Here is a 457,192-nt window from a genome sequence, read left to right as displayed (position 1 = left end):
AAGGTCGACATCCCGATCGTCGGCGACGTGAAGGAAGTGCTGCGCGAGATGATCGAGAATCTGCAAACCGCAGAGCACGGCCCGGATACCGGGGCGCTTGCCGACTGGTGGAAGCAGATCGAGGAATGGCGTTCGCGCGATTGCCTCGCCTTCGATCGCAAGAGCGAGATCATCAAGCCGCAACACGTGGTCGAGACCTACTGGAAGCTCACCGACGGTGAAGCGTTCGTGTGCTCGGACGTCGGTCAGCATCAGATGTGGGCCGCTCAGTACTATCGCTTCAACAAGCCGCGCCGCTGGATCAACTCGGGCGGTCTGGGGACGATGGGCTTCGGCTTGCCCGCAGCGATGGGCGTGAAGATGGCGCATCCGGACGCAGAAGTCGCCTGTATCACCGGCGAAGGCTCGATCCAGATGTGCATTCAGGAACTCTCGACGTGCCTGCAATACCGCACGCCGGTCAAGATTCTGTCGCTCAACAACCGCTATCTGGGCATGGTTCGTCAGTGGCAGCAGATCGAATACAGCAAGCGTTACTCCAGTTCGTACATGGACGCGCTGCCGGACTTCGTGAAGCTCGCCGAGGCGTACGGTCATGTGGGGATGCGTATCGAGAAGTCGTCGGACGTCGAGCCGGCACTGCGCGAGGCGCTGGCCCTGAAGGACCGCACGGTATTCATGGATTTCCAAACGGATCCCACCGAAAACGTCTGGCCGATGGTTCAGGCGGGCAAGGGCATCAGCGAGATGCTGCTCGGTTCGGAAGATCTGTAAGACGAAGCGGCACGTACGCGCTGCCAGTCGTGGCCGGCCTTGCCGGAGCGCGGGCGCGACGTCCCCAACAAGGACAATCCGGGATACACCATGAGGCACATTATTTCTGTTTTGCTCGAAAACGAGCCGGGCGCGCTGTCGCGCGTGGTCGGACTGTTTTCGGCACGTGGCTACAATATCGAGACCCTCACCGTTGCGCCGACCGAAGATCGGTCGCTCTCACGCATGACGGTGGTCACGACCGGCTCCGATGACGTCATCGAGCAGATCACGAAACACCTGAACCGGCTCATCGAAGTGGTGAAGGTGGTCGATCTGACCGAGGGCGCGCATATCGAGCGCGAACTCATGCTGATCAAGGTTCGCGCGGTAGGCAAAGAGCGGGAAGAGATGAAGCGGATGTCGGATATTTTCCGCGGCCGCATCATTGACGTTACGGAAAAGACCTATACGATTGAGCTCACCGGAAATTCGTCGAAGCTTGACGCATTTATCGAAGGGCTCGACCAGACGGCGATTCTCGAGACGGTTCGTACCGGTGGCTCGGGCATCGGGCGCGGTGAGCGCATCCTGAAGGTCTGACCGGCAACGGCAACGCGGTAAGCGGATTTCGATCCATTCTGATTTCAGTTTATTTTTGGTAATACGGGACACTCCAAATGAAAGTTTTCTACGACAAAGACGCCGACCTCTCCCTCATCAAGGGCAAGCAAGTCACGATCATCGGTTACGGCTCGCAAGGCCACGCCCACGCACAAAACCTGAAGGACAGCGGCGTGAACGTGACGGTCGGTCTGCGCAAAGACGGCGCTTCGTGGAACAAGGCAGTCAACGCTGGCCTGAACACCAAGGAAGTGGCAGAAGCCGTGAAGTCGGCTGACATCGTCATGATGCTGCTGCCGGATGAGCAAATCGCCGACGTGTACAAGAACGAAGTGCACGCCAACATCAAGGAAGGCGCTGCGCTCGCCTTCGCGCACGGCTTCAACGTGCACTACGGCTGCGTGATCCCGCGCGCCGACCTCGACGTCATCATGATCGCCCCGAAGGCCCCGGGCCACACGGTGCGCTCGACGTACTCGCAAGGTGGCGGCGTGCCGCACCTGATCGCCGTGGCGCAAGACAAGTCGGGCGCCGCTCGCGACATCGCACTGTCGTACGCTGCCGCTAACGGCGGTGGCCGTGCCGGCATCATCGAAACGAACTTCCGCGAAGAAACGGAAACCGACCTGTTCGGCGAGCAAGCCGTGCTGTGCGGCGGTACCGTCGAGCTGATCAAGGCCGGTTTCGAAACGCTGGTCGAAGCCGGTTACGCGCCGGAAATGGCCTACTTCGAGTGCCTGCACGAACTGAAGCTGATCGTCGACCTGATCTATGAAGGCGGTATCGCCAACATGAACTACTCGATCTCGAACAACGCCGAATACGGCGAGTACGTCACCGGCCCGCGCGTCGTGACGGAAGAGACGAAGAAGGCCATGAAGCAGTGCCTGACCGACATCCAGACCGGCGAGTACGCCAAGTCGTTCATCCTGGAAAACAAGGCCGGTGCCCCGACCCTGATCTCGCGTCGTCGTATCACGGCCGAGCACCAGATCGAGCAAGTGGGCGGCAAGCTGCGCGCAATGATGCCGTGGATCGCCAAGAACAAGCTGGTCGACCAGTCGAAGAACTAAGTTCTCTGAACTGACGTCGCTGACCGCCTGTTTTGCCGTAGCTGTCGCTGCGGTAAAACGGGCGGTTTTTTTATGACATCCGCGTGTCGTTTGGGGAAAAAGTGTCGCCGTGCCGCGCGCATTGCTACAATGCCGCCACGCCACGGTTTGGTCCAAAGCAGGCCGACCCGCTCACTCAACCGTTTTACCAAGGACGCGAGTTCAATCGCATGAATTATCCTCACCCGATCATCGCCCGCGAGGGCTGGCCCTTCCTGGGCATCGCCGTCGCCGTCGCGCTCGTCGTGCATTTTATGGCTGGCGTGTTTTGGGCCGCGCCGTTCTGGGTGATCGCCCTGTTCGTTCTGCAGTTCTTCCGCGACCCCCCGCGCGAAGTGCCGCAGCAGGCCAATGCCGTGCTCTCCCCGGCAGACGGTCGCATCGTGGCCATCGAAACCACGCAAGACCCGTACGCAGGCCGCGAAGCGCTGAAAATCAGCGTCTTCATGAACGTCTTCAATGTTCACTCGAATCGTGCCCCGGTTGACGGCACCGTGACCAAGGTGGAATATTTCCCGGGACGTTTTTTCAACGCCGATCTCGACAAGGCGTCGCTTGAGAACGAGCGCAATGCGCTGGTGATCGACGTGGGCGGCCAGATCGTGACGAGTGTGCAGGTCGCGGGTCTGATCGCGCGCCGTATCCTGTGCTACGTGAAGGCGGGCGACCGTCTGACGCGCGGTCAGCGTTATGGCTTCATTCGCTTCGGTTCGCGTGTCGACGTCTATCTGCCGCTGGGTTCGCGCCCGCGCGTGGCGATCGGCGACAAGGTGTCCGCCACCTCGACGATCCTCGCCGAGCTGTAAGCCACTCGTAACCGCATCAGGTCAGTGGTGGCGGCGCGACCTCCGGGCCGCACGCCGCCGTGGCCGCCGCGTCGTCAAGCTTTGCCACGGGGTGCCGAGGTTTGGCGATGCGGTCTGCAACTGCTTTCGCGTTTCACGTTCCAATAGCGGTGATCCGTCGCGGGTTCGCCCGCAGTCTTGGGGTCTGTCCATCGACCCTAGCATCGAAAAGGAGTTATAGATGCCGGAAAACCATCGCGGCCGCTTGCGCAACAATGTCAGGCATCTCTCGCCGTTCGGCCGTCACAAGAATCCATCAGAGCCATCGATGAACGAAGACCACGATCAGGGTGTGGAGGACGATGTGCCGGTGCGTCCGCGCAATCGCGGCATCTATCTGCTGCCGAACGCTTTTACGACCGCAGCACTTTTCTGCGGTTTCTTCGCCATCGTGCAGGCGATGAACGATCGCTTCGAGCAGGCGGCCATTGCCATCTTTTTCGCGATGGTGCTCGACGGCATGGACGGGCGCGTAGCCCGCATGACCAATACGCAGAGCGCCTTCGGTGAGCAGTACGATTCGCTTTCCGATATGACCTCGTTCGGCGTTGCGCCGGCGCTGGTGATGTACGAGTGGATCCTGCACGAGATCGGCAAGTGGGGCTGGCTGGCGGCGTTCGTCTATGTGGCGGGGGCGGCGTTACGTCTGGCCCGCTTTAACGCCAACATCGGCGTGGTCGACAAGCGCTTCTTCCAAGGGCTCGCCAGTCCGGCGGCAGCGGCGCTGATCGCCGGGTTCGTCTGGATCACGATCGACAATAAGTTGCCTGTGAACGTGTTCTGGATGCCGTGGGTCGCATTCTTCCTCACGATCTACGCGGGGATGTCGATGGTGTCGAACGCACCGTTCTACAGCGGCAAGGCGCTCGATGTGCGCCAGCGCGTCTCGTTCGGCGTGGTGTTGCTGTTCATGGTCGGCTTCATTCTGGTGTCGTCCGATCCGCCGCTGGCGCTGTTCGGCATGTTCTGCGTATACAGCGTGTCGGGCTATGTGCTGTGGGCGTTCCGCTTCGTCAAAGGTCGCCGTCAGCGGATTTTCGGCGAAGTCGACGAATAACCGAGTAGGAAACCAGGGGCGTCTCGGTACGCCCCTTGTCATATCTACCTGTCAGTGTTGTCAGGTATGACATCGTTGGGATGCGCTAATCTTGACGTTGGTAGGCGAAGTACCCTTGTGGCACGGGCCGTTTTCCGCTGATCTGGCAGGGCCCGTCGCTGTTTTCCATAGTTCGAAGTAACGAAGGAGAAATCATGGGCATACTCGATTTCGTGAAGGACGCCGGTGAGGCGCTTTTCGGTAAGGCACACGCGGCAGACGCACCTCCGCCCGCCCCGGGGCCCGATGCCGATGCGGCTAACCGCACCGCCGGTGAAGCCATCGAAAACTACATCAAATCGCAAGGGTTGGATGCGACTGGCCTCGACGTCGAGTTCGACGGCGCAACCCGAACCGTCAAGGTTTACGGCGTCGCGGCCGATCAGGCGACCAAGGAGAAGATCCTCCTGTGCTGCGGCAACGTGAAGGGGGTTGCTGCGGTGGACGACCAGATGTCGGTTTCGACGGCGTCGGCCGAAGCCAAGTACTACACAGTGAAGTCGGGCGACACGTTGTCGGCCATCTCCAAGTCGGCTTATGGCGATGCCAACAAGTACAACGGCATCTTCGAAGCGAACAAGCCGATGCTTTCCAGCCCGGACAAGATTTATCCGGGGCAGGTGCTGCGGATCCCGCCGCTCTGATCGGGCGTTCGTCCCGTGATTGCCAGCCCGGCCTTGTGCCGGGCTGTTTCGTTTCTGGAGGCGGCAAGCGCTCCGTCCGATGGCCGCGAATGCCCGTGTGTACGGGGCTTTACGCCTGCCGCCCGCGTTGCGGAATCACCCGTTTGCGACTATATTGGCGCTCATGATTTCAGGCGCCTGACCGGCTCCGGGCCTTCCTCACGCACCGCTTGGCGTCGCTTCTGGCGTCGCACACGGCGTCACTTGCGGTGCCACTGATGCCATGCTGTTTCTCCGCCTTCGGGCCGGCCATGCCTGCACGCGCCGCGCACTGATATCAAAAAATACCGAACCCTACGAAATCCCCACAGGAGCAAATCATGGCCGACAAGCTGATCATTTTCGATACGACCTTGCGCGACGGTGAACAGTCGCCGGGCGCGTCGATGACCCGCGACGAGAAGATCCGCATCGCCCGTCAACTGGAGCGACTGCGCGTGGACGTCATCGAAGCCGGTTTCGCGGCCAGCTCGAACGGCGATTTCGAGGCGATTCGAGCGATCGCCGGCATCGTGAAGGACAGCACGGTCTGCTCGCTCGCACGCGCTAACGACCGCGATATCGCACGGGCCGCCGAAGCGCTCAAGGGGGCGAATTCGTCACGTATTCACACGTTCATCGCCACGTCGCCGCTGCACATGGAGAAGAAGCTGCGCATGAGCCCGGACCAGGTGTTCGAGCAGGCGAAGCTTGCCGTGCGTTATGCGCGTCAGTTCACCGACAACATCGAGTTCTCGCCGGAAGACGGCAGCCGCTCGGATCTGGACTTCCTTTGCCGCGTGCTCGAAGCCGTGATCAACGAAGGGGCAACGACCATCAACGTGGCAGACACCGTCGGCTACGGCGTACCGGAACTCTACGGCCAGCTCGTGCGTACGTTGCGTGAGCGCGTGCCGAACTCGGACAAGGCGGTCTGGTCGGTGCACTGCCACAACGACCTGGGCATGGCCGTGGCGAACTCGCTGGCGGGCGTGCAACTGGGCGGCGCGCGTCAGATCGAGTGCACGATCAACGGCTTGGGCGAGCGTGCAGGCAATACATCGCTCGAAGAAGTCGTGATGGCGCTCAAGACCCGCAAGGATTATTTCGGACTGGAACTCGGCATCGATACGACGCAGATCGTGCCGGCCTCGAAGCTCGTTTCGCAGATCACCGGCTTCAACGTGCAGCCGAACAAGGCCGTCGTGGGCGCCAATGCGTTCGCGCACGCGTCGGGCATCCACCAGGATGGTGTGCTCAAGGCGCGCGATACGTACGAAATCATGCGCGCGGAAGACGTGGGCTGGACGGCGAACAAGATCGTGCTGGGAAAGCTCTCGGGCCGTAACGCGTTTAAGCAGCGTCTGCAAGAACTGGGCATCGAGATGGAGTCGGAGCAGGACGTGAATGCGGCGTTCGCCCGCTTCAAGGAACTCGCCGATCAGAAGTCGGAAATCTTCGACGAGGACATTCTCGCGATCGTCTCGAACGAAGCGCAGGCCGAAGGCAACGAGCACTTCTACCTCGTGTCGATGGCGCAGCACTCCGAGACCGGTGAGCGTCCGAGCGCGCGTGTAGTGTTCACCGCGCAGGGTAAGGAGCTCGTGGGCGAGTCCGACGGCAACGGGCCGGTCGACGCCGTGCTCAATGCCATCGAATCGCAGGTGAAGAGCGGTGCGGAGCAACTGCTGTACTCGGTCAACGCCATCACGACCGGCACGCAGTCGCAAGGGGAAGTCACGGTGCGTCTGTCGAAGGCGGGCCGTATCGTGAACGGGGTCGGTACGGACCCGGACATCGTTGCGGCATCGGCCAAGGCCTATCTGTCGGCGCTCAACAAGTTGTACTCGAAGGCTGAGAAGCTGAATCCGCAACTCACACCGTAATCGCCGGTAGACTCGGTCGATCCGGTCGATCGATCCATCGGCCGAGGGCGTTTGCTTCGCCGCCGACGCTGAAAATGCTCGCACCCTGCACGTCAGGGGCGGGCATTTTTGCTATCTGAGCGCCGAATGATACTGGCTGTAGACGTTCTGCTCGCGGCCCTGCGCGAATGTGCGTGCCGCGACCAGCAGGGCGACACCCAGCAGCGTCAGATCCTTGATCAGAAAACCGAAGGTGCCGCCGCGGATGTCCGGTGTCGTCGCAAGGAACGAGACGGTCACGATCAGGGTGAGCGCCACGCCCAGACTGCCTGCCAGACGCACACGCAGGTTACCCGCGTGCGCCATGGCCAGCGCCGAGGCGAGTTCGAAGCAGCCGACGAGGTTGGACACCGTCTGTGCGCTCAGACCCAGGTAGAGCCAACCCAGCAGCGGATGTTGGCTGACCAGCGGGAAAATGGCGGCCGCTTCGCGTTCGGTGAACTTATGGATGCCGTAGCCGATGAAGATGCCGACGACGCTGTAAAGCGCGAAGTGGTATGCGAGACGCTCCAGCCGAGCCGCAGCAGGGCATTTCATCTGAGAGTAATGCATGGGGGGCGACTCCGAAATTAGTCCCGTCTTCCGGGGAGTCCGCAGAGGTATCCTCCGCTCGCCGCCGACTCGGCGGCGAGTGACTTCTGATCGATGACTTACTGACCGCGATAGATGCGCTCGTGCAGCGATGCGTCACCATAGGCTGCGCGCTTCATTCCGGATTTCATACCCGATTTCATGCCCGAGGCCGGTGCTGGCATGGCGTCGCCAGTGGCAACGCCAGTTGCGGTTTGCGTGGGTGCCGGTTCGCGCTTTGCCAGTTCCGCCTTTGCTGCCAGAAGGTTGGCAGGATATCGGGTATGGTCGGTGCCGCCGTGATAGCCGACCCCTTGCAGTGCCTTGAGTTCGGCGACGACGTGTTCGCGCGTCAGCCCGCTCTGCGGGGCGGCAAGGGCGACGGTCGAAACGCTGAGGATGGCAAGCGCGGCAGCCGAGAGAATGGACGTCTTCATGGTAGCTATCTCCAAACGATAAGCGTGGGTGGAAAAGTTCAATCGCGCAGCACATTGGCTGTCGATCGCACCGTTTAGTCGTCGGGGGACGCCGGATATGACAGGGTGACGAAAAAATTTCTACTGATCGTCAATTATCAAGCGACGTTGCAGCGACATCGGCATAACCGGCGACGCGGCGCGATATGGCGCGCAGCGTAGTGATTTGCGCTGCGTACGCGCGGCACCCCGCGCACATCAGCAGATGCGCATGCACATGAGCGCTCTCAAGCGCGGTCAACGGCCGGTCGAGCTTGTCGGAGAGCGAACGTGTGACATTGGCGCAGTTACCCAAGGGCATCGTTGGCTTCCAGTCCTTTGGCCGAAAGGCAAGTGCGCAAGCGAGTGCGCGCGCGGTATAGCAATACGCTGCAATGATTGGCATCGAGGTCAAGTTCCCGGCAGATTTCGGCGATGTCCATGTCGAGTAATTCGCGCATGGAAAACACGCGACCCGTGGATTCGGGCAGGGTGTTCAGGCACCCGTCGAACAATGCCCAGAACTGTTGCTGGGCGACGAGTGTCTCGGGGCGAGGCCAGGCGCGTGGGCGCGCATGATCGTTCCAATGGCCGCGCTCGTCGAAAAGCTCGCGATCGAACACGGAGTTCTCATCGGCGTCGCCCTCGAGAGACGAGGCGTTGATCATGCGGCGTCGCGCTCGCATGGTATCGATCAGCTTGTTGCGCAGAATCGCGAAGACCCACGTCTTGTGTTGGGAGCGCCCGGAGAATTCGCTCGATGGCGAGCAAGCCGCCGTCAGCGCTTCCTGAACAGCATCTTCTGCCAGATGTTCGTCGCACAATTGCAACCTGGCAAAGCGCAGCAGGTCGCGACGCAGTTCCGCGAGATACGCGTGGTCCAGATACGAATTCGCGGGAATAGGGCGCCCTCCTGACTTAGAACAGATTGTTATCCCGTTTCTCGTGCAGCGGATCCGGGCTGATTTGGGTGGTCTTGACGATGCCGTCGGCGTCGAAATAGAAGTTCATCATCGAGAACCACACGTCGTCCTGCTTGAAGCGATACGTCCAGACTTCGCGCTTCATCAGCGGGAAAGCCGAAGTCTCGACAGGCTCGCCAAAGTGATGCAGCACATCCGTCTTGGTCCATTTGTCGATTTCGACCTTGTTGAACTCCTGCGTCGACAGCACCTGCGCGACATGCAGCAGCCGACCCTGAGCATCGAAGTCGGCGGCAATCGTTTCCTCGCCGAACGGCTTCGTCGGATAGAGCCAGCGTGTGACGCCGGGCGCGAGCGGATAGACCTCTTTGGGCTTGCCCAATTGCGCCTGCACTTCCGCCTGAGACGCCGAGGCCGGCAATTGTTGCCACGACGGCGTGATACAGGCCGTCAACGACAACGCGAGCACGCCAGCAGCGGCCCAGCGGATGGCTCGAGTCGACGCAGTATCGGTGTCGATAATCACGGGGAAACGATACGTCATGGTTGGCCTCATGGGGGTGGGGATTTGCCCAAAATATGGGCGATGGTGGCTTGCTGATAGCATACCGCCACCGTTCCCCATCGTGGGGTGCCTTGGCTTGCCCGGGCGGGTGGCGGCAGTTATGATTCGCGCCGGGACAGTTCTAGAGGCCTCGATGAAATCTCACGTATTGCGGGCGCGTGTTTGCGCGGTGCTGTGCACTTTGGGCCTGCTGGCCGCCACCGGCGTGGCCGATGCTGCGCCGCCGATTCGGCTCGCCCTCATCGAGGGAATGAGCGGGCCTTTCGGCAATGCGGGGGCGATGGTCGAGCGAAATCTGCGTTTCGCGATCGATCGCGTGAACGCGCGTGGCGGTGTGAAGTTGCGCGACGGCGCACATCCGCTTGAACTGACAGTGTTCGACAGCAAGGGCGCAGTTGAAGACAGTCTCGTGCAACTCAAGGCGGCAGGGGATCTCGGTATCCCGTTTGTCCTGCAAGGCAACAGTTCGGCGGTGGCGTCGGCACTGATCGACGCCATCAACAAGCGCAATGCGCGTGAGCCGGGCCAGCGCATGCTGTTCTTCAACTACTCCGCCGTCGATACGGCACTGACCAACGAGCAGTGCAGCTTCTGGCATTTCGCGTTCGACGCCAACGCCGCGATGCGCATGCAGGCGCTTACCGAAGCCATCAAGCAAGACGACAGCATTCAGAAGGTCTATCTGCTCAATCAGGATTACAGCTTCGGACGTCAGGTCGCCACACTGGCTCGCCAGATGATCGGCGCCAAGCGTCCCGACGTACAGATCGTGGGCGAACAGTTCAGCCCAGTGGGTCGTGTGAAGGACTTCACGCCGTATCTGGCGCGTATCCGCGCGGCCGGCGCCGATACCGTGGTCACGGGCAGTTGGGGTAACGATCTGACGCTGCTCGTCAAGGCTGCGCGAGAGCAGGGCATGGAGCTCAAGTTCTACACGTTCTACGGCAACGCGCTCGGTGCCCCGGCGGCGCTGGGCGATGCCGGTGTCGGACGCGTGTATGCGGTGGCCGAGTGGCATCCGAATGTCGGGGGTGAGGCGTCGGACGCGTACTACAAGGCGTTCCGCGCGCGCTATCCGGAGGCGCGCGACGACTACCCACTGCTGCGCATGAGCGTGATGGTCGACATGATTGCCGCGGCGCTCGAACAGGCGGGGACTACGGATGTGACGACGGTTGCGCGCGCGCTCGAAAACCGTCGCGTGCGTGAGGCACCGGCCGATGCATGGATGCGGGCGAACGACCATCAGATGATCGAGCCGCTGTACGTCTCCGTAATGCGTCGCGCGGGCGAGCCGGGCGTGAAGTTCGATAACGAGGGCTCGGGCTACGGATTCCGGACTGTCATGGAGCTGCCGATGAACAAGGTGGCGCTGCCGAGCACGTGCCGGATGGCGCGTCAGCGCTGACCGACGGTCGGCCTTGACGGCGGCTGGGAAGGTCGATTGGTCGTGATTTTTTAGATAATTTGACGAATTTCTCCGGATTATTCGTCCGAAATTGGCGTTTTGAGCGGTTCGAGGGGGCTTGCAGGCCCGCCTGTTGCGGCAAAGCGCGGAAAAAAGTGGCGTCGTGATGCCGGTTCCCGTATAATCGCGCACTTGCAGTTTTGTTTATGTACGGCAACGTACATGTTTTTGTAAGTTCACGGCACGGCCATTCTTCCGTGACCGCGTGTATATCCAAAGGAAAGAAAATGTCGAACGCAGATATCAAGAAGTCGGACGTCGTGGCGCAATTCGCCCGCGCCGCCAATGACACCGGCTCCCCCGAAGTTCAGGTTGCGCTGCTGACCACGCGCATCAACGAACTGACCCCGCACTTCAAGGCACACATGAAGGATCACCACAGCCGCCGCGGTTTGCTGCGCATGGTGAGCCGTCGTCGTAAGCTGCTCGACTACCTCAAGGGCAAGGATGCAGACCGCTACCGCGCCCTGATCGAGAAGCTGGGCCTGCGTAAGTAAGCGATTACGATTACGACGAGATGCCTGTATCAGCGTGCTGATGCAGGCATTTTGTTTTTGGGCGGTACCCGATCGATGCGCTGAGAGCGCCTTTCGGGACGATCAGCCCGGCGGTTGCGCCGGGTTTCCGGTCTCCGTTACCGATTTACGGGGCCTCGTCGGCAAGCAGGGCTTGTGTCATTCCAGGGTCGTCTCAGAGGCGCGCTGGCGGATTTTCGCAGCGGGCTACGCTGGAATGGCATAACACTCCCCCCTGTAAGGCGTCGGGATCACCCCGGCAGCGATATCGCGCCGCTGCTGCATTCGCGCGATTCGATATAGGAGTGCAAATGTTCAATAAAGTCGTCAAGTCTTTCCAATGGGGACAAAACACGGTTCGCATGGAAACCGGTGAGATCGCTCGCCAGGCATCCGGTGCTGTGCTCGTCGACATGGACGATACCGTCGTGCTCGCCACGGTCGTGGGCGCGAAGAAGGCCAAGGCTGGCCAGGATTTCTTCCCGCTGACGGTTGACTACCTTGAAAAGACTTACGCCGCCGGCAAGATCCCGGGTGGCTTCTTCAAGCGTGAAGGCCGTCCGTCGGAAAACGAAACGCTGACGTCGCGCCTGATCGACCGTCCGATCCGCCCGCTGTTCCCGGAAGGCTTCTACAACGAAGTCCAGGTGGTGGTGCAGGTCGTCTCGCTGAACCCGGAAGTGCCGGCCGACATCCCGGCCCTGATCGGTGCTTCGGCCGCGCTGGCCATCTCGGGTCTGCCGTTCAACGGCCCGGTCGGTGCCGCACGCGTTGCCTACGTCGACAGCCAGTACGTGCTCAACCCGTCGCGTGAGCAGATCGCCAAGTCGAAGCTCGACCTGGTCGTCGCCGGTACGGAACAAGCTGTGCTGATGGTGGAATCGGAAGCACAAGAGCTGCCGGAAGACGTGATGCTGGGCGCAGTCGTGTTCGGTCACGAGCAAATGCAAACGGCCATCAACGCGATTCACGAACTCGTGCGCGACGGTGGCAAGGCCGAGTGGGAATGGGCCCCGGCTGCCAAGAACGACGCACTGATCTCGCAAGTGGGCGAGCTGGCCGAAGGCCAACTGCGCGCGGCTTACCAGACGCGTGAAAAGCAAGCGCGTACGCAACAACTGCGCGCTGTGAGCACCGACGTGATCGCCAAGCTGGGCGAAGCTGCGGCTGCCAAGGGCGAAGCGGCACCGGACGACATCGAAGTCGGCAACATCCTGTTCGATCTGGAAGCCAAGATCGTCCGTAGCCAGATCCTGGCTGGTGAGCCGCGTATCGACGGCCGCGACACGCGCACCGTGCGTCCGATCTCGATCCGCACTGGCGTGCTGCCGCGTGCCCACGGTTCGGCGCTGTTCACGCGTGGCGAAACGCAGGCACTCGTGGTGGCCACGCTGGGCACCAAGAGCGATGAGCAGATCATCGACGCGCTGCAAGGCGAGTACCGCGATCGCTTCATGCTGCACTACAACTTCCCGCCGTTCTCGACGGGCGAAACGGGTCGCGTGGGTTCGCCCAAGCGTCGCGAAATCGGTCACGGCCGTCTGGCCAAGCGCGCGCTGGTCGCGTGCCTGCCGGGTGCCGACGATTTCGGTTACACCGTGCGTGTCGTGTCGGAAATCACCGAGTCGAACGGTTCGTCGTCGATGGCATCGGTCTGCGGCGGTAGCCTCGCCATGATGGACGCCGGTGTGCCGATGACCTCGCCGGTCGCCGGTATCGCCATGGGCCTGATCCTCGAAGGCAACAAGTTTGCCGTGCTGACCGACATCCTCGGCGACGAAGATCACCTGGGTGACATGGACTTCAAGGTGGCTGGTACGTCGAATGGCGTGACCGCACTGCAGATGGACATCAAGATCCAGGGCATCACGAAGGAAATCATGCAGGTCGCGCTGGCGCAAGCCAAGGAAGGCCGTCTGCATATCCTCGGCAAGATGACGGAAGCCCAGTCGGGCGTGCGTACGGAGCTGTCGGAATTCGCACCGCGCATGGTCACCATCAAGATCAATCCGGAAAAGATCCGTGACGTGATCGGTAAGGGTGGTTCGGTGATCCGCGCGCTGACGGAAGAGACCGGCACGAGCATCGACATCTCGGACGACGGCGTGGTGACCATCGCCAGCCCGAGCGCCGAAGGCATTGCCGAAGCGAAGCGTCGTATCGAGCTGATCACGGTGGAAGTCGAGGTCGGCCAGGTCTACGACGGTACCGTGCTCAAGCTGCTTGAGTTCGGCGCCATCGTCTCGGTGCTGCCGGGTAAGGACGGTCTGCTGCACATCTCGGAAATTGCCAACGAGCGCATCAAGGACATCAACGAGTACGTCAAGGAAGGTCAGGCCGTGCGCGTGAAGGTGATCCAGCAAGACGACAAGGGTCGTCTGCGTCTGTCGCACAAGGCACTGACCGAAGAAGAGAAGCAAGGCGGTGCACTGCTGGTCAAGCGCGAAGGCGACGCCCAGTAAATCGGGCCTTGGCATGAAGCCGGGCGGCGCGATTGCGTGCCGCGACGACATGCCATGACCGCGATAAAGAAGACGGCGACTCTTGTGAGTCGCCGTTTTTTTATCTTTCGCACGGATTCGCAAAATAATGCGGAAAAAATGCGAGGAGGGTATTTACAGGAAATGGGTTTGTCATTAGAATCTCATTTCTCTGTTCGGGGGGTATAGCTCAGCTGGGAGAGCGCTTGCATGGCATGCAAGAGGTCAGCGGTTCGATCCCGCTTACCTCCACCACGGATTCAGAAGCTTGATTTTCAGGCTGCGTCGAAAGAGCAAGATTCTTGCAAAAACGATGCAAAAAACTTGAAAATAAAGCTTCACAAGCGAAGAAATGTTGTTTAGAATAGCGTTCTTCGCGAAATGCAGTAAGCAGTAGCGAAACAGACAAAGTTTTGACGATTTTGTCCCCTTCGTCTAGAGGCCTAGGACATCACCCTTTCACGGTGAGTACAGGGGTTCGAATCCCCTAGGGGACGCCAGAATTGGTGCCGGTAGCGAGTCGGTATCAGTTTAAAAATGCCAGGCAGTTTGTGGCGTAAAGCCCGCTGAAAGTTAGGCGGGTTTTTTTGTCGGTTTTGGAGCGGTAGTTCAGTTGGTTAGAATACCGGCCTGTCACGCCGGGGGTCGCGGGTTCGAGCCCCGTCCGCTCCGCCAAAACCTACGAAGTTCGGTGATATGCGCATGAAAATGCAGCAATGCCGGACAACTAGCAGGAAAGCAAAGTGAGTGACATCACAATGCTGTAGCAAGTTTGGAGCGGTAGTTCAGTTGGTTAGAATACCGGCCTGTCACGCCGGGGGTCGCGGGTTCGAGCCCCGTCCGCTCCGCCAAACGAAGAAAGCCCAGGCTTAACCGCCTGGGCTTTTTTTATGTCCGAAATCACTCGTCCATCGAGCATCACACAGGTATCGCAGGGTCTCGCAATGAGGCATTCCGAAGGTTTCGATACCGATTTTTCCTCTTCTGATTCCCCCTTTAATGGCCTTGCGGATTTTTCGCGTCGTTTTTTGAAATTTCGCAGTTCGTGCGCATTGCGACCGGGCGGTGACAGAGCGTCGGGATCTTGAGCTTACGACGCTCCGAAAGATGCACTGACAGAAGCGAGAAATGCCGATGAATCAGCGCATCAGGCAAGGGCGTTTCGGATCGAATTTCCAGTCCGGCACAAGATATTGCATGGCAACGCTGTCGTCGCGCGCACCGAGGCCGTGTTCGAGGTACAGCGCGTGGGCGGCCTCGACGGCGTCCATGTCCAGCGTCACCCCCAGACCCGGAACGGTCGGCACCTGCACGTTGCCGCCGACGATTTGCAGCGGGTTGCGCGTCAGGTATTGACCGTCCTGCCAGATCCAGTGGGTATCGATGGCAGTGATCTTGCCGGGCGCGGCCGCCGCCACGTGGGTGAACATCGCAAGCGACACATCGAAGTGGTTATTCGAGTGCGAGCCCCACGTCAGTCCCCACTCGTGGCACATCTGCGCGACGCGCACCGAGCCCTGCATCGTCCAGAAATGCGGATCGGCGAGCGGAATGTCCACGGACTGCAACTGAATCGCGTGGCCCATCTGACGCCAATCCGTCGCGATCATGTTGGTGGCCGTCGGCAACCCTGTCGCGCGGCGGAATTCCGCCATCACTTCACGACCCGAATAGCCGTTTTCTGCACCGCACGGATCTTCTGCGTACGCCAGCACGTCGTGCTGATCGCGGCACAGACGCACGGCCTCGGCCAGCGACCATGCGCCATTCGGATCGAGCGTCACGCGTGCCTGCGGGAAGCGCTTTGCAAGGGCGGTGACAGCTTCGATTTCCGCGTCGCCCTCCAGCACGCCACCTTTGAGCTTGAAGTCCTGAAAGCCGTAACGCGCATGTGCTGCCTCGGCCAGCTTGACGACGGCATCGGGTGTCATGGCGACTTCCGTACGCACGCGCTCCCAGTCGTCGCGTGCGCCGCGATTGTCGGCATAGGCCAGATCGGTGGCATTGCGGTCGCCGATGAAGAACAGATACCCGAGCATCGCGACTTCACTGCGCTGCTGTCCCTCGCCTAGCAGGGCGGCGACGGGCACGTCCAGGTGCTGACCGAGTAAGTCCAGCAGCGCGGCTTCGAGTGCGGTCACGGCGTGGATCGTCGTGCGCAGATCGAAGGTTTGCAGGCCACGTCCACCCGCATCGCGGTCGGCGAAGACGCGGCGCGTCTGACCGAGAATTGCCTGAACGTTGGCGACGGATTGTCCGACGACGTAGGGGCGTGCGTCCTCCAGCGTCTTGCGAATTGACTCACCGCCAGGCACTTCGCCAACGCCGGTATGCCCGGCGCTGTCCGTCAGGATGACGAGGTTGCGGGTGAAGAAAGGCCCGTGTGCGCCGCTGAGATTCAGCAGCATGCTGTCGCGGCCGGCGACGGGAACAACGCGCAATTCGGTGACGATGGGGGTTCGGCTCATGGCAGGGAACGTTGATCAGACCAAAGGGAACGAAGAGGATGACATATTGTTGTATGTCGTCAGACAACATTCTATGGAAAGTTCCGGAGATTGCCTTTGCGGGTATACCCGTTTTCTTGAAGTATCGGCCGAGTGAAGCTGTCAGTCGACGAAGTTGGGAGGGAGGGGGCGTGCGTGCGTAGTGCTTTTTGTTGTCGTACAACTTGGCCTGAATTCAGTCCGTCGCCGTGCCTTTGACATGCACGACCCAGCGCAGATACATCAGCAATCCGATGGCGGCGACCGCAACGCTCGCGCTGTTGGCGGCCCAGAATCCGGTGGCCCCGTGAAGCCAGGCGGGCGAGAGGCCGCCGACGTCGAAGCCGAGCACGTATCCGCCGCCCAATCCCACGCCCCATAGCGACAGGGCGTAGATGACGGTCGGTACGACCGCAACTTTCCATGCGCGCAAGACGAAGACGGCGTTCACCTGAAGGGCGTCGAAGATGTGATAGAAGGCGACGATGGTCAGCAGCGGCGCGGTGACGGCGGCGACCAGCGGGTCCGATGTGTAGGCGGCGAGCACCAGCGGTCGGCCGAGCCACATCAGCAAGGCCACGAGCAATCCCAACGTCCCGGCCAGCTCGACGCCACGCCGTCCGACCAGTTGCGCCGCCTTGTAGTCGCGTGAGCCGATGGCCTGCGCGGTGAGCGTTGCCGTTGCGATGCCGATCGACATCGGCAGCATGTACATGAGCGCGCCGAGGTTCGCGGCGATCTGATGGCCCGCAAGCGTGACGTCGCCCAGTCGGGCGATGAAGATCGCCATGAACGAGTAGGCCGTAACTTCGATGAGGTAACTCAAGCCCATCGGCACGCCGAGTTTGAGCAGTGCGCGAATCGCTTGCCACTGCGGCCAGCAGAACTTCGTAAAGACGCCGAATTCGCGCAGCTTCGGATGCCGCGCCATCAGCAGCAGTCCGAGGCCGCAGGAGACCCAGTTGATGGCGGTCGTGGCGATGGCGCACCCGGTACTGCCCAGCGCCGGAATGCCCAGTCGATCTACGCCGTAGATCAGCGCGAGATTCAGCGGCACCTTCAGCGCCAGTCCCGTCACCTGAATCATCATGACGATGCGCGGTTGCGCCACGGCCGTCGAGAGCGACGAGTACACGCGAAACAGCATGGCCGCCGGCAAGCCGTAAGCGAGGATATGCAGATAGGCGGTCGCGCGCGCCTCGAGTTCGGGCGTCGCTTCGGAGAGTCGCAGGATGAATTGCGGATGCGATAGCACGAGGAAGCCGGGCACCGCGAGGAACAGGGCGAGCCAGAACGTCTGACGCACTTCCTCGCCGATGGCGATGCGCTCACCCGCGCCGTAAAGCTGCGCGGCGATGGGGGAGAGGGCAACGAGAATGCCCATCAGGCCGACGTACACGGTGATGTAGATCGAGCCGCCGAGTGCGAGCGACGCGAGGTCGAAGGCCGAGGCACGGCCGACCATGGCGGTGTCCATCACCCCGAAGGCGATGACCGCCAACTGGCCGACCAGCACTGGCCATGCCAGCGCGGCAATGCGTTTGATGTCTTGCCACATGGTGTCGGACGATCAGCGCGGACGCGCCGCGCGACGCCACGGGCGCTCTTGCAGGACGTAAAGGCGGAAGCGTTCGTCACGGTCGGCTGCGCGACGGCCTTCCCACAGTTGACGCCACTCATAAGGCGCGAGCGAGAGCGGTTCGCTGTAGTCCTGCGAATCCTGGCGCAGCAGCACGTCGCAGTCGTCATCGGCCGAACCGAAGCGCATCTTGCCGAAGTAAGCGAACGACGCGAGCTGGGCATCGCCCACCCGTGCCGTGCGAATGCAGGTGTAGTCCGCAGGCAAATGGGACGCAATCTGCGCGGCCACGTCGCGATACGTTCTGCCGTAGTTGACGACCGGCAGCCAGAGCGTCATGAGCAACACCCACATCAGCGTCGTGCCGCCGGAGGACAGCACCACGCTGCGCCACAGCACCTTCGGGCTACGCGACACGCGCCATGCCACCAGCGCCACCCAGGCGCCCGTGACGATCAGCGCGCTGATCAGCGTGATCCAGCTGAATTCCGGGTTGAAACCGGGCACCAGGCGTCGCAGGTTACGTGCCGTCGATGCAGGAAAGCCCGTAATGCCTGCAAGCCAGACGATCCATACGAAGCCGGCCAGCACGGTAAACGACAGCACGGCGAACCAGTCGATGGCGTTGACGGTGCCGCGCTTGAGCGTCGGCAGACCGAAGGCGGCGATGATCGAGAGTGCAGGCAGGGCCAGCATGAAGAGCTGGTTGCCCTGATGCGCTTGCAGCACGATCAGCACGAGGATCGTGATGGCGAAGACGAGAGAGATCGCAATGTGCGGGGCGCGTCGCATGCCGCGCCAGGAGTACAGCGACCACGCCGCGAGCGGCCACGCAGGCCACGCGAACAGCGCCAGGTTCTTGGCGATGTAGCTCAGCGAGGCGATCGTGGGGCCGCTGAAAGCATCCATCCCGATATCGGCCCACTCGCCGAGCCAGCGGCGCGCACCTTCGGCAAATTTGAGGGCTGCGAGGGGCCACGTGCAGGCGATGAGCAGAGTGATCGGGGTGGAGACGAGCAACAGCATGCGCAGCGGAAGCGCACGACACACCACGGCCGCGATCATGCCTGCGAGCCACAGCGAGAGTGTCATGAGCGGGGACGACGCCAGCGCCATCCCGCCGAGTGCCAGACCAAACCACACGGCACCCTGACGCGGCTTATCCAGACTGCGTACCAAGCCGTAGATCGCCATCGAGATCAGCGTGAGCTGCCCGACGGTGGCGGTCGTTTCATGGCCGCGCTCGGCCAGACCGAAGCACGCCAGCAGAATCAGCAACGCGCCATCGGCGAGGGTGCGACCGTAGTCACGCGGTTCCGGTTCACCGCCGAAAGCGTATTTGAATGGTTGCACTTCCGGGCGGCGGCCCAGCAGATAGGTGCCGTACCAGATGAACGTGCAGGTGACGTAGAAGCAAAGGCCCGTGACGATGCGGGCGGCGTCGGGTGCATCGAGCCACGAGAAGGCGCGGATGGAGAGTGCGCCGAGCCACGAGACGAGCGGGCCGTTGTCGTAAATCGGTTTGCCAGCGATGTTCGGCAACAACCAGTCGGACAGATGGCCGTGCGCCATCGTCCACATGATGCCGAAGCCTGCGGCGTCTTCGTTTTTCCACGGATCGCGACCGAACAACCCCGCCAGCACATAGATGACGCAAATGGCGATCAACAGCGAACGCGGTAGCGCGCTGGTGGCGGAGGCGGTGATGCGAACTCGTTTCATAGGCGATACGACAGGATCGGCAGGGCAGCCGGATCGGAAAGACTGAGGGGCTGAGCCGGAACTGGCTCGGGGGCGATGCTCGGGGTGAAACCGTGACCAACGCTCAGGGCAGACCTAAGGGGAAACGCGTGGCACCCTGAAAAGCCGACAGTATGACAGTAACCGACGACTTGGCGCAGCGCAGGCCCAAGAAAAAAGGGCAGCCTGAGCTGCCCCTTTCCAATGCTTTTCACAACGTCGGGATCTTGTCCCTGATGCGCTGACCGGCAAACGCCTGTCCGGTCCCGCATCGCGTTGTACGGCGCGTAGCCGATGAAGCTTACGCTGCCTTGCCGCCGGCGCGCGTGCCGAACTTCTTGCGGAACTTGTCCACGCGACCTTCAGCATCCATGATGCGCGTTTCGCCGGTGTAGAAGTTGTGCGATGCCGACGAGGTATCCAGCTTCACGAGCGGGTACTCTTTGCCGTTGAACTCGGCCGTTTCCTTCGTGTTGATCGTCGAACGCGAGACGAACTGGAAGTCGACGCCCGGCGTCATGTCGCGAAACAGGACTTCGCGGTAATTCGGGTGAATGCCTTCTTTCATGGTGCACCTTGAGTTAAGTCGGTAGCCAGTCTGCGCGAGCCCCTTGCCCGCTAACGCTATCGCCGTCGCTGTATTGACGGGAAACGCGCCAACCACTTTCCGGATTTGGAAAACGCGCATTATGCCATGAAAACAACAACTTTCGCAAAGTTTTCATGGGGTTGCGGCGGGCCCGTCCGGCGGGGCGGCGGCGGTGTCCGGCGCAGATGCCGCCTGGGCGGCGGGATCTTGCAGAAAATAGCGCGAAAAGAGCATGTACAGGGCCGGATACTCGCGCTGGAAGGCCTCGGGGGCGACGAAGAATGCCTCAGCGCAGACGGCGAAGAATTCTGACTCGTGTTCCGTCGCGTAGGGATCGAGCAGGGACGTCGAGGCGAAGGCGTTCCAATGCTCGTCGGGCACGTTCGCCACATGGTGGCAGAACTCCTCGTACGCCGGGTCGAACACATCGCACCATGCTTCGGACGTCAGGTCGCCATGAAGACGGCGCAGCATGGGCGGCACGCCGTCCGCTTCCCCGCCTTCCATATCGATCTTGTGGACGAACTCGTGGATCACGACGTTGTACGCCAGCACGTCGCTTGCCTGAACGTCCTGCCACGACAGCACCACCGGGCCGCCTTCCCACGCTTCGCCGCTGGCTTCCTGTTCGACGTCGTGCACGATGCCCGCTTCATCCTGAACCGTCTTGCGAATCAGGAATTCGCCGGGATAGAGCACGATGCCGGTCCATCCGCGATACAGCGCTGGTGGCAGATGCAGAATCGGAAGGCAGGCCTGCGCGGCGACCGAGACGCACATGGCTTGCGTCAGCGGCAGGTCGTGAGTCGTCGAGAAATGCTTGCCCGCCAGAAAGTCGGCCGCCAGTGCGCGGAGCTTTTCCAGATCGGCGGTGCTGCGTCGGGAAAGAAACGGCAAGGCGTTGACGACCTCGCGCCAGACGTCGTCTTCAATGGACGTGGCTTGTTGGGAAAGTCCCAGGCGGGCGAACAGAGTCTTGAGCATAACGGGCGTGGCCGGGCGCGGGTGCCGCCGCGACCTCTTCATACGATGGATCGCAGTGTGCAACGCAGCCGCGCGAAGAGCAATGACGTAACGATTCTAATTTAGCTGCTTCTGAATTGCCGCAAAAATCGCACCGCACAACGCCACGATGGCAATGAAATGAAAGCCGTCGATGAACGAGAGAAACGACGCCTGCCGCTCGATCATCCGGGCAATCTGTGCGAGCGCCGCACCCTGCGCCTGCGAAGCGGCAACGCCCGCATGCGTGAGCGCATTCGCGAGCGACTCCAGCGTCTGCGTGAAGATCGGATTGTAAGGATTGGCCACTTCCGTGAGCCGGGTGCGATGCAGGGCTTCCCGGTGCTGCTCGAACGCGACGATGGTGGAGACGGCGAACGAGCCGGAGAGCTGCCGGAGAATGTTCTTGAGGCGATATCCGTGCACGAAACTCTCGTGATCGAAGGTGCGGAACGTGAGGTTCGCCACCGGCAAGACGGTGAAAATGCCGAACACCGCCTTGAGCGCGAGAACGCCGTAAAGCTGCGACTGCCCGGCGTCCGGTGGCATGGCGCCGAGCCACATGCTGGTGGCGATCGTCATCAGAAAACCGCTCACGATCAGCAGCTTCTTGTTCGTGATGAACTTCGCCACACGGAAGTAGGCGAGTAGCAGGATGACGGTGAGTAGCGCGGAGTAGCCAAGCAGTTGTCCGGTGCGCTCGACCGTGAAGCCGAACCCCTGTTCCAGCAACCGCGGCATCAGATAGCTCTGCGTGTTCGCCAGATAGTAGTAAGCCGCGTAGAGCAGGAGTCCGACCTGGAACTCGCGTCGACGTAACGGCTGCAAGCGGATGAACGGCGCAGGATGCTGCCATTGGTGATAGCCGAACCACACCAGCGCGCCCACGCCCACGACGGTGAGCAATGGCAACACGGGCGTTTGCAGCCACAGCGTGTAACGCATCTCCTGGAGCACGACCTGAAATGCACCCATCGCAAGAGCAAAGGCCATGAATGGTGCGAACGGATAACTGCCGCCGGTGGCGCGGTCGCGCAGGCGGCCGACATCCGGTATGGCGAACCATGCAAGGCCTGCGAGCAGCACGGCCGGCGGCGCGGTGCACAGAAAAAGCGTGCGCCAGGTGTATTCGGAGACGAGCAGGCCGCCGATGAGCGGTGCCGCTGCTGAGCCGGTGAATAGCAGCAGGGCGAAGGTCTGGACCGTTTTGCCGCGACGCTCGGCAGGCACGCTCACCTGCGCGAGGATCCGGCACGAGCTCATCCAACTGCCAGCGCAGAAGCCCTGACACGCGCGTGCGATCACGAGTTGCGTCACGCTTTCGCTGGTGCCGGCAAGCACGGCGCCGCACGCGTAAAGCAGCAGCGACGCCGTCAGATAACGGCGGTAGCCGATGCGCTCGACGAACCACTGTTGTTTAAGAATGGCGAGCACCGAGGCGATGCCATACGCCGTGGTCATCCATACGAATTCTTTGGGGGACGCATCGACGCCGCCGGAAACATAGACGGCGAAATACACGAGGAGCGCGTTCTCGAAGAACTCCAGCCCGGGGATCAGGCCGAGGGCGTAACGATAGGCCTCGACGCGCATGGGGCGCAGCGGGTCCGCGCCACCGGTGTTGCCCGGAGACGGCGGGCTTGGCGGCGCTGTGGACGAGGTCGGAGGCACGGCGGGAGGCATGATCGGACTTGGCGTGACTCAGTGCGACGGGGGTGTCTTGCGCGCTGTGGCGGCGCGCTCAGCCAGCAAGTCGTCGGCCGGTACACCCTGAAGGCGCTGTTCGATGTAGCGAAGGTCGTGACGGATCTGGGCTTCCAACGTCTCGGCGTCGCGCAATTCGCGACGCACCTGCGCGGTGCGCTCGCGCAGCGTGTCGAGCTGCGACGTGAGTGCGTCCCGCACGACTTGCAGATCTTCCTCGTTCATGCGCGATTTGCCCGCTTCGACCATGCGACGCGGACGTTTGAGCATTTCGGTAATCGCGGCAATCGAGAAGCCGAGCGAGCGCATGCGAAGAATGCGCCCGAAGGTTTCGAGATCGGCGGACGTGTACATGCGGTAGCGTCCGCCACTGCGGGCGGGGACGACGAGGTTTAGCTCCTCGTAATACTTCAAGGTGCGCGCCGTGACACCGAGCGCGGCAGCTGCCTGACCGACGGTCAGCAGCGACGCATCGTCCGGTGTGGCGCCGCCGGGGACGGTCGATGAGAGATCTGCGGACATGAACGTGCCTCCGATCGAATGATGGACGGAATCTTATCACAACCTATACGTGAACGTACAGGTTTGGGTGTGGCGCATCACTAAGAGCGTCTGAGCGGAAATGCAATCGGCCCGGAGAGCGTGGACGTCTGAGACGTCGCTGCTCACCGGGCCGATGGGAGGAGGCTGGAGGGTAGGGGAAACTAGCGCGCCGCCAGATTCGGCGCCGTTTCCCAGCGAATCGCGCGGACGCCGGCGGTGTCGCCGAGCGTCGAGACAAGATGTACGAGCGCGGCGCGACCACTGCGGTCGCAGCGCAACACGTAGTCGAGCTCCAGCAGGTAGCCGCCGGAGCGGTCGATGCGGGTCGCCGTTTCCGGCGAAATCCGCTGCGAGCGAAGGGCGTTGCGCACCGTGGCGTCGATGGTGTCTGCCCGGGACGCCAGCGTCAGCACGACGAGGCGGTACTGGGGCGACGAGTGCGACGCAGTGGTGTGGGGCGTCGGCGTGACATTCGATGTGGCAGACGCCGGTGCGAGGCGAGTGCGAGCGCGATCGAACAGCGACGGGATAAGCATTTGCAGCGTCATGGTGTCCTCCTGATTCAAGGGCCTGAGACGGCGGATGCCGGGGCTTGGCGATGCATCGTGTGCAGTCCGCTTCCGGGCCACGGATGGCGCGGGAGGCATACGTATAACGTCACGCGATACATGAATTCGACGCAAGCGTCGGCAGGCTTGATTGCGCCTCGGGCGACCGACGATGTCATGTCGGTTGCGTGGCGGCGCTAAAAAGCGTGCCTTGTTCCGGATGACGCGACGTCATCCGTCAAACAAACGCTGAACTGCGGAGATAGGTGCGGGAAATCTGAATCGCTTGCCGAAGTCTCGGATGACGCTGACGTCATGGGGATTCGGTGCGATCGGTGCACTACCGCTGCGGCATTGAGACCGGCAGCGGCAGTCGGGGACGACTGCGGGTTACCGGGCCAACGCCTCGCCGGTCATTGCCGACGCTTGCGTGCTACTAGAGCAACTGCCCACGGAAAACTCCGTCGTAATTGGAAAGGACCCATTCTAGGGATTTGGTGCGCGTCTGTAAAGAAAATGGCGGGATTTCGCGGCGTTTTGTCGCGAAATTGACGACATTTCTTCAAAAATTGGCGATTTCTTAATGCGTAGCCGTCGAGTGCTTCGATTGCCTGTCGCGGTGTCCTGATCGGCTCAGCCGGGCAGCACTTTGCCGGGATTCATCAGCCCGAGCGGATCGAACGCTGACTTGAGTGCGCGCATCAGCGCTATTTCCACGGGCGATTTGTAATGGGCGGACGCGTCACGCTTGAACTGCCCGAGGCCATGCTCGGCGCTGATCGTGCCGCGATGCGCATGCACGCTGTCGTGGACGGCGGCGGTGACGGGGCTCTGATATTGCGTGAGGAAGGCGGCCGGGTCGATGCCGTCGGGCGCCATCACGTTGTAGTGCAGATTCCCGTCGCCGAGATGGCCGAACGTCACCATTCGCGCACCGGGCGCAATGCCCTGCACGATGGGGTCGGTCGCTGCGATGAACGCGGGCACCTGCGAGACGGGCACAGCGATGTCGTGCTTGATGTTGAGACCCTTAGCCGATTGCGCCAGCGGAATGCTCTCGCGCAGATGCCAGAGCGCATTCGACTGCGTGAGGCTGCTGGCGACAATGGCGTCGCGCACGATGCCCCGCTCGATGGCCGCATTCAGCACCCGTTCCAACAGGTCGCGCGCGTGTGCCTCGCTCTCGTTGTCGGAGAGTTCAAGCAGTACCGATTGCGCATAGGGTTGGGCGAACGGATAGCGCTGCGACGTGAAGACCTGCGCGACCAGTTGCAGACAGAAATCCGACATCAGTTCGAAGCCCGTGAGCAACGGCCCAGCCATACGCTGTGCAAGATTCAGCAAAGCGAGGGCGTCGGCAGGGCTGTCGAGCGCGGCGAGCGCCGTCATGCGCGCGGCGGGTTGCGCGAAGAGCTTGAGCGTCGCCGCAGTGATCAGGCCGAGCGTGCCTTCCGCACCGATGAACAGATCGCGCAGATCGTACCCGGTGTTGTCCTTGCGCAGGCCGCGCAAGCCGTCCCACAACTCGCCCTGCGGCGTGACGACTTCGAGACCCAAACACAACTCACGTGCGTTGCCGTATCGCAGCACCGCCGTGCCGCCTGCGTTCGTCGCCAGATTGCCGCCGATAGTGCAGCTACCTTCTGCCGCGAGGCTCAGCGGAAACAGACGCTCAGCTGCGGCCGCAGCGGCCTGCACATTGGCGAGGAGGCACCCGGCTTCGGCAGTGAGCGTCAGGTTATCGGCATCTACCTGACGGATGCGATCGAGGCGTCGCAGACTGATCACGACCTGACGCCCGCTGGTGTCGGGCGTCGCGCCGCCGGCAAGGCCGGTGTTTCCCCCTTGCGGCACCATCGGTACGCCATGTGCGACGCACAGACGCACAAGCGCGGCGGTCTGGGCGGCGTCGGCGGGACGTAGGACTGCGAGCGCGTTGCCAACGTACCGTTTGCGCTGATCGGTGAGGTAAGTGCCGGTGTCGGCGCACTCGGTCAGCACATGATCGCGGCCCAGCAGGTCGCGGCACGCAGTGAGGAATTCGGCTTGATTCATGGGGTGAAGGCGGGCGAAGGCGCGAGGCTGAGACGGGAAGCAGGGAGGGCGTCGCCTGACGGGGAATTGCAGCGCGCTAGCGCGCTGCTGCCGCCCGGGCCTTCGCAGCGCGCTTGAAAGGCCGCAGATAAAAGACGGTCGCGAGGAAAAAGACCAGCGACAGCGCTGTCTCGATCCAGGCAAGCGTGGCAGATGGGCCGGTATCGCTCATGCCACGCACCACGCCTTCTGCGAGGAATAGCAGGATGAACATGCTCGACCACTGGAGCGTATACAGATTGCCGCGCAATACGCCGCGCAGTGGCAGGAGCAAAAGCAACGCCTTGAGCACCAGCCACGAACCGCCCGGACGCAGCGGCGCCAGCCACAGTTCCCAGGCTACCGACAACGCGATCAGCGCCAGCAAGCTGGCAATGCTTACTCGTCGCAACCCCTGAGCGTCGCTCGGCGCGGGTGCCCGACGGGCATCGACATGCGGGTCATCGTCACGCGGGAGGTCGTGTTGACGGTCGGGCGGTGTGGCAGTCATGGGCTTGTCTCGTGGCCTGTACTACTGCGGGAAATGATCATTCTGCCAGCTTGCAGGCTGCGCGTGCGAGTCTTGCGCCGAGTGCCGAAGCCAACTGACGTTCGTCCGCCGAGAGCGGGTTGCCGTCGTGTGCGAAGTGCGTCGCGCCGTAAGGTGAGCCGCCGGTGCGCGTGCTCGAGAGCGCAGGCTCGGTGTACGGGAGCCCCATGAGCAGCATGCCGTGGTGCAGCAGTGGAATCATCATCGACAACAACGTGCTTTCCTGACCGCCGTGAAGGCTCGCGCTGGACGTGAACACGCATGCGGGTTTGCCAGCGAGCGCGCCGGACAACCATTGGGGCGTGGTGCCGTCGAGAAAGTACTTCAGCGCAGCGGCCATGTTGCCGAAGCGGGTCGGCGAGCCGAGCGCGAGACCCGCGCACTCTTCCAGATCGCGCAATTCGACGTACGGCGGGCCGCTGTCCGGGATGTCCGGTGCGCTGGCCTCGCATACCGTCGACACGGCGGGCACGGTGCGCACGCGCGCCTGTGCGCCGGGTACGCTGTCGATCCCGGCAGCAATGCATTGGGCGAGTTGTGCGGTCGTGCCGTGACGGCTGTAGTACAAAACGAGGATTTCAGTCATTGATGCGAGTGAGCGAAGGATCGAATGCGAGCCGGTTGACCGGAGTCGCGGGCTTTCCATCTTCCGGAGCACGCTGGCAACGCTGCCAAAGCCCTGAGTGCAGAGTGAAAAGCCTGCGAAAAGTGCGGGTATTATAGGGCGTTCCTGGTGGCGTGATTGTTGGGTGGAGGGGCGGCGGCGGATGGCGTTCGACCTGCCGCCGTCGCCGGATTTTTGTCACGCTGCCGTACCTGCGTCGTGTGTGTAGTGATTTCGTTGTGCCTGTGTATTACCTCGTAAGGAGCCCGATTTGTTCAAACTGTCCCGCATCAACTGGAATAACGTTCGCCAATTGCTGAGGTACGCGCTTGCGCGGGCACAGGACGACCGGATTCCCCAAGTGGCGGGCAGTCTGACGTTCACCTCGATTCTGTCGATCGTGCCGTTGTTCGCCGTGACCTTCGCCTTGTTCACGGCCTTTCCGATCTTCAATTCGTTTCGCGACGCGCTTCAGGGCTTTCTGCTCGAACACCTGATGCCGGAGAGCGTGAACGCACAGATATTCAATTACCTCAATCAGTTCGCCTCGAAAGCGAAGAGCCTGACGGCGTTCGGTCTGATCGGCTTGCTCTTCACCTCCGTGCTGACGTTGATGACGATCGAGTCGGCGTTCAACGTCATCTGGCGTGTGCCGCGTCCGCGCCCACTGGCCCAGCGTCTGCTCATTTACTGGAGCCTGCTCACGCTCGGGCCGTTGCTGTTCGGTGTGAGTCTGTCGATCAGCTCCTATGTTTTTACGCAATCGATGTCGCTGGTGAGCACTTTGCCACCCGCCGTGGCGTCGCTGCTCAGCCTGATTCCGCTGGCACTCACGAGCGTGGCGTTCATGCTGATGTACGTCTACATGCCGAACTGCAAGGTCGACTGGCGCGACGCGTTGGTGGGTGGCGTGGTGGCGGCGCTGGCGTTCGATCTGACCAAGCGCGGCTTCGGCATGTACATCCGGCAGTTCCCGACCTATACGGCGGTGTACGGTGCCTTCGCGGCCGTGCCGATCTTCCTGCTCTGGATCTACCTGTCGTGGCTCGTCGCACTGGCGGGCGCCACGATCACATCGGTCCTTCCCGCGTTGCGCCTTGGACATTTCCAATATCCGCGCTTCCCCGGCAGCGATTTGCTCGATGGACTGACACTCATCCATCTGCTCAATCAGGATCGTGAAGCCGGTGGCGGGGGGTACACGACGCAGCAACTGGCGCGCACCATGCGCACGGGTCTTGAACACGCTAACGAGCTGCTGTGCCGCCTCGAACGCATGGGGTGGGTCGGACGCATGACCATGCAACCCCCCGCCGAGCGCTGGCTGCTGCTCGCGAACCCTCGGACGACGACGCTGTCACCGCTCGTCGCCCAACTGGCGCTCAATGTTGACGAACTGGCCCGGCAGATGGAGCGTCATGCGCTGGACGGCGCGCACGTGGCCGACATCCTGCGCGAGGGGAAGTGGGACGTGCCGCTTGTCGACGCGCTGCCGCGCGATCCGTCGCTACCCGATGCGAACGCGTCGGACGAGGACATACAGGACGTAGCGGACGTAGAGGACGTAGAGGACGAAGGCGATGCGCATGCCGGCCCCCGCCGTGGGACCGAAGCGTCTTCGACGCAGGATGTCCGGCACTGGACCCCCGCGCCGGGCAAGCGCTAAAGCTTGATACGGCCGACGCAGATGTCGCGAAACATCACCCAGTCGCCCATCAGGCTGTAGACGGGGTGCCGAAACGTGGCGGGCCGGTTCTTCTCGAAGAAGAAATGCCCGACCCACGCGAATGCATAACCGCAAACGACTGCCGCAAGCAGCCACCACGCGTTGCCCGTCGCAGCGAACGTCACCAAAAAAGCGATCACACCCCACGAGCCGACGAAGTGCAGTCGGCGGCACGTGGCATTCCTGTGTTCGCCGAGATAGAACGGGTAAAAGTCCGCGAACCGGTCGAACGTTCGTGATGCCGGTGCGGGGTCATGGCCCTCGGTCATGGCAAGTCTCCTTGTCCTGGATGGCGAAAGCGACGTCTTCGCCTTACATCTTGGTCACACATCCCGATCATGCTGTGTCGAACCTGCATGCCTGCGTGCTGACCGGGTCAATCCCGCAAGAATCGTTTGAGCGCATCGAGCAGCGCATCCGGTTGTTCCGTCATGATGGCATGGCCAGCATTGACGAGTTCCACCTTGACCGGCGCGCCGTTGTCTCGCAAGGCATCGAGCAGGGCGTGCGCGGCGCGCGGTGGTGTCATCTGGTCGCGCTGTCCCAGCACGGCCAGCACCGGACATTTAATTCGGGCGGCGGCGTCCATGCCCTGATCGTAGCCGTTGCAGGCCTCGAAATCCGTAAGAAACACTTTGGCCGGATTCCGTTGCGCGACACGCTCCATCAACCGCTGGTTGCCGCCCCATGTCCAGAACCCGGGGCCCGGCGCGGACGGTTTGGCCGCGAGCGTGCTATGCGACCACGCATTGACCAGTGCGATAGCCTCGGACTCGCGCTCGGCGGCGGCGCTGAGCAATGTGTCTGCGACTTTCATCGGGTAGGCCGTGCCCACCAGCGCGATGCGCGAGACACGTGCCGGATGGCGTGCCGCCGCGTCTAGTGCGATCAGGGACCCCATGCTGTGGCCCACCCATGTTGCGCGCTCGACACCCGCCGCGTCGAGCACTGCGACTACCCAATCCGCCATCGCGCCGATAGTCTTTAACGGTGCACCGGTGCTGCGATGATGCCCCGGCAGATCGAGCGCGAGCACGTTCATGCCGTGATGCGCCAGATATCGACTCTGCAGTCCCCAGACACTGTGATCGTGCTGGGCGCCATGCAGGAAGACTACGGTCGGCTGCGTCGGTTGGATCGGTTTGCCTGCGGTGTAGGCGTAGACGTTATTGTCGGCAATGTCGAAATTCATCGTGCCTGCCCCTTCGAAGACGATTTCACCGCTGCCTTGAGGCCTCGCTTGAGGTCTTGAATCAGATCGTCGGCGTCTTCCAGGCCGATGGACAGGCGTACCGTGCCTTCCCCGATGCCGGCAGCGGCGAGGGCGGCGGCGTCCATGCGGAAGTGCGTGGTGGACGCGGGATGAATGACCAGCGAGCGTGCGTCGCCGACGTTCGCGAGGTGCGAGAACAGCTGCAAGGCTTCAATGAATCGCCGACCGGCTTCGCGATCTCCCTTCAGGTTGAAACTGAACACTGCACCGGCCCCGCGCGGGAGTAACCGTTTCGCCAGTGCGTAATCGGGGTGCGATGCCAACTCGGGGTAGGCGACGCTCTCGACCGCTTCGTGACCCGCGAGGAACTCGACAACTTTGCGCGCATTCTCGACGTGGCGCGCCATGCGCAACGGAAGCGTTTCGATCCCCTGAAGCAGTTGCCAGGCGGCCTGTGGGTGAAGGCATGCGCCGAAATCGCGCAACCCTTCGCGCCGTGCACGCAGCAGGAACGGCGCGACCGAGCTTTCTTCCGCGAAGACCATGCCGTGGAAGCCGTCATAGGGCTCGGTGAGCTCGGGAAATTTGCCGCTTTTCTCGAAATCGAACGTGCCGCCGTCGATCAGCACGCCACCGATGGTCGTGCCGTGACCGCCGAGGAATTTGGTCGCCGAGTGATAAACGAGGTCCGCACCGTGCTCGAAGGGCTGGATGAGCCACGGCGTCGTGAACGTGCTGTCGACGAGCAGGGGAACGCCCGCGTCGTGTGCGACGTCCGCGACCTGTGCGATGTCGAGCACATCGAGGCCGGGATTCCCCAGCGTCTCGCCGAAAAACAGGCGCGTCTCGGGGCGAACGGCCGCCCGCCAGCCCGCCAGATCGCCGGGGCGAACGAACGTCGTTTCGATGCCGAACCGGCGCAACGTGTAATGCAGCAGATTGTGCGAACCGCCGTAGAGCGCGCTTGACGCCACGATATGCGAACCCGCCCCCATCAGTGTCGCGATGGCCAGATGCAGCGCGGCTTGTCCGCTCGCCGTTGCAATCGCGCCGACGCCGTTCTCCAGCGCTGCCATGCGTTCTTCGAAGACCGCGTTCGTCGGATTCGAAATCCGGGAATACACGTGCCCGGCACGCTCCATATTGAACAGGGCGGCCGCCTGATCGGCATCGGAAAACACAAAGGAGGTGGTCTGGTAGATCGGTGTGGCGCGCGCTCCCGTGGTGGGATCGGGGGCCGCCCCGGCGTGCAGGGCAAGCGTATCGAAGTGCGGGACTGACATGTCGTGGATGGCCTCGCAGGTGGTGTGACGTGAACTTTACGTATACGGCAATCCTAGCACCACCTTCGTGCGCTCCGGCGGGCATTACGGGGGTGATCAGGGAAATTGCGGTGTTGTCTCATGTCAGGGATAAGGTGTTGTCCGAGAGAGGGGCAGAATCGGCTGAAAACCCGCGTGGTACGGCGATGACGGCGTTCTTCGCCTTTCCTTTTGGGACGCTTTCCGATAGCATCCACCGAACAGGTTCTAATCACTATTTGACACGGAGACAGCGGGCGTACGCGCCGGCCATCCGTCTCGCAAGCCGAGTCCGGCAACGTCGGCGGCAGCGTTCCGCCACGATTGCCGGAGCAACACAATGAGGAGTGTGTGCCATGCGTGTGTCTGACATCCTGAAAGTGAAGGGCAACACCCTTTTCACCGTGACCCCGGAGACGTCGCTGGCGGATGCCGTCGATACGATGGCGGAACACGACATCGGTTCGCTCGTCGTAATGGAGTACGGCGATCTTGTGGGTATGCTCACGTTTCGCGAGATCATCAACACGATCAGCAAGAACGGCGGCACGGTCGGCGGCTCCACGATTCGCAAGATCATGGATGACCATCCGCTGACCTGCACGCCGGAGACAGACGTCAACGAAGTGCGTCGCATGATGCTCGAGCGCCACGCCCGCTATCTGCCGGTCATGGAAAGCCGCACGCTCATGGGCGTAATTTCCTTCTACGATGTGGCCCGTGCGGTCGTCGAGGAGCAATCCTTCGAGAACCGTATGCTCAAGGCCTACATTCGCGACTGGCCGGCCGAGGAAGCGGAAAACGCAAAGTGAGTGAGGCCAGTCAGCGCGAGGCTCGCGGCGACGGCCACCAATCACGACTGCTGAAGGAACGCCGTTTCGCGCCGTTCTTCTGGACGCAGTTCCTCGGCGCGATGAACGACAACGTGTTCAAGATCGCGTTCACGTCGCTCGTCACGTATCACGCATCGCTTTTTCAGGACGTCGATGGCAAGACCGCGGCGTTCCTGATATCGGCCATTTTCATCGCGCCGTTTCTCCTGTTCTCCGCGACCAGCGGGCAGATTGCCGACAAGTGGGACAAGGCCCGGCTGATCCGCTTCGTCAAGACGCTGGAGATCGCCATCATGGTCGTGGGCGCCGCCGGGTTCGTCTGGACGAGCGCGCCGTTGCTGTATATCTGCACGTTCCTGATGGGTTTGCACTCGACGCTGTTCGGGCCGGTGAAGTACGCCTATCTCCCGCAGCACCTCGCCAATCATGAGTTGGTGGGGGGCAATGGGCTCGTCGAAATGGGCACGTTCGTGGCGATTCTTGTCGGCACGATTATCGGCGGCGAGTTGGCGGGCGCGGGCGCAGGGGCACTGCCGTGGATCGGCGGCGTGTGTATCGGTCTCGCGATGCTGGGGCGTCTGGTCTCCACCTGGGTGCCGCAAACACCTGCTGCACAGCCGGACCTGCGCATCAACTGGAATCCGTTCACTGAGACGTGGCGAAATCTGAGCATCGCGCGCAAGGATCGCGCCGTGTTTCAGAGCCTGCTCGGTATTTCGTGGTTGTGGTTTCTTGGGGCCACTTTCCTCGCATCGTTCTTCAATTTCTCGCGCGACGTGCTGGGGGCGAACCCCGACGTCGTGACATTGCTGCTGGCGATGTTCTCCGTCGGCATCGGCATGGGGTCGCTGCTCTGTGAGCGGCTCTCGGGAGGCAAGGTGGAAATCGGGTTGGTGCCGTTCGGGTCGATCGGCATGACGGTATTCGCTGTCGATTTGTACTTCGCGAGTCGGGGCGGCGCGCCCGGCGGGGCGTTGCAGACGGTCGGACAGTTCGTTTCGCAACCCGCACATTGGCGCATCCTGGCCGATCTGTTCCTGCTGGCGATGTTCGGTGGCTTCTACAGCGTCCCGTTGTATGCCCTCATTCAGAGCCGGAGTGCGCCGTCGCATCGCGCGCGCATCATTGCCGCGAACAACATTCTCAACGCGCTGTTCATGGTCGTGTCTGCGGTGATGGCCATGATGCTCACGAAAGCCGGGCTGACCATCGATCAGTTATATCTCGTCACCGGCATTCTTAACGCGCTCGTCGCCGTCTATCTCTACTCCTTGCTACCCGAGTTCCTGATTCGTTTCGTGATGTGGTTAATGCTTCACACCATCTATCGGATCGAGGTGAAAGGGGCGGATCAGATTCCGGACGAGGGGCCTTGCGTGCTGGTGTGCAATCACGTGAGCTTTGCCGATGCCGTGGTGATCGGCGCGTCGATCCGTCGCCCGGTGCGTTTCGTGATGGATCATCGAATTTTCAAAATTCCCGTGCTGTCCTGGTTCTTCCGCACCGTGGGCGCCATTCCGATTGCGCCGGCGCACGAAGATGCGGCGGGTCTGGAGCGCGCCTACGCGCAGATTGCCAAGGCGCTCGACGCGGGGGATGTGGTTTGCATCTTCCCGGAGGGCAAGCTCACGGCGTCGGGCGACCTGCAAGTGTTTCGGCAGGGCGTGCAACGCATCATCGAGCGCTCGCCTGTGCCGGTGGTGCCGATGGCGCTGCGCGGACTCTGGGGAAGTTTCTTTTCGCGGCACGGCGGGGCAGCGATGACGCGTCCGTTCAAGCGGGGCATTCTGAACCGGTTGGAACTGGTGGTCGGCGAGCCGGTCGCACCGGCGCAGGCGACGCCCGAATCGTTGCGCGACAAGGTACTCAAGCTTCGCGGCCCCTGGCCGGTATAATAGACAATTCCCGTCACACCCCAATCTGATCCCCGTATGTCTGGCAATACGCTTGGAACCCTGTTTACCGTTACCACTTTCGGCGAATCGCATGGCCCGGCCATCGGCTGTGTGATCGATGGATGTCCGCCGGGAATGGCGCTGACGGAAGCCGACATTCAGGTGGAACTGGATCGTCGCCGTCCGGGTACGTCGCGTCACGTGACGCAGCGTAACGAGCCGGATGCCGTCGAGATTCTCTCGGGCGTATTCGAGGGTGTGACGACGGGCACCCCCATCGCCTTGCTCATCCGCAACACCGATCAGCGCAGCAAGGATTACGGCAACATCGTGCAGACGTTCCGTCCCGGGCACGCCGATTACACCTATTTGCAGAAATACGGCGTGCGCGACTATCGCGGCGGCGGACGTTCGTCGGCGCGTTTGACGGCGCCGGTCGTGGCGGCGGGGGCTGTGGCGAAGAAGTGGCTGGCGGAGCGCTTTGGCGTGCAGGTGCGCGGCTGTATGACGCAGCTCGGCGATATCGAAATTCCGCAGACCGATTGGTCCCAAGTGCCCCAGAATCCGTTTTTCGCAGCAAACGCAGAGGTCGTCCCGCAGCTGGAAGCGTACATGGACGATCTGCGTAAGGCCGGGGATTCGGTCGGCGCGAAGTTGCGTGTGATCGCGACGGGCGTGCCGGTCGGTCTCGGGGAGCCACTGTTCGATCGCCTGGATGCCGATATCGCTCACGCCATGATGGGGTTGAATGCTGTCAAGGGCGTCGAGATCGGTGCGGGGTTCCGCAGTGTGACGCAGAAGGGGTCCGAGCACGGCGACGAACTGACGCCGGAAGGCTTTGTCGGCAACAACGCAGGTGGGATTCTGGGCGGCATTTCGACGGGGCAGGACATCGACGTCTCGATTGCCATCAAGCCGACGTCGAGCATTCGCACGCCGCGCCAGTCGATCGACGTCAATGGACAACCGTCAACGGTGGAGACGTTTGGCCGTCACGATCCCTGCGTTGGCATTCGCGCGACGCCGATTGCCGAAGCGTTGCTGGCGCTCGTGTTGATCGACCATGCGCTGCGTCATCGTGCGCAGTGCGGCGATGTCCACGTGAACACGCCAATCATCCCGGCGCGCGCACCGGAGTGAGCGGAGTAGGGCGAAGTAACGCGGCGCGAGCCGACATGCTGAACCCCCAAAAAAACGCCAGACGATGGGTCTGGCGTTTTTCACATCTGCGGCCTCATCTTTCCGTTGGCACGATCACTCGCGACATTGCGTGATGGGCTGCTCGCCCTTGGCGGTGTACAGCGTGCCTTCGGGACCCTTGCTCCACCAGATGAGTGTGCGTCCGACGTGCTTTTCCCCACTCGCGGCGCGCGTCGGCTTGAGGACCTCGCGTTTGCCCATCCAGTACAACGTGACGTCGCCTCCGAGGTTGTGATCGTCGTAGACGAGCACGGCGACGTGCTGGTTGTCGCACAGGTAGCTGACCGTCTTGGCCTGGACGGCGCCGCCGGTCAGTGCGAGGGCGCTTGCCAACATCGCGCCCGACATCCATACGGAAATTCTCGACATCATGCCTCCTGTGTGCAAATAAAAACCGCCGGGCGAACCGGCGGCAATACAACATCACATATTCGGGTAGTTCGGACCACCACCGCCTTCCGGCGTGACCCACACGATGTTCTGCGTGGGGTCCTTGATGTCGCACGTTTTGCAGTGCACGCAGTTCTGGGCGTTGATCTGCAAACGCTCGGAATCGTCGTCGTTCTTCACGAACTCATACACACCGGCCGGGCAGTAGCGTTGTTCCGGTCCGGCGTATTCATTCAGATTGATACCGACCGGCACGCTTGCGTCTTTGAGCGTCAGGTGAGCAGGCTGGTTCTCTTCGTGATTGGTGTTCGAGATGAACACCGACGACAGGCGGTCGAACGTGAGCTTGCCGTCCGGCTTCGGGTAGACGATCGGCTGGCATTGCGCGGCCGGCAGCAGGCATTCGTGGTCGGCCTTCTTGCGATGAATCGTCCAGGGCATTTTGCCGCCGAGCAGCTTTTGCTCGATGCCGGTCATGAGCGTCGCGACCGTCAACCCCTTCTTGAACCACTGCTTGAAGTTGCGCGCCTTGTTCAGTTCCTCGTGCAACCACGATTGCTCGAACGCAGCCGGGTAGGCCGTCAGCTCATCGCGCTGGCGATCTGCTGTGACGGCATCGAACGCAGCATCGGCGGCCATCATGCCGCTCTTGATCGCGGCGTGACTGCCCTTGATGCGGCTGACGTTGAGGAAGCCGGCTTCGCAACCGACCAACGCACCGCCCTTGAACACCAGTTTCGGCAGCGCGAGCAATCCACCTGCCGTGATGGCGCGAGCTCCGTACGAAATGCGCTTGCCGCCTTCGAGGAAGTGACGAATCGACGGATGCGTCTTGTAGCGTTGGAACTCTTCGAACGGCGACAGATACGGATTGCTGTAGTCCAGCCCGACGATGAAGCCGACGGCCACCTGATTGTTCGGCAGATGGTAGAGGAACGAGCCGCCGTAGGTGCTCGAATTGAGCGGCCAGCCCGCCGTGTGAATCACCAGGCCTTCCTTATGCTTGGACGGATCGATTTCCCACAATTCCTTGATGCCCAGACCGTACGCCTGAGGGTCGCGCCCCTCGTCGAGGTTGAATTTGCGCATCAGTTGGCGGCCGAGACTGCCGCGCGCACCTTCCGAGAAGATTGTGTACTTGGCGTGCAGCTCCATGCCGAGCTGGAAGTTCTCGGTCGGCTCGCCGTCCTTGCCGACACCCATATTGCCGGTCGCCACGCCCATGACCGCGCCGTTTTCGTCATAAAGCACTTCGGCGGCAGGAAAGCCCGGGAAGATCTCGACGCCCAGCGCTTCGGCCTGCTGACCGAGCCAGCGCACGACATTGCCCAGGCTGATGACGTAATTTCCGTGATTCTGGAAGCAGGCAGGCAGCAGCCATGAAGGCGTGGAGGTTGCGCCGGTTTCGCTCAGGAACAGAAAGCGGTCTTCGACGACGGGGGTGTCGAGCGGTGCGCCGAGTTCCTTCCAGTTGGGGATGAGCTCGGTCAGGGCTTGCGGATCCATGACCGCGCCGGACAGGATGTGGGCCCCGATTTCCGAGCCTTTTTCCAGGACGCAGACGGAAATTTCCTTGCCCGCTTCCTGTGCGCGTTGCTTCAAACGGATAGCCGTGGACAGGCCGGCCGGACCGCCGCCAACAATGACGACGTCATACTCCATCGACTCCCTCGGGCCGTACTGCTCAAGCAGCTTGGGATCCATTGATGCTCCTGTTATAAACGTTAGAATTCGTGGGTGCGGCCATTTTCCGGGAATGGGGAACACCTCGCAACCGCATATTAATAGTACGGTCGTTCGATTTGGTAGGTAGGAAGCTCTAGCGGCGAGCCGGTTGGCGACGCCGTTGCTCAACGGGTGTCGAGGCACGAGGGAGAAGACGATGGGGCGTTCGCTGAATCTGGAAGGCAAAGTCGCAATGGTCACGGGGGCGTCGAGCGGGCTTGGCATGCAGTTCGCCAAAGTGCTCGCGCAGGCGGGGGCGAAGGTTGTGCTGGCCAGCCGTCGCGTGGAGCGACTCAAGGAATTGCGGGCGGAAATCGAGTCTCAGGGCGGCGCCGCGCACGTTGTGCCGCTCGACGTCACCGACTACGACAGTATTCGTGCCGGGGTCGCGCATGCCGAGACCGAAGCGGGTGCTATCGACATTCTGATTAACAACTCAGGGGTGTCGACCCAGCAAAAGCTGGTCGATGTGACGCCGCAAGATTTCGATTACGTCGTCGATACGAACACGCGCGGTGCGTTTTTCGTGGCGCAGGAAGTGGCCAAGCGCATGATCCGTCGCAGCAAGGGCGACCCGCAACGGCAACACCGGATCATCAATGTGGCCTCGGTCGCCGGGCAACGGGCGATTTCCATGCTCGGTGTCTATTGCATGAGCAAGGCCGCCGTGATTCATATGACCCGTTCGATGGCGCTCGAATGGGGACGCTACAACATCAATGTGAATGCGCTCTGTCCGGGATATATCGATACGGAAATCAACCACGATCATTGGCAGACCGAAGCCGGCCGCAAGCTGATCCAGATGTTGCCGCGCCAGCGCGTTGGCGAGCCCGGCGACCTTGATGGGTTGATTCTGCTTCTGGCCTCAGACGATTCCCGTTTCATTAACGGCTCGATCATGACCATCGACGATGGTCTGGCGGTAGGCTAAGCGCGACGGCCGTCCGATGGCCGCCTGGCAAGGCCATCGCAGGCGGTCGGCCGATTGCGCAGGCTCGCTGCAATGCGGCAATCGGGGATTGTCCGAGGCAGTCAGCGCAGTGACGACGGGCGCATAATTTCCCGGCACTCCAGAACGCTTATTGACGTTCATGGACGCGCAGCGGATCACGAAGGGCGTCGTGTTGACGTCGGATCCCGAATCATCTCGAGGACAACATGCGTAATCAAGGCTGGCGGGGGCTCGTCGGAGTCGCGCTTGCCCTCGCCGCAATCGCGCTGCCAGTGGCCGCGCAACCTTACAAGGCCGAATACACGCTGTCGATCGTGCCCGATGGCGGCACACCGTGGGGCAAGGGCACGCAGCTCTGGGCGGACATGGTGCGTGAGCGCACGCAAGGGCGCATCAACATCCGGCTCCACCCCAACGCCACGCTCATGGGCGGAGATCAGACGCGCGAATTCACGGCGCTGCGTCAGGGCGTCATCGACATGGCTGTCGGTTCGACGATCAACTGGTCGTCGGCGATTCCCGAATTCAACGTTTTCTCGCTGCCATTCCTGCTGCGCGGGTATCGCTCGCTCGATGCGCTCACACAGGGTGAGGTCGGCCGTGAACTCTTCCGTCGTGTGGAGGAGCAGGGGGTCGTGCCGCTGGCGTGGGGGGAGAACGGTTTTCGCCAGGTGACCAATTCGCGTCGCGCGATTCGCTCGCCGGAAGACATGAGAGGGCTGCGCTTTCGCGTTGTCGGCTCGCTCTTGTTCAACGATATCTTCACAGCGCTCGGCGCGGTGCCCACTCAGATGACGTGGGGCGAGGCCATTCGCGCGTTGCGAGCCCGCAAGATCGACGGCCAGGAAAATCCGGTCACGATATTCAACAATACGCGGCTCGATACCGTCGGGCAGCGCTACCTGACGGTATGGGACTACGTGGCCGACCCCATCGTCTTCGTCGTCAATCGCCAGGTCTGGGATAGCTGGTCACCGCAGGATCGCGACATCGTGCGCGACGCTGCGGTGGAGGCGGCTCGCTTCGAAGTCACGCTGGCCCGTGAGGATCTGCTCAGCAGTGGGCAGGGGATGTGGGAAAGCCTGGAGTCCCGCGGGGTGAAGGTCACACGACTGACCCCTGAGCAGCGCCAGCGCTTTGTCGATGCGACGCGGCCGGTCTACGTGAAGTGGAAGGCGCTTGTCGGGCGCGATCTGGTCGAAAAGGCCGAAGCGGCCGTCAGGGATGAGTCGATCAGCAGCAAGTCGCCGTCCCTCGGGACTCGCAAGTAAGACGCGGGTCCGTCGCATTGCCGGGGGTGGCGAGGTGCTTCGGGTACTTTGGACGCTTCGGAAACTTCCGATACACGGCCCTCTCGCCACTCCTAAATGACGGCTCGTCGAGGCGAATCTCGGCAGTCTGACGCGCGCCACACCAGCCGAAGCGCTACACTTCATCTCCATGACGCCCTGTCAGTTCAAGGCAGGGCGTCGATTTTCATCATGGGGAATTGCAGTGTCGTCAGAGTACAAAGAAGTCTTTCGTATGAGCATGCCCATTCGCTGGGGCGATATGGACGCCTTCGGGCATGTCAATAACACCGTGTACTTTCGTTACATGGAGCAGGTGCGTATTTCGTGGCTGGAAACGCTGGACATCGCGTCGGAAGAGCGCGATACGGGCGAGGGCCCCGTCATCGTCAATGCCAACATGACGTTCCTGCGTCAATTGCGCTATCCCGGCGATATCGATTGCCGCATGTTTATCGGCGCACCGGGACGCAGCAGCATCGACACGCGCTTCGAACTGCGACGCGCCGATACGCCGGACATTCTCGTGGCCGAAGGCGGCGCGAAAATCGTCTGGGTGAACTATCAGGCTGAGAAGTCGGTGCCGCTACCTGAGGCCGTGCGTACGTTGGTCACCGAGGGCTGAGACGTTCAATTGCCGAGCAGACGTTGCACCAGTTCCGTTGCCGTGCCGGCGCCGTATTTCTGCATGAGACGGGCGCGGTAGATATCGACGGTTCGCGGGCTGATCTCGAGAATCTTGCCGATCTGTTTGCTCGTTTTGCCTTGCACGAGTTGGGCAGCAATTTCGCGTTCACGGGCGGTCAACGCGACGGCGACGCGGCGTGTGGCGGAGATGTCTTCAAAGGTCCAGAGGCCTGCGGCGTGCGGATCCTTGACGTCGAGCGAACGGCCTGTAACGTGGCACCAGAACAATTCGCCGTTGGCACGTCGCATGATGCGTTCGTCCGAATAGACGCCTTGCGTACTCATGATGGGCGGAATGCGTTCACCGATGCGCTCGAATTCCTTCGGTGACGGATACAGTACCTGGAAAGACTGGCCGATGAGCGTTTCGTGCGCGTAGCCGAAGATCTTGCCGAGTTGGCGGTTGCAGTCCTCGATGATGCGCTGGCGCGAAATGACCAGACCGACGGGGGCGATGTGAAAAGCTGTCTGGTAATCGAACGTCGGCATTGGGGGAGATACGGATCCGGTCGGGTCTCCCGCGTGGGAGCTGCGTGTGGCGGCCCGGTACGCGGGAAGATATGTAATTTCACGTATTGTGCCCCATTTGCGTGCCACCGTAAGCTCTGAGATTGCATGAGGTGCGTAGTCCGCAGCGTTGGCGGGCTGTCGCAAGCCTCGCAACGCGCGGGTGCGCGGCATAATTTCAATTCTCAACCGAGGGAAAGGGACAAACGATGAACAAGGTATACGCCAGCGCCAAGGAGGCGCTCGCCGGTGTCGTCGCAGACGGGCAAACGCTCGCCGTCGGTGGCTTCGGCCTGTGTGGCATTCCGGAGGCCCTGATCGCCGCATTGCGCGACTCGGGCGTCAAGGGGCTCACCTGCATCAGCAACAACGCCGGCGTCGACGGTTTCGGCCTCGGTCTGCTGCTGGAGACGCGTCAGATCAAGAAAATGATCTCGTCGTATGTGGGCGAGAACAAGGAATTCGAGCGTCAGTATCTGGCGGGCGAGCTCGAACTTGAGTTTACGCCGCAAGGCACGCTGGCCGAGAAGCTGCGCGCCGGCGGCGCCGGCATTCCGGCATTCTTTACGAAGACGGGCGTGGGCACTGTGGTTGCCGAAGGTAAGGACACGCGCGAGTTCGACGGCGAGACGTACGTCATGGAGCGCTCGCTGCGCGCCGACGTGGCGCTGGTCAAGGCTGCCAAGGCTGACCGTGCAGGCAACCTCGTCTTCAATCGCACCGCCCGCAACTTCAATCCGATGGCTGCCATGGCCGGTAAGATCACCATCGTCGAAGTCGAAGAACTGGTCGAAACCGGTTCGATCGATCCGGACGACGTGCATCTGCCGGGGATCTTCGTTCAGCGCATTGTGCTGAATGCACATCCGGAGAAACGCATCGAACAACGCACGGTACGTGCCAAGTAAGCGCCGAGATCAAGGAGATAACCATGGCATGGAATCGTGACGAAATGGCTGCGCGCGCGGCGCGAGAGCTCGAAGACGGCTTTTACGTGAACCTCGGCATCGGTTTGCCCACGCTGGTGGCGAACCATGTGCCGGACGGCATGGAAGTTTGGCTGCAATCGGAAAACGGCCTGCTCGGCATCGGTCCGTTCCCGACCGAAGACGAAGTCGACGCCGACATGATCAACGCCGGCAAGCAGACGGTGACGACGCTCCCGGGCTCGTCGATCTTTTCGTCGGCCGATTCGTTCGCGATGATTCGCGGCGGTCACATCAATCTGGCGATTCTCGGGGCGATGCAGGTCAGCGAAAAGGGCGACCTCGCGAACTGGATGATCCCGGGCAAGATGATCAAGGGCATGGGCGGTGCGATGGACCTCGTTGCTGGCGTCGGTCGCGTGGTGGTGCTCATGGAGCATGTGGCCAAGGGCGATGCGCACAAGATCCTCAAGGCCTGCGATCTGCCGCTCACCGGTGTGGGCGTGGTCAATCGCATCATTACCGACCTCGGTGTGATCGACATCACGCCGGATGGTCTGAAGGTCATCGAACTGGCGCCGGGCGTGACGAAGGAAGAAATCTCGCAGAAGACCGGGGCACAGCTCGATACGAGCGCCGTCTGAGGTCGATGCGATTGTTGCTGGATTGCCCGGTAGGTTGCCGGGCAATGCGCGGTACCGAATTGCTGAGGATGACTCGGGCCGTTGAACCCGGTCATCGGTGATGTAGGAAGTTGGACTGTGCAAGGCAAAACGGGCGGAGACCTTCTCCGCCCGTTTTGTTTTGATGATCGGCATTGTTGGCCAACGGATGAAACGCCGCATCAACGCCGTCACTGCCTTTGGTGCTGCCTTCGTTGCTGCCTTTGTCGCTGCCTTTGTCGCCTTACTGCGCCGTCCAGCCACCGTCCATGTTCCATGCAGCCCCGCGGACTTGCGCGGCGGCGTCGCTGCACAGGAAGACGGCGAGCGCACCGAGCTGCTCGGGCGTGACGAACTCTCCGGAAGGTTGCTTCTCGCCGAGCAGCGAACGCTTGGCTTCGTCCCCTGACAGCTTGTCACGGGCTGCTCGGTCGTCTACCTGCTTTTGCACGAGCGGCGTGAGCACGAAACCTGGGCAGATCGCGTTGGCCGTCACCCCGGTCTGCGCATTTTCCAAAGCCGTGACCTTCGTCAGGCCGACGATCCCGTGTTTGGCTGCCACATACGCCGACTTGCCCGCTGAACCGACGAGTCCATGGACCGACGCGATGTTGATGATGCGTCCCCAGTTGCGCGTGCGCATGCCGGGCAAGGCAAGTCGCGTGGTGTGGAAAGCGGACGTCAGGTTGATGGCGATGATAGCGTCCCATTTGTCCGTCGGAAAATCCTGAATTTCCGCGACGTGCTGAATGCCTGCGTTGTTGACCAGAATGTCCACGCCGCCGAACGCCGATTCGGCATATTGCATCATCGCCTCGATCTCGCTTGCGCGGCTCATGTCGGCACCGTGATAGCCGACTTGTGTGCCCGTATGGCCCGCCTTCGCTGCGGCATCGGCAATGGCCTTGCGTGCCGTATCTGCGTCTCCGAAGCCATTCGTGATGAGGGTGGCGCCTTGTGCCGCAAGCGCTTGTGCCATGCCCAGACCGATGCCGCTGGTCGAGCCGGTCACGAGGGCGATTTTTCCTTTCAGCATTGCATCGTCTCCGTGCGGGAGGAAGGTGGGGGAGGAATACGATGTCGACGAGCGTGGACCGCGAACTGCGGTTTGATGCGGCTCATGAGTGACCTCATTCTAGCTTACGGTTTGCGGCAAGCGCGGTAGAATTCGAGTCTGGAAACCGATCCGATGAGTCTGCCATGCCGAGTCACGCGCCGCGTCTGTCGAACGTTCAGTGTCTGAGTCCATCCGGGTTGCATCGAATGGCCTATGCGGAGTGGGGCGATCCCGAGAACCCTCGTGTGCTGGTCTGTGTTCACGGGCTCACGCGCAGCGGTCGCGATTTTGACGCGCTGGCGAACGCGCTCGCAAACGACTACCGTGTGGTGTGCCCCGACGTGGTGGGGCGTGGCCAGTCGTCCTGGCTGTTGAACCCTGCAGGTTACGTTGTGCCGCAGTATGTTGCGGACATGGTGACGCTTATCGCCCGTCTCGGCGTTGCGACCGTCGACTGGTTCGGTACGTCGATGGGGGGACTCATCGGCATGGGACTCGCGGGTTTGCCGGATACGCCGATTCGTAACCTGCTGCTCAACGACGTGGGGCCGCATATCGATGCACCAGCCCTCGCGCGCATCGGGCAGTATGTTGGTATCCCGAAGCGATTTGCATCGATCGACGAAGGCGCAGATTACATCTGGTCGATCTCGTCGGCGTTCGGGCCGCATACCCGTCAGGAGTGGCTTGCGCTGAGCGAGCCGCTGCTCAAGGCGGATGGCGATGGCTATGTGCTGCGTTACGATCCGTCGATCGGAGCGGCCTTCTCGGCAGTGACGCCTGAGACCATCGCGTCGGGAGAAGCCATGCTCTGGGCGTCGCTTGCCGCGTTCCCGGGGCGAACATTGATCGTGCGGGGCGAGCAGTCGGACCTGCTTTCGCGCACGACGCTCGACCAGATGCTGGCGCACGCGCAACACGCGCGCGCTGTTGAAATTCCCGGCGTGGGACACGCGCCGACCTTTGTGCATGCGGATCAGATCGAGATCGCACGCCGATTTTATGAGGGATATGCCGACTGAGACGCGTCCGTGCGACGCGGGGTGGCGGTAGGTCCAGAGTCAGAAGAACACGAGGAGTTTTACATCATGGCAGTACAACGTTTCTACGTCGAAAAGCGCTGGTCGGATATGGCTGTGCACAATGGCACCGTCTATCTGGCCGGTCAGACCCCCGACGACCGTTCACAGGATATGGCGGGTCAGACGCGTCAGGTGCTCGCTCACATCGACCGCCTGCTCGGCGAAGCGAACAGCGACAAGTCGCTCATTCTGTCCTGTCAGATCTTCATCTCGGACATGAAGTACTTCGGTGAAATGAATCAGGTGTGGGACGAGTGGGTGCCGGCAGGCAATGCGCCCCCGCGTGCTACGGTGCAGGCGTTGCTCGCCGACCCTGCCATGCTTGTTGAAATCGTGGTCGTGGCAGCTCAGCGCGAAAGCTGAGTGCACGACCCGCAACATCCGGGGCGCTGGTCGCCCCGTGTTCCGACATGAACCAACACCAAGCACCGACATCCACTGAGTCGCGTTCGACGCCGGGTGTGGGTGATGCATCATTGCCCGCTACTCTGGACGACGCACTCGCGTTCGCCGCGACACTGTGCGGCGAGCACGTTCTCTCTTCCGGTGAACCGATCATGGCGCACGCGCGCGGCATGATCGCGATTCTCGACACGCTGCGCGTGGACGAGGCGACGCACCAGGCGGCGGCGCTCTTTTCTGCCGTCGAATTCCTCCCCGATCCACAAGCGACGCTGACACAGAAGTTCGGCGCCGAAGTCGCCGCGCTCGTGATTGACGTACGCAAGCTGCAACGGCTCTCGGGCGCTGGCGCGCGTGCCGCGCAAGCGATGCCGGTCGATGGCCGCGATCGCGACGCCATCGCGGAGCGAAAGTCGCAGGTCGAAGGGCTGCGCAAGATGCTGCTCGCATTTGCGCAGGACATTCGCGTCGTGATGATCCGGCTGGCGTCGCGTCTGCAATCGCTGCGCTGGTATGCGGCCGAGAAAAAGGCGCCGCCCGAAGATATGCCGCACGAGGTGCTGGAAATTTATGCGCCGCTGGCCAATCGGCTCGGTATCTGGCAACTGAAGTGGGAGCTTGAAGATCTCGCGTTCCGTTTCCTGGAGCCGGTCACATACAAGCAGATCGCCAAGCTGCTGGAAGAAAAACGCGTCGAGCGTCAGACGTTCATTGAAGGGGCGATCGAGCGGCTTCAGGACGAGCTCTCGCGTGCGGGCGTCAAGGCCGAAGTGTCCGGGCGTCCGAAGCACATCTACAGCATCTGGAAGAAGATGCGCGGCAAGGCGGTCGATTTTGCCGAGCTTTACGATGTGCGGGCGTTTCGCGTGATCGTCGACGACATCAAGGATTGCTACACGGTGCTGGGCATTGTCCATAACCTGTGGCAACCGATTCCGAAAGAATTCGACGACTACATTTCGCGTCCGAAACCGAACGGCTACAAGTCGCTGCATACGGTCGTCATCGGCGACGACGGGCGAGCATTCGAAGTGCAGATTCGTACGAACGAAATGCATCACTTCGCCGAGTACGGCATTGCGGCGCACTGGCGCTACAAGGAGGCCGGACAGCGGGGTTACGGCGGTGCGTTTTCGGCGAACGAAGCTTACGACGAGAAGATCGCGTGGCTGCGTCAGCTTCTCGCGTGGAAGGACGATGTCGCCGATACCGTGGGGGCCGAGGCTGCGGTGCAGCCGTGGGAGCAGCTCAAGCGCGCGACGATCGACGATCACATCTACGTGCTTACGCCGCAGGCGCGTGTGATTGCGCTGCCGCAAGGGGCGACGCCGGTCGACTTTGCTTATCACCTGCATTCGGAGCTGGGGCATCGGTGCCGCGGCGCACGTGTCGATGGTGCGATGGTGCCGCTCAATACGCCGTTGCAGAACGGGCAGACGGTCGAGATCGTCACGGTCAAGCAGGGTGGTCCGTCGCGGGACTGGCTCAATTCGCAACTCGGGTATTTGCAGAGCCATCGGGCGCGTCAGAAGGTGCGTCAGTGGTTCAACACCATCGACCTCGAAGAGACGATTGCGCACGGCCGCACGATCATCGACAAGACGTTGCAACGCGAGGGCAAGACGTCCGTCAACCTTGAGGAGTTGGCGGCGCGTCTGGGTTTTCGCGCGCCGGACGATCTCTACGCGTCGATTGCCAAAGACGAATTTAGCCTGCGGCACGTCGAGCAGGCGCTCTCGGGCAATCTGCCGGGGCCCGAGCCGAAGGACGACGACACGGTCGTCGCCAAGAAGAGTCTCGATACGAGTGTTGCGCAGGGGGCGAAGAGCGGTGTGCTGGTGGTGGGCGTCGGCGCCTTGCTGACGCAATTGGCCAAGTGCTGCCGGCCGGCGCCGCCGGATCCGATTGTGGGTTTCGTCACCCGGGGTAAGGGCGTGTCGATCCACCGCCAGGACTGCAGTAGTTTCCAGTCGATGAAGGCGCGCGCGCCCGAGCGGGTGATTCAGACGGCGTGGTCGTCCGACGTGCTCGAAGGGCGTGGCGTTGCGGCTTATCCGGTCAATATCCAGATCGAGGCGACGGATCGTCAGGGTCTGCTGCGCGACATCTCCGAAGTGTTTTCGCGGGAGAAGCTCAATGTAACGGGCGTCAGCACGCAATCGCGCGGTGCACAGGCGTTTATGCAGTTCACGGTCGAGGTGCGCGACGCTGGGCAGTTGCAGCGCGCCCTGGCGCAATTGAATGGCGTGACGGGCGTGGTGTCGTCGCGCAGGCGTTGAAATGGCTGTTGGCGGCGAGCGCTGTCGGGCGAGTTGCCCGGAGCTCGCCGCAGACAGTGCGATGCGGCAATGGACGTCGCGACCCCGCGCGAAAGCCTTGATTGATGCGGTTTTTCGTCGGCAGGCACAATAATCGCTTGGCGATGTGACGAAACCTTGCTAGAATCTCGTTCTCTTGCAGTAGGCTCGTAGCTCAGCTGGTTAGAGCACCACCTTGACATGGTGGGGGTCGTTGGTTCGAGTCCAATCGAGCCTACCAACGAAATTTAATGCATTACAGTCCGCGAAGCCCCGCAGACACAGGCGCTGGAAAACACTCATGTTGAAGACTGCCCGAACTTTCACAGTGGTGAAGGTGCGACGTTAAGTCGAGGGTGTTTTTCGTCTGGATGCAAGGAATGAAGAGACGGCCTCGACGACAGTCGAGGCCGTTTTTTTTCGTGGTTTTCCGCGTGGCGTGGGCCGCGCGTGACGTTTTTGCGCATGGGAGTGCGACATGATTTCGGTACGTTTGCCTGACGGTTCGCAACGCCAGTACGAAGCGCCGCTGACGGTGGCGCAAGTCGCCGGTTCGATCGGTACGGGTCTGGCCAAGGCTGCCCTGGCGGGCCGCGTCGACGGCAAGCTGGTCGATACGTCCTATCTGATCGATCGCGACGTGAGTCTCGCCATCGTCACGGACAAGGACGCCGACGGCCTTGACGTCATTCGTCACTCGACGGCTCACTTGCTGGCCTATGCGGTCAAGGAGCTGTTCCCCGAGGCGCAGGTCACGATCGGTCCTGTCATCGAAAACGGCTTCTACTACGACTTCTCCTTCCATCGCGCTTTCACGCCGGAAGATCTCGAAGCCATCGAGAAGAAGATGCACGAGCTCGCCAAGAAGGACGAGCCGGTGACGCGCGAAGTGCTGTCGCGCGACGACGCCGTGCGTCTGTTCCTGTCGATGGGCGAGAAGTACAAGGCCGAAATCATTGAATCGATCCCGGCCACGGACGAAATCGGTCTGTACCGCGAAGGCAAGTTCGTCGATCTGTGCCGTGGTCCGCACGTCCCCTCGACGGGCAAGCTCAAAGTCTTCAAGCTGATGAAGGTGGCCGGCGCCTATTGGCGCGGCGACGCGAAGAACGAGCAACTTCAGCGCATTTACGGCACGGCCTGGACGAAGAAGGAAGACCAGGACGCGTATCTGCACATGCTCGAAGAGGCCGAAAAGCGCGATCACCGCAAGCTCGGCCGCGCGCTCGACTTCTTCCACATGCAAGAGGAAGCGCCGGGCCTCATCTTCTGGCACCCGAAGGGCTGGACGCTCTGGCAGCAGGTCGAGCAATATATGCGCCGCGTCTACCGTAACAACGGCTACCAGGAAGTGAAGGGTCCGCAGATTCTCGACCGTTCGCTGTGGGAAAAGTCGGGGCACTGGGAGAACTACAAGGACAACATGTTCACGACGGAATCGGAGAACCGCGCCTACGCGCTCAAGCCGATGAACTGTCCGGGACACGTCCTGATTTTCAACTCGGCGCTGCACAGCTACCGCGATCTGCCGCTGCGTTACGGCGAGTTCGGTCAGTGCCATCGCAACGAGCCGTCGGGCGGTCTGCACGGCCTGATGCGTGTGCGTGGCTTTACGCAGGACGACGGTCACATCTTCTGTACGGAAGACCAGATCCTCGACGAGTGCGTGAACTACACGGCGCTGCTGCATGCGGTCTATAAGGATTTCGGCTTCACGGACATGATTTACAAGGTCGCAACGCGCCCTGAGCATCGAGTCGGTTCGGACGAAAATTGGGATAAAGCCGAATTCGCGCTGATGGAATCGCTGCGCCGTTCGGGCTGCGAATTCGAGATCGCCGAGGGCGACGGCGCATTCTACGGTCCGAAGATCGAGTACACGCTCAAGGATGCGCTTGGCCGTCAGTGGCAATGTGGCACGATGCAGGTCGATTTCTCGATGCCGGAGCGCCTGGACGCCGAATACGTGGCCGAAGACAACAGCCGCAAGCGTCCGGTCATGCTTCACCGCGCAATCCTTGGCTCGCTCGAGCGTTTCATCGGGATTCTGATCGAGCACCATGCTGGTGCATTGCCTGTCTGGCTGGCGCCGGAGCAGGTGATCGTGATGAATGTCTCGGAAAAAACGGCCGATTACGCCCAGGAAGTGACGAAAAAGTTGAAAGAACAAGGGCTTAGGGCTCGGAGCGATTTGCGCAACGAGAAAATTAGCTATAAAATACGCGAGCACTCTCTGCAGAAAGTTCCCTATCTCGTGGTAGTGGGGGACAAAGAGCAGGAGGGAAATACGGTAGCCGTGCGTGCCCGTGGCGGCGTGGATCTGGGTGTGATGCCCGTTGACGCGCTCATCGAACGTCTTGCGCAAGAATGCGCATCGTTCCAATAACGCCTGTCGGACAGCGCGGCTAAATTTTTGACTTTTTTCGAGGATAAGCAACATCGCTACCGAAAAGTCGCATCGCATAAATGGCGAAATTACTGCGCCTGAAGTGCGTCTAAATGGCGTCGACAACGAGCCGCTTGGTATTGTGAAGCTGGCAGAGGCGTTCCGTCTGTCCGAAGAGGCTGATGTCGATCTGGTGGAAATTGCACCGACCGCGAATCCGCCGGTTTGCAAGTTGATGGACTACGGCAAATTCAAGTATTCGGAACAGAAGAAGGCGCACGAGAACAAGCTGAAGCAGAAGATTGTTCAGATCAAGGAAGTCAAATTCCGACCTGGCACGGACGACGGTGACTACAACGTCAAGTTGCGCAATCTGAAGCGTTTCCTCGAAGACGGCGATAAGACCAAGATCACGCTGCGTTTCCGCGGTCGTGAGATGGCTCACCAGGAAATCGGTGCTCGTATGCTGGAACGTCTGAAGTCCGATCTCGAAGAGGTCGGCCAGCCGGAACAGATGCCGAAGATGGAAGGCCGTCAGATGATCATGGTCATCGCGCCGAAGAAGAAATAATGCCGTGGCGGTGTCGAACGACGCCGCCGGGCAGCAAAGAATTGTCGCCGTTGTCTGTTAAGGGCGCGGCAGCGATGCAGGGTGCAGTCCGGCCCTGAAAATAAGTGGTCTCAGGTTCTAAAAGGGGCGCGATTTTGGCGTCACACCTGTGATCATGTTAAAAACCCTGGAGTTTTTCATGCCTAAGATGAAAACCAAGAGCGGTGCCAAGAAGCGCTTTCGCGTGCGTCCTGGCGGTACCGTCAAGCGTGGTCAGGCCTTCAAGCGTCACATTTTGACGAAGAAGACCACCAAGAATAAGCGTCACCTGCGCGGTGCCGTCGGCGTTCATGAGTCTGATCTGAACTCCGTACGCGCAATGCTGCCCTTCGCTTAAACCCCGACTTAGATAGGAGAGAAACATGCCTCGAGTCAAACGTGGGGTCACCGCACGGGCCCGCCATAAGAAAGTCATCGCAGCAGCCAAGGGTTTCCGCGGCCGCCGCAATAACGTCTTCCGCATCGCTAAGCAAGCGGTCATGCGCGCTGGGCAATACGCCTACCGCGATCGCCGTAACAAGAAGCGCGTGTTCCGCGCCTTGTGGATTGCGCGTATTAATGCAGGTGTGCGTCAGCACGGTATGACCTACAGCGTGTTCATCGCTGGTCTGAAGAAGGCCTCGATCGAACTCGACCGCAAGGTGCTGTCCGACATGGCCATCAACGACAAGCCGGCATTTGCCGCGATTGTCGCTCAGGTGAAAGCCGCCGTCGCAGCCTAAGCTGTAGTTAGCGTATAGCGCGTTTGATAGCGCGCCGTTCGCCAAGAGGGGGCTCTCATCGGAGCCCCCTTTTGTTTTTTGCTTGCCTTTCCGCTTGTTTTCGCTGGTACACGCGGCCATTCCGACCGCCTAACTTGAGTCTGTAGCATATGGATCTGGAACTTATCGTCAGCGAAGCGCAGCGTGCGTTCGCCGCCGCTCCCGACGCCGCCGCGCTGGAAAACGAGAAAGCCCGCTTTCTCGGCAAGACCGGCCAACTGACCGAGTTGCTCAAGGGCCTCGGCAAGCTTGATCCTGAAACGCGCAAGACCGAAGGCGCACGGATCAACGCGGCCAAGCAACAGATCGAAGGCGCCCTGCAGGCGCGCCGCCAAGCCATGGCCGACGCGCTGCTCGATGCGCGCCTGTCCGCTGAGGCTATCGACGTCACGCTGCCCGGCCGAGGCCTGGGCGCTGGCAGTCTGCACCCCGTGCTCACCACCTGGGAGCGCGTTGAACAGATTTTCCGCTCCATCGGATTCGACGTGGCCGACGGCCCCGAGATCGAAACCGACTGGTTCAACTTCACTGCCCTGAACAGCCCCGAGAATCATCCGGCGCGCTCGATGCAGGACACCTTCTACGTCGAAGGCAATGACGATGCGGGCAAGCCGCTGCTGCTGCGCACGCACACGAGCCCGATGCAGGTGCGCTATGCGCGCATGAACAAGCCGCCGATCAAGGTGATCGCGCCGGGACGTACGTATCGTGTCGACTCCGATGCCACGCACTCGCCGATGTTCCATCAGGTCGAAGGTCTGTGGATTGCCGAAGACATCAGCTTCGCCGACCTGAAGGGTGTGTACACCGACTTCCTGCGCAAGTTTTTCGAGCGTGACGACATTCAGGTGCGTTTCCGCCCGTCGTACTTCCCGTTCACGGAGCCGTCCGCCGAAATCGATATGCAGTTCGAGACCGGCAAGAACGCCGGCAAGTGGCTGGAGATTTCGGGATCGGGGCAGGTGCACCCGTCAGTGGTCCGTAATATGGGTCTCGACCCCGAGCGCTACATCGGTTTCGCGTTTGGCTCGGGCCTGGAGCGTCTGACGATGCTGCGCTACGGCGTGCAGGATCTGCGTCTGTTCTATGAGAACGATCTGCGCTTCCTGCGCCAATTCATGTAATCGATGCCGTAGCCCCTGGCTGGCGCGTAAAGCCGCTGCCGCCGGGCTTTCGGAAGTGAAGAATTAACTGCGAGCGAACTGATCCATGCAATTCTCTGAATCGTGGCTGCGTACCCTGGTCGACCCGGATTTGTCGACGGACGCGTTGGCGCATGCCCTGACGATGTCCGGGCTCGAAGTCGAGGAAACCGATCCCGTCGCCCCGCCGTTCACCGGCGTGGTCGTGGCCAAGGTGCTCGAAGTCGCCCGTCACCCGGATGCTGACCGTCTGAACGTGTGTCAGGTCGATGCCGGCACCGGCGAGACGCTCACCATCGTATGTGGCGCACCGAACGTGGCGCCGGGTATCAAGGTGCCGTGCGCTACCGTCGGTGCGGCTTTGCCGCCGTCCGAAGCAGGCGGTGCACCGTTCCTGATCAAGATCGGCAAGCTGCGTGGCGTGCAAAGCTTCGGCATGCTGTGCTCGGCCCGTGAACTGAAGCTCTCGGAAGATCACGCCGGTCTGATGATCCTGCCGGAAGACGCACCGGTCGGCATGAATATCCGCGAGTATCTCGATCTCGACGACACGGTCTTCGTCGTCAAGCTCACCCCGAACAAGGCTGACTGCCTATCGCTGCTCGGCGTTGCCCGCGAAGTCGCGGCGATTACCGGCGCACCGCTCAAGGATCTTCCGGGGCAGGGCGCACAGGCGTCGACCATCGCGGACACGCTGCCGGTGCGCATCAGCTCGCCGGACGGTTGCGGACGCTTCGGCGGCCGCATCATCCGCAACGTGAACGCTGCGGCACCGTCGCCGCGCTGGATGGTGGAACGCCTGGAGCGCGCCGGACAGCGCAGCATCTCGGCGCTCGTCGACATCACCAACTATGTGATGCTCGAACTGGGCCAGCCGCTGCACGTCTACGATCTGAATCGTCTGCAAGGCGGGATCGACGTGCGCTTCGGCCGCGCGGGCGAGACGCTCAAGCTGCTCAACGAGCAGACGGTCGCGCTCGACGAGACGACCCTCGCCATCACCGATGCCAGCGGCCCGATCGGCCTCGCCGGCATCATGGGTGGCGATTCGACGAAGGCAGGTCTCGAGACGCAGAACATCTTCCTGGAAGGCGCGTTCTTCTTCCCGCAAGCCATTCAGGGGCGTGCTCGTAAGTACAACTTCACCAGCGATGCGTCGCACCGCTTCGAGCGTGGTGTCGACTTCGCTGGCAACGTGCGCGCGCTCGAGCGTGCCACGCAACTGGTCCTCGACATCTGTGGTGGTCAGGCCGGTCCGCTGGAAGACCAGGTCGCGAAGCTACCCGAGCGTCAACCGGTGAAGATGCGTGTGGCCCGTGCCGTCAAGATTCTCGGCGTGCCGGTCACCGAGCAGGAAATGAGCGCGATCTTCACGCGTCTCGGCCTGCCGTTCACGCTGACGGACGGTGTGTTCGAGGTCACGCCGCCGTCGTATCGTTTCGACATCGAGATCGAAGAAGATCTGATCGAAGAGATCGCACGCATTTACGGTTTCGACCGCATTCCGGCCAATCCGCCGGTGGCGGCGAGCGAAATGCGTCCGACGCAGGAAGGCCGTCGTTCGCAGCATGCGGTGCGTCACGCCGTGGCCGCGCGCGACTATCACGAGACGGTCGGTTTCAGTTTCGTCGATGTGGAATGGGAAGCCGACTTTGCCGGTAACGATAATCCGATAAAGTTGCTGAACCCGATTGCGAGTCACCTCGCCGTGATGCGCTCGACGCTTATCGGCAGCCTGATCGCGACGGCGCGTTACAACCTGAATCGCAAGGCATCGCGCGTTCGTGTGTTTGAAATCGGTCGCACCTATCACCGTGACAACACGGTGGCGTCCGGTGAACTGAGCGTGGGTGGGTATCGTCAGCCGCTGACCGTCGCGGCGCTGGCTTACGGTCCCGTGTTCGAAGAGCAGTGGGGCGCAGCGGCGCGTCAGGTCGATTTCTTCGACGTGAAGGGCGATCTCGAAGCCTTGCTGGCACCGCGCGCGGCGCGATTTGTAAAGGCTGAGCACCCGGCGTTGCATCCGGGACGCAGTGCTGCGATCGAAGTGGACGGCAAGCGCGTCGGTTTCATCGGCGAGCTGCATCCGCGCTGGCAGCAGAAGTACGACCTGCCGCAGGCGCCGGTGCTGTTCGAGATCGAGGCAGAGGCACTGTTCGGTCGTGACGTCGCGAGCTACGAGGACATCTCGAAGTTCCCGCCGGTCACGCGTGACCTCGCATTGGTGGTCGATCAGGCACAGCCGGTTCAGGTGCTGCTCGATGCGATGCTGGCTGCGCGTCATGACGATCCGGCATGCAGCGTGGTGCAGTCGGTGCGCCTGTTCGACGAGTTCCGGCCCAAGGCGGGCGCGGCTTCGGGCTCTCTGGGAGCCCAGGACAAAAGCGTGGCGTTTCGTGTTACTCTGCAAGACCCCTCGGGTACGTTGCAGGACGAGACGGTCCAGGGCGCCATTAACGCACTGGTACAACGGGTAGAAGGGTTCGGCGCACGTTTGCGCGCTTAAAACTCAGTAAAAGAATCCGGGTGCGAGTGGGTTATCGCACTGTCATCGCCATCGCGTGGGACGTATGAACGAAATGAATCCTGGTGAATTTGAAGCCATGCTCGCGGCGCAGCGCATTGCGCTGGGTCGCGGCGAAGTGAACGAGGTCTCGACCGAGGCGCCGACGCTGACCAAGGCCGAACTGGCCGAGTTGCTGTTCGAGCATGTCGGCCTGAACAAGCGCGAAGCGAAGGATATGGTCGAGGCGTTCTTCGAGTCGATCCGCGACGCGCTCGAATCGGGCGACAGCGTCAAGCTCTCCGGCTTCGGTAACTTCCAGTTGCGCGACAAGCCGCAGCGCCCGGGTCGGAATCCGAAGACGGGCGAAGCGATTCCGATTGCCGCGCGCCGTGTCGTGACTTTCCACGCCAGCCAGAAGCTCAAGACGATGGTCGAGTCCGGCGTACTGAGCAAGTAATTCCCCCGGCCGCCGCGTTCTGTGGCGGCCGTTGGTTTTTCGTCCGCAATTTAACCGTCGTCCCATTCCGCTAACGCTGCGATGGATCACGTTGCCTTGCCGCCGATTCCCGCCAAGCGTTACTTCACCATCGGTGAGGTGAGCGAGCTATGTGGTGTCAAACCGCATGTGCTGCGCTATTGGGAGCAAGAGTTTACGCAACTGCGTCCGGTCAAGCGACGCGGCAACCGGCGATACTACCAACACCACGAAGTCCTGCTGATCCGGCGTATCCGGGAGCTGCTCTATGAGCAGGGCTTCACGATCAACGGTGCACGCAATCGGCTCGAAGCCGACACGCCGCGTGGTGCGCGCGCTTCGGGGGCGGCGGGTGCTCCGGTGGATGCGCCAACCTCTGGCGAGGCGGGCGATGCTACGCTCGATGTCGGCGATCTGCGTCGCCGTCTCGAATCCGTCATCGATCTGCTGAAGTCCTGAGCGGTCCCCGCACTTCCGATCCCCCTCTTCACCACCGCCCGCCCGACTTCGGGATTCTCCTAATACGGCGGTGGCCGAAACTTCCGTAATCCGAGATATGGCACGCTGCAAGGCGGGGGCGCGCTCGTCTGGCCGGATGAGCTCCATACATCCCCGGATTGAGACGATGCGGAACGACTTCCGGGGGCGCTGGGATTGCCTTACACTTGCCGGAAACGATGACGCCCGACAGCGGCGTCCCAGGATCCTCTTGAAAACCGGGCCAACACCGACCTTTTCGCGCGGGGGCGCGAAGGCTGAAAGGATCTCGACCTATGGCGGAACCGAGCATGACGGGAGCGCGACGCGGGCGTTGGGCGACTTCCTATCGCTCTATCGTCGCAATCCTGATTTTCGGTTTTCTGATCCTTGTCCTTCTATGGACAGCGGTGCTCTGGCGCATCTCCATCGAGCACAAAGCCATCCTGCGCGACACGGCGGCTTCCGCCTCGACCGTCTCGACCGCCCTCGAACAGCAGACGCTGCGTGCGATTCGCCAGGTCGACCAGATCACCCGCTTCGTCAAGTACGAGTACGAGCGCCGTCACGGCGACTTCGATTTGAAGCAAACGCTGACAGAAGGGATTGTTGCCGAGCGCTTCATGGTGCTTGTGAGCCTCACGGACGCGAACGGCAACGTGGTCGCTGCCACGATGCCGGGCGGTGCGGGCGTGAGCATCGCAGATCGCGAGCATTTTCGTGTGCACCTAGACGATGAGAGCGACGGCCTCTACATCAGCCATCCGGTATTCGGACGTGTGTCTCGCAAGTGGGTGCTCCAGTTCAGCCGACGCCTGAATCATCCTGACGGGTCCTTCGCGGGCGTCGTGGTGGTCTCGCAGGAGCCGAGCTACTTTACTTCCGATTTCTATACGAATGCCGTGCTCGGGCAGTACGGCCAGATCGCCGTGATTGCCGACGACGGGGCACTGCTCGCGCGCAGTACCGGGGCAAGCGTTGCCATCACCGGCACCGGCGAGTTGCCGCCGTTCGCGGCAGAGCAACGCAGTTCCGGTGTGCAGCGCGACCCGATCGACGGTGTCGAGCGCGTTGTCGCGTATCGGCATTTGCGTGACTATCCGCTGGCCGTGCAGGTCGGGTTGTCGCTCGACGAGGAATTGTCCGAATATCGTCACGTGGAACGCGTCTATCTGACGATGGCGACGTTTATCTCGGTGGCCCTTGTCGTCTTCTTCGCGCTCATTGCGTATCTGATGCAGCGTCTGATCGGCCGTGACCAGCAGCTCACGCGCCTGATCTCATACGACGCGCTGACGGGTCTGCCAAATCGTTACGCGCTGATGGAGTCGTTGCGCCGGGCATTGTCCGTACCGGATCAACTCGGCAAGGTCGCGCTGCTGCACATCGATCTCGATAACTTCAAGAGCGTGAACGACACGCTCGGCCACTCGCAGGGCGACGAAATCATCCGACAGGTCTCTGAGCGGTTCATTCCGCGCATGCCTGCCGGGGCGATGCTCGCGCGCTTCGCGGGCGACGAGTTCATGGTGTTGCTCGAGGGCGATGGTGCGCCCGATCAGGCCGAACCGCTGGGAGAGACGCTGCTGGCCGCGCTCAAGTCGCCGATGGTGGCCGACGGCACGTCGTTCGCGTTGCACGCCAGCATCGGCGTGACGTTCTGGTCGAAGCCGGAAGAGACCGAGGCGGATCTCATCAAGAAGGCGGATCTGGCCATGTATGCCGCGAAAGAGGCGGGCAAGAGTGTCGTGAGGGTCTATTCGCAGCAAATGACGCATCAGGCGCACCAGCTTGTCGTGTGGGAGCGTCAGATGGAGCAGGCGCTGGCCAATGGCGAGTTCTTCCTCGCCTATCAGCCGATCATCTCGCTGGGAAGCGATTGCATCTGCGGCATGGAAGCGCTGATTCGCTGGCGTCATCCGGAGCGTGGCATTCTCAGCGCGGGCGAGTTCATCCCGCTGGCAGAGACGACCGGGCAGATCGTGGCCATCGGCGAATTCGCGCTCACGCAGGCCTGTCGCCAACTCGTGGCATGGCGGGGCACGCCGATGGCGTCGCTGCGACTGGCCGTGAATGTCTCGTCCGTGCAGTTCTGGCGAGGCGACATTGGCGAGCTCGTTGAGCGTCTGGTAAAGGAGTACGCGATCGAGCCCCATCGCCTGGAACTGGAAATCACCGAGTCGGTGATGGTGAAGAACCCGGCGCTTGTGGAAATGAAGATCGAACAGTTCAAACGCGCGGGCTTGCGCATCGCGCTGGACGATTTCGGTACGGGTTACTCGTCGTTGTCCTATCTGACGCGCTTCCCTGTCGACACACTCAAGGTCGATCGGTCGTTTGTCGAATCGATTCCCGATTCGTCCCGGTCGTGTCTCATGATTTCGAACATCGTCAATATTGCGCGCTCGCTGGGCATCGATCTGATTGTCGAAGGTGTCGAAAACGAACGCCAGCTCGATTGGCTTCGTCATTTTGTGCCGCTCAGTGCGCAAGGCTATTTGTTTTCCCGGCCGGTGGAAATCGAACAGCTGGATTTGCTAATTGCCCGATTCGGTATTTGCCAATAAAGACGTAGTAAATGAGAAACACAAAAACGAGCTAGTTAATAGGTTAAATAGCTATACATAATAAATCGACGATTAGACGGTTTTCGTACGGCAGGATCGTCGGAGTACTATAGAATCATCGGGTTCTCGCGGTGATTCCGAAACGCATGAACGGACGGCTGTGCGCCCCAACCGGCAGTAGACCGGGGCAGGGAGCGCGGGCTGTCAACGGCCTGCCATTGTTGGCGTAGACAATGGCGAGGCGGCAGGGATCCGAAGGCGCGGGGCGCGACAAGCCGAGGGTCGGGAACGAGGGAAAGAGTTTGACGCGCAGACCAGAATTGGCGGGAATTCGCTGGCACAACGAATGCCGGTCGTGACCAGAAGTTCTGTCCGGGGAAGTGACAGAAGCGCGATTTCGATTGAAGCGGGTACTTTGCCAACGTAATAAGTGAAAAATATTAGAACGAGCGTTTGATTTTCGGATGAGGATAAGGCATTGGCTTTATGCCGCCTGTGTCTCGGTCGGCGTGCTGGTCGCCTGCTGGGTTGCGGCGGATCGCACTGCCACGTCGCTGGTGGGCGATAAGCTTGCGCAAAGCGTCGACGCCGGGCAAATCGTTGCCGACCGCGTCGCCGACGGCATGGTGCACGCCATCAACACGGATTTGTCGATGGTGCGCGCGATTCCCTCGACGTTGGCCGATGTCGACTTGCTGCGCGATGTCGTGCCCGCAGCGGGCGGCAAACCGGCGGCGGACGTCGTCGAGCGTGCGAACGAATTCCTGCGCGGCGCACAAAGCTACTTTGGCGTCGACCGCGTGTGGGTGATCAACGCGAGCGGCGTGTGTGTCGCCGCCAGCAACTACCGGGACGTTCCGTCACCGCTCGGCGAATCCGTGGCCGACATGCCCTATGTCACGAATGCGCTGCTCGGCGATCGTTTCGAGCGTTACGCGTCGGGCTGGGAACATCAGGCGCCGGGGCTTTATTTCAGCGCGCCGATGTACCGCGAGGGCTTGCTGATCGGCGTGATCATGACCAAGATCGGGCTGACCCGTCTGCGCCACTGGGTCGGCAGCGGCGAGTCGTTCGTGACCGACGGCAACGGCGTCGTCATCATGGCCAACGACCCGCGCTTCGAAAACAGCTTCATGATCGACGGCAAGATCGGCTCGCTCTCCGACACCGAGCGGCAGACGCTTTATCAGCGCAACGATTTTGTACGCATGCCGATTTCGCAATTCAAACGTGCGCCGGGCCGCTCGAACGCCTGGGTGCCGCAAGAATTGCTGGACCGGATGTCGGAGTTCAACGATCTGCGCAAGCCGTTCGTAATTTCGTCGCGCCCGAGCGCGAGCAACGATCTGATCGTCTACGCGGTGGAAGGCGTCGAGGCCTGGGACTCCCTCACGCGTCAGCACGCCAAGGATCTGGCACTGTGCTTCTTGTTGTATCTGGGAGGCGCGATCATTGTGGCGCTGGTCGCCTGGACGTATTGGCGCGAGCGGACGCAGCACCATGAGATGCGGCAGTCGAACGAGGAGTTGCGCGCGGCGAACAACCAGCTGGCGTTCGAAGCCAGCTACGACGAACTCACGGGCAGCCTGACCCGCCGTTACTTCTTCCATCGCTTCGAGCAACTGCTGGAGGCCGCACAACGCAAGAACGAGCCGATGAGCCTGATCGTCGCCGACCTCGACCACTTCAAGACGATCAACGACACCTATGGACATGCCATTGGCGACCAGGTGCTGTGCCGTTTCGTGCTGGTGTGCTCGTCGACGTTGCGTGGCGACGATCTGATCGGACGCATCGGCGGCGAGGAGTTCGCCATTCTGCTGCCGGGCGCGAGTGAACGCGATGCGCTGCGTGTGGCCGATCGGATTCGCGAGCGTTGCAAGCGTGAATCGGTCGAAGGGAGCGAGCCGCCGCTGCAATTCTCCGCGAGCTTCGGTATCACGGAGTGGCAGGATTCGGATTCGCCGATGAACATGGTCGAGCGCGCAGATATGGCGTTGTACCGCGCCAAGCGCGCCGGGCGCGACCGGTGCTGGGTGTTCTGATCCGGGTTGCGATTCGAGTGCCGGTCATTCAATCGGAATGTTGCGACGACGGCATCCCGACACGCATCGCATCCACTGGATTTCACCGGCGTTACCAATGTCACGTTTGGTAACCAAAGAGCGTGCACGCATTCCGCATTTCGCGGGAACTCCCCTGTCTAACGAATCAAGCAGGTGCGGTCGGGATCGACCGGAATCGACGACATGGGTCGCCGTCGCACCGGATTCCATCGATTCGTGCGGGAGAGATCATCGTGAAACGCAGACTGATGTTGGCAGGCGGCGCTGCCGTGGCCATGTTGCTGGGAGGTTGCGTGGCGGTGCCGTATGGCGCGCCTGCATATGGCGGCGCATATGACAACGGATACGCTTATGCCCCGGGCTACTACGCGCCGGGTTACGCGGTTGCACCGGCGCCGGTCGTGACGGTGGGCGTGGGCGGGTATTACGGCGGGGGCTACTACCGTGGCTGGCGTGGCCGCGGTTGGGGCCGTGGATGGGGATGGCACCACTAATGCCGTTGCAGTGCGCTGAAACGGCGGGTGTTGCACCGTCTCCCCAGTCGAACGACCCGGTTGCGGCCTGGCGCCGCGACCGGGCTTTCGGCTTCAGAACTCCGACAGCGCGAAGTCTTCTTTGGACACGTCACATTCCGGGCAACGCCAATCGGCGGGCACATCAGCCCAGCGCGTGCCAGGAGCGAGGCCGTCGTCCGGTGCGCCTTCGGCTTCGTTGTAGATCCAGCCGCAAATCAGGCAGATCCAGCTCTTGAATTCAGTCGGGGTGTCCAGCGTGGTGGTCATGATCTTGTGTCAACAGGGAAAACTTGCGCGACCCGCATTGTAAGGCACGCGCACGACAACGTCCCGCTCGGGCGCGCGCGTCTGCGCACGAACTTAATCCAGATCAATCGGAAAGCACCGGGATAGCCGACGCGTTGGCCGTCGACAGAGGCTGGGCAAGCAGATACAGAAGGGACTTGCGCCGGCGGGTGCCGGCGCAGCAGGCGTTACCAGTGAATCTGGTTGAGGAAGATGGGGGCCATCTGCGCCAGCGAGTTCAGCAGGGACATGGCGGTGTCGCGGTGCGACACTTCCTTCCACAGGCGGCTTTCCTTGACCACGCGGTCACGGTCTTCGGATGTTTGGACGTCCGGTTCGCGCAGACGGTTGATCAGATCGATGACGGAGGCCCGGTCGACGGTTTCGGTGACCGAGTGGCGTGCTAGCAGCTCATCCAGATGCACGCGCTCGGCTTCGGTCACGGGGCCCCCGGCGGGTTCGGATTGCCCGGGCTGGCGGGCGTTGGCATCGGCAGACGTAGCGTTCACGGACGGCTTGTCGGATTGGGTCATACGAGACGTTCTCCCCAAAAGTCACTGAAAAGATGCATTGCGACGCGTCGCATGACTCCATCATAGGCCGATTCACCGGGGCTGCGAACCCTCTGTGACCTCTGCGGGCGCTCTCGCTGCTCACTCCGCGACTCGGGGGGGGCGACGCCGTCCGATCGCATGTCAAACCCGTGACGTTTCGGCACAGAAGCGGCGCAAAACGTCAAGCGCAATAAATTTATCCAATGCTGACGCCGAAACGGGCAATCCTCTTGACAGCGTGTAACGGCGAGCGTTTCGAGAGGGCGGTGTCAGGTTATCCAGTGGGTTATCCACAGAAGTTGTGGGTAACTTAAGGGGGACGATACGGGTCTCGGCAGGTGTCATTGCCGTGACCCGCACGTGAACTGTCATCGCAGCAGCGGACGAAGCATGAGCAGGGCGAAGAACAGCGCGACGCCGACCGGGAGCAATCCCGTAAAGAACGCGGGCCACGGTGCGCGTCCACGGCGACGAGCGCCGAACGAGGAGATCAGTCCGGCGCAAAGGCACAGCACGCCGACGCCCCAGGTGGGATTCGGGCTCTTGAGCACCCAGGCCGCCGCCGCGAGCAGGCCGACCCAGGCCAGCGGAATGGCGCCCGGCGGGGGCGGCGACACGTCGGCTGCCGGTTTGTTGCGGGCGTTACCCGTGGCGTTGGTGGAGGTCTTCTGTGGCTCGGGAATCTTGGCGGACATTGCGTTCTGGGAGAATCGGGAAGCGCGACGGCGACATGCGTAAACACATGCACAACCGGTGCGCGAAAGTCGCAGCATAACAAACGCGGCGGCCCGTCGCTCAGGACGTCACGCCGTGCAAGGTCAGTGCCCCCGGATGACGCGACGGTGCGTGCACACCGGCGGCGGGTGCGTCGACATACCAGACGGAGGTTGAGTCGACGTCGCGCGTCGGTGCGAACGCTGGTGGGGTCGCGCACCGATCATCCAGATCGACGTACTGTTTATGCGGTTTGCGCACACGCGAGATGAAGACGAAGGCCCTCGCCGCGCCCGAAACGTCACGTGCTGCCTCGTCCGGCAACGCGCGGACGGCCACGCAAGGCTGATGAAATGCATCGACGGGTTTCGCCGTGGATGGAGGCATCGATTGCGCATGCACGTGCGGGGCAGCCATCGTGGCCAGCAAGCCGATCGCCAGCAGCGCGAACCATCGGAGGATGTCCGGACGGCGCCGTCTTTCGTGATCCATGGGGCAAACGCACGTGCAGGGTGTGACGTGTCTCGGCGGCATGATGGGCTCCGTCGGGGCAATCGTGAGGGGGCGCTTTGCGAACGGAGGGGACGTCGCGCGGCGTTTCCTCTGCCTTAAGCCAATATCGTGCCGGAGTTGCTAAGTGGATGATTTTGCGTGGATTGTTGGCGTGCGTCGGCGGAACGGCATCCGATGTCGAGCATCAAGTGTTGCAGTTCCGAAACGTGCGCCTGAGAATTGACGTCAATGGGTCCGGGATGGGGCCATTCTCCGACTCCCCGAATACTGTATATAATTACAGTATTCCACTCCACGGCGAGACACGACATCTCATGAAAGCCAACTATTCCATCGCCGACATCGAGCAAGCGATCAACTACTGGACCAGTCATCAGGCCGCAGACAGCAACCTGTCGTTGTGTCCGGCAGCGCGCGTGTTGGCGAACATCTATGGCGAGATGATCTATCGCCGCGAGACGAGTGTGGCGGCCGATGCCCTCAACGGCGAGCAGAGCCAGGCCATCGAGACGGCCCTGCATCAGATGGAATTGGGGCTGGCGCCCTGATTCAGGATTGAACAGGATCGGGCGAGCGTCGCTGTGCGGACCAGCGTTCGAGCCAGTGTTCCAGATCGTCGGCGCTCAAAGCGGGGGAGAACAGATACCCCTGCGCCACGCGATAGCCTTGTGCGACCAGCAAGTCGCGCTGGGCTTCGTCTTCCACTCCTTCGGCGACCACAGTCAGATGCAGGTTGCGGCCAATGCTGATGATCGCGTTGGTTAGCGCACGCACCGTTTCGTCGCGCGCAATGTCGTGCACGAAGCTGCGGTCGAGTTTCAGTTCCGAAACCGGCAGTCGGCGCAGATAGCCGAGACTCGAATACCCGGTGCCGAAGTCGTCCATCGACAGTCGCACGCCCAGATTGTGGACTTCCTCGATGATGCGCAGCGTGCTGGGGTTGTGATCCATCAGCACGCTTTCCGTGATCTCGATGGCCAGGCACGACGGCGGTAGCGCGTGATCGGCCAGCACTTCGGCAATCGTGTGCGGCAGATCGTGATCGTGGAAATTGGTCGGCGACAGATTGACCGACACGTTGCCGATGCCGACACCGCGCCGACGCCAGTCGGCCAGTTGACGGCACGATTCGCGCAGCGTCCACGTGCCCAGCTCGCCGATCAGGCCGCATTCCTCGGCCAGTGCGATGAAGCGCGATGGCGGCACCTCGCCGTACTGCGGGTGCGTCCAACGCGTGAGCGCTTCTGCACCGTACACCGATTCGTCGAGCAGATTGATCTGCGGCTGATAGAACAACTGCAGCTTGCCCAGACGCAGCGCGTCGCGCATGGCGGTCTCCAGCTCCAGCCGTTCCTGCGCGTGGACATTCATGTCCTCGTGGTAAAAGCGCACGCTCCCCGGGCTCGTCATTTTCGCCTGATACATCGCCATGTCGGCGCGTTGCAGCAGGATGTCGAATTCCCGTCCGTGGTTCGGATACAGGCTGATGCCGAAGCTGCCCGACGGCACGAGCGTCACCCCGTCGACCTGACACGGGGCGGCGAGTGCCGTGCGCATGCGCTCGATCGCGATGTCGAGCCGTTCCGGATCGCATTCGGTGAGCACGGCGACGAACTCGTCGCCTGAGAGTCGCGCCACGATATCCGCGCCGCGCAGCGAACGGCGCAGGCGCTGGGCAATCGTGCGCAGCAGTGCGTCGCCTGCCTGATGGCCGAGCGAATCGTTGACCTGCTTGAAGCGATCCAGATCGATGAAGATGACCGCCATGCGGGTGTTCAGCTCCGCCGCACTCGCAATGGCCTGTGCGGCGAGCACGCCGAGCATGCTGCGATTGGGCAGCCCCGTCAGGCTGTCGGAGAATGCCAGTTGACGGATGCGCGTGCGCGATTCGTCGCGCTCGAAGGCGAGTTTGCAAAGATGCACGCAGACGTCGACCAGCCGCTCGTGCAGGGCATCCGGGCCACGCGCGGTGCGATAGTAAAACGCGAGCACGCCGAGCACCCGGCCGTCGTTTGCGATGATCGGCATCGCCCACGACGCCGCCAGCCCGTACTCGGTCGCCATCTCGCGATAATCGGCCCAGCGCGGATCGTTGGCGATGTCGGTCACGGTCACCGGCCGCGCCAGAAATGCCGCTGTCCCGCACGTGCCCACGTTCGGGCCGATGGCGATGCCATCGATGGTCTGGTGATATTGCGCGGGCAGACTGGGCCCGGCTTGCGGCCGGAGCTTGCCTTCGGCATCCACGCGCACGACGGAGGCCATGACTTCGGGCGCGATCTGCTCCAGTTCGCGGCATACGAGCGTGAGCACTTCCACGAGCGGCGCATCGCGCACCATCGCGGCCAGCGCTTTGTGTTGCAACACTTCCTGAATCTTCGATTGTGTGATGTCCGTGAACAGCACTACCGCGTTCACGAGTTTGCTCTGTGCGTCGAGAATCGGGTTCGTCACGACGGAGACCCACAACGGTTGACGCTGCGCGGTGCGCACCAGCACTTCGCAATGGCAACTGCGGCCGTCACGGGCGGGGACGAGGCACCCGGAGATGGCTTGCTTGACTTCAACCGCTGCCGCGCCGCTCGCGAATTCGTCCATCGGGCTGTTGTTGCCGGACGAGGCGTGCACCGACTGGCCGACGACCTCGCTCGCCGCGTAACCGAGCATGCGGGTAAAACCGGCGTTCACATAACAGACGCGGCTCTGGGCGTCGGTGATGAGGACAGCATTGTCCGTCTCGTCGACGCCGAGCGACAGCAGATGTAGACGCGCGTCGTCGGCGGCCTGACGCGCCACGCGGGCCGTCACATCGACGGCCAGCTTGATCACGAAGGCGAGCTTGCCGTCGTCGAAGATAGGGTTGTAGGTGGCCTCGAGCCAGACGGTGCTGCCGTCGTAGCGAAGGCGGCGGACCTGATCGGTATGCGAGCACCGCGTGGTGAGCACTTGCGCGAGGGCGTCGCCGCAGGTCGGGTCGGCCGGGTCGCACAGCATGGCGTGCGGCTTGCCGATCAGTTGATCGCGTGTGTACCCGAAGACGCCGAGGAATTTGTCGTTGACGTCGGCGATGAGGCCGTCCGGCGTGAGCGTAAGCGTGCCCAGCGACCGGTCGAGAGCTTCGAGCAGCGCTTCGCGTCCCGGTGCCGGTGTGGCGCCTGTGGCGGACGGTGAACCGGGCACGACCATCGCAAGGGCCTCCTCGGACGTCCTGCAATCATTGTCGGGGGTGACTGGGGCTGACACGCCAAAATCGCTTTCAAGTATAGCGACCTGCGGAGGCAGGCTCACGTGGGAGAAACCGGGAGGGCGTCACGCGACGGCGCCGTGCCGGGAAGTAGGAGATTCGAGGGTAAAACCGTCGATGTGTCGAGAATGAAGGGGGCGCGGACAACGAAGGGGGACGACCGGCGCGGTCGGACGAATCGGCCAGACCGCCGCCTTCAGTCCGCCTTAAGCGGCCTTCACCCGGATACGCACGCCGTCGACAGCGACCGTCTGGCCTGCACGGATCTTGCAGGTCTTGCGGGTCTCGATCTGGCCGTCGACACTGACCGCGCCGTTGGCCACCATGACTTTGCCCGCGCCGCCGGAATCGACGACGCCGGTGAGTTTGAGCAGGTCGTTCAGGGCGACGAATTCGCCCGTCAGTTCAAAAGTTACGTTTTGCATAGTGGTGCGGATACTACGGAAAAACCCGGTGCGCGTCGACTGCCGCCGCGCACCGTGCCAAAGAGGTCACTTCTCGATTACATGTTCGATGCGGCGGTCCGGGATCAGCCACACGGCGGCCATGAGCGCGTACAGCGCCAGCGAGACCGCCGGCACCACGAACGCCAGCCCGATCGCCAGGGCGTAGACCACCACCGACAACTTGCCCTTGTAGTCGCGCCCGAGGGCGTCGGCCAGCTTCTTGTTGCCGCCGTCGTGTACGGCCAGAAGGGTTCGCGACAGAATGTAGTGGGCAATGGCCGCCATGCACAGGACTACACCGTAGAGCGCCGTCGGCCACGCGGTGAAGTGATTTTCACCGAGCCAGTGCGTGACGAACGGGATCAGAGACAGCCAGAACAGTAGGTGCAGGTTGGCCCACAGAACGCCACCGGACACCTTCTGGACTACCTGGAAAAGATGATGGTGGTTGTTCCAGTACAGGCCGACATAGACGTAACTGAGGATGTAAGTGAGAAACGTCGGCGCGACTGGCAGCAGGTCTGCCAGTTCGCTGCCGTGCGGCGCTTTCATCTCCAGCACCATGATCGTGATAATGATGGCGATCACGCCATCGCTGAATGCTTCTAGTCGGCTCTTACCCATTGCGGTGGTGGTGTATGTCTTCAGTCGGGATCAGTCGAAATCGGTCGAAATCGATCGAGGAGGGATGGAAATCACAGCACGGCCACGCGATTGCGGCCGCCTTGCTTGGCCGCATAAAGCGCGCGGTCGGCACGTTGCAGCAGGGTACTGAAATCGGTGTCGTCCGGGCCGAGGCTGGCGACACCGATGCTGGCGGAAAAGCGCACCGGCGCGTTCCCGTTCGTTCCGTTCGCCGGTACGCTCGCGCCGTTGATTGCGACGAGCATGCGCTCCGCTGCCTGTAAGGCACGTTGCGCATCGGCCTCGGGCAGCAGCACGGCGAACTCTTCGCCGCCCAGACGGCCGATCACAGTACTCTTGCGCAGCGCAGCCCGCAACACCAGCGTCAACTCGACGATTACCCGGTCGCCGATGGCATGCCCCCAGGTGTCGTTGATCCCCTTGAAGTGATCGATGTCGAGCATCAGGACGGCCAGGCGGCGCTGCTGCGCACGCGCGAGCCCGAACAGCCGGTCGGCCTGCATGAGAAAGGCCCGGCGGTTGAGCAGGCCGGTCAGGCCGTCGCGCATCGCCATGTCGCCGAGCACCCGATTCACACGGCGCAGTTCGAGTTCATCCACCACAAGGGAGGAGAGATCCGCCAGCAAGCCGCGTTTCTCGTCGTCAAGATCGCGGGGACGGCGGTCGATCACGCACAGCGTGCCCAGCCGGTGCCCCTCGGGGGTGCGCAGCGGCGCGCCTGCGTAGAAACGGATGTTCGGGTCACCCGTCACGAGCGGATTATCGGCGAAGCGCCGGTCGGCACGCGCGTCGGGCACGACGAGCACGTCATCGCTGAGAATGGCGTGGGCACAGAAAGCCATCGAGCGTGGCGTTTGCGAGGCGTCGATGCCTCGCCGCGCCTTGAACCACTGGCGCGATTCGTCGATCAGGGAGACGAGCGAGATCGGTGCGCCCAACACGTGCGAGGCAAGTCGCACGATACGGTCGAAGGCGGGTTCGGGCGGTGTGTCGAGAATCTCGTAACGACGCAGCGCGGCGAGGCGTTCTGCCTCGTCGAGGCCCACACCGGTGGTGCGTCCAAGTGGCGAGCCCGCAGAGCGCAGGAGACGGGCGCGGGCGTCGTTAAGATCGTTGGCGTCGGAGGAATCGTGGCCGGATGCAGTCATGTCGCGACGGGTGGGCAGGGCCCAGCGGGTGGACGACAGCAGTGCCGTTGACGGAGATGGTTCGGGCCGCGAATTCGGCAACTGCACGAAAGGTTCGAACGACTCGTGATGCTCGAAGCGCACAGCAGATGCGAGCGATGCGCCGGGCGCGGCGGCCATGAAAGGCGATGCGCTCGGCACAGACTTCGCAGACGGTTCAACTGCTACGGTGGGGCGGGCGTGGAGCCTCGTGGACTCACGATCGAAGACATCCGTAACGCTGTCAATTCTGCCCCGCCCGGGGCTACTTGGCAAATAGGGTGACGCGATGGTGCCCGCAGCCACGGCGTCGACCCTGTCCGCCCCGAGGCCCACGCCACCCGAGCCACTCGTACGCCACAAGGCGTGCGCGGTCTGTGCGGGACGGTCGCTGCTGTAGAGGCTATCGGTTCTGTCGGTCGCGCGGCGTGGCGGCAAGGTGTGGCTCATGGTGGGTTGTCGCAGAGAAGTATCGTATCGGGCTAGTTGCCGGGTTTGACTTCGAAGGCTTCGCCGGTCTCGAAGAAGTTGCCACCGGCGATGTAATGCAGACTGCGCGATGTGCCGGGTTCGAACTGCCAGTGTCCGTCGCGAAACGCATGCGGATCGGCCCACGCCGCTACGACTTCACCGAGGAACAGGTCGTAACGATCCTGGTTGTGCGGTTCGGGAATCACCCGGCATTCGAGCCATGCGAGGCAGCCGTCGATGAGCGGCGCGGCGATGTGCGAGCCGGTGAAGGCTGTCATGCCGGTGCCTTCGGCGAATTTGTCGGTGTCACGTCCGGACACCGAGCCGACCGCCAGCGTTTCACGCGCGATCAGGCGCGCGGGCACATTCAGCGAGAACTCGCCCGAGGCTTCGACCAGCTCGCGCGTGAGTGTATTGCGGTCGATGACGACGGCGACCTTTGGTGGTGAGAAGTCGAGCGGCATCGACCACGCGGCGGCCATGACGTTGCGATGCCCGTCGTGCGCGCTTCCCACGAGAACGGTCGGGCCGTGGTTGAGCAGACGGTAGGCTTTGGGAAGTTCGACGGGCAGACGTTCGGTCATGGCAAGAGGTCCGTGCAGGCGGCGATCCGTTGTCGGGCCGCATGTTGATGGCGGACCATGATAGCGCGCGGCATGCCATCCGAAAAAGGCGGCCCGCAGGGTCAGCTGCGGGCCGTATAAACGGCACGCCGCGGGGAGCGCGTGCCGGATCAGATGTGCATGCAGTATTTCATGCGTTCGTCCCATTCCAGTCCCCGTCCTCCGGGCGTTGTGTCACCGAGCAATTTACGTCGAACGCAGTGCCGCCGTGAGGCTTTGGCGCGCGCCTATACTTGTGCGAAAGCTGCCGGAATATCGGGATGGCGAACCGGCCGATGTGCGGCCGATGCGCGGCCGACGCGTGGTCGACATCGCGCCAATGGGAGGCTCCGGAATGGGCAAGGTCTATGTCGGTACGGCGTCGTGGACAGACAAATCGCTGATCGCCTGCAAGCGGTTTTATCCACCGGGGCATACGTCTGCCGAAGCGCGTCTGCGCTTCTACGCCAGCCAGTTTCCGATGGTCGAGGTCGACAGCAGTTACTACGCGATGCCCTCGGGATCCAATGCGAGGCTGTGGGTCGAGCGCACCCCGGACGCGTTCGTCTTCAATATCAAGGCCTTCCGTCTGCTCACGGGCCACCAGACCCCGCGCATCGCTTTCCCCAAGGATCTCCAGCCGGCGTTGCCGCCGGGGGCGCGCGCGAACGTCTACTACAAAGACCTGCCGAACGAGCTGATCGACGAGATCTGGCGGCGCTATCTGGAGGCCATCGAGCCGTTACGCGAGGCCGGAAAGCTCGGTCTGGTGCACTTCCAGTTTCCACCGTGGCTGACGGGCGACAAGTCCAGCCGCGAGCACGTCGAAGCCTGCGCGCAGCGCATGACCGGTTACGGCATCGCCGCCGAGTTCCGGCATCGCGGATGGTTCGATGGCGAGCGTTGCGACAAGACACTGGCGTGGTTGCGCGAGATGGGCTGGGTCAACACGACGGTCGACGAGCCGCAGGGTTTCACGAACAGCATCCCGCAAGTCTGGGAGGCGACGTCGCCACTCGCGGCGGTCTTGCGTCTGCACGGACGCAATCAGCAGACGTGGAACGTGCGCGACAGCACGGCGGCGTCCGAGCGTTTCAACTACGACTATCGCGAAGCGGAACTGGCGGCGCTGGTCGATCCGATTCGTGTGATCGCGAAAGTCGTTGCACGCGTGTACGTCGTGTTCAACAACAACTACGAGGATCAGGGCCAACGCAACGCCATGACCCTCATGCAGTTGCTGGGTGACGATGCCTTCGGCATACCACGGTCATCGACCGATCTTCTGACGTCATGACGTCATGACGTCATGAAGGCACCGTACCATCGGGCCAGCGCATATCCATTCCCGGGCCTTACGAGTTGCTCCCTTCGGGATGCTGTCGCATTACCATGCGCCAACATCAGAATGGGAGGCGTTATGCGCCGGCTAATTGTCACTGCCTTGTTGGTTGGAGCAACGGGGTTGCAGGGCTGCGCAAGTTCGGCGCAAACGTTTTTGCTCGGCACCGCCGTGGGTACCATTGCCGTGATTGGTGCGGCAGGGTGTTCGCTCGCCTGCCGCTGATTCAACAACGATTACGAGGCGCTATGCGTGAGGAACGCCTCGATCACTGACGCGAAATACGGCGGACATGCCTGCATAGGGTAGTGCCCGCAGTTCGGCATGACTTCCAGCGCCGCGTTGGGATGCCAGGCGAGAAAGGTCCGCTCCATTGCGGCCGCGTCGAGCCCGGGATCCTTGTCGCCGACGATGACTAGAAACGGGGTGTCCCCCCCTTCAGCCCCCTGAACTTCTGCGGCGAAATCCGTTGTCACCAGCATATCGAGGTACCGCGCGCGGCAGGCGGGTGAGACCGTGGTGCGGTTCTGCCTGACCTTTCGATCCACCCAAACGTCGGATAGTCCGCCGCTGACGTACTTGAACAATCGTCGCAGGGCTTCGTCGTCTTTGGTCGTGCTGGAGAAGAAGGCGAGGGCCTGGGGGTTCAACCGGTTTCCGGCCGCCGACACGGGACATACGCCGGTGGCGCTTGCAATGCGCGACGGCGCATCGACCGCCAGACGTTGCGTCACCATCCCCGTCATCGAATGACCGATCACGTGAAAGCGCGACCAGCCGAGATGATCGGCGAGCGTGAGGCAATCGGCAGCAATTTCGTCCACCGTGTAATCGCCCGTCAAATCGATGGAAAGTCCGTAACCGCGCAGATCGACGAAGACGTAAGTGAACGCGTGGCCGTCGAGCCAGGGCATTGCGGCGTCAAAGCTGGTGTGATCGCCGAGCCAGTCGTGCATGACGAGCACGGGCGTCGGGCCTTCGCCGTATCGTGCATGGCCGAGGAGGTTGCCAGCAGCGGTGAAGCGTTCTGCGGAGATGTTCATGTCCTGATTCCAACGTTGTGAGTGGAACCAAAACGAAACGCCCTCCCGGCGAACCGGGAGGGCGTTTTCAAAGTGAACCGATCATATCAAGCCGTCACGCACCGGTCAATCGCGCGCTGACGACACTGAAGTCAAATCTCGACCGTCTCGATGACCGCTTCGCATTCGATCGGGAAATTGACCGAGTTGGCGATGTAGCACTTCTCGTGTGCGGCGTGATGCAGATGCTCGGCGAGCGCGACATCGCCACCGGCACGAATCGTCACGTGTGGACGCAAGACGATGCGGGTGAAGCGTCCTTCGGAGGGGGTGTCGAGCATCGTGCCGACGGCGTTGTCCTCATACCGTTCGACGACAATCCCGGCCTCGGCGCACAGGTGCAGGTACCAGAGCTTGTGACAGGCGCTTGCCGACGCGACCAGCAAATCTTCCGGATTCCAGCGCGCCGCATCGCCGCGAAAGGCCGGGTCCGCCGAGCCGGGGATCGTGGGTTTGCCGTCAACGCGAATCTCGTGATTGCGTCCGTACGCGCGATAGCCCGATGTGCCGCTGCCCTGATTGCCGATCCATTCCACGTTGACGCGGTACTCGTGTTCGCCTGATGCCATGTCTGCTCTCCACTGAAGGCTTCGGCCTATGAGGATGTGGGAAAGGGAGGGAGGCCGGGCCCGCTCGCGATTTTCGCAGTCCCCCGCATGAAATGCTGGCCATTTTCGGCCATCAAAAGGACGGATTCCGTCGTCGATGCCACCCCGTGTGTCAAACCCGTCAAGCGTTAAGCCAGCGGCTCCGTCGTGAGCGCGCGCGTGAGGCCGTGCATCGGGCGACGCATGGCGACGTCGAACGGATTCGTCTGGGGGCCGATCAGTTCGGCCTGACGCCGCAACAGTTCCACCACCATCGGCAGGCGGTCCTGCGACAGCCGTGCGGCCAGCGTGCCGACGCTCAGCGCAGCCACGGCATGCCCCATGCGGTCGAACACCGGCACGGCGACCCCGGCCATGCCGTCGAGCACACCGCTGTTGCTCCCGGCGTAGCCCAACTGACGCACGCGCTCGATCTCCGTGCGCAGATACACCTCGTCAAGCACACCGTAGCCGCGCAGTCGCGGCACGTTGAAGCGGATGATCTCCTCGCGCTCGGCCTCCGGCAGGAACGCCAGAATCGCCAGACTGCCCTGACCCACGCCCAGCGCCACACGTCCGCCGATGTCGCCGGTGAACGAACGGATCGGGAAGGGGCCTTCGCACATGTCGAGGCACACGGCGTCGAAGCTGCTGCGCACCAGCAGAAAGATGGTGTCGCCGAGACTCGCGCACAGCCGCAGCAGAGACGGACGGCACAACGTGCGCATGCCGCTCGGGTTGCCCGCCTGCGCGGCCATCGCGAAGAAATCGATGCTCAGCCGGTACAGCTTGGACGACTCGTCCTGTTCCACGACCTGCTCGGCGATGAGTGCGTGAAGAATGCGGTGCACCGTCGCCTGGCTCAGACCGACGGCTTTGGCGATGTGGGTGACGCGCTCGCCTTCGGGCTTGGCTTCGCCGAGGGCGCGGATGACGGCAAACGTGCGTTGCAATATGCCCGCGCCGGCGGATTCCGCAGACGAGTTTGCCGTTGCGCGGGGTGAATCGGAGGTGGTCATCAGGGTCTCGAATATTCCGTCAAACGAAATACTAGCGTAAGCCGCTACGACTTGAAAACTGGCGCGATGCGTCGAAACCCGCAAAAACAACCAATATTCAGCATAAGTTAGGGATTATCCCGAGACGGTGACGCGAAACGAAAAGCTTTGTCCATCCGTGAAACATTCCGTCAAACGAAATAATCTGAAAATTTATCTCATTTCATGGAATCGTTATCTTGCGACATGCAATTTGGCTCGCTACTGTTCGATGCAATTGCATTTCATGCGACGCGCGAGCGTCCGAAGGTAGTGACCATGTCTTTTCTGACTTTGACGGATGTTTCCAAGACGTTTGGCGAGCTGAATGCCGTCTCGAACGTCAATCTCTCGGTGGAGAAGGGCGAGTTCGTCTCGCTGCTCGGCCCCTCGGGCTGCGGCAAGACCACCACGTTGCAGATGATCGCGGGCTTCGTCGAAGCCACGACCGGGCGCATTACGCTCGACGGGCGCGACATCACGAACATGCGGCCGAACAAGCGCGGTCTGGGCATCGTGTTCCAGAGCTACGCGCTGTTCCCGCACATGACCGTGGCGGATAACGTCGGATTCGGTCTGGAGATGCGAGGCGTCGACAAGTCGGAACGTAAGGACCGCATTCGCGAAGCGCTCGCGCTCGTGCGGCTCGAAGCGCTCGGTCATCGCTTCCCGCGTGAGCTCTCGGGCGGCCAGCGTCAGCGCGTGGCCATCGCGCGCGCCGTGGTGATCGCGCCGCCGGTGCTGCTGCTCGACGAGCCGATGTCCAACCTCGACGCCAAGCTGCGCGAAGACATGCAGTTCGAACTGCGTTCGATCCAGCGTAAGATCGGCACGACCACCATCATGGTGACGCACGACCAATCCGAAGCGCTGTCGATCAGCGATCGCGTTGTGGTCATGGAAGCCGGACGCATCACGCAGGTCGACACGCCGTACCGTGCTTACGAGCGTCCGGAAACGCCGTTCGTCTCGCAGTTCATCGGCAAGGCGAACATGCTCGACGGGCGTGTGGCCGCGCGCGACGGCGAGCATCTGCATATTGAACTGGGCGCGCAACTCACGCAGCGTGCTGCGCTCGCCGACCTCGCACCGCGCGACCGTGGCATGGCGGTGGGCGACGCCATCACCATGTGCCTGCGTCCGGAAAAGGTGCGTTTGTGCGCCCCGTCGACCGGCCGTCTGTCGGCGACGGTCACAAGCCGCTTCTTCCTCGGTAGCCAGTGGCTGTACCGCGTCGACAGCGCGCTGGGCGAGGTGCTCGTGTGCTGCCAGAACGAAGGCGGTGAGCCGTTGAGCGAAGGGGCGCCGGTCGGTCTGGACTGGCAGCCGGAGGCGGTGCGTTTCGTTTCCGCAGGAGCGTGCTCGAATGGCTGAGACGCTGCAAGTCCCGCGTACGGACGCCGCGCCGGTCGCGCGCGCACCGTGGAGCGCCTATCTGCCGATGTGGGTGATGAGTGCGCCCGCCATGCTGTTGTTCGTGGCGCTGGTGCTGATCCCGTTGCTCATGACGCTCGCGCTCACGTTCTATCAGTTCGATCCGGCAAGTGGCCCGATTGCCGCGTTCCAGTTCGAGAACTACAAGGAAGTGCTGTTCGACTCGTACTTCCACACGATCTTTCTGCGCACGTTCGGCATCTCGCTCACGGTCACTGCGATCTGCGCCGTGGTGGGGACGTTCGAAGCCTACGTGCTCTCGCGCATGGGCGATCCGTGGCGCTCGCTGTTCCTGCTGATCATTCTCTCGCCGTTGCTCGTGTCCATCGTGGTGCGTGCGTTCGGCTGGAGCATGTTGCTCAGTTCGGGCGGCCTGATCAATCAGGCGTTCGGGCTGGTCGGCATGGGGCCGTTCAAGATGGAATACACCAACTTCGCCATCGTGGTGGCGCTGGCGCACGTGATGCTGCCGTTCATGGTGATTCCGGTGTGGACATCGCTGCAACGCCTCGATCCGCAGACGGAAAACGCAGCGCTCTCGCTCATGGCGTCGCAAGCGACGACGCTGCGCCGCATCGTGCTGCCGCAACTGGTGCCGGGCATTCTGTCGGGCAGCCTGATGGTGTTCGGCCTGTCGGCGAGCGCTTTCGCAATCCCGAGTCTGCTGGGCGGACGCCGCCTCAAAGTGGCCGCCACCGCGGTCTACGACCAGTTCCTCAGCTCGCTGAACTGGCCGCTGGGCGCAACCATCGCCGTGTTGCTGCTGGTGGCGAACCTGATCGTGATGCTGACGTACTACCGTCTGCTCGACCGCCGTTACTCGCGCAGCATGGGCTAAGGCCAACGCTATTGCCGAACTGAAGCAGAACAGAACTCACTCGCCATCATGCGTAAAAACAGTCCCCTGGCGCTCGCGTTCCACACGCTCGTCATCCTCTTCGTTCTCGCCCCGATGATCATCGTGGTGCTGGTCGCGTTCACGCCGGAGCAGACGCTCTCGCTGCCCACGCGCGGCATCTCGCTGCGTTGGTTCCGGGCGATTCTCGACTATCCCGACTTCATCGCGTCGTTCTTCACCAGTCTGAAGCTGGCGTTCATCTCGGCCACGCTCTCGCTCGCGATTGCGTTGCCTGCGGCGCTCGCCATCGGTCGTTCGCGCTTCCCGGGCCGCAACTTCCTCAACGGTCTGCTGCTCTCGCCACTGGTGATTCCGGGCCTCGTGCTCGGCATCGCGCTGCTGCGCTTTTTCGCCATGCTCGGTGTGACGGGCTCGTTTGGCGCGCTCATCTTCGCGCACATGATCGTCGTGACGCCGTTCATCATGCGTCTCGTGCTCGCCTCGATCAGCGGCCTGGACCGTAGCGTCGAGAACGCAGCGGCCTCGCTCGGGGCGGGATCGTGGACGACGTTCCGCCGCGTGACGATGCCGATGATTCTGCCGGGCATTACCGGTGGCTGGCTGCTCGCGTTCATCAACAGCTTCGACGAACTGACGATGTCGGTCTTCCTCACCGCGCCGCAAACCGTCACGCTGCCGGTCCGTATGTATATGTACGCCACCGAGTCGATCGATCCGATGATGGCGTCCGTCTCGGCGCTCGTCATTGCCGTCACGCTCGGCGCGATGCTGTTGCTCGACCGCATCTACGGTCTGAATCGCATTCTCATCGGCCAGCACTGAACGCGCGCTCCACGACGACTCTTATGTCCAGCTCTTCCCAATTTCCTCAAGACGTGCGCGCGTCCGGCTCGTCCGTTTGCCATCCGCAACTGACGCGTCTGGCCGAGACTGCGCGTGCGCCCATAACGTTCTATATCGACGGAGAACCGGTGCAGGCGCTCGCTGGTGATACGTTGCTCACTGCCATCCTCACGCATCAACGGCACGTGCGCATCAGTGAGTTCAGCGGCACGCCGCGCGCCGGCTTCTGCATGATCGGTGCGTGTCAGGACTGCTGGGTGCGTTGTGAGACGGTGAGCGCCGACGGCGGCGACGCCCAACTCACGCGTCTGCGTGCCTGCTCGACCACGATACAGGCGGGCATGCGCATCGTCACGCGTGCGCCTGATGCGAGCGAAGTCCACGGAGGCTCGCATGGCTGAGCGCATCGTGACTTCCGGCGACACCAACGTCGCCAACGTTGCGAACATCGTGATTGTCGGCGCAGGCCCGGCGGGCATTCGTGCCGCGCAAACGCTGGTCGCTGCGGGCATGCGTCCGATCGTGCTCGACGAGAACATTCGCTGGGGCGGTCAGATCTATCGTCAGCCGCCACAAGGGGCAGGTTTTGCACGCAGCAAGCAGGCGCTGTACGGCTTCGAAGCAGCGAAGGCCGATGCCGTGCACAACGCGATGGCGGCGCTTCTGCCGCAGGTCGATTACCGGCCTGAGACGCTCGTGTGGGCGTGCGATCCGCAGCGTTTGCACACTATGCACGGCGGACGTGAAGCGCCGGTCCCGTTCACGCATCTGATCATTGCCAGCGGTGCGACCGACCGCGTGCTGCCCACACCGGGCTGGACGCTGCCGGGCGTGTACACACTGGGCGGCGCACAGGTCGCGCTCAAGGCACAGGGCTGCGCGATTGGCGAGCGCGTCGTGTTCGCTGGCACCGGGCCGCTGCTGTATCTCGTGGCGTACCAATATGCGAAGGCTGGCGCGAATGTCGTTGCCGTGCTCGATACCAGCCCGTTCGTGGAACAGGCGAAGGCCGCGCCGCGTCTGCTGAGTCAGCCGTCGACGTTTGCCAAGGGTGTCTATTACCTCGGGTGGTTGCGTGCGCGCGGCGTGCGCGTCGAATACGGCGTGACGCTCGAAGGCATCGACGGCACGGCAGGCGTGCGCGCGATTCGCTGGCAGCACAACGGTCGCGAGTCGAGCGTCGAATGCAATGCCGTCGGTCTCGGTTTCGGCCTGCGACCGGAGACGCAACTGGCCGATCTCGCGGGTTGTCGCTTCGTGTTCGACGATCTGAACCGATGCTGGCTGCCCGAGCGCGACGCCGCCGGACGCAGCTCGCAACCCGGCATCTATCTCGCAGGCGACGGTGCGGGCATTGCAGGGGCAGACGCCGCCGAACTCGCAGGCCGTCGCGCGGCGCTGGCGTTGCTCGAAGACCTTGGCGTCGCGGCCCCGTCCATGCCGGATGCACCGGACGCGAAGACCATCGAACACAAGCTCGCGAGCATCCGTCGTTTTCGCGAAGGCATCGAGCAAGCGTTTGCGCTGCCGAAAGACCCTGCCGCGCAATGGCCCGACGACATGCTCGTCTGCCGCTGCGAGGAGGTCAGTGCGGGCACGTTGCGCGAGTGCGTTCGTCAGGACGGTGTCACCGAAATCAACCGCCTGAAAGCGCTCACCCGTGTGGGTATGGGCCGCTGTCAGGGCCGTATGTGCGGCGAAGCGGCCTGTCATGTGCTGGCCGACGCCAGCGGACAGACATATGCGCAAGTGGGGCGGCTGCGTGCGCAGGCGCCGATCAAACCGATTCCGATTGCCCCGATGTTATTCGACGAAAACGTCGCCGCCATTCCCGAGGAGGCGCGCGATGAGTGAGACCTTGCATTACGACGTGGTCGTCGCCGGTGGCGGGCTGGTCGGTGCCTCGGCCGCGCGGGCGCTGGCCGAGCGTGGCCTGAAAGTCGCGCTGTTCGAGCGGCGCTATTGCGGCGCGCAGGCCAGCGGCGTGAACTACGGCGGTGTGCGCTGTCAGGGCCGTCCTGAAGTGCAGTTGCCGCTCGCCATGCGGGCGCGTCGGATCTGGGATCGTCTGCCTGAGCTGATCGGCATCGACGGTGAATTCGTCCGCTCGGGCCACTTGCGGCTTGCGCGTCGCGAGAGCGATCTCGAACCCCTCGACGCGTGGTCGGCAATGGCACAGAACTACGGCTTGTCCACGACGGTGTTTCGCGGCGCGGAGTTTCGCGAGCGCTTCCCGTGGCTGGGGGAGGGGGCTGTCGGCGGTTCGCTGTGCATGAGCGACGGTCACGCGAATCCGCGTCTGGTCTCGCCCGCATTCGCGCGTGCCGCTCGCGCCCTCGGTGCCGACGTTCGCGAGCGCACGCCGATTACGTCGGTGACGCACGACGGTGTGCGCTTCCAACTGACGGCGAAACCGGAAACCGGCGACGAACTGCACGTGAGTTGCGACTGGTTGCTCAATACCTCCGGCGCGTGGGCGAATCACATTGCGGGCACGTTCGGCGAGCGTGTGCCGATGCATGCCATCTACCCGAACATGTGGGTGACGGAGCCGTTGCCCAAGTTTGTCGGACACAACCTCGGCGTGTATGGCGGCGGCGTGTATGCGCGGCAGGTCGAGCGCGGCAACTGCGTGATCGGCGGCGGACGCGGCACAGGCGACGGCGAATACGCCCAGCCATCGGCCGACACCACGCGCGCTGTCATGCGAGAAGCGTGCGCGTTGCTGCCTGCGCTGCGTAATGCGCTGCTGATTCGCACGTGGAGCGGGGTGGAGGGCGAGACGCCCGACGACAACCCGATCATCGGCATGAGCCGCACGACACCGCGTCTGGTGCATGCGTTCGGCTTCTCGGGGGGGGGCTTCCTGCTCGCGCCGGGCGTGGGCGAAGTGCTGGCCGATCTGGTGACGCAAGGCGAGACGGCCACGCCGATCGATGCCTTCGCCGTCGACCGCTTTGCCGCAGTCACTGCCACGCACGCCGAAGTCTGAGGAACCCAACGCATCCCACACGTTCAGAGTCCGTCCCAAACAACATTCCTAACACCCTGGAAACGCAAGGAGAACCACGATGAAGCTGTCTAAGAAGGTCGTCATGTGCGCTGCGGCGCTGGCATTGGGCGCTAGCAGCGCAGCCTGGTCGCAGTCCAAAACGCTTTACATCGGCATGAATGGCGGCCCGATGGAAAAGGCTTACACGAGCCAGGTCTTCCCGGAGTTCGAGAAGGCCAACAACGTGAAGGTCGTGGTGGTGCCGGGCACGTCGTCGGACGTGCTGGCCAAGCTGCTTGCCAACCGTAACAGCCCGCAAATGCACGTCGTGTTCCTGGACGACGGCGTGATGGCGCGCGCCATCAGCATGGGCGTGTGCCAGAAGCTGGACGATTCGCCCGTGCTCAAGGAGCTGATGCCGTCCGCACGCGTGAAGGACGATATGGGCGCCGGCGTGCAACTGGGCATGACCGGTATCGGCTACAACACCAAACTGTTCAAGGAGAAGGGCTGGGCCGCACCGACCTCGTGGACCGACTTCGCCGATCCGAAGTTCAAGGGTAAGGTGGTGTTCCAGTCGGCGTCGAGCAGCACGTTCGGCCTTCACGGCTTCCTCGCACTGAACCGCATCTGGGGTGGCAGCGAGACGAACGTCGAGCCGGGCTTCACGAAGTGGGCGTCGACAGTCGGCCCGAACGTGGTCGAGTACATCCCGAACTCGGCCAAGCTCTCCGAGATGATCCAGACGGGCGAAGCCGCGATCTTCCCGCTGACGCCGACGGCCGTGAGCGATCTTCAGGACAAGGGTATTCAGGTCGGCTATGTCGCGCCGAAGGAAGGTGCGGTGCAGTTGCTCGTCGACCTGTGTGTGGTGAAGAACAGCCCGGACAACGCGATGGCGCAGAAGCTCGCGCAGTATCTGCTGTCGGCCAAGGGTCAGTCGCTGGCCGCTGCCGCCGGTGCGTACATCCCGACGAACCCGAAGGCTACCGTCCCGGCCACGATGCAGACGCGTCTGGGCAAGCTCGACGACCTGACCAAGAACATCAAGACGGTCGATTGGGACGCCATCAACCAGCGTCGCGCGCAGTGGGATCAGCGCTGGAACCGTCAGATCGAGCAGTAATGATGCTGTCGTGGGCGTGATATGCGTCACGCCTGCGGCACGAAAACGCCGGGTCCCTCAGGGTGGCCCGGCGTTGTTGTTTTCAAGGTCAGGTACTGTGCATATGAACGTACCCGCAAGCCGAGGTCACATCACGTCGGCCTTTTCCGCAAGCACGTTGAAGGCCCCCACGAGTTGCGCGTGGTCGGCGGGCATCACGAAGGCATGCAGCGCGTGCGCTGGCTCGTCGAGCATCAGATAGCCGAGACTCCACGTCGAGAACGCGCCGGGCTGGCGGGGCGTGCCGTCGAGCAGCACCTGGATGGACGAGTGGTGACGCGACGCTTCGATGCGCTGGCGGGCATCCGCCAGCGGCTCGGCAGGCCCTTCGATGTATTGATAGAAAGTCGTGCCGTCGTAAAGCAGCAGGCCGGTGATGCCATAGCTCTCGTTGAATCCGCGGGAATGCACGATGATTTTCGAGAGCGCCACCGGATCAAGATCGGGTAGGGCTCGGCTGGTGTATGCGTAGCACTCGATCATTATTGTTGATCTCCCCCAAGTCACTCGTCGACTTTGCGTCAACGCACATTAGAATACTCCAAGTGCGAAGCCGGGGACTCCAGCGTCATGCCGATCAACTACCTTCGTGGCTTTACCCAACCGGTGCGCACGGATGCGGCGAACCGGCGTTTGGGCTGCTCGCTCGCTTTCGTCGCCGGGGCGGCCAATGCAGGCGGTTTTCTCGCCGTCGGGCAATATACGTCGCATATGTCGGGGATCGTGGCGTCGCTCTCCGATAATCTCGCGCTCGGTCAACTGGTGCTGGTGCTCGCGGGGCTAAGCGCTTTGCTGTCGTTCCTGCTCGGGGCGGCCACATCGAGCGTGCTGATCCATTGGGGACGTCGCCACCATACCCACAGCGAGTACGCGGCACCGCTCATGTTCGAAGCGCTGCTCCTGCTGACGTTCGGCGTAATGGGCGCGAATCTGGAAAGTCACCGGGTCTTGTACGTGCCCGCCACGGTGGGACTGCTGTGCTATGTGATGGGCTTGCAGAACGCCATCATCACCAAGATATCCCGGGCCGAAATTCGGACGACGCACGTAACCGGTCTCGTAACGGATATCGGTATCGAACTCGGCAAGATGGGTTACTGGAACCGGCCGGGTGTGGCGCAGGAGTTGCCGCGCGTGACCGGTGACCGGCAGAAGCTGCGACTGCTCTGCGCGCTGCTGGGTATGTTCTTTCTGGGCGGCATGACGGGGGCGCTGGGCTTCAAGCATCTGGGTTTCGTCTCCACGATTCCGCTCGCCGTGGTGCTCATCATGCTGGCTATCGTGCCGCTGCTCGATGACATCTCTCGGAATGTGCGTTAGAGGACTTTGGCGCACATTGATGTATGTTGATGCACGTTAGCGCGCGGCATCCTCGCCGATCTTCACACCGGTATCGCTGTCAGGCCATTCGCTATGACTACAAGCTCAGGTGTACCAAGTTCGCGCAGTCCGGCCGGAAACTGGATCCGTAAGCGGCTGCAAGCGGTGTCCCGCAAGTTCGACGACTACCCGTGGATGATCGGTGTGATCGGCACGATCATCGCGCTGGCGATCCTCGCTGGCGTAGCGCTGCTGCTGCGCGCCGACCGGCAGGCGCGCCACGAACATGCGCTGGAGCGGGCGCAAAGTGTGGCGTCGGTGGTCGCGGCGAGCCTGGGCGGCAACATCGCGGTCTACGATGCACTGCTCATGGAGATGGTGCGTGAGGCGGAAGATCCGGCCACGCCGCTGTTTCCGGACCGGATGCGCGACCGTGTACGCTTCGGACAGGCGCTGAGCCGGGACTTTCTGGACGATGCTTACGTCGTCGACAAGAACGGGCGCATTGCCGCGCCGCTCGACCGGACGCAGGGCGCCCCCGTTAGCGTGGCCGATCGCGATTACTTCCGCTCGCATGAGAGCAGCCCGTCGCTCGGCCTGTATATCTCCCAGCCCTACGCGTCACGTACTCATGGCGGCCGGTTGTCGGTCGCGCTTACGCGCCGCATCGCGGCCCCCGATCATTCGTTTGCCGGGGTCGCAGTGCTTGCGCTGCGGCTGGATCGTCTCAGCACGCTGGTGAGCGACGTGGATTCGGCCGATCTGAAATCCATCGACATCGTGGAAGAGAAGGGCACGGTGCTGGCCTGCGATCCTTGCGCGGGTGCGAGACCGGGCCAACTTGTCGTTTTGCCGGGCAACGCGGCGCGTAACGGCGATCTCGCGGCAGCGCTGGCATTTCCGCGTGGGACGCAGGCGAGCGAGTACCGGTCAGTGCGGGTGCCGGGGGCATCGATGTTCGTCGTAGTCACGCCGTCGACGGATGACCTTCTGCACGAATGGCAGCGCCACGCCCTATTGTTCGGTGCGATTGCCCTCGCGTGTGCTGCCACGCTGATGGCGGGCTCCTGGTTGCTGGTGGCCGCGATGCGCACAAGGACCGCGGCCGCTGCACGGCTCATGAGCCTGTCGATGACCGATGGACTCACAGGACTCGCCAATCGGCGGGCGCTGGACGCCAAACTCGGCAGCGAATGGCGGCGTGCGAAACGCTCGGGCAGCCCGTTATCGATCCTGTTCGCGGATATCGACGACTTTAAGCATTTCAACGACGCCTATGGCCACTCGATTGGCGACGACGTCCTGCGTGCCGTCGCGAAAAATATCGGCGGGCATGTGCGACGCGACAGCGATATGGCTGCGCGCTACGGCGGAGAAGAGTTTGCCGTGGTGCTGCCCGACACCGACGCGCATGGGGCCGAAGTCATGGCCGAGCAACTGCGTCGTGATATCGAGCGTCTGCATATCGGTCACGAGGGGAGTACGGCAGGTACGGTGACGGTGAGCGTGGGGGCCGCCACCGGGCGGGCGGCGGAGTGCGATAGCGCCGAGGCGATTTTGAAGGCGGCGGGCGAGCAACTGCGTCTGGCCAAGCAAAATGGACGCAATCGCGTCAGTGCAGTGGTACTTAGGACGAAGTCGAGAGGTGGCGGCGGGCGTCAACTGTGATTTATGTCGGCGACAACGCGAAAAGACGCTGAGACAATGGCTCCATGTCGAAAGCTAACGAATCACCTAACGGGGGCCATATGAACCACACCAAATTCTTCGCAGCCATTGTATGTCTGACAGGCCTTCTGACGTTCGGTCATGCCAGTGCACAGTCGTACCTCGGTTCGAGCGATCTTGGCAGCATCCGTCAGTCGAATCAGACACCGGCGGTGAGCACCGCCGTGGCCGCTGTGGGCAAGCCGACCGCAACGGTCACCGACGCTCATGCCGCCAGCGCGAGCATCAATCGGACGGTGAGCGAGCGCAACGGGCCGTCCACGGGGCCGAGCGATCAGGAAGTGGCGGCAACGAATAACGCGCTCGATACGCGCAATTTGCAACATCCGCGTCAGACCAAGCGGTTCGACAGCATTGCCCGCCCGTCGCGGCCGGATTGATCGGCCCATTCAATCCGTTCAATCGGCCATCGCCGGAATGGCACCTTCCTGGAACAACACGCGCGGGGCGTCCATCGTGCCGTCCTCTTCGTCGACCAGCACTTCGTAGGCGGCGATCCCCGCAAAGCCGGAGGCCATCGACTGCGCAATGCGCACCGCACCGAACTCCGTGCTCGCCTGACGCAACTCACCTGGCTGTAATACGCCGTCCTTGTTCTTGCGATACGGCACGACGATGAACTTGATGGATTTGGCGTCGCTCATGGTGTCACTCACGATGAAATGGAATGATGGGAAATGTAGCACGACTACTGTATAAAAATACAGGTATCTACATCAATTTTTCGCCAAACAACATCTCGTAATGCCTACATAACTAGTCAATATTCGTATATTCCCGCGCCTCTTGATAGCCTGCGGTTCTAATCGCGAATTGTTTTCCCCCAACTCGCGGCCAAAACTACAAGTATCGAGAGCATCGAATGAACGCAGGCAATCTGATTTCGGCGAACCGGCTCAAAGACGGTCTGGTCGTCTGGCTGGATGAACAACACAACTGGGTAGACGATCTGACGCAGGCGCATGTGTTCGATGCCGACGGTCTCGATCAGGCGCAAGCCGCCGCCAAGGCGTCCGCTGCTGCCAATCTGATCGTCGATCCCGTGCCACGTCCGGCAGAACTGAGCGAAGCTGGCCCGGTGCCGGTGGACTTTCGCGAGCAACTGCGCGCGCGCGGCCCTTCGGTGCGCGAAGACCTCGGTAAGCAGGCAGCCGACGCGGGTACGCAAGCCGCACTGGCGCATGCCCCGGCCCTGACCGTCGCCCCGGAACATGCGGGCATCTATCGGTATGACCCGTCGGAGCGTGAGTACCTCAAGGATCGCGCGAACGAATTCGGTCAGCAGGTGGCGCGCCGTCTGAGCGGCGAACTCAGCGAGGACGACTTCAAGGTCTACCGTCTGATGAACGGCCTGTACCTGCAACTGCACGGCTACATGCTGCGCGTTGCGATTCCGTACGGCACGCTGAGCGCGGTTCAGCTGCGTCAGTTGGCCTACGTGGCGAATCGCTACGACAAGGGTTACGGTCACTTCACCACGCGTCAGAACCTGCAATTCAACTGGCCGACGCTCACCGATTCGCCGGACATTCTGTCGGCACTGGCGGACGTCGATCTGCACGCCATTCAGACGAGCGGTAACTGCATCCGCAACGTAACGACCGATCAGTTCGCCGGTGCGGCCAAGGACGAAGTCGTCGACCCGCGCGTGTACGCCGAGATTCTGCGTCAATGGTCGACCGATCACCCCGAATTCACGTACCTGCCGCGCAAGTTCAAGATCGCCATTACCGGCGGTCAGACGGACCGCGCCGCCGTGCGTTTCCATGACATCGGCATTCTGGCGCGCACGAACGAGCGGGGCGAAGTCGGCTTCCAGATCTATGCGGGCGGCGGGCTGGGCCGCACCCCGATCGTGGGCACGCTCGTGCGCGAGTGGTTGCCCGAGGCCGATCTGCTGCGCTTCGTCGAGGCGATTCTGCGTGTGTACAACGCGCTGGGCCGTCGCGACAACATCTACAAGGCGCGCATCAAGATCCTCATCAAGGAAATGCAGCCCGCGAAGTTCATCGAGATGATCGAGGAAGAGTTCGCACGCATTGCACAGACGCATCGTCCGCTTGCGGAGAACGTCATCGCGGCGATTGGCGAGCGTTTCATCCTCCCCGAATTCGAAACGCTGCCCGCCGAGTCGAGCGTCTTCGCACAAGCCTACGCGAACGACATCGACTTCAAGCACTGGGTCGACACCTGCACGCACGAGCATAAAGCGCCGGGCTATATCAGCGCGGTCGTCTCGCTCAAGCCTGCCAGCGGTATTCCGGGGGACGCGAGTGCGCAGGAAATGCTGGTGCTGGCCGATCTGGCCGATCAGTACTCGTTCAGCGAACTGCGCGTGACGCACGAGCAGAACCTCGTGCTGCCGCACGTGAAGCGCGACGAATTGCATGCACTGTGGAAGCAGTTGAAGGCCAACGGTCTGGCGACGCCGAACATCGGTCTGATTTCAGACGCGATTGCGTGCCCGGGGCTGGACTATTGCGCGCTGGCTAACGCCCGTTCGGTGCCGGTGGCGCAGCGTATCGCGCTGCGCTTCACGGAGGAGCAACAGCGCGATATCGGCCCGGTGACGCTCAACGTGTCGGGCTGCATCAACGCTTGCGCGCATCACCACGTGGCGCACATCGGCATTCTCGGTGTGGACAAGGCGGGCAAGGAAAACTATCAGATCACGCTGGGCGGTTCGGCGGACGATAACGCGGCCGTCGGCAAGATTCTCGGCCCGGGGGTCTCATACGAAGCGGTGCCGCAAGTGATCGAAAACATCCTCGGACGCTACCTGAAGCTGCGTAACGAGGGCGAGCGCTTCATCGATACGCTCGGACGCGTGGGTGCAGAAGAATTCAAGGGAGCTTTGCATGTTGATTGATCGTAACGGACTGCCCGTCGAGGACGTCTGGACTTATGTCGCGGCCGACGTCGCCAATGCCGCCAACGATGCCAGCGCGGCGGATCAGGTGAGCAATGACACCGTGCTGCCGCTCGACGCATGGCTCGCGGCGGACGCACAGGGCGTAGCTCCTGCCGGTATTCGCGTGCAGGGTCACGACGACCCCGAACGCATCGCGGCGCTGTTGCCGAAGCTGGAACTCGTGGTGATCGAATTCCCGAAGACGCGCGACGGCCGTGGCTTCACGCTGGCGAAGTTCCTTCGCGACAAGTGGCAGTTCAAGGGGGCCATCCGTGCGGCGGGCCCGCTGTTGCCCGACCAGTTGGCGATGTTGTGGGCGTGCGGCTTCGACAGCCTGCTCTCGCCGTCGGAAGTGCCCACGGCACGCTGGCGCGAAGCGGCACTGGCCGCGCAAGTGCGTGCCGGACGTCCGCGCACGCTGCTTGCTCGTTTGACGGCCTGACGACCCAAACGACGTGACACGGCCCGGCGCATTCCCGTGCGCCGCCGTGCACGTACCCTTCAAAGCGGAAATTCCAAAAAGTAAAACGAAAGTAGAAAGTAAAGCGAATTTCCCAGCTTTTGCGGACGCGTTCGGCTTGATGGCGCGTTGAAAGGCAACGCAAGGTCGCCTGACGCATACTGCGACGACGGCAAATTTCCTATCGGTGCGTAGGAATAGTTCAGGGGTTTGTAGCGTTATCTCCCCATCACTGCCCGTTTCTCTGTTTCCCCCGTTTCCGTTTGCACTGCGCGACATCGCAATTCCATCATGAAGACAACAGGACGTCTGCCGCTGCGTGCGGCCCTCAAGGGGGCGCGCCTGGCGGTATTGGCGCTGGCCTTGCACGGCGCGGCCGCCGTGGCGCAGGATTTCCAGGTGCGCGACAGCACCGGAGTCGCACTGGATGACGCGGTCGTCTATCTCACCCCGGAAGACGGCAAGGTGCCAGTGGCGCGTCCGGCAGCGGCGTCCATCGTCCAGCAACACAAGATGTTCATGCCGCTGGTCACCGTCGTGCAGAGGGGGGCGGCCATCGATTTCCCGAATCGGGACGACATCGCGCACGACGTCTATTCGCTTTCCGACGCGAAACGCTTCGAGCTGAAGCTGTATCGCGGCGGGTCGAAGCGCGTGGTGTTCGACAAGCCCGGCGTGGTCACCATCGGCTGCAACATTCACGACATGATGATTGCGTACGTCGTGGTCGTGGACACGCCGTACTTCGCGAAGACCGGGGCAACCGGCCGGGGCGAGCTACCGCAAGTGCCGCAGGGGCGGTACCGCGTGTCGGTCTGGCACCCGCGTCTGGGCAACGTACCGGCTGCCGTCGTGGGCACATTCAGGCTACCGGCGGACGTTTCGGCAGGAGCCAAACTGCTTTCGCTGACGTTGCCGCTGCATGGGGACTGACGCGTGTCGTTCTTTCCTGCATTCCTGAGATTGCCTGGCAACCTTCGTGGCCGATTTCTTGGCATTACGCGTGGCAAATTGGCCAGTCTTGGCTGGCATCGTCTGCGCACGAAGATCACGCTGGTGTTCGTCGCCCTGATTCTGGTGGTGCTCGCCGTCATGCAGATGACGGCCAGCCGGGCGCTCAACGACGCGTCCTCCGCGCAGGTCGCGGAGCAGCTTTCGGTCGGCCAGCGCGTGTTCTGCCGGGCGCTGCAAACCAAGGCGGACGAACTGACGCAGGTGGCTCAGGTCGTCACGGCCGACTTCGGATTTCGTGAGGCAGTGGCACTGCATGACCCGGTGACGATGCACTCGGCACTTGAGAACGTGCGCGAGCGTGTGCATGCAGACGTGGCGCTACTCGTCGATCTGAACGGCGCGGTGATCGCCGATTCGCGGGTGTCGGGCGCGGTGAGCGACGGTGACGACACCGATGCGACCGACTCCGCGCTACCCGGCACACCGCGCGGCAACCTGAGAGGCAAGGCGGGCACCTCCGTCTCCGTGATTGGCATGCTCGGCGGCCGCGCGTATGAACTGGTGAGTGTGCCGGTCAAAGCGCCGCTGATCATCGGCTGGGTGACGATGGGCTTCGCACTCGACGACGCGTTCGCGCGCGACATGCACGAGCTGTCGGGGCTGGAGGTGTCACTGGTGCATCGCGTCGCCTCCGGACAGTGGGAGGTGGTGGCGAGTTCGCTGCCGTCGGCCGATCGTGCCGACTTGCAAACGGCGCTGACCCGGAACGTCATTCGCGTGACGGGGAAGGAGACGACGTCGCGCGTGAGCGGATATGCCGCACGCGTTGTCAATCTGTCCGGGACGGGCGCCGCCGCCCCCGCTCCCGCTCCCGCTCCCGTTATCGCCGTGCTGCAACGCTCGTTGACCGAGGCGGCGGGTCCGTTCCGTCAACTTCGCTCGACGCTACTCTGGCTGACGCTCGGCGGCATTGTGATTTCGGTGCTCGGGGCGGCGCTGATCGCGCGTAGCGTGACGCGTCCGCTGGCCGCGTTCGTGGATCTGGCACGACGCATCGGCAAGGGCGATTACGCGGCGGCCATCGACGTGCGACGCCGCGACGAAACCGGCGATCTGGCGCGCGCGTTCGACCTGATGCGCAACGCGATTGCCGAGCGCGAGGAGCGTATTACCGAACTGGCTTACGTCGATACGCTGACCGGGCTGCCGAATCGCGCGGCGTTCAGCGAGCGGATGCAGGCCGACATCACGCAAGCGTATCGTGGCGGCGCCCCGTTCGCCGTCATCCTCATGGATATGGACCGCTTCAAGGACGTGAACGACACGCTGGGGCATCACGTCGGCGATCACCTGTTGTGGGAGGCGGGGCACCGGCTGAGCACCGAGCTTAAAGCGTCGGGCTATATGGTGGCGCGTCTTGGCGGCGACGAGTTCGCCATTCTCGTGCGCGGCGGCGATCAGGCGGCGGCGCATCGGTGTGCGACGGGGCTTGCGAGCGCCCTCGATGCGCCCATCGTGGTCGACGGTCAGACGGTGGACGTTGGCGCGAGCTTCGGCATCGCCGTCTATCCCGATCACGGTTCGGACATGCACACGCTGCTGCGGCGTGCGGATCTCGCGATGTACGCGGCGAAGCGTTCGAATCTGGGCGTCGCAGTGTACGAGCCGGATACCGAGAGTCGCGACCGGGACCGCTTGTCGCTGATGAGCGATCTGCGTCATGCGATCGAGCATGGCGGCCTGTACCTTTGCTATCAGCCGCAAGTGGACTTGTCGGACGGCAGGGCCGTGCGTGTCGAAGCGCTGGTGCGGTGGCGGCACCCGAAGCGGGGGATCGTGCCTCCGGCGGAGTTCATTCCGTTTGCGGAGCAGACCGGGTTCATCCGCGTCATTTCCCGGTGGGTCGCGGCGGAGGCCATCGCGACGTGCGCCGCATGGCATGCGCGAGGGATTCCGCTTGGCATGTCGATCAACTTGTCCGCGCGCGATCTGGTGGACGTCGATTTACCGGATTACCTCAAGCGGGTGTTGAGCGAACACGCGCTTGCACCGCATTGGTTGTGTGTCGAGATTACCGAGAGCGCGCTGATGGACGATCCGGAGCAGGCGTTGATCACGATGGAGCGCTTGCATCGCATGGGCGTGCGTATTGCGATCGACGACTTCGGCACAGGCTATTCATCGCTGTCGTATCTGAAGCGCATGCCGGTGGAGGAAATCAAGATCGACCGGTCGTTCGTGAAGGGGATGGCGCATGAGCAAAACGACACGCTGATCGTACGCTCGACAATTGCGCTGGGCCACAGCATGGGCATTCGCATCGTGGCGGAAGGCATTGAGGACGCTGTGACGCTGGAGAAGCTTCGCGCGCTCGGATGCGACTTCGCGCAAGGCTATTTCCTGAGCAAACCGCTGCCGGAAACCGAGCTGGTCGACTGGGCGCAGGCATGGCAAAAGCCGGGGAGCGAGGCTGTATAAAAATCCAGTCTTTTGAAAGCGGAAATTTTGTCTTATCTTTTCATCGTCGCGCTCGCAGGGGGCAGTCGGACGGGCGACGATGGATCAGCTCGACAAACTGACACATTCATAACGGTTACCACGGCGCAACGATGTGAGGACATCATGAAAACGGTCGCGGTTCAGGCCAATCTGGACGAGACGGTGGATCTCGTCCGCAAATTCGCACACGATGAATTCGCCCGTGCTATCGGCGTCGAGGCACCCTCCGAGCAGGACGTCCGTGGCTTTCTACTGGATCGATTGCGCTCGATGCGGTTTCGTGCAGCAGAGCCCGGCGACGAACCGACAGTGCAGCGCGTGTTCGATTGCGTCTACGTGATGCCGGTATGCGTTCGATACGAAGGCATGCGCGTGATCGAAGCGCGCTTGGTCGTCATGCCGGACGCGCGCTATACCATGAAGGCTTATATCCCGGTGTCGGATTAAGCGAAAAATTCCTGCATTTTGGGGAGTCCGTCACGACGCACGGGCTCCTAAACATGTTCCCCCTCCCAGTCGGCACCCGCCGTCACTGAGCGTGGCTCCCGTTCGCACAGATTATTCCGGTTTCTTACCCGCGATTTGATGGGAGGCGGCCGGTTCCTGTTTGGGCCTTTTCCCTTCCGCCCCATGGGAAGTGGCTGATTCTCGTCCGCCATGCGTCACCAACGCCCGCTGGCTTGGTAGCCTCCGGGCTTTCCTGCGTTGACCCGATCCGAAGCATCCGTCCGGACATAACGATGTGCCGCGATAGCGCATGACGCGACGCAGGACTCATTCATGCTGGCCATTGAGCAGCATTTCCGATTTGCATCCGCCAAGTGGGATTCTGCTCATCAAAGTTGAGGGATCGAACACGCATGTCGAAGTCCGACGTTTTATATGGAGTCCAAAATAAATATTCCGAGGCAACGGATGGCGGAATTTCTGGGAAGGGCCGAATAGCGCCGTTGACTTCGCTTCGGTTCTTTGCGGCGTTCTTTGTGGTTTTTTATCACCTGCAAGGTGTGGTGATTCCGATGCCGTCGATTAATCAGATGGCGTTGGGTGTGTCGTTCTTCTTTGTGCTGTCCGGCTTCATCTTGTCGACGGTTTATCCGGATGCGACGAAGATGTCCTTGTCCAAGTTCTATGCGAGTCGACTTGCGCGCTTGTGGCCGGTGCATGCGCTGTGTGTCTTCGCGGTCGTGTTTGCCTATGATCGCGCGATGCTGTTCGATGGCTTTTGGCTACCCAAGGTGCTGACGAATCTCAGCATGTTGCATGCATGGATTCCGCAGTACGGCTACGTCTTCTCGTTGAATTCCGTGTCCTGGAGCATTTCGGCCGAGTTCGGCTTCTATCTGCTCTTTCCTGTATTGGCGGCTTCCCGGCAGGTCGGAAAGGTGGTGATCCTGATCGGTATATTGACGGCGATCGGCCTCTTTCTGCTTGAATTCAACCATGCGACCGTGTGGTCTGAGGATCCATGGAGGTTCTCGGCGGTACTGCTGGTTTCGCAGAGTCCGTTTGCAAGGCTCTTCGAGTTCGCCGTGGGCGTGTGGGCCGCGCGAGTGTTTCGCGAGCGACGTTATTCCGGTTTTGTGACGAAACATGCGAACGTCCTTGAGGTCGGCGCGATCTTGTTGCTATTGGCATTTGGCGTGGTTTCGCGTTATGTCGTTGCCGCCGTTCTGGGACGTGGTTTTCACATATTCGGCAGTTGGCTGGACGTAGCGGGTGGCGTGTTGGTGTTCGCATTCATGATCTTTGTGTTCGCGCATTCTGCTGGTGCGTTGAGCCGGGGGCTTTCCAATCGAGTTCTGGTGTTCCTTGGAGAGGCGAGTTTTGCGCTCTACATGGTGCATCAGCTCATCATCAAGTACGCGATGACGAAAGGGTGGACGACGCTACTTCCGTGGCCGCTGACGCTGCTGTTGCTTTGCCTCGTCATCGGCATTACGTCGGTGGCTGTCTACGTGCTGTGGGAGCGTCCGATGCGCCGCCTCTTGCTGCAAACGCATGCGGTGCTGTCGAGCCGGATGCGAGCGATCCGGCAGGTTGTGACGTCTTAACCGCCGCCGCAACGATTCAGAAAGTAAAAAACCCGCACAGCCAAACACTGTGCGGGTTTTTTTAACTCTTATTCGCTAACGCTACTGACACCTTCCAAGTCGTAACGCGGAGTAATACGGGCTTACAAATTCGCGAAGGCATTGCGTCAACATTTGCCGCGCAGCGGGCGTTTATGAGAGCAGGCGCCCCCTCATTTCTACTGAAACCCCAAAAGTAAGCGCTACGCAAAGTTCAGGCGACAACGTTGAGATTATCGATCATGAAATCCAAGTCCTGTTACACCCTTGTTGTGCCGCTTCTGTTGGCGGCCTCGCTGTCCGGCTGCGTGGTGGCACCGGTTGAGCCGGCGGAGGTTGCCCCCGCGGGTGTCGTGTACGTTGCGCCCGTCGGTGTGGTGCCGGGTCCCGGCTATTCGTGGCGCTATCACGCGCACTATGGATGGGGATGGTGGCATCCGCGCTACGGTTGGCATCGCGGTTGGCACTAGTCGTCGGCGATGCTCACTCGCCGTTTCGTGTCCCAATGATGCAGACATGAAAAAACCCGCACAGCCAAAGACTGTGCGGGTTTTTCAATTCTGGTCGGGGCGAGAGGATTTGAACCTCCGACCACCTGCACCCCATGCGGGGCCGCACTCGCTGGAAAACCCGATGTCCATTGGGTTTGCGTGAGAGTCGCCTAAAACTTGCTCAGTTTTTGCGCGCCGAAAAGGCCCGTGTCGTATAGCCTTCCAGGCATGTATTAGGCGGATTCCCAGGGCAATTTGACGTCCATTCGGGATGTCTCCGGTATCGCCTCTTTGATGTAAATTTCGCTCGTCTTCCCGCTGGTGTGGGCGAGACGGCGTTGAATCTCCGTCCGCTGGCTCCCGGCCTTCGCCGCGTCGGTCGCCCCCAAGGCTCGAAGGTCCCGGAACAGGATGTCGTCAACGATCTTCGCGCGTGTGCGAGCGCGAACCCATGCCGAGTTCAGGCCCGATTTCGTGTAAGGCGTCTTGTCGCGCGTTGGAAAAAGGTATGGGCTGATCATCTTCCTTGTCCGCTTGATGGCCCTCGCACGGTCAATGACGCGCTGAATCGCGGGAGTCACCGCGATGTCAAGCACCTTGCCACTCGTTTTCGCCGTTTTTGACGGCTTGAAGCGAATCACGCCAGCGGTGTCGTCGATCTGGCTTTCCTTGAGCGTTCTAATGTCGACGCCGCGCTGCCAGCACAGGTAGGCCATGTCCATGATGCATTGAAACGTCGGGCCTGACTCAGTCGGTAGTCCGTCGTCACCCGTGAGGGCAGCAGTACGGATGGCGCCAAGCTGCTCGTGCGTTGGCAGCTTCTCGCGCCGTTTGGTCTCGTAGTCGGATAGGTCCAACTGATCGCACGGATTGTCATCTCGAAGCCCCATCTCGCTGATCGCATAGCGGAACATCTTGCGAAGTACGTTGGCGTACTTCTGGGCGGTGTTGGGTTTGTCGGCGAAGTTCGCCCGAAGAAAGTCAGCGCAGGTCTTGGTCTTCACCTGCGCGACGGTGAACGCGGAGAAGGCGGCACTGACTGTGTCGGCCATGCGACCATAGTCCTTTTGCACCTCGGCAGAGTATCTACCCAGCTTGTTCGCCTTCCACTCGGCACACAGGTAAGGCATCGTGCCCGTGATCAACTTCTGCTCGCCCAGCAGCTCGCCTAGCTTCGTGAGCATTACCGACTCGCCGTCGGACTCTGCGCAAAGCCTTATCCATCGCTGCACCTTGCCGGTCCACGGGTTGCGCGTCGGTTGAGGCGCGAAAAAATAGTAAGCACCGTGATTCAGCAGCACGCGGCGGGGCAGTCCGCGCGAAGTCTTCCTACGACGGTTCATTTTGCGCGCCTTATCGGTTGCAGTTGAGGCTCGTTTGCCGGGGCGGTAGGTGTCAGGGGCGCGCCCATCGGGTAGAGGCAGTGCATGCGAAGCACCAGCACTGAATTATCGGGGCGGCGGCGTGCCGGGATGCCGAGTGACGCCAGAACGTCGATCTGCTTTGCCGCGCGGCGGTAGCCGGTGATTCGCGCGATTTCTTCGCCAGTCAGTTCCAATGGCTGTTCCAGTACGGCTGCCATGTCTTAACTCCATCATCGATCGCGGTCACCCGCGCTTCAAAATGCAAACGGGGACGCGCTAACAAGGGCGTCCCCGTTATACAAACGTGCGCCGGCGGCGCTTACGTCCAAATTCCCAAATCTTCCTGCGTAACTCGTAAGACTTTGCTCTTACGTACTATTATGGTTGTCAGGCCATCTTTCGAAGCCGCCCACAAAATGCCTTCCCTCAACTTCGTGTATCGCGGTTGCACCGTCGACATTAAGATCGGCGAGCGCGCAACCCTGTGGGACGTCACCATCGAGGTCACGCCCTTTGATGGCGTCGAACTGATCGAGCCTTTTGGTGCCAGGAAGCTCACGCTGGCGAAGGTCGAGGAGCTCGATGTCATCCAGGCGGCGCTGATCGAGGAGGTTCAGTTGGCGATCGATCACCGGCTGGTCGGTTGCTGATACCCACCATGCTGGGTACAGGCGACTGAGTGTTCATGCTAGGATTTCTTCGAAGGCGTATGTTGGAGGGAAATTGCGTCATGAAATATGAGGCGGACTACTTTTGCACCGCGGTGCGACCCGAAAAGGACGGGGCGTTTCGATGGGTCGTCTTTGGCTACTTCGACGGTGGCAGCCGAGCCGGCCTCGAGATAACGAGCACCGCGGAATATTCTTCCGATGCCGAGGCACACATGGCGGCGACAGAATGGGTGCACGCGAATCTACCGAACGCAAGCGTGTATGGCGACGCGAAATATAAGTCACGTCAAGCATAGATCAGTCACCATGGGCGCGCCCCTTATCCCCCTGACTTAACCGACATGACCTACCTCTGACAGTTCAGTGCTTCGGCCGTGGCCGGGTGGGTGGTCATGCTATTTCCTCGATCGCTTCGCCTGCGCACCGGATGAACTCGGCCGCTTGTTCCGCGTTGATCGCGTTGCCGTAGGCGCGCAGTCGTCCCACTCGCGCGGCAGCCCCATGAGCCAGCGGGAATGTGCCGGGTTCAACTGGCCGCCACTTTCCATCCCGGCAGAAGAGCCAATCAGCATCTCGCCAGAAGCCGTTAGTCGGGCTGGGCCGCAGATCGCTGCGAAGTCCTGAAGGCGCTGCTGCACTTTCGTTCCGTCCGCCCGCGTGATCGACATGGCCGAATCCGGATTGCCCGTCCGATCGTTGTTGCAGGATGGCGTCGGCCATCCCGCCAGCCATGCCACTCGCCCGAGTAGTGCGTTCAGCGGCACGTTCTGGCACTCCGCTCCGTCCTTGTGATCGCGCGTCGTCGGGGTCGGCCAGCCCGACAATTGCGCCGTTTGGCGAAGTGACAGGCCGCCCTGCAACCCCGGCTGAACTTGTGCGCCAGTTCCGTCGTTTGCTCGCGGAGTGGGCCATCCAGTAAGTCCGGTCTCGGATGTGCGGGGCACCGACGCTCGCAGACGGAAACGCGATCGCTGCGAAGGCGTGTCCCAAGCCTTCCATGTCATCTTGTACAAGGTCGATCCAAGCATCGACGTCCTTGCTCGCAACTTGCTCTCCAAAGACCGCTGGAGGCATGCACTCGCGGATGAGGTGGAACCAGTGCGGCCAGAGGTGCCGCTCGTCAGCAAACCCAAGTCCTGCGCCTGCCGCGCTGAAAGGTTGGCACGGACAGGAACCAGTCCAAACAGGTCGATCGTCAGGCCAGCCAGCCAATCGCAGGGCGTAGGACCAGACGCCGATACCTGCGAAGAAGTGGCACTGTGTGTAGCCTCGGAGGTCATCAGGTCGAACATCGCGGATATCTCTCGTGTCGACGTCGCCAGGCGCGATGTGCCCAGCGGCGATGAGGTTGCGGAGCCAGCGTGCGGCGTACTCGTCATGCTCGTTGTAGTAGGCGCCGCTCATGCTCGGAAGGGCACCCATCCGGTTTTCGGCGAACCGTCCTTGTTCACCATCGGCGTCCCGTCTGCCTTAGTTTTCGCTCCCTGGCACATGATCTTCAGGTTGGCGAGGTCGGCGGTGTTGCAACGCTCGACGAGGGCAATGAACTCCTCGGCAAACTGCGGCGCATCAAATTCTTGCGTCACTTTCACGGGCTTCATCGACAGATACTTCTCGTCGGCCGCCGCGCGCACCCGCTCCATCCACTCCGTTTCGGAAAGCAGCCGCTTTCCTTCGTGGGTCGGGACCTTGTTCTTCGCGCGCTCGATCGCCACTTGGCGCGAGCGGCCATACACACAGAATCCACTCATGATCGTTCGTCCTTTCAGTAGTGAGCGCCGTATAGCGTGACAACGGGGCCTGCCTGGCAGTAGCCGCTTTCGGAGCCCACTTCTGCCACAGGGGTGAGAAAGAAAAACGGGTTGCCCTCGAAGTTTTCGCCTTCCGTCTGAATGACGACGACGTGATGCCGAGGGTGCTTGCTGAGCTCTTCGATAAGGTCGGCGACGGTCATGCTAGGATTCCTCGAAGAAGAATAGGGGGCATGATGACGTTGTGGATTGGAGTTCCGTGGGGGCTTTGGGTCTATTGCGCGGCCGTATTTGCACTCGGCGGTGTAATTTCTGCGCACTCAATTTTTTGCCTTTCGACATCCGATTGGGCAGCCTGGGTTCAGGCAATTGGTTCGATTGCCGCCATACTGGGGGCCTTCGCGATAGCGAACGATCAGCGAAAGCGTGAGGTCACCCTTCGAGTCGAGGCGGAAAAGGCTAATGATTTCCGGTATGACGTTGAATCGCGCTGGATGAGCTCTGATGTGTTGGATTTTCTCAATCAATTCATTGACTGCCGGGAGGGGTTGCTGCTCAGCGCGAACATTGAGGACAACGATATTGCGGACATGCTTGAAAGACTTGCTTGGTGTCGGCTGCGAGCACGCGATCGTGAACACCTTGGGGCCATAGGTGTGCTCCGACGATCGTTGATGCAAACGACTCGGCTGGTTCTGGCGCGTACGCACCCCAGCTTTAGGCCATTGAGGCAAAGTGACGTTGAGTCGCTCAACAAGCTACGCAATGAGGCTTTGAAAGCTTACGGAGTGATCATGGGCATTGATTTCTAGCCTGCGCGTGCTTGTCATCACACCCCCTTCGCCGTACTGGCGGCAATGGCGGCGCGGATAGCGTCGCGCGGGTCATCAGTGAACGAGCGGCCGATTTCGCGGGCCCGAGGATAGGGCATCTGGTGTTCTTCCACCACCCACCGAACATCGAAGTCATCGCCACCGGTAGGAACGTTGATCGCGCGAAGATCACACGTTTCATCGCGCAGCCAGTCGAGCAACTTCGCGTCATCCCCGCCATCCGCCGACAGCGTAGCGCGGGCATACTCGCGCATCTGCCCGGCGCTGAAGTAATCGCGAGACCCGTGCGGCATTTCCGGCACAGGAAGGGGCGGCAATCCGGCGTCATCCCCGCTCACCTTCGCGGGAGACGAGAGGGCCGTGACCGGCGATAGTGCTTGGTCGATGGATACGAACTCGGGGACGGGGCGTCCTTTGTGCAGGGCCTTATGTACGGCGGTCCAATCGATAGGGGGGCGCGGCTGCGGCGCATCTGCGACATAGGTATCGAGCAGTGCTTGCAGTTCGGCGATCTTGTCGGCTTGCCCGCGGATCGTCTCGCGCTCGCCGCCATTCACGGGCGCTGCGTAGAGCGAATATTCGCCGTCCGGCAGATTCAATCCCACCGATGTCGCGCCCAAAGTAATCTTGGCGTTTCCTCGGCCATTCGACACCTTCTTTAATCCGGCCACCGCCTCTTGCCCTGCGCTCTGTGCGGCTGGCGTGGGGGCGGCGGCGAGCGCGTCGTGCAGAGCGATAACGTCCCGCTTCGCATCGGTCAGCGCGTGGAAGATCGCGGCTTGCGACATATGGCACATTGCTTCTGGGTCGCATTTCTCCCATTGCTCGCGCGTGCGCTGCAACGTCACGGTCTTGAGGTCATGCATTCTGGTTCTCCAGTGCGAGGCGGCCAGCACGCTTTGCGGCGACCATGAAGCGGTAGAGGCCGAAGAGAAGGCCGGGGGACTGGCTCTGGTACCCGCGAACGGTCTCGATCATGTCTTCGTGCAAGTTGCCGTGTGCCAAGCATGCGCATGGGACATGGGCCTTCACGTACTGACGCGCATCGGTGCAATGGCGGCACGTCTTGTACATGTCGAGGCACCCGTCCCAAACGCCGACGACCTTCTCGTAGGCTTCGCCGCGCGCGATTGTCCGGCCACATTCGCCGCACCTGTGCGTCTTGCGCGCCGTGTGGACCTTCTTCGTGTAGAGGGTCGGCTGAACGTCGTAATCGCAGTAGCAGCTCACGTTTCCACCTCATTCGGATTAACGCGCGGCACGCGTGCGTTCTCGGGCCAGTAGTCGGTCCATTCGATGTCGTCGAACGCGCACGGGGTGGCTGCCCTGCGGGCGGCTACATGCGGGTCGAAGTCATCAATTGAAGGCAGGCTCCAGCCCTTGCCGTTCCACCAGCGCCAGAGGACATCGGATCGAATGGAGTTGGCATTCCACCACCCCACATGCGGAGGCGGTCCCTTATGCCAGGTGCGGGTGCTCATGATTTCGCCTTGCCCGAAGGCCTATTCAAGCGAAGAAACTCGCCAATGCAGGCGTTCCAGCCGTCGACGTATCCGGCCTCGCCTGACTCAGTCGCGGGCGGCAGCATTTCGGGGACGCGAAGCCCCGCATTCCCAATCAACGGCGGCGGTGCGGGCGGTGGGGCTGGCTTGGCGTAAGTCGGCGGAGGGTTGCGGTTGCTGCCTTCGGCAATCGTCTCCACCACAGACGGCGGCGCTGGCTGGGTATTCAGCCCTTCGGGGCGGGGGTCGTAGGGGCTCATGCGACCGCCTCGACTTCGGAGGTCGGCTCGGATTCCTTCGAGAGTGCCCAGTCAGGCGTTTTGAACGGCTTGTCGTCGTGTCGGAAAGGCATAACGACGATTACGAAGTTCTCGTCGCCGATATCCACCAGGGCCGCGCCTTGGCCGTTATGTCGGATATGCGGGTATCCGTCGCTACCGTGGACGAGCCGGGTGACTGTTCGAATGTCGGCAAGTAGTGCCGGATTGAATTGGGCCAGTTCTCCGGACAGTGTGGACGGAACGACTTTCCGCCAGTTGGGGAAGATGCCGGGGATTGCCTTCGCCGACATCGTGACGTGTCCTTGCGTGACGCCGACGGTGTCGTCGTCATCCACATGAATGGCGACCGGTTGCGCTGACCGTTTCGCGTCGACGTACCGAAACAGTTCATTCGGCACGATAGCCAGGCGCGGCTTATCGACCGGAGCATCGGCCGATCCACGAAACGCAGCAAGGCGATGGCCGTTCGTTGCCACAAGGAAAGCATCAGAGCCGACGAATTCGACCAAGATGCCGTTGAGGTAATACCGAATGTCCGATTTCGCGGCAAAGTGAGTCATCGCCTTCACGATGTTCGGTTTCACAGTAACGATTGCTTTACTCATGTGTCTCTCCGGGTAGATGCGCCTGTCAGGCGGCGCTCATTTGACCGTGATGTCTGGGACGATCACCGACGGCTTGAAGGTCACTGCGTAGTGATAGACGCTGGCCTTGGCCGGTTCGAGTTGCTCGATGAAGTAGGTGACGTTGTCGGACAGGCCGAGGAAGTGCTTTTTGTACTCGTTCGGGCCGACCTTGCAGACGATTGCCAGCTTCGTTGGCGTGCTGTCGTTGTCGCGAGAGCAAAGTCCTTCGATGGTCAGCATGTATTCGCCGGTGATGCCGTTGTAGAAGACGATCCGGCGATTGATCTCGAAGTTGTCGGCAGCTTTCGAGAGATTGTGCGAGGCGACGTTCGCATCGTTGGAACACGCGGAAAGGACGAGAGCAATCGCAACTGCGCTGAGAGCGGCGAGAAGTTTTGCCATGCTAGGATTCCTGAAAACTTCGGGGAAAAGAAATGCAACAAGCTGATCGAGAGTTCTTGAAGACCGGAAAGGCGTTATTGCTCGTTGCTTTTGGGTTAGCCCTCGGCCTCGTTGTGGCGTACATCTGGCCTTGGCCCACTGTAGTGATACAGGCAAAAAACAAGGACTGGGTTGATATCGCAACGGCATTAGGAACCGTTGGAGCTGTCGTTGTATCTCTGGGGTTGGCGACAGCAGAGTTGCGCAGGAGGGGGCAGGAAGGAGCGGACCGAGCCTCTTTAGTTGCGGCTCAGATATCTCCGACTCTTAATGACTTTGTTGTCCGGCAAACGGATTTCTGCGTAGCGATGCAGTTTCCGACGATCCCCCAGGGCGACCTGATTACGGTCTCAAGACTTGTGGACTGGGCTACGACACAACGAACCTTTGCCGTCACATCAGACCAACTCATCGCCCTCAGCCCTCTGCCCAATCGCTGCGCTTTTCGTCTGGCGCGCGGTCTCTCACTTTTCGACCTGACACTTCGGGAGATTGCGGACGAATGGGGAGCGTATCAGGGCACGCTGTATTGCTTAGGTGAAGACGAGGTGAAAAAAATACGGGGAATGATGGCTGTGCCGTTTTCATTGCTGGTAATCGCTGCGAGAGAGTGCGAGCGTGCAGCGTCCCCAGTCTCTGCGGTTCCTACACCCGAGGAACTGTATGCACGGCCAGCGCATTAGGCGCGCCAGCTTACTCAATCGGGCTGCTTGACGTACTCGCGCCATGGAACCCAGCTTGTCGTCGTGTGGAAGCCCCAGTTGCGCTGCCACGGCCCCATGATGAACAGGGACCATGAGTCCTTGCCTTCGGGGATTTCGAGCCGGTGCCGGTCCGTGGCCTTACGGAACACGATTGAACCGGGGCCGCGCCAGACGCGCCGATAACCGCGCAGCAGTGGCGTTTCCGGCTGGCTGTCCAGCCGCGCGGGCTGCTCTTGCTCCGTCGGCATGATTTCCCAATAGCCACCCAGCAGCACGATAGAGATGCTCCACCACGGGTGGTCATGCAGATCCCGACCTTCGTCGCTGCGGAGCGTGTTGTGCACGCGGGCACCCCACGAAGTATCGCGACGGCCGTCGGCGGCGGCGCTCGCATCGTGTCCCGTCGGCTTGCGGAGCCACCAGCGGCGCATATAGCCGTGAAGATCGAAATAGGGCTTGAGTTGGGCGTATCCGATGATCGTGTACGCCACCAGCTTCGGCATCCAGATTCGCATGGTCATACCTCCTTCGGCTTTGCGCCCTTGGCGCTGATGTCGGTATGAGCGGCGAGCAACTCGCGCAGCGCCATCGCGCTGACCGTCACCTGAAAGTCAGTTTCAGTTTTCGCGATGGCCGTGAGCTGCGCTTCGGGAAAAGCCGAAACGAATGCGCCGACTCGCTCGACGTACGCGCTGACGGCCTTGCGCGGGTAAGACTTCCCCTTGATCGAAGCGGCTGTGACTTTCTTCTTGCCGCCAACAGACGCCTTTTCCAATTCGCCAGAGAGAAACGCACCAGCCTGCTCGCCGTGTTGCTTTACGGCATCCGCTGCCACCGACGCAGATACTGAGCCCGAGAACACCAGTCGGTGCACGTCAGAGTTCGCGCCGGCCAGCACGAGCATTTTTCCGACCCACTGAGGGGAGACGCGATCGGCTTCCGCGATGCGCGAGTTGTCCCAGCAGAAGCGGGCAAGGCGTTGGTATCCGAATGCCTTTTCGAGAGGGTGTAACTGGCGATTCTTGTTGCTCGACAAGATCCGGACGGTTCGGTCCGCATCGTTGCCGTCGAACGCTTCGATCCGCACCATCAACTCATCGAACTTGTCCCGAAGCGGTGCGCCCGCAGCGTCAGCACGGCCGATGGCAGCATGGCGGCGGTGTCCGTCGACCAACCAGACGCCGCCCTCGGCGCGCGGCCGAACTTCGAGCGCTGGATACTGCCCGCCCGCCATGATGTGGCGGAAGAGGCTTTCGTCATCCTCCTTGGCCGCATTAAGCGCGTCGCCTTCGAGCAGATCGAGCGAGGCACGCAGATTGAAGCCGGGTTCGACGTGGATATCCTCGTAGCGGATCTTCATCGCGTCCGCGCGTCGGATTTCCTTGTCGAGAATCTTCTGTTTGAAGGACGGGACAGCGGTCATTTCTTTCCTCGTTCGCGGTCGACGGCGGTACGGATGTGTTCTCGGAATCCCTTGGAAGGGTGTCCGCCGTATGGGTAGTGGGATTCGATGTGACGCCAGCGCTCGGCATCTTCTTCGACGTCGTCGCGGCGCTGGGCATCGGTCTTGATGTAGAAGGCGAGGGCGGCGAGCATGACGTTGGAGTGCGCTGCGAGTGCGTCGAGCAACAGCTGTCGCGCTTCGATTTCCTCGTGATGCCGCGACGAGCCGGGGAGGGCTGCCCGTACAGATCGGGCTCGCCGCTTGTTCACGAGCGGACGCAGCGCCTCCCAAGCCCGTTTTGCTGCCGCCCTGTTCGGGGCACTGCTCATACGTTGAAAGCGAGTTTTGCGACGATCGCGCCGACGAGGGCGGACAGATGGCATGCCCAAGCCACACGCTTATGGTCGATCGTCCACTTGTTGTAGCGGAGGAAGGCTGCGTTCACGGGGGCGACGATGAGGCGCTGAAACATGCGGCGCCTCAGTGGGTAGCGTCGCGATACCCGAGTCGGTATGCGAGGTCATCGGATTGGCAGGGCGTACCGTGGACGGCGTCATGCCATCCGGCGTGATACCGGCGAATCTCTGCTGCAAACATGGGAATTCCTCCAGAGAGGTGGGAAAGCCCCGGCAGAACACCGGGGCTACGGCTCTAACCATGTCCGTCATGGGCCTGTGAGCGGTCAGGCTCGCTCTACCGCGATCGTCTTTGGGCGCCGTCATCTGGCGTAAAGAGGGCGGGCACTCCTCCAGCCATCGGGCAACTGAGATCCCGTGCCGCGTTTCGTCCGGCTTTCACGTCGGTGAGTGCTGGGCAGTCACAGAAACCGAATGTGGGCGCGTTCAGCGCAGCTAGCCGTAGTCCATAGGCACCGCCGGGTTAGTCGTTGATCGAATGCGCCGCCACGTCGAGCGGGAAGGGCGCGGGTAAGCCGCCGCTCGCGCCCAGAGGAGCGGCAGTAGGATTAAGAGGACTGGCATAGCAAACCTGATTTACGACATTGCTGTCGCGTTTCGATAGAATCGGCGGCGATGACCAAAATAAGAGGGAGGGCGATATGCCGACTTGGGACTATTCTTGGAAAGTCACGGATGTCATGATCGGGTGTGCGACGCTGCTCGGCCCCGTCCTAGCCGTGCAGGCTCAGAGAGTTGTTGACCGGCTGCGGTCTGCTCGGGACGAACAGGTGCGAATCTTCCACGCGCTGATGGCGACAAGAGCTACGCCGGTGGCACCCAAACACGTCGAGGCGCTAAACTCCATTCCGATCGTTTTTCACCCGAACAACCTCTTTCTCGGCTGGGCTAGACCGGGACGCGGCGAGCTGCTGAAGACCATCGCTGAAGCATGGCGCACACTCCTTAATCACTACGATCAGGATCTGTCCCAACTTACAGATGGGCAGTCCGCACTTTGGTTACAGAACCGGGATACCTACGAAGTGCAGTTGCTGTCGAAAATTGGGGGCTACCTTGGGTATGCATTCCCCGATCTCGACATCAAAACGCAGGTTTACTTTCCTGTCAGCCACGGAAACGCAATCTTGGACGAGGACGCAATTCGCACGGGCATGGCGCGCGTCTTTCGGGGTGAGGCGCGCTTCCCAATCAACGTTGAATTGTCGCAGCCAGCGAACGGACAGCACAGGACTGAGCCTACGGCACCTCCCGCTGGCGGCGCTAACCCTTAAGAGAGCAGACCCGAGATCCTGATCAGATCGGGGGAAGTGAGATACGGGCTTTATGACGACGCCGCGCCGCCGTCGGATCTGCTCACTTGAAGGTGCTGCCAGCCAAGCGGGGCTATCATTTTCGATAGGATCAAGGTTTCCGCAGGGTCCGCTGATGTAGGATTCGATGGGTCTAAATCCATCATCTGAAAGACGGCGGGGCACCATGTACAGCGACGACGAAATCGAGATTGCACAGAAAAACGCACAGATCGAAGATCAGAACCTGCGGGCGAGCTTCGCGGCAGGAGATCTCGCTTTCTCACAGAGCCACAACGCGACGCTCGAAGAAGAGATCGAAGATTTGAAGCGCGAAGTCGACAGGCTGAACACGTTGTTGGGTAGCCCGTTGCATGTCATTGCCGATAAGCACCAAAAATTCCGCGCGTCGTACATGCAACAGCAGGAAACAATGGCGAATTGGATGGTCAGCCAGCAGGCGTTCAAGAACCTGGCCTATCAGCTTGCCGACGAGTTGGGCTTGAGCGACGAGGACGTATCGGCCAAGCTCTCTAACAATCGGGCCCGTGACATTGAGCAAGCCGCGCAAAAGTATCCGGAAGTTGCCCGCGTTAAAGACCGTCTTAAGTAACTTTCTCTGCGGCCGACTCGCGTGTGTCACCGAAGGATCAATTCCAGCGGGATCTATATTTAATCGACCGATTGAAGTGGTCCCGCCAAAACTTAACCCGTCGCCGTCCTGATGTATGGACGAAAATCAGAGACATAACGACGGGGGAATGATCATGATGGTGACGGTCAGAACGATAGTGGGTGCGCTTGTCCCCATGAGCGTTGCAGTAGGCGCGGCTGGCTTTCTGATTCCGCCCCCAAAGGTGCGAGCTGACAAAGATCACGACGTGCGCACCACACTGATCGCGGGCGCGGCGGTCCTCTCAGCTCTCTCACTTCTCATTCTGCTCGGCACGCATCTTCGCTGAACTGGCGGCCGTCACGCCTGCATCATCGGGGGCGTTCCCTCGCCGGGGAGGTGTTAGGTTCGCGGGGCGCGGGAACTGCGCTGTTTGATGCCGAGCGTAGCGTTCACATCGGCCACGAGCGTGAGCGGAACAACCGAATAGCTCTTGGTCGGCGTCTGAGGCAGAAACCGTTCGCACTCGGGCCACGCATCGAGTAAGCGCGCAACGGTTGATGCTGCGTTGACGATCGATTTCAGCTTGCCTTCGAGCGCCTCCTTGTCTCGCCGAATTGCCTGGTGTTCGTCGGCGATTGCTTGGGAGCGCTCGTACAAAGGGTGGCTCGGCGTGATCTTCGCAATCTGCGTGAGGTGAGGTTGCGGTCGCGCCACGGACATCGGAATCTGCGAGAGCTTCAGTCCGTCATTTGATCGACGGCTGAATCCGGGGCAATCGATCCCGATCCACTTGGCGGTCTGCATCCATCCAGGGGGAAGCTTTCGAGCGATCTTCTCCACCGCTCCGTGCTCCTCGGCGTACACGGCATCGCCAAAAGCGACGGTGTTGGAGTTGTGAGCCTCCTCGCGCTTGTCGAAAGCCGCTTTCATCGCGCTGCGAACGATCGCCATCCGCATTTCGTTGGTCAGTCGCATTTGCTCTCCTCGTGTATATGGCGCGGCTCTCGGAAGAAAGCCGCCTCAGATACAGCATTTGGACGCAGCGTCCCGGGCTACTCCCGACTGAGTCGGCTCCCGGCGGCGCTGCATCTCTTCAATCCAATCGACGTTCTATAGCCACGTGAGCAGCCAGGCGGCGCTTGGATAGCCTCCGGTCTTTGTCTCAGGGGTAGAGGGTTCCGCCCTGCGCCTAGCCGCGCCCGCGAGGTGCGGACGCAATCGGCGTGTTCTATCGGTAACTGAGTTTTTAAGGAGCGCCCCAACCAGCGGGCGGGCAGCGATGTGTGCTGCGTTGGAGTCGATAATCACATATGTGATTTATTGGTGTCAACACATTTGTGATTTTTGTGGTTGTGTCGAACCGAATCTACTTCGCCTCAGCTTTCGAACGGCGCGAGTAATCGAGTCTCGGTGATCGGCTGCCGCACGATCGACGGTGTATGGCGAGTGATGGAGAAATTAGGTTGAAATTTTCACGGGGACGAGGCTAAACTACTGTTTAAATATACAGTAGTCTTAACAAAAACTCTAAGAGGGCCTAGCTGTGACGGAAAGTGGGTCGTCCCAACTGCGCTGCAAGCCAGGGGACTTGGCGCGGATCAATAAGGCGTGGAACGAACTATTGGAGGGGCGGTTGGTGTTCATCCGCCGCGCCCACTCGTCGACGGAATGGCTCGTCTACCTGTTGGACGGCCCCGCATTCTCCGTAAGCGAGGACCGGTGCCACATGGTGGTAGCTCGCGCGATGATCGCTGACGACTGGGCGCTCGAGCCTATCGGAGGAGCCCGCGATGTGGTTTCGGACGACGTTACGGGTTCAGACGACCAACCGGCTCGTCGTCGCCCGGGAGCATCCGAAGCATCAGATTGAAAGTGTGTGCGGGTTCGCCTGCTTGGTCGGCACGAAGAATCGCTTCGACAAGCTCGCGCGCGGCCTCGCTCGCGCCGCTTAAAGCAGCGTCCAAGTTGCCTGTACTCTTCCCATTTGGGGTCTGCGGCCCTTTGCCTTCAGCAAGCCACAGAGCATTTACCCCGAGGACCTCCGCAATCTGAGGCAAGCGCCTCGCGGTGCCCCGCGTCCCCGATTCTAGATTCCCGATTGTCGATTGAGTGACGCCGGCCTTTGCTCCAAGTTGTTCTTGGGAAAGGCCGACTTTCGTTCGTGCCCATCGGAGGCGTTCGGCTAGGGTGTACATATCACAATCGTAATGGAGTGCGCCATTTCATTTGTGTTGACTTGAATAAACACAAACGTGATAATTGTCCGCATGGACATCAAAAGCGCGGTATCTGAACTCCTCGACACTGGGCTGACGCAAGCGCAACTTGCGGCAGAAGTTCCTTGTTCCCAGTCGCAAATCTCTTCGCTTCTGTCTGGCACCCGAGGCGCCCGCGTGTCCTACGCGATCGCGAGCAGGATCGCTGAACTTCATTCCGCACGAGTGTCACGCCGCGCCGCCGGCGGCGCTACTGGAGATTCTCAATGAGCATGCCGCAACGTACCGACGTACCTCCCTTCATCAATGTTCAGTTTGAAGCGATCGCCTTCGTTAACGGACTGGTGGTGATCGAGTCATCGCTCGACGTTCACAGTTTCTGGGTCGAACTTGGTCCGTCTGTTGGTTGGGGGAGATTCGACAGGATGGAACCGGGTACTACGACGACTGGTGAAGTGCCGTTTGTATTGCGTGTAGTGCGTCCGGGGCACGAGTCAACGCCAAGTCCAATAGTTTCATCGTTAGGTGTTTTGTGGCGTCGGCAGGCAGCTTGCGAAGCGCAGAAACGAATTGCTGCTTTTCAGCGGGCGACTTAGCTGACGCGAGGATTTTTTCCTCGATGAGTGACTTGATTGTGTCTTCGTGCAGTTTGATTGTTACGACGCCGAGGACGGCCGATAAACCCCCGTCGTCTGCAAGAAAGTCCATACCGTCCTTCGTGATTCTAGTCGTGCCGTAGCTGACCGAGTTGTCCATTGCAATCGACATGCATTCGGTTATGAGTCCGTGCTCACAAAGGTAGAAGAGGTTCGCATCTCGGATCTCGTCTGACGGAGCCGAGACTTTGTTGGCCCAACCACGGGCTGGATAGATGGCCGCTAATTGCTGTAGGACATTCTTTTGGTACTCACGATCGAGGTTCATAGACGTATGAATGAGCAAATGAAGCGACTGTATGCGCGGTTCGTGTTGTGGGTTATCCGCCCTGCGCTTGAAGGGCAACAAACGGAGGCTTCGGAGGCAACTAACCGACGCTTGGACGAGCAGTTACCTCGTGTGACGCAGGCGATTGTCGAGAGCCTCAAGAAGCGGCTTTGACCCTCAAGAGTTCCTCAAACGCCTGTCGCAGGTCGTCGAATGCTCGATCCGCGAAGCGGAGATTCTCGGTGCCGACTGATTTCTCTCGGAAATTTTTTTCCACAGCATTCAGCCGTTTGAGGACCGATTCCAGATCCGGACTTACAGAGGCAAGCGCCACTACTGCCGCCGTCAATCCAGCGATGTCGGCACGGATTTCTTCTAGTTCGGTCATGAGTACCCCGATGGATGTTGAGTTGTACGAAGTGAAGAGCGCACAGCTTAGCACCGTCGGGGGACTCGCCAGATTTGAGTAGTGAAGGCATGCGTTGAACTGTAGACGCACGAGGAGAAAAACACATGCGAAACGAATCGCACAAAACGAAGCTGGCAATCCTGTCCGATCACGTGGACATGTGGCGGCAGCGCGCGGGCAGCCGCGAGACGGTGGCCTTGCAAATCGTCGATGCCCACAAGGCATGGGGCGGGGACAAGCTGCCGCGCCTCGAATTCGATATGTCGGGAGATGCCTTCACTGCCGCGAAGAATGCCGCCGATCGCATCTTCCGTTGGCTCGACGACCGCAGCAAGGACACGAATCTGATGCCGGCGAACGTCGAGCGCTCGATTTTGGCGGCGATGCCCGTCGATATCCGCCTTTCGTACCTCAACGAATGGCTTGGCACGGTCGACGTATCCGTGCGTGTTCGGGCCGGGATGGAACAGGACGCTTTGAGCCCGCAGCAGATCGTGCAGACGATTGTGCATGCGAACCACCGCACGGAATCGTCGGCGGCGGATTTGCTGGACGGCATCGACCCTGGCGAGTTGCCGCGCCTGCACATCAGCCTGATCAACGATATCTCCGTGAAGAAGACGCTTGTAAGCGCCGTCGAATCGGCGATGCGCGTAACCGGTGAAGTGCCGGTCGGAATGGAGGGATTGGGAACGTGAGCGAAATCAAGATGAAGCTTTCGGTTTCGGTGGATCACGCTGCTATCGAAGCGGCAAAGGACGCGTTCGTGAAGGCTGCATCTCGCGCGGTGACGGTGATCGTCGCAGACGAGAAGCCGACGCTTTGCATCGGCTGTGGAGCGGTGCGCCAGCCCAACGGCGAAATGCCGTGCGACCACTGAGGAACCGCCATGAGTGCACATCGAGTCAATCAAGCGTGGGGCATTGAGTTGCGCCACACCGAGAAGATCGTGCTGTTGGCGTTGAGCCATCACGCGGTCATGTCGACGGGCGAATCATCGCCGAAGGTCAGCCGCCTGGCGCGTGACTGCGGCATGTCGGAATCGGCGGTACGCGAGTCGATCAAGGCACTGGAATCCGCTGGTCACATCGAGACGACGCCGGTGCGTCGTGGCGTCACGCGGTTTCGAGTGAGGACAGGGGGCGAGAAGTGAGCGCCAAAGTCATGGGGATGGTGTTCGAGCGTTACCCGACCGGCGGCGGCGAAATGCTGCTTGCGCTCAAGCTCGCAGACAACGCCCACGACGACGGCACCCGCATTTTTCCGAGCGTAGCCACGATGGCCACCCGTACCCGCCAGTCTGAGCGAGCCGTTCAGTACCAGCTTCGGCGCATGCAGAAGTCCGGATGGCTGGTGCTAGTTCGCCAAGCCGTCGGTGGTCGTGGCCAGTCCGGAATGCCCGCCGAGTACCGCATCAACGAGGCATGGATAAACGGTGCAGAACTTGCACCCATTTCCGATGACGACTCGGAAGACGGAAAGGGCGCAGATTCTGCACCGAATCAATCCGAGAAAAGGGTGCAAGACGAAGCAGAAAAGGGTGCAACTGGCGGCGTAAAGGGTGCAAACGACGACGTAAAAGGGTGCAAAGCTTTTGCACCCGAACCATCAGTAGAACCATCAGTTAACCGTAAGGGAACCGTCAGTGGTGCGCGCGGCACGCGCTTACCCGACGACTGGGTCTTGACCAAGGCTCTCGGTGACTGGGCTCTCGTGGAGCAACCGACGTGGAATGCCGACCATGTTCGCCGTGTGGCCGAGAAGTTCAAGGACTACTGGGGGGCCAAGGCAGGCGAGAAGGGGCGCAAGACGGACTGGGACGCCACTTGGCGCAACTGGGTCCGCAATGAGAGCGCTCTCACGACTGGCGCAGCGAAGGGCGCTTCCGGCGAGGGCTTCGGCAAGCGCAGTTACGGCAAAGGAGGGAAGCTGTGAATTTCCACGCCCTGCCGCTTCGCTCCTCCGGCAATTGCCCGAAACACGGCGACTACGACCGGCTGTGCTACTTCGGGGACTCATGGACGGGTTGCCCGAAATGCGCGGAAGAGGATGCCGCCCGCATTGCGCGTGAGCGCGAAACGATCATCCGTGCCGGTGAGCGCGAAGCATGGCAGCGCCGTCTCGGTGACACAGGCATTCCCGAGCGCTTCATGGATCGTCGACTCGACAACTACGTCGCCAAGACGCCGGGCCAGATTCGCGCACTCGAATTCGCTCGCGACTTTGCCGAGCATTTCGGTGAGCCCGACCGCCGTGGGCAGTGCGCCATTTTCCTCGGTCTGCCGGGAACGGGAAAGACGCACCTCGCCGTAGCAATCGGCCACGCAATCATGGAGTGCGCGCCGCGAACGGTTCTGTTTACGACGGTCATGCGTGCCGTCCGGCGAGTGAAAGACACGTGGACGCGTGGCAGCACGGAGTCGGAGTCTGCCGCCGTCGCTGCGCTGTCGTTCCCGGACCTGCTCGTTCTCGACGAGATCGGTGTGCAGTTTGGATCCGAAACCGAAAAGCTGATCCTCTTCGACGTTCTGAACGAGCGGTACGAAAAGCGCCGTCAAACCATCCTGCTCTCGAATCTCACGGTTGACGACGAAGTGGTCGATGGTCGTCGCGTACCGGGCATTCGTTCGTTTCTGGGGGAGCGTGTTTTTGACCGACTACGTGAGGACGGCGGCGAGGCTGTCGTGTTCGATTGGGAAAGTCATCGAGGCAAAGTCGCAGCTTAACCCGTGACGAATGCTGGCGGCGCTTTGATGAAGCGGCGAGGGCGGCGCTGGCGGGGCACGGGAACGCTGCAAGGGATCTTGTCGAAACGGTACGGCGGAGCTTAGGCGACCAGGTGGCAGAACGGCAGGAAAAGGAATTGCGGGCATACATCGCCCACCTACAGAGAAAGAGGAAGTGACACATGACGCCGTCTCGTATTGAAAGCAAGTTGCGCGGCCAGACTGCCATCGCACAGAAGGTGTTTGAAGTCGTGCCGATTCAGGAGGCATGGTCGGCGGTCGAGATCGCTAGTGCGCTGATGCGCACGACCCGATCAAGCTTGGATCTGCATGTGCTGCAAGGTTGCCTGCGCGCGCTGCGCGAGTCCGGATTGATCACCGAGGCACAAACGGGCCGGTACCGTCGCCGCGCGATCGCCAAGGATGCTGTCGCCGATGTTGCCAATCCGTCGACCAAAGTCGTCGTCATCAAGAAGGAGAGCGCTGTGCCCGAAGCGAAGCCGAAATCCCCGATTGACCTGTTGTCGTCGTTGTCGGCGCGCCTTTCTGCGTTGCGCACTCATGTTGACGCTGAAACCAAGGCGATCGCATCGGAGATCGAGACGGCGGCGCTGTCGATCGAAGAAGGCATCGAGCAGACGGCGGTCGAGGCGAGCAAGTTCAAGCAGCTGCAAAAGCTGCTGCAAAGCGCGGTCTGAGGGAGGTGCCGCGATGACGCGAAAGGGCCTGACGTTTCCCGAGCATGCCGTGAGCAACGGGCGAGTGGGTACGGCGCGGATTCGTGAGCAGATCGGCGCTACCGCTGCCGCGCTTGAATCAACGGTGCCCGCATTGCTTGCTCAGCCGATTCTCGGAATGGTTGCGAAGAAGCGGTCGAAGTACGGCAACAATCCGTGCGAGCTCGACGGCGAGAAGTTCGACAGCGAGAAGGAAATGCATCGTTGGCAGGTGCTCGTGGCCGAAGAGAAGGTCGGCCTGATATCGGGGCTACTTCGACAGGTCAGCTTTGAGATCGCCGCCACAGTGGTGATCGATGGTCGTAAGCGCCCGGCGCGCTACTACGTTGCGGACTTTGTGTACCAGCGCGACGGAGCAACCGTCATCGAGGATGTGAAGGGATTTCTGACGCAAATGTATCGATTGAAACGGCACCTCATGGCATTGCAGGGGCTGACGATCACGGAGATCAAATGAAGAGCGCGATTCTGGACTGCATGGACAAGGGCGACTGGTACGACAGGCAAGCGTTGTCGGATCTGAGTGGGGTAGCTCGTAAGAAGGTTGACGGATTGGTTGTGGAGCTCGTGAACGAAGGTCTTCTGGTCATGAGGAAAGCGCGTGCGTTTGAGTTCGGTCTGGCGCTTACGCGGTCTACCGCCCCGGCAGCTCGCATTGAGCCGACAGTGAAAGCAAAGGTAACGGCGAGGGCCTCGAAACCAACTATCGCTACGGGCCCTTACCGACCGGAGTGGCAGCCAATGATGGCTTACGGTGCGTATGCCAGCTCCCTCCAGCAACTTTGCGAGGAAATGCGATGAGCTGGGCGAGGAAGACGTCGCTGAGAAGTAGCGTGCCGCTTGCTCGATCACCGTTCAAACGCAAATCGCGCAAGCGAGCAAAGAAGGCAGAGCGTGAGCATATGGGCGTTGTTGCAGGGCTGTACTGCGTCGTATGCCGGAATCTCGGGTATGACGAGAGTCCGGCAGAAGTTCATCACGTGCGATTTCTGGCTGGCGGTGGGCAGCGCGCGGAGCATGCGGACACGATCCCATTGTGTCCGCTGCACCACAGAGTCGGCGGCTATGGCGTTGCCTTTCACGCGGGGCCTGCTGAGTTTCAACGGCGGTATGGCACCGAAGCGGAATTGCTGGAGCAAACGCGGCGCGATGTAGCGCATCGCATTTTTGCAAGCGTTGCACCGGAAGTGGCGTGATGGCGGTCCTGCCCACACATTTCTATCAGAACCCGGCAAAAGTCATTGAAATTGAGGAGAGCAAAACATGCAAGGGCTGCTTACACAAGCTGACGCTATGGGGACTGGAGTATTGCGCCAAGGAGCAGACCAAACCCGGCACGAAGAACATGCGGCGATGCGCGTTGTACAAGGACAAAGCATGACCACGAAACGTGACCTCAATGCTCTTTGCGAAGACTGGGCTGCCTGGCACCGCACGCGTCGCATTTTCGTGCCGCCGCTCCCCGCCGGTATGCTCGCAGGTATGCAGCCACGCAAGGTTGGACCTGAGCCGGATGCGATCTGTTCGTCGACGCTCAGCTTTTTCAATCTCGCTGTATTGTCGCTGCCCGAGAGCCCTGAGAAGGAAGCGCTGTACCTCTTCTACATTCACCGCGTTTCTCATATCAAGCGCGTGGCCTGCGCGCTGGGTATCTCGCGGGATGCGTTTTACAAGCGCGTGGATAGTGGCCGCGCACAGGCGTATCGCGCCTACTGCCGAATGGTTGAAAGTGTATAGCGTGGCGCTATACATCTTCGCACTATACAAAATCGGCAAAAAACGTATCATTTCGTAAAGGCTGAATCAGTGCATCCAGAGCCCGCGACGGTGAAAACCTCGCGGGCTTTTCCATTTCTCGTGCGTGTCTCCACCTCGCCATCAGGCGTTAGCCCGCACCGCTTCGGCGGTTGCGGGCGTTTCTTTCATGCCCCGACTGACTACACTTCGACCGCGACTCGCGCCGCTGAAAGCGCGCACGTCCGTCGTTGAGTCTCCGTCCTGGCGAACAGGAAAGACTGGAAGCACTGCGCGCGGATACGGAGCTGACTGGCAACGCCTTCGAGCGCTGCACCTTGCTGAGCATCCGCACTGTGTGTTCTGTCTGCGTGATCTCGTCATGCTGGGACTGACGCCGGCCGAGGTTGTTGTTGCATGCGCGGAGCGCGGCATCGCTGAGCCGCTCGGGACGATTGGCGATCACATCGTTGCTCATCGCGGAGATGATCGATTGCGACTTGATCCGGCCAATGTGCAGACCCTCTGCAAGTCGCATCACGATAGTGAAAAGCAACGCGTCGAGCGGCATCGATAGGGGGGCGGTCAAAAGTTCTGTCGGCCAAAACCCCTAGACCGCACGTTCCCGCACGCGCAGAAAATTTCCCCTTTTGGAGTTTTTGTTAATGGCCTTTAACAGCAAAAAGCGGCTGTTTGCCGATGCTGTTTTGGCCGGAAAGTCCAATAAAGACGCGGCCATTGCGGCGGGCTACAGTCCGGCTACCGCTTCGGCGGCTGGATCGCGACTTGTTAAAGACAAGGATGTCGCTGCTTACCTGGCCCAGCATCGGAAAAAGGGTGGCGCGAAGGCGAGTGTGATCGCAAAGCCGACGTCGAAGACGGCTGAGCAGTCCGAGGCGGCGGCCGTAACTGGTGCAGCGGTTGCCGCCGGGTTTGACCTGTCGACGATTCTGACTTTTAAGGATCCGAAGGATTTCCTGCTCGCGGCAATGAACGATCAGGCAACAGAGCCGAAGCTGCGGATCGACGCGGCCAAGACACTGATGCCTTTCGTGCACCCGAAGGTCGGTGAGGCCGGGAAGAAGGAAGCTCAGAAGGATGCGGCCAAGAAGGCCGGCGGCGGTCGCTTCGCGTCCGCATCACCACCGAAGTTGGTGGCATCTGGCGGAAAGAGCGTCTGATGCCGGAGTGGACAACCGCATGCCCTGACTGGGCAGAGAGACTGCAACGCGGTCAATCAATCATTCCGGCGCCGATCTTTCCGGATGAGGCTGAAAGAGGCCTTGAAGTGATGCGCTCGTTGCGCATCGTCGACGCGCCAGGAAGCCCCAGACTTGGCGAATCATCTGGGCAGTGGATCTTTGATCTGGCAGCGTCCGTGTTCGGCGCGTACGACGCCGAGAGTGGCCGAAGGCTTATCACGGAGTGGTTCGTGATGTTGCCGAAGAAGAACTTCAAATCCGGGCTTGCCGCGTCGATTATGCTCACATGCCTGATCCTGAACTGGCGGCAGTCGGCAGAGTTCACTATCTTGGCACCGACGCTGGAGGTCGCAAACAACAGTTTCGGGCCAGCCAAGGACATGGTGGCGTTTGAGGAGCCGGACGAGGACGACCAACTGGCCGACCTTATCCAAGTGCAAACGCACATCAAGACCCTGACGCACCGCGAAAAGAGCGCGACGCTAAAGGTGATCGCAGCAGATCCCAACACCGCAGCAGGGAAGAAAAGCGTTGGAACGTTGGTCGAGGAACTGTGGTTGTTCGGCAAACAGTCTGGCGCGAAGGAGATGTTTCGAGAGGCGCTAGGTGGCCTCGCATCGCGTCCAGAGGGCTTCGTGATTTGGATCACGACGCAGAGCGACGAACCGCCTGCCGGTGTGTTCAAGGAAAAGCTCCAATACGCGCGTGACGTGCGCGACGGCAAGATCCATGACCCGCAGTTTCTCCCGATCATCTACGAGCATCCGCCCGAGATGGTCAAGTCGAAGGCGCATCTCCGCGTCGAGAACTTGGGCATGGTCAATCCGAATCTCGGTTACTCGGTTGATCGCACATTCCTTGAGCGGGAGCACCGCAAGGCTAGCGAGGAGGGCGAGGCGTCATTGCGCGGCTTTCTCTCGAAGCATGGAAATGTCGAAATCGGTCTCGCACTTAGAAGTGATCGTTGGGCGGGCGCAGACTTTTGGGAGGCTGCGGCGAAGGCGCCGAAGTTAACCGTCGAAGAGCTGAAAGCGCGGTGCGAAGTGATTGCGGCGGGTATCGACGGTGGTGGGCTGGACGATTTGCTTGGCCTTGCGCTCGTTGGCCGCGAGAAAGGGACGCGCAACTGGCTAGCGTGGACTCACGCATGGGCTCATCCGACCGTCTTCGATCGCCGCAAGGAAATAGCCGAACGACTACGCGACTTCGAGAAAGAGGGCAACCTGACTGTCGTGGAGCAAATCGGCGACGACGTGTCTGACGTCGCTGCGATTGTCGCTGACATTGAGTTCGCGGGCCTTCTCTTCAAGGTTGGCGCGGACCCGGCTGGAATCGGTAGTGTCCTTGACGCGTTGGCCGACGCGAAGGTGCCGGAGGAAAAGGTGATCGGCATTTCGCAAGGCTGGAAACTGTCTGGAGCTATCAAGACGGCCGAGCGTCGCATTGCTGCTGCCAGCGGCCGACGGCTCGAAGACGGCCAAGTGGCGGACGGCATGTTGATTCACGGCGGGCAGCCGATGATGGCGTGGTGCGTCAGCAACGCGCGCGTTGTCCCTGTCGGCAACGCCGTGAACATCACCAAACAAGCCAGCGGGACGGGAAAGATTGACCCGCTGATGGCAATTTTCGATGCGGTATCGCTGATGGCGCTCAACCCGCCGGCTCAAGGGCCGTCCGTGTATGAGTCGCGCGGCATCCGATTCCTCTGAGGTGTGAATGGGTTGGTTTGATTTCGTCCGGGGTGAGAAAACTCCGGAGGTCCCCGCTCGCCTCGCGGAACCGACTCTTGAGCGGGCCTCGTCGCAAGTAGCGCCGCGTGCTGAGTCGACACCTGGGCAGGTTTTCGACGGCCTCGATGATCCGAACCTTCTCGAGTACATCCGTAATGGCGAGTTGAACGGAGGAGTCACGGGGCGCGAGGCGAAGGCCCTGCGAAACATGGCCGTCCTTCGATGCGTGACGCTGATCTCGCAATCGATTGGCATGCTGCCGCTCAACCTGATCGCGAACGATGACACGAAGCGGACGCAGGCGGACAACCCGGCTCACCGCCTGCTGAAGTATCGACCGAACGATTGGCAAACGCCGATCGAGTTCAAAAGCCTTTTGCAGTTGCGCGCGTTACTCGACGGCCAGTCGTACGCTCGCGTGATCTGGTCGGGAAATCGCCCGATTCGGCTGATTCCGATGGATCGCGGTTCTACGAAGCCGCGCCTGACGGAAGCGTGGCAGATGGTCTACGACTACACGACGCCCGCGGGGAATTTGATCACATTGCCAGCTCGCGAAGTGTTTCATCTGCGCGATCTGTCACTGGATGGCGTGAACGGTCTTTCCCGGCCACGGTTGGCGAGAGAGGCGCTAGAACTCGCCGAGCAGGCTGAGCGCGCAGCGTCCCGCACGTTTCGCACTGGCGTAATGGCAGGCGGTGCCATCGAGTACGAGAAAGAGCTTTCGGATGGCGCATACACGCGCCTGAAAGAGTCGATCGCGGAGAACCACTCGGGATCTGACAAAGCCGGTAGCTGGATGCTGCTGGAAGAGGGTGGAAAGGCGAAACAGTTCACGGCGACGGCGGTATCCGCACAGCAGATCGAGAACCGAAATCACCAGATCGAAGAGGTGGCGCGCATGTACGGCGTACCGCGCCCGCTTCTGATGATGGATGACACGAGTTGGGGCAGTGGCATTGAGCAGCTTGCCATCTTCTTCATTCAATACGGATTGTCGCCCTGGTTCGTTTCATGGGAGCAGGCGGCTGAGCGCCTGTTCCTGCCGGAGAACATGCTCGGCAAGCAGGTGTTCAAGTTCAACGAAGCGGCGCTTCTGCGCGGCACGCTTAACGATCAGGCGAACTTCTTTGCCAAGGCTCTAGGTGCTGGCGGACATTCGCCATGGATGAAGCAGAACGAAGTGCGCGAGACGGTGGATCTGCCTCGCGTGGATGACCCGGTTGCCGACCAACTGCGCAACCCAATGACACAGCAACCCAAGGTGAGCGGCAATGAGCCTCCTCAAACTGCCTGAAATCCGAGCCGATCACCGGCTCAACAGCGCGCAATACGACGTGCGGCCCGATGCGTTGGAGCGTTGGGAGCCGGGCGTGCACGCAGCGGCGAGTGACGACTCCGCCTCGATCTCGATCTACGACTCGATCGGCGACAACTGGGAAGGCACGGGCATCACTGCGAAGCGCATCAGCGCTGCGCTGCGAAACATCGGCGCGCGCGACCTCACGGTCAACGTGAATTCGCCTGGCGGCGACTTCTTCGAGGGCGTTGCGATCTACAACCTGCTGCGTGAGCACAAGGCAAAGGTCACGGTGAACGTGATGGGCATAGCCGCTTCGGCGGCTTCAGTGATCGCGATGGCGGGCGACGAGATCCTGATGGGTGATGGCGCCTTTCTGATGATCCACAACGCCTGGACGGTCGCAATCGGCAACCGGCACGACATCGCGCAGGCCGCCGAGGTGCTGGCGCCGTTCGACGCAGCCATGGCTAAGGTGTATTCGCAGCGCGCGGGCATCTCGCAGGAAGAAGCTGCTGCGCTGATGGATAAGGAGACGTGGATCGGCGCGCAGCAGGCCGTTGACGACGGTTTTGCGACCGGCCTGCTGGATAGCGCGAAGGTTGCCAAAGACACAAACGCGAGCGGCCGCAAGGCGCTTGCACTCATTGAAGCGTCGATGGCGCGCGCTGGATATTCGCGCGGCGCTCGTCGTGACGCTATCAAAACCCTTTTCGACGGCACGCCTGGCGCTGCCGCTGGAACCGCCATGCCGGGCGCTGGCGAAGACGTTGCAGCCTCGCTGCAAAACCTCATCAACGCTCTTCAAGGATAAATCCATGAGCAAGCAACGAATGATTTCCGCCCTGACGGCGGCACTGGCCGGCACCTTTGCTCCGGTTCCGCGCGGCATCATGTCCGTGCGCGCCGATACCGAGGTGAAGGCGCTCATTGAGGGTGTCAACCGTGCTTTCGAGGCGTTCAAGGCCGAGCATACCAAACAGCTCGATACCATCAAGTTGGGCCTGCCGACGGCTGACATTACCGCAAAGGTCGAAAAGATCGGCTCGGATCTCGATTCGTTCCAGAAGGCGCTGGACGAGCACAGTGTGAAGATGGCAGCTCTCGAAATGGGGGGCGCCGGCGGCGGTGCCAAGCTGCGCGACGCGGAATACACGGACGCCTTCAAGGCTCACGTGAAAAAGGGCGACGTCAACGCAGCACTGAACAAGGGAGCCGACGACCAAGGCGGTTACCTCACTCCGATCGAGTGGGATCGCACGATCACCAACAAGCTTGTTCTGGTCTCGCCGATGCGGGACCTCTGCCAAGTGCAATCGGTATCGAAAGCCGGTTTCTCGAAGCTGTTCAACCTAGGAGGTACGGGAAGCGGCTGGGTTGGCGAAACTGACCCGCGTCCGCAGACCAACACCGGAACGTTCGCGCCGCTCACGTTCGGTTCGGGCGAAATCTACGCTAACCCTGCTGCGACGCAGGGTATCCTGGACGACAGCGAAATTGATCTGGAAACGTGGCTCGCTGGCGAGGTGCAGACGCAGTTCGCGAAGCAGGAAGGTCTCGCGTTCGTCTCGGGAGATGGCACGAAGAAGCCGACGGGCATCCTGACGTACGTCACTGGCGGCGCCAATGCTGCCGCTCACCCGTTCGGCGCGATCGAAGTCGTCAACAGTGGCTCGGCTGCAGCGATCACTTCGGACGGCATCATCGACCTGGTGTACGACCTGCCGAGCGCATTCACGGGCAACGCGCGCTTCACGATGAACCGAAACACGCAGCGCCTGGTTCGGAAGCTCAAGGATGGCCAGGGCAATTACCTTTGGCAGCCGACGTACGTTGCGGGCCAGCCGTCCACGCTCGCCGGATATCCGCTGACCGAGGTGCCGGATATGCCGGATGTGGCGGCAAACGCGACGCCGGTTCTCTTCGGCGACTTCAAGCAGACGTACCTGATCATTGATCGCATCGGCGTGCGCGTGCTGCGCGATCAGTATACGAACAAGCCGTACGTACTGTTCTACACCACGAAGCGTGTCGGCGGCGGACTCCTGAATCCGGAGCCGATGCGCGCCATGAAGATCGCCGCGTCGGCGTAAGCGCCGTCAATCGGTCTGCGAATAGGGGCTCCTTCGGGAGCCTTTCTCATTTTGCGAGGAAGAGATGGCAAAGCTGATCAAGGCGTTTAAGGGTGTGATGGACGGTGACATTTACCCGACCACGTTCGAAGTGGGCGACGAATGCCCGCCGGAACTGGAAGCTGGCGCGTTGGAACTGGGCGCATTGGGCGACGAGACGCTCGCACCTGAAGACATGACTGCGGCGCAGATCAAGGCGGCGCTGGAAGCCAAGGGCATCGAGTACAAGGCGAGCGCGAGCAAGGCGGAGCTGGTCGAACTGCTGGCCGGTGCAGGAGAGTAATCAGTGCCGCTGGTTTCTCTCGAACTTGCAGCGAAGTTCGTCAAGCAGGATTTGGGCGCCGACGACGAGGTCGTGCAAATGGCACTCGACGGTGCCACGCAGTCCGCAATCGACTACCTGAATCGTCAGGTCTTCGAAACCGAGACCGCTTTGCAGGCAGCTGTTACGGCCGGTACGGCAGGGGATAACCCGACGGTGGTGAACGCGGCGATCAAGGCGGCGATCCTGAAGACGACCGCCGAGCTTTACATGAATCGCGAGGATTCGACTATCGGTAGCGTCGCCGAGCTGCCTTTCAACGCGAAGTCGCTGTTGCGACCCCACCGCATCGTGCCGGGTGTCTGATGCGCTCGGGAACCCTTACGCGACAAGTGCGGATCGAGCGCCGGGGCGCCGCAAAGGACGACTTCGGCCAGCCTTCCGACGGCTGGGTGCCGATCGGGCCGGTGCTCTGGTGCAACGTGCGCCTGTCGTCGGGATCTGAGGCGATCACATCCGACATGCCTGTCGGGACGGCGGACGCGAGCATTCGCGTGCGCTATCGCACCGATATCGATAACGGCATGCGGGCGGTTCTGATTAAGTACGTTGACGGCCAGCCGGTGGATGACGAGATTTTCAACATCGAGAAGTCGTTGCCCGATTACGCCGGCCGCGAGTATACGGACCTCGTTTGCGTCTCGGGTCAAGGCGATGGCGGTTGATTGGAAGACGAGCGGCTTTAGCGAGTCTGCCACCGAGATGCTAAAGCTTGCCGACGATCTGGCCGAATCCGCGCTACGGTCTGCCGCCGTTGCTGGCGGGACGATTCTTCGCGACGAAGCCGCATTACGCGCGCCGCAAGGTGAAACCGGAAACCTCGGGCGCGCGCTCTACCTGAAATTCATCGAAGAGCGCTCCACTGAGACGAGCAAGATGTACTACGTCAGCATCAGGCGCGGGAAGAAGGGTGACGGCCGAAACGACGTCGCCTTCTACGGTCCGATGGTTGAGTTCGGGCACTGGTATGTGCCGCCGAAACCGAAGGGCGTGAGGTGGAAATCTCACCGAGCCAACTCTGTGGGTAAGCACTGGGTCGCTGCACGTCCGTTCATCCGGCCGGCATGGGAGGCCCGAAAGACCGATGCCGTCGATGCGATGCGCAATCGGCTGAAAGAGAAGCTGATCGAAATTCACGAGGCCCGCGGCAAATGATCGAGCCACTCATTACGGGAGCGCTGGCCGAAGTTGCCGACGGCCGAATATTCAACGCCACTGCGCCGGCCAACACGCAACGCCCATATGCAATTTTCCAGAAGGTCGGCGGGCAGGACGCGAGCTCACTCGAAGGTCTTGCCGAGCGCATGAACGCGCGCGTGCAGTTCGTTGTGTGGGCGGAGACTGCGAAGGAGGCGGCGACGGTCATGCGACAAGTGATGACGACCCTCTGCGGAGACGAGCTGAAGGGTGTTCCCATTGGCGCCCCGGTGGGGTTGCATGAGTCCGATACCAACTGGTACGGCGAGCGCCTCGATATTTCTTTTTGGTTCACCGCTTGATAGATAAGGAGAACGGCTATGCCATCCCCGGCAATCTCGGCTCAGGGCAGCAAGCTTGAAATCGCCCCCCTGGGCGCAACCCCGACTTACACCCGTATTCGCGGCTTCAAGTCGTACACTGGGTTCGATGGTCAATCCTCGGAAATCGACACGACCGACCTGGAAAGCACCTCGAAGGAATACCTGCTCGGCTTGCAGGACAACGGGAACTTCAACTTTGATCTGAACGTGAATCGCGCCGATCCCGGTCAGATCGTGCTCGAAGCTGCGCGCGCGAGCAGCGCGATGCATCTGTTCAAACTCACGCTGCCCGACGGTCACGTGGCGACGTGGAACGGACTCGTTAAAAGCACGCCGCTTCAAGGCGGTGTCGATGCGGTGCTGACCGGCACGGTCAACACGCGCGTCAGCGGCGACGTGACGTGGACGGAGGCTCCGTGAACGTACTTTCGAAAGAGCAGATCCTGACGGCGGACGACCGCAAGATAAAGGACGTACCGGTGCCCGAGTGGGGCGGTGCCGTTCGACTCGCGGTTATGTCTGGCGCTGAGCGTGATGCGTTTCACGCTTCGCGTGAGCGCGGCACGGGCAGTCTTGGGGAGTTCGAAGCAAACCTCCTCGCGGCGACGATCGTTGGTCTCGACGGAAAGCAGGTTTTCACTGTCGAAAACGTCGAAGCGCTGCGCGACAAGAACAAAGACGTTCTTGACATGCTGGCTAACGAGGCAGCGTTGTTGAACGGTATTGGTCGAGCAGCGCAGGAGAATGCGGAAAAAAACTCCGAAGCCGCCCCGAGCGGCGATTCTGGTTCCGGCTCGCCCTCCACCTCGGAATGAGTGTTCGGCAAGCCCAGCGGGAAATTGATTCCGCTGAGTTTGCCGAGTGGATGGCGTACGCTCGCATCGAAAATTTCGGTAGTCCTGTTGAGGATCTACGCGCCGGCGCCGTGGTCTCCATGCTTGCGAACATCAACCGGGATCGGAAGCAGCGTCCCGAGCCTTATGGGCTGCTCGACTTTTTGCCATGGACTGAGTCACTCGACGCGCCGCCAGACGATCCGGTTCAGCTTGCCGATCCTAAGGCGCAATCGGACCTCATCCGTGCCGCGATTTTCGGTATCTCGCCCAAACCACATTAACGCCCGCTGCACGCGGGCATTTTTAATGACCTCGCAATGAGTGACCTGATCGGAAAGGCCGTGATCGCCGTCGAGGCGAATACCACGGGCCTCAAGGCTGGCATGGCCGAAGGCGCTCAGTCGGTGAAGCAGCTTGAGGCCACCGCTACGGCGTCGGGCGCAAAGACGAGCGCCGCGTTTAAGGGCATGTCGGACGCGGCAACGTCAGGGGCCAAGGCAAGCGAATCGTCGATTCGCAGCTTCATGGCCTCGCTTGAGCGCCAGTCTGTGACCGTCTCGCAAGGCAAAGCGGCATGGATGGAGATGCGCGCGGCGCAGCTTGGCGTCGCGGATTCGGCTGCTCCGATGATCGCGGCCATGAAGAAGGCAGAGAACGGCGCGCATGAGATGAATTTCGCGTCGGCGGCCGCGCGAAAAGAGATGATGGTGCTGGCACACGAGGCGTCAACCGGCGCCTGGAAGAACTTCGGCGGATCGTTGCTCGTCCTCGGCGAGCGCACCGACGCGTTGGGTGCGATCATGTCTGCGACCGGCGTAACGGTCGGGCTGGTCGGTGCATTCATCGGCGCGTTTGCGCTTGCCGCATATCAGGGAAAGAGTGAGGCCGAGGCATTTGCAAAGTCGCTGCAACTGACCGGAAACGCTGCTGGCGTCACTCGTGATGCCTTCAACGCGATGACCTTGGGTATCGCGCAGGGCACCAAGACCGGGATCGGCGCGGCACACGACGCTCTCCAAGAACTGATCTACACCGGTAAGTTCACCGGGCAGAGCTTGCAGACGCTCGGCGAAGACGTCGTCAAGTTGTCCGAGCTGACCGGTGCGAAGCTGGAAGACATCGTGGCCGATTACGCCAAGATGCCCGATGGCGTTGCGAAGTGGGCTGCCGAGCACAATCGCAGTATGCACTTCATGGATACGGCGACGTATGAGTACGTCCGGTCCCTCGAAGAGGCCGGAAAGGTGTCGGAGGCCGTTCGCGTCGTCTCCGAAGCGCTCCATCGGCAGCTCGTCACCGATGCCACCGACAAACTCGGAACCGCAGCAAAAGCGTGGCGGGACTTTCGTCTCGAGATTTCAAAGACCTGGGCGCAGTTGAAACAAGGTTTCAGCACCGGCCCCACGAACACCGACAAGATCGATACGCTCCTCAATGAGCGGCGCGATCTTGAGGCGATGTCAAAGCGTACGGGAGGTGGCGGCGATATGGCGCGCGAGCGCATCGCCAACATCGACAAGCAAATCGCTTCGCTCCAGTCGCTTAATATCGAAGAGCAGCGGCTGGCGGAAGGAAGTGCACGCCGCGCGCGGGAGGCACAGGCAGGCATTGCCGCGACTGACGCTTTGCACAAGCAGCGACTGCAATACGACAAGGGCTACGCGCGCCAGAACGCTCTCGATCAGTTTGACCGCCATGTTTCCGACCTTCGGACGGCGAACCCGAACAGTCCCGAGCTTGACCCGAAAGCACTTGCTGCCACCCGTAAGGGGATCATTGAGCAGTACACCGACAAGAAGGCTGAATCGGACGCGCAGAACGCGCTAAACGGCCGTCTCGAAGCGTTGCAGCAGCAGTACCAGGGCGAAGAGGATGCGCTGAAGTCGAGTTTGGCGCACATCAAGAGCCTTCGAGAGCAGGGGCTGATGTCGTTGCAGGATCAACTGCAACAGGAGCACGACGCCCGTCAACAGTCGCTGACGAAGCAGCTGGGCATCGTTCAGCAGCAGGAGGAACTGGCAAAAGGTAAGAAGCAACTCGCGGCGTATCAAAAATACGCAGGCGAAGAAGCCCAGATCCGTCAGAAGCTCGCCGAGAACGATCGCAAGTTCGCTGACGACTCAGCGGCTCTCCAGCAGAAGCAGACGCGTGACCTTCAGGCGTATGTTGTGTCGCTCGACAAGTCATTGCAGACGCGTCGAGACGCTATCTCACAGAGCGTCGACGCAGTCGGCATGGGAGACAGCGCTAGGGACCAATTTTCACGCCTGACCGCAACCGCGAAAGAATACGACCAAAAGTTGGCCGATCTCACGCGCTCTCGCGTGGAAAACCGCATTGACCCGGCGCAATACGACGCCGAGCTTCGGGCGCTGCAAGACTTCTACGATAAGCGTGTTGCGATGGAGTATGACGCGACGTCGCGGATTCAGGCGGCGCAAGGTGACTGGCTCAATGGAGCGACACGAGCCTGGCAAAATTTCAATGACAAGTCGCGCAATGTCGCGGACCAGATCGGTACAAGCTTCACGAGCCTGTATGACGGGCTCACCGATGCCGCTGCGAAGTGGGCGACCGGCACGAAAGTCAGCATCGGCGACATCGGGATCGCGTTTGCGCAAGAGCTGATCAAGATGCAAGTGCGGGCTGCGGCCTCGCCGATATTTGGCGCGCTGACTGGGATGTTGGGTAGTTGGTTCGGGGGAAGTTCGAGCGGTGCGACGGCTGGAGCAGACGCGGCAGCCACGGCCAGCGCGAAGGGCAATGTGTTTGCAAGCGGTGCGGTTGTGCACGCCTTCGCCAAAGGCGGAGCATTCACCAACTCGATCGCGTCCACCCCGTCCGTTGCGCCGATGGCGCTGTTTGGTGAAGCGGGACCAGAGGCCATCATGCCACTTTCGCGTGGCTCTGACGGCTCGCTTGGCGTTCGAGCGACGCTCGACGTCGGCGGCGCTTCGTCGGTGAGCCAGCCCAGTTCAAACATCCGCGTAGAGCTCGTGAACCAGTCCGCACAACCCGTCCAAGTGACCAGCGCTACCCCCCAGTTTGACGGGAAGGGGTTTGTCCTGAAGGTTGTGTTGGACGACCTCAAGCGAGGCGGCCCCGTGCGCTCCGCAATCCAGAACATGCCCAAGTCATGAGACCAGCATTTCCGTCGTATATGCCGGCGCCGATGGCGTCTTCCTTTACCCAGTCTCCCGATTTCGCGGTACTCGTCACGGAGATGGATGCGGGGCCGGACAAGCAGCGCCCTCGGAACTCGTTGGCAAAAGTCACGCGCAGCGTGGAATTCATGCTTGACGGCATCGACAAGCGAAATGCCTTCGAGGAGTGGGTGCGTGTGGACCTCGCTGGCGGTGTGCTGTGGTTTGACTGGCGCGATCCGCTTACTGGATCAATGAAGATCGCAAAGATCGCTGGCGGGAAGGTGGAGTACTCGTCACAGGGGTCTTACCGGATTTGGCAAGTCAGGTTTTCGCTGGAGACGTACGGGTAATGGCTCGCGAGTACACGCCGCGCTATCGGCAAACCATCAATGCAGTCTCTGCCCCGGAGCCACGGCTTCTGTTGCTGCAAATCGATCACCCCGATTTGGCGGTGCCTGTGCGTGTGGTTTGTGACACGCAGGACGTCACCAGCAACGGGAACGTGTACACGGCAATGGCGTTTGGTTGCTCTATCCCAGACGACCAAGAGGGGCAACTGCCTCAGGCTCAGCTCGAAATTGACAACGTCGGACGTGAGCTCACGCAGTGGCTGGAGGTTAGCCAGGGCGGGCTTGGCGCGACCGCGACGTTTTCGGAGATTCTGCGTAGTGTGCCTGATCACGTTGAGTGGGGGATCACGATGGATATGTCGCGCATCTCGATGACTCAGCAGAAGGTCTCGGCAACGTTGGGGTTTCCCGACACGCTTAACCAGCAGGGCGTTGCGATGCAATTTCGCCCTGATACTGCACCGGGGTTGTTCTGATGCCGCACTGGAGTGACCGCTACATGTTTCGCCCGTACGTCGTGAACGGCTTCGACTGTGGGGATCTCGCGCGGCAAGTCCTCAAAGAGGTATTTCAACGCGACATCGCCATACCGTCGGCGCGCGGTGTTGGGCCGTTTGCTGATTCGGCCCTGGTCGAGCGTTGCTGCGATGAGATTGGCGTGCGAACCGATTCGCCTGAAGACGGTGACGCGGCTGTCATGATTGCTCGCGGCCGGCTTGCACATGTCGGGGTCTATTACGAAGTGAATGGCGTGGCGTGGGTGCTTCACAACTCTCGCGAGGCAATGCAGGTTGTCCGGCACAAGGTACGTGAGTTGGACGGCGCGGGGTTCAAACTGGACGGATTCTACAAATGGAAGTGAGCGAAGTTCTGGCTCCTTCGCTGGTGCATATGCCGCACCCGCTCACGCCGGACGGTCGATCGGTGTTCTTTGCGGGCTTCATGGTGGATGAGACCCTCGGGGACTATTTCAAGCGGCACGGCGTGCGTTTGCCGCATGGTTCAGTGTCCCTGTCGTGCAACGGTATCCCCGTTCCCTCCGAGAATTGGGAGCACCTTATCCCGCAGCGCGGCGATACGATCGTCATTCGAACGGTGCTTGAGGGCGGTGGCGGTGGCATAGGGAAAGTCTTGCGCACGGTAGCGTTGGTTGCCGTCGCGGCATTCGCCCCGCAATTGGGCGCGATGGCTGTCTCCACGTTCGGCGGCATCGGATTCGCCGCGACCGTAGGGTCGACCGGCATTCTGATCGCCAACGGCATCGCCGCTGCTGCGATCATGATTGGCGGGTCGCTGCTGGTCAACGCGTTGCTTCCGCTGCCGAAAGCATCGCTCGGTTCGACGTCGTACCAGTCCAACAGCGATACGCCGACGTATTCCCTTTCCGGAGGGCGTAATACTGCTCGACTTTACGAACCCATGCTGCTCTGCGTTGGGCGACACAAGGTCATTCCGGATATGGCGAGTACGCCATACACCGAGTTCGTGGGGGACGATCAGTACCTTTACCAAGCCTTCCATTTCGGGCTATCGGACGTCACCCTGTCGGACTTCCGGATCGGCGATACGTCGTTGGACAGTTTCGATGACGTAACGCTCCAGGTGAGCGGCCCAGACGGAAAAACCCCCATGATTGCGGGCAATGTCGACAGCGTGACGGTGCAGGACCTCACGACCGACATGGGGTTCATTCAGCGCACGACGTCGATTGACACGATTTCCATCGCGATCGATGTTGTGACCACTGTCTTTTACGTGAACGACGATGGCGCGATGGATCCTCGCGTTGTGACGTTCGAGATGCAATACGCGCCGACGGGAACCCAAGACTGGTCGTATTTCGCCGGTGGCCGTGTCGAAATCTCGGGTGCGTCGCAAAAGCCGATTCGACGAACCTACCGGATCGACGTGCCGCGCGGTCAATACGATGTGAAGGTGCGAAAGCTTACCGGCGATCGGGCCACGTCGCGCGAATCCAATGCGCTGTCGTGGGCGCAGATGAGAAGTTATCAGGCTGACGACGCCGACTATACGGGGCAGACGCGGGTAGGCCTGAGGATTCGTGCATCGTCACAGCTCAACGGCACCATCGATCAATTCTCGGCAATCGCACAGGCAGTTTGCCCCGTGTGGACGGGGCTGGAATGGGTGACTCAACCCACGAGCAACCCCGCGTGGTGGCTTTTGTGGTGGCTTCGTGGCAAGTTCATCAACGGCCGACGTGTCTATGGTGCTGGGTTGCCAGACAGCCGCATCGACATTGCGAGCCTGCACGAATTCAGTACCTATTGCATTGCCAACGGGCTCACGGTGAATTTCGTTCAGGGCTCGGCGATCAGCATCGGCGCTATGGCCGATCAGATTGCGCTCTGCGGTGACGGATCGACAACCTGGCAGTCTGGCAAGCTGGGTGTTGTGTGGGACGCACCGAACCAGCCGCCGGTAATGCAGTTCGGCCCGTTCAATATCAAGCGCGACTCGTTCCAGATCGAGTACAACACCGAGAATCTCGCCGACGAGATCGTCATCAACTTCACCAATCCCGACAAGGGTTGGACGACTGACCAGGTCAGAGCCAAAGCGCCGAACGTTACCTCTCCCACGAATCCCGTGACGCTGGACATGACCGGCTACACAAACGCGGCGCTCGCGGGGCGGAAGGCCAACTTGATGGCGGCCGGCCAGTACTACCACCGCCGAAAGGTGACGTGGGTGTCAGACCTTGAGGGGTTTGTGGCGCAGCGGGGCGATGTCGTCGTGTTGTCGCATGACATGACCGCGTGGAGTTATTCCGGTCGCCTCGTCGGCGGTGATCGCTACACGATGCGCCTCGATCGGGCCGTGCCGTTATCCGCAACCCCGGGATTCCTAGGCATCCGATTTCCAGACGGTACTTACAAGGTGTTCGGCGTCGCTGGCGGCGCTGGAACGAGCGACACGCTCACGCTGCTGTCGCCAATGCCTGCAACTGCCACCGAGGCAGGCGTTGAGGTTCAGTTGCCCGTGCCGGACGAACACCCTGAGATGGTGCCCTACGACTGGGCGTTCTTCTATGACCCGCTGGCGACGCCGGGAAAGCTCGTGAAGGTCACGGCGGTGATTCCGCAGTCTGGCGGGGAGGAAGTGCAGATCATCGCTACGGACGAGGAACCCGGCTACTACGCGGCGGCATCTTCGGGCTTTGACTATGTCCCGCCGAAGCAATACAGCCACTTGGGCGGGGACGTCCTTTCCATTGGCTTTAAGGAGATTCTCCTCGACGGGAGTTCTGGTCGCGGGAGGGTCACGATCTCATGGACGACGGGCGCCCCCACGCGGGCGCGCGTCGCCGTTTCACTGAACGGGGGATCGGTTACCAACTACGAAGTCAGCGAAAGCAGCCTGGACGTCGACGCGTACACAAACGACGTCGTCACGGTAACGGTCACGCCGTGGTCGATCGTGCAGTTGCCCAGTACGGCGGGGAAATCAGCGAGGTATGTCGTGCAGGGTGCCCTTAATCCGCTACCGGCGCCGACTGGTGTTTCGACCGTCTACCGCGACCAGTTGACGCACATCGTCTGGCAGCCGGTCGTCGACGTACGGCAACCGGACTACGAAGTACGAATCGGAGCGACGTGGCAAGTCGGTGTGCCGGTGGCGCGGACGTCGATCCCTGACATTGTCGCGGTTGGGGATGGAACGTATTGGATTGCGTCGCGGCATCAGATGTCGAGCGGCACCACGATTTATTCCGAGCCGACATCGATCGTAGTGGCGGGCAGCACGCTGGTCCGGAACGTCCTAGTCACTCGCGTCGAAGACCCCGCTTGGGAGGGGGATCTGTCGGGCGGCGCTGCCATTAACGATGGCCTGCTGCTTCTGGCGGGCAGTGGGAATGTTCTTGCCGCTGAAGACGTGCTCAGTGAGATCAACATTCTGGAGTATGGCGGCATCGCGACCTCGGGTGCATACACGCTTTCAAGCGCTCACCGCGTGAACGTGGGCCGCATTGCGCCGTGCCAACTGATCATGAAGTACGGCGTGTATGGCGTGCGATCTGGCGACGACATATTGGGGATGCCGAACATCTTCGAGAATCTCGACGTGCTGGGCGAAGCCCTAGGAGCGGCCGTTTCGGCGACGCCGCAGATTGCTGTCGCGCTGTCGGATGGCGTGTTTGGAGCCTGGAGAGACTTCGTGCCAGGCGTTTATAGCGGCCAGTACTTCACCGCTCGGATGGTGCTGAAGTCGAGTGATCCCACGATAAAGCCGGTAGTTGACCACTTCAGCTTTACGGTCGACATGCCGGATCGCTTGGATACCGGCACGAACGTTCAGGTGATCGCCTCTGGGTTGAATGTGGTCTTCAGGACGCCATTCAACGCGGGGCCGAACGACGAGCCATTGCCGCATATTCAGGTGACGTTGCTGAGCGCTCAACTGGGCGACCAAGTCGTTGTCTCCAGCCCGACGCTGGCGGGTTTCAGCGTGCAAGTGCTGAATGCTACCGGCGCGCCTGTCACTAGATACATCAACTGGTCAGCGCAAGGTTACTGATCAATCATCGAAATGCCATAAGGCCGCGCAAGCGGCCTTTTTTTATGGAGAGGCTATGTCTCAAGGCAGTCTCAAGATCCCGACCACCGGAACGCTTTCAGGTCTTGCGCTGGTTCAGGCGATCAATGCTGCGCTGGCAAATCTGGCGGGTATGGCCACGGGCCCGACCGATCCCAGTTCGCTGCCGGGTGGCGTTGAGGCGAACTCGCTATGGTTCGACACGTCGGTCAATCCCGGCGTGCTCAGACAGAGGAACGCCGCAAACACCAGCTGGACCGGCATGTCGATTGCGCCTGCCACATTGCCGCAGCATGCGGTTCAGTTCAGTCAGGTTTCGGGTGTCGTGGGACAGTCCCGCAATGCAGCTATCACGGTGCCTGCAGCAACGACGACCGTCACTTACACCGCCGATGAATTGATTGTTGAGTCGGCACTGGGTGGCCTTCGCTATTGCCTCGCAAACGTCAATCAGTCGATCAACATCGCAACGACGGGAGCAGGTGGTATGGCTTCCGGTAGCGCGCCATTGAATGGCTTTGTTGCGGTCTACGCTCAGTACAACCCGACTGCCAACACGCGCACGCTTGTTGGCGTCGACGCGTCGAGCGCTCCTGTTGCGGAAACTTTTGCTTATGCTGGTTTTTCCGCCTCCGCGCTTGTCGGGTTTTTGCCTACGAATGGATCTGGACAAGTCATTGCGGGTACGAACATTGTCGGCCGCTGGGTAAGCCGACCGGTCGCAACGATCCTGTCTGCAAACACGCCGCAGGCAACTTTCTTCGCACTGTCTTTTGCTGGCGCGGCACCGCGCAATGCCAAGCGCGTGAAACTGATGCTATCTGCAGGTAACACTGCAGCGCCAACGACTCAGACGATTGATGTGGCATCTGACTCGAATATCTCGGGTCAGCAATCGTTTGCGGCAACGACTAACTTAAGCAGCATCGGCAGTACTGGCACTGCGCAACTTGATGTGGTGAATACCCCGAACATTTTCTACCGCACGCAGTACACCCCCGTGACGGGAACGCCGACGTTCAACATTTACCTCACAGGTTTTGAGTTCTGATCATGGTCACTACGATCCATTGCCAATTTTCTGATGCCACCGAGCAATCAATCATTGCGGTTTTTGGCACCCAGCAGGACCCTGGTCATTACCCAAGTCAGGGCGCCATACCGAGTGATGATGAGCGATACATTGCGTATTTCGATTCACTCGGTTCGAGCATGCAGCAGTACATGATAAAGCCCGGCGAGTAGTCACAAATCTCGGGATCTAACAAGCCGCCTTTGGGTGGCTTTTTGCATTTAGGTCGGGCGCAGTGGTGCCCAAAGGGAAACCAATGGCAGAACCAACATCGGGCGCCGTGGCGGCCGCAGTGGCCGTGGTGGTGAAGGTACTTCCGGGGGCTGTCGGATCGCTGATTGCGCTCCGATTCATCGGTGAAGGGCTGACGAAGAAACAAAAAGCGGCGTCGTTCGCGGCCGGTGCGGCGATGTCCTACTACCTCAGTCCGTTGCTCGTGATGTATTTCGCGATCACGGACGCCGGCGCGCAGCAGGCCTTTGGCTTCTTGATGGGGCTGTTCGGTCTTGCGCTTGCAAAGGAAGTCTTCAAGGAAATCAACGATGCCGATCTGATCGGGGCTCTCAAGCGGCGACTTTTCGGAGGGCTCGAAAAATGATCTGGGTGTGGGTGTTCTTCATTGCGAACGTCATCGTGCTGGCCGGATGCATTTGGCTCGCACTGAGCGACGCCATCAAAACGGGTCTCTGGGGGACGACGGGCTTTTCGGCTATCGGCCTAGCGTCTGTCGGAAATCTCTTCAAACCCTTCTGGATGCGCCATGCGATCGACGGTCCCGAGGTTCTGATGTTGGTCGGGCTTGCGATTGTGTCTATTTGGTTGATGGCGCGGAAGGTGTATTGGATGAGTAAGGGGAGGGGGCATGGCTCGCATTGACGTGGTCACGGCAGGCGGACAGAACGTGTGCGCGTTCCTCGACATGCTGGGGTGGTCCGAATTCACGTCACGCATTTCCGGTTCGGACGATGGCTACAACGTGATCGTCGGTGGCGATCTGTTCCGCAGTTACGCGGACCATCCGAGAAAATCGGTCTGGATCAAGCGTTTTAACGTGTGGTCGACGGCGGCGGGCCGATACCAACTGCTATCGCGATACTACGACGTGTACAAGCGGCAGTTGGGGCTTACGGACTTCTCGCCGGTCAGCCAGGACAACATCGCGATCCAGCAGATTCGCGAGCGAGGCGCGCTTGCCGACATCAAGTCTGGAAGGATTGAGTCGGCGATTTCGAAGTGCCGGAACATCTGGGCGAGTCTTCCGGGTGCCGGTTACGGCCAGGTGGAGCACGATCTGGAACCGCTGCTTCAGCAGTACGTGAAGGCCGGAGGTGCAATGTGACCTGGCTCGATCCTCGCCTGTGGGGCGGACTGCTGCTCGCCGTGGTGCTGGCAGCCGGAGGCGGCTATTGGAAGGGGCATCACGACGCCGATCAGTCGGCAACGGTCGCAGCTCAAACGAACCAGATCAACGACCTCACTGCCGCCAACAACCTTTATCGCCAGACGACGCAAACGCTGGCCGGGATATCGATCGATGCAAAAAAATCTGCTGATGCGGCGAATGCTGCCGCTCGTGCTTCTGACGTCGTTGCTGATGGGTTGCGCAAGCAACTCGGCCAGTATGTCGCCGCAGCGCGACATTCCCCCGCTGCCAGCGGAAGCACGCCAGCCGGTGGGGGAGCAGATCCCCTCGATCTGCTCGCAGGGCTGTTCACCAGGGCTGACCAAGCTGCGGGAGAGCTCGCTAAATTCGCTGACGCTGCCCACATTGCAGGACTCGCCTGCGAGCGAAGCTACGACGCGCTAACCGGTAAAGCACAAGTCTTACCCCATGGCAATCCGATGTAATGAGCGGAAAGCATGTGATAAAGTTCGCCTTTTGCACGGTGTCCTAAAGAAAATGCAACATGTGCCAGGGGCACCCACTCCCCCAAAAGACCAGATAGCCCCGCTGACATCGCTTCGATTCTTCGCCGCCTTCTTCGTAGTTATCTACCACCTTCAGGGCAACGTGATCCCGATGGGATCCATGAATCAGCTTGCCCTCGGGGTGTCATTTTTCTTCGTGCTGTCCGGGTTCATCTTGTCGACCGTCTACCCGGACACGTCCAAGATTTCTCTGCCGAAGTTCTACGTGAGCCGACTGGCCCGATTGTGGCCGGTGCATGCGCTGTGCTTCGCGGTGGTGGTGTATCTCTATGATCCCGGGATGCTCACAAATGAATTCTGGCAACCCAAGCTGCTTACCAATTTGCTGATGCTTCACGCATGGATTCCTCAGGCGGGGTACGTCTTTTCGCTGAATTCCGTGTCGTGGAGCATTTCCGTCGAGCTTGGCTTCTATCTGATATTCCCGGTGCTGGCGGCATCGAAGCGCCTCGGCACTGTCTTCGTGATCGCCGGGATCCTGGTGATGATCATGATTTTCCAGCTTGAATTCAACGATGCAACGGCATCGTCTGATGACCCGTGGAAGTTCTCGGCAATACTGTTGGTGGCCCAAAGCCCATTCACGCGCGTATTTGAGTTTATTGTTGGCATGTGGGCAGCGCGGATCTATCGGGAAAAGCGGTTTTTCGGCTTTGTGAAGGCAAACGCGAACCCCTTAGAGGTTGCTTCGATATTCCTATTGCTTGCCTACTGTATCGCGTCACGCCACATTGTCGCCAACATTCTCGCGGAAGGTTTTCAGGCGTTTGGGAATTGGTTCGATGTTGCTGGGGGCGTTTTCTGTTTTGCGATTCTCATCTTTGTATTTGCGCATTCGGCAGGTGTGTTGAGCAAGTTTCTATCGCACAGGATCCTGTTATTCCTTGGTGAGTCGAGTTTTACTCTCTACATGGTCCACCAGATCATCATCAAGTACGCCGAGATTCAGGGGTGGACGAAACTGCTGTCTTGGCCGAAAACGTTGCTCCTGATTTGTGCGGCAATCGCTATCACGACCGTGGTCGTGCACGTTCTTTGGGAGCGACCAATGCGCTGGCTGATCGTGAACGGCTATGCGGCGCTGGCAAACCGGATGAGCGTGATAAAGCGTCTGATGGTGTCAGAGGGACCGCACGCGTAACGCCTACTCTTTCGTTTTCCATCCGCCGTGATTGTCCGGCCCGTCCCAGCGCGGATGAGGTCTCTCGATGTCCATAGCGCCATGCTCCACTGGCTCATAGGTCGCGGACGGGTGGAACCGCGCGAACCACGCTCGTGCTGACTCGGCATCCATGCGGTGCCGGGGCTGTTTCCAGCGCTTCGAGCCGGACAGTCGGTAGTGGTACACGTGGATCCTACACATTAGAATCCATTGATCTCGGTCGTCTTAGCACGTTTTTGTGATATAAATTAGTTTGTCTAAAAATAATGTGAAAGATAATTCAGCGGGGACATTGAAAGTGCGCGTGTTGTTACTTTGCGGGGCCATCGCAGCTGTTTTCGGAATCGCTCATGCCGGTCCGGTCAAAAAGACTACCCCTATCTGCAATGGCCATACATCTCTCTTGACTAGTTGGGTTTGCGGTGAAGGCGACGAATATTGCTACCTATGGGGGATCGACGCATCTCGGTCCGGCAAGTGGGGGGAATCGAGCATTTTCGTGATCGAAGGGCCGAATGGCGTGAACCGAGTGGGATACGAGGAAGCATGCAAGAATGGGCGCTGCTCGCACCCTGAATATTCCCTTTGCGCAACACCAGTCGACTATGGCCAGCATCCCAGCCGTCTGCAAGTTCTCCTGAAGCATTGAATTCGCAAAGATAATTCACGCGAGCATGAACATATAAAAGCTCATTCGAGTTATCTTTGCTTGCGTCCCCGTCTTCCGGCTTCATCGGTCATGGCGTCTACCTGCATAGCGAATAAAATTCAAATATTGCAAATGCAGGTAAAGGCGATCATTGGTCGATGGCGCCACGAATGTGCGGCAGGTCTCCCCTTGATTCACGGTTTTCCCCAAGCGCTGACTTCAGCCATTCAAGTGCGATGAGCGTGCCGCCGACTTCCTCGCGCCATGCCTGATTGATGATGGGGTAAAGCGTCTCCACCCTCCGGATCACTGCCTCTTTCCGTCGAACTTGCTCCCGCCGGAATACCAGCTCCTCAAGCGCCTGGCGCACACCTGGATCCTTGTTGGTGAGCCATAGGCTACGCAACTGATCGATCGTCAGGTCGGACGGACGCGGATGTAACGGCACGACGGCCTCCCTCGTGGTGCTGGTGAGGGAGGTAAACTATCATGAGATACTGTATAAAAACACAGTATTTCGCGGCGAGAAATTTTGTCCTATCTTTCGAATGCAGTCCGCCGGGATGAGTTGCCAGCGAGATTGTTTTGTCATCATCGAAGGCATATTGCCATAGCTGGCAGGGGCCACAACAGGTAGAGGACTGGCCTGCCGGAAGATATATGCGAGGGGTGAATTTGAATGGCAGCGGTCAGGTCGTTTTCCTATAAAGGCTTCCGAATTCTCTGTACGGTCATGCCAGCACCCGGTGGGAAGGTTCGAGGGATGGCTGAAATTCTGAGGGCCGCAGATGGTTTATCGCGCGACCAACACGTGACCCAGACGGGCGAGACGGTATACGACGAGGAACGGAACGCGCTTGAATCTATCGGGCTACTCGCCAAAAGCTGGGTGGATGGCCAGTGAAGGACAATCTCTCAATCGCGGTATACCGGTCGACATGAGGAAGATATGAAGACTGTCGTGATGCAAGCGAACCTCGACGAGACAGTGGACCTCGTTAGGAAATTCGCGCACGATGAATTTGCCCGAGCAATTGGCGTCGAGGAGCCTTCCGAGCAGGACGTGCGCGGCCTCATTCTTGATCGATTGCGATCGATGCAATTTCAGGAAATGGAGCCTGAAGACGAACAAACGGCGAAGCGCGTTTTCGACTGCGTATACGTCGTCCCGAGACGTGGCCATATCGAAGGATCGCCGGTCATCGAAGCGCGCTTGCTTGTCATGCCGGATGCCCGCTACGCGCAGAAATCCTACATCCAGATATCCGAATAAACGACGGCGGCACCGTTGGCTATGGGCCGCGGTTAAATCTACTTTCCCCGCCGGAACTTCGCCCATCTCGCGAGCGCTGCTTTGCGTGCTAGAGCGCTGCGCTCTTCTGACGACAGCTTTGCGACGCGAGCTTGCCCGCCGCTTCTAGAGATGTCCCTTCGCTGCTCTGGCGTTAGGGCAACAGCTCTCGCGTTGCCGCCATTCTTCGCCCGTTCCTTCATGGGTAGGTCCACTGCTAGTTGCGGTCTGGGTCACTATGATCGCCCCAGTCAATCCTTTCGATCAAGGAGAAGCAAAAATCGAGGGAGAACGCGTTGCTTTTGGGGAAGCAGTCGCCCTCGTGGTGCTCGCGAGGGAGGTAAACTGCCATGAGCACTGCATAAAAAAACAGCAAAATGCTACTGTCGTAGAAATTCTTTGATGTCAATAGAAAAATACTATGGAGGTCGCCCGGGCGACAAAACAAATGTAGGGGTAGAATCGACTTCCGTTGTTTACCTTGTGGTAAATAACGATCACCATGTACGAGTATCTTGTGGGAACAAATGCTCCGAGGTGGTCACTAAGAGACTACAAGATAGTTACGTTTTGCTCCCGGAGAACACAATGTTGTACTTAGACGAAGTATCCAAGCTTCGTTCCTTCGGACAATTCGTGGGGTTCGAAGCAGCTCGTAGTGTCGACTTGCTCAAAGCGATCGATGACACCATTTATGCCTGCGTCCAACTGCGCAGAATGATGGGGCAATTTACCGGCGAAGCTGGTGAATACGTGCAGTCACTGAAACGCACAGATCACTCCGTAGACAAGGACGGTGAGGGTTTGGCAGAGCTTGAGCGTGCACGCGACGCAATTCAAGAACTTTACGAAATTCAACAGCGCAAACGAGCGGCAGCGTGTGCTGATGGGCGCCTCCATGCGGAGGATGGTGTGGTCGAGGCGTATGATCAACTGCTCGATGGGATCGCCGCCACTCATACCGCATTGAATGATCTTTGCTGGGCGCTCGGCGAGCACGAGTCCGATTTTGACGATGTGCTCGAAGGAGAGTTTACTTCCGCAGATGAGTTGATCGGAGCCCTGCGAGGATAAATTGCCGATCACGTCAGTGCGCCGCAAGAAGCGCTTTCAAAAAGAATATGACGATCTGACGCCCGACATGAAACAGGAGGTCGACGATGCATTGCGCGACCTCCTGTCTAACCCTATCCCTGCGCGTCGGCGCTTTCATTCGCTTGAGGGTTACCGTAACCCGAGACTCTTCACTATTGATGTGACTGGTAACAAGTCGCACAAAGTCTCCCTCGAAATTGACGGCACCGTGGCGACGTTGCGGCGTATCGCCACTCACAAAGAAATTGACCGAGCACCGTGAAAGCTCGTCTCATGTACGAACAATCGTGCATCTAGCCTATAGTTGTTCAATGACTTTTGCGATGTTGCCACATCGCTGCAACCTCCTTCTGCATAGTCTCTTCTTTCCTGGTGCTGGTTAGGGAGATGAGCTAGCACAGAACAGGGTTTTCTAAAGTCTATTTCAGTTGACCTTCATGAGCGACGGAGTCGCCTATGTTAACTGTTGTGTGGCCCGAGGGCTGCTCAGATGTAATTGAGGAAGGTCTCAGGGCGGGTGATGTGATTGCGCCATACGTCTTTGCTCCGCCCACGCAAAACGCGGCAAAGCCGGAAAGCGCTATGCAGATTACCAATATGTTAAATATGGTTCCGGCAGTTCTCCATCGCGACTCGGAAGTATCCAGTGGGGAGCGCGCGTAACAGTATTGCGAAAAGTACCGAAAGCCTGTAGCTAAACCTACTGCGCCCATTCCTGTAACGAAGCATGCAAGGCCAACGCCAGCGGATGCCAGAAGTGGATCGCCCGCGAGCGATTGCCCTTTGGTTATTGCGTTACCACAGAACGCCAGTAACGCCGCGGCTGCCCCACCGTTGATAAGCATAAGGGCCTTCAACGCGGTTTGTCCGGCTTCGATCACGGATTTGAACATTTCCACGTTCATCGCGGCCTTCGTGCTTACATCCACCTTCCATACTTCAAGATTATGCTCTGCGATCCGCACGGCCTCTTTTCCAGTTTCTGTTTCTCTGGCCACCGCAATATCCAGTCGCTGAGCTAAGTACTCCTCGAGCTTCTCTATGGGGAGCTGTTGAACACCCGTGGACTTGACCTGCGCTATATCGGTCTGGATTGCCTTAATTTCTTCTGATGCTTTCACATGCTCCCCCGAGGTTTTCTTGTCGTGTAGGTTGGTGAGAGCATACATCGGCTACCTGATGAGCAATGCGTGCGTTTCTCGGATGCGCAGCCTGCCACGTCTAGCGGAAATATTAGGCAATCGCCTAATATTAAGCTGTACGAATCAACAGATTGACTCCAACGAAAAAACCCGCACAGCCAATGACTGTGCGGGTTCAATTCTGGTCGGGGCGAGAGGATTTGAACCTCCGACCACCTGCACCCCATGCAGGTACGCTACCAGGCTGCGCTACGCCCCGTGAGAGATGCATCGCTAGGAAGCATCGCTCGAAAGAACGCGATTATAGCAGAGCTTTTCGCACGAAAGATAGGGGGCGTGCGCGTCGGACGCATCTTTTTTTCCTCCCGCCAATCGCTTGCCGCATCAACCCCTTGAATCGCTTCCGTTTTTCGCGCATGGCATCGCTCGCGCATCGCGTCGTTGAGCATTCGCCCGGTGTCCCACATCCATGATGGTTATTCCGGATGTCGTATTCGAAGGGCCTCACGATAATGGAAATCTGCCTATATCCATCGCCCATGAGGCTCGGAGACAAGCGATGCCGCACACCCAGGGATTCGGCGACGCACGCGACCTACTGCTCGCGCAGCGCGCCCACTACGACGTGGCGTACCGTGATTTCCGTTGGCCTGTCCTCACCCATTTCAACTGGGCGCTGGACTTCTTCGATCCACAAGCGCAAGGCAACGACACCCCGGCTCTCTGGGTCGTGGAAGAAGACGGACGCGAAGCGCGTCTGTCGTTCGCCGAAATGTCGGCACGCTCCAATCGCGTCGCGAACTTCCTGCGCGCACAGGGCGTGGCACGCGGTGACCGTGTCCTGCTCATGCTGCCCAATCAGGTCGAGCTCTGGGACCTCATGCTCGCGTGCATGAAGCTCGGCGCCGTCATGATTCCCGCCACCACGCTGCTCGTCGCCGGCGATCTCGCCGACCGGCTGGAGCGCGGCCGCGTGCGGCACGTCGTCACCACCGCGCGCGATGCCGTCAAGTTCGACGATCTGCCCGGCGACTATCGACGCATCGCGGTCGGCGATCATCCGCCCGACGGCTGGACGTCGCTCACGCCCGCCTATGAGGCACCCGAACCGTTTACGCCCGACGGTGTCACGCTCGCGACCGATCCGCTGTTGCTGTACTTCACCTCAGGCACGACATCGCGTCCCAAGCTCGTGCTCCATACGCATCAGAGTTACCCCGTCGGTCATCTCGCCACCATGTATTGGATCGGCCTTCAGCCGGGCGACGTGCACTGGAACATCAGCTCGCCGGGATGGGCGAAGCACGCATGGAGTTGCTTCTTCGCGCCATGGAATGCGGGCGCGACGATCTTCATCTACAACTTCTCGCGTTTCGACGCCCGCGCCGCGCTGGAGACGGCCGCCCGCTGCGAGGTGACGACGCTCTGCGCGCCGCCGACGGTCTGGCGCATGATGATTCAGGAAGATCTCGCCCGCCACCCAGTGAAGTTCCGCGAACTGATCGGTGCGGGCGAGCCGTTGAACCCCGAAGTCATCGATCAGGTGAGGCGGGCCTGGAATATCACTATTCGCGACGGCTACGGACAGACGGAAACCTGCTGCCAGATCGGCAACTCGCCGGGACAGACCGTGAAGGCGGGGGCGATGGGACGTCCGATGCCGGGCTACCGTGTCGTGCTGCTCGACCCGGAGGGTGCGGAAGCCGACGAAGGCGAAGTAGCGCTGGTGCTGTCGCCGCGTCCCACCGGGCTGATGCAAGGATACGAAGACGACAGCGAGAAAACTGCCTACGCGATGCGCGACGGCTACTACCACACCGGCGATGTCGCCATGCGCGACGACCGTGGCTATTTCACTTACGTCGGCCGGGCCGACGATGTCTTCAAAGCGTCCGACTATCGCATCAGCCCGTTCGAGCTGGAGAGTGAACTCATCAAGCATCCCGCCGTAGCGGAAGCCGGGGTTGTGCCCAGTCCCGATCCGTTGCGTCTGGCCGTGCCGAAGGCGTTCATCACGCTGCGTTCGGGCTTTCAGGCAGACGACAAACTCGCGCTCGATATCCTGCGTTTCTGTCGCGACCATCTCGCACCCTACAAGCGCATTCGTCGCATCGAATTCTGCGATTTACCAAAGACGATCTCGGGCAAGATCCGGCGCGTCGAACTCCGTCGTACGGAAGAGGGACGGAGTCTGGAGGCGCGTCGGGAAATGGAATTCTGGGACATCGATTTCGCCGATCTGAAGTAAGGCGTGGACGTCGCCAAGCCGCTTCAGCGCATGTGCTGGATCACAAGTTCGGCACCCAGCATGGCGAGGCCGACGAAGAAGCAGCGGCGGAACACCGGTGCGCTGACGCGGTTTCGCACCCACTGCCCGATGAACATGCCCCCCAGTGCGGGTGCCAGCGCCAGCAGCGACACGCCGATGGTCGGGCCGTGGAAGATGCCGTCGCGCGCCAGTCCGGCCGCCAGGGCAATCGTGGAGACGGTGAACGACAGGCCCATCGCCTGCACCAGATCGTCCTTGTCGAGATCGAGCGCCTGAACGAACGGCACACCCGGGATCACGAAGACGCCGGTCGCCGCCGTGACCAATCCCGTCGCCACGCCGACGACGCCGCCCACCGTGCCTTCGCGTCTGGCCGTCCAGTGTTTCGGCACATGCAGACGAACGGCCGCCAGTCCGAGCACGGAGTAAGCGAGCAACGCGACGCCCAGCGCCATCCCGGCGAGATTGCCACCGTTCGCCAGCCATCCGCTGCCCGCCCACGTGCCGAGGCAGATGCCAACCAGCATCGGCCACAGCCGCTTCGCCAGCGTGGCAAAGCGCGGCCCGGCCAGCAATTGCCATATGTTGGTGACGAGCGACGGGACGATGAGCATCGCCGCAGCTTCGGCCGTCGGCATGGCCAGTCCGAGCAGGCCAATGGCCACCGTCGGCAGGCCCAGCCCGATCACGCCTTTGACGAAACCTGCGAGCAGGAAGGTGACGAGACCCAGCGCGAGCAAGGGGAGGAGGTCGGTGAGGTGTTGAATATTCATCATGTCGCCAGTATCTGCGCGGTCTTTCGGGCCGCCAATGCGGCATTCGCGCAGGGGGACTCAGGCTGGCGCTGAGGCTAAGGCTGACGGTCCCGCCGAAGCTCACCCCAAGGCTCACGCCAAAGCGCATTCCGAAGCTCGCCCGGAAGCCGAAAAGCCCTACTGAGGTGGCGGCCGACGCGGTTTGGCGTTTTCAGTTATGCTCAGGCCAAATTCGCGCCGTGCCGCGCATCGGGCGCGTCCCCCGGAATCCAGATTCCGGCGGTCGTGCCGCTGTCGTCGGCACCCCGTAGACCTCCGTATGTCGTTCGACGTCGAACCCCACACCGATCATGACGCCTCGTCATGACGGGCTTCGGCGTCGACAGCCATGCCAAAGCAGTCCGCTTGCCCAGAGGGATGGAAGTTGGAAAACCAGAATCGTCAACACGAACACACCGCCGATGCCGCACTGCTCGACCAGCGTCTGGCGCTCATCATGCAACCCGCCCACCGCGACTTGCTCGGTCAGGGCTTGTCGGGCATCGAACGTGAGACGCTGCGCGTCGAAGGCGACGGCGAACTCGCGCTAACGCCGCACCCGCACGCGCTCGGCTCGGCCCTGACCAACGACGAAATCACCACCGATTACTCCGAAGCGCTGCTCGAATTCATCACGCCGCCGCAGCACGACGCCGCCGCCGTCATCGCCCGCCTCGACGAAATCCATCAGTTCGCCTATCGCAAGCTCGGCGCGGAATTGCTGTGGAGCGATTCGATGCCGCCCGCACTGCCGCCGGAAGACGTGATCCCGATTGCCGACTACGGCACCTCTCACATCGGTATGCTCAAGCATGTTTACCGCCGAGGCCTCGCGCTGCGATACGGCAAGCCGATGCAATGTATCGCCGGTATTCACTACAACTTCTCGCTGGCCGAGCCGGTGTGGGAACTGCTGCGTGAAGCCGAAGGGTCGAAGGACAGCGCACGCGATTATCAGTCGGCGCGCTATGTCGCCCTCATCCGCAATTTCCGCCGCTACAGCTGGCTGTTGATGTACCTGTTCGGTGCGTCGCCGGTGCTGCATGCCGAGTTCCTGCGTGGACGCAATCACGGCCTCGATTCGTTCGACGAAGGCACGCTCGGCCTGCCGTACGCGACCAGCCTGCGCATGAGCGACCTCGGTTATCAGAACAGTGCGCAGTCGGAAGTCTCGCCTTGCTACGACTGCCTGCCGAGCTACATCGACGCGCTCACGCAAGCCGTCAGCCAGCCGCATCCGGCTTACGAGGCGCTGGGCACGAAGCGCGACGGCGAGTGGATTCAGCTCTCGACGAACCTGCTGCAAATCGAAAACGAGTTCTACGCGACGATTCGCCCGAAGCGGGTGACGTACAGCGGCGAGCGTCCGGTGCAGGCGCTGGCGCGCCGTGGGGTGCAATACGTCGAAGTGCGTTGTATCGACATCGACCCGTTCCAGCCCGTGGGCATCGACGTCGACACCGCGCGGTTCATCGACGCCTTCCTGCTGTTCTGCGCGTTCGAGAATAGCCCGTCGTGCTCGAACGCCGAGAACATGGAGAATCGCGACAACTTCGCGCACGTCGTCAAGGAAGGCCGCAAGCCCGGGCTTGTCCTGCATCGCGGGGGTGAAGCGATCACGTTGTTCGATTGGGCCGAAGATCTGCTCGATCGCATCGACCGCACGGCCGCAGCTTTCGACGCGCAACGCGGCGGCGGGCACTATGCGCACTCGATGGCGCTGCAACGCGCGAAGGTGCAGGACGTGACGCTCACGCCGTCCGCCCGCGTAATGGCGGCGCTCGAGCCGCTGCGCGGCACGAAGGGCGGCGCGTTTCAGGCGTTCGCACTGGATCAGAGCAAGCGTCACGCACAGACGCTGCGCGACATGCCGCTCGATCCGGCAGTCGTCGATCACTTCGAGACGCTGGCCCGTAAATCGCTCGACACGCAGGCCGAACTCGAACGTACGCAGGTCGGCGACTTCGACGCATTCGTCGCTGCTTATCGGGCTGGCACGCTGGGTACCGTGACGGTTTGACGCTGCGCGTTGCCGCATGAAAAAAGCGCCTTTCGGGGCGCTTTTTTTCTGTCGGCTTCGTTGGGTTCCCGCTATCCCAATACGCCCAGTTGCCACGCGAAAAATACCGCCAGCCCCGCGCCGATGGTGAGCAATTGATGGCGTGTCGCCGCACAGACGGCGATGGCGACGAGGGCCGCCACGAGTTGTGGATTGCGCCACGTCAGTTCGAGCCCGTTGCCATGTGGGGCTAACGTCATCGGCACGATGATCGCCGTGAGCACCGTCACCGGGACGAACGACAACGCCTCGCGCAACCATTCCGGGAACCGCACACGGTCGCCCAGCACGAAGATGCCCGCCTTGACCGCGAACGTCACCGTCGCCATGCCGAGAATCGCCAGGACGTAGTTCATTGAGCACCTCGCGTCGACGTGGGTTGCGCTCCGCCGCAGCGCTTCGCATGCAGCGCCAGCATGCCTGCCGCGATGCCCAGCGTCACAGCGACCAGCAAGCCGAGCTTATAGGGCAGCGACTGACAAAGATACGCCGCCGTGCCCGCGACGACCGTCGCCACGGCCCACGGCACGCGCGCCATCTGCGGCACGATGATGGCGATAAAGGTCGCGACCATCGCGAAGTCGAGGCCCAGCGTTTGCAGACGCGGAAACGCAGCGCCGAACAACAGGCCCGCGAGCGTCCACACTTGCCAGTTCACGTACATCGACAGCGCGGAGCCGAGGAAGTACCAGTGGCCCATCGGATCGTCGGGATGACGGTGGAAGTGGCTGCTCGTCACGGCGAACGTCTCGTCCGTCAACAGGAATCCCAACAGCGCGCGCCAGCGCAGGTTCAGATGCTTCACGTGCGGCAGCAGGTTCGCGGCATACAGCATGTGGCGCAGGTTGACGATGAACGTCGTCGCCCACAGCACGGCGTAGCCTACGCCCGTCGCAAAAAGCCCTGCGGCAATGAACTGGCTCGACCCCGCGAATACGGTGAGCGACATCAACTGACCGTGCCAGAGTGCTAGCGGCGTGGTGGCGACCAGCGCGCCGAAGATCAGGCCGAACGGGGCCGCGCCGACGATCATCGGCAACGTGTCGCGGGCGCCTGCGGCAAAGCTTGCCGTGCGGGACAGAACCGGCATGGTGAGACGTTCCTGTGGGTTGAGGTGCGGGGTCGAAGGAAAAACGGCAGAAGGGGCATTAGACGCCCCGAGCATAACGTTTTGCACCGCGTGTCGGCTTGTACGTTCTTGCGCTTGGCGTCGCGTCGAACGATAGGACGTCCGACGCAAAAACGGCCACCGTTCGGTGGCCGTCATTGGCAAAGGCTTGCGGTGACTAATGGAGACTAGCGGAGGCTTAAGGATGCTTGAACATGTCCAGAATCCGGGCCTTTTCGCTAGCATCCGTGCCGCCCGGCGAGGGCGGTTGCGCGGCGGCTGGCGGCGGGGCGGCAGGCGAGGGTGAGCCGTTGCCGAAGAACGGCAGCGAGAAGCCGCCGCTGTTGTCGTCGATGCCGATACTCGCCACAAACCCGTTGCCCGGCAGCTTGTCCGTCTCGTACAGCTCGCCGTTCACCACGCTCACGCCCTCAGGCATGGCCATCTGCTGTTGCGGCACGCCGTTCAGCGCGACGCCCATGTACTTGGTCCACACCGGCAGCGCCAGTTGCGCACCGAATTCGCGGCTGCCCAGCGTCTTCGGCTGATCGAAGCCGATCCACGCAACGGCCACGAGCGAGTGCTGATAGCCAGCGAACCAGCCATCCAGCGCGTCGTTGGTCGTGCCCGTCTTGCCAGCCAGATCGGCGCGCTTGAGCACGTTCGTGCCGGAGCCCGTTCCGCGCTGCGCCACCGTTTGCAGCAGGCTGTTCATGATGTACGCGTTCGGCGCGGAAATCGCACGTGCTGCGTTCACACCTGCCACGACCGGCGTCGCCTTGTTAAGGACGTTGCCGCGTGCATCGCGAATCTCGCTGATGAGATACGGCGCGACACGGTAGCCGCCATTCGCGAACACCGCATAGGCACCGGCGAGTTGCAGCGGCGTCGTCTGTCCGGCACCCAGCGCCATCGGCAGATACGGCGGCACCTTGTCCGCGTCGAAGCCGAAACGCGTGGCGTAATCCTGCGTGTATTGCGTGCCAGCGAATTGCAGCAGACGAATCGCCACGAGGTTCTTGGAGCGTTGCAGGCCTTCGCGTACGGTCATCGGACCGCTGAAGGCGTCGTCGTCGTGCGGATCCCATGCCTGACCGCCGGTCTGTGCGGGGGGCAGGTTCAACGGGCCGTCCATCACCATCGTGGCGGGGCTCACACCCTTCTCGATCGCTGCCGAATACACGACCGGCTTGAAGGTCGAGCCCGGCTGACGCCATGCTTGCGTCGCGCGGTTGAACTTGCTCTGATTGAAGTCGAAGCCGCCGATCAGGGCGCGAATCGCGCCATCGTCCGGCGAGAGCGAGACGAGTGAGCCTTGCACTTCGGGCAGTTGCGAGATGCGCCATTTGCCGCGCGCGTCCTTCATCACGCGGATGATCGAGCCGGGGCGGATGCGAACCTTCTCGCTGGCTTTCGCCGAGAGTGCCGACGCCGCGAAACCGATGCCGTCGCCGTTGATCACGGCGGCGTCGCCCGAGAGGGGAACCGCTGTCACTTGCGAGCTGCTTGCGGCCACGACCACAGCGGCCACGAGGTCGCCGTTATCCGGGTGTTCGAGCAGCGTGTCTTCGATCAGTTGCTGACGATCGGGCATGGCCGCTGGCAATTCCACGAAACCTTCCGGGCCGCGATAGCTATGGCGACGCTCGTAATCGAGCACGCCCGCGCGAACGGCTTCGTAAGCGGCCTGCTGCTTCTTGGAGTCGAGCGTGGTGATGACGGTCAGGCCGCGCGTGTAGGCGTCGTCCTTATATTCGTCGTACACCGCCTGACGCACCATTTCCGCCACGTATTCGGCGTGGACGTTGTACTCGTTGCCGGACGTGCGCGTGCGGATCGGCTCATGCAGGGCGTCTTCGTACTGATTGCGCGAGATGTAGCCCAGATCGAGCATGCGCTTGAGGATGTATTCCTGACGAATCTTTGCGCGCTTCGGGTTGACGATCGGGTTGTAAGCGGACGGGGCCTTGGGCAGACCGGCCAGCATGGCGGCTTCGCCAAGCGTGATGTCCTTGAGGTCCTTGCCGAAATAGATGCGCGCGGCACTGGCGAAGCCGTAAGCGCGCTGTCCCAGATAGATCTGGTTCATGTACAGCTCGAGAATCTTGTCCTTCGACAGCGCGGACTCGATCTTGTACGCGAGCAGCATTTCGTAAATCTTGCGGGTCGCGGTCTTCTCTCGCGAGAGGAAGAAGTTACGTGCGACCTGCATGGTGATGGTGCTGGCACCCTGTGCCGCACCGCCGTGCATCACGTCGGAAACCCCCGCGCGCAGAATGCCGATGAAGTCGACGCCGCCGTGATCGTAGAAGCGGTAATCCTCGATCGCGAGGACTGCCTTCTTCATGACATCCGGAATCTGATCGATGGTCACCAGACTGCGTCGCTCTTCGCCGAATTCTCCGATCAGCACGTTATCGGACGTGTAGACCCGCAGCGGCACCTTGGGCCGGTAGTCGGTGATGACGTCGAGCGCGGGCAGGTTGGGGCGCATGACGATCAGCGCGTAGCCGACGATCAGGGCCGCGACGACGGCCAACCCTGCTAGCGTGGCAAGGATGACGGCAAGCGTGCCGAATCCGCGCTGACCCTGCGGGCGACGGTGGGGTGAAGGCGAGGCGGCGTGCGATGACTGCGCCTGAGGCGTGATGACGGGGGACTTACGGTGCGCGCGATGCGACGGCGCACGAGGCGGCAAACAATGCTTCAAGGACATACCCAACGAAGAATGCAGGATGGGAACAGGCCGGCCGGCCTAGCGCTGCGTGGATCCCCGCCGCGCGGCGAAATCGGTGCAGTATGCCACGCCCGGGGCGACACCCCCAAAAAAGTGGGAGGGGGGCGCTGCGCGGCAAACGGCAAAGGGTTAGAGCGACGTGCGCGTGCGGCGTTCGCCCAAGCGGTATGGCGTACGCTCAGCGACGCGCTTCGGTCGCCATGCGCAGCGCCAGTGCGCCGAGCATGCCGCCCATGAGCCAGCGCTGGATGCGCAGCCATGCAGGGCGTTGACCGAGAAAACGCGAGATGGAGCCAGCCGACAGCGCGACCGAGGCGTTCACCGCCACGCTTACCACGATCTGCGTGAGGCCCAGCACCAGCGACTGCGTCAGCACGCTGCCATGGTCCGGATGCACGAACTGGGGCAGCAGCGCCAGATACAGCATCGCAATCTTCGGGTTGAGCACGGACGTGAACAGGCCCATCGTGAACAGACGCCGGTTGCTGTCTTTGGGCAGCGTCGTCACTTCGAACGGCGAACGGCCACCCGGCTTGAGCGCTTGCCAGCAAAGCCACAGCAGGTACAGGGCACCGCCAAAGCGCAGCACGTCGTACGCATACGGCACGGCGAAGAGCAGGGCCGTGATACCGAAGGCGGCGCACAACATGTAGACGATGAAGCCAACCGCCACGCCGCCCAGCGACACGAGGCCGGCGGCCGGTCCCTGACACAGCGAGCGCGAGATCAGATACATCATGTTCGGCCCTGGCGTCAGGGCCATGCCGAAGGCGACCAGCGCGAAGGCCAGCCAGGTGGAGAGTGCGGGCATGGTTGTGGTGGCTGGAACGTCGATGCGTCCACGCCATATCTGAAGAGCAAGTCGCAAGATACCACGCACTCGGCGCGCACGCCGGTTGCTTGAACCGTGCAGTCACATCTGGCTGAAATTCCCCTGAATTCCCCGAGAAATCAGCCTAGGCGTTTGAGAAAGACGGTCATTTCCTTTTCGGCCTGACGATCGCCGTGGGCTTGCGCAGCGGTAATGCCTTGTGTCCATGCGTCGCGCGCGCCATCGATGTCCCCGGCGCCCTGACGCGCTTTACCCAGCAGCTTCCACGCCGCGGTGTACTTGGGGTCGAACGCAACGCAACGGGTCAGGTGATCGGCCGCGACCGCGAAGCTCTGCGCGTCGAGATAGGCCTTGCCAAGGCCAAAGCGCAGCAGGGCATTGTCTTTGCCAGCCGCCAACAGTTTCTCAAGTCCTTCAATCATGATTAGAATATATCGTCGGTATATATAAAAAACGTAATAAGATCGCGCTGACTCCCCCGGTCACCCGCAGCATTTTGCCGCCCTTGCGTGCCTACCCGGTGTTCTTATCGGTATCCCTCGTTTCGATCCGCAAGACGTCGCGAGCGCCGAATGCCGGACGTCAGTCCTTTGATATCGATCAATCCGACGCCGACCGATACCTTGGCGCACGGGCACGTAAACCCGCAGGATGCTCAAGTCTGGCGTGAGGCACGCCGATGTGACAAGTATGACCGGCCCGGAAGAGGCCGGACAGGGGTGAGCTACCCATCACGTAAGACGGAGACGACAGCATGTTTCGGAGCTTTTCGATCAAGGCGCGCCTGGGCATCACCATGGCGCTGTTGGCTGTTTTGTTGATTCTGCTGGGCGCATTGGGCATTGCCGGTATGACACGCACCGGCGATGCGCTTCGCGAGACGTACGCCAATCACCTCGCCGCCACGGTGGCACTCGGTAAAGACAACGCCACGCTTGCGCGCACCCGCGCGATTCTCGATCGCGTGGTTCTGCATCCCGAATCGCCCGACGCCGACAAGGTGGCGGCTCGTGCGCGCAACATGATCAAAGACGCGAATGCTGCATGGGCCGCGTATCAGGTGTTGCCGCACGGCGCCGAGGAGCAGCGTCTCGCGGACGAAGTCGCGACACGCCGCGCGACCTTCTTCGATAAGGGCATGGATCCGATGCTGGCCGCCATCGATGCACGCGACCGCACCGCGATGGACGACATCACGATGAACGTGCTGCCCAAGCAATATGCGGCGCTCACGGCCGCAAGCGATGCGCTGGCGGCGTACAAGCTAAAGCTCGGACACGACACTTACGAAGCCTCGATGGCGGAGCTGATGGCATTCCGTTGGCTGAGCATCGGGGCGACGGTGCTGGGCGTGCTCATGGCCATCGCCTGCTACTTCTCGTTGCGCGGGGCGATCATGCGGCCGCTGGGCGAAGCACTCACGCACTTCGAAAATATCTCGGCGGGGCAACTCGATAACCCGGTGCAGGTGCGCGGCAAGGACGAAATGTCGATGCTCATGCGCGGGCTGGAGACGATGCAGGCGCGTCTGGCCGGCACGATTCGGGGTGTGCGTCACAGTTGCGATGCGATGGCGACGGCCACGGCCGAGATCTCGGCGGGCAACACCGATCTGTCGGCGCGCACCGAGCAGCAGGCGGCCTCGCTGGAGGAGACCGCATCGTCGATGGAGCAACTGACGGCGACCGTCAAACAGAACGCCGACAACGCACGTCAGGCAAGCCAGTTGGCGGTGAACGCTTCGGACATCGCCGCGCGTGGCGGGCAGGTCGTCGCGCGCGTGGTCGATACGATGCAGGGCATCTCGGCGAGTTCGTCGCAGGTCGTGGACATTATCGGGGTGATCGACGGCATTGCCTTCCAGACCAACATCCTGGCGCTCAATGCCGCAGTGGAAGCCGCGCGTGCGGGTGAGCAGGGGCGCGGTTTCGCTGTGGTGGCTGGCGAGGTGCGCACGTTGGCCCAACGAAGTGCTACGGCTGCACGCGAGATCAAGGGGTTGATCGAGGCGTCGGTGCAGAAGGTGTCGGACGGCTCGACGTTAGTGAGCGAAGCCGGTCGAACGATGGATGAGATCTTGCAAGCTGTGCAACGTGTGACCGACATCATGGGCGAGATTTCGGCGGCGTCGGACGAGCAGAGCGGTGGCATCGAGCAGGTGAATCAGGCCGTCACCCAGATGGACACTGTCACGCAGCAGAACGCGGCGTTGGTGGAGCAGGCGGCTGCGGCGGCCGCCTCGCTCGAGGATCAGACGAACGCGCTGCGCGAGGAAATGGCGCGATTCCGTCTGGGCGACGAAGGCGTGGCATCGGCCGGGGCGCGGCGCGTTGCGCTGCATGCTGTGGAGGATGCGAGGCTCTCGCTGGCAGCGTGATCGCGGCCTGACCAACGACAGCCGAGGCGGTGTGCGATGGGCGTGTTCATGGCGGTGATGCGCCGAACCGGGTAACATTGCCCATCTTTTGCTCAGTTGAGGGTGTCGAAGTATGAAGCGAGTGGCGCTGATGGGGACGGTGGCCGTGCTGGCTGGCCTGATGGCAGGCTGTGGCCCGATCAATCAGATGAGCCGGCCCGATCCGGTGACGGGGCGACTGATCGACCAGGGAACCAGTGCCGATCGTTTCATGGTGCTCAACTGCATCTATCACGGCTGGAGCGAGTTGTCGCAGAACGTCGATTCGACGTCGTATGCCCGTCAAGGGGCTGACCGCGTGCGCGTTTATCGCGGCCACGACAAGGACAACAACGCGATCTACAATCCGTACGTCGACATTGAACAAGGTGGCTTTGGCGCACGTGTTCAGTACTTTGAAACGCCGGGCAGCAACCTGTCGCGCGATTTCGAGAACACCGTCAAGCGCTGCATGGTGCCGTACGCAGGCAGCAACGACTGATATCGGTCGCAGCGGTAAGAAGAAAAGCCCTGGCGCGAAAGTGCCGGGGCTTTTTTGTTGGCTTAACGAATGGTTGAAACGACGAATCCTCAATATAGGGACGATCATCCCTAATTTAAGGATTCAAGATTCGCTGCGTCCCTGACCGTGGAAATCTTCCCGGGCCTCCATGACTGCCGGGACGACGCCCTGACGCACAAGGAAATCGCCGAAGGGCTCTCCGGGGGAACGGTCTTGTGCATATCTCTGAAAGAGCGGCGTCAACTCGGCAACGATCTGGTCTTCGCTCAAAGACTCCTTGTGCAACTTGTTTAGGCGCTGACCGTGAAAGCCCGCACCAAGGTACAGGTTGTACTTGCCCGCCGATTTGCCGACCAGACCAATCTCTGCGATGTACGGCCGCGCGCATCCGTTCGGGCAGCCCGTCATGCGAACGGTGATCGGCTCGCCCGCCAGCCCCGCTTCGTCCAGCGCTTTCTCCAGACGCGTCACCAGACCGGGCAGGGCGCGCTCGCTCTCGGCCAGCGCCAGACCGCACGTCGGAAAGCCGACGCATGCCATCGAATTGATCCGCAATGCGCTCTGGTGCTTGCCGTCGAGCAGGCTATACGCGCGTACCAGCGCTTCGATCTGCGGCTTCTTCGCTTCGCTCACGCGTCCCACGATCAGATTCTGATTGCCGGTGATGCGCAGGTCGCCGTCGTGCACTTTCGCGATTTCACGCAATCCCGTCATCAATGGGTAGTCGTCCCAATCCTTCACGCGGCCGTTCTGGATAAACAGCGTGAGGTGCCACAGTTCGTCCGCGCCTTTGCGCCAGCCGTACTGATCGCCGTTGGTCGTGAAGTGAAACGGCCGCGCGCTGTCCAGACGCCAGCCGAGATAACGGTTGAGTTCCTCCTGGAACCACGCCACGCCACGGTCGTCGATGGTGTATTTGAGACGCGCGTGCTTGCGGTTCGTCCGGTCGCCGAAGTCGCGCTGCACAAGCAGCACCTTCTCGGCAACGTCGACAATGCGCTCGGCCGGAATGTAGCCGATCACCGTGCCCGTGCGCGGATAGGTGGCCGCATCGCCATGCGTCATGCCCATGCCGCCGCCGACCGCGACGTTGAAGCCTTCGAGCTTGCCGTCGTTACCCACGATAGCGATGAAGCCGAGATCGTTGGCGTAAAGGTCGACGTCGTTGTTTGGCGGAATCGCAATGGCGATCTTGAACTTGCGCGGCAGATAGTGCTTGCCGTAAATCGGTTCGTGATCCTCTTTGCCTGCCCCAAGACGTTTGTCGCCCAGCCAGATCTCGCGATAGGCGGTCGTTTGCGGCAGCAAATGCCGGTCGATCTTCAGACACCAGTCCAACGCTTCGGCGTGTGCGGGCGAGAGGTGAGGGTTATTCGACACCAGCGTGTTTCGGTTGACGTCGCCGCACGCCGCGATGCTCGTCATCGCCACTTCGTCGATGCCGCGGATGAGCGGGCGCAACTGATGCTTGAGGACGTTGTGATACTGCACCGTCTGACGCGTGGTGAGCCGGATCGTGTTGCCGCCATATTTTTGTGCGAGCTCGTCGAGCCTGAGCCACTGCGCGGGCGTGCACACGCCGCCCGGCATGCGCAGACGGATCATGAACTGATACGCAGGCTCCAGTTTCTGCTTCTGCCGCTCCGTGCGCAGATCGCGGTCGTCCTGCATGTATGAGCCATGGAATTTCAGCAACTGGGCGTCCTTCTCGAAGATCGCGCCCGTAAGCGGATCCGCCAGCCCCTCGGCAATCGTGCCGCGCAGATACTGGCTGACGTCCTTGATCTTCTCGACTTCCGAGCGGGTTGCCGATGACCCGGCCCCGGTTGGGTTGGTTTGTGTCATGTGGTGTGCCTGTCCTGCGTCAATAGACGTCGCGCTGATAGCGCTTCTCGCGTTGCAGCGTCTTCATGTATTCGGCGGCGGCTTCGTGCGACAGGCCGCCATGTTCTGCGATGACGTCGACGAGCGCCGTGTGGACGTCGCGCGCCATATGCTCCGCGTCGCCGCAGACGTAGAGATACGCGCCTTCCTGGAGCCATTCGTACACCGCTTTGCCTTGCGCGCGAAGGCGGTGCTGTACGTACACCTTCTCTTCGGTGTCGCGCGAGAAGGCGAGATCGATTTTCGTCAGCACCCCATCCTTCACATAGCGCTGCCACTCGCGCTGATAGAGGAAATCCGTGCGGAAATTACGGTCGCCGAAGAAGAGCCAGTTTTTGCCCGGCGCATCGAGCGCCTGACGCTCCTCCACAAACGCCCGGAACGGCGCAATGCCGGTGCCCGGTCCGATCATGATGACCGGCGCATGCGGATCCTGCGGCAGCTTGAAGTTGCGATTTGCTTCGATGTAGACGGGCACCGACGCACCCGTGCGGGCGAAATCGGCGATATCAGCGAGATAAGTCGATGCCACCCCGCGACGCGCACGTCCGTGGCTGTCGTAGCGCACCGCGCCGACCGTGATGTGGACCGCCTCCGGGTTGGCCGCCATACTCGACGCTATCGAGTACAAACGCGGCTGAAGCGTGCGCAGCGTGCCGACGAATTCGGCGGCCTTGAGCTTGCGCGCAGGGAACTGCCGCACGACGTCGAGCACGTCGCGTCCATAGAGATAGTCGCGCAACTCAGCTTCGTTGCCTGCCGAGAGTAGCGTCCTGAGTTCGGTCGACTCTGCGAGGACGGCGTACTTTTCGAGGAACGCGCGCGATAGCGTGGTGATGTCGTAGGCGCCCAGGAACGCGTCGCGCAGGCTGAGGGTGCTGTCGTGCGTGGTAGTTGTGGCCTGCGGGTCGAGCGCGAGGGTGTCGATCAGTTCGTCGACGAGAAGCGCATCGTTTTTCACGATGACCCCCAGCGCGTCGCCGGGTGCGTACGTCAGCCCCGAGCCTTCGAGCGAGAGTTCGAGGTGATGGACTTCCTTGGACGAACCGCGCCCTGACAGGGTGATGTTCTCCAGGACGGGCGCGTCGAACGGGGTCTTTCGGCTGTAGCGGGACTCGGCCGTTGCCGTCGTCCCCCTGCCGCCCACGCCGCCCGCCAGCGCCGCAAGCGTGAAGCTGTCCATCAGGTTGGCGGCCGTGCCCGTGGTCGATGCCTGTGACGTTGCCGATTGCTTGAGCGGTTTGAGCGCCTCGATGGCGTCATCGATCCAGCGCTCGGCCGGTGTGTCGTAGTCGACGTCGCTGTCCACCCGCGAGACCAGACGCTCGGCACCGAGTGCAGCCAACCGGGTATCGAAGTCCTTGCCCGCCTGGCAGAACTTCTCGTAACTGGAGTCACCCAGCCCCAGCACGGCAAAGCGCGTGCCGTCGAGCCGCGGGGCTTTGTCGCTGTGGAGGAAATCGTAGAAGTCGCGGGCGTCGTCGGGTGGTTCGCCTTCGCCTTGCGTCGACACCGCGACGAGCAGCAGCTTGTCGTGTTTCACGCGCGACGCCTTGTAATCCCCCATCGCAAACAGATCGACCTTGAACCCGGCGGCCATCGCACGTGCCTTCGCCTGTTCGGCCACTTCCTGCGCGTGGCCTGTCTGGGAGCCATAGAGAATAGTGAGCTGCGGTGCGCTGGCGTTCCCCGTTGCGGCGATCGCCACCGGATGGCCGACCTGACGGACGGAATGATTGATTCCGGCGAGAAATCCCCGCACCCAGGCCATCTGCTCGGCGGAAAGGCCATCGACCAGTTGGCTGAGCAACTGGACTTGCTGAACGTTAAGCGGCGAAGTCTCTTGCATGTCGGTCCTGGCTCCAGAGGCCGGACCGGCGGGGCGCTACGGCGGGGCAGTCCCGTCTAGCCGCCCCCGCAATGGACCGGCAAGGGATACCCATCACCCTATCCCTTGGGCTTTAGAAATTAAAATAATAAAAATTAATTTTGATATATCCAATTTCCATATCGTCATATGGGGACGGGTGAATAAGCGGTGTCGGATGCGTAATTGAAATACGCGCGATGACGGCATGTTCGCGGTCAAATCGGGGGGAGGTGTCGCAAAATCGGGGTCGGATGTGCGCAGGATCACGGCAATGCGAACGCGCGTTCGACAGGGCGGAGGACGGGACCAGGGACCCATGCGACGGGCACGCCGCAAGTCCCCGTGCGACGGCTTTCCGGGGCGGTGAGCGCTGGGAAAACGTGCTATGCTCCTCGCCGTGATTGATCAGGTCCTTCCAAGCACCACTTGATTCTCGCAATCCGCTAATCGGTCAGGCCGTGTCGCGGAAGGTTTCGTAACCCGCTATTTCTCGAGACACTCGTAGAAAAGGTGAGCGCAAAATGAGTTTGATGGAACAATTCCAAGCGAACTCGTACCTCTTCGGCGGCAATGCCCCCTACGTCGAAGAACTGTACGAATCGTATCTTGATAATCCGGCTTCCGTGCCGGACAACTGGCGCCAGTATTTCGACGCGCTGCAAAACGTTCCCGCTGTTGATGGTTCCAACGCCAACGACGTGGCTCACGCCCCGATCGTGGAGTCGTTCGCCCAGCGCGCCAAGGCCAATGCCTTCGTGTCGCATGCCGGTGCCTCCGACCTGGCCGTTGCCCGCAAGCAGGTGCACGTGCAGTCGCTCGTCGCGGCCTACCGCTTCCTCGGCGCACGCTGGGCCAATCTGGACCCGCTCAAGCGTCAGGAACGTCCGGCCATTCCGGAACTGGAACCCGCGTTCTACGACCTGACCGAAGCCGACATGGACAGCGTGTACTCGGCTGAGAACACGTACTTCGGTTTCGAACAAGCCAGCCTGCGCGATCTGCTCAAGGCGCTGCGCGACACGTACTGCGGCTCGATCGCCGCCGAGTACATGTACATCAGCGATCCGGTGCAAAAGCGCTGGTGGCAAGAGCGTCTGGAGAAGGTGCGTGCCACGCCCAACTTCACCGCTGAAAAGAAGAAGCACATCCTCGAACGCCTGACGGCCGCTGAAGGCCTCGAGCGTTATCTGCATACCAAGTTCGTCGGCCAGAAGCGCTTCTCGCTCGAAGGCGGCGAATCGTTCATCGTGGCGATGGACGAGCTGGTGCATCACGCCGGCGCCAAGGGCGTGCAGGAAATCGTGATCGGCATGGCCCACCGCGGCCGTTTGAACGTGCTGGTCAACACCCTCGGCAAGATGCCGTCGGATCTGTTTGCCGAATTCGAAGGCAAGCACGTCGACGACCTGCCGGCAGGCGACGTGAAGTACCACAAGGGCTTCTCGAGCGACGTTTCGACGACGGGCGGCCCGGTCCACCTGTCGCTGGCGTTCAACCCGTCGCACCTTGAAATCGTGAACCCGGTGGTCGAAGGCTCGGCCAAGGCCCGTATGGACCGTCGCGGCGAAGCCGATGCGGCCAGCGTGCTGCCGGTGCAAGTTCACGGCGACGCCGCCTTCGCAGGTCAGGGCGTTGTCATGGAAACGCTGAACCTCGCGCAAACGCGTGGTTACGGCACGCACGGCACGGTGCACATCGTCATCAACAACCAGATCGGCTTCACGACGTCGGACCCGCGCGATGCGCGCTCGACGACGTACTGCTCGGACGTGGTCAAGATGATCGAAGCGCCGGTGCTGCACGTGAATGGCGACGATCCTGAAGCGGTCGTGCTGGCCATGCAACTGGCCCTCGAATTCCGTCAGGAATTCGCGAAGGATGCCGTCGTGGACATCGTTTGCTTCCGCAAACTGGGTCACAACGAGCAGGACACCCCGGCAGTGACGCAGCCGCTGATGTACAAGAAGATTGCCCAACACCCGGGCACGCGCGCTCTGTACGTCGAAAAGCTGGTCACGCAAGGCGTGATCACGGCCGAGGAAGGCGATGGTTTCGTCAAGGCCTACCGTTCGGCCATGGATGACGGCCACCACACCATCGACCCGGTGCTCTCGAACTACAAGAGCAAGTACGCAGTCGACTGGGTGCCGTTCCTGAACAAGAAGTACATCGACAAGGCCGATACGGCCGTGCCGCTCGCCGAGATCAAGCGTCTGGCCGAGCGCATCACGACCATTCCGGCGAACTTCAAGGTTCACCCGCTCGTCGAGAAGGTCATCAACGACCGTCGCAAGATGGGTCTGGGCGAGCAGCCGCTCGACTGGGGCATGGGCGAACACCTGGCCTACGCTTCGCTGGTCGCATCGGGCTTCGCCGTTCGTCTGACGGGTCAGGACGCTGGCCGTGGCACGTTCACGCACCGCCACGCCGTGCTGCACGATCAGAACCGCGAGCGCTGGAACGACGGTACGTACGTCCCGCTGCAACACGTGGCAGACGGTCAGGCCACCTTCACGGTGATCGACTCGGTGCTGTCCGAAGAAGCCGTGCTGGGCTTCGAATACGGTTACTCGACCGCTGAGCCGAACACGATGGTGCTGTGGGAAGGCCAGTTCGGCGACTTCGCCAACGGTGCACAGGTCGTGATCGACCAGTTCATCTCGAGCGGTGAAGTGAAGTGGGGCCGCGTCTCGGGCCTGACGATGCTGCTGCCGCACGGCTACGAAGGCCAGGGTCCGGAGCACTCGTCGGCACGTATGGAGCGCTACCTGCAACTGTGCGCCGATACGAACATGGAAGTGGTCCAGCCGACCACGCCGGCACAGATCTTCCACGTGCTGCGTCGTCAGATGATCCGTCAGCAGCGCAAGCCGCTGATCGTGTTCACGCCGAAGTCGCTGCTGCGTCACAAGGAAGCTGTGAGCGACCTGTCGGAACTCGTCAAGGGCGGTTTCCAGACCGTCATCGGCGAAACCGATGCCACAATCGACCCGAACAAGGTCAAGCGCGTTGTGGCCTGCTCGGGCCGCCTGTACTACGACCTGATTGCTCGCCGTCGCGAAGAGAAGTCGAACGACGTCGCGATCGTCCGTGTGGAACAGCTCTACCCGTTCCCGCACAAGGCGTTCGAGAACGAGCTGAAGAAGTACGAAAACCTCGCCGAAGTGGTGTGGGCCCAGGACGAGCCGCAAAACCAGGGTCCGTGGTTCTACATCGAACACCACCTGCTCGAAGCCATGAGCGCCGGTCAGAAGCTGGCGTATGCCGGTCGTCCGGCTTCGGCCTCGCCTGCTGTGGGCTACTACGCCAAGCACTACGAACAGCTCAAGACGCTGCTCGATACGGCTTTCGGTCGCAGCCTCAAGGGCGCGACGGTGGTGCAGTAACCGGTTAGGTCTTACAGCGGTCGTCCTCCCCCAGGGACGGCCGCTGCCGTATTTCCGAATTGAACGTTTATCGAATCCAGGATCCAGAAATGGCCATTGTTGAAGTTAAAGTCCCCCAGTTTTCCGAGTCGGTTTCCGAAGGCACGCTGCTCGACTGGAAGAAGAAAGTCGGCGAAGCATTCGCTCAGGACGAAACCATCATTGAAGTCGAGACCGATAAGGTCGTGCTCGAAGTGCCGGCACCCGCTGCTGGCGTGCTCGTCGAAGTGACCGCCAACGCTGGCGACACCGTGACGTCCGAGCAGATCATCGCGAAGATCGACACCGAAGCCAAGGCCGGCGCTGCCGCCCCGGTCGCTGCCAAGCCGGCAGAAGCCGCCGCGCCTGCTGCCGCTGCTGCCCCGGCCGCTGCCCCCGCAGCCGGTGGTGCTTCGGGCAACATCGCCAGCCCGGCTGCTGCCAAGGTGCTGGCCGAGAAGAATCTGTCGGCCGGTGACGTGGCCGGTTCGGGCCGCGATGGCCGCGTGACCAAGGGCGACGCCCTGGCTGCTGGCGCCAAGCCGGCCGCTGCTGCCGCTTCGTCGATCCCGGCACCGGCACAACGTGCCGCACTGCCGTCGGTGTCCGCACCGGCTGGCCGCGACACGTCGCTGGAAGGCCGTCCGGAACAACGCGTGCCGATGTCGCGTCTGCGCGCCCGTATCGCCGAGCGCCTGCTGCAATCGCAACAGACCAACGCCATTCTGACCACGTTCAACGAAGTGGACATGAAGCCGGTGATGGACCTGCGCAACAAGTACAAGGACAAGTTCGAGAAGGAACACGGCGTGAAGCTGGGTTTCATGTCGTTCTTCGTCAAGGCCGCTGTCCACGCGCTCAAGAAGTACCCGGCCGTGAACGCCTCGATCGACGGTAACGACATCGTCTACCACGGGTACTTCGACATCGGTATCGCTGTCGGCTCGCCGCGTGGTCTGGTGGTGCCGATTCTGCGCAATGCCGACCAGATGAGCCTGGCCGACATCGAGAAGAAGATCGCCGAGTACGGCAAGAAGGCTGCCGACGGCAAGCTGTCGATCGAAGAAATGACCGGCGGTACGTTCTCGATCTCGAACGGCGGTGTGTTCGGCTCGATGCTGTCGACCCCGATCATCAACCCGCCGCAGTCGGCCATTCTGGGCGTTCACGCCACGAAGGAGCGCGCTGTGGTGGTGAACGGCGAGATCGTCATCCGCCCGATGAACTACCTGGCCATGAGCTACGACCACCGTATCATTGACGGTCGCGAAGCCGTGCTGAGCCTCGTCGCCATGAAGGAAGCGCTGGAAGATCCGGCTCGCCTGCTGCTCGACCTGTAAGCGTTAGCGCGCACTGCGCGGTGTCGCCCGGCCATGCCTCTCATGGTCGGCGCGCCGCGCCTCCCCCTGCCGTCAACCTTCACTGAGTCTCAAAATGGCAAACAAAGAATTTGATGTAGTCGTTATCGGCGCCGGCCCCGGCGGTTATATCGCCGCGATCCGCGCTGCACAACTCGGCTTCTCCGTCGCTTGCGTCGAGAAGTGGATCAACCCGGCCAAGAAGATGGTGCTGGGCGGCACGTGCCTGAACGTCGGTTGCATTCCGTCGAAGGCACTGCTTGCGTCGTCGGAAGAATTCGAAAAGGTCGGTCATCACCTGGCCGATCACGGTATCACCACGTCGGATGTCAAGATCGACATCGCCAAGATGCTCACGCGCAAGCAAGGCATCGTCGACAAGATGACCGGTGGTATCGAGTACCTGTTCAAGAAGAACAAGATCACGTGGCTCAAGGGTGAAGGCTCGTTCGTTGCGAAGAACGACGGCGGCTACCAGATCGACGTGAAGCCGGTCCAGGAAGCCGACAAGCCGGAAACGGTCACGGCCAAGAACGTGATCATCGCCACGGGCTCGAAGGCCCGTCACCTGCCGGGCATGCCGGTCGACAACAAGCTCATCTCGGATAACGAAGGTGCGCTCTCGTTCGACACCGTGCCGAAGAAGCTGGGCGTGATCGGCGCTGGCGTGATCGGTCTGGAACTGGGTTCGGTGTGGCGTCGTCTGGGCTCGGAAGTGACCGTGCTCGAAGCCATGCCGGAATTCCTGGCTGCCGCCGATGCGGGCGTGGCCAAGGAAGCTGCCAAGCAGTTCAAGAAGCAAGGTCTGGACATCACTGTCGGCGTGAAGGTCGGCGAAGTGAAGACCGGCAAGAACAACGTCACGGTCAACTACGCGGACAAGGACGGCAAGGAGCACACGCTCGAAGTCGATCGCCTGATCGTGTCGGTCGGCCGTGTGCCGAACACCGACAATCTGGGTCTGGGCAACATCGGTCTGGCGACCGACGAGCGCGGCTTCATTCCGGTGGACGACCACTGCCGTACCAAGCTGCCGAACGTGTACGCGATCGGTGACGTGGTGCGTGGCCCGATGCTCGCGCACAAGGCCGAAGACGAAGGCGTGCTGGTGGCCGAAGTCATCGCAGGCCAGAAGCCGCACATCGACTACAACTGCATTCCGTGGGTGATCTACACCTCGCCGGAAATCGCATGGGTCGGCAAGACCGAGCAGCAACTCAAGGCCGAAGGCCGCGAGTTCAAGCCGGGTCAGTTCCCGTTCGCTGCCAACGGCCGCGCACTGGGCATGGGCTCGTCGGACGGTTTCGTGAAGGTGCTGGCCGATGCCAAGACCGACGAAATCCTCGGCGTGCACGTGATCGGCCTGAACGCTTCGGACCTGATCGCCGAAGCCGTGGTCGCGATGGAGTTCAAGGCGGCGTCGGAAGACATCGGCCGTATCTGCCATCCGCACCCGTCGCTGTCGGAAGTGATGCGTGAAGCCGCCCTCGATGTCGAGAAGCGTGCACTGAACAAGTAAGCCGGTTTACGCTTACCTGTACGAACAAAGGCGAGGCGACTCGCCTTTGTTTTTTCCCGATTTCATTGGTTACTTTTGCCCCCCGGCGCCGGCTCGTCGCCGCACTGCATGAACGTTCGCGAATACTACCAACAAGAATTGGCCGAGCGCGGCTACAAGCCCGACGAAGCGCAAGAGCGCGCCGTCGAGCGTCTGCAGCAATGCTACGACGAATGGGCGGCGTATAAGTCCAAGCGTTCGAACACGCTCAAGAAGTGGCTCGTGCATCCGGATCTGCCCAAGGGTGTCTATCTCTGGGGCGGCGTGGGCCGCGGCAAGAGCTTCCTGATGGACAGCTTTTACTCGGTGGTGCCGTTGCAGCGCAAGACGCGTCTGCACTTCCACGAGTTCATGCGCGAAGTCCATCACCAGTTGCAGGCGCTCAAAGGGCTGCCCGATCCGCTGGACGAACTCGCCAAGCGCATCGCCAAGCGCTACCGCTTGATCTGCTTCGATGAGTTTCACGTCTCCGACGTGGCCGATGCCATGATCCTGCACCGCTTGCTGGCCGAACTCTTCAAGAACGGCGTGCAGTTCGTGATGACGTCGAACTATCGTCCCGACACGTTGTACCCGGACGGCCTGCACCGCGATCGCGTGTTGCCTGCGATCCGTTTGCTCGAAGATAAGCTCGACGTGCTAAACGTCGACGCCGGTATCGACTATCGTCGCCGTACGCTGGCGCAGGTGCAGGTGTATCACTACCCCCTGGGCAACGAAGCCAACCGTGCGCTGCGTGCGGCGTTCAGCGAGATCGCGGGTGTGCCGGACGAGAGTCCGCTGCTGCACATCGAACAGCGCGAACTCAAGGCGCTGCGTCGCGCGGGCGGCGTTGTCTGGTTCGACTTCCATACGTTGTGCGGCGGTCCGCGCTCGCAAAACGACTATCTGGAACTGGCCAATCGTTTTCACACCGTGGTGCTCTCGGACGTGCCGAAGATGACGCCGCGTATGGCCTCGGAAGCGCGTCGCTTCACCTGGCTCGTCGACGTCTTCTACGACCACAAGGTCAAGCTGCTGATGTCGGCGGAAGTGCCCGCAGAAGAGCTGTACACGGAAGGGACGCTTTCCAACGAGTTCACGCGCACCGTGTCGCGACTCGTGGAAATGCAGTCGCTTGAGTATCTGGAAGCACCGCGTCGCGTGGTGGATACCTCGCTGACCTGACGTCGTTCACCTCGCCGCAAGCAGAGGGCAGGGCGCTTAGCGCCCCCGGTCCCCGCGACCGCGCTGGCGCGAGTCCGGCGATGGAGGCGGGGGAGGCGGCGGCTGCCGTTGCTCGCGGATGTGGTTATAGATGTCGCCCCGCAGGTCGCCTTGCGGCCGAACTTCCTGCTGCTGTGGACGGGACGGTCCAGGCCGTGCCCCACCATGATTATCGCCGCGTCCGTTCGGACGATCGGCAGCCTGTGCGAACCAGCCTTGGAAGAATCGGCCGTCCGACGACGATTGAGCCGCAGCGCCCCACGACGCACCGGCCAGCATGACGAAACACAGTATCCGGACAAGTCGGTTGTGACGCATGGTGCCACCTCCTTGTCGGTTGAGCTGCCTTGATTGGCCGAAATCCCCGTTTGTCGTACCGATGCCATGCCAGCCGGGTAGGCTGGTCGGCACGCCTCGGCAAATGCGGCTACGCTTCGAGAGTAAAAGCGTAACGGCCGACGTGCTGTAAAGATTTGTAAAGCAATGTAAGCCGATGGGGCTGCGCGTAATCCGTCGCCTACCATGCGCTGTTTTGAATGTCGGAGTTTTGCAATGCGTAAGCTTTCTCTGGTTGTAGTGGCCCTGCTCGTCGTACTGGGGCTGCTGTTCGGTACGCCGTATTACACCTTGTGGCGCGCGCGTGATGCCGCCAATGCCCGTGACGCGACCACGCTGTCGTCGTACGTCGACTATCCGGCGGTGCGTGAGAGTCTGAAGATGAGCCTTCACGACGAGCTTTCCCGTCAGATGGACAAACAGCGCAGTAACGCCTTTGGCGCGCTAGCGCTGGCTTTGGGCGGCTGGGTGTCCGACCGCGTGGTGGAGGCGTTGCTGACGCCGGAGGCCGTGGCTGCCATGTTGCGCGGCGACAGTACGGGGCTGCCGCCTGCGCCGGGCGCACCCGCACCACGTGATGTGGTGCCGCCGCAAGCCGAATCGAGCGCGCCGCAAGCTGCACCTGCTGCACCTGTTGCACCGTCGGCGAATGGTGGATCCAATGCGTCGGAAGCGGCGGCCACCGCTGAAAACCAACCGCCGCGTACGACAACGCGTACCGAGTTTCAGGACTTCAACCACTTCCTCGTACACGTTTCGCGCAGCGACCGCCCGGAACGTGTCGTGACGTTCACGCTCACGCGTCGCAACGTCGTGCAGTGGCGATTGACGGCCATTGCGTTGCCGCCGCTCTGATCCCGCCAACCCCTTTCATCGACCTGCGCTGTCCGGTCAGTTGCGAACACCATCTTGAACTCGATTTTGAATGTGATGTCCTGGCGGCGACTGTGCGTCGCCGCCATGCTGACCGGCAACGCGCTCGTGGCCGCAGCGTCTGCCGATCCGTCGACGCCGGTCGGCGTGTGGCGCATTGTCGACGAGACGGGCGACCCGAAAGCCCTCATCACCATTACCGAAAAAGACGGAGAGGTCGTTGGCGCGCTGACCAAGAGCCTCGGTCGGCCGGACGCGCTGGAGCGTCGCTGTAACGAATGCACCGACGCGCGTCGCGGCAAGAAGCTTCAGGGCATGCAGATCATCCGTGGTCTGCGCAAGGATCCCGATGGCGACGAGTACGTCGGTGGGAAAATTCTTGATCCTGACAGCGGCAGCGAATACGGCTGCAAACTGCGGGTCGTCGAAGGTGGTAAGAAACTCGAAGTTCGAGGCTATTTCGGCATCTCTTTGCTGGGTCGCACGCAGACGTGGATCCGCGAGCAGTAGCGCCACATCCCCTCACACCTCCTCACATCCCTTTCATCTCCCGGTAGATTGAGCGACGAAGATTCAGGTCGGGCCACGCGCGATGGCACGACGCAGACGATGCGTCGGCTAGAGGACTTCCTCAGCACGAGGCCACGCCTTTGGCGTAATCTTCAAAGCGACTCACGCGTGATATGCCGCATTCCCGGCGACGACGTCGAGTCCTACGACAATCAATTCCGTATCTGGGAGGATGACAATCATGAAGCAGATTTCGAACGCGACGTCGTGGCGACGTCTGGGTGCGCATGCGCTCGTCGCAGTAGCGTTGCTGGGCGGTGTCGCGAAGGCGGCGCTGGCTGCCGACGACACGTCGCCGGTCGGTGTGTGGAAGACGATCGACGACAACACGGGCAAGCCGAAAGCGCTCGTCACGATCTCGGAGAAGGACGGCGAGTATGTCGGTGTGATCACGAAGGGTCTTGGCGAGAACGACGATCCTGCGCGCGTGTGCGACAAGTGTACCGACGAGCGCAAGGGCCAGAAGATGCTCGGCATGCAGATCATCCGCGGCATCAAGAAGGACGGTGACTCTTACGGTGGCGGTTACATCCTCGATCCGGAGAACGGCAAGGACTACAAGTGCAAGATGACCTTGACGGACGGCGGCAAGAAGCTCGACGTTCGTGGCTTCATCGGGATTTCGCTGATCGGCCGTACACAGACGTGGATTCGCGAGCAAACGCAATAAGTACCACGGGCGTCACAAGCGCCATCGAGAGACGACAAGACCCGGACGACATTTCGCCGGGTCTTTTTCGTTGGTGGGGCAGACGTTACGGCGTCGGCGTGGCGGTGCGAATGGACCGCGTCATATCGGGCAGGCCGTCGAACAACGAGTAGACCATCTGCAAGGTCGAATGCCGGGCGATGGCGCCCCGGATACCCGAGGTGCTGGGGGCTGCGGGCGTGTCATGCGACGCATGGCGCCCGCGATGTCGCGTGGTGGTGGGCTGTGGCGGCAAGGCGACCGGCAAGGCGATGCGCTCGCCGATGGGGCGCGGGACCGTGATCCGCGCGATCCACGACACCGCATTGCCGATAAGCGGTATGCGTGTCGCAAAATTGATGCCGTTTCTTAACATCTCCTGAATCACCGAAAGCATTTCTCCTTCGACGTAATACGACTTCACACGCGACCAGGCGGGGACGGCGTCATGCCGTGCAACCGTCTTGTTGTGAAGCCCTGCTGGGTCGAAAGTCACGGCAGTCGAATCTTGCACCACGGATGTTTGTGCCGATGCGAGTCCGCCGCCCAGCGAGTGCCCCGTGAACACGAGTTGCCGCGGCGGATAGTGGCAGGCCAGCGATTTACCCCAACTGATGGCCTCTTCGTACTGCTTGGAGCGCAATCCAAACGCTTGTCGGACATTGTGCGTCCAGTCGACCAAGGCGCGTCCGGTAATGCCCATCTCCGTGCCGCGATCCGCCGCGAGATAGCGGTCGCAGAGCTTGTCCTGATACAGCGCACCGAAGAAGCCCGATTGCGTTGGCCCGTTGTCGTCATGGATGCTGATTCGTCGCACGCGTGTTGGCAAAATTTGCGGGACCGAGCGATCGAAATAGACGTCGTGGTTCACGAGTGCGGCCGTAATGTCGTTGCGTTGTTCGATCATCGACTGCGGGAGGCTCGCTTTGCCTTTTGCCTGGATCACCGTGTCGAGTTCGTCGATGCGTTGTGCGACGGTGACGAGCTTCGCCGTCTGACAAGCGGATCGGTGAGCGGCGCTGTCGCCGACGAGCGGTTGCATTTGCGCGAACACGTTGTCGTAGGCCACCGATTCCAGACAGCCGCAAGGACGCGACGCCGAGTCGATGTCGTCAACTCCATTGCAAGCGCGCAATTGCGCGCCAGATGCCCGTGCCTCCCGAGTCACCTCCCGCCAGGCTTGCAACAGCGCCCGCATACGCTCGGCAAGCAGATCACAGGTCGCTTCGCCCGGCTGTGGAGGACGACCGATTTGCGCGCGATTTAGCGTATTGACGAATTGCAGCGAGCGTCGCCGCTGGGCATCGAACATGCGACGTTCTCTCGCGATGTCTGCCCATTGTGTCGGCGTGTCGTGAGTCACTTCGTTGTCAAACGCCGGTAGCGACGACGTATTGTCGTCGGACGTGTTGGGCGGTTCGCTGCTGGCGCGGGTGTTGCGAGGGGTGGGGGTGAACACCGAAGGGGAACACGTGGGGCTGAATGTGCCGGTCGGGATATGCATGGGGGTTGGGAAAAGGCGTGAAAAGCGAGCGATTCTGCGCGACGCCTTTGCCCCCGGAAATCAAGAATGGCTCATTTGAAAGTCGCGGCTGCAAGTTTCATGAACATGCGAAGGATCGGTTGCCGACGACAACGCGTTCGACGCCAGATACGACAACGCCCGGGCAGTGTCGCTTCACTGTCCGGGCGTTGCCGTCCTGCACCGTCGTCAGGGCCTGCACCCTGCGAACGGCTCCCCCTCGCGATCTTCCAACGGGATCGATGCCCCGCCGATTTACTTGCCGCCCAGTCCCCCGAGCAAACCGGTTACCGGGGCCAGCAGCCCGCCTGCGCCGCCGGTACTCCCCGATGCGCCACCGGCTATTGACGTCAGCGGTGCGGTCACCGAACTGAGCAACGTCGTGACGGGGGCGAGAGGATTGCTTGCACCGCTGCCGCCCGTCCCCGTCGCACTTGTCACGCTGCCGAGCAGACCCGTGACCGGACTCAGCGGATTGCTGCTGGATGTGCCGCCGCCGGCCACGCCGCCAAGCAGTCCTGTGAGTGATCCGAGCGGGTTACCTGATGAACCCGACGCGCCACCCAGCCCGCCCAACAATCCGGTGAGTGCGCCGAGCGGATTGCCGCCACCTGCCGTCGTCGGCGTCACTGTCGTATTACCGACGTTCGCCAGCACGTTACCCAGCGCATTCGCGCTGCTACCGTTCGTACTGCCGGAGAGCAGACCACCTGCGCTCGTGACCGTATTGCCCAATGCCATGAGCGGATTGCCGAGACTTGCGACGACAGCGTTGGGCGCGGCCGCCTTGACCTGTGCGCCCGTCGAATTCAACGCGCCGCCGAGCGTGCCGAGCAAACCTGCAACAGGTGCGCCGAGGCCGCTGGCTCCGCCGACGGTTTGCGTCGTCGTGACGAGCGTGTTCGTAATCGGTGTGATGGCAGACGAAAGCATTGAGGTCGCCTGAACGACTTGTGGGCTCGTGAGCGTCTGCGAGAGGGCCTGGCCGCCGGTGACGACGCCCTGACCGACGGTGGTGACCGCCTGCCCCAGCACGCCCGTCAGCGAGCTGACAGGGGTATTGGCGAGCGGTCCGCTGTTGCCGATGCCAGCTACGCCGCTGCCAAGCGACTTGGTGGCGTTGCCGAGATCGGACACGACGCCTCCCGTACTCGCGAGTGTGGTGCCGACCGGATTCGCGCCGGACTTGCCGAGTTGACCGAGACCGTCGCCGACGCCTTTGCCGAGATCGGAGACAGCGGTGCCCGTCTGCGAGATCGCGCCGCCGACACCTTGTGTGACCTGCGGCGATACACCAGGAATCGTGGTGCCCGACACCTGATCGCCGACTGCACTCACCACCGAGCCGACAGAACTCACGACGCCGTTGCTGCTCGTGGTGGGGTTCGTCGGATTGACGGGGTTGGTCGGATTCGTCGGGTTATTGGGGTTCGTGGGATTGGTCGGCGTGTTGGCCGTCGCGCCGCTGCCACCGCCCGAGCTGGAGCATCCAGTGATACTGACTACACCCGCCACAAGTGCCGCGAACAACGTGGGACGCAGAATCTTCGACATGACGTATCTCCTTTCGGTACGGCGCAGTCCGCTTCGATCTGCCTGACCTGCTTGACCTGCTTGAACTGAGCCGACGGAGGCGGTCGTAGCGTTCGTGCGAACGCCATCCGCCCGTCCGCTATTGGGCTTACGACTTCGATGCGTTACCGCGTCCGTTCGATACCAGACCGGCGATGTCCTGATCGGCCTCGAAGCGCAGACGGAAGGTCTCGCTCTTGAGGGTGCGAATGCTCTGCACCAGGAAGTCGTGGATCGCAGCGAGTTCGCTGTGGTCGTACGCCGCGCTCACTGCGGTGAGTTCACGCGAGACGGACGACAGGAATTGTTCGATCTGCGCGCACTTTTCTTCGATGGGGTGAATCATCACCATGCGCCGGTCGTGCGGGTTCTTCTCGCGCTCGACGAAGCCTGCGCGCTCCAGCCGGTCGATGACGGTGGTGATGCCGCCGGAGCTCACACCCATGAGCTCGGCGAGCTGTCCTGCGGTGATCGATTCGAGTTCGAGAATCAGATCGAGCGCGTTCAGATCGGTGACGTTCAGGCCGAGTTGTTCGGCAAGGGCTGCGTGGTAGAGCGCCGTGTACACGGCCAGCCGGCGTCCGAGTGAGCGGACGATACCGGCGACGAGATCGTTTCGGTTCGTGTGTCGATCGCTCATGGTGCCGTTCGCTCCGTTCGTTGCATTCGTTCCATTGGAGCCGTTAGGCGAAGCGGTGCCGGACTCGGTACCGTATGTGTTATGACTTTGCGGGCCAGCATAGTGACTGCCGGAGCTTGCGGTGTCGCGCATCGCCAGGGGTTCTGCGCCTTGCGGGGCGGATTCGCCATGACCGCGCATCAGAACGCCGGTATCGGAGAGAAAGCGGGCCATGGCATTTCCTTATCGTTTGTTGTTAGTTGTGACGTGGCCGACGCTTCGACGGCTGAACGACTGTGTGCGTCGCGCCACGTCCTGAACCGATTGCTGTGATTACTTGCCGACGCTGGCGACGCTGCCCAGGAGGCTCGTCACCGGCTGGATCAGCACCAGCAAACCACCCGTGCCACCTGTGCTGCCGCCGGCGCTGCTCGTCACACCCGAGAGCAGGCTCGTGACGGGGGCGAGCGGGTTGCTGCTGCCGCTGCTGCCACCGGACGCTGCGCCGCTCAGGCCACCGAGCAGGCTCGTGACAGGCGCCAGCGGGCTGCTACTGCCACTGGTGCCACCGAGACCACCCAGACCGCCCAGCAGGCCGGTAACGGAGCCGAGCGGGTTGCCCGTGCTGCCACCGCCGCCAGCGGCCGTATTGCCGAGACCGCCGAGCAGCGAGCCGAACGGGTTCGTCGAGCCATTCGACGTCGGCCCGTTGACCACACCGCCGAGCGTCGAGACGGTTTTCCCGGTGGCGTCCACCGTGTTGCCGAGTGCGACCACCACACCGTTGTTCGACGTGCCGCCGATCGTTGTGCCGACCTTGCTGACGGCACCGCCGACAGTGGTGAGCAGGTTGGACACCGGCCCGCCGAGGCCCGTCGTAGTGCCAACGGTGCGCGTGGTGTCTGAGACCATGTTGGTGATCTGGTTGATCGGCGCCGAAACCGTTGTGGTCACTTGCCCGACCGGTCCGGTCGGCGCGAGTGCCTGACCGAGGATCGCGCCACCGGCGATGCCGCCATAGCCTACCGACTGGACGACGCCGCCAAGACCGCCAACCAGCGTGTCGACCGGGGTGCCTTGCAGCGGATTGCCCTTGGTAATGCCCTGGATGCCGCTGCCGAGCGATACGCCTGCGTGGCCGAGATCCGTCACGGCCGGGGCGACGCCAGCGAGCGTCACGCCCACGGTGTTCGCATTCGTGCCGGTCTGGCCGAGGCCGTTGCTGACGGCATTGCCGAGATCGGTGACGGCGTTACCCGTGCTCTTGAGTGCACCGCCCATGCCTTGCGACGTTTGTGCCGACACCAGCGGCAGTTGCGTGCTGGCGACCTGATCGCCGAGGGCGCTGACCACGTTGCCTGCCGAGCTGACCACGCCGCCTGCACCGGCGGCCGTCGTGCCGACCGCGTTCGGCGTGCCGGTCGTACCGGTCGAGGTGGCGCCGCTGCCGCCGCCGCCGCTGGAGCAACCCGTGAGGGCGATGGCTGCGATAGCGGCCGAAGCCAGCAGAGTGCGTTGAAGTGCGTTGCTCATGATGTCTATCTCCCTTGATCGTTCTGAATATCGGCTGGCGGGGGACCGCTCAATGACGCCGTGTGATGTCGCGAATTGCCTCAGGTACTGCTATTTCCATTTGAGAAACCGTGGCCGCTCGCTGTGATGCCGTTGTGCGCGTGCGGCGTGTTGGGTGAGCCGGATCCGGCCCGGCCCGGTCCGATGCGTGAGCATCGGTGCGAGGGCCGGATCGCGGCGGTCACAAACTGGCGGTGGAATCGCGCGGGTCATGATCGGTTTGCCTGTCGTTGAGGTCTGTACGCTGAGCGTTGTGTCGACGTTGCCGATTCAGCTGCCCGATTACTTCTTGCCGCCGAGCAGACCGCCGAGCAGGCCGGTCACCGGAGCGAGCGGGCCGCCGCTGTTGCTGCCGCCCGACGTCGCACCACCGACCGCACCCGTCACCGAGCCGAGCAGCGCCGTCACCGGGGCGAGCACACCGCCCGAAGCCGAGCCGCCAGCACCGGCCGAAGCACCGCCGGTTCCGGCCGAGCCGCCTGCGCCAGCCGTGAGCGTGCCGCCGAGGCCGCCCGTCAGACCGGAGACGAGGTTGGTGACCGGGGCGAGCGGGTTGCCGCCCGAGGCACCGCCTGTTGCGCCGCCGAGTGCACCCGTCAGACCGGAGACGAGGTTAGTGACCGGGGCGAGCGGGTTGCTGCCCGAGGCACCGCCCGTTGCGCCGCCGAGTGCGCCCGTCAGGCCGGAGACGAGGTTGGTGACCGGGGCGAGCGGGTTGTTACCCGAAGCACCGCCCGTCGCACCGCCGAGCGTGCCCGTGAGACCCGAGAGCAAGCCCGTGACCGGCGCCAGCGGGCCGGAGCCCGTGCCCGAGCCGACACCGACCACACCCGACAGGCCGCCGAGCGCAGCGGAGAGCGGAGCGAGCGGGTTGGTGCTCGTCGGCGTGCCGTGGACGAGGCCGCCAAGGCTGGCCACCGTGGTGCCCACACCGGCGACCACGCCGCCGAGGTCCTTCGCGACCGGGTTGTTGATCTGTCCGCCGAGCTTGGTGCCCACACCGGCCAGACCGCCGCCGACCGTGGCGAGCAGACCGGCGACCGGCGTACCGAGACCCGTGGCGTTACCGACCGTTTGCGTCGTGTTGGTCACCACCGTCGTGATCGGGGTGATGGTCTTCGACAGGCCCGACGTCAGTTGTTGCACCGGTGCGCTGTTGACCGTGGTCGTCAGCCCGTTGCCGAGTGCGACACCGGCGTCGCCGACCGAGGTCACCACGCCGCCGAGCAGCCCGGTGACACCGTTCACCAGCGCCACGTTCTTGAGCGGGCCGGTTTGACCCAGGCCTGCCACAGCGCTACCCACTTGCTGACCGGCCTGACCGAGGTTGGTCACGGCGCCCGTCACGCCGGTGAGCGTCGGGTTCAGTGCGTCGTTGCTCGAACCGAGCTTGCCGAGGCCGTTCGTGAGGCCGTTGCCGATCGACTGCACGGCGTCGCCCGTCTTCACGACAGCGCCAGACAGTCCGCCTTGCGTTTGCGAGCTGACGATCGGCAGGTTCGTGCTGCCAAGGGTCGTGCCCAGATCGCTGACCGTCTTGCCGACTTGCGTGACGACACCCGTGCTGGCGGTGGCAGCTACGACGCCGATCGGGTTGGTGGAGGCTCCCGTGCCGCCATTCCCGTTACCGTTGCCGTTACCGTTGCCGCTGCCATTCCCGTTGCCCGAACCGTCCGGCACGGTGCCTGCGCCCGAGCCGCCACCGCTGCCGGTGCCTGCCGAGGTGCCGCTGCCGCCACCGTCGCCGAGCGAGCCACTGGTGCCGCCCGAACCGGAGCTGGCGCAGCCGGTCATCGTGACGACGGCGAGAAGAACGGCGGAAGCGAGAAGGTTGCGTTGGATGTTTTTCATGATGGTGTCCTCTGGTCTTTGTCGTATTCAGGCGAGCACGTTTTGTGCTGCCAGTCGGTTGTTCATGCGTTGTGCGATGAGTGCGAACAGGAGCGCGGTTACGGTTGCGCTATCGGGGCCCGTCATCGCATGGGCCGAATTCGTGTTGCTGCTGTGAGCGTTCGCCACGTCGGTCGGTGTGGCGGTGGCGCGTACGCCACCGCCTTCTTCACCGCCCCTCCCTGGGCTTGCGCCTCTACGACCGGTGTCGGCCACAGCCTCGCGCTGCTTAGCCGTGATGCGTTGACGCTCTGCCGAGATGGCTGCTGCGCCGTGCATCGTTTGTTTGGTATTGCCAACGATCATGGTGTCCCTCGTGATCTTTAGCGTTGCGATGCAGGGATATCTGCAAGAGGTGTGCCAACCACAGATCCGGGGTTCGAATAAGCCTTCTAGTTTTTCCGGCAATCGGCTGAAAAGCCTGTATTTATTTGCGTTTCGGAAAACAAGAATCTTTTGGATCGAGATATCTCGACGGCGCGGGGGGAGTGAAAAGTCAGGGTTAACGCCATCGGGAAATGGCGAATAAACGGCGAAACGACGTTCCCGTTACGGGGTTCGTTACGGGTAACGTAACGTAACGATTCGGATGTAACGGAACGAAAGGGTTGCGAAACGCGTTGGGGAAAGGCGGAACGCAGACGAATGAAACGCAGGTGTGGAATTCAGGAGCAAAAGCAAATGCATCGGAACACCTCGGCGGATATTCAGGTGTTCCGGTGATTCGGGTAATGCCTGATCGAACGTAATAGCTAGATGGCCGTACTAATACCTAAAGGCACGGTGTCGTCAGACAAAAGGGATGTGATCAGGGGGCGAGGCGCTGCATGGCGTGGCCATGTTTGTGTGATGAAACGCGATATGACCGCTTTGGAAAAGATGAATAGTTATTTAAATGCGTGCTGAAGCCGTTGATGAGGGGATTTCGCCAATGTGTGTGGCGTCGCACCAATCATGGTTTTCCCTCGCGCACGTTGTATTGCCTAGTTTTGGAGTATTGTTTGATCAACCTATGTAACGTTTTCTTACATCTGCTGGGGTGATTGGAAGCAAGACTCTAGTTTTTGTGATTTAGTTTAAATTAGCATCAGAAAAAAATAGCGCGCGAGTGCAAAGGCTGTGCCAACAGCCAAGGAAATATTGGCGTACAACGTAAAAGAGGTTCGCGAGCCTTGCAGCGCAACGAACCCGAGGCCGAAGTCAAGAGTTGATCAGCGATATAGCAGGACTCAGTCGTCAGATCTTCGGGTCGATGACAGCTCTGCTGTGTGCCAACGGGCGCTTAGCGCCTTTTTGAGGGAGGGTGATATGAAACTCGGTAATCGTTTTCGTCTGTTTGCGCGCGACGAGCGTGGTGTGACGGCGCTTGAGTACGGCATCCTCGCCGCCATTGTCGCGGTGATCATCGGTGGCACCGTTTATACGAATCTGGGCACGACGTTCTCCTCTGTGTTCTCGAAGATCCAGTCGGCGGTCACGGCAGCGGGCGCATAAGGTTCACGTAGTTCGTATCGGAACAACGGCGCTTCGGCGTCACAGAAGAAGTCGGCACTGGCTCCTCGCGTCTGCGTGCTGTAGCGAGGGATCGTGCGGACCATAAGGGGAAGGGCGCAGGTTCACAGACAAGCGCCATTCGGGGTAGTGGGATGCTGTATTCGCGAGGAAGCGAATCATGCGAGCAAATCGAGTTGGGGCAAGCAGCCGGCAGCACAGACTGTCGCGGCAAAAGGGTGTGACCGCGCTGGAGTACGGCATTCTCGCGGCCATCGTGGCAGTCATCATCGGTGGCACGGTCTATACGAACATGAGCAGTGTGCTCTCGAGCGCATTCAGTACGGTAACGTCGGCGGCCACCTCGGCGGCATCGCATTGAGACAGCATGGGCGCTGATATGTATAGGCGGTTTTTATAGTCGGTTTTAAGCGGAACCGGATGCGAGACCTCCTGTGCTGACATTGCTGTGGCTGTTATGTGTGCCGATCGTACTGACCGACCTGATCGCACGGCGTATCCCGAATATCTGGCTGTTGTGTGTTGCTGCGCCCGCGCTGGTCTGGATTGCGTGGCAAGCGTGGCACACCGGACCTCGGGTGCTGTGGGTCCACGGACTGGGCGCATTTCTGGGATTGATCGTACTGCTACCGTTTTGGTGGCGAGGTGTGATGGCCGCAGGCGACGTCAAGCTGTTTGCGGTGATCGGGTTGGTTGCGGGTTACCCCGCGCTGTTGCCGGTGTGGTGTCTGGCCAGCGTGGCGACGGGCGTGCATGCGTTGGTGGTGCTCACCGGTCGTATGAAATGGCTCACACGATGGCGCGAACGTTGGATGGCGTCGGGCGTGTGGCAACGAATTCTGCAGTGGCGGGCGGGGCGTGCGGGTTTGCCTTACGGGGCCTATCTGGCTGCCGCAGCGCTCGTGGTGCGATGAAGACAGTGAGCGGATGAGGGTGTGAGGGCACCGGTCGTCGGCAGCAGCAAGATCGCTGACCATCGCAAAGTGGGGATGTATCGGGGGTGACGAGTGTTGGCGAAGCCAGCACCGTAATAACGGGAGGCGCGGGCGACGCCGCGCAAATTTGCAGGTTCATGCGTCGCCAGACACGGTCGAAAAGCGCCGTGCGCGACGGGGGGTATCGTCATGAAGCGGTCTGGGGCACGGGCAAATTCAGGGTTGCGATGCGTTCGGTCGACACGACCGCGCGGTGTCGCTGCTCTGGAATTCATGCTCATCCTCATGATTCTGCTGCCTGCCTTCTACGTCGCGGTCGCCTTCTCTATCAACATTCTTGCCCGGCAAATGCTCACACAGGCCGCCTCCGAAGCGGGCCGTGCGATGTTGCGCGCCGGCACGATGGCGCAGCGTCAGGGATATGCCACAACGGCGATCAATACCACGCTGACATGGCCTTCGGCGTCGGCCGTCAGCGCGACGTTTCCGGCGGATGCCACGTATCCCTGCCCAGCGTCGGGGACCGGAACGGTGTCGCAATGCATCGTCCACGTGACGCTGACGTTGAATCAGCCGATGACGGTCAACTGGCCAGGGCTGGGCGCGCTGGTGCCGCAAACCGTGATCGGTACGGCGGCCGTGACGCTGGACACGTCGACGCTCGGAGGGAGTTGAGCGATGGTCTGGACGGGCAGTACACGCACGAAGCAAGTACGAAGCTAGCAACAGGTAGGACCACGCGTGAGGTAACAGGAAGTCGCATCGGATTGATATGCCGCCGGCATGCCGGCGTCCCGCAAGTTGTGACTGAACGGCCGACAGGCCCCAAGCCATGAACAAAGCCACCAAGATTCTTGCTGCTGTGCTGGTTATCGTCGGTGTCGCGCTGGCGCTCTTCGCATTGCGTCTGGGAACGACCAATGCGCCTGCGCCGAACGCCACGCCCTCGGCGGTGACCCAAACGCTGACACAGCGCTTCCCGGCCGTGGTGGCGGCTAAGGCGCTGACTCCGGGCAAACCGATTACGGCCGACGACATCAAGATTGCGCAGTTCGACAGCCAGACACCCAATGCCTTCGCCAACCCGGCAGACGTCGTGGGCCGGGTGCCGCTTGTCGCACTTGCCGCAGGTGTACCCGTCACGCAAAACACGCTGGCACGCGGCCTCGCGATGCAGCTCGCCCCCGGCGAGCGCGCCGTCGCCCTTCCTGTGACCGAGACGGTCGGCGTGAGCAACCGCATTCGCCCCGGCGATTTCGTGGACGTCTTCTTCACGATGAAAACGAATCAACCCGCAGGCAGCCCGACGGTCGGCTTGGTGGACGACACGCAAGCGCGCTTGCTGGCGTCGCGTGTGCGGGTGCTGACCTACGGCAATGCGTCGCTCGACGACATCACGCCGCCGCCCGCTGCGCCCACCGTCGCGTCCACCGTCGCGGCAGCGACGTCCAGCGCGCCGCCGCCGCAACAGGCGGCCGCGCCGCAACCGCCGCCGATGCCCGCGACCTCGGCGGTCGTGGCGGTCCCGATCGAAGACGTCAACCGACTCGTGCTCGGCGCACAGCAGGGCAAGATCACGCTCGCATTGCGCAACCCCGCCGACGACACCAAGCCCGATACCTCGCTGTTCCCGCCGACACCGCCCGTACTTGTGAGCAAGGCCGGTCTCGCGGGCGACATCAAGGCCGCACTGAACTCGCCGGAGAACCAGGCCTACGCCGGTATCGCCACGACGGGGCTCGCGGGTGAGCCGCCGCGACGCACGGCGGCAGCACCTGCGCCGCGTGCGCCGGGGGGCGGTGGGGGTGGCGGCACGGTCGAAGTTGTGCGCGGTGCCGAGCGATCCACCGCGTCCTTCTGACCTGAGCCCATCGAAACGATTTGAATTGAGTGAACTGAATTGAAGTGACGAGCAGATCCGGTGATGTTCGGGCGCGGGGGGCAACCAGTGCGACGAACACCACTTAACCGACACAGTGACCGATACAGCCACGCCATGATCAGAAGCCAGGTTCGCACTGCCAGACGAGAAACCAGACGTGTCACGGGAATGCTGTTTTGTTTTGCTGCGCTGCTCGCGTGTGGCGCGACGGTTGCGGTCCGGATGGCTGACGCCGCCGATACCGCACCGAGCGCAGGGTCTCGTTCGCTGACGCTCGCCGTTCACGAGCAGCGCGAATTACCGATCTCGGGCACGCTGGAGCGCGTGGCCGTCGCCGATCCGGAGATCGCGGACATCGTCGTGCTCAAGGGCTCGGGCGGACGTCGCGGGTCGGTGCTGGTCGTCGGCAAGAAGGCCGGTACGACACAGGTATCGACGTGGCCGCGCGGTGGCGAGGCCACCCGTTGGGAGGTTCATGTGCAGGGCAACCTGCAAAGTGCATTGGGGGACACCGGCACGGCCAGCGTCGACGCGCGCGGCAGTGCGGCTGTCATCAAGGGACATACGAATACGCTCATCGAACACAGCGGCCTGCAATCGGCAGCGGTCGATGCGACAGGCAAAGGCGGGGTGGTGGTGGACCGTTCGACGGTCGGAGACACGGGCGTGGTGCAGGTCGACGTCAAGATCGTCGAAGTGAACCGCAACATTCTGAATCAACTGGGGGTGGACTTCACGGCAGAGCGCATCTCGCCATCGGGCGGATTCGGCGTGATTTCGACACTGGGGACGGCGGCTTTCGGCAGTGGCGGCACCTCGACGTCGAACTTCGGATCGTTCTTCGGCTCGATTACGCGCGGCGCATTCAACTTGTCGGCGAAGATCAACCTGCTGCAGTCGAACGGTTTGGGGCGCGTACTTGCCGCACCGTCGCTGGTTGCCTTGTCGGGGCAGAGCGCGAGCTTCCTCGCCGGTGGCGAGTTGCCGGTGCCGCAGTCGGGGGGGTTGGGCACGACGACCATCGTCTACAAGTCGTTCGGTGTAGGCCTGACGGTGACGCCGACGATTCTGTCGCCGAACCGCATCGCTCTGAAGGTCGCGCCGGAGGCGTCCGATCTTGACTATACGAATGCCGTGGTGATTGCGTCGACGCAGATTCCCGCGATCACGACACGGCGCGCCGATACGACAGTCGAGCTGGGCGACGGCGAGAGTTTCATCATCGGCGGCCTGATTTCGCGCACGACGACCGCCGCCGTCGACAAAGTACCGCTGCTGGGCGATCTGCCGCTCATCGGCTCGTTTTTCCGGAATCTGAAGTACAACAGTATCGAGAAGGAACTGGTCATCATCGTCACGCCTCACCTGGTCAAGCCGGTGTCCAGAGACGTGACGCTGCCGCTGCCGGGGGACACCCGGGAGAAGCGGCCGGGGCCGGTGTGGGGGGAGTATCTGATGGGCGTGGCAAGCGACAGCGAACTGCCGGGTTTCTCGAAGTGACCGAAGTGGCATTAGCGCCGGATCGCAGCAGGTTCGACGGCGGCGCGGCGGTCTCGGGCGAAGCATCGGCGAAAGCCGGGTTGGGGTAGTAAGGAGTGCACAAATGAACGCACCGACGCGAATACTGGACACCATGACTGAGTTGCATCGCTTTCTTTTTTGCAGCGCACATGCGGGCCACGGACAGTGGCTCTCGGCGGCTTTGCGCGAAGAGGGCGTGGTGCTGCAGGAAGCCGGACGTCCGGCGCAGTTGCAGCAGCGCATCGGCGATCTCGATCCGCAGGTCGTGCTGCTCGACTTCTCGGGCGAGCCGACCGGTCACGCCGACGATCCGCCCGATGGCGGCATCGCGCAGGCCACGGAGCTGGCGCAGATGCTCAAACGCGTCGCGCCCAAACTACCGTTGGTCGCCGTGGGTTCGATGGTGCGTGCCGACGGCATGAAGGCCGCGATGCGCGCTGGCGTCCATGACTTCATCGACATGCACTCGACGCATGAAGAAGCGCTCGATGTCGTGCGTCGCGTGATCGATCACACGCCGACGGCGAGCGTGACGGCAGCGCCCCAGCGCCACGGCCGGTTCATCGTGTTGCTCGGTGCGCGGATCGGTGTCGGATGCAGCACGCTGGCTGCACATCTGTCGCAACTGGGTCAGGAAATGTCCGTCGGCACCGATCCGGACCGTGCGGAGAAGACCGCCAAGGCGGCCAAGGCCAACGCGAACAAGGACGACAAGTTCGACAGTTCATTGCTCGGCCACGTCGCGCTGCTCGATCTCGGGTTGCCTTCCGGCGACGGACTGCTGTATCTCAACACGCAAAGCCAGTTCAGCTTCGCCGAGGCCGTGCAGAACCTGCGCCGTTTCGATGAAACGCTCGTGCACACGGCCGTGTCGCACGCGCCGAGCGGTCTGGCCGTGCTGCCGCTGCCGCTCGATCTGGGCGATATGCGCAGTGTGGCGGCGGCTGACGCGCTTGCGCTCACCGATCGCCTGCGCGCGTTCTTCGATCTGATCGTGGCCGACCTCGGCGGCTTCTCGAATCCGCAGTTCGTGGCCAGCCTGGTGCGCGCCGCCGACGAAGTGTGGCTCGTGGTCGACCAGAGTGTGGGCGCGATCGTCTCGCTTGCGTCGATGCTTCGCGACCTGGAGGAGAAGAGCGTCGAGCGCAGCCATCTGCATCTCGTCCTCAATCGTTACGACCCGCGTTACGGCATGGCGGCCGACCAGATCGCCAAGCGCTTCGACGTGCCGCTGCTCGCCACGCTGCCCGACCGGCCGCTCGCCATGCTCTCGGCCACCAATCAGGGCAAGCTGATCATCGATACGGCGCGCAGCGACCCGTACGTACGTGCGCTACAACCGTTGGTGGAACGACTGCTCTCCGCACAGCATGCGGGCGCCGCTTCGCACCGCCAGTCGTCGGGCTGGCTGGGCCGATTCATGGGAAAGCACTGATATGACCGACTCCATCGAATTTGCCGACGACAAGCGCGCGTTTGCCAATTCACAGCAGTTTCAGGACATCAAGACCGCTGCGCACGAACATCTGCTTGCGCGCATCGAAGAACTCGGCGCGGAATTCGGGCGCTGGAGCCGTAGCGCGATCCAGCAGTTCGTCGATCTGGAAATGGACGGCTTTGTGCGTCTGCGCCGCATCCCGATCAACGAGGCGGAGCTGCGTCAGATCTCCGACGCGCTGACCAAGGAGCTGGCTGGCTTCGGTCCGATCGAGGACCTGCTGGCCGACGCGGCGGTGGAAGACATTCTGATCAACGGCTACAACGACGTGTACGTCTCGCGTCGTGGCGTGCTGGCGCGCGAAGCGCTGCGCTTCTCGGACAATCAGCACCTGCTGCGGATCGTACGTCGCATTCTCGCGCCCATCGGGCGGCGTCTGGACGAATCGAATCCGATGGTCGACGCGCGTTTGCCCGATGGCGGACGTCTGAACGTGGTGATCGAGCCACTGGCCGTGGACGGGCCGGTCGTCTCGATTCGTAAGTTCCGCAAAGACCCGCTCAAGCCGTCGGACCTGCTGCAACTCGGCAGCTTCAACGAAGAGATCTACAACTTGCTCGAAGCGGCAGTGCGCTCGCGCTGCAACATCCTCGTCTCGGGTGGCACGAGCTCGGGCAAGACGTCGCTGCTCAACGCGCTGGCGAGTTTCATCCCGGCGACCGAGCGCGTGGTGACGGTGGAAGACACGGCCGAACTCTCGCTGAACCACCCGCACGTGGTGCGGCTGGAGTCGCGCCAGAGCGGCTTTGACGGCTCCGGGGAAGTGACGATTCGCGATCTGATTCGTAACAGTCTGCGGATGCGTCCCGACCGGATTATCGTGGGCGAAGTGCGCGGCTCCGAAGTGCTGGAAATGATGCAGGCGATGAACACGGGCCACGAAGGCTCGATGGCGACGATTCACGCCAACTCGCCGCGCGAATGTCTTTATCGTCTGGAGATGCTGGCGGGCTTCGCCGGGTTCCAGGGCAGTGAGAGCAGCTTGCGCCGTCAGATCACGAGCGCGCTGGACTTCATCGTGCAGATCGGCCGTCTGTCGAGCGGACGCCGACGGATTCTGTCGATCACGGAAGTGACCGGCGTGTCCGATACCGTCATCTCCACGCAGGAGCTGTTCCGTCACGAGTCGGTGGTCGGGCCGGACGGCGAGGAAAAAGACAAGTGGGTGTCGCTCGGGCTTCAGCCGCATTCGCCCAAGCTGCAACGCTACAAGGAGCAGACGCGCAATGCGGCGGCCGCCGCGCAGGCGCAACAGGGCAATGTGCCGCCGGACTCGGGCGGCGGTGGCTTCTTCGGACGCCGTCGATGAACGCCCTCGTGCTGTGGGCCGCATGCATCGCACTGCTGCTGGTGGCAGCGGGGCTGGAGCTGTGGCGTCGCACACATCAGCGCGCACGCGAACAGGCGACTAGCGCGTTTCTTGAGCGTCAGCTCGCGCAGAACGCGCCAAAGTTCGGCGCCGCCGAGACGGGCGAAGTGCGCGCGCCGCGCCGCAAGTCGTTGCCGTGGGAGTTCTTCTTCGAGCGTGCGGGCGTGCAGCCCGATACACCGTTCTATCTCATGCTTATCGTGCCCGGTCTCGTGCTGACGCTGGGCTTTTGGATGTGGCAGGGACCGCTTTCGGCGATTGTGATTCTGATCGTGTACGCGGTCGTCACGGTGCTGCGCTATTGGCTCAAGGCAGCGCGCCGACATCGCGACATCGTGCGTCAGTTGCCGATCTTTCTCGACGGCATGGTGCGCATGCTGACCGTCGGTAACAGCCTTCCCTCGGCGTTTCAGTCGGCCGCAGGCAACGCCGATCTGCCGCTGCGCGAGTTGCTGGAGCGGGCAGTGCGTCAGGTGCAGGCAGGCGTAGAGCTGGACGTCGCGCTCAAGCAGATTGCACGCGTCTACCAGGTGGATGAGATTTATCTGTTCGCGTCGGTCGTCGATCTGTCGACGCGTTTCGGCGGACGCGCCGACCAGATTCTGGCGCGCATGTCGGGCTTCATGCGCGACCGCGAGCAGGCGCAGGCCGAGTTGTTCGCGCTGTCGTCAGAGACGCGCATGTCGGCGTGGGTACTCGCGGCGCTGCCGATTGTGGTGAGTGCGCTGCTGATGTTGCTGAATCCGAAGTTCTTCGAGCCGATGTTCCAGGAGCCCGCCGGTCAGAAGCTGCTGGCTATCGGGCTGGGGCTGGAGGTGTTCGGCGGTTTCGTGCTGTACCGGTTGGCCAAGTCGCTCTGAGCGCGAAGGACCCGCAGCCATGAACCTCTCATCGTTCTCGACCGACTCGCAAACCTGGATGATGCTTGGCCTGCTGATGGTCGCGGCAGGGCTGTTGCTCGCGGCGTCGGCGATCTTGTTGCGCGCGGTGCGGCAAGGGCGCAGCGGCCGGATGATCGATCAGGTGCTTGCAAGCCGTCAGCAGCAGGCGCTTGCGGCGTTGCGCTCGGCTACGTCTCCGACGGGGTTGCGTGCCAATGTCAATGGCGATGACGATGCGCAGGCGTCGGGCGAGGGTAAGCAGCGTGGCTGGCGCTCGCTGCTCGACCGTGCGGCGGCGCTCGGCAAGCAATGGTCGGAAACGCGCCTTGGACAGAACCTGATCGCGGCGGAAGATCGTCTGCTGCTCGCGCAATGCGGCTATGACAGCGTGCGCGCCAAGTCGCTGTTCCTGTTCGCACGCGTGGCGCTCGCGGTAGTGTTGCCGCTGATTGTCTGGTTGTGGTTTCCGGGCGGTGGCGGACTTGGCACGATCCTGCGGCTGATCGGGGCGGCAGGTGCCGGATTGCTCGCGCCGAAGTTCTATGTGCAGCGCAAGGCAGGACAACGTCGCCGCGATCTGGTGGACGAACTGCCGTTGCTCATCGACTTGTTGCGACTGCTGCAAGGCGTGGGGCTGTCGATGGACCAGAGCTTGTATGTGGTGGTGTCCGACTTCCGCGAAGTGCTGCCGATTCTGTCGAAGGAATTCGAGAACGCTAACCGCCAATATGCGTCGGGGCGTGGTCGTGAGGCGTCGATGGGGCGGCTGCGCGAGGTGTACGACAACGACGATCTGCGCGCGCTGGTGAGGCTCATCGTGCAGGTCGAACAGCATGGCGGCGCTGTGCAGGAGCCGCTGCAACAGTTCAGCGATCGCTTGCGCGAACAGCGCCGTCAGACGATGAAGGAGCGCATCGGCAAGCTTACGGTGAAGATGACGCTGGCCATGATGCTCACGCTGCTGCCAGCGCTGATGCTCGTGGTCGCCGGACCGGCGCTACTGTCGCTGACCAAATCCATGGAGGCCATGAATTGACCATGCCAATCCAGACGCGATTCCTCGCACGTGAGCAGACGCGCCATGCCGGTGCGGTCGCCGCGTCCACTGTGGCCGTTGCGCTGTGTGCTGCACTGCTGGCCGGGTGCAGCAGCGGGCCGACGATGGGGGCTTACGGCGCACCGTCGGCCGCCGCGCTGATGCAGGCGCAGCAAAACGACGAAGAGAAGGCGAAGCTTGCGAAGCCCGACACGCGTGAGTTGTATCTGTCGATGATCCGTCAGGTGCAGGATCAGGGCTCGTACTTCGCGTCGCTCGCGCACATCGAACAGTTCCGCATGCAGTTCGGCTCCGCGCCCGACGTCGACATTCTTCGTGCCGATGCCCTGCGCGAGACCGGGCAGCCCGACGCGGCGGAGCAGGCGTACCGCCAACTGCTGGGCAGCACCGAAGCCGCTGCCGCCTGGCACGGTCTGGGACTGGTGTCTGCGCAGCGCAAGGATTACGCCGCGGCCACGCAAGCGTTGCGCGAGGCGGTGTCGCGCGCGCCGACGCAAGCGTTCTATCTCAGCGATCTGGGTTTCGCGCTGCTGCGTAACGGCGAACCCGCTGCCGCGCGTGTGCCGCTGGCACAGGCGGCAGAGTTGCAGCCCGACAGTAAGAAAGTGCTCAGCAACCTGGCCGTGTATCTGCTCGTGACCGGCGATCGCTCGCGTGCCGACGCGATGATGACGAACGCCAAGATGTCGCCATCCACGCGCGAAGCCATTGACAAGCTGGCCGCCGATATCCGGGCGCAGACCAAGGCGCGCAAGCAGGCCGCAGACGCCGCCGCCGCACGCGCCGCCGCACAGGCAGCGGCAGCCATCGCGCCGCAGGCCGCACCTGTCTTGGCAACGGCTTCGGCATCGGCGGAATCTGCTGCATCGGCTCGCGCGAGCGCAAGCAGCGAGGGGCCGGTCGTGGTGCGTCTGTCGCAGGCGAGTGCATCGGAAGCTGGGCAGAACAAGGTGCCGTCGAAGCCATCTCAGGTCGCTTCGGCATCGGACGCCAAACTCGCGCGTGCCGGGGACGGACCGCGCAGCGACATGCCGACGTCGATGCTCGACCGGTTCGCGCATTCGCAGTAAGAACGAACGCAGCAACATCAGGGGAGACGTGAAGATGGCCATCCAGAAACTTGAGGGAACACCGGGCGTCCGTTCGCTTCGTGCGGCGCAGCTCGGGCTTGCCGTGTTCACGCTATGGGCCGGAGCTGCCGCAGCGCAAAGCAACGCACCTGTCACCGGCGCGATGGGCGGGGCGGACTCGCGCGCTGTCGCAACAACGTCCGCTGCTCCGGTAGCGCAGCAAGCGCCTGTAGCCACCAATGTGCAGCAGGCACCCGTTGCACAGAGTACGGCAGCGCCCTCGCAGCAGGCCGTCCGCATTCCGGCCAACGTTGTGCGCCGCACGTCGCCGCCGGTCGTCGGCTCGCCAGCGCGAGACGGCATGCTCGGCGACGAGACCGAAGCGTTGCTCGCCGTGCAGTCGAACAACCTTGCCGCAGGCCCGGGCTTGCCGATGCTCGGGGCGACCGCGTCGCGCGCCTACCGTCGCTATCTGGAAAGCTTCAACTACGCGATCCCGGCGTTCTTCGCCACGATGGTCCAGAGCGATAACGGCACGGGCGGTGGTGGCGGCAATGGCGGTGGCGCGTCACCGGCGGCAGCGGGGGCTGGCGCGAGCCAGTGATGTCTCATGACTCCGCGTGCGCGTGTGCGCTCAACGACTGACACGACTCGTGCAAAGCGCACGGTGTGGTTTGCCGGACGCCAGCGCGGGTCGGTGCCGATCCTCGCCTTCATTTTCCTGACGGTCGTGCTGATTCTGGCGTTCTCCATCGACGCCGGTTTCGCCTTCATGAAGCGACGCGATCTGCAACGTGCTGCCGACATGGCGGCGCTCGCCGGGGCGCAAACGCTGCCCGGCTGCGCCAACACGACCTCGTACGACACCGTCGCGCGGGCGAACGTGGCGTCGAACCTCGGCAACAACGTCACCAGTCTGACGATCGCCACGTCGTGCGGGATCTGGACGTCGCCAGCAGCCACGGCGACGACACCGGGGACATTCGTCGCCGCGACGTCGGCCAATGCGGCGAGCGGCAACGCCGTCTCTGTGACGCTCACGCTCGGGGTGCCGTCGTTCTTCCAACTGGCGGGCACGCGTACGATCTCCGCTAATGCCATCGCACGCAAGGCCCCGGCCGTGGTGACGTTTACCGTCGATTCGGGGCTGCTTGCGCTCAATGCGAATAATTCGGTCCTCGCACCGCTGCTCAATTCCGTGGGGATCTCGCCGACGCTATACGTGGGTGCGGCGCAGCAACTCGTCGGCGTGAACATCACGCCCAAGGGACTGTTGCAGGCGCTAGGTGTGCCGGTGACGGGGGACGTGAGCGTGGCGTCGCTCTCCGGGGTGGCGGCGGTGAAGAACCTCACGGTTGGCACGCTGCTGAGTGCAACGAATACGGCGCTCGCCACGCAGAACGGCGCGTTGTCGGCTTCCGTCACGGCGATGAACAACCTCATCAACGTGTTTGCCAACAGCCCGGTCCTCAATCTGCCGATCAACCTGCTTGGCTCGGCCACGACGCCAGGCATCATTGCCAACATCGATGCGGCAGGGGTGAGTGCGGCGAACGCGCTGAACGCCAACGTGGGCATCTCCGATCTGATCACGGCGGCCATCGTCGGCGGGACGGGGAACAATGCCGTTGCGATTCCGTCGCTGAGTATCCTCGGCGGGACCGTGTCGGTGGTCGCGCGGGTGATCTCGCCGCCGCAGATCGGCGTCGGCGGGGTCGGTGCGACGGCGACGAACGCGCAGGTGCGGCTGTTCCTGACGGTCAATTCGGCGGCGTCCAGTGCCGGTCCGCTCGCCGGGATTCTCAGTGCAGTGGGCACGCAGTTGAACCTGCCTCTTGTCCTGGAAGTCGCGCAGTCGACGGCGACCGTGACGGCGCTGCAATGCGGCGCGACGCCATCGACTACATTGCAGGTCAACTCGGGGCTGGTGAACGTTTGCGTGGGCGCGGCGGCCAGCGGCGTGAACGTTCAGACCAACCCGGCGAGCTGCACCACGCTCATGACGCAACGCACGAACATCGCGACGTTGCTCGGGCTCATCAATGTCGGGGCAAACGTCAACCTCTCGCTCGTGACCAATTCGCCCGCACCGATTACCTTCACGGGACCGTTCCCACAGAAGGTCGGGCCGATTGGGTCGAGTGTGAATCTGAGTCAGATAGTGACGGCGCTGCTCACCGGTTTGTCGCTTGACGTCAGTGCTGGCGGCACATCGACGTCCGGGACTATCGGCACCGGGCTGGTCAACAACGTGCCGTCTGCGGTCGCAGGTGCTTCGATCTCCACCGTCAACTCGTTCCTCAGTTCGGCCGCGGCCGGACTGAAGACGACGACCAACGCGCTGGGTACAACACTTGGCGGTGTGCTCACGCTCAATCTGCCGCAGGTGCTCGGCGGCGTAGGTGGGCTGGTCAACGGGCTGGTGAATACGTTGGGCGGCATCGTGAGCGGTTTGCTCGGCGGCGTCACCGATCTATTGTGCAATCTGTCCGGCAACGCCAATCAGTGTCGTATTAACGCGGTGTCGGGTTCGATTGGCACCTCCGACATCTCACCCGTGCTCGGCAGCGTGCTCTACACCTTGCTCAACCCGCTGCTCACGCCGCTGAGCAACCTGCTCAACACGCTGCTGTCGTCGCTGGGCATCACGCTAGGCATGACGACGGTGACGGTCGACAGCATCAATTGTCAGAACGGGCTTGTGCAGCTCGTGTATTAGCGAACCTATCGGAACACATCGCGACGCCCGAACCGGAGCCGGGACGGCGCACCGAAATTCACCATGACGAACGCCCGGGGGCGTTCGCCAACGAGCGGACCAGCATGAAAAGCAAGCCAGTACGTGAAGACCTCGATGTCTACGTGTGGGAAGGCAAGTCGGACATTGCCGACCGCGTGTCGCATTGCCTCGCAAGCTTCGACATGGAAGTGATTCGTGCAGACGGTGCCGACCTGTCGCGCGAGCGCACGCGTGCGCGGCCGTCCATCGCCGTGGTCAGCGTGTCGGTGATCGAAGGCGCGTCGACCAACGCGAACGAATGGCAACTCGGTCACGGCATGCCGGTGATCTGGGTGGCCACCACGCCGCGCGAGAATGACCGGAGCGTCTTTCCGCCCGAGTACAGCAACATCCTCACGCTCGACTTCTCCGGCGCGGAACTGCGCACGCTCATCTTCAAGCTCTCCGGTGCGATTGCGGAGGCTGACCGCGCGCCGGTGCCGTCCGACCCGCTCGTCGCCCAATCGAGTGCGATGCTCGGCCTGCTCGCCGAAGTGGACGCCTTCGCCGACTGCGATTCGAACGTGCTGATTCATGGCGAGACTGGCGTGGGCAAGGAGCGGATTGCACGTCTGCTGCACGACAAACAGACCCACTACGGGCAGGGGCCGTTCGTTGCCGTGAACTGCGGTGCGATTCCGGATGGCCTGTTCGAGTCGCACTTCTTCGGGCACGCCAAAGGGGCGTTCACCGGGGCGTTGTACTCGCACAAGGGGTACTTCGAGCAAGCCAACGACGGCACGCTGTTCCTCGACGAAATCGGCGATCTGCCGCTGTATCAGCAGGTCAAGCTGCTGCGGGTGCTGGAGGATAGTGCGGTGACGCGTCTGGGCTCGGCGCAGCCGGTGAAGCTCGACTTCCGGCTGGTGGCGGCGACGAACAAGAACCTGAAGTCGATGGTGCGCGACGAGTTGTTCCGCGCCGACCTGTTCTATCGTCTCGCCGTGATCGAGTTGCACATCCCCAGTCTCGAAGAGCGCGGACCGGTCGACAAGCTGGCGGTCTTCACGGCGTATCTCGGCAAGGTGGTCGGCGACAGCGAAGTCGGCGCGCAGGTGCCGCCGTGGCTGCGTGAACTGGTCGAAGGCGGCGTGTTTCCTGGCAACGTCCGCGAAATGCGCAATATCGCCGAGCGTGTCGGCATCATCTACCGGCAACTCGGGGGCTGGGACGAGCGGCGGATCCGTCCGATCTTCGATGCACTGTTGATGGGGGCGACCGGGGCAGTGCCGCGCGCCGACGATCCGGCACGCAGCGGGGCACTGGCCGACCGCGCTCGCTGGGACGCCACCGAGCGTGCGCGCATCGTGGCTGCCCTCGACGCCAACGGATGGCGACGTCAGGACACGGCGAACGCGCTGGGCATCAGCCGCAAGGTGCTGTGGGAGAAGATGCGCAAGTATCAGATCGTCGGCAACGACTCTGAGCTGGCGAGCGAATACGAGGGATAAATGAGAAAGATAAGCATGGCCCCGCGTGTTGCGTGGGGAATGCCTCAATCGCACCTTGAATGACGGGATTTTTCTGACATTCGGCTTCTCCTGACCGGAAGTCTCGCACCCCTTCAGTTGCGCAGTATCAACAGATGAAATCGCGGGGGCACAATAACGCATTCCCCGCTTGGAAGAGCGCGCCTCAATGGATAGAATTGTCGGCTATTGCGGGCATGCGGTTATCATTCCACAAATACGCAGGTCCCAGATCCTCGGGACGGAGTCCGGGGTGGCGATTGAATGCGACGAATAAGGGCCGTAAAACGGTCCGGTCGATAACAGGAAAACAGATCAGATGAAAATCAGTGATTGCCGGGGGCGGTTGTGGTTGGGCGTGGGGGTGGCATGCCTGGCAGCCTGGGGAACTTCAGCGATGGCTGCCGATGCGGTGCGCGACGTAACGGGTGCAACGCCTGCACAACTGGCAGCTCCGGCAGTGCCTGCGCAATCGGCCACGGCACCCGCCGCAGCCTCGGGCACGATTCAGGAACTGCGCGATCGCATCCAGAACAAGGAAGTGACCGAACTGCGCACGACCTATAACGGCCGCTACGGCGCGAGCCTGTTGTTCTATCCGCAGACGCTGGGCTACTACGTCGCCCTGTTCCACGAAGGCCAGTTCTGGCGCGTGGTCAAGGTGAGCAACGAGAAGAAGGCTGAATCGCTGTACGCCGACTTCGTTCATCAGACGCAGGTGCTTGCCGACGTCGAAATCAACCGCATCAAGCTCGAAGCGCAGAAGGCGATGATCGAGCGTCAGCTGGCCGAGAGCGAAACCCGCCTGAACGCCGTGCAGAACGACCTCAGCATCCAGCGTCAGCAAGAACAGGCACTGGCGCAGAATCAGCAGGCTGTGCGTGAGCAGGCCGCTGCGCTGGAAACCGAACGTAGCGCTGCGCGCATTCGCCTGACGGACGTTCAGGGTCAGATCCGCTCGCTGGAAGCGCAGCAGAACACGGTCGACTCGGACCTCGTGCGCTCGGTCAAGGGCTCGACCAAGAAGACCACGCGTCGTCGCTGATCGATGCCGCACCTGCGATTCGCTGGAGGATGCCTCCGGCGTCTCAGGATGTGAGAAAGCCGCCTTCGGGCGGCTTTTTTCATGGGCGCGTCAAACACCGGGTGTCACGCTCTCGGCGGGCGAGGTGAACGGCAGAGTGGTCAACAAAACGGACGCGCAGGCGGCTGTCGCTACACGCAATTGCCGGGACTGTCGACACACGAATCGCGCATGTCTGGCATATGTCGCGCATTTGCAACTCGAAAAGCGGTGCCGCACCGGCGATCCTGTGTGCGCCCATGTCGGGCAAAACCCTTGCCGCACGGGACTGGTCACGGCGCGCGGCTCGTCATATCCTAGCGAGGCATGTCATGTAACAGGTCCGGCGCTCAGCATCTGCCCGGACTGGCGAGGGAACCGGCGCCCAGTTAGAATAGCGCCCATTTTGTGCAGCGCAATAAAGCGATTACCCAAACCTTATGACGCAAAACATTCGACACGGGCAGCGCCCTCAGGCCATGCCCGCGCTCATGGTGGCGGCCATCGGCGTGGTCTTCGGCGATATCGGCACCAGCCCGCTCTATGCGCTCAAGGAATGTTTCGATCCGCAGCACGGCATTCCGTTTAATCAGCAAGCCGTGTTCGGCATCATCTCGCTGTTGTTCTGGGCGCTGGTGATCGTTGTTTCCCTGAAGTACGTGTTGTTCGTGATGCGCGCCGATAACCGCGGTGAAGGTGGCGTGCTGGCGCTCATGGCGCTCAGCCTGCGCAGCGTGCGGGCGGGGAGCAAATGGGCGACGGTGCTCATGATGCTGGGGATGTTCGGTGCCTGCATGTTCTATGGGGATGCCGTCATCACACCAGCCATCTCCGTGATGTCGGCGGTGGAAGGGTTGGAGATCGCAGCGCCCTCGCTCTCGCGCTTCGTGCTGCCGATTACCATCGTCATCCTGATCATTCTGTTCTCGATGCAGAAATCGGGGACTGCGAAGGTCGGCCGTCTGTTCGGCCCCGTCATGGTGGTCTGGTTCGTGATTCTCGGCGTGCTCGGCGTGTACAACATGGTGCTCGCGCCGGAGATCGTCAAAGCGATCAATCCCTACTACGGCATCCATTTCATCCGCACGCACGCGCTGCAAGCGTACATCGTGCTCGGCTCGGTGTTCCTGGTGCTGACCGGTGCAGAGGCCCTGTATGCGGACATGGGCCACTTCGGCATCCGTCCGATTCGTTTCGCGTGGTCGTTCCTCGTCTTCCCGGCACTGGCGCTGAACTACTTCGGTCAGGGCGCGTTGCTGCTGTCGAACCCGAAGGCCATCGAGAACCCGTTCTTCCTGCTTGCGCCGGACTGGGCGCTGCTGCCGCTGGTGATCGTGGCGACGGCGGCAACCGTCATCGCGTCGCAGGCTGTGATCTCGGGGGCGTTCTCGCTCACCAGTCAGGCGATTCAGCTCGGCTATGTGCCGCGCATGAAGATTCTGCATACGTCGGATCGCGAGATCGGTCAGATCTACATGCCGGTCATCAACTGGTCGCTGCTGCTGGTCATCATCTGGATCGTGCTGGCATTCAAGTCGTCGAGCAATCTGGCGGCTGCGTACGGGATTGCCGTGACGACGACGATGGTCATTACGACGATTCTCGCGTGCGTGGTCATGGTCAAGGTCTGGAACTGGAACAAGTTCCTCGTGGCGCTCATCATCACAGGCTTCCTTGTCGTCGACTTCGCGTTCTTCGGCGCGAACCTGATCAAGGTCGAAGAGGGCGGTTGGTTGCCGCTGGCGCTTGGCGCATTCCTGTTCTTCATGCTGATGACGTGGCACAAAGGCCGTCAGTTGCTGCGCGAGCGCACGGCCGCCGACGGGATTCCGCTAGGTCCGTTTCTGCAAGGTCTGCTGGCACACCCGCCGCATCGCGTGGCTGGCACCGCCATTTATCTGACGGGTGGCAACACGCTGGTCCCGGTGAGCCTGCTGCACAACCTGAAGCACAACCGCATCCTGCATGAACGTACGATCTTCCTGACGTTCCGCACGCTCGACGTGCCTTACGCGGAAGACAGCAGTCGCATCGAGGTCAAAGACCATACCGGCGGTTTGTATAGCGTGGTCGCGACGTTCGGCTTCAATGAGACGCCGGACGTCAAGGAAGTGCTGCATCTGCTCGAGGAGAAGACGGACATGCACTTCGAGTTGATGGACACGTCGTTCTTCCTGGCGCGCGAGACGGTCGTTCCGACCAAGCTGCCGGGGATGTCGATCTGGCGCGAACGTCTGTTTGCCTGGATGCACCAGAACGCCGCCAAGCCGACGGACTTCTTCAGTATTCCCGCCAACCGCGTGGTTGAACTGGGGACGAAGATCGAAATTTGACGGTTAGTCGAAAGATCAGACGTAAAAAAGCCCGCTCGATTTGAGCGGGCTTTTTCTTTATGACGCTGTCGTTGCGATCAGCGCTTGAGCTTGGCGAAAGCGGCTGCCATGGCGTTGACCGTTTCCGGCTCGCGCTGACGGCCACCGCCGCTGTTGCCGCCACGGTGACCGCCACCGCCGGTGCCGCGTCCACCTGCGCTACCACCGCCGCTGCTCGGGCGATCGCTCGCACCGGCCACCGGCAGATCGTCGTTCAGACGCATGGTGAGCGAAATACGCTGACGGCGCGGATCGACTTCGAGCACCTTGACCTTCACGATATCGCCAGCCTTCACGACTTCGTGCGGGTCCTTGATGAACTTCGTCGACATGGCGGAGACGTGGACCAGACCGTCCTGATGCACGCCGATATCGATGAACGCACCGAAGGCGGCCACGTTCGTGACCACGCCTTCGAGCTGCATGCCCGGCTTCAGGTCGGTCAGCTTCTCGACGCCGTCCTGGAACGTCGCGGTTTTGAACTCGGGGCGCGGGTCGCGACCCGGCTTTTCGAGTTCGGTCAGGATGTCCTTGACCGTCGGCAGGCCGAAACGCTCATCGACGAATTCCGTCGGCGACACGCTGCGCACGACCGAACCGTTGCCCATCACATCGCCAATGGTCTTCTTGATCTTGGCGAGAATGCGCTCGACGACCGGATACGCTTCCGGGTGAACCGACGAACGATCCAGCGGATTGTCGCCGCCGTTCACGCGCAGGAAGCCCGCGGCCTGTTCGAACGTCTTGTCGCCCAGACGCGGCACCTTTTTGAGCGCTTCACGATTGGCGAACGGGCCGTTGCTGTCGCGGAAGTCCACGATGTTCTTCGCGAGCGTGCTGTTCAGTCCCGACACGCGCGCGAGCAGCGGGGCCGATGCCGTGTTGACGTCCACGCCCACGGCGTTCACGCAATCCTCGACGACGGCGTCCAGCATACGTGCCAGTTCGCGCTGGTTCACGTCGTGCTGATACTGGCCCACGCCGATGGCCTTCGGCTCGATCTTGACGAGTTCGGCCAGCGGATCTTGCAGACGGCGGGCAATCGAGACGGCACCGCGCAGCGACACGTCCAGTTCCGGGAATTCCTTCGCCGCGAATTCGGAGGCCGAGTACACCGAAGCGCCGGCTTCCGACACCACGATCTTTTGCAGCTTCAGTTCGGGATGGCGCTTGATCAGTTCGAGCGCGAGCTTGTCCGTCTCGCGCGAGGCGGTGCCGTTGCCGATGCTGACGAGTTGCGCGCCGGTCGCGGCGGCAATCTTCGACAGGCGGGCGAGCGAGCCGTCCCAGTCGCGGCGCGGTTCGTGCGGATAGATCGTGTCGGTGCCGAGCAGCTTGCCGGTCGCATCGACCACGGCCACCTTCACGCCGGTACGCAGACCCGGGTCCAGACCGATCACGCCCTTCGGACCGGCGGGCGCGGCGAGCAGCAGCGCCTTGAGGTTGCGGGCGAACACACGAATGGCTTCGCTCTCGGCGCTTTCACGAATCTGCGTGAGCAGTTCCGACTCGAGGTGCGGCTGCACCTTCACGCGCCAGCTCCAGCGGCAGACGTCGCCCAGCCACTTGTCGGCTGCGCGGTTCTGCTGGCGAATGCCGAAATGACCGGCGATCACGCCTTCGCACGGATGCGGGACCTGCGCGTCGAGTTCTTCGCCAAGGCCCAGCTTGACCATCAGAATGCCGAGGTTGCGACCGCGGAAGAGGGCGAGCGCACGGTGCGACGGCACCGCAGCGAGCGGTTCGGCGTAGTCGTAGTAATCGCGGAATTTCTCGCCTTCCTCGCTTTCCTTGCCTTCGACGACCTTTGACGACACCACGCCCTGATTCCAGAGGTAGTCGCGCAGCTTGCCGAGGAGTTCGGCGGTTTCGCCGAACTGTTCCGACAGGATGTCGCGCGCGCCATCGAGGGCAGCCTTCACGTCGGCCACGCCCTTCTCGGCGTCGACGAACTTGGCGGCTTCGACTTGCGGGTCGAGCGTCGGATCGGCGAGCAGGGCCTGCGCGAGGGGCTCGAGGCCAGCTTCGCGGGCAATCTGCGCGCGGGTGCGGCGCTTTTGCTTGTAAGGGAGGTAAAGGTCTTCGAGCGTCTGCTTCGTTTCCGCCGCCACGATGGCGGTGCGCAGTTCGTCGGTCAGCTTGCCTTGCTCTTCGATGCTCGCGAGAATCGCGCCGCGGCGGTCTTCCAGTTCGCGCAGATACAGCAGGCGCTCTTCCAGATTACGCAGTTGCGTGTCGTCGAGGTTATCGGTCACTTCCTTACGATAGCGAGCGATGAAGGGCACGGTGGCGCCTTCGTCCAGCAGTTGCACGGCGGCGGCGACCTGACGCGGCTGCACGTTAAGTTCGTCGGCAATGCGTTGAACGATCTGAAGGGCTACGTTTTGCGTCATGAGTGTTGCGAGTTACCCAAGTGCCAGGAGCGGGGCATTTTGCCATAAACCGCGGGCGCGTCCGGGCAGGCAATGCTAAAATTTGGCATGACTCCGCACAACCTCATGATTTCCTTCGAAAAATTGTTTTCGCGACTGAATCTGCGCCAGGTTTCGCGCCGTCCCGCACGTGCATCGATCTCCGCCGTCGGGCTGTTCGGCATTATGACGGCCGCTGCCGTCGTGCCGTTTGCCGCATCGGCACAGCAGGGACTCTCGGCAGTCGAGGCCGCCGGGCGCACGACTGAACAGCTCCGGGTGCCCGTCAAGCCGTTCGATGCGACCGCCGACCGTGTCCCGTCGTCGGCTAGCAAAGCCAGCGCGGCCGCCGCTGCCGCCGAGGACGACAAACCCGTTCCCTATGACGATCAACTGGATATGCATCCGGCTGCCGACGATTTCGGTGGTCGTCGCGCGGTGCTCGATCGTCAGCGGGCATGGATCGATTACCGTTTCGAAGAAGCCAAGTACGAGTGCGCGTCGAAGTTCTTTGTGAACTATTGCATCGACAATGCCCGCGACGAGCAGCGCGAAGCGCTCAAGGCCGTTCGCAGTCAGCGTCTGGTGCTGGAAGATCAGGAGCGTCGCGCACGCGCGCAGGAGCGTGACGAGCGTCTGGCGGAGAAGCGGGCGCAAACGGCCGCTGAAGCGCCGCAGCGCGCTGCCGAGCGTGCACAGAACGTCTCCGATTACGAAGCCAAGCAGGCTGAGTATCAGCAGCGGGTGACGGAGCGCACGGGGCAGGCACCTGAGCGCGCGGCGAATGCCGAGACGTACAATGCCAAGCAGGCGGCTCAGCAGCAAAAGCTCGACGAGGCGAAGGCGTCGGCGGCGCAGAAGGCGGCCGAGCGCGAAGAGAACGTCCGGAAGTACAACCAGAAGCAGCAGGAAGCCATCGAGCGTCAGCAGAAGTCGGATGCCCGTCGCAACGAATCGCAATCGGGCAGCTCGCCTGCGCAAAAGGCCATTCAGGGGCAGTGAGCGACGTCGCTCGAATTGAGCGAGTCGGGTTGGTTAAGTCGGTTGAGTCGGTTGAGTCGGTCGAGGCGCTTAAGTCGATTAAGTCCGGAACCGGAATCACTAGAGAGTTGCAGGAGAGTCGCCACGATGCAGCAAGATCTTCACTCCGTTGGACGCCGCATCATCGAGTTGCAGATCGAGCACCGCGATCTGGACTACCTGATCGACAAATTGCTGACGGCGCCGACGTACGACGAACTTCAGGTCTCCCGGCTCAAGAAGCGCCGTCTGAAAATCAAGGACACGATCACCCTGCTGCAAGTGCAACAAACACCGGATCAACCCGCCTGAGCGGGACGATCCGCAGATCCGCGAGACGTCGGCAAGTATCGTCCGAATTTGTCCGAATCGTTCGCGCGGGTATTTTTTCATTGCGGCGCCGCGAATCTCCATGAGGGGAATCGCGGCGCCTTCGAGTTTTCTGAGCCGTTTTGACCGATTCCGCCGCATCCAGCGATTCCTCCGATCTCTCCCGAAGCCCCGATAGTCCGGACGCGCCGACGTTCCACGGACTCAAGCCGCTCGCGCCCAAGCGCGAACGCGAGCTGGAGGAAATCTTCGGCGACGGCGGCATGCTCGCCCGCGCCATCGATGGCTACCGCTCGCGCGAGCCGCAGACCGAGATGGCACGCGCCGTGGCAGCCGCCATGGACACACACGACTCGCTGATCGCCGAAGCAGGCACCGGCACGGGCAAGACCTACGCTTATCTCGTGCCCGCGATGCTGTGGGGCGGCAAGACGATCATCTCGACCGGCACCAAGCATTTGCAGGATCAGATCTTCGCGCGCGACATTCCCACCGTGCGTAAGGCGCTTGCTGTGCCCGTGACCGTGGCCATGCTCAAGGGGCGTGCGAACTACCTCTGCCACTACTATCTGGAGCGCGCGCAGCAGGAAGGTCGCTTCGCTTCGCGTCACGAGGCGGCGCAACTGCGCGAAATCACCACGTTCGCGCAGATCACGCACAGTGGGGACAAGGCGGAACTGGCGTCCGTCCCCGAGAACGCGCCGATCTGGGCGCAGGTGACCTCCACCCGCGATAACTGCCTGGGTCAGGATTGCCCGCGTTACAAAGACTGCTTCGTGATGCAGGCACGCAAGGAAGCCCAGCAGGCCGACCTCGTCGTCGTCAATCACCACCTGTTCTTTGCGGACGTCATGCTGCGCGACACGGGCATGGCCGAACTGCTGCCCAGCGCGAACACCGTCATCTTCGACGAAGCCCATCAGTTGCCCGAGACAGCCACGCTCTTTTTCGGCGAGACGGTCTCGACCACGCAGTTGCTCGAACTGGCGCGCGATTGCGTCGCGGAGGGGCTGATTCACGCGCGCGACGCGGCCGATTGGGTCAAGCTCGGCGCGGGTCTTGAGCGCGCAGCGCGCGATGTGCGTCTGACGTTCGGTCAGGACAATGCGCGCATGTCCGTCACGCAATTGCCGGACGATCACGAACTGTTCGGCGCGCTCGAAAGTGTGGACCTCGCGCTGCAAGACCTCATCGAGACACTTCAGCATCAGTCCGAACGTGCGGAAGCGTTGGGCGCGTGCCTGCGCCGGGCGCTGGAATTGCACGAGCAGCTGGAGCGCTGGCAGACAGGCGCGACGCCGCCCACGCCGGGCGAACAACCGCTGCCATTGCTCGATCCGGATGCGCCGCGTGTGACCGATGGCAAGCGCGAGAAGGCGGCCAAGGCACGCGAGGCAGAAGCCGCGCGGCTTGTTGCCGAAGCGAAGGCTGCGGACGACGGCGACGGAAAATCGGACAAGTCTGAAAAGACCTACACGCCGCCGGAAACCGTTCGCTGGATCGAAGTGTTTTCGCAGGCGGTGCAGTTGCATCAGACGCCGCTCTCGATTGCGCCGATCTTCGCGAAGCAACGCGCCGGTGCGCCGCGCGCGTGGATCTTCACGTCGGCCACGCTGTCGGTGAGGGGCAACTTCATGCACTACGCCGCGCAGCTTGGGTTGGATGCTGGCAAGTCGCTCACGCTGGCCAGCCCCTTCGACTATCAGAACCAGAGCCTGCTGTACGTGCCGCGCGGTTTGCCGCAACCTTCCGCGCCGAACTTTACCGATGCCGTGCTCGACGCTGCGTTGCCTGTGCTTGAGGTGAGTGGCGGTCGGGCGTTCGTGCTGTGTACCACGCTGCGTGCGGTGAACCGCGCAGCGGAGCGTCTGCGCGAGGAGTTCGAGCGCCGCGGTTGGCCTTACCCGTTGCTGGTGCAAGGCGAAGCCAGCCGTACGGAACTGCTCGACCGTTTCCGCGCGCTGGGTAACGCGGTGCTCATCGGTAGTCAGAGTTTCTGGGAAGGTGTGGACGTGCGCGGCGAAGCGCTCTCGCTCGTCATCATCGACAAGTTGCCGTTCGCGCCGCCGGACGACCCGGTGCTTGCCGCGCGTCTGGACGCGCTGACGAAGAAGGGGCTGAGTCCGTTCGCCGTCCATCAGTTGCCACAGGCAGTCATTACGCTGAAGCAGGGCGCGGGACGGTTGATTCGCTCGGAGGCGGATCGCGGCGTGCTGATGATTTGCGACCCGCGTCTGGTGGATAAGCCTTATGGGCGTCGGATCTGGCAGAGTCTGCCGCCGTTCAAGCGCACGCGGGAGCTGCCGATTGTGCGCGGTTTCTTCGACGAGATGGCGGCGGAGGCCGGAGGCTGACGTTTATCCGCAGTGTGTGAAATGAAAAAGCCAGACGGTGACGCGTCTGGCTTTTTTGTGGCGGGAGGCGGGCCGCGCTTGCGTTAACCGGGAAGGGCATCCAGCCATCGCCCGATAACGGCTGGCGCGACTTCCGGCAGGCGTGCGTGATGCACGCGTGCATCGTTGCGCAACGTAGTCGGGTCGATCTTGGCAGTACCGAGTTCGCAGGCGTGGCCGACGAGCCAGGACTCGATGCTGGCGGCGTCGGCTTCCAGATGGAATTGCAGACCGAGTGCGTGATCGCCCATCGCAAAGGCCTGATTTTCGCCAATCGCGGTTCGGGCCAGATGCGTCGCACCCGGCGGGATATCGAACTGATCGCCGTGCCAGTGCAGCACGCTCGCGTTGCCGAGGGCGGCCAGTGGCGACGATTGCCCGGCTTCGGTGAGCGTCAGCGGCGCGTAACCGATTTCCTTCACACCCAGCGGATAGACTTTCGCGCCCAGTGCTCGCGCCATCAATTGCGCGCCGAGACAAATCCCTAGAATCGGCTTGTTCGCGCTCAGGCGCGCTCTCACCAGCGCAAGCTCATTCGCGATGAACGGATGGATGACGTCATCGAAGGCGCCGATCGGTCCGCCGAGCACGACCAACATGTCGGGCGCGAGGACGTCGATGGCGCGAAGGTCCGCGAGCGGTGCGTCGACATAGTCGATGCGATAACCGCGCTGGGCGAAATACGGTGCCAGCGTGCCGAGGTCTTCGAAGTGCACGTGACGCAAGGCAAGCAGCGTCTTGTCGGGGGCGGGGGTGGTGCTCACAAAACGAACTCCTGTCGAGGGATCGTCATGACGACGGGAAACAAAAAACCCCCGCACAAGCGAGGGCTTTTCGATGCATTCCAACCGACAACTGGCTTAACGCCAGATTTGCCACCAGGACTTCTTGTCGGCCGGGTTGTTGTCGATGCGACGGCCGACCGTGAGGTAGCCGCTGTTCGGGTAGGTCTTTTCCATCACGCGGCGGGCATCGTCACGCAGTTCGGTCATGCCGAGTTTGTCGTACGACTTGATCATGATGCCGAGGGCATCTTCCAGTGCCGGAGCCTGATCGTAGTCCTTCAGAGCAGTCTGCGCGCGGTTCACGGCGGCGAGGTACGCGCCACGGCGATAGTAGTACTCGGCGGCGTGCACTTCGTGGGCGGCCATCGCGTTCACAGCGTAACGCATGCGCAGGGCAGCATCGTTCGCGTACTTGCTCGTCGGGTAATGCTCGACCAGGTACTTGAAGCTGTCATACGCGGCGCGCAGCGCCTTCGGATCGCGTTCGCTCAGATCCTGACCCGAGAAACGGCCGAACAGACCGAGGTCGTCGTTGAAGTTGATCAGGCCTTTGAGGTAATAGGCGTAATCGATCGACGGGCTGTCCGGATGCAGACGAATGAAGCGGTCGACGGCCGTGAGCGCCTGAGCGGGCTCGTTGTCCTTGTAATAGGAGTAGGCCGTGTTGATCTGGGCCTGTTGAGCATGCGGGCCGAACGGGTCGCGCCCTTCGAGCAACTCGTAATACTTGGCGGCTTTTGTATAGTCGCCGCCGTCGAAGCTGTCCTTGGCTTCCGAGTATAATTTGTTCGTCGACCAGCTGGCCGTTTCGTCGACCTTCTCCGGCAGAATGCCACAGGCGGCCATGCTGCCGACCACAATCGCGGCCAGCGTCAGATGTTTGACAAGTTTCAGGGCTTGCATGCTCGTTGGCTTCACTTCTCGATGACCCGTTCAATAGTGCCGGATTATAGCGTAACCGCCTCATTTGCCACGGAAAATGCGGAGGATTCGTCGGACGACGATTTCGACTCGCTTCCGGGGGCTTTCCCAGACTCCATCGATAGCGCCGTTACAGACGCTACTTCTTCGACTTCCGCTTCACCTGACACTGCGTCTTGCGCCGCGCCGCTCGTCGCGACATTGCCCTACGCGCTCGCTGGCGAGCGCCTCGACAAAGCGTTGGCGCAATGTTTCCCGGAATATTCCCGCAGTCGTCTTCAGGCCTGGGTCGAAGACGGCCGCGTCACGCTCGACGGCGAACCCGCCAAAGTCCGCCAAAAAGTGGCGGGCGGCGAAGCGGTGGTCATTACCCCCGCAGCGCTCCCCGAGCAACTGGCGTTCGCGCCGGAACCGTTGCCGCTCGACGCCGTCTATGAGGACGCGACGCTCGCCGTTTTCAATAAGCCCGCTGGCCTCGTCGTTCATCCGGCGGCAGGCAACTGGTCCGGTACGTTGCTCAACGGCCTGCTGCATCGTTACGGACAGGCGGCCGCCGATCTGCCGCGTGCGGGCATCGTCCACCGGCTGGACAAGGAGACGTCCGGCCTGATGGTGGTCGCGCGCACGCTGGTCGCCCAGACCGATCTGGTGCGTCAGTTGCAGGCGCGCTCCGTCAAACGGCATTACGCCGCGCTGGTGTGGGGACGGCCGCCGCAGCGCACCGTCGTGGACGCCCCGATCGGCCGCGATCCGCGCGAACGCACGCGCATGGCGGTTGTGCAGGGGCAGGGCGGCAAACCGGCGCGCACCCGGGTGGTAACGGTCGCCAGTGCAGAATGGGAAGGATCCCCGATTTCGCTGGTGCTTTGTTCGCTGGATACGGGGCGAACGCACCAGATTCGCGTCCATCTTTCCCATCTTGGGCATTCGCTGCTGGGTGATCCGCTCTATAAGCCGCGTCACAAGCGTCCGGCGCTGCCTGGCGGCTTTGCGCGGCAGGCGCTGCACGCGTGGCGCCTGGGGCTGATCCATCCCGAGGACGATGCCGCCATGCACTGGCAAGCGCCGCTGCCGGACGATATGCGTGAACTCATGCGCGCGCTCGGCCTCGAATTCGACTTCACAACGCTCCCCGATTCGCTCGATGACTTCTTCCCTGCCTGAGCAAGACAGCAAGTTGGATACCGCACAAAACACGATGCCTGCGGACTGGATCGTCCCCGACTGGCCAGCCCCGGCGAATGTTCGTGCCGTGTTTACGACGCGTGCGGGCGGCGTCAGCCAAGGCCCGCAGGCCACGTTCAACCTCGGCTACAAGGCGGATGACGATCCCGACGCCGTGCGTACGAATCGTGCCTTGCTGGCGGCGAGAGCGGGCGTGCCGTCGGCGTGGGTCGCGCAGGTTCACGGTCCGCGTGTGGTCGATGCGCAGGCAGCGTTCGATGCCGTAAGCGCGGGCGAGCCGCTTCAGGCGGACGCCAGCGCGACCGACGCCATCGGACTCGCGAGCACGATCATGGTGGCGGACTGCCTGCCGGTACTGCTATGCGACGCGCAAGGGCGCGCAGTGGCAGCTGCACACGCGGGCTGGCGCGGGCTTTGCGCCGGTGTTATCGAGCAGACGGTACAGGCGCTGCGGGCGCGGTTGCCGAAATCCGGGACGAACGACGACACGCAGGTCATCGCATGGCTCGGCCCGTGCATCGGACCGACGGCGTTCGAAGTGGGGCCGGAGGTGCGGGAAGCCTTCCTCGACGCGGCTACGCCGCAGGAGTGGGACGCAACGTCAGTCGCGTTCGTCCCCCACGGCGATCCTGACGCTGGCAAATCGCTGGCGGATCTGTGTGCGCTGGCACGCTTGCGGCTCGCGCGCGAGGGCGTGACGAGCGTTTCCGGCGGAACGTGGTGCACCGTCGGCGATTCGGCGCGCTTCTATTCTTATCGCCGCGATCGGACGACGGGGCGCATGGCAGCACTGGTCTGGCGCGTTAGCTGAGACGGTTATTCTGCGTCATCGGGTCGCAGCGCGCGTGTGCGCCGCGCGCGGCTTCCCGCGATGTACAGGATGAGGAGCGCAGGCCCGATACCGCCGAACAGGAAGATGGCGATGCCCAGCCACGCAGACGGTGCGGTGATGGCGACCATGCCAATGACGTAAAGCCAGCCGAGAAGAACAATGATCATCGGGACAAGTCGGGGCAAACGCGCATTCAAAAATGGGTGGGGCGACGGGACAATGCACTCAGGACGTTCGCCGCAAAGATTGACACGCCTGCGCGCGCACGCAAGAATGCTTCACAGGCGGGGCGCATCGCTCATAAAGTGAAGCACGCCGCCGCGTTTCGGGCGCCGGCCCTGAACGCAACGGACGTGACACTCAGGCTACCATGAATCGCGCCAGTGCCAACTTCGATCCGGCCTCGTTTGCCGCCTCGTTTGCCCAGCAGTTTCCCTCCGCTTCGCTCTCCGCTCAGGACATGTCGCAGTGGTTCAAGGCCGCCCAACAACTGTTCGGCGCGTTGCCGGGATCTGCTGGCCCGTCACCTTTCGCTGCCAATGGTGCAGCGGCTGCCGCGAACCCGTTCGCGGGGCTTTTCGAACTTTTCGGTAAATCAGGCGCTATGCCGCAGCCGACGTCGCTGCACGTCGATCCTGCGCGACTGAACGAGCTTCAGTCTGAATACGCCCGTGAATTCGCCGAACTCGTCGCCGGTTTCAATCAACCCGGTCTCGATACGGCGCCTGCACTCGGCGATCGTCGCTTTGCCGGAGAGGGTTGGCGCAATCCGTTCTACGCGTTGCCCGCCGCGCTCTATCTACTCAACGGCCGCTTCCTGATGCGTATGGCCGACCTGGTCGATGCCGATGCGAAGACGCGCGAGCGGATTCGCTTTGCCGTCGAACAATGGGTCGCCGCAAGTTCGCCCGCGAACTTCATCGCCACGAACCCGGATGCACAGCAGCGCCTCGTGCAGACGCATGGCGATAGCCTGCTGGCGGGCATGCAGCATCTGCTCGTCGACATGGGCAAGGGCAAGGTGTCGCAGACCGACGAGGCGGCCTTCGAAGTCGGACGCAATGTCGCGACGACCGAAGGTGCCGTGGTCTTCGAGAACGACCTGATTCAGCTCATTCAGTACAAGGCGCTCACGCCGACGGTGCACCAGCGGCCGTTGCTGATCGTGCCGCCTTGCATCAACAAGTTCTATATCCTCGATCTGCAGCCCGAGAATTCGCTCGTGCGTTATGCCGTCGAGCAGGGGCACACGGTGTTCGTCGTGTCGTGGCGCAACCCCGATGCATCGCTCGCCCACAAGACCTGGGACGACTACGTTGGCGAAGGCCCGATTGCGGCCATCGACGTGGTGCGCGACATCAGCGGCCAGTCGCAGATCAACGCGCTCGGCTTCTGCGTGGGCGGCACGTTGCTGGCCGCAGCACTCGCTGTGCTCGCCGCCAAGGGGCAGACGGGGCGCAAGTCGCCGGTCGCGAGCGTGACCTTGCTCACGACGCTGCTGGACTTTTCCGATACCGGCGTGCTCGACGTCTTCGTCGACGAGCCGCATGTCCAGTTCCGCGAACAGACGATCGGTGGCGGTCTCGGCCAGCCGCCGGGGTTGATGCGCGGCGTCGAACTCGCCAACACATTCTCGTTCCTGCGTCCGAACGATCTGGTCTGGAATTACGTCGTCGACAGCTATCTGAAAGGCAATGCGCCGCAGCCGTTCGACCTGCTTTACTGGAATGGCGACGGCACGAATCTGCCGGGGCCGATGTTCTGCTGGTATCTGCGTCACCTTTATTTGCAGAACGAACTGAAACAACCCGGTGTGATCCAGACCTGCGGCGTGCCCGTGGATCTGGGCGCCATCGAGGCACCGGCGTACGTGTTCGGCTCACGCGAAGATCACATCGTGCCTTGGACGTCGGCGTTCCGCTCGTTGCCGTTGCTCGGTGGCGAACGTCGCTTCGTGCTGGGCGCGTCTGGTCACATCGCGGGTGTCGTCAATCCGCCGGTGAAGAAGAAACGCAGCTATTGGCGCAACGACGACGTGGGTGTCGATGCGAGCGACTGGCTGGCCGGGGCCACCGAGCACCCGGGAAGCTGGTGGACCGATTGGAGCGATTGGCTCGCGGGCTACGCCGGCAAACGCGTCAAAGCGCAAAATGCGTATGGTAATGTTGCTTATGCACCCATTGAACCGGCGCCCGGGCGTTATGTGAAGGCAAAGGCGTGAAGGCAAAAGCGTGAAGGCGAAAGCCTGAGCGCACGGGCATCCCCCCTGGTTCGAACCCATTGAAAAAGAGGAATGAGACATGTCGGATATCGTGATTGTGTCGGCTGCCCGTACGGCAGTCGGTAAGTTTGGCGGCTCGCTGGCCAAGGTGGCCGCGCCGGATCTGGGGGCGATCGTGATCGACGAAGTCCTCAAGCGCGCAAAGCTCAAGGGCGAGGACATCAGCGAAGTCATCATGGGGCAGGTGCTGACCGCTGGCTCGGGCCAGAACGTGGCACGTCAGGCGTCGATCAAGGCCGGCCTGCCGGCGATGGTCCCCGCCATGACCATCAACAAGGTGTGCGGCTCGGGCCTTAAGGCCGTGATGCTCGCCGCCAACGCGATCACCGCCGGTGAAGCCGATATCGTTGTGGCAGGCGGTCAGGAAAACATGAGCGCCGCACCGCACGTGCTGCCGGGTTCGCGCGACGGATTCCGCATGGGCGACGCGAAGCTGATCGATACGATGATCGTCGACGGCCTGTGGGACGTGTACAACCAGTACCACATGGGGATCACGGCCGAGAACGTGGCCAAGGAATACGGCATCACGCGCGAAATGCAGGATGCTTTCGCCGCAGCCTCGCAGAACAAGGCGGAAGCCGCGCAAAAGGCTGGCCGTTTCGACGCCGAAATCGTGCCGGTCTCGATCCCGCAGCGCAAGGGCGATCCGGTCGTCTTCAACACCGATGAGTTCGTGCGTCACGGCGTGACGGCGGAGTCGCTGGCCGGTCTGAAGCCCGCCTTCTCGAAGGACGGCACGGTGACGGCCGCCAACGCGTCGGGTATCAACGACGGCGCGGCTGCGGTGGTCGTGATGTCGGCCAAGCGTGCCGAGCAACTGGGCCTCACGCCGCTCGCGCGCATCGTCGCGTACGCGAACGCGGGCGTCGATCCGTCGGTCATGGGCATCGGCCCGGTGCCCGCATCGCAGCGCTGCCTCGCCCGTGCGGGCTGGAAGGCGAGCGATCTCGATCTGATGGAAATCAACGAAGCCTTCGCTGCTCAGGCGCTGGCAGTGAACAAGCAGATGGGCTGGGACACGTCGAAGATCAACGTGAACGGCGGCGCTATCGCCATCGGTCACCCGATCGGTGCGTCGGGTTGCCGTATTCTCGTCACGCTGTTGCACGAAATGGCGCGCCGCGATGCTCGTCGCGGTCTGGCCTCGCTGTGCATCGGCGGTGGCATGGGTGTGGCGCTGGCGGTGGAGCGCGTCTGACGTTTCAAGGTTGACGCACGCAAGCGTTAGTCTTACGAACCGCAGAAGAATCGGTGTCGCCCGTGTGTGCAATGCGCACGGGTTCGCACCGAGGTAGTCAGGAGACGAAAGGCACGCGTGGGAACGCGCGGCCTGCGCGTCGGTCAATTGGCAGTCGCAACAGGCGGCAAGTTTGCCGTTATTTTGGGGGAAGCGTTCCATGACTCAACGCATTGCATATGTGACAGGCGGGATGGGCGGTATCGGTACGTCTATTTGCCAGCGGCTGTACAAAGATGGCTTCAAGGTGGTGGCCGGTTGCGGTCCGAATTCGCCGCGCCGCGTGAAGTGGCTGGAAGATCAGAAGGCGTTGGGTTTCGATTTCGTCGCCTCGGAAGGCAACGTCGGCGATTGGGAGTCCACGAAGGCGGCGTTCGACAAGGTCAAGTCGGAGGTCGGTGAAGTGGACGTGCTGGTGAACAACGCCGGCATCACGCGTGACACGGTGTTCCGCAAGATGACCCGTGAAGACTGGGACGCCGTGATCGACACCAACCTCACGAGCCTGTTCAACGTCACGAAGCAGGTGATCGAGGGGATGTGCGAGCGCGGCTGGGGTCGCATCATCAACATCTCGTCGGTGAACGGTCAGAAGGGCCAGTTCGGTCAGACGAACTACGCGACGGCGAAGGCCGGTATTCACGGCTTCACGATGTCGCTGGCGCAGGAAGTGGCGACCAAGGGCGTGACGGTCAATACCGTGTCGCCGGGCTACATCGGCACGGACATGGTGCGCTCGATCCGTCAGGACGTGCTCGACAAGATCGTGGCGACGATTCCGGTCAAGCGTCTGGGTGAACCGGGCGAGATCGGTTCGATCGTGGCGTGGCTGGCTTCGGACGATTCGGGCTTTTCGACGGGCGCAGACTTCTCGCTCAACGGCGGCCTGCACATGGGCTAAGCGGTGACGGGGCGCATGGCCTCTGCGGGCCGCAGCAGGTACAGCGTCTCGAATCGGGTTAGGGCTTTGCCGCATAGCAGCAAACGCCCTAGAATCGATAATATGTGATTAACCCCGACCGCCGGTCGGGGTAGTCCTTCAAAAAACGCAGGAAACCCACCGCATGACCGCGAGCAAGAAGACTGACGAACGCCTGATCAAAAAGTATCCGAACCGGCGTCTGTACGATACCCAAACCAGTACGTACATCACCCTTGCCGATGTGAAGCAACTGGTGCTCGAGACCGAGGAGTTCAAGGTTGTCGACGCCAAGACGGGCGAGGACCTGACCCGCAGCATCCTGCTGCAGATCATTCTGGAAGAAGAGACCGGCGGTGTGCCGATGTTCTCGAGCGCCATGCTGGCCCAGATCATCCGCTTCTACGGCCACGCGCTGCAGGGGATGATGGGCACATACCTCGAGAAGAATATCCAGACTTTCATCGAGATTCAGAGCAAGCTGGCCGATCAGTCGAAGGGCATCTACGAAGGTGCGAGCTTCAACCCTGACGTCTGGGCGCAATTCATGAACATGCAGGCGCCGATGATGCAGGGCATGATGACCAACTACATCGAACAGTCGAAGAACCTGTTTGTGCAGATGCAGGAGCAGATGCAGAGCCAGGCGAAGAACATGTTCAGCACGTTCCCCTTCCCCGGTGCACCGGGCGCGCCGGGTACTCCGGACCGGGACCCGAACAAGAAGCCCTGAACGAGGCTTTTTGACGGCGGACATCGGCTTGCAACGCTCGATAGCGGCCGATGCCCGCGAGCGCGGCAGTGCGGCGTGGGGCGCACACTGCCGACGATTTGACCCGATCGGCCGCGCTGTGGCGCAATAGTTGGAACGAACCGCAGACGATCAGGGTAAAATGCGCGGTTATTCAGCCGGTTACGTCGCATCAGGCGTAGAACACGCGTAACGCCAGAGGCGTCGCGTACCGGTCGACCGTTACAAGCATCTACTACATCAGGATTTCGCCCCATGTCCCGCCCATCGCCCGCCGGCACCCCCAAAGTCGGCTTCGTTTCGCTCGGCTGCCCCAAGGCTTTGGTTGACTCCGAGCAGATCCTGACCCAGCTCCGTGCCGAAGGCTACGACATTGCCGGCACCTATGACGGCGCCGACCTCGTCGTGGTCAACACCTGTGGCTTCATCGACGACGCCGTGCAGGAAAGTCTCGACGCCATCGGCGAAGCGCTGGCCGAAAACGGCAAGGTGATCGTCACCGGCTGTCTGGGCGCCAAGAAGGACGCCGCCGGTCAGGACATCGTGAGCGCCGTGCACCCGAAGGTGCTCGCCGTCACCGGCCCGCACGCCGTGGGCGAAGTGATGAGCGCGGTGCACACGTACCTGCCCAAGCCGCACGATCCGTTCACCGATCTCGTCCCGCCGGCTGGCATCAAGCTCACGCCGCGTCACTACGCGTATCTGAAGATTTCCGAAGGCTGCAACCATCGCTGCACGTTCTGCATCATCCCGTCGATGCGTGGCGATCTCGATTCGCGTCCGGTCGCGGAAGTGATGCTCGAAGCGGAAAATCTGTTCAAGGCAGGCGTCAAGGAACTGCTGGTGATCTCGCAGGACACCAGTGCATATGGCGTCGACGTGAAGTACCGCACCGGGTTCTGGGCGGGTCGTCCGCTCAAGACGCGCATGACCGAACTGGTGACGGCGCTGGGCGAACTGGCCAAGCAATACGGCGCGTGGGTGCGTCTGCACTACGTCTACCCGTATCCGCACGTCGACGAGATCATTCCGCTGATGGCCGAAGGCCACATCCTCCCGTATCTCGACGTGCCGCTGCAACACGCGCACCCGGACGTGCTCAAGCGCATGAAGCGTCCGGCCTCGGGTGAGAAGAATCTGGAGCGCATTCAGGCCTGGCGCAAGATGTGCCCGGATCTGACGATCCGCAGCACGTTCATCGCCGGTTTCCCGGGCGAGACCGAAGCCGAATTCGAATACATGCTGGACTTCCTGCGCGAAGCCGAACTCGACCGCGTGGGCTGCTTTGCCTATTCGCCGGTCGAAGGCGCGCGCGCCAACGAACTGCCGGGCGCATTGCCGGACGAAGTGCGCGAAGAGCGTCGTGCGCGCTTCATGGAAGTGGCCGAGGAGATTTCGGCCGAGCGTCAGCAGCGCAAGATCGGCAAGACGCTTCAGGTGATCGTCGACGAAATCAATCAGGACGGCGGCATCGCCCGCTCGGCTGCCGACGCACCGGAAATCGACGGACTCGTGTATATCGAGCCGACGGCCAAGGCCGCGAAGCGCCTCAAGGTCGGTGAGTTCGTCAACGTCGAAGTCACCGGTGCCGACGGCCACGATCTGTGGGGCGAGGTGGTCTGATGACGCAACAGGATTCCCAGTCGAAGCAAGCGATGCAAACGCCGCAAACGCCGCAAACGCCGCAAGTGCTCGCGATGGGCGAAGCGATGGTCGAATTCAACCAGTCGCCCGACGACGCCCGTCGCTATCTGCAAGGTTTCGGCGGCGATACGTCCAACTTTGCCATTGCCGCGCGCCGTCAGGGCGTGAGCACGGGGTTCGTGAGCGCCGTGGGCGACGACCTCTTCGGGCGCATGCTGCTCGATCTGTGGCGCGATGAGCAGGTGGACACGCGCTACGTACGCGTGGACGGCCAGTCGCCGACCGGCGTCTATTTCGTGTCGCACGACGAGAACGGTCACCACTTCGACTATCTGCGCGCGGGTTCCGCCGCGAGCCGCTATCGCGCGCAGGATCTACCGGGCGAGGCATTGGCGGGCGCACAGTTTCTGCATCTGTCGGGCATCAGCCTGGCGATCAGTGTGAACGCCTGCGACGCTGCCTTCGACGCCATGTCGAAGATTCGCGCCGCGGGTGGCAAAGTGTCGTTCGATACGAATCTGCGTCTCCAGCTGTGGCCGCTCGCCCGCGCGCGCGCCACGATGCGTGAAGCGTTCAGCCTGACCGACGTTTGCCTGCCGAGCTGGGACGACGTCACGGCGGTGACCGGTCTGGAAGACCGCGACGCGATTCTCGACGAACTGCTCTCCCACGGTGTGAAGGTCGTGGCGCTCAAGCTTGGGCGTGAGGGGTGCTACGTCGCCACCCCGCAAGAGCGTCGCATCGTCGCACCGTACCCGGTGCAGGCCATCGACGCCACCGGCGCGGGCGATTGCTTCGGCGGCGCTTTCGTCGCACGTCTGGCGCTGGGCGACGATCCGTTCGCCGCCGCCCGTTACGCCAATGTCTGCGCGGCACTCTCGACGACCGGATACGGCGCGGTTGCGCCGGTGCCGAGCGCCGAGCAGGTACTGAAGCAACTGGCGAGCTAAATCGCAAATCCATTGAAGGGCGGGGCAGCGCGGTGCAAGCGCTGTCATCGAAGTTTCCCTCCAATGCGCCTGCCATCGCGGTAACCCCTACGGCGCTATACTCGTTGCAAACCTATATCCACCCGGAGAAGAGACATGCAACGAGAGGTCGTGATCGTCAGCGGTGTACGTACCGCGATTGGTGATTTTGGCGGCAGCCTGAAGGATTTCGCGCCGACGCAGCTCGGCGCCATCGTCGCCCGCGAGGCTATGGCCCGTGCGCAGGTCGGCGGTGAAGACGTCGGACACGTCGTGTTCGGCAACGTCATCCACACAGAACCCAAAGACATGTATCTGGCACGCGTGGCTTCCATTGAAGCCGGCGTGAGCCAGCACGCGCCCGCCATGACCGTGAACCGTCTGTGCGGCTCCGGCCTGCAAGCGGTGGTCTCGGCGGCACAATCGATCCTGCTCGGCGACACCGATGTGGCGATGGCGGGCGGCGCGGAGAGCATGAGCCGTGCGCCGTACGTGATGCCCGGCGCACGCTGGGGCACGCGCATGGGCGAGTCGCGTCTCGTCGACATGATGCTGGGTGCGTTGCACGATCCGTTCGCGAACATCCACATGGGGGTGACGGCGGAGAACATCGCGAAGAAGTGGGGTATTACACGCGACGATCAGGACCGTCTCGCGGTGGAATCGCATCAGCGCGCTGCACGTGCCATGGCGGCGGGCTACTTCAACGATCAGATCGTGCCGATCACGCTGAAATCGAAGAAGGGCGACGTGGCCTTCACGACCGACGAGCACGTGCGTGCGGACGTCACGATGGCCGACATGGCGAAGCTGCGCCCCGTGTTCGAGAAGGACGGCACTGTCACCGCTGGCAACGCGTCCGGTCTGAACGATGCGGCCGCCGCGCTCATTCTGATGGAACGCGCCGAGGCCGAGCGACGTGGTGCGAAGCCGCTCGCGCGTCTGGTGAGCTACGCACACGCAGGTGTCGATCCGAACTACATGGGTATCGGCCCGGTGCCAGCGTCGCGCAAAGCGCTGGAGCGTGCCGGTCTGAAGGTCGACGACATCGACGTGGTGGAAGCCAACGAAGCCTTCGCAGCGCAGGCTTGCGCGGTCACGCGCGATCTCGGTTTCGATCCGGCCAAGGTGAACCCGAACGGTTCCGGCATTTCGCTGGGCCACCCGATCGGCGCGACGGGGGCGCTCATTACCGTCAAGGCACTGCACGAGTTGCAGCGCATCGGCGGTCGGTACGCGCTGGTGACCATGTGCATCGGCGGCGGTCAGGGCATTGCGGCCGTGTTCGAGCGCGTGTAAGTTACTCCCGGGGGCCGGCATTGTTGCCGGCCCAAGCCTTTCCGGAGCCGTGATGACGCAAGACAACCGCAAGCCCCTCGACAAGCCCGAAGCCAACGGCTGGCACTGGCAAACCAATATTCTGCACACCGACACACAACTGCCCGCCGGTTTCACGGCCATGCCGGTGCCGGTGGCACGTGCGTCGACGGTGGTCTTTCCCGATCTGGCGGCCATGCGCTCGCTCGACTGGAAGAACGACAGCCAGTGGCGCTACGGTCTGCACGCCACGCCTACGTCGATGGAGCTGATGCGACGTCTCGCAGCGCTCGAAGGCGGCAAGCACTGCCTGCTGTTCCCGTCGGGGCTGTCCGCTATTTCGAATGTGTACTTCGGGCTTATCAAGAGCGGCGACGACGTGCTGATTCCCGACAACGCTTACGGTCCGAATCGCGACCACGGCGACTGGCTGGCGCAGGCGTGGGGGATCACGGTGCGTTACTACGATCCGATGATCGGCGAGGGCATTGGCGAACTGATTCAGCCGAATACCAAGTTGATCTGGCTGGAAGCGCCGGGTTCGGTCACGATGGAAGTCCCGGACATTCCCGCCATCGCACGCGTGGCGCGTGAGCGCGGCGTGCTCACGGCCATCGACAATACCTACTCGGCAGGGCTGGCGTTCCGTCCGTTCGACCACGGGGTCGATATCTCGGTGCAGGCGCTGACCAAGTATCAGTCGGGCGGTAGCGATATTCTGATGGGCGGCGTGGTGACCGTCGACGACGACATTCACCATCGTCTGAAGCAAGCGCGTATGCGTTTGGGCGTCGGGGTGTCGGCTGACGATTGCAGTCTCGTACTGCGAAGTCTCGGCAACCTGCAATTACGTTTCGAAGCGCACGACCGGTCCGCCATGACGCTGGCCACGTGGCTGGGCACGCGTCACGAGATCGCCGCCGTGCTGCATCCCGCATTCGAAGACTGCCCGGGCTATCAGAATTTCCGTCGCGACTTTACGGGCGCAGGGGGCTTGTTCTCGGTGGTGTTCGACGAGCGCTATTCGCAAGCGCAGATCGACGCCTTCATCGAAGAACTGCGTCTGTTCAAGATCGGTTTCAGCTGGGGCGGGGCCCACAGTCTGGCGCTGCCGTATCGCGTGCCGTCCATGCGTACCGCAACGCCGTGGCCGCACAAGGGCGGTCTGGTGCGCTTCTATGTGGGATTGGAAGACGTGCGCGATCTGCAAGCCGATATCGAGGCGAGTCTGAAGGCGCACCTCGTCGCCTGATCGCGAACGACGACGGGACGCAAAGGGAGACGCGAAACGGTGCCGTAGCCAGTGGGCGGTGAGCGATGTTCGCAAGCCGCCCCCGCGCAAATGGGGGATGCTCGCCGTTTCTTATCAACTGGCAAGATGCGGGCGATACGGCATACATGCGTGTGCCCATCCCGCTGCACCCCGATGACGACTCCCTCACTGCTATCCATTCACTATCCGGTCCTCTTCACGGAGTCATCGTGCGAGCCGCTGAAATCCCAAACGCCTTGCAGATCCGACATTCCGGACGGCGTGCGCGAATCACGGACGCTCGACGACATCCTTGGTCCGGCGTCTGAGCGCCGTTCACACGGGGAAGGCGATGCTGGGGCGGTATTCGATGATCCTCAGAACCCCGGATTTGTCATCAAGGTCTCGCATGCCGAGACGGCCGACGTAGGCGCTGAGCTGGCAGCTGTGCAGTGGAGCGCGGAGAAGTGGGAGCGGTTTTACGGCCACGGCAGCGCGGAACCGTTCGTCACTGCGGATAACCGTGTTTGCGTGCGGCTGAACAAGGTTCCGGGCAGTCCCATGCGCACGATCTGGCCATCCGAGTACGGCACGTCCAAGCACGACATCATGCTGTCTCTGGACTTGCTGCAAGGGCGGCTCATCGATGTCGGCCTTCGGCACGCTGATATTTCCACTAGCAACGTGCATTTCGACCCGGAAACGAACTGCTTCTGGCCGACCGATTTCGACACTGCGTCGACGTTTACATCCTCTGCGATGGCGCCGGATGCGGCGTCGCCCGGCCCGCTGGCGTCTGACCATGCAACGTTTTCATCGCTGCGCAAGCGCGTAGCTGCGCTCATGGACAGTCATGCCCCGGAGGTTGTCGAAAGGTACGCTGTGCTTTCCGAACTCATTGGTCCGGACGCGAATGTCAACCACGAATGGCGATGCGGACAGATCTTTTCCGATCCGGAAGACGATAGGCGTGTGTACAAGCCACTGTTCGCGTTCGAGTTTGGCAATTTCGCGCCAGGCGTCGAAACAGGACCGAAGGAATTGGCTCGGGCCGTCAACGAGAAGCGCATGTTCGAGCACTACTACGGCAAGGGTTCCGCAGATTTGATTCGCACGAGAAACGGCTACTACTTGCTGCACATGAAACGGGTGCCGGGCGTGACGTTCGAGGCATCGGCACCGGCGCCGGAGGGCTATCAGGCCGCTTATCGGGAGATGCGTTACAAGTTGCTCGCCGCAGGCATCGAGCATCCAGGCCTGCGACCCGAGCACTTGTGCTTCGATGCCGCGACCAAGACGCTTTATCCGGTGAGTTTCGCGTCATGCCGCCTGATCGGCTGACGCGTTCGTTCTTGCGCTCAGTCGTTGCGGAACAGTGACAGCAGACCGTCGAGTCCTGCATGGTTGAAGGCCACCGAGGCCTTCTCCCGCACCACCGGCTTCGCCCGGAACGCCACCGATAGTCCGGCAATCGCCATCATCTGAAGATCGTTCGATCCGTCCCCCATCACGATCGCCTGTGCAGGCGTAGCGCCGAACTGCGCCGCCACTTGGGCGACGGTGCGCGCCTTGACCTCTGCATTGACGATTTCCCCCAGCACGCGGCCGGTGAGCTTGCCGTCGACGATTTCCAGCGTATTGGCGCGGGTGACGTCGAGATTCAGACGTGGCTTCAGACGATCCGTGAAGAACGTGAAGCCACCCGAGACCAGCAGCGTGCGAATGCCCAGCGCCTGAACGTCACGTAGCATCGATTCGGCACCCGGGGAAAGTTGCAAACGCTCCTCGTAGACTTTTTCAAGCGCACTGGCGTCAAGTCCTTTCAGCAGCGCCACGCGTCGCGTCAGGCTTTCGTTGAAGTCCTTGATCTCACCGCGCATGGCGGCTTCGGTGATGGCCGAGACTTCCGCCTTCAGCCCGCAGTAGTCCGCAATTTCGTCGATGCACTCAATCGTGATGAGTGTCGAATCCATATCCATCGCAACGAGCTTGAAGTCTGTCAGTCGTCGCTGGCTGTCGACGATCGCGACGTCCACGCCGTATTGCTGCGCGAGCGCGTCGATCGCGCTTCTGAGGGCTGGCGTATCGGTGACGTCCCGAACACGTGCAACGCCTTGTGCCATATCGAGAGCGCTGTGTGGCGCCAACGCCTGAATCGCCGCTTGCGGCACGGGCAGAGATGCGTCTGCCGGTTGCGTTGCTGCGCCCGAGCCGGGGTTAGCGGCCGTGTGGGGTCCCAATATGACGAGGTCGTGAGCCATCTGAAATGGAAAGTAATCGATTGCGCAAATGTCGCGTGGAAATCGCCCGGTCTTGGGGCGTCGCGTGCGAAAGGAACCGCATTTTACCGTGTTGCGACACCGGGAGCCGCATTTCCCAATGCGTCGATGTTGGGCGAAAAGTGAACGCAGCGGCGCAGCCCCCGGCAGGAGTATCGGAGCGCAAAGCGCTGCTAACGATCATCCTCCGAAGGAGAGAGTACCCCGATGCTTCCATCGCCATTGCGTTTCGAACCGACCAGCTACGTGGCCACCTCGTCCAATGTGTCGCCACCTGACGACGGGTTGCAGCGGGCGTCGTCCAGTCAGACGCTTACGCACGAGACATCGGCCGGATCGGCCGTCGACGAATCGCCGCAAGCGGCGCCCATCGAAGCGGTGCTTCCCGAGGCGCTGGCTGGGCAGGACTCGCGAGCCCGTGTCGTATGCGGTCTGGTGCTGCGTGCGCCCTCGCACTGGGGACCGGTGTCCTCCGTCATGGCCTTTGCGCTGCTGGATCGGCGCGACGACCTGCACGACGCTGCCCGGCAACGCGGACTGGCCCGGTTGGCCGGAATGATGGGCGAGGCGGGCTTCGTGCTGCATGAGGGGGAAGTCGGGCAAGTGGGCGGCATGCGAGCGCTACTGTATGAAGACGGACGTTTTGGCATCCGTGTGCACCGGGAGACGCGATGGGCTACCGGCGATCTGCCGTGCGATGGCCTTTGGCACGCGGTGCTGGCAGCGGTTGTCGCGACAGAGGTGGAGGACATCGATCCGTCGTTACTGTCGACACTGCCCGGGTTGTTGGCACGTCTGGTGGCGGAGGACCCCGGCTTCGCCGTCACGGTGTGGCAGTCGCACCTTGCTGGCGACTCACCGGCGTTTACGCCGGACGCCACCGCAACCCTCGGCGACGTAGCGTGGCGGTGCGGTTCATGGATGGCGGTTGCTGCGGGCGCTGCGACAGGGCTTACGTATGGCTTTGCATCAGACGTATTGCATTCGTCTGCGGTGACGTCGGGCGACGACGCGTCGCCGCCTTCCACCGGACTGATCGAGGCTGAGGCCTCGGGATGCCGGGGAGGGAATGGGATGTTGGGGGCCGTTGTGCCGCTGGCCGGTGCGCTCGCGTGTGGCGCACTGGAACTGGTGGCGGCGGCGCGACTGTATGCCGCCGTTCCGTCGGAGCGCGCGGCAGTAGCCTTGCATCGCGCACAGCATCTGTCTGCCTACGCGCTCTTACTGCCGTCGTTGACGGCGGACGAGTTGCGATTCCTGATGTCCACACTCGGCGAGAAGTTCGCCGAGGTAGATGTCTTCGACGTTGTCGCGACGGTGCAATTTCGTCTCAGGGAAAGACCGACGCCGATGACACCGACCGGCGTGATTTCGCGCATCAAGTGGCAAAAACTGGTTCGCAAGGCGCGGCAACGTGAGCAAAGTCAGTTTCACTTCGAAGCACCCGGCTGGGTACAAGCGCTGGAGTCCGCGTTGCAACTGGCGCAAGGAGCGAACTTGCTGTCGCCGTTCGGAAACGTGGTTCAGGAGGCTCACGCCCAGCGCCGTCGGGCGCAATGGTATGCCGAATGCGATGCATGGGATGCGCAGGCGCTTGCGAACGCGCCGCGTCGCTTGCCAGCCTTTGCGGGCGAGCCGCCACCTGTTGCGACACGCCCCGGGGGCAATCGGTCGTCGCATGTCGTAGAAGGCGCAACAGGCGCAACAAGCGCGACAGGGCGTGGCGGCCCGGATTCGACGCATTGGCTCGTGACGGCAGCTTCGCAAGCCGCTATGGCTTCGTTGAGTCCGAGTGCATGGCGTCGCCGGTGGTTGCCGGTCACCGGTGTGCTGAGCCTTGGCGCGGTCACCGGCACATTCATATGGAACCGCTTTCGCTCGGGGGGGGACCTTCCCGAGTCGAGATCCGTCGATACCGACGCGCCGCACAGGGTGCCGCGCGACCTCCGGCCCTTCCACCACCTTGCCCCGCAGCGGGAGGGGATCGAGCTGGCGCAGACCGCGGAACCCGATACGCTGGAAGACATGCTGAATCTGGTCGACGCGACCAACGCTATCGAAGCGTCCGCCAATGTGATGGAAAGGCATCGCAGCCAGGCGAAGACGGTCATCGAAAAGCAAATGGAAGCGGTGCTGCGCAAGCTGGAAAAGGGGGGGAAGGGGGGAAAGGGGGCGGCCGCCCTGGGGTATCACACGGCATTGCCGTGGAGTGCCGAAGTCGATGTGACCTACGTCACGGCCGGACGCTCGCCGGACACGCGAGGATTCACCTTTTCATTTACCGAAGAATACGAGACCAAACGTGTCACGGTCCGCGACGTTGCGATAGGCAGACACTATTCGGACGAGTACGAAATTACCGGCGGCTACAGGCGCGTTGCATCCTTGCGTGTTCTCGATGACGCAGCCCTTCCTTTGCTGATGGCCGTGAACCGGGACGACTTCCGAACAGAATTGCAGAAGCGGGACGAACGGCAACTCAGTGCACTGGAAGCGTCGGGCGAACTGATGAGCGAGTACGCACGATATGTGCAAGAGGTATTCACAGGCGTGCTGTTTAACGCGACGTCGTTCGATTGGGAGCGCCAGTTGCCCCCTGGCAGCCGGGCAGGGAGCTCCATGCTGGCGCCACATCCGCAGACCGTCGGAACACGTACGCGCGTCAGAGTCGGTCAGGGGCCGGTGCGGCTGATTTCGTTCGACGGTGAAATACTGGCGGACTTGCTTTCCGTGCAACAGCCGGACGGCAATGCGGTGCTGCTGATTTCGATCAAACACGCGACGTACTTCTGGTGGTGGCCAGGTGTCGAGGCGACGCTGGAGTTCCAGGAGTTCATCAGCCTGCACATGTCGCCGATTGACTTGCAGCGATTGGAGAGTCCGTTACGCCGGAGTCGCATGAGGTATCAGATCGACCCGGGGTCCACGAAGAGCCATTGGGCATGTGCGCCTTCCAATCGGGAGATCGGCGAAGCGGCGACGACGCCATCGCCTCGGGGACCATTCGACGCACTGTATGACGAAGTCTCGCTCAAGCCCTATTTCAGGTTCGAGACATGTCCGTCTCTGCACCATGCCCTTTGGACTGCAAAAGTGCGTCGGGCGCATAGTGATCGCGATCTGGTGATTGTCACGCAAAAGGTGCGCGACGAACGCCGCCTGAACAGCGTTCAGCATATTGTGCTCAATTACGTGAAGCTGTTGGGGCCCGCCATGATCGCGGCCTTCAAGAGCAAGGGACGTGTCGCCAGCGCCATCATGACGCTCGCGTTCGAAGTGGGGCCGCACCTTACCACCTACGCGTTGCTCGCCGAACGAGCGAAGTCGGCGGATCTCGAAGAGCTCAAACGCATTCATCGCGAGATGTCGGTGTCTTACGCGGTGGCCATGATGCTGCGCGCGCTGAATTCCCCGACGCTCGACGCCGTCGCTGACACGATCATCGGGGATCGGGAATCGACCCGCGTCGCATCGGCACATCTCAGGAGCTTCATGGAGGCGTGGCCACTGGTGAGCGAACAGCGCAAACAGTTTGCTGACGACGTGCGCGCCATCGTCAAGTCGGAGCGTCGTGAAGGCGCCCTCAACCGGCAGCCGGCGTGGACCATATTCACTGGTATCAAGGCCTATCGGAATCTGCTCACCGACGGTGCGCAAACAGAACCGATGACGGCTAACGAGCAGCACGTCGACAGGTTCCTTGGGGCCGGGCGAAGGCAGGTCATGACGCAACGTGAGCTGATGCGATTACCCGAAGGCTACTGCGTCGCGCTGACGTATCCCGACGGCACCATGTTCTTTGCGGCAGTGACGAGTGGATCGGGCAAGCTGTTGGGCGCCGCTACCGACGACATTGTCGGCACTATCTTGCGACGCACGGAATTGCCGGTGTTTCGTATGGAACGCGTTTCGCACGATCTCATCGCCTTTCTCGACGACGGTCACGTCATGTGCGGCTCCATCAAAGCGCTCCTGTACGTCGAGCCCTTGGGCGACCGCGTGCCGCCCTGGCGTCAACCCGAGCAAAGTGCGAATGGCATCTGGCCGAGAGTGCCGACGCTTCCAACGTCTTCCACGTCGACGCCTGCGCCGCCTGCGCCGCCTGCGCCGCCTGAGCTCGCGTCGAATCGCGCCGCCGAGACCGGCTCGGGGTTACGGTCCTCTGCCGGTCGTTCGAAGCGCGCGCTCGACCAGTGGGGGAAGTTCGTGGATGCCTGGTATGCGCGAGCCGGACGTCTCGTACCCGGCGGGACCTTGACGGGGACGCCAGCGAACAGGGTTTCATTGCCGCTTGCTGTCGCCTCGGTGAACCCGATGAGCCCGACACCTTCGACACCCTCGACACCCTCGACACCTGTAAGCCTCGTCTCATCGAGTGTCGGTGCGCCGACGCCGTCCCCTGCGGCGATGGTGGCCTATTGGAACGCGCCGACGTTCAGACGCGCGTTCGGAGAGGTCGTTTCGCGCGTCACACGCGGACTGCTGCTCTGGCATTTGCAGGCGTCGCCCGTTGCCCAATCGGCGCCGACGGCGCAACACCGATTGATATTGCGCGCGCTACAAGATGACGTGACGTTCCGTCCGATCACCGTGAACACCGTGCGGATACCGGGAGTCGTCGGATCGATCGGCGACGAGGGCTGCTTACTCCTCTCGTTGACGACTTGCGAAGCGATAATCGTGAGTGGAGATGGGGAAGGCGGGGGCACATCGACGCCGCGCGTTCCGGCAGACGCGAGCGAGCCGCTGCGAAGATTCATCGGGAAGCACGTGACTGACGACGTCACCGAGCGCATGCGTGGTCAGGCGATGAGCGTCGCGCTTGATGGTGTGCAGACGAGCGATGCGCACGCGGACAATCGCGACGCTCGCCGGATCATCGACGATCTTCGCGATCGGGTCGAGCGGGCCACGCAACACGGACACACGGTGGACGGTGGAATTCTTAGGCTGACGACGCATGCCGTGCGCGTATTGCCGGGTGCCGACGCCGAGGCATTCACCGCTGGTATTCGGAGCGTGACCCGCGAGGTGCCCCACAGGGCGTCGGATGTCGTCTACCTCAACGAGCCGGTCGACGGGCCACAGATCGCCCCGAGCGTCGAACTGGCGTATGACCTCGGGACGGCGATCAGAGAGTTTGCGGATGACGTGTTCCCGCGAACAACGTCTGATGAAAGTCTTGCCGACGCGATCGTGTTTGCAACCAGGTTCGTCGATCCGGTGCAACAGTGTCGCATCCTGACGAGGGTGAGCAACGACGTTGCGAACCTGATCGAGTCAGGGATGGGAGATACCGAATTCGTGACGGCGATGCTTGCCGCCGGACGCGGTTTGGGCGATGGAAAGTTCGGCGCAGCTTTCGCCAGCATGTGGGAACAGGTTCCCGGGCAAATCGGCGCTTGCGGGCGACAGACGACGGTGCCGCAACTCGTGAAACTGAGCGGTACGCGTTTGCTGCAACAGGTGCCCCGGGGCCACCGCATTCTCGCGCGACTGGCTTCTGCCGACGACGACCCTCAAGGGGGGTACGACGATATGTTGAGTCTGGGCGAGGGGCGTGTTGCCGTGGCAACTCATGCGGGAACCGATCTTGCGCCGCGCTTCAATCTGACGTCGTTCGATCTGACGCGCGTCGATGGCGATATTGTCTGGTCCGACGACGTCGGTGCCTGGCGTCGCGATGGCAAGCTCTTCGACTTCTGGATACAGAGCGACACCCCGGGCGTCTTCGCCGAGCCGATCCGGCAAGCACTCGAGACTGGGAGCCTGAACCCTGCCGTGTTGAGGAGCGCGCTGCTCGCGCATTCGAGCCTGACGACGTTGCAAGCCGAGCGTGCTGGGACGAGTGGGTGGGTGTTGGGCGATACGACGACGAGCATGCTCGAAGCGTCGACCGAGATATTTGCCGGGTATGGGTTCAGGGACATTCGCTATCGCCTGATTTTGGCCTGGTCCGAACCCGATCAGTTCAAGCCTGCGGTCTCGTTTGCCTTGGTCGGCACGGGCGTAGGGGAGACGTTCAGGTCGTGGGTGACGAGTGGTTACGTCGATCGTGTCGTGGCCGATCTCCTGCCGAGGCGGACTTTGGGAAATGCGCCGCGGCTCACCGGCGATATCTGCGTTGCGAGCGAGGTGGATTGGGCTTACCTCTATGGAGACAGCGCGACGCCGTGCATCAAGTACGTCGATTTCAACTCGGCCGACGCCGCAGTCACTGCAGCGCGCACCTACACCGCTCTGCCCGGCATGTTGCCCGGCGACTTCATACCGGAGGGCACGTTGATTCGTGTGCCTCTCTGGTCGAGTGTTTCGCCGTGAGCGCCTTGAGAGTGGGCGGTACGTCGCAGCGGATGAGACGTCAGTCGGCGACTCGTCGCGCCCGGCTTGGCGGCAGCGCGTCGAACTTGTGCCACACGCGTCGCAGGTGACGACTCGATCCGAATCCCGCCCGTTGCGCAATGTGTTCGAGATCGAGATGACTGTTGCCGAGCATCTCGCGGGCGAGCGCGATGCGCAAACGATGCAGGTAGTCGATGGGCGCGACGCCCGCGTGTTCGCGAAACAGACGCGTCACGTGTCGCTCGCTGGTGCAGGCGATGTCTGCCATCGCGGCAAGGGTCCAGTCGTGTGCGGGGTCTGCCGCAACGGCATCCTGCACGCGATGCAGGGCGGGGTGCAGATGGTTGCGGCCTTCGAGCCACGGCGACAACTGGGGATCGGCACCGGCGCGTCGCGCGTACACGACCATTTGCCGGGCGACGGCTGCTGCGCAGAGCGGGGTGGTCGCATCGGCGATGAGGGTGAGCATCAGGTCGAGACCGGCGGTGACGCCCGCACTCGTCCAGACGTTGCCGTCACGTACATAGAGCCGGTTGTCCGCGACGCGTGCGCCCGGTGCCAGTGAGCGCAGTTCGTCGCAACTGCCGTGGTGCGTTGTGCAGGCGAGCATGTCGAGCAATCCCGCGCGTGCCGCGAGCAGCGAGCCTGTGCAGATACATGCCAATTGATGCGTCGGGCGGACGATCCGACGAAGCCATTCGACGGCTTGCGCTTCGGCGTCCGATGTCGGGATTGAAGTGTCGTCCGACGGCACCGGGAGCGGCTTCTCCACGGTGCCGGTGACAACCAGCCATGCGTTGTCCGGCACCGAAGCGGGCAGCACGTCGAGCGGCGAGAGGCGCAGGCCGATCGACGTTGCCACTGTCGGCTGCGTGCCGACGTAATGGAGTTCGAACCGAATCTCGTCCTGTTGATGGTTCGCGATGCGCAAGGCTTCGGCCGGCGCGGCGATATCGAGCAGCAGCGCATTCGGCATCGCGAGAAGATACACGGGTTGAAGTCTTGGCATTGCGACCACCGGTTAGGACGGATTCAGACGGAGAAGCCCAAACGTTACACCGCCGCGAGCGCCTCCTCAACCGTCACGATCCGCGCGAAGCGGTCGACGAGCACCGTCTCCGTGCGCTCCTTGAGTTCTTCGACCGACAGTTCGCGACCGGTGCGCGGGTGCTGCATCGGGAACGTGAGCGTGGCTTCGGTGACGAAGTCGACGGCGTAACCGGCGTCGGAGGCGGCACGCGTCGTCGTCTCGCAGCACTGCTCGGTGCGAATCCCGGAAACGATCAGGCGGGTGATGCCATGATCGACGAGCCATGCGCCGAGCGTGGAACCGGCCAACGCGCTGTGCTTGACCTTGTCCACCGTAAAGTCCGGCGTAATGCGCAGTTCTTCAAGCGTACGCACGAAGCCGGAATCGCGGGAAAACGCACCGGAGCCAATGTGGAAGACCTGCACCACAGGCACGCCACGCGCCACGGCGCCATCGACGAGCGCTTGCTGACGGGCGAAGTATTCGGCGAGGTCGTCTTCGCGCCAGTAGGGGCGGGTGCGGAACGATTCCTGAGCATCGATGACGAGCAGGGCAGTGCGCGACGTTTGCTGGGCTTGCGACATGATGGCGACTCCATTACGTGGGTGACGATGGAGCCATCTTACGTGTCTCCCATCCGTTCCAATAGACCCGGCGACGACCAGAATCGGACGGATTCAGACATTGGGATTCACTTCATGCCAGCGTTTTTCTACAAGCCCCTCGCGTCTGACTCGCGTCTTAAATCGTAGCGCGTACGCCGACGTTCCCCGCTTGCGCTCGGTGATAGAGCGCAGCGGCCAGTGCAACGTCCTGCGCGCCCATGCCGAGCGACTTGAAGAGCGTGACGGATTCGGCGTCGGTGCGTCCCGCGTGCGTACCGATGACCAGCTCACCGAGCTCGGCAAGCAGGTCGTCGGGCCCGATGCGGCCTTCGGCAGCGGCGGCCAGATAGTCACCCGATTCGTTGATCGTCGATTCGCGACGGTCGACGAAGAGTTGCGCACGCGCCATGAGCGACGTGTCGGCCTCGCGATGGCGCGGGGTGCTGCTGCCCACCAGATTGACGTGGGCGCCCGGTGCGATCCATTCCGCTTGCAGCACCGGATCGGTCGAGTTCGTCACCGTTACCACGATGTCGGCGTCGCGCACGGCCGCCTCGACACTCTGCGCCGCTTCAAGGCGAAAGCCGTAATTCGGCTGTTCCTTGTCGACGAACGCCTGAGCTGAGGCGAGCGAGCGGCTTGCCACACGCACATGTTGCAGCGGGCGCGCGGCGGCAAGCGCGGCAAGATGCCAGTGCGCCTGATGGCCAGCGCCGATCAGGGCGAGACGGGAAGCGTCATGTCGGGCGAGCAGACGCGTCGCCAGTCCCGTGACTGCGGCGGTGCGAATGCCTGTGATCTCGGCGGCGTTCATGACAGCGAGCAGTTCGCCCGTCTCGCCGCTCATTAGCAGCACGCACCCCTGGTGAGGATCCTTGCCATGCGAACTGTTCCCCGGGAAAAAGGTGCCCACCTTCGCGCCGTAGACCGATGTGCCGGACACCGTTGCGCTTAGAAACGCGGGCATCATGCCCAGCAAGCCCTTTGCGCCGAGCGTCTCGGGAGGCCGGACGATCTGGCGCAACGGCAGGTGAATCTGCTCGCGCGCGAGCGCGCCGAACATATCGGACATGACGGGGATCGCATCGGCCACCGGCATGAGCGCGGCAATTTGCGCCGCGTCGAGCAGGAGAACGGGCGGCGAGGAAACAGTCGCGGACATTGGGAATCCTTGTCAGCCGTTCGCTTCGGCGGCGAGGGCGGCTTCGATGTGGCGGTTGAACGTCGCGGTATCGGTGTTCGTCCCGCACAGCAGGACACCCACGCGCTTGCCCATGAGCTTGTCGCGCAGCGGGCCCATCAACGCAGCTGTCGCCGCCGCACACGCCGGTTCCACCGCCAGCTTCAACTGACGGAACAGCGTGAGCATGCCCGCGCGCATGTCGTCGTCGGTGACAGTCACCAGTTCGTCGATGTGACGACGGCACAGCGTGTAGCCATACAACTCGGTGTGCGGCGCCATAAGACTGTCCGCGATCCCCGTCATCGGTCCCATCTTGATCGGGCCGCCTTGCGCGAAGCTCTGCGCCATAGCGTCGGCACCGGCAGGCTCCACGCCGTAGACCTTCACGTGCGGCGCGAACAGCTTGATGGCGGTGGCGACACCCGAGATCAGACCGCCGCCGCCAATGGGGACGATCACGGCGTCGAGGTTCGGGGCCTGCTGCATCCATTCGTAGCCGAGCGTGGCAGTGCCGAGAATCGTGCGATAGCCGTTGAACGGATGCACGAAATAGCGGCCTTCTTCCTGTTCCACGCGCTTGACGATCTCGAACGCCTCATGGACGTTCTCCGCGAGAATCAGGTCGGCGCCGTACTCGCGGCACAGCGACGAGCGGGCCGGGCTGGCCGTCTTGAGCATGACCGTCTTGGCGGCCACACCCATCGCCTGCGCCGCGTAAGCGACTGCCACGGCGTGGTTGCCAGCGGATACGCACGTGACGCCTGCCTTGCGTTGTGCATCGTCGAGCGAGAGCAGGTTCGAGAATGCGCCGCGTGCCTTGAACGTCCCCGACGCCTGCAACAGTTCGTACTTGAACGTCACTTCCGTGTTGCCGAGCGTCGGAAAATCGCGGCGGGTGAATACCGGCGTCGTGCGCACGTAGGGCAGCAGCTTCTCGTGCAGCGCGGCAATGGTGTCTTTCGTCGGGACGGGCTGGCCGTCGATGGTCTCGTCGTGCAGGGCAGGGGTCGATTGCGTCACTTGGACTGTGTCTCCGTAGTTAGGGAATCCGATGCGATGTCGGTGCAATCTCGGTCTGATACGGGGCAGGCAACGTCGCCAGCCCCCGTATCGCTACATCACTGCACCGATGCTCGGACTCAGCGCATGCCGATCTTACGGCTGCGCAGCAGCGCGGTAATGCTGATGAGCGCTGCGAAAATCAGATAGAAGCTCGGCGCGAGCTTGTTGCCCGTAGCACCTATCAGCCACGTGATGATAAACGGTGCGAAGCCGCCGAACACGGTCGCCGCGATGTTGTAGCCGAGCGAGAGGCCCGTGGTACGCACCTGCACCGGGAACAGTTCCGTGAGCAGGGCGGGCAGCGCGCCGAAGTAGGTCGTCATCAGCAGGCCGAGCACGATCTGGAACACCATCAGCGAGCCGAATGTCGGGTTCGCGTCGAGGAAGCGGAACATCGGGTAGACAAGCACCAGCAGCGCCACGGCGGCTGCCAGCATCGGCTTGATACGACCGTGCGTGTCCGACCAGTGACCCACGATCGGTGCGACGATCAGTTGCACCACGCCGGTGAGCAGCACCGCCGAGAAGGCGGCCGACGACGGCAGACCCAGTTGCTTGACGGCGTACGTCGGCATGTAGAGCACCAGGTACGTCGCAACGGTGGCCATCACCACCACGCCGATGGCGAGCAGCAGGCGTTCCTTTTGGTCGGTGAAGGTGTCGCGCAGCGGGCTTTGCGTCGGTTCGATGTCGAGGAACTCGGGCGTCTCGTCCAGACGGCGGCGAATGTAGTACGCCACCGGGCCGATCAACAAGCCGAAGAAGAACGGCACGCGCCAGCCCCACGAGGCCATCGCCTCGGGTGAAAGGTTGCCTGTCAGCAATGCGCCGAAGCCAGCCGCCAGCAGGGTCGTGAGACCTTGCGACGCGACCTGCCAGCTAGAGAAGAAGCCGCGACGCTGCGGCGCGTGTTCGGCGAGGAACGCCGTTGCGCTGCCGAACTCACCACCGGCGGAGAAGCCCTGCACCATACGAGCGATGACGATGCCCACCGGCGCGAGCACACCGATGGCGGAGTACGTCGGCATGATCGCGATGAGCAGCGTGCCGACCATCATCATCAGGATCGAAAGGGTGAGCGCGGCTTTGCGTCCCGCGCGGTCGGCGTACGCGCCGATCACGATAGCGCCCAGCGGACGCATGAAGAACGACACCCCGAACGTACCGAGCGTGAGCAGCAGCGACACCGTATCGTTGCCGGTCGGGAAGAACAGTTTCGCGATGGTCACGGCGAAGAAGCCGTACACCACGAGATCGAACCATTCGAGCGCGTTACCGATCGAGGCCGATACGATCACACGCCAGGCGTGTGGGGAAGTGCGGCCGGCCTGTGCCGTCGCGTTGGGGGCTGCGCTTGCGCTCATGGGCGAGATCTCCAAAACCTGTCTGGCGTACGTACTTGTTATCTTGCGGATGGATGTCCTGTGCGCCCTTTTTTTAGGCGTCTGTTACTGCGTGCTTCATTCGTACTGCTTGGGTCTTGCCTGAAACCGGTAATGCACTTGCTGCGAAGGCAACGGGCCGCATCCGTCGAACGGAATACGGCCCGGTTGGACGGCGCTCGCGCCGACCGCGTCCCTGAAATGTTGCGTCGGCCCGAAGCGATCCGGGCCGGTATTCACGCTCAGGCGCCGACGGTGTTGCTGCGAAGGAGCTTTTGCAGGAACGACTCGCACTGCGCGATCTGTTCGAGCGACACGAACTCGTTCGGCTTGTGGGCCTGTTCGATGTTGCCCGGGCCGCACACGATCGAGGGCACGCCTGCGAGCTGGAACTGACCTGCTTCGGTGCCGTAGGCGACCTTGCGCTTGTCGGTGTCCTTGGTGAGCGCACGCACGAGTTGGGTGATGGCGTCCTGCTCCGAGGCGTCGAGTGCCGGGGCAGCCGCAATCTTCTTGAACTCGATGCCTGCGTTCGGATGCTCTTTCTGCATCTTCGGCACCAGCTCGTTCACGGCGTATTCCTGAATGCGCGCGAAGATGCCCTCAGCGTCCACGCCCGGCAGGTTGCGATATTCGAAGACGAATTCGCACAGGGCCGGAATCGTGTTCAGGGCGATGCCGCCCGAGATCGTGCCCGTCTGCGCCGTGGTGAACGGCACGTCGAACAGTTCGTCGAACGGACCGTTCTGCTTGAAGTGATCGGCCAGATCGCGGATGTAGCAGATCAGGCGAGCGGCGTACTCGATGGCGTTCGAGCCCTTCGGCGTGAGCGACGAGTGCGCTGCATGACCGCGCACGCAGCACTGGTAAGCGTTGATGCCCTTGTGCGCGACGATCACACGCATGCTCGTCGGTTCACCCACGATGCAGCCGTCCGGGCGGATGCCGCGCTCGCGCAGTTCGGCGAGCATGACGGGCGCGCCCACGCAGCCGATTTCTTCGTCATACGAAAAGGCGAAATGGAACGGCGTCTTGAGCTTGGCGTCGCGCATCTGGGGCAGCATCGTCATGACCGAGCCGATGAAGCCCTTCATGTCGCACGTGCCGCGGCCATACAGGTTGCCGTCGCGCACCACCGGCTTGAACGGATCGGTGTCCCAGGCCTGGCCGTCGACCGGCACGACGTCGGTGTGACCCGAGAGGACGATGCCGCCTTGCGTGTTGCCATCGGCAGCGGGCAGGGTGACGAACAGGTTGGCCTTGCGCTTCGTGGCGTCGTACGACAGCCACGGTTCGACACCGGCGTGTTGGAGGCTGTCGCGCACCGTCTCGATCAGGCCGAGGTTCGATTCGCGGCTCGTGGTGTCGATGCTGACCAGCTTCGAGATCCAGTCGACCGATGCCGGCTGAGCCTCGTTGGTGGCCTGCGGGGCGATAGCTTGGGAAGCGCTTGTCATTCGAATCTCCGGGAATCTTCCAGTCATACGATCAATACGTTCAATGCGTCGATCACGTTGAATACGTATTGCTACTGGGAAATGTTACTCAAAAATAATTTAGAGGTAAAAGGTTGTGTGAACAACCATTCTTGCCTCGCGGGAAAACGCACGCCGGGCGCGGGTTTGCCCGGACGTGCGTAAAAGCGGTGACGTGGAAATTGCTGCGGTGCACACGAGATTTGCTCGTTTTATTTGGCGTTCGCGGTGTTCCGGGCAAGCATCGTGTGCGTGGCGACGAAATGAGACGTAATGAAACTCAGGCCGCCTTGTTGCCGGATGCGCCGGGTGAGCCCAGCGCGCGCAGCGTTTCCTTGATCGCCCGAACGCGGTCGGTGAGTTGCGCATGCTTCACTTCGATGCGCAGCTTGTCCTGTCCGGCGAGCTTGATGTGGCGGTGTTTCTGTACCAGTTCGATGATGCGCATCGGGTCGACGGGGGGCGTCGGCTCGAATTGCAGTGCGATGGCTTCTTCGCTGGCGTCGATCTTGATGATGCCAAGCGGTTTGGCGAGCAGTCGCAGCCGGTGCGTCTCGATAAGCGCCTGCGCCTGTTGCGGCAGCTTGCCGAAGCGGTCGACGAGTTCTTCCTGAATCGTGTCGATGGCGTCGGGGTGCGTGCCGTTAGCGAGACGTTTGTACAACGAGAGCCGCTCCTGAACGTCGCCGCAGTAGTCGCTCGGCAGAATCGCAGGCACGTGCAGGTTGATTTCCGTCGTGGCGGCGAGCGGGGCGGTGAGGTCCGGCTCGCGACCGGCTTTGAGGGCGCTCACGGCGTCTGCCAGCATGTCGGTGTACAGCTGGAAACCGATTTCGTGAATTTCCCCGGACTGCTTGTCGCCCAGTACTTCGCCAGCACCGCGAATTTCCAGATCGTGCATGGCGAGGTAGAAGCCCGCGCCGAGTTCTTCCATCTGCTGAATGGCTTCGAGACGGCGCTGCGCCTGCTTGGTGAGCGACTTCGGATCGTGCACGAGCAGATAGGCGTAGGCCTGATGGTGCGAACGCCCCACGCGCCCGCGCAACTGGTGCAGTTGCGCCAGACCGAACTTGTCGGCGCGATGCATCAGGATCGTGTTGGCCGTCGGCACGTCGATACCGGTCTCGATGATGGTCGTACACAGCAGCACGTTGGCGCGCTGTGTCACGAAGTCACGCATCACGCGTTCGAGATCGCGCTCGTGCATCTGGCCGTGGGCGACGACGATGCGTGCTTCGGGCACGAGCGCTTCGAGTTGCGCCTTGCGGTTCTCGATCGTCTCCACCTCGTTGTGCAGGAAGTACACCTGCCCACCGCGCTTGAGTTCGCGCAGCATGGCTTCGCGGATCACGCCGTCTTCCTCGCGTCGCACGAAGGTCTTGATTGCCAGACGCTTCTGCGGCGCAGTGGCGATCACCGAGAAATCGCGCAAACCTTCGAGCGCCATGCCCAGCGTGCGCGGGATCGGCGTGGCGGTCAGTGTGAGCATGTCCACTTCGGCGCGCAGCGCCTTGAGCGCTTCTTTCTGACGGACACCGAACCGGTGTTCTTCGTCGATGATGACAAGACCGAGGCGCTGGAACTGGATGTCGTTCGAGAGCAGCTTGTGCGTGCCGATTACGATGTCGACCTGACCTTCGTTGATCGCCTTCACGCTCGCGTTCACTTCCTTCGTCGTCTTGAAGCGTGAGAGCTCGGCGATGCGCACCGGCCAGTCGGCAAAGCGGTCGGAGAAGGTTTGCGCGTGCTGTTCTGCCAGCAGCGTCGTGGGGGCGAGAATGGCGACCTGCTTGCCGTCGAGTACGGCGATGAACGCGGCGCGCAGAGCGACTTCGGTCTTGCCGAAGCCCACGTCCCCGCAGACCAGACGGTCCATCGGACGGCCGCTCGTCATATCGCCCATCACGGCGGCAATGGCGGCTGCCTGATCCGGCGTTTCTTCAAAGCCGAAGCTGTCCGCAAACTTCTCGTAGTCGCGTGGCGACAGCTCGAACGCATAGCCCGAGCGTGCGGCACGGCGGGCATAAAGGTTAAGCAGTTCGGCGGCGGTGTCGCGAATCTGCTGCGCGGCCTTGCGTTTGGCCTTCTCCCACTGGCCGGAGCAGAGCGAGTGCAGCGGTGCGGTGTCCGGATCTGCGCCGCTGTAGCGCGAAATCAGATGCAGTTGCGAGACCGGCACGTACAGCTTGCTGTCGCCCGAGTACTCGAGATGCAGGAACTCGGTTTCGCCTTCGCCGAGATCCATGCTGACGAGACCGTGATAGCGGCCGATGCCGTGCTGACTGTGGACGACCGGGTCGCCAACCTTCAGCTCGGCCAGATCGCGCACCATCGAGTCGACCGACGTCGCCTGCTCCTGGCGGCGCTTACCCGCACGGCGGGCGAGCCCTTCGTAAAGCTCGTTCTCGGTGACGAAGGCGAGGTCTTCCGTCGGCAACAGGAAACCGGCGGCCAGCGGGGCGACGCCGATCGCAAAGCGCTTGTCCGACGTCAGAAAGTCTTCGAGCGATTCGACGCTTGTCGGGCGCAGGTCGTTGTCGTGCAGCAGTTGCAGCAACGTCTCACGACGGCCAGCTGAGTCGGCGCACAGCAGCACGCGCGCGGGCGTGCGTGCCAGATAGGCGCGCAGGGCGGCGAGCGGATCGTCCGCACGACGGTTGATGGCCAACGGCGGCAGCGGAATCGCCCAACTGCCGTCGCCGGGTGTGGGCAGCGTCAGGCGAGCGAAGGGTTTGGCGAGCGTGAAGAAGTCCTGATCGAGCAGGAACAGTTGCTCCGGCGGCAGCACCGGGCGCTCGCGGTCGTGCGACAGGAAGTTGTAGCGCTGGCGGGTGTCGTTCCAGAAGCGGTTGATGGCCGCGTCGAGATCGCCGACGAAAACGAGTTGCGCGTCGGCTGGCAGATAGTGAAACAGCGTGGCCGTCTCTTCGAAGAACAACGGCAGGTAATACTCGATACCGGCCGACGGCACGCCGCTGCCGATGTCCTTGTAGATCGGGCTGCGGCTCGGATCGCCTTCGAAGACTTCGCGCCAACGGCCCCGGAAGGCCGTGCGGGCGGGTTCGTCGAACGGGAATTCGCGGCCGGGCAGCAGACGCACTTCCTTCACCGGATACAGGCTGCGCTGCGTGTCGGGATCGAACGCGCGAATGCTGTCGATGGTGTCGTCGAACAGATCGAGACGGTACGGCAGTACCGAGCCCATTGGGTAGAGGTCGATCAGGCCGCCTCGCACGCAGTATTCGCCGGGGCGCATGACCTGACTCACGTGCTCGTAGCCCGCGAGCGTCAATTGCGACTTCAGACGCGCTTCGTCGAGCCGTTCGCCCTGCGTGAAGAAGAACGTGTAGGCCGCCATGTAGCTGGCGGGTGCCATGCGATAGAGCGCCGTGGTTGCGGGCACAAGCACGATATCGCAGCGCTTCTCGCCCAGATCGTGCAGCGTGGCGAGACGTTCGGAGACCAGATCCTGGTGTGGCGAGAACGTGTCGTAGGGCAGCGTTTCCCAGTCGGGGAGCAAGCGCACGCGGGCTTCGGGCGCGCACCACTTCAGCTCCTGCTGAAGGCGCAGCGCATCCGTGGCTTGCGCGCAGACCACGGCCAGCAACGGCAGGCGCTCGCGATTCTCTTCGAAATAGCGGGCGATGAGCAGGGCGTCGCTCGATGCGTGCGAGCCGGCGAAAGCGTAACGCTGTCCCGCTTTTACGAGCGGCACAGGCACGGTATTACGGGATAGGGCGTTGGCGGAGGACATAAGAAAACGTTGCAGAAATGGCAAAGCACGGGGCTCCACTCGCATGGGGCCCCGTGACAGTCAGCGTCTATTATAAAATCCCTGCTTTATCCTTACCTGCGTTTTATCGTGAGCGACCGACTTTTTGCCGTGATCCCGTGTGCCGGGGCCGGTGTACGCGCCGGGGCCGACGTGCCCAAGCAATACCGAAGCGTCGGCGGACGTCCCATGCTTCACTATGCGCTCGCCGCGTTCGACGCCTGTTCCGAATTCGCGCAGACCGTGCTGGTGCTGGCGCCGGACGACAATCATTTCGACGGACGACGCTTCGGCACGTTGCGTTTCGCCGTGCGCCGCTGTGGCGGCCCGTCGCGCCATGCGTCGGTGCTGGGCGGGCTTCAGGCGCTCACCGAGTTCGGCGCACAGGATACCGACTGGGTGCTCGTGCACGATGCAGCGCGTCCCGGGATTACACCTGAACTGATCCGTACGCTCGTGGGTGCCCTGCGCGACGATCCCGTCGGCGGTATTCTGGCGCTGCCTGTCGCCGATACGCTCAAACGTGAGCAGCCCCCGGTCGAGAAGGGCAAGCTGGCGGCGATTCAGGCCACCGAGTCGCGCGACGGACTCTGGCAGGCGCAGACGCCGCAGATGTTCCGTCTCGGCATGCTCCGTCACGCGCTGGAAGACGCGCTCGCCGCCGGGGCCGAAGTCACCGACGAGGCCAGCGCCATTGAGCGCATGGGCCACGCGCCGAAGCTCGTGCGCGGTAGCCTGCGCAACTTCAAGGTGACGTATCCCGAAGATTTCGCGCTGGCCGAGGCGTTTCTCGGCATGGCAAAACCGGCCTGAGCGTCGACCGGCCGACGTGAACTGACGTGCCGTATTTCCGCCTCTGGCGATTTCAAGACTCCACATGACTGAACAAGCTGTTTCTCCTGTTTCTCCCGTTTCGCTGGCCGCACTGTCCAAACTCCGCATCGGTCAGGGCTACGACGTGCATGCACTCGTGCCGGGCCGTCCGCTCATCATGGGCGGCGTGACGATCCCGTTCGAGCGCGGCCTGCTCGGCCACTCGGACGCCGATGTGCTGCTTCATGCGATCACCGATGCTGTGCTCGGTGCCGCTGCGCTGGGCGACATCGGTCGTCACTTCCCGGATACCGACCCGACGTTCAAGGGCGCGAACAGCGTCGTTCTGCTCAAGGAGGCGATGCGTCGCGTGCGTGAGCAGGGTTACGAGATCCTGAACGTCGACTGCACGGTCGTCGCACAGGCCCCGAAGCTCGCGCCGCATATTGCAGCGATGACGCAGTCGATTGCAGACGCACTGGGCGTTAGCGTCGCGCAGGTGAATGTCAAGGCGAAGACAAACGAAAAGCTGGGCTACCTCGGACGTCAGGAAGGCATTGAAGCGCAAGCGGCGGCGTTGCTGATCGGACGCTAATGTTGCTGCGGTACGCTTAAGTCTCTGACCTTGCCGTCAGCCGGACGCAAGCAAAACGGCGCTACCGGAATCGTCCGGTAGCGCCGTTTTTATTGGGCGACGACGTATGTCGTTCGCCGCATCGAAGCGTAGGAAGCTTATGCAGCTTCGGCAGCGATCACCTGAGCCGCGGCATTGATGACGGCAGCGATACGGCCGACGTCACGCAGTTGCGCGGTGCTCATGCCGTGCTCGGCGGAGAGCAGGTGAGCGTGCGACTTCACGCAGAAGTGGCACTTGCCGACGATGGACGCGGCCAGCGCGTACATCTCGAAGCGACGCTGGTCGACACCGCCACGCGTGGCGTAGCCGTTCATGCGCAGTTGGGCCTTTTCGTTCTTGAGCTCGGCGTTGTCGGCCATCTCGAGATACGGATACCAGGTGTTGTTCATGCCCATGAGCGCGGCTGCGGTCAACGCGCCTTCAAGCTCTTCCGGGGACAGCACGCCAGCTTCGCGAATTGCCTTAACGAGCGGCTGGCTCTTGGCTGCGAACGCAGCGGCGAGGGCCACGCCGACGGCGTCATTGCCTTCCAGCGAGGAGCGGACGATGGTGCCGTCGAGGTTCAGGCGGATGTCCTTGGCGTAGTCAGGGATCTGCGCCTTAATCGCGGTGATGAATTCCATAAATTTCTCCTATTGCTTTGGGCTGAAAAAGCCCGCTTGCGCGGGCTTCGGGAGACGCTTAGAGCGTTTCACCGCCAACTGCACGGTTGCACGGGCAGAGTTCGTCCGTTTGCAGACCGTCCAGAATACGGAGAACTTCTTCCGGGTTACGGCCGACGTTCAGGTTGTTCACCGACACGTGCTGGATGACGTTGTCCGGGTCAACGATGAACGTTGCACGCAGTGCCACGCCAGCTTGCTTGTCGCGCACGCCCAGTTGGTCGATCAGAGCACCGGTCGTGTCGCCGAACGAGTAGTGGTTCAGCTTGCTCAGGTCCTTGTGCTCACGGCGCCATGCCAGCTTCACGAATTCGTTGTCACCCGAGCCGCCGAGCAGCACTGCGTCACGATCAGCGAAGTCGTTGGCCAGCTTGCCGAATTCCACGATTTCGGTCGGGCACACGAAGGTGAAATCCTTCGGGTAGAAGTAGATGATCTTCCACTTGCCCGGGAACGAGGCTTCGGTGATCGTTTCGAAAGCCGACACGCCGTTTTCTTCGTGGTTGTTGAAACCAGGCTTGGCCGCTTCGACCGAGAACGCTTCGAGTTTATCGCCGACAGTCTTCATCGATTACTCCTAAATTAGTGCGGTTTATGTCGTGATATCGCAAGGACATCAAAACTGGCAACTGACCGAGTTCACGCGATCCCGGTCAACCAAAGCAGTATACGCTATCAAACTTATGATAGCAATAGCTTATTTTTATGTGGGGGATAGTTAAAACAAATCCCTTCGATAGGATTTTGCGGCTTCGGGCGAGGCCAAGCCTTGAGCATAGCCAAATTTTCGTCCGATCACATCAAACACTTATTTAGCAAGCGGAAATGACACCGTGATTTCAAGTCCGGAGCCGGGGTGTACGTTACGCAGCGAGGCATGACCTTTGTAGCGCGTCGCGATGCGCTGGACGATGGCCATGCCCAGCCCCGTGCCGTCGGCCTTCGTGCGGGCGGTGTCCACACGATAGAAGGGACGGAACACGAGGTGCAATTGATCCTCGGGGATGCCGGGACCGGTATCGCGCACGCGCATCTCGACGCGTTCGCCGAGGACTCGTGTGGAGATGTGGACGTTGGCGACGTCGGTTTGCGCATCGCGGCCGTACTTGCGAGCGTTTTCGATCAAGTTCGTGAGCAGACGCTTGAGGTCGGTGCGCTCGGCCAGTATCAGCGCCGTATCGGCGAGTTCGACGGTGATGTTCAGTTCTTCGCGTCCGTCGAAAGCGCTTGCCGTATCGCGCGCGACTTCGGACAGATCCACGGCCTGTGCCGTGCGCGAAGCCGGGCGGGCGTAATCGAGGAAGCGGCCGATGATCTCGTCCATTTGCTCGATGTCGCTGATCATGTCGCGTTTGACCGTTTCGTCCGACGGGCTCATTTCCGTCTCGAGGCGCAGGCGCGCGAGCGGTGTGCGCAGATCGTGCGAGATGCCGGCGAGCATCAACGCCCGGTCGGCTTCGAGCCGGTCGAGTTCCTCCACCATCTGATTGAAACTTCGGTTGGCCTCGGCCGCTTCGCCCATGCCGCGCTCGGGCAATGGATCGGGACGCTGACCTTCGCCGATGGCGCGTGCCGCATGGGCGAGCCGCGCGAACGGCCGGTTCACGAGCGCCGTGATGAACGCCGCGCCGATGAGCGAGAGGGCGAGTGCGAACGTCCCCCAACTGAACAGTTGAAGGCCTGTCGCCGTGTCGATCCGGTCTTGCTCGATGGCGACCCAGTAGTCGTCTTCATCGATCTTGAAGCTGATCCACATGGCGGGAATCTCGTTGACCGAGGCGGCGATGACGGTGTCGGTGCCAAGGCGTCGCTGTACGTCGCGCACGATCAGGTCCTGCACGACGCCACCAGGTTGCTTCTCGATCGAATCGGCCGGTTCGCGCGGGTAGACGCGAATGCCTTCGTTACTTTCCAGATCCTGAAGTAATGCGCGGCGCAGGTCCGGCTCGGAATAGAGCAGGGCTGTGCGCGTGAGTTTGACGATGGAGACGAGTTGCTGTGCGACGCGCTGTGCTCGCGGCTCGCGTTCGATCACGCGAAAGCTCTGATACCACGCGGCGAGGCTGACGCCGATGAGCAGTGCGATGAGGAAAAAGGTACGCCAGAACAGACCGCCGAACAGCCCGCGTACCATCCGAATCGGATGCATGGGGTTGCTCCGTCTAATGCGTGACGAGGGCGGGTCGGAAGGTCCGAAGCGCGCAAGATTCGAAATGACGGAGGCTCATGGGAGCCACGGCGAGCGACATGAATTGCAGGAATTGCGAGGTGAGGCAAGTCAAGACGCCGGTGCGCGAATGGGTCACGACCGGCGTCGTTTTGTAGCGCGAGACGTGATGCGCGATCACGCGCCGCCGTCCGGGATGAACACGTAGCCGAGGCCCCATACCGTCTGAATGAAGCGGGGGCTGCCCGGGTCCGGTTCGATGAGCTTGCGCAGACGCGAGATCTGCACGTCGAGGCTTCGGTCGAAGACTTCGTATTCACGGCCGCGCGCAAGCTCCATGAGCTTTTCGCGCGAGAGCGGTTGACGCGGATGACGTGCAAAGACCTTGAGGACCGAGAACTCGCCCGTCGTCAGGGCAATTTCCTGGCCGTTCTTGGTGAGCGTGCGTGTGGCGAGGTTCAGAGCGAAGTCACCGAACTCGAACGTCTCCATGGTTTCGCTGGGTGCACCCGGAAGTTCGGGCGGGGCCTGGCGACGCAGGACGGCGTGAATGCGGGCGACGAGTTCGCGCGGATTGAAGGGCTTGGGGAGATAGTCGTCGGCGCCCATCTCGAGACCGACGATACGGTCGACATCCTCGCCTTTGGCCGTTAACATGATGATCGGCGTGCGGTCATTCGCGCCACGCAGACGGCGACAAATAGAGAGACCGTCTTCACCGGGGAGCATCAGGTCCAGCACGAGCAGATCGAAGCGCTCGCGCACCCAAAGCTTGTTCATGGCCGTTGCATTTTCGGCCACAAAGACATTGAAACCCTGTTCCCCGAGGTAACGACGAAGCAGGTCGCGCAGGCGCGGATCGTCGTCGACAACCAGAATTTTGGGAGAGTTTTTGTTTTCCATGCCACGTATCTTAGCCCGAAATGTTGCGAACTGAGGAGGCCGCCAAAGCGGGTTACAAAGGGTTACACAATTTACCCTACGGCTTGTGCGCTGACCATAGGCAGTGGGTACACTTGCACCCCTGCCAGGGCAAAAACAGCCGCATGGCATGAAGGACATACGCACAAGATGAGATGGGCTGCTGAGTTTACGCTACTGTTCGGGGGAATCATGCTCTGGGGGCACCTGGGCGTGACCTATGCCCGTCCCGTCGCGCATTTCAGTACGCAGCATCAGGGCGCGAGTGCGCCGCGGATTCAGCGCGCGGCCCCGGCGCCTTCGCCGCGCAATCCCTCCAAGAATGCCCCGGCCAGCGATCCCAACGCCGATCGCCGCAACGACGACCTCCCGAATACGCCTCCCGGGCGACGTCCCAACGGACATATGTCACCGGAAGATCGACGATTGCTGCGTCAACACATTCAAGACGCCGTGCGTGAACTGTATAGTCACTGACACGACGCTCGCCGTTCCCCTTGTCCGAGATCCGTTCGGGCCAGATGGGGAAACGCCGCGAAACGCTTCTTCCGAAAACGCCAGTGACGCCACTTTGACGAGAGCGTGACATGAAGCAAAACCGACCCCCGCCAGCCTCTGCCGACGCTGGCTTTTTTTGCGTCCGAAATACCGAGTCCTGCGATGGATTACCTATTTCGATGGTGTCGCCCGGGACGGCCGGGGCATCGGCGCTTTCGGTCGCGTCCTCGTTGCCACTATTGGCTAGGGCGAAATTCCTTTCCGTACGTGCGACGGTTCTCTCAGGGGCGGCAGCGGCGGTTTGCCTTGCGTCGCCGCTCGCCGATGCATCCGGTTCGCGTCACGCGGATGCGCAACACACTGCTCAGTCGACGCGTACCAAGACATCGACGTTGGCGACGCCCGCCGTCGATGCATCCCGCCGCGAACTGACGGCCGACGACGCGCGCTACCTGCTCACGCGCACCGGCTACGCGCCGGACGCCCGCGAGCTGGCTCCTTTCGTCGGCCTGACCCGTGCGCAGGCCGTAGACCGGTTGTTGGCGCAGACAAGGCGGACGGCGGTGACGCCGCCCCCGGCGTGGGTCTCGGAGCCGCCGTTGGCCAGTGTGCCGGTCAAGGGCATGACGGATGCGCAGCGTCGTGAGCTCAATGAGCGCCGCAATCGCATGTCGGCGTCGCTCAAGGCGTGGTGGGCACAGGAAATGGCGACCACGCCGTCGCCGCTAACCGAACGTATGACGATGTTCTGGCATAACCACTTCGTCTCGAGCGACGACAAAGTGCGTGAGCCGGCCGTGCTCTATCGCCAGAACGTGCTGCTGCGCGCGAACGCGCTGGGCAACTTCGGCGTGATGCTGCACGAGGTGTCGAAGGACCCCGCGATGCTCATCTATCTGGATGGCGCGAACAGCCGCAAGGGGCGTCCCAACGAGAACTTCGCGCGCGAGGTGATGGAGCTGTTCACGCTGGGCGAAGGGCATTACACCGAGCAGGATGTGCGCGAGGCGGCGCGTGCCTACACCGGGTGGAGCATCGACAGGCCGACGATGACCTACGTCTGGCGTCCCAATTTCCACGATACGGGCGTGAAGACCGTGCTGAACCAGACGGGCGACTTCGACGGCGATCAGATGCTCGACGTGCTGCTGGCGCGTCCGGAGACGGCGGTGTTCGTCACCGGCAAGCTTTGGCGCGAATTCGTGTCGCCGACGCCCGACCCGGTGCAGGTTGACCGGATTGCCGCGACGTTCCGGCAGAGCGGCTACGACATTCGTGTCGCGTTGCGCGCCTTGCTGCTCACGCCAGCGTTTTGGGATTCGCGTACGCGCGGTGCGCTGGTGAAGTCGCCATCCGAGTTCGTGACGGATGCGGTGAGGCAATTCGACATCGGCTACGACGATCCGGAGATGCTCGCGCAGCAGATGCGTGTGCTGGGGCAGGACTTGTTCCGGCCACCGAACGTGAAGGGCTGGCCGGGCGGCGACGCGTGGATCGACAGCACCACGTTGCTTGCGCGCAAGCAGTTCGTCGAGCGCATGTTCCGCGCGACGGAGAACGCCAATGCGGGTGGGCCGTCGATGACTGTACCGTCCATGTCGGCGCGTCCCGGCGTGCAGCGCGCGGCGTTACGTCCCGCGCAGCCGATGCCGCGAACGGTGGCGGGCGTGCGCTTCGATCTGTCTCGATGGCTGCAACCCTATACGCTCGGGCCGGTGGATGTGCCGGACGTGGGCGAGCGCGAGTCCTTGCAGCGTGCTGTGTTGCCGCTTGCGCCGGCGGCGCTGCAAACGCCTGGCGTCAACAGTGCGGCGTTTCTGCAAGCGCTATTGATGGACCCTGCGTATCAGTTGAAGTGATCGAAACGATGGCGATCGCGAAAACTGCGGCGATGGGGATGGATGTGACGACAGGGACGTTCGGGGCAGTTCGGGCGACTGTGACGATTCAGGCGCTTGGGACGCAGGACGATGGCGAGTTGGGTGACAGGTATGTTTGCGACTTGCGCTCGGGTGGTGAGTCAGGGCGGGTCATGAGAGGTGTGAGATGCGTCGACGTGATTTTCTGACGTTCGCGGGTGGTCTCGGGGCGGCTTGGCTGACGCCGATGCCGGTGTTGGCCGCTGCGCGCGATCTGTCCGGGATATTGCCGGGCGGTGGCGGCAACTATGGCAATTTGCTGATCCTGATCGAGCTTAAGGGCGGCAACGACGGCTTGAACACGGTCATCCCTTATTCGGACGCCATGTATGCGAGCTTGCGTCCCACGATTGGCGTCAAGCGTGAGCAGGTCGTGCAGTTGGACGAGCGCAGCGGGTTGCATCCGGAGATGCGCGCTTTGTTGCCGATGTGGCAGGCGAACGAGTTGGCGATCGTGCAGGGGGTGGGGTATCCGCAGCCGAATCTGTCGCACTTCCGGTCGATTGAGATCTGGAATACGGCATCTCGCTCGGATGAGTATTTGCGTGATGGATGGTTATCGCGGGCGTTCGCAGAGCAGGCGGTGCCGTCGGGTTTCGACGCCGATGGTGTGATCGTCGGCAGTGCGGAGTTGGGGCCGTTGAGCGGTGGTGCGCGGGCGGTGACGCTGACGAATCCGGCGCAGTTTTTACGCGATGCGAGTCTGGCGTCTACGAATGTTGCGCAGGTGAGCAATCCGGCGTTGGCACACGTGCTGCGGGTGGAGAACGACATTGTGAAGGCCGCGGACGGTTTGCGTCCGCGCCAGGGGCAGTATGTTTTGCGCACGCCGATGCCGCAGGGGGCTTTTGGCAATGTGGTGAAGACGGCGTTGCAGGTGGTCGCCGCGGCGGATTCACCGGCCGGTGTGCCGCAGCCGGGGCGTGGCGTGGCGGTGTTGCGTCTCACGCTCAATGGATTCGATACGCATCAGAACCAGATGGGGCAGCAGGCGAACCTGTTGCGTCAATTGTCGCAGGGGATGATGGCGTTGCGGGCGGGGCTGACCGAGCTGAACCGATGGCAGTCGACGATGATCGTGACGTATGCCGAGTTCGGACGGCGTCCGCGAGAGAATCAGAGTGGGGGGACGGATCACGGCACGGTCGCGCCGCACTTCATCGCGGGTGGGCGAGTGCGTGGCGGCCTGTATGGCGAAGCGCCGAGACTGGATCGGCTGGATGGCAACGGCAACTTGCCGTTTGCCGTCGATTTCCGCGACGTCTACGCGACGGTGCTGCAGCGTTGGTGGGGCCTGAACCCACAGCCCGTGCTGGGCGGCGCGTTCAAGCCGTTGGATGTGATGCGGGTTTGAGAGGTGGTGAAGACGCTGCGGCAGCGTGGTTTGCGGGCTTGAGTTCGCGGTCGGTCTGGTGCGTTGTGTTCAAGCCGTTGCCTGTGCTGAGGTGGAGTGCCGAGAGCGTAGCGGTGTAGGGATGCGTAAACCCTCGTGTCTTCAGCGAGCTCGCCAGGCCCGCCAAAATTTGCGCAGCGGCGTGAGGTCGATCCGCTGATGGAGCACTTGATAGTCGCTCGCGGCGACTTCGTCCATCAATGCCAACTGCAGCGCGGCGAGGGCGAGCAGCGGGCGTTGCTTGCGACGATCCTGTTTAGGGATCGCGACGGCGGCGTCGGTGATGGCCTGACGTGCGCGTGCGTGCTGGAACTTCATTAGCTCGACAAAAGCGGGCGAGTACTTGCCGTTCTGAATGTCGGCGGCAGTGACGCCGAAGCGCTGAAGTTCGTCGATGGGGAAATAGACGTAACCGGAGCGCGCGTCGACACCGGCGTCGGTGACACGTCGTCCGAGCGTGATGGCATGGCCGAGGGCGCGCGCGAGGGCGGGCGTTTGCGGGTCGTCGAAACCGTAGACTTGGGACGTGAGTTCTGCGGGGGCGCCGCCGGCGGCATCGCAATAGTGCGTGAGACCGGCGAAGTCGAGGTAGCGCATCTGCGAGAGATCCATCTCGGCACCGTGCAGGACGGCTTCGAAAGTGTCGCGCGAGAGCTTGCTGCTTTGCACGACGGCAAGGAGTGCTCGAGTGACCGGATGGGCGGGGTTGCCAGCAAAGAGGCGGGCCAGCTCCTGACGCCACCAGTCGAGCTTGGCGTGTGCGACGCCGGGGTCATGGACGGCCGAGTGAATATCGGCGATTTCCTGACAAAAGGCGTGGACGGCATAAGCGGCGTCGCGCTTGGATGGTGGCAGTTGGAGCAGGGCGTAATAGAGCGCGGATCCGGGCGGGCCTGCTTTTTGGCGGCAGTACGCGTTGGCCTGGGTGATGTTGGCGGGGGAGCCGGAGGCGTCGTCGGCGGTCTCGTGGGGTTGCATGCGAATGGGGTATCGGTTTGGTCAGGTGCCCGGAAATCGGTGCGCGGGCGTTTAGGTGCGTAAGCGCGCACGCGGGCAGAAGCCATGAATTGGTGCGAATTCTAGCATTGCGAGCCGACCGGACGCGTGGGACGGTGCGGGGGCGAGCGGAGATTGCCGGTCGAAATCGGTTCGTGTAGAATACGCGCCTGCTTTGACGCATGCAGCGGGGCGGCGACAAGTCGCCCTTTTTCATGTCCGACAGGACGCATGCATGTCGTCGACCCGATGCCGGGATGTCGCACCTAAAAGGTAACGACGCCCACGGGCTGCGAGGATGGCGAAATTGGTAGACGCACCAGGTTTAGGTCCTGACGCCCGAAAGGGTGTAGGGGTTCGAGTCCCCTTCCTCGCACCAACTCCCCGTTTTGGCATCGGTTTCGTAGGTCTCACTTCTTCCCGCAATATCTTGCAAACGACCTGCCTGTAAGGCTTGGCGAGGTTCTTTGCGTGAATTCCGATTGTTCGAGGGACGTCCAAAATCTCACCTCGTCACCTCCAAAATTGCAGCCGACCCCCTCGATTTCTTACCCGACGATTCGCCCACGAATGGGGTGAGAAGTTGCAGTGCGAACGCCTCGCGCCGAGCATGTCTCGCGTTGACGCATTTGGCACGACTTGATGCGTCATCGCATCAACCGTCACGGTCTTGACGACAGAAGTTCTTCACTGGAACTCCCTAGAGATCGCATTCGGACGGAGCGGTAAAATGCGCTTCAGATGACGCGAAGAGGTCATTCAATTCAATCATTACGCGGAGGACTTCACAAATGCGCAAACTCACTTTCCTGCTTCTCGCGACCACCGTCTTGCTTGCAAGCTGTGCCGTGTACGTTCCCGACGACGGACCGCATGGTGGTCGTGGTGGCCCGGGCAATGGTTTCTGCCCGCCCGGACAAGCGAAAAAAGGGAATTGTTAACGCAATAGGCTTCATGCCCGCCAGTGCCCCCGCAGACGGCGGCGCTGGCGACGGATTGAGACCAAGAGGCACTTCCCAGCCCCATATGCTCCCAGGATGACCTCCATACGTACGCGTCGATTCGGGGCATGCTAACTAGGTAGTCTGCGCGTATGCGTGCAGATGGTTCGTAGTCTTTGTCCTAGTTTCCAATTTCTGCACTCGACGAAGTGCATCCTCGTCGCGGTGGCGCAGGTCACTATTGGCGGTTGTTTTAGGCGGACCGGCAACGCTCAGGCCAGACGTTCGCGCCAGTCGCTTTCTCGCTACGCAACCCATCCGATCGTTCGCACCCTAGACTCAGTTCATGCATGGCAGTCCCCTGTCGTGTGTGTCGTGAGAGGAAGTGCTTGCCCCGGCATTGACGAATGCCGGGGCTTTTTTATGTCCAAGCGGCGTACGCGATTTGTCGCTCACCGTTGGTCTTCTTCTTAGATTTCTTTGACGAGGTGACACACGTTCTTGATCGTCCAAACCCGTCAAACCCGCGCGTGGTGGTGCTATCAACGCGATTCGATTTCATGACGTCGTTGCCAACGCCGCGTCCTCAAATTACGGATGTGAATCGGGACCGACATCGCTCATTACACTCGCTTTTGCATGGTCGCCCCTTCCCGTCCATGTTGTAGTTTTGGCCCCGACGATCTCGCCGTCGGGGCATTTTTTGCGTTATGCATGGGCGTCCGTGAGTGGCAATCACTCCCACTCGAACGCCTTCTTCTTCCACTCATAAGCGAAGCCAAGGACCAACACACCGAGAAACGCAATCATCGCCATCAGACTCACCATGCCTGCTTCTCGCAGTGAGACCGCCCAGGGGATGGTGAAGGCCAGTTCGATGTCGAAGATGATGAAGAAGATTGCGACGCGATAAAAGCGGACATCGAACTTCTTGCGCGCGTCGCCGAAGGCGTTGAATCCGCATTCGTAAGGGGAGTTCTTTGCGTCGTCCGGCCTGCTTGGCCGGATGGGTTTGGCTACGAAGAGTAAGCCCACCCCCATCAGCAATGCCACGATGAGAAAGAGAAGTGCCGGGTAGTATTCTGAGACGTCCATCAATCGATCCAATCAAAAGAAGCGCGCGTCGGTGGCAACGCAAATGTGCGAACGCATACCTTCGCACAAGCCCACCGGTGCATCGAAGCGAATCCCAAACCACGTCATAAGCAACACCGACACGAGACGCACAAGCGCCTCGCCGGTTCGAATGACCTAAAACGAGGTTGTCGGTTACGACGAGAGTTTCATGAGGATCAGGCCGCTGACGATCAACGTTGCGGCGGCGATGCGGGCAGTGCTGACGATTTCGCCAAGCGCGAAAATGCCGACGACAAATGCGCCAACGGCACCAATGCCAGTCCAGATCGTGTAAGCCGTGCCCAGCGGAAGGGATTTCATGGAAACCGATAGCAAACCAAAGCTAGCGGCCATCGTCACGAGCGTGACTACAGAGGGGATGAGCTTCGTGAAGCCAGCAGACTGCTTCATCGTGTAAGCCCAAAGGACTTCCAGAACACCTGCGAGCGTGAGATAGATCCAAGCCATACGGCTCTCCAAAAAAGAGCCGGGCCGTCCCGGAATGTCTCGTCACAGGTGAGGTCGTCCTCACGGCCGTCACTATACGAGTTCAACCGATTCTGCGCAATGTCTCCACGGTTTATCCGAGATTGACAGGTAGGATCGCGGACGACAGATGATCAGGATCGTCATTGGCATGTCGCCTGTGTGCCCTGAGTGGTCGGAGCAGCAATGGAGCACCCCGGAAGCCAAGATATGCGCGAGGCCATCGAGCGCCTTGCCGCTGCAATGGACAAGTCCCGCAAAGAACTTGAGGGCCTCGCCAGACGCGACGTCGCACTGCGCGCGCGGTATCGCACCTCGGTCGCACGCGTCGCAGAACGCGCCATTCCCGATCTCCGTCGCAGGACGCTCGAACAACTGCTCACCGACCATCGCCCCTTTGTGGGCGAGGCGGTGCTCGACGTCTTCGCCCGAAATGGCGTCATGGCCCGGATACTCAACACGCGCCGGTATGCCGCGTCGGTAACTTCGCTGCGCGATAGTTTCTGCGACTACATCGGCCGATCCGGTACGGCTCCGTTCGCCTCGGCGCGTGCGGAAATTGCCGCAATCGAAGCACTGATGGTAGGTGCGCGAGCAGAAGAGTCCGATGCCGCTGGTGTACTGGCTGGCATGCGGATCGTGCTTGCGAACGAGATCCAGATTCCTGGCGAACTCGTTCCTGATATTCGGCTTGTCTGTCGTCCGCGATCCAGAAAGGCAGGCAGTGTCGCGGCGTCCATCGAGAGCGGCACAAACGGTATTGTCGGCGGCCATTCCGGCATCCCGCAAACCGTTCGCCAGTTTGCGCTGTCAGTGGCTATCGCTTGACGAAAGTGCAACCGCGATAAACCGAAGCAATAGGGCGATAGGGCGTGAGAACGCCAACGTGAAAAGTGCGATGAGCGGGGGATCAGGGCCCTGTTCTGAACCGAGTTGGGTTTATGTCTGAGGGGCGGAATAGGGCCCTGGTCCCCCGCGGGGTTGAGTTCGGAAAGAGAAGCGAAAGATCAAAACAACACCAAAACCGATTAGCAATACAAACCAATACAAAACAGAGAACGACCAACAAACGCCCAACGCAATCGCGGGCTATCGTCGAAAGTCGGGTGATGCCATCGGTATCGGTGTCGTCAGGTGATTTCGAAACGCTTGGAGCGAACGTGTTGTCGGAAAATTTCTCGTTGTTTGGGGCGCGTACGCGCGCGCTCAATCTGATCTTCGTGGCCTGCCTTGGCGCTCCGATCCCCGGCCTGGCGCAAGGCGTCGAGCATGCGGGCTCCATGAGCATGGTGCGCACGGGCGACGACGTCCGTGCGGTAGCAACAGTCGTAGGTGATGCGTGTCAGATCGACGTGCAGGGCCGTCCCGGCAAGAAGTTTTCGCCCACGCACATCAGCGTGCCGTCGGCCTGCAAGACACTCACCGTCCAATTGATCCATACGGGCAAGAAACCCAAGGCGGCCGCCGGACACAACTGGGTGTTGGTCCGCGAGAACGACCTCCATGCGGCCATTGCCGATGGTCTCGCGGCAGGTCCCGACAACGATTGGGTTAAGCCGGGCGACGAACGCGTGATCGCGAAGACCGCGATGATCGGTGGCGGCGAACGGACGTCGGTAACGTTCGACGCATCGAAGCTCTCGCACGGTACCGCCTATACCTACTTCTGTTCGTTCCCGTCCCACGCCGAGATGATGCGCGGCACGCTATCCATCGAATGACCGCACCTCACCCAATCCTGAGCATCGGGATCTCCGTCGAAAGCGCGTCGATTGCGCAGCGCGTCTTCGACGGCAGATAGGGCGACTTCGGCCACACCACGTGAATCGCCTGCGGACGCACCCCGCAACGGCTACGCACGACCACCAGCCGTCCTGCAGAGGCATGCTTCTCCAGAAACCAGCACGGCAAATACACCAGCCCAAGCCCGGCAATCCCCGCATCTGCAATCGCCTGAACATCGTCGAGACTGAGCTGACGCGTAATCTGCAACGCGTGCTCGATACCGTCATCATCGAGCATGTGCCACCGCGCCATCGATCCGCTGCGCGAATACGAGATGCCTGTGTGGGCGGCGAAATCGTCCGGCTCGACGGGCATGCCGTGCTCCGCCAGATACGCAGGCGACGCGCCGATGCTCATGTACTGCGTGCCAATGCGTCGGGCGTCGAGCGTCGCGTTATCGCGCAACTCACCGATGCGCACCGCTAAATCGATGTTCTCCTCGATGAGATCGACGCTCCGGTCGGAAAACGAAATGTCGATTTGCAGCTTGGGATATTGACGCGCCAGCCCGAACAACACCGGCGCTACGCATTGATGACCGAACGCAATCGGCACGCTCACACGCAGTCGTCCGCGCGGCTCGTTCAGCCCGCTCTCGACCTCCGCCGCACCTGCGTCGAGTTCAGCCAGCGCCCTCACGCAACGCTCGTAATACACACGTCCCGCTTCCGTGAGCGTATGACTGCGCGTCGTGCGATGCAGCAGGCGCACCCCGAGCCGTGCTTCCAGACGGGAAATCACCTTGCCGATGGCCGAGCGCGTCAGATGCATACGCTCTGCCGCGAGCGTAAAACTACCGGCTTCGATGACCTGAACGAAGACGGCCACGCCGTCGAGTTTATTCGTCATATTGGGTCTGTACGGTCGCGTATTGCGGGAAGAAATATCAGTAATCGGGAATCTGGTTCCCGATATATTACCTCTGACTTCATTCTCGTTCGCGAATCCCATGACACCCTCACGCGCATCTCAAAACGCACTGGCGCTTGCCGCCGTCTGCCTGACATCGCTGATGTTCGGCCTTGAAATCTCCAGCGTGCCGACCGTCCTGTCGACGCTGGAGCGTGTACTGCCTGCGGATTTCCGGGAAATCCAATGGATCATGAACGCCTACACACTCGCCTGCACCACGGTGTTGATGGCGACAGGCTCGCTTGCCGACCGGTTTGGACGACGTCGCGTCTACGTCATCAGCATCGTGGTGTTCGCGCTAACGTCGCTCGCCTGCGGGCTGGCGCAGAGCGCGCCGGTGCTCATCGTCAGCCGCTTCCTTCAGGGGATGGGCGGGGGCGCGATGCTGATCTGTCAGGTGGCGGTGCTCTCGCACCAGTTCCGCGAGGGGCGCGAGCGCAGCGAGGCGTTCGGCGCGTGGGGCATCATTTTCGGCATCGGTCTCGGTTTCGGCCCGATCATCGGCGGCATGATTGTTGCCGTGGCCGACTGGCAATGGGTCTTCCTCGTGCACGTGGTGCTGTCGATCGTGGCACTGGGGCTGGTATTCGTCGGTGTACAGGAGTCTCGCGACCCGCACGCGAATTATCTGGACGTGCCGGGCATCGTCACGCTGTCGCTCGCCACGTTCGGTCTGGTGTACTTCATCACGCAAGGGCCGGATCTCGGCATGGGCAGTCCGCAGGCGCTTGGCATCGCAGCGGCGACGCTCGTCAGTTTCATCGCCTTTCTCTGGATCGAGAAGCGAAGCCCGCGCCCGATGTTCGACTTTTCCGTGTTCCGCATCCGTCGGTTCTCCGGCGCGATGTTCGGCTCGATGGGGATGAACTTCAGCTACTGGTCGTTCATGATCTATCTGCCGATCTACTTTCAGGGCGCGCTCGGTTACAGCAGCGTGAACGCAGGGCTGTCGCTGCTGGCGTACACATTGCCGACGCTCGTGGTGCCGCCGTTCGCCGAACGCCTGTCGTTGCGCATCGACGCCCGCCGCGTCATTCCGCTGGGTCTGTTCACCATCGGTCTCGGCTTCCTGTTGATGAAGATCGGCTCAGGCATGGCCGATGCCAGCTGGCTCACGATGCTACCCGGCAGTCTGCTCTGCGGCGTGGGCCTGGGCATGACGAATACGCCTGTCACCAACACCGCTACCGGCGCAGTGTCAGCCAATCGTGCGGGGATGGCGTCGGGGATCGATATGAGCGCGCGGCTAATCAGCCTCGCCATCAACATCGCGCTGATGGGTTTCATCTTGCTCAAGGGCGTGAGTGCATCGCTGGCAAATGCGTTGCCGGGCGTCTTCGACGCGACGTCGCTGCGTACGCTCGCAGAGAAGATCGCCGCCGGTAGTCTTGAACACCTTGCTCAAAACAACGCGGCGCTCGCGGCGGCCGATCCGCAGGGGCAGATCGTGCAAGCAGCATTGGTGCACGGCTTCGGGTGGGTGATGGTGTACGGCGTGGTGGGGGCGTGGGTGCTCGCGCTGCTGAGCGTGGTGGCGTTCGGGGCGGGCGGACGCGACGTCGAGCGGGTGAGCGAGCCGACGGCAGCCGCCGCCGAGCGCGTGTGCGAGCCGACGCTGTAACGTGTTGAGCCGCTAACCCGCTACAGTGCTTACGCCCGCGTCCGGTAAGCCTTGAGCTGAGGAAAGGCCTCTTCGTCTAACGAACCGAATTCGCCGCGCTGATAGGCCGACATCCGGTCGTTGAGCTGTTCGACGGTGTTCATGACGAAGGGGCCGTGTTTCGCCAACGGCTCGCCGAGCGCCGGTCCGGACAACACCACAAAGTGGCAGTCCGGCCCGGCAAGCAAACCGATGGCGAGGACGTCGATCGTTGCGCCCTTGCTCAGGCCGACGGCGACCGCTTCGCCAGCGCCCAGTTGCCGAGTCGTGCCATCGGCATCGACCTGCAAATGTCCCGAGACCACACAGACGGTGGCATTCCAGCCGCGCCGCAAATCGTGGTGGAACGCGGCGCGATCCGTCAGGAACCCGTCGAGCAAGGTGAACGGTTGGGGAAGGTCGTCGTTCTTCTTCGCCGTCACCCCATTGCTTGCGCCCAAAACCACCCGCACACGCACACCGGGCGACACCACTTCGGGGATTTCCGTAGGTTCGACGTCGAACGCATAGGGCGCGTCGTACTTCTGCGAAGCGGGCAAGTTGACGAAGATTTGCAGCGCGTGCACGTCATGGCCCTCGCCTTCGGGTTGCTCTGTGTGCACCGCGCCGCGTCCGGCGGCGAACCAATGCAAAGCGCCCGGCACGATAGGGCCGTAGTTGCCGAGCGAGTCGTAGTTGACGTGCGCGCCGACGGCGTCTTCGAACATATACGTCACCGCCGAAATCCCCGCATGCGGATGCGGCGCAAAGGTCGGGGCCGTCATGTGGAAATGATCCAGCATGACGACCGGGTCCATCAGACCGCCAAATGTCTGCTCGCCGAAATGCTTCGCACGAAAGCCATCGCGAATGGTCATGTCGTGACCGCTCACGACCTCCGAAATCCGCACGAATTCGCTGCTATTGCCGACGTTGTTCATGTCATCTCCCCGCATCTTGAATGGGGTCAATCATAGCGACACGAATCATCACGGAATATAGGCGGTTCGGTAACTCGAAGTTACGCAGACGGAACAATCGCGATGGTCAATACGGCGAATGCAGCTAATACCTCAGAACCGGTAGCTCATCACCAGCTCCGCGCGACGGTCGTTGCCCAGCAGCCATTGCGTGTTGTTGTAGTAGGCCGTTTGCACATAGTGCCGGTTGAAGACGTTGTAGACGCGTCCGGTTAGCGTGAGATCGCGGCGCGGCTTCCACGCGAGCGCCAGATCGACTGTCGTATAGGACGGCAGCTTCAGCGTATTCGCGGTATCGGCGTAGCGCTTGCCAACGTACTTCAGTCCACCGCTGGCCGTCCACGCCTGTGCGAAGCGCCAGCTCAGCCACAGATTCGCCATCTGCTGAGGCACGTTCACCGGAATGTTGCCCGCCCGCGAGACGGACACACCGCCCACGCTTTCCTCGAACTGGTCGTACTTCGCCCGCAGCCAAGTGCCGTTGGCGTCGATGCGCACGTCGCGCGTCAACTGCGCCCCCACGGTCAGTTCCACGCCCCGCGACGACTGTTGGCCGACCTGAAGACTGACCGACGGATTGAGCGGATCGGCGGTGAGCAGATTGTTCTTGACGATGCGATAGACCGACAGCGTGCCGTCGACGCGACCGTCGAGCCAATCCTGCTTCACGCCGAACTCGATCTGTTTGCCTGTCGCAAGATCGAACTTGGCCTTGGCCGGTGTGAGCGAGAGCAGTGAGGTGATGGGGTCGGCGGCGACCGAGTACTGGCCGTAGACGCTGGTGTTGGCGGTCACGTCAAAGACCGTGCCCACGCGCCAGCCGGTGTAGCTGAGGTCCTTGGCGAAGGCGGTGCCTGCGATCAGGTCGTCACGATTGATGCTGGCATGGTCGTAGCGCACGCCGCCAATGACCGACCAGCGCGACGTGACCTTCAGACGGTTCTCGGCAAAGAACGCGTATTGGTTCGCCTGCGACCGGTACTTGGGAAAGGTGCCCGCCACGTTCACGAAGTTGCCAGGATCGGGGTTGTACAGATCGACGAGCGACGTGCCGGAGTAGGGCGAATTGTTCGTGTGTTGGAACGTCGTGTGATTGAACTCGAAGCCCGCCGACACGGCGTTTTCCATCCCGAACAGTTGGCCCTTGAGCGTCGCGGTCGTGACGTTGCCGATCTGTTCCTGATCGTGAAGGATCTCGGTGTAGCTGCTGCGTTGCACCAGGCCGCTTGAGGGCACATAGTTGTAATACTCGGCGTCCTTCCAGTGGCGCTTGCTCTTCATGCGATACAGCGTGCTGGTGATCGTGAGATTGTCGATGGGACGCCACGTGGCCCCCAGCGTCGCCCAGCTGTCACGAAACGTGATGAGCGAATCGCTCACGTTGTAGTTCTTCTGATAGGTCGCCGGGTCGAGACGCCCGTTCACGAGCGGCACGCCGAAGTACTGCATCGGATGCTGATTGCCCTCGGCGAGCGTGGCCGTCACGGAAAAGCGCGGCGTGAAGTCGTACTTGATGGCGGCGGAGAACGACGCATTGTGCGAGTTGCCTCGGTCGACCCAGTTGTTCGAACTGTTCGCGCTCGCATCGAAGCGATAGGAGAGCTTGTCGGTGATCGCACCGCCGCTACCGAATGCTGCGCGGTCGGTTTTCTCGGTGCCGATGCCCAGCTGAATTTCGTTCTCGATGGGCATCTGCTCGGGCTTCTTCGGGACGATATTGACCACACCGCCGATGGCACCTTCGCCGTAAATGACCGAGGCCGGGCCGCGCAGGACCTCGATCCGCTCAACGGACCACGTGTCGAACGGGAACGTGACGCCGATCGCACCGTACGGACGCACGCCGTCGTACAGCTGTGTGACGGACGCGCTGCCTACGAAGCCGCGCGCGCCGAGTTCCGAGCCGCCATTGCCCGGATGGGGGGATGCGTTGATGCCCGTCGCGCGACTGACGGCGTCGACGATGTTCGCGTCGCCGCGCTCCACCAGTTGCTGCCGGTCAATGACCTCGACGCTCGCCGGTGTCTCCTTGATAGAGAGGCCGAGGCGGCTGCCGGTCTGCACCGGTTCGTCGAGGGGTTTCACGATGTCCGCTTGTACCTGCGTGGCGGGGAGTTCGACGTTTTGCGCGCCGTTGGCGTTTGCGTTGTTACTGTTGTCGGCAGCGTGCGCGAGGGCGCACAGCGAGCCAATGGCCACCGCGATGGCGGTGCGCACTGGAATTGACGTTTTCATGACGCTGTCTGGTTATCGTTATCGGGCACACGCGGGCCGTACGTCGCTGGGGCGCTGGGGCCGCTGAGCGGCGATCGGCTGACGTGTGCAGGCCGCCGCCGGTCGGTGTGCAACGGGCGCCAGCCGTGAAAATCGGAGTCGATGCAATGAGACGATCGAACGCACTCGCCCGCGCATCCGCATCGCCATGACTACAGGGCGACGCGACGAGCGGGACATCGGCGAAACGAACGACTCGAGGGTGTCAGGCGTGCGGCGGGGCGCGCGACGGTGGGGTGAGACGCAGCGGCGTGCCGCTATGAGGCAGCGCTGGCGACAGGGTGAGGCGTGGTCCGTCGACACGAATGTCTGCCAGCGTCAGCGGGGCGGGCGGAAGGGGCGGCGTGTGCGCGAGCAGCGAGCAATAGCCGCAGGCGACGCTCGTTGCGTGCGTGACCGGTGCGTGCCGCCCTTGCGCTGCTGCTTCGTCGAGACTGGTACAGAACGCGCTGGACAGCGCGTCGTCGATGGACGACGGGTGCGCGCGCAGATACTGGCTGATCAGCGGCGCGCAAAGCAGCATCCACATGGCGGCGAGGCCGACCCATGCGATGCGTTTGCTATGTGACCATACCGGCATGTTCAGGGCGCGCGGCGACAAGCCGCGTTCGTGACGACGAGCGGCGATGCTATCACGCAGTAATACGAATCATTTCTCCAGTAGGTGAAAATTCATGGCGGACGCCACGCGTTGCGGCAATTTGTCGCGCTGCGCCGAAACGTTCGCCGCCCTTGCCGGTGACCACCCACCGTCGCACGGTGGAGGGGAACGCAGGGGTTCGCCTGACATGGTGAGCCGGCGACGGATTTAGCGGCATAGGCGAGACAATTCGGCGGCGGGCTGGTAATATACGTTTCGTAGCTATTTCGTATATAGGAATCCGCCCTATGGGTATCGTCAAGATATCGGAGCAGATGCATGAGGCGCTGCGCAATACCAGCGGCGCGCTCAGTCGCTCGATCAACGCGCAAGCCGAACACTGGCTGCGCGTCGGCATGCTCGCCGAACTGAATCCCACGTTGAGTTACGGCGAGATCTGCCGTCGACTCATCGAATCCGATGGCGCGCCGGTCAGTGAGACCGGCGCTGCCGCTTCTCCAGCAACCGGTGCACCCGTCACCGTCATGAATAAGGTGGCCTAATGGTGCGCGAACGCGTTGTCATCCGCTCGAACGAAGAAATTGCCCTGTCGCGTCGCGCCGGGGAGATGGCCGCACAAGTGCTCGCGATGATCGGCGAGCATGTGAAGCCCGGTGTCACGACCGACGAACTCGACCGTCTGTGTCACGACTTCATCGTGAACGAGCTGAAGGCGATACCGGCCAACATCGGCTATCACGGGTATCCGAAGACGGTGTGCGCATCGGTCAATCACGTGGTGTGCCACGGGATTCCGGGCGACAAGAAGTTGCACGATGGCGATATCGTGAACATCGACGTTGCCCTCATCAAGGACGGCTGGTTCGGCGACACAAGCCGTATGTATTACGCGGGCACGCCGAGCATCATGGCCAAGCGTCTGGTCGACACGACTTACGAAGCGATGGTCGCAGGCATTCGCGCGGTGCGCCCCGGTGCAACGCTGGGCGATGTCGGTTACGCCATTCAGTCGGTCGCGCATCGCGAAGGCTTCAGCATCGTGCGCGACTACTGCGGACACGGCATCGGCACGACGTACCACGACGATCCGCAGGTGCTGCATTACGGACGTCCGGGCACGGGTCTGACGTTGCGCCCGGGCATGATCTTCACCATCGAGCCGATGGTCAACGTCGGCAAGCCGGACACGAAGCAGCTCGCAGACGGCTGGACCGTCGTCACGCGCGACCGTTCGCTCTCGGCGCAGTGGGAGCATATGGTCGCTGTCACGGAGACGGGCTTTCAGGTGCTCACGCAATGGCCGGACGGGCTTGGCGAATATGCGCGCTACGGTGCGCTCGATGCGGGCGACACGGCTGAGAAAGCGGCGAATGCGGCCTGATTGGCGGCGGCGTCGGCACGACTGAGGACGTCATTGAAATGAAAATCGGGGCGCAAACTTTGCGCCCCGTTTCGTTATGCGTCGTGATTTACAAATCGTCCGGCGCACCGTCCATCAGCAGCAACTGGTTGGCATAGCGGTGATAAAGCCATCCGCCGACGCCGCATGCGACGGCGAGCCACGCAATCGAGAACACCGTTTTCAGGATCAAGGAGCCGAGTACCGCAACGGTGACTTCCGGCATGAATCTCAGGACCAGCGCCAGCAGCAGTGTGATCACGATGCCGGTGCCGAAGAGCGGCAGGAACGTCACGAATACGGTCCCGAACATCGACCAGAAATGTCCACGTGAATCCTGCCACGCGGCACCCCAGCGCTTGCTGCGTCCGACCGCGACCTGCGCATAAATGAGCGAGATGCGCGTGATGACAAAGACCGCCGCGCAAGCCATTAATGCGATGAACGTGGCGAGCAGGGGGTAGGAATGGCTGCTTCCGCTCATCCGCGAAGCGAAGCCGATGATAAACGCGGGAATGAAAGCCGCGATCATCATGGCGATCACGAGTTGCAGCGATAGCCAGATATAACGCCACACGTCGCGACCGAACCAGGGCGATTGCCGGGCGGCGTCCGGACCGAGGATGACGTAGCGCAGGATGTGAACGGCAAGTACCGCGAGCGCGATCAGATTGACGAGTCCGACGCCAAGCGACAGAAGGGCGATGTTGAGGCGGTAAGTCGCGTCGCCCCCTTGCGCGGCGGCGCTGGCGAGTTGCTTCAGCGAGATGCCAAGTGCAGACGACACAAGCACAACGAGTGCCACTATCAGACTTAACAGTGGCCGATTGCGTAACGCGTTAAAACCGTCGATCCATGCGCCTACGAAACACTGCTTGAACGTTATCGGTTCCATGTCGCCCCCTGAGCGATTGTCACTTCGTTGATCGAAGTTTGTGCGGCGTCAGTGCGTTACAACGCCGCCATTCTTGCAGATCGGCTCAGGGCTGACAATCGTAGTAGGGGAGTGTTGGCGGCCTGCGACGCCGGACCGGCACCGCAGGCAAATGCGCGACGAACGCTTCAGGCGTTCACGACCTTGCGCAGCACGTCGGCGTGCGTGACGACGCCCACGAGCCGGGCGGCATCGTCGAGCACGGGCAGTGTGCCGTGGCGTTGCGTCGAGAGGAGCGCGACTAGTTCGGAGAGCGGCATGCCGGCGGTGGCCGACTTGAGGTCGCCCTGCATCAGATCGCGCACGGCCGGGCGTTGGCCATTGCCCAGCGACACGCCGAAGCGCGGCCAGTTCTGGCGGCGCGCACGTCGCGTGTGCAGATCGTGCCGCGTCAACAGTCCGATGACGCGTGCCTCCGAATCGACCACCGGCACGGCATCCAGTCCATGACGTTGCAACAGACGCCACGCCGCAGGGGCTTCCTCATGCGCCTGTACCTTGGCAAGCGGCGGGGCCATCACGTCGGCTGCCGTCAGCTCGCGCGCGCGACGGGCGAAGGCTTCGCGTTGCGTGTCGCGCAGCAGGCTGGCCAGATCGTCGGCGGAGATGTCGAGCAGTTCGCTACGACGGGCGAGAGCCTTTTCAGCATCGGCCGTCGTCACGGGAATCGCTTGCGCATTGACCGGACGCGCCGGTGCTTGCGCCTTCATCGCGTGCGGGTAGCGGTGGCCGGTGATCGCGTGATAGCCGATGGCCGAGCCAAGCAGCATGACCGACTGAAGCGCAATCGGTTCGAGCACGAAGCCGTAGCCGAGCGCATGAACCGCCGGGCCGCCGAGCACGGCGGTGAGGGCCACCGCGCCTGACGGCGGGTGCACGCAGCGGAACGTGAACATGAGTGCGATGGACACACCGACCGCCGTCGCGGCGGCAACGACCGGCGTCGGAATAAACATGGTGCACGTCACGCCGACGACGGCCGCGACGAGATTGCCACCGAGAATCGACCAGGGTTGCGCGAGAGGACTGGCGGGCACGCCGAAGAGCAGAACGGCCGACGCGCCCATCGGGGCGACCAGCCAGGGGATGTAAGAGACAGGGCCGAGCAGCCAAAGCATCAGGCCACCGGTCACAGCGATACCGCATAGGGCGCCGATGCCTGCGCGTAGACGCTCGCGCCAGTGAACGGCCACCACGGCGGGCAGAAAACCCGCCATCCAATCCTTCACATCACGTCGTGTCATTGCCATGTCGTCCCGCTCCATCGGACGCACCTTTCTGGGGCGTCGTCTTGATATTTTGTGCATGATATATCGTATATCGATGAATTGGGAGGGCAGGAGCGCGTGATTTTAATGCTGCAACGCAGCGAAATCACTGCCCGGAGCCAGTGGACATTAAAGCGGCGCACCAAATCGAGGAAAACGAGACGGAAAGGGCGTGAAGCTTGCTAAGGCAGGAGGGATTGGGCGGAGCGGGAGACGGGAGCGGGCGGGACTTCCGGTGCCAAGCGGCGCGCGAAGACGAAGTACCAACGAAATACGGCAGGGCGCGAGGCCCTGCCGTACGGCTGGCGAGTCAGCGGAAATTCACAACGCCGACGAGTGGCTAAGGCGTCGGTCGGCGATCAGTGCCCGCCCACGATCTGGACAATCACGCCCGAACCGTTGACCAACAGGAAGTCGCCACCCACGCCAACCCAGTGGTGGCCGCGTTTGGGCGCATCGAGATGGTACTGACGGTAGTCGTCGACGCGGTATTGCGCATCGCGGTATTGCTGCGGCACGCGGTCGCCCTTGCGCCAGTCGGGATGCTGCCACGCGGAATCGTCGCCGGGGCCGCGTTGGGCTTGCGGGGGCGGTCCGCCGTGCGGACCCTTTTTGGGGCCGTGGCCCGGAGGGCCTCCGGGTTTGTCACCATGAGGACCACCCGGTTGATGCCCCGGCGGCGGGCCACCCATGCCGCCCATACCACCCATACCACCCATACCACCCTGAGGCGGTGGGCCGCCCTGTGCCAGGACGAGGGAAGAGGAAACCGCCAGACCGGCGGCGAGGCACAGCGACAGTGTCTTGCGCATCTTCATTATTTGCACTCCTTATCGTAGGGTCGAGGGACCGAACGCGGGGGAAGCATTCGAGATGACTTGCCAGCGACGGCCGACGCTTTTGCGCCGTTCGCATTGCGCACAAAGCAGCGCAAATGGCGAAAACGAGGCCAAAAAGACGAAAGCCGTGCGTCCATCCTACCATCGCATCGCAAAAAAAAGCCCGGACATGCCGGGTGTCGTTTGACATAGGGCATGTGCCGGGCAAGCAGGGACGCAGGGAAGAAACCTGTTGGATGGGCTCGACGGCGCGAGCGCACCGCACGAGGCGCATCGAGACCGGCGGCTCGCCAGGCACGCTTCGGGGGCAGGTCGGCGCGCCTCTCGTCTTGGGGGCACGAGCGCGGCCGCCGGTTCGATGCATCCATCAGGGCGCGACGTTCCCGGGGGGAAGAACGCCGCACCTGCTGCCGGGACATGCCATTCAACACGACATGCCTCGACCTTTCGCGACGCGTTTCAACGCGCCGCGATACGACTCAACTCACGATCCCGTCATTCAGCGGGCCGCTACCGTTGCACCGGCCGCGTTCGCCGTGGGTACGGCTGCCGGAGCACCGTCGGCAGGCGTCTTGGGCAAATCGCCCCAGCCGCCGCCCAGTGCGCGGATCAGGTTGACGGTCGACACGGCTTGCGCACCGGCCAACTGAACAGCGCTGCGACGCGTTTGCAGCACCGTGCGCTCGGCGTCGATCACATCCAGATACGCGATCGAGCCTTCCTGATACTGCGTGCGCGAGAGCTGCGCTGCGCGGCCCGAGGCCTTCACGGCATCGTCCTGTGCACGCGTTTGCTGTGCGAGCAGACGCAGATTCGACAGGTTGTCTTCGACTTCCTGGAACGCCACGAGCACTTGCTGACGGTAGTTCGCGACGTCTTCTTCGTACTGCGCACGGGCACGCGACAGATTGCCGCTACGTGCACCGCCATCGAAAATCGGCATCGAGAGCAGACCACCGACGACCGGTCCCAGCAGGAACGTGCGGCTCGACCAGTTGAACAGATCGCCCAGCGTGGCGGCTTCGAATCCACCCGAACCGGTCAGCGACAGCGACGGGAAGAACGCGGCCTTTGCGACACCGATGCGCGCATTCGCTGCGGCCATCGCACGCTCGGCGGCCGCGATGTCAGGGCGGCGCTCAAGCAATGCCGACGGCAGACCTGCGGGCACCTGCACGGTGACGGGCACGAGCGGCGAGGGCGCAAACGAGAACTCCGCCGGTGTCTTGCCGAGCAGAATCGCGAGGCTGTGTTCGGACGCGGCACGCAGACGGGCCACCGCCAGTGCGTCGGACTGCGCCGTGGCCAGTTCGGCCTTGGCACGGGCGACGTCCAGCTCGCCGATGTCGCCTTCGGTGAAGCGCCGTTGCACCAGCTTCAGTGCTTCTTCGCGCAACGTCACCGTCTGCGTGTACAGCGCCTGTTCGGCGTCGAGCTCGCGCAGATTGAAATAGTTCTGCGCGACGTCGGCTTGCAACGCGAGCTGCACCGAGCGGTACAACGCTTCACTTTGTTCAGCGTCGGCGCGGGCGGCGGCGACGTTGTCCGACACACGGCCAAACAAATCGACTTCATAGCCGACGCTCGCCTGCGCACGCCACAGCGTGTACGGCGCGATGTTCGTGCCGTCCGGCTGCATCTGCGAGGCGGGCGAGATCTTCTGACGCGACGGGCCGAAGCCAGCGTCAAGTGTCGGGAAGAGCGCGGCACGAGCCTGACGTTGCACGCCACGCGCTTCCTGCACGCGGGCGGCGGCCGCCTTCAGGTTCTGGTTGGCGGACAATGCATCGGCTTCGAGCTTGTCGAGCGTTGCGTCGCCGAACACCTTCCACCATTCGCCGCGCGCCAGCGCTTCCGACGGCTCGGCCGTCTTCCACGTGCCAGCTTCACCTGCGGGCAGTGCCGCTTCCTTGAAGGCCGTCGGCGTACCCTTGTCGGTCACCGTCGGCACTTCGTATGTGGGAGCCATCGAGCAGCCCGCCACCACCAGCAGGGTGGCGAGCAAACCCGAGACGCCCAGACTTCTTTTCATCCATTGCGCTTGCATGATTGGCATCCTTCAGACTTCGGATTTGACGTTGGCGGGCATGGTCGAGGCGTGCGCGCTATGCAGCGGCTTCTTGCCCGCCAGCGTACGCAGCAGCACGTAGAACACCGGCGTCAGGATCAGACCGAAACCGGTCACACCGATCATGCCGAAGAACACGGCCACACCCATGGCATGACGCATTTCCGAACCTGCGCCCGTCGACGTCACCAGCGGCACCACACCCATGATGAACGCGATGGACGTCATCAGAATCGGGCGCAGACGCAGACGGCTGGCTTCGATAGCGGCAGCGATGGCCGTACGACCTTGCATTTCCAGTTCCCGCGCAAACTCCACGATCAGAATCGCGTTCTTCGCGGATAGCCCCACCAGCACCATCAAACCGATCTGCGTGAAGATGTTGTTATCCCCTCGCGTGAGCCACACACCGAACAGCGCGGACATGATGCTCATCGGCACGATCATGATCACGGCGAGCGGCAGCGTCAGGCTTTCGTACTGCGCAGCCAGCACCAGGAACACCAGCAGCACCGAGATCGGGAACACCCACAGCGCGGAGTCGCCAGCGAGGATCTGCTGATACGTCAGGTCCGTCCATTCGAACTTCACGCCGCGCGGCAACGTTTCCGCCGCGATACGCTCCACAGCCGCCTGTGCCTGACCCGACGAGTAACCCGGGGCCGGGCCGCCGTTGATGTCGGCAGCGGTGTAGCCGTTGTAACGCACCACCATTTCCGGACCGTACGTCGGCGAGACCTTCACCAGCGACGAGAGCGGGACCATGTCGCCATTGACGTTACGCGTCTTGAGCAGGCCAATGTCGTCGGCGTGCGCACGATACGGTGCGTCGGCTTGCACACGGACCTGATACACGCGACCGAACTTGTTGAAGTCGTTCACGTACAGCGAGCCGAGGTAGATCTGCATGGTGTCGAACACGTCGGTGATCGGCACACCCAACTGCTTGGCCTTCACACGGTCGAGGTCGACGTTCAGTTGCGGCACGTTGATCTGGTACGACGAGAACGTCGGGCCCAGTTCCTTCGTCTGCGAAGCCTTCTTGATGAACGCCTGCGTGGCGTCGTTCAGCGCTTCGTAGCCGAGTGCGCCACGGTCTTCCACTTGGAGCTTGAAGCCGCCGAGCGTACCCAGACCCAGCACCGGCGGGGGCGGGAACACGGCGATGAACGAGTCCTTGTTCTTCGCGTATTCGCCGTTGAGCTTCGCCGCGATGGCGCCCGCCGACAGCGACTTGTCCTTACGTTCGCTGAACGGCTTGAGCGTGACGAACACGATACCGGCCGACGACGAGTTGGTGAAACCGTTCACCGACAGACCCGGGAACGCGACGGCGTTCTTCACGCCAGGGGTCTTCAGCGCGATTTCCGACATATCGCGAATCACCTTGTCGGTGCGATCGAGCGATGCACCGTTAGGCAACTGGGCGAAGGCGATCAGGTATTCCTTGTCTTGTGCGGGGACGAAACCACCCGGCACGACCTTGCCCAACAACATCGTCACACCCAGCAGCACGGCGAAGATCGCCATCATGACGGCCTTGCGACCGATCACGCGGGTCACACCCTGACCGTACTTCTCCGAACCGCGATGGAACACGCGGTTGAACGCGCCGAAGAAACCACCCAGATAACGGTTCATCTGACGCGTGAGCCAGTCCGGCTTGGCGTGATGGTCCTTGAGCAGCAGGGCGGCCATGGCTGGCGAGAGCGTCAGCGAGTTGAAAGCCGAGATCACCGTCGAGATGGCGATGGTCATGGCGAACTGCTTGTAGAACTGACCCGTCAGACCCGACATGAAGGCGAGCGGCACGAACACGGCGACCAGCGTCAGGGCGATGGCGATAATCGGCCCGCTCACTTCACGCATGGCCTGATATGTCGCTTCCTTCGGCGAGAGACCGGCGGCGATGTTCCGCTCGACGTTTTCCACCACCACAATCGCATCGTCCACCACGATACCGATGGCCAGCACCATCCCGAACAACGACAGCGCGTTGATCGAGTAGCCGAAGCCGAGCAGCAAGGCGAACGTACCGACGATGGACACCGGCACGGCGAGCAGCGGGATGATCGACGCGCGCCACGTTTGGAGGAACACGATCACCACCAGCACCACGAGGGCGATGGCTTCGAGCAGCGTGTGCACGACGGCTTCGATCGACGAGCGAACGAACTGCGTCGGGTCATACGCGATGCGGTATTCCACGCCCGGCGGCATATCCTTTTGCAGGTCGGCCATCGCGGCGCGGACGTCGTCCGAAATTTGCAGCGAGTTGGCGCCCGGCGACTGGTTGATACCGAGACCGATGGCGGGCTTGTTGTCGAGCAACGAGCGCAGGCTGTACGATGACGCGTCGAGTTGCACGCGGGCGACATCGCTCAGATGCGTGACGGCACCGTCCGGCGAGGTCTTCAGAATGATGTCGCGGAACTCTTCTTCCGTGTTCAGACGACCGCGCGTATTCACGTTCAGCTGCAACGGCGTATTCGGACCGGCAGGCGTCGCGCCGATCACACCGGCGGCCACCTGCACGTTCTGTTCGCGAATGGAGCGCACCACGTCCGACGCCGTCAGGCCGCGCTGTGCGACCTTGGCCGGATCGAGCCAGACACGCATCGAGTAGTCACCCGCGCCCCACATCTGCACTTCACCCACGCCCTTGATTCGCGAGAGGCGATCCTTGACGTTGATGAGCGCGTAGTTGCGCAGGTAGGTCATGTCGTAACGGTCGTTCGGCGAGATCAGGTGCACGACCATCGTGAGCGTGGGTGAGGACTTGATCGTCGTCACACCCAGGCGCTGCACGTCGTCCGGCAGGCGCGGCAGCGCTTGCGAGACACGGTTCTGCACGAGCTGCTGTGCCTTGTCCGGGTCGGTGCCCAGACGGAAGGTCACCGTCGTGGTGAGGTTGCCGTCGCTGTTGGCCTGCGACTGCATGTACAGCATGTTTTCCACACCGTTGATCTGCTCTTCGAGCGGGGACGCAACGGTTTCGGCGATCACCTTCGGGTTCGCGCCGGGGTATTGAGCGTGCACGACGACCGACGGCGGAACCACTTCCGGGTATTCCGAAATCGGCAGCTGGAACACGGCGATCAGGCCGGCCAGCAGCGTGAGGACCGAAAGCACGCCCGCAAAAATGGGCCGGTCGATGAAAAATTTTGAGATGTTCATGACGAAACTCTGGGGTGTCGTTCAGCGTGCAATGTTGCTGTGTGCCTGCACGCGCATTTCTCGCATCAAGTGCTCGACAGTCGTTGCAAACTTACGAACGCGAAGCGGTTTTCGCCGCAGCTTTCGTGGCTGCGACCGATTGCGTCTTGCTGTCGTTTTGCGAAGTCTTCTGTGTCGTCGGTGCGTCGTTGGCCGCTGCGGCGGGTGCCGGGGCGGGGGCCTTGGCGGCGTCTGCCGTACCGGTCGCAGCGTTCCCTGCAACGGCCGTCGGCGCGATGTCGTGCGCGTCGCCCGTGTCACCGGCCATCTTCACCACCTTCGGCGTCACAGCGTCGCCCGGACGAATGCGTTGCAGACCGTTGACCACGATGCGCTCGCCGTCCTTCAGACCGCCGGCGATTTCCACGAGACCGCCGTGGCGTTCGCCCAGCTGCACTTCGCGGTACTGCGCCTTGTTCGCCTGATCGACCACCATCACGTACTTCTTGCTCTGGTCGGTGCCGACAGCGGCTTCGTCCACCAGCAGTGCCGGGTGCGGCTCGCCGCCACCGACGCGGATCCGTGCATAGAGGCCCGGGACCAGTGCACCATCGGCGTTGTCGAATCGCGCACGCACGCGGATCGTGCCGGACGTGGTGTCGAAGCGGTTATCCACCGAGTACACCGTGCCCTTGCGCGAGTAACCCGACTCGTTGGCGAGACCCAGATCGACCGGCACGCCGCTCGTCTTGGTGTCCTTCGAGAGATAGCGCAGGTAGGTTTGCTCGTCGACGTCGAAAGCTGCGTAGATCGGCGAGACGGACACCACCGTCGTCAGTGCGGGCGATTGCGCGCCTGCACTGACGGTGTTGCCTACGGTGATTTCCGCGCGCGAGACGCGACCGGCCACCGGCGCCACGATCTGCGTGTAACCGAGGTTGATGCGGGCCGTTTCCAGCGCAGCTTGCGAGGCCTTCACGTTGGCGACGGCTTCGCGTGCTGCGTTTTCCTTCTGGTCGAAGTCCTTCTTCGCGATGGCGTTATCCGCGATCAGGCGCTGCGCACGCGCGAGGTCAGTGCTGGTGAAGACGTCACGCGCCTGTGCCGAAGCAAGCTGCGCAGCGGCGCGGTCGACTTCGGCGGCGTACGGACGCGGGTCGATCGTGAAGAGGGCGTCGCCTTTCTTCACGAGCTGGCCGTCCTTGAAATGCACGGCGGTAATGGTGCCTGACACGAGCGGCTTGATATCGACGCGATCCACCGCGTCGAGACGGCCGGAGTAGCTCTGCCAGTCGGTGACGGTGCGCGAAAGGACGTTGGCAACGTCGACTTCGACGGTCGGCATGACTTGCGCGGCGGGCGTGCTGGCATCGACGCGCACGACAGTGAGCGTGCCGATAGCCAGGAGCGCGGCCGTGGCGGCAGCGGCGATAAGTACGGGTTTGCGAGCGAGGGTGGTCATTATTTAAATCTCCGGGATCGGATTGGACTCACTGGGTAGAGCCGGTGGCAGGCGGTGCCAGCCGACGTGTCAGGAAGGTGGCCACCTCCCGCAGCGCTGCGGGCAGGGCGGCCAGGCCGTAATGGGACGCGCTGCGATGGCGCGTGACTTCTGTCGGCACGCCGGCCGCGATGAGTTCGGCAGCGTATTTTTCAGCTTCGACGTGCAACAGGTCGTGTTCGGCGGAGGCGATCAGCGTGGGCGGCAGGCCCGCGAGACGGCGCGACTCCAGCGGTGCGGCGTACGGATGCAGACGTTGCGTCGCGTGCGGCAAATAGGCGCGGTAGCAACGGGCGCACTCGTTGGCTTCAATGTCGCTGGGTGTGCGACCGTCGGCCAGACGCGTCATGCTGGGGTCGAGCAGCGGCGCGAGCAGGGCTTGCGCCGACACCGTGATTTCGCCCCGATCTCGGGCAATCATCGTGAGGGCAGCGGCAATGTTGCCGCCAGCGTCGTGCCCGGCCACGGCCAGACGGCGCGGACTGGCACCGTACCGGCGCGCATGACGGTGCAGCCAGAGGGCTGCACACCAGGCGTCTTCGGGCGCTGCGGGAAACGGGTGTTCGGGCGCAAGCGAATAGCCGACCGAGACGACCAGTGCCGGGACGTTCGACGCGAGGTAGCGCGCGGCGGCATCGCCATCGTCCAGCGAGCCCTTGCAAAAGCCACCGCCGTGGAAGTACAGCACTGCGGGCAGATGCGCTTCGAGCGGCACGACGACACCCGGCTGACCGGCGTGCGCATCCGCAGCGCCGGGCGTGGCGACGCCGACCGGCCGGTAAACGCGCAGGGTGACCGGCGCGGAATGGCCCGGGATGCTGACCTCTTCGATGCGCAGTCCGTCGTCGCTGCTGAACAGCTTGCCGGGCTTACCGGCTTTGCCCGGTTGTGCCGACTTTCCCGAGGGCGACTTGGCGTTGGCTGACATATGGCTTCGGGTTCGCGCGAGCGATACCCCTCTGATGACATTCGATGGAGCGAAGTCTAGAGGCCACGGACATTGGGATAAACGCCTATAATTTGGCAACACTGTTCGGCCAGCTCGACTAATCGGTCTCGGCCTTATGGGCATTGGCTTATGCCGTCGACCAATAAGCATATGCAGTTGCGACGGAGGCGAAATTTCGTAGATTTCGCCTGTTCGGCCAGTGCAACGGTGTTTTCAATGGGGAAATATCATGGATCGCTTGCAAGCGATGCAGGTCTTCACGCGGGTGGTCGAGGCGAACAGCTTCTCGCGTGCCGCCGACAACCTCGGGTTGCCGCGTACCTCGGTGACCACGATCATTCAGAATCTGGAGTCGCATCTGGGCACTCGGTTGCTCCAGCGCACGACCCGCAGACTCAACCTGACGCCCGACGGCGCGGCCTATTACGAGCGCTGCCTGCGCATCCTCGCGGACATCGAAGAGACGGAATCGTCGTTCCGCGAAAGCAGCCAGCGCGTGCGCGGCAAGCTGCGCATCGACATGCCGGGCTCGCTCGGCAAGCTCGTGGTGCTGCCGTCGCTGTGCGAGTTTCACGACCGCTATCCGGAAATCGAATTGATGGTCGGCATGGGCGATAAGCCCGTCGATCTGATTCAGGAGGGGGTGGATTGCGTGCTGCGTGTGGGGACGCTTCAGGATTCTAGCCTCGTCGCCCGACGCGTAGGCATGTTTCAGAGTCTGACGTGCGCATCACCGGCTTACCTTGAGCGCATGGGCATGCCGCATACGCTGGACGACCTTCAACGACACACGGCCGTGCACTATTTTTCGAGCCGCACGGGCCGCGTGATTGAAGAGCAGTTCGTCGTGGACGGCAAGGAAGTCGAAATCCACATGCAGGGCTCTGTCGCAGTGAACGACGCCGAGGCGTATCTGCAACTCGGTCTTTCGGGCTTCGGCACCGTGCAACTGGCGCGCTTCATGGCGTTGCCGTATCTGCAATCGGGCCAGTTGGTCGAGATCCTGCACCAATGGAAACCGCCCCCCATGCCGATTTCCGCGGTGTACCCGCATAATCGCCATCTGTCGCCAAAAGTGCGCGTATTTGTCGACTTCATCGCCGAAATATTCGAGCGCTGCCCATTGCTCCAGGGGCTCGATGAAACGGCTGGGCAGTGCAAACCGACCGTGGCCGCAGCCGACGATAGCGATACTCGCTGGGCGGCGTACGGCACGGAAATGTCGCCCCAGGAAGTGGTGGTTTGAGCGATTTCTGCGCGCGTGTGAAATGGCCTCAATGGAAAAATTGGGCCCTTTCATCGCAAACAGATGGGGGGCGTCCTATCCGCCTCCCCGCTCAAAACAACCATGCCGTTCTCGACGACTGACTGTCTGCCGTCCAACCCCTCTCCCGATCTGCCCACGCCGGTGCTTCCCGGCAACATGCTCCCACTGATCGCCTCGACTCCGCTGCTGCGCGAAGGGGTGCGATGATCGCCGACGCTATTCAGGCGCTCAGAAGCGCGCTACAACCATGCCGGAATCGCGAATCGTCGTCGGCTTATCTGACGCAGGCGACGGACACCTTGCAGGATCGCCTGCAAAGCTGTTCTCCAGGCTCGGCTGAACTCACCCGAGCGATTGAGCGGGTCGAAGCTGCGTTCAGCGGGAACGACGGCTGGCCACTCATCAAACACTGCTTTGAGCGCGACGTCGACCGTTCGGCGTTCGTCAAACGGCTCGTACGCAATCACGTTTCCACGACGCAAGTCGGCCTTGAACACGTTCGTCGCAAGACGTCGGACGCGCAACTCGACACCGCCGCCACGCAACTTTGTAGTGCATTAAGACCGCATATTCGTGAGGAAATCGTCAATCGTTGGTCGCGAGCCGAAGACACCGGCGTGCACGTGACGGAAGGCGGGGCCATTGCGGTCGGCATTCCCGGCACGGACCTTCGTCTCTCGCTGATGGATGCCGGTTTTTCGCGCGAGGGGTTGAATCTGTCACAGGCTGAAGTCACGCAGTTATTGCTCGCTCGGCCTGCCGGGACGCCGCCGGGCACCACGTTGCTGGACTCGATGCCGACCCTTACGCAGGGCCATGCGTTGGCCAGCTTCCGCATGATCGGCGCGGCGGTCAGGGTCGACGGCAGCTTGCCGCCCGGACTGGACCCGGAGGCGGTACGAGGCGTCGCTGCCGCAGCGCACGACGCACTCTCGCACGTCACCGGCACGCTGGCGGAAAGAGAGCCGCTCGCCCGGTTCTTCCACTGGGTGGGCGACGACCTTCGGGCGGGCCAATCGAGGCAGGCGATCGCGACGATACGCGCGCAAACGTCGCCGCAGGAAGACCTGCGTACGGACGAAATCGCACGGGCGTTGCTCGCGTCCGGCCAGGATGTTCGGAGGGCGAATGGCTTGCGCATCGGCGTCGAGCGCCACCGTGCGGCATTTCACTACGACCGGGCTGCGCAGCCACGTCTGGCCGCCGAACAGTATCTGGCTGCAGCAAAGATTTTTGCTGTGGCCGGAGATCGCATGATGGCCGCGGGAAATTACGCGAACGCTGCCGAAAAACTCTCGGCTTGCGAGACATTCACCCCGATGGTGACTGCGCTTGCCCACGCTATTGAGCTATACGGAGACGACTTCCGTGCCGTGAGCAAGCTGGGATCGCGCTGTGCGGAGGTCTTCGCCGCGCGTGGATTTCACATCAGTGCCGCCATGGTCCATGAACTTGTCGTTACCCGTTTTGACGTGCTCGAGCGTGGCGCCGGAGTGAATGTTGCGGCCCTTGACGCCCTGATTGCTGAACATGTGGCGAAGGCGGAAGCGGCGTTCGCCGCCGTTGGATTATCTGCGTACGACGAGAATGTTCCCTCCCTGATCCGGGCTGCCATCGATGCGAGATTGGACCGTTTCACGACGGCGGAGGGGCTTCAGGGGGACGGATACCGCATTCTGTTCGAAGACCACAGCGACATGGTCTCGGCAGAGGAATTCGACAAGAACGCATCGACCGAGTGGATACTGTTGCGCCGAGGCGCATCCACGGCATCTCATCAAGTCTACGAATTGATGACCAGTGCCACGCGGCATGCGCTATTTTCGAGTGGAAGTCCTCACCCCTATCTGCGACAGCCATTGACCGCTTCGGATTTCATCGATGGTATCGATGCGCTCGACATGCTGACGGCCGCGACGGCTGGGACAGTCGCGGCAGGTTCCGTCGTGCCCGAGACTACGCCGCAGATGGAAACCAACTTGACGACCGAGTGGACGAGGCTGTGATGGGGCTTTACGGCATTACTGGCCCTATAAGTACCGCACTGTATTCGCCATCGGAGGGATCGCGCGAATCGTCGAAGGATTTGATTCGCGCGTTCGACGAAGAGATCAGGTCTTATGCGGGGAATTCCTACGCACTGCACCGTGCGGTAGATCGTCTTGTAAGGAAATTGATTGCACCGGGTGTCTGGGATGCGCTCGGCACCCGCTTTCAGTCTGGCACCGAAGCGTTGTCGATGGTGGAGCGGCTCGTCATTCAGCATTTGAGTACGTCCGCAAACGGAATGGATCTCGTGCGCAGTCTCAGAATCGTCGACGAATTGGTGACCGGTGCCAGTAAGGTGATTCGATCGCTCACACCCGAGGTGAGATCCGAGATGGTAAGCCGCTGGTCGGATCCGGAGCGGACGTCGGTCTACATGACGTCCAACCAAGTCATCGCAGTGGAAATACCTGGCACCGGATTTCGTTGCCCCGTGATGTGCGTCGGGCTATCGGGGCGTGGCTGGAGTTTGACGCAGCACGAGGTGACGCAACTGCTGACGGCGCGGCTTGAAGATCGGAGCGACGGCGCGACCGCGTTGAGCCTCCTGCCGGAGGTTGCCGAGCATCAGCGCTACCTTACAGGGCACCTTTGGGCAGCGTTAGTCGGTGTCGACGGGAGCCCATTGGAGGGCGTGGATCAGGCGGCGGTACGCGGACTTGCGTTAAGCCTGTTGAACGCCTTCGAAAGCGTTGACGTAACGCCCGCCATTCACGAGCCGCTTTGCGCGTTCTTCGATCGGGTGGGGGATGACGAAGGGGCTGCCCGGTCGTATGAGCAATTAGCGCAGACGCATGAGCGTATGGGGCGCCACGCGACTCCCCGGAAGAGTGACGGCCTCTATCTGCAGGCCGCAAATTGCCGGTCGATTGCGGCAAGTTACTTTGAGAAGGCTGCGTCCCTCAAGGCGGCGGCGATACAGTATCGCGAGGCCGGTGCCAGTTTTGCAAAGGCACACGAGACTTCCCGCGCGCTTGAACACCACGAACTCGCTGCTGTGACCATGTCCGGCGCCGCCACCTTGTGTGACGTCGAATCGCTACTCGGCGGCATGCGCGAGCCGAGGCATGGCGAACTGGCCAGACTGTGCTCCCTTTACGAACGATGCGCTGAGATTTTCGCCGCTCGGGATAGGCGGGTCAGTGCGGCGCTGCTGCACATTCTGGCCGCCGATTACCTTGTAGAGCATCGGCCGAAACGTCTCGGCCGCGATGAGGTATCCGCGCTCGCGACACACCATCGACGTCGCGCACGCGACTATTTCAACGCTGCCGAGCTACGTGGCGCACCACAAGATTTGCGTCAACTGGTTTGGTACTCCATCGAACGGCGGCTGGACGAGCTCACCTCGCAGCAGGGGCTTTCGGGAGAAAACTATGTCGTCAGATTCGTGGACGCGAGCGACATCATCTCGTTCCACGAATTCGAAGCGACGCCAGGCGATGCCTGGGTGCTGATGCTCACAGGTGAGCGACCGAACGGCGTTCGAATCTACGATCTCGTGACGGCGCACACCATGCGACGACTCGCACCGGCGCGCCGATTGACGGACGTCTTTGTGCCCGGCGGCGAACGGAAGTGGCCGCACCCCATATTGCCTCGTGCGTTCGAGGCCGGGGACTTTATCGAAGGTGCCGGGGTCATCGATATGATCCTTTCGGCACCTCGCGAGCCGAAAGCGGGTGCAATCCCGGTGAGCCTGTCAGCACCTGGCGAGGAGCTTCCGCCGCCAGGCGCTTCCCGATAACCACTCAGCGCGCGCTGGCCTCGTTCACGCGTTGCGCGATGTGTGCCAGTGCTTCGTCCACCTGATCGATGAGGATCAGACACAGGTCGCCGGGTTGCAGGCGGGCGAGGGCCGTGTCGATGGCGATGAATTCGCCGTTGATCTCGTCGACGTAGCTCGTGCGGCGAGCGTCGACCAGCCCTTCACGCAGCAAGCGGATCACTTCGCCGTCTTCACGGCCACGCTGGCACTGGTCCTGATACAGCAGCACGTCGTCGAACGCGCCGCCCAGGATTTCCGTCTGGCGGCGAATGTCATCGTCGCGACGGTCTCCCGCGCCTGAAATTACCACCGAGCGACGACGCGCGGGCATGGTTTCGATGGCCTGCGTGAGTGCGGCAATGGCATCCGGGTTATGGCCGTAATCGGCAATGACCGTCGCGCCCTTGTAATCGAACACGTTAAAGCGCCCCGGGGCTGTGCCAGCATCGTTCACGAAGCTCGCGAGACCGGCGCGAATCGTGGCCGCATCGATATGCAACGCCCATGCCGCACCGATGGCAGCCATCGCGTTCTCGACCTGGAAGCCGATTGTGCCGTTGCGCGTGAGCGGAATCGCCGCCAGCGCGTAGCGGGTTTCTTCGCTGCCGTGCGCCGTCACGATGTGCGCGCCGTCGACATAAACCACGCGCTTGCCCTTGGCGCGGTGCGTGGCGAGCACCGGATGCGTAGCGTCGGCCGTGAAGTAGGTCACGTCACCGGGGCACGCATCGGCCATGCGCGCGACCATCGGGTCGGCGGCATTGAGCACGGCCATGCCGCGCGGCGCGACGTTGCGCACGATCACGCTCTTGAGCACGGCGAGATCTTCGACCGTGTTGATGTACGACAGGCCGAGGTGGTCGCCCATGCCGATGTTGGTCACCACGGCGACGTCGCAACGGTCATAGGCAAGACCTTCACGCAACAGGCCGCCACGCGCCGTTTCGAACACGGCGGCATCGACGTCCGGGTGCATCAGCACATTGCGCGCGCTGCGCGGACCGCTGCAATCGCCGGTATCGATACGCTGGCCGCTAATATAGATGCCGTCCGTGCCGGTCATGCCGACACGCAGGCCTTGCTGGCCGATGAGGTGGGCAATCAGGCGAACCGTGGTGGTCTTGCCGTTCGTACCCGAGACGGCCACGAGGGGAATGCGCCCGTCGTCGCCGTCTTCGAACATGGTCGAGACGATGGCTTCACCGACCGCGCGCCCTTTGCCGTACGACGGCTGAAGGTGCATGCGCAGACCTGGTGCGGCATTGACTTCCACAATGCCGCCTGCCTGATCTTCGAACGGCTTGATGACGGTTTCGCACACGGCGTCGACGCCAGCGATATCCAGACCGACCTGCTGTGCGGCCGCAACGGCGCGCGCTGCGATTTCGGGGTGGACGTCGTCCGTCACGTCGGTGGCGGTGCCACCCGTCGACAGGTTGGCATTGTTGCGCAGGACGATGCGCGCACCGGCATCCGGCACGGAGTCCGCGTTCAGGCCTTGCTTGGCGAGCGTCGCCAGGGCGATATCGTCAAAACGAATCTTGGTCAGCGACGTGGCGTGACCTTCACCACGGCGCGGGTCGGCGTTCACCGTCTCGACCAGCTGACGCACGGTGTGCACGCCGTCGCCGGTCACTTGCGGCGGATCGCGGCGGGCGGCGGCCACCAGCTTGTTGCCGATGACCAGCAGTCGGAAGTCATGACCCGGAATATAGCGCTCAATGATGACGTCGCGGCTGATGTCCTGCGCGGCTTCGAACGCCTTCTCGATTTCTTCGCGCGTGCGCAGACGCACGGCCACACCCTTGCCCTGGTTGCCGTCGCGCGGCTTGACCACGACCGGGGCGTCGATTTCCTGCACCAGCTTCCACGCGTCTTCGATGTCGCGCACCGTGCCGCCCAGCGGCACCGGCACACCGGCGGCGTGCAGCAGCGTCTTGGTGAGATCCTTATCCTGCGCAATCGACTCGGCTACGGCCGACGTGCGGTCGGTCTCGGCGGCCTGAATGCGGCGTTGCTTGCTGCCCCAGCCGAATTGCACCATCGACCCTTCGGTCAGACGGCGGTACGGAATGCCACGGGCGACAGCGGCGTAGACGATCGAGCCGGTCGACGGCCCGAGGCGCACGTCTTCATCCAGATCGCGCAAGCGGTAGAGGGCGTCGGCCAGATCGAACGGGCCGTCTTCGAGGGCGGCGTGAATCAGTTGCTGCGCCAGGTCGAAGGCGAGGCGTCCCACCGGCTCTTCGCTGTACTGCACCACCACCTGGAACGTGCCCGGTTCGATGGTTTGCGTCGTCTGGCTGAAGGTCACCGGGCAACCGGCGGCGGCTTGCAGATGCAGCGCCGTGGTCGCCAGCGCGTCGGCCAGCGAGACCGGGCGCTCTTCAGCGTCGGGCGTGAGCGCCGGCAGCTCGGGGAAGCGAGCGCGCAGTCGGGCCTCGAAACCGGCCAGATTGCCGATCGAGTATTCCAGATCGGTGCACGTCACGATCGCCTCGATGGCGGTGTGACGGCTCCAGAGGTTCGGCCCGCGCAATGCGCGGATGCGGGAGACTTCCATAAATTGCAATCCCTGTCTGTCCACTTCGCGTCCCTGTATATCTCAATATGGCAGATGCGTGGCGAGAAAAACGACTGTGGCTAGGTATCTGGTGACTATCTATATAAGAGAGGGCGGTGGCGAAGATGTCTGCCGACCGCCGCTCGTCATTCAACTCTGAGTGCCAGTGACTCAGGCAGCCAGTGCGCGCATCGGCTGACCCATCCACAAATGGACGAGATCGAGCATCGCGGCTGCACCGCCTTCGTCGGCCTGCAACACGAGCAGATCGCCGCTTGTGAGCTGGGCCAGCGCGGCCTCGGCGGCGGCACGGCGCTCACCGGCGTCCGTCACCTGCACCTTGCGACCGGCGGCGTCGATGCCTGCGCGCAACTGAGCGCGTGACTCGGACGACTCGCGCTTGCGAGCAATGCTCAAGTCGTCGCACAGCACCACGCGCTCGAACGTCTGCGCCAGAAGCTTGCCTTCGGCCTGAAGGTCTTCGTCCATGCGGTCTGCACCCGGGCCGTAGACCACCGTGCGGCGCTCGGCAGGCAGGGTGGCGAGGGCGGCCGCCAGTGCGGTGAGGGCCGGGGCGTTGTGCGCGTCGTCGACGATCACCGTCGCGCCTTGCTTCTCGAACAGCGTGAAGCGGCCCGGGGCATCGACCTGACCGACGTCGAACGTCGTCACGCCGGTGCGCAGGATATCCAGCGCCACGCCCATCGACCACGCGGCGGCCACAGCGGCCAGCACGTTCTCGATCTGGAAGGCGACACGACCGGCGTAGGTCAGCGGCATGTTGGCCGTTGCGCCGATGGCGGATTCTTCCGTGCCCGTTGCGAGGATCACCTGGCCGTCGCGCACGAAAACGGCGCGCTTGCCAGCGGCGCGGTGCGCCACGATGGCCGGGAGTTGCTCGTCCAGACCGAAGAAGATCACGTCGCCGTCGCACAGCTCGGCCATTTCCACGACCAGCGGGTCGCGGGCATTGAGGACCGCCACACCATCGGGCAGCACGACGTCGACTTGCGTACGCAGCACGCTGAACATGCGGTCGACGTCTTCGACGAAGTTGTGGCCCAGATGGTCCGGGCGGTCGATGTTCGTAACGATGCCGACCTGACAACGGTCGTAGGCCAGGCCCTCGGACAGAATGGCGGTGCTGTCGTTTTCGAAGACGGCAGCGGTCACGCTGGCGTTCATCAGCACGCGATTCGCGGCGTCCCAGTTGGCGCGGTCGCCGCCTTGCACCAGACGCTTGTCGAGGAACAGGCCGTCGCTGCATGCGAGACCCGTGTGTTCGCCCGCCAGTTGCAGCAGGTGCGTGAGCAGGCGTGCCGTGACCGTCTTGCCGTTCGTGCCGGTAATGCCGACGACCGGAATGCGGCCCGCGTCGCCATCCGGGAACAGATGGTCGACGATGGCGCGGCCAACCGGACGCGGGGCGCCGTCAGCCGGTTTCAGGTGCATGAGCAGGCCGGGACCGGCGTTGACTTCCACGATCGCGCCACGCTGTTCTGCGAGCGGACGGGAAATGTCTTCTGCGACTAGATCCACGCCGGCGATGTCCAGACCCACGATGCGGGCGGCCAGTGACGCATGGGCGGCCACGCTCGGGTGCACGCGGTCGGTCACATCGAAGGCGACGTTGCCGTTACGCTGGATCAGGACGTTCTTGCCTTCCGGCGGCACGGAGTCGGCGTCGAAACCCTGACGCTTCAATTCGAGGCGTGCCGACGAGTCGATGCGCACGCGATTGAGCGGTTGGTCTTCGGCGCTGCCGCGACGCGGATCGCTGTTGATCTGGATCTCGATGAGTTCCGAGACGGTGTGCTTGCCGTCGCCGGTCACGGAGGCCATTTCGCCCATCGCGGCAGCCACAACGCGACCGCCCACGACCAGCAGACGGTGTTCCAGACCCGTGACGAAGCGCTCGACGATCACGCCGTTGCCTTCCTCAAGGGCCACACCGAACGCGGTCGTAACTTCTTCTCGCGTGGTGAGATTGATGAACACGCCACGGCCGTGATTGCCGTCGTACGGCTTGACGACTACGGGCAGACCGATGTCTTCGGCGGCTTCCCATGCGTCTTCCGCGCTATCGACCAGGCGGCCTTCCGGCACGGGCACGCCACACGATTCGAGCAGTTGCTTGGTCAGGTCTTTGTCGCGCGAGATGCTCTCGGCAATGGCGGGGGTGCGGTCGGTCTCGGCCGTCCAGATGCGACGGGCGGCAGCGCCGTAACCCAGTTGCACCAGATTGCCGTCGGACAGACGCAGATGGGGGATGTCGCGGTCGTCGGCGGCGTCGACGATGCACGCCGTGCTCGGGCCGAGACAGTGTTTGTCGACCAGGCCGCGCAGTTCTTCGACGGCAGCTTCGACGTCGTACGGGCGGTCTTCGATGGCGGCCATGACCAGATCGCGGGCCGCAAACAGGGCGGCACGGGTCACGTCTTCATGCCAGGCGCGCACGATCACCTTGTAGACGCCCGAAATCGGGGTCTCGCGCGCCTTGCCGAAGCCGCCGGGCATGCCGGCGAGGTTCTGAAGTTCGAGCGTGACGTGTTCGAGAATGTGGCCGGGCCACGTGCCTTCGCGAAGACGCTGAAGGAAGCCACCGCGCTCGCCGATGCTGCAACGGTGTTCGATGAGCGTCGGCAGCCATTGGGACAGCCGTTCGGGGAACCCCGGGATCTTGTTAGACGGGAACTCTTCCAATTCCCCGATATCGACCCATGCCTCAAGCACCGGCCGATATGTCCACATATTCGGTCCGCGCAGCGACAGGACATCGAAAATCTCAATGTCTTTCTTTTTCATCTAAGGCTTTAATTCACGCGTCAGGGCTGGTACACAAGAGCCGGCAAGGCCGATTTCATGCGGCACAGCCGGTCGCGCTCTTTCAGTTAACTGGATGCTTAACGCAAAAAATCCGTAAACGGTTGACACCTGCAACAATATTTCGATGTTGCACCGTGTCATGCGGGAACTCCGTGCCGCAAAAAGCGTCGCTGTGGTTATACTTGCGGCAATTTTGCGGACCTGACAGGGAAAGTCCGCGTCGATTCTTCTCCGTTTGCCTCGATGTCCGCCCCTTGAGGACACGTCTGCCGCATCAATGACCGACACCTCCGCCGCTACTCCGTCCGACGCCTCTGCGGATTCGCCCGCGCAAGCTTCCCCTGTGTCTTCCGCTTCCGCCCGGAACGCCGCGTCCGAAACTTGGTATCCGGATCTCGCCGCGCAACTCGCCGACGGGGAGACGGTGCTCGCCTGGCTGCCCATCGATCTGGACGCGCAGTTGCACTTCGCCCGGGGCGTGGTCGTGGCGACCGAGCGTCGGGTGATGGCGCGTGAAGCGCGGCGCGACGGCGGGCCGAGTCAGTCGCCGTGGCAGTCATGGCCTTACCATGCGGGGCTGTCGCTCACGCATACGGACCACGCGGGCGTTGGCTCGCTGGAGTTGTGCGATGCGCGTCAGAAGCTGGTGAACTGGCGTTACACGCTCGGCCACAATCCGGCGGCGCTCACGCTGATGGACACGATCGTGCGTCAGCGCGATATCCACGTGGCCGGTCACGCGGCGGTGCATGAGGCGCAAGAGGCGGGCGTCTGCCCGATCTGTCAGGCGGAACTGCCGCCCGGCGTGGACGAATGCCCGCAGTGCAATCCTGAGATAGAAGCCCCGCCGTCGACATGGGCATTGCTCCGATTGTGGCGTTTCGCGCGCCCGTATCGCTTTCAGTTATTGGCTGGTTTTCTGCTGACGCTTTGCGCTACGGGCGCGACGTTGATCCCACCGTATCTGACGATGCCGCTCATGGACAACGTGCTGATCCCGTTCCAGAACGGCAAGCCCATCGATTACCACCTGGTGGGAATGTATCTGTCCGGCTTGCTGGGTGCCGGTCTGGTCGCGTGGGTGCTCGGCTGGGCGCGCACGTATCTGCTCGCGAAGGTGTCGGAGCGCATCGGCGCGGACCTGCGCACGGCAACGTATTCGCATCTGCTGCGGCTGTCGCTGGAGTATTTCGGCGGCAAGCGCACGGGTGACCTGATGGCGCGTATCGGCTCGGAGAGCGATCGCATCTGCGTGTTCCTGTCGCTGCACTTGCTGGACTTCGCGACCGATGTACTGATGATCGTCATGACGGCGGTCATTCTGGTGTCGATCAATCCGTGGCTGGCTGTTGTGACGCTTCTGCCGCTGCCGTTCATCGCGTGGCTGATTCATCTTGTGCGCGACCGTCTGCGCCACGGCTTCGAGAAGGTCGACCGGATCTGGTCGGAAATCACCAACGTGCTTGCCGACACGATCCCGGGCATTCGCGTGGTCAAGGCGTTTGCGCAGGAAAACCGTGAGGTCGCGCGCTTCAAGGAAGCCAACCGCCACAACCTGATGGTCAACGACCGGGTGAACAAGGTCTGGTCGCTGTTCACGCCGACCGTGACGTTCCTCACCGAAGTGGGTCTGCTGGTCGTCTGGATATTCGGTATCTGGCAGGTCTCGAAACACGAAATCACGGTCGGTGTGCTGGCCGCGTTCCTCACATACATCAGTCGTTTCTATACGCGTCTGGACTCGATGAGCCGCATCGTCTCGGTCACGCAAAAGGCGGCCGCAGGGGCTAAGCGCATCTTCGACATTCTCGATCACGTCTCGAACGTGCCGGAGCCGGTCAATCCGGTGCATCTGAAGGAAGTGAAGGGTGCTATCGATCTGCGCGATATCGGTTTCCGATACGGCAACCGGGCGGTGATTCGCGGCATGGATCTGCGTATTGCGCCGGGCGAGATGATCGGTCTGGTTGGCCACAGCGGCTCGGGCAAGAGCACGCTGGTGAACCTGATCTGCCGCTTCTACGATGTGGCCGAAGGTTCGATCCAGATCGACGGCGTGGACATTCGCGCGCTGCCGGTGTCGGACTTCCGTCGCAACGTCGGTCTGGTCTTGCAGGAGCCGTTCCTGTTCTTCGGCACGATTGCGGACAACATCGCTTACGGCAAACCGGACGCGACGCGCGCCGAGATCGTCGCGGCGGCGCGCGCAGCCCATGCCCACGAGTTCATTCTGCGTTTGCCGCACGGCTATGACTCGCTGGTTGGCGAGCGGGGTCAGGCGCTCTCGGGTGGCGAACGTCAGCGTATCTCCATCGCCCGCGCGCTGCTGATCGATCCGAGAATTCTGATTCTCGACGAGGCGACGTCCTCGGTCGACACGGCCACGGAAAAGGAAATTCAGAAGGCGCTCGACAACCTCGTCAAGGGACGCACGACCATCGCGATTGCCCACCGTTTGTCGACGCTGCGCAAGGCCGACCGGCTCGTGGTGCTCGATCGCGGCAAGATCGTCGAAGTGGGCAACCACGACGAACTGATCGCCCGCGAAGGTGCGTACTACAAGCTCTATCAGGCGCAGCAGCGCAATGTGGATACGGATATCGACGAGGTCGTCGCCTCGGCCGAAGCCGCCGCCACGGTCGCGGCAGTGACCGCCGCACCGGCACAGCCGCTGTCCATCAATTAATCGCCGACTGACCGTCAACAGAACCGTTCGCGAAGACTTTTATGCAGATCGATTTCACCCTGTCGCGCAACGCCTTCGGTCGTTTGGTGCTGACCGACGCCGAGGGCATCGCCCACGAGGGCGTGGTGCCCGTGCGGGCCTTTCCGATTGCCGCGCCGGACGAAGGGCTGGCGCTCGTGAGCACGGAAGGGCGCGAGCTGGTCTGGCTCGACTCGCTCGACGCGCTGCCAGCAGCGATGCGCGTGCTTGTCTCGGAGGAGCTTGCCGCGCGCGAGTTCATGCCCGAAGTGCTGCGTATCAAAGGCGTGTCGACGTATGCGACGCCCAGCACGTGGACCGTCGAGACGAACCGGGGTGAAGCGTCGTTCGTGCTGCGCGGCGAAGAAGACATTCGTCGTCTCGGCGGACAGACGTTGCTCATCACCGATAACCACGGCATTCACTTCCTGATTCGCGATACGGGCACGCTGGACAAGCCTAGCCGCAAGATTCTCGACCGCTTCCTGTAACGTCTGGTTGCACGATTCGGGTTAGCGCACTTCGCTGCACCTCGGCACACTGGTAAAATCCATGCTTTTGATTTTGCGGTGATGCCGATGTGGTTCAAGAATCTTCAGTTGCACAGAATTCCTGCCGGTTGGTCCATGAGCGTCGCGCAAATGGAAGAGGCGCTCGAGAAGCACGCCTTCCGTGAGGGCGGCAGCCTCGAAATGCAGGTGCAGGGCTGGGCGCCGCCGCGCGAGGGCGGCGAGCTCGTGCACAGCATCAATCGTCAGTTCCTGCTGGCCTACCGGGCCGAAAAGAAGCTGCTGCCGACGACCGTCGTCAATCAGGTGACGCGCGCCAAGGCCGCCGAGCTTGAAGAGCAGCAAGGCTTCAAGCCGGGGCGCAAGCAGATGCGCGAACTCAAGGAGCAGGTCACGGACGAGTTGCTGCCGCGTGCGTTCGGCATTCGTCGCGACACGCGCGTGTGGATCGATCCGGTCAATCGCTGGCTGGTCATCGACGCCGCGTCGCCCGCCAAGGCCGACGAAGTGCGCAGCCTGCTGCTCAAGACGCTGGACATCATCCTCGAGAACGTCGAACTCAACGAAGCACCCGTGTCCGTGATGACGTCGTGGCTGGCGGGCAATGAAGCGCCGGGCGGCTTCACCGTCGATCAGGACGTGGAACTGCGCTCGAACACCGACGAGAAGGCGGCCGTACGCTACGTGGCTCACCCGCTCGACGGCGCGGATGTGCGTCAGCACATCGAAGCTGGCAAGCGCTGCACGAAGCTGGCGATGACGTGGAACGACCGCATCTCGTTCGTGCTGACCGACGCGTTCATCATCAAGCGCATTACGCCGCTCGACATCATCAAGGACGCTGCCGACCCGACCGCGGAAGGCGAAGCCGAGAAGTTCGATGCCGACGTCGCGCTCATGACCGGCGAACTCGCCCGCATGCTCGACGATCTGATCGAAGCCGTGGGTGGCGAGCGTCAGATGGACAAGGCGGCCTGAGCTGGCTGAACGGGAGCGTTGGTGAGCCTTGGTGAGCCTTGGTGCTCGCCTGTGGCTCACGCAAGACAAAATGTCGCGATACCTGAACGGGTGTCGCGGCATTTTTATTGGCAAGTGCGTAATCTCGTGAGACCGCTTCAGGACTGCGCTTCGGCTTCCAGATCGATCAGATACACGCCCTGCGACAATCCTTGTTTGACCTGGCGCGTGGCGTCATCCACGCTCACTTCCAAAGCGCCCGCCTCGATGGCCTCGTAAGCCTGACGCACGACGTCGGACGGTGCGCTCTTTTCGGCGTCGATGCCGCTCGTGAGATCGGTGTCGATGTAGCCCGCGTGCAGGCCGATCACCTGTGTGTTCTGGGCGCTCAGTTCGCGGCGGACACCGTTCGTCAGCGACCACGCCGCCGACTTGGTAATGGCATATTCGGGAATGTTGCTCGACGTGATCCAGCTCACAATCGACAGCACGTTGAGCAGTGCACCGCCGCCATTGTTGCCAAGGATAGGGGCGAATGCCTGCGTCATGGCCAGCACGCCGAACAGGTTGGTTTCGAGCGTTTCGCGAAGCAGCTCGGCGGCACCCGGCTTGGTCAAGCCTTGGGTCGGACGAGCGATCCCGGCGTTGTTGATGAGCAGGGTCACGTCGCCCGCGAGTCGTGCCGCGGCAGCGACGTCATCCGGGTTATTGACGTCGAGCTTGACGGGAATTACGCCCGGCAGCGTCACCTTCGAGGGATCGCGCGACCCTGCGTAGACCTTCTTCGCGCCGAGCGCCAGCGCCTGTTTGGCAAATTCGAGGCCCAGGCCACGGTTGGCGCCAGTCACGAACACAACCGCATCTTTGATCTTCATTTCACCGCTCCAGCTAGGTAATTGGGCCGCGCCAGTCAGGTGGACGGCGTACGGTTTCGGCTATACTTCATGACAATTGTGATCGACATCGTCATTTGCGATGCATTGTGCCGACTCTGCCAGGCTGATGTCAATGGTGATCGACATTGTCTTTTTTGATCAGTCCGATAGCGGCGATTGCGCCGTCGACGGACGAGGAGCGGTAGATGGGTATTTCCAGAGAGCAGGCTGCAGAGAACCGCGAGGCGATCGTCAGCGCGGCCGACCGGCTGTTTCGCGAGCGTGGCGTCGATGCGGTCGGGCTGACGGCGTTGATGAAGGAGGCCGGTTTCACGCAGGGTGGCTTCTATAACCATTTCAAGTCGAAGGATGCGCTCGTCTCGGCCGTGATGGCGCGAGCGATGGCCGCCAACGAAGTGCGAATGGCGCAAGGCATGGGGGAGGCGTCGGCCTTTGCCGCGTCGGGCGATCGAGCCGTCCCGTCGAAGGTCGGCGTCGAGCAGTATTTGTCGACTGTGCATCGTGACGATGTGGCTTGCGGTTGCCCGGTGGCCGGGTTCGCTGGCGACGTCCCACGCATTGGCGAGGAGGCGCAGGCGTGTTACGCGAAGGGGCTGGCGGCGTCGCTCGAACGGATGACGGCGGCAGGCGTTGCCCGAGGGCTGACGCAGGAACAGGCGACGCACAATGCCATGGCGCGATTCTCACAGATGGTCGGCTCGTTGATCCTGTCGCGTGCGGTGGTCGGTGCCGACCCGGCGCTTTCCGAGGCATTGCTCGCGGCAGGGCGTCAGGCGATTGAAGCGTCCGACGCGGGACGCGCGAACGGCTGAGCGCCGGGGCGCGATGACGTCGTGCTCGTCAATCCTGTGACCAGCGCCACGTCGCGCGCAACTGGTCGCGCAGGAAGTCGATGAACACCCGCGTGCGCGGCGCAACATGACGGCTGTGCGGGTACACAGCGTGCAGTGGCGCGGCCGGAATCCGAAGTGACGGGAGCACGCGTGCCAAGCGTCCCGTCTGGATATCGTCGCCGACGTCAAAGATCGATTTCTGTGTGATGCCTGCGCCATGCAGCGCGAGTTCGTGAGCAGTGTCGCCGTCGTCCACGACGTAGGTATCCGGCACTTGTACACGCAATGTTTCGGATTGCGATACGAATCGCCAATCGCCATGTGGCGAGTTGCCAAACAGAATGCAGTCGTGCTGCCGCAGATCGCCGACGTCCCTGGGCGTTCCGCGTCGTTCCAGATACTCGGGCGACGCAACAAGCACGCGGTAATTGGGGGCCAGCTCCTGCGCGACAAGACTCGAATCGGGCAGGGTGCCGACGCGAATCGCCACGTCGATGCCGTGCGCGACCAGATCGACCCACAGATCGCTCAGCGACAGATGCACCTTCACGTCGGGATGCCGCTCACGAAACGCGACGAGCAACGGCGTGAGATGACGGCGGCCGAACGCGCGCGGTGCGCTGATGCGTAGCACCCCGCCAACCGTACCCGCCTGCCGTGTCATCAGCCGCTCGGTCTCGGCAATCTCCGCCAGAATCCGCTGGCAACAAGCATGGAACACCTGTCCTTCTTCGGTGAGCGCCTGTTTGCGCGTGGTGCGGTTGAGCAGCCGCACGCCGAGGCGTTGCTCCAGCAGCCCGAGCCGTTTGCTCACGACGGCGAGTGACAAGCCCAGCTCGCGCGCGGCTGCCGACATGCTGCCGGTGGTGACAACTCGGTCGAAGAGTGTGAGATCCAGTGTCTGGTCGATCATCGGGACGGGATTGTCAATAATTTGAAGAGAGTGATTCAGTTCTTCGCGGGATTATCGTCCTGAGCGACGAGGATCACAATAGCCTCATGACGTTGCTTCCGAGTTGCGACGTCACGGTTGTCTTCCCCGTCCGATTTCATCGATCTCATTCTGGAGTTACACCATGTTCAATTTCGAAGGCCAGCGCGTGCTGGTGATTGGCGGCAGTTCCGGCATTGGCCGTGCCGCCGCACAGGCGTTTGCCAAGGCAGGGGCGGCCGTCACGATCGCCTCGCGCAGTCAGGCGAAGCTTGACGAAGCGCTGACGACCATCGGCAGTACGGCGCGCGCGGTCGTGCTCGACACTGGCGACGTGGCTGCGGTCGAACGATTCTTCGCCGACCATGCGCCGTGGCAACACGTTGTGATCTCGGCGGCGCAAACGCCGACCGGTCAGGTGCGCAAGCTCTCCCTTGACGACGCGCACGCGGCGTTTGATAGCAAGTTCTGGGGGACGTATCACGTGGCAAAGTACGCGCGCATCGAGGACGGTGGGTCGCTCACGCTGACGTCGGGGTATCTGAGCGTGCGGCCGAACACGTCGTCGGTGGTGCAGGGAGCGATCAACGCGGCGGTGGAAGCGTTGGGGCGGGGGCTGGCGCTGGAGTTGTCGCCGGTTCGCGTCAACACGGTGTCGCCGGGGCTGACTGCCACGCCACTGTGGAACAAGCTTTCCGAAGCCGACCGCGAAGCGATGTATCGCAACGCAGCGGAGCGTCTGCCGGCACGTCGTGTCGTCGCGGCGGAAGATGTGGCAAATACCATCCTGTATCTCGCCGGTACACCGAGCGCGACAGGCTCCACGGTGCTGATCGACGCGGGCGGCGCTATCGCCTGAGGCTCCCCGATCGGGCCTGTGCCGCTCGCTAAAATGCTGCGCCGCCACATCCTCCCGGCCCCGAACTTGCGTTCTTTTTGATGTCACGCAAACGCGGTATACCCGAATCACTTTCGGGTACCTATTTCGATAGGGATTGCCTAGAATGAAGTCGTGCCATCCCGTGACATCGAAGAAAGGAGGCCACTATGCTGACAGGGAGCTTGATTGGGACGTTGGTGATAGCGCTGGTCGTAGGCGCGGCAGTGGCCTGGCTGGCAAATCGCAACTGGTGCCGGGAGCATCCGGCGGCGCGCCATACGTGGCGACGCCACCGTCGTGACGTCCGGCACGGTTGAGTCGTGTCGAGAGGTTCGGGCGAATCGACGAATCGCCCGGACAAATGAAAAGCCCGCCTTCCGGCGGGCTTTTTTGCGACTACAGACACCTCTACAACTGGCTGGGCGCTCAGGCAACGGCCTGAAGGAAGTACTTGCCCTGAACAGTCAGGCGGGGTGACTTCGCTCCCGTCTCCAACTCTTCCCACTCGATCAGTTTGCTCTCAAGCAACGATTCGAGGTCAGGGCGATCCAGCTCCACTTGCTCCGGAGCATCCTTCACCAGCATCAGGGTGGCAAATTCATGATGACTCAGCATCTTCGTCTCCCGGTTTGCGGTTCCACAGGGGGTCCCTCGTCAGGGACTTTAAGGATAGGTCACGAAAAAGACGCTTGCGCGACAAAATTCGTACTTTCGATGCTGCTCTGCAGCACTTCTCGTGTTGGACTTTCCCAGGCAGAGAATAGGCTTTGCTGATGACATTGGCATGTCAATCGTCTAGCATTCGCAACGCAATAAACGTATTCAAAATGCACCATGCTGCTGCGCTGCGGCAATGGTGTTTTTTTGGCAATTTGCGGGGGTGCCCGGGGGTTGCCCTGCTTATTAGCGGTTTGCTGGAGGTCAAGGGACGGTAGAATGGCCCAATTTGCCAGCAATCGCGCACAACAACCTGACATGCCGCAAAAGAAAACGCCGTACTTCGAGTTACGTAGTGGTGCCGTAGACACCCTGCATTTCGTAGTCAAGACGCCTCAACTGGACACCTTGCGCACCGAACTGGCGCAACGTTTCGAAGCGACCCCGGAGTTTTTTGCCGGCGACACCGTCGCCATCGACGTACGGCGTTTGACCGGCGACGAACGCGTCGCTGTGCCTGCGTTGGCCGAAATGCTGGCGGAATTCCGCATGAAGCCGATCGGGGTCGTCGCCAACACCGAACAAGCGGGTTGGGCGGTGGCCGACGGTCTGCCGCTTCTGGACAGTCATGAGCGCCACGAGCGCCGTGCGCCGCGCGCGGCACGCGAGGCCAACGATGCCGAGTCAGCGTCGCAGGCAAGCGCCGAGGCCGCGTCGGTGGCGTCTGCACAGGCGGTTCCCGAGGCATCTTCCATCCCCTCGACCATCATCGACAAGCCGTTGCGTTCGGGTCAGCAGGTCTATGCGAAGGGCGACCTGATCATCCTCGATCTCGTCAGTTATGGGGCCGAGGTGATCGCGGAAGGTAATATTCACATTTACGCGCCGCTGCGGGGGCGGGCACTTGCAGGGGTGAAGGGCAAGCTCGATGCGCGCATCTTCTGTACCTGTCTTGAGCCCGAGCTGATTTCCATCGCCGGTATTTACCGGACTGGCGAATATGCGCTGCCGCCCGATGTTCAGGGGCGTTCGGTGCAGGTGCGGCTGGTAGACGACAAACTGATTTTCGAGCCCCTCGGGCTCAAGTAATTCGTAGCTAATTTCATCCTCAAGTTTGGGAAGGCATCGACAGATGGCAAAAGTGATTGTGGTGACCTCTGGCAAGGGTGGTGTCGGCAAGACGACGACCAGCGCCAGCTTTTCCGCCGGCCTCGCCTTGCAGGGGCACAAGACGGCAGTCATCGATTTCGACGTCGGCCTGCGCAATCTCGACCTCATCATGGGTTGCGAGCGCCGCGTGGTGTACGACCTGATCAATGTGATCCAGGGCGAAGCCAACCTCAATCAGGCGCTCATCAAGGACAAGTCCTGCGAGAACCTGTTCATCCTCCCCGCCTCGCAAACGCGTGACAAAGATGCACTCACGCAAGCGGGCGTCGAGAAGGTCATCAAGGACCTGACCGACATGGGTTTCGAATACATCGTGTGCGATTCGCCGGCCGGTATCGAATCGGGTGCGTTGCTCGCGATGCACTTCGCCGACGAAGCGCTCGTGGTGACGAACCCGGAAGTGTCGTCGGTCCGTGACTCGGATCGCATTCTGGGCATTCTGTCGTCGAAGACGAAGCGTGCCATCGATGGCAGTGAGCCGATCAAGGAGCATCTGCTTATCACCCGTTACAACCCGAAGCGTGTCAACGATGGCCAGATGCTGTCGCTGGAAGACATTCAGGAAATTCTGCGAATCAAGCTCATCGGCGTGATTCCGGAATCGGAGTCCGTGCTCCATGCCTCGAACCAGGGCACGCCCGCTATCCATCTGGATGGCACGGACGTGGCCGACGCGTATCGCGACGTGGTAAGCCGATTCAAGGGCGAAGACAAGCCCATGCGCTTTACCGACTATCAAAAGCCGGGCCTGTTGCAGCGCATTTTCGGCTCGAAGTAAGGAGCGCCCATGTCCTTCCTGTCTTTCCTCCTGGGGGAGAAGAAAAAGACCGCCGCCGTTGCCAAAGAGCGCCTGCAGATCATTCTGGCGCACGAACGCACGGGCTCGTCGCCGCCGGCCGATTACCTGCCGGCTCTGCAACGCGAGCTGGTCGCTGTCATCTCCAAGTACGTGAAAATCGCGCAAGACGACATCAAGGTCAGCGTCGAGCATCAGGACAACCTGGAAGTGCTCGAAGTGAAGATCGAACTGCCGCAGACCTGAACGGTCGATGTGGTCGGGCAGCTTCTGTGTAAGTTGTCGGCGTCTGAAGAGCGAGTAAACGAAAAGCCCGCCACCCTCGATGCAGGGTGGCGGGCTTTCGTCGTGCTCGTGGCGTGTGTTGACTGACGCCGTGTCAGAACTTGTAGTCGGGGTTCTTCGGGTCGAAAGTGGCGTCGGTCCACTGTTCCTTGCGCACCTTCTCGAAGCGCATTTCCTCGACCTTCTGCCCGGCGGCGTCCCACGCTTCGATACCTCGCGGTCTGCCCGTCTTCAGATCGAGCAACACGCGCGACTTGTTGGCATAGTGCTGTGGTGGCCCGGACGGGGCCTCCCATTCCAGTGCCAGCGCGCGAACGCCATTCGATTCGGATACCGAAATTTTTGCTGGCTTCTCGGAGAGTCCGGCGGCGCGAAAGCTCTTGCCGTCGTGTGCAATCTGATCGGCGATGAAGGCGAAACCGAGATCGCGCACCGTGTGATTCGATTGTGAGCGGGCGAGCGAGCCGTCGATGCTGCTCCAGATCGACGTGAAGCCGAGGATGCCGCCAAGGTGTCCGTACATCTCCTTGGGGCGTTTCGTCTCGTCATAGATGATTTCCTGGCCGGCATGCGCGCCGTCAGGCTGCCATTTCGCGTAGATCTGCAACGGGTTCTCGCGAATCTTCACGAGCATGCGGTCAGGCGTGGTCTGCCATTGATTGTTGATGCGCTCGTGACGCGTCAGCTCGTACTGATACTCCGGCAATGCAGAAGCCTCGGCTTTCAGAAAACGTACAAGCGCTTCCGGCTGGATGGCCTGCATGCTGGCGACGATCTGCTCGTCGGGCATCTTCGCCAGTTCGCCGCTCTTGATCGTGCGCGCGAGCCACTGCGTTTGTGCTGCGACGGGCAGGGCGGCGAGCTTCGCCGTGTCGGCGTCCGGGGCGGAGGTAGAAGTGGCAGTGGATGCGGCGGGGGCGCTCGCCTGCGCGAGCGCGGTGGATGCGGCCAGCACGCCCGCGAGCGCACTGACAGTCATTGCTACGGGCAGCATGGCCAGCGTCAATGTCATTCTCATATTGTTATCTCCCTTTATCTCCATGTGGTGCTGTGGGTCTCTCGCTACCTCCTTGAGACCGGATCGCGCAGCTCGCGCCGCAGGATCTTGCCGACCGTCGACTTGGGTAGTTCGCCCTGACGGAATTCGATGATGCGCGGCACCTTATACGCCGTGAGATGCTTGCGGCAGTGCGCGGCAATGGCTTCGATTGTGAGCGTCGGGTCCTTGGCGATGAGCACAAGCTTCACTCGCTCGCCAGCCACCGGATCGGGCACGCCGACCACAGCCGCTTCGCGCACGCCGGGGTGGAGCATCACCACGTCCTCGATTTCGTTCGGATAGACGTTGAAACCCGACACGAGAATCATGTCCTTCTTGCGGTCGATGAGCCTCACATAACCGCGCGCGTCCATGACGCCGATGTCGCCGGTCATCAGCCAGCCATCGGCGTCGAACGTTTTGGCCGTCTCTTCGGGACGATTCCAGTAGCCGCGCATGACCTGCGGTCCGCGCACGCACAACTCGCCCGGCTCGCCGATGGGTGCCCACGTGCCATCGTCACGCTTGAAGCGCACATCGGTCGACGGCGCGGGCAGGCCGATGGAGCCGGAGAAGTCGACGGCATCCATGTGCGCGATGTCCACGGGGTTCATCGTGACGATGGGCGAGCATTCGGTGAGACCGTAGCCTTCGATGATCGGCTTGCCCGTGACCTGCTTCCATCGCTCGGCAATCGCGCGTTGCGTTGCCATGCCGCCAGCGAGCGACAGTTTCAGTCTGGAGAAGTCGCGTGCGCGGAAGTCCGCGTTCTCGAGCAGGCCGTTGAACAGGGTATTGACGCCTGTCACCCCCGTGAAGGTTTCGTTGCGAATGATGTAGACGACCTTTTTCACGTCGCGTGGATTCGCAATCAGAATGTTGCGTCCACCCAGACTCATGAACACCAGACAGTTCAACGTCAGCGAGAGGATGTGATACATCGGCAGCAGCGACAGATTGACTTCGATGTCGCCGTCGAGCTGATCGGCTGCCCACGCCTCCGTTTGCAGCAGATTGGCCAGCACGTTGCCGTGCGAGAGCATGGCGCCCTTGGCAACGCCCGTTGTCCCGCCGGTGTATTGGAGAAAGGCGAGGTCTTCGCGCACGAGCGGCACCGGCGTGGCCTTCAGCCTTGCGCCGCTCGCAAGCGCCTGACGAAGCGCCATCGCCTGCGGCAAGCGATACGGCGGCACTTGCTTGGCGATGTGCCGCATGAGGAAGTTAACGGCACGTCCCTTGACGTTCGCTCCGGGCTGGAGCAAATCGCCGATCTGCGTCACGAGTATGTTGCGCACCTGGGTGCCCGGTAGCGCTTCCTCCAGCGTTTTTGCGAAGTTCTCGAAGACGACGATGGTCTGCGCGCCGCTGTCCTGCAACTGGTGCTTCAGCTCGCGTGCCGTGTACAGCGGGTTGACGTTGACGACCACAGCACCGGCAATGAGCGTGCCGAACAGGCAGATCGGATACTGGAAGCAGTTGGGCATCATCAGCGCGACGCGCTCGCCCTTCTTCACGCCCCGGGCTTGCAGCCACGCAGCGAAGGCATGGGCCTGACGGGACACCTCGCCATACGTGATCTCACTGCCGAGACTCACGAAGGCGATGCGGTCGCGGTACTTCTCGATCCATTCGTCGAACGCCTGCACGAGCGATGCATAGCGATTGACGTCGATGTCGGCAGGTACCCCGGGAGGGTAGGCACTGAGCCACACGCGTTCCTGCTGAACGGCTTGATCCATCGTTGTCTCCGTTGAAGTTTTCTGCATTTTTATGCGCCGCCATGATCGCGATGCGGCCGATCTGTCGTCGGCTCGCCGTCGTTCGCCCGGCGGCGTTTGCAACTTCCCCTGTGTGGCTTCGCTCGTTGTTTTTTGCTGCTTTGTAGCGGCTTTGTGGCTGTTGTGTTTATCGTTCCAGCATCGCGACGACACCCTGACCGCCGGCCGCGCAGATCGAGATGAGGCCACGGCCGCCGCCGCGCTGGGACAACAGCTTGGCGAGCGTGGCGAGAATGCGCCCGCCGGTGGCGGCGAACGGATGCCCGCAAGCGAGCGAGCTGCCGTTCACGTTCAGACGCTGACGGTCGATGCTGCCCAGCGGCGCGGCCAGTCCCAGCTTGTCGCGGCAGTACGCGGGGTCTTCCCAAGCCTTCAGCGTGCAAAGCACTTGCGCGGCGAAGGCCTCGTGAATTTCGTAGAAATCGAAGTCCTGCAATGTGAGTCCCGCCTGCGCGAGCATGCGCGGCACCGCATAGGCCGGGGCCATCAGCAAGCCCTCACGCTGCGATTCGTCCGGATTGAAGAAGTCGACGGCCGCCGTTTGTGAGTACGTGAGATAGGCGAGCACCGGATGGTTGTGCGCTTTCGCCCAGTCTTCGCTCGCGAGCAGCACGCACGACGCGCCATCGGTCAGTGGCGTGGAGTTGCCTGCCGTGAGTGTTCCTGTAGCGCTACGATCGAACACCGGCTTGAGGCTGGCGAGCTTCTCCAGCGTGAGATCGGGACGCAGGTTGTTGTCGCGTTGCAGGCCGCGAAACGGTGTCATCAGATCGAGGAAAAAGCCGCGCTCGTACGCTTGCGCCAGATGTTCGTGACTGGCGAGCGTGAGCGTGTCCTGCGCGGCGCGCTCGATTTCCCAGCGCTTTGCCATCAACTCGCAATGCTCGCCCATCGAGAGGCCTGTGCGCGGCTCGCCGTTGCGGGGTAGCGCCGGGTTGAACAACATGCCGGGGCGTACCTTCGCCAGCGCGCCGAGCTTGCCGCCGGTGCTGCGCTGACGGTTCGCTTCGAGAAGGATCTTGCGCAGCTTCTCGTTGACGCCGATGGGCGCGTCCGACGCCGTGTCGACGCCACCGGCAATCGCCACGTCGATCTGACCGAGTGCGATCTTGTTGCCGGTGAGGATCGCTGTCTCAAGACCCGTGCCGCAGGCCTGCTGGACATCGTAGGCAGGCGTTTGCGGGGCGAGCGTGGTCGACAGTACCGACTCGCGCGTGAGGTTGAAGTCGCGGGCGTGCTTGAGCACTGCGCCCGCCGCGACTTCGCCGAGCGTCTGGCCGTGCAGATCGAAGCGGTCGATGAGGCCCTGGAACGCGGCCGTGAGCATGTCCTGATTCGATGCGGTGGCGTAGGCCGTGTTCGAGCGCGCGAACGGAATGCGATTGCCGCCGAGGATAGCGACGCGGCGCAAGGCGGGGGCGGGCGCAGTGGGTTTGAGGGCGCTCATGGCTGGTCCGGGAAATGGGTTTGAGAGGAAGACGAAGGCGAAGTGGGCCGGGTCGAAGACGCGCCGCCAATGGCTTGCCAGCGTCCGCGCAGATGCGGGACGGTGCCTGCGGCGTCGCGCAGTTCGAAATGTTGCACATTCGGCTGCACATGCGGTTGTGCGGGCGGCGCACGCCAGAAGGTGACGTCGCCGGGTAGCAGCACAGGTGTCTTGAATTCCACCAGCAGATCGACCGGACCGGAGGCGCTTACGTCGTCCGGCAGCACGGCTGCGAGCGTTCGCGCGAAGCTCCACATCCCGTGAATGATGGGGCGCGCAAAACCGAACAGCTTCGCCGTGAGCGGCCACAAATGAATCGGGTTGTAGTCGCCCGAGATGCGCGCATATTGGCGTCCAAGGTCCGCCGGGACCGGCCATATCGCTGCTTTTGTCAGTGACGGATCGGCGCTTAACTGTGCCTGATAGGGAGCGCCGAGTGCGTCGCGCACGCCGGTGCGCAGGTACAGACTCTCGCCGATCCACACGACGATGTCGTCGCGACGGGCCGTCGTGACCACCGTGAACACCTGTCCTTTGTCGTGTGCGGACAGCGGGCCGCACCGCACATCCAACGTCAGGCGTTCGCCCACGTTCAGCGTCGCAAACTGCCGGATCCGGTTCGCCAGATGCACCATGCCGAGCATGGCGAACGGGAAAGCGCGGTTTGTCATCAGCAGCATGTGAAGCGGGAAGGCGAGCAGATGCGGCCACGTGGGCGGCACGCCTGTGGTCTGAGCGAAGCCGCACAGCCGTGCGTAGCGGGCGATGTCTTCGCCGTCCAGTGGCACGTTGCGTCGCTCGAAAGCCAGCGGCGGCATCGGCTGCGCGCGGGCCGGTTTGCGCGAGGTCATCAGTGCGCGCAAATACAGATGCAGGGGCGACGGCAGATATGTGACTTGCTTCAGTTGTGTGGCGACGGCGATGTTCGGACTGTCGGATGGATCATGCGGTCGGTCGTTCGGCATCGTCATGCTCCGAGCAGGCTCTGGCCGCACACGCGCACGACCTGTCCGGTCAGCGCGCCCGAGGCCGGATGGGCGAGCCACGCGATGGCTTCGGCCACGTCGACAGGCTGGCCACCCTGTCCGAGCGAGTTCATGCGGCGTCCGGCTTCGCGAATGGCGAACGGAACCGCTGCGGTCATTTGCGTCTCGATAAAGCCGGGCGCGACGGCATTGATGCTGATATGACGCGCTGCGAGCAATGGTGACCACGCCTCGACCATCCCGATGACGGCAGCCTTCGATGCGGCGTAATTGGTCTGCCCGCGATTGCCTGCAATGCCACTGATGGAAGCGACGCCGACGATCCGGCTGTTTGCGCGCAGCACACCGGCGTCGAGCAACGCGGCATTGAGACGCTGGGGTGCGCCGACGTTGATGTCGAGCACGCTCTGCCATTGCGCATCGGTCATGCGAACAATCGTTTTGTCGCGCGTGATGCCAGCGTTATGTACGAGGATGTCCAGACCGTGCGGCGCGCGCGTCGCGAGATGCGCCATCAGTGTGGCTGCGGCCTCCGGCGAAGCGATATCGCACGTGAGGGCGCTACCGTCGAGGCGCGTGGCGACGGTGGTCAGCGCGTCTTGCGCGGACGGGATGTCGACGCACACGACATGCGCACCGTCGCGCGCCAGGACGGTCGCGATGGACTCGCCGATGCCGCGTGCCGCACCTGTCACCACGGCGACCTGTCCGGCGAGCGGACGGGTGTCGCGCATGGGCGGTGTTTCGAAGACAGGCGCGTGAAGTGTGATCGCCTGACCGCTCACATACGCGGCGCGAGGTGAGAGGAAGAATCGCAACGTGGAGTGCAGCGACTCGCGGGCATCGGGGGCGACGTAAAGCAATTGCGCCGTTGCGCCACGTTTGAGCTCCTTGGCCAGCGAGCGCACGAAGCCCTCCAGCGCGCGCTGCGCGATGCTCGCCTGCGGCGTGGCGGCCATCGACGGCGGCAGGCCGAGCACGAGCACGCGAGCGCATCGATCGAGCGTTGCCAGCGTGTCGTGGAAGAACGCGTAAAGCGACTCAAGTCCTGAGGTGTCGGCAATACCGCTCGCGTCGAACAGTAATGCTTTGGGACGCACGCCTTCGTTCGCGTTGAACCGTCCGCTCATCGTGCCCGCCTTGTTGGCGTACGAAATCCAATCGAGCCGATCCGCATGAGCAAGGCTCGGGATGCCGAGCCAATGTAGTTCGCGGGCGAGACCGGGCAGCAATGGCGCATCGCCCGCGCCGCCGACGACGGCCAGCGGTGGCGCAACGAGACGTGCTTCGGCGCCATTGTCGCCATCGTCGCCATAGTCCGGCATGCGCTCGAGCGGCACCGGGCGTGGCAGGCCCAGCGCGCTGGCCAGGCGGCTGCCCACGGCGGAGTTGGCAAAGGCAAGGTATCGGTCGGACGTCGTCACGGCGCGGAAATCCTCAAAGTGTTCTGGCGAAAAATTGATAACAGTTGGCAGCGTCGGCAGCGGTGGCGGCCGGACTCACGACGTGAGTGCTTCGTCCGCCGGGGTCTGACGCCGGGCCTGTTGCATGTCGCTGGCGCGCCCGAAGTCGGCCGGAAAGTCGTCGACCGCCACGGCCTTCGCCGCGTAATCGGCGTACTGCGCCAGCAGGCGGCGCTCGTCGTCGCTTACCAGTTGCAGCGTCGCCGCATGGTCCACCCAGGCAGTGAACTCGGGCAGGCTCTGCGGCATGGCCGCCAGACGCCCCTCCTTGATCGCGGTGCGCAGACGTTGCTCGATCACGGTGACCTGCGGCGTCATCTGGAAGACGATTTCGCCGTAAGCCAGATCGTCGACGTCAGGGCTCGGCGAGTAGCTGCCAGCGATGAGGCGCTCGCGGGCGTCGCCCGGCGTTTGCATCACCTCGGCCACGCGGGCGGCCAGCGCATCCGACGGCTTGGCGTACGGCAGACCGAGCGGCATCAGCTTCCAACGCATCCACCACGCAACGCCCCGCGACGGATAGTTCGCCAGCACGCCCTCGAAGGCCTCGCGCGCTTGCCAAAGGGCATCCTGCGCAGCCCAATGCACCAGCGGCAGGTCGGCAACGGGACGGCCTTCGTCCTCGAAGCGCTTGAGCGTCGCGGTCAGAAGGAAGAGTTGGGAAAGAATGTCGCCGAGGCGTCCCGTAATGCTCTCGCGACGCTTGAGCGAGCCGCCGAGCACCGCCATCGAAATGTCGGCTGCGATGGCGAGCAGCGTCGACATGCGGTTCGCGGCGCGGTAGTAGGCGTGCAGTTCGGGCGCGGCCTTCGAAGGCACGGCGGAGAAGCGCGCATGCGTGATGCCTTGCAGCGCGCCGCGCACGATGTTGCTCGTGACGAACGTCAGGTGGCCGAAGAGGGCGTCGTCGAAGGCGCACACGGCGGCAGTGTGGTCGGTCGTCTGCGCGGCAGCCAGCTCCTTAAGCACATACGGATGGCAGCGGATCGCACCCTGACCGAAGATCATCAGGCAGCGCGTCATGATGTTCGCGCCTTCCACGGTGATCGACACAGGAATCTGCTGGTAGGCGCGGGCAAGGAAGTTGTTTGGGCCCATGCAGATGCCCTTGCCAGCGACGACGTCCATGCCGTCGTTCACCACCTTGCGAGCGCGTTCGGTCACGTGGTACTTCGCGATGGCCGAGATGACCGAGGGCTTTTCGCCGAGGTCGACGGCCAATGCCGCCATGCGACGCGCAGCGTCCATCGCGTAGAGGTTGCCGGCCATGCGCGCGAGCGCTTCCTGTACCCCTTCGAACTTGCCGATCGGCGTGCGGAACTGGCGACGCACGGCCGCATACGCGCCGGTCGCGCGCACGGCGATCTTCGAGTAACCGACGTTCGACGACGGCAACGAAATCGCGCGGCCTGCGGCGAGACATTCCATCAGCATCCGCCAGCCCTTGCCCACTTGTGCCTGTCCACCGATCACCCAGTCGAGCGGGATGAAGACGTCTTTGCCGGAGTTCGGGCCGTTCTGGAAGACGGCGTTCAGCGGCCAGTGACGACGGCCGATCACGACGCCCGGGTGCTTCGTGGGAATCAGCGCGCAGGTAATGCCGGGTTCGGCGTCGTCGCCCAGCAGATGGTCGGGGTCGAGCGCGCGGAACGCCAGGCCGAGCACCGTGGCGATAGGGCCTAGTGTGATGTAGCGCTTGTTCCAGGTGACGCGAAAACCAAGGGTCTCGCGGCCCTCATGCATGCCGCGGCAGACAATGCCTATGTCCGGAATGGCGGCGGCGTCCGAGCCCGCATAGGGACTCGTCAGCGCAAAGCAGGGGATTTCTTCGCCCTTGGCGAGGCGGGGGAGATAGTAGTTCTTCTGGTCTTCGGTGCCGTAGTGCAACAGCAGTTCGGCCGGACCGAGCGAGTTCGGCACCATCACTGAAACAGCCGCAGCGGAACAGCGGGACGCCAGCTTCATCACCACTTGCGAGTGTGCGTAGGCGGAGAATTCGAGGCCGCCGTAACGCTTCGGAATGATCATGCCGAGAAAGCCTGCATCCTTTGCGTATTGCCAGGCCTTGGGCGGCAGGTCCTGCCAGACCTGCGTGCTTTCCCAGTCGTTCGACAGATCGCAAAGATGCTCGACCTGATTGTCCATGAATGCCTGCTCGTCGGCCGACAGGGCGGGAGCAGGCATAGCGCTGAATTTGTCCCAGTCGGGGCGGCCGGAGAACAGGTCGGCGTCCCACCAGACGGTACCGGCTTCAATCGCATCTTTTTCGGTATCCGACATTTCCGGCATGATCGACCGGAACTTGGCGAGCATCGGCGCAGTGACCCACGCGCGGCGTAGCGGGCCGATGCTGAGAATCAACGCGGGAAGGATGAGTACGACGGCGAGAATCGCTGTCGCGACCGTTCCCGTCAGTCCGAGCGAGATGCCTGCGCCCACCCACAGGACGGTGGCGATCAGCCATTGCCAGGCGTGTGCACGGTAGAAAAGCAGGGCTGTGACGCCCACGACAAACGCGAGAATCCATAAGGCCATCATTTTTCTCCTCCCTTCGGGTTCAGCTCCCCGGTCGGTGCCAGATGGCCCCGCGCGCCCCGAGGGGCGAACGCAGCGCCGGAGCTGTCGTCCTCGTGCCGTCTGTCGATCTTCGCTGGCGTTGTGCGCAGTGGGATTCGGTGACGGCGTTGTTGTTGGATCGTTCGGCGACGCAATGGTGCGCCGGGAATTCGAGTAAAGCGTCGAAACGTGAAACCATCACGCGATGGAAAGCCGACGGCCGTCCAGCGCGGGTTACGCGGTAGTCGGATGATGCGGCAAGCGCGAGGTGCGTTGGCCTGCGCGGCCCTTTGTCCGGCCGCGTAGTTGGCGAATTTTTACGTCAGACGTTCGCGAGCGAACGGTCGCTGGCGCTCGATTCCGGGCCGCCCTCGTGAGTCCGAGATTCAGTGTGCCCGGACGCTTGTCCGGCTTCGCGCGGCGGGGTGACGTCGGCGTCTTTCGCCAGCGCGAAAACGGCAGCGAAGCTCGCCAGTTGCTCGTCGCCCGGCATCGGGGCCTTGAGCGCGGCCACCATGAGTGCCGTCAGGCGTGCCACGACTTGCAGGTCGCCCATCGGCTGTCCCTGTGCGAACGTGTCGATCAGGCGGGAGGTGTCGCTGCTGGCGAGCACGCCGGACAACGCCTGCAACGCGAAGTGCAGACGCCAGCCCAATTCCTGACGCGGCAACTCCGGCAACGCGCGTGCGAAGGCTTCAAAGAAGCGCTCGAAAACCGGGGCGTAATGCTGTTGCAGATAGTCGCGGATGAAGGGCGAGGGGTCGGCGTAGACGCGTCCTAGCAACCGCAGGAATGCGGGGCCGCCGATGTCCCGATGATGGGAGATAGCGAGGGCCGGGATGAACATGGCACCCAGCACGTGTTCGCACGTCAGCTTCGGGGCTGGCCACGTGGCCTCGGCACGCGTGAGCAGGGCGAGGCGTTCGTCGTTTAGCCGGTCCAGCCGGCGCGAGAGCATCGCCTGGAGCAACGTTTCCTTACTGCCGAAGTGATAGTTGACGGCCGCCAGATTGACCTCGGCGCGCGAGGTGATCTGGCGCAGGGACATGGCTTCATAGCCGAATTCGATGAACAGGTCTTCTGCCGCATCGAGAATGCGCAGTTTGGTGTCGCCAGCTTGACGGCCGGCCGAGACGCGAGGACTCACGACGAACCTCCTGTGTTTTTCGGGGACGGACCCAGGGACGGATGGCACAACACTGCACCATCCTCAGGAACCGATGTTTCATTCAAACGTTCGATTGAATCCTAGGCGTTAAGCGGACGTCTCCCAAGCGCTTTTTGTGGGTGTCGTCCTCTAATCTGCGTTTGGGGCAGCGGCTGCCGGGGGTCACGTTTTTCGGGACGGCGAACTTCGGGGAAGGTGGAAAGGTCTGATTTCGGTGCTTTCCAGCCGGAAAGTCTGGAGGCGGGACAATAGTTTGCTAAAATGTTCCGCTTTGTGTGCAAGACCGTTTTGGCGCTAACCCGATTCGTCGGGTGCGGAGGGAAGCCGGCGTCGCATCGTCGGTTCCGGCCCAAGGTTGATTAACTGACAGGGTCCGCTTGCGGCATTCCCTCGCCGCAACACAGAACGACCCTCTGGATGGACGAATATCCTCATGACTATCGCTGTTGAAAACCTCGGCAAGCTCGAGCGTCGCTTTACCATCACCCTGCTCAAGCAGGACGTCGAAAAAGAAGTCGCGACGCGCATTCAGCGACTGTCGAAGACGGTTCGCATGCCGGGCTTCCGTCCGGGCAAGGTGCCCCTGAAGATGGTCACCCAGCAGTACGGTGGTCAGGTCGAAGCCGAAGTCGTCAGCGACAAGGTTGGCCAGCAATTCTTCGAAGTCAGCAAGGACCAGGACCTGCGTGTGGCCGGTCAGCCGCGTTTCGCGCCGAAGGCCGACGCCGCCGAGACCGAATACGCTTTCGACGCCACGTTCGAAATCTATCCGGAAGTGAAGATCGGCGATCTGGCCACGGCCGAAGTCAGCCGCACCACGACCGACGTCTCGGAAGCCGAAATCGATCGCACCCTCGACATCCTGCGCAAGCAGCGCGTGCACTACCACGTGCGCGGTGAAGCCGGCGCCCACGGCGACGGCGGCTCGGTCGAAGCCAAGGACGGCGACCGCGTGACGGTCGACTTCGTCGGCAAGATCGACGGTGAAGTGTTCGCAGGCGGCAGCGCCGAAGACTTCGTGTTCGTGCTGGGCGAAGGCCGCATGCTCCCGGAATTCGAAAAGGCAACGCTGGGCCTGAAGGTCGGCGAAGCGAAGGAATTCGAACTCAAGTTCCCGGACGAGTACCACGGCAAGGAAGTGGCCGGTAAGACCGCCACGTTCACCGTCACGCTCAAGAAGGTCGAGTGGGCGCACCTGCCGGAAGTCGACGGCGAATTCGCCAAGTCGCTCGGCATCGCCGACGGCAGCATCGAAAAGATGCGCGCCGACATCAAGGAAAACCTGTCGCGCGAAGTGAAGCGTCGCACGCAGGCGCTCCTCAAGGATCAGGTCATGAACGCCCTGATCTCGGTGTCGGAACTCGACGTGCCGAACGCGCTGATCGAACAGGATCAGGAACGCCTCGTGGCGATGGCCCGCCAGGACCTCGCACAGCGTGGCGTGCCGAACGCCGGCAACGTGCCGATCCCGGCTGAAATGTTCAAGGAACAAGCCGAGCGTCGCGTGAAGCTGGGTCTGATCCTTGCCGAGCTGGTCAAGCAAAACGACCTGCAAGCCAAGCCGGACCAGATCAAGGCCGAAGTCGAAGAGTTCGCGAAGAGCTACGAAGACCCGCAAGAAGTCGTCCGCTGGTACTATGGCGATCAGCAGCGCATGGCGGAAATGGAAGGTTTCGTCGTCGAGAACAACGTGGTCGAGTTCGTCCTTGGCAAGGCCAAGGTGACCGACAAGCAAGTTAGCTTTGAAGAGCTGGCTGGCAACACGCAATCCTAATCGGCGCGATACGACCGACTGAACCGCCGCGGCCGCAAGGCCGTGGCGGTTCTTTTCCAAATGGCCTTCGGGCTTCCTCCTTGCGGCGCGCAAAACCATCTCGATAGAAGGGTCGAACCGATATGATTACCCGTTCCGAATTGCTCGCCCAACTCGCCTCCCAGACGCACAACTCCGCCCTCGAAACGCAAGGCCTTGGCCTCGTGCCGATGGTCGTCGAGCAAAGTGGTCGTGGTGAGCGCGCTTACGATATTTATTCGCGACTCCTCAAAGAGCGCATCATTTTCATGGTTGGCGAGGTCAACGACCAGAGCGCCAACCTCGTCGTCGCCCAATTGCTGTTCCTCGAGAGCGAAAATCCGGACAAGGAAATCTCGATGTACATCAATTCGCCGGGCGGTTCCGTCTCGGCAGGCCTGGCGATTTACGACACGATGCAGTTCGTCAAGCCGGCGGTCTCGACGCTGTGCCTCGGTATGGCTGCGAGCATGGGCGCTTTCCTGCTGGCCGCCGGTGAGAAGGGCAAGCGTTTTGCTCTGCCGAACGCACGCATCATGATTCACCAGCCGCTGGGCGGTGCGCGTGGTCAGGCGTCGGACATCGAGATTCACGCCAAGGAAATCCTCCTGCTCAAGGACCGGTTGAATCGTCTGCTCGCTGAGAACACCGGGCAGTCGCTCGAAGTGATCGCACGCGATACCGACCGAGACAACTTCAAGTCCGCCGCCGACGCCGTCGAGTACGGTTTGATCGATCGCGTGCTCGAAAAGCGTCCCTGATTCGGACCCGAAGACGGGGCGCCTGACGGCAAAATCGTTGGCGCGACACCTGGCATTTTCGATTCGGGAAGCTGGGTGATCGCGCCAAGTGTTTGTCGTTAAAGGGAATTTAAGGCTGTCGCGAGTGGGCCACACGCTCGTACAGCATGGCGTTACAATGGGATTCACGTATGCCGCGTTTGCCGCCCCCGGCGGGGGACGACCGGGGCGCAAATTGCTAGCAGGCTGACACAGATATGGTGGATAAAAAAAGCACTTCCAACGGCGAAAAGCTGCTCTACTGCTCCTTCTGCGGAAAGAGCCAGCACGAGGTCAAGAAGCTCATCGCAGGTCCGTCCGTATTCATTTGCGACGAGTGCATTGATCTGTGCAATGAGATTATTCGCGACGAGGCCGCAGCGGCCGAAGACGAGAGCGGCAGCGGCGCCAAGTCCGATCTGCCGTCCCCGCAGGAAATTCGCGAGAGTCTCGATCAGTATGTGATCGGTCAGGACCGGGCCAAGAAGATTCTGGCGGTTGCGGTCTATAACCATTACAAGCGATTGAAGCACCTCGGCGACAAGCGCGACGAGGTCGAACTTTCCAAGAGCAACATCCTGCTGATCGGGCCGACCGGCTCGGGCAAGACGCTGCTCGCGCAGACGCTCGCGCGTCTGCTCAACGTGCCTTTCGTGATTGCCGACGCCACCACGCTGACCGAAGCCGGTTATGTGGGTGAAGACGTCGAAAACATCATCCAGAAGCTCCTGCAGAACTGCAATTACGAGATCGAGCAGGCGCAGAAGGGCATTGTCTACATCGACGAAATCGACAAGATCAGCCGTAAGTCGGACAACCCGTCGATTACGCGCGACGTGTCGGGCGAAGGCGTGCAGCAGGCGCTGCTCAAGCTGGTCGAAGGCACGATGGCGTCGGTGCCGCCGCAGGGCGGTCGCAAGCATCCGAACCAGGATTTCATCCAGGTCGACACGACGAACATCCTCTTCATTTGCGGCGGCGCGTTCGATGGTCTCGAAAAGATCATCATGAACCGTACGGAAAAGACGGGGATTGGTTTTGGCGCGACGGTCAAGACGGGCGAAGAGCGGGACGCAGGCGAATTGCTGCGCGACGTCGAACCCGAGGATCTGATCAAGTTCGGTCTTATTCCGGAACTGATTGGTCGTCTGCCGGTGGTTGCCACGTTGGGTAAGCTTGACGAAGACGCGCTGGTCACGATCCTGATCGAGCCGAAGAACGCGCTGGTTAAACAGTATCAACGTCTGTTCTTGATGGAAGGCGTCGAGCTGGAGATTCGCCCGGCCGCCATGCATGCCGTGGCGCGCAAGGCGATCAAGCGCAAGACGGGTGCGCGCGGCCTGCGTTCGATCATCGAACAGGCCTTGCTGGAAGTCATGTACGAGTTGCCGTCGCTTAAGGGCGTGACCAAGGTCATCCTTGATGAAAACGCCATCAGTGGCGACGGAAAGCCGCTTTTGATCTATCAGGAGTCGCCCAAGGTTGCCGGCTCCAATTGAACGGTCAACTTAGCGCTACCCCAAGCCGTTCATGGAAACATGGACGGCTTTTTTTCCTTCATACTAGTGCCACGGGCAATGAAACCCCGAGTGGTGCAACTTGTTGGCGAAAGGGCTTTTCCAGCCTCTTGTAATTCTCGCCGGCGGCCTCAATTAGCTGGAACACAACGGTATCGTTAAATATGGGGAACGAGATGTCAGGCACCCAAATCCTCCCGCCCGAAGCGATTCAACTGCCCCTGTTGCCTCTGCGCGACGTGGTCGTGTTTCCGCACATGGTGATTCCCCTTTTCGTGGGGCGTCCGAAATCGATTAAAGCGCTTGAAACCGCGATGGAAGGCGGCAAGCACATCATGCTGGTCGCGCAGAAAGCCGCGGCCAAGGATGAGCCCACGTCCAAGGATCTCTACGAGATCGGCTGCGTGGCGAACATCCTGCAAATGCTCAAACTGCCCGATGGCACCGTCAAGGTGCTCGTCGAAGGGATTCAACGCGCCCGCACCCTGAGTGTGGACGAAGAAGAAACCCAGTTCACGTCGGAAGTCATGCCGCTTGAGCCGGACGACGGCAATTCGCCGGAATCCGAGGCCCTGCGTCGTGCGATCGTGGCGCAGTTCGATCAGTACGTGAAGCTCAACAAGAAGATTCCGCCGGAGATCCTGACGTCGCTGTCGGGCATCGACGAAGCGGGTCGTCTGGCTGACACCATCGCCGCACACCTGCCGCTCAAGCTGGAGCAGAAGCAGAAGATTCTGGAGATGTTCCCGGTCATCGAGCGCCTTGAGCATTTGCTCGCGCAGCTCGAGAGCGAGATCGACATTCTCCAGGTGGAAAAGCGCATTCGTGGCCGCGTAAAGCGCCAGATGGAAAAGAGCCAGCGCGAGTACTACCTGAACGAGCAGGTCAAGGCGATCCAGAAGGAACTGGGTGAAGGCGAAGAGGGTGCGGATCTCGAAGAACTCGAGAAGCGCATCAAGGCAGCGCACCTGCCCAAGGAAGCCAAGAAGAAGGCCGACGCCGAACTCAAGAAGCTCAAGCTGATGTCGCCGATGTCGGCAGAAGCGACTGTCGTGCGCAACTACATCGACACGCTGGTCGGTCTGCCGTGGCGCAAGAAGAGCAAGGTCAATAACGATCTGACGAACGCCGAGAAGGTGCTCGACGAAGACCACTTCGGTCTCGAGAAGGTCAAGGAACGCATCCTTGAGTATCTTGCTGTGCAACAGCGCGTGGACAAGGTCAAGGCGCCGATCCTGTGCCTGGTCGGGCCCCCTGGTGTCGGTAAGACCTCGCTCGGTCAGTCGATTGCGCGTGCCACGAACCGCAAGTTCGTGCGTATGGCGCTGGGCGGCGTGCGTGACGAGGCCGAGATTCGCGGTCACCGTCGCACGTACATCGGTTCGATGCCCGGCAAGATTCTGCAGAGCCTCTCGAAGGTCGCCGTGCGCAACCCGCTGTTCCTGCTCGATGAAGTGGACAAGATGGGCATGGACTTCCGTGGCGACCCGAGCTCGGCGTTGCTCGAAGTGCTCGATCCGGAACAGAACCACACGTTCTCGGACCACTACGTCGAAGTCGACTTCGATCTGTCGGATGTGATGTTCGTGGCGACATCGAACTCGCTGAACATTCCGGCACCGTTGCTCGACCGTATGGAAGTGATCCGTTTGTCGGGTTACACGGAAGACGAGAAGGTCAACATCGCCCAGCGTTATCTGCTGCCGAAGCAGAAGAAGAACAACGGGTTGAAGGAAGGCGAAATCGATCTGACGGAAGCCGCGATTCGCGACATCATTCGTTACTACACGCGTGAAGCGGGTGTGCGTTCGCTTGAGCGTGAAATCTCGAAGATCTGCCGCAAGGTCGTGAAGATGTTGCTGCTCAAGAAGGTCGATGGCTCGTCGATCAAGGTCGATGCCGGCAATCTCGACAACTTCCTCGGCGTGCGCAAGTTCGACTTCGGTCTGGCCATGAAGGAGAACCAGATCGGTCAGGTCACGGGTCTGGCGTGGACGGAAGTCGGTGGCGATCTGCTGACGATCGAGGCGGCGCTGATGCCTGGCAAGGGCAACATTATCCGCACGGGTTCGCTCGGCGACGTGATGAAGGAGTCGGTCGAGGCGGCACGCTCGGTGGTGCGTTCGCGTGCACGTCGTCTCGGCGTGTCCGACGAGCAGTTCGAGAAGAAGGACATCCACATTCACGTGCCCGAAGGCGCGACGCCGAAGGACGGTCCGTCCGCTGGTATCGCGATGACGACGGCGCTCGTGTCGGTGCTCACAGGGATTCCGGTGCGTGCGGATGTGGCGATGACCGGCGAGATCACGCTGCGCGGCGAAGTGTTGCCGATCGGTGGTCTCAAGGAGAAGCTGCTCGCAGCGCATCGCGGTGGCATCAAGCTCGTGTTGATTCCGGAAGAGAACGTGAAGGATCTCGCCGAGATTCCGGATACGGTCAAGAACGCGCTGGAGATCGTGCCGGTGCGCTGGATCGACAAGGTGCTTGAACTCGCACTGGAGCATGCACCGGCGCCGTTGCCGGAAGAAGAAGCCAAGGCAGCGCCTGTGACGCCGAACGCAGACGCGAGCGGCAAGCAGGACGTCATCAAGCACTAAGCGGGTTTCGTCGGGCGATGGATCGCAGTGCGGTCCTAGCCCGATAGAAAAACGTTCAAAAAGCTCGGGGTTTTCCCCCGGGCTTTTTTTATTCACGCAAAGTGCTCGAAAATAACGTCCGGCAAGCACTGATTCAGGAGTGCTTCCGATGCAGTCAGAACGCCGCAAAACGGCTTGACATCAGGGTTTGCGGCTTGTCTAATGGCAAAGCCAGCGGACCTCTCAGATCAATGTCAAGGCGCGCAAAGAGCGCCTCCGCGGCTCAATCGCCTACTATCCTTGCAAGGGGGTTACAGTGAATAAGACGGAACTGATCGAGCACATCTCTGAACAGGCAGATATTTCGAAAGCTGCCGCAGGCCGATCGCTTGACGCATTGGTGGGTGCAGTAAAGAAAGCGCTGAAGAAGGGTGACGACGTGACGCTGGTCGGCTTTGGTACGTTCCATCTCGCCAAGCGCGCCGCTCGTACGGGACGCAATCCGCGCACGGGAGAACCCATCAAGATCAAGGCGGCGAAGGTTCCGAAATTTCGCCCTGGCAAAGATCTCAAAGATGCAGTAAACTAACGAGCTTTCCTGCTTCGGCAGGAGGCAGCAAGAACAAGACTAAAATCGGGAACGGGTGCTTAGCTCAGTTGGTAGAGCGGCGCCCTTACAAGGCGTAGGTCGGGGGTTCGAGCCCCTCAGCACCCACCAGTTCCAGATCTTGGGGAGCGGTAGTTCAGTTGGTTAGAATACCGGCCTGTCACGCCGGGGGTCGCGGGTTCGAGCCCCGTCCGCTCCGCCAAATTGTGAAAAGGCGAACTTCGGTTCGCCTTTTTTGCCATATAGCGTCATAAAACGCATCCAGACGACTCTTCCGATTTCGTATGTTCGACTTCATTCGCCGTCACCAACGCTTGGTCCTCATCTTCCTGACGGTGCTGATCGTCCCGTCGTTCGTGGTGTTTGGCGTTCATGGCTGGCAGGAATACGCCTCGGATGCCGGTACGATCGCCAAGGTCGGCGATCAGACTGTGACGCGCCAGGAGTACGACAGCGTGCTGCGCGCGCAAACGGAGCGCATGCAGCAGATGTTCGGCGGCGCCGTCGACGCGGGCCAGATCAACACGCCGGAAATGCGCAGTGCAGTGCTGGACAATCTGATCCAGCAAAAGCTGCTGCAACAGGAAACCCTCAAGAAGAATTTGTCGGTGCCCGACGCGCAAGTGCGTGAGGCGCTCCTCGCCATTCCCGCGATTGCGCAGCTGCGCCGTGCAGACGGTTCGATCGATCAGGCTGCTTACGAGCAACTGCTGTCCGCGCAGAACCTGACGCCGCAGCGTCTCGAAGCGCAGATTCGTTTCGAACTGGCGTCGAATCAATTGCCGTCGAGCGTGCAGGCGAGCGCGATGCTGCCGAAGACGGTGCTCGAACGTTTCGCACAATTGCGTTCGCAGCAGCGCGAAGTGTCGGCGCTGGACTTCCCGCTGACGGACTTCGCCGGCAAGATCGTGCCGACGCAGCAGCAGATTCAGGCGTATTACGACGCGCACAAGGCTGCATTCCAGACGCCGGAGTCGGCTGAGATCCAGTACGTGGTGCTCGATCCGAAGGCCATGCCGACATCGGCGCAAACTGCGCCGAGCGACGATGTGCTGCGCAAGATGTACAACGACAATCTGAAGCAATACACGACGCAGGAAGAGCGCCGTGCATCGCACATTCTGATTGCCTCGCCGGCAGATGCGTCGCCGGCCGACCACGCCAAGGCGAAGGCCAAGGCTGACGCGATCCTCGCGCAGATCAGGAAGAATCCGAACGACTTCGCCAAGTTGGCCAGCGAGAACTCGGAAGACCCGGGTTCGAAGGGCAACGGTGGTGACCTCGGCTTCTTCGCGCGCGACGCTATGGTCAAGCCGTTTGCCGATGCCGCATTCGCACTCAAGAGCGAAGGTGAAGTGAGCGATGTCGTGAAGAGCGACTTCGGTTATCACATCATCAAGCTCACGGGCATCAAGCCGGCGCAGACGAAGTCGTTCGACGAAGTGAAGTCGCAACTGGCCGATCAGTATCGTCAGCAGGAAGCCGCGAAGGGCTACGCCAAGCTTGCAGACCAGTTCACGAACGCTGTGTACGAACAGCCGGACAGCCTGCAACCGGTGGCCGACAAACTGAACCTGAAGGTGCAGACCGCCAAGGTAACGCGTACGCCGGATGCTGCACTGGCCCAGAGTCCGCTCGGCAACGAGAAGCTGCTGAAGGCAGTGTTCGGCGACGAATCGCTCAAAAACAAGCGCAACACCGAAGCGGTGGACGTGGGACAAGGCGTGCTGGTGTCGGCTCGCATCGTGGCGTATCACCCGGCTGCCACGCCGCCGCTCGATCAGATCGAAGCGCAAGTGAAGCAGAAGGCGATTGCGGATCTGGCCGAGCAGGAAGCCAAGAAGGCAGGCGAAGCGAAACTGGAAGCGCTCAAGAAGGGTGGCGATGCGACGTTCGGCGCCGCGCAAACCGTCTCGCGCGACAATCCGGGCAAGCTGGTGCCGACGGCACTGACCGCCATTTTCGGTGCGGACACCAGCAAGTTGCCCGCCTACGTGGGTGTGTCGCTGGGCGAAGGTCAGGGCTACGCCGTGTATCGCATCAGCAAGGTGTCGCAGCCGGCGACGCAAGATCCGCAGCGTCTGGCGGCCGAAGCGCAACAGCTCAATCAACTGGCTGCGCAGGCCGAGTGGAATGCCTGGGTGGGTGATCTGCGGGCGCGCTCGAAGGTCAAGGTCGTGAACGACGTGACCAAGGCGACGAGTAACTGATCGCGGGAGGATCGTGTAGCGTACGATCCCTCAGCCAAAGGAAGACGGCCAACTGAGTTGGCCGTTTTTTTATGCGCCGGACTTTGATGCGCGTGAGTCTGGGGCTTTCGCGGATGGTTTGGCGGGCGTTGCGGCGGCGGCGGGTTTGAGCAGCGGTTTCACCGTTGGCCAGACATTTTGCAGAATCTGCGGATGCGCCTTGGCGAGCGGATGAATCTGGTCTTGCTGGAACCAGTCCTGATGTTCGATGACGCCCGCCAGCAAGAACGGCACGTAGCCGGTTTTTTCCTGCTTGGCGATGGTCGAGAACATGGTGAAAAATTGCTCGCTATAGTCGGGACCGTAGTTCGGCGGGATGCGCATGCCGACCACGATCACACGGCTGCCGATCTTGCGCGACGCGGCGACCATCTCGCGCAAATTGGTGCGGGTGAGATCGAGCGGAATGCCGCGCAGTGCGTCGTTGCCCCCCAGTTCGATGATGGTCACGGCGGGGTGATAGCGTTCGAGCAACGGGGCGAGACGGGAGCGCCCGCCACTCGTCGTGTCGCCACTGATACTGGCATTCACGACGTTATAATCGTAGCCACTCTGCGTGATCGTCTGCTGCATCAGATTGACCCAGCCGGCACCGCGCGCGATGCCATATTCCGCCGAAAGGCTGTCGCCCACGACGAGAATTGTCGGCGCGCCAGAACTTGCCGCGTTCGCCGCGGTCCCTGTCAGCATGCACCAGCCAACGGCGGCTGATGCGGCCAATTTCAAGAACTCTCTTCTTGCCATGTCGTTTTCCGAAAACGTAATTGAAGTGCGGGGCCTGGGCAAACGGTTGCGTGATGCCACCGGCGAGCTAGTCATTTTGCAGGATATCGACTTCTCCGTCGCGAGAGGCCAGAGCGTGGCCATCGTGGGAGCGTCGGGGTCCGGAAAGTCCACGCTGCTCGGTCTGATGGCCGGGCTCGACACCGCGACCGACGGCAGCATCACGCTGCTGGGCAAGTCGCTCGGTGAGCTTGACGAAGAGGGCCGCGCCGCGTTGCGACGAGGGGCCGTTGGTTTCGTCTTCCAGTCCTTTCAACTGATGCCGCACCTGACAGCACTCGAAAACGTGATGTTGCCGCTCGAGCTGTTGGGTGAGACACGGGAGATTCGCAATCGTGCCGTCAAATTGCTGGAGCAAGTGGGCTTAGGGTCGCGCCTGACGCACTATCCGAAGCAACTCTCGGGCGGTGAGCAGCAGCGTGTGGCGCTCGCACGCGCGTTTGTGACGGCGCCTGCCGTGCTGTTCGCCGACGAGCCGACAGGCAGTCTCGACACGGCCACGGGCGAGCGGGTCATCGAACTGATGTTCTCGCTCAACGAAGCGAGTGGCGCGACGTTGGTGCTGGTGACGCACGATCTGGCGATTGCGCAGCGTTGTGACGCGACGGTGCAGCTTGCGGGCGGGCGCGTCGTGAATGGTGCAGCGATCTGACACGCGATTCCGGCGCGGGATTCTGAGGATCGCCCGCTTGACTGACGTCGCCTGAAACGAATAGAGAAGCCGCAATGGCTTCTCTTTTCGTTGGGATCTGACGAATCCACAAGCGTTTGCCGGAAAGTCTCCGGCCCCCTGTAGTCCTATTACCCCTTCTTCTTCAGCGCGTTCCCTGCAATGCGGATCAGCGATGCCGTGGAGGCGTCGTGAGCGTCCGACTTGAGCGAGTCCGGATCGAGCAGCTCCGGCTCGATCGCGCGGCACAGGGTCTTGCCCAGTTCCACACCCCACTGATCGAACGGATTGATATTCCAGATGGCAGCCTGCACGAACACCTTGTGTTCGTAGAGCGCGATCAACGCGCCAAGGCGTTCGGGCGTTAGCTTATCGATCACCAGCGTATTGCTCGGACGATTGCCTGCGAAGCAACGTTGCGCACCCAACGGGCCGCCGGCCTGCTCGGGCGTTGCCATCGAGCCGCCCTGAAGGAATGCCTCGCTTTGCGCGAAGCAGTTCGCCAGCAGCTTGCGATGGTGGTCGAGATAGGCCGGTTGATCGTATTGCGGTTCGAGCACGGCGATGAAATCGACCGGCACGAGCGTCGTGCCCTGATGCAGCATCTGGAAGTAGGCGTGCTGGCCGTTCGTACCCGGCTCGCCCCAGATGATCGGTGCCGTCTGCCAGGCGACGGGCGAACCGTCGATCTGTACCGACTTGCCGTTGCTCTCCATGTCGAGCTGCTGGAGATACGGCGGCAGCTTTTGCAGTGCGTCCGTGTACGGTGCGATGGAGAGCGTCTGTGCGTCGAAGAAATTGCGATACCAGATGCCGAGCAGGCCGAGCAGCACCGGCATGTTCGCTTCGAGCGGCGCGTGACGGAAATGTTCGTCCATCGCGTGCGCACCGGCGAGCAGTGCTTCGAAATGTTGCGCACCCAGATACAGCATGACGATCAGACCGACGGACGACCACAGCGAGTAACGTCCACCCACCCATTCGCCGAACTGGAACACGTTCTCGCGAAGAATCCCGAATCGCATCGCCTCGTCCACATTGGTCGAGACCGCGACGAAGTGCTTGTCGAGACCGCTCTCGGGAATGCCGTTCTGAATGAGCCACGCGCGAATGGTTCGCGCGTTCGTCATGGTTTCGAGCGTCGTGAACGTTTTCGAGCAAACCACGACGAGCGTGGCTTCAGGGTCGAGCGCCGGCAACGTACGCGCGAGCTCTGTCGGATCGATGTTGGCGATGAAGTTCGCCGAGAGGTCTTCACGGCCGTAGACGGCGAGGGCATCGCACACCATGCGCGGGCCGAGATCCGAGCCGCCGATGCCGACGTTGATCAGATGCTTGATGCGCTTGCCCGTCGCGCCGACCCAGCGGCCGTCACGAACGCGTTCGCTGAAGTCGCGCATGCGTGCGAGCGTCTCTCCGACGCCGCTGCTGACTTCGCCTGAGGTGTCGCGAAACGTTACGCCCTTGGGGGCACGCAACGCAATATGCAGTGCGGCGCGATTCTCCGTGACGTTGACGTGTTCCCCGGCCCACATGGCGTCGCGCTTGGCGGGCACGTGGCATTCACGCGCGAGATGGGTGAGGAGCGTGCGCGTTTTGTCCGTGATGCGGTTCTTCGAGTAATCGAGATACAGCCCGGCCGCGTGCAGCGAAAAATTGTCGACACGGGTGTTGGCACCTGCACCGGCGAACCAGTCGCGCATGTGTTGTGCAGCGATTTCGTCGCGGTGTTCGAGCAGGGCGCGCCAGGCGGGAAGTTGGTCCAGACGAACGGATGTCTTGTACGGCATGTGCGATATGGCCATTTCGATAAAGCGAAGTATAACGGGAGTCACCGCGAAATCACGCTGAAATGCGGCTAAGGGCAGCGAAGGACGGTGCTATGCGTGGATGACGCTTGCCATGGCCAGTTCGGTGCGGATCGCCGGCAAGAGTTCCGACGCCGTCAGACCCGCCGGCCCCACACCTTCTCGCACGCATCGATCGGCGGCGCGTCCGTGAATCCACACGCCCGCCAACGCGGCTTGCGTCGCGGGCATACCTTGCGCCAGCAGCGCGCCGATGACGCCGGTCAGCACGTCGCCGGTGCCGGCCGTCGCCAGCCCGGCATTGCCGGTCGTATTGATCCACGTTGTTGCGCCATCGTCTACGACGGTGCCCGATCCCTTGAGCACGACCGTCGCGCCAAAATGCTGCGCCAATGCGCGGGCGCAAGCGAGTCGATCTGACTGGATGCGGGCGACGTCGCAGCCTGCGAGCCGGGCGGCCTCCAACGGATGCGGCGTGAGTACCGTCGGTCCGGCGCGGCGACGCACCCGCTCCGCGAGCGCCGGTTCGGCGGCCAGCAGGTTGAGCGCGTCGGCGTCGATCACCAGCGGCGTATCGTCCAGTGCCAATGCGCGGGAAAGGCAAGCGGCGGAGGCAGCCGATGTCCCCAGTCCGGGGCCGATGGACACCGCCTGCATGGTCGCGAGATCGAGATTCTCGGCGTGTCGCAGCATCAACTCGGGGTGCACCGGATCCCACGCGGGGGCGTCGTGCGCGACGAACCCGACAAACACGCGACCGGCACCGGTCATCAGGCCCGTGCGCGCAGAGAGCATCGGTGCACCCACCATGCCATCAAACCCGCCGAGGACCGCCAGCGAACCGTAGCTGCCCTTGTGCGACGCATGGTGACGATGTGGCAAATGCGCGCGAAACGCGTCGGGCGCGATAGTGGCGATGGGCGTTCGCGCCGGTACTTCCGCGAATGCATCGTGGGCGCCCAGGGTGGCAACGAGCACGTCACCTGCGACGTCGCGCCCGATGCCGGTGAAGAGTCCCGGGCAGGCACCGATCATCGCTATCGTCGCATCGGCCCGGATGACCGGCCCGTCAGCCATGCCAGTGGCGGCAAGCAATCCGCTGGGAATGTCGATGGCGAGTACCGGCGTGCCTTCTGTGTGTGCGTAGGCAATGTTATCGACCAGTGTGGCGGCTGCGCCGTCGAGGGGCCGGGACAGGCCGATGCCGAACAGGCCGTCGACGATCCACGCGTAGGCCAAAGGCTGCGGCCAGGTGGTCGGCGCAGGCCGCACCGGCACACCGGCAGCGAGGGCTTCGCCGAGCGCCCAGCGGGCATCGTCTGCCGAGGGTGGCGAGAGTTGCCACACGTCGACCAGCACGCCTCGACGGTGTAATTCGCGAGCGGCAACGTAAGCGTCTCCGCCGTTGTTCCCTGGGCCAGCGAGCAGCAGTACGGGTTGACGTCCAGCGCTTGCGAGAGCGGGGAGGCGACCGTAAAGCCAATGTGCAATGGCCGCACCGGCGCGCGCCATCAGGGTGTGGGGTGCCAGCTTCGCGGCGGCAGCGCGCTCCACGTCGCGCAGTGTGGCGGGGAGATGCAGGTCGAGCGACGCGGTGGCGGCAGCGGTCGTTGATACGGTGTCTGGGAGGGAATGCGTTGCGCGCGGGGAATCGGACATGGCAGGCGAAGCTCCCGGAATCTAGGGCAATGGACGTGGCGTCGCAGCGCACGACGCGCCCCGTTCGATCCCTGTCGGGGGGACAAGAGGCGTCGGGGATGTCGCCGCGCTTGGCGTGCCTATCTGGGAATTATGCCGTCAACGCGCCGCTTCGACTGTCAGTGTGAATCCCGACACCGTGTCGGCAATCGCCGACGCAGCGTACCGAGCGGGAAAGGGGGGGAATCCCCCGTCGTTTCCGCCCGGTCAGCGCTCAGCGATCGTATCGAGCGAGCGTCAGCCCGTTCAGATCGATATCGGGCGTTTGTCCGGAGATGACGTCAGCGAGGACGCGTCCCGAGCCGCAGGCCATCGCCCAGCCGGTCGAGCCGTGGCCGACGTTGAGGAAAATGCCGGGCAGATGCGTTGCGCCGAGCAGCGGCGGGCCATCCGGCAGCATCGGACGCGCACCGACCCACGCCCGCGCCTCGCGGTATTTGCCTGCGCCGGGGAACCAGTCGGTCGCCACTTTGTAAAGTGTAGCGATGGCGCGCTCGCGCAGCACAAGCTGCGTATCGCCCAGCTCGGCCGTGCCCGCAATGCGCAAGCGGTTGCCCTGCGGGGTGATGGCGGTCTTGTACGACTCGTCCATGACGGCGATTCGCGGGCTGAACAGTTCGGTCTTGACCGGCACCGTGATCGAGTAGCCCTTGATCGGCCACAGCGGCAGGTCGATACCGAGCGGGCGCAGCAGCGTGGTGCTCGCCACACCTGCGGCGATCACGACGGCATCCGCTTCGAGCGTCGATGTTTGCCCCATCTGGGCAGTACTGGCCGTCTCCACACTGACACCGGCACGACCAACGTTCGGTCGCACGGAGAGGACCGTCGTCTCTGTGGCGAGCGTGACGCCCATGTCGCGTGCGATCTGGGCAAGGCGCTTGGTAAAGAGCGGGCAGTTGCCGGTCTCGTCGCGCGGCAGATGCAGGCCGCCGGCAAGCGGCGCATCGGTGGAAATCGCCGGTTCGAGCTTGCGGCACTCCTCGGCGCTCAGCAGCCGGTGCGGCACTTCATTCTCGGCGAGCATGGCGCGCGCCGGCTCGTTCATCTTGATTTCGCGTTCGGTACGGAACAATTGCAGATAGCCCTGCGTATGTTCGTATTCGAAAATGTGAGATTCACGCAGTTCGTGCAGGCAGCGCTGGCTGTAGAACGCGAGGCGCTGCATGCGTTCGCGATTGGCGCGATAGCGGTCGATCTTGCACTCGCGCAGCCAGCGGGCGGCCCAGCGCCACGTGCCGGCCGACAGGCCGGGGCGGAAGATGAGCGGGCTGGCGGCGCTGAACATGTAGCCCAGCAGCTTGCGCGGCATGCCGGGTGCCGCCCAGGGCGTGACGTAGCCCGGGGCGATAACGCCTGCGTTGCCGAAGCTGCTCTCTTGCGCAACCGTGCTATTGCGCTCGACGAGCGTGACCGTGTGCCCCGCGGCGGCCAGATAGTAGGCAGTACACGTGCCAATGACCCCGCCGCCGATAACGATGACCTTCATTCCCAACCGTCTGGTGTGTGGCGAACGCCCGTTCGTTCGCTTGTTAGTGTCGTTTTTTGACGTGCCGAATGGCCGGTGAGCTGCATGAACCGGGTTTTGCGGCCCGAGTGGATACGGGGCGCATAGGTTACCAGAGAGACGCCCTCACAGGGCGGGACGCAACGCAGATTGCCTGTCGCGCACTCGGGTATAACCCGGGGTAAGCAGGGTATAATCCCGGTTTGTCGTTCCCCCGCGTTCTGAACGCCTCGCCTTCCGTCCTTCCATGACTCACATTGCCTGCTTCGCCGGCGCCTTGGCGCTCTCCGAATTCCGCCAGCAACGTCTTCTGCAGACCCTGCAAGCCATCGACAGTTCGATCGTGCGCATCGATGCACGCTACGTCCACCTGGTCGCCAGCGCCGAGCCGCTGTCGGGTGACGATGTCGCCCGCGTCGCCGGTCTGCTCACTTACGGTGAACCGGTGCGCGAAGAACCGGTGGGCGACCAACTGCTGGTGATTCCGCGTCTGGGTACGATTTCGCCGTGGGCAAGTAAGGCGACGGATATCGCCCGCAACTGCGGCATCGATCACGTGCGCCGCATCGAGCGTGCAGTCGAATACACGATCGGCGTGAAGTCGGGCCTGCTGGGCGGCAAGAAGTCGCTCGCCGCCGACGTGCTCGCCAGAGTGGCCGCCGTCCTGCACGACCGCATGACCGAAACCGTCGTCGCGACGCGCAAGGATGCCGAAGTGCTCTTCGTCGAACTGCCGGCCAAGCCGCTGCAGACGGTCGACGTGATCGGCGTGGGCCGCAGCGCGCTCGAAGCCGCGAACCGCGATCTGGGTCTGGCGCTGGCCGAAGACGAAATCGACTATCTGGTCGACGCGTTCACCACCCTGAAACGCAATCCGACCGACGTCGAACTGATGATGTTCGCGCAGGCCAACAGCGAGCACTGCCGTCACAAGATTTTCAATGCCGACTGGACCATCGACGGCGAGCGTCAGGACCTGACGCTGTTCAAGATGATCAAGAACACGCACCAACTGCACCCGCAGGGCACGGTGGTGGCGTATTCGGACAACGCTTCGGTGATGGAAGGCGCCGAAGTCGAGCGCTGGTATCCGCGCGGTGCCGACGGCAAGTACGGCCGCAGCGTCGAACTGACGCACACGCTGATGAAGGTCGAGACGCACAACCACCCGACGGCAATTTCGCCGTTCCCGGGTGCGTCGACGGGCGCGGGCGGCGAGATTCGCGACGAAGGCGCGACGGGCCGTGGATCCACGCCGAAGTCCGGTTTGACGGGCTTCACCGTGTCGAATCTGGCGCTGCCGGATGCGCGTGAATCGTGGGAAAACGACCGCGACGTGGCCGTGCCCCCGTCGCTGCGCAAGCCTGATGACACCGGTGCCGACTACGGTCGTCCGGACCGCATCGCGTCGCCGCTGCAAATCATGATCGACGGCCCGCTCGGCGGCGCTGCGTTCAACAACGAATTCGGCCGTCCGAATCTGGGCGGCTACTTCCGTACCTACGAGCAGAATGTGGGCGGTCGTGTGCGTGGCTATCACAAGCCCATCATGATCGCGGGCGGCATGGGCAATATCGCCGCGCAACACACGCACAAGCACGACCTGCCGGCCGGCACGCTGCTGATCCAGATCGGCGGCCCGGGCATGCGCATCGGCATGGGCGGTGGCGCGGCCAGCTCGATGGCGACGGGCACCAACACGGCTGAACTCGACTTCGACTCGGTGCAGCGTGGCAACCCGGAAATCGAGCGCCGTGCGCAGGAAGTCATCAACTGGTGCTGGCGTCAGGGCGAAGCCAACCCGATCCTGTCGATTCACGACGTGGGCGCAGGCGGCATCTCGAATGCATTCCCCGAACTGGTCGACGGTGCAGGCAAGGGCGCACGTTTCGATCTGCGTCAGGTGCAGTTGGAAGAGTCGGGCATGTCGCCCGCCGAAATCTGGAGTAACGAAGCGCAGGAGCGCTACGTGCTCGCCATCGCACCGGATAGCTTCCCGGCATTCCAGGAAATCTGCCAGCGCGAGCGCTGCCCGGTGGCGGTCGTGGGTGTCGCTACGGATGAGCGTCAACTGAAGCTGGTCGACCCGATGCATCCGGAATCGCCGGACCCGGTCGATATGCCGATGGACGTGCTGCTCGGCAAGCCGCCGCGCATGCACCGCGACGTCACGCGTGTGAAGCACGAACTCCCGCCGGTGGATGTCACTGGTCTGTCGCTGGACGAAGTGGCGCGTGCCGTGCTGCGTCACCCGACGGTGGCGAGCAAGTCGTTCCTCATCACCATCGGCGACCGTACTGTGGGCGGCCTGACGGCCCGCGACCAGATGGTCGGCCCGTGGCAGGTGCCGGTGGCCGACTGCGCCATCTCGCTGATGGACTTCGCGGGTTATCGCGGCGAAGCAATGACGATGGGCGAGCGCACGCCGCTGGCGGTGATCGATGCACCGGCATCGGGCCGCATGGCAGTCGGTGAAGCCATCACCAACATTGCCGCCGCACCGATTACGTCGCTGGATCAGATCAAGCTGTCGGCCAACTGGATGGCCGCGTGCGGCACCGAAGGTGAAGACGCTGCGCTGTTCGACACGGTGAAGGCCGTCGGCATGGAACTGTGCCCGGCGCTGGGGCTGTCGATCCCGGTCGGCAAGGATTCGCTGTCGATGCGCACCAAGTGGGATGACGCCGGTCGCAACAAGGATGTTGTCGCGCCTGTCTCGTTGATCGTGTCGGCGTTTGCACCGATCGAAGACGTTCGCGGCCATCTCACACCGCAACTGCGCTCGGTCGCTGACGCGGGCGAGACGGTCCTGATCGCCATCGATCTGGGCCACAACAAGAATCGTCTGGGCGGCAGTATCCTCGCGCAGGTGACGCAGCAGATCGGCGACGTGACGCCCGATCTGGACGACCCCGCAGATCTCAAGCGTTTCTTCGACGCCATCCAGAAACTCAACAGCGACGGCAAGCTGCTCGCGTACCACGATCGTTCGGACGGCGGTCTGTTCGCCACGGTCGCCGAAATGGCGTTCGCCGGTCACGTTGGCGTGTCGCTCAACGTCGACATGCTCACGCTCGACGAAGGCTTCGAGTCGGATTACGGCGACGCCAAGGATTGGGCGAAGCAGACCGTCGGCCGTCGTGAAGACAAGACGCTGCGCGCGCTCTTCTCGGAAGAACTCGGCGGCGTGATTCAGGTGCGCGCTTCGGAGCGCGACGCCGTCTTGCAGACGCTGCGCGAAGCCGGTCTGTCGTCGTGCACGAACGTGATCGGTAAGCCGAACACGAACGACGTCATCGAAATTTATCGCGATGCCAAGAAGGTCTTTGGTGCCTCGCGTGCCGAGCTGCAACGCGTATGGACGGAAGTGAGCTGGCGGATTGCGCGTCTGCGCGACAATCCGGCCGCAGCGGACGCCGAGTACGAAGCGCTGAACGACACGAGCGACCCGGGCCTCTCGCCGAAGGTGACGTTCGATCCGAGCGAAGACGTCGCGGCACCGTTCATCGCATCGGGCGCACGTCCGAAGGTGGCTGTGCTGCGTGAGCAGGGCGTGAACTCGCACCTGGAAATGGCCTACGTGTTGGACAAGGCCGGTTTCGAGGCTTACGACGTGCACATGAGCGATCTGCTTGCGGGCCGTCACTCGCTCGAAGCATTCAAGGGCTTTATCGCGTGCGGTGGCTTCTCGTACGGAGATACGCTGGGTGCGGGTGAAGGCTGGGCGAAGACGATCCTGTTCAACCCGTCGCTGGCCGAGCAATTCGCGGGCTTCTTCAATCGCGCCGACACGTTCGCGCTGGGTGTGTGCAACGGTTGCCAGATGATGAGCAACTTGTCGAACCTGATTCCGGGAGCGGCGGCATGGCCGAAGTTCACGTACAACCAATCGAAGTACGAAGCGCGTCTGACGCAGGTGGAAGTGCTCGATTCGCCGTCGCTGTTCTTCAAGGACATGGCGGGCTCGCAATTGCCGATCGTGATCGCACACGGTGAAGGCTTCGCCAACTTCGGTCAGCAGGGCAACATCGACCAGGCGATTGCGGCGATGCGTTTCGTCGACCATCGCGGTCAGCCGACCGAACAGTATCCGTACAACCCGAACGGTTCGCCGCGCGGTCTGACGGCAGTGACGACTGGCGACGGTCGCTTCACGGTGATGATGCCGCACCCGGAGCGTGTGTTCCGCACCGTGCAAATGAGCTGGGCACCGGAGCAGTGGGGCGAAGACAGCCCGTGGATGCGCATGTTCCGCAACGCGCGCCGCTGGGTGGCTTGACGAGTTGCGCGGTGAGCGCGTGCCTCGCTTGATGCGGTAAGTCTGAAAGACCGTCTTTCCTGATAAGGGGAAGACGGTTTTTTTACGTCCGGTGCCCATAAACTAAAATCCCGCCGAGTGGCGGGATTTTCGTATCGATTTGCAGCGCGGCCTTACTGAATCTTGGCCTTCTTTTCCAGGCCTTCGATGAAGCCTTGCAGCTTCTCTTCCTGCATCTGCTGTACGAGCTGCGGCTTGACGTCTGCCAGCGGCGGAATCTGTGCGTCGCGCACGTCGTCCAGTTCGAGCACGTGGTAGCCGAACTGCGTCTTCACCGGCGTTTGCGAGTATTGACCCTTCTGCAACTTTTGCAGCGCGTCGGCGAACTCAGGCACGTAAGCGTTGGCCGGCGACCAGTCGAGGTCGCCACCATTTTGTGCCGAACCCGGATCCTTCGAGTACTGCTTGGCGAGGTCGGCGAACTTCGCGCCACCCTTGAGCTTCGCAATGATGTCCTTGGCCGTATCTTCGCTCGGCACCAGAATGTGACGTGCGTGATATTCCTTGTCGCCAAACTGCTTCTTCAACTGGTCGTAACGCGCTTGCAGGTCAGCGTCCGTGATCGGCGACGTCTTCTGGAAGTCGGTGATGAGTGCGCGGATCAGCACGCCTTGCTCGGCCAGCTTGAGCTGCTGCTTGACGCTCGGGTCGGTCGCCAGACCCTTGCTGATGGCTGCCTGCGCGAGCACTTCGCGCTTGACCAGTTCTTCGCGCACTTGCTGTTGCAGTTGCGGCGAGTTCGGCTGACCCTGACGGACCATGTCGCGCAACATGGCGTCGGCGCGCGCCACAGGCACCGGCGTGCCGTTCACGACGGCGACGTTCTGGGCGAGGGCGGGGAGGGAGACGGCGGTCAGCGACACGGCTGCGCCGAGCGCCAGTGCCGTGCGGGCGAGTTTCAATGCCATGCTGTTTTTCCTAACGAATGACGAAGGCAAGATTAATCGACGGGGGACGCGTCGCAGGCTAGTTACGCTTCGCCCGGGGCGAGCGCAACGATGGCGAGGGCGTGAATGCCGTTCTGCATCAAATCGGCTAGCGCATCATACACCAGGCGGTGCCGCGCAACGCGGTTACGTCCGGTAAACGCGGCGGAGACGATACGCACGTTGTAATGCCCGCCCGAGGCGGCGCCAGCGTGTCCGGCGTGCCGTGCGCTATCGTTCTCAAGCGCAAACTCGAGCGGGGAGAGCGCAGCGGTGAGCCGCGCTTCGATCTGCTGTTCCATGGTCATGGCGGAGGCTTCCTGACAGACGACGTTACTCGTCCTGTTTGATGTACTTCGCGAGCCACAGGCTCTGCACGACGATGAACACGACCATGAGGCCCATGCCGCCGAAGAGCTTGAAGTTGACCCACGTGTCGGTGGAGAAGTGATAGGCGATGACCAGATTGAGCACGCCCATCGCGAGGAAGAAGAGCGCCCAGCTGAAATTCACGGCGCGCCACAGATGCTCGGGCAGCGCCATTTGCTTTTCCATCATCGCGCGAATCAGATTCTTGTCGAACATCAGTTCCGCAACGAACAGCGTGACGCCGAAGAGCCAGTAAAGCGCAGTGGGTTTCCACTTGATGAAGGTCTCGTCGTGCAGCAGCATGGTCGCGCCGCCGAACACCACGATAATCGCAAGACTCACCCATTGCATGGGTTCCACCTTACGGTGGCGCAACCACATCCAGATAACCTGAGCGATCGTCGTGACGATCGCGATGCCGGTCGCAACGTAAATGCCAGCGAATTTGAAGGCGACGAAAAACAGGATGACCGGTAACAGGTCGAAGAGAAATTTCATGAAGTCTCGGCTTGGGGGCTTCGGAGGTTTGCGCCCCCGACGCAAAGGCCGGGGCGCAAACCCGCATTATATTTCAAAGGCCCGTGCCGGGAACGGAGAAGCGTGTCGGTTACTTGACGATTTCGATGCGCTTCACATCGATATCGTTCGGCTTCATGCGGTGGGTGTCCACCTCGCCGAAGATGCGCACCAGCGTTTGCGGGGTAATCTGCTGCCCCGTCGGAAGGTATTTATCGTCGAGTTCGATCTCAATCGAGCCGGAAGCGTCCTGGAACGTGTAGTGCTCGTGCTTGATCCGGTTGACGATGTGCCCCTCGATGACGGCCTCCATATCCTTCGGAGCCTTGAGCGCCTGCTCGACCGTCACGGCGCGCGGCATAGCCGACGGTACGGCAACGCTGCCTCCGGCCGTCGTGCCGGCTTGCGGTACATTGATTTGCGCGTGCGCCGGGGCGCTAAGCATGACGCCGCCGGCAATCAGCGAGGCGGCGACGGCGAGGCTAAGGCGGCGTTCGGATTTCTTGGACATGACATGGGCTCCCAGTAAAAAGTCAGGTGGACGCAAGACTAAGGCCAGAAGTTGCCAATTGCGCGAGAAAGGCGCGAAATTCACGCCGATTCACCGTGATTCAGCGGCGCGTGGCCGCCTTTTGAAAGCGGACGCCGTAGCGTCCGCTATGCAGAAGATTACCCTCAATCGTCTTTCTGCTTGTCGGACTCTCCAGCTTTGTCCTCAAAGTTCAGCGATGCCGAGTTGATGCAATAGCGCAGGCCGGTCGGCTGCGGTCCGTCTTCAAAAACGTGCCCGAGGTGAGCGTCGCAATTGTGGCAGCGCACTTCCACACGCACCATGCCATGACTGTAATCGGCGATTTCGTCGATTCCGGCGCCCTCGATCGGTTTGGAATAGCTCGGCCAGCCGCATCCGGCATCGAACTTCTCGGTCGACTCGAACAGCGGCGCGCCGCAGCACACACACCGGTAAGTGCCGTCCTTCCAGTGATCCCAGTAACGGCCGGTAAAGGCACGCTCGGTCGCCGCGTGACGGGTGATCTGGTACTCGACGTCGTCGAGTTGGGCACGCCATTCGGCGTCGGTCTTTTCCACTTTGCTCATAGAAATCTCCTGTGGGGCGCCAGCACGGCGTGGGTCACCGTGCGTCGCTTACGTTCAGTCGGGTTCAAAGGGATTCAGCGTGTCAGGAAGCCAATATGGGGACAAAACCTGTCTTTGCAACGCGTGGTCACACCACGTGCGCGGCGCGCCGAACCCCAAAAAAATCAAGACGAGCAGCTCACTTCCAACTGACCGGCCCAGTCGGGCGGCAATTCAGCGTAGCGCTCGAATTCGGGTTGTTCGTCATACGGATGCGAAAGCACCTTGAGCAACGTATCGACCTCGGAGAAGTCCTTCTCATTGGCGCGACGAATGGCCACTTCCGCCAGATGGTTGCGCAAGATGTATTTCGGGTTGACGAGCCGCATTGCCACGGCGCGTTTCGCGTCCGTGCTGGCCTCATGGCGCAGACGCGCGCGGTAATCGACAGCCCACGCGTCGAATCCGGGACGGTCGATGAACATGTCGCGCAGCGGGGCGTCCGCGTCGGGGTTGTCCAGCTGCAACGTCGCCAGTGTGCGGAACAGATGCGTGAAATCGACGCGCCCTTCGTGCATTAGCTTGAATAGCCGATTGATGAGCGCCTCGTCGTCGGCGTGCGATTCGCGCAGGCCCAGCTTGGCACGCATGCGCAGGTCGATTTCTTCGGCAAAGCGCGTTTTGAAAACGGGCAGCACCGATTTTGCCTGTTCGACGGCCGCTTCACCTTCGCCGAACAGCGGCAGCAGCGACTGCGCCAGACAGAACAGGTTCCAGTACGCGACGTTCGGTTGCGCCTGATAGGCGTAACGTCCCTGGGTATCGGAGTGATTGCAGATGTGATGCGCGTTGAAGCCATCGAGAAAACCGAACGGGCCGTAATCGATCGTCAGACCGAGAATCGACATGTTGTCGGTGTTCATCACGCCGTGGCAGAAGCCCACGGCCTGCCAGTGCGCCACGAGTTCGGACGTCGCGTCGCATACGGCGCTCAGCAGGGCGAGATAGGGGTTGGCTTCCTCGCGGCAGTGCGGATAGTGGTGATCGATCGTGAAGTCGGCAAGCTGACGCAAGGCTTCGTACTGATCGCCTGCCCAGAAGTGCTCGAAATGGCCGAAGCGGATGAAGCTCGGCGACAGACGCGTGACGACTGCCGCGGTCTCAATCGTCTCGCGGCGCACCGGTGCGTCCGAACCGATGACGCACAGGGCACGTGTGGTCGGCACGCCGAGGTGAAACATGGCTTCCGAGCCGAGAAATTCGCGGATGGACGAGCGCAGCACGGCGCGTCCGTCGCCCATGCGCGAATACGGTGTGAGACCGGCGCCTTTGAGCTGAATCTCCCAACGCCCGCCGGGGCCGTCCGATTCACCGAGCAACAGCGCACGGCCGTCGCCCAACTGACCGGCCCACACGCCGAACTGATGCCCGGAGTAGACGCTGGCGAGTGGATCGCCACCGACCAGTGGGGTATTGCCCCCGAACGTGGCAAGGAATTCCGGATCGCGCGCGGCGTCCGGCGACCAGCCGAGCAGACGCGCGGCATCGGCGGAAAAACCGACAAGGTAGGGCGCGGGGAGCGGCTGGGGCGGCAGACGGGTAAAGAACTCGGTGCCGAGCGTCGCGAAACGGTTCGCCAACGATAGCGGTCCGAACGGTTTGAGCGAGGCGGAAACAGTGGCGGAGCGGTCGGTAGCCGGCATTGGGGACGTTCCTGATGGTGAACAAACATTCTACTTGAGGTGTCCGTTGCTTGCTGCCGGCTTGCGTACACTGGCGGGGCGTTGCCCGTGTTGCGCCGCACAAGCGATGAGCGTTGACCGGGCGAGCGTGCACGTCAAGAATGATTTCCGAACACGGCTTTCTCATCGACGCTCTTGCCGCTTTTCAATCGCTCGCTGTTCAGTCTTTCCATTGTTGTTCCCCGACGTATCCCCGTAATTCCGGTTTTTCCGACTTTTCTGGAGATTCGACGTATGGCAACACCGCTCCTCGGCCAGATGATGGCCGCGCCGCTCCTGATTTCCTCGCTGCTCACGCATGCCGCCCGCCACCACGGCGACACCGAGATCGTGTCGCGCCGTGTCGAGGGCGATATTCATCGCTATACCTGGCGCGACGCCGAGCAGCGCGCCCGTCAACTGGCTCAGGCCCTGCGCCGTCTGGGCGTGAGCGACGGCGAGCGCGTGGGCACGCTGGCATGGAACGGTTACCGGCATCTTGAGCTTTACTACGCCGTCTCCGGCATGGGCAGCGTGGTGCACACCGTCAATCCCCGACTGTTCCCGGAGCAGATCGCCTATATCGTGGGGCATGCCGAAGACCGCTACGTCGCGTTCGACATCAACTTCCTGCCGCTGGTCGAAGCGATTGCGCCGCTGTGCCCGGGCGTGCAGGGTTGGATCGCGATGACCGATGCGGCCCATATGCCTGCGTCGAATTTGAAGTTGCTTTGTTATGAAGACCTGATCGCCGCGGAGGACGGTGACTTCGCGTGGCCGTCGATGGACGAGAACACGGCGTCCGGGCTTTGCTACACGTCGGGCACCACGGGCAATCCGAAAGGCGTGCTGTACAGCCATCGCTCGACGGTGCTGCATGCGTTCGGCGCGTCGCTGCCCGATGCGATGTGCATGTCGGCGCGCGACGCCGTCCTGCCTGTGGTCCCGATGTTCCATGTGAACGCGTGGGGGCTGCCGTACTCCAGTGCGCTCACCGGCGCAAAGCTGGTGTTCCCCGGCAAGGATCTTGACGGCAAATCGCTCTACGAACTCTTCGAAGCCGAGGGGGTGACGTTCTCGGCAGGCGTGCCTACCGTCTGGCTTGGGTTGCTGACGTACGTGAAATCGATCGGGGCCCGTTTTTCCACGCTGGAACGAACGGTCATCGGCGGTTCGGCTTGCCCGCCCGCCATGCTGCAATCGTTCGAAAAGGATTACGGCGTTCGCGTCATTCATGCGTGGGGCATGAGCGAAATGTCGCCGCTCGGCACGTTGTGCCACCTTCGTAAGCATCATCGCGAACTGCCTGAGTCGGAGCAGCAGCACATTCTGGAGAAGCAGGGGACGGCCATTTACGGTGTCGATCTGAAGATCGTGGGGCCCGACGGTGAGGCGTTGCCGTGGGACGGCAAAGCGTTTGGCGATCTGCACGCGCGCGGGCCCTGGGTGCTCGACCGATATTTCCGCGCCGACGCGTCGCCGCTGATCGACGGCTGGTTCCCGACCGGCGACGTGGCCACCATCGACCCGGAAGGCTATGTGCAGATCACGGATCGCAGCAAGGACGTCATCAAATCCGGCGGCGAGTGGATCAGTTCCATCGACGTCGAGAACGTCGCTATGGCGCATCCGGAGATTCATGAAGCCGCATGCATTGCGATTCGTCATCCCAAATGGGAGGAGCGGCCGTTGCTGGTGGTCGTGCGCAAGCCCGGCTCGACGCTCAGCCGTGAGGACGTGCTGGCGTTCTATCAGGGGCGTGTCGTGAAATGGTGGATTCCGGACGACGTCGTCTTCGTCGACGAGATTCCGCATACGGCGACGGGCAAGATGCTCAAGCTCAAGTTGCGGGAGAAATTCCGCGATTACGAGGCGACGACGTGACGTTTCCGGGGTGAGGGCGGCGTGCACCGCAGACCGAATCGGAATCTTCCGACTCAGCGGTGCTCGTCGTCCGAAATCCAGCATTGACGCCGTTTTTCGGGCGATCCGGGGCCATTCCGGCGGCACGTCCCCTCTATAATGTCACCCTGAATTTCCCCCGATGCGGCGCTTGCGCCGCGTCTTTCATTGGCTTTCCGAAGGAGACGCAGTGCATCTGCTGAGTGCCACCGCCGGCCTCGTACTGGTGAACGGTGTGAGCTACGGCTTGCTGCTGTTCATGCTGTCCAGCGGACTCACGCTGATTTTCAGCATGCTCGGCGTGCTGAACTTCGCGCATGCCAGTTTCTACATGCTCGGCGCGTACTTTGCTTATGCGTTATCGGGCGTGGTCGGTTTCTGGGCGGCGCTGATCGTTGCACCGCTGGCGGTCGGCGTTGCGGGCGCGGTGTTCGAGCGCGTCGTCCTGAGACGTCTGCGCGCGCGCGGTGCTCTGGCGGAATTGCTCGCCACGTTCGGGCTGGCCTATATCGTGGTTGAGCTGGTGCAGCTGGCATGGGGCCGAGGGCCGGTCGACTATGGTGTGCCAACAGCCTTCGAAGGCGTGCTCGTTCACGTGGGCGGGGTTGCGGTGCCGGCCTACCGTCTGTTCCTGATGGGCCTTGCCTGTGCGATTGCGCTGCTCGTCTGGGTAGCATTTCGTGCGACACGCGCCGGGCTGATCCTGCAGGCGGCGCTGTCGCAGCCAGCCATGACGCAGGCGCTGGGATACGACGTGCCTTCTCTGTATACCGGGGTGTTCGCGTGCGGTGCGGCGCTGGCCGCGCTTGCCGGTGCGGCAGGCGGCAACGTGTTGGTGACGGAGCCGGGCATGGCTGCGACGGTGGGCAGCGTGGTGTTCGTCGTCGTGGTCGTCGGTGGCCTCGGTTCGCTGGGCGGCGCTTTCGTCGCGTCGGTGCTGATCGGGTTGCTGCAAACCTGGGCAGTGACGAGCGACGCGACACTCGATCAATGGTGGTCGAGCGGCGGAGCCGGTGACACCGTCTCACCCCTGTCGTTCCTGTCGCCCTTGTTGCATCTGAGCGTTGCGCAACTGGCACCGGCCGTCCCCTATCTGCTCATGGTCGCGGTGCTGTTGTGGCGGCCGCGCGGGCTATTCGGCGTGAGGGAGGGGTGATGGACGAGGTGATCGTGAACGCGCCACATGCGTCGCCCGCGAGTCCTGCGTCGTGGCGCTGCCGGGTCGCCGTGTGGGGTGCCTTTGCCGCCATCCTGTGTGTGGCCCCGTGGTGTTTTCCGTCCGACGCGGCGCTGACCCTGATGACGCAAATGGGGACGGCCGCGATTCTTGCGCTCTCCTTCAATCTGCTGCTTGGCTCAACGGGCCTGCTTAGTTTTTGTCATGCGACTTACGCGGGCATCGGGGCGTATGCCGGAGTATGGTGCATGAATCGCATCGGCATTCAGGGGTTGCCGGTGTCGATGGCGCTCGTGCCGTTCGCGGGGGCGCTGGCCGGGGGCGTCGCGGGCGCCACGCTTGGGTATGTCACGACGCGTCGGGCCGGGATGACATTCGCCATGATCACGCTCGGTGTGGCTGAGCTTGTCTGGGTGATGGCAGCGATGCTGCCCGAGTGGTTCGGTGGCGAGCGTGGCATTCCCACCGACCGCACGCTTGGCGCTGCATGGTTCGGCGTGACATTCGCGACGCAGCGCGAAGTCTATGGGCTGGTCGCTTTCTGGTTGTTCATCTCTGCGGGCATGATGTTTGGCGTGACACGCACGCCGCTGGGATTTCTGGCGCGCGCCGTGCGCGACAATCCGGTGCGGGTCGCATTCCTCGGCCAGTCGCCTGCCGCTGTGAGATACCGGATGCAGATCCTCGCGGCAGCGTTCGCAGGCGTGGCCGGTGCATTGGGTGCGATGAATTTCGAACTGGTGAGCGCCGACACATTCAGTCTGGAACGCTCCGGCATTGTGCTCGTCTTTACGGTGCTGGGCGGGGTGTCGTATTTCATCGGGCCGATGCTCGGGGCTGTCGTTGGGGTGTTTGCGACCGTCGTGCTCGCCACGATGACGCGTGCGTGGCAGCTCTATCTCGGTCTGGGATTTCTAGTCGTCGTGGTGTTCGTGCCGGGTGGCATGGCGGGCCTGCTGGCGGCGCATTGGCAGGCATGGCGTGACGGTAGACTCCGCAAGCTTTGGAAGCCTTACGCAGCCGTGTGTGTGGGCGTCGTGCTGACACTGTTTGCCGGTGTCGCGATCATCGAAATGATCTATGACGCACGCCTTGCCGTCGACGGCGTGTCGACCGGCGGCCTGCGCCATCGTTTGGGCGTGGGCGCGTGGATGCTCGCTGTCGTTGCGGGTCTTGCGGGTGGGGTCATCCTGACGTTTGCAGGGCGTCGTTTGCGCCGCAAGATCGGCGACGGCGCGGTGACGGCGGAGGTCCTGCGATGAGCCCATTCGTCATGCTTGCGGATTCGGCGGCGACCCCGGCACAGGCGCTGAGCGTTCGGGGGATCGGTAAAGCGTTCGGACGCACACAGGTGCTGGGGGGTGTCGATCTCACGCTCTCGCCCGGCGAGCGGCTTGCCATCATCGGCCCCAATGGCGCAGGGAAAAGCACGCTGTTCGATGTCATCACGGGAAGAACGCGTCCCGATAGTGGGCGAGTGCTGTTGCATGATCGCGATGTGACGGGCCGCCCGCCCCATGTCATCAGCAGACTCGGGTTGTCGCGCAGCTTTCAGACGTCGCAACTGTTCGGCCAGATGAGTGTGATCGACCATTTGCGGTGCGCAGGTCTTTGGCCGAGCGGCCATCGTTACACATTTTGGCGGCGCATGCGGGGTCTGGACGATGTGACCCGGCGCAGCGAAGCATGGCTCGAACGTCTTGGGCTGGAGGCCCGGCGCGATGTGCCTGCGGGGGCGTTGAGCTACGCAGAGCAGCGTGTGCTGGAGGTCGGTTTGTGCGCGGCATCGGCGGGCGACGTGATGCTGCTCGACGAGCCGACCGCCGGTATGAGCCAGTCGGAGTCGGTGCGCATGGTGTCACTGATCGCCGAACTGAGCCGGGGGCGCTCGCTGCTCATGATCGAACACGACATGCAGGTCGTGTTCTCGCTTGCCGACCGAATCGCGGTGCTGGCGCGCGGTGTCGTGATCGCGTGTGACACGCCAGACCGGATTCGTACCCATCCCGACGTGCGGATGGCGTATCTGGGCGAATTCGCAGATAGATTCGACGTCGATGCAACGAGCGAGGGCCGCGATGCTTGAGTTGATCGACGTCAGAGCTGGTTATCGCGGCAGTCGGGTGCTGCACGGTGTGACGATGCGGGTCGCGCCGGGCGAGATCGTGGCGGTGCTTGGGCGCAATGGGGCGGGGCGCTCCACGCTGGCTCGCGCCATCATGGGGCAGGTGGCCCGCGAGGGAGAGATCCGCTGGCACGGGCAATCGCTGACCGCACTGCCGTCACATCGTATCGCCAGACTGGGCATCGGTTACGTGCCGGAAACGCGCGACGTCTTCGGGCCGCTGACGGTGCTCCAGAATCTTCAGCTTGGCCAGCGTGTCGTGAAGCAGCGGACTGGCTCGGGCGACTCCGGCCGGGAAATGACGGTTGCGCAGGCCTTTGAGCGCTTTGAAGAGCTGGCACCGCGTCGTGATGCACCGGCCGCTTCGCTATCGGGCGGTGAGCAGCAATTGCTTTCTCTGTGTCGAGCCATGATGGCCGGGCCGGATTTATTGATCGTCGACGAACCGACCGAGGGGCTCGCGCCGCGTGTGGTGGCTCGCATTGGACGGATTCTCACGGATCTGCGAGCGACGGGCGTCGCTATTTTGTTGATCGAACAGAAGCTCTCGCTCGCGCTGAGTTGTGCGCAGCGCGTTGCCGTCATGGGGCGCGGAGCGCTCGTTTTCGAGGGCACCCCGGAGGCGCTTGCGGCCGCGCACGAGATCCGTCGCGAATGGCTTGAGGTGTAGCGCTGCGCTAGAATCGGATGATCGTCTTGCCGCAGCTTGCGGGATCGCGGCACCCCCAAACGACGCCAACACTATAAGGAAAGAGACAAGGATGAGCACGGCTTATGAGGTTCGTGACGGCGTGGCCGTCATCACGCTGGAGAATCCCCCGGTCAATGGTCTGGGGCATGCGACGCGTGCTGGCATTGCGCAAGGACTGACACAGGCCCAGGCGGATGCACAGGTGCGCGCGATTGTGCTGATCGGCAGCGGCAAGGCGTTCTCCGGTGGTGCCGATATCCGCGAGTTCAATACGCCTAAAGCCACGCAGAGTCCGCTGCTCGTCGACGTGATCAATGCGCTTGATGCGTGCACCAAGCCGGTCGTCGCGGCGGTGCATGCGGTCGCCATGGGCGGTGGTCTTGAACTGGCGCTCGCCTGCCACTATCGCGTGGCGTTGCCGGGCGCGCAAATTGCTTTGCCGGAAGTGAAGCTGGGCTTGCTCCCAGGGGCAGGCGGCACGCAACGCCTGCCGCGTGCTATCGGCGTCGCGCGTGCGCTCGACATGGTGGTGACGGGGCGCGTCGTGAAGTCCGAAACGCTTGTCGGTACGCTTTTTTCTGATGTTTTCGAGGGTAATCACGACGATTTGCTGGCGGGCGCCATCGCGTTCGCCAGTGACGTCGCCGACGCCGGAAACGCGCTGCCGCGACTGCGCGACGTCGCAATCGAAGACGCCGACGGCTCGGCTCAATCGGCCATCGACGCCGCACGAGACAAGGTGCAGCGCGAGCAACCGCATTTTCCGGCACCGCATAAGTGTGTGGCGGCAGTCGAAGCGGCGTTGCAGCGTCCGTTCGACGAGGGCGTCAAATTCGAGCGCGAGTGTTTCGTCGCACTCGTGAGTTCGCCGGAATCGAAGGCGTTGCGCCACGCGTTTCTCGGTGAGCGTGCTGCCGCCAAGATTGCGGACGTGCCCGACGATACGCCGGTGCGCAGCATTGAGCGCGTGGCCGTCATCGGTGCGGGAACGATGGGCGGCGGCATTGCGATGACGTTTGCCAATGCGGGTATTCCCGTCACGCTGGTGGATACGACTGAAGCCTCGCTGGCACGCGGCGTCGAGGCCATGCGCAGCAACTACGCTCGGGCCGTCACGCGCGGCAAGCTGTCGGCCGATGAGGCGGAGAAGCGGCTGGCACGCATTCACGGCAGCACCGATTTCGTATCGGTGGCCGACGCCGATCTGATCGTCGAAGCTGTTTTCGAAGACATGGCGATCAAGCAGGTCGTTTTCCGCGAGTTGGACAAAATCGCGAAGCCCGGCGCAATTCTGGCATCGAATACCTCCACGCTGAATCTCGACGCGCTGGCGGAAACCACTTCGCGCGCGGCGGACGTCATCGGCATGCATTTCTTCAGCCCGGCTAACGTCATGCGTCTGCTCGAAGTCGTGCGCGGCGCGAATACGAGCAAGGATGTGCTTGCAACGGTGATGAAGCTCGCGAAGCGTATCGGCAAGCTGGCCGTGGTGGCGCGCGTGTGCGACGGCTTCATCGGCAACCGCATGCTCGAACCGTATTTCAAACAATCGCAGTGGATGGTCGAGCAAGGCGCGACGCCTGCGCAGGTGGATGCAGCCATCGAGCGTTTCGGTTTCGCGATGGGGCCGTTCCGGACGAGCGATCTGGCGGGCAACGACGTCAGTTGGGCGATTCGTAAGCGCCGTCATGCCGAGCAGCCGGGCATCGTATATCCGAAGATTGCCGACGTACTTTGCGAAGCGGGGCGCTATGGTCAGAAGACGCACGCCGGCTGGTACGACTATGCCGAGGGCGACCGTACGCCGCGCGAGTCGGCCAAAGTTGCACAAATGCTCGAGGACTATCGCAAGACGAACGGCATTACGTCGCGCGTCTTTTCGGACGAAGAGATCGTCGACCGCCTCGTGTACGCACTGGTCAACGAAGGCGCCAGAGTGCTGGCCGACGGAACGGCGGCGCGCGCGTCGGACATCGACATGGTGTATCTGAATGGCTACGGCTTCCCGCTGTGGCGCGGCGGCCCGATGCTCTACGCCGATACGATCGGACTCGATAAGGTGCTTGCGCGTGTGAAGTCTTTCGAAAGTGGCGAGCACGGCGAAGACTGGATACCCGCCGCGCGACTGGCCGAATTGGCCGAAGCCGGGAAGCGTTTTAACGGCTAAGGGGAGGGGCGGGACATGAAGCCAATGGACGAAGTGCTGCTCGTGATCGACGTGCAGAACGATTTCATGCCGGGCGGCGCGCTGGCAGTTCCTCAGGGGGACGAAGTGGTCCCGGCGATCAACGCGTTGGCGAGTCAGTTCGCTCATGTGGTGATCACGCAGGACTGGCATCCGGCGGCGCACGTGTCGTTTGCCGACAATCATCCCGGACGTCAACCGTTCGAGACGATCACGTTGCCGTATGGAGAGCAGGTGTTGTGGCCGACGCATTGTGTGCAGAACACGCAGGGCGCGGCGTTACATGCAGATTTGCATCTTCCGCATGCGCAGGCGGTGGTGCGCAAGGGCTATCAGACGAGCGTCGACAGCTACTCGGCGTTTCTGGAGGCCGACCGCAAGACACCGACGGGCCTCGCGGGCTATATGCGCGAGAAGGGCGTGAGGCGCGTGCATTGCGTGGGACTCGCGACGGACTTCTGCGTCGCGTGGAGTGCGCTCGACGCCAAAGCCGCAGGCTTCGATGCGTGTGTGATCGAACACGCGTGCCGCGCCATCGACCTGAACGGTTCGTTGGCCACGGCATGGGCGGCATTGGCCGCTGCGGGCGTATCACGCGAGTAGATGAGGGTGGGCGCGCCTCGACGCGATCGTAGGGTTACCGATGAAAATCAGATGTCGCGCCGCATGGGCGACGTCGTAAGTTGAAGACAAGGCGATGGACAAGTTTTACCGTGAAGGCCAATGCGGCCGGAGTTCCCAATGAGTGCGCTGACGATTCGTTCGGGATTTATCGATCATCTGGGCATCGAGTTGTTGCGCGCGGAGAACGGCGAGTCGGAGTTGCGTCTGGACTTGTCGGCCAAGCATCTCAATAGCTGGGAGGTGATGCACGGCGGCGTCACGATGGCGCTGCTCGATGTTGCGCTGAGTACCGCGAGCCGTAGCGTCGCCCCGGAGGGCACCGGTGTCGTGACCATCGAAATGAAGACGAGCTTCATGCAGCCCGGTTCGGGTGAAATGCGCGCGTTCGGCCGCTTGCTGCATCGCTCGACGACGATGGCGTATTGCGAAGGTGAGGTGCGAGATGCCAACGGCAAGCTCGTCGCCAAGGCGATGGGCACGTTCAAGTATCTGCGGCGTCTGGCGGTTGGACGCGAAGTGCACGAGCAACGTCGGCCGGGCGAGCCCAGCGGCGACTGAGGTTCCGCGACGCAACCCAATCGCGCGGTCAGGTCACTCGTTCACGTAATGCAATCACGTAATTCATGCATGTCACTCATGCGGAGGAAGTCTCATGACGATCAATCGCCAGATTTTGCTGGTCTCCCGCCCGACGGGGGAAGCCACGCTCGACAACTTCCACCTGGCTGCTCCTGAGCTGCCGGAGCTGGGCGACGGACAGGTGCTGGTGCGCAATTTCTACCTTTCCCTCGATCCGTATATGCGGGGCCGGATGAGCGACGCCAAGTCGTACGCACCGCCGCAGCCGCTCGATACGGTGATGATCGGTGCGACCGTGGGCGAGGTGATCGAGTCGCGAAATCCGGACTGGCAACCGGGGGATGCCGTGACGGCCATGTTCGGCTGGCAGGAGTATGGTATTTCGGACGGCAGCAATCTGCGTCGTCTTCACGATGCAAGCGTGCCGATGAGCGCTTATCTGGGTGCCGCGGGCATGCCGGGGGTGACGGCCTGGTACGGTCTGAACCGGATCATTGCACCGAAAGCGGGCGAGACGGTTGTGGTGAGCGCGGCGTCCGGCGCGGTGGGTAGCGTTGTAGGGCAGTTGGCGAAGCGGGCAGGATGCCGTGTGATCGGCATCGCCGGTGGCGAACAGAAGTGTGCGTACGTCGTGGACACGCTCGGCTTCGACGCATGTGTCGATTACAAGGCGGGCAACGTCTACGAAGCATTGCGTAACGCTGCGCCTGAAGGCATCGATGGATACTTCGAGAACGTGGGGGGCGAGGTGTTCGACGCCGTGATGCGCAACCTCAACGCGCATTCGCGCATCGCACTGTGCGGCATGATCGCGGGGTACAACGGCGAGCCGATTCCGATGAAGTACCCGTCGCTGTTGCTCACGCAACGTGTGAAGCTTGAAGGCTTCATCATCATGGAACACCTGGACATCTGGCCGCAGGCGCTCAAGGAACTGACCGAAGCGATCTCTGCCGGTGAGCTACGTTACCGCGAGTCGATGACGCAGGGCATTGAGAGCGCACCCGCCGCATTCCTCGGATTACTCAAGGGCGAGAACTTTGGCAAGCAGATCGTGCGGTTGGTGTAAGTCTCCGGCCGAATTGCCAGATGCCTAATGCTGGTCGGCCGGTGTTTTCGTCGACTTACCGACGATCAGACGCTGTTGACGTCGAACCGGTAATGTCGCAGATTGCGCAATTCGCTCGCAGGTTGCGACGGCGAGACGGTCGACTCGGTCACTTCGATGACACCGTCGCGGTGATAACGCAGCAATGTCGTGCAGCGCGTTCCGTAGGCGGGCGATGCGATGAATGCCGCCGAGAGCTTTTTTTCCCAATCATGCGTCACGCCCGTTTCAGGCAGTGATTCATCGGCGGCTTCGACGGCGTCGCGCATGACTTCCATGAGAGCGATGTCGTCGGCACCGTTCTCCAGCGCGTCGCGCAGCGCATTGCGTCGACTCACTAGCTTGGGCCACGGCGTGTCCAGAAGCGCGTTCGATAGTCCGTGAAAGCCCGGCGCGATCGCGTGGGCCACAGGAAGAGACGTTCGGCCTCCTGTTTGTTCCGCTGTCCGCCCATCTCCCGCGTGCGTCACCCGATTCCCCAACCAATACAACTTACGCGCAGGCAAATCGCCAGCAAGCAGGTTGAAGCCTGCGTATTCGTGGGCGTGCTTCTCGACACGCGCCAGATCGTCGTCGAATGAGGTCGCGTCGAGCATGGCGGACACGAGCAGGCCGCGCGACGGCGAGTCCTTCGGTGCCATCGGTGCCCGGCCATCGCGGAAGTTGGTCAGGGCAGCGAAGCGTCCCACACGATTGACCCCCATCCACGTGCCGCCGCCGCGCAGATCGCGCCCGGCAAGGATATCGGGATGATCCAACCACCAATGCAGAGGCTCTGCAGGGCGCTCGAAGAATTCGTCGCGATTGGCGAGTACGACCAGCGGCGTGGCGGCATCGGGCTGCCAGGAGAAGACGATCAGGCACATGGGGAGGCGGGCGTCGGGATATCGACGAAGCATTCGATGTGGCGTTCGCTTTCGAGCAACGACGCCAGACCAGATTCGACGGCCAATTGCGGTAGCGCCTCGACGAAGGCGGCATCGACGTCGTCGTACCGCTCCATCCAGGTCGTGCCGCCTTTGGCGACGTCGTTGACTGAGACGTCGGCCCGCCATTGGATGCGGCCGGAAACGCCGAAGCGTCCGGCCGTCAATGCAAAGAGACGGGCGACAGCGTCACGGGCGGCGTCGGTCTGCGTGGTCGGGACACGGTAGTAGACGTAACAGTCCATTAGCGCTGGCCGTAGGGCCGACTTAGGATGCTGCGGCCGACGATGCTGGCACTTCCGTCGGATCGATGATCTCGTAAGGCAGCTCACCGAACGCCAGCGCTGCACCGTCGACCGTGCCAAGGCGGACATCGTCGGCTTCGCGTGCGGAGAGTTTCAGCTCGACGAGGACGTCATAACCGCCATTCGGTGCCGGTGCAGCCAGCACCACCATGCCGCAGGGCTGGTCGGGATCGCTCGTTTCGACCAGCTCCTGTCCCGGCTCCGGCTGCACGCCGTCAACATGGGCCAGATGGAGCCGACGCTTGATCGTGCCGCGATACTGGCTGCGCGCGACGACTTCCTGCCCCGGGTAGCACCCCTTGCGGAAGTTCACGCCACCCACGACTTCCCAGTTGATCATCTGCGGCACGAACTGCTCTTGCGTTGCCGTAGTGACACGGGCCACACCGCTTTGCACGTCGAGCCAGGTCGCGAGCGTCGGGTCGACGGCGACGACGCCGTCCGTGCCGACCAGCGAGTTCCAGACTGCGGCGGCTTGCGCGACCGGCACGCTCCAAAGGAAGCGCGAAAGTGAGCGGGCCATACCGGCATCGGGCAGACGAATCAGGCTGGTGCCGTTGCCGGGAGCGTCGCCCATGGTGGCATGCGCGGCTGCCAGCGCGGCGGCGGGCAGCGACGCGAACGTCCGCGACAGCAAGGCCTCAACGGCCGGGCCACCGACTTGCAGCAGGACATGCGTGGCGGTGCCGTCCGTCAGTTTCGCCTTCGCGCGCAGCACGAACATCGACAGACGTTTCTGGACGGCGGCCTGCACGGTGGCGTCGCTGGCGAGATAGATCGTCGCGTCGGGCGACGTGTCGCGCCACATCAGGAAGGTCGCGAGCAGGCGTCCCTTGGCCGAGCAATAGCCCGCCAGACGGGCCTGCACGGGCGACAGACGTTCGACGTCGCTGGTCAACTGACCGTGCAGGAACGCCGCCGCGTCGGCGCCGTTTACGGCGATGAGGCCGGTGTCGCTCGCCAGCGCGACGAAGCTGCCCGTGCGCAACGCATCGAACTGTGCGGCACGTGCATCGGACGAAATATCGGAAAGAGAAGCGGCTGCCGCTTGCGGCAGAAGATCACGCCATGTGGAGGTCATAAACGAAAGTGCCTGTCAATCTGTGAGGGTTCGGCAAGTCAAAGTATTATATTGGGTCTTCCGCTAGGACGTGCGAGCCCGGTTCGACGCGCAAAATGCGCCCCCGACACCGTTGCCGCCACGCGCGCCCGGCAGACGAGTCCCCCGAACCCGCTGTCGTCATCGCGCGACTTATCCTGCAATTCATGTACTTCATCAAACGTCTGTTTGTCCTGTTGATCGTCGCGGCACTGGCGGCCGGCGGCGCTTTCTATTATTGGGCACAAGCGCCGCTGCAATTGGGCAAGCCGACGCTGGACGTCACGATCAAGCCTTATAGCTCGGTGCGCAGCGTCGCCACGCAGTTGCGCACGGGCGGCGTCCCGGTGCATCCGCTGCTGTTCAATCTGCTCGCCCGCGTGATGGACGTGGGCACCAAGCTCAAGTCGGGCAACTACGAGTTCGCGACCGGCATTACGCCCATGGAAGTCATGGACAAGCTTGCACGCGGCGACGTCAACCAATACGTGGTGACGATCATCGAGGGCTGGACCTTCAAGAAGATGCGCTCCGAGATCGATGCCAACCCGGCGTTGCGTCACGACACGGCCGGGCTGCCCGACGCCGACCTGATGCAACTCGTGGGCGCGGATCGCGCGGAAGCCGAGGGCATGTTCTTCCCCGACACGTACCTTTTTCCGAAAGGCACCAGCGATGTCGATATTTACAAGCGCGCTTATCGCCTGATGCAGAAGCGTCTGGACGAAGCCTGGGCGTCGCGCGCGCCGGGCTTGCCGTACGCCACGCCGTACGAAGCACTTATCATGGCCTCTCTCGTCGAGAAGGAGACAGGGCAGGCCGTGGAGCGCGGGCAAGTGGCGGCGGTATTCGTCAACCGGCTGCGCAAGCGCATGCTGCTGCAGACCGACCCGACGGTGATCTACGGCATGGGCGATCTGTACACGGGACGTCTGCGCAAACGCGACCTGCAAACGGATACGCCGTACAACACTTACACGCGCGCCGGCCTGCCGCCGACGCCGATTGCGCTGCCTGGCGTGGCGTCGCTGGCTGCGTCGCTCAACCCTGCGCCGACCGACGCCCTGTATTTCGTGGCCCGCGGCGACGGTACGAGCCACTTCTCGACCAACCTTCAGGAGCACAATCGCGCCGTGGACAAATATCAGCGAGGTGAGCAATGACGCAATCCCCGGACGCACCGGCCGTGGTGCCGGGCAAGTTCGTGACTTTCGAGGGCATCGACGGCGCGGGCAAGAGTACGCACGTGAACGCCTTTGTCGACGCACTGCGTCAGGGCCTCGCCGCCGTTGGCCGTGACGTGGTGGCGACGCGCGAGCCGGGGGGGACGCCGCTGGGCGAAGCGCTGCGCAAGCTCGTGCTCGACGAGCCGATGGATATCGAAACCGAGGCGCTCCTCATGTTTGCGGGTCGCCGCGAACATCTGGTGAAGGTGATCGAGCCCGCGCTGGCACGCGGTGACTGGGTCGTCTCCGATCGTTTTACCGACGCGACGTTTGCGTATCAGGGCGGCGGGCGTGGCCTGTCGCGCGACAAGCTGTCGATTCTCGAGCGCTGGGTGCAGGGCTCGCGCCAGCCCGATCTGACGATTCTGTTCGATCTCGATCCGGCAATTGCCGCCGCACGACTGGCCGGTGCCCGTGCGCCTGACAAGTTCGAACGGGAGTCGGCCGCGTTTTTCACTCGGGTGCGCGAGGAGTATCTGCGTCGTGCCGAGGAATCGGGCGGGCGCATCGTGCTGATCGACGCAGCGCAGAGCATCGACGCCATTGCCGAGCAACTCGCCGACGTATTCGCGCGGCTGGGATTGCCGGGGCACTGAGCGACACTAAGCAACATTAGGCAACATTGGGCAACACCAGGCGCGCTTGCGGGAAGGGACGGACTTCATCCGGTTTTCCCCGACGCGCGCATAATTCGGATATCCACGTCGATGGCTGACGTTGGGCACGAACGATCTCGAGCGATCTGCCGCGATCTCCCGCAGACGCAAGCGTCGGTCGACGCGCCCACGTAGTATCCGAAACATCTGCAACATCCGGCCAAGGAGCCCACATGCTGTATCCGTGGCAGTCAGAGGACTGGACACGCCTTAACGACCTGCGCACCCAGATGCCGCACGCCCTGCTGTTGCAGGCGGTGCCGGGCATTGGCGAAGTGGCGCTTGCGCGAACGTTTGCGCAGGGCTTGCTGTGCGAATCGCCACGTGCCGATCATCTTCCGTGCGGGACTTGCGGCGCATGCCAGTGGTTCGCGAGCGGCAATCACCCGGACTTCCGCGTGATTTGCCCCGAAGCGCTGGCAGAGACGCTCCCCGGCGCAGACGCGCGGGCGGAGGCCGATGGCGACAAAAAGACGAAAACGCCGAGTAAGGAAATCAAGATCGAGCAGGTGCGCGAGGTCATCGACTTTGCGAGCCTTGGTTCGCATCGTCAGGGGCGTCGTGTCGTGTTGCTGTATCCGGCCGAGTCGCTCAACGTGCATGCTGCGAACGCCTTGCTCAAGACGCTGGAAGAGCCGCCCGAAGGCGTCGTGTTTCTGCTGGTGACGACGCAACCCGACCGCCTGCTGCCGACGATTCTGTCGCGCTGCCGTCGACTGGTGCTCACGCGTCCTGACGACGCGCAGGCCACGCAATGGCTCATGGGCGAAGCTGGCCTCAATGCAACCACGGCCGCTGCCGTGCTCGCGGAAGCAGGCGGTGCCCCGCTGGCCGCACGCGCGCTGGCCGAGCCCGACGAGCGTGGCTGGCGCGACTGGTTGCTGGGACAGCTCGCACAAGGCGGCGCGATCGACGCTTTCGCCTGCGCCGAGCAACTGCACAAGGGCAGCTTGCCGGGCATTCTCGAGACGTTACAACGCTGGTGTTTCGACGTACTCGCCGAGCGCATGGCCGGTGCCGTCCGTTTCTTCCCGGCGCAGGCACAGGCGTTGCGCCGCTGCGGCGATGCGACCGACGACGTCCGTCTGCTCGGCTTCCTGCGCGAACTGGCGCAACAGCGTCAGGTGCAGAATCACCCGCTCAATACGCGCGTGCTGCTCGAAGCGCTTTTCCTGCAATACAAACAGTTGTTCGGTGGCCCGGCATCGCTTTGATGCAAGGGACCGGCAACCGATCGCACATCATGTTCATCGATTCGCACTGTCATATCAATTTCCCGGAGCTGGCCGAGCAGATGCCGGACTTGCTCGCCCGTATGCGCGAGAACAAGGTCAGCCATGCGCTGTGTGTCTCCGTCGATCTGCCGACGTTGCCGCAGGTGCTGGAGATCGCGGCGCAGCACGATAATGTCTACGCCTCCGTAGGCGTGCATCCCGACTATGAGGACACCCCCGAGCCGAGCGTCGACGATCTCGTGCGTCTGGCTGCCACGCCGAAGGTCGTCGCCATCGGGGAAACCGGCCTCGACTACTACCGCCTCGAAGGCCGCAGTATCGAAGACATGGAATGGCAGCGCGAGCGATTTCGCACGCACATCCGTGCTGCACGCGTGACCGGCAAGCCGCTGATCATTCACACCCGCTCGGCCGCAGACGACACGCTGCGTCTCATGCGGGAAGAGGAGGCCGGCGAGCCAGCAGGCGTGATGCATTGCTTCACCGAAAGCTGGGATGTCGCAAAGGGCGCGCTCGATCAGAACTTCTACATCTCGTTCTCGGGCATCGTCACGTTCAAGAGCGCGCGCGATTTGCAGGACGTTGCGCGTCGCGTGCCGCTCGATCGCATGCTGATCGAAACGGATTCGCCCTATCTCGCGCCGGTGCCGTATCGCGGCAAGCTCAATCAGCCGGGCTATGTGCGCCATGTGGCGGAATTCATCGCGGATTTGCGCGGTGAGCCTTTGCAGAAGATTGCCGAGGCGACAAGCGAGAACTTCTTCCGCCTCTTTGCCACGGCGAAGCATTGAACTCGCATCGCGCATAGCTTTCGAACCGACGTTTTTGCCGACGCTTTTAACCGAACTTCCCGGACGACCGACAGGAGCCCCCGATGCGTAAATTTTCAGTGATCCACGTCTTCACGCTGCTGAGCGTGTTGTGGCTGACGGCGTGTGCCACGGCCGCGACCTCCAATACGTCATTGGTCAAAGCGGTGGTGTTTGACGACACCAAGGCCGTGCAACAGGCGCTCAAGGCGGGTGTCGATCCGAATACGCGCGACGAGAAGGGCGATCCGCTGCTGGTGATTGCGATGCGCGAGAAGTCCGTTGGCGTCGCCAAGTTGCTCATCGAAGACAAGCGTACCGATCTGGATGCCACGAATCGCGCGGGCGAGAACGCCATGATGATTGCGTCGCTGCAAGGCCTCACGCCGATGGTGAAGCTCCTGATCGACAAGGACGCCGAAGTCAACAAGAAGGGCTGGGCACCGCTGCACTACGCGGCGACGAACGGTCATGACGACATCGTGCAAATGCTGCTCGATGCGTCGGCGTACGTCGATGCGGAATCGCCGAACGGCACGACGCCGCTCATGATGGCAGCGCGCGGCGGCCATATCAGCACGTGCAAAGTGTTGCTCGACGGTGGGGCAGACGTTCGTCTCGCGAACCAGTTGAAGATGACGGCCGTCGACTTTGCGAAGCAGGCCAATCAGAAGGAAATTGCAGACGGCCTGAGCAAGCGTCTGGCGCAACTGCCGCCGCTGCCTGCACCGGCCCGATAAGGCCTGATATGGCCCTAAGCGTCGGTTGCTTCACCTTCTGACGCTGGGGTTACCGGTGGCACAGGGGCGGGCAATAAGGCATTAAGGCATTAAGGCGTCTCACGCGGCGCACCATGCCTGCCTGCCCCGGCCAGAAACGCACGGGCCCCGGCGACGCCTTCCGAGAAGACGACCTCGTGTCCGGCGGCCCCCTCCTGACGCAGCGCTGTGTCTAGCGGCAGATCCCACTGCGCGTAGGCCGCCCGGCGGTCGGCGCGCAGCGCGCCTTGCGGTAATTCGGCGAGCTGATGCGCCAATGCGAGCGCACCCTGACACGCCATGCCTTCCGGCACCAGCCGGTTCACCAGCCCGATCTCGAATGCCTCCTGCGCGCCCACCGCGCGGCCGGTCAGGATCATGTCGAGTGCCCGGCTCATGCCGATCAGGCGCGGCAGGCGGACCGTTCCCCCATCGATCAGCGGCACCCCGAAGCGTCGGCAGAAGACGCCGAACGTAGCGGAGTCGTCCGCGACGCGCAGGTCGCACCACAACGCCAGCTCCAATCCACCTGCCACCGCATGACCGGTGACGGCCGCAATGACGGGCTTGTCCAGATGACGTCGCGTAAGGCCCATCGGGCCGTCGCCACTGCCGTCGGGCGTGACGTCGTTGCGGCGCTCAGGATCGTCGAAGGCGGAGAGATCCGCTCCGGCGCAGAACGACGCGCCCTTGCCGCAAAGCACCGCGACGCTCGCGTTCTCGTCCTGTTCGAAGGCGAGCAGCGCGTCGCGCAACGCCGTCGCCATGTGGCGGTCGACGGCGTTGCGACGGGTTGGACGCGCAAGCGTGATGAGCGTTACCGGCCCGTCGGTTTCGACTTCGACGCACGAGGTGTCGGCAGGGTCAGAGGTGTGGCTCCGTTGGCGCATGGCATGCCTCCTGAGGGCGTCGTCCACGGCCGTCCTGCGTAGTCATTGGACCGCCGGACCGACGGTGTCGGACCGGCGCAGGACCGGCAGTCAGGCCGCGGCGGGTTGGGCGCAGCGCAACAAGGCAGGTGTTGCGGTCGTCGGCGCGCGCAGATCGCTGATGAAACGGTCGCGCCACGTCGACAGGTTGTGCTCGCGCAAGGTACTCATCATGCTCTCGTGACGCGACTGGCGCTCCGACAACGACATGTTCAGCGCCGAGCGCAGGGCTTCGGCCATGCCGTCGATGTCATAGGGATTCACGATCAGCGCACCGTCGAGCTCCTGCGCCGCCCCTGCAAAACACGACAGCACCAGTACGCCGGGGTCGGCCGGATCCTGCGAGGCGACGTATTCCTTGGCGACGAGGTTCATGCCGTCGCGCAACGGTGTGACGTAGCCCACCTGGGACGCGCGGAAGAACGACATCAGCACTTCGTGATCGTAGCGCTTGTTGATGTAGCGCAGCGGTGCCCACGCCAGGTCCGAGAATCGTCCGTTGATATGACCGGCCAGCGTTTCCAGCTGACGCCTGATTTCGCCATAGCCCGCCACGTCGGAGCGGCTTGGCGGCGCTACCTGAACGAAGCTTACCGTCCCTTGCTGGTTCGGCCACAGCTCCAGCAGTCGTTCGAAAGCGCGAAAGCGTTCCAGCATCCCCTTCGAATAATCCAGGCGGTCCACGCTCATGATGAGCTTGCGTTCTTGCAACCCTTGCTTCAGATCGAGGATGTGCTTGACGGTCGCGCGCGCGGTCGCCTGCTTCTGAATTTCGTCCGGATACACGCCGATCGGATAGACGCCCGTGCGCAAGGTTCGGCCGTAAGCGGTGATCGTGCCGTCGCAGCCCAGCGTGGCCCCGGCGTGCCGGACAAGATAGTCGGTGAATGCGGTGCGGTCCGTCTCGGTCTGGAAGCCGACCAGATCGTATTCGCACATGGCGCGCACGAGCGCTTCGTGCGGTGGCACCGTCATCAGGACTTGCGGCGACGGGAACGGAATGTGGAGAAAGAAGCCCAGCCGCTGGCGCAGCCCGATCTGTCGGCACGCCTGCGCGAACGGCAGCAGGTGATAGTCGTGCACCCAGATGAGATCGTCGTCTTTGAGCAGCGGGGCGAGTAGCGCGGCGAAGCGTGCGTTGACGTGGCGATAGCCGTTGTAATCGTCGCGTTGATAGCGCGTGAGGTCGTCGCGGTAGTGAAACGTCGGCCACAGGGTCGCATTGGAGAAGCCGCGGTAGTACGTGTTGTAGTCGCGGCGGGTGAGCGGGACAGTGGCGAAGGTGACGTTGTTGCGATGCGCGATCTCGGGGGCGGTGGCGGGCTCCGCATCGATCTCGCCATTCCAGCCGAACCACATGCCTCCGGTGTCCTTGAGCGCATCGAACACGCCGATGGCCAGGCCGCCGGCAGTGGGCTTGCCCTCGGTCATGGGCGCGACCCTGTTCGATACGATGACTAAGCGACTCATACGTCTGTCTCCTGTGAGGGTTGAGGCGGGGCGGGGGAGGTGTCGCCGTGCAGCGTGAGCAGCCAGGCGGTGAGCGCGTCCGGCGAAGGCAGCCGGTGGTGCGCGCAGGTCTCTCCGTCCCCGATCTTGATCGTGATGCCACCCAGCGCATTCACGTCGGCAAAACCGGCCTCGTCGGTGAGGTCGTCACCGGCAAAGAGCGGCGTTCGACCCGCAAACGGGGCCTCGTTCAGAAGTGTCGAAATGGCGCGGCCCTTGCTGACATTGCGCGGGCGCAGTTCGAATACCAGCTTGCCCGGCTGTAGCGAGAACCGGTCGGCGTGCAGATCGGCCAGCGCGCGCATCGTGTCGCGTGCGACACCTGCCAGTTCGGGCGCGCCGCGATAGTGCAGCGCCAGCGCACAGCCTTTGTTCTCGAGCAGCAGCCCCGGATGCTGTGCGACCAGCGCATGCAGCGGCGCGGCCATGGCGGCGATGCGTTCGGTGTCGGCGGTGTGGCCTTCGGCGCGCGCGAGCCTGCCGTCTGCATGACGAATCTCGGCACCATGCAGGCCGGCGGCCGGTACGTGTAGTGGGGCGAGCAGACCGTCGATGTCGTCGATAGCGCGACCCGACACGACGGCGATCGCGCCATTCGCGCGCTCAAACAGGCGGGCGAGCACACGGGCCGTGTCGCGGGGCAGTTTGACCGCGTCCGGGCGCGCCGCCAGCGGTGCCAGCGTGCCATCCAGATCGAAAAAGAATGCCACCGTGGCAATGTTGACGGCGTGCTGCTCAGGCGGATGGGCGGCGAACGCAGTCGCAGACGTCGCCGACGACGGGGCCGTTGGCGTCACGCTGGTGACGGGCGGGGAAGACGTTGTGGGTTGCATGGCTCTCCGTCGCTGTCGTGCCGCGGGTCGACAGGTCGTTCCAGGGCCAGCAGGAGGGCTAGGGATTGGGCAGACGAGGCGTGACGCGCGGCGGTATTGAAGGGCGGGAGCGCGGATATCCGCGCGGGATGTATTCATCCTAACCGCTCAAAAAGCGACAAGACGTCGTCCGATGTATGAAATTCCTGTCAGATGACGCCTACAAGAAGTGGGCGAGTCGCTTGGCGACATCCTCAAGACGAAGAAAGGTAAGTAGGTATTGAATATGAGAATCGTTTGCAATAACATTCGTTAATTGCCGCATAGTGCCCCATCCGGGGATTGCGGCACGGCACACCTGCCACGCACGCGCCACCACCGGCGCACGGACGTGCGTCGGACGACAACAATGATGAAAAGACTGTGGTTTCAACTGCACTGGTTCTTCGGCATTACGGCCGGTCTGGTGCTGGCGGTGGTTGGCCTGACCGGCGCACTGCTTTCCTATTACGAAGAACTCACCCGCGCGTTCAGCCCGGGTGTCATGACCGTGGCTGTGCGCGACACGGCACCTTTGACAGTGCCCGACCTGGTCGCACGCGTGCATGAGGCCGTACCCGATCGCCGCATTTTGTTGATGACGGTCATGCGCAATCCCGAGGACGCCGTCGGTGTGCGGCTCTCTATCGGTGACGGCACGCGCGGTGAGACCTATTTCGTCGACCCGTACACCGGACAGATGCTCGGCCGCTCGCAGGCCGACGTCGTCTTCCGTTTCATCATGGACATCCACCGTTTCCTGACGGTGGATGGCATCGGCAAGCAGATCACGGGCGCGGCAACGCTGTTGCTGTTCCTGCTCGCGGCGAGCGGTTTGTATCTGCGCTGGCCGCGCCGGATCGGCAACTGGCGCGCCTGGTTTCACATCGACTTCAAGAAGCAGGGACGTCCGTTCCTGTGGAATCTTCACGCCGTGATCGGCACGGTGGTGCTGGTGCCGTATCTCTTGTCGGCGACGACGGGCTTGTATTGGTCGTACGACTGGTGGCGCGGCATGCTGTTCTCGATGGCCGGTGTCCAGCAGCCTGTGCGCAACAAGCAGCCCGAGAAGCCGAAGATGGCGAAGCAGGGCGACGCGAATGCCATGGGCGAGCGTAAGAAGGCGCTGCCCGATCTGGCGTCGACCTCCGCAGACGACATGAGCACCGTGTGGGACAGCTTCGTCGCGCGCGTGCCCGATTACACGAAGGTCTATCTGCGCCCGTCGCAGAAGGCGGGCGGTCCGCTGCAAATGACGTGGCTCGACAAGTCCGTGCCGCATGAGCGTGCGTTCAGTCGCATGGACATCGAACCGGCGTCCGGCACGATTCGCAACGAGGAGCGTTACGCGCAGAAGACGACTGGCGGCCAGTTGATGACGAGCATCTACGCGCTGCACCGTGGCAGTTTCTTCGGGCCGGTGGGCATCATCGTGATGATGCTGTCGAGCCTGATGATGCCGGTGTTCTTCGTCACGGGCTGGATGCTCTATCTCGACCGGCGCAAGAAGAAGCGTGCATTGGCAGCGTCGCGCCCGGCGCAGGGTGCCGATGGCGCGAATGGCGTGAAGGGCGTGAATAACGTGATGGCACCGCCGAGCGGCGGTTCGTTCGCCGACGAAGGCGTGCTGATCGGATACGCCAGCCAGAGCGGTGTGGCCGAAGGTCTCGCCTGGCAGACGGCCGGTATGTTGCAGGGGGCGGGCGTGCCCGCACAGATTCAGCCGCTGGCGCGCATCGGACAGGCGCAGCTCGGCGCGGCCAAACGCGCATTGTTCATCGTCAGCACGTTCGGCGACGGCGAGCCGCCCGACAGCGCGCGTCGTTTCTCCCAGCAACTGATGAATCAGGCGATGGCGCTGCCCAAGCTGCGCTTTGCCATGCTCTCGCTGGGCGATAGTCATTACGACACCTTCTGCGGTTTCGGCCGCAAGCTCGACGGCTGGCTGCGGGCGCAGGGCGGTGTGGCGGCGTTCGAGCCGATTGAAGTCGACCGTGGCGATCCGGGCGCCTGGGCAAGCTGGCAGGAACGTCTGGGCGAATGGCTCGGCCGTCCGCTGGTCGCCACGAAGGCCGAAAACGGCCCGCGCTTCGCGTCCTGGACCCTTGCCGAGCGCGAAGTGCTCAATCCAGGCAGCACCGGTTTGCCTGCCTACCATCTCGCCTTCACGCCGCCGCAAGGCGTGCAGTGGGTCGCGGGCGATCTGGTCGAGGTGCTGCCGCGTCATACTGCCGCGCGTATCAATTTGTTCCTCGCGGGCAGCGTGTGGGCGCCGGATGTCCGCGTGAGCGTGGCCGGGCGCGAGGCGTTGCTGGGTGAGGCGTTGCGCGAGCGCGTACTGCCCGACGCCGCACCGCCGGCCGGCGTCGACTTGCAGGATTGGCTCGAACGTCTGGCACCGTTGCCTGAGCGTGAGTATTCGATTGCATCGACGCGGGACGAGGGCAAGCTGATGCTGCTCGTGCGCCAGACGCGCAATCCCGATGGCTCGCTGGGGCTGGGCTCGGGCTGGCTGACGGACGGCATGGCGCTGGGCGATAGCGTGACGATGCGCGTGCGTCCGAATCCGGGCTTCCACGGTCCGGCTGACGCACAGGGCATGATCTTGATTGGTAACGGCACCGGGCTGGCCGGGCTGCGCGCCCATCTCTCGGCGCGCATCGCGAAGGGACAGGTTCGCAACTGGCTGATCTTCGGCGAACGTCAGGCGAGTCACGATGCTTTCCACGACGCGACGTTGCGCGAGTGGCAGGCGCAAGGCGGAATCGCTCGTCTGGACCGCGTCTATTCGCGTGACCAGGCGGAGCGGATCTACGTGCAGGACCACGTCCGCCAGTCGGCGCGCGAGATCGCGAAATGGGTGGCCGATGGTGCGTCGATCTACGTCTGTGGCAGTCTCGCGGGCATGGCCCCTGCGGTCGATGCGGCACTGGCCGAGGCCATCGGCGCAGACGCTCTGCTGGACCTCTCGGCACAGGGACGCTATCGCCGCGACATCTATTAGACGTCTACCGATGGTGTGCTAACGTAGTGACAGGGCTCGATATTTATCGGGCCCTTTTTTCATCAAACGTATCGGCGACGGCAGGAGGCGCAATGACGACAACGTGGCAAATCGTGGTGCACGGGCTAGTGCAGGGCGTGGGATACCGCGCCGCGTGCGTGGTCGAAGCGCGCAGGCTCGGTCTGGCGGGATGGGTGCGAAATCGTCGCGACGGTACGGTGGAAGCCATCGCACAAGGTGAGGCTGCGCAGTTGCTGGCGCTGTGCGAGTGGATGCGTGAGGGGCCGCGAGGGGCGCAGGTGTCGTCGTGCGACGTCGACAAGGCGTGGGTGGCAGAATCGCCGCTCAAAGGTTTCGAGCAGCGCGCCAGCATCTGAAGTCCCAGCGCGCTTGTCGCATCTACATCCCACGCCGCAAGCCCGCCGAAGCGACGGCGGGCAGAGCGGGGTGGTCCAACAGGGCTATCAGGCGGCGAGTGCCAGCGCGCCCGGTGCGCCGACCGAAGCCGTGCCACCCGTGCCGTGCGTCTGCGCGTGGCTGGCTTCGTGCGACGACAGACGGAACAGCGCCACCGACTCGCGCAGGCGGGCGGCTTGCGTTTCGAGCGCGGCTGCGGCAGCCGAGGCTTCTTCGACGAGTGCCGCGTTCTGCTGCGTCATCTCGTCCATCTGCGTGACGGCCATATTGACCTGCTCGATGCCGCTCGACTGCTCCACGCTCGCGGCGGAGATCTCGCCCATGATGTCGGTCACACGTTTGACGGACTGCACGACCTCCGCCATGGTTGAACCGGCACGCTCGACCAGGCGCGTCCCGACCTCCACACGATTGCCCGACGCTTCGATCAATCCCTTGATCTCCTTGGCGGCCGACGCGCTGCGCTGCGCCAGCGTGCGAACTTCGCCTGCGACCACGGCGAAGCCGCGGCCCTGTTCGCCCGCACGTGCTGCTTCGACGGCCGCGTTCAGCGCCAGGATGTTCGTCTGGAAGGCGATGCCGTCGATGACCGTGAGGATGTCCGAGACCTTTTGCGACGCTTCGGCGATATCGCGCATCGTCGTCACGACTTCCTGAACGACGTCGCCACCGCGCGAAGCGGTTTCCGAGGCCGTCACGGCCAACTGGCTGGCGGCGCGAGCGTTCTCGGCGTTCTGCTTCACGACGGCGGTCAGTTCTTCCATGCTCGCGGCCGTTTGCTCCAGCGACGATGCCTGCGATTCCGTGCGACGCGACAGATCGGCATTGCCGTCGGCGATCTCACGGGCGCTGCCATGAATGGCTTCCGTGCTCTCGCGCACCGTGCCCACCGTGCTGGCCAACCCATCGCGCATGCGGCCGAGCGCGCCGAAAAGCTGGCCCATCTCGTTTCGCGTACGTTGCTCGATGCGCTGGCTCAGATCGCCGGCGGCCATCTGCTCGAAGTACGCAATGACCTCGCGAATCGGGCGCAGGACGGCGCGCGCCAGCATTGCGCGGCCCCAAAGGGCAAGCAACAGCGCGATGACGAGCGTCGCGCCCATGGCGATGCGCATGACGTTGTAGCGCTGCTGAGCGGCGTCGTAGCGCGCTTTCTGACGCTCAACCTGAATGTCCTGAAGCTCGCGCATGAGCGTATCGACACCGTTGTATGCGGCCGGGGCGACGCGTGCCTGAATCTGATGGAAGCCGGCGACGTCGCCTTGCTTGAGCGCGTTGAGCGCAGGCGTGATCACCTTATCGAAAAAGGCCTTGCGCTTTTCGTCGGCCGCCTTGGCCAACTCCGCTTCGTGCGCATCTTCTTTGGGACGTTTCAGATAATCGTTCCAGAGGGCGTCGGAAGTGGCGATGTACTGGGTGCCTCGTTTGAGGACTTTGTCCGATTCTTCGGGATTGGCCCCGAGGCTGACGTACGACGCATAGGTCGCCATCGACAGGCGGGTCCGGAGGATTTGCTCGCCGGTTCCCTTGAGTTCGGCCAGGGCGGGGGTATCTTCCGTGGCCATCTTGCTCAGGGAGTCGTTGCTGGAGCCGAGCGCCCAGAGGCCCAGCACGCTGGCGAGGACGAGAAGTGCACCAAGCAAACCTAGGACCAGTGTCAGGCTGGCCCGAATCGTAATGTTCTTATACATATTGATCGATGGATTGAATGCCCAGGCCGCGCCAGGAGATTGCGGGCCTCCCCGTCCATCGGTAAGTGCAAGACAGGGCATAGGGATTATCGGCATATGAGAAGCAGAACTTGAGCCATCTGGGCTCGGGGGATTCCGAAAGTGGGCCTCCACGGGAAAAAGTTCGGAATTTGCGCAGTCGCAAGCGTCACGCAAACGGCCAGACTTAAAGGCTGTTTCACTTTCTTCAGTATGCCGAAGCGCGTAAATCGTGATGAGGCGTCAACGACGCGATGAATCCCGACAAATTCAAGTTCCGAAACAGAAGTGATGGAAGTCCTGCCAACGCCGCGAGCCCCGATCCGGGGGCGTACGCATCGGCGGGCGACAGCCTGCCGGAAGGATTTGTAAGGAATGCTGCCGAACACGGCCCGGCAGACACCGGCACGTTTCGAATGGCGTTGGTGCACGAGTTGCGTGCACCGCTCCAGGTACTGCAGGGGCATCTCGATGCGCTGTGGGACGACGCCGGGGAGGTCGCCGGGGCGATAGGCGCATCCGCGCCGCGCGAGCGGCTGGGCAACATGCGAAGCATGCTCGATGTGCTCGCCGGGGCCGTAGACGATGTTCTGTACCTCGGGCAGGACGACATTGCGCAGTTGCCGCTGCGAGAGGCGGTGTTCGAGGTGCGTCAGAGCCTCGATGCCGAAGTCGATGCCTTTGCCGAGTTGGCACGTCGCAAAGGGCTCGATCTGACGTGTGAGATCGCGGATGCAGTGCCCGTCTTTTTGTGGGGCGACGGCGCACGTCTGCGGCAGATATTGCGCACGCTGATCGATAACGCGTTGAAGTACACGGTGTTCGGTGGCGTTGCCGTGCGGGTCTCGTGGGCGTGCGAGGCGACGGGTTTGGATGCAGCGGATGACGCCGATCTGCCGGATGGCGATGACACCGCTCGCGCGCCGCACCTGTCCATTCGCGTTACCGATACGGGGCCGGGCATTCCGGCTGGGATGGAAAACGCGGTGTTTGCTGCGTTCTCCCGCGCGCAAACGTCGGTGAAGGGCACAGGGCTTGGGCTTTGGGTCGCCCGACAGTGGACGTGGCGTCTGCGGGGCACGCTTTGTGCCGAACCGTGCGCGTCCGGTGCGCGATTCCGATTGTCGGTGCCATTCGCTTTGCCGGGAGGCGTTGCGACGGCGAAGGCCACGGATGACACGCCTGCCGAGGGGAGTGCAACGTTATCTGAGGCATCGGCGTGCTGGCCCGAACGAGATGTCGTCGAAGTGCCCGTGCGCCCCGGATTACAGGCACTTGTCGTGGACGACCATGTGATGAATCGCAGGATTCTGGCCGATCAGTTGGCGTCGCTCGGATGCCACGTCGCCAGTGCCGCGGACCTGACAGACGCGCTCGTGCAATGGATTGCGCTCGACGTCGATGTCGTGCTGACCGACGTGCACCTCGACGGCGTGAGCGGTCTGGCACTCGCAAAGACCCTGCATGCGCTCGCCCCGATGCTGGGCCGCCGGGAGCCGGTCGTGTATGCAGTGACAGGTTCGGTGGTGGAGGCTCGCGACGCCCGTGAGGCCGGGCTGGACGATGTGCTGACCAAGCCGGTTTCGCGTCAGCGGTTATCGCAAACGCTGGCGGTACGCTGGCCGGCGCTGGAGGAAGGCGATGACGACCTCGCGCCTGATGCGACCTCCAGTGTCGGCAGCGATGCAGCGTCGGAGGTGGCGCTATCGCTCAGCCACGAGAAAAGCTCGCCGAAATCGCGGTCGGCACTAAGGGATGACCCGTGCGCGCGACGCATGATGCGAGATGAAATGGCGAAGGATCTGGCGCGCTTTCGTCGTCTTTTGGCAAGACGCCGTCGCGAAGACCTTGAAGCCGCTCAGGGCCTCATTCATCGCATGCGAGGCGCGTGCCGCATGTTCGGCGATCCGGCATTGACCGAGCGGTGCGACCGGCTTGCCGAGAGGTTGGCGAACTGCCGGTGCACTGCGCAGGATTTAGGAGACGACGGATGATCGGAAGGAATTCGAAAGCGTCAGATGTAGCGCCAGACGGCGAGGTAATGACAGACGGTGCCGCCGATGGCGAAGAGGTGCCAGACGAGATGCCCGAACTTGATATGTCCGTCGAGCGAATAGAAGATTGCCCCGATGGTATAGGCGGCGCCACCCGCATACAGCCATCCTGCGCCGGGGCCGGGAATGGCGGCCAACACCGGCCCGGCGACCAGCACGGCCATCCAGCCTAGCCCGATGTAGAGCAACGTCGAGACAAGCGGACGGTCGAGCAATCCGAGCGACTTGGCGACGAGCCCCGCGATTGCCATCGCCCAGACGCCGGTAAGCAGGGGCCAGCCCCACGGATCGTGCAGGATCTTGACGGTGAAGGGCGTGTAAGTCCCGGCAATGAAGAGAAAGATGGCGCAGTGGTCGACGCGCATGAACACACGCTTCGCCCGGCCGTCCGGCAGCCCGTGGTACAGCGCGGACGCCAGATAGACCACGACCATCGTGACGGCGAACACGCCGATGCCGATCTGTTGCACGGTGCTCGGCAGCGGCGGGCGTACGGCGGTGAAGAGAAACGGGATCGCCGCGAGCGCGGCCAGACAGGCGAGGCCGTGGCTGAGGCTGTTGGCGAGTTCTTCGCTGCGGGTCTGCGCGCGGGCGATGGCCTTCGCCCTCGCCATGGGTGTAGCCGTGGTCATGCCGTCCTCATCGGGGAGTCGTCAGTGATGTCCGTGCGATGCCTTCAGTGATGCGTCTCATGCCACTTGCGAACGGCAGCCATCGTGTTCTGGACGTGCTTGTCCGGATCCATGCTGACGTAGCTGTAGATTACGCGGCCGTCAGGGGCGATGACGTAGGAGATGCGATTGGCGATATCAGGTTTGAGGGCGAGGACGGCGTCGTACGCCTTCATGATTTTCTGATCGGTGTCGGCTGCCACGGCAAACTTGCTGCGGCACTCGGACACGGAGAACTTGTTGAGCGTGTCGATGTTGTCGTGCGAAACGCCGATCACCGTCGCGCCCATCTCCTTGAACTTGTCGGTCGCTTCGGCGAAGTCATGCGCTTCGATCGTGCATCCGGTGGTGAATGCAGCGGGGTAGAAGTACAGCACGACGGGGCCCTGTTTGAGCGCGTTCGCGAGCGAGAACGTGAAGACTTTGCCGCCGAGCGAGGCTTGCGCCTTGAAGTCCGGCGCCGATGCACCGTTCTGCAATGCCGCATGGGCGGGGATCATGCACCAGGCCGTGACACCGACAATCGCGGCAGCGGCGGTCATTCCTAACCAACGTTTCATGCAAGGCTCCCGAAGTGGATGCTTAAGGATAGAGGCTTGCGGGGGCGCTGTCCAACGTGCTCCGCGTCGTTTATCAGGACGATCGAAGGATGCCTGATGTTTAACGGACGGCAGACTAGCGGCGGACACTCAGCAGACAAACGGCGGACATTTTACGGTCGGTTTCGTGACATGAATCTGTCAGCACTGCGTCATGAATTGCCGGAGGACGCGTTGCTGTGCGCACCGGGCTGTCCGCTGCCGATGGGCAGCACCGTGGTCGACTTGATCTGCGAGAGCGCAATCATCGAGTTCACTTCCTGCACCATCGGCAGTTGTGAGAGCCGCTCGAAGAAGAAGCGCTCGTAGGCGTCGACATCGCGCGTGACGATGCGAAGCAGAAAGTCGACGTTGCCCATCAGTACATGGCATTCCAGAACTTCGGGAAAGTCCTGAATCGCCTTGGAGAATTCGGGTAGCGCGTTGCGGTTGTGTCCCGCGAGTTTTACGTGAGCAAACAGCATGACGTTCAGCCCGACCTTCTTGCGGTCGACCAGCGCGACACGCCGCTCGATTACGCCCTCGGCATCGAGCCGGTCGATGCGTCGCCAACATTGCGATTGCGACAGCCCGATGCGCTCGCCGATCTGCGCGGCGGAAAGCGAGGCGTCTTCCTGCAGAATTGCGAGGATTTTTTCATCGAATTCGTCAATTTGCATGATCTATTCCTCGATATGAGTAAATTTGAATGGATCATGTGAAATTGACGGGTTTTTGTCAACGATACGCGAAGCATTTACCGGCCGATCCCCGTAAACTTCGTCTCTATTAGTGATATTCGCCGCAACAATTCCCTCCCGTTCGACTGAATCAGCAGGAAGACACGTACCTATGAAACTCGATTTGACTTTGCCCGCTGCCGAAACCGCGACCGGTGCCGTCGCCCAGCCCCTTGCTCCGTTGTCTGCCAAAGGCGCAGACCTGATTGCGCGCACGCTGGTCGACATTGGCATCGACACGGTGTTCTGCTACCCGGGCGGGGCCAACCTCGAAATGCTCGATGCGCTCTCGCGCGTATCGATCACGCTGGTGCGTACCGAGCATGAGCAAGGCTCTGTCTTTGGGGCGCAAGGCTATGCGCGCGCGACCGGCAAGTTGGGCGTCTGCCTGGCGACGTCCGGCCCGGGGGCGACCAATCTTGTGACGGGTATCGCCGATGCAGCGAGCGATTCGGTGCCGATCCTGGCCATCACCGGCAATGTCGCCACGCACTGGTTGGGCAAGAATGCCTTCCAGGAAGTCGATATCGTCGCCATCACCAAGCCCGTCACGAAGCTCGCGCGTCAGGTGCGTGAGGCGCGCGACATCCCGGCCGCCGTGCGCGAGGCGGCGGCGTGTGCGCTGGCCGGACGTCCCGGCCCGGTCTTGCTCGACTTTCCGAAGGACATTCAGCAGGCGCGTCCCGAACAGCCGACGGACAAGCGCGTTAAGTCCGCCGTGCCTGCGGGCATGAGCGACGAGACGGCGCAACGCATTGCCGCATTGCTCGCGCAGAGCGAGCGGCCGGTGCTTTATGCCGGTGGTGGGGTGATTGCGTCGGGGACGAGCGCACAACTGGTCGCGCTGGCCGAAGCGCTCAACTGCCCGGTCGCGCTCACCATGATGGGACTTGGTGTCGTGCCCGACGACCATCCTCTGTTGCTCGGTCCGCTGGGCATGCACGGCGCGTATGCGGCGAACGTCGCGGTCAACGAAGCCGATCTCGTGCTGGCGCTCGGCGTGCGCTTCGACGACCGGGTGATCGGCGATCCGTCATCGTTCGCGCGACACGCGAAGATCGTCCATATCGACGTGGATGCTGCCGAGATCGGCAAGAACAAGCCGGTGACGCTGGGCGTGCACGCGGATCTGCGCGACGCGTTCGCCGGTCTGCTGGCGCACGCCAAACGGCGTGACGTGCCCGCGTGGCATACGTATCTTCGCGAGCGTCGCGAAGCGCATCCGCTGCGTGCACCGCAAGCGACAGGCGAAGCGAGTGCAGACAAGGACGCCAGTGTGCTGACCGGCGTGGACGTCATCGCCGCGCTGGCCGCGATGCTGCCGCCGGAAGCGGTGGTCACGACGGGCGTGGGGCAGCACCAGATGTGGGCCATGCAGCACCTGCGCTTGCGCGAGCCGCGCACGTTCCTGTCGAGCGCCGGATTCGGCACGATGGGCTTCGGTTTGCCTGCGGCCATCGGCGCGAAGGTCGCGTTGCCTAACGTGCCGGTGATCGATATCGATGGCGACGGCAGCCTGAACATGTCCGTCAACGAACTCTCGACGTGCCGTCGTTACGGCCTCGGCGTCAAGGTGCTGGTCATCAACAACCAGTGGCTGGGCATGGTGCGGCAGTGGCAGGACATGATCTATGCGCGCAACCGGGTGGCGTCGTCGCTGGTCGACCCGAATGTGCCGGATGGCGCAGACGACGGCCGTCCTTACCCGGATTTCGTGACGATTGCGGCGGGATACGGCGTGGCGGGCGCTCGCGTCACCCGCGCCGAGGAATTGCCCGCTGCATTGGCGCGCATGCTCGAAGACCCGAGCGAGCCGTATCTGCTCGACGTCCTTGTGACGCGTGAAGACGATGTGTACCCGATGATCCCGGCCGGTAAAACCTACCGTGATGTGGTTTTCGGTCCCGGGCAAGCCGCCGGGCCGATTGCGGCGGGTGCATTCTGAGTTTTCGACGCAACCGACCGGAAGCGGGGGCGGGCTGCAGGCCCGTCGCATAGGCATTTTCACGGTGTGAGAATTCGGCCTCACGTCGCGAGATCGCAACGAGAAAACCCGCTTTGGCGGGTTTTTTTCGTTTCAAGGGCGCCGAGGAGTATCATTGCGCTCTTTCTGGAATCCTCGCCAAGGAAATTACTATGTTGACGAAGCGCCTGGTGCTGGCCGCCGCTTGTTTTCTGACGACCTTTGCCGCGCTGCCGGCAGCACAGGCCGCCGATCCGACCTACACCGTGGGCGCAGGCGGCACGTATCGTCCGTTCGAGTTCGAAACGCCGCAAAAGGAATTGGTCGGCTTCGATATCGACATCATCAAGGCCATCGGCAAGGCTGGCGGTTTCAACACCAAGCTGGTCAGCACCCCGTGGGAAGGCATCTTCGCCACCTTGGATCAGGGCGATCGCGACATCATCATTTCCGGCATCACCATTACCGACAAACGTCGTGAAATGGTCGACTTCTCGGCCCCGTACTTCCCGGCCGATCAGGTCATCATCACCTCGCCGGGTGCGAAGGTCGCCGGTCTGGCCGACCTGAAGAAGCTGCAAGTCGGCGTGGTCAATTCGAGCACGGGCGACATCGCCGTCTCGGAAGAGCTGGGCAAGGCCAGCACCGCCATCCGTCGCTTCGACAACACGCCGCTCATGCTCGAAGAGCTGTATCGCGGTGGCGTGGACGCCGCCGTGGGCGACGTCGGCGTGATCAAGTTCTATATCAAGAGCCATCCGGAAAAGCCGTTCAAGCTCGTCTACGACAACAAGTTCAAGCGCCAGTACTTCGGCATCGCCGTGAAGAAGGGCAACAAGGTTGCGCTCGACAAGATCAATACCGGTCTGAAAAAGATCGTGGCTGACGGCACCTACGCCAAGATCTACAAGCAGTGGTTCGACGCCGACGTGCCGACCCTGCCGCAACAGTAATCAACGCGTGTAAGATTCGCGCCACGCGCGCCAGAGATTCTGGCCACTCGCGGCCCGTGAGCTGATCGTCAACTACCGACGTCAACCCCCGGGCCGCGAGCGTTTTTCCGCCGGTCAGACCGGTCCGTTTCATTTTGTGAGAAAGGTGCTTCATGGGTGGGTTCCAGTGGAACATCATCAGCGAATACATGCCCCTGTTCGTCGAGGGCACGCTGATGACGCTCAAGTGCACGGTGATCTGTGTGATCGCCGGCACGTTACTTGGGCTCGTGCTTGGCGTTGGCCGTCTGGCCGAAGCGCGTCACGGCTTCTATAAGTATTTCCTGCGCTACGCGGTGCAATTCCCCGTGCGCTTCTACGTCAGCTTCTTCCGCGGCACGCCGTTGTTCGTGCAGATCCTGCTGATCCACTTCGCATTGATGCCGTTGCTGATCAACCCGTCGGGCGGCTTGCTCGTGAGCGGCGATTTGGCCCGCGAAATCCGTTCGCAGTACGGTGCGTTCATGTCGGCCGTGCTGGCAATCTCGCTGAACGCCGGCGCCTACGTGTCGGAAATCTTCCGTGCCGGTATTCAGTCGATCGACCGCGGCCAGGCCGAAGCGGCACGCTCGCTCGGCATGACTTACATGCAGACGCTGCGCCGCGTGGTGCTGCCGCAGGCATTCCGCCGCATGCTGCCGCCGCTGGGCAACAACGCCATTGCCATCGTGAAGGACTCGTCGCTCGCATCGGCCATCGGTCTGGCCGAACTGGCGTACGCTGCACGCACGGTGTCGGGTGCCTACGCGCGCTACTGGGAGCCGTATCTGACGATTTCGCTCATCTATTGGGTGATCACGCTGGTGCTGTCGGCATTTGTTCAACATCTTGAAACGAGGTACGGCAAAGGTGATCGTCGTCAATAACCTGCAAAAGCAGTACGGCGAGGCGCACGTACTGCGCGGCATTTCGTGCCGCATCGAAGAAAAGGAAGTGGTGTGCGTGATCGGGCCGTCGGGCTCGGGCAAGAGCACGTTCCTGCGCTGCCTGAATGGTCTGGAAGACGTGAGCGGTGGCGAAGTCCTGGTCAACGGCTTTCACGTGGAAGATCCGAAGACGGACATGAATGCCATGCGCGCCAGCGTCGGCATGGTGTTCCAGCGCTTCAATCTGTTCCCGCATATGTCGGTGCTGGAGAATCTGATTCTCGCGCCGATGCAGGTCAATGGCATCAAGCGTGACGAAGCGGTGACCATCGCTGAACAGTTGCTCAGGAAGGTGGGCCTGATCGAGAAGATCGACGCCTTCCCGAATCAGCTCTCCGGCGGTCAGCAGCAGCGCGTGGCGATCGCCCGCGCACTCGCCATGCAACCGACGGTCATGCTGTTCGACGAGCCGACCTCGGCGCTCGACCCGGAGCTGGTGGGCGAAGTGCTGGAAGTCATGAAGTCGCTCGCCGAAGAAGGGATGACGATGGTCGTCGTGACGCACGAAATGGGTTTCGCCCGTGAAGTCGCCGACCGCGTGTTCTTCATCGATCAGGGCGTGATCATGGAAGAAGGGCAGCCCGAGCAGATCTTCACAGCGCCGAAGCATGAGCGCACGCGCGAATTCTTGCGCAAAGTCCTGTAATTCTCAGGATTGCGGTGCGCGCAAAGGTATATCCGCGCGCCGCATCTGATTACAATGCGAGGGTACGCGCGCCGAGTGACCCGAGTGACCCGAGTGACTTCAGGCACCGGCGCGTCGCAGGCACCCTGAGCGCCCCGCCAGGTTTTTTTCACAGGGCAGTGACCTTTGTCCGGGCCTGCCCCGCAATCGAAGATTGCACTCCGATTTCACGAGGTAGTCATGAGCCAGCAAATCGCTGTGACCCGCCAGACGTTCGACGACGTGATGGTGCCCAATTACGCGCCTGCCCAGATGGTGCCCGTACGCGGCGAAGGCTCGCGCATGTGGGATCAGGAAGGTCGCGAGTATGTCGACTTCACCGGCGGTATCGCGGTCAACGCGCTCGGCCATGCCAATCCGGAACTGGTGAAGGTGATCGAAGAGCAGGCCCGCAAGGTCTGGCACATCGGTAACGGTTACACCAATGAGCCGGTGCTGCGCCTGGCCACGGCACTCACGCAAGCGACGTTCGCCGACAAAGCGTTCTTCTGCAATTCGGGTCTCGAAGCGAACGAAGCCGCACTCAAGCTGGCGCGCCGCTACGCCTACGACCACGCCGCCGAGCGTGGTGGCAAGGAAAAGAGCGAGATCATCTCGTTCTATAACTCGTTCCACGGCCGTTCGCTGTTCACCGTGAGCGTGGGCGGTCAGGCCAAGTACACCGAAGGTTTCGGCCCGATTCCCGCAGGCATCATGCATCTGCCGTACAACGATCTGGAAACCGTCCGCGCGACGATTTCGGACGCCACGGCCGCTGTCATCGTCGAACCGGTGCAGGGTGAGGGCGGTGTGTTGCCCGCCGATCCGGAATTCCTGAAGGGTCTGCGCGAGCTGTGCGATCAGCACGGTGCGCTGCTGATTTTCGACGAAGTGCAGACGGGCGTCGGTCGCACCGGCACGCTGTATGCCTACGAGCAATATGGCGTGACGCCGGACATCCTGACCACCGCCAAGGCGCTGGGCAATGGCTATCCGATCGGCGGCATTCTCACGACGAGCAAGATTGCTGCGAGCTTCTCGCCGGGCACGCACGGCTGCACGTACGGCGGCAACCCGCTCGCGACGGCCATTGCCGGTCGCGTGCTGGAGCTGATCAACACGGCCGAGACGCTGAACGGCGTGAAGGCGCGTCACGATCATTTCATCAAGGGCATCGAGGTGATCAACGCGCGTCATGGCGTGTTCGATCAGGTGCGCGGTATGGGCCTGCTGATCGGCGCCGTGCTCAAGCCGGCGTTCGCCGGTCGCGCCAAGGACATCGTCGTCGAATCCGAGAAGAACGGTCTGATGCTGCTGGTGGCGGGCGGCGACGTGGTGCGTTTCGCGCCGTCGCTGAACATTCCGTTCGCAGATATCGACGCCGGTCTCGCCTCGCTGGAGAAGGCGGTCGCAACGGTGGCTGCCACGGCGAAGGCCGCTTAAGAAGGCCGCCTAAGCACACGGCGAACGTAACAAGACCTGCGCCGATGCACAGGACTTCGGGCCGGACCGACGGATGACGTCGCTCCGGCCCTTGTTTTATCCAACTCACGGGATGCTTCCATGACGCGTCAATCGAAAGCGACGACGACCTCCGACGTTCCAGCGAACACTGTTGCTGCCGCCTCTGACGACATCGCGGCGAATTCGCTGCGCGTCGTGCGTCTCGCGCGTCCCGGTGATCTGCCCGCGCTGCTGGCGCTGGCAGCGATGGCCGGTCCGGGCATGACGTCGTTCAAGCCCGACCGGGCGGCGCTCGAAGCGCGTCTGGCGCGCGTGGCGGCGACCGTCGAAGGCCAGGCGCCCACGGCGGAGCAGGGCTATCTGTTCGTGATGGAGGACGCCGACACCGGCGAGATCGCGGGCGTTTGCGGGCTGGAAGCCGCCGTCGGCCTCGACCAGCCGTTCTACACCTATCGCAAGGACACGATTGTCCACGCGAGCCGGGAGCTGAATGTCTGGTCGCGCATGCTGACGCTCTCGCTCTCGAACGACCTCACCGGCTACAGCGAACTCTGCTCGCTGCTGCTCGACCCGAAATGGCGCGGACACGGAAACGGTGCGCTGCTATCGAAGGCACGCTTTCTGTTCATGGCGCAGTTCCCCGAGCGGTTCGGTCCGCACGTGTGCGCCGAGTTGCGTGGCTTTTTCGACGACGAGGGACAGAGCCCGTTCTGGCAGTCGCTCGGACAACACTTCTTCAAGATCGACTTCGATCAGGCGGACTACCTCACGTCCATCGGCAAGAAGTCGTTCGTGGCCGAGCTGATGCCGAAGTATCCGATTTACGTCGACTTTCTGTCGCCGCAAGCGCAAGCCGCCATCGGCGTGACGCACCGCGACACGCTGCCTGCCCGGCGTCTGCTGGAGCAGGAGGGGATGCGCTCCGGATCGCACGTGGACATCTTCGACAGCGGCCCGGTGCTCGAAGCGCGCGTTGCCGATCTGCGTGCGGCGCGCGATAGCCGCTATCTGACGGCGAACGTCGTGGCCCCAACAAGCGAGGATGGCAGCCCCGTACCGGCGACGCCGAACGCGGAACCGTATCTTGTGGCATGCCTGGGCCTCGAGGGTTTTCGCGCGACGCTGGTGACAGGTCGCCCCGAGCGCCGCGCGTTCGCGCTCAGCCCGCTCGCTGCGCAGGCGTTGGGCGTGAAGACGGGCGATCGGCTTCAGGTCTTGCCGCTCAAGCCACCGCGCGCTGAAGCGGTCTGATCTCGCTCGGCACCCTCTCGGAACGCCATCAGAACTGAATCGTCGCCGTGACAGTGTCGGTATAGACGCCGGGGGCTGGCGTCGATTGCGACGGCACACGTGCATAGATGGGGATGGCCTGCACGAGCCCTGTACCGGTGCCGGTCAGTTGCGACGTCCCTGACGTCCCGTCCCCCCAGATCGTGGCGTAGCCGCTGTCGAGATACAGCTGATAGCCGATGCTCGACGTGAGGCCCGTCATCGTGCGCGACGTGACCGTCCCCAGCAGTCCGCCCGACAGGCTGACCCGATAAGCGTCGTTCTTCGTGCATTGCACCGAGAGTTGCCCGCTGCTGGTGACGGGGCTGGCGAGCGCCGATTGCGTGGCGAAGGTGATGTTGGCGGCGGCGATGGTGCAGTTGTTGATCACGGTGACGTTCGCGGTGAACGGCGCGCCAGGCGCGGCCGTCATGGCTGTGCCGCAGGCGGGGGCAGGCGAAAGGGCCGCGTAGGACGCGTATTGCAGCGAGATGTCAGTCGACGCGAACGTACGTGCGTAGACCGTGTTGCTGCTGCCGGTCGTGGGCACCGTCGTTTGCGACGCCGCGATCCTGCCGTAGAAGTTCACGTTCTGTGTGACCGTGCCGCCGAGCAGCGGCCGCGCCATCGTCAGCGAAATCACGTCGCTCGTGCCGCTGCCCCACGCGTTTGAGTAGGTGGGATCTGTGAAGAGTCCGAAATTGATCGCACTTCCAACATTCGCGGCATTTGTCAGCGTGAGCGGCTGAGTGGCATTCAACGCCAGACAGAGTTTGACGTTCGGATTGCCCGTGAGCACAGGCCAGTTGCACGACACGGGGATCGTGCCGGTCGCGGAGAGCGCGAATCCCGAGATCGGGCTGAACGCAGCGAACGCCAGCGTTGGCGTGCCGACGGAGCATGTCTGTGCCAGCGCACTCATCGACAACGCGAGATAGCCCGCTGCAATGGCGCAATGCCGTCGCACGATGCGAAGCAAGGTCGTAAGCCTCATGACAGGTCCTCCCCATCGGAAGGCGTTGATGGCGCTGCCGGTGCTGGCCAATCCGATGCCGACATTGCCTCCGGCGACCGCGACGGTGTGTCCCCCGCGAGCGTGCCGAACGCCACACATTCCAACGGACCGACGCGGGCGATGCGTCCTTCGGGCGGTGTCGTCCAGTCGAAGGAAACGCGGCAGCGCTGCCGTCCGTCGCGCGATTCGAGGGTGTTGCGCGGACCGAGTGCGTCGATGAACACTTCGCCGTCGTAACCCACCACCGTCACTATGCCGCTTTGCACATGGCGCACCGATGTGCCTGGGTGCAACGGCTGCCCCGAAGTGTCGACCAGCGTGACGAGCGCCGCGCGGTAACGTCGCACGGGGAAGTGCACGAGTACGCCGCTGCGCGACTGTGGGGCCACTCGGCGTTCGGTTGTCGTGACTTCCAGATCGGCGGGTAGATGCATGGGGTCGATGCCGATGCGCGACGCTTCGAAGCCGTTCAGATCGGGCACGAGGAAGTAGCCACGCGAGTCCGTACGACCGACGGGGACCGATTCGCGCATCACAGGGACGTTGACTTGCGCGTCGGTGCTCACGAGCGCGAAGGCGTCGTAAGTGCGCCGCGTGGCGTGCACGCTGTTGTCCATGACGACAAGTGCGCCAGTCATGCCTATCCCGACACCGGACTGCCGTCCCACTTGCTGCGCGAGTGCCGAGACCTGACCGTGTCGCCCGAGATACTGCACTTCGCCCTGCATCGTGCGTTGCGAGAAGGCGCGTCCACCGAGTACCTGCCAACCCCAGCCGCCGGCGTAATCGGGTGTGCGGTTCGCGCCCGCCCACGCCTGCGTTTGCCCGTCCTGTTGACTGAACGATGCGTTCCCTAGCGCCGCACTTGCGCCCTCGCTGCCACCGCCGAGCAAGACGCTGAGCATCGCGAAGATGCCGTGCGAGCGACGCCGCGCAAAGTCGCGAAATCCACCCATCGAGAACATGCCGCGCGTGCCTGCGGGTAGCGTCAGGCTGGCGGACAGCACGCGCGTTGCTGGTTGACGCGGCACGCGTTGGGCGAACCAGGCGAGCGACGCGGTGCTGCCACGCGCGAACGGCACTGAGATGCTCACGCGATCGCTCGCACGGGGCACAGGCACACCGTCCAGCGTGGCGATATCGCGGTAGCGGCCGGTCGTGCGGATCATCTGCGCGTCGACGCTCACGCGGCGCGACAGGTACTGATAACCCGCGCTCCATTGGCTGCCGGTGCCGCGTCCGCCGGATAAGGCGGTGGACACGCTGACGACGCCCGCACGCCCCAGCGCCATCAGCGCGCCCGCGCCAGCAAGGGCGAGTCGTCTCCCGGCTTGCGCCTGCGCTTCGACGGTCAGGGTGTCCGTTGCGCCATAGCGCGCGGCCACCGACGCGACGGGATGACGCCGGTACGAAAACGAGCGCACACCGTAGTCGTCGCGCGGCAGGCCCGCCTCCACGGAAAAGCTCGACAGGCCACGTGCGAGCAGGCGGGGATCGATGTACAGGGGCACGGTAGTGATCTGCTCGCGCCCGAGTGCGTCGCGTGTCACAACGCTCGCCTGCAAATCGCCCGTGAGGCCCGGCGTTTCCTGAATGACGAACGGACCGGGCGGTACGCGTCCACCCATGCGGCGCACGCCGTCGAGATACAGATCGACGGAGGAGGGCACCACGGCGCTGCCATGCAGTGCGGGGATGGGGAACGTCACCAGATCGGGACGCAGCGCGAAGTTGCGACGCCACTGAAGGCCGCCAATGCGCAGCGACCGGCTCCATGAGAGCGAGCCGGTGATGAGGTCGCCCGCGACCCACGTGGTCAGGCGCGACGGGTCGTCGTGTTGCCACCAGGTGTCGTAGCGTCGATAGCCACGACGCCATCGCGAATGCTCGGCGAGACCGGTCTGTTGCAGCGTGCCGCCCGACCAGAAGCCACGTACTTCACTCCAGACGGAAGCGCGCGTGAAACGGTCACGCTGCACGTAGCCGTCGTAGTTCACGAGCAGACCGGGGTCGGACGTCGCTCTGACAACAACGGGCGCAGGGCTCCCCAGACGATACGGCGAGAGCCACGCGTCGCCGACCTCAAGCGAGAGTGTCTGGTGCGTGGCGTCGTAGGACGCGCGTATGCCGCTCAGCGAATCGAGCGCGATGTCGGCGGCGTCGTTGTCGGGCAGGCCGCCGGATGAGGATGTCAGCCCGAGCGCGCGCAGATCGCCTGCGCGGGCGAACCAGCGGCCTTGCCGTCGCGCGAATGGGGCGATGCGCCCGGTCGATTCGCCGTTGATGATGACCTCCAGTACATAAGGCCCGTCGAGCCGGGAAATGCCTGCTGTACTCGCCGCTCGCGTGGGCACGGTGGTGGACGACGACGTTGTCGCGGTGCGGGAGGCGGCCAGCGACGCATCGTCGAACAGGGCCGCGCCGACGGCGCGTGGCTCGGCCGATATTGAGCCGGGCCCAAGTGCACCAAGCGTCGTCAGCGTGGCAAATGCGACGCTCATGGGCGTGGCGATGGCCGCGGACACGCCTAGCGACGTTCGTCCGGCGCGACGCCTGCGACAAAGCGCATCGGCACCGCGTCGACGCGTGACTCCACCGTGAACGGTGCAACGGGAGGCGCACCGGCGGGCCAGCGCACCGCGAAACGACGCGTTTGTCCGGCGAGCACGTAGCCGAGCAAGCCGCGCGTGAGCTCCACGCTGCGTCCGGAAGCGTCGAGTACCCGTGTCGCCCCCAACTGAGCGTGACGCTGGCCGTCATTGCGCACTTCCAGCTCGCCCCGCGTCATGCGCACGTCGAAACGCAGCGAGGGCGAGCGCGTCTGATTCGCCTGCACGAACACCGGCAGCGAGTAGCGCAGGCGGATGGAGACGCCCTCCGATGGCGTGGCGTCGACAGGCGGCAACTCGTCCACCAGCAGCCGGTAGCTCTGCTCGCTTCCCTCGACTTTTTGGGCCACATATACCAGCCGCACGATCTGCCGGTCACCAGGCTCGATGCGCACAATGGGTGGGCTGGCGATGAGCGCTTCGGTGGGCGTGAGCACGTTGTCGCCGTTGCGTTGCGTCCACGCATACAGACGCAACTGGCCGTGAATCGGCAGATCGCCGGAGTTCCCGAGCGTGAGCGTAGTCGCAGGCTGCGTCGGCAGGATGTTGACGATGACCGGCGAGACTTGCAGCGTCGCGCCGTTGCCGTCGGTCACGCAAAGTGTGAGCAGCGCGACGAACGCGCCGCCGCAGGCATACGCCGTCGGCCGCCGGGCGACCGGTCTGGGAGGGCTCATGTTCGCCATGATTCACCTGACCTCTCAGAAGTAGACGGTCGCCGTGACAGTCGACGAGTAGACGTCCGGCGCGGGCATGGTGGCCGAGAGCGTCGCCTGACCATAGACGGTGTACGTCTTGACCACGCCCGTGCCCGAGTCGCTGAGGGTGTTCGAGCCCTGCGTGTTGCCCCACGGCGTGGCGTAGCCAGCGTCCTGAAAAAGCCCGAACGGAATGGTCGTGGTGTTGCCGGTGAGCGTGCCCGCCAGCAGGCGGTTGGTCTCGGTGGAGTTCGGTACGGTGCCCGCATTCAGGCCGATGTTGTAACCCGTCGACGCGGTACAGATCACGGTGAGCGACGAGGTGGTTGCCACCGGTCCTGTCGCCGAACCCTGTACCGCGTTGAACGTCATGGGCGTGGCGGCGATGGTGCACCCGGGCAGGATCGTCAGCTGGACGCGCATCTGAGCGGTTGCCGACCCGTTGGAGTAAACGGCGGCACGAGCCGGTGCGCTCTGTCCAAGCGCAGCGACGATTCCCGTGAGGGCCAGACAAAGCAGCGGTCGGTTCATGATGTTTCTCCTTTGGAGTCCTATTAGAAAGCGCGATGATTCACCGTGGGGACTACGTAGATACCGTTCTTGTGACGCCCGTACACGCACTGCATTTCGGACGCTTTTTACGTAGTTTATGAGGGCGCTTGCCCGAAATACGAGCGCACAAAGTACTTTCGGAATGATCCCAATTGAAAGGCGAAGCGACGCGCTGAGCGTCTCGGAGGTGTACGCGCAAAGCGCATGTTTTCGACGGACGCATTGCGCATGTGTTGAGTGGTTGCGGGCAATGATGGTGAGGTAACGCGTGCGAATGCGACGCATTGCCGCAGCGATGGCGGGGCGATCGCGGGTGTCGTTGCGGAAGTCCCTGTGGGCGTGCGGAGCGGAGAATCGAGATCGGATGACGTCTGTCAAAGCGCGTGCGAATGACACAAGCATTCGCGTATATTTCACTTGATCTCACGTCGAAGCCGTCTCTAGAATGGGTTCTTGACGCCTATCTGCGCGCCCATACGCACCAAACGTGTTGTAGGTGTGGTAGGTGCTCGTCGTCCGGATTCGCTACCTGCGGATATTTCACGAGAGGGATGCCATGCTCAGACTTCTGTCGAAATACTGGTGGTTGCTTGTGCTGCGCGGTGTGTTGGCGGTGATATTCGGTATCGCCGCCTTTGCGTTACCCGGCGTGACGATTGCGGTGCTGGTGCTTTGTTTCGGCGCGTTTTCGTTCGTGGACGGGGTCTTCTCGCTCAGCGGCGCATGGAGTGCGCGCCAGGAGCATGCCGATTGGTGGCTGCCATTGCTGCAAGGCATCGCGGGCATAGTGATCGGAGTCCTGACTTATCTCAACCCGGCGTTGACCGCCGTTGCGTTGCTTATCTATATCGTGGCCTGGAGTTTCGTCACCGGCGTGTTGCAGGTGGCTGCCGGTATCGCGCTGCGTCGCGAGATCAAGGGCGAACTGTGGGTCATTCTCTCCGGTGCCTTCAGCATCCTGTTCGCCATCTTCATCATGTGGCAACCGGGCGCGGGCGCGTTGGCGCTGATCTGGGCCATCGGGTCGTGGGCCATCATCTGGGGCGCTTTGTTGGTGCTGGCAGGATTCAAACTGCGAGGTGCCGCGCATGGCGTGTCGCATGCGCCACCGGGACACCTCAGGTCGTAGTCGCGTTGTCTCCGTTCGTCCGCATGGGCGCCGAGCGCCCGTCGCCGACGGCTTCCCCCCGGCAACCTGCGAGTTGCCAGACGTCAGGAGTGTGAAATGGCTTTGAATCATACGCGTAACACCCTCGGTGAAAAGATCCGTATCGAATCGGTCAACCAGCTCAATCGTGGGCTGATCAACGGCATCGACGTACAGCGTCAGGCGAAGCAGGCCCACTGGAACGTGCACGGCCCGGGCTTCATCGAACTGCACTTGCTTTTCGACGAGGTTTATAACGCGGCCATCGAATGGGCCGATCTGTGCGCCGAGCGTCTGGTGGCGCTGGGCGGCGTGGCCGACGGCCGCGTGCAAACCGTTGCACAGAAGACCGAATTGCCGACGTACAAGAACGAGTTCAAGCGCGGTCTCGATCATGCCGCCGCGTTGGCCGAAGCCCTCGCGGCTTACGGCGAGATCATTCGCGGCCTGATCGATGCATCCGCCGAGATCGGCGACGCCACCACGTCGGACGTCTTCACCGAAATCTCGCGCGGCGTCGACGATCACCTGTGGAAGGTGGAAGCGCACCTGCGCGGCGAGTGACGATATGCCCGGGCGCCTGTGCGGGCGTCCGCGCGACGAACCCATCTTTCGACATCGACGGTTCCGCCGATAGTTCTGCATCACAGACGACGATGAACGCGCGCGCCGCTTGAGCCGGAGCGCGCGTTCTCACGTTCTCAGCCTCGCTGTTTTCCACGCTGTCTAACTCACCCCCCGGAGTCGCTATGACCACCCGTAACCTGAGCCAGATGTTCCAGCCGAAGTCGGTCGCCGTGATCGGCGCGTCCAATCGCGAGCGACGCGTGGGGACGACCGTGCTGCAAAACATCGTCGACGGGGGCTTCAAGGGCGACATCTATCCCGTCAATCCGAAGTATTCGACGCTCGCCGATCTCAAGTGCTACCGCGACGTGGGCGATCTGCCGCAGGCACCCGACCTGGCGGTGATCTGTACGCCGCCGTCGACCGTGCCCGATCTGATTCGCGAGCTGGGTGAGCGTGGCACCCGCGCGGTGGTCGTGCTGACCTCGGGGCTTGCCAGAGAAAAGGATCGTCACGGCGTGACGTTGCAGGACCGCATGCTCAAGAATGCGAAGCCGCACGTGCTGCGCATTCTCGGTCCGAACTGCATCGGGCTGCTGAGTCCCGGCATCGGCCTGAACGCCAGCTTCGCGCACATGGGCGCACGCGCGGGCAAACTCGCATTCGTCTCCCAGTCGGGGGCACTGACGACGGCCGTACTCGACTGGGCCGACGCCCGCGAAATCGGCTTCTCGCACTTCGTGTCGATGGGTGACAGTGCCGACGTGGATTTCGGCGACATGCTCGATTATCTGGCGAGCGATCCCGGCACGGACGCCATTCTGATGTACATGGAATCGATTCGCGATGCGCGTAAATTCATGTCCGCGGCGCGCGCGGCAGCACGCAACAAGCCGGTCGTCGTGATCAAGTCGGGACGTGTGCCTGAAGGCGCGCAGGCCGCTGCGTCGCACACCGGCGCACTGGCTGGCTCGGACGACGTGTACGACGCCGCGATCCGTCGCGCAGGGATGTTGCGTGTGGATACCACCGACGAACTGTTTGCGGCTGTCGAGACGCTGGCACGCCTGCGTCCGTTCGCAGGCGACAAGCTGTCGATCATGACCAACGGCGGCGGCGCGGGCGTGATGGCGACCGATGCGTTGGTGCTCGATGGCGGCAAGCTGGCCCATCTGACGGAAAAGACCCGTGCCGCGCTCGACGCCGCGTTACCCAAAACGCTGGGCCGTACGAACCCGGTGGACATAGGCGGTGACGCGGATCTCGAACGCTACACGGCCACGCTCGCAGCGCTATGCGAAGACCCCGAGACAGCGGCCGTCCTCTTCATTCAGGCACCCACCGCGGTGATGCCGAGTCTCGACGTGGCGAACGCACTTGCGGCGCTGCCGCGTCCGTCGAAAAACGTTTTCACCTGCTGGCTCGGCGGCGAGACGGCCGAGCGCGCGCGCCGCATCTGCCGCGAGGCCGGGCTGCCGACCTACGACACGCCGGAGAACGCCGCGCGTGCCTTTCTCGAAGCCGTCAACTATCGACGCAATCAGGCGTTGCTGATGGAAACGCCGCCCTCGATCCCGCCGGGCTTCGCGCCGGATGTCGCGCGCGTGCGCGCCATTGTCGACAGCGCCATGCGTGAGGGCCGGGAGTTGCTCACCGAACCGGAAGCGAAGGGCGTGCTCGCCGCCTACGGGATTCCGGTGGTCGAGACGCTCGTTGCCGAGACGCCGGAGCTGGCGGGCGAAGTCGCGAAGGGCATCGGTTTTCCCGTCGCCGTCAAACTGATTTCGCCGGACATCACGCACAAGTCCGATGTGGGCGGCGTGGTGCTCAACATCGAAACGGCAGAGCAAGCGAGCGACGCGGCACGCCAGATCGCCAAGCGTGCACGGGCCGCGAAACCCGATGCACGTGTGACCGGCTATTCGGTGCAGCGTATGGCGAACGGTGCCGAAGCCTTCGAGCTGATCGTGGGGGTGGCGACCGACAACGTCTTCGGTCCGGTGCTGCTATTCGGGCAGGGCGGCACGGCCGTCGAAGTCATCGCCGATCGCACCATCGGCCTGCCGCCGCTGAACCTGAACCTCGCGCGCGACATGGTGGCGCGTGCCCGTGTGTCGAAGTTGCTCGCGGGCTATCGCAGCCGTCCCGCCGCCGATCACGAGGCAATCTATCTGACGCTGGTGAAGCTCTCGCAACTCGTGTGCGATGTGCCGGAGATCGCCGAGCTGGACATCAATCCGTTGTTTGCCGATGCGCACGGCGTGCTGGCGCTCGATGCGCGCATTGTGGCGCGCAAGCCGTCGCTCCCCGGGCACGGACGTCTGTCGATCGCGCCGTATCCGCAGGAGCTCGAAAGCACCGTCGATGCAGGTGGAAAGCCCGTGCGCGTACGTCCCATCCGCCCGGAGGACGAACCGGCCTACAACGCGTTCTTCCACACACTGACGCCGCAGGACGTGCAGTTCCGCTACTTCGGTCTGATCAAGGAGCTGTCGCATTCGCAGATGGCGCGAGTTACGCAGATCGACTACGACCGTGCGATGACGTTCGTCGCCACGGAAAAGGACGAGGCGGGCAACACGCGATTGCTGGGCGTGGTGCAGGCTTTGGCCGACCCGGACAACACCGTGGCCGAGTTCGCGGTGACGGTGAGTCCTGCGGCGCAGGGGCGAGGGCTGGGGCGTGCGCTCATGGAGCATATCGTCGACTACAGCCGCAAGCGTGGCACCGGGGAACTCATCGGCTATGTGCTCACGGCAAATACGCGTATGCTGACACTCGCCCGTCATCTCGGCTTTGTCGAAGACAAGGAGATGGAGGCGGGCATCGTTCATATCCGGCTGCCGCTGCAACAGACGGCGCAGGCGCGGGAGACACGCAAGGGCTGACGGTCGCGAGGGTCGCGGCGGTAGCGCGCGCAGTGCCCGACGCTCGCGCCACGTGTAGAGTGCAAGGCCGCCTCGACCAGGAAGACGCATGCTAGTGAACTGTGTGGCCTATGAGGATGGCCGCAAGATTGCCGATCTGCACCCCGATGAAATCTCGGACTATCTTGAACGTCCGCACTGCTTTGTCTGGGTGGCGCTCAAGGATCCCGGGCCGGGCGAACTGGCGCAGATGCAGCACGAATTCGGCCTGCATGACCTCGCCGTCGAAGACGCCCAGCACGGGCATCAGCGTCCGAAAATCGAGCAGTACGGCGACTCGCTCTTTGCGGTGCTGCACGTGCTTAACAAGGACGCTGACGGCGATTTCGCGATTGGCGAAGTCGCGATTTTCGCAGGGCACAACTATGTGCTCTCGGTGCGCTCGAACGCCACGCAGGGACTGGGCGCGGTGCGTGCGCGAGCGGAGAAAGAACCGCACTTGTTGCGCCAGGGTTCGATCTTCGTCCTCTATGCCCTGATGGACGCCATCGTCGACAGCTACTTCCCCGTGTTCAACGACCTTGAAGCACAGCTCGAAGCCATCGAAGAGCAGATCTTTACCCCGAATGCGCCGAACAAGGGACGCGCGATCATCGAGGATCTGTATCAGCTCAAGCGTCGGCTCATTACGCTGCAACACGCGTGCGTGCCGCTCATGGAAGCGGTCAGCAAGTTGTTCGGGGCTATGGCGCCCAAGCTGTGCGGTGGCATGCAGGAGTACTTCCGCGACGTCTTCGACCATCTCCAACGCATTACGAAAAACATCGATCTGCTGCGAGAAATGGTCACGACAGCGCTCTCCGTCAATCTCGGCATGATTTCGCTCTCCGAGAACGAAACGACGAAGCGGCTCGGGTCGTTCGCGGCGCTTTTTGCCGTGCCGACGATGATTGCCGGGATCTACGGCATGAATTTCGCTGACATTCCCGAACTGAAATTCCAATATGGGTATCCAGCCTGTATTGCCGCGATGGTCGTCATCGACGTCTTGCTATTCATGAAATTCCGCAAGGCGGGTTGGCTGTAACGGCCCTTGCAGGGTTGTGACAGCCAACGGGCTGGGGGCGTTGTCTGTGTCAGGCGCGTGTCCCGGCGGCGTTGCCACCCGGGTTGTTGCCCGGTGGCAACGTGTGGTGCGACCTCCATTTTTTCGCAGTGACCGGCGTTGAATAACTGTTCTAGAATGCGCTGAATGCCGCGTCAGACGGCTGCCAAGGGTTGAAAACAACAACAAACCGCCAGGCAAGCAAATAGGGGTCAGATATTGAATGCACCACTTACGGGGATCCGCGTCATTGAGTTCTGTCGTGGCGCGGCAGGTGCCTATTGCGGCATGCTGCTTGCCGACATGGGCGCGGACGTCATCATGGTCGACGATCCCGTCGACGATATTTCCAACGAATACCAAAGCACGATCAGCGAATCGGCGCAGGTCGGATTGCGTCGCAACAAGCGCTCTGTCGCGCTGGATCTGCTAACGCTCGAAGGCCGAAGCCTCGCTCACACGCTGGTGCGCGGGGCGGACGTCGTCATCGAGTGTTTGCCACCCGGCACGTTGGCGCGTGCCGGGCTTGGCTATGATGCGTTGTCGGCTGTGCAACCGCATCTCGTCTACGTTTCCATTTCCGCATTCGGACAAGATGGCCCGCGCTCCGTGCCGCAGCCGGGGGTGCCTGCGCTTGAGGCGCTCAGGGGCATGCTGGGCGTGGCGCCAAGCGGTGCCGAGCCGCCGCGCGATCTGCCCATTGCCGATCTGGCCGCAGGACTGTACGCCGCGTTTTCCGTTTCGGCGGCGCTCGTCGCAGCGAAGCAGCAGGGCGTGGGCGTGCACATCGATGTGCCGATGCTCGGCGCGACGCTAGCGATTGCCGCGTTGCGGGCGGGCGATGCCGGAGCCGAGGCTGCCCATCGCGCAGGGCTCGTGCCCGCAGCCGCCATGGCCGCTACGGACGCAGGCGACGCGGCGCAAGCCGACGCCGAGATGTCGGCGGTAGCGCGTCAGCGCCGGGCGCTGGCTGACGCAGCGGGGCATGGCAAGGTCTCGCCGCTGGCCGTACCGCTGCCCGGTGAGGGCGAGCGTTTTGGCGGCCCTTCTGCCCCTTGGCCGACCTTCCGGGCGCGCGACGGCTACTTCGGTATGGATTTAGACGCCCAGACGCATTGGGAGGCGATTTGCGCCCTCGTGCACCGTGTGGATCTGCTCGACGACCCGCGGTTCGGCAGTGCACGGGAGCGGGCGCGCCATCAGGCCGCGTTGCGCGACGTGCTCGAAGCGGTATTCGTGCTGGACGACCGGGATGTCTGGCTCGCGCGGCTGGTAGCCGTGGGTGTCCCGTGCACGGAAATCAGCACCTATTCCCGAGTGCTGTCCGATCCGCAGGTGGCGCATATGGGCTGGGTGCGCCCGATGGTGCTGCCCAGCGGCGAGACGACCCACACGATCGTCTCGCCCGTGCGTCTTAACGGACAAAGCCCTGTCACGCGTCTCGATCCACCCGCGCCGGGTGCGCACACGGGGGACATCATCGCGGAACTTGATGCAGAACACGAGGCGGGGCTCGATGCCAGCGAGCTGCCGGTGGACATCAGTGTCCGGACATCCTCGCCATAGGCATTTTTTGTCGTTTCCCCGCATTTTCAGACACGACGGCGCTCAGGTAGCGCCGCTTTTCTTTTCTGTCGTCTGATGCTTCTATATAATTCATCGTCATAAGCTTATGACAAATAGTGATTTGGCTTGGTGCCAGACCACTCCCTGCTGGATATCGCCCATGTTCCCCGACCTTTCGAGTGCTTCGCCCACGGCCGCCCTGCTCGGTGCAGCGGTCGGACTGGTGTTGGGTTTGACGGGCGCGGGTGGTGGCATCTTTGCGGTGCCGGCGTTGGTGTTCGGACTCGGTTGGGGCGTGCCGCAGGCGGGACCCGTCGCCTTGCTTGCCGTCGGCGCGAGTGCCGCCGTGGGCAGTGCGCAAGGCTTGCGGGCCGGTATCGTGCGCTATCGTGCGGCGATGCTGATGGCGGGCATCGGGGTTTGTCTCGCGCCATTGGGCTCGTGGATGGCGCATCGGCTGCCGGAGCGGTGGCTCGTCGGGCTGTTCGCCGTGGCGATGCTGATCGTGGCCGCACGGATGTATCGCGCTTCCCGTGGTGGTGGGGGCGGTGCGGGGGCGAGTGGCATCGCGGGTACGTGCGCACCGTTGCCGCCATGCCGGATGGACCCCGCGACGGGGCGCTTGCACTGGACTCGGCAGGTGGCGAGTACGCTGGGTGCGATCGGTGCCATTTCGGGCTTTGCGTCCGGGCTGCTCGGCGTTGGGGGCGGTTTCGTCATCGTGCCTGCACTGCGGCGCTTCACGGACATTTCGGTGCACGGCGTGGTGGCGACGTCACTCTTCGTCATCGCGCTGATTTCTGCGGGCACCGTCGCCAATGCGTGGTGGCATGGCATGCATCCGGGAACGCAGGGGTGGACGTTTGTCGTGGGCGCTGTCGCGGGCATGTTGCTGGGGCGTGCGCTCGCGCCACGTCTGGCCGCATCGCGGCTTCAACAAATCTTCTCTACGCTCATGGCCGTCGTGGCATTCGGCATGTTCGTCAAAGCGTTTGGCGCTTGAATCTATTTATTCAAAGCCGCTAAGTCTGCGCGATGCTGGATTTCCTTCGGCTTATCTCCCGCTTTAATCGAATTTAACGAAATTTAATAAAATTTAATCGCTACCGGTATCGGTGGCGTTGACGCGCTTTGCGTCTAAAAATCAAAAGAAGCGAAGTATTTCGAAAGTCGCAACGTCTTTCGAGTGACTTTTTGCCTTTTCGGCATCGACTTACCACGCCGCGTGCGGCCTATGGCTGACATGACTGGCATCTTTCAAATGAATCTTTTCCTCACTTGCGTGTCAATTGGAACGCTGCCTGAGCATCCGCACTACGTCATCTGAGTTATTTCCGCACTGAATTCGATGCTGACGCGCGGGCTGTGTAAGGCGCGAACGGTATTCCTCCTAATTTGGACTAGGATGTTTCCTATAAAGAGATCCAAAACGGTTGGGATTTGTAGATTTATCCTATATTTCCGCTGGTCGTAAAAATGACGCGTAACGTTCCTTTGTCACGCGGCGAGACGATTGGTAATGGACCGATGACACAAACACACGTTGACGCTTTCCTGCCCAGCCAATGCTCTCGCTCAAATGCCACGCGAACGATGGGACGGCGCGCTGTGACGACACTAATAAGCCTTGGCAGCGCGCTGGCGATGGCGCTGCTTGCGGGATGTAGCGAATACAAAGCGTCGACGGCGGATGCAACGGCCCCCCTGCTGGAATCGGAGAGCGGCGGGGCTTCGCTGGCGCGGATGGAGCCTCCGGTTGCGTCATCGCGAGAGGTCGAATCGCGGATGCGCCCGGTGGCAGCAGCGGTGAAGCTGAGCGATACGCCGAGGGTAGGCACGGTCGTGAGCGGCTCGTACCGATGGATGGCGGATTGGCCTGAGACCGATAGCGTACATCTGTGGGAAGCCGCCGCCGGACCGACACGCATTCGCGTTGTCGGACGGACGCGCGAGATGATGCCCTCGGCAGGTTTGCGCGGTGTTCGCATTCGTTACTGTGTCAAGCCGGTCATCGGCGTGGGCACAACCCGGTTGACAGGGCACAAGACGTGCTCGGCGTGGACCACCGTCGATGGACCGGGTGCGGTCGTCGCCGGAAGTGTCGGGAGCGCCGGATAAGGCAGGTAACGGGCGGGGGCCGAGAGCGGCCCACGCGCCGGACTGTCGGGCCCCGTAATCGTCGCCCAGCAGCAATGCGGTCACGCCTTCGTGACCAACGCGTGCGTCGGCAAGACGCACATTCCTCTTTTGGGAAGCCATGACGCGAAGACACGGCGAGGGATCGCGCGCGCCCACGGCTGACTTCTTTTAACAGGATCCAGCAAATGATGGTAAAGATTCTGATTGCGGACGATCACCCGATCGTCGCCTCCACGCTACGTGAAATGCTGTCCCCGGACCCGGGCTTTCACGTGCTGCCTCCCGTCTCGAATTCGACCGAGTTGTTCAAGGCGCTCGAAACGAATTCCGTCGACGTCCTCATTACCGATTACTGCATGCCCGGTGGCGCATTCGGCGATGGCCTCGTCATGATCAACCGCGTCCGTCGCAAGTACCCCGACGTCAAGATCATCGTGTTCACGTCGATCGAGCAGCCGGCCATCATTCACGCACTCGACAGCTGTGGGGTGTTGGGTGTGATGACCAAGTCCGACGATCTGCGTGAAATCACCGTGTGTGTGGAGCGTTGCCGTCGCGGTATGAGCTATCGCGGCGGGCGCGCCGAGCAGATTCTCGAGGAGCAGATGCGCCGCAAGCCGACGGCACGACGCCCGCTTTCGCCCAAGGAAATGGAAGTGCTGCGCATGTATCTGGATGGTCAGAACGTGTCGCAAATTGCGGGCGCGCTGAAGCGTTCGGCCAAGACGATCAACAACCAGAAGCGCATGGCCATGTGCAAGTTGGGTTGCCGCACCGACATGGAGTTGTTCAAGCTGCATGTGTCGAGCCCGGTTCAGTTTGCGCGTGACGGCGAAGCCGAAGCGCCGAGTGCCGCCTGAGTTCGCCCCGACCACAGACGTTGGAGTCTATGCCTGCCAGAACGATGACGCGCGACATCGCGATCGCGGGCCGCCTGCTTCGCATTGGTGGCCTGCTGGCCCTGCTGTTCGGTTTGTCGGTGTGGGTCGCGGCGGTCTCCTATGCGCTCTTCGGCACACTCTGGCAAAGCGGACAAAAGACGGAGTCGTTCTTTGCGGCTGTCGGGCGAGAAATCCGGGACCTCGAAATCTTCAACGAGCAGGCCCGCGCGATGGCACAGGCGACCCAGGCAAGCACCGTGCGTCCGGGCGGTGCCACGCAGGCGCTGACCGACCGCATTCTGAAGCCGCTTATTTCCATGCCGGTGGGCACTGCGCGACGCATCAACGGGGTGGGCTGGGACAGCGAATTCGAAATCGTCAAACTGGCGGAAATCTCGCAAGAGCGGGCAGCGTTGCTAGCGCGTCTGACGTTGCGCCTTATGGTGCTCGACGCCAACTTCTGGAGTCCGCTCGACGCGCAGGACGAGACCTTCATCATTTCCGCAGACGGTGCGTTTGCCACCTATCGTCCTGCCGTTGGCCGCGAAGCGTTCAGTCCGGCCGATCTGGCGCGCGACACGCAGGCAATGCTCGCAGAAATCAACAAGGTCGAGCGCTATCACGCGCGTATCCGGGGCAACAGTGAAGGTCCGTTCTGGACGTACAACTACACGCATCCCGTCACGCATCTGAAAACCGTTTCGAGTTTCGTGCCGATCCGCGATCTCAACGGCCATCTGGTGCTTTATGTCGGCACCAGCATGTCACCGGACATGATCGTGCCGCCGCGCATGCGCAACCTTGAACGCTCCGGCGAAGCGCTCCAGTTGATTTCGGAGGACGGCCTTGTCATTGCGAGCGCCGGGCTTCCGATGTCGTCATTGGGCTATTTGCGTACGCTGGTTACGTTGCCGCTCTTTGGCGGAGCGCAGATGACCTTGCGCTCCGACGGTCAGCGTCTGGTGTTTGAGCGGCGACTGGCTTCTACGCCGTGGTTCGTGCGTTACGCCGTGCGCCCCGCGCAGTTGCTGCAAGAGAACGCCACGTTGCTGCTCGGTGCGACATTGCTATTGCTTCTGTACGCTGGCGGCGTCTATGCAGGCATGCGTTATATGCGTCAACGGATCATCGAGCCTGCGCGTCAGCGTACGACGGCGTTGCTGGAGCGCGATGCTTTCACCCAGACGCTTATCGAGACGGCACCCGTCGGTATGGCGATCATCGATCCGTTCGAGCCAGCCGTGGTGATGAGTAATCCGGCGTATGCCGGTACGGTCGATTTGCTCAGACATCTTGGCGATGGCGAGTTGACGCGGATGTACCGTCAACTGCACAGCGGCGTGGTGGCGCGTCCTGTCCGGCGTCTGCTCAGTGCGCTCGACGATGCGGGTGAGCGCCACTACGCGGTGAGCTTCGTCGACACGGTGTTTCGTGAGCAACCGGTGTTGATCGGCACACTGTCGGACGTCACCGAACAGCGCCGCTTTGAGCTGGAGCAACGCAAGGCACGTCTTGCTGCGGAGAGCGCCAATCGCGCGAAGGACGTGTTCCTCACGACCGTCAGCCATGAGATGCGCACGCCACTGTACGGCACGCTGGCGTCGCTCGAATTACTCAGCGCGCAGAACCTTGGCGACGATCATCGCTATTACGTGGACGTGATGGAGAGTTCGACGCGTAATTTGCTCGATCTCATCAACGATCTTCTCGATTATTCGCGCATTCAGGTCGGTCGCTTCGAGCTGAATTCGCGCGATTGCTCACTGCTCAAGGAGCTTGAGGCGGTGGGGTTGTCGTTTACGGGCCGCGCGCGATTGCAGGGCCTCACGTTGGACTGGATGATCGATCCGCTCCTCGCGCGCGCGGTGCACACGGATGCGCTGCGTCTCGGACAGGTCGTGACGAACCTTGTCGGCAACGCCATCAAGTTCACCGAAAAGGGGCACGTGGCGTTCAGTGCAATGGTGACGCGCTCGGACATGCAGGGCTGCGACGTGGCCTTTACGGTTGGCGATAGCGGTGTCGGCATTGCGGCCGCGGATCTTGCCGATCTGTTCCGGCCATTCGGCAAGAGCACCACCGAGCCGGGGATGCAGCATGGCACCGGGCTGGGACTGGCGATTTCGCATCAGTTCGTCGGCATGCTCGGTGGTGTTCTGGCCGTCGACAGCGAGGAGGGGCAGGGCACGACCATGCGCTTCACGCTGCATCTGCCGTGGGCACCCGAAAGCGAGGCACCGGTTGTCGTGGATTCGCAGGAGACGTTCGCTTATGTGAGCGCATTGTCGCGTCGTCACTGGTACCTCGATGCGTTGATCCGCCGTGCGGGGTTCGTCCCGGTTCGATATGACGACGCCGTGTCGTGGTCGACGGGGGACGGCCGCGAACAGGATTCCGGCCTCCTGATGTTCGCGGACGAATGGCCGGTGCGCGGCATGGCGGGCGCGGAAGTCTACTTACTCCGTGCTACGCCGGTGGACCGTCCCGCCGGAAGCACACCGACGTGGCCGCGCGACATCGCCCTGCTGCAACAGGCCGAACTTTGGGAGGCACTGGGCGCCACGCCACGCCCGGGTCTGTCGACCAACGCCGACCTGCCGGTGCCGGGCACGGCCAACGCGCAGACGCGCGTGAGGCCGTTGGCCGGTTGGTACGTACTGGTCGCAGACGATCATCCGATCAGTGGCATGTTGCTGTCGCGTCAGTTGGAAGGTCTCGGCGCGATGGTGGATTGCTATCACGACCCTCGCGAAGCGCTTGATGCGTTCGATGCCGAGTCGCACATGCTTGTTATCACCGATGCGAACATGCCGCACATTTCCGGGCATGCGCTGGCGACGGCGATCAAGGCACGTGCACCCCATGTGCCGGTGGTGGTGGCCACGGCAGACGTCACCCTGCGCAATGATCGCGAGGCGAAATCGCCTTACGATGCGGTCGTCTACAAACCGGTGGATGCCCGTTCGTTGCTACGTGTCATCGAACTGGTTCGCTCGCGCTACCCGTCGCTTTGCGTGGAGATCGCGCCGTTGCCGGCGTCGTCGCGACTGATCGAGAATGCACCCAAACCTGTGCCTGAGACGGCGTCATCCAAGGACTGGCGTTTGCCCTTGTCGGACATGCTCGACACCTTCGTCAAGATCGCGGACCAGGACATCGCAAATTGCCGGGCGGCGCTCGCCGAGTCCTCGCGCGAGACACTCCGCCACTCGGCACACCGGTTGCGTGGCGGCTTCATGGCGTTCGGTCTGAGTTCGCTGGCGTCCCTGGCCGCACAGGTCGAGCACCTTGCGCCGCAGTCGTCGGTCGGTCAGATGGAGGCGGCTTTCGACTCACTCGATACGGCCTGGAACGATTGGCTGCGCTCGCAGGGACACGCCATCGCCAGCGACGCGTGAGCGTGCGGTAGGAGGGGATGGCGGCGGGCGGTGCCGAAAAGGCGGCCCGTCGTGCTATTCCACGAAATGCTCCGATATCAGCTGACGTAGCCACTGATTGCCTGCGTCCTGATGATAGCGGCGGTGCCAGAACACATTGGTTTGCAGCGCTGGCAGACGCAGGGGCGGTTTGACGAAGTGCAGCCCGAATGGTGCTGCGGCGCGTTCGGCAAACTTCTGCGGCACCGTCACGACCAGATCGTTCGTGCTGACGATGTAGGGCACTGCGATGAAGTGGGGCACCCAGAAATTGGCGTCGCAACCGAAGCCAGCCTGTGCGAGAAGCTGATTGACGCGCGCGTAGGGGTTGTCGCCCGTGGCGACGAACAGATGGCGAGCCGCCTTGAATTCGGCCAGCCCTGAGTCCGGCGAGTCGAGCGCGTGACCGATGCGGAACATGCTCACATATTGCTGCCGGAACAATCGTCGCTGGAAGAACGGCCCCGTCAGATCGTCGAAAGCCCCTACCGCAAGATCGATGCGTCCTGCGGCCATCGCCTCCTTCAGATCGGGCAACGATGCCCGAACCGTGCTGATACGCACCCCTGGCGCCATCTGAGTGCACAGGTCGATCAGCGCGGGCATGAAGTACACCTCCCCGACGTCCGTCATCGCCAACGTAAATTCCCGCTGGCTAGTCACCGGATCGAACGCCTCACGATGGTTGATGGCCCGAGATATGCCTGCCAATGCAGCCGACACGGGTTCAGCCAGCGCCTCAGCGAACGGCGTGGGCTGCATGCCGGTGCCCGTGCGCGTGAACAGCTCATCTTCAAACGTCTGCCGCAACCGTGCGAGTCCGTTGCTGACGGCGGGCTGCGATAGCCCCAGCTCCCGTGCCGCCTGGGAGATGCTCCGGTGCGTAAGGACCGCATGGAACACCACCAGCAGGTTCAAATCGACGTCGCGTAAGGAAATCATAGAGAAAGCGTCAGCGGCTCACCGGAGTGATATTCGCGTTGTGAATATAGTGGATTTGTCTATTTATATCGCAAAATGTGGTCGCTTGGCGGACAATTGTGCCATTCGAAAACAGGAGACGAGGCACTCATGCGTCAAGCAGATCAAATTCAGGGGGAACTGGGCTATTTGTCCGGTTTCGCCAACGAGTTCGCGACCGAGGCATTGCCGGGCGCGCTGCCGATCGGGCAAAACTCGCCGCAACGTGCGCCTTACGGCCTCTACGCGGAACAACTCTCGGGTACGGCGTTCACGGCACCTCGCGGTCACAATCGCCGCTCGTGGGTGTACCGCATTCGTCCTGCCGCCATGCACAAGCCGTTCACCGCGATCGAGAACACGCGCTGGTTGAGCCGCTTCGATGAGGTGCCTACGCCGCCGAACCAGATGCGTTGGGACCCGCTGCCGATGCCCGAAGCACCGACCGATTTCGTCGATGGCATGGTCACGATGGCCGGTAACGGCGGTCCGGACGCTGGTCACGGCTGTGGCATTCACGTGTACGCGGCCAACAAATCGATGGACGGTCGCTTCTTCTACAACGCCGACGGCGAATTGCTGGTCGTGCCGCAAGAAGGGCGTCTGCGTATCGCCACCGAATTCGGCGTGCTGGAAGTCGAGCCGTTTGAGATTGCCGTGCTGCCGCGCGGCGTGCGTTTTCGCGTGACGCTGCCCGACGGCCGCGCCCGTGGCTACATTTGCGAGAACTACGGCGCATTGCTCCGTCTGCCGGATCTGGGCCCGATCGGCTCCAACGGTCTGGCGAATCCGCGCGACTTCCTGACGCCTGTCGCAGCATATGAAGATGTCGAGGGCGACTTCGAACTGGTGGCGAAGTTCGGTGGGGCGCTGTGGCGTGCCGATATCGGCCATTCGCCGCTGGACGTGGTGGCCTGGCACGGTAACTACGCGCCGTACAAATACGATCTGCGTCACTTCAACACGATTGGCTCGATCAGCTACGACCATCCGGATCCGTCGATCTTCCTGGTGCTGCAATCGCAAAGCAATGCGCCGGGCGTCGACGATATCGACTTCGTGATTTTCCCGCCGCGCTGGCTGGCGATGGAAAACTCGTTCCGCCCGCCCTGGTTCCATCGCAACATTGCGAGCGAGTTCATGGGCCTGATTCATGGCGTGTACGACGCCAAGGCTGAAGGCTTCGTGCCGGGCGGCGCGAGCCTGCATAACTGCATGTCGGGTCATGGCCCGGATGCGGGAACGTTCGAGAAGGCCTCGGCGGCCGACACGAGCAAGCCGCACAAGGTCGATGCCACGATGGCCTTCATGTTCGAAACGCCGGCGGTGATTCGCCCGACGCGCTTCGCACTGGAGACCAAGCAGTTGCAGGACAACTACTACACCTGCTGGCAGGACTTGAAGAAGCACTTCAACCCCAACCAGAAGTAAGGGACGTTGCTGGCGTTAAGGGCACACACGCCATTGCGCCACGACACCTTTGATCATCCCGACGGCCGGCCCGGCGCTTCTCTCGCGCAGGGTCGGCCGAAGCATTAGCTCGAACAAGGAATTCCACATGACTGCTCTCCTGCAAAGCTGGGTCGCGTCCGCCAACACCGGCGTGACGGACTTTCCGCTGCAAAACCTGCCCTACGGTGTGTTCAGCACGCAAGCACAGCCCACAGCGCGCGTCGGCGTCGCGATTGGCGATCAGGTGCTCGATCTGGCGGCGCTCGAAGCCGCCGGCGTGCTCAAGGCAGGCGACACACCCGTCTTCGCGCAAGCGTCGATCAATGCGTTCGTGGCGCTTGGTAGTGCCACCTGGCGTGCCACGCGTGCTCGCCTGACGTCGCTGCTGGCTGTCGACGGCGACGCCGCGCTGCGCGAGAACGCCGCGCTCAAGTCGAAAGCGCTCGTGCCGCTGGCGCAAGCCACGCTCCATCTCCCGGTGCAGGTGCCGGGTTATACCGACTTCTACTCGTCCAAAGAACACGCAACTAACGTGGGCAGCATGTTCCGTGATCCGGCTAACGCGTTGCTGCCGAACTGGCTCGAAATTCCGATCGGCTACAACGGTCGGGCCAGCTCGGTGGTCGTGAGCGGTACGCCGCTGCACCGCCCGAACGGCCAGATCAAGCTGCCCGATCAGCCGCGCCCGATTTTCGACGCCTGCCGCAAGCTCGACTTCGAACTGGAAACCGGTTTCATCGTCGGTCGCGAAACGGCCATTGGCGAAGCACTGAATGTGGAAGATGCCGATGCCGCCATCTTTGGCATGGTGGTCCTCAACGACTGGTCCGCCCGCGATCTTCAGCAATGGGAATACGTGCCGCTCGGTCCGTTCAACGCGAAGACGTTCGGTACGTCCATCTCCCCGTGGGTCGTGACGATGGAAGCCCTCGAACCGTTCCGCGTGGCCGGCCCAGCGCAGTCGCCCGAGCCGCTGTCGTATCTGCAACAGCAAGGCAAGCACGCGTTCGATATCGAACTCGAAGTCCTGCTGCAAGCCGAAGGCGATGCCGAGGCGACATCGATTTGCCGCACGAACTTCCGTCACATGTATTGGAGCATGGCGCAGCAATTTGCCCATCACACGGTCTCGGGCTGCAACGTACGCGTGGGCGATCTGATGGGCTCGGGCACGATCAGCGGCCCGACGCCTGACTCGTTCGGCAGCCTGCTCGAACTCACGTGGAACGGCAAGAATCCGATCACGCTGGCCAGCGGCGCGAAGCGCTCGTTCATCGAAGACGGCGACACCGTCGTGATGAGCGGATGGTGTCAGGGCGATGGCTATCGGGTCGGCTTCGGCAACGTGTCCGGCAAGATCCTGCCTGCCAAGGCGCGCTGAACACACGGGTCGGGACTGATTCCGGTCTGATCCCGACCCGATCCCGCTATGCGGGGAAGCGTTGCCACCATGGATTGACGCGTCCGACTGACAGGCTCGCGGTGACACGGCAACGTGTCGGCGTGTAGGCCAGTTCATTGGCGACACGACGCAACAGTGGCGGATCCCCCAGGCGGGCGCGACGCGGCACGCGTAGCGAGCGCCGGGTGCGCGGGGTGGTCTGGACGGTGGTCTTTGTGGATGGCATGGCGCGGCTCCCGAAGGCGTGTGGGTGTGAGAGCCATTTAGCCACGTCGCGGTGATATGCGACAGGTGAAGGAATCCGAAAAATGGGTACGGGGCGCGTAACGTACGCGCCCCGCGTTCACCCCTCCGACGGGGCGGTCAGCGAGGCTTTTTGGCGTCCGGTGCGGCCGTCGACAGTGCCTTCGGTGCCGCCTCCGGCGTGCCTTCCGGCAAGGCCTTCCCATCCGAAGGTGACGCCAACGGTGCACCGCTCAGTGCTGTCGCCGGACGATTCAGTCCCTCGTTGATCCACGCCATCAGCAGCGTGTATGTCACGGCGAGAATCACCGGACCGACAAACAGTCCGACGATGCCGAACGTCAGCATCCCCCCGAGTACCCCCGCGAGAATCAGCGTCATCGGCAGATCGGCACCCCGGCGAATGAGCATCGGTCGCATGACGTTATCGAGCATGCCGATGAAGATCGACAGCACCAGCAGCAACGTGGCGAGCGTCGGGCTGTCTTGCCAGTAGAGCCAGGCCACGCTCGAGAGCAGGACCGGGAATGGGCCGATCTGCGCGATACACAGCACCAACATCAGCGCCGTCAGGAAACCCGGCAACGGCACGCCGGTGAGCCACAGGCCGAGTCCGCCGAGCAACGACTGTGTGACGGCCGTCACGACAATCCCAAGCGCGACCGCGCGAATCGACATACCTGCAAGCCGCACCGACTCCTCGCCGCGATCGCCACCGAGGCGTCGCGCAATGCGGATCAGCGCCCGTGCGGCACGTTCACCCTGCATGAAAAGAATGCCGGAGATGATCAGCGTCAGGCCGAGGTGGACTACGAGCAAGCCGATGGACCCCAGCTTGGAAAACCCCCACGACGCCGCCTTGACGGCATATGGCTGAACCTTGGAGACCAGACCGCCGGGACCGGCGGCCGCAAGCGACTGCCATTCTTCGCTGGCGCGCTGGCCGACCACGGGAATGCGCGCGAGCCACTCGGGCGGCATGGGGAGTCCGTTCTGGCCGAAGGAATGTACCTGATCGCTGATGTCCGAAGCGTGTCCGATCAGGGTGCCGATGGCTGCCGAGAGCGGTGCCACCACGATGATCAGCATGCCCATGATCATGATGGTCGTGGCAAGCCACCGTTTGCCCCACAGGCGACGCTGGAGACCGATGAGCAACGGCCAGGTCGAGGCGACGATCGTCACGGCCCAGATGAAGGCGGGCAGGAACGGCAGCAACACCCATAAAGTGCCGACGATCAGCAGTCCGAGGACCAGCACGATCAGCAGGTTACGAGCGAGTTCGCTCGGCGTGGAATTAAGCATAGGCGCTCCGGCAGGCAGGGGATGACGCGTCTTGCGGTGCGTCCGTCAGAAGTGTCATGCGCAAAGAACGCGCTTGGAGAGCAAGATGCCACGCCGGGGCAGTCACGGCAAGTGCGCGCAACACTTCGTCACAAAGCCGTCTGGACGACGTCGTGTTCGCCGTCTGCGTCCGGGGGCGTGGCCGACTGGTGTCTCTCTGGCGGCGACACACCGGCGGGCGGGATCGACGTCCCCCGTTTGCGTGCCTGAAAGCTCTGATGTCCGGGGTGCGGGGCATGTGCATCGGCCGGCACAGGACGACTGACGTCGCTGTCCGACGACGCGCTGATGGCGTCGTTCATTGGCAGGAAGACGGCGTCGTCGCCGGCCGTGTCACTGGCATCGGGGTGTTGCCCGTTGGCGACGGAAAAGGCGTTCGTACGGTGGCTAGCCGGGCTGGCGGGGCTGACCGGACTGTCAGGCAGATCGGAGTGAGAGCTGCCTGAGGAGTGCCCCGAATCGTCCTGCGAGGTCAGTGTGACGGTGCTGATCTTCGGCCGTCCCCGACGACGCGTGTAGGCCGTGGCAATCGCCTCATGCCGCGACGCCATGCCCTGCATCGATACAAAGGACGCAATCAATCCGTAAAGCACGCTGAGCACCGCCTGCGTGTGCCAGTCGATGCCCCCGCCCGCAGCGCTGCCTGTCTCCGGGGGCGTGGTCGTGTTAGCACGCAGCGCCAGCGCGTTTTCCCAGACGGGCTCGTCGGAGCCGGATGCGTCGAACGCATCGTCGATCTCTCCGGTCGCGGAAGCCGCGCCGTGGAACGTCGATAGAAAATAGAAGCCGAGGGTCAGTGTGAGCCAGATGGCCTTCGGCGCGCCGGAGCGAAGCAACGCCCCGAAGGCGGCCCGAAACGCGGGCCAGAAGGACTCGCTGCCCTCCGGCGGGGCGTCGTCGCTCATCTTGCAGATCAGATCGGCAAAGCGATCCTGCAACAGCGGTTCGAGCCGGGCATGGTCCGGGTCCAGCGCAATGCGGTCGATGATCGGCCCGAGGAGCGCGCCGGGGATCGGGCACAACAAGATCTCGAGCGCGGCGTGGATCGTGTTACCGAACCGATACGCCATGATGCCCGGCACGACACTCGACAGCCCGGCTTCGGCGGCGATTCGCGCCAGATTGCGCACGACACCGTAGCAAAACACGAATCCGATCACGTGCGCGGCAACGTCTCGTACCGGATGTCGCAGCACGGCGCTAACGGCTTCGAGCGACTGCGTCGGTGTGATACGCGCCATCCGGCTCGCCAGTTCCGGATGCCCTGCGGTAAAGCGCGCCATGCCGATCAGGTTGATCAGCACAACCCCCATCGCTTCGACGGGCGGCCACATGAGGGCCAGACGCCGCTGAGGATCGACAGTGTCCGCGAGTACGGCGAGCACGGTGGAGCCGAAGGCGAAGGGAAACGCGTCGCGCTCCAGGCCGATTTGCATTGCGCGCCAGGAGATGCCGGGATGCTCGTGACGAACGAGCGCATCGAGCCGATGCCGGACCGTGTCGACGCACAGACCGCGCTGGGCCAGCAGTTGCGATTCCGTGCGCAGATGAGGAAGCAGGTCATCGAACCACGGCGGCGTGGCCGTCATGGTGCTGGGGCGAGCGCCATTGCGCGATGCGGCGTTGCAGTGCATGCGTTCAAAGCGGCGCAGCGCGGGCACGGCGATCTCGTCACGCAGCATCGTGTAGATCTGATCGGCAGCGGCGGGGGCGTCCCGTGCGATGGACAGGCCTGGCGCAAGGGCGCGTCCCCGTTGTGTACCCCGCGACGATGCCAGGTTGGCAGTGCGCCGCAGCACTAGCGAGAGTTCGTCGCCTTGTTCTCGAGGAATCGCCTGTGCGGCAGTGGTGATCCGAGGGGCGCGATGACCGTACGTCAGCATCAGAGAGGCCTGCTGCGCGCGTGCGAAATCGCCGACGAGGTGCCGTGCTGCTGCGGTCGATGGTGTGACCGTTGCGCCGTCGACGCTCAACGCGTTGACGCGTGAAAAGTAAGGGGAGGCGAGCGAGAGTTCGTGAGGCATGTCGTCGGTGGACGGCCGGACACGCGCGTTTTCCCGATTCCCTCTACCCGCGCCGCCCGCGGCCGTTTCGCAGGAGAAATGAAGTGGGCGATGCTACCCGTATCCCCGCGCCACGACGACGCTCGGACAGGCGTTTAAAAACGTTCATTCGCAATCCTGCGTAGGTGCCGTCGCGCATTGCCAGTGACACGTCACCGGCAATCACGCAAAACGTCGCCAACCGTCGGCCTGTCCCGCACCTGATTTACTCGGGCACGACCATGACGCCTGCACGCAGGCCGTTCGCTACATCCGGATTGGGAAACACGATGCGCTCTTCAGGATGCGAAACGGTGTAGGTGTTCTCGCCGTCGCGCGCCAGTACGGTGCCTGCGGGATACGCCGTGAAGTTCGGCGTGTCGGCGGGCACGTCGAGGACGAATGCATCCGTACGGCGCACGATTTCGGCTGCGACACGAAAGCGCCTCGCCTGCAACACCTGTCCATCTTCGCGCGCCGCCATGTCACCCCCGGACAACCATCGGCGCAACGCGGCGTCGATGCCCGCGAAGTCCGCCAGCGGGTTCTCGCCGAAGGGCGCGACCTTGCCCAGCTCCAGCGTGCAACTCTCGGCCCCGAAGCGCGCGCAGGTGTAGTACGAGAACGTGACGGACGGCTGTTCGGTGCGCATCGTCGCTTCGATATCGGCGGCGGCGAGGGCGTCGAACCAGGCCGCCCGAGGGGGACGTTCCGGAGTGCCCGGCACGACCGCGAAGCGGGGGAACAGCGAAGCGCGAATCGCGGTGTGCATGTCGACGTGACGTCGCTGACGGCGCACGCCGTCCACCCCCGCAAAGAACTGCGCCACGATGACTTCCAGCTCGCGTGCGCGCTGAACGGCCGGTGACTCTGCACGCTTGGCATGCGCGCCCTGGAACAGGCGGTTGAGGTCGTACTCGAGATAGCGCTTGCCTGCACGCACGGCATCCGGGTTGCCGAGCACGACGAGCACACGCTCGCGCAGCGTCAATTTTCCGTCGGCGATGTCGCGCAAGATGCCGTCGACGATTTCGATGGGAGCCGTCTCGTCTCCGTGAATGCCGCAGGAGAGGACGGCGTCATAACGATGACTCGGTTGTTCCGCTGCTGATGGGGATTTGCCGTCGGCCGCATCTGACGTCGTGGCGGTTGCATCCATCCCGGACGGCGTCAATTCCAACACGCCCTCTGCGTGCCGCTGCCAGTGCACACCGCAAGGATCGATGCCTGCGTCATGCGGGTGATCTCGCGATTCGCGTACGTCACTGAGCCAATGACGAAGGGCCGAACGTTTGGCGTCGGTCATGATGAGCATTCTCCTAAAGCTGACTCGTATTCTATGCGTGTCCATGGGGTGACTGTCATGTGACGTCGAGCATGCCCCGGGGGACAAGCGTTTGCTGCCGGGTACAACGGCCGAGCATTGTTCCGTCTGTCGAATCCGTGTCATCATGATCCGCATCGCACGCCGCATCATCGGGCGTGGCCTCCGGGACTGCGACTCATGAGCGATCTGTACATCGAAGGTGTCTGGCGCGCTGGCAACGGGGCGCAATTCTGCTCTCTCGATCCGATGTCGGGCGACGTTGTCTGGCGCGGGCATGCCGCCGATGCGGCGGACGTCGACGCTGCGGTGCAGGCCGCGCGGCGTGCCCAACGCGACTGGGTGCGGCTCGGCGTTGATGCGCGTCTGGCCATATTGCAGCGCTTCGCGGCCATCGTGAGCGCGAACACGGAAAAATTGGCGGACGCCATCGGCCGTGAAACCGGTAAGCCGCTCTGGGAGGCGCGCACCGAAGTCGCGACGATGTCTGCCAAAGTGGTCAACTCGGCCAGAGCCTATCAGGAGCGAACCGGCGAGCGACGCAGTCAGGTCGCCGACGGCGAGAGTGTCGTGCGGCACCGCGCCCACGGCGTGATGGCCGTCTTCGGTCCGTACAACTTTCCCGGGCATCTCCCCAACGGGCACATCGTGCCCGCGCTTCTCGCGGGCAATACGGTCGTGTTCAAACCCAGCGAACTGGCACCCGGCGTCGCGCAGTGCACACTCGCATGCTGGATCGAAGCCGGTTTGCCGCCGGGCGTGCTCAATCTTGTGCAAGGTGCGCGTGACACTGGCGTCGCGCTGGCCGCGCATGACGCTATCGACGGCGTGTGCTTCACCGGTAGCTCCGCCACGGGGCGTGCGCTTCATCAGCAATTCGCGGGGCGGCCGGACAAGATGCTGGCGCTTGAGATGGGGGGCAATAATCCGTTGATCGTCGACACGCCCGCGAACGTCGACGCTGCCGTGCATGTCGCCGTGCAGTCGGCCTTTTTATCCGCCGGACAGCGATGCACCTGCGCGCGCCGGTTGCTGGTACCCAAAGGCGGGCAGGGCGATGCATTCATTGAGCGGTTGGCGTACGTCACGCAACGCGTCAGTGTCGGACGCTACGACGCCGAGCCGCAGCCGTTCATGGGCGCCGTGGTGTCGTTGCAGGCGGCACGTCGCATGACGGCTGCGCAGGCCGATCTGCTGGGGCTGGGGGCGCACGCCATTGTGCCGTTGTCTCAGCCCGATGGTCGCTCGGCGCTGCTGACGCCCGGTCTGATCGACGTTACGACGCTCGCGGAGCGCGATGCCTTGCCCGACGAGGAGTACTTTGGACCGTTGCTCCAAGTGCTTCGCTACGACGCATTCGATGACGCCATTCAGCTCGCGAACCGCACCCGCTATGGACTCGCCGCCGGGCTGCTGTCCGACGATCCCGCGCGATACGAACAGTTTCTGGCTGAAATACGGGCAGGCGTCGTCAACTGGAACCGCCCGACGACAGGGGCGGCGGGCGCCGCACCGTTCGGCGGGGTGGGCGCGTCGGGCAATCATCGGCCGAGTGCGTGGTACGCCGCCGATTACTGCGCGTACCCGATCGCGTCGATGGAGACAGATCGCCTGGCGATGCCGGAACGTCTGAGTCCAGGATTGGATTTTGGCGCAGCGTGATTCAGGCACAATCCCGCAGATTGCTGTACGCAGTGCCGTAGGTTTTTCGTCCCAGGATTTGGGTTTTTCTCTCAGGAATTCACATGACGCGCTTTGCCCTCGAAGCCAACTTCGACGGATTGGTTGGCCCCACGCACAACTACGCGGGTTTATCGTTTGGCAACGTGGCGTCAGCCAACAACGCCAATCGCGTATCCAATCCGCGCGAGGCCGCGTTACAGGGGCTCGCCAAGATGAAAGCGCTGGCCGATATGGGCTATGCGCAGGGCGTGTTGCCGCCGCAAGAGCGTCCGTCCGTCGCGTTGTTGCGCACGCTCGGGTTTTCGGGGGACGACGCCACCGTCATCCGTGACGCTGCTCGCAGCGCACCGGGACTACTGGGGGCCGCCTGCTCGGCGGCGAGCATGTGGACGGCCAATGCCGCGACCGTCAGTCCGTCGGCCGACACCTCCGACGGCCGAGTGCACTTCACTGCCGCGAACCTTTGCAGCAAGCTGCACCGCGCCATCGAACACGAGACCACATCGCGCGTACTGCGTGCCGCATTTCCCGACGAGGCCCACTTTGCGCATCACGACGCGTTGCCCGGCTGGCCGTCGCTCGGCGATGAGGGGGCCGCGAACCACACGCGGCTGTGTGGTGCGTATGGAGAGCGCGGCGTCGAGTTCTTCGTCTACGGTCGCGACGACCTCGCTACCGCCGCAGCGCCCCGGCGCTTTCCCGCCCGTCAGACGTTGCAGGCGAGTCAGGCCATCGGCCGCCTGCACGGACTGAACGAGGCGGATGTCGTTTTCGCCCAGCAACATCCCGACGCCATCGACGCGGGTGTCTTCCATAACGATGTGATTGCGGTGGGCAACGGCAACGTGCTGTTCTGTCATGCACAGGCATTCCTCGATCAGGCGGCCGTGCTGGCCACGCTGCGCGAACGGCTGGCCGCACAGGGTACGTCGCTCGAAGTCGTCGAGGTCTCGGCTACCGACGTATCGATGGAAGACACTGTGGGCAGTTACCTGTTCAACAGTCAGCTGCTTGCGAGAGCGCCGGAGGCGGGGGGCGGCATGCGACTGGTCGTGCCACAGGAATGTCGCGAGCGCCCGGCAGTATGGCGTTATCTGGAGTCGCTGGTCGCCAGCGGCGGGCCGATTCGCGAGCTGCACGTCTTCGATTTGCGCGAAAGCATGCGTAACGGCGGCGGACCGGCGTGTCTGCGGCTGCGTGTGGTACTCACCGACGAAGAGCGTCAGGCGGCGCATGCGGGGCTATGGATGGACGATGCTCGCTACGCCACGTTGACCGATTGGGTGAAGCGTCACTACCGCGACCGGTTGGCGGTGGCTGATCTCGCCGATCCGGCGTTGCTGGACGAGTGCCGCACCGCGCTCGACGAGCTGACGCGACTGCTCGGTCTCGGCAGCCTGTATCCCTTCCAGCGCGTGGCGTGACCGGCGCCGAGCGTCGTGTTGCCGCCAACACATTCCGTTTTGCAACGACAAAGGAGTCGATTCGATGACGACGATCATTGGTTTGTCCGGCAGCCTGCGCAAGGGCTCTTACAACACGGCGTTGCTGATGGCCGCCAAGGCGGTGGCACCGGCGGGCGTTACCCTGGACGTCAGGACCCTTCACGGCATTCCGCTGTATGACGGCGATCTCGAAGCGAGCGAGGGGATCCCTTCGGCGGTCACGGCCCTGAAGGACGCTATTGCACAGGCCGACGGTCTGCTGCTCGCGACCCCCGAGTACAACAACGGCATGCCGGGCGTGTTCAAGAATGCGCTCGATTGGCTATCGCGTCCGCCAGCAGATAGTGCACGGGTGTTTCGCAACAAGCCGGTGGCGATCATGGGCGCATCGCCCGGCGGTTTCGGCACCATCCTTAGCCAGAACGCCTGGTTGCCGGTGCTGCACACTTTGCAGACCACACCCTGGTGGCAGGGGCGGTTGATGGTGTCGCATGCGAACAAGGCCGTCGACGCAGAGGGCAATCTCGTGGACGAGGCTGTACGTCAGCAAGTGAAGGATTTTGTCGCAGGCTTCGTCGAGTTTCTCGGCTAGCGCAACGTTTCTGGATGCGGTAGTCGTTATTAATCATTAGCTTACGGTGATTAATTAACGTTAAATGTCGAAAGTTGAGCGATCCGGAACCTTCCCCAATCGATCGTGACGAACCGATAAGCGACGCAATTTTCCGATCGTCCAGCGATGCACTATGCTGGATGGAACGTGTCGGCCGACACGTCGATTGCGTCCTTTCGTCAACCCGGGGGTGCCGCCATGCAGATCGAGTTTCCGGATCACCGTCCCATGTTCAATTACGAAGAGCTGACGATCGAGTTTGCCGTCGTCGTCAATGGTCGGCCGATCGATTGTGCCGTCTCCGCCGAAGCGTTGGAATCCCACTTTCACGCCCACTCGGCACGCGCTGACGACCTGCTTCACGCGTTCGAACACGGTCGCAGCCGCATCCATGCCCTCACGCGCGAATATCTCGCGATGGGACTTCCCGGTCCCGTCCTGCTGCGCAGCGGGCATTTCCGCTGGGCGCAAAGTCAGAGCGCGCGCCGTTAAGCAACTGTCAGCCGTCAATTGAGCGACATCTCGCAGTCAGCCGTCCTCCCATGAGGTGAAGGTAGGGTCCGGCGGGGTTTCGCTCGGCTGCAAAGCGCCGAGATGTTGACGCGCATCAAACTCCGGATGGTTAGGCATACGACTCAATTGGCGCGCCATAGCGTTCGGCGTACACTGGTGTTGCCGCGAAAGAAGTTACTCAGCGAACGGATGAAGCGTCGCGCGCGGCACCATTGCCGATAACTATAAGGAGTCGCTATGGGCTCGGAATTTCGCGTCGTCATCGCCTCGATTGCGGCCTTCATGACGCTTGGCGGGGCATTCGCCACTATTCACGGACTGCTCTACGACAAGACGCACGTGATGCACGGTGGCGTGGTCACGGTGCTATTCGGCATCTTGTTCGTCGTCGTGATGCTCACACCCTGGCCACGCGACAGCGAGGCCGAGACTAAGACAAAGTCCTGACTTCCGCTATTTTCGCCGCACGAAGGCCAGACCGGCGACGGTCGGCTTACCGTTTGCGCAACGGCGTCCTACACTGAAATCGAGGGACGCCGTCGAAGCCGTCCGAAGCTTGCACGGCCCCGGCGTGCGCCGATGTGGCGTCGCTGGCGGTCTCGCGAAGTATCGCGATCGAAGCATTGGCTTCGCAACGGGCGTGGCCTCGTTGCGAGGTGACGTATGTGCTCCGATACCCGCGTCTGCATTGCCTCCATCGCCGCGTTCGTGATGCTGGGCGGCATTTTCGCCACAATCCACGGTTTGCTCTTCAATCTGCCCGAGGTGTCCCGCTACGGCGTAGCTGCCGTGCTGGTGGGGGCGACTTGCACCGCCACGATGCTGATTCCGTGGGGTGCACGCGACGAGTCGTGACGATTCAAAGCGATACGACCTGCGCCAGACCTGTATCCAACTTAACGCGCGGGCTTCGCCAGCCGTGCCCGCAGACACATGAAGGCGGGGGCAAGGGATAGCTCGTCATAAAGCCGGGGGCTGACGGCTTTCATCTCCGGCAGCGGGAGCGGTTCGACCATGTGTTCAAGCTGCCAGCCAGCCGCCGCAGCGGCGTTGAGAATGCCTGCCAGCGGACGACGGTAAGACTCGACAAAGGGCTTCGGCTCGCCGAAGCCACTCCAGTACATCCCGAAGCGCGTGATCTCGAAGTAGCTGCGGTTGCGCCGCGTGCGCTCGTCGAGCCAGTCGCGCATGGGGTGTCCCATCGACCAGACCAACGTGGCGCCGGGTTTGGCGACGCGCGCGAATTCACGGAACGTCGGGCCGAGGTCTTCCACGTAATCGAGTGCGAGGGCACTGACGATCGCGTCGAAGCTGTCGTCGGCGAGTGTGACGAACGGTGCGCCAAGGTCTTGCACGTCGAAAGCGGCGACCATGCCCTGACAACGCTCGCGCGCCAGCGCAATCATTTCGGGCGTCACATCGATGCCGTGGACTTTGGCTCCTTGCTCGACAAGCCACGCGCTGTTGATGCCCGGCCCACAGCCCGCATCGAGCACATGCAGACCGGCGACGTCGCCCAGCAACTGGCGCGTGGCAGGGCGCTCGTAGAGCGCGTTGTGCGGTTTGGTGACGGCAATCTCGGCGTAGCGTTCGGCGAAACTGGCGTAAGCGGTGCGTCCCATCGACGACGGTTCGGATGACGACATGCGCGACTCCACGTGTGACGTCCTCGGCGCGAACGGCAAGCGTGCATCGGCAGCGGTGGCCGGGCAGGCGTCTCGATGGCGTCAGGACGGATGAAAATTGCGGGGGAGCGATTGTAACGCCAAAGCGTCGAATATTCAGTGAATGGCGGCCCCCTTGCGTCACATCGACAGGGCGTTTGAGGGCTTCATGCGTCACCGATGTGGGACAATGGCGGCCTTGCCGCGCGGGCTTCCCGTCGTCGGTCTTCTTCATGATCCAGCATGCCCCCATTGAACGCACCTCATTCCCTATCCGACGATCTGAACGCTGCACCGACCGGCGCCATCGATGGTGTCGATGTGGCGGTGATCGGCGCGGGACCGGCCGGTCTGATGGCGGCCGAAGTGCTGTCGGCGGCGGGCTGGCGCGTGGACGTGTACGACGCCATGCCTTCGGTCGGGCGCAAGTTCCTGATGGCGGGCAAAGGTGGCATGAACCTCACGCATAGCGAACCCGCCGAGCCGTTCGTGGCGCGCTACGGCAAGCGCGCCGGGGCCGTCGGTCAGTGGTTGCGTCGTTTCAGCGCGGACGACGTGCGCTCGTGGTCGCACCGCTTGGGTATCGACACGTTCGTGGGCACGTCCGGCCGTGTGTTTCCCGTCGACATGAAAGCGGCACCGTTGTTGCGTGCGTGGCTATCGCGGCTGCGCGCAGCGGGGGTTCGTCTGCATGTGCGGCATCGTTGGCTCGGGTGGGACGAGAATGCCGCCGCAGGGCCGAACCATCTGCGCTTTGCCACGCCGACCGGTGAGCGTCAGGTGCGTGCGAAAGCGGTGGTGCTGACGCTCGGCGGCGCGAGCTGGCCGCAACTGGGGTCGGACGCCGCGTGGGTGCCGTCATTGCGCGAGCACGGCGTGAGTGTCGCGCCGCTGATTCCGGCGAATGCGGGCTTCGAGACGGACTGGACGCCGCACATGCGCGAGCGCTTCGCGGGGCATCCGGTGAAGTCCGTCACGATGACGTTGCCCGACGGCACCACGCGCCAGGGCGAATTCGTGATTTCCGAACACGGCATCGAAGGCAGCCTCGTCTATGCGATGTGCGCGCCGATTCGCGACGCCATCCGGTCGAACGGTAGTGCGCAGATCTATCTGGATTTGCTGCCGGACTGGAGCGCGGAGCGCGTGGCGGGCGAAGTGGCGCGTCCGCGCGGGTCACGTTCGATGGCGAGCCACTTGCAGAGCCGTTTGGGCATCGCAGGCGTCAAGGCCGCACTGCTGCGCGAATGTTTGTCTCGCGAGACGTTCAACGATCCCGCAGCGCTGGCCGCAGGCATCAAGCGCTTGCCGTTGACGTTGCTCAGGGTCAGGCCGATTGCCGAAGTGATCAGCAGCGCCGGCGGCGTGTCGCTGGAATCGCTGGATGCCCAACTGATGGTGAAGGCGCTGCCCGGCGTGTTCTGCGCGGGCGAGATGCTGGACTGGGAAGCGCCCACTGGGGGCTATCTGCTGACGGCCTGCTTTGCGAGCGCTTGTGTGGCGGGAGATGGCGCGGCCGCTTACCTCGAAGCGAACCGCTGATCCGATGCTTGCCGACGACGTTTGCCGTCGGCGCCTCTTTAATCACCTGCCGATCATGCGTCCCCTAGCTTAGGCGGGGCGCACGCCCAGACGCCACAGCGACGTCACTTCAGCGCGTCGCGCGGCATGCAACGGATCGTTGGCGTCGGCCGCCTTCGGGTGGTTGGCACGGACGTCGTGACGCGCCAGCACCACGAGCCCCGCACCGTGAATCCACGACAGCAGCGTCTCACGCGTACGCAAGCCCAGATGCTCGGCGAGATCTGACATCACCAGCCAGCCTTCGCCGCCAGGGCTCAGATGCGCAGCGAGCCCGTTCAGGAAGCCTTTGAGCATCTGGCTGTCCGGATCGTAAATGGCGTGCTCGATGGGCGCGTTGGCCTTCGCGGGCAACCACGGCGGATTACAAACGATCAGGGGTGCCTTGCCTTCCGGGAACAGGTCGGCATCGACGATCTTCACCGCGCGGTCGTAGCCAAGACGCGTGATGTTCTCTCGCGCACAGGCCAAAGCACGGGCATCGCGATCGGTGCCGATGACTTGTTGAACGCCGCGACGCGCCAGCAGTGCCGCGATCACCCCTGTGCCCGTACCGACGTCGAAAGCAAGCGACGTGGAGGGCAGCGGTGCCTGATCGATCAGTTGGAGATACTCGCCGCGCACGGGCGAGAACACGCCATACCACGGGTGGATGGAAGCGCCCAGCGCCGGAATCGCGACACCCTTCTTGCGCCACTCGTGCGCACCGATCAGACCGAGAATTTCACGCAGCGAGGCGACCGAGGGGTTAGCGTCCGGTGCACCCCATGCTTCGGTGCAGGCTTCACGTACGTCCGGGGCGCGACGCAGCGGAATGCCGTAGTCGGCGTCCAGCGGGATCAGCACCATGCCGAGAATGCGCGCGCGTTGCGCCTGTGCCATGCGGTGCTTGTGGAAAGCGTCGGCGGGACTCGGGGCCGGGGCATCCTTGGCGGCCGGTTTGCGACGCGGGCGATGCGGCGGGCGGTCGACGCGACGCGCCATTGCTTGCATCAACTGACGTGCGTTCTGGTAATCGCCACGATAGAGCAGGGCGGTGCCGCCGCAGGCGAGTTGATAGGCTTCGTCGGCCGTCACGGTGTCGTCGACGACTTCGACGCGACGCGGTGGCGTAACGCCAGCTTCTGAGCGCCAGCGGGCGGTGACGGGGCGACCGTCTTCGGTCCAGTCTAGCGTCGGGGTATTGTTCATGCGGGGTCTTCTGAAAGGCGTGGCGGCGCACCGTGGGCGCGCCGTAAGCCCGCATTATGCCTGCGTTGGCATGTGTCCGGGCCGAAAGCCGCTTTTCAGTTCGATGTGTCCGGTGCGCCGAAGAGCATGCCGATGGCTTCGCGCAACACGTGCTCGAGGATCGGATCGACGCCGTCGATGGGCCCGTCCGGCAGCACGGGCACGGGGCCACCGTGACGCAATGCGGCAGCCATATGCGTGAGAATCGCCGCGCCGGGATGCACCGGTGCGTCGTGATCGTCCCCATGCGGGACCGTGTCGGTGATCGCGTTCGCCACGCGCTCAAGCGACACGAGTGCTGGCCACCAGCGGGCGGCGCGACGACTCACCAGCGGCGGTTCGGACAGCGCCCGCTGCAAGGCGATGCGTGTGTCGTCCAGCGCCTTGTAAGCCGCGCGTCGCGCCGCAAACGCAGCGTCCGCGTCATGGGTATCCGCCAGTGCTGCGTAACGGCCAAGCGCGTCGAGTGCGTTCGCGACACGCTCGTCCAATTGGCGGCGCTCCCACTTGGCCCACGGCAGATAGCCGACGAGCAGCACGATGGCGCAGGCTGCAACGGCATCGATGAAGCGCGCCAGCGCAATGTCCTGACTCCCCGGCTGCAACGCCCCCATTACCAGCATCAGGATCGGCAGGAGCAACGCGCTGAAAAGTCCGTAGTTGCGGCGTAATGCCCACGGCAGGCAAGCCGCCAGCGGTATCAGCGTGACGAGATTGAACCAGCCGTTGCGGTCGATGGCGACGACGGCCGCCGACACCGCTACGCCGACGATACTGCCCACACCGCTTTGCAGCGCGCGCGCAAACACGGAGCCGTAGTTCGGCTTGAAGATCACCACGACGATCAGCGGCACCCAGTACGAGCGCGGGAGCGCCGTCACGGCGATGAAGATCTGCGCGACGAGTACGCACAAACCAATGCGCACGAGGTAACGCCAGACGTCCGGCCACGGCCACTTGGGCATCCAGCGCGGATGCACGGCGGCACGCGCCTGATGACGGGCCAGCGCCACGAGCGGGGCTTCGGACGCATGCACGACGCCCGTGAGCAGCGGCTCGGCGCGATGCAGGGCGGCAGCCAGCGTCGGCGCGTCGTTTTCTTTGGCCACCGCGACGGCAGTGTCGAGCGCCACTGGCCGGTCGCGCGCAATGTTGCGTGCCACACCGTAGAGCGCCTTGCCCAGCGGCGCGGGTACTGGCTGGCCGCTCTGCACGAGCCCGATCACCGCCGACGTGATCGGCTCGGCGGCCAGGATCTGCGCGGCGCGGCGCTCCAGCACTTCCCAGCCGCTCGACGTGCTCGCCCGTGCGGTGAGCAACGTGTCGTAGGCGGCGGCAATGGCATTTTCGAGCGAGCGCCGCGCCAGCCTCACGCGGGGTGTGCCGCTCGCATCGAGTACGTTCGCCAACTGTTGGTAGATGGCGGCGACGGCGTCGCGCTCGGCTGCACCGGGGTGTCTTAGCCAATGCACGGCCATGAGGAGCATGCTGAAGATGCCGCCTGCGGCGAGCAGCAACGGCGCGCGCCATTCGGGCGGCGGCAGCGCGAGGCCCCAGCCGACGATCAGGTAGACCGCACCCTGCAACGTCGCTGCGGACGCCACGTTGCCGAACGTGCCGATGAAGCTGAACAGCAGGATGGCGATTTGCAGCAGCACGTGGGCCAGCCACGGCTGGGTCTCGCCCACGGTATGGATCAGCATCCCGGCGTGAAAGCCGAGCACGCCGGTCACGATGGTGATCAGGATGGAGCGGGCGCGTGAGCGATAAGGGCCGGTGCGGTCACCCGTGATGGCGGGCAGTGCGCCGAGGGCGATGAGCGACGCGTCCGCACCGTAGCCGATGGAGGCACCGATGGCCGTGGGCACTGCGACAGACAGGGCGGCGTGCACGGCGTCCCAGCGCGAGAACGCTACCGGCTCCAGACGTGCCAGACGCGACATCCACGCGACGCGCCGACCCGGCGGCGGCAATTCGGGTGTGGGAGGTGTCGAAGGCGTGGGCGTCATCGCGATGGAAGCGCTCCCGGACTCACGAGGCGCGCGTTGGCGTGTCGGCGTCCGTCAGCGGCATCAGCTTGCCCTGACCCCGGATCCACGCATGGTCGGCGCGCTCGGCCATTTCCTTGTCGCCACGACTGTCGCCATAAGCGAAGAGCACACGCGGCGGCGCATCGCCCCACCACGCTTTGAGGCGTCTCACCTTCTCGGGGCCCCAGCAGTTCGGTTGGGCGAAGGTTCCGGCGAAGCGATCCTGCGCATCGAAGGCCAGTTCGGTACTGAGCACGGCTTCGAAACCGACGCTTGCCGCCCAGGGCCGCAGGTACAAGCCCGGCGACGCGCTCACGAGCACGATGCGGTGGCCCAGCGCCCGGTGCTGACGTACGCGTGCGAGCATCTCGGGACGCAGCAGCGCGGGCAACTGATGTGCGATGAAGTCTTGCGCGTCGGCGTCGAGTTGCGCGTGGGCGCGTCCCGCAAAGACTGCACGCAGGAATGCTGCCTTGGCCGTGCCCCGGTCGATGAGCTTCAGGGCGGCGCCGATCAGCCAGGGAGACGCGAGCAATGCGCCCGCCACAAAGCGCGGTGTGCCGACGGTGCGGCGCACGAATACGCGCAGGCTGTCGGTGGTGGAAATGGTCCCGTCGAAATCGAACGCGGCGACGATGGAAGCGTCTCGCATGCCGGGTCAGCGCGTCCCGGCCGAATGTTTCGAAGATTGAGAGAGTGGCGAGGCCGACGCTGCACCTGCACGGGCGTCCGCGACGGCCACCAGATGCGGCCAGCGCTCGCTGGCCTGTTCGCTCGCGACGATGGCCTGCTCGTCGCGGTAGTGGGGCAGCACGTCGGTGCCCACGACTTCTCGCAACCGGTCGATGTCCGACGGATAGCGACGCTCGATCATCGCATCGGCTGCGTGCTCGGCCGCATGTTCGACCATGCGCGCGTCGGACGGACCAGCGGAGGAGGAGAGTTCGGTCTGGCTCATGCCGGGCATTCTATACGGTGCGTCGCACACAGGGCAATTCCTATGCCGACCGGCCGACCGATGTACCCGCCGCACGACACTCGGAGGCTAACGTCTGCTTGCTCACTCGCACCGAGGCAAGCTAGCATGGCGCAACGTGCCATTTCCAGACACATGAACTGCGCTGTCCCGCCGGGCCTTGGCAAATCTTCGGATTGCCTGACGACGTGATGTGACGTCGGGTCAATGGGGCGTCGTTCGTGTGGATGTGGCGAACATGCAGCGCAAGAACAGACGAGGCATCACACATGCAGCTTCGAGCGTCTTGGTCGCGTTACACGAAGGTCTCAGCCATCTGCCTGCTGGTCGCCGCAGCGATGGACCCGGGGGGTGTCATGCTTGCGGGAGCAGCGCCCACCGGAGGCCGAACAGGCAAGGCCCCGGCACCAGCCGGTGCCACGACCGCACCGGAAGTCGCCTCTGGCGTCAACGCAGCAGCGGATGCATCCGGCACAACGGCGCCGGTCATCGCGCCTGTGCCCGGCACCAGTCAGCGCACCGTCACGTTCGCCCAACTGGGGCAGACGAACGGACTGCGTCTGCGCGGCACCGAGGGGGCGGGCGACGTCAACTTCGGAATCCGACTCGATCAGTCGGTCGCATCGGCCTTGCTCCGGTTGCGGTATACCTATTCCCCCGCGCTGATTCCCGATCTCTCGCAGCTCAAGGTTTATTTGAACGAAGAGTTGATCGCGACGTTGCCGTTCAACAAGCAGGACGGCGGCAAGAATCTCGTGCGCGACATTCCGCTCGACGCGCGCATGCTCTCGGGCTTCAATCGTGTGCGCCTCGTCCTCATCGGGCATTACACGATGGAGTGCGAAGATCAGATGCATTCGAGTCTGTGGGCCGATATCAGCCCACAGAGCGAGATCGTCACGAGCACGCAGCCGCTCACGCTGCGCAACGATCTCTCGACGCTGCCCGCCCCGTTCTTCGACCGTCACGACAACCGCGATCAGTCCGTTCCGTTCGTGTTCGGCGCGCCGCCGTCGCTGGCGGTGGTCCATGCCGCGGGCGTGGTGGCGACGTGGGCCGGTGCGATTGGCGATTACCGTCGCACGCGCTTCCCGGTCAGCGTGAATGCGTTTCCGTCCAAGCATGGCATTGCGTTCGTGACGAACGACACCATGCTGCCCGGCCTCGATCTGCCTAAGGTCGATGCGCCGACATTGCGTATGGTGTCGAATCCGAACGACCCCTCGCTCAAGCTGCTGGTGATTCAGGGGCGTGACGCGAAGGATCTGGAGACGGCCGCGCTGGCGCTGGTCTCGGGCCGGGCGGCGCTCTCGGGCGACGCGACCCGCATCGCCGAGCTAAAGCAGTTGCCGCCGCGTCCGGCCTACGATGCACCGCGCTGGGTGCGTACCGACCGTCCGGTGAAGCTGGGCGAACTGGTCGACAACCCCAGCGACTTGCAGGCGAACGGCTACATGCCGTGGCCGATCCGCATCCAGCTCAATCTCCCGGCCGACTTGCTGACGTGGCAAAACACCGGCGTGCCGATGGATCTGAAGTATCGCTACACGCCGCCGGTCAAGCCGGACGATTCGTCGATGAGCGTGTCGATCAACGACCAGTTCGTGCGCGCGTATCGCCTGCACGCAGCGGGCGCGAGCAGCGACAAGAGCCATATGCTCGTGGAACTGCTGTCCGATGGCACGATGGCCGACCGAAAGGAAGTGCGCATTCCGGCGTTCCAGGTCGCGTCGCGCAACTCGTTGTCGTTCCAGTTCGCGATGGAGCCGCACAAAGAGGGCATGTGCAGCCAGACCATCACCAACGCGGCGCGCTCGGCCATCGACGCCGATTCGACCATCGACTTCAGCGGACTGCCGCACTACGCCGAGTTGCCGAATCTGAGCTTCTTCGCGGGCAGCGGCTTCCCGTTCACCAAATACGCAGATCTGGCGCAGACGGCGGTCGTCATGTCGAAGACGCCGGACAAGGCGGAGCTGGAAACGGTGTTCTCGGCGCTCGGCCAGTTCGGTCGCTCCACCGGCGTGTATGCCGATCGCTTCGAAGTGCTCGACACCACGCAGACGGATCGCTTCAAGGATCGTGACCTGCTGGTCGTCGGCGGGAAAGATGCCGCCGATCTGCTGACCAAGTGGGGCAAGAATCTGCCGCTCGTCATCGACCAGACGCGTCGCGTCATGCAAGCGGAGCCCCAGGGCTATCGTGGCGATGGCGCGACCGGCTCGGCGCTCGCGGCCAGCCGTATCGGCCCGCAACGTATGGACGCGGTCTCTCAAGGCCCGCTTGCCGCGCTGGTCGGCTTCGAATCGCCGGTGAGTAGTTCGCGCTCGGTGGTGGCGATCAATGCGTCGAGCGACGACGGACTGCTGAGCGTGGTCGATGCCATCGACACGCAGGGCAATGCGATTCACGGCGATCTGGCGGTCGTCAACGGTGCCAGCACGGCGTCGTACCGATTGGGGAAGACGTACTTCGTGGGCGACGTGAGTTGGTGGACGCGCATTCGTTACCACCTCTCGAGTCATCCGGTTCTGGTCGGTCTCGTCGCATTGCTGGCGGCGTTCGCGATAGCGCTCAAGTGTTTCGGGTGGTTGCAGCGTCGCGCCGCACGTCGTCTGGAGAAGTAAATGACACGCGCCGATGCTGACAGGCGGCGCCGTCGGGCCGTGCTGCGGGCGCTGGTCGCCTGTGGTGCGGGACCGGCGCTCGCCGGTCTGACGCCCGCCTCGCATGCTGCGCCTGTTGCGCCTGCTGCGTCCGCAAAGCCGTCGGGCGCGTCTGCGCCGGGTGCGACGACTCCCCCCGGTGGCAAAGCGTGCCCGCCGGTCGACTGGCCCGCGTGGACGCGCTTCAAGACCGGCTTTCTGAGCGACGACGGACGCGTGGTCGATCACAGCATGGCTGACCAGCGCACGGTCTCCGAGGGGCAGGCGTACGCGCTGACCTTCGCCGTCATCGCCAACGACCGGGCTACCTTCGACAAGGTGCTTGACTGGACAGTCGACAATCTCGCGCAGGGCGACCTCACCGCGCATCTGCCCGCCTGGCTGTGGGGCAAGAAGGACGACGGTCAGTGGGGCGTGCTCGACAGCAATCCCGCCAGCGACGCCGATATGTGGATTGCCTATGCGCTGGGCGAGGCGGGGCGACTCTGGAACGTGCGTCGGTACACGGCGCTCGGTGCGCTCGTCGCGCGGCGTATCGCTTCAGAGGAAACCGACTTCATCCCCGGACTCGGGCGCACGCTGCTGCCTGCGCCTGTCGGCTTCCATCCTGCCAAGGATCTCTGGCGTCTGAACCCCAGCTATGTGCCGATGCAAGTGGTGCGGCGTCTGGCGGGGCTCTTCCCCGAGAGCGGGTGGGGGCAACTGATTGCGTCCTCGCTCAAACAGATTACGTTGACCGCGCCGCCGCTGGGTTTTGCACCCGAGTGGGCGATGTACCGCGCGGGACGCGGTTTCGATATCGATCCCGAGACGCAGGGCGAGGGGAGCTACAACGCCATTCGCGTCTACCTATGGGCGGGCATGCTGGCCCCGGGCAGCGATGATTTTCGAGCGTTGATGCACGCGTTCCCCGGCATGTTGAAGTACGTCGCGGCGCATGGCGCGCCGCCCGAGCGGGTGAACACGCGCGACGGCACGGCGAAGCAGGACGGCGGGTCCGGCTTCTCGGCGGCGCTCGTGCCGCTGCTGCAAGCCGTTGGCGACACTGCGCTTGCACGCGCGCAGGCAGATCGGGCGCGCTCGCTGGACGCGCAGTCGCCCCCCGGCTACTACAGTTCCGTGCTCTCGCTGTTCGGACTGGGATGGCACGAAGCGCGTTTCCGTTTTGCGGCTGATGGCACGTTACAGGTGCCCTGGGAGGCGGTTTGCGCGACACGCTGATCCGCTCTGCTTGCATGACGTGCTTGCTGATGGCCGCAGGCGGTGGGCACGTGCGTGCCGCGCCCGCGCCCGCGAACAGCACGGCCAAGCCCGCCGTTGCGGCGAATCGTGACGTCAGCAACCTGCTCTCGAGCGCGACGCTGTGGCATTCGCGTCATCGCAACGACCTTGCGCGCGCCGCGCTGGAAAAAGCGTTGCTCGTGCAGCCGGAGCAACCGGACGTCCTGTCGCTGCTCGGACAGATCGATATCGAAGAGAACAAACCGGCGGACGCCAACAAGGCATTGCAGACGCTGCGTGCCCGCTATCCGAACGCCCCGGCGACGAAGGCGCTGGCCGACGTGATTCGCATCAACACCGTCGACAAATCGCGCATCGCTCGTGCCCGGCTGCTGCAACGTAGTGGTCAGGCCGATGCGGCGTTCGCCGAATACAAGGCGCTGTTCCCGGATGGTCCACCGACGGGCGATCTTGGGGTCGAGTACTACCGCGCGCAGGCCAACGCCACGAACGGCTGGCCGGCGGCACAGCAGGGGCTGGCGAACTTGTCGAAGACGTCGCCCGAGGATTCGCGTGCGTCTCAGTCGCTGGCCGAGCTGATGATCGACCGGCCGTCGAGTCGTCTCGCGGGCACGCGGATGGTCGCGGATCTCGCGGCGCGTCCTAATGCCGATCTGAACGCCTTGCTGCCGCTCTGGCAGAAGGGGCTTTCCAAGGCCGACGGCAATCTTGCATGGCTGCCGCTTTATCAGCGCTACCTCGCGCTCGCGCCGAACGACGCCGACATCCGCGCGGCTTACGACAAGCTGAATGCGCAACAGGCGGCGCGCACGCGCATGCTCAACGACCCCGCGTACAAGTCGCGTCAGGCGGGCATCAATGCACTCGATCAGGGGCGTCTCAACGACGCCGAAAAGTCGCTCGATGCCGCACGTGTCAAGCGTCCCAACGATGGCGAACTGCTCGGCTCGCTGGGTCTGGTGAAGATGCGTCAGGGCGATCACAAGGGCGCGCAGGAACTGTTCGCACAGGCTATGCGCAAAGACCCCGACAACGCGGGAAAGTGGCGTAGCCTGTTGAAGACGTCTCAGTTCTGGGGCGCGATGTCACAGGCGCGTGATGCCCGCGATGCCGGACGTCTGGACGAAGCGGACCGCCTTGTACGCGGTGCACTCGCCAGCGACCCGAACAACCCCGACGGGCTGGCGCTGCTTGGTGACATCGCGCTCGGGGACAAGCGTGACAAGGACGCCGAGCGTCTCTTCCAGCAAGCGCTGAAGATCGAGCCGGACAACGACACGGCGCTGCGCGGCATGATCACGCTGTACTCGCGTCAGCAACGCCGCACGGAGCTGGCGAACCTGTTGGGCGATCTGCGACGTCGTTTCCCGCAAGACAAGGCGCGCTTTGACAAGGCCGAGGCGGCGGCGCTGTCCGACGACGCCGATCGCGCCATCGCCGAAGGGCACAACGGCCCCGCACTCGCTGCGCTGGAGCGTGCCGTCGCGCTCGATCCGGGCAACGCGTGGACACGCTACTCGCTCGCCAGCCTCTATCGAAAACTTCGTCTGCCGCAGATCGGGCGAGAGGTCATGGCCGAAGGCATGCGTCAGCCGCTGGAGGCCGACGACCGTGCGCAGATGCTTTACGCGCAGGCCATCTATCTCAACGTGATCGACGACGAAGCCGGTGCACGCGAATCGCTCGCGCAGATTCCGGCGGCGAACGTCACCCCGTCGATCAAACGCATGCGGACGACGCTGGCGATTCGCGACACGGCGCGTCTGGCGCGCGAGGCGCATGCGACGGGTAACGACGACGAGAGCGAACGCCGCTATGGCGAAGCCCTCACGATGGCGGGCGACGATCCCGAACTGATCGGCGAGGTTGCACGGGCGCGCGTGTCGGCGGGGCAGCCCGATCAGGGGCTCGCGCTCATGCGCAACTGGCTCGCGGCGCACGCCGACAAGCCACAGCCCGACGCGCAGCTGCGCTACGCCGAGTTGCTCAGTACGGCCGAGCGCGACGAGGAACTGGGCACCTTCCTCGCGAGCATGGACCCGTCCACGCTCGGCGCCGACCAGCGAGACGAATGGCAGGATCTTCAGGACCGGCTGGCACTGCGCCAGGCGGACCGCGCCCGCGCGTTGGGCGACTTCGACACGGCGCAGCAAAAGCTCGAACCGCTGCTCTCGCGTCAACCGCCGGATAAGCGCGCGTTGTCGACGTTGGGCGACATCTATTTCGACGAACGCCGTTTCGACGACGCCCGCAAGATTGCCGAAGACCAGATCCGACAGGATCCGACGAATCAGGATGCTCGTCTGTCGCTCGTGCGCGTGCTCTATGAACAGCAGGACGACGAGGCCGCCAACCGCGAACTCGACCGCGCACTCGCCGAAGCTTCGCCTGACGATGTGTGGACGCAACTCGCCGCCGTGCGGCGTCTGACCGCCATGGAGCGCTACGACGAAGCCATCGCGCTCAACGACCGGTTGCGCACGCAGTTCCCCGACACCTCGGCTGTCACCGTTCAGCGCGGACGCATCGCGCAGTCGCAACGTCACTACAACGAAGCGAAGGGATGGTACGACCAGGCGCGCAAGGAGGAGATCGTGCAGGGCGCGCTGCCGGGCTACGACGGCATGACGTCGGCCGAGTCGGCCATCGATTCGCTGGAGTCGCGTCGCAACAGCTATGTCGCGGCCGGTTACGAAATCGACCAGAAGAAGGGCGACGGCGGCATCTCGATGTTCAACGCCCGCGCCGTCCCGCTCTACGGCCAGTACGCCGTGGGCTACGACGGTCATGTCTTCGCGCAGACGGATTACGTCAGCGCCGATTCGGGCGACTTGCCGCTCAATGGCACATCGGCGTTCGGCACGCTGCCGTTCCTGAACGTACCGTCGTTCCGCGCGGCGAATCCGGGCGTGCAGAGCGACTACGGCACGAAGCGTCAGAAGGCGCATGGGCAGGCGCTCATGCTCGGCTATGAGAACGACTGGATTCGCGCCGATATCGGTCACACGCCGGTCGGATTCCCGATTTCCTACGTGACGGGGGGCGTGCGACTGTTCGGCAATCTCGGACGCTATAACTACTGGGTCGACGCATCACGTCGACCGATGACCGGCAGCATGGTGTCCTACGCCGGGGCGTATCTGCCGCTGCCCGAAGTGTTCGGCGACGGCAAGTGGGGCGGCGTGCGTCGCGATGCGATCACGTTCCACGCATCGCGCGACTTCACGAAGTGGGGCATCTTCGGCGAGGCCAGCGTGGCGCGTCTCACGGGCGAGAACGTGCTGAACAACTCGGAAGTGTCGGCCCGCGCGGGTGTCGATCTGCCGCTGATCTACAAGCGCGATATGCGCCTGAATACCGGCCTTACGCTGTTCTTCGACAGCTTCGCGCAGAACGAACGCTATTACACGTACGGTCATGGCGGTTACTACAGCCCGCAAACCTATGTGTCGCTCACGCTGCCGCTCGAATGGTATGGCCGCACGCAACGCTGGTCGTATTACCTGCGCGGTTCGGTGTCGTTCTCGCAGAGTCAGGAAAAAGCCATGCCGTACTTCCCGACGAACGGTGCGTTGCAGGCCGCCAGCGGCGATCTGACCTACGGGTCCGGTGGCGGGTTCGGCGTGGGCTTCTCCGTGACGGGGCGCGCCGAGTACTGGGTCAACCGCCATTGGGTGATCGGCGGTCAGGTGCAGTTCGAGCGTTCCGATTACTACGCGCCGAATCGCTTCCTCGTCTACATGCGCTATCACTTCGACGCCCGCCGTGGCGACGTGCCGATGCCGCCGTCGCCGGTTCGCCCGATCTGGAGTTACTGACACATGAGCGCTCGCGTCGATACCGAATTCATGATGACGAACGACGTTGTTCGGCCTGAGATCCCGGCCGAGGAGGGCGCATGCTGACGCTCATCGCCATCGTTTCCAGCGCAGGCGGTGCGGGGCGTAGCACCGTGACGGCGCATCTCGCTGCGCAGCTCGCGCATGCCGGACAGCCGGTCGCCGTGCTCGAACTCGACGCGCAGAACGCGATCGGTGCGCTGCTCGGGTTGCGTGAGACGTGCGAGACGGGCGTGCTGTCGTCCGGCGTGGCACCGGACGGCTGGCGCACGGTGTTGCGCGACACGCCCGCCGGAGTGCCGTTGCTGCCTGCGGGCCGCACGAGCGTCGCTAATCTGTCTGCGATGGCGCAATGGTTGCAGGGCGATGTGGGCGGATTGCGTCGTCAGTTGACGGCCGTCGGCTTGCCCGAGGGCACGCGGGTCCTGATCGACACGCAGCGCCTGCCCGATGCCATCACACTGGCCGCCGTTGCGGCGGCCGATCTGGTGCTGGGCGTGGTGCCCGTCACGACGGCCGGTTACGTCACGCAACCGGATTTGATGGCCGCGTGTAATGGTCGCGTTCAGATCGTGCCGAACGTGGCGGCGGCCAATTCGTCGCTCAACAACGATCTGCTGAATCTGATTCAGGGACGCGGTGGCGACGCCGTCGTCCCGGTGCGCATCCATCGCGACATCGCCGTCGGCATGGCAGCGGCGAACGGTGTGACGCTGGCCAAAGCGGGCACCGGCTCGCAGGCCGCACTCGACTTCATTCATCTCGAAGCATGGTTGCAGCGCGCGACGGAAGTTGACGACGGAAGTGCCGGACCCGGCAGTGGAGGCACTCGCCGATGATCAGCGACGCGCTGCGCTCCCTCTATCGGCTCGGACGCGACATCCTCGCAGTGCGTCTGGTCGTGCCGAATCGTCCGGGCGGGCGTCCGCCGGGCGTCATGCAGTGGATGCTGGCCGCGACCTTGCGCTCGCCGCAGCACCGGTTGTGGATCTCGCAGATGTCGGATCATCTCGTGGCGCGTCTGGCGGTGCGGCTCGACGTCCGTCAGTTGGACGAATGGCGCGACTGGTGGCTGCGTGCAGTCTTTCAACCAGCGCGCTCCGGTCGTCCCGACTACCCGGGCCGGGCCTTCGCATGGGTCAACGAACGTCTGACACAACGGCTCGACGTGCCCGCCGATGCAGGCTTCTGGCAGATTGTCGGCGCAATGCTGTGGCGTCGCGCCGACCGGCGTCCGGCATTTCCGCCCTATACCGCATGGCTCGCATTCCGACGGGGCAACGAACGGCTGCGTCTGTGGCTCGTGCAATCGCTCTTCGGCATTCCACCCGATACGCCCGCCGAACTTGCGCATAAGTTCGACCGGAAGCTGGAAAAGGTCATGAAATGGCGAGTGACGTCGACCATCGTCGCCTTGCTGGGGTTGTTCGGCGTGTTCTGGATCGTCACCACGCCGTTCGATCCGTTCTCGCAGTTGCTGTTCTCGATCTGCACGCTCACGCTGGCACTGGTGTTCCGCCGTCTCGACAGCCAGTACTCGGTGCTGGTGCTGATCGGCCTGTCGCTCACGTCGACGGTGCGTTACGTGTGGTGGCGTCTCACGCAGTCGCTCGCGTTCGACACCGTGGCGGAAGCGACCGTCGGCTACACGCTCGTCGCGGCCGAGATGTATACGTGGATGATTCTGCTGTTCGGCTACATCCAGACGATCTGGCCGCTGCAGCGCCGCATCACGCCGCTGCCACCGGACACCCGCGAATGGCCGACCGTCGACGTCTACATCCCGACCTACAACGAGGGACTGGATGTGGTGCGCCCGACCGTGTATGCCGCGTGCGGCATCGACTGGCCGCCCGAGAAGCTCAACATCTATCTGCTCGACGACGGACGCCGCGAGGAGATGCGTGAGTTCGCGGCGCAAGCCGGGGTGCATTACATGACGCGCCCCGACAATCGTCACGCGAAGGCGGGCAACATCAACCATGCGCTCGGCAAGACGCAGGGCGAGTTCATCGCGATCTTCGACTGCGATCACATTCCCGTGCGCTCGTTCCTGCAAACGACAATGGGGTCGTTCCTCAAGGACGAACGTTGCTCGCTCGTGCAGACGCCTCACCACTTCTTTTCCGACGACCCGTTCGAGCGCAACCTCGCCACACGCGGTGCGGTGCCGAACGAAGGGCGTCTGTTCTACGGGATCGTGCAGGACGGTAACGACTTCTGGAATGCCTCGTTCTTCTGCGGTTCGTGCGCGGTGTTGCGTCGCACGGCGCTCGACGAGGTGGGGGGTGTGGCGGTCGAGACGGTGACGGAAGACGCGCATACGGCGCTCAAGATGCACCGTCGCGGCTGGAACACTGTGTACCTCAAGGTCGTGCAGGCGGCAGGTCTGGCGACGGAATCGCTGTCGGGTCACGTCGGGCAGCGCATTCGCTGGGCGCGCGGCATGGCGCAGATATTCCGCGTCGACAATCCGCTGTTCGGCCGAGGCCTGAAGATCGGTCAGCGCATCTGCTACGCGAACGGCATGCTGCACTTCTTCTACGGCATTCCGCGCATCATCTTCCTGCTCGCGCCGATCTGCTATCTGTTCTTCGGGCTGCATATCGTGCAGGCAGCCGCGTTAAGCATCTGCGCTTACGTGCTGCCGCACATCGCGCACGCGAACATCGCCAACTCGCGCATTCAGGGCAAGTACCGGCACTCGTTCTGGTCGGATGTCTACGAAGCGGTGCTGGCCTGGTACGTCGCGCTGCCGACGACCGTCGCCTTCATCAACCCGCGCTACGGCAAATTCAACGTGACCGCGAAGGGCGGGCTGATCGAACAGAGCTTCTTCGACTGGAGCATCTCGAAGCCGTATCTGGTACTGCTCGGCTTTAACGTCGCAGGCTTTCTCGCGGGGATTCTGCGCTACTTCTACGGCCCCGCGCACGAGTCGGGCGCGTTGGTGTTCAACCTGCTCTGGGTGATGTTCAACCTCGCCGTGCTGGGGGCGGCGGTGGCCGTGGCGACGGAAGTGAAACAGGTTCGACGCACGCATCGGGTGTCGATGCGCATGCCCGCCACGCTTTATCTGCCGGACGGCCGTACCGTAGCCTGTCACACCCGCGACTTCTCGGGCGGTGGGCTGGCGCTGGTGCTGCCGGTGGCGGTCGATCCGGCCGTGGGCACCGAAGCGCACGTGGCGCTCGCACGGGGCGCGACCGAGTATGGCTTCCCAGTGAGTGTCGTGGGGGCGCGCGGCAACCAGCTCTTCCTCGCGTTCATGCCGCTCACGGCCGAGCAGGACAAACATCTCGTGCAATTCACGTTCGGACGTGCCGACGCGTGGCGCGACTGGGATGCCGAGCGCACGCGCGACGAACCGATCAAGGCTTTGTTCGAAATGCTGGCGATGGGGCTGCGAGGGTATCAAGTGCTGGCCAATTACCTCCTGAGCAAGCTGGTGACGCGCTGGCAGAACCGTCTGCGCGGTGCCCGGCAGGCGTGGGGCGATGCACCCGATACACGTGCCTGAGACCAAGGAAACCATACGATGGGCATCTGGAACCTCTATTTCATTCTGAAGCTGTTGCTGCTGTGGGCGGGCATCCTCGGCTTTCACGTGCTGCCGAACTTCGTCTTCGCACTGTTCCTCGTGGTGCGGTTGCGCCCGCGCTGGGCGCGCATTGCACGACAGGTCATCGCCATCCCGGTCGGCGCGGCGCTGCTTTATTACGACTCGAATTTGCCGCCGTTCGGGCGCTTCATCGAACAGTTGCCTGCGCTGATGCAGTTCCGCTTCTCGTACATCATCGAACTGCTCGGCCGCTTCGTTTCGGCGCGCGACTGGTTGCTGCTCGCGATCATGGTGCTGGCCTACTGGATCGTGAACCGCTGGGTGCGTGTGACGACATTCGTCCTGCTGGCCTTGTTGATCGTGCCGGGCGTGCTGCGTGTCGGCACGCTCGTCTCCGTCTCGCCGGTCGTGGCCGCGCAGGGCGACACCACGACGTCGGCGTCCGGTGCCGCGACAGGGGCACCCGCAGCAGGTGCGGCCAGCGGGAGCAGCGAATTCCTGACGGGCGATGGCGACGTGCCGCCGGGTGCGAACCCGAACGCGGCGCTTAACAGCTTCTATTCGCGCGAACTGACGCGCTCTGTCTCGTTGCCCGCGCAGCCGGGGGCAGGTCCGGACTACGACATCATCTTCCTTCACATCTGTTCGCTCGCACAGGACGATCTCGACGCCGACAACCTCGGCAATCTGCCCTTGCTCTCGAAGTTCGATTTCGTCTTCAAAAACTTCAATTCGGCCGCCAGCTATAGCGGCCCGGCGGCGATTCGCGTGCTGCGCGCCGGTTGCGGACAGCCGGAGCACAAGGCGCTGTACGACCCGGCAGGCCCGCAGTGCTACGTCATGAGCGATCTGAAGAACCTCGGTTTCACGCCGACGCTCGCAATGAACCACGACGGTCACTTCGACAACTTCATGCAGGAAGTGCAGCAGAACTTCAACGTGCAGGGCGTCACGCCCTTCGACAACACGCATGCCCGTGTGGCGATGCGCGCGTTCGACGAGACGCCGATCCGCTCCGACGGCGACGTGCTGCAATCGTGGTGGAAGCAGCGTACGGCCATGCCGGACAAGCGCGTGGCGCTTTACTACAACACGATCTCGCTGCACGACGGCAACCGTCTCGAAGGCTCGAAGCTCAGCAGCGTGCAGAGCTATCCGTTGCGCGCGAAGACGATGTTCGACGACATCGGTCAGTTCATCGACACTATCGCGAAGTCGGGACGTAAGGCGGTCGTCGTATTCGTGCCGGAGCACGGCGCAGCAATCCGCGGCAGCAAGTTGCAGATCTCCGGCATGCGTGAGATCCCGCTGCCTGAGATTACGCATGTGCCGGTGGCGGTGAAGCTCGTGGGCTTCGGCGACGGGGCTACCGCCTCGCACGGCACGCCGGTGACGATATCCACACCCACGAGCTATCTGGCGATGATGACGCTCATCTCGCATCTGATCGCCAACAACCCGTTTGCGGGCACGCCGGAGCTGGCGCAGTACGCCAACGATCTGCCACAGACGGCCTTCGTGTCGGCCAACGAGCAGACCACCGTCATGAAGTACGGCGGCAAGATGATGATCCGCGGCGCGGATGGCGTCTGGCTCGATCTGAAGTCGCTGGAATAGCGTTTGAGGCGCGTGCGCCGCGGGCGCGTTGGGCGGCGCACGTGTTTTCCCGGAATCGCGCATACTGTGCACCTTGTCCGCGACGGCGGGCATCGCTTTTCACCAGTACTTGCCTCCGGGAGTTACCGTGCAATACACGAAATTCGGCCGCACCGGCCTGACCGTTTCACGCCTGTGCCTGGGCACCATGACGTTCGGTCTGCAAACCGAAGAAGCCGCCAGCCACGCCATTCTCGACCGCACGGCAGAGGCTGGCGTCAACTTCATCGATCTCGCCGACGTCTACCCGCTGGGGGCCGACAATTCGCTCGTCGGCCGTACCGAAGAAGTGGTGGGTCGCTGGCTCAAGGGCCGTCGCGATCAGTTCATCGTGGCGACGAAGGCCTGCGGGCAGATGGGGCCGTCGCCGTGGGACAAGGGGGCGTCGCGCAAGCACTTGCTGAGCGCCATCGACGCGTCGCTCAGCCGCATCGGCACCGATTACGTCGACCTGTATCAACTCCACTCGGACGACACCGACACGCCGATCGACGAAACGCTCGAAGCGCTCGACACCATCGTTAAGTCGGGCAGGGCCCGTTACGTCGGCGTGTCGAACTACCTTGCGTATCGTCTTGCACGTGCGCTGGGCCGCGCCGACGTGCTGCGCGTCGCGCGTTTCGTATCGGTTCAGCCGCGCTACAACCTGCTGTTCCGTCAGATCGAACGGGAACTGCTGCCGCTGGCGAGCGAAGAAGGGCTGGCCGTCATCCCCTACAACCCCCTCGCAGGCGGTCTGCTGACTGGCAAGTACCGTCACGACGCGGCGCCGACCGAAGGCCGCTTCACGTCGGCGACCGTGGGCAAGGCGGGGGCGATGTACCAGCAACGCTACTGGCATGAGCGCGAGTTCGAGACCATCGAGGCGCTCAAGGGCATTGCGAACGACGCCGGTGAGTCGCTCACGCGCCTGTCGCTCGCCTGGGTGCTGGCGAACCCGACCGTGACCTCGGCCATCATCGGCGCAAGCCGCGTCGAGCAGCTGACCGAGACGCTGGGCACCATCGACTACACGCTGCCGCCGGAACTCAAGGCAAAGCTCGACGACGCGTCGCACGCCTATCGCTGGGGCGACGCCGCACGCTGAGCGCTCGCCGCAAGCTTCGTCTCAGTCTGACGCCACAGGCCCGCTATGCCGGGCCTGTGGCGTTTTTGCGTTGCGTCAAAGGAAGGGAAGTCCGATGCCCATTTCGGCCGCACGAGGTGCGCGGAGGGTGGCTTTCGCGCCCTATCGAGCGGTATAGTGGAAGCGTCGTGCAAGGTTCGTCAGATGAAACATCGGGATGACCGGACACGCGCATGGCATTCCTTCGACTCTCAACGCGAGGCTGCTCATGACAAAACGCATTCTGCTGGCGACCGACGGTAGCGAGTCGTCACGCCGCGCATTGCGCGAGGCTGCTGCCTTTGCGCGTCACGGTGACGCGATTCGCGTCATTCACACCGTGGAAGACCCCGTCAATCTGCTGACGGCCGCCTTCGGCAAACTCATCGATCTGGAACAGGTACGCCGCGACATGCAGCGCGAAGGCGAAGAACATCTCGCACGGGCGGTGCTGTACTTGCGCGAAGAAGGCTTCGACGCGCAGGCGCATCTGCTGGACTTGCGCACCACGGGCGAAACCGTGCCTGAAGCGATGACGCGCGAAGCCATCGAGTGGGGGGCGGACATCATCGTCGTCGGAACACACGGCCGCAGTGGCGTGCGCCGGGCGATGCTCGGCAGCGTCGCGGAACAGATCCTGCGTAGCGCGGAAGTGCCGGTGATGCTGGTGGCGGGCGAGGCGCGGCCGCATCAACCGTTGCGTGCGGGCGGCCACTATGAACGTATTCTCGTCGCGCTGGACGACAGCGAGACGTCGCGGCTCGCCTTCGAATATGCGTTGGCGCTGGCGCGCACGCACGGCGCGTCGATGCGGGTGGTGCACGTGCTCGACTTACCGGGCCCGTTTCTCGCAGGTTTCGATCCGGAGCCGTTGCTCGATGCCGTGCGCGCCGTGGCCGAACAGGTGCGAAGCTGGGCGCAGAAGCGATTGAAAGAGGCGGAAGTGCCGGGCGAAATCGAGATGCGGGAGATTCAGCCGGTGGGTGAGGGCGTGGCGGATCAGATCATTGCTGCGGGCCGCGATGCCGACGTCGACCTGATCGTGCTGGGCACGCACGGCCGACGCGGATTCCGGCGCTTCACGCTAGGCAGCGTGGCGGAAGATACGGCCCGTCATGCGGGCCGTCCGGTACTGCTGTTGCCTGCACACGCGCCGTCGACCAAGTAAGCCGGACGGCGCGAGGTCGACGTGATCAGCCAAGCTCGGTCAGCAGCGTCTTGAGCGGCGTGGCGGCATCGGCCAGACGCGCCGGATCGACCACCGCACGGCGGCCGACGAGTTCGCGCGCCGTCATGAATTCCTGCGCGCGGTTGATGCTCGCAGCGGCCACGATCGCGCCATCGCGCAGGTAGAACAGCATGAAGACGGCAGCGCCCTGTGCGTCAGGCAGGCGGCGTTCGATTACGGCGTCGTGGCCATCGGTCATGCCGACCATCTGCAACTTCGCGTTGAACTGATCCGACCAGAACCACGGAGCGGTCGCGACGGCCTTCGGTGCGTCTCCATGCACGACGCTGGCCGCCACCTTCGCCATTTCGCTGGCGCTCGGCACCGATTCCAGACGGATGCGACGGCCGAGTGCCGGGTGTTCGTGATGCGCGCAATCGCCTACGGCAAGAATCGCCGGATCGCTGGTGCGGGCAAATTCGTCCACGACGATGCCGTTGTCGACGGCCAGACCGGCGGCGTGCGCGAGTTCGGCGTTCGGGATCAGACCGATACCGACGACGACCACGTCCGCTTCCAGACGCTTTTCCCCGGCCACCACGGCCACCACATTGCCAGCGGCATCCTGTTCGAGGGCGGTGACGCCCACGCCCACTTGCACGTCCACACCGTTCTCGCGGTGCAGCGTTGCGAAGAAGTCCGCGAGATCCGCTTCGGCCACGCGGGCAAGCAGACGCGGCGCGGCTTCGAGCACCGTCACCGAAGCGCCTGCCTTGACGGCGCTTGCCGCCACTTCCAGACCGATGTAACCGCCGCCGACGACCACGACGCGCTTACCCGGCGTGAGCGCTTCACGCAGGCGCTGAGCATCGGCGATGTTGCGCAGGTAGTAGACGTTGGACGCATCGCCGCCGGGAATCGGCAGGTGACGCACACGTCCGCCGAGCGCGAGCACGAGATGGTCGTAACCGAGCGTCTGGCCGTCGTCGAACGAGACGGTGCGCGCGGTGCGGTCGATGGCGGTGGCCGTCACGCCGAGACGCACGTCGATCTCGGCTTTCTCATAGGCGTCGGCCGGGCGGATCAGCAGACTGGCTTCGTCGGCCTGACCGGCGAGGAACGCTTTCGAGAGGGGCGGACGGCGATACGGCAGGTGCGTTTCGCTGCCAGCAAGCACGATGCGGCCGGTGTAGCCGAGCTGGCGCAGCGCGAGGGCGGTTTCGCCGCCGGCTTGACCGGCGCCGAGAATGACGGTGGTGGAGGTGGCTTCGGACATGGAATTGGAGACGTAGGAAGCTTGAACAAAGCGAGTGAATTTGGCCGCCAGTGTAATGCATCGGCGCCGTCAAAGCGTCTCGGATACCGTCAGATGGCGCTTGTGTCTCTCGATCTGGCGCATCCGGGCACGTAGCGCAGCGCGCTGACGTCGCGCAGACGTCGTGCGTTTAGCTCGCCCGGCACACGGGTTTGGTCAGGCAAAACCCCGTCGGAACCCTCGTCGTCTCGCGACGTTCGAGCATCCATGCGGGCTGCGGGCCGGTTTCGGACGCGCTTGCATGAGGGTCGGTTTTCAGGCGTAGAGTGATTTCGTCGCGCAACATTGCCGCCGATGGAGGGACACCATGGCCTGGACTAAAGAACAGAAGCATGTGGTAACGGCAAGCTATCTTGGGTGGACGCTCGACGCGTTCGATTTCTTCCTGATGGTGTTCGTGCTCAAGGACATCGCAAAGGAGTTCAATACCGAGCTGGGCAGCGTGGCGTTCGCGCTGTTGCTCACGCTGGCGATGCGTCCGGTCGGCGCATTCATCTTCGGTCGACTGGGGGACAAAGTCGGCCGCCGCCCGGCCATGATGGCAAGCGTGCTGCTGTACGCGTTGCTTGAGCTGGCCTCTGGCTTCGCACCGAGTCTCACGGTCCTGCTGATCCTGCGCGCGCTCTTCGGTATCGCGATGGGCGGCGAGTGGGGGGTGGGGGCAGCGCTCACGATGGAGAGCGTGCCGACGCACTCGCGCGGCATCGTCTCCGGGCTGTTGCAAGCGGGGTATCCGAGCGGGTATTTGCTGGCGTCGGTGGTCTACGGGCTCTTCTACGACAGCATTGGCTGGCGCGGCATGTTCTTCGTCGGCGTACTCCCGGCGTTGCTCGTGCTCTACATCCGACGGCACGTGCCTGAGTCGCCCGCCTGGCGCAAGGGCGAGGCAACCAGCACTGCGCCGCGCGCCAATTTCGTGCAGGTGCTGTCGCGCGATTGGAAACTGGCGCTGTACGCCATCGTGCTGATGACGGCCTTCAACTTCTTCTCGCATGGCACGCAGGATCTGTATCCGACCTTCCTGCAAGTGCAGCACAAGTTCGATACCCACACCGTGAGCTGGATCGCCATCACGTATAACATCGGCGCCATCATCGGCGGGCTGTTCTTCGGTGCGATTTCGGAGAAGATCGGACGCCGTCGCGCCATCATCATTGCGTCGCTGATTGCGCTACCGGTGCTGCCGTTGTGGGCGTTTTCCAGCGGTGCCGTGCTGCTGGCGATCGGTGCGTTCCTCATGCAGATTTCGGTGCAGGGGGCATGGGGCGTGATTCCTGCACACCTCAACGAGCTGTCGCCCGACGAGATTCGTGCCACGTTCCCGGGGCTCGTCTATCAGTTGGGCAATTTGTTTGCGTCGGTCAACGGGAATCTGCAGGCGAGCATCGCGAAGGCGCACGACGGCAACTTCGGATTGGCGATGGCGCTGGTGGCCGGGACGGTCGCGGTGGTGATCGCCGTCATGATCTACTTCGGACGCGAGCGGCGCGGTGTGGTGCTGGGTACAGGTGCCGATACGCCGCAGGCAGGGACGATGCCGCCGGGCGCATCGATGTCGCACTAGCGCGATAACGATCGGTGCGTGCCGGAGATGACTGCACCGGCATGCACCGCGCCGCCATTCGACCGTCGGTTCATTCGTTCGCTTGTGGCGGTGTGAAGAACACCATCTCGACTTGCTTGAGCAAGGCCGGGCCGAAGGCTTCGCCGCCGACTTCCGGTGCGATCACCTGCATGAGCACCGGTGAGCCGGGCGGCGGATGCAGTGCATGGGCGAGTACGCAGAAGTACATCGCCGGATGCTCGGCGCGAATCACGCCCGCCGCCATCCCTTCCACGATGAGCTTCTCCATACAGTTGTAGACCGGTTCGAGCAGGTGGCGGTAAAGCACCGCGCCACGCTCGCCCGTCTCGGACGCATGCAGCGAAATGAAACACTTGTGTTCGGGGTGCTGGACCGCGTAGGCCGCGATGAGCCCGATGGCGTCGCGAAGGCGGTCTCTGACCGGCCGCGTTTCGTCCACCGAAATCGCGCGGAGCGTTTCGACGGGAGCGGCCAGCGCGGCTTCGAGCGTATCGACGCAGGCGCGCCAAAGCTGTTCTTTCGAGCCGAAGTGCACGCGCACGAGGCTCGCGTCGACCTTGGCGGCCGCCGCGATACCGCGCAGGTTCGCGCCGTCGTAGCCGAGGTGCGAGAAAGCGTCGATGGCCGCGTCGAGCAAGGCTGCGCGGCCATCGGGGAGGTGTTTGGGGCGTCGGCCCCGGGTCGTGGTTCGGGTGGTCATCGTCTGGCTACGTCTTGCGACGGGGCCGGTTGTGCCGCAGCCGGGGCCTGCGCTGGGGCAGCGTCGGCGGGCTCGGGCGGCACGCCCATCGCGTAAAACAGTAGCGCAGTATCCGACAAACGCGCGCCGGTTGCACGCACCGTCGTCAGGTAGGCGTTCCAGTACTGCTGTTCGCGCCCGCGCGCGGACGACACCGGCAAGGCCCCCAGACGCACCCGCGCCGCTGTATCGCGATAGATCTGCTCGGCGGCCGCGCTGGCGCTATCGGCGTGTAGCAGCGACGTATTGTCCGCTTCGAGCGACGCCAGCGTGTCCGCCACGTTCTTGAACGCCGTCAGCACGGTCTGCTTGTACTGTTCGACGGCTGCCTCGTACGTCGCCTGTGCCGCGCGACGCTGCGCAAGCAACGCGCCGCCGTGGAAGATCGGCTGCGAGATCGATGCCGCGATGCTCCACAGCGACCCGGCGTTGGACATCACCGTCGGCCAGTTGAAGCCGCCTTTGCCCATCGAAGCGCTGAGCGACAAGCTCGGGAACATTTGCGCGGTCGCCACGCCAACCTCGGCCGACGCCGCCTTGAGCGCCATCTCCGCGGCCTGAATGTCAGGGCGCGATTGCAGCAGCGTCGACGGCACCGACACCGGCACGGTGCGCGGCACCTTCAGCTCGCCGAGCGCCAGATCGTCCGGGGCCTGATCGGGCGTACGGCCGAGCAGGACAGCGAGCGCATGGCGCGTCGATTGCCACTGCGCCCGCAGCCCGGGGAGCGACGCGGCCAGCGATTCGGCATTCTGGGCAGACGCCAGCGCATCGGCGCGCGACACCGCGCCGAGGGCTTCGCGTCGGGCCATATCGGTGGCATCCGCCTGCGCCAGCTCGACCAGTCGCTCGGTCGCTTTGACTTGCGCCCCGAGCACCGACGCGCCAATCGCGCCGGAGACGATGTTCGCTGCGAGCGCCTGACGCGCCGATTCCAGTTGGAACGCCTGCTGATCGACTTGCGCGGCGAGCGACGCGTTGGCGAAGCGCGACGCCCCGAAGAAGTCGAACGTATAGCGCGCCTGAATCTGTCCGACGAACATGTTGTAGAGCGCCGTCGGCGGCCGGAGGTTCGGAATGCCGAGATTGCGTTCGCGGGCCACTTCCCCGCCAAGGTCGATGGAGGGGAACAGCGACGAACCGATCTGCGCCTTCAATTGCTCGCGCGCTGCTTGCAGAGCATGGTCGGACGCCGCCAGATTCGGACTGTTGCGCAGGCCTTCGTCGACCAGTGCGTTGAGTTTGTCCGACTCGTAGGCTTGCCACCAGGCTTTCACCGGCGGGGCACCCACATCGAAGCGTTGCGAAGCGCCTTGCGCCGTGACTGTGCGCTCGGGCAGGGCGTTCGCGCCGTAGTGAGACGGCGAGGGCATCACTGGCGGCTTGTCGCCCGGCGTGAACGAGCAGGCACTCAGCCAGAACATGGGGGCGAGCGGGGCGCACCGCAGTGCGCGTGAAACGATGCGCGAAGTCATGAGCGGTCTCCTTGCGAACTGCCGGACGATGCCTGCGACGGATGATCGGCACGTTCGTCGTGACGCACACGGAACGCCGTCGCATACAACGCTGGCAGGAAGAACACGGTAAGAATGGTCGCGCTGGTGATGCCGCCCATCAGCGCCGTCGCCATCGGTCCGAAGAAGTTGCTGCGCAGCAGCGGAATCAACGCGAGCACGGCGGCAGCGGCGGTGAGCGTAATCGGACGGAAGCGTCGCACTGTCGCACTGACGATGGCGTCGAAGCGCGGGTGTCCGGCCGAGACGTCCTGCTCGATCTGATCGACCAGAATCACCGAGTTACGCATGATGATCCCGAACATGGCGATCACACCGAGCATCGCAACGAAGCCAAACGGTTTGCCGAACAGCAGCAGTGTGGCGACGACCCCGATCATGCCGAGCGGCGCGGTCAGCACCACCAGCATGGTGCGCGCGAAGCTCTGCAACTGAATCATCAGCAGCGTGAGCACCGCGATCACCATGATCGGCATTTGCGCATTAATCGATGCCTGACCCTTGCCCGACTCTTCGACCGATCCGCCGATCTCGATGCGATAACCGACTGGCAGTGCGCGACGGATATCGCCGAGCTTCTTGTAGACGGCTTCGGTCACGTCGATGCCTTGCTTGCCTGCACGCACGTCGGAGCGCACGGTGATGGTCGGCTGACGGTCGCGCTCCCAGATCACGCCGTATTCCAGTTCGTCCACCACACGGCCGAGCGTGGCGAGCGGCACCGGGCCATTGGGCGTGGGCATGGCCAGCGTTGCAAGCTTCGCCGGGTCAACGCGTTCGGCCTTCGGCGAGCGCAGCGTGATCGAGATCAGCTTGTCGCGTTCGCGGTACTGACTGATGTCGTAGCCCGTGAGCGTCATGGCGATGAAGTTCGCGATGTCCGAGGAACTGACGTTCAACGCACGCGCCTTCTGCTGATCCACTTCGAAGCGCACCGAGCGTTGCGACGGCTCGTCCCAGTCGAACTGGACGTCGACCGTATCGCCGTTGTTTCGCATTACGTCCGCCACTTGCTCGGAGATCTTGCGCACGGTGCCGATGTCGTCGCCGCTAACGCGGAACTGCACCGGGAAGCCGACCGGCGGCCCGTTCTCTAGGCGCGACAGACGGGTGCGCACGCCCGGCATGGCCTCGCGCAGCTTCGGTTCGAGCCACTGCGCGAGCGCCTCGCGCTCTTCCACCGATTTCGCGGTGATCACGAGCTGCGCGAAGTTCGGCGTGGGCAGTTGCTGGTCGAGCGGCAGATAGAAGCGGGGCGCACCGGTGCCCACGAAGCTCACCGTGTGATCGATCTCCTTACGGCCTTCGAGCAGCTTTTCGAGGCGTTCCGTCTCGCGCAGCGTGGCCTGATACGACGCGCCTTCCTGCAGGCGCAAGTCCACCATCAGTTCAGGCCGGTCGGAGCTTGGGAAGAACTGCTGCGGCACCAGCGAGAAGCCTGCCATCGCAATCAGGAACAGCACGACTGTGATGATGAGCACGATGAACTTGCGCTCGATGCACCACGTGAGCCAGCCGCGCAGACGGTTGTAGAACTTCGTATCGTAGACCTCGTGCTCGTGATCGTCGCCATGATGGGCTTCGCGCGGGCGCTCAGGCAGCATCTTGTAGCCGAGCAGGGGAATGAGCACCACGGCCGCAAGCCACGACGCGAGCAGGGCAATCGCCGAGACTTCGAAGATCGAGCGGGTGTATTCGCCGGTGCTCGACTTGGCGAGCGCGATCGGCAGGAAGCCGGAGACGGTCACGAGCGTGCCGGTGAGCATCGGGAACGCCGTGCTGGTGTACGCGAACGCGGCGGCGCGCTTACGATCCCAACCCTGTGCGAGCTTCACCGCCATCATTTCGACGGCGATGATCGCATCGTCCACCAACAGACCGAGCGCGAGAATCAGCGTGCCGAGCGAGACCTTATGCAGCCCGATGTCAAAGATGTACATGAACAACGACGTGACGGCGAGCACGACCGGAATCGAAATCACCACCACCATGCCCGTGCGGAAACCGAGCGAGACGAGGCTTACGACCAGCACGATAGCGACGGCTTCGGCCACGGCTTCGAGGAAGTCGTCGACCGAGTGCGACACGGACTGCGACATGCTCGCGACTTCCGTCAGCTTCAACCCGGCGGGCAACTGCGCGCGCAACTCGCCCATAGTGTTGGTAAGCGCTTTGCCAAGGTGGATGACGTCCTGCCCCTTTTGCATCGTGATACCGATGCCGAGTACAGGTTTGCCGCCAAAGCGCATTTCCGAGACGGGCGGATCGACGTAGCCACGCTTGATCGTCGCAATGTCACCGAGGCGGAACGTGCGATTGTTCACGCGGATGAGCGTGTCGGCGAGTTCGTCGACATTGCGGTACTGACCGCTCGGGCGCACGACCACGCGATCGTTCGGCGCTTCGATGGTGCCTGCCGGTGAGACCGCGTTCTGACCGTTGACGGCCTGCGCAATCTGGTTCGGCGAGATACCGAGACGGGTGAGTTGCGTGTTGCTGATTTCGACGTAGATGCGCTGATCCTGATCGCCGAAGTAGTCGACCTTCGCCACGCCGGGCACGCGCAACAGTACGGTGCGCAACGCGTCGGCGTAGTCACGCAACTGGGCAGGGCCGAAGCCGTCGCCTTCGAGCGTGAAGATGTGCGTGTAGACGTCGCCGAATTCGTCGTTAAAGAACGGCCCCTGCACGCCCTGCGGCAGCGTGTAGGCAATGTCGCCGACCTTTTTGCGAACCTGGTACCACTCTTCGGGCACCTCGTTGGGCGGCGCGGAATCCTTCATCGAGAAGAACAACAAGGACTCGCCCGGGCGCGAATAGCTGCGCTGGAAGTCGATGTTGGGCATCTCCTGAAGCTTGCGTGCGATCCGGTCGGTGACTTGCTCCTGCACCTGCTTGGCGGTCGCACCCGGCCAGAACGTGCGAATCACCATCACGCGGAAGGTGAACGGCGGATCCTCCGATTGCGCGAGACGCGAGTAGGCCAGAATGCCGAAGATCGTCGCCATCGCGATCAGGAAGATCACAAGCGATTTGTGACGTAACGCCCACGCCGAGAGGTTGAAATGCCCCTCTTCGTGACGATAGTCCTTCGGTGCTTCGGTGGAGGTGGCTGGACCCGTTTGCGGATCCTGGGGTACGGGCGGCTTCCCGTCCTGCGTGCTCATGACGCGAAGTCCTCAGGATGCAGCGGCGCGACCACGCGTACTTTCTGACCGGCAGTCACGGTGTGCACGCCTTGCCAGACGATGCGCTCGCCGGGCTCGATGCCCCCAGCGACCGTGACGGTGCGCTCGCCATAGCGAACGATCGTCACGCGGCGCAGAGCGAGCGTGTCGTCCTGCTTGACGACCCACACGGCAGGTTGATTGCCATCGTGGAAGAGTGCGGTGGAGGGCAGGGTGATCGGCTGCGCATTGGCGACAGCCGCGGCCGTCGCGCCGGAAGCCGCCGCCGGTGCAGACGCATTCGCCACGGGGGCGGCGCCCCTCGGTAGCGGCTGGGCGAAGGCGACGTTGGCCGTCATGCCGAGTTTGACCTCGTTGCCGGGTGACAGCAGCGAGAGCTTCGCGCGATACGTGCGGCTCATCGGATCGGCAGCGGGCGAGATTTCGCGCACGCGTGCCTGCCATGTCTTGCCTGGAATCGCAGGGAGAGAAACCGTGGCCGTCTGCCCGATGCGGAACGCGCCGAGCGCAACTTCGGGGACGTCGGCAATCACATCGACATCACCTGTCCAGGCCAGTTGGTACACCGGCTGACCGGCGCTGACATTCTGTCCGGTGTCGGCTTGTTCGGCGGTGATGACGCCGTCACGGTCCGCCTTGAGATTGCCGTAGCTCAACTGATCACCCGCGAGTGCGGCCTGTTGTGTGGCCTGATTGCGTTGCGCGAGGGCGCTGGCATACGCGTTCTCGGACTGTTCGAGCTGCGCGGGGGCGATCAGACTCTCGCGCGCCTGCGCGCGGTCGCGGTTGACCGTTTGCGTCGCGTAATCGAGTTGATGCTGGGCGGCGTCGAGCTGTGCACGCGCGCTGGCGGCATTCTTCGACAAGTCGGCCGGGTCGAGTCTGGCGACGACCTGACCAGCCTTGACGGCGTCGCCAAGGCGCACCGAGCGATCGACGATCTTGCCTGCCACACGGAACGACAGCGGCGTGGTGTAACGCGCTTCGATTTGCGCGGGCAGCGAGGCAATCGGCGTTTGTTCGGTGAGCTTCGCGGCGACGGCGACGACCGGTCGCGGCGGCGGCTCCGGCGGTGCCTTGCGTGAGCAGGCAGCTAACGCGGCGGCGGCAATGGCGGTGGTGGCGACCGCCAGCACGAGCCGGCGTCGGGGGGCGGTATCAGCGGTATCGGGCAGAAAGGACATCATGCGCTCGTGACCCACAAAATAGGAATTCAGGTAGGAAAAACAACGAGTTACGACGACTTCAACGACGTGATCGCATTGTGGTGTCCGCCCCGAGGACGGCCGTCTCCGCGCGATCCGGAAAAAATCTACGGGCGATGATATATGGATTGCCGGTGCGCTGCAACGGCCGCGAAAGGGCTCGACGCGCACCCCTGTGACTATCGATAGGGGCGGGTCATTGGATTGTTGTCGATGAGGTGCGAATGACCAACCAACAAATTATTTTGGAGTACGATGCCTGACAGGCGTACCCGCAAGCGTGTACGCGAATGCGGTGTCAGCAGATCGTCATATTGCATGCAATCGACGCGGTGACGATGCGTGCTGACGCGCATGTCAGAAAGGCTACTCTCCGGGACAAATTGTCACAACCAAGGAACGTTGTCGCGCACATCGAGTCGCACTCGGGCCAGTTGCAATGACTGGCGACATCGCAGCGTTGACACCCGGCAGTTCACAACAAGAGCAGCACAGGAGGTCGATACCGGCAGCGCGTTTTTCGATGCTGACGGTGCCGAATGGCGCTGCGGCTTGACCAGGGTCAAGCGAAGTCTTTGTCGGGGTGTCGATTGCCACAGTAAGTCGGTCGTTCGCGACTATGCTGGATGTATCCGAAGTTTAACGACAGACGTTAACCAGAGACGGATAGCCATGACAACACGAACAGCATTGGTGACAGGTGGCATGGGCGGTTTGGGCGAGGCGATCAGCCTGCGGCTTGCCGATGCCGGGTACCGCGTTGCAGTCACCTGCTCACCCCAAAATCACGATTGCGAAGGATGGGTCGAGCGCATGCGCGCCACGGGCCGGGACTTCGCCGCTTATCGTGTCGACGTTGCCGACTTCGCGTCCTGCGAGGCTTGTGCGAAAGCCGTCGAATCGGACTCCGGTCCGGTAGATATTCTCATCAACAATGCGGGGATTACGCGCGATGCCACCATGCGCAAGATGACGGTCGAAGACTGGCAGTCGGTATTGCGCACGGATCTGGATAGCGTCTTCAACATGACCCGGCCGCTTTTCGGCGGCATGGTCGCGCGTGGCTGGGGACGCATCGTCAACATCTCCTCAGTCAATGGCAGTCGCGGCGCATTCGGGCAGGCGAACTATGCGGCTGCGAAGGCGGGCATGCACGGCTTCACCAAGGCGCTCGCGTTGGAAGTCGCCAAATCGGGTGTGACGGTCAACACGATCTCACCCGGCTATCTCGCAACGAAGATGGTCACGGCCGTGCCGCAGGAAGTGCTCGAATCGCGCATCCTTCCGCAGATTCCGGTCGGCCGTCTCGGTCGCCCTGACGAAGTGGCTGCGCTCGTCGCCTTTCTTGTGTCGGACGACGCAGGTTTCATCACCGGCAGTAACCTCGCCATCAACGGCGGCATGCATATGGAGTGACGTGCAGCGACGCATCAAAACTACTGACTTAGGAGATTGACGATGTCTAAGGAAACGAATCCGGCACTGGCGCTGGTCAAACTGGGTACGGCGAGCGCGCTGGGTGCTTACGGGATTCTGCTGGAAGCCGCGCAACGCACGCATCAGTTGCAAGTCGAGCGCGACGGCGAGTTGCTCAAAGCCCATTCGGAAGCTGCCAAATCGCTGGGCGGCGCGAAAGACTTCAATGGCCTGCTGACGGCCCATCTGCAACTGCTCAACGGTCAACTCGCTCAGCAGAACGAGTTCTGGCGCGAGTGGCTGGCCGTGTGTGCGAACAATCAGTTGCTGTGGGCGGAGCATTGTCGCAAGACCGGCGAGGAGCTACAGCACGGCATGGCTGGCGCGATGACGTTGCCCGATCTGATCGGAGCGGGCACGGCCGCAGGTGCTGCGACGCAGGCGGCCGAAGCGCCGCTGCAGAAGTGGTTCCAGGCGTTCAACGAGGCGACGCAAGGCACGATGGACGCGTGGCGTCGCATGTCGACGGAAGCCGTCCAGGCGACCGAAGCCGCAGTGTCGCAGCAGTCGCCGCTTAACGGTCGCGTGCCGCCCAAGCGCGGCGGCAGCCACGCTCAGCGTTCGAGCACGTAAGTACCGGGCGCGTCGCCGAGCGAAGTCGCTGGCGGCCAGGGGGCGTCGACAGGTTTGTCGCCGCCCCCGTGTTTTCCTTGCGCCAGCAGCCACGCCTGCCATGCGGGCCACCATGAGCTTTGCATCGCGGGTGTCGCGCCGAACCACTCGTCCGGGTCGCGATAGGCCGAACCGGCTACGCGCGTGGCGACCCGGTGATGACTGCGTGCATGTCCCGGCTCGCACACCACCCCCACGTTGTGCCCGCCCGAGACGAGCGCGAACGTGAGATCGCCGTGGTTCAACAGGTGCATCTTGTACACCGAGCGCCACGGAGAAATGTGATCACGCTCGGTCGCCACGACGAACATCGGTACACGAATATCCGAGAGTGCCACCGGTTGCCCGCCGATTTTGAGCGTGCCCGTCGCCAGCGCGTTGTTCAGATAGAGTTCGCGCAGACATTGACTGTGCAGGCGAGCGGGAATGCGCGTGGTATCGGCGTTCCAGACGGTGAAGTCGGTCGTCTGTGCCGGTTCTCCGAGCAGATAGTCGTGCATGAGACGCGACCAGATCAGGTCGCGCGAATTGAGCAACTGGAAGGTGCCTGCAAGTTGTTCCCCACCGATGAATCCTTGCCGCCACATCATCGCTTCGAGATATGCGACCTGACTCGCGTCGATGAACAGGCCCAACTCTCCCGGTTCGCTGAAGTCCGTTTGCGCGGCGAGCAATGTGACGCTGGCGAGCGTCCCGGCGTCGTCTGCTTTGTGCTTCGTTTTCCCTGACGGACCGGTTGACTCCGATTGACGCGCCAGTGTCGCCGCTGCGATGGCGAGCAGGGTGCCGCCGAGACAGTAGCCGCAGGCGTGGACGGGCACGTCGCCGGTTATGCGACGCACTTCGCGCAAGGCCGTCAACAGGCCCGATTCCAGATAGTCTTCGAGGCCCCGGTCACGATCTTCCGGACCAGGGTTGTGCCACGAGATCATGAAGACGCTATGGCCTTGCGACACCAGATAGGCCACCAGCGAATGCTGCGCTTCCAGATCGAGGATGTAGTACTTCAGCAGCCACGACGGCACGATCAGTATGGGTTCGCGCCAGGTCTGCGCCTGCGCAGGCGCATATTGCAGAAGTTCGAAGAACGCATTGCGATAGACGACCTTGCCCGGCGTGGCGGCGATTTCGTGTCCGACGCGAAACGCCTTGCACGCGTCGGGACCTGCGCCGGGGGCGTTGCCTGCTGCCATATCCCGCAGATCCGACCACCAGCGTTGTGCGCCCTTGACGAGGTTCTGCCCCTGCGTCTCGCGAATCGACGAGAGCACTTCGGGGTTCGCCCACCACTGATTGCTCGGTGAAAAGACGTCGAGCCACTGTCGCGCCATGAAGCGCACGACATCGCGATGGTGCGGGTCGACACCGGGAATCTCGCCGGTCATCTCGTCGACAAATGCCTGCGTGCGCAGGAATCGCTCGCGCCACCAGGAGAACGGCGGCTTGTCCCATGACGGATCGCGAAAGCGCCGGTCGGCTTCGTGCGGACCTCCGGTGTTCGTGGCACCGGCGCTTGCAGGCTTGTCGATGGCGGCGAAGGCCTTGAACACGTTCAACTGATGGCCGGGCGCGGTCGCCGCGTGCATGACCCAGTCGGCCCATGCGAGGGCGACGGCGGCGAGGGAGACGTTGCCGGTGAAACGCGCGGTCGTCGCCATTGCGGCACGATCGAGATGGTCGGTGAACGAGCTGAGTGGTGTGGCGCAGGGGGATGAAGGGGACGAGGACGCTTCCGATGGCTTCGACTCGGGCGTGGCTGGCGTTGCCTTGTGCGTTACCGAGGGATCGGGAGTCGCTCCATGCGGCACAGTCCGACGCGTGGGCGGGTTGGCCGTCTTGGGCGCGCCGCGAGACCTAGAGGCAGTGGACGAAGCCGGTGGTGGCGGCACTTCCGCCGTGGTGCGGGACTTGCTGGGTCGGGCAGTCGTGGAGCGGGACGTCTTGTCACTGCGAGCAGGCATGGCGGACTCCGTTCGGTCGCACGACGTGGGTCGTGCGTTTCACTGAATATAACGCACGCCACGTATGACTACTCTGATCTGAGACAAGTTGCGCCCGCGCGCAGCGACGGCCTAACGCACTGGAGCAGGGCTCGGCGTTGGAAGTGCAGGCGCCACCGGTATCGCCGGTGCTGGCGCGGGCTTGCGGGCCAGCCAGCTATAGCGTTTGAAGGGCTGTTCGCGGCCCGACATGATGAGCGCGATGTCGGTGATCCAGCGTTGCGTCGGCACACTCTCTCCGTGCAGCCACATCATGAGCACGAACAGACTCGCGGCCATCGGCAGCGTCTTCAGGTTAGGCGCATCGTCGCCGCGCGTGTACCACGCGAATGCCGCACAGACCGAGAATCCGACGATACAGCCCGCAATCGACTCCGAGACCGAATGCGCCGACAGCGCAACCCGTGAGACGCCTACGGCCACGCTCCCGGCCGCCGCGACCACGGTGCCGAGTACCCGCCACGGCCACGGCAGCTTACTCAGCAGCAGCCATGCGATGACCGGATAGACCGTCGCGGCAAAAAACGTATGGCCGCTCACGCCGGTGAAATCTATCTCACGAACGCCAAGCCCCCAGCCGAGGAACATGACCTTCGAGACGGCCACGACGAGAGAGCCCGCGCCAAACAGCGCAATCCAGGCGAAGGCGGCGTGCCATGCGCGTGCGGAAAGCAACCAGAGGATGAGGGCGGCGGCCAGCGGCACCGTGACGGCGGCGCTACCGAAATCGGTAATGGTGATCCAGAAGTTAGACATGACTGCCGAATGACGGCCCGGGAGCAGGGCGCTCCGGGCGAAAGCGCTATCTTACGCGTGCCGCCGTGACGAAACCAAATTGTCATGGGGCGGTGCGATATGCACCCCGGTAACCCCGTCGAATTCGATGGGGTGTCACCGGGAGAACGTCATAGTACGATGTCTGCGGTGTGACCCCCCGCACACTTTCCGGAGTTTTCATGGCTTTACCCCCGGCGCCAGCGCCTGCGCTGCGCACGCGCAACGACGGCATCGACCTGCTGCGCGGCTTGTCCATCCTGTTCGTCGTCGTTCACCACCTCGCCCTGAAGTTTCGTCTGCCACTCGGCCCAAGTTTGTTGGGGGACGTGTTGCCCGAGCGCATCGTGAAGGGCATCAGTTTCAACGGTTACGAAGCCGTGTTCGTCTTCTTCGTGATTTCCGGTTTTGTGATTACGCGTCGTTCGCTGGAACGCTACGGCTCGCTCGACGCCATGCGCTGGCGTCACTTCTACGCGATGCGCGCCGTTCGCATCTTCCCGTTGTTGCTCTTGCTGCTGGCGGTGCTGTCGGTGATGCACTTGCTCGGCGTGCCGACGTTCGTGATCAACAAGCCGGGGCAGTCGCTCGCCGGTGCCGTGACGTCGGCGCTCACGATGACGCTCAACTGGTACGAAGGCCGCACGAACTGGCTGCCGGGCGGATGGGACGTGCTCTGGTCGCTCTCCATCGAAGAGTGTTTCTATCTGGCGTTCCCATTGCTCTGTCTGTTGCTGCGCGGGCCGTGGCGCGTGCTCGCGCTCGTGGCGCTTGCCGTCTCGCTGCCGTGGACGCGCGCGGCGCTGGCAGGCAACGAAATCTGGCAGGAGAAGGCTTATCTTCCCGGCATGGCGGCGATTGCCTGGGGCGTGCTCACGGCATTGCTGATGCAACGCGTGACGCTCTCGCGAGGTGTTGCCCGAGGCCTTGGCGTGCTAGGCGTGGCGGGGTTGCTTGCCGTCGTATTTTTCAACGACGTGTTGTGGCCGCGTTTGCACGATCACGTCATGTTGCTGTTGTGTCTGAGTGCGGCGCTGTGGCTTGCCGCCGCGCATGGCTCTGTGCGCGCCATGCCGCGCGGCTTCGGCTGGCTGACGCAAATGGGCCGCTGGAGTTACGAGATCTACCTCAGCCACATGTTCGTCGTGCTGGCCGTGACGCCAGCCTACCGTGCGCTCGCAGGTAACGACATGCGCTGGACGTTCCTCGTCTACGTGCCCGCGCTGATCGTCTGCACGCTGCTCGGCGGCGCGCTGCACCGGCATGTGAGCGGACCCGCCGCAAGGCGTCTGCTGCCGCGTCAGCCTGACGTGACGCCAGCCGCTGCGTTGTGATTCGTTGACGCTTGCGGCACTTTGCCGGGCGTTTTGAGATGAGTTTCCAAACGCGCGATGGTACATTGCGGGTTCACGCTTTTTGAAGAACAGGATAGGTCGTGAGCCAAAACGCTGTCGCCGTTATGCCCGAAAGCAGCACGCTTTTGGAGATCGTCAAAACACAAACCGAAATTGCCAAACTCGGTCTGGATCTCGGCGGCGTGATGGCCTTTGTGACGGAGCGGGTGCAGCACCTGACGCAGGCGAACGGCGCGGTGGTGGAGCTGGCCGAGGGCGACGACATGGTGTACCGGGCGGCGTCCGGTGTCGCGGCCAACCTGTTGGGCATGCGTCTGTCGCGCGACGGCTCGCTCTCGGGCCAGTGTGTGAAGACGGGCGAGATCCTTCGCTGCGACGATTCCGAGACCGATTCGCGTGTCGACCGCGAGGCCTGCCGCAAGGTTGGTCTGCGCTCGATGATCGTCACACCGCTCAAGCATCTGGACACGACCGTCGGTGTGCTCAAGGTCTTCGCGCCGGACCCGTCGGCGTTCCCCGATGCCGACGTCCGCACGCTCGAACTGATGAGCGAACTTATTGCCGCGGCGATGTTCCATGCGGCGCGCTTCGAGACGAGTCAGCTCTATTTGCAAGCCACGCACGACGCGCTCACCGGCCTGCCCAATCGCGCGTTGTTCTACGACCGCTTGCGGCAGGCCGTGCATCTGGCGCTGCGTTCGTCGTCGCGGCTGGGCATTCTAAACATCGATATGGACGGGCTCAAGCCCATCAACGACCGCTACGGACATCGTGCGGGCGACGCCGCCATTCGCGCCGCTGCCGAGCGCATGAACGCCACGGCGCGACGCTCGGATACGATCGCTCGCGTGGGTGGCGACGAGTTCGGCATGATCCTGTGTGGCATTCACTCGCGTGAAGACGCCGAGGCACACAGCCAGCGACTGGCGCAGGAAGTGGGCGCGCCGTTCGAATTCGAAGGCAAGTCGCTCGAACTGGGGGTGAGCGTCGGCATCGCCATGCTGCCTGACGACGGCACAGACATGACGCAACTGATGGATCACGCCGACGAGGCGATGTACGCCATTAAGCGTGCGCGTCCCGGCACGCGACGCTGACCTGCCTGGCGACGCCGTGTCGGGCGCTCGCGTAGGTCCGTTCGTCGCGTAGTGAAAAATCCCAACTTGCGGGGTTTTGGCCGCAACTTGCGGTAATTTTGAGTCTTTTCCTATCAAATAGCGCCACATCGCCCCGTAGACTGCGTCGTCTCCGACTGAGTTTTTCGAGCGATGTCTTTCTCTACTTCTTTCGTTTGGTGCATGCGCGCCGCGTTGGGCAGCACCGCGCAGCGCCAGCGAGGGCAGGGCGAGTGTGCCCGCCCGCCCGGGGCAGCCGTCGCTGTTGCCTTCGGACTTTGGCTGGTCGCACCGCTGTCGGTGCTGGCGGCTGCTAACGGGCCGCTGCAGGCGCATCCGCGACTAACCACGGTGCCGTTGTTCGTTCTCGACACGCCGGTGTCAATGGTGTCGCAGGCGTCACGTGGTCAATTCGGCAACGGCACAAGCAGCACGAACGCACCGAACTCGCCTTTGCACGTGTCGGCCGTCGGCCCGTGGATGCCGGCAGGGCTGGCACGTCCGGGTTTGTTTTCGCAGCCGACGAACATCCGCCCGTCAGCACAGACCAAGTCGTTTGTCATGCCGGTCGCCGGGGGGCGTATCACGTCTGAATTCGGCACGCGACGCCACCCGGTCCGTCGGGTGTCGCACAGTCACACCGGCGTCGACTTCGCTGCCCCTGTCGGCACGCCGGTTCGCGCGGCCGCCGATGGCGAAGTGAAGTTCATCGGGTTCCAGCAATACGGCTATGGGCGGTACATCGTGATCTCGCACAGGTACGGGAGTGAGACCCTCTACGCGCATTTGTCGGCTGTCGTGGAGGACCTTCGCATAGGCGACACCGTCTCAACTGGTGAGCGGATCGGCGCCATCGGACGCACGGGAACGGCCACAGGGCCTCACCTGCATTTCGAATTGCGTCGCAACGGAAATCCGGTCGATCCGGGGCCGCTGTTGCGCCAGCGCGCGGCGGACGCCGGCGGCGTCGGTAGCGATTACCAGAAGACCGTGCTGGACGTCTCTCCGGGCGCGCCGACCTGGGTGACTTATGGCCGTGCCGGCGTGCTTCCCCGCTGGAACTACTCACCGCTTTGATCCCAGCTTCGAAGTTCGTCCCTTCGCAACGTCGCTCAGGCGTTCGGGAATAAATCGTCGGGTGCGCCGGTATTACAGATAACGGCGCGCTCGAAACTCAGTCATGGTGACGAACCGGGCGCCCTCATTCTGTGGAGGTGTGCCATGAGCGATCGGGATCCGAAGGACGATGGGAAAGACGTAGACGACGCGCCAGCGATGTCGCGTCGTCGTGCGATGGCCTGTCTGGCGTGGGCTGGGGCGGGGATTTTGTGGACGCTCGACGGCGGCGTGCCACGCGGCCTCCCGCTCGCGGCGATGTTGGGCGGCACGACAGCCGCCGCTGCCGAGAAGCCATCGTCCGGCACGCTCTCGTTCGTTCAGATCAGCGATAGCCACATCGGCTTCAACAAAGCGCCGAATCCCGACCCGGCGGCAACACTTCAATCGGCGATCACCCGCATCCGGGGCGCCGCGCAGCGCCCGGCGTTCATGCTGCACACCGGCGACGTCAGCCATCTTTCCCGCCCCGAAGAGTTCGATACCGCGCAACAGATCGTGAACGGCGCGGGTCTTGAGACCCACTACGTGCCGGGCGAGCATGACGTGATCGACAGCGACGGTCAGGCATTCTTCGCGCGCTTTGCCCCGGAAAGTCGCGGTAAGGGGTGGTACAGCTTCGACCAGCAGGGCGTGCATTTCATTGCCCTCGTGAACGTCCTCAATCTCAAGGCGGGCGGCATGGGCTACCTTGGCGACGCTCAACTCGACTGGCTCGCCGCCGATCTCAAGACACGCTCGCGCAGCACGCCGCTCGTCGTGTTCACCCACATGCCGCTCTGGTCCGTTTATCCGGCGTGGGGATGGGGAACGGACGACGGCGACCGGGCGCTCGCGTTGCTGCGTCCGTTCGGGTCGGTGACGGTGCTCAACGGTCACATCCATCAGGTGCTGCAAAAAGTCGAAGGCAACGTGCGAATGCAGACCGCCATGTCGACGGCGTTTCCGCAGCCTTCGCCCGGCGACGGCCCGGGGCCGGGACCGCTGAAGGTCGACGCATCGCAACTGCGGCAGACGTTGGGGATTCGCCGCGTCGATTTCACCTCGCTGGACGGTGCGCCGCTGTTGGGCGACACCACGCTGGCGTCATGACCCGGGGCGCCGCCATGAAATCGTCTTCTTTGTCTTCTTCGTCACGCCTGAGCCCGCATGCCGCGCAACGTCGCACGCTGCTGGCAGGTTTCGCCGTCGCGGCGACGGGCATGCTCGTGCTCGCCGGGCGAGCCGAGGCCGCCGCCGCTGCCACAGATTCGGGCGCAGTCCACATCGATAACTTCACCTTTTCGCCCGCGACGCTCACCGTCAAAGCTGGCACGCGCGTGACGTGGACCAATCGCGACGACGAGCCGCACACCGTCACGAGTTCGTCGAATCCACGCACGTTTGCATCCGGCGCGCTCGATACCGACGGCACGTTCGCGTTCACCTTCGACAAGCCGGGAACGTACCCGTACTACTGTGCGATTCATCCCCATATGACGGGGGTGATCGTCGTGAAATGACCGTTCGCGCGAGCAGATGTGATTCAATGAGCCCACTGACGTTGTGTGCGCGCGCCTGCGACGATCATCGCGATGTTGTTCGAGATGCCGTTCGCGATGTCGCGCACAGCGTCAGTCCGACTCACGCGGGCACGATGTTGCCCGATCTCGGGAGATCCCGGTGACCGATGCGGAAACCCCCGGCGCTCAGGCGTCAGGACGATTCGAAGCGCTGGCCTTGCCGCATCTCGATGCGGCCTACAACCTCGCGCGCTGGCTCTCGGGCAGCGCAAGCGATGCGGATGACATCGTGCAGGAGGCCTATCTGCGTGCGCTGCGCTTCTTCGATGGCTTTCGTGGCGAGAATGCGAGGGCGTGGCTGTTGGCCATCGTGCGCAATACCTGGATGACCGAGTGGCGACGCCGCTCCGATGCCGCCGACGGCACCCCATTCGACGAAGCCATGCACGGTTTGCACGAGGCGGATCGTCTGCCGGGCTGGGACGACGCGTCATCGGGCGATCCGGAAATGCGGGCCGTACGCCGCGACGAATGTGCGCTGGTGCGCGAAGCCCTCGCGGGCTTGCCGGTCGTGTTCCGCGAAGTGCTGGTTTTGCGTGAGATGGAGGATATGAGCTACCGGGAAATCGAGACGATCGTCGGCGTGCCCGCGGGCACGGTCATGTCGCGGCTCGCACGCGGCAGACAGATGCTTGCGGCGGCATTGCGTGCGGCGCAGGCGGGTGGAGCGGCAGCAGCGTCATCGTCTTCTTCCTCATCTGCGCAAGTGACACGCCTGACGCGCTTGCCGCTCGACGGCACGACTCGGGGAGGACGCGATGAGTAAGCGAGACAATGAGCAAGACAATGAGCGTGACGACATGCACGACGACCCCAAAGACCCGCCGACGACAAGCGAAACAACCACGCTGGGCAAGATGCTGCGCGACGGCTCGTTACAGCATAAAGCGCCGCAAGCGTTGCGTGAACGGCTGCGCGACGAGTTGGCGAACGCCGAGCGTCATGTCGTCGCACAGGAGACGGTGAGCGCATCGTCTGCTTCCGACGTTCAGCGCGAGCCGATCCAAGATGTGAAGCAGAACGTGAAACAGGAAGCGAAGCAGGAAACCAGACCCGCGAAACCGGTCAGGTCCAATGGCGTGGAAGCCGCATGGGGGCCGAGTCTTGCGCCGTGGCTGTTCGGTGGCGCGGGTGGTGCGATCCTTGGTGGGCTGGCGGTGGCGATGGCGTTGCTGGTGGCGCGTCCGCCTGCACCCCCGCAGGCGCCGGAACCGGCCGCTCAGACTGGCTTGCAGCCGCAGGAGATCGTGTCGAGCCATGTGCGCGCGCTGTTGTCGCAGCATCCGATCGACGTGATCTCGACGGACCAGCATACGGTCAAGCCGTGGTTCAACGGACGCCTCGACTACGCACCGCCGGTCGTCGATCTGGCGGACAAGGGATTCCCGCTCGCAGGCGGACGTCTGGACTACGTCGGCGGTCGCACGGTGTCCGTGCTCGTCTACCACACCGACAAGCATCCGATCGATGTCTACGTGTTTCCGTCACGCGACAAGGCGTCCGCTGCGCCCATGATCACCGGTAGCGACGGCTATGCGATCGCCCGCTGGCGACGCAGTGGCATGACGTACTGGGCGATCACCGACGCAGAGCCGTCGCATCTGCGTGTCTTCGTGGAAGCGTTGCAGGCGGCGACCTGATATCGTGACGGCTGTTGATCGATAGCCCCCCGATGGAGTGATTCATGTCGCAAAACCAGCCGTCGAATACCTCGCACGCCCCGACCAATCCGGCATGGCAGGCGTCGCAGTACGTCAAGTTCGAAGACGAGCGCACGCGTCCCGTGCGCGATCTCGTCGCCGCGATCCCCGAGCTTCCCGGCCGCGATGCGGCACGCGTCGTGGATATCGGCTGCGGCCCCGGCAACTCGACCGAAGTGCTGGCCGCGCGCTATGCGCAGGCACAAGTACTCGGGCTGGATAGTTCGCAGGATATGGTCGACGCGGCGCGCAAACGTCTGCCGCAGTTTCATTTCGACGTCGCGGATATCGGTGCGTGGAAAGACGGTCCGTTCGATGTGATTCTCGCGAACGCCGTGTTGCAATGGCTGCCCGATCACGAAACGCTGTATCCGCGTCTCGTCGCGTGTCTTGCGCCCGGTGGTTCGCTCGCGGTGCAAACGCCGGACAATCTCGACGAACCCGCTCACCGGCTGATGCGCGAAGTCGCCGCCGACCCGCGCTGGGCCGAGACGCTCAAAGGCACGGAACGCACCGCGCGTCATGGCGCAGCGTTCTACTATCCGATGCTGCGTGCCCTGTGCTCGCGCGTCGATATCTGGCGCACGACTTACTATCATCCGCTCGCAGGCGGTGCGCCGGCTGTCGTGGAATGGTTCAAGGGCAGTGCGCTGCGTCCGTTTCTGACGAAGCTGGACGACGCCTCGCGCGAGGCGTTCCTCGTCCGCTACACGGAAGAAATCGCGAAGGCTTATCCGGCGCTAGCCGACGGCACGGTGCTGTTGCCGTTCCCGCGACTCTTCGTGGTGGCCACGCGCTGATCGAGCCAGCGTGCCGTGCAGGCGGCACCGGCTACGGCCAGCAACATCGGCGCGAGGAAATCCTGATTCACGTGCGTGAATTCCAGCGCCAGCACCACGGCCGTGATCGGCATGCGCATCGACACGGCGAGGAAGGCGGTGGCCCCGATGAGGGCTGCCGCGCCGAGCGCGACTTCCATCGCCTGCGGCAACGCGCCATTCCACAATCCCCCGAGCACGACCGCGAGTAACGCGCCGTTCGCCAGTCCCGGTGTGAGCAGACCGCCTGCCGCCCCGGCGCGCAGACTGCTCCACGTAAAGAGCACGCGCAGCACAAGCAGCACGAATGCCAGCGCCGTCACCAGTTCGCCATTGAACGCGAGCGATGCCGGGCCCTTGCCGTTGCCCGGCAATTGCGGGTACCAGGCGATGACCAGACCCAGCACCATGAAGTTAGCCAGTGCGAAGACCGGCGCACGCCAGTCGCGCGGTGCGGCGGCGCGGGCGCTTTCCGTCAATCGCGCGAATGCCCACGCGGCCACCCCGACGAGCGGGCCGCACACGAGCGCCCAACCGACGAGCGGCGCAGTGACGTCGAACGCCGGGAGCGTGTACTGCTGTTCCGCACCCATGCCGATCCATGCGACAGCGGCGGCAATCGCCGAGGTCGCAAAGGCGGGCAGCACCGCGCGCCAGGCGAACGTACCGAGCAGAACTTCCAGCACGAAGATCGCACCACCGAGCGGCACGTTGTAGACGGCGGCGAGTCCCGCGCCTGCGCCACATGCGACGAGCAGACGGCATTGTTCGGCAGACAGCCCGGCGCGACGCGCCAGTTGGTCGCCGACGAGCGCACCGATTTCACGCGGCGCGACTTCGCGCCCGAGCGGCGAGCCGAGCGCGACCGTGACGATCTGCAACAGGGCATGGGCGAGCGTGCTGCCGACGGGCATCGGGCGGGAGCGTCCGACCGCATCTTTGATCGAGACGAGCTTTGCGCCGTAGCGATGCACGGCATACCAGCCGAGACCGGCAACCACGCCGCACACCGTCAGCACGGCAAAGCGCCGCTCGGGCGAGGCGGCCGCAACGCCGCTCAAAAAGCTCTGCGCGCCGAAGACCTGATCCTCGGCATAGCCGAAGGCCAGGTGCTGAACGATATGGAGCAGGGCGGCGAGCAGTGTGCCGCCGATGCCAGCACCAATCCCCGTCAACACAGTGACGACGGCGAGCGTCGCGAGCGGGGTGGCTCGGACGCCCTCCGTCTGCGCGCTCTCGCGGCCAGTCGGTGCGATGGCCGTGCGCGGGATCGGTTGCCCGGTCTGTTGCGTTGGGATTTGCGTGGCTTGCGGGGTGTTCATCGTGCTGCGCCTTAACTCCGGATACTCAGGACGTGCCTGTTCGTCCCTGCCTGTCTCTGTTAATCAGGGAATACCCGGAGTGTATGGCGCAACGCAACATAAGAGAAATGAATGTTGCGTTGATATTTATGATTATTTCGTATGAGTTTCGAGTGCGATGTCCGGACCGGCGACCGGCAGGTGCAGTTCGGCGCGCAGCCCGCCGCCGGGGCGGTTCGAGAGGATCAGCGAGCCATCGTGTGCCTGTGCGATGGTGCGGGCGATGGCCAGACCGAGACCGGCACCGTCGGGACCGCCGGGCACACCGTCATGTCCCTGCTCAGCGACCTGACGATGGACTCCGGCGCGCACGAACGGCTCGACGGCTGCCGACAGCTCGGCCTCCGGGATGCCAGGGCCGCGATCTTCCACTACGATTTCCAGATGCGTGCCCTGAGCCGACAGATGTGCCGACACCCGACATCCACCGGCGTAGCGCAACGCGTTGTCGACAAGGTTCTGCACGCAGCGTCGCAATGTGCGCGGATAGCCGCGTACCGTGCCGCTTGCGCTTTGGTCGCGCACCCGCACGTCGCCGCCTGTCTCTCTCGCGTCTTCCGCCACGGCGCGCAGCAGGGCTTCGATATCGACGTCGCGCAACGCTTCGCCACTCGGCACGCCGCGCACATGATCGAGCGACGCGGCGATCATCGCTTCCATTTCCATCAGGTCCTGACGAAAGCGCTCGCGTTGCGCCGGGTCGCCGAGCGTTTCCGCACGAAGTCGCAGCCGTGTGAGCGGCGAGCGCAGATCGTGCGAGACGGATGCGAGAAACGCCGTACGCGCCTGCATGGCTTCGATCAGCCGATGCTGCATGGCGTTGAACGTCTGTGCAGCGCGGCGCACCTCCACCGGGCCGTTCTCATTGAGGGGCGGGCTATGAATGTCGCGCCCGAGCCGGTCGGCCGCCGCCGACATGCGCGCCAGCGGACGCAAGGCGATCCGCACCGCGATCACCGCGATCAGAATCACGGCAAAAATGCGCGCGAGATAGATGCGGACGAAGTAATCCGCGAACGCCGCACCGGGGCGCAGATCGAGCCCGGCCTGACCCGCCACCACGGCGAGCGACATCCATTGACCGTCTTGCAGACGCACGTCGGCGGCGAGGTGCGCCGTCGGCGCGTGCGCGCGCAGGAGCGTGGCGAGCGCCAAGGGTTCGCCGGTGTCGTCGTACAGCACGACCGGGTGCGCGACGAACGGATGCATCGGACCGAGTTGCGACGTGAGGACGTTGTCGAACAGATCGTCGGAGAAGTGCGACATGCGCTGTTGCGCGGCGGGGGCGTCGATATTGCGCACCTCGACACCGGTCGCGCGCAGCCGCTGCATCAGCGCGACGCGCTCGGCGGGCGGAACGACGTCGAACAATTTGACCGCATCGGCGATGCGCGCGCCGCCCGAGCGTACCGGCACTTCGGCCACGCGGCCGTACCGGGCGTCGAACCACACAGTGCCTGTGACGAGTTGCGTCGCGAGCATGCCGATGACGAGAATCAGCGCGAGGCGGCCAGAGAGCGTGCTCGGCCAGCCAAGATAGCGACCATAGCGTGCCCATCGCGAAGCGTACGACGAAGGTGCAGTCTGCGCACGGGAGACATCAGACATGCGAAGCCACCACATCGGCGGCGAGCATATAGCCCTCGTTGCGAACCGTACGAATCAGCGGCGACGGCCGTGCACGCGTATCGAGATGGGCGCGCAGACGGCTCACGCAGACGTCGATGGCGCGATCGTTGGCGGCCCCATGACGGCCGAACGCGCAGTCGAGCAGAAAGTCGCGCGAGAGCGGCCGGTGCGGATGCGTCACCAGGGCCTGCAACGTGCGGTAATCGGAGCCGCCCAGTGTGATCACGCGGCCTTCGGGCGAAATGAGCTGGCGCGCGAGCGTATCGAGCCGCCATCCGTCGAAATCGAAATACGCTGCCTGTGAAGGCTGGAGCGGGGCAGGGTGCGGCGCGGGGGACGACGACACCGGCACAGCGCGTGCGGCCATCACGCCGTCGGAAGTCACCGCCTGCGCGCTGCCCAGCGGCAGACGCGGCCCGCGTCGCAACACCGCCTTGATGCGCGCGAGCAACTCACGCGGATCGAAGGGCTTGGGAAGGTAATCGTCGGCACCCACCTCGAGGCCGACGATGCGGTCGAGCAACGTGCTGCGCGACGTCAGCATTACGACCGAAACGTCGCCGCGGGCGTGCAACTGTCGACAAAGCGACAAGCCATCCTCGCCCGGCAGCATCAGATCGAGCACCACCACATCGGCAGGCATCGCGGCGAGTTGCGCCCACATCTGCACGCCGTCGGCGGCGGTCGCGACATCGAAACCCGACTCGCGCAGATAGTCCGAGAGCAGGTCGCGAATCTGCGGATCGTCGTCGACGATCAGCAACCGGGCAACCGAACGCGCGGGAGCCATAGTGGAAACAGCAGTAGAAGAGGGGGCGGCCGACATCACAAGGACATTCCAAAGAACGGGAGTCTACCGGCGGGCGCTCCTTTTGCGAGCGTCGCCCATATACCGATACACGCCAATACAAACCAATACATACCGAAATTCCGTCAACACGAAGCCAACACAACGCAACGCTACATTCTAATGGAAATGAGAATGGTTCTTGATTCTATGTTGGATGTCACTGTGATGCGGATGTTTTTCTCTCAGACTGTCAGACGCGCTGCGTGCGCGGCGAGCGTTGTACTGTCGACAACGCTTGCGGCCATGACCGCATCGGCGGTCGTCACCCCGGCCCATGCGGGCGAAACTGTCACCGATATGGCCGGACGGCAAGTCACGTTGCCTGATCACGTCGACCGGATTCTGCTCGGCGAGGGCCGACTGCTATATGCCGTGGCGTTGCTGGAAGGCAAGCAGCCGCTTGCGCGTATCGTCGGCTGGCAGGGCGAGCTGCAATCGCTCGACCCGCAGACGTGGCAGCAGTACGAAAAGATATTCCCGAAGATCGACACCATTCCGAAGATCGGCCAGTCGTCGGAAGCGACGGTCAGCGCGGAGAAGGCGCTGGCACTCAAGCCGGACCTCGCCATCTTCAGCATCGGCGGTCACGGCCCCGGGCGGCACAACGCGCTGGTCAAGGAGTTCGCCGCCGCCGGTGTGCCGGTGATCTTCGTGGACTTTCGTCAGAAGCCGCTTGAAGACACGGTGCCGAGTCTGCGGCTGATGGGCAAAGCCATGCACCGCGAAGCGCAGGCCGACGCTTACATCTCGCTCTACGAATCGCATCTGAAGACCGTGCGCGATGCCGTGGCGACGATTGCGGCGAACGAACGTCCGAAGGTCTTCGTACAGATGCTCGCGGGCGTCTGGCCCGGTTGCTGCCACACGGTCGGCAACGGCAGCATCGGCGAGTTCGTCGACGCGGCGGGCGGTGTGAATATTGCACGTGACTTGCTGCCCGGCGTAATCGGCGACCTGAACATCGAGCATGTGATTGCGTCCCGGCCGGACGTCTATATTGCGACCGGCACGCGCGGCAATGCCAATCAGTTGCGTATTCACGTGGGGGCCGAGACGTCGGCGCGCGATGCGCGCGACTCGTTGAATGCCTTCGTGAAGTCGCCGGGCATTGCGTCGATCAAAGCGGTGCGCGAGGGCCGCACGCACGGGCTCTGGCACAACTTCTACGACTCGCCGTACAACATTGTGGCCGTCGAAGCGATGCTCAACTGGTTCTATCCGGGCCGCTTCAAACAGATCGATGCGAACGCGACGTTTGCCGAGATTCACAAGCGCTTCCTCGCGGTGCCGTTCAACGGCACTTACTGGACCGACGGAGATAAGCCGTGAGTCTTGCCGGAGAAGTGGCGGATCTGTCCCGCGCATCAGGGCGCGCGCTGCCGGGTGACCCGTCGGCGAAGCTGGCGGCAGAAGATGTTTTGCACGCGGGGGTGGCGAGTGGTTATCGCCGGTTGAACCTGCGCCGTGCCCTCTGGCTCGTTGCGCTGGCGGCGCTGATCGTGCTCGCGTTGGCGCTGGACTTCACACACGGGCCGTCGGCGCTAGGCTGGCGCGATCTGTGGCGAACGATCGTGTCGCCTGCGACCGCAAGCCCCGATGCGCAGGTCATCGTCTGGCAGATTCGTCTGCCTTACGCCCTCATGGCGGTGCTTGTCGGTGGTGCGCTGGGTCTGGCCGGAGGCGAGATGCAGACGATCCTCGACAATCCGCTCGCCAGTCCGTACACGCTGGGCGTGTCGGCGGCGGCCGCCTTCGGCGCGGCGCTGGCCATTGTGCTCAACCTGCATGTGCCCGGTGTGCCGGACGTGTGGGTCGTGCCCGTGAACGCTTTCATCTTCGCGCTGATTTCCGCGCTGGTGCTCGATGGTGTGGCGCGCTGGCGCGGTCTGCCGACTTCGGGCGTGGTGCTCATGGGCATCGCTCTCGTTTTCGTCTTCCATGCGCTCGTCTCGCTGATGCAGTTCGTCGCCACCGAGGACGCCTTGCAAGGTCTCGTGTTCTGGACGCTGGGCAGCCTCACGCGCAGCGACTGGACACAGGTACGCGTGCTGGGCGGGGTGCTCGTGATCATGGCGGTGCTGGCATGGCGTCAGTCGTGGGCGATGACGGCGCTGCGACTCGGTGAAGACCGCGCAGCGAGCTTCGGGATTCGTGTGGCGCGCCTGCGGCTTGTCACACTCATGCGCGTGTCGTTGCTCTCGGCGCTGACGGTGTCCTTCGTCGGCACCATCGGCTTTGTCGGGCTGGTCGCACCCCACATCGCGCGTGGCATCTTCGGTGAAGACCATCGCTTCTATCTGCCCGGCTGCGTGATCGTCGGCGCGCTGGTCATGTCGCTTGCGTCTATCGCGTCGAAGACACTGCTGCCCGGGGTGATCATTCCTGTGGGCATCGTAACGGCGCTCGTCGGCATTCCGTTCTTCCTCGTGATCGTGGTGCGTTCGAGCGGGAGGTCGCTGTGATCGGATCGTCTCAAACACTCGCCCTGTCGGCGACGGGCATCGACGTCACGCTCGGCCGTCGTCACATCCTGCATGACGTGTCGCTGCCACCGCTGCCTGCTGGCAGCGTCACCGCGCTGCTCGGCCCGAACGGCTCGGGGAAATCGACCCTGCTGCGTACGCTCGCCGGACTCGTGTCCGGGCGCGGCGAAGTGACGTTCGGTGGTGAGGTCCTGCACCGCTGCACGGGCCGTACGCCTGCGCGCGATGTCGTTTATCTGCCGCAAGCACTGCCCGCTGGGGTGCATCTGCGCGTGCTCGAATCGGTGCTGGCCGCCGGGCATGGCGCGCGCCGTGCCGCGCGCGATTCCGTGAGTGCGACAGCACCGACACCTGCCGTCGTCATGGCGTTGCTGACCCAGTTGGGGATCGAAGCGCTCGCCATGCGATTTCTCGACGAACTCTCCGGCGGTCAGCGACAACTGGTCGGGTTGGCGCAGGCGCTGATTCGTGCGCCGCGCATCCTGCTCCTGGACGAGCCGCTGTCGGCGCTCGATTTGCACCACCAGTTTCAGGTGATGCGGCTCATTGCGCGCGAGACCGTGGCCCGTCAGATGATCACCGTGGTGGTCATGCACGACCTGTCGATTGCCATGCGTCACGCCAATGCGGCCGTGATGCTGCGCGACGGACGCGTGGTCGCCGCAGGCGATGTCGGGGACGTGGTGACGGCTGATGCCATCGCCCGCGTTTTCGACGTGCAGGCCCGGGTCGAGCGCTGCTCGCGCGGCCTGCCGCAACTGATCGTGGACGACGTCGTGACACCCGTCTAGACGCCGTTCACCACCACGACGCGGCCCGCCGGGCTTCGCTGCTTAAGTCCTCTGAACAGCAGCCTCAGCACCGGTGCGCCCAGCCACATCGCCACGCCGGCCGCGTCGTTTCTTTCCTTGTTGTCCGAGTCAGTCCGAACGCATCGGCGGTGTCGCACACCCCGGCGCGCGGGGACGCTTTTTGTCTATTCATCTCATAACGCACAACACCAGATGAAGCACTTGAATTCGATGGAACCCGGCACCGCCGACACCGCGTTTTCGCCATTTGCACAGCCGCTGGGGGCGGCGATGCAGACGGCTGCGCGCCAATCTCGCCTGCGTCTGAACACGCGTATGACTCTGGCCGCCGCTTTGGCCGCTGCGTCGTTGCACGCAGCCGCGCAGACGGCACCGGCAACGGACGCGTCGGCCGCCGCGCAGCCCAATGGCACTGCGGTCCCTGCGAAGACCACTGCGGATGCGGTGGCGCTGCCCGCGACGTCCGTCACCGCCACTGTCGATGCGCCTTACAAGGCCGAGACCGTCTCGTCGTCGAAGTACACGGCACCGCTGCGCGACATCCCGCAGAGCATTACGGTCGTGCCCAAGAAGGTGCTCGACGAGCAGAACGCGCAGTCGTTGCAGGACATTCTGAAGAACGTCCCCGGCATCACGTTCATGTCGGGCGAGGGCAACCTGGGGTGGGGCGACCTGTTCTCGATTCGCGGCTTCTCGTCCGAGCAGAGCATCACCATCGACGGTGTGCGCGACGCCGGTCTGTCGAGCCGTAACGACACGTTCGATCTGGATCGTGTGGAGGTCTACAAAGGCACCGGCACCATCGAGTCGGGTGTGGCGGCGCTGGGCGGCTCCGTCAATCTCGTGTCGAAGGAAGCCGAACTCGGCAGCTTCTATCGGTCCTCGTTCGGACTGGGGAGCGACAACTACCGCCGCATGACCGCCGACCTGAATCAGCAACTCGGCGATTCCACGGCGCTGCGTCTGAACCTCATGTCGCACCACAACGGCGTGGCCGGTCGTGACGAAGTGAAGAACGACCGCTATGGCATCGCGGCGTCGCTGGGTCTGGGGCTGGGCACCAGCACGCGCGTGATTTTCGACGTTTTCCATCAGAAGGACAACAACGTGCCCGATACGGGGCTGCCGATTCAGCGCGGCACCGGCGGGCAACTGATGCCGGGTGTGCAACAGAGCAACTGGTACGGCGCGGCGGGCATCTACACGCAGCAGACCGAAAGCACGTCGCTCTCAGGGCGCGTCGAGCACGACTTCAACGACACCACACGGATTCGCAGCCAACTGCGCTGGCAGCGCACGGACAACTTCTCCGTGCTGTCGCCCGCGCGCTTTTTCGCGGCGACCGCCAACGGCAATAAGGTTTGCTCCGGCACGCGGTGCGCCACGCTCGGTTATGCGGGCGTGGGGCCGTTGTCCAACATCGGTGGCGTGAATTCGTACACCGATTACACGCTGACAGGCGCACAGTACGGCATTCTGCGCGGCAGCAACTTCGGTAACTCCACGCGTTATCAGATTCTCGATAACCAGACCGATCTCAAGTTCACGGCGAACACCGGACCGTTCAAGCACGACGTGGTGACCGGCTTCGAGTTGTATCGCGAGACTTACGGCGGCAACCCGCGCGCGGCCTACATCCCGGCGGGGGACATGTTCTTCAACATGGCGAATCCGTCGAATTCATTCGCGGGCACCTGGTCGATGGAGGGCAACAACCAGTCGAGTTCGACCGTCAACGACGCCGCCATCTTCGCCAGCGACACGATCACGCTGTCGCCTCACTGGCAGGTGCTCGCGTCGCTGCGCTACGACCGCTGGCGTGCGGAGACGAACTCGCCGACGGGTGCCACGCTCACGTCGAGCACCAACGGTGCGTGGAGCGGCCGTGCGGGTCTCGTCTACAAGCCGGTCGAACCGGGCAGCATCTACGTGTCGTACAGCCGCGCGACGCAGCCGACCGCCATTGGCGCGAGCACGAACAACCTGATCTATGGCACGGCGACGACGGCCAAATACGACCCGGCGACGTCGCAGACGTACGAGCTGGGCACGAAGTGGGATCTGGCGGGCGGCGCACTCGGCCTGACCGCGGCGGTCTTCCGTACCGAACTGAGCAACTCGTGGCAGTACACGAGCGACGACACGTCGCCCGTGCGGGCGCTGCCAGCCAAGCGCGTCGACGGTGTCGAACTCGGCTTGCAGGGCAATATCACCGACAAGTGGTCGATCTTCGCGGGCATCTCGCGCATGAAGAGCCGTATCACCAAGGGCGCGAACGAGGGGGCGGAGGCGGCCAACGTGCCGGACTGGAGCGGATCGATCTGGACGTCCTACCAGGTCACGCCGGACCTCGCGCTCAGCTACGGCGTGCAGTACGTGGGGCATCGCCGCTATACGGACAACCTCTATGTCGGCGGTCAGAACAACAACAGCAGCAACGCGTCGGGCCCGTCGGGAGTGAACCCGATCTACACGGCGGACAACGAAAAAGCGCCGAGCTACTGGGTGCATAACCTCGCGGCGCGCTATCGCGTGAACCGTCATGTGCACGTCAACCTGAACCTGAACAACGTGTTCAACAAGTTCTATTACGCACAGATCGGCGCATCGCTCGACGGCTTCCAGTTGTACGGCGTGCCGGGCGCAGGACGCACGGTGACGGTCAGCGCGGATATTGCGTTCTAAGCGTACCGAGCGCAGGAGAAAGCACCATGATGATCGAGATTCCCGGCGTCTTCAGCCGCGACGAAGCGCGCGCTTTGTGCGAGCAATTGCAGGCGCAAACGTGGGTCGACGGTAAAGCGACGGCGGGCATGCAGTCGGCACAGGCGAAGGAAAACCGGCAGCTTTCGGAAGACGACCCGTGGGGGCGTCGTCTGGGCGACGAGATTCTGCGGCGTCTGTCGCAGGACGCCGTGTTCATGTCGGCCGCGCTGCCGCGCCGGATCTATCCGCCGCTGTTCAACCGGTACGAAGGCGGTGAGGCGTTCGGCTATCACGTCGACAATGCCGTGCGTGGCATCAAGGGCGTGCGCGAGCGGGTTCGCACGGACTTGTCCGCTACCTTGTTCCTCGCGGATCCGGATAGCTACGACGGCGGCGAACTGGTCGTGCGCGATAGCTTCGGCGAGCGTGCCGTCAAGCTGCCTGCCGGTCACATGGTGCTTTACCCAGGTACGAGCGTGCACAAGGTCAATCCGGTCACGCGGGGCGTGCGGCTGGCCTCGTTCTTCTGGATCGAGAGTCTGGTTCGTGACGACGCCCAGCGTAGCGTCCTGTTCGACATGGACGTAGCGATTCAGCGCATGACACAGCAGGGGGCCGATCAGGTCTACGGCGAATCGCTGGTGCAGTTGACAGGTAGTTATCACAACCTGTTGCGCATGTGGGCAGACGTCTAGCCGCGAGGATTGTGGCCGCCTCCGGCCGTCCTCGTGCTCCCGGACGGCCGTGTACGGCGCAGTGTAAAGTAGCGGACATGGATGCCTTGTTTCAGCCCGTTCAACCGTTTCAGCCGTTCCGCAATGCCCCTTTGTACTGGCGCTCGACGCTCGTACCCGGAGGCGACATGCTCACGGCCGAATACAACGACCATACGTTCGCGCCGCACTGGCACGACACGTACACGTTCGCGTGCATCGTGGCCGGAGCGGAGCGCTACGCCTATCGCGGCGGCGAGCACGTGGCGGACGCCGGGTCCATCGCCATCATCCATCCCGGCGAAGTCCACACGGGCGCGCGGGAAACAGACTTCGGCTGGCGTTATCGCGTGTTTTACCTGCCCGTCGGCTTCGTGCAGGGTGTGCAACGTCAGTTGGAAAGCCCGCTGGATATGCGGGGCGGGCCGTCGTCGGTGGACGAAGCGATGCCCTGGTTCGGCGAACACGTCATTTACGACGTGCAGGCCTTGGACCGTCTGCTTGAAGCGCATCGACTGCTTCAGATCGGCGCAGATCCGCTGCTGGCCGAAAGCGTACTGATCGAAGCCGTGTCGATGATGCTGGTCCGTCATGCGCAGGCGCGCGTGCCGACGTTGCAGATGCACCGCGACGCCGTGCGCGTCGAGACGATGAAAGCGCGTCTGTCGGCCGATCTCACCGAATCGCTCTCACTCACGGCACTCGCCGAAGCCGTCGATCTTTCGCCGTTCCATGCGGCGCGCCTGTTCTCCCGGGAGACTGGACTGGCACCGCACGCGTGGCGCAATCAGTTGCGTCTCGTGCGAGCGCTGCCCGCCCTGCGCGCCGGGGCTTCGGCGACGGACGTCGCACTCGCACAGGGCTTCAACGATCTGTCGCACTTCACCCGGTACTTCCGTCGCGCGTTCGGCGTGTCGCCCGGGAAGTGGAGCGTCGGGCCGGCGGCGTAACCGTTGCGGCAGGGGCGCGCTCAGCTTCATGTGCTGCTTCATGCACCCACGTCAGGAAATCCCGCAACGGTCTTGATTTGTCGGCGTCGCGCGGCACGAGCGTGACGTAGGTCGCGCCGGCGGCCTGTATGTCAGGAAACGGCATGACGAGGCGACCGGCAGCCAGTTCCCGATCGAGCGTCGGCGTGCAGCCAATCCCCAGCCCCAGACCATCCACCACCGCCTGCAAGCTCACGTGATAGTGGTCGAAGCGGTGGAATCGCACCGGCCGAAGCGCAGGCACACCTGCCACACTCAACCAGTCTTCCCAGGCACCCACGCGCGTCTGCGTGGCGACGAAGGTGTGCTTCGCCAGATCTTTCAGTCGACGTAATGGCAACGCTTCCAGCAGCGAGGGGGCGGCCACGACGCTTGCGCGTTCGGTGAACAACAGCGTCCTTTCATAAGGCTGCCATTCGGGACGTGGCGGCGGATCGCGCCGGATGGCGACGTCGAACCCGCCGCGAAACGCCGGATCGGCCCCGCTCGACGTGGTGACGACCACCTGCACATCCGGGTGGGCCGCATGAAATGCAGGCAGCCGCGCGATGAGCCAGTGCATCGCAAGCGTGGTCTGGGCGTTGACACGCACCACGCGCGTTTGCGGCGCTTTGCCGAAGCGCAGCGCTGCGTCGCCAATCAGGTCGAACGCTGCGCTGATCTCGGCTGCGAAGGCCCTTGCGTGGTCCGTCGCGACATTGCGCTGCCCCTGACGAACGAACAACGTTTGCCCCAGCCACTCTTCGAGCAGGGCGATCTGACGGCTCACGGCACCGTGCGTGATCGACAGTTCCTGCGCGGCGGCGCTGAGGCTCTCGGCGCGTGCGGCGGTTTCGAAAACACGCAGGGCATGCAACGGCGGTAGTTGGCGCGACATGTTGGGGCTCTGGAAGGCGACGTCGTCAATGAACTGTGACTTTTTATCACAGAAGGGCGGCGAATTTGTCGATGGTGTGAGTGTGCATCATGCTTTATCGTCGCGGCTAAGGTTCACGCTGCCTGAGACGGCTTGATAGCGTGAGGGAATCGGCAAATCGCGAGGCACGGATGTTGGCAGGATTCTTGGCGGGACACGCGTGGGGCATGGTCATGATCGCCATCGTCGGCACGGCGGCGGGGGCGGTCAGCGGGGTGGTCGGCACGGGATCGTCGATGATGCTGCTGCCGGTGCTGGTGTACACGTACGGTCCGAAACAGGCGGTGCCGATCATGGCCGTCGCGGCCATCGTCGGCAATCTCTCGAAGGTAGTGGCGTGGTGGCGCGAGATCGACTGGCGCGCCGTGCTGGCTTACTCGGTGCCGGGCGCACCGGCAGCGGCGCTCGGTGCGAAGACGCTCTGGAGCCTCCCGTCGACCGCCGTCGATATCGCGCTGGGGTTATTCTTCGTCGCCATGGTGCCGACCCGGCATTTCCTTCGGCGCCATCAATTTCGTCTGTCGCTCTGGCAGTTGGCGGCGGTGGGCGCGGTGATCGGCTTCCTGACGGGCATCGTGTTGTCGACGGGGCCGCTCAGCGTTCCCGCATTCGCCGCTTACGGCCTGTCGGGCGGTGCCTTCCTCGGCGCGGAGTCGGCCAGCTCTGTCTTCATCTACGTGGCCAAGGTGTTGATGTTCTCGGGACTGGGCGCGTTGCCGCCCGAAGCCTGGGCCAATGGTCTCATCGTCGGCATGACGCTGATGCTGGGCACGATGCTCGGCAAGCGCTTCGTCCTCGGCATTACGCCGAACGTCTTCCAGCGCTTGCTTGACACGATGCTGGTCGTCTCCGGCGGCGTGATGCTGAGTGCGGCGTGGCGCTGAATTGACTAAGGGCGCATCTGTCGCCCAATTGACCTTTGGACTTCAGGCAGGCATTGTGCCTGCCTCATCGAGCAGCCAGTCCGAGAACGTGCGAATCGGTCCCTGGGCCAGTTCGAGCGGTTCGGGCAGCACGAGACAGAAGTTCTTTGCCACCGCGCTGTCCTGCGGCCACGGTGCGACCAAACGGCCTTGTTCAAGCTCGACCCCGATGTAAAGACGCGGCACCAGCGCTACGCCCAGACCGGCCAATGCGGCCTCGATCAGCATCGAGTGAAGGTCGTAACGTGCGCCTACGGCAGAGTTCGTCAGCGTGATGGCGGTACCCTGCGCGTAGTGCTGCCAGGCGTCCGGATTCTGGCGACGATGTAGGCGCGGCAGATCGTCCAGTGTTGCGCCTTCCCCCGCTCGGGCTAACAGCGACGGACTGCACACCGGAATCAGCACTTCCTCCAGCAGACGATGCACGTGCATCCCGGCCCATGCCGGATGCTCGAAATGGATCGCCGCGTCGAACCCGCTGCCTGCCAGCAGGAACGGTTCCATGCATTCCGAAAGATGGACCGTGATATTCGGATGCTGGTCCTGAAAACGCGCTAACCGAGGAATGAGCCAGCGCGTGGCGAAGGTCGGTGTCGCCGCAATATCGAGACTTGCGCCCTCGGTCGGTTGCCCCATCAGATACAGGCTGTCCCGCTCCAGCCGGTCCAGCGTTTCACGCACCTGCGAGGCATATCGCGCACCGTTCGGCAGCAACCGTACCCGGTTGCCGATGCGCTCGAACAACGTCACCCCCAGAAATTCCTCCAGCCGTCCGATCTGACGGCTAACGGCGCCTTCGGTGCGAGCCAGCTCGTCGGCGGCACGCGCGAAGCTCCCGTGCCGGGCGGCGGCCTCGAAGGCGAGCAGGGCGGAATGGCTTGGGATTTTGCGTCGCATCTGGGTTTGGTCGGTGGGAGGGCGATGGCAGTCAGCTTGATTAAATATCACTGAAGACTGATCGGAAATCGTTATGGACGTGGAAAATGCCAGATTAGCATTACGTTCATGCAATGAAAACGCACAATTCTCGTGCGAATGCCCAACCTCCCGGAACGACGAGACATCATGATCTACACCGTCGAATGCACCTTCGCCGACCCTGCAAGCGAGGCCGAATGGAACGACTTCTACAGTCGCGAAAAGCTGCCCGCCCTCATTTCGGTGACGGGTTTTCAATCGTCGCAACGATTCAAGGCGGTCACAGAGGGATGCCCTGTGTATCTCGCCATCCATACTGTCGACGGGCTGGACGTGCTGACCAGCGACGAATATCGCCAGAAGGGCGGTGGCAACTTTGCGCGGTGGCAGCAGCACATCACGGACTGGCATCGAAATCTGTACAGCGACATCGGCTTGGCGCCTGTCGTGCAGACGCGCGAGCGTCTGGCGCTTTGCGCGAGCGGACCTGAGCCGCTGGTCGACATGGGGCTTAAGCCGCTCGCCATGCACGCGGTGGCGCTGGAGAAAGCACCGGCGCACCGGTGGCTTGCCGTGGTGTCGACAGACGATGCCGCGCGTCTCGCCGAACCGCCGCAAGGCGTGCATCTCTACGCGCCGATGGGCGAACAACTGACCCGCAGCGAGATGCTGCGCTGAGGCGCGCCGAATCTCGACGTGCGCCACTACCCGTTCAGGAGTCGCAAGATGTCATTCCCTCACTTCCCGCGCCAGCGGATCGGCGATTTCACCGTCACCGCCATCAGCGACGGCTACCTCACGGCGAGCTTCGACTTCCTGTCGAATATCGACGCTACCGACGCCGAGAGCATTCAGCGTGCTGCCGGTGAGCCCGATCCAGCAGCCGTCCACATCAACTGTTACGTGGTGCAAGGCGGGGGACGCACAGTTCTCATCGACAGCGGGGCGGGTGGCATCAAGCAGTGGGGGGGCCATCTGAACGCGAACCTTCGGCATGCGGGCATCGCACCGGAAGCCATCGATACGGTGCTGCTCACTCACGCGCATCCGGATCATGTCGGTGGGCTGATGACGCCGGATGGGCAACGCGCATTCCCGAACGCCGAGCTTGTCGTCGATGAGCGAGAGATCGGGTTCTGGCAGAACGATGCCCATCTGGCGCGCGCAAGCGAACGGGCGCGTGGCAACTTCCGGATCGCACGCGGCGTCTTCGAAGGGTATCGCGAACAACTGCGCACCTTTCGCGCCGGTGAAGTACTCCCCGGCATTCAGGCGATGTCGCTGCCCGGGCACACGGAGGGCCACACCGGCTTTCTCATCGAATCGGCTGACGCGGGGCTGCTCGTCTGGGGCGATATCGTGCACTTCCCGCATATCCAGATCCAGCGGCCCGATGTCACGATTGCGTTCGATCAGGATGCCTCGCTTGCTGCGGCAACCCGCTCCCGGTTGCTCGATGGCGTCAGCGCTGACGGCGTGCTGATCGCGGGGATGCATCTCGGCGAGCTCGGGTTCGCGAGGATTCGTCGCTCGAAGGGCGGGTACGGTCTCGCGTACGAGACCGATGCGTGATGGGCGAGTGATGGGCGAGTGATGGGCGAGTGAGCGCGGTATCAAGCCCGCGCCATCCTCGCCGCGATGAGGTTCACCGCCAACCCGAGCGTCATGGCGACGCCGCCCACGACGAACAGCAGCGAGTAGTTGCCGGACGTCGCCGCAAAGAGGAACGACAGCCCGTAGGCAGCGCCCGCCTGAAAGGTGGCGAAGCTGGTCGTCGCGATGCTCCACGCACCTTTCTGCGAGGCGGGATGATGAGCGAGGAGTTCGTTCACACGGCCCAGAACGAGCGGCACGATACCCGGCGTGAATGCGCCCATCACCATGCTGGAGATGATCAGGGCGGGCAGCCCGAGGCCAAGCACTGGCAGGATCACGGCAAACATCTGCGCAACGTACGCGACCCGCAACGCTCGCGCAAAGCCGATGCGATCCGCAAGGTGCCCCACGAAAAGCGGTCCGACGATGGCCCCCAGTCCGTACAGCACCCAATAGTTCGCGCCCGCGTCGAGCCCTTTGCCCAGACCGCGTGCGACGTAATCGACCAGGAAGATCATGTGCGGCACCAGCGCCACGGCGTTCAGTGCGTATTCGATGTAGAGCGAGCGCAACGTCATAGGGGCGGCGGGACGGTGTTTCGGATGCGCCGCCGTCGCTGCTGTCGCCGGTGCACTCGCGGGCCAGCCGCGCCATGCCACGACTGTGAGGACCAGCGACAACACGCCGAGCCCGATCCACGTTTGCGCGAGGCCCTGACGCAGCAACAGCGGCACGAGTGTGCCCGATGCGGCGATTCCCAATCCGAGGCCTGCGAAGATCGCGCCGCTCACAATGCCGCGTCGCGACGGTGTGACGTGTGCGAGCACCGAAGGTGCGGCAATGACCATCAAAACGCCGCCCGCGAAGCCCGAGACGAAGCGCCACGCGAAGAACCACAGGAACGAGAGCGGCCACGCACAGGCGAAGAATGCCGCGACGACGAGTAGCATCATCACGCGCAGGATCGTCACGTTCGACGCATGACGCGACAACACGCGCGCGCCCAGCGCACCGGCGAGATAGCCGCCGAGGTTTGCGGCACCCAGATAGGCCGCCGTCGAGGGCGCGAACCAGTGTGCGCCGATGATCGCAGGGAGCAGGGCGGTGTAGGCGAAGCGGGCAAAGCCGATACCGATGAGGCTCGCGCAGGCGGCGCAAAGTGTGGCGCGCCAGGCGTTGAAAGGGGCGGTCGATGTGCCGCCGAGGACTGCATTGGACATGATGACTCCGGGGGACGCTGCGTCGCGTCGCGCATCGAACGGCGCGGCGCGCAAAGGCGATGGAGTCAGTGTAGGTTGCTGCGGTGCGTCAGAGAACGGCTGTGCGTCGGAAGTCATTCTTCCGCGCGGCGTACGAATCGGCGCCTGTTTCGCACGTCCGATGGGAGGCGCCGCTCCTTAGCGCTTGCCTGCCGCCAGCTTGTGCGCATGCGAGAAATGCTTGCGCAGACGCGGTACGGCGAAGTCAACGAACGCGCGCACTTTGGGCACGGCCAGCCGTCCCTGAGGCGTGATGACGTGCACCGGCATCGGTGGATGTTCGTAGTTCTGGAGAATGATCTGCAACGCGCCGCGCTCCAGTTCATCGACGATGTGATACGAGAGCATGCGCGCCACGCCGTGCCCGGCCACGACCGATGCAATGGCTGCCCGGATCGAGTTGACGATCAGTCGTGGCGTGAACTGGACGATCTGCGGCACGGTGCTGCGCCCCGTGGGCGGGAAGCGCCACGAATCGATACCGAAATACGTCATGGAAACGATGCGATGTTTCGCGAGATCGGCAGGCGTCTCGATGGGCGGGTGCGAGGCCAGATATTCGGGGGACGCGGCGATGATGCGTCGCACCTCTCCCACCTGCGTCGCCACCAGCGACGAGTCGGGCAGGTGTGCCACGCGTACCGCCACGTCGACGCCTTCGTCGATCAGGTTCACCGGCAGGTCGCTCATTTGCAGACGCACCACAACGTCCGGGTAGCGCTCGATGAACGCTTCGGCGATCTCGCGCATGAACGTCTCGCCAGCGGCGAGCGACATGGAGACGGTCAGTTGTCCGCGCGGCGCAGACCGCTCACCGGCGGCGATGACGTCAGCTTCATCGAGGTCGAGCAGAATGCGTCGGCAAGCGGCCGCGTAACGCTCGCCGGCGGCGCTGAGCTTAAGCGTGCGCGTGGTGCGATGGAGTAGCGCGGTGCCGGTGTGCGTCTCCAGATAGGCGATGGCGCGGCTCACGGCGGCGGCCGAGCGTCCGAGACGCCGGGCTGCTCCGGCGAGGCTGCCTTCGTCGACGGTGGCGACGAAGACCTTCATGGCGTCGATTCGGTCCATGAGCGATAGATGAGGGCGAAGACGGCCAAGCGTACCCGAAACCCCCGAAACCGGCCAATACGGCGACAATGGCGTGCGGATTTCCCGCTGGAGCCAGACACCATGCTGACGGTTCATCACCTGAACAACTCCCGCTCGCAGCGCGTGCTGTGGATGCTTGAAGAACTTGGGGTGCCGTACGATCTGCAACGCTACGAACGCGATCCGAAGACGATGCTCGCGCCGCCGGAACTGCGCCGTATTCATCCGCTCGGAAAATCCCCCGTCATCACCGACGGCGATCTGACGCTGGCCGAATCGGGCGCGATCATCGAGTATCTGACCGACCGCTATGGGCAGGGACGTCTCGCACCGCCGCGCGACACCCCCGAGCGTCTGCGCTGGACGTACTGGCTGCATTACGCCGAAGGCTCCGCGATGCCGCCGTTGCTGCTCAAGCTGGTCGCCCTGCGTATCGCCAGTGCGCCGATGCCGTTCTTCGTCAGACCCATCGCACGCAAGATCAGTGGCACGCTGCAATCGAGTTTCGTCGATCCGCAACTGGCGCTGCATTTCGGGTACGTCAACGATGCCTTGACCAGGACCGGATGGTTCGTCGGCGATACCTTCAGCGCGGCCGACATTCAGATGAGCTTCCCGCTGGAGGCCGCTGCGGCACGCGGGGACGCGAAAGACCGCTGGCCAGCCATCGCCGATTTCCTTGAACGTATCCACGCGCGCGACGCTTACCAGCGCGCGCTGACGCGCGGCGGTCCTTTCGAACTGCTAAGCTGATCGCTCGCCTGCGCCACACCACACATCCGCCAAACGTTATGAAAAATCCGATTGCTTCGTTGCTCGCCACCGCCGCTGTCTGTCTTGTCGCGACGGCGTCCGTCCATGCCGCCGAAGGCATGGCGCCATTGCCCGGTTCGGCAATTTCAGCGGCCGCCACCGAAGGGTTGGGGGCGTCTGGGAGTGCGACCCCCGCCGTGCCTGCGTCGCAGTTGGCCGCGAACAAGCAGGCCGTGCTGGCCTTCTATGAAGCGGGTCTGAATCGCAAGGACTTCGCCGCTGCGCGTCAGTTTCTGGGTGACAAGTACATTCAGCACAACCCGAATGCCCCCGACGGTGTGGAGGGTTTCGGCAAGTTCGTCGACTTCCTGCGCAAGAATCAGCCCGACTCGCATAGCGATATCGTGCGCGCGTTCGCCGACGGCGATTTCGTCATTCTCCACGTGCGCAAGGTGCCGCATCCCGGCGATCTGCCGATTGCCATCGTCGACATCTTCCGTCTGGAAAAGGGCAAGATCGTCGAGCATTGGGACGTCTCGCAGCAGACACCCGCGAAGACCGTCAGCGGTAACTCGATGTTCTGATTTCCCGGCTAACGACACGCGACACTCGGATGTGCGCCCGCATTAGCCGGGCCCGTCGCCGGAGAACAGACGTTTGCAGTGTTCGAGGTAAGCGGCTTCGTGTTCGCTTGTGAGCTGGACCACGCTGTTCCAGAGCCAGACCGGGGAGTCGATGGTCTTCGAGCGGTTGCGTTGCAAGTCGGCGAGCCACTCGCGACAGGTGGCGTCGTCCATTTGCCTTGCATGCGCGTGGCCGACGACACCCCCGAGGTACTGTGCCACTTCGGCGGCGTCGTGCTGCGTGAGGGTGTCGATCTCAAGTTTCAGATCCTGTGGCAGCAACTCGCGAATCACGATAGAGCGATCCATCAGACGTGCCGCACGCATGCGCTCCCCAAGCGACGGCGACAGGTGCCGCGCGCCGGTGACCACACGTTCGGCGTTGTCGCGAGGCATGCGAACGCCCGCATAGCGAGGCGCTGCTGCTTTCACGCCTTCTTTCAGGTCCATGAGACAGAGGTCGTCGCCCTGCACGACGCCACCGTCCACGTCGAGCAACACGGCGTAGCGCAGCCGCCCGAGCGAGCTGCATCCCTTCACCCAGTAGGCGGCGTCGAGCACTTCGACGGCACCGTCGTTGGGACGTCCGCGCAATGACGTGGCCAGACTCGCGATGGTGTCGAGCTGAAACAACGCGTCGATCTGCTTTTGCTCCGTCGCGCTGAGCGGCCAGAAGCGTCTGCCCAGCGGAATCTTCGGACGGATGTCCTCGATGCGCTCCAGCGCGAGATGCTTCCACGAACGTTTGACTGCGCGCCGCATGATCAGATCGACAATCTCCGGGCGCTCGTTCTGTGCCTGCCCGTTGTGCGATTTGTCGCGCCCCTTGCCGTTTTTCGTGCCGTGCGATTTGCCGCGCGATTGACCGAATTCGGGATCGGCTTTGCCATCGCCGCGATCGAATGCCGCCATATAGCCATGCGTGAGCGCTTCGAGCATGTGGATGATGGTCAGCCCTGAGAGCGCCGAGCCGCGCGCGGCGCTGGCCAGCGAGAGGGCGAGGCGGATGAGGTCGTGGACTGGGTTGCCGATGACGGTCTGGTCGAGATCGCGGATCAGCACGTCGACATGCCCGTGAGCGTCCGCGAGCGGGCCGAGATTGCCGGTGTGACAGTCCCCGCAAATCCAGATCGCGGGGCCTTGCGGCAGATTGACGTCGGCCTCGTCCAGCCATTCGTAGAATCGCGCGGTGCTGCCGCGCACATAAGCGTGATGTGATCGCGCCATCTTGCGATCACGTTCATGGGTGAGTCGCTCTAACCGGGCCTTGGGCGTGGCCCATTGTTTCTTCTTGCCAGTTTTGACGCGCTTGCCGTTCGCCATTCGACGCTCCCTGAGGGCGCGTCGCGCCAGCCATGCAGGTGGCTGGACGCGATGCAATGCACCCAGTGTCGGGCAAACGTTGCGTCAATGGCAAGCGACGAGCGTTCTGACGACGTCGGCGAGCGAGGTCGTGCCGCGTCGCGGCGTACCTTCGAACGTCATCCAGCCCTCGTTGAAACCGTCGAGCATTTGCATGCGCGGCGTCGGGTAACGCATGCCTTGTGCGAGGAAACGCGCTTCCCATTCGTCGCGGGCAATGACTTGTGCCGCTACGTCGCGACCGAGTGCGTGGCCCAGCGTCTTCGCCAGCAAGTCAGGCGAGACGAGTTCCGGGCCACACAACTCGACAACGCGCTTGCCCGCCCACGGTTCGCGCAGCAGATGGGCTGCGGTCGTGCCGACATCGGCCGTGGCGACCATCGGGATTGCACGGTCGAGCGGCGAGAGGTAGCTCTCCAGCACGCCGTCCGTGCGGGCACGTGCCACATCCCATGCTGCGTTCTCCATGAACCATGCCGCGCGCAGGAACGTCACCGGCAGGTCGAGTGCGCCTAAGTGCTGTTCTAGCAGCGAGAGCTGCGACAACAGACTTGGCTGGGCGGCCTGCGCACCGACGGTCGACAGGCAGACCACACGTGCTGGCCGGGCGGCCTGAAGCGCTTTGACAATCCCCGCGATGTTGGCGCGCGACTCGGCGAAGTCGGGCGACGGATCGAAGTGCGGCGGCAACAGCACGAACACGCCTTGTGCACCGGTGAAGGCACGGGTGAGGGCGTCGGCATCGGCCACATCGGCGACGGCGACGTCGCAGCCGCGAGCGTGCCATGCCGCACCCTTAGCGGCGCTACGCACGACGGCGCGCACCGTGTCGCCCTGATCGAGCAGCGTTTGGGCGACGACTCCGCCGACTTGTCCGGTAATTCCAGTAATGGCGTACATCTCGAATCCTTGAATAGATCGCGGTCCCTACCGCGCTGGTCGCTATTCTCGGCAGATGTCATGCATTTCGCGATAACATCAATGTCATTTGATTCATGCTGATTTGGCATCTGATGCCGGGGAGGGCGAGGTGGCCGGATTCGATGAACGCATGCTCAACGGCATGAGCGTGTTCGTGGCGATTGTGGAGGCGGGTAGCTTTGCGGCGGCGGGCGAGCGGCTGGATATGTCGCAACCGGGCGTGAGCCGTGCCGTATCGCGGCTGGAGGGGCGGCTCGGCATCCGGCTTTTCGATCGGACGACGCGCGTGGTGTCGCTTACGGACGAAGGCCGCCGCTTCTATGCACAGGTCACGCCGTTGCTCGCCGGACTGGAGGACGCCGCAGCGACGGCGTCGGGTGGTGCTACGGCCGTGCGCGGGCGCTTGCGCG

Annotated in this window: 402 protein-coding genes, 9 tRNA genes and 3 pseudogenes (2 of these 414 running past the window's edge); 246 read left to right on the top strand and 168 right to left on the bottom strand. The window is 62.8% G+C overall.

Annotated elements, in window-relative coordinates; all coding sequences use genetic code 11:
• The 7 genes from PCO31010_RS04605 to PCO31010_RS04575 form a co-directional block, all read left to right on the top strand.
• Positions 1-774, top strand: the end of a protein-coding gene (locus PCO31010_RS04605; protein ID WP_039397628.1) for an acetolactate synthase 3 catalytic subunit. 996 nt of this gene lie to the left of the window's left edge; 774 of the gene's 1,770 nt are visible here — the last part of the coding sequence; the start codon falls outside the window, past its left edge; the stop codon is at positions 772-774.
• 90 nt (positions 775-864) lie between these two features.
• Positions 865-1,356 (top strand): acetolactate synthase small subunit, encoded by a 492-nt coding sequence (gene ilvN / locus PCO31010_RS04600; RefSeq protein ID WP_039397629.1) that lies wholly within the window; start codon positions 865-867, stop codon positions 1,354-1,356.
• A gap of 77 nt (positions 1,357-1,433) precedes the next feature.
• Positions 1,434-2,450: a ketol-acid reductoisomerase gene (gene ilvC / locus PCO31010_RS04595; protein ID WP_039397631.1), complete on the top strand. Its 1,017-nt coding sequence runs from the start codon at positions 1,434-1,436 to the stop codon at positions 2,448-2,450.
• Positions 2,451-2,659: 209 nt separating this feature from the next.
• Complete coding sequence (locus PCO31010_RS04590; protein WP_039397633.1) at positions 2,660-3,295, top strand: phosphatidylserine decarboxylase; 636 nt, start codon at positions 2,660-2,662, stop codon at positions 3,293-3,295.
• Positions 3,296-3,515: 220 nt separating this feature from the next.
• The gene (locus PCO31010_RS04585; RefSeq protein ID WP_039397635.1) at positions 3,516-4,391 is read left to right on the top strand and encodes a CDP-alcohol phosphatidyltransferase family protein; all 876 of its coding nucleotides are present in this window, start codon (positions 3,516-3,518) and stop codon (positions 4,389-4,391) included.
• Between the two features lie 194 nt (positions 4,392-4,585).
• A complete protein-coding gene (gene lysM / locus PCO31010_RS04580) occupies positions 4,586-5,074 on the top strand; it encodes a peptidoglycan-binding protein LysM (protein ID WP_150663157.1) in 489 nt (162 codons plus the stop codon).
• A 359-nt stretch (positions 5,075-5,433) separates the two neighbouring features.
• The gene (locus PCO31010_RS04575) at positions 5,434-6,978 is read left to right on the top strand and encodes a 2-isopropylmalate synthase (protein WP_150663156.1); all 1,545 of its coding nucleotides are present in this window, start codon (positions 5,434-5,436) and stop codon (positions 6,976-6,978) included.
• A 111-nt stretch (positions 6,979-7,089) separates the two neighbouring features.
• On the opposite strand, the gene PCO31010_RS04570 is transcribed toward PCO31010_RS04575, so the two are convergent.
• From PCO31010_RS04570 to PCO31010_RS04550, 5 genes are all read right to left on the bottom strand, one after another.
• On the bottom strand, positions 7,090-7,569 hold the full coding sequence (locus PCO31010_RS04570; RefSeq protein ID WP_150663155.1) for a DUF417 family protein: 480 nt from the start codon (positions 7,567-7,569) through the stop codon (positions 7,090-7,092).
• Positions 7,570-7,667: 98 nt separating this feature from the next.
• Positions 7,668-8,024: a DUF4148 domain-containing protein gene (locus tag PCO31010_RS04565; protein WP_150663154.1), complete on the bottom strand. Its 357-nt coding sequence runs from the start codon at positions 8,022-8,024 to the stop codon at positions 7,668-7,670.
• Positions 8,025-8,154: 130 nt separating this feature from the next.
• Positions 8,155-8,364, bottom strand: coding sequence for a zf-HC2 domain-containing protein (locus PCO31010_RS04560; protein ID WP_150663153.1), 210 nt, complete (start codon positions 8,362-8,364; stop codon positions 8,155-8,157).
• Positions 8,351-8,944: a sigma-70 family RNA polymerase sigma factor gene (locus PCO31010_RS04555; RefSeq protein WP_150663152.1), complete on the bottom strand. Its 594-nt coding sequence runs from the start codon at positions 8,942-8,944 to the stop codon at positions 8,351-8,353. The genes PCO31010_RS04560 and PCO31010_RS04555 overlap by 14 nt, the downstream gene beginning before the upstream one ends.
• Before the next feature lie 16 nt (positions 8,945-8,960).
• Positions 8,961-9,509: a hypothetical protein gene (locus tag PCO31010_RS04550; protein WP_246184439.1), complete on the bottom strand. Its 549-nt coding sequence runs from the start codon at positions 9,507-9,509 to the stop codon at positions 8,961-8,963.
• A 154-nt stretch (positions 9,510-9,663) separates the two neighbouring features.
• Between PCO31010_RS04550 and PCO31010_RS04545 the strand changes: the two genes are divergently transcribed.
• The 7 genes from PCO31010_RS04545 to PCO31010_RS04515 all read left to right on the top strand — a co-directional run bounded on the left by PCO31010_RS04545 (position 9,664) and on the right by PCO31010_RS04515 (position 14,844).
• Positions 9,664-10,938: a branched-chain amino acid ABC transporter substrate-binding protein gene (locus PCO31010_RS04545; protein ID WP_150663150.1), complete on the top strand. Its 1,275-nt coding sequence runs from the start codon at positions 9,664-9,666 to the stop codon at positions 10,936-10,938.
• Positions 10,939-11,225: 287 nt separating this feature from the next.
• On the top strand, positions 11,226-11,495 hold the full coding sequence (gene rpsO / locus PCO31010_RS04540; protein WP_039397648.1) for a 30S ribosomal protein S15: 270 nt from the start codon (positions 11,226-11,228) through the stop codon (positions 11,493-11,495).
• A 323-nt stretch (positions 11,496-11,818) separates the two neighbouring features.
• Positions 11,819-13,975 carry a polyribonucleotide nucleotidyltransferase gene (gene pnp, locus PCO31010_RS04535; RefSeq protein WP_150574667.1) on the top strand — a complete coding sequence of 719 codons (2,157 nt, stop codon included), beginning with the start codon at positions 11,819-11,821 and terminating at the stop codon, positions 13,973-13,975.
• A 197-nt stretch (positions 13,976-14,172) separates the two neighbouring features.
• Positions 14,173-14,248: transfer RNA gene (locus tag PCO31010_RS04530), tRNA-Ala, on the top strand.
• 169 nt (positions 14,249-14,417) lie between these two features.
• A tRNA-Glu gene (locus tag PCO31010_RS04525) sits at positions 14,418-14,493 on the top strand.
• A 98-nt stretch (positions 14,494-14,591) separates the two neighbouring features.
• Positions 14,592-14,668: transfer RNA gene (locus PCO31010_RS04520), tRNA-Asp, on the top strand.
• Positions 14,669-14,767: 99 nt separating this feature from the next.
• Positions 14,768-14,844 (top strand) — tRNA-Asp (locus tag PCO31010_RS04515).
• 288 nt (positions 14,845-15,132) lie between these two features.
• On the opposite strand, the gene gudD is transcribed toward PCO31010_RS04515, so the two are convergent.
• The 11 genes from gudD to wrbA form a co-directional block, all read right to left on the bottom strand.
• Complete coding sequence (gudD, locus tag PCO31010_RS04510; RefSeq protein WP_150663149.1) at positions 15,133-16,461, bottom strand: glucarate dehydratase; 1,329 nt, start codon at positions 16,459-16,461, stop codon at positions 15,133-15,135.
• Between the two features lie 214 nt (positions 16,462-16,675).
• Entirely contained in the window at positions 16,676-18,037 is a 1,362-nt protein-coding gene (locus PCO31010_RS04505) for an MATE family efflux transporter (protein WP_150663148.1), read from the bottom strand.
• Between the two features lie 12 nt (positions 18,038-18,049).
• A complete protein-coding gene (locus PCO31010_RS04500; protein ID WP_150663147.1) occupies positions 18,050-19,780 on the bottom strand; it encodes an ArnT family glycosyltransferase in 1,731 nt (576 codons plus the stop codon).
• 319 nt (positions 19,781-20,099) lie between these two features.
• Positions 20,100-20,366 (bottom strand): type B 50S ribosomal protein L31, encoded by a 267-nt coding sequence (locus PCO31010_RS04495; protein WP_150663146.1) that lies wholly within the window; start codon positions 20,364-20,366, stop codon positions 20,100-20,102.
• A 153-nt stretch (positions 20,367-20,519) separates the two neighbouring features.
• Positions 20,520-21,371: a M90 family metallopeptidase gene (locus PCO31010_RS04490; RefSeq protein WP_150663145.1), complete on the bottom strand. Its 852-nt coding sequence runs from the start codon at positions 21,369-21,371 to the stop codon at positions 20,520-20,522.
• Positions 21,372-21,467: 96 nt separating this feature from the next.
• A complete protein-coding gene (locus PCO31010_RS04485) occupies positions 21,468-23,072 on the bottom strand; it encodes an MFS transporter (protein ID WP_150663144.1) in 1,605 nt (534 codons plus the stop codon).
• Between the two features lie 18 nt (positions 23,073-23,090).
• Positions 23,091-23,615 carry a MerR family transcriptional regulator gene (locus PCO31010_RS04480; protein ID WP_150663143.1) on the bottom strand — a complete coding sequence of 175 codons (525 nt, stop codon included), beginning with the start codon at positions 23,613-23,615 and terminating at the stop codon, positions 23,091-23,093.
• Between the two features lie 182 nt (positions 23,616-23,797).
• The gene (locus tag PCO31010_RS04475) at positions 23,798-24,184 is read right to left on the bottom strand and encodes a hypothetical protein (RefSeq protein WP_150663142.1); all 387 of its coding nucleotides are present in this window, start codon (positions 24,182-24,184) and stop codon (positions 23,798-23,800) included.
• 633 nt (positions 24,185-24,817) lie between these two features.
• A complete protein-coding gene (locus PCO31010_RS04470; RefSeq protein WP_150663141.1) occupies positions 24,818-26,239 on the bottom strand; it encodes an FAD-binding oxidoreductase in 1,422 nt (473 codons plus the stop codon).
• Between the two features lie 76 nt (positions 26,240-26,315).
• A complete protein-coding gene (locus PCO31010_RS04465; protein WP_150663140.1) occupies positions 26,316-26,768 on the bottom strand; it encodes a DUF2069 domain-containing protein in 453 nt (150 codons plus the stop codon).
• A 37-nt stretch (positions 26,769-26,805) separates the two neighbouring features.
• Complete coding sequence (gene wrbA, locus PCO31010_RS04460) at positions 26,806-27,393, bottom strand: NAD(P)H:quinone oxidoreductase (protein WP_039397667.1); 588 nt, start codon at positions 27,391-27,393, stop codon at positions 26,806-26,808.
• A 289-nt stretch (positions 27,394-27,682) separates the two neighbouring features.
• Here wrbA and PCO31010_RS04455 point away from each other — a divergent pair, with 289 nt between their 5' ends.
• The gene (locus PCO31010_RS04455) at positions 27,683-29,077 is read left to right on the top strand and encodes a YihY family inner membrane protein (RefSeq protein WP_246184438.1); all 1,395 of its coding nucleotides are present in this window, start codon (positions 27,683-27,685) and stop codon (positions 29,075-29,077) included.
• Here PCO31010_RS04455 and PCO31010_RS04450 read toward each other — a convergent pair.
• The 3 genes from PCO31010_RS04450 to PCO31010_RS04440 all read right to left on the bottom strand — a co-directional run bounded on the left by PCO31010_RS04450 (position 29,074) and on the right by PCO31010_RS04440 (position 31,633).
• Complete coding sequence (locus tag PCO31010_RS04450; protein ID WP_150663139.1) at positions 29,074-29,406, bottom strand: Mpo1-like protein; 333 nt, start codon at positions 29,404-29,406, stop codon at positions 29,074-29,076. The genes PCO31010_RS04455 and PCO31010_RS04450 overlap by 4 nt on opposite strands.
• 107 nt (positions 29,407-29,513) lie before the next feature.
• The gene (locus tag PCO31010_RS04445; RefSeq protein ID WP_150663138.1) at positions 29,514-30,329 is read right to left on the bottom strand and encodes an alpha/beta fold hydrolase; all 816 of its coding nucleotides are present in this window, start codon (positions 30,327-30,329) and stop codon (positions 29,514-29,516) included.
• Positions 30,326-31,633: an O-acetylhomoserine aminocarboxypropyltransferase gene (locus PCO31010_RS04440; protein ID WP_150663137.1), complete on the bottom strand. Its 1,308-nt coding sequence runs from the start codon at positions 31,631-31,633 to the stop codon at positions 30,326-30,328. The genes PCO31010_RS04445 and PCO31010_RS04440 overlap by 4 nt, the downstream gene beginning before the upstream one ends.
• 374 nt (positions 31,634-32,007) lie before the next feature.
• Here PCO31010_RS04440 and PCO31010_RS04435 point away from each other — a divergent pair, with 374 nt between their 5' ends.
• From PCO31010_RS04435 to aroC, 3 genes are read left to right on the top strand one after another with little or no spacing between them, the layout of a single operon-like run.
• Positions 32,008-32,463: a CBS domain-containing protein gene (locus PCO31010_RS04435; RefSeq protein ID WP_039397675.1), complete on the top strand. Its 456-nt coding sequence runs from the start codon at positions 32,008-32,010 to the stop codon at positions 32,461-32,463.
• Complete coding sequence (locus PCO31010_RS04430) at positions 32,460-34,379, top strand: MFS transporter (protein ID WP_150663136.1); 1,920 nt, start codon at positions 32,460-32,462, stop codon at positions 34,377-34,379. The genes PCO31010_RS04435 and PCO31010_RS04430 overlap by 4 nt, the downstream gene beginning before the upstream one ends.
• A gap of 36 nt (positions 34,380-34,415) precedes the next feature.
• On the top strand, positions 34,416-35,519 hold the full coding sequence (aroC, locus tag PCO31010_RS04425) for a chorismate synthase (protein ID WP_150663135.1): 1,104 nt from the start codon (positions 34,416-34,418) through the stop codon (positions 35,517-35,519).
• Positions 35,520-35,633: 114 nt separating this feature from the next.
• Here the strand turns inward: aroC and PCO31010_RS04420 are convergent, their stop codons facing one another.
• Together PCO31010_RS04420 and PCO31010_RS04415 are read right to left on the bottom strand one after the other, a co-directional pair.
• Complete coding sequence (locus PCO31010_RS04420; RefSeq protein WP_174984312.1) at positions 35,634-35,948, bottom strand: MliC family protein; 315 nt, start codon at positions 35,946-35,948, stop codon at positions 35,634-35,636.
• Positions 35,949-36,002: 54 nt separating this feature from the next.
• Positions 36,003-37,673 carry an electron transfer flavoprotein-ubiquinone oxidoreductase gene (locus tag PCO31010_RS04415; RefSeq protein WP_150663133.1) on the bottom strand — a complete coding sequence of 557 codons (1,671 nt, stop codon included), beginning with the start codon at positions 37,671-37,673 and terminating at the stop codon, positions 36,003-36,005.
• A gap of 178 nt (positions 37,674-37,851) precedes the next feature.
• Here PCO31010_RS04415 and PCO31010_RS04410 point away from each other — a divergent pair, with 178 nt between their 5' ends.
• The 3 genes from PCO31010_RS04410 (at position 37,852) to PCO31010_RS04400 (ending at position 40,563) form a co-directional block, all read left to right on the top strand.
• On the top strand, positions 37,852-38,628 hold the full coding sequence (locus PCO31010_RS04410) for an SDR family oxidoreductase (RefSeq protein WP_046292318.1): 777 nt from the start codon (positions 37,852-37,854) through the stop codon (positions 38,626-38,628).
• 227 nt (positions 38,629-38,855) lie between these two features.
• The gene (locus tag PCO31010_RS04405; RefSeq protein WP_150663132.1) at positions 38,856-39,920 is read left to right on the top strand and encodes a DctP family TRAP transporter solute-binding subunit; all 1,065 of its coding nucleotides are present in this window, start codon (positions 38,856-38,858) and stop codon (positions 39,918-39,920) included.
• A 169-nt stretch (positions 39,921-40,089) separates the two neighbouring features.
• A complete protein-coding gene (locus PCO31010_RS04400; RefSeq protein ID WP_150663131.1) occupies positions 40,090-40,563 on the top strand; it encodes an acyl-CoA thioesterase in 474 nt (157 codons plus the stop codon).
• Positions 40,564-40,568: 5 nt separating this feature from the next.
• Here PCO31010_RS04400 and PCO31010_RS04395 read toward each other — a convergent pair whose 3' ends face one another.
• Positions 40,569-41,114 (bottom strand): PAS and helix-turn-helix domain-containing protein, encoded by a 546-nt coding sequence (locus PCO31010_RS04395; protein ID WP_039397689.1) that lies wholly within the window; start codon positions 41,112-41,114, stop codon positions 40,569-40,571.
• Between the two features lie 227 nt (positions 41,115-41,341).
• On the opposite strand from PCO31010_RS04395, the gene PCO31010_RS04390 reads away from it, so the two are divergent.
• Together PCO31010_RS04390 and PCO31010_RS04385 are read left to right on the top strand one after the other, a co-directional pair.
• Positions 41,342-42,040: a CoA transferase subunit A gene (locus PCO31010_RS04390; protein ID WP_039397691.1), complete on the top strand. Its 699-nt coding sequence runs from the start codon at positions 41,342-41,344 to the stop codon at positions 42,038-42,040.
• A 23-nt stretch (positions 42,041-42,063) separates the two neighbouring features.
• Positions 42,064-42,702: a CoA transferase subunit B gene (locus PCO31010_RS04385; RefSeq protein WP_039397694.1), complete on the top strand. Its 639-nt coding sequence runs from the start codon at positions 42,064-42,066 to the stop codon at positions 42,700-42,702.
• Between the two features lie 262 nt (positions 42,703-42,964).
• On the opposite strand, the gene PCO31010_RS04380 is transcribed toward PCO31010_RS04385, so the two are convergent.
• Positions 42,965-43,756 (bottom strand): 3-hydroxybutyrate dehydrogenase, encoded by a 792-nt coding sequence (locus PCO31010_RS04380; RefSeq protein WP_150663130.1) that lies wholly within the window; start codon positions 43,754-43,756, stop codon positions 42,965-42,967.
• Between the two features lie 164 nt (positions 43,757-43,920).
• On the opposite strand from PCO31010_RS04380, the gene PCO31010_RS04375 reads away from it, so the two are divergent.
• The 15 genes from PCO31010_RS04375 to PCO31010_RS04305 all read left to right on the top strand — a co-directional run bounded on the left by PCO31010_RS04375 (position 43,921) and on the right by PCO31010_RS04305 (position 61,042).
• Positions 43,921-44,799 (top strand): alpha/beta fold hydrolase, encoded by an 879-nt coding sequence (locus tag PCO31010_RS04375; RefSeq protein ID WP_150663129.1) that lies wholly within the window; start codon positions 43,921-43,923, stop codon positions 44,797-44,799.
• 66 nt (positions 44,800-44,865) lie between these two features.
• A complete protein-coding gene (locus PCO31010_RS04370; protein ID WP_039397700.1) occupies positions 44,866-45,222 on the top strand; it encodes a RidA family protein in 357 nt (118 codons plus the stop codon).
• Between the two features lie 47 nt (positions 45,223-45,269).
• A complete protein-coding gene (locus PCO31010_RS04365) occupies positions 45,270-47,540 on the top strand; it encodes a RelA/SpoT family protein (RefSeq protein ID WP_150663128.1) in 2,271 nt (756 codons plus the stop codon).
• Positions 47,541-47,722: 182 nt separating this feature from the next.
• Positions 47,723-47,799 (top strand) — tRNA-Val (locus PCO31010_RS04360).
• Positions 47,800-48,036: 237 nt separating this feature from the next.
• The gene (gene thrS, locus PCO31010_RS04355; protein WP_150663127.1) at positions 48,037-49,944 is read left to right on the top strand and encodes a threonine--tRNA ligase; all 1,908 of its coding nucleotides are present in this window, start codon (positions 48,037-48,039) and stop codon (positions 49,942-49,944) included.
• A 52-nt stretch (positions 49,945-49,996) separates the two neighbouring features.
• Positions 49,997-50,515, top strand: coding sequence for a translation initiation factor IF-3 (gene infC, locus PCO31010_RS04350; RefSeq protein ID WP_373275412.1), 519 nt, complete (start codon positions 49,997-49,999; stop codon positions 50,513-50,515).
• Positions 50,516-50,693: 178 nt separating this feature from the next.
• Entirely contained in the window at positions 50,694-50,891 is a 198-nt protein-coding gene (gene rpmI / locus PCO31010_RS04345; protein ID WP_010806049.1) for a 50S ribosomal protein L35, read from the top strand.
• 25 nt (positions 50,892-50,916) lie between these two features.
• Positions 50,917-51,276, top strand: coding sequence for a 50S ribosomal protein L20 (gene rplT / locus PCO31010_RS04340; RefSeq protein ID WP_010806048.1), 360 nt, complete (start codon positions 50,917-50,919; stop codon positions 51,274-51,276).
• A 149-nt stretch (positions 51,277-51,425) separates the two neighbouring features.
• Positions 51,426-52,439: a phenylalanine--tRNA ligase subunit alpha gene (pheS, locus tag PCO31010_RS04335; RefSeq protein WP_039397704.1), complete on the top strand. Its 1,014-nt coding sequence runs from the start codon at positions 51,426-51,428 to the stop codon at positions 52,437-52,439.
• 85 nt (positions 52,440-52,524) lie between these two features.
• Positions 52,525-54,963, top strand: coding sequence for a phenylalanine--tRNA ligase subunit beta (pheT, locus tag PCO31010_RS04330; RefSeq protein ID WP_150663125.1), 2,439 nt, complete (start codon positions 52,525-52,527; stop codon positions 54,961-54,963).
• Between the two features lie 64 nt (positions 54,964-55,027).
• Positions 55,028-55,420: an integration host factor subunit alpha gene (locus PCO31010_RS04325; protein WP_039397708.1), complete on the top strand. Its 393-nt coding sequence runs from the start codon at positions 55,028-55,030 to the stop codon at positions 55,418-55,420.
• Positions 55,421-55,501: 81 nt separating this feature from the next.
• Positions 55,502-55,897: a MerR family transcriptional regulator gene (locus PCO31010_RS04320; protein ID WP_150663124.1), complete on the top strand. Its 396-nt coding sequence runs from the start codon at positions 55,502-55,504 to the stop codon at positions 55,895-55,897.
• Positions 55,898-56,211: 314 nt separating this feature from the next.
• On the top strand, positions 56,212-58,482 hold the full coding sequence (locus PCO31010_RS04315) for a bifunctional diguanylate cyclase/phosphodiesterase (RefSeq protein ID WP_246184436.1): 2,271 nt from the start codon (positions 56,212-56,214) through the stop codon (positions 58,480-58,482).
• Between the two features lie 464 nt (positions 58,483-58,946).
• Positions 58,947-60,527, top strand: a complete 1,581-nt coding sequence (locus PCO31010_RS04310; RefSeq protein WP_150663123.1) for a sensor domain-containing diguanylate cyclase — start codon at positions 58,947-58,949, stop codon at positions 60,525-60,527.
• Between the two features lie 254 nt (positions 60,528-60,781).
• Entirely contained in the window at positions 60,782-61,042 is a 261-nt protein-coding gene (locus tag PCO31010_RS04305; RefSeq protein ID WP_246179333.1) for a hypothetical protein, read from the top strand.
• 93 nt (positions 61,043-61,135) lie between these two features.
• Here PCO31010_RS04305 and PCO31010_RS04300 read toward each other — a convergent pair whose 3' ends face one another.
• The 4 genes from PCO31010_RS04300 to PCO31010_RS04285 form a co-directional block, all read right to left on the bottom strand.
• On the bottom strand, positions 61,136-61,330 hold the full coding sequence (locus tag PCO31010_RS04300; RefSeq protein WP_039397716.1) for a rubredoxin: 195 nt from the start codon (positions 61,328-61,330) through the stop codon (positions 61,136-61,138).
• A 206-nt stretch (positions 61,331-61,536) separates the two neighbouring features.
• Positions 61,537-61,881 carry a hypothetical protein gene (locus PCO31010_RS04295; RefSeq protein WP_150663122.1) on the bottom strand — a complete coding sequence of 115 codons (345 nt, stop codon included), beginning with the start codon at positions 61,879-61,881 and terminating at the stop codon, positions 61,537-61,539.
• Between the two features lie 389 nt (positions 61,882-62,270).
• Complete coding sequence (locus PCO31010_RS04290) at positions 62,271-62,597, bottom strand: hypothetical protein (RefSeq protein WP_150663121.1); 327 nt, start codon at positions 62,595-62,597, stop codon at positions 62,271-62,273.
• A gap of 100 nt (positions 62,598-62,697) precedes the next feature.
• Positions 62,698-63,108, bottom strand: coding sequence for a hypothetical protein (locus PCO31010_RS04285; RefSeq protein ID WP_150663120.1), 411 nt, complete (start codon positions 63,106-63,108; stop codon positions 62,698-62,700).
• Positions 63,109-63,443: 335 nt separating this feature from the next.
• On the opposite strand from PCO31010_RS04285, the gene PCO31010_RS04280 reads away from it, so the two are divergent.
• On the top strand, positions 63,444-63,677 hold the full coding sequence (locus PCO31010_RS04280; RefSeq protein WP_150663119.1) for a DUF3717 domain-containing protein: 234 nt from the start codon (positions 63,444-63,446) through the stop codon (positions 63,675-63,677).
• A gap of 1 nt (position 63,678) precedes the next feature.
• On the opposite strand, the gene PCO31010_RS04275 is transcribed toward PCO31010_RS04280, so the two are convergent.
• The 5 genes from PCO31010_RS04275 to PCO31010_RS04255 form a co-directional block, all read right to left on the bottom strand.
• Complete coding sequence (locus PCO31010_RS04275) at positions 63,679-66,315, bottom strand: sensor domain-containing protein (protein WP_150663118.1); 2,637 nt, start codon at positions 66,313-66,315, stop codon at positions 63,679-63,681.
• Positions 66,316-66,579: 264 nt separating this feature from the next.
• Complete coding sequence (locus tag PCO31010_RS04270; RefSeq protein ID WP_046292298.1) at positions 66,580-66,798, bottom strand: RNA-binding S4 domain-containing protein; 219 nt, start codon at positions 66,796-66,798, stop codon at positions 66,580-66,582.
• A gap of 66 nt (positions 66,799-66,864) precedes the next feature.
• On the bottom strand, positions 66,865-67,443 hold the full coding sequence (locus PCO31010_RS04265) for a TMEM175 family protein (protein ID WP_150663117.1): 579 nt from the start codon (positions 67,441-67,443) through the stop codon (positions 66,865-66,867).
• Positions 67,444-67,514: 71 nt separating this feature from the next.
• Positions 67,515-68,771: a GGDEF domain-containing protein gene (locus PCO31010_RS04260; RefSeq protein WP_246184435.1), complete on the bottom strand. Its 1,257-nt coding sequence runs from the start codon at positions 68,769-68,771 to the stop codon at positions 67,515-67,517.
• Between the two features lie 341 nt (positions 68,772-69,112).
• On the bottom strand, positions 69,113-69,685 hold the full coding sequence (locus PCO31010_RS04255; RefSeq protein ID WP_150663116.1) for a flavin reductase family protein: 573 nt from the start codon (positions 69,683-69,685) through the stop codon (positions 69,113-69,115).
• 358 nt (positions 69,686-70,043) lie between these two features.
• Here PCO31010_RS04255 and PCO31010_RS04250 point away from each other — a divergent pair, with 358 nt between their 5' ends.
• Positions 70,044-71,000: a DUF72 domain-containing protein gene (locus PCO31010_RS04250; protein WP_246184434.1), complete on the top strand. Its 957-nt coding sequence runs from the start codon at positions 70,044-70,046 to the stop codon at positions 70,998-71,000.
• Between the two features lie 281 nt (positions 71,001-71,281).
• On the opposite strand, the gene PCO31010_RS04245 is transcribed toward PCO31010_RS04250, so the two are convergent.
• The 3 genes from PCO31010_RS04245 to PCO31010_RS04235 all read right to left on the bottom strand — a co-directional run bounded on the left by PCO31010_RS04245 (position 71,282) and on the right by PCO31010_RS04235 (position 73,733).
• Entirely contained in the window at positions 71,282-72,088 is an 807-nt protein-coding gene (locus tag PCO31010_RS04245; protein WP_150663115.1) for an alpha/beta fold hydrolase, read from the bottom strand.
• A 131-nt stretch (positions 72,089-72,219) separates the two neighbouring features.
• Entirely contained in the window at positions 72,220-72,696 is a 477-nt protein-coding gene (locus PCO31010_RS04240; RefSeq protein ID WP_150663114.1) for an OsmC family protein, read from the bottom strand.
• Positions 72,697-72,863: 167 nt separating this feature from the next.
• Positions 72,864-73,733: an IclR family transcriptional regulator gene (locus PCO31010_RS04235; RefSeq protein ID WP_150663113.1), complete on the bottom strand. Its 870-nt coding sequence runs from the start codon at positions 73,731-73,733 to the stop codon at positions 72,864-72,866.
• Between the two features lie 297 nt (positions 73,734-74,030).
• On the opposite strand from PCO31010_RS04235, the gene PCO31010_RS04230 reads away from it, so the two are divergent.
• From PCO31010_RS04230 to PCO31010_RS04200, 7 genes are all read left to right on the top strand, one after another.
• Complete coding sequence (locus tag PCO31010_RS04230; protein WP_039402917.1) at positions 74,031-75,125, top strand: ABC transporter ATP-binding protein; 1,095 nt, start codon at positions 74,031-74,033, stop codon at positions 75,123-75,125.
• The gene (locus PCO31010_RS04225) at positions 75,118-76,023 is read left to right on the top strand and encodes an ABC transporter permease (RefSeq protein WP_039397742.1); all 906 of its coding nucleotides are present in this window, start codon (positions 75,118-75,120) and stop codon (positions 76,021-76,023) included. Before PCO31010_RS04230 ends, PCO31010_RS04225 begins: the two co-directional genes overlap by 8 nt.
• Positions 76,024-76,071: 48 nt before the next feature.
• Complete coding sequence (locus PCO31010_RS04220; protein WP_150574625.1) at positions 76,072-76,866, top strand: ABC transporter permease; 795 nt, start codon at positions 76,072-76,074, stop codon at positions 76,864-76,866.
• A 23-nt stretch (positions 76,867-76,889) separates the two neighbouring features.
• Positions 76,890-77,288, top strand: coding sequence for a (2Fe-2S)-binding protein (locus PCO31010_RS04215; protein WP_150663112.1), 399 nt, complete (start codon positions 76,890-76,892; stop codon positions 77,286-77,288).
• Positions 77,281-78,741 (top strand): FAD/NAD(P)-dependent oxidoreductase, encoded by a 1,461-nt coding sequence (locus PCO31010_RS04210; RefSeq protein ID WP_150663111.1) that lies wholly within the window; start codon positions 77,281-77,283, stop codon positions 78,739-78,741. The genes PCO31010_RS04215 and PCO31010_RS04210 overlap by 8 nt, the downstream gene beginning before the upstream one ends.
• A complete protein-coding gene (locus PCO31010_RS04205; protein WP_150663110.1) occupies positions 78,734-79,879 on the top strand; it encodes an NAD(P)/FAD-dependent oxidoreductase in 1,146 nt (381 codons plus the stop codon). Before PCO31010_RS04210 ends, PCO31010_RS04205 begins: the two co-directional genes overlap by 8 nt.
• Before the next feature lie 79 nt (positions 79,880-79,958).
• Positions 79,959-81,005, top strand: a complete 1,047-nt coding sequence (locus PCO31010_RS04200; protein ID WP_150663109.1) for an ABC transporter substrate-binding protein — start codon at positions 79,959-79,961, stop codon at positions 81,003-81,005.
• A gap of 126 nt (positions 81,006-81,131) precedes the next feature.
• On the opposite strand, the gene PCO31010_RS04195 is transcribed toward PCO31010_RS04200, so the two are convergent.
• Positions 81,132-81,527, bottom strand: coding sequence for a BLUF domain-containing protein (locus PCO31010_RS04195; protein ID WP_150663108.1), 396 nt, complete (start codon positions 81,525-81,527; stop codon positions 81,132-81,134).
• An 87-nt stretch (positions 81,528-81,614) separates the two neighbouring features.
• Here PCO31010_RS04195 and PCO31010_RS04190 point away from each other — a divergent pair, with 87 nt between their 5' ends.
• The 3 genes from PCO31010_RS04190 to PCO31010_RS04180 all read left to right on the top strand — a co-directional run bounded on the left by PCO31010_RS04190 (position 81,615) and on the right by PCO31010_RS04180 (position 84,472).
• Positions 81,615-82,364 (top strand): YoaK family protein, encoded by a 750-nt coding sequence (locus PCO31010_RS04190; protein ID WP_150663107.1) that lies wholly within the window; start codon positions 81,615-81,617, stop codon positions 82,362-82,364.
• 93 nt (positions 82,365-82,457) lie between these two features.
• Positions 82,458-84,032: a GGDEF domain-containing protein gene (locus PCO31010_RS04185; protein WP_150663106.1), complete on the top strand. Its 1,575-nt coding sequence runs from the start codon at positions 82,458-82,460 to the stop codon at positions 84,030-84,032.
• An 80-nt stretch (positions 84,033-84,112) separates the two neighbouring features.
• A complete protein-coding gene (locus tag PCO31010_RS04180; protein ID WP_150663105.1) occupies positions 84,113-84,472 on the top strand; it encodes a hypothetical protein in 360 nt (119 codons plus the stop codon).
• 18 nt (positions 84,473-84,490) lie between these two features.
• Here PCO31010_RS04180 and PCO31010_RS04175 read toward each other — a convergent pair whose 3' ends face one another.
• Positions 84,491-84,736: a hypothetical protein gene (locus tag PCO31010_RS04175; protein ID WP_039402924.1), complete on the bottom strand. Its 246-nt coding sequence runs from the start codon at positions 84,734-84,736 to the stop codon at positions 84,491-84,493.
• Positions 84,737-84,954: 218 nt separating this feature from the next.
• Here PCO31010_RS04175 and PCO31010_RS04170 point away from each other — a divergent pair, with 218 nt between their 5' ends.
• The 7 genes from PCO31010_RS04170 (at position 84,955) to PCO31010_RS04140 (ending at position 93,458) form a co-directional block, all read left to right on the top strand.
• Positions 84,955-86,961, top strand: a complete 2,007-nt coding sequence (locus PCO31010_RS04170; protein WP_150663104.1) for a DUF2849 domain-containing protein — start codon at positions 84,955-84,957, stop codon at positions 86,959-86,961.
• Entirely contained in the window at positions 86,951-87,445 is a 495-nt protein-coding gene (locus PCO31010_RS04165; protein WP_150663103.1) for a DUF934 domain-containing protein, read from the top strand. Before PCO31010_RS04170 ends, PCO31010_RS04165 begins: the two co-directional genes overlap by 11 nt.
• Positions 87,446-87,754: 309 nt before the next feature.
• The gene (locus PCO31010_RS04160; RefSeq protein WP_150663102.1) at positions 87,755-88,396 is read left to right on the top strand and encodes a methylamine utilization protein; all 642 of its coding nucleotides are present in this window, start codon (positions 87,755-87,757) and stop codon (positions 88,394-88,396) included.
• A gap of 3 nt (positions 88,397-88,399) precedes the next feature.
• On the top strand, positions 88,400-90,895 hold the full coding sequence (locus PCO31010_RS04155; RefSeq protein ID WP_246184432.1) for a bifunctional diguanylate cyclase/phosphodiesterase: 2,496 nt from the start codon (positions 88,400-88,402) through the stop codon (positions 90,893-90,895).
• Between the two features lie 12 nt (positions 90,896-90,907).
• Positions 90,908-91,363, top strand: coding sequence for a hypothetical protein (locus PCO31010_RS04150; RefSeq protein WP_150663101.1), 456 nt, complete (start codon positions 90,908-90,910; stop codon positions 91,361-91,363).
• 413 nt (positions 91,364-91,776) lie between these two features.
• The gene (locus tag PCO31010_RS04145; protein WP_150663100.1) at positions 91,777-92,970 is read left to right on the top strand and encodes an acyltransferase family protein; all 1,194 of its coding nucleotides are present in this window, start codon (positions 91,777-91,779) and stop codon (positions 92,968-92,970) included.
• A gap of 260 nt (positions 92,971-93,230) precedes the next feature.
• Complete coding sequence (locus PCO31010_RS04140; RefSeq protein ID WP_150663099.1) at positions 93,231-93,458, top strand: hypothetical protein; 228 nt, start codon at positions 93,231-93,233, stop codon at positions 93,456-93,458.
• Positions 93,459-93,712: 254 nt separating this feature from the next.
• Here PCO31010_RS04140 and PCO31010_RS04135 read toward each other — a convergent pair whose 3' ends face one another.
• On the bottom strand, positions 93,713-94,780 hold the full coding sequence (locus PCO31010_RS04135) for a tyrosine-type recombinase/integrase (protein ID WP_174984309.1): 1,068 nt from the start codon (positions 94,778-94,780) through the stop codon (positions 93,713-93,715).
• 38 nt (positions 94,781-94,818) lie between these two features.
• The gene (locus PCO31010_RS04130) at positions 94,819-95,061 is read right to left on the bottom strand and encodes a DUF4224 domain-containing protein (RefSeq protein WP_150663097.1); all 243 of its coding nucleotides are present in this window, start codon (positions 95,059-95,061) and stop codon (positions 94,819-94,821) included.
• 198 nt (positions 95,062-95,259) lie between these two features.
• Here PCO31010_RS04130 and PCO31010_RS04125 point away from each other — a divergent pair, with 198 nt between their 5' ends.
• Positions 95,260-95,493, top strand: a complete 234-nt coding sequence (locus PCO31010_RS04125; RefSeq protein WP_150663096.1) for a hypothetical protein — start codon at positions 95,260-95,262, stop codon at positions 95,491-95,493.
• 411 nt (positions 95,494-95,904) lie between these two features.
• Here the strand turns inward: PCO31010_RS04125 and PCO31010_RS26895 are convergent, their stop codons facing one another.
• The 4 genes and pseudogenes from PCO31010_RS26895 to PCO31010_RS04110 all read right to left on the bottom strand — a co-directional run bounded on the left by PCO31010_RS26895 (position 95,905) and on the right by PCO31010_RS04110 (position 97,468).
• Positions 95,905-96,234, bottom strand: coding sequence for a hypothetical protein (locus tag PCO31010_RS26895; protein ID WP_246184484.1), 330 nt, complete (start codon positions 96,232-96,234; stop codon positions 95,905-95,907).
• Positions 96,235-96,456: 222 nt separating this feature from the next.
• Positions 96,457-96,918 (bottom strand): annotated as a pseudogene (locus PCO31010_RS26890) (DNA cytosine methyltransferase); the annotation flags it as partial.
• On the bottom strand, positions 96,915-97,265 hold the full coding sequence (locus tag PCO31010_RS04115) for a hypothetical protein (RefSeq protein ID WP_150663094.1): 351 nt from the start codon (positions 97,263-97,265) through the stop codon (positions 96,915-96,917). The pseudogene PCO31010_RS26890 and the gene PCO31010_RS04115, both read right to left, overlap by 4 nt.
• Before the next feature lie 14 nt (positions 97,266-97,279).
• A complete protein-coding gene (locus tag PCO31010_RS04110) occupies positions 97,280-97,468 on the bottom strand; it encodes a hypothetical protein (RefSeq protein ID WP_150663093.1) in 189 nt (62 codons plus the stop codon).
• Between the two features lie 30 nt (positions 97,469-97,498).
• On the opposite strand from PCO31010_RS04110, the gene PCO31010_RS04105 reads away from it, so the two are divergent.
• The gene (locus PCO31010_RS04105; RefSeq protein ID WP_150663092.1) at positions 97,499-98,077 is read left to right on the top strand and encodes a hypothetical protein; all 579 of its coding nucleotides are present in this window, start codon (positions 97,499-97,501) and stop codon (positions 98,075-98,077) included.
• 17 nt (positions 98,078-98,094) lie between these two features.
• On the opposite strand, the gene PCO31010_RS04100 is transcribed toward PCO31010_RS04105, so the two are convergent.
• From PCO31010_RS04100 to PCO31010_RS04075, 6 genes are read right to left on the bottom strand one after another with little or no spacing between them, the layout of a single operon-like run.
• Positions 98,095-98,964, bottom strand: a complete 870-nt coding sequence (locus PCO31010_RS04100) for a hypothetical protein (RefSeq protein WP_150663091.1) — start codon at positions 98,962-98,964, stop codon at positions 98,095-98,097.
• On the bottom strand, positions 98,957-99,328 hold the full coding sequence (locus PCO31010_RS04095; protein ID WP_150663090.1) for a hypothetical protein: 372 nt from the start codon (positions 99,326-99,328) through the stop codon (positions 98,957-98,959). Before PCO31010_RS04095 ends, PCO31010_RS04100 begins: the two co-directional genes overlap by 8 nt.
• Positions 99,325-99,579 (bottom strand): hypothetical protein, encoded by a 255-nt coding sequence (locus PCO31010_RS04090; RefSeq protein ID WP_150663089.1) that lies wholly within the window; start codon positions 99,577-99,579, stop codon positions 99,325-99,327. The genes PCO31010_RS04095 and PCO31010_RS04090 overlap by 4 nt, the downstream gene beginning before the upstream one ends.
• Positions 99,576-99,860 (bottom strand): hypothetical protein, encoded by a 285-nt coding sequence (locus PCO31010_RS04085; protein WP_150663088.1) that lies wholly within the window; start codon positions 99,858-99,860, stop codon positions 99,576-99,578. Before PCO31010_RS04085 ends, PCO31010_RS04090 begins: the two co-directional genes overlap by 4 nt.
• Positions 99,857-100,486 carry a DNA polymerase III subunit beta family protein gene (locus PCO31010_RS04080; protein WP_150663087.1) on the bottom strand — a complete coding sequence of 210 codons (630 nt, stop codon included), beginning with the start codon at positions 100,484-100,486 and terminating at the stop codon, positions 99,857-99,859. The genes PCO31010_RS04085 and PCO31010_RS04080 overlap by 4 nt, the downstream gene beginning before the upstream one ends.
• Positions 100,487-100,522: 36 nt before the next feature.
• A complete protein-coding gene (locus PCO31010_RS04075) occupies positions 100,523-100,909 on the bottom strand; it encodes a beta-sandwich lipoprotein (RefSeq protein ID WP_150663086.1) in 387 nt (128 codons plus the stop codon).
• Between the two features lie 32 nt (positions 100,910-100,941).
• Here PCO31010_RS04075 and PCO31010_RS04070 point away from each other — a divergent pair, with 32 nt between their 5' ends.
• On the top strand, positions 100,942-101,631 hold the full coding sequence (locus tag PCO31010_RS04070) for a hypothetical protein (protein WP_150663085.1): 690 nt from the start codon (positions 100,942-100,944) through the stop codon (positions 101,629-101,631).
• A gap of 14 nt (positions 101,632-101,645) precedes the next feature.
• Here PCO31010_RS04070 and PCO31010_RS04065 read toward each other — a convergent pair whose 3' ends face one another.
• From PCO31010_RS04065 to PCO31010_RS26580, 4 genes are read right to left on the bottom strand one after another with little or no spacing between them, the layout of a single operon-like run.
• Positions 101,646-102,167: a hypothetical protein gene (locus tag PCO31010_RS04065; protein ID WP_150663084.1), complete on the bottom strand. Its 522-nt coding sequence runs from the start codon at positions 102,165-102,167 to the stop codon at positions 101,646-101,648.
• Between the two features lie 2 nt (positions 102,168-102,169).
• Positions 102,170-103,012 (bottom strand): ParB/RepB/Spo0J family partition protein, encoded by an 843-nt coding sequence (locus PCO31010_RS04060; protein ID WP_150663083.1) that lies wholly within the window; start codon positions 103,010-103,012, stop codon positions 102,170-102,172.
• Between the two features lie 59 nt (positions 103,013-103,071).
• Entirely contained in the window at positions 103,072-103,425 is a 354-nt protein-coding gene (locus PCO31010_RS04055; protein WP_174984306.1) for a hypothetical protein, read from the bottom strand.
• Positions 103,422-103,568: a hypothetical protein gene (locus PCO31010_RS26580; protein WP_174984303.1), complete on the bottom strand. Its 147-nt coding sequence runs from the start codon at positions 103,566-103,568 to the stop codon at positions 103,422-103,424. The genes PCO31010_RS04055 and PCO31010_RS26580 overlap by 4 nt, the downstream gene beginning before the upstream one ends.
• Before the next feature lie 585 nt (positions 103,569-104,153).
• Here PCO31010_RS26580 and PCO31010_RS04050 point away from each other — a divergent pair.
• Together PCO31010_RS04050 and PCO31010_RS04045 are read left to right on the top strand one after the other, a co-directional pair.
• Positions 104,154-104,786, top strand: coding sequence for a DUF6680 family protein (locus tag PCO31010_RS04050; protein WP_150663081.1), 633 nt, complete (start codon positions 104,154-104,156; stop codon positions 104,784-104,786).
• A 205-nt stretch (positions 104,787-104,991) separates the two neighbouring features.
• Positions 104,992-105,417: a hypothetical protein gene (locus tag PCO31010_RS04045; protein WP_150663080.1), complete on the top strand. Its 426-nt coding sequence runs from the start codon at positions 104,992-104,994 to the stop codon at positions 105,415-105,417.
• A gap of 402 nt (positions 105,418-105,819) precedes the next feature.
• On the opposite strand, the gene PCO31010_RS04040 is transcribed toward PCO31010_RS04045, so the two are convergent.
• Positions 105,820-106,395, bottom strand: coding sequence for an Nmad5 family putative nucleotide modification protein (locus tag PCO31010_RS04040; protein ID WP_150663079.1), 576 nt, complete (start codon positions 106,393-106,395; stop codon positions 105,820-105,822).
• Between the two features lie 815 nt (positions 106,396-107,210).
• Between PCO31010_RS04040 and PCO31010_RS26885 the strand changes: the two genes are divergently transcribed.
• Positions 107,211-107,372: a hypothetical protein gene (locus PCO31010_RS26885; protein ID WP_246184483.1), complete on the top strand. Its 162-nt coding sequence runs from the start codon at positions 107,211-107,213 to the stop codon at positions 107,370-107,372.
• A 57-nt stretch (positions 107,373-107,429) separates the two neighbouring features.
• On the opposite strand, the pseudogene PCO31010_RS26880 reads toward PCO31010_RS26885, so the two are convergent.
• From PCO31010_RS26880 to PCO31010_RS04025, 3 genes and pseudogenes are all read right to left on the bottom strand, one after another.
• Positions 107,430-107,615, bottom strand: a pseudogene (locus PCO31010_RS26880) (helix-turn-helix domain-containing protein); the annotation flags it as partial.
• A 459-nt stretch (positions 107,616-108,074) separates the two neighbouring features.
• The gene (locus tag PCO31010_RS04030; protein WP_150663077.1) at positions 108,075-108,560 is read right to left on the bottom strand and encodes a hypothetical protein; all 486 of its coding nucleotides are present in this window, start codon (positions 108,558-108,560) and stop codon (positions 108,075-108,077) included.
• Between the two features lie 157 nt (positions 108,561-108,717).
• Positions 108,718-108,948: a hypothetical protein gene (locus PCO31010_RS04025; protein ID WP_150663076.1), complete on the bottom strand. Its 231-nt coding sequence runs from the start codon at positions 108,946-108,948 to the stop codon at positions 108,718-108,720.
• Between the two features lie 125 nt (positions 108,949-109,073).
• On the opposite strand from PCO31010_RS04025, the gene PCO31010_RS04020 reads away from it, so the two are divergent.
• The 10 genes from PCO31010_RS04020 (at position 109,074) to PCO31010_RS03970 (ending at position 114,169) form a co-directional block, all read left to right on the top strand.
• A complete protein-coding gene (locus PCO31010_RS04020) occupies positions 109,074-109,667 on the top strand; it encodes a hypothetical protein (RefSeq protein ID WP_150663075.1) in 594 nt (197 codons plus the stop codon).
• A complete protein-coding gene (locus PCO31010_RS04015) occupies positions 109,664-109,849 on the top strand; it encodes a hypothetical protein (RefSeq protein WP_150663074.1) in 186 nt (61 codons plus the stop codon). Before PCO31010_RS04020 ends, PCO31010_RS04015 begins: the two co-directional genes overlap by 4 nt.
• Before the next feature lie 9 nt (positions 109,850-109,858).
• On the top strand, positions 109,859-110,122 hold the full coding sequence (locus PCO31010_RS04010; protein WP_150663073.1) for a helix-turn-helix domain-containing protein: 264 nt from the start codon (positions 109,859-109,861) through the stop codon (positions 110,120-110,122).
• Positions 110,119-110,904 carry a helix-turn-helix domain-containing protein gene (locus PCO31010_RS04005; protein ID WP_150663072.1) on the top strand — a complete coding sequence of 262 codons (786 nt, stop codon included), beginning with the start codon at positions 110,119-110,121 and terminating at the stop codon, positions 110,902-110,904. The genes PCO31010_RS04010 and PCO31010_RS04005 overlap by 4 nt, the downstream gene beginning before the upstream one ends.
• Positions 110,901-111,695, top strand: a complete 795-nt coding sequence (locus tag PCO31010_RS04000; RefSeq protein WP_150663071.1) for an ATP-binding protein — start codon at positions 110,901-110,903, stop codon at positions 111,693-111,695. Before PCO31010_RS04005 ends, PCO31010_RS04000 begins: the two co-directional genes overlap by 4 nt.
• A 182-nt stretch (positions 111,696-111,877) precedes the next feature.
• The gene (locus tag PCO31010_RS03990; protein ID WP_150663069.1) at positions 111,878-112,393 is read left to right on the top strand and encodes a hypothetical protein; all 516 of its coding nucleotides are present in this window, start codon (positions 111,878-111,880) and stop codon (positions 112,391-112,393) included.
• Between the two features lie 13 nt (positions 112,394-112,406).
• Positions 112,407-112,889 (top strand): DUF1064 domain-containing protein, encoded by a 483-nt coding sequence (locus PCO31010_RS03985; RefSeq protein WP_246184431.1) that lies wholly within the window; start codon positions 112,407-112,409, stop codon positions 112,887-112,889.
• A 340-nt stretch (positions 112,890-113,229) separates the two neighbouring features.
• The gene (locus tag PCO31010_RS27170; RefSeq protein WP_150663068.1) at positions 113,230-113,628 is read left to right on the top strand and encodes a Ref family recombination enhancement nuclease; all 399 of its coding nucleotides are present in this window, start codon (positions 113,230-113,232) and stop codon (positions 113,626-113,628) included.
• On the top strand, positions 113,628-113,813 hold the full coding sequence (locus PCO31010_RS03975; protein ID WP_150663067.1) for a hypothetical protein: 186 nt from the start codon (positions 113,628-113,630) through the stop codon (positions 113,811-113,813). Before PCO31010_RS27170 ends, PCO31010_RS03975 begins: the two co-directional genes overlap by 1 nt.
• A complete protein-coding gene (locus PCO31010_RS03970; RefSeq protein ID WP_150663066.1) occupies positions 113,810-114,169 on the top strand; it encodes a sigma-70 RNA polymerase sigma factor region 4 domain-containing protein in 360 nt (119 codons plus the stop codon). The genes PCO31010_RS03975 and PCO31010_RS03970 overlap by 4 nt, the downstream gene beginning before the upstream one ends.
• A gap of 148 nt (positions 114,170-114,317) precedes the next feature.
• Here PCO31010_RS03970 and PCO31010_RS26575 read toward each other — a convergent pair whose 3' ends face one another.
• The gene (locus PCO31010_RS26575) at positions 114,318-114,755 is read right to left on the bottom strand and encodes a hypothetical protein (RefSeq protein ID WP_174984300.1); all 438 of its coding nucleotides are present in this window, start codon (positions 114,753-114,755) and stop codon (positions 114,318-114,320) included.
• Between the two features lie 76 nt (positions 114,756-114,831).
• Here PCO31010_RS26575 and PCO31010_RS03960 point away from each other — a divergent pair, with 76 nt between their 5' ends.
• The 24 genes from PCO31010_RS03960 to PCO31010_RS03845 all read left to right on the top strand — a co-directional run bounded on the left by PCO31010_RS03960 (position 114,832) and on the right by PCO31010_RS03845 (position 135,403).
• Positions 114,832-115,347, top strand: a complete 516-nt coding sequence (locus PCO31010_RS03960; RefSeq protein ID WP_150663064.1) for a terminase small subunit — start codon at positions 114,832-114,834, stop codon at positions 115,345-115,347.
• Positions 115,347-117,077: a terminase large subunit gene (locus tag PCO31010_RS03955; RefSeq protein ID WP_150663063.1), complete on the top strand. Its 1,731-nt coding sequence runs from the start codon at positions 115,347-115,349 to the stop codon at positions 117,075-117,077. Before PCO31010_RS03960 ends, PCO31010_RS03955 begins: the two co-directional genes overlap by 1 nt.
• A gap of 7 nt (positions 117,078-117,084) precedes the next feature.
• Positions 117,085-118,395 carry a phage portal protein gene (locus tag PCO31010_RS03950; RefSeq protein WP_150663062.1) on the top strand — a complete coding sequence of 437 codons (1,311 nt, stop codon included), beginning with the start codon at positions 117,085-117,087 and terminating at the stop codon, positions 118,393-118,395.
• The gene (locus PCO31010_RS03945; RefSeq protein ID WP_150663061.1) at positions 118,373-119,212 is read left to right on the top strand and encodes a head maturation protease, ClpP-related; all 840 of its coding nucleotides are present in this window, start codon (positions 118,373-118,375) and stop codon (positions 119,210-119,212) included. Before PCO31010_RS03950 ends, PCO31010_RS03945 begins: the two co-directional genes overlap by 23 nt.
• A 4-nt stretch (positions 119,213-119,216) precedes the next feature.
• Positions 119,217-120,491, top strand: a complete 1,275-nt coding sequence (locus PCO31010_RS03940) for a phage major capsid protein (protein ID WP_150663060.1) — start codon at positions 119,217-119,219, stop codon at positions 120,489-120,491.
• 64 nt (positions 120,492-120,555) lie between these two features.
• The gene (locus PCO31010_RS03935; RefSeq protein ID WP_150663059.1) at positions 120,556-120,813 is read left to right on the top strand and encodes a HeH/LEM domain-containing protein; all 258 of its coding nucleotides are present in this window, start codon (positions 120,556-120,558) and stop codon (positions 120,811-120,813) included.
• Between the two features lie 3 nt (positions 120,814-120,816).
• Positions 120,817-121,158 carry a head-tail connector protein gene (locus PCO31010_RS03930; RefSeq protein WP_150663058.1) on the top strand — a complete coding sequence of 114 codons (342 nt, stop codon included), beginning with the start codon at positions 120,817-120,819 and terminating at the stop codon, positions 121,156-121,158.
• Positions 121,158-121,517, top strand: a complete 360-nt coding sequence (locus tag PCO31010_RS03925) for a phage head closure protein (protein ID WP_150663057.1) — start codon at positions 121,158-121,160, stop codon at positions 121,515-121,517. The genes PCO31010_RS03930 and PCO31010_RS03925 overlap by 1 nt, the downstream gene beginning before the upstream one ends.
• Positions 121,507-122,007, top strand: a complete 501-nt coding sequence (locus PCO31010_RS03920) for an HK97 gp10 family phage protein (RefSeq protein ID WP_174984298.1) — start codon at positions 121,507-121,509, stop codon at positions 122,005-122,007. Before PCO31010_RS03925 ends, PCO31010_RS03920 begins: the two co-directional genes overlap by 11 nt.
• Positions 122,004-122,351, top strand: a complete 348-nt coding sequence (locus PCO31010_RS03915; protein ID WP_174984295.1) for a DUF3168 domain-containing protein — start codon at positions 122,004-122,006, stop codon at positions 122,349-122,351. The genes PCO31010_RS03920 and PCO31010_RS03915 overlap by 4 nt, the downstream gene beginning before the upstream one ends.
• An 18-nt stretch (positions 122,352-122,369) precedes the next feature.
• A complete protein-coding gene (locus tag PCO31010_RS03910) occupies positions 122,370-122,792 on the top strand; it encodes a phage tail tube protein (RefSeq protein WP_150663054.1) in 423 nt (140 codons plus the stop codon).
• Complete coding sequence (locus PCO31010_RS03905) at positions 122,789-123,187, top strand: hypothetical protein (protein ID WP_150663053.1); 399 nt, start codon at positions 122,789-122,791, stop codon at positions 123,185-123,187. The genes PCO31010_RS03910 and PCO31010_RS03905 overlap by 4 nt, the downstream gene beginning before the upstream one ends.
• Positions 123,184-123,489, top strand: coding sequence for a phage tail assembly protein T (locus PCO31010_RS03900; protein WP_150663052.1), 306 nt, complete (start codon positions 123,184-123,186; stop codon positions 123,487-123,489). Before PCO31010_RS03905 ends, PCO31010_RS03900 begins: the two co-directional genes overlap by 4 nt.
• Before the next feature lie 186 nt (positions 123,490-123,675).
• Entirely contained in the window at positions 123,676-126,348 is a 2,673-nt protein-coding gene (locus PCO31010_RS03895; protein WP_174984292.1) for a phage tail tape measure protein, read from the top strand.
• On the top strand, positions 126,345-126,704 hold the full coding sequence (locus PCO31010_RS03890; protein WP_150663050.1) for a hypothetical protein: 360 nt from the start codon (positions 126,345-126,347) through the stop codon (positions 126,702-126,704). Before PCO31010_RS03895 ends, PCO31010_RS03890 begins: the two co-directional genes overlap by 4 nt.
• Complete coding sequence (locus tag PCO31010_RS03885; protein ID WP_150663049.1) at positions 126,704-127,180, top strand: DUF1833 family protein; 477 nt, start codon at positions 126,704-126,706, stop codon at positions 127,178-127,180. The genes PCO31010_RS03890 and PCO31010_RS03885 overlap by 1 nt, the downstream gene beginning before the upstream one ends.
• Before the next feature lie 23 nt (positions 127,181-127,203).
• Positions 127,204-127,566: a hypothetical protein gene (locus tag PCO31010_RS03880; RefSeq protein WP_150663048.1), complete on the top strand. Its 363-nt coding sequence runs from the start codon at positions 127,204-127,206 to the stop codon at positions 127,564-127,566.
• Positions 127,557-131,243, top strand: coding sequence for a TipJ family phage tail tip protein (locus PCO31010_RS03875; protein WP_150663047.1), 3,687 nt, complete (start codon positions 127,557-127,559; stop codon positions 131,241-131,243). The genes PCO31010_RS03880 and PCO31010_RS03875 overlap by 10 nt, the downstream gene beginning before the upstream one ends.
• Positions 131,244-131,298: 55 nt before the next feature.
• Entirely contained in the window at positions 131,299-132,312 is a 1,014-nt protein-coding gene (locus PCO31010_RS03870) for a hypothetical protein (protein WP_150663046.1), read from the top strand.
• Positions 132,313-132,589: 277 nt separating this feature from the next.
• Positions 132,590-132,931 carry a holin gene (locus PCO31010_RS03865; protein ID WP_150663045.1) on the top strand — a complete coding sequence of 114 codons (342 nt, stop codon included), beginning with the start codon at positions 132,590-132,592 and terminating at the stop codon, positions 132,929-132,931.
• Positions 132,928-133,209, top strand: coding sequence for a holin (locus tag PCO31010_RS03860; RefSeq protein WP_246184429.1), 282 nt, complete (start codon positions 132,928-132,930; stop codon positions 133,207-133,209). Before PCO31010_RS03865 ends, PCO31010_RS03860 begins: the two co-directional genes overlap by 4 nt.
• Entirely contained in the window at positions 133,196-133,672 is a 477-nt protein-coding gene (locus PCO31010_RS03855) for a glycoside hydrolase family 24 protein (RefSeq protein WP_150663044.1), read from the top strand. The genes PCO31010_RS03860 and PCO31010_RS03855 overlap by 14 nt, the downstream gene beginning before the upstream one ends.
• A complete protein-coding gene (locus tag PCO31010_RS03850; protein ID WP_150663043.1) occupies positions 133,669-134,181 on the top strand; it encodes a DUF2514 family protein in 513 nt (170 codons plus the stop codon). Before PCO31010_RS03855 ends, PCO31010_RS03850 begins: the two co-directional genes overlap by 4 nt.
• A complete protein-coding gene (locus tag PCO31010_RS03845; RefSeq protein ID WP_150663042.1) occupies positions 134,165-135,403 on the top strand; it encodes an acyltransferase family protein in 1,239 nt (412 codons plus the stop codon). The genes PCO31010_RS03850 and PCO31010_RS03845 overlap by 17 nt, the downstream gene beginning before the upstream one ends.
• Positions 135,404-136,221: 818 nt before the next feature.
• Here PCO31010_RS03845 and PCO31010_RS03840 read toward each other — a convergent pair.
• Positions 136,222-136,521: a hypothetical protein gene (locus PCO31010_RS03840; protein ID WP_150663041.1), complete on the bottom strand. Its 300-nt coding sequence runs from the start codon at positions 136,519-136,521 to the stop codon at positions 136,222-136,224.
• 501 nt (positions 136,522-137,022) lie between these two features.
• Between PCO31010_RS03840 and PCO31010_RS03835 the strand changes: the two genes are divergently transcribed.
• The 3 genes from PCO31010_RS03835 (at position 137,023) to PCO31010_RS03825 (ending at position 138,721) form a co-directional block, all read left to right on the top strand.
• Complete coding sequence (locus tag PCO31010_RS03835; RefSeq protein WP_150663040.1) at positions 137,023-137,346, top strand: hypothetical protein; 324 nt, start codon at positions 137,023-137,025, stop codon at positions 137,344-137,346.
• A 606-nt stretch (positions 137,347-137,952) separates the two neighbouring features.
• Positions 137,953-138,438, top strand: coding sequence for a hypothetical protein (locus PCO31010_RS03830; protein WP_150663039.1), 486 nt, complete (start codon positions 137,953-137,955; stop codon positions 138,436-138,438).
• Between the two features lie 16 nt (positions 138,439-138,454).
• On the top strand, positions 138,455-138,721 hold the full coding sequence (locus PCO31010_RS03825; protein WP_150663038.1) for a hypothetical protein: 267 nt from the start codon (positions 138,455-138,457) through the stop codon (positions 138,719-138,721).
• Positions 138,722-138,878: 157 nt separating this feature from the next.
• On the opposite strand, the gene PCO31010_RS03820 is transcribed toward PCO31010_RS03825, so the two are convergent.
• Both PCO31010_RS03820 and PCO31010_RS03815 read right to left on the bottom strand, forming a co-directional pair.
• Complete coding sequence (locus PCO31010_RS03820; protein WP_150663037.1) at positions 138,879-139,628, bottom strand: hypothetical protein; 750 nt, start codon at positions 139,626-139,628, stop codon at positions 138,879-138,881.
• A gap of 155 nt (positions 139,629-139,783) precedes the next feature.
• A tRNA-Pro gene (locus PCO31010_RS03815) sits at positions 139,784-139,860 on the bottom strand.
• A gap of 300 nt (positions 139,861-140,160) precedes the next feature.
• Between PCO31010_RS03815 and PCO31010_RS03810 the strand changes: the two genes are divergently transcribed.
• Positions 140,161-141,849, top strand: a complete 1,689-nt coding sequence (locus PCO31010_RS03810; RefSeq protein WP_150663036.1) for an AMP-binding protein — start codon at positions 140,161-140,163, stop codon at positions 141,847-141,849.
• Positions 141,850-141,872: 23 nt separating this feature from the next.
• Here PCO31010_RS03810 and PCO31010_RS03805 read toward each other — a convergent pair whose 3' ends face one another.
• Complete coding sequence (locus PCO31010_RS03805) at positions 141,873-142,646, bottom strand: sulfite exporter TauE/SafE family protein (protein ID WP_150663035.1); 774 nt, start codon at positions 142,644-142,646, stop codon at positions 141,873-141,875.
• A gap of 367 nt (positions 142,647-143,013) precedes the next feature.
• Here PCO31010_RS03805 and gshA point away from each other — a divergent pair, with 367 nt between their 5' ends.
• Positions 143,014-144,684, top strand: a complete 1,671-nt coding sequence (gshA, locus tag PCO31010_RS03800) for a glutamate--cysteine ligase (RefSeq protein WP_281357698.1) — start codon at positions 143,014-143,016, stop codon at positions 144,682-144,684.
• Between the two features lie 71 nt (positions 144,685-144,755).
• Here the strand turns inward: gshA and PCO31010_RS03795 are convergent, their stop codons facing one another.
• The 5 genes from PCO31010_RS03795 to PCO31010_RS03775 all read right to left on the bottom strand — a co-directional run bounded on the left by PCO31010_RS03795 (position 144,756) and on the right by PCO31010_RS03775 (position 149,822).
• Positions 144,756-145,079: an AzlD domain-containing protein gene (locus PCO31010_RS03795; protein ID WP_046292276.1), complete on the bottom strand. Its 324-nt coding sequence runs from the start codon at positions 145,077-145,079 to the stop codon at positions 144,756-144,758.
• The gene (locus PCO31010_RS03790) at positions 145,076-145,813 is read right to left on the bottom strand and encodes an AzlC family ABC transporter permease (protein WP_150663034.1); all 738 of its coding nucleotides are present in this window, start codon (positions 145,811-145,813) and stop codon (positions 145,076-145,078) included. Before PCO31010_RS03790 ends, PCO31010_RS03795 begins: the two co-directional genes overlap by 4 nt.
• A gap of 217 nt (positions 145,814-146,030) precedes the next feature.
• The gene (locus tag PCO31010_RS03785; protein ID WP_425494996.1) at positions 146,031-148,529 is read right to left on the bottom strand and encodes a penicillin-binding protein 1A; all 2,499 of its coding nucleotides are present in this window, start codon (positions 148,527-148,529) and stop codon (positions 146,031-146,033) included.
• 217 nt (positions 148,530-148,746) lie between these two features.
• Complete coding sequence (locus PCO31010_RS03780; protein WP_150663033.1) at positions 148,747-149,379, bottom strand: LysE family translocator; 633 nt, start codon at positions 149,377-149,379, stop codon at positions 148,747-148,749.
• A 140-nt stretch (positions 149,380-149,519) separates the two neighbouring features.
• On the bottom strand, positions 149,520-149,822 hold the full coding sequence (locus PCO31010_RS03775) for a hypothetical protein (protein WP_150663032.1): 303 nt from the start codon (positions 149,820-149,822) through the stop codon (positions 149,520-149,522).
• Between the two features lie 332 nt (positions 149,823-150,154).
• Between PCO31010_RS03775 and PCO31010_RS03770 the strand changes: the two genes are divergently transcribed.
• Both PCO31010_RS03770 and PCO31010_RS03765 read left to right on the top strand, forming a co-directional pair.
• On the top strand, positions 150,155-151,777 hold the full coding sequence (locus PCO31010_RS03770; protein WP_150663031.1) for a methyl-accepting chemotaxis protein: 1,623 nt from the start codon (positions 150,155-150,157) through the stop codon (positions 151,775-151,777).
• A 112-nt stretch (positions 151,778-151,889) separates the two neighbouring features.
• On the top strand, positions 151,890-152,297 hold the full coding sequence (locus PCO31010_RS03765) for a hypothetical protein (RefSeq protein ID WP_150663030.1): 408 nt from the start codon (positions 151,890-151,892) through the stop codon (positions 152,295-152,297).
• 123 nt (positions 152,298-152,420) lie between these two features.
• On the opposite strand, the gene PCO31010_RS03760 is transcribed toward PCO31010_RS03765, so the two are convergent.
• Together PCO31010_RS03760 and PCO31010_RS03755 are read right to left on the bottom strand one after the other, a co-directional pair.
• Entirely contained in the window at positions 152,421-154,163 is a 1,743-nt protein-coding gene (locus PCO31010_RS03760; RefSeq protein WP_150663029.1) for an NADPH-dependent assimilatory sulfite reductase hemoprotein subunit, read from the bottom strand.
• Between the two features lie 19 nt (positions 154,164-154,182).
• Positions 154,183-156,051 carry an assimilatory sulfite reductase (NADPH) flavoprotein subunit gene (locus PCO31010_RS03755; protein ID WP_150663028.1) on the bottom strand — a complete coding sequence of 623 codons (1,869 nt, stop codon included), beginning with the start codon at positions 156,049-156,051 and terminating at the stop codon, positions 154,183-154,185.
• Positions 156,052-156,602: 551 nt separating this feature from the next.
• Between PCO31010_RS03755 and PCO31010_RS03750 the strand changes: the two genes are divergently transcribed.
• The 7 genes from PCO31010_RS03750 to PCO31010_RS03720 all read left to right on the top strand — a co-directional run bounded on the left by PCO31010_RS03750 (position 156,603) and on the right by PCO31010_RS03720 (position 166,047).
• Positions 156,603-159,458, top strand: a complete 2,856-nt coding sequence (locus PCO31010_RS03750; RefSeq protein ID WP_373275315.1) for a 2-oxoglutarate dehydrogenase E1 component — start codon at positions 156,603-156,605, stop codon at positions 159,456-159,458.
• A gap of 89 nt (positions 159,459-159,547) precedes the next feature.
• Positions 159,548-160,816: a 2-oxoglutarate dehydrogenase complex dihydrolipoyllysine-residue succinyltransferase gene (odhB, locus tag PCO31010_RS03745; RefSeq protein ID WP_039397811.1), complete on the top strand. Its 1,269-nt coding sequence runs from the start codon at positions 159,548-159,550 to the stop codon at positions 160,814-160,816.
• Positions 160,817-160,910: 94 nt separating this feature from the next.
• Positions 160,911-162,353: a dihydrolipoyl dehydrogenase gene (gene lpdA / locus PCO31010_RS03740; protein ID WP_150663027.1), complete on the top strand. Its 1,443-nt coding sequence runs from the start codon at positions 160,911-160,913 to the stop codon at positions 162,351-162,353.
• 108 nt (positions 162,354-162,461) lie between these two features.
• Positions 162,462-163,559 (top strand): cell division protein ZapE, encoded by a 1,098-nt coding sequence (zapE, locus tag PCO31010_RS03735; protein ID WP_150663026.1) that lies wholly within the window; start codon positions 162,462-162,464, stop codon positions 163,557-163,559.
• Positions 163,560-164,150: 591 nt separating this feature from the next.
• Positions 164,151-164,789, top strand: coding sequence for a DUF2939 domain-containing protein (locus PCO31010_RS03730; RefSeq protein WP_174984285.1), 639 nt, complete (start codon positions 164,151-164,153; stop codon positions 164,787-164,789).
• Positions 164,790-164,843: 54 nt separating this feature from the next.
• A complete protein-coding gene (locus PCO31010_RS03725; RefSeq protein ID WP_246184428.1) occupies positions 164,844-165,317 on the top strand; it encodes a DUF2147 domain-containing protein in 474 nt (157 codons plus the stop codon).
• A gap of 241 nt (positions 165,318-165,558) precedes the next feature.
• Positions 165,559-166,047, top strand: a complete 489-nt coding sequence (locus PCO31010_RS03720) for a DUF2147 domain-containing protein (protein ID WP_150663024.1) — start codon at positions 165,559-165,561, stop codon at positions 166,045-166,047.
• 85 nt (positions 166,048-166,132) lie between these two features.
• Here the strand turns inward: PCO31010_RS03720 and PCO31010_RS03715 are convergent, their stop codons facing one another.
• From PCO31010_RS03715 to PCO31010_RS03690, 6 genes are all read right to left on the bottom strand, one after another.
• Positions 166,133-167,524, bottom strand: a complete 1,392-nt coding sequence (locus tag PCO31010_RS03715) for a Tle-like phospholipase domain-containing protein (protein WP_174984281.1) — start codon at positions 167,522-167,524, stop codon at positions 166,133-166,135.
• A 318-nt stretch (positions 167,525-167,842) separates the two neighbouring features.
• On the bottom strand, positions 167,843-169,141 hold the full coding sequence (locus PCO31010_RS03710) for a collagen-like triple helix repeat-containing protein (protein WP_150663022.1): 1,299 nt from the start codon (positions 169,139-169,141) through the stop codon (positions 167,843-167,845).
• A 127-nt stretch (positions 169,142-169,268) separates the two neighbouring features.
• The gene (locus PCO31010_RS03705; protein ID WP_150663021.1) at positions 169,269-170,012 is read right to left on the bottom strand and encodes a MarR family winged helix-turn-helix transcriptional regulator; all 744 of its coding nucleotides are present in this window, start codon (positions 170,010-170,012) and stop codon (positions 169,269-169,271) included.
• A 99-nt stretch (positions 170,013-170,111) separates the two neighbouring features.
• Positions 170,112-171,311, bottom strand: coding sequence for a collagen-like triple helix repeat-containing protein (locus PCO31010_RS03700; RefSeq protein ID WP_150663020.1), 1,200 nt, complete (start codon positions 171,309-171,311; stop codon positions 170,112-170,114).
• Between the two features lie 321 nt (positions 171,312-171,632).
• Entirely contained in the window at positions 171,633-173,201 is a 1,569-nt protein-coding gene (locus tag PCO31010_RS03695) for a collagen-like triple helix repeat-containing protein (RefSeq protein WP_217426127.1), read from the bottom strand.
• A gap of 27 nt (positions 173,202-173,228) precedes the next feature.
• Positions 173,229-173,546: a hypothetical protein gene (locus PCO31010_RS03690; RefSeq protein WP_150663019.1), complete on the bottom strand. Its 318-nt coding sequence runs from the start codon at positions 173,544-173,546 to the stop codon at positions 173,229-173,231.
• 1,002 nt (positions 173,547-174,548) lie between these two features.
• On the opposite strand from PCO31010_RS03690, the gene PCO31010_RS03685 reads away from it, so the two are divergent.
• From PCO31010_RS03685 to PCO31010_RS03610, 16 genes are all read left to right on the top strand, one after another.
• The gene (locus tag PCO31010_RS03685; protein WP_046292265.1) at positions 174,549-174,734 is read left to right on the top strand and encodes a Flp family type IVb pilin; all 186 of its coding nucleotides are present in this window, start codon (positions 174,549-174,551) and stop codon (positions 174,732-174,734) included.
• A 178-nt stretch (positions 174,735-174,912) separates the two neighbouring features.
• Positions 174,913-175,113: a Flp family type IVb pilin gene (locus PCO31010_RS03680; protein WP_150663018.1), complete on the top strand. Its 201-nt coding sequence runs from the start codon at positions 174,913-174,915 to the stop codon at positions 175,111-175,113.
• A 73-nt stretch (positions 175,114-175,186) separates the two neighbouring features.
• Positions 175,187-175,666, top strand: coding sequence for an A24 family peptidase (locus tag PCO31010_RS03675; protein ID WP_150663017.1), 480 nt, complete (start codon positions 175,187-175,189; stop codon positions 175,664-175,666).
• A gap of 210 nt (positions 175,667-175,876) precedes the next feature.
• Positions 175,877-176,362 (top strand): TadE/TadG family type IV pilus assembly protein, encoded by a 486-nt coding sequence (locus PCO31010_RS03670; RefSeq protein ID WP_150659625.1) that lies wholly within the window; start codon positions 175,877-175,879, stop codon positions 176,360-176,362.
• A 157-nt stretch (positions 176,363-176,519) separates the two neighbouring features.
• Positions 176,520-177,548 (top strand): Flp pilus assembly protein CpaB, encoded by a 1,029-nt coding sequence (gene cpaB, locus PCO31010_RS03665; protein ID WP_150663016.1) that lies wholly within the window; start codon positions 176,520-176,522, stop codon positions 177,546-177,548.
• 243 nt (positions 177,549-177,791) lie between these two features.
• Positions 177,792-179,069: a type II and III secretion system protein family protein gene (locus PCO31010_RS03660; RefSeq protein WP_150663496.1), complete on the top strand. Its 1,278-nt coding sequence runs from the start codon at positions 177,792-177,794 to the stop codon at positions 179,067-179,069.
• A gap of 103 nt (positions 179,070-179,172) precedes the next feature.
• Positions 179,173-180,525, top strand: coding sequence for a CpaE/TadZ family protein (locus PCO31010_RS03655; RefSeq protein WP_150663015.1), 1,353 nt, complete (start codon positions 179,173-179,175; stop codon positions 180,523-180,525).
• A gap of 1 nt (position 180,526) precedes the next feature.
• Positions 180,527-181,897 carry a TadA family conjugal transfer-associated ATPase gene (locus tag PCO31010_RS03650; RefSeq protein WP_150663014.1) on the top strand — a complete coding sequence of 457 codons (1,371 nt, stop codon included), beginning with the start codon at positions 180,527-180,529 and terminating at the stop codon, positions 181,895-181,897.
• Positions 181,894-182,817, top strand: coding sequence for a type II secretion system F family protein (locus PCO31010_RS03645; RefSeq protein WP_150663013.1), 924 nt, complete (start codon positions 181,894-181,896; stop codon positions 182,815-182,817). The genes PCO31010_RS03650 and PCO31010_RS03645 overlap by 4 nt, the downstream gene beginning before the upstream one ends.
• Before the next feature lie 19 nt (positions 182,818-182,836).
• A complete protein-coding gene (locus PCO31010_RS03640) occupies positions 182,837-183,874 on the top strand; it encodes a type II secretion system F family protein (protein WP_150663012.1) in 1,038 nt (345 codons plus the stop codon).
• Positions 183,875-183,876: 2 nt separating this feature from the next.
• Entirely contained in the window at positions 183,877-184,965 is a 1,089-nt protein-coding gene (locus PCO31010_RS03635; protein ID WP_150663011.1) for a tetratricopeptide repeat protein, read from the top strand.
• Positions 184,966-184,999: 34 nt separating this feature from the next.
• The gene (locus PCO31010_RS03630; protein WP_150663010.1) at positions 185,000-185,569 is read left to right on the top strand and encodes a DUF3613 domain-containing protein; all 570 of its coding nucleotides are present in this window, start codon (positions 185,000-185,002) and stop codon (positions 185,567-185,569) included.
• Positions 185,570-185,575: 6 nt separating this feature from the next.
• Positions 185,576-187,684 (top strand): pilus assembly protein TadG-related protein, encoded by a 2,109-nt coding sequence (locus PCO31010_RS03625; RefSeq protein WP_150663009.1) that lies wholly within the window; start codon positions 185,576-185,578, stop codon positions 187,682-187,684.
• 104 nt (positions 187,685-187,788) lie between these two features.
• Complete coding sequence (locus PCO31010_RS03620) at positions 187,789-189,195, top strand: sigma 54-interacting transcriptional regulator (RefSeq protein ID WP_150663008.1); 1,407 nt, start codon at positions 187,789-187,791, stop codon at positions 189,193-189,195.
• A gap of 337 nt (positions 189,196-189,532) precedes the next feature.
• Positions 189,533-190,258, top strand: a complete 726-nt coding sequence (locus PCO31010_RS03615; RefSeq protein WP_150663007.1) for a DUF2968 domain-containing protein — start codon at positions 189,533-189,535, stop codon at positions 190,256-190,258.
• Between the two features lie 458 nt (positions 190,259-190,716).
• On the top strand, positions 190,717-192,609 hold the full coding sequence (locus PCO31010_RS03610; protein WP_150663006.1) for a potassium transporter Kup: 1,893 nt from the start codon (positions 190,717-190,719) through the stop codon (positions 192,607-192,609).
• Positions 192,610-192,686: 77 nt separating this feature from the next.
• On the opposite strand, the gene PCO31010_RS03605 is transcribed toward PCO31010_RS03610, so the two are convergent.
• A complete protein-coding gene (locus PCO31010_RS03605) occupies positions 192,687-195,041 on the bottom strand; it encodes a Tex family protein (protein ID WP_150663005.1) in 2,355 nt (784 codons plus the stop codon).
• 105 nt (positions 195,042-195,146) lie between these two features.
• Here PCO31010_RS03605 and PCO31010_RS03600 point away from each other — a divergent pair, with 105 nt between their 5' ends.
• The 3 genes from PCO31010_RS03600 to PCO31010_RS03590 all read left to right on the top strand — a co-directional run bounded on the left by PCO31010_RS03600 (position 195,147) and on the right by PCO31010_RS03590 (position 198,763).
• Positions 195,147-196,061: a hypothetical protein gene (locus PCO31010_RS03600; protein WP_150663004.1), complete on the top strand. Its 915-nt coding sequence runs from the start codon at positions 195,147-195,149 to the stop codon at positions 196,059-196,061.
• Positions 196,062-196,187: 126 nt separating this feature from the next.
• Positions 196,188-196,391, top strand: a complete 204-nt coding sequence (locus PCO31010_RS03595) for a YdcH family protein (protein ID WP_150663003.1) — start codon at positions 196,188-196,190, stop codon at positions 196,389-196,391.
• Positions 196,392-196,531: 140 nt separating this feature from the next.
• Positions 196,532-198,763, top strand: a complete 2,232-nt coding sequence (locus PCO31010_RS03590) for an ATP-dependent DNA helicase (protein WP_150663002.1) — start codon at positions 196,532-196,534, stop codon at positions 198,761-198,763.
• A gap of 83 nt (positions 198,764-198,846) precedes the next feature.
• Here PCO31010_RS03590 and PCO31010_RS03585 read toward each other — a convergent pair whose 3' ends face one another.
• Both PCO31010_RS03585 and PCO31010_RS03580 read right to left on the bottom strand, forming a co-directional pair.
• On the bottom strand, positions 198,847-199,566 hold the full coding sequence (locus PCO31010_RS03585; protein ID WP_150663001.1) for a glutamine amidotransferase: 720 nt from the start codon (positions 199,564-199,566) through the stop codon (positions 198,847-198,849).
• A 96-nt stretch (positions 199,567-199,662) separates the two neighbouring features.
• Positions 199,663-200,490, bottom strand: a complete 828-nt coding sequence (locus PCO31010_RS03580; RefSeq protein WP_150663000.1) for an outer membrane protein assembly factor BamD — start codon at positions 200,488-200,490, stop codon at positions 199,663-199,665.
• Positions 200,491-200,511: 21 nt separating this feature from the next.
• Here PCO31010_RS03580 and PCO31010_RS03575 point away from each other — a divergent pair, with 21 nt between their 5' ends.
• A complete protein-coding gene (locus tag PCO31010_RS03575; RefSeq protein ID WP_174984278.1) occupies positions 200,512-201,672 on the top strand; it encodes an RluA family pseudouridine synthase in 1,161 nt (386 codons plus the stop codon).
• Entirely contained in the window at positions 201,653-202,504 is an 852-nt protein-coding gene (gene pgeF, locus PCO31010_RS03570) for a peptidoglycan editing factor PgeF (protein WP_425494995.1), read from the top strand. The genes PCO31010_RS03575 and pgeF overlap by 20 nt, the downstream gene beginning before the upstream one ends.
• Before the next feature lie 5 nt (positions 202,505-202,509).
• On the opposite strand, the gene PCO31010_RS03565 is transcribed toward pgeF, so the two are convergent.
• Complete coding sequence (locus tag PCO31010_RS03565; RefSeq protein ID WP_150574486.1) at positions 202,510-202,692, bottom strand: hypothetical protein; 183 nt, start codon at positions 202,690-202,692, stop codon at positions 202,510-202,512.
• 203 nt (positions 202,693-202,895) lie between these two features.
• On the opposite strand from PCO31010_RS03565, the gene phaC reads away from it, so the two are divergent.
• The 9 genes from phaC (at position 202,896) to PCO31010_RS03520 (ending at position 214,238) form a co-directional block, all read left to right on the top strand.
• Entirely contained in the window at positions 202,896-204,746 is a 1,851-nt protein-coding gene (phaC, locus tag PCO31010_RS03560; protein WP_373275313.1) for a class I poly(R)-hydroxyalkanoic acid synthase, read from the top strand.
• 79 nt (positions 204,747-204,825) lie between these two features.
• Positions 204,826-206,007 (top strand): acetyl-CoA C-acetyltransferase, encoded by a 1,182-nt coding sequence (locus tag PCO31010_RS03555; protein ID WP_046292248.1) that lies wholly within the window; start codon positions 204,826-204,828, stop codon positions 206,005-206,007.
• A gap of 199 nt (positions 206,008-206,206) precedes the next feature.
• Positions 206,207-206,947, top strand: a complete 741-nt coding sequence (locus PCO31010_RS03550) for a 3-ketoacyl-ACP reductase (protein WP_039397856.1) — start codon at positions 206,207-206,209, stop codon at positions 206,945-206,947.
• 163 nt (positions 206,948-207,110) lie between these two features.
• On the top strand, positions 207,111-207,698 hold the full coding sequence (phaR, locus tag PCO31010_RS03545; RefSeq protein ID WP_150662999.1) for a polyhydroxyalkanoate synthesis repressor PhaR: 588 nt from the start codon (positions 207,111-207,113) through the stop codon (positions 207,696-207,698).
• 273 nt (positions 207,699-207,971) lie between these two features.
• Positions 207,972-209,339, top strand: a complete 1,368-nt coding sequence (gene rimO, locus PCO31010_RS03540; RefSeq protein WP_150662998.1) for a 30S ribosomal protein S12 methylthiotransferase RimO — start codon at positions 207,972-207,974, stop codon at positions 209,337-209,339.
• Positions 209,340-209,371: 32 nt separating this feature from the next.
• Positions 209,372-210,310, top strand: coding sequence for a sugar kinase (locus tag PCO31010_RS03535; RefSeq protein WP_150663492.1), 939 nt, complete (start codon positions 209,372-209,374; stop codon positions 210,308-210,310).
• Positions 210,311-210,445: 135 nt separating this feature from the next.
• Positions 210,446-211,627, top strand: a complete 1,182-nt coding sequence (gene bktB / locus PCO31010_RS03530) for a beta-ketothiolase BktB (RefSeq protein ID WP_150662997.1) — start codon at positions 210,446-210,448, stop codon at positions 211,625-211,627.
• A gap of 52 nt (positions 211,628-211,679) precedes the next feature.
• Positions 211,680-212,897 (top strand): cystathionine beta-lyase, encoded by a 1,218-nt coding sequence (locus tag PCO31010_RS03525; RefSeq protein ID WP_150662996.1) that lies wholly within the window; start codon positions 211,680-211,682, stop codon positions 212,895-212,897.
• A 90-nt stretch (positions 212,898-212,987) separates the two neighbouring features.
• Positions 212,988-214,238 carry an OspG family effector kinase gene (locus PCO31010_RS03520; protein ID WP_150662995.1) on the top strand — a complete coding sequence of 417 codons (1,251 nt, stop codon included), beginning with the start codon at positions 212,988-212,990 and terminating at the stop codon, positions 214,236-214,238.
• 17 nt (positions 214,239-214,255) lie between these two features.
• On the opposite strand, the gene serB is transcribed toward PCO31010_RS03520, so the two are convergent.
• Complete coding sequence (serB, locus tag PCO31010_RS03515) at positions 214,256-215,020, bottom strand: phosphoserine phosphatase SerB (protein ID WP_150663491.1); 765 nt, start codon at positions 215,018-215,020, stop codon at positions 214,256-214,258.
• Positions 215,021-215,383: 363 nt separating this feature from the next.
• On the opposite strand from serB, the gene PCO31010_RS03510 reads away from it, so the two are divergent.
• Entirely contained in the window at positions 215,384-221,497 is a 6,114-nt protein-coding gene (locus PCO31010_RS03510; RefSeq protein ID WP_150662994.1) for a hypothetical protein, read from the top strand.
• Between the two features lie 40 nt (positions 221,498-221,537).
• On the opposite strand, the gene PCO31010_RS03505 is transcribed toward PCO31010_RS03510, so the two are convergent.
• The 7 genes from PCO31010_RS03505 to mfd all read right to left on the bottom strand — a co-directional run bounded on the left by PCO31010_RS03505 (position 221,538) and on the right by mfd (position 232,009).
• On the bottom strand, positions 221,538-222,527 hold the full coding sequence (locus PCO31010_RS03505) for a GlxA family transcriptional regulator (protein ID WP_150662993.1): 990 nt from the start codon (positions 222,525-222,527) through the stop codon (positions 221,538-221,540).
• 44 nt (positions 222,528-222,571) lie between these two features.
• A complete protein-coding gene (locus PCO31010_RS03500) occupies positions 222,572-223,132 on the bottom strand; it encodes a cysteine hydrolase family protein (protein ID WP_150662992.1) in 561 nt (186 codons plus the stop codon).
• Between the two features lie 157 nt (positions 223,133-223,289).
• On the bottom strand, positions 223,290-224,315 hold the full coding sequence (locus tag PCO31010_RS03495; RefSeq protein WP_150662991.1) for an ornithine cyclodeaminase family protein: 1,026 nt from the start codon (positions 224,313-224,315) through the stop codon (positions 223,290-223,292).
• Between the two features lie 12 nt (positions 224,316-224,327).
• Positions 224,328-225,356: a threonine/serine dehydratase family protein gene (locus PCO31010_RS03490; protein WP_150662990.1), complete on the bottom strand. Its 1,029-nt coding sequence runs from the start codon at positions 225,354-225,356 to the stop codon at positions 224,328-224,330.
• A 119-nt stretch (positions 225,357-225,475) separates the two neighbouring features.
• Complete coding sequence (locus PCO31010_RS03485; protein WP_150662989.1) at positions 225,476-226,762, bottom strand: MFS transporter; 1,287 nt, start codon at positions 226,760-226,762, stop codon at positions 225,476-225,478.
• Positions 226,763-227,022: 260 nt separating this feature from the next.
• On the bottom strand, positions 227,023-228,237 hold the full coding sequence (argE, locus tag PCO31010_RS03480) for an acetylornithine deacetylase (RefSeq protein ID WP_039397882.1): 1,215 nt from the start codon (positions 228,235-228,237) through the stop codon (positions 227,023-227,025).
• Between the two features lie 298 nt (positions 228,238-228,535).
• A complete protein-coding gene (gene mfd / locus PCO31010_RS03475) occupies positions 228,536-232,009 on the bottom strand; it encodes a transcription-repair coupling factor (RefSeq protein ID WP_150662988.1) in 3,474 nt (1,157 codons plus the stop codon).
• A gap of 108 nt (positions 232,010-232,117) precedes the next feature.
• Here mfd and ispD point away from each other — a divergent pair, with 108 nt between their 5' ends.
• The gene (ispD, locus tag PCO31010_RS03470; RefSeq protein WP_150662987.1) at positions 232,118-232,840 is read left to right on the top strand and encodes a 2-C-methyl-D-erythritol 4-phosphate cytidylyltransferase; all 723 of its coding nucleotides are present in this window, start codon (positions 232,118-232,120) and stop codon (positions 232,838-232,840) included.
• Between the two features lie 64 nt (positions 232,841-232,904).
• Entirely contained in the window at positions 232,905-233,435 is a 531-nt protein-coding gene (ispF, locus tag PCO31010_RS03465) for a 2-C-methyl-D-erythritol 2,4-cyclodiphosphate synthase (RefSeq protein WP_150662986.1), read from the top strand.
• 137 nt (positions 233,436-233,572) lie between these two features.
• On the opposite strand, the gene PCO31010_RS03460 is transcribed toward ispF, so the two are convergent.
• The 4 genes from PCO31010_RS03460 to ompR form a co-directional block, all read right to left on the bottom strand.
• Positions 233,573-234,100, bottom strand: coding sequence for a carboxymuconolactone decarboxylase family protein (locus tag PCO31010_RS03460; RefSeq protein WP_150662985.1), 528 nt, complete (start codon positions 234,098-234,100; stop codon positions 233,573-233,575).
• A 58-nt stretch (positions 234,101-234,158) separates the two neighbouring features.
• Positions 234,159-234,707 carry a peroxiredoxin gene (locus PCO31010_RS03455; protein WP_150662984.1) on the bottom strand — a complete coding sequence of 183 codons (549 nt, stop codon included), beginning with the start codon at positions 234,705-234,707 and terminating at the stop codon, positions 234,159-234,161.
• A gap of 240 nt (positions 234,708-234,947) precedes the next feature.
• Complete coding sequence (locus PCO31010_RS03450) at positions 234,948-236,288, bottom strand: ATP-binding protein (RefSeq protein ID WP_150662983.1); 1,341 nt, start codon at positions 236,286-236,288, stop codon at positions 234,948-234,950.
• A gap of 195 nt (positions 236,289-236,483) precedes the next feature.
• Positions 236,484-237,209, bottom strand: a complete 726-nt coding sequence (gene ompR / locus PCO31010_RS03445; RefSeq protein ID WP_010808867.1) for an osmolarity response regulator transcription factor OmpR — start codon at positions 237,207-237,209, stop codon at positions 236,484-236,486.
• A gap of 695 nt (positions 237,210-237,904) precedes the next feature.
• Between ompR and PCO31010_RS03435 the strand changes: the two genes are divergently transcribed.
• Both PCO31010_RS03435 and PCO31010_RS03430 read left to right on the top strand, forming a co-directional pair.
• The gene (locus tag PCO31010_RS03435) at positions 237,905-239,584 is read left to right on the top strand and encodes a DUF1800 domain-containing protein (RefSeq protein WP_150662981.1); all 1,680 of its coding nucleotides are present in this window, start codon (positions 237,905-237,907) and stop codon (positions 239,582-239,584) included.
• Between the two features lie 187 nt (positions 239,585-239,771).
• Complete coding sequence (locus PCO31010_RS03430; protein ID WP_150662980.1) at positions 239,772-240,998, top strand: DUF1501 domain-containing protein; 1,227 nt, start codon at positions 239,772-239,774, stop codon at positions 240,996-240,998.
• Between the two features lie 141 nt (positions 240,999-241,139).
• Here the strand turns inward: PCO31010_RS03430 and hpnD are convergent, their stop codons facing one another.
• A complete protein-coding gene (gene hpnD, locus PCO31010_RS03425) occupies positions 241,140-242,015 on the bottom strand; it encodes a presqualene diphosphate synthase HpnD (RefSeq protein WP_150662979.1) in 876 nt (291 codons plus the stop codon).
• A gap of 310 nt (positions 242,016-242,325) precedes the next feature.
• Between hpnD and PCO31010_RS03420 the strand changes: the two genes are divergently transcribed.
• Positions 242,326-242,412: transfer RNA gene (locus PCO31010_RS03420), tRNA-Leu, on the top strand.
• 1,297 nt (positions 242,413-243,709) lie between these two features.
• Here PCO31010_RS03420 and ndhC read toward each other — a convergent pair.
• Positions 243,710-244,069, bottom strand: coding sequence for an NADH-quinone oxidoreductase subunit A (gene ndhC, locus PCO31010_RS03415; RefSeq protein ID WP_150662978.1), 360 nt, complete (start codon positions 244,067-244,069; stop codon positions 243,710-243,712).
• A 174-nt stretch (positions 244,070-244,243) separates the two neighbouring features.
• Positions 244,244-244,558, bottom strand: a complete 315-nt coding sequence (locus PCO31010_RS03410; protein WP_039397911.1) for a DMT family transporter — start codon at positions 244,556-244,558, stop codon at positions 244,244-244,246.
• 228 nt (positions 244,559-244,786) lie between these two features.
• Here PCO31010_RS03410 and PCO31010_RS03405 point away from each other — a divergent pair, with 228 nt between their 5' ends.
• On the top strand, positions 244,787-245,404 hold the full coding sequence (locus PCO31010_RS03405) for a hypothetical protein (RefSeq protein ID WP_150662977.1): 618 nt from the start codon (positions 244,787-244,789) through the stop codon (positions 245,402-245,404).
• Positions 245,405-245,736: 332 nt separating this feature from the next.
• Complete coding sequence (gene azu / locus PCO31010_RS03400; RefSeq protein ID WP_246184426.1) at positions 245,737-246,297, top strand: azurin; 561 nt, start codon at positions 245,737-245,739, stop codon at positions 246,295-246,297.
• 7 nt (positions 246,298-246,304) lie between these two features.
• On the opposite strand, the gene PCO31010_RS03395 is transcribed toward azu, so the two are convergent.
• A complete protein-coding gene (locus tag PCO31010_RS03395) occupies positions 246,305-247,210 on the bottom strand; it encodes a LysR family transcriptional regulator (protein ID WP_150662976.1) in 906 nt (301 codons plus the stop codon).
• A 100-nt stretch (positions 247,211-247,310) separates the two neighbouring features.
• On the opposite strand from PCO31010_RS03395, the gene PCO31010_RS03390 reads away from it, so the two are divergent.
• Positions 247,311-248,894, top strand: coding sequence for an MFS transporter (locus tag PCO31010_RS03390; protein ID WP_150662975.1), 1,584 nt, complete (start codon positions 247,311-247,313; stop codon positions 248,892-248,894).
• A 29-nt stretch (positions 248,895-248,923) separates the two neighbouring features.
• Here PCO31010_RS03390 and PCO31010_RS03385 read toward each other — a convergent pair whose 3' ends face one another.
• The 3 genes from PCO31010_RS03385 to PCO31010_RS03375 all read right to left on the bottom strand — a co-directional run bounded on the left by PCO31010_RS03385 (position 248,924) and on the right by PCO31010_RS03375 (position 252,767).
• Positions 248,924-249,853 carry a pirin family protein gene (locus PCO31010_RS03385; RefSeq protein WP_246184425.1) on the bottom strand — a complete coding sequence of 310 codons (930 nt, stop codon included), beginning with the start codon at positions 249,851-249,853 and terminating at the stop codon, positions 248,924-248,926.
• Between the two features lie 132 nt (positions 249,854-249,985).
• Positions 249,986-252,127 carry a TonB-dependent receptor gene (locus PCO31010_RS03380; RefSeq protein ID WP_150662974.1) on the bottom strand — a complete coding sequence of 714 codons (2,142 nt, stop codon included), beginning with the start codon at positions 252,125-252,127 and terminating at the stop codon, positions 249,986-249,988.
• A 244-nt stretch (positions 252,128-252,371) separates the two neighbouring features.
• Complete coding sequence (locus PCO31010_RS03375; RefSeq protein WP_150662973.1) at positions 252,372-252,767, bottom strand: DUF2946 family protein; 396 nt, start codon at positions 252,765-252,767, stop codon at positions 252,372-252,374.
• Between the two features lie 287 nt (positions 252,768-253,054).
• Between PCO31010_RS03375 and PCO31010_RS03370 the strand changes: the two genes are divergently transcribed.
• Complete coding sequence (locus tag PCO31010_RS03370) at positions 253,055-253,309, top strand: ParD-like family protein (protein ID WP_150574424.1); 255 nt, start codon at positions 253,055-253,057, stop codon at positions 253,307-253,309.
• A complete protein-coding gene (gene map, locus PCO31010_RS03365) occupies positions 253,309-254,148 on the top strand; it encodes a type I methionyl aminopeptidase (RefSeq protein WP_150662972.1) in 840 nt (279 codons plus the stop codon). Before PCO31010_RS03370 ends, map begins: the two co-directional genes overlap by 1 nt.
• An 88-nt stretch (positions 254,149-254,236) precedes the next feature.
• Here the strand turns inward: map and PCO31010_RS03360 are convergent, their stop codons facing one another.
• From PCO31010_RS03360 to PCO31010_RS03330, 7 genes are all read right to left on the bottom strand, one after another.
• Complete coding sequence (locus tag PCO31010_RS03360; RefSeq protein ID WP_150662971.1) at positions 254,237-255,061, bottom strand: hypothetical protein; 825 nt, start codon at positions 255,059-255,061, stop codon at positions 254,237-254,239.
• 167 nt (positions 255,062-255,228) lie between these two features.
• Positions 255,229-256,344 carry an HPP family protein gene (locus PCO31010_RS03355; RefSeq protein ID WP_174984275.1) on the bottom strand — a complete coding sequence of 372 codons (1,116 nt, stop codon included), beginning with the start codon at positions 256,342-256,344 and terminating at the stop codon, positions 255,229-255,231.
• Positions 256,345-256,727: 383 nt separating this feature from the next.
• A complete protein-coding gene (locus tag PCO31010_RS03350) occupies positions 256,728-257,186 on the bottom strand; it encodes an RcnB family protein (RefSeq protein ID WP_246184424.1) in 459 nt (152 codons plus the stop codon).
• 520 nt (positions 257,187-257,706) lie between these two features.
• Complete coding sequence (locus tag PCO31010_RS03345; RefSeq protein WP_150662969.1) at positions 257,707-259,254, bottom strand: efflux transporter outer membrane subunit; 1,548 nt, start codon at positions 259,252-259,254, stop codon at positions 257,707-257,709.
• 12 nt (positions 259,255-259,266) lie between these two features.
• Positions 259,267-262,452: an efflux RND transporter permease subunit gene (locus PCO31010_RS03340; RefSeq protein WP_039397929.1), complete on the bottom strand. Its 3,186-nt coding sequence runs from the start codon at positions 262,450-262,452 to the stop codon at positions 259,267-259,269.
• A gap of 91 nt (positions 262,453-262,543) precedes the next feature.
• Positions 262,544-263,893 carry an efflux RND transporter periplasmic adaptor subunit gene (locus PCO31010_RS03335; RefSeq protein WP_150662968.1) on the bottom strand — a complete coding sequence of 450 codons (1,350 nt, stop codon included), beginning with the start codon at positions 263,891-263,893 and terminating at the stop codon, positions 262,544-262,546.
• A 28-nt stretch (positions 263,894-263,921) separates the two neighbouring features.
• Positions 263,922-264,860 (bottom strand): alpha/beta hydrolase, encoded by a 939-nt coding sequence (locus tag PCO31010_RS03330; protein ID WP_150662967.1) that lies wholly within the window; start codon positions 264,858-264,860, stop codon positions 263,922-263,924.
• Between the two features lie 250 nt (positions 264,861-265,110).
• Between PCO31010_RS03330 and PCO31010_RS03325 the strand changes: the two genes are divergently transcribed.
• Entirely contained in the window at positions 265,111-266,127 is a 1,017-nt protein-coding gene (locus tag PCO31010_RS03325; protein ID WP_150662966.1) for a LysR family transcriptional regulator, read from the top strand.
• Positions 266,128-266,387: 260 nt separating this feature from the next.
• Here the strand turns inward: PCO31010_RS03325 and PCO31010_RS26570 are convergent, their stop codons facing one another.
• Positions 266,388-266,645, bottom strand: coding sequence for a hypothetical protein (locus PCO31010_RS26570; protein ID WP_174984272.1), 258 nt, complete (start codon positions 266,643-266,645; stop codon positions 266,388-266,390).
• Positions 266,646-266,765: 120 nt separating this feature from the next.
• Between PCO31010_RS26570 and PCO31010_RS03320 the strand changes: the two genes are divergently transcribed.
• Together PCO31010_RS03320 and PCO31010_RS03315 are read left to right on the top strand one after the other, a co-directional pair.
• Positions 266,766-268,154, top strand: coding sequence for a hypothetical protein (locus PCO31010_RS03320; protein ID WP_174984268.1), 1,389 nt, complete (start codon positions 266,766-266,768; stop codon positions 268,152-268,154).
• A complete protein-coding gene (locus PCO31010_RS03315; RefSeq protein WP_150662964.1) occupies positions 268,154-269,941 on the top strand; it encodes a soluble NSF attachment family protein in 1,788 nt (595 codons plus the stop codon). Before PCO31010_RS03320 ends, PCO31010_RS03315 begins: the two co-directional genes overlap by 1 nt.
• A 4-nt stretch (positions 269,942-269,945) precedes the next feature.
• Here PCO31010_RS03315 and cphA (PCO31010_RS03310) read toward each other — a convergent pair whose 3' ends face one another.
• Both cphA (PCO31010_RS03310) and cphA (PCO31010_RS03305) read right to left on the bottom strand, forming a co-directional pair.
• Positions 269,946-272,525 carry a cyanophycin synthetase gene (gene cphA / locus PCO31010_RS03310; RefSeq protein WP_150662963.1) on the bottom strand — a complete coding sequence of 860 codons (2,580 nt, stop codon included), beginning with the start codon at positions 272,523-272,525 and terminating at the stop codon, positions 269,946-269,948.
• A 171-nt stretch (positions 272,526-272,696) separates the two neighbouring features.
• Positions 272,697-275,330 (bottom strand): cyanophycin synthetase, encoded by a 2,634-nt coding sequence (gene cphA, locus PCO31010_RS03305; protein ID WP_150662962.1) that lies wholly within the window; start codon positions 275,328-275,330, stop codon positions 272,697-272,699.
• A gap of 298 nt (positions 275,331-275,628) precedes the next feature.
• Here cphA (PCO31010_RS03305) and PCO31010_RS03300 point away from each other — a divergent pair, with 298 nt between their 5' ends.
• From PCO31010_RS03300 to PCO31010_RS03290, 3 genes are all read left to right on the top strand, one after another.
• Entirely contained in the window at positions 275,629-278,037 is a 2,409-nt protein-coding gene (locus tag PCO31010_RS03300; protein WP_246184423.1) for a cyanophycin metabolism-associated ABC transporter, read from the top strand.
• 41 nt (positions 278,038-278,078) lie between these two features.
• Entirely contained in the window at positions 278,079-278,546 is a 468-nt protein-coding gene (locus tag PCO31010_RS03295) for a cyanophycin metabolism-associated DUF1854 family protein (RefSeq protein ID WP_150662961.1), read from the top strand.
• An 87-nt stretch (positions 278,547-278,633) separates the two neighbouring features.
• The gene (locus PCO31010_RS03290; protein WP_150662960.1) at positions 278,634-279,542 is read left to right on the top strand and encodes a recombination-associated protein RdgC; all 909 of its coding nucleotides are present in this window, start codon (positions 278,634-278,636) and stop codon (positions 279,540-279,542) included.
• Between the two features lie 137 nt (positions 279,543-279,679).
• On the opposite strand, the gene PCO31010_RS03285 is transcribed toward PCO31010_RS03290, so the two are convergent.
• Positions 279,680-280,396 (bottom strand): SDR family oxidoreductase, encoded by a 717-nt coding sequence (locus PCO31010_RS03285; RefSeq protein WP_150662959.1) that lies wholly within the window; start codon positions 280,394-280,396, stop codon positions 279,680-279,682.
• A 206-nt stretch (positions 280,397-280,602) separates the two neighbouring features.
• On the opposite strand from PCO31010_RS03285, the gene PCO31010_RS03280 reads away from it, so the two are divergent.
• Positions 280,603-281,229, top strand: coding sequence for a TetR/AcrR family transcriptional regulator (locus PCO31010_RS03280; RefSeq protein WP_150662958.1), 627 nt, complete (start codon positions 280,603-280,605; stop codon positions 281,227-281,229).
• Positions 281,230-281,257: 28 nt separating this feature from the next.
• On the opposite strand, the gene PCO31010_RS03275 is transcribed toward PCO31010_RS03280, so the two are convergent.
• Positions 281,258-282,163, bottom strand: a complete 906-nt coding sequence (locus tag PCO31010_RS03275; protein ID WP_150662957.1) for a LysR family transcriptional regulator — start codon at positions 282,161-282,163, stop codon at positions 281,258-281,260.
• Between the two features lie 163 nt (positions 282,164-282,326).
• On the opposite strand from PCO31010_RS03275, the gene PCO31010_RS03270 reads away from it, so the two are divergent.
• The gene (locus tag PCO31010_RS03270; protein WP_150662956.1) at positions 282,327-283,040 is read left to right on the top strand and encodes an SDR family oxidoreductase; all 714 of its coding nucleotides are present in this window, start codon (positions 282,327-282,329) and stop codon (positions 283,038-283,040) included.
• A 447-nt stretch (positions 283,041-283,487) separates the two neighbouring features.
• On the opposite strand, the gene PCO31010_RS03265 is transcribed toward PCO31010_RS03270, so the two are convergent.
• Positions 283,488-283,676 carry a hypothetical protein gene (locus PCO31010_RS03265; RefSeq protein WP_039397952.1) on the bottom strand — a complete coding sequence of 63 codons (189 nt, stop codon included), beginning with the start codon at positions 283,674-283,676 and terminating at the stop codon, positions 283,488-283,490.
• Positions 283,677-284,036: 360 nt separating this feature from the next.
• Here PCO31010_RS03265 and minC point away from each other — a divergent pair, with 360 nt between their 5' ends.
• The 3 genes from minC to minE are packed head-to-tail and all read left to right on the top strand — an operon-like array spanning position 284,037 to position 285,930.
• Positions 284,037-284,807, top strand: a complete 771-nt coding sequence (gene minC / locus PCO31010_RS03260; RefSeq protein ID WP_150663486.1) for a septum site-determining protein MinC — start codon at positions 284,037-284,039, stop codon at positions 284,805-284,807.
• 43 nt (positions 284,808-284,850) lie between these two features.
• Positions 284,851-285,666: a septum site-determining protein MinD gene (gene minD, locus PCO31010_RS03255; protein WP_039397956.1), complete on the top strand. Its 816-nt coding sequence runs from the start codon at positions 284,851-284,853 to the stop codon at positions 285,664-285,666.
• A gap of 9 nt (positions 285,667-285,675) precedes the next feature.
• Positions 285,676-285,930 (top strand): cell division topological specificity factor MinE, encoded by a 255-nt coding sequence (minE, locus tag PCO31010_RS03250; RefSeq protein ID WP_039397958.1) that lies wholly within the window; start codon positions 285,676-285,678, stop codon positions 285,928-285,930.
• 133 nt (positions 285,931-286,063) lie between these two features.
• Here minE and PCO31010_RS03245 read toward each other — a convergent pair whose 3' ends face one another.
• From PCO31010_RS03245 to PCO31010_RS03215, 7 genes are all read right to left on the bottom strand, one after another.
• Positions 286,064-286,987: a DUF1571 domain-containing protein gene (locus tag PCO31010_RS03245; RefSeq protein WP_246184422.1), complete on the bottom strand. Its 924-nt coding sequence runs from the start codon at positions 286,985-286,987 to the stop codon at positions 286,064-286,066.
• A gap of 44 nt (positions 286,988-287,031) precedes the next feature.
• Entirely contained in the window at positions 287,032-288,747 is a 1,716-nt protein-coding gene (locus PCO31010_RS03240; RefSeq protein WP_150662955.1) for an AMP-binding protein, read from the bottom strand.
• A gap of 166 nt (positions 288,748-288,913) precedes the next feature.
• Positions 288,914-290,233, bottom strand: coding sequence for an acetyl-CoA C-acetyltransferase (locus PCO31010_RS03235; protein ID WP_150662954.1), 1,320 nt, complete (start codon positions 290,231-290,233; stop codon positions 288,914-288,916).
• Positions 290,230-291,237 carry a MaoC family dehydratase gene (locus PCO31010_RS03230; RefSeq protein ID WP_150662953.1) on the bottom strand — a complete coding sequence of 336 codons (1,008 nt, stop codon included), beginning with the start codon at positions 291,235-291,237 and terminating at the stop codon, positions 290,230-290,232. The genes PCO31010_RS03235 and PCO31010_RS03230 overlap by 4 nt, the downstream gene beginning before the upstream one ends.
• 2 nt (positions 291,238-291,239) lie before the next feature.
• Positions 291,240-292,682: a 3-oxoacyl-ACP reductase gene (locus PCO31010_RS03225; protein WP_150662952.1), complete on the bottom strand. Its 1,443-nt coding sequence runs from the start codon at positions 292,680-292,682 to the stop codon at positions 291,240-291,242.
• A gap of 75 nt (positions 292,683-292,757) precedes the next feature.
• Positions 292,758-295,256 carry an acyl-CoA dehydrogenase gene (locus PCO31010_RS03220; protein ID WP_425495003.1) on the bottom strand — a complete coding sequence of 833 codons (2,499 nt, stop codon included), beginning with the start codon at positions 295,254-295,256 and terminating at the stop codon, positions 292,758-292,760.
• Positions 295,257-295,599: 343 nt separating this feature from the next.
• A complete protein-coding gene (locus tag PCO31010_RS03215) occupies positions 295,600-296,424 on the bottom strand; it encodes a TetR/AcrR family transcriptional regulator (RefSeq protein WP_150662950.1) in 825 nt (274 codons plus the stop codon).
• A gap of 454 nt (positions 296,425-296,878) precedes the next feature.
• Between PCO31010_RS03215 and tig the strand changes: the two genes are divergently transcribed.
• The 8 genes from tig to PCO31010_RS27065 all read left to right on the top strand — a co-directional run bounded on the left by tig (position 296,879) and on the right by PCO31010_RS27065 (position 305,926).
• The gene (tig, locus tag PCO31010_RS03210) at positions 296,879-298,219 is read left to right on the top strand and encodes a trigger factor (protein WP_150662949.1); all 1,341 of its coding nucleotides are present in this window, start codon (positions 296,879-296,881) and stop codon (positions 298,217-298,219) included.
• Between the two features lie 125 nt (positions 298,220-298,344).
• Positions 298,345-298,998 (top strand): ATP-dependent Clp endopeptidase proteolytic subunit ClpP, encoded by a 654-nt coding sequence (gene clpP, locus PCO31010_RS03205; RefSeq protein ID WP_150663484.1) that lies wholly within the window; start codon positions 298,345-298,347, stop codon positions 298,996-298,998.
• A gap of 236 nt (positions 298,999-299,234) precedes the next feature.
• On the top strand, positions 299,235-300,515 hold the full coding sequence (clpX, locus tag PCO31010_RS03200) for an ATP-dependent Clp protease ATP-binding subunit ClpX (RefSeq protein WP_039397970.1): 1,281 nt from the start codon (positions 299,235-299,237) through the stop codon (positions 300,513-300,515).
• 194 nt (positions 300,516-300,709) lie between these two features.
• Positions 300,710-303,130, top strand: coding sequence for an endopeptidase La (gene lon / locus PCO31010_RS03195; protein WP_150662948.1), 2,421 nt, complete (start codon positions 300,710-300,712; stop codon positions 303,128-303,130).
• A 265-nt stretch (positions 303,131-303,395) separates the two neighbouring features.
• Positions 303,396-303,698, top strand: a complete 303-nt coding sequence (locus tag PCO31010_RS03190; RefSeq protein ID WP_484549327.1) for an HU family DNA-binding protein — start codon at positions 303,396-303,398, stop codon at positions 303,696-303,698.
• A gap of 53 nt (positions 303,699-303,751) precedes the next feature.
• Positions 303,752-303,827: transfer RNA gene (locus tag PCO31010_RS03185), tRNA-Val, on the top strand.
• A 14-nt stretch (positions 303,828-303,841) separates the two neighbouring features.
• Positions 303,842-303,918 (top strand) — tRNA-Asp (locus PCO31010_RS03180).
• Between the two features lie 82 nt (positions 303,919-304,000).
• Complete coding sequence (locus PCO31010_RS27065) at positions 304,001-305,926, top strand: SurA N-terminal domain-containing protein (protein WP_150662947.1); 1,926 nt, start codon at positions 304,001-304,003, stop codon at positions 305,924-305,926.
• 69 nt (positions 305,927-305,995) lie between these two features.
• Here PCO31010_RS27065 and PCO31010_RS03170 read toward each other — a convergent pair whose 3' ends face one another.
• Complete coding sequence (locus PCO31010_RS03170) at positions 305,996-306,655, bottom strand: arylesterase (protein ID WP_150662946.1); 660 nt, start codon at positions 306,653-306,655, stop codon at positions 305,996-305,998.
• A 52-nt stretch (positions 306,656-306,707) separates the two neighbouring features.
• Here PCO31010_RS03170 and PCO31010_RS03165 point away from each other — a divergent pair, with 52 nt between their 5' ends.
• The gene (locus PCO31010_RS03165) at positions 306,708-307,400 is read left to right on the top strand and encodes an ABC transporter ATP-binding protein (protein WP_150662945.1); all 693 of its coding nucleotides are present in this window, start codon (positions 306,708-306,710) and stop codon (positions 307,398-307,400) included.
• A 149-nt stretch (positions 307,401-307,549) separates the two neighbouring features.
• On the opposite strand, the gene pgi is transcribed toward PCO31010_RS03165, so the two are convergent.
• The 3 genes from pgi to PCO31010_RS03150 form a co-directional block, all read right to left on the bottom strand.
• Positions 307,550-309,208, bottom strand: coding sequence for a glucose-6-phosphate isomerase (gene pgi, locus PCO31010_RS03160; protein ID WP_150662944.1), 1,659 nt, complete (start codon positions 309,206-309,208; stop codon positions 307,550-307,552).
• Positions 309,209-309,298: 90 nt separating this feature from the next.
• Positions 309,299-310,885, bottom strand: a complete 1,587-nt coding sequence (locus tag PCO31010_RS03155; protein WP_150662943.1) for an NAD(P)H-hydrate dehydratase — start codon at positions 310,883-310,885, stop codon at positions 309,299-309,301.
• A gap of 253 nt (positions 310,886-311,138) precedes the next feature.
• On the bottom strand, positions 311,139-312,413 hold the full coding sequence (locus tag PCO31010_RS03150) for a D-amino acid dehydrogenase (protein ID WP_150662942.1): 1,275 nt from the start codon (positions 312,411-312,413) through the stop codon (positions 311,139-311,141).
• Between the two features lie 265 nt (positions 312,414-312,678).
• Between PCO31010_RS03150 and purL the strand changes: the two genes are divergently transcribed.
• Positions 312,679-316,710, top strand: a complete 4,032-nt coding sequence (gene purL, locus PCO31010_RS03145; RefSeq protein WP_150662941.1) for a phosphoribosylformylglycinamidine synthase — start codon at positions 312,679-312,681, stop codon at positions 316,708-316,710.
• Positions 316,711-316,862: 152 nt separating this feature from the next.
• Here purL and PCO31010_RS03140 read toward each other — a convergent pair whose 3' ends face one another.
• The 6 genes from PCO31010_RS03140 to PCO31010_RS03115 all read right to left on the bottom strand — a co-directional run bounded on the left by PCO31010_RS03140 (position 316,863) and on the right by PCO31010_RS03115 (position 321,340).
• Positions 316,863-317,657, bottom strand: a complete 795-nt coding sequence (locus PCO31010_RS03140) for a peptidylprolyl isomerase (RefSeq protein ID WP_150662940.1) — start codon at positions 317,655-317,657, stop codon at positions 316,863-316,865.
• Between the two features lie 62 nt (positions 317,658-317,719).
• Entirely contained in the window at positions 317,720-317,983 is a 264-nt protein-coding gene (locus PCO31010_RS03135; protein WP_039397988.1) for a BolA family protein, read from the bottom strand.
• 25 nt (positions 317,984-318,008) lie between these two features.
• Positions 318,009-318,542, bottom strand: coding sequence for a septation protein A (locus tag PCO31010_RS03130; protein WP_039397990.1), 534 nt, complete (start codon positions 318,540-318,542; stop codon positions 318,009-318,011).
• 109 nt (positions 318,543-318,651) lie between these two features.
• Positions 318,652-319,155 (bottom strand): NirD/YgiW/YdeI family stress tolerance protein, encoded by a 504-nt coding sequence (locus PCO31010_RS03125; protein ID WP_150662939.1) that lies wholly within the window; start codon positions 319,153-319,155, stop codon positions 318,652-318,654.
• An 80-nt stretch (positions 319,156-319,235) separates the two neighbouring features.
• Positions 319,236-319,658 carry a peptide-methionine (R)-S-oxide reductase MsrB gene (gene msrB / locus PCO31010_RS03120; protein ID WP_150662938.1) on the bottom strand — a complete coding sequence of 141 codons (423 nt, stop codon included), beginning with the start codon at positions 319,656-319,658 and terminating at the stop codon, positions 319,236-319,238.
• A 164-nt stretch (positions 319,659-319,822) separates the two neighbouring features.
• The gene (locus PCO31010_RS03115; protein WP_150662937.1) at positions 319,823-321,340 is read right to left on the bottom strand and encodes a protein adenylyltransferase SelO; all 1,518 of its coding nucleotides are present in this window, start codon (positions 321,338-321,340) and stop codon (positions 319,823-319,825) included.
• 273 nt (positions 321,341-321,613) lie between these two features.
• On the opposite strand from PCO31010_RS03115, the gene PCO31010_RS03110 reads away from it, so the two are divergent.
• The 10 genes and pseudogenes from PCO31010_RS03110 (at position 321,614) to PCO31010_RS03070 (ending at position 331,710) form a co-directional block, all read left to right on the top strand.
• Entirely contained in the window at positions 321,614-323,242 is a 1,629-nt protein-coding gene (locus PCO31010_RS03110) for a 3-(methylthio)propionyl-CoA ligase (RefSeq protein ID WP_150662936.1), read from the top strand.
• 277 nt (positions 323,243-323,519) lie between these two features.
• Positions 323,520-324,416 carry a branched-chain amino acid ABC transporter permease gene (locus PCO31010_RS03105; RefSeq protein WP_246184471.1) on the top strand — a complete coding sequence of 299 codons (897 nt, stop codon included), beginning with the start codon at positions 323,520-323,522 and terminating at the stop codon, positions 324,414-324,416.
• Positions 324,416-325,699 carry a branched-chain amino acid ABC transporter permease gene (locus PCO31010_RS03100; protein ID WP_150662934.1) on the top strand — a complete coding sequence of 428 codons (1,284 nt, stop codon included), beginning with the start codon at positions 324,416-324,418 and terminating at the stop codon, positions 325,697-325,699. Before PCO31010_RS03105 ends, PCO31010_RS03100 begins: the two co-directional genes overlap by 1 nt.
• A gap of 107 nt (positions 325,700-325,806) precedes the next feature.
• A pseudogene (locus PCO31010_RS27165) lies at positions 325,807-326,250 on the top strand (ATP-binding cassette domain-containing protein); the annotation flags it as partial.
• The gene (locus PCO31010_RS27160) at positions 326,239-326,523 is read left to right on the top strand and encodes an ABC transporter ATP-binding protein C-terminal domain-containing protein (RefSeq protein ID WP_411829173.1); all 285 of its coding nucleotides are present in this window, start codon (positions 326,239-326,241) and stop codon (positions 326,521-326,523) included. The pseudogene PCO31010_RS27165 and the gene PCO31010_RS27160, both read left to right, overlap by 12 nt.
• The gene (locus PCO31010_RS03090; RefSeq protein WP_150662933.1) at positions 326,516-327,232 is read left to right on the top strand and encodes an ABC transporter ATP-binding protein; all 717 of its coding nucleotides are present in this window, start codon (positions 326,516-326,518) and stop codon (positions 327,230-327,232) included. Before PCO31010_RS27160 ends, PCO31010_RS03090 begins: the two co-directional genes overlap by 8 nt.
• Before the next feature lie 91 nt (positions 327,233-327,323).
• Positions 327,324-329,420, top strand: coding sequence for a 3-hydroxyacyl-CoA dehydrogenase NAD-binding domain-containing protein (locus tag PCO31010_RS03085; protein ID WP_150662932.1), 2,097 nt, complete (start codon positions 327,324-327,326; stop codon positions 329,418-329,420).
• A gap of 15 nt (positions 329,421-329,435) precedes the next feature.
• Positions 329,436-330,041: a bifunctional nicotinamidase/pyrazinamidase gene (pncA, locus tag PCO31010_RS03080; protein ID WP_150662931.1), complete on the top strand. Its 606-nt coding sequence runs from the start codon at positions 329,436-329,438 to the stop codon at positions 330,039-330,041.
• Between the two features lie 138 nt (positions 330,042-330,179).
• The gene (locus tag PCO31010_RS03075; protein ID WP_039398004.1) at positions 330,180-330,620 is read left to right on the top strand and encodes a PaaI family thioesterase; all 441 of its coding nucleotides are present in this window, start codon (positions 330,180-330,182) and stop codon (positions 330,618-330,620) included.
• A 94-nt stretch (positions 330,621-330,714) separates the two neighbouring features.
• A complete protein-coding gene (locus tag PCO31010_RS03070) occupies positions 330,715-331,710 on the top strand; it encodes an NADP-dependent oxidoreductase (RefSeq protein WP_150662930.1) in 996 nt (331 codons plus the stop codon).
• Positions 331,711-331,775: 65 nt separating this feature from the next.
• On the opposite strand, the gene PCO31010_RS03065 is transcribed toward PCO31010_RS03070, so the two are convergent.
• The 3 genes from PCO31010_RS03065 to ygfZ are packed head-to-tail and all read right to left on the bottom strand — an operon-like array spanning position 331,776 to position 334,061.
• Complete coding sequence (locus PCO31010_RS03065; RefSeq protein WP_150662929.1) at positions 331,776-332,615, bottom strand: NRDE family protein; 840 nt, start codon at positions 332,613-332,615, stop codon at positions 331,776-331,778.
• Positions 332,606-332,920, bottom strand: coding sequence for a DUF4936 family protein (locus PCO31010_RS03060; protein ID WP_174984265.1), 315 nt, complete (start codon positions 332,918-332,920; stop codon positions 332,606-332,608). The genes PCO31010_RS03065 and PCO31010_RS03060 overlap by 10 nt, the downstream gene beginning before the upstream one ends.
• A gap of 22 nt (positions 332,921-332,942) precedes the next feature.
• Positions 332,943-334,061 carry a CAF17-like 4Fe-4S cluster assembly/insertion protein YgfZ gene (gene ygfZ, locus PCO31010_RS03055; protein ID WP_150662927.1) on the bottom strand — a complete coding sequence of 373 codons (1,119 nt, stop codon included), beginning with the start codon at positions 334,059-334,061 and terminating at the stop codon, positions 332,943-332,945.
• Between the two features lie 185 nt (positions 334,062-334,246).
• On the opposite strand from ygfZ, the gene mltG reads away from it, so the two are divergent.
• From mltG to PCO31010_RS03030, 5 genes are all read left to right on the top strand, one after another.
• Positions 334,247-335,242 (top strand): endolytic transglycosylase MltG, encoded by a 996-nt coding sequence (mltG, locus tag PCO31010_RS03050; protein ID WP_150574370.1) that lies wholly within the window; start codon positions 334,247-334,249, stop codon positions 335,240-335,242.
• 23 nt (positions 335,243-335,265) lie between these two features.
• A complete protein-coding gene (gene tmk, locus PCO31010_RS03045) occupies positions 335,266-335,901 on the top strand; it encodes a dTMP kinase (protein WP_150663482.1) in 636 nt (211 codons plus the stop codon).
• A 233-nt stretch (positions 335,902-336,134) separates the two neighbouring features.
• Positions 336,135-337,175: a DNA polymerase III subunit delta' gene (gene holB / locus PCO31010_RS03040; protein ID WP_150662926.1), complete on the top strand. Its 1,041-nt coding sequence runs from the start codon at positions 336,135-336,137 to the stop codon at positions 337,173-337,175.
• Between the two features lie 29 nt (positions 337,176-337,204).
• Positions 337,205-337,987, top strand: coding sequence for a TatD family hydrolase (locus PCO31010_RS03035; RefSeq protein ID WP_150662925.1), 783 nt, complete (start codon positions 337,205-337,207; stop codon positions 337,985-337,987).
• Between the two features lie 83 nt (positions 337,988-338,070).
• Positions 338,071-338,745: an ankyrin repeat domain-containing protein gene (locus tag PCO31010_RS03030; protein WP_150662924.1), complete on the top strand. Its 675-nt coding sequence runs from the start codon at positions 338,071-338,073 to the stop codon at positions 338,743-338,745.
• Between the two features lie 89 nt (positions 338,746-338,834).
• Here the strand turns inward: PCO31010_RS03030 and PCO31010_RS03025 are convergent, their stop codons facing one another.
• The 3 genes from PCO31010_RS03025 to otsB all read right to left on the bottom strand — a co-directional run bounded on the left by PCO31010_RS03025 (position 338,835) and on the right by otsB (position 342,034).
• On the bottom strand, positions 338,835-339,653 hold the full coding sequence (locus PCO31010_RS03025) for a crotonase/enoyl-CoA hydratase family protein (protein WP_150662923.1): 819 nt from the start codon (positions 339,651-339,653) through the stop codon (positions 338,835-338,837).
• A gap of 90 nt (positions 339,654-339,743) precedes the next feature.
• A complete protein-coding gene (gene otsA / locus PCO31010_RS03020) occupies positions 339,744-341,162 on the bottom strand; it encodes an alpha,alpha-trehalose-phosphate synthase (UDP-forming) (protein ID WP_150662922.1) in 1,419 nt (472 codons plus the stop codon).
• Entirely contained in the window at positions 341,159-342,034 is an 876-nt protein-coding gene (gene otsB, locus PCO31010_RS03015) for a trehalose-phosphatase (protein WP_150662921.1), read from the bottom strand. Before otsB ends, otsA begins: the two co-directional genes overlap by 4 nt.
• A gap of 388 nt (positions 342,035-342,422) precedes the next feature.
• Between otsB and PCO31010_RS03010 the strand changes: the two genes are divergently transcribed.
• Both PCO31010_RS03010 and PCO31010_RS03005 read left to right on the top strand, forming a co-directional pair.
• Positions 342,423-345,056 (top strand): PepSY domain-containing protein, encoded by a 2,634-nt coding sequence (locus PCO31010_RS03010; protein ID WP_150662920.1) that lies wholly within the window; start codon positions 342,423-342,425, stop codon positions 345,054-345,056.
• Positions 345,057-345,148: 92 nt separating this feature from the next.
• The gene (locus tag PCO31010_RS03005) at positions 345,149-345,433 is read left to right on the top strand and encodes an acylphosphatase (protein WP_150574361.1); all 285 of its coding nucleotides are present in this window, start codon (positions 345,149-345,151) and stop codon (positions 345,431-345,433) included.
• An 87-nt stretch (positions 345,434-345,520) separates the two neighbouring features.
• On the opposite strand, the gene PCO31010_RS27060 is transcribed toward PCO31010_RS03005, so the two are convergent.
• Positions 345,521-347,164 carry a methyl-accepting chemotaxis protein gene (locus PCO31010_RS27060; RefSeq protein WP_150662919.1) on the bottom strand — a complete coding sequence of 548 codons (1,644 nt, stop codon included), beginning with the start codon at positions 347,162-347,164 and terminating at the stop codon, positions 345,521-345,523.
• Between the two features lie 272 nt (positions 347,165-347,436).
• On the opposite strand from PCO31010_RS27060, the gene PCO31010_RS02995 reads away from it, so the two are divergent.
• Entirely contained in the window at positions 347,437-349,176 is a 1,740-nt protein-coding gene (locus tag PCO31010_RS02995) for an ATP-binding response regulator (RefSeq protein WP_150662918.1), read from the top strand.
• A 20-nt stretch (positions 349,177-349,196) separates the two neighbouring features.
• Here PCO31010_RS02995 and trhA read toward each other — a convergent pair whose 3' ends face one another.
• From trhA to PCO31010_RS02980, 3 genes are all read right to left on the bottom strand, one after another.
• Complete coding sequence (trhA, locus tag PCO31010_RS02990; protein ID WP_150662917.1) at positions 349,197-349,868, bottom strand: PAQR family membrane homeostasis protein TrhA; 672 nt, start codon at positions 349,866-349,868, stop codon at positions 349,197-349,199.
• Between the two features lie 44 nt (positions 349,869-349,912).
• On the bottom strand, positions 349,913-350,467 hold the full coding sequence (locus tag PCO31010_RS02985) for a peroxiredoxin (RefSeq protein WP_150662916.1): 555 nt from the start codon (positions 350,465-350,467) through the stop codon (positions 349,913-349,915).
• 191 nt (positions 350,468-350,658) lie between these two features.
• Positions 350,659-351,165, bottom strand: a complete 507-nt coding sequence (locus PCO31010_RS02980; protein ID WP_150662915.1) for an Lrp/AsnC family transcriptional regulator — start codon at positions 351,163-351,165, stop codon at positions 350,659-350,661.
• A 172-nt stretch (positions 351,166-351,337) separates the two neighbouring features.
• Here PCO31010_RS02980 and ilvB point away from each other — a divergent pair, with 172 nt between their 5' ends.
• The 6 genes from ilvB (at position 351,338) to astA (ending at position 358,485) form a co-directional block, all read left to right on the top strand.
• Positions 351,338-353,170: a biosynthetic-type acetolactate synthase large subunit gene (gene ilvB, locus PCO31010_RS02975; RefSeq protein WP_150662914.1), complete on the top strand. Its 1,833-nt coding sequence runs from the start codon at positions 351,338-351,340 to the stop codon at positions 353,168-353,170.
• 191 nt (positions 353,171-353,361) lie between these two features.
• Positions 353,362-354,141 carry a basic amino acid ABC transporter substrate-binding protein gene (locus tag PCO31010_RS02970; protein WP_150662913.1) on the top strand — a complete coding sequence of 260 codons (780 nt, stop codon included), beginning with the start codon at positions 353,362-353,364 and terminating at the stop codon, positions 354,139-354,141.
• Positions 354,142-354,293: 152 nt separating this feature from the next.
• Complete coding sequence (locus PCO31010_RS02965; protein ID WP_150662912.1) at positions 354,294-355,046, top strand: amino acid ABC transporter permease; 753 nt, start codon at positions 354,294-354,296, stop codon at positions 355,044-355,046.
• Positions 355,030-355,752, top strand: a complete 723-nt coding sequence (locus tag PCO31010_RS02960; protein WP_150574877.1) for an amino acid ABC transporter ATP-binding protein — start codon at positions 355,030-355,032, stop codon at positions 355,750-355,752. Before PCO31010_RS02965 ends, PCO31010_RS02960 begins: the two co-directional genes overlap by 17 nt.
• Before the next feature lie 219 nt (positions 355,753-355,971).
• Complete coding sequence (locus tag PCO31010_RS02955) at positions 355,972-357,213, top strand: aspartate aminotransferase family protein (protein WP_150662911.1); 1,242 nt, start codon at positions 355,972-355,974, stop codon at positions 357,211-357,213.
• Positions 357,214-357,420: 207 nt separating this feature from the next.
• Positions 357,421-358,485, top strand: a complete 1,065-nt coding sequence (astA, locus tag PCO31010_RS02950; protein ID WP_150663481.1) for an arginine N-succinyltransferase — start codon at positions 357,421-357,423, stop codon at positions 358,483-358,485.
• A gap of 28 nt (positions 358,486-358,513) precedes the next feature.
• Here astA and PCO31010_RS02945 read toward each other — a convergent pair whose 3' ends face one another.
• Genes PCO31010_RS02945 through PCO31010_RS02930 form a run of 4 tightly spaced genes read right to left on the bottom strand, consistent with a single transcriptional unit; the run spans position 358,514 to position 363,356 of the window.
• Entirely contained in the window at positions 358,514-359,497 is a 984-nt protein-coding gene (locus PCO31010_RS02945) for a Csu type fimbrial protein (protein ID WP_174984262.1), read from the bottom strand.
• Positions 359,494-362,019 (bottom strand): fimbria/pilus outer membrane usher protein, encoded by a 2,526-nt coding sequence (locus PCO31010_RS02940; protein ID WP_150662909.1) that lies wholly within the window; start codon positions 362,017-362,019, stop codon positions 359,494-359,496. The genes PCO31010_RS02945 and PCO31010_RS02940 overlap by 4 nt, the downstream gene beginning before the upstream one ends.
• A gap of 26 nt (positions 362,020-362,045) precedes the next feature.
• A complete protein-coding gene (locus tag PCO31010_RS02935; protein ID WP_174984259.1) occupies positions 362,046-362,804 on the bottom strand; it encodes a fimbrial biogenesis chaperone in 759 nt (252 codons plus the stop codon).
• A 24-nt stretch (positions 362,805-362,828) separates the two neighbouring features.
• Positions 362,829-363,356, bottom strand: coding sequence for a Csu type fimbrial protein (locus PCO31010_RS02930; protein WP_150662907.1), 528 nt, complete (start codon positions 363,354-363,356; stop codon positions 362,829-362,831).
• A 577-nt stretch (positions 363,357-363,933) separates the two neighbouring features.
• Here PCO31010_RS02930 and PCO31010_RS02925 point away from each other — a divergent pair.
• The 9 genes from PCO31010_RS02925 (at position 363,934) to PCO31010_RS02885 (ending at position 377,047) form a co-directional block, all read left to right on the top strand.
• Positions 363,934-364,506: an HdeD family acid-resistance protein gene (locus tag PCO31010_RS02925; protein ID WP_150662906.1), complete on the top strand. Its 573-nt coding sequence runs from the start codon at positions 363,934-363,936 to the stop codon at positions 364,504-364,506.
• Positions 364,507-364,602: 96 nt separating this feature from the next.
• Entirely contained in the window at positions 364,603-365,088 is a 486-nt protein-coding gene (gene dps, locus PCO31010_RS02920) for a DNA starvation/stationary phase protection protein Dps (protein WP_039398040.1), read from the top strand.
• A 185-nt stretch (positions 365,089-365,273) separates the two neighbouring features.
• A complete protein-coding gene (locus PCO31010_RS02915) occupies positions 365,274-367,979 on the top strand; it encodes a bifunctional acetate--CoA ligase family protein/GNAT family N-acetyltransferase (protein ID WP_150662905.1) in 2,706 nt (901 codons plus the stop codon).
• A gap of 88 nt (positions 367,980-368,067) precedes the next feature.
• On the top strand, positions 368,068-369,045 hold the full coding sequence (gene corA, locus PCO31010_RS02910; RefSeq protein ID WP_150662904.1) for a magnesium/cobalt transporter CorA: 978 nt from the start codon (positions 368,068-368,070) through the stop codon (positions 369,043-369,045).
• Positions 369,046-369,282: 237 nt separating this feature from the next.
• Positions 369,283-370,629: a CaiB/BaiF CoA transferase family protein gene (locus tag PCO31010_RS02905; RefSeq protein ID WP_150662903.1), complete on the top strand. Its 1,347-nt coding sequence runs from the start codon at positions 369,283-369,285 to the stop codon at positions 370,627-370,629.
• Between the two features lie 160 nt (positions 370,630-370,789).
• A complete protein-coding gene (locus tag PCO31010_RS02900) occupies positions 370,790-371,632 on the top strand; it encodes a sulfite exporter TauE/SafE family protein (protein WP_150662902.1) in 843 nt (280 codons plus the stop codon).
• A 605-nt stretch (positions 371,633-372,237) separates the two neighbouring features.
• The gene (locus PCO31010_RS02895) at positions 372,238-372,747 is read left to right on the top strand and encodes a hypothetical protein (RefSeq protein WP_150662901.1); all 510 of its coding nucleotides are present in this window, start codon (positions 372,238-372,240) and stop codon (positions 372,745-372,747) included.
• Between the two features lie 206 nt (positions 372,748-372,953).
• Positions 372,954-373,628 (top strand): response regulator, encoded by a 675-nt coding sequence (locus PCO31010_RS02890; RefSeq protein WP_039398051.1) that lies wholly within the window; start codon positions 372,954-372,956, stop codon positions 373,626-373,628.
• A gap of 29 nt (positions 373,629-373,657) precedes the next feature.
• On the top strand, positions 373,658-377,047 hold the full coding sequence (locus PCO31010_RS02885; RefSeq protein WP_150662900.1) for a hybrid sensor histidine kinase/response regulator: 3,390 nt from the start codon (positions 373,658-373,660) through the stop codon (positions 377,045-377,047).
• A 54-nt stretch (positions 377,048-377,101) separates the two neighbouring features.
• Here PCO31010_RS02885 and PCO31010_RS02880 read toward each other — a convergent pair whose 3' ends face one another.
• Entirely contained in the window at positions 377,102-378,007 is a 906-nt protein-coding gene (locus tag PCO31010_RS02880; RefSeq protein WP_150662899.1) for a LysR family transcriptional regulator, read from the bottom strand.
• Between the two features lie 129 nt (positions 378,008-378,136).
• Here PCO31010_RS02880 and hmgA point away from each other — a divergent pair, with 129 nt between their 5' ends.
• Together hmgA and fahA are read left to right on the top strand one after the other, a co-directional pair.
• Positions 378,137-379,456, top strand: a complete 1,320-nt coding sequence (gene hmgA / locus PCO31010_RS02875) for a homogentisate 1,2-dioxygenase (RefSeq protein WP_150662898.1) — start codon at positions 378,137-378,139, stop codon at positions 379,454-379,456.
• Positions 379,457-379,583: 127 nt separating this feature from the next.
• Complete coding sequence (gene fahA, locus PCO31010_RS02870; protein ID WP_150662897.1) at positions 379,584-380,858, top strand: fumarylacetoacetase; 1,275 nt, start codon at positions 379,584-379,586, stop codon at positions 380,856-380,858.
• A gap of 46 nt (positions 380,859-380,904) precedes the next feature.
• Here the strand turns inward: fahA and PCO31010_RS02865 are convergent, their stop codons facing one another.
• The 4 genes from PCO31010_RS02865 to astE form a co-directional block, all read right to left on the bottom strand.
• Complete coding sequence (locus PCO31010_RS02865; RefSeq protein ID WP_150662896.1) at positions 380,905-381,105, bottom strand: hypothetical protein; 201 nt, start codon at positions 381,103-381,105, stop codon at positions 380,905-380,907.
• A 137-nt stretch (positions 381,106-381,242) separates the two neighbouring features.
• Positions 381,243-382,427, bottom strand: a complete 1,185-nt coding sequence (ydiK, locus tag PCO31010_RS02860; protein ID WP_246184420.1) for an AI-2E family transporter YdiK — start codon at positions 382,425-382,427, stop codon at positions 381,243-381,245.
• Positions 382,428-382,555: 128 nt separating this feature from the next.
• Positions 382,556-384,490, bottom strand: a complete 1,935-nt coding sequence (locus PCO31010_RS02855) for a hypothetical protein (RefSeq protein ID WP_150662895.1) — start codon at positions 384,488-384,490, stop codon at positions 382,556-382,558.
• A gap of 244 nt (positions 384,491-384,734) precedes the next feature.
• The gene (astE, locus tag PCO31010_RS02850; RefSeq protein WP_174984256.1) at positions 384,735-385,814 is read right to left on the bottom strand and encodes a succinylglutamate desuccinylase; all 1,080 of its coding nucleotides are present in this window, start codon (positions 385,812-385,814) and stop codon (positions 384,735-384,737) included.
• 198 nt (positions 385,815-386,012) lie between these two features.
• Here astE and astD point away from each other — a divergent pair, with 198 nt between their 5' ends.
• The 6 genes from astD (at position 386,013) to PCO31010_RS02820 (ending at position 390,941) form a co-directional block, all read left to right on the top strand.
• Positions 386,013-387,494, top strand: coding sequence for a succinylglutamate-semialdehyde dehydrogenase (gene astD / locus PCO31010_RS02845; RefSeq protein WP_150662893.1), 1,482 nt, complete (start codon positions 386,013-386,015; stop codon positions 387,492-387,494).
• 83 nt (positions 387,495-387,577) lie between these two features.
• On the top strand, positions 387,578-388,939 hold the full coding sequence (gene astB, locus PCO31010_RS02840) for an N-succinylarginine dihydrolase (RefSeq protein ID WP_150662892.1): 1,362 nt from the start codon (positions 387,578-387,580) through the stop codon (positions 388,937-388,939).
• A 64-nt stretch (positions 388,940-389,003) separates the two neighbouring features.
• Positions 389,004-389,552: an NADPH-dependent FMN reductase gene (locus tag PCO31010_RS02835; protein ID WP_150662891.1), complete on the top strand. Its 549-nt coding sequence runs from the start codon at positions 389,004-389,006 to the stop codon at positions 389,550-389,552.
• 219 nt (positions 389,553-389,771) lie between these two features.
• Positions 389,772-390,065 carry a DUF1488 family protein gene (locus PCO31010_RS02830; RefSeq protein WP_039403045.1) on the top strand — a complete coding sequence of 98 codons (294 nt, stop codon included), beginning with the start codon at positions 389,772-389,774 and terminating at the stop codon, positions 390,063-390,065.
• 258 nt (positions 390,066-390,323) lie between these two features.
• Entirely contained in the window at positions 390,324-390,533 is a 210-nt protein-coding gene (locus PCO31010_RS02825; protein WP_150662890.1) for a DUF2964 family protein, read from the top strand.
• A gap of 216 nt (positions 390,534-390,749) precedes the next feature.
• Complete coding sequence (locus tag PCO31010_RS02820) at positions 390,750-390,941, top strand: DUF2964 family protein (protein WP_150662889.1); 192 nt, start codon at positions 390,750-390,752, stop codon at positions 390,939-390,941.
• A 41-nt stretch (positions 390,942-390,982) separates the two neighbouring features.
• Here PCO31010_RS02820 and PCO31010_RS02815 read toward each other — a convergent pair whose 3' ends face one another.
• On the bottom strand, positions 390,983-391,732 hold the full coding sequence (locus tag PCO31010_RS02815) for a class I SAM-dependent methyltransferase (RefSeq protein ID WP_150662888.1): 750 nt from the start codon (positions 391,730-391,732) through the stop codon (positions 390,983-390,985).
• 261 nt (positions 391,733-391,993) lie between these two features.
• Between PCO31010_RS02815 and PCO31010_RS02810 the strand changes: the two genes are divergently transcribed.
• Positions 391,994-393,292 carry a TIGR03862 family flavoprotein gene (locus PCO31010_RS02810; protein ID WP_150662887.1) on the top strand — a complete coding sequence of 433 codons (1,299 nt, stop codon included), beginning with the start codon at positions 391,994-391,996 and terminating at the stop codon, positions 393,290-393,292.
• A 69-nt stretch (positions 393,293-393,361) separates the two neighbouring features.
• Here the strand turns inward: PCO31010_RS02810 and PCO31010_RS02805 are convergent, their stop codons facing one another.
• The 4 genes from PCO31010_RS02805 to PCO31010_RS02790 form a co-directional block, all read right to left on the bottom strand.
• The gene (locus PCO31010_RS02805) at positions 393,362-394,522 is read right to left on the bottom strand and encodes a methyltransferase (protein ID WP_150662886.1); all 1,161 of its coding nucleotides are present in this window, start codon (positions 394,520-394,522) and stop codon (positions 393,362-393,364) included.
• 95 nt (positions 394,523-394,617) lie between these two features.
• Positions 394,618-396,570: an FUSC family protein gene (locus PCO31010_RS02800; protein ID WP_150662885.1), complete on the bottom strand. Its 1,953-nt coding sequence runs from the start codon at positions 396,568-396,570 to the stop codon at positions 394,618-394,620.
• A gap of 22 nt (positions 396,571-396,592) precedes the next feature.
• Positions 396,593-397,243 carry an HAD-IB family hydrolase gene (locus PCO31010_RS02795; protein ID WP_150662884.1) on the bottom strand — a complete coding sequence of 217 codons (651 nt, stop codon included), beginning with the start codon at positions 397,241-397,243 and terminating at the stop codon, positions 396,593-396,595.
• Between the two features lie 6 nt (positions 397,244-397,249).
• Positions 397,250-397,549 (bottom strand): hypothetical protein, encoded by a 300-nt coding sequence (locus PCO31010_RS02790; protein ID WP_150662883.1) that lies wholly within the window; start codon positions 397,547-397,549, stop codon positions 397,250-397,252.
• A 287-nt stretch (positions 397,550-397,836) separates the two neighbouring features.
• On the opposite strand from PCO31010_RS02790, the gene bcsB reads away from it, so the two are divergent.
• The 8 genes from bcsB (at position 397,837) to PCO31010_RS02750 (ending at position 412,805) form a co-directional block, all read left to right on the top strand.
• The gene (gene bcsB / locus PCO31010_RS02785) at positions 397,837-400,194 is read left to right on the top strand and encodes a cellulose biosynthesis cyclic di-GMP-binding regulatory protein BcsB (protein WP_174984253.1); all 2,358 of its coding nucleotides are present in this window, start codon (positions 397,837-397,839) and stop codon (positions 400,192-400,194) included.
• The gene (gene bcsZ / locus PCO31010_RS02780; protein WP_174984250.1) at positions 400,195-401,454 is read left to right on the top strand and encodes a cellulose synthase complex periplasmic endoglucanase BcsZ; all 1,260 of its coding nucleotides are present in this window, start codon (positions 400,195-400,197) and stop codon (positions 401,452-401,454) included.
• Between the two features lie 14 nt (positions 401,455-401,468).
• Positions 401,469-405,293: a cellulose synthase subunit BcsC-related outer membrane protein gene (locus PCO31010_RS02775; RefSeq protein WP_150662881.1), complete on the top strand. Its 3,825-nt coding sequence runs from the start codon at positions 401,469-401,471 to the stop codon at positions 405,291-405,293.
• 80 nt (positions 405,294-405,373) lie between these two features.
• Positions 405,374-406,153 (top strand): cellulose synthase operon protein YhjQ/BcsQ, encoded by a 780-nt coding sequence (locus tag PCO31010_RS02770; protein ID WP_150662880.1) that lies wholly within the window; start codon positions 405,374-405,376, stop codon positions 406,151-406,153.
• Positions 406,150-408,834 (top strand): UDP-forming cellulose synthase catalytic subunit, encoded by a 2,685-nt coding sequence (bcsA, locus tag PCO31010_RS02765; protein WP_150662879.1) that lies wholly within the window; start codon positions 406,150-406,152, stop codon positions 408,832-408,834. Before PCO31010_RS02770 ends, bcsA begins: the two co-directional genes overlap by 4 nt.
• Positions 408,835-408,852: 18 nt before the next feature.
• Positions 408,853-410,493 (top strand): cellulose biosynthesis protein BcsG, encoded by a 1,641-nt coding sequence (bcsG, locus tag PCO31010_RS02760; RefSeq protein WP_150662878.1) that lies wholly within the window; start codon positions 408,853-408,855, stop codon positions 410,491-410,493.
• A gap of 127 nt (positions 410,494-410,620) precedes the next feature.
• Positions 410,621-411,619, top strand: a complete 999-nt coding sequence (locus PCO31010_RS02755; RefSeq protein ID WP_150662877.1) for an aldo/keto reductase — start codon at positions 410,621-410,623, stop codon at positions 411,617-411,619.
• 247 nt (positions 411,620-411,866) lie between these two features.
• Positions 411,867-412,805: a universal stress protein gene (locus PCO31010_RS02750; protein ID WP_174984247.1), complete on the top strand. Its 939-nt coding sequence runs from the start codon at positions 411,867-411,869 to the stop codon at positions 412,803-412,805.
• A gap of 25 nt (positions 412,806-412,830) precedes the next feature.
• Here the strand turns inward: PCO31010_RS02750 and PCO31010_RS02745 are convergent, their stop codons facing one another.
• Positions 412,831-414,081 carry an NAD(P)/FAD-dependent oxidoreductase gene (locus PCO31010_RS02745; RefSeq protein WP_150662875.1) on the bottom strand — a complete coding sequence of 417 codons (1,251 nt, stop codon included), beginning with the start codon at positions 414,079-414,081 and terminating at the stop codon, positions 412,831-412,833.
• 346 nt (positions 414,082-414,427) lie between these two features.
• On the opposite strand from PCO31010_RS02745, the gene PCO31010_RS02740 reads away from it, so the two are divergent.
• Entirely contained in the window at positions 414,428-415,684 is a 1,257-nt protein-coding gene (locus tag PCO31010_RS02740) for an MFS transporter (protein ID WP_150662874.1), read from the top strand.
• Between the two features lie 70 nt (positions 415,685-415,754).
• On the opposite strand, the gene PCO31010_RS02735 is transcribed toward PCO31010_RS02740, so the two are convergent.
• Genes PCO31010_RS02735 through PCO31010_RS02720 form a run of 4 tightly spaced genes read right to left on the bottom strand, consistent with a single transcriptional unit; the run spans position 415,755 to position 422,333 of the window.
• Complete coding sequence (locus PCO31010_RS02735; RefSeq protein WP_150662873.1) at positions 415,755-416,405, bottom strand: TetR/AcrR family transcriptional regulator; 651 nt, start codon at positions 416,403-416,405, stop codon at positions 415,755-415,757.
• A complete protein-coding gene (locus tag PCO31010_RS02730) occupies positions 416,402-417,919 on the bottom strand; it encodes an efflux transporter outer membrane subunit (RefSeq protein ID WP_150662872.1) in 1,518 nt (505 codons plus the stop codon). Before PCO31010_RS02730 ends, PCO31010_RS02735 begins: the two co-directional genes overlap by 4 nt.
• Entirely contained in the window at positions 417,916-421,125 is a 3,210-nt protein-coding gene (locus tag PCO31010_RS02725; RefSeq protein ID WP_150662871.1) for an efflux RND transporter permease subunit, read from the bottom strand. Before PCO31010_RS02725 ends, PCO31010_RS02730 begins: the two co-directional genes overlap by 4 nt.
• Entirely contained in the window at positions 421,122-422,333 is a 1,212-nt protein-coding gene (locus PCO31010_RS02720; protein WP_246184419.1) for an efflux RND transporter periplasmic adaptor subunit, read from the bottom strand. The genes PCO31010_RS02725 and PCO31010_RS02720 overlap by 4 nt, the downstream gene beginning before the upstream one ends.
• A gap of 690 nt (positions 422,334-423,023) precedes the next feature.
• Here PCO31010_RS02720 and phbB point away from each other — a divergent pair.
• Both phbB and PCO31010_RS02710 read left to right on the top strand, forming a co-directional pair.
• A complete protein-coding gene (phbB, locus tag PCO31010_RS02715; protein WP_150662870.1) occupies positions 423,024-423,767 on the top strand; it encodes an acetoacetyl-CoA reductase in 744 nt (247 codons plus the stop codon).
• A 42-nt stretch (positions 423,768-423,809) separates the two neighbouring features.
• A complete protein-coding gene (locus PCO31010_RS02710; protein ID WP_150662869.1) occupies positions 423,810-424,400 on the top strand; it encodes a hypothetical protein in 591 nt (196 codons plus the stop codon).
• On the opposite strand, the gene PCO31010_RS02705 is transcribed toward PCO31010_RS02710, so the two are convergent.
• Both PCO31010_RS02705 and PCO31010_RS02700 read right to left on the bottom strand, forming a co-directional pair.
• A complete protein-coding gene (locus tag PCO31010_RS02705) occupies positions 424,382-426,400 on the bottom strand; it encodes a PHA/PHB synthase family protein (protein WP_246184418.1) in 2,019 nt (672 codons plus the stop codon). The two genes, PCO31010_RS02710 and PCO31010_RS02705, sit on opposite strands and share 19 nt — an antisense overlap.
• A 111-nt stretch (positions 426,401-426,511) precedes the next feature.
• Complete coding sequence (locus tag PCO31010_RS02700; protein WP_150662868.1) at positions 426,512-427,195, bottom strand: phosphatase PAP2 family protein; 684 nt, start codon at positions 427,193-427,195, stop codon at positions 426,512-426,514.
• Positions 427,196-427,395: 200 nt separating this feature from the next.
• Here PCO31010_RS02700 and PCO31010_RS02695 point away from each other — a divergent pair, with 200 nt between their 5' ends.
• The 8 genes from PCO31010_RS02695 (at position 427,396) to tam (ending at position 434,861) form a co-directional block, all read left to right on the top strand.
• On the top strand, positions 427,396-428,547 hold the full coding sequence (locus PCO31010_RS02695) for an acyltransferase family protein (protein ID WP_150662867.1): 1,152 nt from the start codon (positions 427,396-427,398) through the stop codon (positions 428,545-428,547).
• Between the two features lie 125 nt (positions 428,548-428,672).
• Positions 428,673-429,665 (top strand): sensor domain-containing diguanylate cyclase, encoded by a 993-nt coding sequence (locus PCO31010_RS02690; RefSeq protein ID WP_150663477.1) that lies wholly within the window; start codon positions 428,673-428,675, stop codon positions 429,663-429,665.
• A 201-nt stretch (positions 429,666-429,866) separates the two neighbouring features.
• Complete coding sequence (locus PCO31010_RS02685; RefSeq protein WP_217426126.1) at positions 429,867-430,760, top strand: M23 family metallopeptidase; 894 nt, start codon at positions 429,867-429,869, stop codon at positions 430,758-430,760.
• 144 nt (positions 430,761-430,904) lie between these two features.
• Entirely contained in the window at positions 430,905-431,891 is a 987-nt protein-coding gene (locus PCO31010_RS02680) for a metallophosphoesterase family protein (protein WP_174984242.1), read from the top strand.
• Between the two features lie 14 nt (positions 431,892-431,905).
• A complete protein-coding gene (locus tag PCO31010_RS02675; protein WP_217426125.1) occupies positions 431,906-432,301 on the top strand; it encodes a cupredoxin domain-containing protein in 396 nt (131 codons plus the stop codon).
• Positions 432,302-432,461: 160 nt separating this feature from the next.
• On the top strand, positions 432,462-433,127 hold the full coding sequence (locus tag PCO31010_RS02670) for an RNA polymerase sigma factor (RefSeq protein WP_246184417.1): 666 nt from the start codon (positions 432,462-432,464) through the stop codon (positions 433,125-433,127).
• Positions 433,120-434,001: an anti-sigma factor family protein gene (locus PCO31010_RS02665; protein WP_246184416.1), complete on the top strand. Its 882-nt coding sequence runs from the start codon at positions 433,120-433,122 to the stop codon at positions 433,999-434,001. The genes PCO31010_RS02670 and PCO31010_RS02665 overlap by 8 nt, the downstream gene beginning before the upstream one ends.
• 44 nt (positions 434,002-434,045) lie before the next feature.
• The gene (tam, locus tag PCO31010_RS02660) at positions 434,046-434,861 is read left to right on the top strand and encodes a trans-aconitate 2-methyltransferase (protein ID WP_150662865.1); all 816 of its coding nucleotides are present in this window, start codon (positions 434,046-434,048) and stop codon (positions 434,859-434,861) included.
• Here tam and PCO31010_RS02655 read toward each other — a convergent pair.
• The 3 genes from PCO31010_RS02655 to PCO31010_RS02645 form a co-directional block, all read right to left on the bottom strand.
• Complete coding sequence (locus tag PCO31010_RS02655) at positions 434,792-436,201, bottom strand: chloride channel protein (RefSeq protein ID WP_150662864.1); 1,410 nt, start codon at positions 436,199-436,201, stop codon at positions 434,792-434,794. The two genes, tam and PCO31010_RS02655, sit on opposite strands and share 70 nt — an antisense overlap.
• A 132-nt stretch (positions 436,202-436,333) precedes the next feature.
• Complete coding sequence (locus PCO31010_RS02650) at positions 436,334-437,848, bottom strand: ATP-binding protein (RefSeq protein WP_174984240.1); 1,515 nt, start codon at positions 437,846-437,848, stop codon at positions 436,334-436,336.
• Positions 437,841-438,659: a response regulator gene (locus tag PCO31010_RS02645; protein WP_150662862.1), complete on the bottom strand. Its 819-nt coding sequence runs from the start codon at positions 438,657-438,659 to the stop codon at positions 437,841-437,843. The genes PCO31010_RS02650 and PCO31010_RS02645 overlap by 8 nt, the downstream gene beginning before the upstream one ends.
• Before the next feature lie 303 nt (positions 438,660-438,962).
• Between PCO31010_RS02645 and PCO31010_RS02640 the strand changes: the two genes are divergently transcribed.
• From PCO31010_RS02640 to PCO31010_RS02615, 6 genes are all read left to right on the top strand, one after another.
• Positions 438,963-440,048 (top strand): ABC transporter substrate-binding protein, encoded by a 1,086-nt coding sequence (locus tag PCO31010_RS02640; RefSeq protein ID WP_246184415.1) that lies wholly within the window; start codon positions 438,963-438,965, stop codon positions 440,046-440,048.
• A gap of 71 nt (positions 440,049-440,119) precedes the next feature.
• Complete coding sequence (locus PCO31010_RS02635) at positions 440,120-441,181, top strand: FecCD family ABC transporter permease (protein WP_425495002.1); 1,062 nt, start codon at positions 440,120-440,122, stop codon at positions 441,179-441,181.
• A complete protein-coding gene (locus tag PCO31010_RS02630) occupies positions 441,181-441,993 on the top strand; it encodes an ABC transporter ATP-binding protein (RefSeq protein ID WP_217426137.1) in 813 nt (270 codons plus the stop codon). Before PCO31010_RS02635 ends, PCO31010_RS02630 begins: the two co-directional genes overlap by 1 nt.
• A gap of 213 nt (positions 441,994-442,206) precedes the next feature.
• On the top strand, positions 442,207-444,699 hold the full coding sequence (locus PCO31010_RS02625; protein WP_246184414.1) for a TonB-dependent receptor: 2,493 nt from the start codon (positions 442,207-442,209) through the stop codon (positions 444,697-444,699).
• A 26-nt stretch (positions 444,700-444,725) separates the two neighbouring features.
• Complete coding sequence (locus tag PCO31010_RS02620; RefSeq protein WP_150662861.1) at positions 444,726-445,415, top strand: Fe2+-dependent dioxygenase; 690 nt, start codon at positions 444,726-444,728, stop codon at positions 445,413-445,415.
• A gap of 77 nt (positions 445,416-445,492) precedes the next feature.
• Positions 445,493-446,383, top strand: a complete 891-nt coding sequence (locus PCO31010_RS02615; RefSeq protein WP_150662860.1) for a helix-turn-helix transcriptional regulator — start codon at positions 445,493-445,495, stop codon at positions 446,381-446,383.
• Here PCO31010_RS02615 and PCO31010_RS02610 read toward each other — a convergent pair.
• Positions 446,316-447,299, bottom strand: coding sequence for a LysR substrate-binding domain-containing protein (locus PCO31010_RS02610; protein ID WP_150662859.1), 984 nt, complete (start codon positions 447,297-447,299; stop codon positions 446,316-446,318). The two genes, PCO31010_RS02615 and PCO31010_RS02610, sit on opposite strands and share 68 nt — an antisense overlap.
• A 170-nt stretch (positions 447,300-447,469) precedes the next feature.
• Here PCO31010_RS02610 and PCO31010_RS02605 point away from each other — a divergent pair, with 170 nt between their 5' ends.
• Entirely contained in the window at positions 447,470-448,222 is a 753-nt protein-coding gene (locus PCO31010_RS02605) for a sulfite exporter TauE/SafE family protein (protein WP_246184413.1), read from the top strand.
• A 42-nt stretch (positions 448,223-448,264) separates the two neighbouring features.
• On the opposite strand, the gene PCO31010_RS02600 is transcribed toward PCO31010_RS02605, so the two are convergent.
• Entirely contained in the window at positions 448,265-449,158 is an 894-nt protein-coding gene (locus PCO31010_RS02600) for a LysR substrate-binding domain-containing protein (protein WP_150662858.1), read from the bottom strand.
• Positions 449,159-449,326: 168 nt separating this feature from the next.
• On the opposite strand from PCO31010_RS02600, the gene PCO31010_RS02595 reads away from it, so the two are divergent.
• Together PCO31010_RS02595 and PCO31010_RS02590 are read left to right on the top strand one after the other, a co-directional pair.
• Complete coding sequence (locus tag PCO31010_RS02595; RefSeq protein WP_150662857.1) at positions 449,327-449,857, top strand: sugar ABC transporter; 531 nt, start codon at positions 449,327-449,329, stop codon at positions 449,855-449,857.
• Between the two features lie 48 nt (positions 449,858-449,905).
• Positions 449,906-450,751, top strand: coding sequence for an MBL fold metallo-hydrolase (locus PCO31010_RS02590; RefSeq protein ID WP_150662856.1), 846 nt, complete (start codon positions 449,906-449,908; stop codon positions 450,749-450,751).
• Between the two features lie 41 nt (positions 450,752-450,792).
• Here PCO31010_RS02590 and PCO31010_RS02585 read toward each other — a convergent pair whose 3' ends face one another.
• Together PCO31010_RS02585 and PCO31010_RS02580 are read right to left on the bottom strand one after the other, a co-directional pair.
• Entirely contained in the window at positions 450,793-451,995 is a 1,203-nt protein-coding gene (locus tag PCO31010_RS02585; RefSeq protein WP_150662855.1) for a YbfB/YjiJ family MFS transporter, read from the bottom strand.
• Positions 451,996-452,172: 177 nt separating this feature from the next.
• Positions 452,173-453,102, bottom strand: coding sequence for a LysR family transcriptional regulator (locus PCO31010_RS02580; protein ID WP_150663467.1), 930 nt, complete (start codon positions 453,100-453,102; stop codon positions 452,173-452,175).
• Positions 453,103-453,204: 102 nt separating this feature from the next.
• On the opposite strand from PCO31010_RS02580, the gene PCO31010_RS02575 reads away from it, so the two are divergent.
• Positions 453,205-453,876, top strand: coding sequence for a glutathione S-transferase family protein (locus PCO31010_RS02575; RefSeq protein ID WP_150662854.1), 672 nt, complete (start codon positions 453,205-453,207; stop codon positions 453,874-453,876).
• Positions 453,877-453,995: 119 nt separating this feature from the next.
• On the top strand, positions 453,996-454,460 hold the full coding sequence (locus PCO31010_RS02570) for a nuclear transport factor 2 family protein (RefSeq protein WP_150663466.1): 465 nt from the start codon (positions 453,996-453,998) through the stop codon (positions 454,458-454,460).
• A gap of 42 nt (positions 454,461-454,502) precedes the next feature.
• On the opposite strand, the gene PCO31010_RS02565 is transcribed toward PCO31010_RS02570, so the two are convergent.
• Positions 454,503-455,852 (bottom strand): DUF2252 family protein, encoded by a 1,350-nt coding sequence (locus PCO31010_RS02565; RefSeq protein WP_425495001.1) that lies wholly within the window; start codon positions 455,850-455,852, stop codon positions 454,503-454,505.
• A 54-nt stretch (positions 455,853-455,906) separates the two neighbouring features.
• Positions 455,907-456,761: an NAD(P)H-binding protein gene (locus tag PCO31010_RS02560; RefSeq protein WP_150662852.1), complete on the bottom strand. Its 855-nt coding sequence runs from the start codon at positions 456,759-456,761 to the stop codon at positions 455,907-455,909.
• 130 nt (positions 456,762-456,891) lie between these two features.
• Here PCO31010_RS02560 and PCO31010_RS02555 point away from each other — a divergent pair, with 130 nt between their 5' ends.
• Positions 456,892-457,192 carry the start of a LysR family transcriptional regulator gene (locus tag PCO31010_RS02555; protein ID WP_246184410.1) on the top strand. It continues 614 nt past the right edge of the window, so 301 of the gene's 915 nt are visible here — the first part of the coding sequence; the start codon lies at positions 456,892-456,894; its stop codon lies beyond the right edge, outside the window.

It is taken from the genome of Pandoraea commovens, from assembly GCF_902459615.1.
GTDB classification, from domain to species: Bacteria; Pseudomonadota; Gammaproteobacteria; order Burkholderiales; family Burkholderiaceae; genus Pandoraea; species Pandoraea commovens.
This window is presented reverse-complemented; position numbering and strand designations above follow the sequence as displayed.

What these genes read in the sequence shown, in the direction of transcription:
- ispF (WP_150662986.1), top strand. Translation starts at nt 232,905, where the DNA reads ATGACTGAACAAGCTGTTTCTCCTGTTTCTCCCGTTTCGCTGGCCGCA.
- PCO31010_RS04185 (WP_150663106.1), top strand. Translation starts at nt 82,458, where the DNA reads ATGACTACAAGCTCAGGTGTACCAAGTTCGCGCAGTCCGGCCGGAAAC.
- PCO31010_RS03030 (WP_150662924.1), top strand. Translation starts at nt 338,071, where the DNA reads ATGCGTAAATTTTCAGTGATCCACGTCTTCACGCTGCTGAGCGTGTTG.
- PCO31010_RS03520 (WP_150662995.1), top strand. Translation starts at nt 212,988, where the DNA reads ATGGGGGATGCTCGCCGTTTCTTATCAACTGGCAAGATGCGGGCGATA.
- PCO31010_RS03510 (WP_150662994.1), top strand. Translation starts at nt 215,384, where the DNA reads ATGCTTCCATCGCCATTGCGTTTCGAACCGACCAGCTACGTGGCCACC.
- bcsA (WP_150662879.1), top strand. Translation starts at nt 406,150, where the DNA reads ATGATCAGCGACGCGCTGCGCTCCCTCTATCGGCTCGGACGCGACATC.
- PCO31010_RS03845 (WP_150663042.1), top strand. Translation starts at nt 134,165, where the DNA reads ATGGCAATCCGATGTAATGAGCGGAAAGCATGTGATAAAGTTCGCCTT.
- PCO31010_RS03670 (WP_150659625.1), top strand. Translation starts at nt 175,877, where the DNA reads ATGAAGCGGTCTGGGGCACGGGCAAATTCAGGGTTGCGATGCGTTCGG.
- PCO31010_RS27160 (WP_411829173.1), top strand. Translation starts at nt 326,239, where the DNA reads ATGCTGCTCGACGAGCCGACCGCCGGTATGAGCCAGTCGGAGTCGGTG.
- PCO31010_RS02585 (WP_150662855.1), bottom strand. Translation starts at nt 451,995, where the DNA reads ATGTCCAATGCAGTCCTCGGCGGCACATCGACCGCCCCTTTCAACGCC.
- PCO31010_RS04160 (WP_150663102.1), top strand. Translation starts at nt 87,755, where the DNA reads ATGAAGACAACAGGACGTCTGCCGCTGCGTGCGGCCCTCAAGGGGGCG.
- PCO31010_RS26895 (WP_246184484.1), bottom strand. Translation starts at nt 96,234, where the DNA reads ATGGCCGACGCCATCCTGCAACAACGATCGGACGGGCAATCCGGATTC.
- PCO31010_RS02805 (WP_150662886.1), bottom strand. Translation starts at nt 394,522, where the DNA reads ATGAACAATACCCCGACGCTAGACTGGACCGAAGACGGTCGCCCCGTC.
- PCO31010_RS03235 (WP_150662954.1), bottom strand. Translation starts at nt 290,233, where the DNA reads ATGAGCGCCCTCAAACCCACTGCGCCCGCCCCCGCCTTGCGCCGCGTC.
- ydiK (WP_246184420.1), bottom strand. Translation starts at nt 382,427, where the DNA reads ATGCTTAATTCCACGCCGAGCGAACTCGCTCGTAACCTGCTGATCGTG.
- PCO31010_RS02820 (WP_150662889.1), top strand. Translation starts at nt 390,750, where the DNA reads ATGTGCTCCGATACCCGCGTCTGCATTGCCTCCATCGCCGCGTTCGTG.
- PCO31010_RS03430 (WP_150662980.1), top strand. Translation starts at nt 239,772, where the DNA reads ATGCGTCGACGTGATTTTCTGACGTTCGCGGGTGGTCTCGGGGCGGCT.
- PCO31010_RS02880 (WP_150662899.1), bottom strand. Translation starts at nt 378,007, where the DNA reads ATGATTTCCTTACGCGACGTCGATTTGAACCTGCTGGTGGTGTTCCAT.
- PCO31010_RS04275 (WP_150663118.1), bottom strand. Translation starts at nt 66,315, where the DNA reads ATGGTCGTGCCCGGTTCACCGTCCGCCACAGGCGCCACACCGGCACCG.
- PCO31010_RS04225 (WP_039397742.1), top strand. Translation starts at nt 75,118, where the DNA reads ATGGCTGAGACGCTGCAAGTCCCGCGTACGGACGCCGCGCCGGTCGCG.
- PCO31010_RS02970 (WP_150662913.1), top strand. Translation starts at nt 353,362, where the DNA reads ATGTTGACGAAGCGCCTGGTGCTGGCCGCCGCTTGTTTTCTGACGACC.
- tig (WP_150662949.1), top strand. Translation starts at nt 296,879, where the DNA reads ATGACTATCGCTGTTGAAAACCTCGGCAAGCTCGAGCGTCGCTTTACC.
- PCO31010_RS02810 (WP_150662887.1), top strand. Translation starts at nt 391,994, where the DNA reads ATGCCCCCATTGAACGCACCTCATTCCCTATCCGACGATCTGAACGCT.
- PCO31010_RS03395 (WP_150662976.1), bottom strand. Translation starts at nt 247,210, where the DNA reads ATGACGAATAAACTCGACGGCGTGGCCGTCTTCGTTCAGGTCATCGAA.
- PCO31010_RS04315 (WP_246184436.1), top strand. Translation starts at nt 56,212, where the DNA reads ATGGCGGAACCGAGCATGACGGGAGCGCGACGCGGGCGTTGGGCGACT.
- bcsZ (WP_174984250.1), top strand. Translation starts at nt 400,195, where the DNA reads ATGACACGCGCCGATGCTGACAGGCGGCGCCGTCGGGCCGTGCTGCGG.
- PCO31010_RS04240 (WP_150663114.1), bottom strand. Translation starts at nt 72,696, where the DNA reads ATGGCATCAGGCGAACACGAGTACCGCGTCAACGTGGAATGGATCGGC.
- PCO31010_RS03700 (WP_150663020.1), bottom strand. Translation starts at nt 171,311, where the DNA reads ATGAGCAACGCACTTCAACGCACTCTGCTGGCTTCGGCCGCTATCGCA.
- PCO31010_RS03555 (WP_046292248.1), top strand. Translation starts at nt 204,826, where the DNA reads ATGTCGGATATCGTGATTGTGTCGGCTGCCCGTACGGCAGTCGGTAAG.
- PCO31010_RS02965 (WP_150662912.1), top strand. Translation starts at nt 354,294, where the DNA reads ATGGGTGGGTTCCAGTGGAACATCATCAGCGAATACATGCCCCTGTTC.
- PCO31010_RS03565 (WP_150574486.1), bottom strand. Translation starts at nt 202,692, where the DNA reads ATGATCATTGTTCTTCTCGGCTGGCTTTACGTCATTGGCATGGTCGCC.
- PCO31010_RS04325 (WP_039397708.1), top strand. Translation starts at nt 55,028, where the DNA reads ATGAACGAAATGAATCCTGGTGAATTTGAAGCCATGCTCGCGGCGCAG.
- PCO31010_RS02640 (WP_246184415.1), top strand. Translation starts at nt 438,963, where the DNA reads ATGACCGCATCGGCGGTCGTCACCCCGGCCCATGCGGGCGAAACTGTC.
- PCO31010_RS02995 (WP_150662918.1), top strand. Translation starts at nt 347,437, where the DNA reads ATGAATCCCGACAAATTCAAGTTCCGAAACAGAAGTGATGGAAGTCCT.
- lon (WP_150662948.1), top strand. Translation starts at nt 300,710, where the DNA reads ATGTCAGGCACCCAAATCCTCCCGCCCGAAGCGATTCAACTGCCCCTG.
- PCO31010_RS04215 (WP_150663112.1), top strand. Translation starts at nt 76,890, where the DNA reads ATGTCCAGCTCTTCCCAATTTCCTCAAGACGTGCGCGCGTCCGGCTCG.
- PCO31010_RS04045 (WP_150663080.1), top strand. Translation starts at nt 104,992, where the DNA reads ATGTACAGCGACGACGAAATCGAGATTGCACAGAAAAACGCACAGATC.
- PCO31010_RS04370 (WP_039397700.1), top strand. Translation starts at nt 44,866, where the DNA reads ATGGCAGTACAACGTTTCTACGTCGAAAAGCGCTGGTCGGATATGGCT.
- PCO31010_RS04560 (WP_150663153.1), bottom strand. Translation starts at nt 8,364, where the DNA reads ATGCCCTTGGGTAACTGCGCCAATGTCACACGTTCGCTCTCCGACAAG.
- PCO31010_RS03660 (WP_150663496.1), top strand. Translation starts at nt 177,792, where the DNA reads ATGGCTGACGCCGCCGATACCGCACCGAGCGCAGGGTCTCGTTCGCTG.
- PCO31010_RS02695 (WP_150662867.1), top strand. Translation starts at nt 427,396, where the DNA reads ATGGCTTTACCCCCGGCGCCAGCGCCTGCGCTGCGCACGCGCAACGAC.
- PCO31010_RS03915 (WP_174984295.1), top strand. Translation starts at nt 122,004, where the DNA reads ATGATCGAGCCACTCATTACGGGAGCGCTGGCCGAAGTTGCCGACGGC.
- cphA (WP_150662963.1), bottom strand. Translation starts at nt 272,525, where the DNA reads ATGGAAGTCTCCCGCATCCGCGCATTGCGCGGGCCGAACCTCTGGAGC.
- tam (WP_150662865.1), top strand. Translation starts at nt 434,046, where the DNA reads ATGTCGCAAAACCAGCCGTCGAATACCTCGCACGCCCCGACCAATCCG.
- PCO31010_RS02775 (WP_150662881.1), top strand. Translation starts at nt 401,469, where the DNA reads ATGACGTGCTTGCTGATGGCCGCAGGCGGTGGGCACGTGCGTGCCGCG.
- PCO31010_RS04495 (WP_150663146.1), bottom strand. Translation starts at nt 20,366, where the DNA reads ATGAAAGAAGGCATTCACCCGAATTACCGCGAAGTCCTGTTTCGCGAC.
- trhA (WP_150662917.1), bottom strand. Translation starts at nt 349,868, where the DNA reads ATGACCACGGCTACACCCATGGCGAGGGCGAAGGCCATCGCCCGCGCG.
- PCO31010_RS04365 (WP_150663128.1), top strand. Translation starts at nt 45,270, where the DNA reads ATGAACCAACACCAAGCACCGACATCCACTGAGTCGCGTTCGACGCCG.
- rimO (WP_150662998.1), top strand. Translation starts at nt 207,972, where the DNA reads ATGTCCCGCCCATCGCCCGCCGGCACCCCCAAAGTCGGCTTCGTTTCG.
- PCO31010_RS03010 (WP_150662920.1), top strand. Translation starts at nt 342,423, where the DNA reads ATGATGAAAAGACTGTGGTTTCAACTGCACTGGTTCTTCGGCATTACG.
- PCO31010_RS03285 (WP_150662959.1), bottom strand. Translation starts at nt 280,396, where the DNA reads ATGAAGATCAAAGATGCGGTTGTGTTCGTGACTGGCGCCAACCGTGGC.
- PCO31010_RS04205 (WP_150663110.1), top strand. Translation starts at nt 78,734, where the DNA reads ATGAGTGAGACCTTGCATTACGACGTGGTCGTCGCCGGTGGCGGGCTG.
- PCO31010_RS03290 (WP_150662960.1), top strand. Translation starts at nt 278,634, where the DNA reads ATGTGGTTCAAGAATCTTCAGTTGCACAGAATTCCTGCCGGTTGGTCC.
- PCO31010_RS02680 (WP_174984242.1), top strand. Translation starts at nt 430,905, where the DNA reads ATGAGCGATCGGGATCCGAAGGACGATGGGAAAGACGTAGACGACGCG.
- PCO31010_RS02855 (WP_150662895.1), bottom strand. Translation starts at nt 384,490, where the DNA reads ATGCCTCACGAACTCTCGCTCGCCTCCCCTTACTTTTCACGCGTCAAC.
- PCO31010_RS04190 (WP_150663107.1), top strand. Translation starts at nt 81,615, where the DNA reads ATGCCGATCAACTACCTTCGTGGCTTTACCCAACCGGTGCGCACGGAT.
- PCO31010_RS03960 (WP_150663064.1), top strand. Translation starts at nt 114,832, where the DNA reads ATGGCCTTTAACAGCAAAAAGCGGCTGTTTGCCGATGCTGTTTTGGCC.
- PCO31010_RS27065 (WP_150662947.1), top strand. Translation starts at nt 304,001, where the DNA reads ATGTTCGACTTCATTCGCCGTCACCAACGCTTGGTCCTCATCTTCCTG.
- PCO31010_RS03500 (WP_150662992.1), bottom strand. Translation starts at nt 223,132, where the DNA reads ATGTCGCAAGCCCAGCAAACGTCGCGCACTGCCCTGCTCGTCATCGAT.
- hpnD (WP_150662979.1), bottom strand. Translation starts at nt 242,015, where the DNA reads ATGCAACCCCACGAGACCGCCGACGACGCCTCCGGCTCCCCCGCCAAC.
- rpmI (WP_010806049.1), top strand. Translation starts at nt 50,694, where the DNA reads ATGCCTAAGATGAAAACCAAGAGCGGTGCCAAGAAGCGCTTTCGCGTG.
- PCO31010_RS03775 (WP_150663032.1), bottom strand. Translation starts at nt 149,822, where the DNA reads ATGATTGAAGGACTTGAGAAACTGTTGGCGGCTGGCAAAGACAATGCC.
- wrbA (WP_039397667.1), bottom strand. Translation starts at nt 27,393, where the DNA reads ATGACTGAAATCCTCGTTTTGTACTACAGCCGTCACGGCACGACCGCA.
- PCO31010_RS04320 (WP_150663124.1), top strand. Translation starts at nt 55,502, where the DNA reads ATGGATCACGTTGCCTTGCCGCCGATTCCCGCCAAGCGTTACTTCACC.
- PCO31010_RS02815 (WP_150662888.1), bottom strand. Translation starts at nt 391,732, where the DNA reads ATGTCGTCATCCGAACCGTCGTCGATGGGACGCACCGCTTACGCCAGT.
- PCO31010_RS02770 (WP_150662880.1), top strand. Translation starts at nt 405,374, where the DNA reads ATGCTGACGCTCATCGCCATCGTTTCCAGCGCAGGCGGTGCGGGGCGT.
- PCO31010_RS03450 (WP_150662983.1), bottom strand. Translation starts at nt 236,288, where the DNA reads ATGCATCCGATTCGGATGGTACGCGGGCTGTTCGGCGGTCTGTTCTGG.
- PCO31010_RS03005 (WP_150574361.1), top strand. Translation starts at nt 345,149, where the DNA reads ATGACGACAACGTGGCAAATCGTGGTGCACGGGCTAGTGCAGGGCGTG.
- PCO31010_RS03730 (WP_174984285.1), top strand. Translation starts at nt 164,151, where the DNA reads ATGCGTAAGCTTTCTCTGGTTGTAGTGGCCCTGCTCGTCGTACTGGGG.
- PCO31010_RS04140 (WP_150663099.1), top strand. Translation starts at nt 93,231, where the DNA reads ATGAAATCCAAGTCCTGTTACACCCTTGTTGTGCCGCTTCTGTTGGCG.
- PCO31010_RS03550 (WP_039397856.1), top strand. Translation starts at nt 206,207, where the DNA reads ATGACTCAACGCATTGCATATGTGACAGGCGGGATGGGCGGTATCGGT.
- PCO31010_RS03795 (WP_046292276.1), bottom strand. Translation starts at nt 145,079, where the DNA reads ATGAACTACGTCCTGGCGATTCTCGGCATGGCGACGGTGACGTTCGCG.
- PCO31010_RS03245 (WP_246184422.1), bottom strand. Translation starts at nt 286,987, where the DNA reads ATGAGAATGACATTGACGCTGGCCATGCTGCCCGTAGCAATGACTGTC.
- dps (WP_039398040.1), top strand. Translation starts at nt 364,603, where the DNA reads ATGGCTTTGAATCATACGCGTAACACCCTCGGTGAAAAGATCCGTATC.
- PCO31010_RS04585 (WP_039397635.1), top strand. Translation starts at nt 3,516, where the DNA reads ATGCCGGAAAACCATCGCGGCCGCTTGCGCAACAATGTCAGGCATCTC.
- odhB (WP_039397811.1), top strand. Translation starts at nt 159,548, where the DNA reads ATGGCCATTGTTGAAGTTAAAGTCCCCCAGTTTTCCGAGTCGGTTTCC.
- PCO31010_RS02665 (WP_246184416.1), top strand. Translation starts at nt 433,120, where the DNA reads ATGAGTAAGCGAGACAATGAGCAAGACAATGAGCGTGACGACATGCAC.
- PCO31010_RS04110 (WP_150663093.1), bottom strand. Translation starts at nt 97,468, where the DNA reads ATGACCGTCGCCGACCTTATCGAAGAGCTCAGCAAGCACCCTCGGCAT.
- PCO31010_RS03865 (WP_150663045.1), top strand. Translation starts at nt 132,590, where the DNA reads ATGGCAGAACCAACATCGGGCGCCGTGGCGGCCGCAGTGGCCGTGGTG.
- PCO31010_RS03220 (WP_425495003.1), bottom strand. Translation starts at nt 295,256, where the DNA reads ATGGCCTTATGGATTCTCGCGTTTGTCGTGGGCGTCACAGCCCTGCTT.
- PCO31010_RS02650 (WP_174984240.1), bottom strand. Translation starts at nt 437,848, where the DNA reads ATGTCTGATGTCTCCCGTGCGCAGACTGCACCTTCGTCGTACGCTTCG.
- PCO31010_RS03330 (WP_150662967.1), bottom strand. Translation starts at nt 264,860, where the DNA reads ATGTCAGCCAACGCCAAGTCGCCCTCGGGAAAGTCGGCACAACCGGGC.
- PCO31010_RS04575 (WP_150663156.1), top strand. Translation starts at nt 5,434, where the DNA reads ATGGCCGACAAGCTGATCATTTTCGATACGACCTTGCGCGACGGTGAA.
- PCO31010_RS03820 (WP_150663037.1), bottom strand. Translation starts at nt 139,628, where the DNA reads ATGTATGCTCTCACCAACCTACACGACAAGAAAACCTCGGGGGAGCAT.
- PCO31010_RS02945 (WP_174984262.1), bottom strand. Translation starts at nt 359,497, where the DNA reads ATGAGGCTTACGACCTTGCTTCGCATCGTGCGACGGCATTGCGCCATT.
- PCO31010_RS03155 (WP_150662943.1), bottom strand. Translation starts at nt 310,885, where the DNA reads ATGTCCGATTCCCCGCGCGCAACGCATTCCCTCCCAGACACCGTATCA.
- PCO31010_RS02690 (WP_150663477.1), top strand. Translation starts at nt 428,673, where the DNA reads ATGCCCGAAAGCAGCACGCTTTTGGAGATCGTCAAAACACAAACCGAA.
- PCO31010_RS02720 (WP_246184419.1), bottom strand. Translation starts at nt 422,333, where the DNA reads ATGATGTCCTTTCTGCCCGATACCGCTGATACCGCCCCCCGACGCCGG.
- PCO31010_RS04270 (WP_046292298.1), bottom strand. Translation starts at nt 66,798, where the DNA reads ATGCAAAACGTAACTTTTGAACTGACGGGCGAATTCGTCGCCCTGAAC.
- PCO31010_RS03345 (WP_150662969.1), bottom strand. Translation starts at nt 259,254, where the DNA reads ATGCAAGCGCAATGGATGAAAAGAAGTCTGGGCGTCTCGGGTTTGCTC.
- PCO31010_RS02615 (WP_150662860.1), top strand. Translation starts at nt 445,493, where the DNA reads ATGGATGCCTTGTTTCAGCCCGTTCAACCGTTTCAGCCGTTCCGCAAT.
- msrB (WP_150662938.1), bottom strand. Translation starts at nt 319,658, where the DNA reads ATGAGCAAAGTGGAAAAGACCGACGCCGAATGGCGTGCCCAACTCGAC.
- PCO31010_RS04265 (WP_150663117.1), bottom strand. Translation starts at nt 67,443, where the DNA reads ATGGGTAAGAGCCGACTAGAAGCATTCAGCGATGGCGTGATCGCCATC.
- hmgA (WP_150662898.1), top strand. Translation starts at nt 378,137, where the DNA reads ATGCGTCAAGCAGATCAAATTCAGGGGGAACTGGGCTATTTGTCCGGT.
- bcsB (WP_174984253.1), top strand. Translation starts at nt 397,837, where the DNA reads ATGCAGCTTCGAGCGTCTTGGTCGCGTTACACGAAGGTCTCAGCCATC.
- PCO31010_RS03625 (WP_150663009.1), top strand. Translation starts at nt 185,576, where the DNA reads ATGACTCCGCGTGCGCGTGTGCGCTCAACGACTGACACGACTCGTGCA.
- PCO31010_RS03410 (WP_039397911.1), bottom strand. Translation starts at nt 244,558, where the DNA reads ATGGCTTGGATCTATCTCACGCTCGCAGGTGTTCTGGAAGTCCTTTGG.
- PCO31010_RS02750 (WP_174984247.1), top strand. Translation starts at nt 411,867, where the DNA reads ATGACAAAACGCATTCTGCTGGCGACCGACGGTAGCGAGTCGTCACGC.
- ilvC (WP_039397631.1), top strand. Translation starts at nt 1,434, where the DNA reads ATGAAAGTTTTCTACGACAAAGACGCCGACCTCTCCCTCATCAAGGGC.
- PCO31010_RS02575 (WP_150662854.1), top strand. Translation starts at nt 453,205, where the DNA reads ATGCTGACGGTTCATCACCTGAACAACTCCCGCTCGCAGCGCGTGCTG.
- PCO31010_RS02625 (WP_246184414.1), top strand. Translation starts at nt 442,207, where the DNA reads ATGAAGCACTTGAATTCGATGGAACCCGGCACCGCCGACACCGCGTTT.
- PCO31010_RS04445 (WP_150663138.1), bottom strand. Translation starts at nt 30,329, where the DNA reads ATGAATTTCGACATTGCCGACAATAACGTCTACGCCTACACCGCAGGC.
- PCO31010_RS02835 (WP_150662891.1), top strand. Translation starts at nt 389,004, where the DNA reads ATGACGACGATCATTGGTTTGTCCGGCAGCCTGCGCAAGGGCTCTTAC.
- PCO31010_RS03280 (WP_150662958.1), top strand. Translation starts at nt 280,603, where the DNA reads ATGGGTATTTCCAGAGAGCAGGCTGCAGAGAACCGCGAGGCGATCGTC.
- PCO31010_RS03485 (WP_150662989.1), bottom strand. Translation starts at nt 226,762, where the DNA reads ATGAGCGCAAGCGCAGCCCCCAACGCGACGGCACAGGCCGGCCGCACT.
- PCO31010_RS03315 (WP_150662964.1), top strand. Translation starts at nt 268,154, where the DNA reads ATGGGGCTTTACGGCATTACTGGCCCTATAAGTACCGCACTGTATTCG.
- PCO31010_RS03780 (WP_150663033.1), bottom strand. Translation starts at nt 149,379, where the DNA reads ATGCCCGCACTCTCCACCTGGCTGGCCTTCGCGCTGGTCGCCTTCGGC.
- aroC (WP_150663135.1), top strand. Translation starts at nt 34,416, where the DNA reads ATGTCTGGCAATACGCTTGGAACCCTGTTTACCGTTACCACTTTCGGC.
- PCO31010_RS04255 (WP_150663116.1), bottom strand. Translation starts at nt 69,685, where the DNA reads ATGACCGAACGTCTGCCCGTCGAACTTCCCAAAGCCTACCGTCTGCTC.
- PCO31010_RS03350 (WP_246184424.1), bottom strand. Translation starts at nt 257,186, where the DNA reads ATGAAGATGCGCAAGACACTGTCGCTGTGCCTCGCCGCCGGTCTGGCG.
- gshA (WP_281357698.1), top strand. Translation starts at nt 143,014, where the DNA reads ATGCCAAAGCAGTCCGCTTGCCCAGAGGGATGGAAGTTGGAAAACCAG.
- PCO31010_RS04245 (WP_150663115.1), bottom strand. Translation starts at nt 72,088, where the DNA reads ATGAACATCTCCGCAGAACGCTTCACCGCTGCTGGCAACCTCCTCGGC.
- PCO31010_RS02985 (WP_150662916.1), bottom strand. Translation starts at nt 350,467, where the DNA reads ATGAAACGTTGGTTAGGAATGACCGCCGCTGCCGCGATTGTCGGTGTC.
- PCO31010_RS04465 (WP_150663140.1), bottom strand. Translation starts at nt 26,768, where the DNA reads ATGACTGCCACACCGCCCGACCGTCAACACGACCTCCCGCGTGACGAT.
- PCO31010_RS04145 (WP_150663100.1), top strand. Translation starts at nt 91,777, where the DNA reads ATGTCGAAGTCCGACGTTTTATATGGAGTCCAAAATAAATATTCCGAG.
- PCO31010_RS03655 (WP_150663015.1), top strand. Translation starts at nt 179,173, where the DNA reads ATGAACGCACCGACGCGAATACTGGACACCATGACTGAGTTGCATCGC.
- lysM (WP_150663157.1), top strand. Translation starts at nt 4,586, where the DNA reads ATGGGCATACTCGATTTCGTGAAGGACGCCGGTGAGGCGCTTTTCGGT.
- PCO31010_RS02580 (WP_150663467.1), bottom strand. Translation starts at nt 453,102, where the DNA reads ATGGACCGAATCGACGCCATGAAGGTCTTCGTCGCCACCGTCGACGAA.
- mfd (WP_150662988.1), bottom strand. Translation starts at nt 232,009, where the DNA reads ATGTCCTCCGCCAACGCCCTATCCCGTAATACCGTGCCTGTGCCGCTC.
- PCO31010_RS04285 (WP_150663120.1), bottom strand. Translation starts at nt 63,108, where the DNA reads ATGGATCACGAAAGACGGCGCCGTCCGGACATCCTCCGATGGTTCGCG.
- zapE (WP_150663026.1), top strand. Translation starts at nt 162,462, where the DNA reads ATGAACGTTCGCGAATACTACCAACAAGAATTGGCCGAGCGCGGCTAC.
- PCO31010_RS03505 (WP_150662993.1), bottom strand. Translation starts at nt 222,527, where the DNA reads ATGCCAAGACTTCAACCCGTGTATCTTCTCGCGATGCCGAATGCGCTG.
- PCO31010_RS03270 (WP_150662956.1), top strand. Translation starts at nt 282,327, where the DNA reads ATGTTCAATTTCGAAGGCCAGCGCGTGCTGGTGATTGGCGGCAGTTCC.
- PCO31010_RS04235 (WP_150663113.1), bottom strand. Translation starts at nt 73,733, where the DNA reads ATGACCACCTCCGATTCACCCCGCGCAACGGCAAACTCGTCTGCGGAA.
- PCO31010_RS02645 (WP_150662862.1), bottom strand. Translation starts at nt 438,659, where the DNA reads ATGGCTCCCGCGCGTTCGGTTGCCCGGTTGCTGATCGTCGACGACGAT.
- PCO31010_RS26580 (WP_174984303.1), bottom strand. Translation starts at nt 103,568, where the DNA reads ATGTTTCAGCGCCTCATCGTCGCCCCCGTGAACGCAGCCTTCCTCCGC.
- PCO31010_RS04220 (WP_150574625.1), top strand. Translation starts at nt 76,072, where the DNA reads ATGCGTAAAAACAGTCCCCTGGCGCTCGCGTTCCACACGCTCGTCATC.
- PCO31010_RS02655 (WP_150662864.1), bottom strand. Translation starts at nt 436,201, where the DNA reads ATGAACACCCCGCAAGCCACGCAAATCCCAACGCAACAGACCGGGCAA.
- PCO31010_RS04055 (WP_174984306.1), bottom strand. Translation starts at nt 103,425, where the DNA reads ATGAGCAGTGCCCCGAACAGGGCGGCAGCAAAACGGGCTTGGGAGGCG.
- PCO31010_RS03770 (WP_150663031.1), top strand. Translation starts at nt 150,155, where the DNA reads ATGTTTCGGAGCTTTTCGATCAAGGCGCGCCTGGGCATCACCATGGCG.
- minC (WP_150663486.1), top strand. Translation starts at nt 284,037, where the DNA reads ATGCCGCAAAAGAAAACGCCGTACTTCGAGTTACGTAGTGGTGCCGTA.
- PCO31010_RS03230 (WP_150662953.1), bottom strand. Translation starts at nt 291,237, where the DNA reads ATGCCGAACGACCGACCGCATGATCCATCCGACAGTCCGAACATCGCC.
- PCO31010_RS03970 (WP_150663066.1), top strand. Translation starts at nt 113,810, where the DNA reads ATGACCACGAAACGTGACCTCAATGCTCTTTGCGAAGACTGGGCTGCC.
- corA (WP_150662904.1), top strand. Translation starts at nt 368,068, where the DNA reads ATGCTAGTGAACTGTGTGGCCTATGAGGATGGCCGCAAGATTGCCGAT.
- PCO31010_RS04385 (WP_039397694.1), top strand. Translation starts at nt 42,064, where the DNA reads ATGGCATGGAATCGTGACGAAATGGCTGCGCGCGCGGCGCGAGAGCTC.
- PCO31010_RS27170 (WP_150663068.1), top strand. Translation starts at nt 113,230, where the DNA reads ATGAGCTGGGCGAGGAAGACGTCGCTGAGAAGTAGCGTGCCGCTTGCT.
- PCO31010_RS02795 (WP_150662884.1), bottom strand. Translation starts at nt 397,243, where the DNA reads ATGCGAGACGCTTCCATCGTCGCCGCGTTCGATTTCGACGGGACCATT.
- PCO31010_RS04165 (WP_150663103.1), top strand. Translation starts at nt 86,951, where the DNA reads ATGTTGATTGATCGTAACGGACTGCCCGTCGAGGACGTCTGGACTTAT.
- PCO31010_RS03325 (WP_150662966.1), top strand. Translation starts at nt 265,111, where the DNA reads ATGGATCGCTTGCAAGCGATGCAGGTCTTCACGCGGGTGGTCGAGGCG.
- PCO31010_RS03925 (WP_150663057.1), top strand. Translation starts at nt 121,158, where the DNA reads ATGCGCTCGGGAACCCTTACGCGACAAGTGCGGATCGAGCGCCGGGGC.
- PCO31010_RS02700 (WP_150662868.1), bottom strand. Translation starts at nt 427,195, where the DNA reads ATGTCTAACTTCTGGATCACCATTACCGATTTCGGTAGCGCCGCCGTC.
- PCO31010_RS03390 (WP_150662975.1), top strand. Translation starts at nt 247,311, where the DNA reads ATGACACCCTCACGCGCATCTCAAAACGCACTGGCGCTTGCCGCCGTC.
- PCO31010_RS04290 (WP_150663121.1), bottom strand. Translation starts at nt 62,597, where the DNA reads ATGTCCGCCAAGATTCCCGAGCCACAGAAGACCTCCACCAACGCCACG.
- PCO31010_RS27060 (WP_150662919.1), bottom strand. Translation starts at nt 347,164, where the DNA reads ATGTATAAGAACATTACGATTCGGGCCAGCCTGACACTGGTCCTAGGT.
- PCO31010_RS02570 (WP_150663466.1), top strand. Translation starts at nt 453,996, where the DNA reads ATGGCGCCATTGCCCGGTTCGGCAATTTCAGCGGCCGCCACCGAAGGG.
- PCO31010_RS04175 (WP_039402924.1), bottom strand. Translation starts at nt 84,736, where the DNA reads ATGAGCGACGCCAAATCCATCAAGTTCATCGTCGTGCCGTATCGCAAG.
- bcsG (WP_150662878.1), top strand. Translation starts at nt 408,853, where the DNA reads ATGGGCATCTGGAACCTCTATTTCATTCTGAAGCTGTTGCTGCTGTGG.
- PCO31010_RS04100 (WP_150663091.1), bottom strand. Translation starts at nt 98,964, where the DNA reads ATGCATGACCTCAAGACCGTGACGTTGCAGCGCACGCGCGAGCAATGG.
- PCO31010_RS04010 (WP_150663073.1), top strand. Translation starts at nt 109,859, where the DNA reads ATGAGTGCACATCGAGTCAATCAAGCGTGGGGCATTGAGTTGCGCCAC.
- PCO31010_RS02610 (WP_150662859.1), bottom strand. Translation starts at nt 447,299, where the DNA reads ATGTCGCGCCAACTACCGCCGTTGCATGCCCTGCGTGTTTTCGAAACC.
- PCO31010_RS03335 (WP_150662968.1), bottom strand. Translation starts at nt 263,893, where the DNA reads ATGACCACCCTCGCTCGCAAACCCGTACTTATCGCCGCTGCCGCCACG.
- PCO31010_RS03360 (WP_150662971.1), bottom strand. Translation starts at nt 255,061, where the DNA reads ATGGAACCGATAACGTTCAAGCAGTGTTTCGTAGGCGCATGGATCGAC.
- PCO31010_RS02590 (WP_150662856.1), top strand. Translation starts at nt 449,906, where the DNA reads ATGTCATTCCCTCACTTCCCGCGCCAGCGGATCGGCGATTTCACCGTC.
- PCO31010_RS04250 (WP_246184434.1), top strand. Translation starts at nt 70,044, where the DNA reads ATGGGAGGCTCCGGAATGGGCAAGGTCTATGTCGGTACGGCGTCGTGG.
- fahA (WP_150662897.1), top strand. Translation starts at nt 379,584, where the DNA reads ATGACTGCTCTCCTGCAAAGCTGGGTCGCGTCCGCCAACACCGGCGTG.
- PCO31010_RS02915 (WP_150662905.1), top strand. Translation starts at nt 365,274, where the DNA reads ATGACCACCCGTAACCTGAGCCAGATGTTCCAGCCGAAGTCGGTCGCC.
- holB (WP_150662926.1), top strand. Translation starts at nt 336,135, where the DNA reads ATGCTGTATCCGTGGCAGTCAGAGGACTGGACACGCCTTAACGACCTG.
- lpdA (WP_150663027.1), top strand. Translation starts at nt 160,911, where the DNA reads ATGGCAAACAAAGAATTTGATGTAGTCGTTATCGGCGCCGGCCCCGGC.
- PCO31010_RS02560 (WP_150662852.1), bottom strand. Translation starts at nt 456,761, where the DNA reads ATGTACGCCATTACTGGAATTACCGGACAAGTCGGCGGAGTCGTCGCC.
- PCO31010_RS04075 (WP_150663086.1), bottom strand. Translation starts at nt 100,909, where the DNA reads ATGGCAAAACTTCTCGCCGCTCTCAGCGCAGTTGCGATTGCTCTCGTC.
- PCO31010_RS03170 (WP_150662946.1), bottom strand. Translation starts at nt 306,655, where the DNA reads ATGCTGACAGGGACCGCGGCGAACGCGGCAAGTTCTGGCGCGCCGACA.
- PCO31010_RS04130 (WP_150663097.1), bottom strand. Translation starts at nt 95,061, where the DNA reads ATGGCAGCCGTACTGGAACAGCCATTGGAACTGACTGGCGAAGAAATC.
- PCO31010_RS04410 (WP_046292318.1), top strand. Translation starts at nt 37,852, where the DNA reads ATGGGGCGTTCGCTGAATCTGGAAGGCAAAGTCGCAATGGTCACGGGG.
- PCO31010_RS04415 (WP_150663133.1), bottom strand. Translation starts at nt 37,673, where the DNA reads ATGGATCCCAAGCTGCTTGAGCAGTACGGCCCGAGGGAGTCGATGGAG.
- PCO31010_RS02740 (WP_150662874.1), top strand. Translation starts at nt 414,428, where the DNA reads ATGGCCTGGACTAAAGAACAGAAGCATGTGGTAACGGCAAGCTATCTT.
- PCO31010_RS03370 (WP_150574424.1), top strand. Translation starts at nt 253,055, where the DNA reads ATGGGTATCGTCAAGATATCGGAGCAGATGCATGAGGCGCTGCGCAAT.
- PCO31010_RS03990 (WP_150663069.1), top strand. Translation starts at nt 111,878, where the DNA reads ATGACGCCGTCTCGTATTGAAAGCAAGTTGCGCGGCCAGACTGCCATC.
- PCO31010_RS03975 (WP_150663067.1), top strand. Translation starts at nt 113,628, where the DNA reads ATGGCGGTCCTGCCCACACATTTCTATCAGAACCCGGCAAAAGTCATT.
- PCO31010_RS04090 (WP_150663089.1), bottom strand. Translation starts at nt 99,579, where the DNA reads ATGAGCACCCGCACCTGGCATAAGGGACCGCCTCCGCATGTGGGGTGG.
- PCO31010_RS04070 (WP_150663085.1), top strand. Translation starts at nt 100,942, where the DNA reads ATGCAACAAGCTGATCGAGAGTTCTTGAAGACCGGAAAGGCGTTATTG.
- PCO31010_RS04450 (WP_150663139.1), bottom strand. Translation starts at nt 29,406, where the DNA reads ATGACCGAGGGCCATGACCCCGCACCGGCATCACGAACGTTCGACCGG.
- PCO31010_RS03615 (WP_150663007.1), top strand. Translation starts at nt 189,533, where the DNA reads ATGAAAATCAGTGATTGCCGGGGGCGGTTGTGGTTGGGCGTGGGGGTG.
- PCO31010_RS04295 (WP_150663122.1), bottom strand. Translation starts at nt 61,881, where the DNA reads ATGACCCAATCCGACAAGCCGTCCGTGAACGCTACGTCTGCCGATGCC.
- map (WP_150662972.1), top strand. Translation starts at nt 253,309, where the DNA reads ATGGTGCGCGAACGCGTTGTCATCCGCTCGAACGAAGAAATTGCCCTG.
- PCO31010_RS03140 (WP_150662940.1), bottom strand. Translation starts at nt 317,657, where the DNA reads ATGGCATTGAAACTCGCCCGCACGGCACTGGCGCTCGGCGCAGCCGTG.
- PCO31010_RS03495 (WP_150662991.1), bottom strand. Translation starts at nt 224,315, where the DNA reads ATGTCCGCGACTGTTTCCTCGCCGCCCGTTCTCCTGCTCGACGCGGCG.
- PCO31010_RS02705 (WP_246184418.1), bottom strand. Translation starts at nt 426,400, where the DNA reads ATGCCTGCTCGCAGTGACAAGACGTCCCGCTCCACGACTGCCCGACCC.
- PCO31010_RS03075 (WP_039398004.1), top strand. Translation starts at nt 330,180, where the DNA reads ATGAGTGCGCTGACGATTCGTTCGGGATTTATCGATCATCTGGGCATC.
- PCO31010_RS02935 (WP_174984259.1), bottom strand. Translation starts at nt 362,804, where the DNA reads ATGAGCCCTCCCAGACCGGTCGCCCGGCGGCCGACGGCGTATGCCTGC.
- PCO31010_RS04260 (WP_246184435.1), bottom strand. Translation starts at nt 68,771, where the DNA reads ATGGCCGCCGCGCCCGGCGCATCGCTCGCATCTGCTGTGCGCTTCGAG.
- PCO31010_RS04030 (WP_150663077.1), bottom strand. Translation starts at nt 108,560, where the DNA reads ATGAACCTCGATCGTGAGTACCAAAAGAATGTCCTACAGCAATTAGCG.
- PCO31010_RS03605 (WP_150663005.1), bottom strand. Translation starts at nt 195,041, where the DNA reads ATGACGCAAAACGTAGCCCTTCAGATCGTTCAACGCATTGCCGACGAA.
- PCO31010_RS02885 (WP_150662900.1), top strand. Translation starts at nt 373,658, where the DNA reads ATGCCTGCCAGAACGATGACGCGCGACATCGCGATCGCGGGCCGCCTG.
- PCO31010_RS03900 (WP_150663052.1), top strand. Translation starts at nt 123,184, where the DNA reads ATGAGTGTTCGGCAAGCCCAGCGGGAAATTGATTCCGCTGAGTTTGCC.
- PCO31010_RS03855 (WP_150663044.1), top strand. Translation starts at nt 133,196, where the DNA reads ATGGCTCGCATTGACGTGGTCACGGCAGGCGGACAGAACGTGTGCGCG.
- PCO31010_RS03755 (WP_150663028.1), bottom strand. Translation starts at nt 156,051, where the DNA reads ATGCAAGAGACTTCGCCGCTTAACGTTCAGCAAGTCCAGTTGCTCAGC.
- ompR (WP_010808867.1), bottom strand. Translation starts at nt 237,209, where the DNA reads ATGGAAAACAAAAACTCTCCCAAAATTCTGGTTGTCGACGACGATCCG.
- PCO31010_RS04200 (WP_150663109.1), top strand. Translation starts at nt 79,959, where the DNA reads ATGAAGCTGTCTAAGAAGGTCGTCATGTGCGCTGCGGCGCTGGCATTG.
- PCO31010_RS03105 (WP_246184471.1), top strand. Translation starts at nt 323,520, where the DNA reads ATGCTGTCCAGCGGACTCACGCTGATTTTCAGCATGCTCGGCGTGCTG.
- PCO31010_RS03645 (WP_150663013.1), top strand. Translation starts at nt 181,894, where the DNA reads ATGAACGCCCTCGTGCTGTGGGCCGCATGCATCGCACTGCTGCTGGTG.
- PCO31010_RS03340 (WP_039397929.1), bottom strand. Translation starts at nt 262,452, where the DNA reads ATGAACATCTCAAAATTTTTCATCGACCGGCCCATTTTTGCGGGCGTG.
- PCO31010_RS04420 (WP_174984312.1), bottom strand. Translation starts at nt 35,948, where the DNA reads ATGTCGAGAATTTCCGTATGGATGTCGGGCGCGATGTTGGCAAGCGCC.
- PCO31010_RS03635 (WP_150663011.1), top strand. Translation starts at nt 183,877, where the DNA reads ATGCCAATCCAGACGCGATTCCTCGCACGTGAGCAGACGCGCCATGCC.
- astD (WP_150662893.1), top strand. Translation starts at nt 386,013, where the DNA reads ATGAGCGATCTGTACATCGAAGGTGTCTGGCGCGCTGGCAACGGGGCG.
- ilvN (WP_039397629.1), top strand. Translation starts at nt 865, where the DNA reads ATGAGGCACATTATTTCTGTTTTGCTCGAAAACGAGCCGGGCGCGCTG.
- bktB (WP_150662997.1), top strand. Translation starts at nt 210,446, where the DNA reads ATGCAACGAGAGGTCGTGATCGTCAGCGGTGTACGTACCGCGATTGGT.
- PCO31010_RS04490 (WP_150663145.1), bottom strand. Translation starts at nt 21,371, where the DNA reads ATGCTCAAGACTCTGTTCGCCCGCCTGGGACTTTCCCAACAAGCCACG.
- PCO31010_RS02955 (WP_150662911.1), top strand. Translation starts at nt 355,972, where the DNA reads ATGAGCCAGCAAATCGCTGTGACCCGCCAGACGTTCGACGACGTGATG.
- PCO31010_RS04550 (WP_246184439.1), bottom strand. Translation starts at nt 9,509, where the DNA reads ATGACGTATCGTTTCCCCGTGATTATCGACACCGATACTGCGTCGACT.
- ygfZ (WP_150662927.1), bottom strand. Translation starts at nt 334,061, where the DNA reads ATGACCTCCACATGGCGTGATCTTCTGCCGCAAGCGGCAGCCGCTTCT.
- PCO31010_RS04505 (WP_150663148.1), bottom strand. Translation starts at nt 18,037, where the DNA reads ATGTGGCAAGACATCAAACGCATTGCCGCGCTGGCATGGCCAGTGCTG.
- PCO31010_RS03060 (WP_174984265.1), bottom strand. Translation starts at nt 332,920, where the DNA reads ATGGACTGTTACGTCTACTACCGTGTCCCGACCACGCAGACCGACGCC.
- PCO31010_RS03135 (WP_039397988.1), bottom strand. Translation starts at nt 317,983, where the DNA reads ATGACCATGGAACAGCAGATCGAAGCGCGGCTCACCGCTGCGCTCTCC.
- PCO31010_RS04395 (WP_039397689.1), bottom strand. Translation starts at nt 41,114, where the DNA reads ATGCCGACGTTCGATTACCAGACAGCTTTTCACATCGCCCCCGTCGGT.
- PCO31010_RS03895 (WP_174984292.1), top strand. Translation starts at nt 123,676, where the DNA reads ATGTCGGACGCGGCAACGTCAGGGGCCAAGGCAAGCGAATCGTCGATT.
- PCO31010_RS03620 (WP_150663008.1), top strand. Translation starts at nt 187,789, where the DNA reads ATGAAAAGCAAGCCAGTACGTGAAGACCTCGATGTCTACGTGTGGGAA.
- PCO31010_RS03870 (WP_150663046.1), top strand. Translation starts at nt 131,299, where the DNA reads ATGTCTCAAGGCAGTCTCAAGATCCCGACCACCGGAACGCTTTCAGGT.
- PCO31010_RS04180 (WP_150663105.1), top strand. Translation starts at nt 84,113, where the DNA reads ATGAACCACACCAAATTCTTCGCAGCCATTGTATGTCTGACAGGCCTT.
- PCO31010_RS03685 (WP_046292265.1), top strand. Translation starts at nt 174,549, where the DNA reads ATGAAACTCGGTAATCGTTTTCGTCTGTTTGCGCGCGACGAGCGTGGT.
- PCO31010_RS03265 (WP_039397952.1), bottom strand. Translation starts at nt 283,676, where the DNA reads ATGCTGAGTCATCATGAATTTGCCACCCTGATGCTGGTGAAGGATGCT.
- PCO31010_RS02940 (WP_150662909.1), bottom strand. Translation starts at nt 362,019, where the DNA reads ATGAGCGTCGCATTTGCCACGCTGACGACGCTTGGTGCACTTGGGCCC.
- PCO31010_RS03710 (WP_150663022.1), bottom strand. Translation starts at nt 169,141, where the DNA reads ATGTCGAAGATTCTGCGTCCCACGTTGTTCGCGGCACTTGTGGCGGGT.
- PCO31010_RS03380 (WP_150662974.1), bottom strand. Translation starts at nt 252,127, where the DNA reads ATGAAAACGTCAATTCCAGTGCGCACCGCCATCGCGGTGGCCATTGGC.
- PCO31010_RS03935 (WP_150663059.1), top strand. Translation starts at nt 120,556, where the DNA reads ATGGCAAAGCTGATCAAGGCGTTTAAGGGTGTGATGGACGGTGACATT.
- purL (WP_150662941.1), top strand. Translation starts at nt 312,679, where the DNA reads ATGACTCACATTGCCTGCTTCGCCGGCGCCTTGGCGCTCTCCGAATTC.
- ilvB (WP_150662914.1), top strand. Translation starts at nt 351,338, where the DNA reads ATGAAACTCGATTTGACTTTGCCCGCTGCCGAAACCGCGACCGGTGCC.
- PCO31010_RS04040 (WP_150663079.1), bottom strand. Translation starts at nt 106,395, where the DNA reads ATGCGACTGACCAACGAAATGCGGATGGCGATCGTTCGCAGCGCGATG.
- PCO31010_RS03955 (WP_150663063.1), top strand. Translation starts at nt 115,347, where the DNA reads ATGCCGGAGTGGACAACCGCATGCCCTGACTGGGCAGAGAGACTGCAA.
- PCO31010_RS03810 (WP_150663036.1), top strand. Translation starts at nt 140,161, where the DNA reads ATGCCGCACACCCAGGGATTCGGCGACGCACGCGACCTACTGCTCGCG.
- PCO31010_RS03610 (WP_150663006.1), top strand. Translation starts at nt 190,717, where the DNA reads ATGACGCAAAACATTCGACACGGGCAGCGCCCTCAGGCCATGCCCGCG.
- PCO31010_RS03640 (WP_150663012.1), top strand. Translation starts at nt 182,837, where the DNA reads ATGAACCTCTCATCGTTCTCGACCGACTCGCAAACCTGGATGATGCTT.
- PCO31010_RS04060 (WP_150663083.1), bottom strand. Translation starts at nt 103,012, where the DNA reads ATGAAGATCCGCTACGAGGATATCCACGTCGAACCCGGCTTCAATCTG.
- PCO31010_RS04085 (WP_150663088.1), bottom strand. Translation starts at nt 99,860, where the DNA reads ATGAGCCCCTACGACCCCCGCCCCGAAGGGCTGAATACCCAGCCAGCG.
- PCO31010_RS03765 (WP_150663030.1), top strand. Translation starts at nt 151,890, where the DNA reads ATGAAGCGAGTGGCGCTGATGGGGACGGTGGCCGTGCTGGCTGGCCTG.
- PCO31010_RS04405 (WP_150663132.1), top strand. Translation starts at nt 38,856, where the DNA reads ATGCGTAATCAAGGCTGGCGGGGGCTCGTCGGAGTCGCGCTTGCCCTC.
- PCO31010_RS02685 (WP_217426126.1), top strand. Translation starts at nt 429,867, where the DNA reads ATGCGCGCCGCGTTGGGCAGCACCGCGCAGCGCCAGCGAGGGCAGGGC.
- PCO31010_RS02745 (WP_150662875.1), bottom strand. Translation starts at nt 414,081, where the DNA reads ATGTCCGAAGCCACCTCCACCACCGTCATTCTCGGCGCCGGTCAAGCC.
- PCO31010_RS03880 (WP_150663048.1), top strand. Translation starts at nt 127,204, where the DNA reads ATGTTTCGCCCGTACGTCGTGAACGGCTTCGACTGTGGGGATCTCGCG.
- PCO31010_RS03650 (WP_150663014.1), top strand. Translation starts at nt 180,527, where the DNA reads ATGACCGACTCCATCGAATTTGCCGACGACAAGCGCGCGTTTGCCAAT.
- phaR (WP_150662999.1), top strand. Translation starts at nt 207,111, where the DNA reads ATGACCGCGAGCAAGAAGACTGACGAACGCCTGATCAAAAAGTATCCG.
- PCO31010_RS03950 (WP_150663062.1), top strand. Translation starts at nt 117,085, where the DNA reads ATGGGTTGGTTTGATTTCGTCCGGGGTGAGAAAACTCCGGAGGTCCCC.
- pheT (WP_150663125.1), top strand. Translation starts at nt 52,525, where the DNA reads ATGCAATTCTCTGAATCGTGGCTGCGTACCCTGGTCGACCCGGATTTG.
- phbB (WP_150662870.1), top strand. Translation starts at nt 423,024, where the DNA reads ATGACAACACGAACAGCATTGGTGACAGGTGGCATGGGCGGTTTGGGC.
- PCO31010_RS04310 (WP_150663123.1), top strand. Translation starts at nt 58,947, where the DNA reads ATGAGGATAAGGCATTGGCTTTATGCCGCCTGTGTCTCGGTCGGCGTG.
- PCO31010_RS04050 (WP_150663081.1), top strand. Translation starts at nt 104,154, where the DNA reads ATGCCGACTTGGGACTATTCTTGGAAAGTCACGGATGTCATGATCGGG.
- PCO31010_RS03070 (WP_150662930.1), top strand. Translation starts at nt 330,715, where the DNA reads ATGACGATCAATCGCCAGATTTTGCTGGTCTCCCGCCCGACGGGGGAA.
- PCO31010_RS03860 (WP_246184429.1), top strand. Translation starts at nt 132,928, where the DNA reads ATGATCTGGGTGTGGGTGTTCTTCATTGCGAACGTCATCGTGCTGGCC.
- PCO31010_RS04435 (WP_039397675.1), top strand. Translation starts at nt 32,008, where the DNA reads ATGCGTGTGTCTGACATCCTGAAAGTGAAGGGCAACACCCTTTTCACC.
- PCO31010_RS04565 (WP_150663154.1), bottom strand. Translation starts at nt 8,024, where the DNA reads ATGAAGACGTCCATTCTCTCGGCTGCCGCGCTTGCCATCCTCAGCGTT.
- otsB (WP_150662921.1), bottom strand. Translation starts at nt 342,034, where the DNA reads ATGCAACCCACAACGTCTTCCCCGCCCGTCACCAGCGTGACGCCAACG.
- PCO31010_RS02865 (WP_150662896.1), bottom strand. Translation starts at nt 381,105, where the DNA reads ATGCCATCCACAAAGACCACCGTCCAGACCACCCCGCGCACCCGGCGC.
- PCO31010_RS03600 (WP_150663004.1), top strand. Translation starts at nt 195,147, where the DNA reads ATGATTTCCTTCGAAAAATTGTTTTCGCGACTGAATCTGCGCCAGGTT.
- otsA (WP_150662922.1), bottom strand. Translation starts at nt 341,162, where the DNA reads ATGAGTCGCTTAGTCATCGTATCGAACAGGGTCGCGCCCATGACCGAG.
- PCO31010_RS02595 (WP_150662857.1), top strand. Translation starts at nt 449,327, where the DNA reads ATGATCTACACCGTCGAATGCACCTTCGCCGACCCTGCAAGCGAGGCC.
- PCO31010_RS04080 (WP_150663087.1), bottom strand. Translation starts at nt 100,486, where the DNA reads ATGAGTAAAGCAATCGTTACTGTGAAACCGAACATCGTGAAGGCGATG.
- PCO31010_RS02930 (WP_150662907.1), bottom strand. Translation starts at nt 363,356, where the DNA reads ATGAACCGACCGCTGCTTTGTCTGGCCCTCACGGGAATCGTCGCTGCG.
- PCO31010_RS04400 (WP_150663131.1), top strand. Translation starts at nt 40,090, where the DNA reads ATGACGCCCTGTCAGTTCAAGGCAGGGCGTCGATTTTCATCATGGGGA.
- PCO31010_RS04115 (WP_150663094.1), bottom strand. Translation starts at nt 97,265, where the DNA reads ATGAGTGGATTCTGTGTGTATGGCCGCTCGCGCCAAGTGGCGATCGAG.
- PCO31010_RS03750 (WP_373275315.1), top strand. Translation starts at nt 156,603, where the DNA reads ATGGAACAATTCCAAGCGAACTCGTACCTCTTCGGCGGCAATGCCCCC.
- PCO31010_RS04545 (WP_150663150.1), top strand. Translation starts at nt 9,664, where the DNA reads ATGAAATCTCACGTATTGCGGGCGCGTGTTTGCGCGGTGCTGTGCACT.
- PCO31010_RS03720 (WP_150663024.1), top strand. Translation starts at nt 165,559, where the DNA reads ATGAAGCAGATTTCGAACGCGACGTCGTGGCGACGTCTGGGTGCGCAT.
- PCO31010_RS02675 (WP_217426125.1), top strand. Translation starts at nt 431,906, where the DNA reads ATGAAATCGTCTTCTTTGTCTTCTTCGTCACGCCTGAGCCCGCATGCC.
- PCO31010_RS04025 (WP_150663076.1), bottom strand. Translation starts at nt 108,948, where the DNA reads ATGACCGAACTAGAAGAAATCCGTGCCGACATCGCTGGATTGACGGCG.
- PCO31010_RS03805 (WP_150663035.1), bottom strand. Translation starts at nt 142,646, where the DNA reads ATGATGAATATTCAACACCTCACCGACCTCCTCCCCTTGCTCGCGCTG.
- PCO31010_RS04230 (WP_039402917.1), top strand. Translation starts at nt 74,031, where the DNA reads ATGTCTTTTCTGACTTTGACGGATGTTTCCAAGACGTTTGGCGAGCTG.
- thrS (WP_150663127.1), top strand. Translation starts at nt 48,037, where the DNA reads ATGATTTCGGTACGTTTGCCTGACGGTTCGCAACGCCAGTACGAAGCG.
- minD (WP_039397956.1), top strand. Translation starts at nt 284,851, where the DNA reads ATGGCAAAAGTGATTGTGGTGACCTCTGGCAAGGGTGGTGTCGGCAAG.
- PCO31010_RS02790 (WP_150662883.1), bottom strand. Translation starts at nt 397,549, where the DNA reads ATGAGCCAGACCGAACTCTCCTCCTCCGCTGGTCCGTCCGACGCGCGC.
- PCO31010_RS03690 (WP_150663019.1), bottom strand. Translation starts at nt 173,546, where the DNA reads ATGATCGTTGGCAATACCAAACAAACGATGCACGGCGCAGCAGCCATC.
- PCO31010_RS04020 (WP_150663075.1), top strand. Translation starts at nt 109,074, where the DNA reads ATGCGAAACGAATCGCACAAAACGAAGCTGGCAATCCTGTCCGATCAC.
- PCO31010_RS03985 (WP_246184431.1), top strand. Translation starts at nt 112,407, where the DNA reads ATGACGCGAAAGGGCCTGACGTTTCCCGAGCATGCCGTGAGCAACGGG.
- PCO31010_RS03085 (WP_150662932.1), top strand. Translation starts at nt 327,324, where the DNA reads ATGAGCACGGCTTATGAGGTTCGTGACGGCGTGGCCGTCATCACGCTG.
- PCO31010_RS03875 (WP_150663047.1), top strand. Translation starts at nt 127,557, where the DNA reads ATGGAAGTGAGCGAAGTTCTGGCTCCTTCGCTGGTGCATATGCCGCAC.
- PCO31010_RS03435 (WP_150662981.1), top strand. Translation starts at nt 237,905, where the DNA reads ATGGTGTCGCCCGGGACGGCCGGGGCATCGGCGCTTTCGGTCGCGTCC.
- phaC (WP_373275313.1), top strand. Translation starts at nt 202,896, where the DNA reads ATGAATCGCGCCAGTGCCAACTTCGATCCGGCCTCGTTTGCCGCCTCG.
- clpX (WP_039397970.1), top strand. Translation starts at nt 299,235, where the DNA reads ATGGTGGATAAAAAAAGCACTTCCAACGGCGAAAAGCTGCTCTACTGC.
- PCO31010_RS03150 (WP_150662942.1), bottom strand. Translation starts at nt 312,413, where the DNA reads ATGAAGGTCATCGTTATCGGCGGCGGGGTCATTGGCACGTGTACTGCC.
- PCO31010_RS03940 (WP_150663060.1), top strand. Translation starts at nt 119,217, where the DNA reads ATGAGCAAGCAACGAATGATTTCCGCCCTGACGGCGGCACTGGCCGGC.
- PCO31010_RS03090 (WP_150662933.1), top strand. Translation starts at nt 326,516, where the DNA reads ATGCTTGAGTTGATCGACGTCAGAGCTGGTTATCGCGGCAGTCGGGTG.
- PCO31010_RS03115 (WP_150662937.1), bottom strand. Translation starts at nt 321,340, where the DNA reads ATGCCGGCTACCGACCGCTCCGCCACTGTTTCCGCCTCGCTCAAACCG.
- PCO31010_RS04300 (WP_039397716.1), bottom strand. Translation starts at nt 61,330, where the DNA reads ATGACCACCACGCTGGACACCCCGACTGAATTCAAGAGCTGGATCTGC.
- PCO31010_RS02890 (WP_039398051.1), top strand. Translation starts at nt 372,954, where the DNA reads ATGATGGTAAAGATTCTGATTGCGGACGATCACCCGATCGTCGCCTCC.
- PCO31010_RS03460 (WP_150662985.1), bottom strand. Translation starts at nt 234,100, where the DNA reads ATGGAATTCATCACCGCGATTAAGGCGCAGATCCCTGACTACGCCAAG.
- PCO31010_RS04390 (WP_039397691.1), top strand. Translation starts at nt 41,342, where the DNA reads ATGAACAAGGTATACGCCAGCGCCAAGGAGGCGCTCGCCGGTGTCGTC.
- PCO31010_RS03165 (WP_150662945.1), top strand. Translation starts at nt 306,708, where the DNA reads ATGTCGTTTTCCGAAAACGTAATTGAAGTGCGGGGCCTGGGCAAACGG.
- PCO31010_RS04500 (WP_150663147.1), bottom strand. Translation starts at nt 19,780, where the DNA reads ATGAAACGAGTTCGCATCACCGCCTCCGCCACCAGCGCGCTACCGCGT.
- PCO31010_RS02730 (WP_150662872.1), bottom strand. Translation starts at nt 417,919, where the DNA reads ATGACTTCGCGCATCGTTTCACGCGCACTGCGGTGCGCCCCGCTCGCC.
- PCO31010_RS03385 (WP_246184425.1), bottom strand. Translation starts at nt 249,853, where the DNA reads ATGAACAACGTCGGCAATAGCAGCGAATTCGTGCGGATTTCGGAGGTC.
- PCO31010_RS03355 (WP_174984275.1), bottom strand. Translation starts at nt 256,344, where the DNA reads ATGACACGACGTGATGTGAAGGATTGGATGGCGGGTTTTCTGCCCGCC.
- PCO31010_RS03695 (WP_217426127.1), bottom strand. Translation starts at nt 173,201, where the DNA reads ATGAAAAACATCCAACGCAACCTTCTCGCTTCCGCCGTTCTTCTCGCC.
- PCO31010_RS03295 (WP_150662961.1), top strand. Translation starts at nt 278,079, where the DNA reads ATGCAGATCGATTTCACCCTGTCGCGCAACGCCTTCGGTCGTTTGGTG.
- PCO31010_RS03455 (WP_150662984.1), bottom strand. Translation starts at nt 234,707, where the DNA reads ATGAAGACTGTCGGCGATAAACTCGAAGCGTTCTCGGTCGAAGCGGCC.
- PCO31010_RS03945 (WP_150663061.1), top strand. Translation starts at nt 118,373, where the DNA reads ATGAGCCTCCTCAAACTGCCTGAAATCCGAGCCGATCACCGGCTCAAC.
- PCO31010_RS02825 (WP_150662890.1), top strand. Translation starts at nt 390,324, where the DNA reads ATGGGCTCGGAATTTCGCGTCGTCATCGCCTCGATTGCGGCCTTCATG.
- pncA (WP_150662931.1), top strand. Translation starts at nt 329,436, where the DNA reads ATGAAGCCAATGGACGAAGTGCTGCTCGTGATCGACGTGCAGAACGAT.
- mltG (WP_150574370.1), top strand. Translation starts at nt 334,247, where the DNA reads ATGTACTTCATCAAACGTCTGTTTGTCCTGTTGATCGTCGCGGCACTG.
- PCO31010_RS02900 (WP_150662902.1), top strand. Translation starts at nt 370,790, where the DNA reads ATGTTCCCCGACCTTTCGAGTGCTTCGCCCACGGCCGCCCTGCTCGGT.
- PCO31010_RS04105 (WP_150663092.1), top strand. Translation starts at nt 97,499, where the DNA reads ATGATGACGTTGTGGATTGGAGTTCCGTGGGGGCTTTGGGTCTATTGC.
- PCO31010_RS04170 (WP_150663104.1), top strand. Translation starts at nt 84,955, where the DNA reads ATGAACGCAGGCAATCTGATTTCGGCGAACCGGCTCAAAGACGGTCTG.
- PCO31010_RS04470 (WP_150663141.1), bottom strand. Translation starts at nt 26,239, where the DNA reads ATGAATCAAGCCGAATTCCTCACTGCGTGCCGCGACCTGCTGGGCCGC.
- ndhC (WP_150662978.1), bottom strand. Translation starts at nt 244,069, where the DNA reads ATGGACGTCTCAGAATACTACCCGGCACTTCTCTTTCTCATCGTGGCA.
- PCO31010_RS03100 (WP_150662934.1), top strand. Translation starts at nt 324,416, where the DNA reads ATGGACGAGGTGATCGTGAACGCGCCACATGCGTCGCCCGCGAGTCCT.
- PCO31010_RS03025 (WP_150662923.1), bottom strand. Translation starts at nt 339,653, where the DNA reads ATGCGCCAACGGAGCCACACCTCTGACCCTGCCGACACCTCGTGCGTC.
- rplT (WP_010806048.1), top strand. Translation starts at nt 50,917, where the DNA reads ATGCCTCGAGTCAAACGTGGGGTCACCGCACGGGCCCGCCATAAGAAA.
- PCO31010_RS03790 (WP_150663034.1), bottom strand. Translation starts at nt 145,813, where the DNA reads ATGCCGGTTCTGTCCCGCACGGCAAGCTTTGCCGCAGGCGCCCGCGAC.
- PCO31010_RS03830 (WP_150663039.1), top strand. Translation starts at nt 137,953, where the DNA reads ATGTTGTACTTAGACGAAGTATCCAAGCTTCGTTCCTTCGGACAATTC.
- PCO31010_RS04195 (WP_150663108.1), bottom strand. Translation starts at nt 81,527, where the DNA reads ATGATCGAGTGCTACGCATACACCAGCCGAGCCCTACCCGATCTTGAT.
- PCO31010_RS03130 (WP_039397990.1), bottom strand. Translation starts at nt 318,542, where the DNA reads ATGAAATTTCTCTTCGACCTGTTACCGGTCATCCTGTTTTTCGTCGCC.
- PCO31010_RS03525 (WP_150662996.1), top strand. Translation starts at nt 211,680, where the DNA reads ATGACGCAAGACAACCGCAAGCCCCTCGACAAGCCCGAAGCCAACGGC.
- PCO31010_RS04375 (WP_150663129.1), top strand. Translation starts at nt 43,921, where the DNA reads ATGCCGAGTCACGCGCCGCGTCTGTCGAACGTTCAGTGTCTGAGTCCA.
- PCO31010_RS03760 (WP_150663029.1), bottom strand. Translation starts at nt 154,163, where the DNA reads ATGACACAAACCAACCCAACCGGGGCCGGGTCATCGGCAACCCGCTCG.
- PCO31010_RS04280 (WP_150663119.1), top strand. Translation starts at nt 63,444, where the DNA reads ATGAAAGCCAACTATTCCATCGCCGACATCGAGCAAGCGATCAACTAC.
- PCO31010_RS02980 (WP_150662915.1), bottom strand. Translation starts at nt 351,165, where the DNA reads ATGCAAATTGACGAATTCGATGAAAAAATCCTCGCAATTCTGCAGGAA.
- PCO31010_RS03910 (WP_150663054.1), top strand. Translation starts at nt 122,370, where the DNA reads ATGCCATCCCCGGCAATCTCGGCTCAGGGCAGCAAGCTTGAAATCGCC.
- PCO31010_RS03920 (WP_174984298.1), top strand. Translation starts at nt 121,507, where the DNA reads ATGGCGGTTGATTGGAAGACGAGCGGCTTTAGCGAGTCTGCCACCGAG.
- PCO31010_RS02830 (WP_039403045.1), top strand. Translation starts at nt 389,772, where the DNA reads ATGCAGATCGAGTTTCCGGATCACCGTCCCATGTTCAATTACGAAGAG.
- argE (WP_039397882.1), bottom strand. Translation starts at nt 228,237, where the DNA reads ATGACAAGCGCTTCCCAAGCTATCGCCCCGCAGGCCACCAACGAGGCT.
- PCO31010_RS04485 (WP_150663144.1), bottom strand. Translation starts at nt 23,072, where the DNA reads ATGCCTCCCGCCGTGCCTCCGACCTCGTCCACAGCGCCGCCAAGCCCG.
- PCO31010_RS03885 (WP_150663049.1), top strand. Translation starts at nt 126,704, where the DNA reads ATGGCTCGCGAGTACACGCCGCGCTATCGGCAAACCATCAATGCAGTC.
- PCO31010_RS02925 (WP_150662906.1), top strand. Translation starts at nt 363,934, where the DNA reads ATGCTCAGACTTCTGTCGAAATACTGGTGGTTGCTTGTGCTGCGCGGT.
- cphA (WP_150662962.1), bottom strand. Translation starts at nt 275,330, where the DNA reads ATGAAAAAGAAAGACATTGAGATTTTCGATGTCCTGTCGCTGCGCGGA.
- PCO31010_RS02800 (WP_150662885.1), bottom strand. Translation starts at nt 396,570, where the DNA reads ATGACGCCCACGCCTTCGACACCTCCCACACCCGAATTGCCGCCGCCG.
- PCO31010_RS03065 (WP_150662929.1), bottom strand. Translation starts at nt 332,615, where the DNA reads ATGTGCCTGATCGTCTTCTCCTGGCAGCCCGATGCCGCCACGCCGCTG.
- PCO31010_RS02710 (WP_150662869.1), top strand. Translation starts at nt 423,810, where the DNA reads ATGTCTAAGGAAACGAATCCGGCACTGGCGCTGGTCAAACTGGGTACG.
- pgi (WP_150662944.1), bottom strand. Translation starts at nt 309,208, where the DNA reads ATGCCGTACAAGACATCCGTTCGTCTGGACCAACTTCCCGCCTGGCGC.
- PCO31010_RS04125 (WP_150663096.1), top strand. Translation starts at nt 95,260, where the DNA reads ATGCCTTCCCTCAACTTCGTGTATCGCGGTTGCACCGTCGACATTAAG.
- pgeF (WP_425494995.1), top strand. Translation starts at nt 201,653, where the DNA reads ATGACTTCTTCCCTGCCTGAGCAAGACAGCAAGTTGGATACCGCACAA.
- PCO31010_RS04570 (WP_150663155.1), bottom strand. Translation starts at nt 7,569, where the DNA reads ATGCATTACTCTCAGATGAAATGCCCTGCTGCGGCTCGGCTGGAGCGT.
- PCO31010_RS03630 (WP_150663010.1), top strand. Translation starts at nt 185,000, where the DNA reads ATGGCCATCCAGAAACTTGAGGGAACACCGGGCGTCCGTTCGCTTCGT.
- pheS (WP_039397704.1), top strand. Translation starts at nt 51,426, where the DNA reads ATGGATCTGGAACTTATCGTCAGCGAAGCGCAGCGTGCGTTCGCCGCC.
- PCO31010_RS04590 (WP_039397633.1), top strand. Translation starts at nt 2,660, where the DNA reads ATGAATTATCCTCACCCGATCATCGCCCGCGAGGGCTGGCCCTTCCTG.
- PCO31010_RS04065 (WP_150663084.1), bottom strand. Translation starts at nt 102,167, where the DNA reads ATGCGAATCTGGATGCCGAAGCTGGTGGCGTACACGATCATCGGATAC.
- PCO31010_RS03595 (WP_150663003.1), top strand. Translation starts at nt 196,188, where the DNA reads ATGCAGCAAGATCTTCACTCCGTTGGACGCCGCATCATCGAGTTGCAG.
- PCO31010_RS04475 (WP_150663142.1), bottom strand. Translation starts at nt 24,184, where the DNA reads ATGACGCTGCAAATGCTTATCCCGTCGCTGTTCGATCGCGCTCGCACT.
- PCO31010_RS03575 (WP_174984278.1), top strand. Translation starts at nt 200,512, where the DNA reads ATGACCCGTTCAATAGTGCCGGATTATAGCGTAACCGCCTCATTTGCC.
- PCO31010_RS03035 (WP_150662925.1), top strand. Translation starts at nt 337,205, where the DNA reads ATGTTCATCGATTCGCACTGTCATATCAATTTCCCGGAGCTGGCCGAG.
- astB (WP_150662892.1), top strand. Translation starts at nt 387,578, where the DNA reads ATGACGCGCTTTGCCCTCGAAGCCAACTTCGACGGATTGGTTGGCCCC.
- PCO31010_RS03275 (WP_150662957.1), bottom strand. Translation starts at nt 282,163, where the DNA reads ATGATCGACCAGACACTGGATCTCACACTCTTCGACCGAGTTGTCACC.
- PCO31010_RS03535 (WP_150663492.1), top strand. Translation starts at nt 209,372, where the DNA reads ATGCAAACGCCGCAAACGCCGCAAACGCCGCAAGTGCTCGCGATGGGC.
- PCO31010_RS02735 (WP_150662873.1), bottom strand. Translation starts at nt 416,405, where the DNA reads ATGACCACCCGAACCACGACCCGGGGCCGACGCCCCAAACACCTCCCC.
- cpaB (WP_150663016.1), top strand. Translation starts at nt 176,520, where the DNA reads ATGAACAAAGCCACCAAGATTCTTGCTGCTGTGCTGGTTATCGTCGGT.
- rpsO (WP_039397648.1), top strand. Translation starts at nt 11,226, where the DNA reads ATGTCGAACGCAGATATCAAGAAGTCGGACGTCGTGGCGCAATTCGCC.
- PCO31010_RS02725 (WP_150662871.1), bottom strand. Translation starts at nt 421,125, where the DNA reads ATGAGCACGCAGGACGGGAAGCCGCCCGTACCCCAGGATCCGCAAACG.
- PCO31010_RS03405 (WP_150662977.1), top strand. Translation starts at nt 244,787, where the DNA reads ATGCGCGAGGCCATCGAGCGCCTTGCCGCTGCAATGGACAAGTCCCGC.
- serB (WP_150663491.1), bottom strand. Translation starts at nt 215,020, where the DNA reads ATGGCACAAGGCGTTGCACGTGTTCGGGACGTCACCGATACGCCAGCC.
- astE (WP_174984256.1), bottom strand. Translation starts at nt 385,814, where the DNA reads ATGACCGACGCCAAACGTTCGGCCCTTCGTCATTGGCTCAGTGACGTA.
- PCO31010_RS03110 (WP_150662936.1), top strand. Translation starts at nt 321,614, where the DNA reads ATGGCAACACCGCTCCTCGGCCAGATGATGGCCGCGCCGCTCCTGATT.
- minE (WP_039397958.1), top strand. Translation starts at nt 285,676, where the DNA reads ATGTCCTTCCTGTCTTTCCTCCTGGGGGAGAAGAAAAAGACCGCCGCC.
- PCO31010_RS03835 (WP_150663040.1), top strand. Translation starts at nt 137,023, where the DNA reads ATGAAGACTGTCGTGATGCAAGCGAACCTCGACGAGACAGTGGACCTC.
- PCO31010_RS03890 (WP_150663050.1), top strand. Translation starts at nt 126,345, where the DNA reads ATGAGACCAGCATTTCCGTCGTATATGCCGGCGCCGATGGCGTCTTCC.
- PCO31010_RS04210 (WP_150663111.1), top strand. Translation starts at nt 77,281, where the DNA reads ATGGCTGAGCGCATCGTGACTTCCGGCGACACCAACGTCGCCAACGTT.
- PCO31010_RS02620 (WP_150662861.1), top strand. Translation starts at nt 444,726, where the DNA reads ATGATGATCGAGATTCCCGGCGTCTTCAGCCGCGACGAAGCGCGCGCT.
- PCO31010_RS02605 (WP_246184413.1), top strand. Translation starts at nt 447,470, where the DNA reads ATGTTGGCAGGATTCTTGGCGGGACACGCGTGGGGCATGGTCATGATC.
- gudD (WP_150663149.1), bottom strand. Translation starts at nt 16,461, where the DNA reads ATGAGCCGAACCCCCATCGTCACCGAATTGCGCGTTGTTCCCGTCGCC.
- PCO31010_RS03680 (WP_150663018.1), top strand. Translation starts at nt 174,913, where the DNA reads ATGCGAGCAAATCGAGTTGGGGCAAGCAGCCGGCAGCACAGACTGTCG.
- PCO31010_RS03300 (WP_246184423.1), top strand. Translation starts at nt 275,629, where the DNA reads ATGACCGACACCTCCGCCGCTACTCCGTCCGACGCCTCTGCGGATTCG.
- PCO31010_RS03580 (WP_150663000.1), bottom strand. Translation starts at nt 200,490, where the DNA reads ATGCAAGCCCTGAAACTTGTCAAACATCTGACGCTGGCCGCGATTGTG.
- PCO31010_RS04380 (WP_150663130.1), bottom strand. Translation starts at nt 43,756, where the DNA reads ATGCTGAAAGGAAAAATCGCCCTCGTGACCGGCTCGACCAGCGGCATC.
- PCO31010_RS03240 (WP_150662955.1), bottom strand. Translation starts at nt 288,747, where the DNA reads ATGGATCAAGCCGTTCAGCAGGAACGCGTGTGGCTCAGTGCCTACCCT.
- PCO31010_RS04480 (WP_150663143.1), bottom strand. Translation starts at nt 23,615, where the DNA reads ATGTCCGCAGATCTCTCATCGACCGTCCCCGGCGGCGCCACACCGGAC.
- PCO31010_RS02600 (WP_150662858.1), bottom strand. Translation starts at nt 449,158, where the DNA reads ATGCGACGCAAAATCCCAAGCCATTCCGCCCTGCTCGCCTTCGAGGCC.
- PCO31010_RS04440 (WP_150663137.1), bottom strand. Translation starts at nt 31,633, where the DNA reads ATGTCAGTCCCGCACTTCGATACGCTTGCCCTGCACGCCGGGGCGGCC.
- PCO31010_RS26885 (WP_246184483.1), top strand. Translation starts at nt 107,211, where the DNA reads ATGTGGTTTCGGACGACGTTACGGGTTCAGACGACCAACCGGCTCGTC.
- PCO31010_RS03705 (WP_150663021.1), bottom strand. Translation starts at nt 170,012, where the DNA reads ATGGCCCGCTTTCTCTCCGATACCGGCGTTCTGATGCGCGGTCATGGC.